The organism is Paenibacillus ilasis, from assembly GCF_043195395.1.
Taxonomy (GTDB): domain Bacteria; phylum Bacillota; class Bacilli; order Paenibacillales; family Paenibacillaceae; genus Paenibacillus_AQ; species Paenibacillus_AQ lautus.
In genome coordinates this window covers 216,463-677,835 of record NZ_JBHDJG010000001.1, presented here as the reverse complement: position 1 = coordinate 677,835, position 461,373 = coordinate 216,463, and the positions used below count along the sequence as shown (strand labels likewise).

General features: G+C 50.2%; 430 protein-coding genes, 9 tRNA genes, 3 pseudogenes and 2 riboswitches (1 of these 444 only partly in view). Of the genes and pseudogenes, 120 read left to right on the top strand and 322 right to left on the bottom strand.

From position 1 onward, the window contains the following. From ACETK5_RS03400 to ACETK5_RS03390, 3 genes are all read right to left on the bottom strand, one after another. Positions 1 to 265: the start of a YitT family protein gene (locus tag ACETK5_RS03400; RefSeq protein ID WP_394054310.1), read on the bottom strand. The gene continues 392 nt to the left of window position 1, outside the view; the window shows 265 of its 657 coding nt (coding positions 1–265); it begins with the start codon at positions 263 to 265; the stop codon falls past the left edge of the window. A 178-nt stretch (positions 266 to 443) separates the two neighbouring features. Beyond that, entirely contained in the window at positions 444 to 1,310 is an 867-nt protein-coding gene (gene comA / locus ACETK5_RS03395; RefSeq protein ID WP_100538716.1) for a phosphosulfolactate synthase, read from the bottom strand. 112 nt (positions 1,311 to 1,422) lie between these two features. Continuing rightward, on the bottom strand, positions 1,423 to 2,733 hold the full coding sequence (locus ACETK5_RS03390) for an MFS transporter (RefSeq protein WP_326114556.1): 1,311 nt from the start codon (positions 2,731 to 2,733) through the stop codon (positions 1,423 to 1,425). Positions 2,734 to 2,932: 199 nt separating this feature from the next. Here ACETK5_RS03390 and ACETK5_RS03385 point away from each other — a divergent pair, with 199 nt between their 5' ends. The 10 genes from ACETK5_RS03385 (at position 2,933) to ACETK5_RS03340 (ending at position 13,619) form a co-directional block, all read left to right on the top strand. Next, on the top strand, positions 2,933 to 3,643 hold the full coding sequence (locus tag ACETK5_RS03385; protein WP_100538718.1) for a 2-phosphosulfolactate phosphatase: 711 nt from the start codon (positions 2,933 to 2,935) through the stop codon (positions 3,641 to 3,643). Between the two features lie 121 nt (positions 3,644 to 3,764). Beyond that, entirely contained in the window at positions 3,765 to 4,148 is a 384-nt protein-coding gene (locus tag ACETK5_RS03380; protein ID WP_326114554.1) for a hypothetical protein, read from the top strand. Then, on the top strand, positions 4,145 to 5,413 hold the full coding sequence (locus ACETK5_RS03375) for a DNA polymerase IV (RefSeq protein WP_243390813.1): 1,269 nt from the start codon (positions 4,145 to 4,147) through the stop codon (positions 5,411 to 5,413). Before ACETK5_RS03380 ends, ACETK5_RS03375 begins: the two co-directional genes overlap by 4 nt. Continuing rightward, a complete protein-coding gene (locus tag ACETK5_RS03370; protein ID WP_100538720.1) occupies positions 5,410 to 5,751 on the top strand; it encodes a YolD-like family protein in 342 nt (113 codons plus the stop codon). Before ACETK5_RS03375 ends, ACETK5_RS03370 begins: the two co-directional genes overlap by 4 nt. Before the next feature lie 190 nt (positions 5,752 to 5,941). After that, on the top strand, positions 5,942 to 6,898 hold the full coding sequence (locus ACETK5_RS03365; RefSeq protein WP_100538721.1) for an ABC transporter permease: 957 nt from the start codon (positions 5,942 to 5,944) through the stop codon (positions 6,896 to 6,898). A 12-nt stretch (positions 6,899 to 6,910) separates the two neighbouring features. After that, on the top strand, positions 6,911 to 7,840 hold the full coding sequence (locus ACETK5_RS03360) for a carbohydrate ABC transporter permease (RefSeq protein WP_100538722.1): 930 nt from the start codon (positions 6,911 to 6,913) through the stop codon (positions 7,838 to 7,840). 89 nt (positions 7,841 to 7,929) lie between these two features. Next, positions 7,930 to 9,426 (top strand): ABC transporter substrate-binding protein, encoded by a 1,497-nt coding sequence (locus ACETK5_RS03355; RefSeq protein ID WP_326114553.1) that lies wholly within the window; start codon positions 7,930 to 7,932, stop codon positions 9,424 to 9,426. Between the two features lie 140 nt (positions 9,427 to 9,566). Next, positions 9,567 to 11,330: a sensor histidine kinase gene (locus ACETK5_RS03350; RefSeq protein WP_326114552.1), complete on the top strand. Its 1,764-nt coding sequence runs from the start codon at positions 9,567 to 9,569 to the stop codon at positions 11,328 to 11,330. Continuing rightward, positions 11,305 to 12,066, top strand: coding sequence for a response regulator transcription factor (locus tag ACETK5_RS03345; protein ID WP_127593255.1), 762 nt, complete (start codon positions 11,305 to 11,307; stop codon positions 12,064 to 12,066). Before ACETK5_RS03350 ends, ACETK5_RS03345 begins: the two co-directional genes overlap by 26 nt. A gap of 32 nt (positions 12,067 to 12,098) precedes the next feature. Next, positions 12,099 to 13,619: an ABC transporter substrate-binding protein gene (locus ACETK5_RS03340; RefSeq protein ID WP_326114550.1), complete on the top strand. Its 1,521-nt coding sequence runs from the start codon at positions 12,099 to 12,101 to the stop codon at positions 13,617 to 13,619. 167 nt (positions 13,620 to 13,786) lie between these two features. Here the strand turns inward: ACETK5_RS03340 and ACETK5_RS03335 are convergent, their stop codons facing one another. Then, positions 13,787 to 14,218 (bottom strand): DnaJ family domain-containing protein, encoded by a 432-nt coding sequence (locus ACETK5_RS03335; RefSeq protein WP_100538727.1) that lies wholly within the window; start codon positions 14,216 to 14,218, stop codon positions 13,787 to 13,789. 265 nt (positions 14,219 to 14,483) lie between these two features. Here ACETK5_RS03335 and ACETK5_RS03330 point away from each other — a divergent pair, with 265 nt between their 5' ends. Genes ACETK5_RS03330 through ACETK5_RS03315 form a run of 4 tightly spaced genes read left to right on the top strand, consistent with a single transcriptional unit; the run spans position 14,484 to position 18,409 of the window. Continuing rightward, positions 14,484 to 15,533, top strand: coding sequence for an iron-siderophore ABC transporter substrate-binding protein (locus tag ACETK5_RS03330; RefSeq protein ID WP_326114698.1), 1,050 nt, complete (start codon positions 14,484 to 14,486; stop codon positions 15,531 to 15,533). Beyond that, positions 15,526 to 16,566, top strand: a complete 1,041-nt coding sequence (locus ACETK5_RS03325) for a FecCD family ABC transporter permease (protein WP_326114548.1) — start codon at positions 15,526 to 15,528, stop codon at positions 16,564 to 16,566. Before ACETK5_RS03330 ends, ACETK5_RS03325 begins: the two co-directional genes overlap by 8 nt. Further along, positions 16,563 to 17,594: a FecCD family ABC transporter permease gene (locus ACETK5_RS03320; protein WP_100538729.1), complete on the top strand. Its 1,032-nt coding sequence runs from the start codon at positions 16,563 to 16,565 to the stop codon at positions 17,592 to 17,594. Before ACETK5_RS03325 ends, ACETK5_RS03320 begins: the two co-directional genes overlap by 4 nt. Continuing rightward, positions 17,594 to 18,409, top strand: coding sequence for an ABC transporter ATP-binding protein (locus tag ACETK5_RS03315; protein ID WP_100538730.1), 816 nt, complete (start codon positions 17,594 to 17,596; stop codon positions 18,407 to 18,409). The genes ACETK5_RS03320 and ACETK5_RS03315 overlap by 1 nt, the downstream gene beginning before the upstream one ends. A 134-nt stretch (positions 18,410 to 18,543) precedes the next feature. Here the strand turns inward: ACETK5_RS03315 and ACETK5_RS03310 are convergent. From ACETK5_RS03310 to ACETK5_RS03250, 13 genes and pseudogenes are all read right to left on the bottom strand, one after another. Beyond that, positions 18,544 to 18,675, bottom strand: a pseudogene (locus tag ACETK5_RS03310) (YfzA family protein); the annotation flags it as partial. Between the two features lie 80 nt (positions 18,676 to 18,755). Further along, entirely contained in the window at positions 18,756 to 19,382 is a 627-nt protein-coding gene (locus ACETK5_RS03305; protein WP_394054309.1) for an ABC-2 transporter permease, read from the bottom strand. After that, entirely contained in the window at positions 19,375 to 20,241 is an 867-nt protein-coding gene (locus ACETK5_RS03300; protein ID WP_394054308.1) for an ABC transporter ATP-binding protein, read from the bottom strand. Before ACETK5_RS03300 ends, ACETK5_RS03305 begins: the two co-directional genes overlap by 8 nt. Then, positions 20,238 to 20,621: a GntR family transcriptional regulator gene (locus tag ACETK5_RS03295; protein ID WP_394057318.1), complete on the bottom strand. Its 384-nt coding sequence runs from the start codon at positions 20,619 to 20,621 to the stop codon at positions 20,238 to 20,240. Before ACETK5_RS03295 ends, ACETK5_RS03300 begins: the two co-directional genes overlap by 4 nt. Before the next feature lie 207 nt (positions 20,622 to 20,828). After that, positions 20,829 to 23,942: a beta-galactosidase, LacZ type gene (gene lacZ, locus ACETK5_RS03290; protein WP_394054307.1), complete on the bottom strand. Its 3,114-nt coding sequence runs from the start codon at positions 23,940 to 23,942 to the stop codon at positions 20,829 to 20,831. 23 nt (positions 23,943 to 23,965) lie between these two features. Continuing rightward, positions 23,966 to 24,787 carry a carbohydrate ABC transporter permease gene (locus ACETK5_RS03285; RefSeq protein WP_394054306.1) on the bottom strand — a complete coding sequence of 274 codons (822 nt, stop codon included), beginning with the start codon at positions 24,785 to 24,787 and terminating at the stop codon, positions 23,966 to 23,968. Next, complete coding sequence (locus ACETK5_RS03280) at positions 24,784 to 25,641, bottom strand: carbohydrate ABC transporter permease (RefSeq protein WP_394057317.1); 858 nt, start codon at positions 25,639 to 25,641, stop codon at positions 24,784 to 24,786. The genes ACETK5_RS03285 and ACETK5_RS03280 overlap by 4 nt, the downstream gene beginning before the upstream one ends. 200 nt (positions 25,642 to 25,841) lie before the next feature. Continuing rightward, positions 25,842 to 27,152 (bottom strand): ABC transporter substrate-binding protein, encoded by a 1,311-nt coding sequence (locus ACETK5_RS03275; protein ID WP_394054305.1) that lies wholly within the window; start codon positions 27,150 to 27,152, stop codon positions 25,842 to 25,844. Positions 27,153 to 27,337: 185 nt separating this feature from the next. Next, positions 27,338 to 29,128, bottom strand: a complete 1,791-nt coding sequence (locus ACETK5_RS03270) for a cache domain-containing sensor histidine kinase (RefSeq protein WP_394054304.1) — start codon at positions 29,126 to 29,128, stop codon at positions 27,338 to 27,340. Then, positions 29,125 to 30,696, bottom strand: coding sequence for a response regulator (locus ACETK5_RS03265; protein ID WP_394054303.1), 1,572 nt, complete (start codon positions 30,694 to 30,696; stop codon positions 29,125 to 29,127). Before ACETK5_RS03265 ends, ACETK5_RS03270 begins: the two co-directional genes overlap by 4 nt. Before the next feature lie 241 nt (positions 30,697 to 30,937). Further along, entirely contained in the window at positions 30,938 to 31,951 is a 1,014-nt protein-coding gene (locus ACETK5_RS03260; RefSeq protein WP_394054302.1) for a zinc-binding alcohol dehydrogenase family protein, read from the bottom strand. Between the two features lie 16 nt (positions 31,952 to 31,967). Further along, positions 31,968 to 32,912 (bottom strand): aldo/keto reductase, encoded by a 945-nt coding sequence (locus ACETK5_RS03255; RefSeq protein WP_394054301.1) that lies wholly within the window; start codon positions 32,910 to 32,912, stop codon positions 31,968 to 31,970. Next, positions 32,899 to 33,759 carry an amidohydrolase family protein gene (locus ACETK5_RS03250; RefSeq protein WP_207797486.1) on the bottom strand — a complete coding sequence of 287 codons (861 nt, stop codon included), beginning with the start codon at positions 33,757 to 33,759 and terminating at the stop codon, positions 32,899 to 32,901. The genes ACETK5_RS03255 and ACETK5_RS03250 overlap by 14 nt, the downstream gene beginning before the upstream one ends. 139 nt (positions 33,760 to 33,898) lie before the next feature. Between ACETK5_RS03250 and ACETK5_RS03245 the strand changes: the two genes are divergently transcribed. The 3 genes from ACETK5_RS03245 (at position 33,899) to ACETK5_RS03235 (ending at position 36,251) form a co-directional block, all read left to right on the top strand. Continuing rightward, positions 33,899 to 34,774: a helix-turn-helix domain-containing protein gene (locus tag ACETK5_RS03245; protein ID WP_394054300.1), complete on the top strand. Its 876-nt coding sequence runs from the start codon at positions 33,899 to 33,901 to the stop codon at positions 34,772 to 34,774. A gap of 140 nt (positions 34,775 to 34,914) precedes the next feature. Next, positions 34,915 to 35,370: a MarR family winged helix-turn-helix transcriptional regulator gene (locus ACETK5_RS03240; protein WP_326114534.1), complete on the top strand. Its 456-nt coding sequence runs from the start codon at positions 34,915 to 34,917 to the stop codon at positions 35,368 to 35,370. Positions 35,371 to 35,429: 59 nt separating this feature from the next. Next, entirely contained in the window at positions 35,430 to 36,251 is an 822-nt protein-coding gene (locus tag ACETK5_RS03235; protein WP_394054299.1) for an NmrA family NAD(P)-binding protein, read from the top strand. Between the two features lie 227 nt (positions 36,252 to 36,478). Here ACETK5_RS03235 and ACETK5_RS03230 read toward each other — a convergent pair whose 3' ends face one another. The 8 genes from ACETK5_RS03230 to ACETK5_RS03195 all read right to left on the bottom strand — a co-directional run bounded on the left by ACETK5_RS03230 (position 36,479) and on the right by ACETK5_RS03195 (position 42,936). Continuing rightward, a complete protein-coding gene (locus ACETK5_RS03230; RefSeq protein ID WP_326114532.1) occupies positions 36,479 to 37,846 on the bottom strand; it encodes a sensor histidine kinase in 1,368 nt (455 codons plus the stop codon). Further along, positions 37,843 to 38,517 (bottom strand): response regulator transcription factor, encoded by a 675-nt coding sequence (locus tag ACETK5_RS03225; RefSeq protein ID WP_326114531.1) that lies wholly within the window; start codon positions 38,515 to 38,517, stop codon positions 37,843 to 37,845. The genes ACETK5_RS03230 and ACETK5_RS03225 overlap by 4 nt, the downstream gene beginning before the upstream one ends. Before the next feature lie 348 nt (positions 38,518 to 38,865). Continuing rightward, a complete protein-coding gene (locus tag ACETK5_RS03220) occupies positions 38,866 to 40,074 on the bottom strand; it encodes an outer membrane protein assembly factor BamB family protein (protein ID WP_394054298.1) in 1,209 nt (402 codons plus the stop codon). A 187-nt stretch (positions 40,075 to 40,261) separates the two neighbouring features. After that, a complete protein-coding gene (locus tag ACETK5_RS03215) occupies positions 40,262 to 40,462 on the bottom strand; it encodes a helix-turn-helix transcriptional regulator (RefSeq protein ID WP_100538748.1) in 201 nt (66 codons plus the stop codon). A gap of 10 nt (positions 40,463 to 40,472) precedes the next feature. Beyond that, on the bottom strand, positions 40,473 to 40,853 hold the full coding sequence (locus tag ACETK5_RS03210) for a DUF3796 domain-containing protein (RefSeq protein ID WP_100538749.1): 381 nt from the start codon (positions 40,851 to 40,853) through the stop codon (positions 40,473 to 40,475). After that, entirely contained in the window at positions 40,846 to 42,069 is a 1,224-nt protein-coding gene (locus ACETK5_RS03205; RefSeq protein WP_394054297.1) for a hypothetical protein, read from the bottom strand. The genes ACETK5_RS03210 and ACETK5_RS03205 overlap by 8 nt, the downstream gene beginning before the upstream one ends. Then, on the bottom strand, positions 42,066 to 42,749 hold the full coding sequence (locus ACETK5_RS03200; RefSeq protein ID WP_394054296.1) for an ATP-binding cassette domain-containing protein: 684 nt from the start codon (positions 42,747 to 42,749) through the stop codon (positions 42,066 to 42,068). Before ACETK5_RS03200 ends, ACETK5_RS03205 begins: the two co-directional genes overlap by 4 nt. Before the next feature lie 28 nt (positions 42,750 to 42,777). Next, positions 42,778 to 42,936: a hypothetical protein gene (locus ACETK5_RS03195; protein WP_165789681.1), complete on the bottom strand. Its 159-nt coding sequence runs from the start codon at positions 42,934 to 42,936 to the stop codon at positions 42,778 to 42,780. 169 nt (positions 42,937 to 43,105) lie between these two features. On the opposite strand from ACETK5_RS03195, the gene ACETK5_RS03190 reads away from it, so the two are divergent. After that, positions 43,106 to 43,537 carry an N-acetyltransferase gene (locus tag ACETK5_RS03190; RefSeq protein WP_100538752.1) on the top strand — a complete coding sequence of 144 codons (432 nt, stop codon included), beginning with the start codon at positions 43,106 to 43,108 and terminating at the stop codon, positions 43,535 to 43,537. Positions 43,538 to 43,715: 178 nt separating this feature from the next. Here the strand turns inward: ACETK5_RS03190 and ACETK5_RS03185 are convergent, their stop codons facing one another. From ACETK5_RS03185 to ACETK5_RS03175, 3 genes are read right to left on the bottom strand one after another with little or no spacing between them, the layout of a single operon-like run. Further along, positions 43,716 to 44,198, bottom strand: a complete 483-nt coding sequence (locus ACETK5_RS03185) for a hypothetical protein (protein ID WP_394054295.1) — start codon at positions 44,196 to 44,198, stop codon at positions 43,716 to 43,718. Next, the gene (locus ACETK5_RS03180; RefSeq protein ID WP_100538754.1) at positions 44,195 to 44,992 is read right to left on the bottom strand and encodes a DUF3100 domain-containing protein; all 798 of its coding nucleotides are present in this window, start codon (positions 44,990 to 44,992) and stop codon (positions 44,195 to 44,197) included. The genes ACETK5_RS03185 and ACETK5_RS03180 overlap by 4 nt, the downstream gene beginning before the upstream one ends. 24 nt (positions 44,993 to 45,016) lie before the next feature. Next, complete coding sequence (locus ACETK5_RS03175) at positions 45,017 to 46,279, bottom strand: M20/M25/M40 family metallo-hydrolase (protein ID WP_100538755.1); 1,263 nt, start codon at positions 46,277 to 46,279, stop codon at positions 45,017 to 45,019. Between the two features lie 294 nt (positions 46,280 to 46,573). On the opposite strand from ACETK5_RS03175, the pseudogene ACETK5_RS03170 reads away from it, so the two are divergent. Then, a pseudogene (locus ACETK5_RS03170) lies at positions 46,574 to 46,732 on the top strand (hydroxylamine reductase); the annotation flags it as partial. Between the two features lie 145 nt (positions 46,733 to 46,877). On the opposite strand, the gene ACETK5_RS03165 reads toward ACETK5_RS03170, so the two are convergent. From ACETK5_RS03165 to ACETK5_RS03150, 4 genes are all read right to left on the bottom strand, one after another. Beyond that, positions 46,878 to 47,903, bottom strand: coding sequence for an SGNH/GDSL hydrolase family protein (locus ACETK5_RS03165; protein WP_394054294.1), 1,026 nt, complete (start codon positions 47,901 to 47,903; stop codon positions 46,878 to 46,880). Positions 47,904 to 47,949: 46 nt separating this feature from the next. Then, positions 47,950 to 49,488, bottom strand: a complete 1,539-nt coding sequence (locus ACETK5_RS03160) for an extracellular solute-binding protein (protein WP_100538756.1) — start codon at positions 49,486 to 49,488, stop codon at positions 47,950 to 47,952. A gap of 91 nt (positions 49,489 to 49,579) precedes the next feature. Beyond that, the gene (locus ACETK5_RS03155; RefSeq protein ID WP_100538757.1) at positions 49,580 to 50,491 is read right to left on the bottom strand and encodes a carbohydrate ABC transporter permease; all 912 of its coding nucleotides are present in this window, start codon (positions 50,489 to 50,491) and stop codon (positions 49,580 to 49,582) included. Positions 50,492 to 50,522: 31 nt separating this feature from the next. Beyond that, a complete protein-coding gene (locus tag ACETK5_RS03150) occupies positions 50,523 to 51,428 on the bottom strand; it encodes an ABC transporter permease (RefSeq protein WP_394054293.1) in 906 nt (301 codons plus the stop codon). A 306-nt stretch (positions 51,429 to 51,734) separates the two neighbouring features. On the opposite strand from ACETK5_RS03150, the gene ACETK5_RS03145 reads away from it, so the two are divergent. Beyond that, positions 51,735 to 54,026 carry an AraC family transcriptional regulator gene (locus tag ACETK5_RS03145; RefSeq protein ID WP_394054292.1) on the top strand — a complete coding sequence of 764 codons (2,292 nt, stop codon included), beginning with the start codon at positions 51,735 to 51,737 and terminating at the stop codon, positions 54,024 to 54,026. A gap of 109 nt (positions 54,027 to 54,135) precedes the next feature. Here the strand turns inward: ACETK5_RS03145 and ACETK5_RS03140 are convergent, their stop codons facing one another. The 7 genes from ACETK5_RS03140 to ACETK5_RS03110 all read right to left on the bottom strand — a co-directional run bounded on the left by ACETK5_RS03140 (position 54,136) and on the right by ACETK5_RS03110 (position 64,906). Next, positions 54,136 to 55,761 carry a hypothetical protein gene (locus ACETK5_RS03140; RefSeq protein ID WP_394054291.1) on the bottom strand — a complete coding sequence of 542 codons (1,626 nt, stop codon included), beginning with the start codon at positions 55,759 to 55,761 and terminating at the stop codon, positions 54,136 to 54,138. 460 nt (positions 55,762 to 56,221) lie between these two features. Then, entirely contained in the window at positions 56,222 to 56,890 is a 669-nt protein-coding gene (locus ACETK5_RS03135) for an SGNH/GDSL hydrolase family protein (RefSeq protein ID WP_394054290.1), read from the bottom strand. Then, positions 56,887 to 59,934: an alpha-mannosidase gene (locus ACETK5_RS03130; protein WP_394054289.1), complete on the bottom strand. Its 3,048-nt coding sequence runs from the start codon at positions 59,932 to 59,934 to the stop codon at positions 56,887 to 56,889. The genes ACETK5_RS03135 and ACETK5_RS03130 overlap by 4 nt, the downstream gene beginning before the upstream one ends. A gap of 93 nt (positions 59,935 to 60,027) precedes the next feature. Continuing rightward, positions 60,028 to 61,653 carry an ABC transporter substrate-binding protein gene (locus ACETK5_RS03125; RefSeq protein ID WP_394054288.1) on the bottom strand — a complete coding sequence of 542 codons (1,626 nt, stop codon included), beginning with the start codon at positions 61,651 to 61,653 and terminating at the stop codon, positions 60,028 to 60,030. A 104-nt stretch (positions 61,654 to 61,757) separates the two neighbouring features. Continuing rightward, positions 61,758 to 62,654, bottom strand: coding sequence for a carbohydrate ABC transporter permease (locus tag ACETK5_RS03120; RefSeq protein ID WP_100539501.1), 897 nt, complete (start codon positions 62,652 to 62,654; stop codon positions 61,758 to 61,760). A gap of 11 nt (positions 62,655 to 62,665) precedes the next feature. Continuing rightward, the gene (locus ACETK5_RS03115) at positions 62,666 to 63,580 is read right to left on the bottom strand and encodes an ABC transporter permease (RefSeq protein WP_326114508.1); all 915 of its coding nucleotides are present in this window, start codon (positions 63,578 to 63,580) and stop codon (positions 62,666 to 62,668) included. 477 nt (positions 63,581 to 64,057) lie between these two features. Next, complete coding sequence (locus tag ACETK5_RS03110; RefSeq protein ID WP_394054287.1) at positions 64,058 to 64,906, bottom strand: AraC family transcriptional regulator; 849 nt, start codon at positions 64,904 to 64,906, stop codon at positions 64,058 to 64,060. Between the two features lie 145 nt (positions 64,907 to 65,051). Here ACETK5_RS03110 and ACETK5_RS03105 point away from each other — a divergent pair, with 145 nt between their 5' ends. Together ACETK5_RS03105 and ACETK5_RS03100 are read left to right on the top strand one after the other, a co-directional pair. Then, positions 65,052 to 65,993, top strand: coding sequence for an MTP-1 family protein (locus tag ACETK5_RS03105; RefSeq protein WP_394054286.1), 942 nt, complete (start codon positions 65,052 to 65,054; stop codon positions 65,991 to 65,993). Positions 65,994 to 66,337: 344 nt separating this feature from the next. Further along, positions 66,338 to 67,417: a substrate-binding domain-containing protein gene (locus ACETK5_RS03100; protein WP_394054285.1), complete on the top strand. Its 1,080-nt coding sequence runs from the start codon at positions 66,338 to 66,340 to the stop codon at positions 67,415 to 67,417. A 260-nt stretch (positions 67,418 to 67,677) separates the two neighbouring features. On the opposite strand, the gene ACETK5_RS03095 is transcribed toward ACETK5_RS03100, so the two are convergent. From ACETK5_RS03095 to ACETK5_RS03075, 5 genes are all read right to left on the bottom strand, one after another. After that, on the bottom strand, positions 67,678 to 69,387 hold the full coding sequence (locus ACETK5_RS03095; protein ID WP_394054284.1) for an ABC transporter permease: 1,710 nt from the start codon (positions 69,385 to 69,387) through the stop codon (positions 67,678 to 67,680). Continuing rightward, positions 69,384 to 70,412 (bottom strand): ABC transporter ATP-binding protein, encoded by a 1,029-nt coding sequence (locus ACETK5_RS03090; RefSeq protein WP_394054283.1) that lies wholly within the window; start codon positions 70,410 to 70,412, stop codon positions 69,384 to 69,386. Before ACETK5_RS03090 ends, ACETK5_RS03095 begins: the two co-directional genes overlap by 4 nt. Before the next feature lie 87 nt (positions 70,413 to 70,499). Further along, positions 70,500 to 71,606, bottom strand: a complete 1,107-nt coding sequence (locus tag ACETK5_RS03085) for an extracellular solute-binding protein (RefSeq protein WP_326114498.1) — start codon at positions 71,604 to 71,606, stop codon at positions 70,500 to 70,502. Between the two features lie 41 nt (positions 71,607 to 71,647). Then, positions 71,648 to 72,466: an MBL fold metallo-hydrolase gene (locus ACETK5_RS03080; RefSeq protein ID WP_100538776.1), complete on the bottom strand. Its 819-nt coding sequence runs from the start codon at positions 72,464 to 72,466 to the stop codon at positions 71,648 to 71,650. Between the two features lie 40 nt (positions 72,467 to 72,506). Further along, positions 72,507 to 73,658 (bottom strand): GntR family transcriptional regulator, encoded by a 1,152-nt coding sequence (locus ACETK5_RS03075; RefSeq protein WP_100538777.1) that lies wholly within the window; start codon positions 73,656 to 73,658, stop codon positions 72,507 to 72,509. Positions 73,659 to 74,299: 641 nt separating this feature from the next. On the opposite strand from ACETK5_RS03075, the gene ACETK5_RS03070 reads away from it, so the two are divergent. After that, the gene (locus ACETK5_RS03070) at positions 74,300 to 74,611 is read left to right on the top strand and encodes a YbjQ family protein (protein ID WP_076323519.1); all 312 of its coding nucleotides are present in this window, start codon (positions 74,300 to 74,302) and stop codon (positions 74,609 to 74,611) included. 516 nt (positions 74,612 to 75,127) lie between these two features. Here the strand turns inward: ACETK5_RS03070 and ACETK5_RS03065 are convergent. Both ACETK5_RS03065 and ACETK5_RS03060 read right to left on the bottom strand, forming a co-directional pair. Further along, positions 75,128 to 76,069, bottom strand: a complete 942-nt coding sequence (locus ACETK5_RS03065; protein WP_100538778.1) for an alpha/beta hydrolase — start codon at positions 76,067 to 76,069, stop codon at positions 75,128 to 75,130. A gap of 528 nt (positions 76,070 to 76,597) precedes the next feature. Next, positions 76,598 to 77,047, bottom strand: coding sequence for a MerR family transcriptional regulator (locus ACETK5_RS03060; RefSeq protein WP_100538779.1), 450 nt, complete (start codon positions 77,045 to 77,047; stop codon positions 76,598 to 76,600). Between the two features lie 174 nt (positions 77,048 to 77,221). On the opposite strand from ACETK5_RS03060, the gene ACETK5_RS03055 reads away from it, so the two are divergent. Continuing rightward, positions 77,222 to 78,073, top strand: coding sequence for an aldo/keto reductase (locus ACETK5_RS03055; RefSeq protein ID WP_326119301.1), 852 nt, complete (start codon positions 77,222 to 77,224; stop codon positions 78,071 to 78,073). Between the two features lie 301 nt (positions 78,074 to 78,374). On the opposite strand, the gene ACETK5_RS03050 is transcribed toward ACETK5_RS03055, so the two are convergent. After that, a tRNA-Ala gene (locus tag ACETK5_RS03050) sits at positions 78,375 to 78,447 on the bottom strand. Positions 78,448 to 78,623: 176 nt separating this feature from the next. Continuing rightward, positions 78,624 to 79,097 (bottom strand): transcriptional regulator NrdR, encoded by a 474-nt coding sequence (gene nrdR / locus ACETK5_RS03045; RefSeq protein WP_071218088.1) that lies wholly within the window; start codon positions 79,095 to 79,097, stop codon positions 78,624 to 78,626. A 148-nt stretch (positions 79,098 to 79,245) separates the two neighbouring features. Here nrdR and ACETK5_RS03040 point away from each other — a divergent pair, with 148 nt between their 5' ends. Continuing rightward, positions 79,246 to 79,473, top strand: a complete 228-nt coding sequence (locus tag ACETK5_RS03040) for an alpha/beta-type small acid-soluble spore protein (protein WP_053492022.1) — start codon at positions 79,246 to 79,248, stop codon at positions 79,471 to 79,473. Positions 79,474 to 79,541: 68 nt separating this feature from the next. On the opposite strand, the gene ACETK5_RS03035 is transcribed toward ACETK5_RS03040, so the two are convergent. The 15 genes from ACETK5_RS03035 to ACETK5_RS02965 form a co-directional block, all read right to left on the bottom strand. Continuing rightward, a complete protein-coding gene (locus ACETK5_RS03035) occupies positions 79,542 to 80,108 on the bottom strand; it encodes a lytic transglycosylase domain-containing protein (RefSeq protein WP_100539503.1) in 567 nt (188 codons plus the stop codon). Next, on the bottom strand, positions 80,105 to 80,704 hold the full coding sequence (gene coaE, locus ACETK5_RS03030) for a dephospho-CoA kinase (RefSeq protein WP_100538781.1): 600 nt from the start codon (positions 80,702 to 80,704) through the stop codon (positions 80,105 to 80,107). The genes ACETK5_RS03035 and coaE overlap by 4 nt, the downstream gene beginning before the upstream one ends. A gap of 9 nt (positions 80,705 to 80,713) precedes the next feature. Then, positions 80,714 to 81,454 (bottom strand): MntP/YtaF family protein, encoded by a 741-nt coding sequence (locus ACETK5_RS03025; RefSeq protein ID WP_100538782.1) that lies wholly within the window; start codon positions 81,452 to 81,454, stop codon positions 80,714 to 80,716. 122 nt (positions 81,455 to 81,576) lie between these two features. Continuing rightward, a complete protein-coding gene (gene mutM, locus ACETK5_RS03020) occupies positions 81,577 to 82,410 on the bottom strand; it encodes a DNA-formamidopyrimidine glycosylase (protein ID WP_326114491.1) in 834 nt (277 codons plus the stop codon). 145 nt (positions 82,411 to 82,555) lie between these two features. After that, positions 82,556 to 85,216 carry a DNA polymerase I gene (gene polA, locus ACETK5_RS03015; RefSeq protein WP_394054282.1) on the bottom strand — a complete coding sequence of 887 codons (2,661 nt, stop codon included), beginning with the start codon at positions 85,214 to 85,216 and terminating at the stop codon, positions 82,556 to 82,558. A gap of 268 nt (positions 85,217 to 85,484) precedes the next feature. Further along, positions 85,485 to 86,144: a phosphate signaling complex protein PhoU gene (gene phoU, locus ACETK5_RS03010; RefSeq protein ID WP_100538785.1), complete on the bottom strand. Its 660-nt coding sequence runs from the start codon at positions 86,142 to 86,144 to the stop codon at positions 85,485 to 85,487. A 53-nt stretch (positions 86,145 to 86,197) separates the two neighbouring features. Continuing rightward, positions 86,198 to 86,953, bottom strand: a complete 756-nt coding sequence (gene pstB / locus ACETK5_RS03005; RefSeq protein ID WP_113057485.1) for a phosphate ABC transporter ATP-binding protein PstB — start codon at positions 86,951 to 86,953, stop codon at positions 86,198 to 86,200. Between the two features lie 48 nt (positions 86,954 to 87,001). After that, entirely contained in the window at positions 87,002 to 87,877 is an 876-nt protein-coding gene (pstA, locus tag ACETK5_RS03000; RefSeq protein WP_100538787.1) for a phosphate ABC transporter permease PstA, read from the bottom strand. After that, positions 87,878 to 88,771, bottom strand: a complete 894-nt coding sequence (gene pstC, locus ACETK5_RS02995) for a phosphate ABC transporter permease subunit PstC (RefSeq protein ID WP_394057314.1) — start codon at positions 88,769 to 88,771, stop codon at positions 87,878 to 87,880. A 99-nt stretch (positions 88,772 to 88,870) separates the two neighbouring features. Next, positions 88,871 to 89,875, bottom strand: coding sequence for a PstS family phosphate ABC transporter substrate-binding protein (locus tag ACETK5_RS02990; RefSeq protein ID WP_100538789.1), 1,005 nt, complete (start codon positions 89,873 to 89,875; stop codon positions 88,871 to 88,873). A gap of 127 nt (positions 89,876 to 90,002) precedes the next feature. Then, complete coding sequence (locus ACETK5_RS02985; protein WP_394054281.1) at positions 90,003 to 91,193, bottom strand: methyl-accepting chemotaxis protein; 1,191 nt, start codon at positions 91,191 to 91,193, stop codon at positions 90,003 to 90,005. Positions 91,194 to 91,369: 176 nt separating this feature from the next. After that, positions 91,370 to 92,101, bottom strand: a complete 732-nt coding sequence (locus ACETK5_RS02980) for a response regulator transcription factor (RefSeq protein ID WP_100538791.1) — start codon at positions 92,099 to 92,101, stop codon at positions 91,370 to 91,372. A 70-nt stretch (positions 92,102 to 92,171) separates the two neighbouring features. Next, a complete protein-coding gene (gene pnpS, locus ACETK5_RS02975) occupies positions 92,172 to 93,986 on the bottom strand; it encodes a two-component system histidine kinase PnpS (protein WP_394054280.1) in 1,815 nt (604 codons plus the stop codon). Positions 93,987 to 94,025: 39 nt separating this feature from the next. Then, complete coding sequence (locus tag ACETK5_RS02970; RefSeq protein WP_394054279.1) at positions 94,026 to 94,970, bottom strand: bile acid:sodium symporter family protein; 945 nt, start codon at positions 94,968 to 94,970, stop codon at positions 94,026 to 94,028. A gap of 163 nt (positions 94,971 to 95,133) precedes the next feature. Further along, on the bottom strand, positions 95,134 to 96,687 hold the full coding sequence (locus tag ACETK5_RS02965; protein WP_394054278.1) for a fumarate hydratase: 1,554 nt from the start codon (positions 96,685 to 96,687) through the stop codon (positions 95,134 to 95,136). Between the two features lie 218 nt (positions 96,688 to 96,905). Between ACETK5_RS02965 and ACETK5_RS02960 the strand changes: the two genes are divergently transcribed. Next, positions 96,906 to 97,277: a hypothetical protein gene (locus tag ACETK5_RS02960; protein ID WP_394054277.1), complete on the top strand. Its 372-nt coding sequence runs from the start codon at positions 96,906 to 96,908 to the stop codon at positions 97,275 to 97,277. Between the two features lie 132 nt (positions 97,278 to 97,409). Here the strand turns inward: ACETK5_RS02960 and ACETK5_RS02955 are convergent, their stop codons facing one another. The 5 genes from ACETK5_RS02955 to citZ all read right to left on the bottom strand — a co-directional run bounded on the left by ACETK5_RS02955 (position 97,410) and on the right by citZ (position 102,648). Continuing rightward, positions 97,410 to 98,276 (bottom strand): SDR family oxidoreductase, encoded by an 867-nt coding sequence (locus ACETK5_RS02955; protein ID WP_394054276.1) that lies wholly within the window; start codon positions 98,274 to 98,276, stop codon positions 97,410 to 97,412. A gap of 288 nt (positions 98,277 to 98,564) precedes the next feature. Continuing rightward, on the bottom strand, positions 98,565 to 98,990 hold the full coding sequence (locus tag ACETK5_RS02950) for a hypothetical protein (RefSeq protein WP_100538796.1): 426 nt from the start codon (positions 98,988 to 98,990) through the stop codon (positions 98,565 to 98,567). A 152-nt stretch (positions 98,991 to 99,142) separates the two neighbouring features. Next, complete coding sequence (mdh, locus tag ACETK5_RS02945; RefSeq protein WP_100538797.1) at positions 99,143 to 100,084, bottom strand: malate dehydrogenase; 942 nt, start codon at positions 100,082 to 100,084, stop codon at positions 99,143 to 99,145. Positions 100,085 to 100,098: 14 nt separating this feature from the next. After that, positions 100,099 to 101,391: an NADP-dependent isocitrate dehydrogenase gene (icd, locus tag ACETK5_RS02940; protein WP_326114478.1), complete on the bottom strand. Its 1,293-nt coding sequence runs from the start codon at positions 101,389 to 101,391 to the stop codon at positions 100,099 to 100,101. A 144-nt stretch (positions 101,392 to 101,535) separates the two neighbouring features. Further along, positions 101,536 to 102,648, bottom strand: coding sequence for a citrate synthase (citZ, locus tag ACETK5_RS02935; protein WP_100538799.1), 1,113 nt, complete (start codon positions 102,646 to 102,648; stop codon positions 101,536 to 101,538). Positions 102,649 to 103,025: 377 nt separating this feature from the next. Here citZ and ytvI (ACETK5_RS02930) point away from each other — a divergent pair, with 377 nt between their 5' ends. Further along, a complete protein-coding gene (gene ytvI / locus ACETK5_RS02930) occupies positions 103,026 to 104,144 on the top strand; it encodes a sporulation integral membrane protein YtvI (protein WP_100538800.1) in 1,119 nt (372 codons plus the stop codon). A 169-nt stretch (positions 104,145 to 104,313) separates the two neighbouring features. On the opposite strand, the gene ACETK5_RS02925 is transcribed toward ytvI (ACETK5_RS02930), so the two are convergent. The 8 genes from ACETK5_RS02925 to ACETK5_RS02890 form a co-directional block, all read right to left on the bottom strand. Beyond that, entirely contained in the window at positions 104,314 to 104,706 is a 393-nt protein-coding gene (locus ACETK5_RS02925) for an FxsA family protein (protein ID WP_394054275.1), read from the bottom strand. Positions 104,707 to 104,710: 4 nt separating this feature from the next. Further along, positions 104,711 to 105,220: an acyl-CoA thioesterase gene (locus tag ACETK5_RS02920; protein WP_394054274.1), complete on the bottom strand. Its 510-nt coding sequence runs from the start codon at positions 105,218 to 105,220 to the stop codon at positions 104,711 to 104,713. Between the two features lie 105 nt (positions 105,221 to 105,325). After that, the gene (gene pyk, locus ACETK5_RS02915) at positions 105,326 to 106,753 is read right to left on the bottom strand and encodes a pyruvate kinase (protein WP_100538802.1); all 1,428 of its coding nucleotides are present in this window, start codon (positions 106,751 to 106,753) and stop codon (positions 105,326 to 105,328) included. Between the two features lie 119 nt (positions 106,754 to 106,872). Next, positions 106,873 to 107,856, bottom strand: coding sequence for an acetyl-CoA carboxylase carboxyltransferase subunit alpha (locus ACETK5_RS02910; RefSeq protein ID WP_326114475.1), 984 nt, complete (start codon positions 107,854 to 107,856; stop codon positions 106,873 to 106,875). Then, on the bottom strand, positions 107,856 to 108,749 hold the full coding sequence (gene accD / locus ACETK5_RS02905; RefSeq protein WP_071218063.1) for an acetyl-CoA carboxylase, carboxyltransferase subunit beta: 894 nt from the start codon (positions 108,747 to 108,749) through the stop codon (positions 107,856 to 107,858). Before accD ends, ACETK5_RS02910 begins: the two co-directional genes overlap by 1 nt. 92 nt (positions 108,750 to 108,841) lie before the next feature. Further along, positions 108,842 to 109,030, bottom strand: a complete 189-nt coding sequence (locus tag ACETK5_RS02900) for a hypothetical protein (RefSeq protein ID WP_006212044.1) — start codon at positions 109,028 to 109,030, stop codon at positions 108,842 to 108,844. A gap of 156 nt (positions 109,031 to 109,186) precedes the next feature. Continuing rightward, entirely contained in the window at positions 109,187 to 109,681 is a 495-nt protein-coding gene (locus ACETK5_RS02895) for a phosphatidylglycerophosphatase A family protein (RefSeq protein ID WP_076324336.1), read from the bottom strand. A gap of 145 nt (positions 109,682 to 109,826) precedes the next feature. Next, a complete protein-coding gene (locus ACETK5_RS02890) occupies positions 109,827 to 113,555 on the bottom strand; it encodes a DNA polymerase III subunit alpha (protein WP_394054273.1) in 3,729 nt (1,242 codons plus the stop codon). Between the two features lie 178 nt (positions 113,556 to 113,733). Between ACETK5_RS02890 and ACETK5_RS02885 the strand changes: the two genes are divergently transcribed. The 3 genes from ACETK5_RS02885 (at position 113,734) to ACETK5_RS02875 (ending at position 114,970) form a co-directional block, all read left to right on the top strand. Beyond that, positions 113,734 to 114,060, top strand: a complete 327-nt coding sequence (locus tag ACETK5_RS02885; RefSeq protein ID WP_100538805.1) for a YtrH family sporulation protein — start codon at positions 113,734 to 113,736, stop codon at positions 114,058 to 114,060. A 3-nt stretch (positions 114,061 to 114,063) separates the two neighbouring features. Further along, positions 114,064 to 114,567 carry a hypothetical protein gene (locus ACETK5_RS02880; protein WP_394054272.1) on the top strand — a complete coding sequence of 168 codons (504 nt, stop codon included), beginning with the start codon at positions 114,064 to 114,066 and terminating at the stop codon, positions 114,565 to 114,567. Positions 114,568 to 114,658: 91 nt separating this feature from the next. Continuing rightward, complete coding sequence (locus ACETK5_RS02875) at positions 114,659 to 114,970, top strand: YtpI family protein (RefSeq protein ID WP_326114471.1); 312 nt, start codon at positions 114,659 to 114,661, stop codon at positions 114,968 to 114,970. A 79-nt stretch (positions 114,971 to 115,049) separates the two neighbouring features. On the opposite strand, the gene ACETK5_RS02870 is transcribed toward ACETK5_RS02875, so the two are convergent. The 4 genes from ACETK5_RS02870 to ACETK5_RS02855 form a co-directional block, all read right to left on the bottom strand. Beyond that, positions 115,050 to 116,384 (bottom strand): DRTGG domain-containing protein, encoded by a 1,335-nt coding sequence (locus ACETK5_RS02870; protein ID WP_127593310.1) that lies wholly within the window; start codon positions 116,382 to 116,384, stop codon positions 115,050 to 115,052. A 178-nt stretch (positions 116,385 to 116,562) separates the two neighbouring features. Then, on the bottom strand, positions 116,563 to 116,850 hold the full coding sequence (locus ACETK5_RS02865; RefSeq protein ID WP_100538809.1) for a hypothetical protein: 288 nt from the start codon (positions 116,848 to 116,850) through the stop codon (positions 116,563 to 116,565). Between the two features lie 139 nt (positions 116,851 to 116,989). Beyond that, positions 116,990 to 117,337, bottom strand: coding sequence for a YlbF/YmcA family competence regulator (locus ACETK5_RS02860; RefSeq protein WP_071218055.1), 348 nt, complete (start codon positions 117,335 to 117,337; stop codon positions 116,990 to 116,992). A 73-nt stretch (positions 117,338 to 117,410) separates the two neighbouring features. Then, a complete protein-coding gene (locus ACETK5_RS02855; RefSeq protein WP_394054271.1) occupies positions 117,411 to 118,577 on the bottom strand; it encodes a DUF445 domain-containing protein in 1,167 nt (388 codons plus the stop codon). Between the two features lie 136 nt (positions 118,578 to 118,713). Here ACETK5_RS02855 and ACETK5_RS02850 point away from each other — a divergent pair, with 136 nt between their 5' ends. The 6 genes from ACETK5_RS02850 to ACETK5_RS02825 are packed head-to-tail and all read left to right on the top strand — an operon-like array spanning position 118,714 to position 125,428. After that, entirely contained in the window at positions 118,714 to 120,108 is a 1,395-nt protein-coding gene (locus ACETK5_RS02850; RefSeq protein WP_394054270.1) for a YheC/YheD family endospore coat-associated protein, read from the top strand. 14 nt (positions 120,109 to 120,122) lie between these two features. Next, a complete protein-coding gene (locus ACETK5_RS02845; protein WP_394054269.1) occupies positions 120,123 to 121,259 on the top strand; it encodes a YheC/YheD family endospore coat-associated protein in 1,137 nt (378 codons plus the stop codon). Next, the gene (locus tag ACETK5_RS02840) at positions 121,256 to 122,629 is read left to right on the top strand and encodes a YheC/YheD family endospore coat-associated protein (protein ID WP_394054268.1); all 1,374 of its coding nucleotides are present in this window, start codon (positions 121,256 to 121,258) and stop codon (positions 122,627 to 122,629) included. Before ACETK5_RS02845 ends, ACETK5_RS02840 begins: the two co-directional genes overlap by 4 nt. After that, entirely contained in the window at positions 122,626 to 123,732 is a 1,107-nt protein-coding gene (locus ACETK5_RS02835; RefSeq protein ID WP_326114463.1) for a YheC/YheD family endospore coat-associated protein, read from the top strand. Before ACETK5_RS02840 ends, ACETK5_RS02835 begins: the two co-directional genes overlap by 4 nt. 59 nt (positions 123,733 to 123,791) lie before the next feature. Continuing rightward, positions 123,792 to 124,331, top strand: coding sequence for a GNAT family N-acetyltransferase (locus tag ACETK5_RS02830; protein ID WP_326114461.1), 540 nt, complete (start codon positions 123,792 to 123,794; stop codon positions 124,329 to 124,331). Continuing rightward, positions 124,313 to 125,428: a YheC/YheD family endospore coat-associated protein gene (locus tag ACETK5_RS02825; protein WP_326114460.1), complete on the top strand. Its 1,116-nt coding sequence runs from the start codon at positions 124,313 to 124,315 to the stop codon at positions 125,426 to 125,428. Before ACETK5_RS02830 ends, ACETK5_RS02825 begins: the two co-directional genes overlap by 19 nt. 80 nt (positions 125,429 to 125,508) lie before the next feature. Here ACETK5_RS02825 and ACETK5_RS02820 read toward each other — a convergent pair whose 3' ends face one another. Continuing rightward, on the bottom strand, positions 125,509 to 126,195 hold the full coding sequence (locus ACETK5_RS02820; protein ID WP_127593318.1) for an HAD family hydrolase: 687 nt from the start codon (positions 126,193 to 126,195) through the stop codon (positions 125,509 to 125,511). Positions 126,196 to 126,388: 193 nt separating this feature from the next. On the opposite strand from ACETK5_RS02820, the gene ACETK5_RS02815 reads away from it, so the two are divergent. After that, entirely contained in the window at positions 126,389 to 126,667 is a 279-nt protein-coding gene (locus tag ACETK5_RS02815) for a hypothetical protein (RefSeq protein ID WP_394054267.1), read from the top strand. A gap of 31 nt (positions 126,668 to 126,698) precedes the next feature. Here the strand turns inward: ACETK5_RS02815 and ACETK5_RS02810 are convergent, their stop codons facing one another. Both ACETK5_RS02810 and ACETK5_RS02805 read right to left on the bottom strand, forming a co-directional pair. Further along, positions 126,699 to 126,908: a DUF5957 family protein gene (locus ACETK5_RS02810; protein WP_326114457.1), complete on the bottom strand. Its 210-nt coding sequence runs from the start codon at positions 126,906 to 126,908 to the stop codon at positions 126,699 to 126,701. Between the two features lie 6 nt (positions 126,909 to 126,914). Further along, complete coding sequence (locus tag ACETK5_RS02805; RefSeq protein ID WP_100538820.1) at positions 126,915 to 127,313, bottom strand: DUF6220 domain-containing protein; 399 nt, start codon at positions 127,311 to 127,313, stop codon at positions 126,915 to 126,917. A 184-nt stretch (positions 127,314 to 127,497) separates the two neighbouring features. Here ACETK5_RS02805 and ACETK5_RS02800 point away from each other — a divergent pair, with 184 nt between their 5' ends. Next, positions 127,498 to 128,184 carry a response regulator gene (locus tag ACETK5_RS02800; RefSeq protein ID WP_394054266.1) on the top strand — a complete coding sequence of 229 codons (687 nt, stop codon included), beginning with the start codon at positions 127,498 to 127,500 and terminating at the stop codon, positions 128,182 to 128,184. Next, complete coding sequence (locus ACETK5_RS02795) at positions 128,181 to 129,551, top strand: sensor histidine kinase (RefSeq protein WP_394054265.1); 1,371 nt, start codon at positions 128,181 to 128,183, stop codon at positions 129,549 to 129,551. The genes ACETK5_RS02800 and ACETK5_RS02795 overlap by 4 nt, the downstream gene beginning before the upstream one ends. Before the next feature lie 107 nt (positions 129,552 to 129,658). Here the strand turns inward: ACETK5_RS02795 and ACETK5_RS02790 are convergent, their stop codons facing one another. The 10 genes from ACETK5_RS02790 to ACETK5_RS02745 form a co-directional block, all read right to left on the bottom strand. Next, positions 129,659 to 130,228, bottom strand: a complete 570-nt coding sequence (locus ACETK5_RS02790) for a manganese catalase family protein (protein ID WP_100539505.1) — start codon at positions 130,226 to 130,228, stop codon at positions 129,659 to 129,661. 96 nt (positions 130,229 to 130,324) lie between these two features. Further along, complete coding sequence (locus ACETK5_RS02785) at positions 130,325 to 130,600, bottom strand: spore coat protein CotJB (protein WP_100538823.1); 276 nt, start codon at positions 130,598 to 130,600, stop codon at positions 130,325 to 130,327. Positions 130,601 to 130,606: 6 nt separating this feature from the next. After that, on the bottom strand, positions 130,607 to 130,828 hold the full coding sequence (locus ACETK5_RS02780) for a spore coat associated protein CotJA (protein ID WP_100538824.1): 222 nt from the start codon (positions 130,826 to 130,828) through the stop codon (positions 130,607 to 130,609). A 153-nt stretch (positions 130,829 to 130,981) separates the two neighbouring features. Next, complete coding sequence (gene ytvI / locus ACETK5_RS02775; RefSeq protein WP_100538825.1) at positions 130,982 to 132,013, bottom strand: sporulation integral membrane protein YtvI; 1,032 nt, start codon at positions 132,011 to 132,013, stop codon at positions 130,982 to 130,984. Positions 132,014 to 132,047: 34 nt separating this feature from the next. Beyond that, positions 132,048 to 133,373, bottom strand: coding sequence for a hemolysin family protein (locus ACETK5_RS02770; protein ID WP_326114452.1), 1,326 nt, complete (start codon positions 133,371 to 133,373; stop codon positions 132,048 to 132,050). A 25-nt stretch (positions 133,374 to 133,398) separates the two neighbouring features. Further along, complete coding sequence (yfkAB, locus tag ACETK5_RS02765; protein WP_127593326.1) at positions 133,399 to 134,538, bottom strand: radical SAM/CxCxxxxC motif protein YfkAB; 1,140 nt, start codon at positions 134,536 to 134,538, stop codon at positions 133,399 to 133,401. Between the two features lie 139 nt (positions 134,539 to 134,677). Further along, positions 134,678 to 136,939, bottom strand: coding sequence for an MMPL family transporter (locus ACETK5_RS02760; protein ID WP_100538828.1), 2,262 nt, complete (start codon positions 136,937 to 136,939; stop codon positions 134,678 to 134,680). A gap of 29 nt (positions 136,940 to 136,968) precedes the next feature. Next, the gene (locus ACETK5_RS02755) at positions 136,969 to 138,054 is read right to left on the bottom strand and encodes an HD-GYP domain-containing protein (RefSeq protein WP_127593328.1); all 1,086 of its coding nucleotides are present in this window, start codon (positions 138,052 to 138,054) and stop codon (positions 136,969 to 136,971) included. Between the two features lie 108 nt (positions 138,055 to 138,162). After that, positions 138,163 to 138,987: an undecaprenyl-diphosphate phosphatase gene (locus tag ACETK5_RS02750; protein ID WP_394054264.1), complete on the bottom strand. Its 825-nt coding sequence runs from the start codon at positions 138,985 to 138,987 to the stop codon at positions 138,163 to 138,165. 70 nt (positions 138,988 to 139,057) lie between these two features. After that, positions 139,058 to 140,491: a bifunctional metallophosphatase/5'-nucleotidase gene (locus ACETK5_RS02745; protein WP_394054263.1), complete on the bottom strand. Its 1,434-nt coding sequence runs from the start codon at positions 140,489 to 140,491 to the stop codon at positions 139,058 to 139,060. A gap of 113 nt (positions 140,492 to 140,604) precedes the next feature. On the opposite strand from ACETK5_RS02745, the gene moaD reads away from it, so the two are divergent. Both moaD and ACETK5_RS02735 read left to right on the top strand, forming a co-directional pair. Continuing rightward, complete coding sequence (gene moaD, locus ACETK5_RS02740; protein ID WP_394054262.1) at positions 140,605 to 141,339, top strand: molybdopterin converting factor subunit 1; 735 nt, start codon at positions 140,605 to 140,607, stop codon at positions 141,337 to 141,339. Between the two features lie 90 nt (positions 141,340 to 141,429). Next, positions 141,430 to 142,476, top strand: a complete 1,047-nt coding sequence (locus tag ACETK5_RS02735) for an HD-GYP domain-containing protein (protein WP_394054261.1) — start codon at positions 141,430 to 141,432, stop codon at positions 142,474 to 142,476. 269 nt (positions 142,477 to 142,745) lie between these two features. Here ACETK5_RS02735 and sufB read toward each other — a convergent pair whose 3' ends face one another. From sufB to ACETK5_RS02705, 6 genes are all read right to left on the bottom strand, one after another. Then, entirely contained in the window at positions 142,746 to 144,143 is a 1,398-nt protein-coding gene (gene sufB / locus ACETK5_RS02730) for a Fe-S cluster assembly protein SufB (protein WP_100538834.1), read from the bottom strand. 33 nt (positions 144,144 to 144,176) lie between these two features. After that, positions 144,177 to 144,596: a Fe-S cluster assembly sulfur transfer protein SufU gene (sufU, locus tag ACETK5_RS02725; RefSeq protein WP_100538835.1), complete on the bottom strand. Its 420-nt coding sequence runs from the start codon at positions 144,594 to 144,596 to the stop codon at positions 144,177 to 144,179. Next, a complete protein-coding gene (locus tag ACETK5_RS02720; protein WP_100538836.1) occupies positions 144,586 to 145,806 on the bottom strand; it encodes a cysteine desulfurase in 1,221 nt (406 codons plus the stop codon). Before ACETK5_RS02720 ends, sufU begins: the two co-directional genes overlap by 11 nt. After that, a complete protein-coding gene (sufD, locus tag ACETK5_RS02715; protein ID WP_100538837.1) occupies positions 145,803 to 147,107 on the bottom strand; it encodes a Fe-S cluster assembly protein SufD in 1,305 nt (434 codons plus the stop codon). Before sufD ends, ACETK5_RS02720 begins: the two co-directional genes overlap by 4 nt. A gap of 22 nt (positions 147,108 to 147,129) precedes the next feature. Then, positions 147,130 to 147,912, bottom strand: a complete 783-nt coding sequence (sufC, locus tag ACETK5_RS02710; protein WP_100538838.1) for a Fe-S cluster assembly ATPase SufC — start codon at positions 147,910 to 147,912, stop codon at positions 147,130 to 147,132. 446 nt (positions 147,913 to 148,358) lie between these two features. Then, a complete protein-coding gene (locus ACETK5_RS02705; protein WP_076324372.1) occupies positions 148,359 to 148,835 on the bottom strand; it encodes a Dps family protein in 477 nt (158 codons plus the stop codon). Between the two features lie 308 nt (positions 148,836 to 149,143). Between ACETK5_RS02705 and mtnK the strand changes: the two genes are divergently transcribed. Beyond that, positions 149,144 to 150,367, top strand: a complete 1,224-nt coding sequence (mtnK, locus tag ACETK5_RS02700; RefSeq protein WP_394054260.1) for an S-methyl-5-thioribose kinase — start codon at positions 149,144 to 149,146, stop codon at positions 150,365 to 150,367. Then, a complete protein-coding gene (gene mtnA, locus ACETK5_RS02695; RefSeq protein WP_326119325.1) occupies positions 150,364 to 151,443 on the top strand; it encodes an S-methyl-5-thioribose-1-phosphate isomerase in 1,080 nt (359 codons plus the stop codon). The genes mtnK and mtnA overlap by 4 nt, the downstream gene beginning before the upstream one ends. A 174-nt stretch (positions 151,444 to 151,617) precedes the next feature. Here mtnA and ACETK5_RS02690 read toward each other — a convergent pair whose 3' ends face one another. Then, positions 151,618 to 151,920 (bottom strand): YunC family protein, encoded by a 303-nt coding sequence (locus ACETK5_RS02690; RefSeq protein WP_100538841.1) that lies wholly within the window; start codon positions 151,918 to 151,920, stop codon positions 151,618 to 151,620. 220 nt (positions 151,921 to 152,140) lie between these two features. On the opposite strand from ACETK5_RS02690, the gene ACETK5_RS02685 reads away from it, so the two are divergent. Beyond that, a complete protein-coding gene (locus ACETK5_RS02685) occupies positions 152,141 to 152,692 on the top strand; it encodes a hypothetical protein (protein ID WP_326114444.1) in 552 nt (183 codons plus the stop codon). Positions 152,693 to 152,778: 86 nt separating this feature from the next. Here ACETK5_RS02685 and ACETK5_RS02680 read toward each other — a convergent pair whose 3' ends face one another. After that, on the bottom strand, positions 152,779 to 153,159 hold the full coding sequence (locus ACETK5_RS02680) for a DUF423 domain-containing protein (protein ID WP_326098127.1): 381 nt from the start codon (positions 153,157 to 153,159) through the stop codon (positions 152,779 to 152,781). 211 nt (positions 153,160 to 153,370) lie between these two features. Between ACETK5_RS02680 and ACETK5_RS02675 the strand changes: the two genes are divergently transcribed. From ACETK5_RS02675 to ACETK5_RS02655, 5 genes are all read left to right on the top strand, one after another. Next, positions 153,371 to 153,793: a hypothetical protein gene (locus ACETK5_RS02675; RefSeq protein ID WP_127593340.1), complete on the top strand. Its 423-nt coding sequence runs from the start codon at positions 153,371 to 153,373 to the stop codon at positions 153,791 to 153,793. Between the two features lie 167 nt (positions 153,794 to 153,960). Beyond that, positions 153,961 to 155,121, top strand: coding sequence for a sporulation protein YhbH (yhbH, locus tag ACETK5_RS02670; RefSeq protein ID WP_326114443.1), 1,161 nt, complete (start codon positions 153,961 to 153,963; stop codon positions 155,119 to 155,121). 345 nt (positions 155,122 to 155,466) lie between these two features. After that, positions 155,467 to 155,595 (top strand): hypothetical protein, encoded by a 129-nt coding sequence (locus tag ACETK5_RS02665; RefSeq protein ID WP_394054259.1) that lies wholly within the window; start codon positions 155,467 to 155,469, stop codon positions 155,593 to 155,595. Then, complete coding sequence (locus ACETK5_RS02660) at positions 155,579 to 157,780, top strand: acyltransferase family protein (protein WP_394054258.1); 2,202 nt, start codon at positions 155,579 to 155,581, stop codon at positions 157,778 to 157,780. The genes ACETK5_RS02665 and ACETK5_RS02660 overlap by 17 nt, the downstream gene beginning before the upstream one ends. Before the next feature lie 169 nt (positions 157,781 to 157,949). Then, the gene (locus tag ACETK5_RS02655; RefSeq protein ID WP_394054257.1) at positions 157,950 to 158,786 is read left to right on the top strand and encodes a sulfurtransferase; all 837 of its coding nucleotides are present in this window, start codon (positions 157,950 to 157,952) and stop codon (positions 158,784 to 158,786) included. Between the two features lie 66 nt (positions 158,787 to 158,852). Here ACETK5_RS02655 and ACETK5_RS02650 read toward each other — a convergent pair whose 3' ends face one another. The 5 genes from ACETK5_RS02650 to ACETK5_RS02630 all read right to left on the bottom strand — a co-directional run bounded on the left by ACETK5_RS02650 (position 158,853) and on the right by ACETK5_RS02630 (position 163,302). After that, a complete protein-coding gene (locus ACETK5_RS02650) occupies positions 158,853 to 159,086 on the bottom strand; it encodes a hypothetical protein (RefSeq protein ID WP_394054256.1) in 234 nt (77 codons plus the stop codon). After that, positions 159,086 to 159,226, bottom strand: a complete 141-nt coding sequence (locus tag ACETK5_RS02645) for a hypothetical protein (RefSeq protein WP_394054255.1) — start codon at positions 159,224 to 159,226, stop codon at positions 159,086 to 159,088. The genes ACETK5_RS02650 and ACETK5_RS02645 overlap by 1 nt, the downstream gene beginning before the upstream one ends. A 56-nt stretch (positions 159,227 to 159,282) precedes the next feature. Continuing rightward, positions 159,283 to 161,277 (bottom strand): serine hydrolase, encoded by a 1,995-nt coding sequence (locus ACETK5_RS02640; RefSeq protein ID WP_394054254.1) that lies wholly within the window; start codon positions 161,275 to 161,277, stop codon positions 159,283 to 159,285. Between the two features lie 405 nt (positions 161,278 to 161,682). After that, entirely contained in the window at positions 161,683 to 162,870 is a 1,188-nt protein-coding gene (locus tag ACETK5_RS02635; protein ID WP_394054253.1) for a multidrug effflux MFS transporter, read from the bottom strand. Between the two features lie 231 nt (positions 162,871 to 163,101). Further along, positions 163,102 to 163,302: a hypothetical protein gene (locus ACETK5_RS02630; protein ID WP_394054252.1), complete on the bottom strand. Its 201-nt coding sequence runs from the start codon at positions 163,300 to 163,302 to the stop codon at positions 163,102 to 163,104. A 149-nt stretch (positions 163,303 to 163,451) separates the two neighbouring features. On the opposite strand from ACETK5_RS02630, the gene ACETK5_RS02625 reads away from it, so the two are divergent. After that, positions 163,452 to 163,790 carry a VOC family protein gene (locus ACETK5_RS02625; protein WP_326119334.1) on the top strand — a complete coding sequence of 113 codons (339 nt, stop codon included), beginning with the start codon at positions 163,452 to 163,454 and terminating at the stop codon, positions 163,788 to 163,790. A gap of 95 nt (positions 163,791 to 163,885) precedes the next feature. Here ACETK5_RS02625 and ACETK5_RS02620 read toward each other — a convergent pair whose 3' ends face one another. Beyond that, the gene (locus ACETK5_RS02620) at positions 163,886 to 164,422 is read right to left on the bottom strand and encodes an SMI1/KNR4 family protein (RefSeq protein WP_394054251.1); all 537 of its coding nucleotides are present in this window, start codon (positions 164,420 to 164,422) and stop codon (positions 163,886 to 163,888) included. Positions 164,423 to 164,639: 217 nt separating this feature from the next. Beyond that, on the bottom strand, positions 164,640 to 165,404 hold the full coding sequence (locus tag ACETK5_RS02615) for an SDR family oxidoreductase (RefSeq protein WP_100538856.1): 765 nt from the start codon (positions 165,402 to 165,404) through the stop codon (positions 164,640 to 164,642). Positions 165,405 to 165,650: 246 nt separating this feature from the next. Between ACETK5_RS02615 and ACETK5_RS02610 the strand changes: the two genes are divergently transcribed. Both ACETK5_RS02610 and gdhA read left to right on the top strand, forming a co-directional pair. Beyond that, positions 165,651 to 166,487, top strand: a complete 837-nt coding sequence (locus ACETK5_RS02610; protein WP_100538857.1) for a YitT family protein — start codon at positions 165,651 to 165,653, stop codon at positions 166,485 to 166,487. Positions 166,488 to 166,968: 481 nt separating this feature from the next. Continuing rightward, positions 166,969 to 168,348 carry an NADP-specific glutamate dehydrogenase gene (gdhA, locus tag ACETK5_RS02605; RefSeq protein WP_100538858.1) on the top strand — a complete coding sequence of 460 codons (1,380 nt, stop codon included), beginning with the start codon at positions 166,969 to 166,971 and terminating at the stop codon, positions 168,346 to 168,348. Positions 168,349 to 168,398: 50 nt separating this feature from the next. Here gdhA and ACETK5_RS02600 read toward each other — a convergent pair whose 3' ends face one another. Further along, positions 168,399 to 169,382, bottom strand: a complete 984-nt coding sequence (locus ACETK5_RS02600; protein ID WP_394054250.1) for a diaminopimelate dehydrogenase — start codon at positions 169,380 to 169,382, stop codon at positions 168,399 to 168,401. Between the two features lie 151 nt (positions 169,383 to 169,533). Beyond that, positions 169,534 to 170,595, bottom strand: a complete 1,062-nt coding sequence (locus tag ACETK5_RS02595) for a suppressor of fused domain protein (protein ID WP_394054249.1) — start codon at positions 170,593 to 170,595, stop codon at positions 169,534 to 169,536. Between the two features lie 169 nt (positions 170,596 to 170,764). Between ACETK5_RS02595 and ACETK5_RS02590 the strand changes: the two genes are divergently transcribed. Then, positions 170,765 to 171,496: an MORN repeat-containing protein gene (locus ACETK5_RS02590; RefSeq protein ID WP_394054248.1), complete on the top strand. Its 732-nt coding sequence runs from the start codon at positions 170,765 to 170,767 to the stop codon at positions 171,494 to 171,496. Between the two features lie 263 nt (positions 171,497 to 171,759). Here ACETK5_RS02590 and ACETK5_RS02585 read toward each other — a convergent pair whose 3' ends face one another. Further along, the gene (locus ACETK5_RS02585) at positions 171,760 to 172,521 is read right to left on the bottom strand and encodes an SDR family NAD(P)-dependent oxidoreductase (RefSeq protein WP_394054247.1); all 762 of its coding nucleotides are present in this window, start codon (positions 172,519 to 172,521) and stop codon (positions 171,760 to 171,762) included. A gap of 226 nt (positions 172,522 to 172,747) precedes the next feature. On the opposite strand from ACETK5_RS02585, the gene ACETK5_RS02580 reads away from it, so the two are divergent. Next, complete coding sequence (locus tag ACETK5_RS02580) at positions 172,748 to 173,860, top strand: DUF3626 domain-containing protein (RefSeq protein ID WP_394054246.1); 1,113 nt, start codon at positions 172,748 to 172,750, stop codon at positions 173,858 to 173,860. Positions 173,861 to 173,989: 129 nt separating this feature from the next. Beyond that, on the top strand, positions 173,990 to 174,844 hold the full coding sequence (locus ACETK5_RS02575; protein ID WP_394057313.1) for an AraC family transcriptional regulator: 855 nt from the start codon (positions 173,990 to 173,992) through the stop codon (positions 174,842 to 174,844). Between the two features lie 116 nt (positions 174,845 to 174,960). Here the strand turns inward: ACETK5_RS02575 and ACETK5_RS02570 are convergent, their stop codons facing one another. After that, a complete protein-coding gene (locus tag ACETK5_RS02570; RefSeq protein ID WP_394054245.1) occupies positions 174,961 to 175,452 on the bottom strand; it encodes a GyrI-like domain-containing protein in 492 nt (163 codons plus the stop codon). Positions 175,453 to 175,546: 94 nt separating this feature from the next. Between ACETK5_RS02570 and ACETK5_RS02565 the strand changes: the two genes are divergently transcribed. Beyond that, positions 175,547 to 176,239 carry an HTH domain-containing protein gene (locus tag ACETK5_RS02565; RefSeq protein ID WP_394054244.1) on the top strand — a complete coding sequence of 231 codons (693 nt, stop codon included), beginning with the start codon at positions 175,547 to 175,549 and terminating at the stop codon, positions 176,237 to 176,239. Positions 176,240 to 176,341: 102 nt separating this feature from the next. Here the strand turns inward: ACETK5_RS02565 and fabV are convergent, their stop codons facing one another. Further along, complete coding sequence (gene fabV / locus ACETK5_RS02560; protein ID WP_100538866.1) at positions 176,342 to 177,532, bottom strand: enoyl-ACP reductase FabV; 1,191 nt, start codon at positions 177,530 to 177,532, stop codon at positions 176,342 to 176,344. A 223-nt stretch (positions 177,533 to 177,755) separates the two neighbouring features. Then, positions 177,756 to 178,505: an SDR family NAD(P)-dependent oxidoreductase gene (locus ACETK5_RS02555; protein WP_100538867.1), complete on the bottom strand. Its 750-nt coding sequence runs from the start codon at positions 178,503 to 178,505 to the stop codon at positions 177,756 to 177,758. 143 nt (positions 178,506 to 178,648) lie between these two features. Between ACETK5_RS02555 and ACETK5_RS02550 the strand changes: the two genes are divergently transcribed. After that, positions 178,649 to 179,548, top strand: coding sequence for a LysR family transcriptional regulator (locus ACETK5_RS02550; protein WP_394054243.1), 900 nt, complete (start codon positions 178,649 to 178,651; stop codon positions 179,546 to 179,548). Positions 179,549 to 179,651: 103 nt separating this feature from the next. Here ACETK5_RS02550 and ACETK5_RS02545 read toward each other — a convergent pair whose 3' ends face one another. After that, positions 179,652 to 180,416 carry an exodeoxyribonuclease III gene (locus ACETK5_RS02545; protein WP_394054242.1) on the bottom strand — a complete coding sequence of 255 codons (765 nt, stop codon included), beginning with the start codon at positions 180,414 to 180,416 and terminating at the stop codon, positions 179,652 to 179,654. Between the two features lie 258 nt (positions 180,417 to 180,674). Between ACETK5_RS02545 and ACETK5_RS02540 the strand changes: the two genes are divergently transcribed. After that, entirely contained in the window at positions 180,675 to 180,818 is a 144-nt protein-coding gene (locus ACETK5_RS02540) for a hypothetical protein (RefSeq protein ID WP_009595787.1), read from the top strand. Between the two features lie 153 nt (positions 180,819 to 180,971). On the opposite strand, the gene ACETK5_RS02535 is transcribed toward ACETK5_RS02540, so the two are convergent. Continuing rightward, positions 180,972 to 181,346, bottom strand: a complete 375-nt coding sequence (locus ACETK5_RS02535) for a VOC family protein (RefSeq protein WP_394054241.1) — start codon at positions 181,344 to 181,346, stop codon at positions 180,972 to 180,974. A 209-nt stretch (positions 181,347 to 181,555) separates the two neighbouring features. After that, on the bottom strand, positions 181,556 to 182,572 hold the full coding sequence (locus ACETK5_RS02530; protein ID WP_394054240.1) for an iron-hydroxamate ABC transporter substrate-binding protein: 1,017 nt from the start codon (positions 182,570 to 182,572) through the stop codon (positions 181,556 to 181,558). A 151-nt stretch (positions 182,573 to 182,723) separates the two neighbouring features. Here ACETK5_RS02530 and ACETK5_RS02525 point away from each other — a divergent pair, with 151 nt between their 5' ends. Beyond that, positions 182,724 to 183,764 carry a FecCD family ABC transporter permease gene (locus ACETK5_RS02525; protein WP_394054239.1) on the top strand — a complete coding sequence of 347 codons (1,041 nt, stop codon included), beginning with the start codon at positions 182,724 to 182,726 and terminating at the stop codon, positions 183,762 to 183,764. 2 nt (positions 183,765 to 183,766) lie between these two features. Continuing rightward, complete coding sequence (locus ACETK5_RS02520; protein WP_326119349.1) at positions 183,767 to 184,771, top strand: FecCD family ABC transporter permease; 1,005 nt, start codon at positions 183,767 to 183,769, stop codon at positions 184,769 to 184,771. 218 nt (positions 184,772 to 184,989) lie between these two features. Here ACETK5_RS02520 and ACETK5_RS02515 read toward each other — a convergent pair whose 3' ends face one another. Further along, positions 184,990 to 186,039, bottom strand: coding sequence for a 2,3-butanediol dehydrogenase (locus ACETK5_RS02515; protein ID WP_326119350.1), 1,050 nt, complete (start codon positions 186,037 to 186,039; stop codon positions 184,990 to 184,992). Between the two features lie 326 nt (positions 186,040 to 186,365). On the opposite strand from ACETK5_RS02515, the gene ACETK5_RS02510 reads away from it, so the two are divergent. Then, complete coding sequence (locus ACETK5_RS02510) at positions 186,366 to 187,394, top strand: LacI family DNA-binding transcriptional regulator (protein ID WP_326114417.1); 1,029 nt, start codon at positions 186,366 to 186,368, stop codon at positions 187,392 to 187,394. 73 nt (positions 187,395 to 187,467) lie between these two features. Here ACETK5_RS02510 and ACETK5_RS02505 read toward each other — a convergent pair whose 3' ends face one another. The 22 genes from ACETK5_RS02505 to ACETK5_RS02400 form a co-directional block, all read right to left on the bottom strand. After that, entirely contained in the window at positions 187,468 to 187,986 is a 519-nt protein-coding gene (locus ACETK5_RS02505; RefSeq protein ID WP_100538876.1) for a DinB family protein, read from the bottom strand. Positions 187,987 to 188,224: 238 nt separating this feature from the next. Further along, a complete protein-coding gene (locus ACETK5_RS02500) occupies positions 188,225 to 189,538 on the bottom strand; it encodes a 6-phospho-beta-glucosidase (protein ID WP_394054238.1) in 1,314 nt (437 codons plus the stop codon). Beyond that, positions 189,523 to 190,515 carry an N-acetylglucosamine kinase gene (locus ACETK5_RS02495; RefSeq protein ID WP_100538878.1) on the bottom strand — a complete coding sequence of 331 codons (993 nt, stop codon included), beginning with the start codon at positions 190,513 to 190,515 and terminating at the stop codon, positions 189,523 to 189,525. Before ACETK5_RS02495 ends, ACETK5_RS02500 begins: the two co-directional genes overlap by 16 nt. A gap of 106 nt (positions 190,516 to 190,621) precedes the next feature. Further along, positions 190,622 to 192,289 carry an extracellular solute-binding protein gene (locus tag ACETK5_RS02490; RefSeq protein WP_394054237.1) on the bottom strand — a complete coding sequence of 556 codons (1,668 nt, stop codon included), beginning with the start codon at positions 192,287 to 192,289 and terminating at the stop codon, positions 190,622 to 190,624. Between the two features lie 73 nt (positions 192,290 to 192,362). After that, positions 192,363 to 193,262, bottom strand: a complete 900-nt coding sequence (locus tag ACETK5_RS02485) for a carbohydrate ABC transporter permease (protein ID WP_394054236.1) — start codon at positions 193,260 to 193,262, stop codon at positions 192,363 to 192,365. Continuing rightward, a complete protein-coding gene (locus tag ACETK5_RS02480; protein WP_326114411.1) occupies positions 193,256 to 194,209 on the bottom strand; it encodes an ABC transporter permease in 954 nt (317 codons plus the stop codon). Before ACETK5_RS02480 ends, ACETK5_RS02485 begins: the two co-directional genes overlap by 7 nt. Positions 194,210 to 194,342: 133 nt before the next feature. Beyond that, complete coding sequence (locus tag ACETK5_RS02475; protein ID WP_394054235.1) at positions 194,343 to 195,221, bottom strand: AraC family transcriptional regulator; 879 nt, start codon at positions 195,219 to 195,221, stop codon at positions 194,343 to 194,345. A 225-nt stretch (positions 195,222 to 195,446) separates the two neighbouring features. After that, a complete protein-coding gene (locus tag ACETK5_RS02470; protein ID WP_394054234.1) occupies positions 195,447 to 195,848 on the bottom strand; it encodes a family 16 glycosylhydrolase in 402 nt (133 codons plus the stop codon). Then, complete coding sequence (locus ACETK5_RS02465) at positions 195,845 to 196,216, bottom strand: LamG domain-containing protein (RefSeq protein WP_394054233.1); 372 nt, start codon at positions 196,214 to 196,216, stop codon at positions 195,845 to 195,847. The genes ACETK5_RS02470 and ACETK5_RS02465 overlap by 4 nt, the downstream gene beginning before the upstream one ends. 286 nt (positions 196,217 to 196,502) lie before the next feature. Next, positions 196,503 to 197,360: a helix-turn-helix transcriptional regulator gene (locus ACETK5_RS02460; RefSeq protein ID WP_394054232.1), complete on the bottom strand. Its 858-nt coding sequence runs from the start codon at positions 197,358 to 197,360 to the stop codon at positions 196,503 to 196,505. 198 nt (positions 197,361 to 197,558) lie between these two features. Further along, positions 197,559 to 198,455 (bottom strand): phytanoyl-CoA dioxygenase family protein, encoded by an 897-nt coding sequence (locus ACETK5_RS02455; protein ID WP_394054231.1) that lies wholly within the window; start codon positions 198,453 to 198,455, stop codon positions 197,559 to 197,561. Between the two features lie 159 nt (positions 198,456 to 198,614). Then, positions 198,615 to 199,394, bottom strand: coding sequence for a helix-turn-helix transcriptional regulator (locus ACETK5_RS02450; RefSeq protein ID WP_394054230.1), 780 nt, complete (start codon positions 199,392 to 199,394; stop codon positions 198,615 to 198,617). 137 nt (positions 199,395 to 199,531) lie between these two features. Further along, positions 199,532 to 200,371 (bottom strand): sulfurtransferase, encoded by an 840-nt coding sequence (locus ACETK5_RS02445; protein WP_394054229.1) that lies wholly within the window; start codon positions 200,369 to 200,371, stop codon positions 199,532 to 199,534. Positions 200,372 to 200,407: 36 nt separating this feature from the next. Beyond that, positions 200,408 to 201,181, bottom strand: coding sequence for an ABC transporter ATP-binding protein (locus ACETK5_RS02440; protein ID WP_326114407.1), 774 nt, complete (start codon positions 201,179 to 201,181; stop codon positions 200,408 to 200,410). Between the two features lie 21 nt (positions 201,182 to 201,202). Then, positions 201,203 to 202,219, bottom strand: a complete 1,017-nt coding sequence (locus tag ACETK5_RS02435; RefSeq protein ID WP_326114405.1) for an ABC transporter substrate-binding protein — start codon at positions 202,217 to 202,219, stop codon at positions 201,203 to 201,205. A 40-nt stretch (positions 202,220 to 202,259) separates the two neighbouring features. After that, positions 202,260 to 203,036 (bottom strand): ABC transporter permease, encoded by a 777-nt coding sequence (locus tag ACETK5_RS02430; protein ID WP_326114403.1) that lies wholly within the window; start codon positions 203,034 to 203,036, stop codon positions 202,260 to 202,262. 5 nt (positions 203,037 to 203,041) lie between these two features. Then, positions 203,042 to 204,382 carry an LLM class flavin-dependent oxidoreductase gene (locus ACETK5_RS02425; protein ID WP_394054228.1) on the bottom strand — a complete coding sequence of 447 codons (1,341 nt, stop codon included), beginning with the start codon at positions 204,380 to 204,382 and terminating at the stop codon, positions 203,042 to 203,044. Between the two features lie 76 nt (positions 204,383 to 204,458). Then, complete coding sequence (locus ACETK5_RS02420) at positions 204,459 to 205,439, bottom strand: aldo/keto reductase (RefSeq protein WP_326114401.1); 981 nt, start codon at positions 205,437 to 205,439, stop codon at positions 204,459 to 204,461. A 268-nt stretch (positions 205,440 to 205,707) separates the two neighbouring features. After that, on the bottom strand, positions 205,708 to 207,030 hold the full coding sequence (locus ACETK5_RS02415; RefSeq protein ID WP_394054227.1) for an LLM class flavin-dependent oxidoreductase: 1,323 nt from the start codon (positions 207,028 to 207,030) through the stop codon (positions 205,708 to 205,710). Between the two features lie 45 nt (positions 207,031 to 207,075). Further along, positions 207,076 to 207,648: a DUF4825 domain-containing protein gene (locus ACETK5_RS02410; protein WP_100538892.1), complete on the bottom strand. Its 573-nt coding sequence runs from the start codon at positions 207,646 to 207,648 to the stop codon at positions 207,076 to 207,078. Then, positions 207,645 to 208,325 (bottom strand): permease prefix domain 1-containing protein, encoded by a 681-nt coding sequence (locus ACETK5_RS02405; protein WP_100538893.1) that lies wholly within the window; start codon positions 208,323 to 208,325, stop codon positions 207,645 to 207,647. Before ACETK5_RS02405 ends, ACETK5_RS02410 begins: the two co-directional genes overlap by 4 nt. Further along, entirely contained in the window at positions 208,322 to 208,678 is a 357-nt protein-coding gene (locus tag ACETK5_RS02400; protein ID WP_100538894.1) for a PadR family transcriptional regulator, read from the bottom strand. Before ACETK5_RS02400 ends, ACETK5_RS02405 begins: the two co-directional genes overlap by 4 nt. A gap of 227 nt (positions 208,679 to 208,905) precedes the next feature. On the opposite strand from ACETK5_RS02400, the gene ACETK5_RS02395 reads away from it, so the two are divergent. From ACETK5_RS02395 to ACETK5_RS02370, 6 genes are all read left to right on the top strand, one after another. Next, positions 208,906 to 209,433, top strand: a complete 528-nt coding sequence (locus ACETK5_RS02395; protein ID WP_100538895.1) for a DUF2062 domain-containing protein — start codon at positions 208,906 to 208,908, stop codon at positions 209,431 to 209,433. A 209-nt stretch (positions 209,434 to 209,642) separates the two neighbouring features. Continuing rightward, complete coding sequence (locus tag ACETK5_RS02390; RefSeq protein WP_100538896.1) at positions 209,643 to 211,103, top strand: spore germination protein; 1,461 nt, start codon at positions 209,643 to 209,645, stop codon at positions 211,101 to 211,103. Continuing rightward, complete coding sequence (locus ACETK5_RS02385; protein WP_100538897.1) at positions 211,103 to 212,278, top strand: Ger(x)C family spore germination protein; 1,176 nt, start codon at positions 211,103 to 211,105, stop codon at positions 212,276 to 212,278. Before ACETK5_RS02390 ends, ACETK5_RS02385 begins: the two co-directional genes overlap by 1 nt. A gap of 13 nt (positions 212,279 to 212,291) precedes the next feature. Next, positions 212,292 to 212,495: a hypothetical protein gene (locus ACETK5_RS02380; RefSeq protein WP_100538898.1), complete on the top strand. Its 204-nt coding sequence runs from the start codon at positions 212,292 to 212,294 to the stop codon at positions 212,493 to 212,495. 69 nt (positions 212,496 to 212,564) lie between these two features. Then, complete coding sequence (locus ACETK5_RS02375; RefSeq protein WP_394054226.1) at positions 212,565 to 213,680, top strand: GerAB/ArcD/ProY family transporter; 1,116 nt, start codon at positions 212,565 to 212,567, stop codon at positions 213,678 to 213,680. A 278-nt stretch (positions 213,681 to 213,958) separates the two neighbouring features. Next, complete coding sequence (locus ACETK5_RS02370; protein WP_223260591.1) at positions 213,959 to 214,042, top strand: putative holin-like toxin; 84 nt, start codon at positions 213,959 to 213,961, stop codon at positions 214,040 to 214,042. A gap of 169 nt (positions 214,043 to 214,211) precedes the next feature. Here the strand turns inward: ACETK5_RS02370 and ACETK5_RS02365 are convergent, their stop codons facing one another. Continuing rightward, positions 214,212 to 215,072, bottom strand: a complete 861-nt coding sequence (locus ACETK5_RS02365; protein WP_100538899.1) for a DUF421 domain-containing protein — start codon at positions 215,070 to 215,072, stop codon at positions 214,212 to 214,214. 153 nt (positions 215,073 to 215,225) lie between these two features. On the opposite strand from ACETK5_RS02365, the gene ACETK5_RS02360 reads away from it, so the two are divergent. From ACETK5_RS02360 to ACETK5_RS02350, 3 genes are all read left to right on the top strand, one after another. Beyond that, entirely contained in the window at positions 215,226 to 215,432 is a 207-nt protein-coding gene (locus tag ACETK5_RS02360; RefSeq protein ID WP_053491912.1) for a DUF1657 domain-containing protein, read from the top strand. 159 nt (positions 215,433 to 215,591) lie between these two features. After that, on the top strand, positions 215,592 to 216,554 hold the full coding sequence (locus ACETK5_RS02355; RefSeq protein WP_326114396.1) for a sugar kinase: 963 nt from the start codon (positions 215,592 to 215,594) through the stop codon (positions 216,552 to 216,554). Positions 216,555 to 216,619: 65 nt separating this feature from the next. Next, positions 216,620 to 217,288 (top strand): bifunctional 2-keto-4-hydroxyglutarate aldolase/2-keto-3-deoxy-6-phosphogluconate aldolase, encoded by a 669-nt coding sequence (locus ACETK5_RS02350; protein WP_100538901.1) that lies wholly within the window; start codon positions 216,620 to 216,622, stop codon positions 217,286 to 217,288. 95 nt (positions 217,289 to 217,383) lie between these two features. Here ACETK5_RS02350 and ACETK5_RS02345 read toward each other — a convergent pair whose 3' ends face one another. The 5 genes from ACETK5_RS02345 to ACETK5_RS02325 all read right to left on the bottom strand — a co-directional run bounded on the left by ACETK5_RS02345 (position 217,384) and on the right by ACETK5_RS02325 (position 222,830). Continuing rightward, positions 217,384 to 217,989: a YitT family protein gene (locus ACETK5_RS02345; RefSeq protein WP_100538902.1), complete on the bottom strand. Its 606-nt coding sequence runs from the start codon at positions 217,987 to 217,989 to the stop codon at positions 217,384 to 217,386. A 124-nt stretch (positions 217,990 to 218,113) separates the two neighbouring features. Continuing rightward, the gene (locus tag ACETK5_RS02340; protein WP_326114395.1) at positions 218,114 to 218,965 is read right to left on the bottom strand and encodes an MBL fold metallo-hydrolase; all 852 of its coding nucleotides are present in this window, start codon (positions 218,963 to 218,965) and stop codon (positions 218,114 to 218,116) included. A 151-nt stretch (positions 218,966 to 219,116) separates the two neighbouring features. Further along, complete coding sequence (locus ACETK5_RS02335) at positions 219,117 to 221,087, bottom strand: PTS fructose transporter subunit IIABC (protein ID WP_394054225.1); 1,971 nt, start codon at positions 221,085 to 221,087, stop codon at positions 219,117 to 219,119. Positions 221,088 to 221,169: 82 nt separating this feature from the next. Further along, on the bottom strand, positions 221,170 to 222,081 hold the full coding sequence (gene pfkB / locus ACETK5_RS02330) for a 1-phosphofructokinase (protein ID WP_394057310.1): 912 nt from the start codon (positions 222,079 to 222,081) through the stop codon (positions 221,170 to 221,172). Next, entirely contained in the window at positions 222,081 to 222,830 is a 750-nt protein-coding gene (locus ACETK5_RS02325) for a DeoR/GlpR family DNA-binding transcription regulator (protein ID WP_326114390.1), read from the bottom strand. Before ACETK5_RS02325 ends, pfkB begins: the two co-directional genes overlap by 1 nt. A 268-nt stretch (positions 222,831 to 223,098) precedes the next feature. On the opposite strand from ACETK5_RS02325, the gene ACETK5_RS02320 reads away from it, so the two are divergent. Next, positions 223,099 to 224,010, top strand: coding sequence for a J domain-containing protein (locus ACETK5_RS02320; RefSeq protein WP_394054224.1), 912 nt, complete (start codon positions 223,099 to 223,101; stop codon positions 224,008 to 224,010). A gap of 84 nt (positions 224,011 to 224,094) precedes the next feature. On the opposite strand, the gene ACETK5_RS02315 is transcribed toward ACETK5_RS02320, so the two are convergent. After that, on the bottom strand, positions 224,095 to 224,985 hold the full coding sequence (locus ACETK5_RS02315) for a hypothetical protein (protein WP_326114387.1): 891 nt from the start codon (positions 224,983 to 224,985) through the stop codon (positions 224,095 to 224,097). Positions 224,986 to 225,158: 173 nt separating this feature from the next. Between ACETK5_RS02315 and ACETK5_RS02310 the strand changes: the two genes are divergently transcribed. Both ACETK5_RS02310 and ACETK5_RS02305 read left to right on the top strand, forming a co-directional pair. Next, positions 225,159 to 226,016, top strand: coding sequence for a DegV family protein (locus ACETK5_RS02310; protein WP_100538908.1), 858 nt, complete (start codon positions 225,159 to 225,161; stop codon positions 226,014 to 226,016). A 240-nt stretch (positions 226,017 to 226,256) separates the two neighbouring features. Continuing rightward, positions 226,257 to 226,760, top strand: a complete 504-nt coding sequence (locus tag ACETK5_RS02305) for a hypothetical protein (RefSeq protein WP_100538909.1) — start codon at positions 226,257 to 226,259, stop codon at positions 226,758 to 226,760. Between the two features lie 97 nt (positions 226,761 to 226,857). Here the strand turns inward: ACETK5_RS02305 and glpX are convergent, their stop codons facing one another. The 4 genes from glpX to ACETK5_RS02285 all read right to left on the bottom strand — a co-directional run bounded on the left by glpX (position 226,858) and on the right by ACETK5_RS02285 (position 229,740). After that, positions 226,858 to 227,835, bottom strand: coding sequence for a class II fructose-bisphosphatase (gene glpX, locus ACETK5_RS02300; protein WP_326114386.1), 978 nt, complete (start codon positions 227,833 to 227,835; stop codon positions 226,858 to 226,860). 41 nt (positions 227,836 to 227,876) lie between these two features. Further along, entirely contained in the window at positions 227,877 to 228,683 is an 807-nt protein-coding gene (locus ACETK5_RS02295; RefSeq protein WP_100538911.1) for a pyruvate, water dikinase regulatory protein, read from the bottom strand. 13 nt (positions 228,684 to 228,696) lie between these two features. Further along, entirely contained in the window at positions 228,697 to 229,359 is a 663-nt protein-coding gene (locus ACETK5_RS02290) for a helix-turn-helix transcriptional regulator (protein ID WP_394054223.1), read from the bottom strand. 207 nt (positions 229,360 to 229,566) lie between these two features. Beyond that, positions 229,567 to 229,740 (bottom strand): GapA-binding peptide SR1P, encoded by a 174-nt coding sequence (locus ACETK5_RS02285; protein WP_100538913.1) that lies wholly within the window; start codon positions 229,738 to 229,740, stop codon positions 229,567 to 229,569. Positions 229,741 to 230,072: 332 nt separating this feature from the next. Between ACETK5_RS02285 and ACETK5_RS02280 the strand changes: the two genes are divergently transcribed. Further along, the gene (locus ACETK5_RS02280) at positions 230,073 to 231,047 is read left to right on the top strand and encodes a cation diffusion facilitator family transporter (RefSeq protein WP_100538914.1); all 975 of its coding nucleotides are present in this window, start codon (positions 230,073 to 230,075) and stop codon (positions 231,045 to 231,047) included. 65 nt (positions 231,048 to 231,112) lie between these two features. Here the strand turns inward: ACETK5_RS02280 and ACETK5_RS02275 are convergent, their stop codons facing one another. Next, entirely contained in the window at positions 231,113 to 232,909 is a 1,797-nt protein-coding gene (locus ACETK5_RS02275; RefSeq protein WP_394054222.1) for a S9 family peptidase, read from the bottom strand. 272 nt (positions 232,910 to 233,181) lie between these two features. Here ACETK5_RS02275 and ACETK5_RS02270 point away from each other — a divergent pair, with 272 nt between their 5' ends. After that, positions 233,182 to 234,573 (top strand): SpoVR family protein, encoded by a 1,392-nt coding sequence (locus tag ACETK5_RS02270; RefSeq protein ID WP_127594921.1) that lies wholly within the window; start codon positions 233,182 to 233,184, stop codon positions 234,571 to 234,573. 127 nt (positions 234,574 to 234,700) lie between these two features. On the opposite strand, the gene ACETK5_RS02265 is transcribed toward ACETK5_RS02270, so the two are convergent. Both ACETK5_RS02265 and ACETK5_RS02260 read right to left on the bottom strand, forming a co-directional pair. Further along, a complete protein-coding gene (locus ACETK5_RS02265; protein ID WP_100538917.1) occupies positions 234,701 to 235,762 on the bottom strand; it encodes a globin-coupled sensor protein in 1,062 nt (353 codons plus the stop codon). A gap of 212 nt (positions 235,763 to 235,974) precedes the next feature. Then, entirely contained in the window at positions 235,975 to 237,870 is a 1,896-nt protein-coding gene (locus ACETK5_RS02260; RefSeq protein ID WP_100538918.1) for a PrkA family serine protein kinase, read from the bottom strand. A gap of 265 nt (positions 237,871 to 238,135) precedes the next feature. Here ACETK5_RS02260 and ACETK5_RS02255 point away from each other — a divergent pair, with 265 nt between their 5' ends. Further along, entirely contained in the window at positions 238,136 to 238,912 is a 777-nt protein-coding gene (locus ACETK5_RS02255; RefSeq protein WP_394054221.1) for a DUF2161 family putative PD-(D/E)XK-type phosphodiesterase, read from the top strand. Positions 238,913 to 239,050: 138 nt separating this feature from the next. On the opposite strand, the gene ACETK5_RS02250 is transcribed toward ACETK5_RS02255, so the two are convergent. Together ACETK5_RS02250 and ACETK5_RS02245 are read right to left on the bottom strand one after the other, a co-directional pair. After that, positions 239,051 to 240,265, bottom strand: coding sequence for an aminotransferase-like domain-containing protein (locus ACETK5_RS02250; RefSeq protein ID WP_100538920.1), 1,215 nt, complete (start codon positions 240,263 to 240,265; stop codon positions 239,051 to 239,053). A gap of 109 nt (positions 240,266 to 240,374) precedes the next feature. Then, a complete protein-coding gene (locus tag ACETK5_RS02245) occupies positions 240,375 to 241,031 on the bottom strand; it encodes a DNA-binding response regulator (RefSeq protein WP_100538921.1) in 657 nt (218 codons plus the stop codon). 381 nt (positions 241,032 to 241,412) lie between these two features. Between ACETK5_RS02245 and ACETK5_RS02240 the strand changes: the two genes are divergently transcribed. After that, the gene (locus ACETK5_RS02240) at positions 241,413 to 241,820 is read left to right on the top strand and encodes a hypothetical protein (protein WP_071218139.1); all 408 of its coding nucleotides are present in this window, start codon (positions 241,413 to 241,415) and stop codon (positions 241,818 to 241,820) included. Continuing rightward, a complete protein-coding gene (locus ACETK5_RS02235) occupies positions 241,817 to 242,902 on the top strand; it encodes a phosphodiester glycosidase family protein (protein WP_100538922.1) in 1,086 nt (361 codons plus the stop codon). The genes ACETK5_RS02240 and ACETK5_RS02235 overlap by 4 nt, the downstream gene beginning before the upstream one ends. A gap of 281 nt (positions 242,903 to 243,183) precedes the next feature. Here ACETK5_RS02235 and ACETK5_RS02230 read toward each other — a convergent pair whose 3' ends face one another. From ACETK5_RS02230 to ACETK5_RS02195, 8 genes are all read right to left on the bottom strand, one after another. Beyond that, entirely contained in the window at positions 243,184 to 243,438 is a 255-nt protein-coding gene (locus ACETK5_RS02230) for an AbrB/MazE/SpoVT family DNA-binding domain-containing protein (RefSeq protein ID WP_009595823.1), read from the bottom strand. Positions 243,439 to 243,633: 195 nt separating this feature from the next. Continuing rightward, on the bottom strand, positions 243,634 to 244,098 hold the full coding sequence (trmL, locus tag ACETK5_RS02225) for a tRNA (uridine(34)/cytosine(34)/5-carboxymethylaminomethyluridine(34)-2'-O)-methyltransferase TrmL (RefSeq protein ID WP_326117129.1): 465 nt from the start codon (positions 244,096 to 244,098) through the stop codon (positions 243,634 to 243,636). Positions 244,099 to 244,233: 135 nt separating this feature from the next. Further along, on the bottom strand, positions 244,234 to 245,322 hold the full coding sequence (gene serC / locus ACETK5_RS02220; RefSeq protein ID WP_127594933.1) for a 3-phosphoserine/phosphohydroxythreonine transaminase: 1,089 nt from the start codon (positions 245,320 to 245,322) through the stop codon (positions 244,234 to 244,236). Positions 245,323 to 245,424: 102 nt separating this feature from the next. Next, positions 245,425 to 246,327 (bottom strand): hypothetical protein, encoded by a 903-nt coding sequence (locus ACETK5_RS02215; protein ID WP_394054220.1) that lies wholly within the window; start codon positions 246,325 to 246,327, stop codon positions 245,425 to 245,427. A 60-nt stretch (positions 246,328 to 246,387) separates the two neighbouring features. Continuing rightward, the gene (locus tag ACETK5_RS02210) at positions 246,388 to 249,114 is read right to left on the bottom strand and encodes a GH36-type glycosyl hydrolase domain-containing protein (RefSeq protein ID WP_394054219.1); all 2,727 of its coding nucleotides are present in this window, start codon (positions 249,112 to 249,114) and stop codon (positions 246,388 to 246,390) included. Between the two features lie 25 nt (positions 249,115 to 249,139). Beyond that, positions 249,140 to 249,976 carry a carbohydrate ABC transporter permease gene (locus ACETK5_RS02205; RefSeq protein ID WP_100538926.1) on the bottom strand — a complete coding sequence of 279 codons (837 nt, stop codon included), beginning with the start codon at positions 249,974 to 249,976 and terminating at the stop codon, positions 249,140 to 249,142. Next, positions 249,976 to 250,869 carry a carbohydrate ABC transporter permease gene (locus ACETK5_RS02200; RefSeq protein ID WP_100538927.1) on the bottom strand — a complete coding sequence of 298 codons (894 nt, stop codon included), beginning with the start codon at positions 250,867 to 250,869 and terminating at the stop codon, positions 249,976 to 249,978. The genes ACETK5_RS02205 and ACETK5_RS02200 overlap by 1 nt, the downstream gene beginning before the upstream one ends. Positions 250,870 to 250,976: 107 nt before the next feature. Next, the gene (locus tag ACETK5_RS02195) at positions 250,977 to 252,317 is read right to left on the bottom strand and encodes an ABC transporter substrate-binding protein (RefSeq protein WP_100538928.1); all 1,341 of its coding nucleotides are present in this window, start codon (positions 252,315 to 252,317) and stop codon (positions 250,977 to 250,979) included. A 572-nt stretch (positions 252,318 to 252,889) separates the two neighbouring features. On the opposite strand from ACETK5_RS02195, the gene ACETK5_RS02190 reads away from it, so the two are divergent. After that, positions 252,890 to 253,927, top strand: coding sequence for a LacI family DNA-binding transcriptional regulator (locus ACETK5_RS02190; RefSeq protein ID WP_394054218.1), 1,038 nt, complete (start codon positions 252,890 to 252,892; stop codon positions 253,925 to 253,927). Positions 253,928 to 254,080: 153 nt separating this feature from the next. Here ACETK5_RS02190 and glnA read toward each other — a convergent pair whose 3' ends face one another. The 22 genes from glnA to metA all read right to left on the bottom strand — a co-directional run bounded on the left by glnA (position 254,081) and on the right by metA (position 282,656). Continuing rightward, on the bottom strand, positions 254,081 to 255,505 hold the full coding sequence (glnA, locus tag ACETK5_RS02185; RefSeq protein WP_113057606.1) for a type I glutamate--ammonia ligase: 1,425 nt from the start codon (positions 255,503 to 255,505) through the stop codon (positions 254,081 to 254,083). 405 nt (positions 255,506 to 255,910) lie between these two features. Continuing rightward, positions 255,911 to 256,966 carry a 3-deoxy-7-phosphoheptulonate synthase gene (gene aroF / locus ACETK5_RS02180; protein ID WP_326117124.1) on the bottom strand — a complete coding sequence of 352 codons (1,056 nt, stop codon included), beginning with the start codon at positions 256,964 to 256,966 and terminating at the stop codon, positions 255,911 to 255,913. A 170-nt stretch (positions 256,967 to 257,136) separates the two neighbouring features. Beyond that, a complete protein-coding gene (locus ACETK5_RS02175; protein ID WP_394057309.1) occupies positions 257,137 to 258,870 on the bottom strand; it encodes a sensor histidine kinase in 1,734 nt (577 codons plus the stop codon). A gap of 93 nt (positions 258,871 to 258,963) precedes the next feature. Continuing rightward, positions 258,964 to 260,538 carry a response regulator transcription factor gene (locus ACETK5_RS02170; protein WP_326114691.1) on the bottom strand — a complete coding sequence of 525 codons (1,575 nt, stop codon included), beginning with the start codon at positions 260,536 to 260,538 and terminating at the stop codon, positions 258,964 to 258,966. A gap of 71 nt (positions 260,539 to 260,609) precedes the next feature. Then, complete coding sequence (locus tag ACETK5_RS02165) at positions 260,610 to 262,277, bottom strand: extracellular solute-binding protein (RefSeq protein WP_100538932.1); 1,668 nt, start codon at positions 262,275 to 262,277, stop codon at positions 260,610 to 260,612. Between the two features lie 85 nt (positions 262,278 to 262,362). Further along, positions 262,363 to 263,259, bottom strand: coding sequence for a carbohydrate ABC transporter permease (locus ACETK5_RS02160; protein WP_394054217.1), 897 nt, complete (start codon positions 263,257 to 263,259; stop codon positions 262,363 to 262,365). A 31-nt stretch (positions 263,260 to 263,290) separates the two neighbouring features. Then, positions 263,291 to 264,247: an ABC transporter permease gene (locus tag ACETK5_RS02155; protein WP_326097286.1), complete on the bottom strand. Its 957-nt coding sequence runs from the start codon at positions 264,245 to 264,247 to the stop codon at positions 263,291 to 263,293. A gap of 601 nt (positions 264,248 to 264,848) precedes the next feature. Then, positions 264,849 to 265,799, bottom strand: a complete 951-nt coding sequence (locus ACETK5_RS02150) for a 4-hydroxy-3-methylbut-2-enyl diphosphate reductase (RefSeq protein WP_100539512.1) — start codon at positions 265,797 to 265,799, stop codon at positions 264,849 to 264,851. A 52-nt stretch (positions 265,800 to 265,851) separates the two neighbouring features. Beyond that, positions 265,852 to 267,309, bottom strand: a complete 1,458-nt coding sequence (locus tag ACETK5_RS02145; protein ID WP_394054216.1) for a sensor histidine kinase — start codon at positions 267,307 to 267,309, stop codon at positions 265,852 to 265,854. 1 nt (position 267,310) lies between these two features. Continuing rightward, positions 267,311 to 267,997 carry a response regulator transcription factor gene (locus ACETK5_RS02140; protein WP_100538935.1) on the bottom strand — a complete coding sequence of 229 codons (687 nt, stop codon included), beginning with the start codon at positions 267,995 to 267,997 and terminating at the stop codon, positions 267,311 to 267,313. Between the two features lie 129 nt (positions 267,998 to 268,126). After that, the gene (locus ACETK5_RS02135) at positions 268,127 to 269,791 is read right to left on the bottom strand and encodes a S1C family serine protease (protein ID WP_394054215.1); all 1,665 of its coding nucleotides are present in this window, start codon (positions 269,789 to 269,791) and stop codon (positions 268,127 to 268,129) included. Positions 269,792 to 269,953: 162 nt separating this feature from the next. Then, on the bottom strand, positions 269,954 to 270,607 hold the full coding sequence (locus ACETK5_RS02130) for a response regulator (RefSeq protein ID WP_127594961.1): 654 nt from the start codon (positions 270,605 to 270,607) through the stop codon (positions 269,954 to 269,956). An 18-nt stretch (positions 270,608 to 270,625) separates the two neighbouring features. After that, positions 270,626 to 271,708 carry a sensor histidine kinase gene (locus tag ACETK5_RS02125; protein ID WP_127594963.1) on the bottom strand — a complete coding sequence of 361 codons (1,083 nt, stop codon included), beginning with the start codon at positions 271,706 to 271,708 and terminating at the stop codon, positions 270,626 to 270,628. Between the two features lie 5 nt (positions 271,709 to 271,713). Further along, positions 271,714 to 272,826 carry a cell wall-active antibiotics response protein LiaF gene (liaF, locus tag ACETK5_RS02120; protein ID WP_394054214.1) on the bottom strand — a complete coding sequence of 371 codons (1,113 nt, stop codon included), beginning with the start codon at positions 272,824 to 272,826 and terminating at the stop codon, positions 271,714 to 271,716. A 195-nt stretch (positions 272,827 to 273,021) separates the two neighbouring features. Then, positions 273,022 to 273,315 (bottom strand): hypothetical protein, encoded by a 294-nt coding sequence (locus ACETK5_RS02115; RefSeq protein WP_174819260.1) that lies wholly within the window; start codon positions 273,313 to 273,315, stop codon positions 273,022 to 273,024. 131 nt (positions 273,316 to 273,446) lie between these two features. Beyond that, on the bottom strand, positions 273,447 to 273,968 hold the full coding sequence (locus tag ACETK5_RS02110) for a 3D domain-containing protein (protein WP_394057307.1): 522 nt from the start codon (positions 273,966 to 273,968) through the stop codon (positions 273,447 to 273,449). Positions 273,969 to 274,475: 507 nt separating this feature from the next. After that, positions 274,476 to 276,413 carry a threonine--tRNA ligase gene (gene thrS, locus ACETK5_RS02105; protein ID WP_194544311.1) on the bottom strand — a complete coding sequence of 646 codons (1,938 nt, stop codon included), beginning with the start codon at positions 276,411 to 276,413 and terminating at the stop codon, positions 274,476 to 274,478. Between the two features lie 461 nt (positions 276,414 to 276,874). Beyond that, positions 276,875 to 277,780 carry a putative sporulation protein YtxC gene (locus tag ACETK5_RS02100; RefSeq protein ID WP_100538942.1) on the bottom strand — a complete coding sequence of 302 codons (906 nt, stop codon included), beginning with the start codon at positions 277,778 to 277,780 and terminating at the stop codon, positions 276,875 to 276,877. 232 nt (positions 277,781 to 278,012) lie between these two features. Continuing rightward, positions 278,013 to 279,146 (bottom strand): cyclic dehypoxanthinyl futalosine synthase, encoded by a 1,134-nt coding sequence (mqnC, locus tag ACETK5_RS02095; protein WP_015737124.1) that lies wholly within the window; start codon positions 279,144 to 279,146, stop codon positions 278,013 to 278,015. A gap of 166 nt (positions 279,147 to 279,312) precedes the next feature. Continuing rightward, entirely contained in the window at positions 279,313 to 280,533 is a 1,221-nt protein-coding gene (locus tag ACETK5_RS02090; protein ID WP_326114362.1) for an aminotransferase class I/II-fold pyridoxal phosphate-dependent enzyme, read from the bottom strand. Next, on the bottom strand, positions 280,530 to 281,714 hold the full coding sequence (locus ACETK5_RS02085; RefSeq protein WP_326114361.1) for a PLP-dependent transferase: 1,185 nt from the start codon (positions 281,712 to 281,714) through the stop codon (positions 280,530 to 280,532). Before ACETK5_RS02085 ends, ACETK5_RS02090 begins: the two co-directional genes overlap by 4 nt. Before the next feature lie 24 nt (positions 281,715 to 281,738). Continuing rightward, positions 281,739 to 282,656, bottom strand: a complete 918-nt coding sequence (gene metA, locus ACETK5_RS02080; RefSeq protein ID WP_015737127.1) for a homoserine O-acetyltransferase MetA — start codon at positions 282,654 to 282,656, stop codon at positions 281,739 to 281,741. 133 nt (positions 282,657 to 282,789) lie between these two features. Beyond that, a riboswitch (SAM riboswitch) is annotated at positions 282,790 to 282,919 on the bottom strand. Positions 282,920 to 283,360: 441 nt separating this feature from the next. Between metA and corA the strand changes: the two genes are divergently transcribed. Continuing rightward, positions 283,361 to 284,296 carry a magnesium/cobalt transporter CorA gene (gene corA, locus ACETK5_RS02075; RefSeq protein ID WP_100538945.1) on the top strand — a complete coding sequence of 312 codons (936 nt, stop codon included), beginning with the start codon at positions 283,361 to 283,363 and terminating at the stop codon, positions 284,294 to 284,296. A 77-nt stretch (positions 284,297 to 284,373) separates the two neighbouring features. On the opposite strand, the gene ACETK5_RS02070 is transcribed toward corA, so the two are convergent. From ACETK5_RS02070 to ACETK5_RS02010, 13 genes are all read right to left on the bottom strand, one after another. After that, complete coding sequence (locus ACETK5_RS02070; protein WP_394054213.1) at positions 284,374 to 285,399, bottom strand: HRDC domain-containing protein; 1,026 nt, start codon at positions 285,397 to 285,399, stop codon at positions 284,374 to 284,376. A gap of 192 nt (positions 285,400 to 285,591) precedes the next feature. Next, a complete protein-coding gene (locus tag ACETK5_RS02065; RefSeq protein WP_100538947.1) occupies positions 285,592 to 286,488 on the bottom strand; it encodes an ROK family protein in 897 nt (298 codons plus the stop codon). 100 nt (positions 286,489 to 286,588) lie between these two features. Next, entirely contained in the window at positions 286,589 to 287,266 is a 678-nt protein-coding gene (gene modB / locus ACETK5_RS02060) for a molybdate ABC transporter permease subunit (protein WP_243390820.1), read from the bottom strand. After that, positions 287,263 to 288,069 (bottom strand): molybdate ABC transporter substrate-binding protein, encoded by an 807-nt coding sequence (modA, locus tag ACETK5_RS02055; protein WP_243390821.1) that lies wholly within the window; start codon positions 288,067 to 288,069, stop codon positions 287,263 to 287,265. The genes modB and modA overlap by 4 nt, the downstream gene beginning before the upstream one ends. 38 nt (positions 288,070 to 288,107) lie before the next feature. Beyond that, positions 288,108 to 289,004 carry a 5'-3' exonuclease gene (locus ACETK5_RS02050; RefSeq protein WP_181469742.1) on the bottom strand — a complete coding sequence of 299 codons (897 nt, stop codon included), beginning with the start codon at positions 289,002 to 289,004 and terminating at the stop codon, positions 288,108 to 288,110. Positions 289,005 to 289,408: 404 nt separating this feature from the next. Continuing rightward, the gene (locus ACETK5_RS02045) at positions 289,409 to 289,771 is read right to left on the bottom strand and encodes an arsenate reductase family protein (protein ID WP_394054212.1); all 363 of its coding nucleotides are present in this window, start codon (positions 289,769 to 289,771) and stop codon (positions 289,409 to 289,411) included. Positions 289,772 to 289,805: 34 nt separating this feature from the next. After that, on the bottom strand, positions 289,806 to 290,819 hold the full coding sequence (locus ACETK5_RS02040; RefSeq protein WP_394054211.1) for an RluA family pseudouridine synthase: 1,014 nt from the start codon (positions 290,817 to 290,819) through the stop codon (positions 289,806 to 289,808). 3 nt (positions 290,820 to 290,822) lie between these two features. Then, a complete protein-coding gene (locus ACETK5_RS02035) occupies positions 290,823 to 291,383 on the bottom strand; it encodes a cob(I)yrinic acid a,c-diamide adenosyltransferase (RefSeq protein WP_100538952.1) in 561 nt (186 codons plus the stop codon). Positions 291,384 to 291,733: 350 nt separating this feature from the next. After that, positions 291,734 to 291,997 (bottom strand): aspartyl-phosphate phosphatase Spo0E family protein, encoded by a 264-nt coding sequence (locus ACETK5_RS02030; protein WP_009590300.1) that lies wholly within the window; start codon positions 291,995 to 291,997, stop codon positions 291,734 to 291,736. Positions 291,998 to 292,115: 118 nt separating this feature from the next. Further along, on the bottom strand, positions 292,116 to 293,321 hold the full coding sequence (locus tag ACETK5_RS02025) for an aminotransferase class I/II-fold pyridoxal phosphate-dependent enzyme (RefSeq protein ID WP_326114356.1): 1,206 nt from the start codon (positions 293,319 to 293,321) through the stop codon (positions 292,116 to 292,118). A 14-nt stretch (positions 293,322 to 293,335) separates the two neighbouring features. Further along, positions 293,336 to 293,836 carry an Lrp/AsnC family transcriptional regulator gene (locus ACETK5_RS02020; RefSeq protein WP_326114355.1) on the bottom strand — a complete coding sequence of 167 codons (501 nt, stop codon included), beginning with the start codon at positions 293,834 to 293,836 and terminating at the stop codon, positions 293,336 to 293,338. 175 nt (positions 293,837 to 294,011) lie between these two features. Continuing rightward, positions 294,012 to 294,407, bottom strand: a complete 396-nt coding sequence (locus tag ACETK5_RS02015) for a spore coat protein (protein WP_394054210.1) — start codon at positions 294,405 to 294,407, stop codon at positions 294,012 to 294,014. 48 nt (positions 294,408 to 294,455) lie between these two features. Next, positions 294,456 to 294,692: a hypothetical protein gene (locus ACETK5_RS02010; RefSeq protein WP_326117113.1), complete on the bottom strand. Its 237-nt coding sequence runs from the start codon at positions 294,690 to 294,692 to the stop codon at positions 294,456 to 294,458. A gap of 141 nt (positions 294,693 to 294,833) precedes the next feature. Here ACETK5_RS02010 and ACETK5_RS02005 point away from each other — a divergent pair, with 141 nt between their 5' ends. Then, a complete protein-coding gene (locus tag ACETK5_RS02005; protein ID WP_394054209.1) occupies positions 294,834 to 296,060 on the top strand; it encodes an NAD(P)/FAD-dependent oxidoreductase in 1,227 nt (408 codons plus the stop codon). 148 nt (positions 296,061 to 296,208) lie between these two features. Here ACETK5_RS02005 and ACETK5_RS02000 read toward each other — a convergent pair whose 3' ends face one another. The 4 genes from ACETK5_RS02000 to ACETK5_RS01985 all read right to left on the bottom strand — a co-directional run bounded on the left by ACETK5_RS02000 (position 296,209) and on the right by ACETK5_RS01985 (position 301,185). Next, positions 296,209 to 297,435 carry an MFS transporter gene (locus ACETK5_RS02000; RefSeq protein WP_347708119.1) on the bottom strand — a complete coding sequence of 409 codons (1,227 nt, stop codon included), beginning with the start codon at positions 297,433 to 297,435 and terminating at the stop codon, positions 296,209 to 296,211. 121 nt (positions 297,436 to 297,556) lie between these two features. After that, entirely contained in the window at positions 297,557 to 298,114 is a 558-nt protein-coding gene (locus ACETK5_RS01995) for a hypothetical protein (RefSeq protein WP_100538958.1), read from the bottom strand. Between the two features lie 161 nt (positions 298,115 to 298,275). Further along, entirely contained in the window at positions 298,276 to 298,695 is a 420-nt protein-coding gene (locus ACETK5_RS01990; RefSeq protein ID WP_100538959.1) for a DUF350 domain-containing protein, read from the bottom strand. Between the two features lie 120 nt (positions 298,696 to 298,815). Next, positions 298,816 to 301,185 carry an endonuclease MutS2 gene (locus ACETK5_RS01985; RefSeq protein ID WP_394054208.1) on the bottom strand — a complete coding sequence of 790 codons (2,370 nt, stop codon included), beginning with the start codon at positions 301,183 to 301,185 and terminating at the stop codon, positions 298,816 to 298,818. A 156-nt stretch (positions 301,186 to 301,341) separates the two neighbouring features. On the opposite strand from ACETK5_RS01985, the gene ACETK5_RS01980 reads away from it, so the two are divergent. Together ACETK5_RS01980 and ACETK5_RS01975 are read left to right on the top strand one after the other, a co-directional pair. Continuing rightward, positions 301,342 to 301,701: a phage holin family protein gene (locus ACETK5_RS01980; RefSeq protein ID WP_100538961.1), complete on the top strand. Its 360-nt coding sequence runs from the start codon at positions 301,342 to 301,344 to the stop codon at positions 301,699 to 301,701. A gap of 306 nt (positions 301,702 to 302,007) precedes the next feature. Further along, the gene (locus ACETK5_RS01975) at positions 302,008 to 302,394 is read left to right on the top strand and encodes a cupredoxin domain-containing protein (protein WP_100538962.1); all 387 of its coding nucleotides are present in this window, start codon (positions 302,008 to 302,010) and stop codon (positions 302,392 to 302,394) included. 91 nt (positions 302,395 to 302,485) lie between these two features. Here ACETK5_RS01975 and zapA read toward each other — a convergent pair whose 3' ends face one another. From zapA to leuB, 12 genes are all read right to left on the bottom strand, one after another. Continuing rightward, positions 302,486 to 304,450, bottom strand: coding sequence for a cell division protein ZapA (gene zapA / locus ACETK5_RS01970; RefSeq protein ID WP_394054207.1), 1,965 nt, complete (start codon positions 304,448 to 304,450; stop codon positions 302,486 to 302,488). 259 nt (positions 304,451 to 304,709) lie between these two features. Then, positions 304,710 to 307,160, bottom strand: a complete 2,451-nt coding sequence (gene pheT / locus ACETK5_RS01965) for a phenylalanine--tRNA ligase subunit beta (RefSeq protein ID WP_394054206.1) — start codon at positions 307,158 to 307,160, stop codon at positions 304,710 to 304,712. Positions 307,161 to 307,189: 29 nt separating this feature from the next. Then, positions 307,190 to 308,224 carry a phenylalanine--tRNA ligase subunit alpha gene (gene pheS / locus ACETK5_RS01960; protein ID WP_326114349.1) on the bottom strand — a complete coding sequence of 345 codons (1,035 nt, stop codon included), beginning with the start codon at positions 308,222 to 308,224 and terminating at the stop codon, positions 307,190 to 307,192. Between the two features lie 451 nt (positions 308,225 to 308,675). Beyond that, a complete protein-coding gene (gene abc-f, locus ACETK5_RS01955) occupies positions 308,676 to 310,544 on the bottom strand; it encodes a ribosomal protection-like ABC-F family protein (protein ID WP_326117108.1) in 1,869 nt (622 codons plus the stop codon). A gap of 563 nt (positions 310,545 to 311,107) precedes the next feature. Continuing rightward, positions 311,108 to 311,178, bottom strand: a tRNA-Gly gene (locus tag ACETK5_RS01950). A gap of 77 nt (positions 311,179 to 311,255) precedes the next feature. Continuing rightward, positions 311,256 to 311,329 (bottom strand) — tRNA-Pro (locus tag ACETK5_RS01945). A gap of 182 nt (positions 311,330 to 311,511) precedes the next feature. Beyond that, positions 311,512 to 312,474: an aldolase catalytic domain-containing protein gene (locus ACETK5_RS01940; protein WP_100538967.1), complete on the bottom strand. Its 963-nt coding sequence runs from the start codon at positions 312,472 to 312,474 to the stop codon at positions 311,512 to 311,514. A gap of 142 nt (positions 312,475 to 312,616) precedes the next feature. After that, positions 312,617 to 314,134, bottom strand: coding sequence for a leucyl aminopeptidase (locus ACETK5_RS01935; protein WP_100538968.1), 1,518 nt, complete (start codon positions 314,132 to 314,134; stop codon positions 312,617 to 312,619). Between the two features lie 84 nt (positions 314,135 to 314,218). Then, positions 314,219 to 315,343: an ATP-binding protein gene (locus tag ACETK5_RS01930; RefSeq protein ID WP_100538969.1), complete on the bottom strand. Its 1,125-nt coding sequence runs from the start codon at positions 315,341 to 315,343 to the stop codon at positions 314,219 to 314,221. 325 nt (positions 315,344 to 315,668) lie between these two features. Continuing rightward, a complete protein-coding gene (locus ACETK5_RS01925) occupies positions 315,669 to 316,076 on the bottom strand; it encodes a hypothetical protein (RefSeq protein WP_015737147.1) in 408 nt (135 codons plus the stop codon). Between the two features lie 284 nt (positions 316,077 to 316,360). Further along, positions 316,361 to 316,900, bottom strand: coding sequence for a peroxiredoxin (locus ACETK5_RS01920; RefSeq protein ID WP_009593058.1), 540 nt, complete (start codon positions 316,898 to 316,900; stop codon positions 316,361 to 316,363). Between the two features lie 174 nt (positions 316,901 to 317,074). Further along, positions 317,075 to 318,151 (bottom strand): 3-isopropylmalate dehydrogenase, encoded by a 1,077-nt coding sequence (gene leuB / locus ACETK5_RS01915; RefSeq protein WP_076324535.1) that lies wholly within the window; start codon positions 318,149 to 318,151, stop codon positions 317,075 to 317,077. Between the two features lie 171 nt (positions 318,152 to 318,322). Here leuB and ACETK5_RS01910 point away from each other — a divergent pair, with 171 nt between their 5' ends. After that, positions 318,323 to 318,568, top strand: a complete 246-nt coding sequence (locus tag ACETK5_RS01910) for a hypothetical protein (RefSeq protein ID WP_394054205.1) — start codon at positions 318,323 to 318,325, stop codon at positions 318,566 to 318,568. Positions 318,569 to 319,149: 581 nt separating this feature from the next. Beyond that, the gene (locus tag ACETK5_RS01905; RefSeq protein WP_394054204.1) at positions 319,150 to 320,130 is read left to right on the top strand and encodes an aldo/keto reductase; all 981 of its coding nucleotides are present in this window, start codon (positions 319,150 to 319,152) and stop codon (positions 320,128 to 320,130) included. A gap of 254 nt (positions 320,131 to 320,384) precedes the next feature. Here ACETK5_RS01905 and ACETK5_RS01900 read toward each other — a convergent pair whose 3' ends face one another. The 4 genes from ACETK5_RS01900 to ilvB form a co-directional block, all read right to left on the bottom strand. Beyond that, positions 320,385 to 321,923: a 2-isopropylmalate synthase gene (locus ACETK5_RS01900; protein WP_100538973.1), complete on the bottom strand. Its 1,539-nt coding sequence runs from the start codon at positions 321,921 to 321,923 to the stop codon at positions 320,385 to 320,387. 168 nt (positions 321,924 to 322,091) lie between these two features. Then, positions 322,092 to 323,084 carry a ketol-acid reductoisomerase gene (ilvC, locus tag ACETK5_RS01895; protein WP_036639716.1) on the bottom strand — a complete coding sequence of 331 codons (993 nt, stop codon included), beginning with the start codon at positions 323,082 to 323,084 and terminating at the stop codon, positions 322,092 to 322,094. A 167-nt stretch (positions 323,085 to 323,251) separates the two neighbouring features. Next, positions 323,252 to 323,737, bottom strand: a complete 486-nt coding sequence (gene ilvN, locus ACETK5_RS01890; RefSeq protein ID WP_071222673.1) for an acetolactate synthase small subunit — start codon at positions 323,735 to 323,737, stop codon at positions 323,252 to 323,254. Between the two features lies 1 nt (position 323,738). Continuing rightward, positions 323,739 to 325,481, bottom strand: coding sequence for a biosynthetic-type acetolactate synthase large subunit (gene ilvB / locus ACETK5_RS01885; RefSeq protein WP_100538974.1), 1,743 nt, complete (start codon positions 325,479 to 325,481; stop codon positions 323,739 to 323,741). Between the two features lie 598 nt (positions 325,482 to 326,079). Here ilvB and ACETK5_RS01880 point away from each other — a divergent pair. After that, a complete protein-coding gene (locus ACETK5_RS01880) occupies positions 326,080 to 326,529 on the top strand; it encodes a GNAT family N-acetyltransferase (protein WP_100538975.1) in 450 nt (149 codons plus the stop codon). On the opposite strand, the gene ACETK5_RS01875 is transcribed toward ACETK5_RS01880, so the two are convergent. From ACETK5_RS01875 to ACETK5_RS01850, 6 genes are all read right to left on the bottom strand, one after another. Continuing rightward, a complete protein-coding gene (locus ACETK5_RS01875; protein WP_100538976.1) occupies positions 326,530 to 326,871 on the bottom strand; it encodes a hypothetical protein in 342 nt (113 codons plus the stop codon). 204 nt (positions 326,872 to 327,075) lie between these two features. Further along, the gene (gene rplT, locus ACETK5_RS01870; protein ID WP_071222669.1) at positions 327,076 to 327,435 is read right to left on the bottom strand and encodes a 50S ribosomal protein L20; all 360 of its coding nucleotides are present in this window, start codon (positions 327,433 to 327,435) and stop codon (positions 327,076 to 327,078) included. Positions 327,436 to 327,465: 30 nt separating this feature from the next. After that, positions 327,466 to 327,666 (bottom strand): 50S ribosomal protein L35, encoded by a 201-nt coding sequence (rpmI, locus tag ACETK5_RS01865; RefSeq protein WP_007127239.1) that lies wholly within the window; start codon positions 327,664 to 327,666, stop codon positions 327,466 to 327,468. 26 nt (positions 327,667 to 327,692) lie between these two features. After that, entirely contained in the window at positions 327,693 to 328,187 is a 495-nt protein-coding gene (gene infC, locus ACETK5_RS01860) for a translation initiation factor IF-3 (protein WP_071222668.1), read from the bottom strand. Positions 328,188 to 328,467: 280 nt separating this feature from the next. Beyond that, positions 328,468 to 329,706, bottom strand: a complete 1,239-nt coding sequence (locus tag ACETK5_RS01855) for a glycosyltransferase family 2 protein (RefSeq protein WP_009589322.1) — start codon at positions 329,704 to 329,706, stop codon at positions 328,468 to 328,470. 305 nt (positions 329,707 to 330,011) lie between these two features. After that, the gene (locus ACETK5_RS01850; protein ID WP_272868169.1) at positions 330,012 to 330,143 is read right to left on the bottom strand and encodes a hypothetical protein; all 132 of its coding nucleotides are present in this window, start codon (positions 330,141 to 330,143) and stop codon (positions 330,012 to 330,014) included. Between the two features lie 230 nt (positions 330,144 to 330,373). Between ACETK5_RS01850 and ACETK5_RS01845 the strand changes: the two genes are divergently transcribed. Further along, positions 330,374 to 331,501 carry an MGDG synthase family glycosyltransferase gene (locus ACETK5_RS01845; protein WP_100538977.1) on the top strand — a complete coding sequence of 376 codons (1,128 nt, stop codon included), beginning with the start codon at positions 330,374 to 330,376 and terminating at the stop codon, positions 331,499 to 331,501. Between the two features lie 117 nt (positions 331,502 to 331,618). Here the strand turns inward: ACETK5_RS01845 and trmB are convergent, their stop codons facing one another. Then, entirely contained in the window at positions 331,619 to 332,332 is a 714-nt protein-coding gene (trmB, locus tag ACETK5_RS01840) for a tRNA (guanosine(46)-N7)-methyltransferase TrmB (protein WP_100538978.1), read from the bottom strand. Positions 332,333 to 332,523: 191 nt separating this feature from the next. Next, entirely contained in the window at positions 332,524 to 332,706 is a 183-nt protein-coding gene (locus tag ACETK5_RS01835) for a hypothetical protein (RefSeq protein WP_100538979.1), read from the bottom strand. Positions 332,707 to 333,017: 311 nt separating this feature from the next. Between ACETK5_RS01835 and mnmL the strand changes: the two genes are divergently transcribed. The 4 genes from mnmL to ACETK5_RS01815 all read left to right on the top strand — a co-directional run bounded on the left by mnmL (position 333,018) and on the right by ACETK5_RS01815 (position 336,641). Next, a complete protein-coding gene (gene mnmL, locus ACETK5_RS01830) occupies positions 333,018 to 333,971 on the top strand; it encodes a tRNA modification radical SAM protein MnmL/YtqA (protein ID WP_100538980.1) in 954 nt (317 codons plus the stop codon). Next, the gene (gene mnmM, locus ACETK5_RS01825; protein ID WP_127594512.1) at positions 333,971 to 334,561 is read left to right on the top strand and encodes a tRNA 5-(aminomethyl)-2-thiouridylate-methyltransferase MnmM; all 591 of its coding nucleotides are present in this window, start codon (positions 333,971 to 333,973) and stop codon (positions 334,559 to 334,561) included. The genes mnmL and mnmM overlap by 1 nt, the downstream gene beginning before the upstream one ends. 77 nt (positions 334,562 to 334,638) lie before the next feature. Continuing rightward, positions 334,639 to 335,607 carry a type I phosphomannose isomerase catalytic subunit gene (locus ACETK5_RS01820; RefSeq protein ID WP_394054203.1) on the top strand — a complete coding sequence of 323 codons (969 nt, stop codon included), beginning with the start codon at positions 334,639 to 334,641 and terminating at the stop codon, positions 335,605 to 335,607. 56 nt (positions 335,608 to 335,663) lie between these two features. Further along, entirely contained in the window at positions 335,664 to 336,641 is a 978-nt protein-coding gene (locus ACETK5_RS01815; protein WP_394054202.1) for an alpha/beta hydrolase, read from the top strand. Between the two features lie 145 nt (positions 336,642 to 336,786). Here the strand turns inward: ACETK5_RS01815 and ACETK5_RS01810 are convergent, their stop codons facing one another. From ACETK5_RS01810 to recQ, 3 genes are all read right to left on the bottom strand, one after another. Continuing rightward, positions 336,787 to 336,963 carry a hypothetical protein gene (locus tag ACETK5_RS01810; protein ID WP_326114343.1) on the bottom strand — a complete coding sequence of 59 codons (177 nt, stop codon included), beginning with the start codon at positions 336,961 to 336,963 and terminating at the stop codon, positions 336,787 to 336,789. Positions 336,964 to 337,188: 225 nt separating this feature from the next. Then, the gene (locus tag ACETK5_RS01805; protein ID WP_326114342.1) at positions 337,189 to 338,961 is read right to left on the bottom strand and encodes a B12-binding domain-containing radical SAM protein; all 1,773 of its coding nucleotides are present in this window, start codon (positions 338,959 to 338,961) and stop codon (positions 337,189 to 337,191) included. Positions 338,962 to 339,012: 51 nt separating this feature from the next. Next, the gene (gene recQ / locus ACETK5_RS01800; protein WP_127594475.1) at positions 339,013 to 340,893 is read right to left on the bottom strand and encodes a DNA helicase RecQ; all 1,881 of its coding nucleotides are present in this window, start codon (positions 340,891 to 340,893) and stop codon (positions 339,013 to 339,015) included. A gap of 187 nt (positions 340,894 to 341,080) precedes the next feature. On the opposite strand from recQ, the gene ACETK5_RS01795 reads away from it, so the two are divergent. The 3 genes from ACETK5_RS01795 to speD all read left to right on the top strand — a co-directional run bounded on the left by ACETK5_RS01795 (position 341,081) and on the right by speD (position 343,606). Beyond that, on the top strand, positions 341,081 to 341,863 hold the full coding sequence (locus ACETK5_RS01795) for an AraC family transcriptional regulator (RefSeq protein ID WP_100539516.1): 783 nt from the start codon (positions 341,081 to 341,083) through the stop codon (positions 341,861 to 341,863). Between the two features lie 89 nt (positions 341,864 to 341,952). After that, complete coding sequence (locus ACETK5_RS01790; protein ID WP_394054201.1) at positions 341,953 to 342,414, top strand: SRPBCC family protein; 462 nt, start codon at positions 341,953 to 341,955, stop codon at positions 342,412 to 342,414. A gap of 376 nt (positions 342,415 to 342,790) precedes the next feature. Continuing rightward, positions 342,791 to 343,606, top strand: a complete 816-nt coding sequence (gene speD / locus ACETK5_RS01785; protein ID WP_100538986.1) for an adenosylmethionine decarboxylase — start codon at positions 342,791 to 342,793, stop codon at positions 343,604 to 343,606. A 76-nt stretch (positions 343,607 to 343,682) separates the two neighbouring features. Here the strand turns inward: speD and ACETK5_RS01780 are convergent, their stop codons facing one another. Together ACETK5_RS01780 and ACETK5_RS01775 are read right to left on the bottom strand one after the other, a co-directional pair. Further along, entirely contained in the window at positions 343,683 to 345,497 is a 1,815-nt protein-coding gene (locus ACETK5_RS01780) for a response regulator (protein WP_394054200.1), read from the bottom strand. A gap of 77 nt (positions 345,498 to 345,574) precedes the next feature. Next, positions 345,575 to 346,156 carry a sensor domain-containing protein gene (locus ACETK5_RS01775; RefSeq protein WP_394054199.1) on the bottom strand — a complete coding sequence of 194 codons (582 nt, stop codon included), beginning with the start codon at positions 346,154 to 346,156 and terminating at the stop codon, positions 345,575 to 345,577. Positions 346,157 to 346,482: 326 nt separating this feature from the next. Here ACETK5_RS01775 and ACETK5_RS32490 point away from each other — a divergent pair. Beyond that, positions 346,483 to 346,560: pseudogene (locus tag ACETK5_RS32490) on the top strand (rhamnogalacturonan lyase family protein); the annotation flags it as partial. A 150-nt stretch (positions 346,561 to 346,710) separates the two neighbouring features. Here the strand turns inward: ACETK5_RS32490 and ACETK5_RS01770 are convergent. Together ACETK5_RS01770 and ACETK5_RS01765 are read right to left on the bottom strand one after the other, a co-directional pair. After that, the gene (locus ACETK5_RS01770; RefSeq protein ID WP_394054198.1) at positions 346,711 to 347,517 is read right to left on the bottom strand and encodes an MBL fold metallo-hydrolase; all 807 of its coding nucleotides are present in this window, start codon (positions 347,515 to 347,517) and stop codon (positions 346,711 to 346,713) included. 24 nt (positions 347,518 to 347,541) lie between these two features. After that, on the bottom strand, positions 347,542 to 348,147 hold the full coding sequence (locus tag ACETK5_RS01765; RefSeq protein ID WP_394054197.1) for a helix-turn-helix domain-containing protein: 606 nt from the start codon (positions 348,145 to 348,147) through the stop codon (positions 347,542 to 347,544). 304 nt (positions 348,148 to 348,451) lie between these two features. Here ACETK5_RS01765 and ACETK5_RS01760 point away from each other — a divergent pair, with 304 nt between their 5' ends. Beyond that, positions 348,452 to 348,967 (top strand): hypothetical protein, encoded by a 516-nt coding sequence (locus ACETK5_RS01760; protein WP_100538991.1) that lies wholly within the window; start codon positions 348,452 to 348,454, stop codon positions 348,965 to 348,967. Between the two features lie 82 nt (positions 348,968 to 349,049). On the opposite strand, the gene ACETK5_RS01755 is transcribed toward ACETK5_RS01760, so the two are convergent. Together ACETK5_RS01755 and ACETK5_RS01750 are read right to left on the bottom strand one after the other, a co-directional pair. Then, positions 349,050 to 349,904 carry a VOC family protein gene (locus ACETK5_RS01755; protein ID WP_326117094.1) on the bottom strand — a complete coding sequence of 285 codons (855 nt, stop codon included), beginning with the start codon at positions 349,902 to 349,904 and terminating at the stop codon, positions 349,050 to 349,052. Positions 349,905 to 350,128: 224 nt separating this feature from the next. Beyond that, a complete protein-coding gene (locus ACETK5_RS01750) occupies positions 350,129 to 350,572 on the bottom strand; it encodes an Rrf2 family transcriptional regulator (protein WP_394054196.1) in 444 nt (147 codons plus the stop codon). A gap of 428 nt (positions 350,573 to 351,000) precedes the next feature. Between ACETK5_RS01750 and ACETK5_RS01745 the strand changes: the two genes are divergently transcribed. After that, positions 351,001 to 351,885, top strand: coding sequence for an LCP family protein (locus ACETK5_RS01745; RefSeq protein ID WP_394054195.1), 885 nt, complete (start codon positions 351,001 to 351,003; stop codon positions 351,883 to 351,885). A 134-nt stretch (positions 351,886 to 352,019) separates the two neighbouring features. Here the strand turns inward: ACETK5_RS01745 and ACETK5_RS01740 are convergent, their stop codons facing one another. From ACETK5_RS01740 to ACETK5_RS01720, 5 genes are all read right to left on the bottom strand, one after another. Continuing rightward, entirely contained in the window at positions 352,020 to 352,184 is a 165-nt protein-coding gene (locus tag ACETK5_RS01740; protein ID WP_164817510.1) for a hypothetical protein, read from the bottom strand. 116 nt (positions 352,185 to 352,300) lie between these two features. Beyond that, positions 352,301 to 353,221: an AEC family transporter gene (locus ACETK5_RS01735; RefSeq protein WP_394054194.1), complete on the bottom strand. Its 921-nt coding sequence runs from the start codon at positions 353,219 to 353,221 to the stop codon at positions 352,301 to 352,303. Positions 353,222 to 354,517: 1,296 nt separating this feature from the next. After that, a complete protein-coding gene (locus ACETK5_RS01730) occupies positions 354,518 to 357,646 on the bottom strand; it encodes a hybrid sensor histidine kinase/response regulator (protein ID WP_394054193.1) in 3,129 nt (1,042 codons plus the stop codon). Between the two features lie 153 nt (positions 357,647 to 357,799). Continuing rightward, a complete protein-coding gene (locus ACETK5_RS01725; RefSeq protein WP_100538997.1) occupies positions 357,800 to 358,291 on the bottom strand; it encodes a hypothetical protein in 492 nt (163 codons plus the stop codon). A gap of 172 nt (positions 358,292 to 358,463) precedes the next feature. Beyond that, positions 358,464 to 359,621 (bottom strand): response regulator, encoded by a 1,158-nt coding sequence (locus tag ACETK5_RS01720; RefSeq protein WP_100538998.1) that lies wholly within the window; start codon positions 359,619 to 359,621, stop codon positions 358,464 to 358,466. 186 nt (positions 359,622 to 359,807) lie between these two features. Between ACETK5_RS01720 and ACETK5_RS01715 the strand changes: the two genes are divergently transcribed. Continuing rightward, positions 359,808 to 360,152: a hypothetical protein gene (locus tag ACETK5_RS01715; RefSeq protein ID WP_394054192.1), complete on the top strand. Its 345-nt coding sequence runs from the start codon at positions 359,808 to 359,810 to the stop codon at positions 360,150 to 360,152. Between the two features lie 59 nt (positions 360,153 to 360,211). Here the strand turns inward: ACETK5_RS01715 and ACETK5_RS01710 are convergent, their stop codons facing one another. The 4 genes from ACETK5_RS01710 to ACETK5_RS01695 all read right to left on the bottom strand — a co-directional run bounded on the left by ACETK5_RS01710 (position 360,212) and on the right by ACETK5_RS01695 (position 362,720). Further along, positions 360,212 to 360,688, bottom strand: a complete 477-nt coding sequence (locus tag ACETK5_RS01710; RefSeq protein ID WP_394057305.1) for a GNAT family N-acetyltransferase — start codon at positions 360,686 to 360,688, stop codon at positions 360,212 to 360,214. Positions 360,689 to 360,798: 110 nt separating this feature from the next. Next, the gene (locus ACETK5_RS01705) at positions 360,799 to 361,377 is read right to left on the bottom strand and encodes a GNAT family N-acetyltransferase (protein ID WP_326114326.1); all 579 of its coding nucleotides are present in this window, start codon (positions 361,375 to 361,377) and stop codon (positions 360,799 to 360,801) included. 214 nt (positions 361,378 to 361,591) lie between these two features. Then, the gene (locus tag ACETK5_RS01700) at positions 361,592 to 362,092 is read right to left on the bottom strand and encodes a GNAT family N-acetyltransferase (protein WP_100539001.1); all 501 of its coding nucleotides are present in this window, start codon (positions 362,090 to 362,092) and stop codon (positions 361,592 to 361,594) included. 91 nt (positions 362,093 to 362,183) lie between these two features. After that, positions 362,184 to 362,720 (bottom strand): DUF2569 domain-containing protein, encoded by a 537-nt coding sequence (locus ACETK5_RS01695; protein ID WP_394054191.1) that lies wholly within the window; start codon positions 362,718 to 362,720, stop codon positions 362,184 to 362,186. Positions 362,721 to 362,884: 164 nt separating this feature from the next. Here ACETK5_RS01695 and ACETK5_RS01690 point away from each other — a divergent pair, with 164 nt between their 5' ends. Further along, positions 362,885 to 363,973 carry a M24 family metallopeptidase gene (locus tag ACETK5_RS01690; protein ID WP_394054190.1) on the top strand — a complete coding sequence of 363 codons (1,089 nt, stop codon included), beginning with the start codon at positions 362,885 to 362,887 and terminating at the stop codon, positions 363,971 to 363,973. Between the two features lie 127 nt (positions 363,974 to 364,100). Here ACETK5_RS01690 and ACETK5_RS01685 read toward each other — a convergent pair whose 3' ends face one another. From ACETK5_RS01685 to cobD, 11 genes are all read right to left on the bottom strand, one after another. Beyond that, on the bottom strand, positions 364,101 to 365,495 hold the full coding sequence (locus tag ACETK5_RS01685) for an L-cystine transporter (protein WP_100539004.1): 1,395 nt from the start codon (positions 365,493 to 365,495) through the stop codon (positions 364,101 to 364,103). A gap of 213 nt (positions 365,496 to 365,708) precedes the next feature. After that, positions 365,709 to 366,530 carry an adenosylcobinamide-GDP ribazoletransferase gene (gene cobS, locus ACETK5_RS01680; protein ID WP_394054189.1) on the bottom strand — a complete coding sequence of 274 codons (822 nt, stop codon included), beginning with the start codon at positions 366,528 to 366,530 and terminating at the stop codon, positions 365,709 to 365,711. Continuing rightward, positions 366,527 to 367,105: a bifunctional adenosylcobinamide kinase/adenosylcobinamide-phosphate guanylyltransferase gene (gene cobU, locus ACETK5_RS01675; RefSeq protein WP_326114320.1), complete on the bottom strand. Its 579-nt coding sequence runs from the start codon at positions 367,103 to 367,105 to the stop codon at positions 366,527 to 366,529. The genes cobS and cobU overlap by 4 nt, the downstream gene beginning before the upstream one ends. Next, on the bottom strand, positions 367,102 to 368,172 hold the full coding sequence (gene cobT / locus ACETK5_RS01670; RefSeq protein WP_394054188.1) for a nicotinate-nucleotide--dimethylbenzimidazole phosphoribosyltransferase: 1,071 nt from the start codon (positions 368,170 to 368,172) through the stop codon (positions 367,102 to 367,104). Before cobT ends, cobU begins: the two co-directional genes overlap by 4 nt. A gap of 66 nt (positions 368,173 to 368,238) precedes the next feature. Beyond that, complete coding sequence (locus ACETK5_RS01665) at positions 368,239 to 369,024, bottom strand: ABC transporter ATP-binding protein (protein WP_394054187.1); 786 nt, start codon at positions 369,022 to 369,024, stop codon at positions 368,239 to 368,241. Beyond that, positions 369,021 to 370,067, bottom strand: a complete 1,047-nt coding sequence (locus ACETK5_RS01660; RefSeq protein ID WP_394054186.1) for a FecCD family ABC transporter permease — start codon at positions 370,065 to 370,067, stop codon at positions 369,021 to 369,023. The genes ACETK5_RS01665 and ACETK5_RS01660 overlap by 4 nt, the downstream gene beginning before the upstream one ends. Continuing rightward, positions 370,064 to 371,068 carry a helical backbone metal receptor gene (locus tag ACETK5_RS01655; protein WP_394054185.1) on the bottom strand — a complete coding sequence of 335 codons (1,005 nt, stop codon included), beginning with the start codon at positions 371,066 to 371,068 and terminating at the stop codon, positions 370,064 to 370,066. The genes ACETK5_RS01660 and ACETK5_RS01655 overlap by 4 nt, the downstream gene beginning before the upstream one ends. A gap of 256 nt (positions 371,069 to 371,324) precedes the next feature. Next, a riboswitch (cobalamin riboswitch) is annotated at positions 371,325 to 371,527 on the bottom strand. Positions 371,528 to 371,679: 152 nt separating this feature from the next. Then, complete coding sequence (locus tag ACETK5_RS01650; RefSeq protein ID WP_394054184.1) at positions 371,680 to 372,516, bottom strand: histidine phosphatase family protein; 837 nt, start codon at positions 372,514 to 372,516, stop codon at positions 371,680 to 371,682. Further along, positions 372,507 to 373,484 (bottom strand): adenosylcobinamide-phosphate synthase CbiB, encoded by a 978-nt coding sequence (cbiB, locus tag ACETK5_RS01645; RefSeq protein ID WP_100539012.1) that lies wholly within the window; start codon positions 373,482 to 373,484, stop codon positions 372,507 to 372,509. The genes ACETK5_RS01650 and cbiB overlap by 10 nt, the downstream gene beginning before the upstream one ends. After that, positions 373,481 to 374,215: an adenosylcobinamide amidohydrolase gene (locus ACETK5_RS01640; protein WP_326117080.1), complete on the bottom strand. Its 735-nt coding sequence runs from the start codon at positions 374,213 to 374,215 to the stop codon at positions 373,481 to 373,483. Before ACETK5_RS01640 ends, cbiB begins: the two co-directional genes overlap by 4 nt. 67 nt (positions 374,216 to 374,282) lie before the next feature. After that, the gene (cobD, locus tag ACETK5_RS01635) at positions 374,283 to 375,410 is read right to left on the bottom strand and encodes a threonine-phosphate decarboxylase CobD (protein ID WP_326114313.1); all 1,128 of its coding nucleotides are present in this window, start codon (positions 375,408 to 375,410) and stop codon (positions 374,283 to 374,285) included. A 174-nt stretch (positions 375,411 to 375,584) separates the two neighbouring features. Between cobD and ACETK5_RS01630 the strand changes: the two genes are divergently transcribed. After that, positions 375,585 to 376,586: a lipoate--protein ligase gene (locus ACETK5_RS01630; RefSeq protein WP_127594444.1), complete on the top strand. Its 1,002-nt coding sequence runs from the start codon at positions 375,585 to 375,587 to the stop codon at positions 376,584 to 376,586. A gap of 90 nt (positions 376,587 to 376,676) precedes the next feature. On the opposite strand, the gene ACETK5_RS01625 is transcribed toward ACETK5_RS01630, so the two are convergent. Further along, positions 376,677 to 377,390 (bottom strand): metal-dependent hydrolase, encoded by a 714-nt coding sequence (locus tag ACETK5_RS01625; protein WP_100539016.1) that lies wholly within the window; start codon positions 377,388 to 377,390, stop codon positions 376,677 to 376,679. 286 nt (positions 377,391 to 377,676) lie between these two features. Here ACETK5_RS01625 and ACETK5_RS01620 point away from each other — a divergent pair, with 286 nt between their 5' ends. Beyond that, positions 377,677 to 378,579 carry a DMT family transporter gene (locus ACETK5_RS01620; RefSeq protein WP_326114311.1) on the top strand — a complete coding sequence of 301 codons (903 nt, stop codon included), beginning with the start codon at positions 377,677 to 377,679 and terminating at the stop codon, positions 378,577 to 378,579. Between the two features lie 38 nt (positions 378,580 to 378,617). Next, on the top strand, positions 378,618 to 379,424 hold the full coding sequence (locus ACETK5_RS01615) for a Cof-type HAD-IIB family hydrolase (RefSeq protein ID WP_394054183.1): 807 nt from the start codon (positions 378,618 to 378,620) through the stop codon (positions 379,422 to 379,424). Between the two features lie 130 nt (positions 379,425 to 379,554). On the opposite strand, the gene ACETK5_RS01610 is transcribed toward ACETK5_RS01615, so the two are convergent. Beyond that, entirely contained in the window at positions 379,555 to 380,316 is a 762-nt protein-coding gene (locus ACETK5_RS01610; protein ID WP_100539019.1) for a TioE family transcriptional regulator, read from the bottom strand. A 225-nt stretch (positions 380,317 to 380,541) separates the two neighbouring features. Here ACETK5_RS01610 and ACETK5_RS01605 point away from each other — a divergent pair, with 225 nt between their 5' ends. Continuing rightward, positions 380,542 to 380,949 (top strand): GNAT family N-acetyltransferase, encoded by a 408-nt coding sequence (locus tag ACETK5_RS01605; RefSeq protein ID WP_394054182.1) that lies wholly within the window; start codon positions 380,542 to 380,544, stop codon positions 380,947 to 380,949. A gap of 99 nt (positions 380,950 to 381,048) precedes the next feature. On the opposite strand, the gene ACETK5_RS01600 is transcribed toward ACETK5_RS01605, so the two are convergent. The 4 genes from ACETK5_RS01600 to ACETK5_RS01585 form a co-directional block, all read right to left on the bottom strand. Further along, positions 381,049 to 381,828, bottom strand: a complete 780-nt coding sequence (locus ACETK5_RS01600) for an MBL fold metallo-hydrolase (protein ID WP_100539021.1) — start codon at positions 381,826 to 381,828, stop codon at positions 381,049 to 381,051. Positions 381,829 to 381,989: 161 nt separating this feature from the next. Next, positions 381,990 to 382,226 carry a hypothetical protein gene (locus tag ACETK5_RS01595; RefSeq protein WP_071222624.1) on the bottom strand — a complete coding sequence of 79 codons (237 nt, stop codon included), beginning with the start codon at positions 382,224 to 382,226 and terminating at the stop codon, positions 381,990 to 381,992. Then, positions 382,223 to 383,251: a nucleotide-binding protein gene (locus ACETK5_RS01590; protein WP_326114688.1), complete on the bottom strand. Its 1,029-nt coding sequence runs from the start codon at positions 383,249 to 383,251 to the stop codon at positions 382,223 to 382,225. The genes ACETK5_RS01595 and ACETK5_RS01590 overlap by 4 nt, the downstream gene beginning before the upstream one ends. Positions 383,252 to 383,363: 112 nt before the next feature. Further along, entirely contained in the window at positions 383,364 to 384,641 is a 1,278-nt protein-coding gene (locus tag ACETK5_RS01585) for a serpin family protein (protein ID WP_394054181.1), read from the bottom strand. 189 nt (positions 384,642 to 384,830) lie between these two features. On the opposite strand from ACETK5_RS01585, the gene ACETK5_RS01580 reads away from it, so the two are divergent. After that, entirely contained in the window at positions 384,831 to 385,397 is a 567-nt protein-coding gene (locus tag ACETK5_RS01580; protein WP_100539024.1) for a GNAT family N-acetyltransferase, read from the top strand. Between the two features lie 236 nt (positions 385,398 to 385,633). Here the strand turns inward: ACETK5_RS01580 and ACETK5_RS01575 are convergent, their stop codons facing one another. The 4 genes from ACETK5_RS01575 to cysT are packed head-to-tail and all read right to left on the bottom strand — an operon-like array spanning position 385,634 to position 389,403. Further along, positions 385,634 to 386,692 carry a sulfate ABC transporter substrate-binding protein gene (locus tag ACETK5_RS01575; protein WP_394054180.1) on the bottom strand — a complete coding sequence of 353 codons (1,059 nt, stop codon included), beginning with the start codon at positions 386,690 to 386,692 and terminating at the stop codon, positions 385,634 to 385,636. A gap of 35 nt (positions 386,693 to 386,727) precedes the next feature. Then, positions 386,728 to 387,792, bottom strand: coding sequence for a sulfate/molybdate ABC transporter ATP-binding protein (locus ACETK5_RS01570; protein WP_100539026.1), 1,065 nt, complete (start codon positions 387,790 to 387,792; stop codon positions 386,728 to 386,730). A gap of 1 nt (position 387,793) precedes the next feature. After that, on the bottom strand, positions 387,794 to 388,591 hold the full coding sequence (locus ACETK5_RS01565) for a sulfate ABC transporter permease subunit (RefSeq protein ID WP_394054179.1): 798 nt from the start codon (positions 388,589 to 388,591) through the stop codon (positions 387,794 to 387,796). Next, a complete protein-coding gene (gene cysT, locus ACETK5_RS01560; RefSeq protein WP_100539027.1) occupies positions 388,588 to 389,403 on the bottom strand; it encodes a sulfate ABC transporter permease subunit CysT in 816 nt (271 codons plus the stop codon). The genes ACETK5_RS01565 and cysT overlap by 4 nt, the downstream gene beginning before the upstream one ends. Positions 389,404 to 389,702: 299 nt before the next feature. On the opposite strand from cysT, the gene ACETK5_RS01555 reads away from it, so the two are divergent. Continuing rightward, the gene (locus ACETK5_RS01555) at positions 389,703 to 390,104 is read left to right on the top strand and encodes a secondary thiamine-phosphate synthase enzyme YjbQ (protein ID WP_071222616.1); all 402 of its coding nucleotides are present in this window, start codon (positions 389,703 to 389,705) and stop codon (positions 390,102 to 390,104) included. 181 nt (positions 390,105 to 390,285) lie between these two features. Here ACETK5_RS01555 and ACETK5_RS01550 read toward each other — a convergent pair whose 3' ends face one another. From ACETK5_RS01550 to ACETK5_RS01540, 3 genes are all read right to left on the bottom strand, one after another. After that, positions 390,286 to 390,879 (bottom strand): TetR/AcrR family transcriptional regulator, encoded by a 594-nt coding sequence (locus ACETK5_RS01550; protein WP_100539029.1) that lies wholly within the window; start codon positions 390,877 to 390,879, stop codon positions 390,286 to 390,288. 6 nt (positions 390,880 to 390,885) lie between these two features. Further along, positions 390,886 to 391,518 (bottom strand): YigZ family protein, encoded by a 633-nt coding sequence (locus ACETK5_RS01545; RefSeq protein WP_100539030.1) that lies wholly within the window; start codon positions 391,516 to 391,518, stop codon positions 390,886 to 390,888. Between the two features lie 106 nt (positions 391,519 to 391,624). After that, a complete protein-coding gene (locus ACETK5_RS01540; protein WP_006212326.1) occupies positions 391,625 to 392,980 on the bottom strand; it encodes a glucose-6-phosphate isomerase in 1,356 nt (451 codons plus the stop codon). Positions 392,981 to 393,176: 196 nt separating this feature from the next. Between ACETK5_RS01540 and ACETK5_RS01535 the strand changes: the two genes are divergently transcribed. Next, positions 393,177 to 394,073, top strand: coding sequence for an NAD(P)-dependent oxidoreductase (locus tag ACETK5_RS01535; RefSeq protein ID WP_100539031.1), 897 nt, complete (start codon positions 393,177 to 393,179; stop codon positions 394,071 to 394,073). A 167-nt stretch (positions 394,074 to 394,240) separates the two neighbouring features. Beyond that, positions 394,241 to 395,167, top strand: a complete 927-nt coding sequence (locus tag ACETK5_RS01530) for a copper amine oxidase N-terminal domain-containing protein (RefSeq protein WP_394054178.1) — start codon at positions 394,241 to 394,243, stop codon at positions 395,165 to 395,167. A 131-nt stretch (positions 395,168 to 395,298) separates the two neighbouring features. On the opposite strand, the gene ppnP is transcribed toward ACETK5_RS01530, so the two are convergent. The 12 genes from ppnP to ACETK5_RS01470 form a co-directional block, all read right to left on the bottom strand. Beyond that, positions 395,299 to 395,616, bottom strand: coding sequence for a pyrimidine/purine nucleoside phosphorylase (ppnP, locus tag ACETK5_RS01525; RefSeq protein ID WP_006212330.1), 318 nt, complete (start codon positions 395,614 to 395,616; stop codon positions 395,299 to 395,301). Positions 395,617 to 395,719: 103 nt separating this feature from the next. Continuing rightward, positions 395,720 to 397,741, bottom strand: coding sequence for a transketolase (gene tkt, locus ACETK5_RS01520; RefSeq protein WP_100539033.1), 2,022 nt, complete (start codon positions 397,739 to 397,741; stop codon positions 395,720 to 395,722). 367 nt (positions 397,742 to 398,108) lie between these two features. Then, positions 398,109 to 401,129, bottom strand: a complete 3,021-nt coding sequence (locus ACETK5_RS01515) for a VWA domain-containing protein (protein ID WP_394054177.1) — start codon at positions 401,127 to 401,129, stop codon at positions 398,109 to 398,111. Next, a complete protein-coding gene (locus ACETK5_RS01510) occupies positions 401,113 to 403,116 on the bottom strand; it encodes a vWA domain-containing protein (RefSeq protein ID WP_394054176.1) in 2,004 nt (667 codons plus the stop codon). The genes ACETK5_RS01515 and ACETK5_RS01510 overlap by 17 nt, the downstream gene beginning before the upstream one ends. A gap of 258 nt (positions 403,117 to 403,374) precedes the next feature. Beyond that, the gene (locus tag ACETK5_RS01505; RefSeq protein WP_394054175.1) at positions 403,375 to 404,322 is read right to left on the bottom strand and encodes a DUF58 domain-containing protein; all 948 of its coding nucleotides are present in this window, start codon (positions 404,320 to 404,322) and stop codon (positions 403,375 to 403,377) included. Further along, the gene (locus tag ACETK5_RS01500) at positions 404,319 to 405,308 is read right to left on the bottom strand and encodes an AAA family ATPase (protein ID WP_100539037.1); all 990 of its coding nucleotides are present in this window, start codon (positions 405,306 to 405,308) and stop codon (positions 404,319 to 404,321) included. Before ACETK5_RS01500 ends, ACETK5_RS01505 begins: the two co-directional genes overlap by 4 nt. Positions 405,309 to 405,383: 75 nt before the next feature. Beyond that, positions 405,384 to 407,075 (bottom strand): phage tail tape measure protein, encoded by a 1,692-nt coding sequence (locus ACETK5_RS01495; protein ID WP_394054174.1) that lies wholly within the window; start codon positions 407,073 to 407,075, stop codon positions 405,384 to 405,386. A 35-nt stretch (positions 407,076 to 407,110) separates the two neighbouring features. After that, positions 407,111 to 408,058: an ABC transporter permease gene (locus ACETK5_RS01490; RefSeq protein ID WP_100539039.1), complete on the bottom strand. Its 948-nt coding sequence runs from the start codon at positions 408,056 to 408,058 to the stop codon at positions 407,111 to 407,113. Beyond that, positions 408,055 to 408,984, bottom strand: a complete 930-nt coding sequence (locus tag ACETK5_RS01485) for an ABC transporter ATP-binding protein (RefSeq protein ID WP_394054173.1) — start codon at positions 408,982 to 408,984, stop codon at positions 408,055 to 408,057. The genes ACETK5_RS01490 and ACETK5_RS01485 overlap by 4 nt, the downstream gene beginning before the upstream one ends. Beyond that, positions 408,981 to 411,341, bottom strand: coding sequence for a DUF7408 domain-containing protein (locus ACETK5_RS01480; RefSeq protein ID WP_243390825.1), 2,361 nt, complete (start codon positions 411,339 to 411,341; stop codon positions 408,981 to 408,983). Before ACETK5_RS01480 ends, ACETK5_RS01485 begins: the two co-directional genes overlap by 4 nt. 268 nt (positions 411,342 to 411,609) lie before the next feature. Continuing rightward, positions 411,610 to 412,509, bottom strand: coding sequence for a formyltetrahydrofolate deformylase (gene purU / locus ACETK5_RS01475; protein WP_394054172.1), 900 nt, complete (start codon positions 412,507 to 412,509; stop codon positions 411,610 to 411,612). 131 nt (positions 412,510 to 412,640) lie between these two features. After that, a complete protein-coding gene (locus tag ACETK5_RS01470; RefSeq protein WP_394054171.1) occupies positions 412,641 to 413,762 on the bottom strand; it encodes a deoxyribonuclease IV in 1,122 nt (373 codons plus the stop codon). Between the two features lie 125 nt (positions 413,763 to 413,887). Between ACETK5_RS01470 and ACETK5_RS01465 the strand changes: the two genes are divergently transcribed. Continuing rightward, complete coding sequence (locus tag ACETK5_RS01465; RefSeq protein WP_127595663.1) at positions 413,888 to 414,361, top strand: DUF2621 domain-containing protein; 474 nt, start codon at positions 413,888 to 413,890, stop codon at positions 414,359 to 414,361. Positions 414,362 to 414,617: 256 nt separating this feature from the next. Beyond that, positions 414,618 to 415,538 carry a copper amine oxidase N-terminal domain-containing protein gene (locus tag ACETK5_RS01460; protein ID WP_394054170.1) on the top strand — a complete coding sequence of 307 codons (921 nt, stop codon included), beginning with the start codon at positions 414,618 to 414,620 and terminating at the stop codon, positions 415,536 to 415,538. 184 nt (positions 415,539 to 415,722) lie between these two features. On the opposite strand, the gene ACETK5_RS01455 is transcribed toward ACETK5_RS01460, so the two are convergent. The 11 genes from ACETK5_RS01455 to ACETK5_RS01405 form a co-directional block, all read right to left on the bottom strand. Further along, positions 415,723 to 416,343: a hypothetical protein gene (locus ACETK5_RS01455; protein WP_394054169.1), complete on the bottom strand. Its 621-nt coding sequence runs from the start codon at positions 416,341 to 416,343 to the stop codon at positions 415,723 to 415,725. Positions 416,344 to 416,763: 420 nt separating this feature from the next. Further along, positions 416,764 to 418,626, bottom strand: a complete 1,863-nt coding sequence (locus ACETK5_RS01450; RefSeq protein WP_394054168.1) for a DUF6382 domain-containing protein — start codon at positions 418,624 to 418,626, stop codon at positions 416,764 to 416,766. A 13-nt stretch (positions 418,627 to 418,639) separates the two neighbouring features. Further along, positions 418,640 to 419,152, bottom strand: a complete 513-nt coding sequence (locus ACETK5_RS01445) for an A24 family peptidase (RefSeq protein WP_394054167.1) — start codon at positions 419,150 to 419,152, stop codon at positions 418,640 to 418,642. 239 nt (positions 419,153 to 419,391) lie between these two features. Further along, entirely contained in the window at positions 419,392 to 420,378 is a 987-nt protein-coding gene (locus ACETK5_RS01440) for a TadE/TadG family type IV pilus assembly protein (RefSeq protein WP_394054166.1), read from the bottom strand. A 16-nt stretch (positions 420,379 to 420,394) separates the two neighbouring features. Then, positions 420,395 to 422,545, bottom strand: coding sequence for a hypothetical protein (locus ACETK5_RS01435; RefSeq protein WP_394054165.1), 2,151 nt, complete (start codon positions 422,543 to 422,545; stop codon positions 420,395 to 420,397). Between the two features lie 83 nt (positions 422,546 to 422,628). Beyond that, positions 422,629 to 423,303, bottom strand: a complete 675-nt coding sequence (locus tag ACETK5_RS01430; RefSeq protein ID WP_326114261.1) for a TadE family protein — start codon at positions 423,301 to 423,303, stop codon at positions 422,629 to 422,631. Then, positions 423,296 to 423,487 carry a Flp1 family type IVb pilin gene (locus ACETK5_RS01425; RefSeq protein WP_076324651.1) on the bottom strand — a complete coding sequence of 64 codons (192 nt, stop codon included), beginning with the start codon at positions 423,485 to 423,487 and terminating at the stop codon, positions 423,296 to 423,298. Before ACETK5_RS01425 ends, ACETK5_RS01430 begins: the two co-directional genes overlap by 8 nt. A 20-nt stretch (positions 423,488 to 423,507) precedes the next feature. Then, positions 423,508 to 424,380, bottom strand: a complete 873-nt coding sequence (locus tag ACETK5_RS01420) for a type II secretion system F family protein (RefSeq protein WP_394054164.1) — start codon at positions 424,378 to 424,380, stop codon at positions 423,508 to 423,510. Positions 424,381 to 424,395: 15 nt separating this feature from the next. Next, on the bottom strand, positions 424,396 to 425,253 hold the full coding sequence (locus tag ACETK5_RS01415; RefSeq protein ID WP_394054163.1) for a type II secretion system F family protein: 858 nt from the start codon (positions 425,251 to 425,253) through the stop codon (positions 424,396 to 424,398). After that, positions 425,250 to 426,500 (bottom strand): CpaF family protein, encoded by a 1,251-nt coding sequence (locus tag ACETK5_RS01410; protein ID WP_394054162.1) that lies wholly within the window; start codon positions 426,498 to 426,500, stop codon positions 425,250 to 425,252. Before ACETK5_RS01410 ends, ACETK5_RS01415 begins: the two co-directional genes overlap by 4 nt. Beyond that, positions 426,500 to 427,654, bottom strand: a complete 1,155-nt coding sequence (locus ACETK5_RS01405) for a P-loop NTPase family protein (protein ID WP_394054161.1) — start codon at positions 427,652 to 427,654, stop codon at positions 426,500 to 426,502. Before ACETK5_RS01405 ends, ACETK5_RS01410 begins: the two co-directional genes overlap by 1 nt. A 310-nt stretch (positions 427,655 to 427,964) precedes the next feature. Between ACETK5_RS01405 and ACETK5_RS01400 the strand changes: the two genes are divergently transcribed. The 3 genes from ACETK5_RS01400 (at position 427,965) to ACETK5_RS01390 (ending at position 430,843) form a co-directional block, all read left to right on the top strand. Further along, the gene (locus ACETK5_RS01400; RefSeq protein ID WP_394054160.1) at positions 427,965 to 428,834 is read left to right on the top strand and encodes a thermonuclease family protein; all 870 of its coding nucleotides are present in this window, start codon (positions 427,965 to 427,967) and stop codon (positions 428,832 to 428,834) included. Between the two features lie 79 nt (positions 428,835 to 428,913). Continuing rightward, complete coding sequence (locus ACETK5_RS01395; RefSeq protein ID WP_394054159.1) at positions 428,914 to 430,326, top strand: PepSY-associated TM helix domain-containing protein; 1,413 nt, start codon at positions 428,914 to 428,916, stop codon at positions 430,324 to 430,326. A 40-nt stretch (positions 430,327 to 430,366) separates the two neighbouring features. Beyond that, positions 430,367 to 430,843 carry a FixH family protein gene (locus ACETK5_RS01390; protein WP_394054158.1) on the top strand — a complete coding sequence of 159 codons (477 nt, stop codon included), beginning with the start codon at positions 430,367 to 430,369 and terminating at the stop codon, positions 430,841 to 430,843. A gap of 10 nt (positions 430,844 to 430,853) precedes the next feature. On the opposite strand, the gene ACETK5_RS01385 is transcribed toward ACETK5_RS01390, so the two are convergent. The 6 genes from ACETK5_RS01385 to ACETK5_RS01360 form a co-directional block, all read right to left on the bottom strand. Beyond that, positions 430,854 to 431,279: a thiol-disulfide oxidoreductase DCC family protein gene (locus ACETK5_RS01385; RefSeq protein ID WP_394054157.1), complete on the bottom strand. Its 426-nt coding sequence runs from the start codon at positions 431,277 to 431,279 to the stop codon at positions 430,854 to 430,856. Between the two features lie 86 nt (positions 431,280 to 431,365). Then, entirely contained in the window at positions 431,366 to 431,641 is a 276-nt protein-coding gene (locus ACETK5_RS01380; RefSeq protein ID WP_076324660.1) for a hypothetical protein, read from the bottom strand. 89 nt (positions 431,642 to 431,730) lie between these two features. Then, on the bottom strand, positions 431,731 to 431,973 hold the full coding sequence (locus ACETK5_RS01375) for a zinc ribbon domain-containing protein (protein ID WP_071222731.1): 243 nt from the start codon (positions 431,971 to 431,973) through the stop codon (positions 431,731 to 431,733). 131 nt (positions 431,974 to 432,104) lie between these two features. After that, positions 432,105 to 432,524, bottom strand: a complete 420-nt coding sequence (locus ACETK5_RS01370) for an organic hydroperoxide resistance protein (RefSeq protein WP_071222584.1) — start codon at positions 432,522 to 432,524, stop codon at positions 432,105 to 432,107. Between the two features lie 185 nt (positions 432,525 to 432,709). Next, positions 432,710 to 432,792 (bottom strand) — tRNA-Leu (locus tag ACETK5_RS01365). A gap of 103 nt (positions 432,793 to 432,895) precedes the next feature. Then, a complete protein-coding gene (locus ACETK5_RS01360) occupies positions 432,896 to 433,258 on the bottom strand; it encodes a helix-turn-helix domain-containing protein (protein ID WP_100539069.1) in 363 nt (120 codons plus the stop codon). A 192-nt stretch (positions 433,259 to 433,450) separates the two neighbouring features. Here ACETK5_RS01360 and ACETK5_RS01355 point away from each other — a divergent pair, with 192 nt between their 5' ends. Then, positions 433,451 to 434,080 carry a PAS domain-containing protein gene (locus ACETK5_RS01355; protein ID WP_243390829.1) on the top strand — a complete coding sequence of 210 codons (630 nt, stop codon included), beginning with the start codon at positions 433,451 to 433,453 and terminating at the stop codon, positions 434,078 to 434,080. A gap of 100 nt (positions 434,081 to 434,180) precedes the next feature. Here ACETK5_RS01355 and ACETK5_RS01350 read toward each other — a convergent pair whose 3' ends face one another. The 13 genes from ACETK5_RS01350 to ACETK5_RS01290 all read right to left on the bottom strand — a co-directional run bounded on the left by ACETK5_RS01350 (position 434,181) and on the right by ACETK5_RS01290 (position 443,896). Further along, entirely contained in the window at positions 434,181 to 435,866 is a 1,686-nt protein-coding gene (locus ACETK5_RS01350; protein WP_394054156.1) for an alpha/beta hydrolase, read from the bottom strand. Between the two features lie 22 nt (positions 435,867 to 435,888). Then, positions 435,889 to 436,908 (bottom strand): FecCD family ABC transporter permease, encoded by a 1,020-nt coding sequence (locus ACETK5_RS01345; protein WP_394054155.1) that lies wholly within the window; start codon positions 436,906 to 436,908, stop codon positions 435,889 to 435,891. Further along, complete coding sequence (locus ACETK5_RS01340) at positions 436,901 to 437,908, bottom strand: FecCD family ABC transporter permease (protein WP_394054154.1); 1,008 nt, start codon at positions 437,906 to 437,908, stop codon at positions 436,901 to 436,903. The genes ACETK5_RS01345 and ACETK5_RS01340 overlap by 8 nt, the downstream gene beginning before the upstream one ends. 40 nt (positions 437,909 to 437,948) lie before the next feature. Next, positions 437,949 to 438,971: an ABC transporter substrate-binding protein gene (locus ACETK5_RS01335; protein ID WP_326119934.1), complete on the bottom strand. Its 1,023-nt coding sequence runs from the start codon at positions 438,969 to 438,971 to the stop codon at positions 437,949 to 437,951. 115 nt (positions 438,972 to 439,086) lie between these two features. Beyond that, positions 439,087 to 440,754 (bottom strand): AraC family transcriptional regulator, encoded by a 1,668-nt coding sequence (locus ACETK5_RS01330; RefSeq protein ID WP_394054153.1) that lies wholly within the window; start codon positions 440,752 to 440,754, stop codon positions 439,087 to 439,089. A 255-nt stretch (positions 440,755 to 441,009) separates the two neighbouring features. After that, positions 441,010 to 441,474, bottom strand: coding sequence for a general stress protein (locus ACETK5_RS01325; protein WP_326119936.1), 465 nt, complete (start codon positions 441,472 to 441,474; stop codon positions 441,010 to 441,012). A 314-nt stretch (positions 441,475 to 441,788) separates the two neighbouring features. Continuing rightward, a tRNA-Leu gene (locus ACETK5_RS01320) sits at positions 441,789 to 441,871 on the bottom strand. Between the two features lie 39 nt (positions 441,872 to 441,910). After that, a tRNA-Lys gene (locus tag ACETK5_RS01315) sits at positions 441,911 to 441,986 on the bottom strand. A 159-nt stretch (positions 441,987 to 442,145) separates the two neighbouring features. Next, positions 442,146 to 442,220 (bottom strand) — tRNA-Glu (locus ACETK5_RS01310). A 116-nt stretch (positions 442,221 to 442,336) separates the two neighbouring features. Continuing rightward, positions 442,337 to 443,032 carry a Type 1 glutamine amidotransferase-like domain-containing protein gene (locus tag ACETK5_RS01305; protein ID WP_394054152.1) on the bottom strand — a complete coding sequence of 232 codons (696 nt, stop codon included), beginning with the start codon at positions 443,030 to 443,032 and terminating at the stop codon, positions 442,337 to 442,339. 181 nt (positions 443,033 to 443,213) lie between these two features. After that, positions 443,214 to 443,302, bottom strand: a tRNA-Ser gene (locus ACETK5_RS01300). Between the two features lie 3 nt (positions 443,303 to 443,305). After that, positions 443,306 to 443,381 (bottom strand) — tRNA-Asn (locus ACETK5_RS01295). A 26-nt stretch (positions 443,382 to 443,407) separates the two neighbouring features. Further along, on the bottom strand, positions 443,408 to 443,896 hold the full coding sequence (locus ACETK5_RS01290; protein WP_207797488.1) for a SprT family protein: 489 nt from the start codon (positions 443,894 to 443,896) through the stop codon (positions 443,408 to 443,410). Positions 443,897 to 444,012: 116 nt separating this feature from the next. On the opposite strand from ACETK5_RS01290, the gene ACETK5_RS01285 reads away from it, so the two are divergent. Continuing rightward, a complete protein-coding gene (locus ACETK5_RS01285) occupies positions 444,013 to 444,363 on the top strand; it encodes a hydrolase/acyltransferase (RefSeq protein WP_071222576.1) in 351 nt (116 codons plus the stop codon). 80 nt (positions 444,364 to 444,443) lie between these two features. Further along, positions 444,444 to 444,575: a cortex morphogenetic protein CmpA gene (cmpA, locus tag ACETK5_RS01280; protein WP_326114240.1), complete on the top strand. Its 132-nt coding sequence runs from the start codon at positions 444,444 to 444,446 to the stop codon at positions 444,573 to 444,575. A 96-nt stretch (positions 444,576 to 444,671) separates the two neighbouring features. Here cmpA and ACETK5_RS01275 read toward each other — a convergent pair whose 3' ends face one another. Further along, the gene (locus tag ACETK5_RS01275; protein ID WP_394057302.1) at positions 444,672 to 445,142 is read right to left on the bottom strand and encodes a DinB family protein; all 471 of its coding nucleotides are present in this window, start codon (positions 445,140 to 445,142) and stop codon (positions 444,672 to 444,674) included. 149 nt (positions 445,143 to 445,291) lie between these two features. Between ACETK5_RS01275 and ACETK5_RS01270 the strand changes: the two genes are divergently transcribed. Then, positions 445,292 to 445,852: a CGNR zinc finger domain-containing protein gene (locus tag ACETK5_RS01270; protein ID WP_394054151.1), complete on the top strand. Its 561-nt coding sequence runs from the start codon at positions 445,292 to 445,294 to the stop codon at positions 445,850 to 445,852. A 67-nt stretch (positions 445,853 to 445,919) separates the two neighbouring features. Next, on the top strand, positions 445,920 to 446,360 hold the full coding sequence (locus ACETK5_RS01265; RefSeq protein ID WP_326114238.1) for a GNAT family N-acetyltransferase: 441 nt from the start codon (positions 445,920 to 445,922) through the stop codon (positions 446,358 to 446,360). Between the two features lie 103 nt (positions 446,361 to 446,463). On the opposite strand, the gene ACETK5_RS01260 is transcribed toward ACETK5_RS01265, so the two are convergent. From ACETK5_RS01260 to ACETK5_RS01215, 10 genes are all read right to left on the bottom strand, one after another. After that, a complete protein-coding gene (locus ACETK5_RS01260) occupies positions 446,464 to 448,680 on the bottom strand; it encodes a Tex family protein (RefSeq protein ID WP_394054150.1) in 2,217 nt (738 codons plus the stop codon). 439 nt (positions 448,681 to 449,119) lie between these two features. After that, a complete protein-coding gene (locus tag ACETK5_RS01255) occupies positions 449,120 to 449,470 on the bottom strand; it encodes a type II toxin-antitoxin system PemK/MazF family toxin (RefSeq protein ID WP_006212388.1) in 351 nt (116 codons plus the stop codon). 3 nt (positions 449,471 to 449,473) lie between these two features. After that, positions 449,474 to 449,755: a CopG family ribbon-helix-helix protein gene (locus tag ACETK5_RS01250; protein ID WP_028406492.1), complete on the bottom strand. Its 282-nt coding sequence runs from the start codon at positions 449,753 to 449,755 to the stop codon at positions 449,474 to 449,476. A 225-nt stretch (positions 449,756 to 449,980) separates the two neighbouring features. Then, positions 449,981 to 451,168, bottom strand: a complete 1,188-nt coding sequence (alr, locus tag ACETK5_RS01245) for an alanine racemase (protein WP_127593375.1) — start codon at positions 451,166 to 451,168, stop codon at positions 449,981 to 449,983. Positions 451,169 to 451,438: 270 nt separating this feature from the next. Then, positions 451,439 to 452,551 (bottom strand): LolA family protein, encoded by a 1,113-nt coding sequence (locus ACETK5_RS01240; RefSeq protein ID WP_100539085.1) that lies wholly within the window; start codon positions 452,549 to 452,551, stop codon positions 451,439 to 451,441. 263 nt (positions 452,552 to 452,814) lie between these two features. Then, positions 452,815 to 454,143: an MFS transporter gene (locus tag ACETK5_RS01235; RefSeq protein WP_100539086.1), complete on the bottom strand. Its 1,329-nt coding sequence runs from the start codon at positions 454,141 to 454,143 to the stop codon at positions 452,815 to 452,817. Between the two features lie 64 nt (positions 454,144 to 454,207). Beyond that, positions 454,208 to 454,705 carry a winged helix-turn-helix domain-containing protein gene (locus ACETK5_RS01230; protein WP_100539087.1) on the bottom strand — a complete coding sequence of 166 codons (498 nt, stop codon included), beginning with the start codon at positions 454,703 to 454,705 and terminating at the stop codon, positions 454,208 to 454,210. Between the two features lie 173 nt (positions 454,706 to 454,878). Then, on the bottom strand, positions 454,879 to 455,439 hold the full coding sequence (locus ACETK5_RS01225) for a GNAT family N-acetyltransferase (RefSeq protein WP_100539088.1): 561 nt from the start codon (positions 455,437 to 455,439) through the stop codon (positions 454,879 to 454,881). 35 nt (positions 455,440 to 455,474) lie between these two features. After that, a complete protein-coding gene (locus tag ACETK5_RS01220) occupies positions 455,475 to 456,803 on the bottom strand; it encodes an alpha/beta hydrolase (RefSeq protein WP_394054149.1) in 1,329 nt (442 codons plus the stop codon). 167 nt (positions 456,804 to 456,970) lie between these two features. Then, on the bottom strand, positions 456,971 to 457,540 hold the full coding sequence (locus tag ACETK5_RS01215; RefSeq protein ID WP_100539090.1) for a GbsR/MarR family transcriptional regulator: 570 nt from the start codon (positions 457,538 to 457,540) through the stop codon (positions 456,971 to 456,973). Positions 457,541 to 457,912: 372 nt separating this feature from the next. Between ACETK5_RS01215 and ACETK5_RS01210 the strand changes: the two genes are divergently transcribed. From ACETK5_RS01210 to ACETK5_RS01200, 3 genes are read left to right on the top strand one after another with little or no spacing between them, the layout of a single operon-like run. Further along, positions 457,913 to 459,115, top strand: coding sequence for a quaternary amine ABC transporter ATP-binding protein (locus tag ACETK5_RS01210; RefSeq protein WP_326114230.1), 1,203 nt, complete (start codon positions 457,913 to 457,915; stop codon positions 459,113 to 459,115). Continuing rightward, on the top strand, positions 459,108 to 459,941 hold the full coding sequence (locus tag ACETK5_RS01205) for an ABC transporter permease (protein WP_326114229.1): 834 nt from the start codon (positions 459,108 to 459,110) through the stop codon (positions 459,939 to 459,941). Before ACETK5_RS01210 ends, ACETK5_RS01205 begins: the two co-directional genes overlap by 8 nt. A 1-nt stretch (position 459,942) precedes the next feature. Next, positions 459,943 to 460,863, top strand: a complete 921-nt coding sequence (locus tag ACETK5_RS01200) for a glycine betaine ABC transporter substrate-binding protein (RefSeq protein ID WP_326114228.1) — start codon at positions 459,943 to 459,945, stop codon at positions 460,861 to 460,863. Positions 460,864 to 461,373: the final 510 nt, after the last annotated feature.

The window sequence follows — 461,373 nt, the reverse complement described above, 5'->3', positions numbered from 1 at the left end:
CACTGACACCGTCAAGATAAGGGACTGTAAAGGCAAGGAAAATAAAATTGGCTAGCCACAGTCCGAGACTCATTGGGATCTCGAACGCATGGTTCAGAAGCACCGCGATCCCAGCTCCTCCCCCCGAAGGAATGGCGTGAGGAAACAAGAACATGGCCATGGCAAAACCTTGAATGATGGAGCCGGCGGTAATGAAGAAGAGTTTCTTAGAAATATGACGCAAGAAAAAGGGGTTCTTTCGCCCGGGTATGATCTGTAAATTCACACGGAATCATCCTTCATAGATTAGAGTAACAAGCCAGTCCTGCTTTTTTAGTGTATGCTTGTTCCCTAAAGGGGATTCCGGGATAGATCTCATTAACGAAAATATGTATAGGCTGACTCTGGAGATATCCATAGGCAGCCCTCTAGTATTTATCATTCTCTTGTGGTTTGGTCTATGTTTAAATTACGTAACAAAATCCATCTGTATGTTTCTCTCTCACCCCGAGTTCAAACGTATCTTGACGAAGTCCCCGGCGCATCGTTTCAAGGGAAAGCACTTCGGTGGGTTGGATATTCCCCAAATGTACATTCGATCCAAATTTTTGGAGAAGCATCGCTTGCTGCTGCTTAAGAGGTGCCTCCCAAATCAGCTTCCTTGCATCCGACACGTTGTCGATGATATTATTTATCATTTCTTCCTGGCACTCGCCATGCTTATCGAAAATACCGATACCTAGTCCGGACTCGCGAGCTTCAACGATGATAAACTCGGCGCCTACGTCTAAATCCGCTTCCATCGTATACGCGAGCATTTCGGCGTCGATGTAGGAACCGGATTGTTTCTTGCCATATTCCGTAAAGACCCGAAGTCCGCGTTGTTTACCTTCCCGGATAAGTTCCGTTCGTTTTTTTCGAGACATCTCAATCGTACCGTCAGATACTTCTATAGCGTTAAATCCAAGACGGCAAACGGTATTAAAAAATGCGGGGACGGCCTCTTGCTGCACAGCTGTCTCAAGCAAGGTCCCGCCGGGCATGACCGTAATTCCATGTTGTTTGGCTAAATTGATCTTGTATAGCAGCATTTCCGTTTTATACAGCGGAGCCGTCCCAAAACCGAATTTGACGCAATCGATGTAATCCGAGGCTGTTTCGATCACATCTGAAAACATGTTTCTACCCAGGCCTTTATCAATAACCATCGTCATCCCGCGTTCCATGACCCCGTAGGTGTCGTGGTCTTTTTTGCCGTGTTCGGGATTTTCGCGCAGCCCGCTCGGATCACATATTTCCATGGGCCAAACTGTTCGCAGGGAACTGTTCATTCTAGGATCTCCTCAATTCTTTTTGATTTAGTCGTTTAATCCAATGACATTGGCATAATATGCTCATACCCATTGACAGGTGCCCATCTTTTGTCATAAGGGATTTGTCCGGTCATCCGATCTGCCGAGGCGGCTTAATCAAAAAGAACACCAAACCTAAAGTAACCAAGGATAGTGAAGATACTGTTATAAAAACAACATGATCCGATTTATCCATCATCCACCCGAACAAGGGTGGCCCTGCGGCAACCCCCAAAAATCGCAAGCTATTATAGAGGGACGTAATCATTCCTCGCTCACTTTTCTCAACAGCGCCGGTAATCATCGTATTTAAGCAAGGAAGAAGCATTCCGGTTCCAATGCAGCTGACTGTCAGCAGCCCGATAAACATGTAAATGTTCTTAAAAAAGAAAAGTGTAGCCGCCAGAGAAAGGGTCATGGCAATCAGCCCGATATTCATCAGCCAACGAATCAGCAGGCCATTTTTCTTGATCAAGCTTCCGGTCGTATAGGAAGTGATAACCATCCCAAGTAATGGAATGGCCAAAATCAAGCCCTTCATGACCCCGTCAATGTTGTAAGGCTTGTCTTCAAGAATGTTGGATAGATAAAATAGTACGCCAAACAAAATGAATAGCCCTAGCGAACCGGCAAAAAAAGCAGTGATGAGCCAGCGGCCTTTTTCTTTAAAGATGTCTCTGATTTTTCCAAGGTATTTCCTTAGTTCTTGCTTTGAATGTTGTTTCGATTCTTTGATCATAAAAATGACGGCCAGTAACGACAACGCACAGAACACGGGAAACGCGAAAAAGGATGCATACCATACGATCAGCATAAGCAGGGAGCCGATGATCGGGCTGAGTACCTTCCCTGCCCCATTGGAGGCTTCGATTAGGCCCAGTGCCTTGCTTTCCGTCCCGCCATCGTATAAATCGCCGACGAGGGCCATGGCAATCGGTGCTGTTCCGGCGGCCGCAAGCCCCTGAATTGCCCTCGCGGAGATAATCACCGCAAAAGAGTTCCAGATGGCGCCGAATCCTGCCAGAATACCGGCACCTCCATATATGATCAAGGCAGGGATAATAATAACTTTGCGTCCAAATCGATCGGACAAATAACCAATAATCGGAATAAACAAGCCTGCTGCCAAGGAGAAAATCGTAATGATCAAGCTGCTTTGGAATTTACTGATACCCAGTTCCCTTTGCATTTCAGGAAGCCCCGGGACGAGCATGGAATTGCCGAAAACGAGCACGATCGGGATCGTCGCCAGTGCGATAAACTCCCACACTTGACCCTTTGAGCCTTTAGAAGGTTTTGATTTTCCCGAAGATTCGTTGTCTTTTGTCTCCGCGGAGTCGGTCTGCAGGTCGATATCGCTATGAAAGCTGATATTCAGTTTTCGCTTTTTGGTCTTTTCCATGGTATCGCTCCTCGGACTTGAAATTCGTGTAATACAGGGCATGTTCTTGATTTGTACATGCTTCCTAATTATCACCACATCCGGATTTAATATTCCCTCATTGCTGCCGAAGCCTTAGAGGATTTGAGCACTCCTTGGATTTGGGCCAATATACTGTTACTAACATACCCCCACTATGCCGGGTGAAAGGGGATACGACATGCCGATAAAGATTATTCAAGGACACCATCATACGTTGGACGCATCACACATCAATGTTGTAATTGATGTCATAAGGGCTTTTACCGTAGCGCACTATGCCTTTATCAATGGGGTTCAGGGTATCATTCTGGCAGGAACTCTGGACGACGCCTTACGCCTAAAGAAAATCGATCCTGACTTTTTATTAGCGGGAGAGATACAGGGGCTGCCGATTCCGGGGTTTGAGCTGGATAATTCGCCTGTACGTTTACACAACTTTGATCTTCGGGAGAAATTTCTGATCCAGAAGACAACTAATGGAGTTACAGCAACCTTAAACGCGCTGAGCACCGAGCACTTATTCGTTACCGGGTTCACCAATGCAAGAACAACAGCAGCGTTTATAAAGAGAAACTTATTAAAAGAAGATGACGACATGATGATTAATTTAATTGCTTCGCATCCGTCTGGCGATGATGATCTGGCCTGTGCACAATATATAGCGGAGATTCTCCAAGACACTAACCGCATATCTGCCGAGGACACCATTGAACGGATTCGAAAGTCGGAAGCGGCCGGGAAATTTTACGATCATGAAAAGCCGGAATTTTTACAGGAGGATATTTCGTTTTGTATCAAAGAGATCCCTTCCGACTTTGTAATGAAAGTGAATCTGAATAAAAACCATCCGTTGATTGAAAGGTTCCAGGTCGGGGTCTTTAATCACTGATTATGATTGGTACCGCTTGTGAGTTCTGGTTCGTCATCATAAGGGTATAATTTACATTGATAAAAGAACGAATGTTCGCATATAATACAAACAAACGTTCCCGTCAATGAGGTGGTTAATGATGTTGAGTATTAGGTTGAAACCAGATGAAACCCAACTGGTGAAGGATTATATTTTATTACCCCTTTTACTTGATGTGTTAGAGCATGACCGTTCGATCCTATGTAGAGCCGATTTAAAGACCCTAGAGCTAACGAATGCGATCATCGACCATTTGCAGGCAGCCGCATTGTCCGATTTAGCTCAAGCTCGTAGAAAAATGCGTGAATATGCCATTAAGGTTTACGAGGATCGAAAAACAAAGCTTGGGATTGAGGTTGAATTCATCTGTAGAGGGTATCATCACAAGCTGTCCATACTGTGGGGGCTGATTGAGGCAGAGATCGAGCAGCGATCGTACACCTACCTGGGGCTAAAAATCGCAGATAAGGGGAGTCCGTTGTGAAATCATCTAACCGAGTGATCATGTTAGGGGATTGCCAGTCCTTTTATGCATCTGTTGAGAAAGCAGACCACCCAGAGTATAAAGATCGCCCTTTGGTCGTTGCAGGGGATCCGGAAAGACGTTCAGGCATTGTGCTGGCTGCTTGTCCGCTTGCTAAAGAAAAAGGAATAACGACGGCAGAGCGATTAGGGGAGGCGCTGTCAAAGTGTCCGGATCTTGTCGTCATCAAACCCAGGATGCAGAAGTATATTGACGTTTCGATGCAAATCACGGAGATATACAAGAGTTATACCGATTTAGTTGAGCCTTACAGTATCGACGAGCAGTTTCTAGACGTTACCGGTTCGCTGCATCTGTTCGGCACACCCGATGAGTTAGCCCAAACCATTCAGCGTCATATCCTGGATGCTACGGGTGTTTACGCCCGCTTCGGCATCGGTGAAACCAAAATCCTTGCTAAAACGGCCTGTGATAACTACGCCAAGAAAAATCCGTCCGGCATCTACACTTTGTCCAAGGACTCGCTTGCGGATACCCTTTGGAAACTGCCCGTTAGCTGTATGTTTATGGCCGGCAGCAAGATGACCCGCCACTTTAACGTCATGGGGCTGCCCACGATCGGCAGCGTGGCTCAGACTCCTCTTGCTAAATTGAAGCAGATGATGCGCCGTAAATTCGGTAAAAATTCCGATATTTCAGCCGAGATGTACTGGCGAATTGCCAACGGAATCGATGATAGCCCGGTAAGGCCAGGTACGCACCAGGTTGACCCTAAATCGGTTGGACACATGATGACCCTCCCTCGGGATTATACCAAGCTGGAAGAAATCAAGGTCGTGCTGCTTGAGCTGACAGAGCTGGTTTGCCAGCGATGCCGCGGCCTTGGTTTTATGGGGCATGTGGTGTCGGTCGGTTGTATGGGAGCCGACTTTGACCGCCCCACGGGATTTAGCCGGCAGATGAAAATGGAGGATCCATCGAATATTACGAATCAGGTTTACCGCTGGGCATGCCGGCTGCTTGAAACGTATTGGGACGGCCTGCCGATTCGGAGGGTCGGTATTAGCTTGTCACAGTTTTCCCCGGATACGGAATACCAAATATCATTGTTTGATACAGGACGGGAGCGGTCGATGGCACTTGAACGGGTGACCGATGCCCTAAAAAATAAATATGGGAATTCGATTGTGATTCGAGCGGTATCCAAAACAGACGCAGGCCAAGCGCTGGACCGATCAGCCAAGATAGGAGGACACTATAAATGACAACACGAAAAAAGCTTGAGGGTAATGGGCTGTGGGAATCAAGCCGGATGATGCTGCCGGAGCACAAAGAAACCATCATTCGTAGGCAACTGGAAGAGGGGCGGAAAGATCGGCCAACGCTCGATCCGCAAGAAATGGAATTAATCGAGAGTGCGCTCGCCGAGTCATTTCATGAACACCGTATGATTACCGTGAGACTATTCGATGAATATGAGGACACGGAATTAACTGGGATTGTCGTGCTGATCCACACGTTTAGACGGGAGATCAAACTGTCCATGGCCGAAGAGGAATCGCGTTGGATTAAAATTGATGAGATCATTTCAGCAGTATCATAGTGGATAATGAATACCTCTGATCCCGATCAGAGGTATTTTTCTGTTGCCTATACAATCAATAAATCTTTCGAATCTAACGTTTGTTGACTATAGTATCAAGTTTGTTATCTGGAAGCATCGAATCTTCCTCTTATACAATGAAACTAACAAATGCACGACAAGCGAGATAACACCGTAAGGAGTGACAAACATGAGCTCTAAAGCCGAATCAAAAGAAAAACGAAAGCGCTTACGAATACGCTGGCACAAGCAGGATACGGAACTAACCCTCTTGGCGTTGCCGACCACGATTTGGTACATCCTGTTTAGTTTCTTACCGATGTTCGGGATCATTATCGCCTTCAAAAATTTTAGGATCAGCGGCGGCTTTTTGAGCAATGTGTTTAACAGTCCATGGGTCGGCTTCAAAAACTTCGAATTCTTGTTCAAATCGAATGACGCTTGGATCATTATTCGAAACACGATTGGATACAACATGGTGTTTATCGTGTTAGGGATTGTTCTGCCCGTTCTATTCGCGATTATGATCGGACTCCTCCATAGCCGCAAAGCAAGCAAAGTCTATCAGACGATGATGTTCCTCCCCTATTTCCTCTCCTGGGTAGTCGTATCAGCGGTAGGCTGGGCATTCTTAAGCTTCGATAAAGGGATTGTCAATCAAATGCTCGTCAGTATGGGCAGCGATCCTATTAACTGGTATATGGAACCGAAATACTGGCCATTGTTTTTGATTCTCTTAAATGTCTGGAAGGGCCTGGGATATGGTATGGTCATTTATTTGGCAACCATCACGAGCATTGACAGCACCTATTATGAAGCAGCCGTTATTGATGGCGCTTCGATTTGGCAGCAGACAAGATTTATTACATTACCCATGCTCAAGCTAGTGATCGTCATGATGTTCATACTGGCCGTCGGGCGCATATTTTACACGGATTTCGGCTTGTTCTTTCAGGTCACCCGAGATTCCAATTCGCTGTTCAACGTGGCGACCACCATCGATGTCATGGTGTATAAACAACTGAAAACCGCCACCGTAGGGATGGCATCCGCAGCCGCATTCGTACAGTCTGTTCTGGGATGCGCAACGATTCTGATCGCTAACTGGATTGTTCGCAGAATCGATCCGGATAGCGCGATGATGTAAGGAGGCAAGACGATGACACCAAAAACCACTTACGAGACGGGCCTTGAAAAGTTCAACCGTACAAACAAAGCCGTCAACCTGTTCTTCAACCTGATATTTATCATCTTGGCGCTGCTCTGCGTCATACCCGTAGTTGTTGTTCTATCCATTTCCTTTTCCAGTGAGGAGTCCATCCGTGAGACCGGATATCACCTGCTCCCGGTTGCTTTGTCGGCGGAGGCTTACGTCTATATCGTCAAGCAGGGAACGATGATTCTGCGAGCGCTTGGGGTATCCGCCCTCGTTACCGTGGTCGGTACCGTGCTCGGCGTGTTGCTGACGGCCTCCATGGGTTACGTGCTCTCTCGCCCAAACTACAAACTCAGGGGCTTTCTGACCTGGGTGGTATTCATCCCCATGGTATTCAACGGCGGCTTGGTATCCAGCTACTTCATTAATACGAATTTGCTAGGGCTAAAAGATAGCGTCTGGGCACTTATACTACCGCTCGCGGTTTCATCGTTCAACGTGATCATATGTAAAACCTTCTTCAAGAGCACGATTCCCGATGGGCTGATCGAATCTGCTGAAATCGATGGCGCGAGCCAGCTTCGAATCTTCTTCTCCATCATTCTGCCGATCTCATTGCCGGTCATCGCCACCATCGGACTGTTTCTCTGCTTTGCTTACTGGAACGACTGGTTCCAATCGATGCTGTATATCGACAACCAGAACCTGTATTCTCTGCAAGCGCTGCTCAACAGCTTAATGAGCAATGTCGATGCACTGGCCAAGAATGCCGCCAGCATGGGCGTAAGCTACGCCATGCTCGTTGCGACGATGCCGAAGGAATCCGCCCGCATGGCGGTCGCCATTCTCATCGTGCTGCCCGTAGCATTCGCTTACCCTTTCTTCCAGAAATATTTTATTTCCGGGCTAACGGTCGGCGCTGTGAAGGGCTAATTGGGAAATAAGCCAAGCAAAACTTGGTTTATGATAAATCACGCTGTACAACACTTAAGCGATTTAACTTCAATAAGGGGGAATTGGAAATGAAGAGAGCTTTTAAGTTCATCTCTACTCTGTGCGTAATGGCACTCATGTTGACCGCTTTAGCAGCCTGCGGCGGCTCGAAGTCTCCAGCTGCGACGGATGGATCTGCGGAGACAACGGACACACCGAAGGAGAACACCGAAACAAGCAAAGATATCCCGACGTTGACCTGGTGGACCATCGGCGGCCAGGTGCCGAACAATTTCAGCAAAGCGGTTGATGCCATGAATGCCTACACAGCCGAGAAAATTGGCGTGAAGGTCGACATCAAGGTAGCAAGCTGGGGCGAATGGGACACCAAAATGAACACCATCGTGAATACCGGCGAACCATTTGACATCATGTTCACGAACAGCGGTAAATACAGTAAGCAAGTTGCTATGGGCGCGTTTGCCGATATTACGGATCTGGTTCAGAGCGAAACGCCCGACTTGTATAAACTGATTCCCGAGAAGGTATGGGAAGGTACAAAAATCGGCGGCAAATATTATTCCGTTCCGACTTACAAGGATTCCGCGCTGACGCAGTACTGGGTATTCGATGATAAGTATGTGCAAAAGTACAATATTGATATCAACAATATCAAAACGCTGCAGGATCTGGATAAGCCGCTCCATGACATGAAGGCTGGCGAAGGCAAAAGCTTCTATCCGCTGCCGATGACGCAAGGCGAAGGCTTGAACGGCTTCTTTAACGACTATGACGATTTAACCCTGGGCTTCCCTCCCATCGGCGTAAAAGCGGACGATGCATCACGCACGGTGGTCTCTGTACTCGAGCAGCCTGATGTTATGGCAAATCTGAAGCTGCTGCATCAATGGTACCAGGATGGCATCATCAATCCGGATGCTCCGACAAAAACGGAGAACGACAAAGGCAGACCATTCTTTGCAGCCCAAGCATTCCCGGGAGCCGAGATCAGCTGGCAGATCAATGACGCCATCGAGAAGTACGATATGGTTCAGCATTACGGGCCGATCTATACCACCAGTACGATTCAAGGCTCGCTCAACGCAATTTCCGCGAATTCCAAATATAAGAAGGAAGCCTTGAAATACCTCGAATTGGTGAATACGGATCCTAAACTTCGCAATATGCTGGCATTCGGCGAGTTGGGCGTCGATTACAACAACGTTGATGGCGAAAAGGTCATTGAGCGTACATCCGATACTTGGCCGCTGGCGGCTTACACGCAAGGCACGTTCTTTAATCTGGCGGTTACGAAAGGCGCTCCTGAAGATCAATGGGAGCAGGTTAAAAAGCTGAACGATGCAGCGACCTCCTCCACCGTCCTCGGCTTTGCGCTGGACATCACCGATCTTCAGACCGAAGTGGCGAACTGCCAGGCCGTATGGGATAAATACAAATATGAACTGATCACAGGCGCATCCGATCCGGAGAAAATGGTGCCGAAGATTACGGCTGAATTAAAGTCAGCCGGCATGGACACGATTATGCAGGCTGCCCAAGAGCAAATCAACACTTACTTCAAGTAAGATTACAATCAAGCGCATCCCTTAATGAGTCTCTCTTAAGGGGTGCTTTTTCCCTTACGATCTATGAAGCCAGGCATTAATCGTGTTAAATTGAGATTAGCAACACTTGTTTCAACGACCTGCTGCAATCGAGGTGTCGTATGGGCTCTTTTTTACAAATCAAAATATATCGTCACAAGTTTATTGCCTATGTCATCTTCGTCGTGGCCATCGGACTCACGCTGGGTACGCTGACCTGTGCCATGCTGCTGAATCAATGGGTTGGCAATGCCCGTATCGAGGCGGCTAATGCCTTCTCGCGTGTAGAGAATGAGCTGCAGTATGATGCCGACCGCATCGAGGCTTACATGCAGCGAATCTATTCCAATCCCGGTCTGATGGATGATGCTCGCAGCTTTTTAAGCAGCAGTGCTGAGGGATACTTAACCAGCAGGCTGCAGAACAGCCAATTCTCACAGCCGCTGGTTTCTTTTCCGGAGGATGTTAAGACCTATCTGTACAGCTGGGCGCAAGGTGAAATTACGCAGATAAGCACGCATACCGACAAGTATGGCAATGTCGTCCGTTTTAATGATAACGGAATTGCAAGCTTTACCTTCGGGCTTCCGAATACGGATGAAGCTTTTCGCGACACCCTGATGAAGGGATTCGTATATCGCAAGAAACTGTCGGATCCAACGTCAGGTTCCCAGGAATTCGGAGAGCTACGCTTCTTGGTCAGCAGTGAGCAAGTCTTTAAATCCGTTCAAAGCTTTCGATTGGGGAATGCAGCTGCCGTCAGCCCTTCCGGTGAAATATATTTGATCGGTAACGAACAGGACCGGGATCTGGAGGAATTATCCCGACTAGCCGCGGCGAGTGGACGCAGTCACGGTATTATTTCTAAAGGTGTTTTGAAACATATCTTTTTTGTCTCCTTCCCATCCGCCAAGTTTAATTTCAAATTCGTCAGCATCATCGATTTATCCATGCTTATTCGTCAGCATGCCGGGATGCTGATCACCATCTTTCTGATCATATTGGCGGCCATGATTAGTGTGCTTCTGCTCATTGCATACAATATGCGGGATGATGCCCTCTTCCTGCGCCGTATCATTCAATCGATTGGACGCGTGAAGATGGCCAATTTTACGCCTAACCGCCCTGCCCGTTACCGTCGGAATGAATACGGCATGATCGCCCGGGAATTGGACGATATGATTCAGCAGCTGGATAAGCATATCCGTAATGAATATCTGTTAAAGATCAAACAGCAGGAAACTGAAATGAAAGCGCTTCAACACCAAATCAACCCTCATTTTTTATACAACACGTTAGAGGTTATCCGCTCCACGGCTCTTGTCAATCAGGACAGGGACACCGCCGACGCCATTGCAACGCTGGGGACGCTCTATCGCGACATCGTCAAAAAGGAAAATATCATTTCGATTGCAAGCGAGCTGGAATTGCTGCAGAAGTACTTGGAGATTATGGAGTTTAAGTATCCCGAGCGCTTTTATTATCAAGTCAATGTAGAGCCGGCGCTGCTCTTCATCCCGACCGTGAAATTCTGGATGCAGCCTTTGGCTGAGAATTTTTTCATCCATGGCTTTAACGCGAATCATGAGTTTAATTTGTATGTCGTTAATGGCTTTGAAGTTGAAGACGGTTATGTTCTGGAGTTCGTGGACAACGGACGCGGAATTCCTCCGGATCGTTTACATACCGTTCGAAGCACACTGTCTAACCATGATGAGCCTTCTTCCCATAGTATCGGGCTGCGCAACGTATATACGCGCCTTCACTTTTTCTATGGTGACGGCTTTTCGATCGAGATTGCGAATAATGAGGAAGCTGGAGTCAACATTTCCGTGCGGATTTCAAAAGAGGTGATTGAACATGTACAAACTGATGATTGTGGATGACGAACCTCAGATTTTGGAGGGAATGAAGCGAATCCTGGATTGGAAACAATACGGATTTGGTCGGATCGAAACCTGCGAATCCACGGAGGAAGCCATGTCCAAAGGGGTCGACCTGCTGCCGGATGTCGCCATATTCGATGTTTGCATTGGCAAGGAGCTTGGATATGAAGCGATCCGCAGGCTGAACGAATTTCAAATCCCTACGAAATATATCATTATGAGCGGCTATAGTGAATTTACATATGCCCAGGAAGCCATTCGCTGTGGCGTCAAAGACTATCTGCTCAAGCCTGTCGAACGCACCAAGCTGCAGCAAGTGATTGAGAAGATCATCGTCGAAGATCTGGGCGGTTCGATCGGTAACAGGAACGGCGAAAGCCTGAACAAGGACCCGGTATTAGGTGTAAGCTATGACAGCTTATCCAAGCTGGTCAACCGCATCCTGCTGATGATCAGGACAGAGTATGCTCAGAATATCACCTTGAAATCCGTGGCGGAGCGTTTCCAGATGAACAGCACCTACCTTGGACAATTGTTTCTTAAAGAAACCGCCATGAAGTTTTCCGAATACCTTATGGCTTACCGCATGCTTCTTGCACAAGAACGAATTCAATCGACAGATGAGAAGATTTCCTACATCGCATTTTCCGTCGGCTACAACAATCTCAACTATTTCTATACGCACTTTCACAGCTTTTTCCGAAAATCTCCTTCTGAACTGCGGGGAAAAGGTTAACAACAAACGCGGCGAAAAAAGGAGGATAATCGATGTTAAGGCAGCCAAGACCCCGACGCGTCTTCATGATCATCAGTCTCCTATTGCTGCTCACATCATATACAACCGGCTGCTTCCAGCAGCCTGGATCTAACGACGAAACATATGATGGGGACACGGTAAACCTGATCTATTATACGATCGGTGAGCCTGACAAGGATCTGCAGCTCGTCAATGATAAAATCAATGAAATCATGGCTCGTAAAATCGGCGTGACCATCACCTATGTCAAGGTAAGCTGGCAGGAGTATGAAGATCGGCTGAACACGCTGATATCCGCCGGAAGTCCGTTTGATATTGCTTTTGCACCCGATTATGCAACCACCGCGATGCGCGGCGCCTGGTTGAAGCTGGATGACTACCTTGCCGGCCTGGGCAAGGAAATGTACGACGCCATTGACCCTATCTTTTGGCAAGGGGTACGTATGAATGATGGCAGCATTTACGGTGTGCCGACCAATAAAGAGTTAGCCGTGCTGGATCAGTGGATGTACCCCGCTTCCATCGTGAGTAAATATAATATCGACATTACCAAGTACAATACGCTGGAATCGCTTGAACCGCTGCTTCGGATGATTCATCAGGAAGAGCCGGCCTACATCCCCATGGAATTGGATCGGGATTCCCACAATTTCTTCGCTCTATATGGATACGAATATATTATGAACCATAAATTGCCCTTGATGATCAAATCACTGGACCCGAATGCTCAGGTCGTGAATATCTTCGAAACCACGGAAGCGCGGCAGGTGCTGGAGACGTTACGGCGTTATTACAAGGAGGGCTTCATTAATGAGGATGCCGCCTTGCGAGAGCCGGGAGGACTTAAACGAGGGGCCAAAGTGTTCTGGAAGTCTTCAGGCGGCGGTCCGCTCTCGGAGACAACTTGGAGCAAGGATCGCGGCTACAAGATTGTAGCGAATCCCGTAACCCCAAGCACCGTCACGACGGAATCCGTCCGGGGAGGCATCATGACGGTGAATGCCAATACCAAGCATCCGGTGGAATGCATTAAATTCCTGAATTTGCTCAATACCGACCCGGAAATACGAAACTTGTTTAATTATGGGATTGAAGGCGTGCACTATACACTGGATGAACAAGGGCAAGTCGTTCTAACTACGGACAAGGACAGCCATGGCGACCCGTTTCCGGATGCCCCTGCAAGCCGCTATGCAGGAGTGCAATACACGCAAGGGAATTGGTTTATCCTGAAAACCATGGGCGGCGATAACCCGGACCCCCTCGACAAATGGGATCAATTCCGCAAATACAACGCTGGCGTCGTCAAGTCCACCGTGCTCGGCTTTACGCCCGATCTATCCAAGCTGACCGTCCAAACCGATAACATCGAGATGGTCTGGCATAAATATTATCCGAGCCTCATGACAGGCTCCGTCGATGTGGATACGATCCTTCCCAAATTTAACGAGGAGCTGAAGCAAGCAGGCATGGACGACGTACGGCAGGAAGTGCAGAAGCAGCTGGATGCTTGGCGGAATGAAATGAGGTGAGTGCTGGCAGCTCGGCTCTCCGATCGGGTCGACCTTGACCCCCACATCGAGACATGGATCATATTCAAAAGAGGGACCCTGAAGCGATAGCTTCAAGGTCCTTTTCGTCGTTTTCTTCACCTGGTCCCCTGAACGGTAACGGGGAGAAGCACATTTGAGTTCATGAGCTATTCCCATTTATCATAGGCTGCGTGCAAATTCACTTCGGACAGGAGTCCTTTTTGCAGCTGTGGATTCGGAACCATTCGATTGTACTTTATAATCTTTTGATTAATGGCCTCGAACGCTGTCTCTGGAATCGCATTCGACTCTTGGCGCTCCAAGAGCCGCTTGATGTCGGCGGCGATTTCTTTTCTCAGCTCAACCCATGCTGGCTGGTAATTCGCGTTCTTCATGATCCCGGTTAGAACATCTCCGTCTTCGATCTTAATCGGCTTTCCCTTCAACGGCAAATCGTCAAAGCCGCCTTCTCTGGCAAATTTGTCGATGGCCGATTCCAGCAGTCCGCTGCTGGTCGACATGGGACGTCGTTCCTTTTCTTCACTTTGATTTTCTTCAGGAGCAAGAGCTGAATTTTTTGGATCATCATTCCGTTCCATTCGGTCACCTCCGTCTTACATATCAGGGAAATAAATTCTATGATTAATATGCAGCTCGTAGTCATTTCTTTCGATAAAAGAAAGGCTGTTCCTCCTTCTGAATCGCAAAGTATGATCGAGAATTTTTCATTGACAAGCCATTCACACCAATATATGATAATGATTATCATTTTCATGTGCTAATTTGTACCATTTTATTAGAAGGAAGGGTTTGTACGTGATTAAAAAACGTGAAGTTTCATTAAGGGCATTATTTATTTCGGCAATGATCCTGATTCTGTTGGTCGGCTGTTCGAGCCAGCCATCAAGCTCAACACCTGCACCGGTTGCGACGGAAAAGGCTTCGTCAAGCACAGAAACGCCTAAGACGGAAACACCTGCTTCCCAAGATACAGATGTTGAATATCCGATCGTAATCAAGCACGCTTTTGGCGAGACCGTCATTAAAAGCAAGCCTGAACGTGTAGCTACGATTCAATGGGCTAATCATGATGTGGCTCTTGCTCTCGGCGTTGTTCCTGTAGGCTTTTCTGCCGCGAATTACGGCGTTCAGGACGACAGCGGACTTTTGCCTTGGACCGCTGAAAAGCTTAAGGAACTTGGCGTGAGTGAGCCTAATGTTTTTCAGGATACGGACGGCCTTGATTTCGAGGCCATTTCCGATGCCGACCCGGATGTCATTCTGGCAGCCTACTCCGGAATTACGCAGGAAGACTACGATATTCTAACCAAGATCGCTCCGGTCGTGGCGTACCCGACGACTCCTTGGCTCACGACTTGGCGGGAACAAGTGATGTTAAATGCAACCGGCATGGGCATGAAAGCGGAAGGCGAACAGCTCATTAAGGATACGGAGAACCTGGTCAAGGAAAAAGCAAGCGAACATCCTGAGATGCAAGGTAAGAAAGTAGTTTGGGTCAATTTCTCGGCGAAAGACATGTCCAAATTGCATATCTATACCCCTGCTGACCCTCGCGGCTCTTTCCTGATGGAGCTTGGAATGGAATATCCTGAAAGTGTTACGAGTCAGATTACCGATGCTACCAACTACTCGCTGAATTTAAGCGCTGAGAACGCTGATGTCCTGAACGATGCGGACATTTTGGTCGGATATGGTGATGAGAGTTTATATGAAGCCGTTAAAGCAGATTCCCTGCTTGGCAAGATTCCGGCTATTCAAAGAGGCTCCGTCGTATTTATTGGCAACGGTACACCACTGGCGGCTTCCGGAAATCCGAACCCCCTTTCCATCTCTTACACCATCGATGACTACCTGGAATTACTCGCAGGAGCTATTAGCAAAGTAAATGAATAGTTCATCCGTTTCAGAAAACAAAGTGCTAAACTCCCGCATTCCGAGAAATTTCACATGGGTTCTGGTGATATGTTTGGTTTTGCTCGGTATAAGCGTGCTTGCATCTTTCACCTTAGGCTCCCGGCCGATCCAATTTCCTGAATTGATGGACGGATTATTTCATCCGGACATCGATTCCTACGGAGCAAACGTGGTCCGCAAAAGGATTCCTCGAACGATTTTCAGTTTGTTTTGCGGTGCGGCACTCGGCGTTTCCGGGGCACTTATGCAAGCCGTCACTCGCAACCCGATTGCAGACCCGAGCATCCTGGGCGTCAACACCGGCGCAGCATTGTTTGTGGTTTGCGGAATTGCGTTCTTGAATATTAGCACCGCAAATCAATATATTTGGCTAGCTTTAGCCGGAGCAACCATTACCGCAGTGTTTGTATTCGGAATCGGTTCCATGGGGCGTGGCGGTGCTACGCCCCTTAAGCTTGTGTTGGCGGGAGCCGCCACAAGCGCCGCCCTCTCTTCGTTAGTTAGCGCAATCATGATTCCACGCTCCTATGTCATGGATCAATTCAGATTCTGGCAAGTGGGCAGCGTGGGTTCAGCGAACTGGAGCGATATGGCTACGTTCGCACCGTTTCTCGGAGTCGGCATGCTGTTAGGCATCATTTCGTCCTCGGCATTGAATGCGTTGGCGCTTGGAGACGACGTCGCGACCGGACTGGGCGTTCGTACAGGAGTACTGCGGCTTGGTGCGGCTTTTGCCGGAGTTCTTTTATGCGGGGCGACTACGGCGCTGGCAGGGCCCATCGGTTTTATCGGGCTTTTGTCAACGCATGTCATACGCCTTCTTCTTGGCTCCGACTTGCGTTATATTATACCGATGTCTGCCATTTCGGGAGCTGTCATATTAACGATATCCGATGTTATCGGCAGGCTGGTCGGCAGCCCCGGAGAACTTGAAGTCGGGGTAGTCACAGCCTTTATCGGGGCACCGATCCTAATCATATTAGCTATGAAAGCGAAAGTGCGTTCATTATGAAAAATAAAACTGTTGCGTTCATTATGGCAGGCAGGCGTCAAAGACGCCGTCGATGGATTCTTGTTACCAGCTTCCTTGCGTTACTTGCCTGCGCGCTCTGCTGTGCCATGCTTTTACTCGGGAGTACCATTTATCCCGTACAGGATGTCGTCCGGGCACTTTCGGGAGAGAACATCAAAGGGGTATCTTTTGCTTTGAATACTATACGCCTGCCGAGAATGCTGGCCGGCCTTTTAGCCGGATTTGCTTTTGGCCTGGCCGGTAACACCTTCCAGACGATGCTGCGTAACCCTCTTGCGAACCCGAATGTCATCGGGATTACTTCCGGCTCGAGCGCGGCGGCCGTTTTTTGCATTATCATTCTTCATACAAGCAATGCTGTTGTTTCCATTGCTTCGGTGGTCGCAGGTCTGGCTACCGTAACCCTCATTTATCTGTTGTCTAGGGCAAAGCCTTTTTCCGTCGGACGATTAATTTTGGTCGGTATCGGCATGCAGGCCATGCTGAACGCAGCCATATCGTATCTTCTCTTGGTTGGCGCGGAGCAAGACATTCCGACAGCGTTCAGATGGCTTAGCGGAAGCCTTAATGGCTCCCAAATGCATGAGCTTCCGGCTCTGGTGATATCGGTTCTGATTGGTACGCCTATCGTTGTCATGCTGGGGAAACATCTAAGTGTACTGGAACTGGGAGAACAATCCGCCGCGTCTCTCGGCGTGAATACGGACCTGACCCGAATGGTCCTTATCTTAAGCTCCGTCTGCATGATCGCAATCGCTACCGCTACCACGGGTCCCATCGCTTTTGTCGCTTTCTTATCGGGACCGATCGCCAAGAGATTGGTTGGCGTCGGGTTTTCGAACGCAATCCCGGCGGGACTTGTTGGCGTGAATCTGGTTTTGGCTGCCGACCTGGTCGGACAGTTTGCTTTTGAGGTCCGATTTCCTGTGGGCATCATAACCGGAATCCTCGGAGCGCCTTATTTGATTTTCTTGCTGATCCGAATGAATCGAAAGGGAAATTTATAATGAAACCTACGCATATTTTTAAAGCTGAGCAAACGGTAGCGGGATACGATCATAAAACCATCATTCACGACATTAATCTTGTCATCCCCAGTCATAAGATCAGCGTGATTATTGGAGCCAACGGGTGCGGAAAATCTACGCTTCTGAAAACCATGGCAAGGCTGATAAAACCTACATCTGGTCAAGTTACGCTGGACGGAAAGCCTATCGGCCATATACCGCCCAAAGAGCTGGCTCGTGTATTGGGTCTGCTGCCGCAGTCTCCCATTGTTCCTGAAGGGATCTCCGTCGCGGACTTGGTGGGACGCGGAAGGTTTCCACACCAGTCGTGGTTTAGCGGGTGGACAAAAAAAGATGAAGAGGCCGTTTCCGAAGCGATGGAAATCATGAATATCACGGAGCTTGCCAATCATCACATCGACGAGCTGTCCGGCGGTCAAAGACAGCGCGTCTGGATCGCTATGGCGCTGGCGCAGCAAACCGATATTTTACTGCTCGATGAACCTACAACCTTTTTAGATATTACTTATCAGATCGAAATTCTTGACTTGCTCACAGACCTAAACCGAAAATATGGAACGACGATTGTCATGGTTCTGCATGATATCAACCTGTCCGCCCGTTATGCCGACCATATCTTTGCGCTCCATAATGGATTGCTTGTGGCTGAAGGTACGCCATCACAAGTCATTACGAGCACGATGATCAAAGACATATTCGGGCTGGATTGCTCGGTAATCCAAGACCCCGTGTCAGGCTCTCCCCATGTGATACCCAAAGGACGATATCATGTTCAGCATGAAGGGTCTCCTTAACATTCTGATGGCATCGACGGTGTGGGTCTTCAACTACCCGTTTATGCCTTAACAATGAAAGGCCCGACATCGTTTAAAGTCGGGCCTTTTGTGCATTTTGGTATTTCGTCTTTTTCTTCTCTGGTGTCGTGAATTCATTTTCTAGAAACAAGGTCCTTTACTGCACCTATTAAAGCTGCCGGGAGTAATGTAACGGCAAAATTGACAGTGAATAAGTTGTGTTCTTGGGTTTTATAAGGTGTGAACCATTCCGGAAAGAACGAGCTTTATGTTGTGTATCTTTCAATGGATGTGCTCTCCTTTTTTAGCATTTATCACCTAATTTTAATATGCATCCGCGGGACTCTTATAAGTCTTTTCTAGTAAATAGGCTTACCGTTAAGAAATAGGAAGCGATGAATACGGCTACGATACCAATTAGAATAAGAAGTAAGGTTTGGTCGCTAATGACGCCTTTCTCGCTCACCATATTCATTAGCACCGCTGCAGGTTGTGCCAGGATGATTAAGGAGATCATGAATACGGCATTGATAATTCCGGCTCCTTTTTTACTAAGCGCGTAAAAAAGAGGCATATAGATAGAAATGAGAACAAGCAGCATTCCTACTGAAACCAATATGGACCATACCGTATAATCCGGCTTTTCAAGCTGCGGGAATGAAAGATTAATGAGCTGGTGAATCCCGTAAGAAGCAATGACCCCAAAAAGGGTATATACGACGGCTGTTATGTATTTGGCTAGAACAATATGTTTGCGACTAATCGGCAGCGTGACCAGAAATTTATGATTATGGTTTTTGATATCGATCATCGTAGCGAGAATAATGGAGCCGAAAGCGGTATAGATTCCTACAAAATAAATAGACATTTCACTTTTTGGTATAAAAGCGACACTGAATACAGCGAGATAAAGAAGAATCGTCCACAGTGAGCTTTTTAAAGCGATGAGGTCTTTGCGAAGCAAATTAAGCATGAACTCGTCCTCCCTTGGCCGTGAAGTACATGATGTCTTCTAAGGATGGTTTTTCTAAAATAGCATTATTGCTAAACAGCTTCGCGGCCTTTTGTCTATTATCTACTAAGCCCTCAAAACCAAGCGCCGTTTCACGAATTCCGATAAACTCCTTACGAATATCCGAATCAATCAGTTGCAAGTCGCCCTTCACGATCGCGTATCTCTCAAGCACATCATCTTTCGCTTCATTGAATACGAGTTTTCCGTCATTGACGAAAGTAATGTAGTCAGCTATGCGGTCCAAATCCGTCGTAATATGGGTCGAGAAGATAATCGTATTTTTTTCGTCCTGCATCATATCCGCAAGCAGATCGAGCATTTCCCTTCTGAACACAGGATCGAGTCCGGAAGTCGGCTCATCCATGACCAGGAGTTCAGCCTCATGGGATAAAGCAATGGCAAGGGAGAGTTTGATCTTCATTCCCTTGGATAAATCTTCAACCTTCTTCTTAGGAGACAATTCGAATTGTTCGAGGCAGCGGTTAAATTTCTTTTCATTCCAATGGCTGTAAAAAGGTGCGATCATTCGCTTCGTATCACGAATCGTAAGATGCTCATAATAGAAGCAATCATCCGAGACAATGCCGATGCGCTGTTTAATGTCGACTTCATGATTAGGCATATCCAGGCCGAGTATTTTTACACTGCCGGAATCGGGACGGATCATGCCGAGCATCATCTTGATTAAGGTGCTTTTACCAACACCATTCGGACCAATGAGCCCGGTAATGTAGCCTTGTTTCACATCCAGAGAGACATGATCGACTTTGAAAAGAGGGTATGTTTTCGTTAAATTACGTAATTCGATTGCATTCATGGTGTTTGCTCCTCCTCGAACAGTAAAGTCAGATGATCGATTACATCTTGTTGACTCATATTTAATTCCTTGCTTTCTCGAATGATATTCATCATTTTCTCTTCCAATCGCTTCATGCGCTGCTCCCTGATGAAATCTTTATTTGCCCCTGATACGAAGCAACCCTTGCCTACGACCGAGTCGATTAGCCTTTCGTTCTCCAATTCTTCATAGGCACGCTTAGTGGTAATAACACTAACCTGCAAATCCTTAGCAAGCTGCCTAATGGAAGGGAGGTTGTCGCCTGCGCGCAACTCTCCGCTCAGGATACTCTGTCTAATCTGGTTCATAATCTGTATGTAAATCGGATCGCTCGATGCGTTGGATAATATGATTTTTATGCCGTTCACCCCACTGCTGTTTATTAAGTGCATACCGTATATATATAATATATACACTATTCCCTCTTGTGTCAATTCATCCATCTGGGCAGTGATTCTTGTCCATTTCGGTAGTTAAAATAAAAAAGCCGAAGCCCTTAAATAAGGATTTCGGCGTTTTCTATTACTCCAACCCTAATATTTGGGCAACGGTTATCGAAGCTTACATTAAGCTCTGCGAATCGTAAATTCAAATAACATGTCCGTCGAAGGATCGATTTGATACTCGTCATGAACCGGAGCCCCCCAGCTGTCGTCACCCCCAACCCCCATTTGCCGCCCGGCAACGGTAACAACGGTATGGTGAACGTTCGGCAGCTCATAATGATGCGTCGCATTCTCCAGCTCGAATGCGGTATACGGCGATATATTGGCTTCTACCGGTGCTGCCGATGGTGCCTCAATCGTAATGCCATGGCCTTGATCGCTAGTTATGGATACTTCGCGCACCCCCGTACGATTGCCCGATTCCTGCGGTACCAAGTAGGCTGATACATTATCCGCCGCACGATTGCGGAAGCGACACAATCTAGCTCCGAACGCACGGTCGATATAATTCTCTTCCGGTCCGTTTGCATACCAATCCAGGTTGTCGTAGTCCGCCGGTACTTTGAACGTAAGGGCAAAGATCGGCAGCTTCGGCAAGCCCGGTTCTCCTTGGTACCCCGCCTTTACCTGAATGCTGCCATCGGTGAATACCGTGTACGATACACGCACCCGTATTTCCTCGGACACGCTCAGTTTATACACGTAGGTCACGGTCGCGCGGTCCGAGTCCTCCATAAGCTCGCAGCTTAACGTTCTTCGGGTCAGGCTTGCAGCATACCAAAGCGCGGAATCGAAAGGCAGTCCCGCTCCTTTATCGTTATCCGTCATCGCTCTCCAGAAGAGCGGCACCGGCGGCGAAGAGATCATCTCCCGTCCCGCATACTTGATGGATATGAGGGTCCCTGCCTGCTTCGAGAACAAAACGGAGAAATCACGTCCATGAACGCCGATATTTACGTCCCCTTCAACTACACGGAAATCATTCGCAGCCGTATCGTGCGAAACTCCTGAATCTGATTTCAGGCGTTCCGCCTCCGACGCTTGCGTATGGTCAGGAGCGTCAACAGCCAACGGGTTCTCCACTAAAAATACATGCTGTCCAAAAGCAATTTCGTAGCCGGCTTCCGCCCATAACGATTCCTTCTTGAGCACGAGTGAAACGTCCAGCGTATACTCACCGGTTGGATACCCAGCCTCAGGCAATTCCAGCTCTACATATCGCTCTTCACCGGGACCAACCTGGGTGCATACCGCTCCGCTGTAGATGTTCCTTCCCTCTAAACTCAGGCAATATTTAACTTCATAAGCATCCAAACCCACAAACAGGTTCTCGTTTCGGATCGCGACGCCACAACGATCCGGAATCAGCTTGACGTTCTGATACAGGAATTTCACTTCCTGCATTTTGGGGGACCATGTCCGATTCGCATATACGATGCCGTTGCCGGAGAAATTGTAATCGGTTGAGCGATCATCAAAATCCCCTCCATAAGCCATAAAAGGCTTGCCATAACGATCACGTTTCATGATAACCTGATCCATGAAATCCCAGATGAAGCCGCCTTGATACATCGGATACTTCTGTTCCAGCTCCGTATATTTATGCAAACCGCCAACGGAATTGCCCATGGCATGCATGTACTCGCAGCTGATGTAGGGCTTGGAAGGATCGTTTTGCAAATACTGTTCAATATCAGCCGGTTTGGCATACATGCGGCTCTCCATATCGCTCGCATCGTCATACTCCCGGTTATGGAACACCCCTTCGTAATGCACGAGCCGGGTAGGGTCCTTCTCCCGAAAAACATTCGCAACGTTCCGAATGACTTCTCCGGCATAAGACTCGTTGCCGCAAGACCAGATCAATATCGATGGGTGGTTCTTATCCCTCTCCATCATGGAAATCGCACGGTCCAACACGATATCCTGCCATTCCGGCCTGCTGCCCGGTATGTTCCAGGATGGCTCAACGGCCCCCATTTTCTGCCATGATCCATGTGTCTCCAAATTCATCTCGTCGATGACATACACGCCGTACTCATCACACAGCTCATACCACAGCGTCTGATTCGGATAATGCGACGTCCGTACGGCGTTAATATTCGCCTGCTTTAATGTCTTGATATCCCACAGCATATCCTCTTTTGTAATGCAGCGTCCGCGGCGGGAATTGAATTCGTGCCGATTGACACCTTTGAATACAATGCGCTTGCCGTTTAAGTGCATCACTTTGTCGATCATCTCGAATTTGCGGAAGCCTACCTTTTGCGGCACAACTTCCACAAGGTTTCCGGATGCGTCATAGACGGATACGTACAGCGTATATAAATTAGGTTCTTCTGCGCTCCACCGCTGGACCTTACCGGCAGCTAACGCAATCGACGCCGCCCCCCCGGAAGCTCCGGTCTCGCCCCGGACCACTGGATTTCCTGCTGGATCCTTGAGCTCAAGGACTACTTTCGCAGCGGACTTGCCCCTGAGCTGCATGGCAGCCTTCAGCGTTCCAAGTTCATACGTTTCATCCAAATCGGTTTGAACATGCAGATCCTGCACATGAACGTCCGGTACCGTATACAGATACACGTCTCGAAAAATACCGGAAAAGCGCCAAAAGTCTTGATCCTCCAGCCAGCTTCCGGTGCTGCGTTGGTAAACCTCGACAGCCAGCTTATTCTCACCCTCGGTTAAGTACGGCGTGAGGTCAAATTCGCTCGGCGTAAAGCTGTCTTCGCTGTAGCCAACAAACTCCCCGTTGAGCCATACATAGAAAGCCGTTTCAACTCCCTGAAAAGAGATATACAGCGGACGCTGCGACCAGCTTGGAGGAACGTTGAAAAACTTCACATAACTGCCCACCGGATTGTGGTCCTCTGAGATCATCGGGGGTCTAAGAAACTCCTGACCATCCCAGGGGTACATCGTATTCACATACTGCGGCTGCCCATACCCCTGAAGCTGGATATGTCCGGGAACCTCAATATCATCCCATCCTCTGCAGGAAACGTCCATTCTATAAAAATCCGCTTGACGTTCCTTGGCATTATGAGCATAACTAAACTTCCAGCTTCCATTCAGGCTCCGGCGCCAAGGCATCTCTCCAAGCTGTTCGGCTTCAAGTATCGTTTCGTAATACCGATGATCGGAGTGCGCGGGCATCCTGCTTACCGCAAATATGCCGGGGTCGGACAACCAGGCAAGGCTTGGCGCGACTCCTCGTTCAACCTGCTGTTTCATCTGTTTCCCTCCATTTTCCAACTTTATTTCACTGAACCTGTCATTCCGGCAACAAATTGCTTCTGCATCATGAAGAACACCAGCGCCGTCGGCAGCGTCGTAATGACAATCGCGGACATGATCAAACCATAGTCGGGAGCATAGCCTGATCCCAGGTTCGATATCAGCAGCGGCACGGTCATATTCTCCGGCGACTGCAGCACGATCAGCGGCCACAAATAGTTGTTCCAGCTGTTCAGGAAAGTAATAATCGCTGCGGCTGCATAGGTCGATTTCATCGTCGGCATATAGATGCGGAAGAATAGGCCCAGCTCCGACAGACCATCGATGCGACCGGCTTCCATCATATCCTTCGGAAACATTTTTGTGCTTTGACGGAAGAAGAAGATGAGGAACGCAGTCGTGAATGTCGGCAGGATGACAGCCCCTGCCGTATCAATGCCTAGAAAGGGCACAACCCCCGATACTTTGGCAAACATTTGAAATAAAGGCACCATGATCGCCGCGAACGGAATCATCATCGAGGCCAGCAGGATATTAAATACAATATCTTTGCCGCGGCTGCGGTACATCTCAAATCCATACCCCGCCGCTGATGCTACCAGCAGTGAAAGCACGGTAGTCACCACCGAGATTTTTGCGGAATTCCAGAGAGCCTGCCACATGTCCACGGAGCTGAACAGATTGTTGATATTCTTGACCAGGTGCGAACCCGGCAGCAGCGTCCCTTTCGTTACGTCCACGGACTGATTGGTAGCGCTGACAACCATCCAGATAAACGGGAAGATGGAGACCAGAGCAGCGATAATTAAAAAGAGGTAAGTAAACACGCGTTTGGTTCTCATGATCTCTTATCACCTCCAACTTTGTTCTGGATCATCGTCAATATGACCACCATGAGTACAATCGAATAGGAAACGGTAGCCGCGTATCCGAAGTCAGGCGTGTATTCGAAGGAAAGGTTGTAAATATATTGCGATATCGACATGGTTGCGTTTCCGGGACCGCCCTTGGTGATGTTAACCACCTCGTCAAACAACTGGAGCGTTCCAATGGTCGATGTGATCGTCGTAAACAAAATGATCGGCTTCAACAGCGGAATCGTAATTTTGAAAAACTGCGTGAAGGCATTCGCACCATCGATGCGGGCAGCTTCATATACGGATTTATCAATATTTTGCAGTGAGGATAAATAGAAAATCATATTATAGCCCGTAAAACGCCAGGTGATCGCGATGATAATCGTCACTTTGGCCCAGAAAGGGTCGGTAATCCATTGAATCGGCTCCTGGATGAGATGAAGATTCACCAGAAATTTATTGACGATGCCGTCGGCTCCGAACATGTACTTGAAAACGACGGAGTACGCGACAAGCGAGGTTACCGTAGGCAGGAAAATCGCCGTTCTGAAAAAACCTTTGAACTTCAATCGATCGTCATTGAGCAGCACAGCGATAAAGAGCGCCAGCACCAGCATGACCGGGACCTGAACGAGTAAGTAAATAAATGTGTTCTTGACGGCCGTAAGGAAGGTGGTATCGCTGAACAGGCGAATATAGTTGTCTATACCGACAAACTGAAGATTGCTGCCTCTGCCTGATTTGAAGGATAGGATTAACGCTTGAACCATCGGATAAAAATAAAAAATACTAATCATGACAACCGGTACAAGGACAAAGAGCCAACCAGTCAAACGCATCCGCCTTTGACTGTTAAGGCCCTTGTGAATTTGCGGGCTTAGCCTGGCTTGTTCTGTATTCACACCACTCCACACCCTTCTGTTGATCACATTTCTTACGGATAGAGAACATAAAGCCCTCGCTCCCCTTCCTTCAGCAGATGTCCACTTTACAGGAGAAGAAGGAGCAAGGGCATATATATGGTACTGCCTGAGTGTGTTTAACGAATTTGCGTATCGGCTTGCGTCTGCGCATCTTTCAGAACGGTATCCACATCTTTGCCGCCGAGATACGCCTGCATGGCAACGACCATAATATCCTCGATGGCGTACGTGTTCATGCCGTAGTTCACGTTAGGAATTTGTTCAGTCCAAGTCGCAAAGTCCGATACGACTTTTTGCCCTTGGAAATATTCATCCGCTGCCGCGTAAGCTTCTCCGCTTGCGGCGGCTTTCAGGGTGCCGATCACCCCGACTTTTGTATTCAATGTCTGATACAGCTCAGCGTCGGAAGCAAACGTCTTCGCGAGGAACTCCGCTGCTGCTTCTTTGCCGTCTACATTCATCACATACCAGGAGCTGCCGCCCAGGTTGGAAGCATGGACAGAGCCTTCTGTTGCCGCAAGCTTAGGCAGCGGGGCTACCGCCCATTTACCGGATTGGGAAGCTTCGGCTTTGATCGAAGGCGTGATCCAGTTGCCGGTCGGCACGGTAGCCACTTCACCGCTGTTGAATGCTCCAACGAATTGACTCCAGTCTGAGTTCACCTTCACGATGCCGGAATCCATCATTTCTTTGTACAATTCAAAGGCTTCCTGTAGCGCAGCATTGTCAGCAATCGTCGGAGTCTGGCCATCTTCCGCCGTATACCATGCCCCCGCGGATTGGATCATCATGCGGATGAGTCCCAGATCATTAGGATCTAGCGTAATCATGCTTTTGCCGGTTTTCTCTTTGACGGCTTTGCCGATCTCGATGTACTGCTTCCAGTCGATGTCCTGCAGGTCGTCCAGACTGTAGCCTGCCTGCTCGAGATAATCCGTTCGTACGTACATTCCCGTCACGCCGGAGTCAAACGGAACGCCGTACTGCTTGCCGTCAACGCTGGTCGGGCCGATCTTGTAATCCGCGAAATCATCCACTTTCACGATGTCCGTCAATTCGTAGAAGGAGTCCGGATACGCTTGCAAGAAGCTCTGCGCACGATAATCCTCAATGAGCACGATGTTAGGCAACCCTTTCGTGGAACCGGAGTTCAACCCGGTGTTCAGCTTTTGAACGATATCGGCCTGCGCATTCTCTACAACATGAATCGTGACGTCCGGATTCACTTGGGCATAAGCTTCTTTAGCAACATTCATGGCGGCAATGTTAAATGCCGGGTCCCAAGCCCAAACCGTAATTTCTTTTGGAGCAGCACTGCCTTCACCGCTAGAGCTGCCGTTGCTGCTAGAACCGCCTTCCGTACCACCCGAGGAACATGCCGACAAAAGAACAACACCGGCCAGCAGTAAACTCATTAATTTTTTCAATGCGTAAACCCCCTTTTTAGTCTGAAAACAATAAAAGATGGAAGCGTTTTCTCTACTACGCCTCCATCTTATCATTTTGTATTCGTTTTCATTGGCACTATCTTTGTCAGCTTTGGTGCTATTATTGGATCCTGTTTTCGCTTTCATACCGGCTCTGGTACTATTTTTAGGTTCTTGTAATATCTTTAGCTTTGGGTCAATGGAAGCGTAATGATGATTTTTGTTCCTTCACTGCGTTTGCTTGTAATGCTGACCCCGTATTTCTCGCCGTACATCAATTTAATTCGGTCATCCACATTGCGTATCCCGATGCCGGAGAACAGTTGGCGTTTACTCATCGGCGCAGGCAGCGGGTCTTCTTCCGACGGGTTGTGTTCCAGATTCATTCCGTCCCCGTCATCTGCAACTTCACATACAAGCTGATCCTCCTGGACGGCAATCATGATTAGAATCCTTCCCTCTCCCTTGATGTTGAACCCATGGAAGAATGCGTTCTCAATAAAAGGCTGAAGAATGAGCTTCGGCATATGATAATCCAGGCTATCCGGCTCCACAAAGTAATGAACGCGGATTTTCTCTCCGTAACGCACATGATTGATGTATACATAATGCTTCAGCGTCTCCAGCTCCTGCCGGACAGGTATGGTGGAATGAATATCGCTGACCGTATTTTGCAGGAGCGATATGAGCGCGTTAATCGTACCGGCAGCTTTTTCCTTGTTGCCCTGCTGCACCAGAAATTTGATCGAAGCCAGCGTATTGTACAAAAAATGCGGATTGATCTGCATTTGAAGCGCCGCCAACTCCGCATTTCGCTGCTGCTTCTGGGTTTCCATCAATCGATCCACATAATCATGCAGCGCATCCAGCATATAATTATACGCCGTTCCCAGTTCCTTGACTTCATAACTGCTGTTTGCAACATCGACATGATGATCGAATCCGCTCGTCGGAATGCTCGACATTTGTCCAACGAGGACACGGAGTGACTGCGTCATCCGCCGGGTGATCAGAAAAACAATGACAAGTGATATCGCAACGATGGCCATGATGGTCAAGGTGACGGCTTTGGCGTTCACCATCTGTCCGGTCACGGCTTTCTTGTCGATCATATTGACCAAATAAAATTCAAATTCCGGCAGGTATTCCGAGAACACAATTCGTTCGTTCCCCATCACATATGCAGATTGATCGTCCTCTCCCTCGCCCTGATCCGTTACGACCTCTTGAAGCAGCCCCTCATCCGACATCCCGATCAATTCGGTCCTGTTGCTGGATACAATGACCCCTTCCTCGTTCAACAGCACGACGTCATTGCCTTCGCTTGTAAAATTCGCATAGAAGGGTTTAAAATTCCGGTCGCGAATGATCACGTACAGAGTGCCGTAAATTTTGCCGGTCGACTGATCAAAGAGAGCTTTGGAAGCAACGAGCATGGGCTCCTGTGCGTCTGCGCTATGATCCTCGCCGCGATAGAGCTGATATAAGATTTGCGCAGGATGAGCCATGGTTGCTTTTGTAATCGGGTGATCCTTCAATTCCTCGGCTGAGACAGACCAATACCAAGGATCGGTAGAATAACTTCTGCCATTCGCTCCAACGATCATGATACCAACGTCATAGGCGCTAAAGTTGGACTGAATCGACTTCATGCCCTCTGTCATCTGGTACGTTTTCATCGCAAGCGCCACAGCCTCCGTCTCTCCGCCTGATAAATAGCTGCGGATTGCCGCATTCTGGGCGATCATGGTGGCACCGGTTGCTATAGCGTTATTATAGGACTCCAGGTTTGACTTCATCTGGTTTAACAGCTTGCCGTTCGTGATGCTGAAGGTCTGCAGAAATAATTTTTCCGACATGCTGATGGTAATGGACAGCGTCAGGAGTGATACGGTAACGATGCTGATGAGGGTCACAAGAAACAGCTTAAGGAATAGGCCCTGTTTTCTAAGCTTGTTTATAGCATTTGCGATCATGATTCCCGTATCTCCCGCATGTCTTGTCTCCGAAACTGGCTCGGGGAGATGCCGGTCTGCTTCTTGAACACCTTGGTGAAATAACTCTGATCCGAATATCCCACGCTTGCGCTGATATCGGAAATCGTGTGTTCCGTTGTCATGAGCAGCTCCATGGCTTTTTCCAACCGAATTTTATTGAGGTACTCACTGAAACCTTCTCCGTTATACGCAGCGAAATAACTCGACAGATAAGAAGCGTTGAAGTGAAATTGCCTGGCCACCCCCGTGAGCGTGATGGGATCTGCGTAATGGTCCTGTATATATTCGAGCAGCCGGGTCATATTGGGATTCACCGATGTATTCGTCTCGCCTATCGCGCGTTCAGCTTCCTGAATAAAAGTTTCAACAACGGCGATGGCTTCTCCGGCATACCTGGCTTCGTCTATTTTTCGGAAATAATCGTATTTGGCATTCTCCAGGCTCCCAGTCTCCACCTTCATTTTTCCAAACGTGGTTGTTACGTTAAATATGAAATTCCCCAGAAATGATTTAAATTCGAAAATATCCGTACGATAATCCATCGAACGCAGGTGAACGTATTCCAAAAAACCGGAGAAGGCCTTCTGGTACTGCCTACGTTTCAGCTGCTCCATGAATTCACCCATGTCATATTCGAGATACGCATCCGGAAGGGCCGGCAAATGTTCATGTTCAATCAAAGTCCGATCCTCCAGGAAAAAGCCATATCGCATGAGTTTTAAATAATTGTCATGATAAATCTCACCAAGACTCTTAAATTCTGTGAAGCTTCGGCTGATCACGAAATGCGTCTCTTTCGAAAAATGTGCCATTTGGGAGATGAGATGCCGGAGTTCAATAACAAGCTCGTCCCAGCGTTCAGGACTTACATTGAGCAGAAAAAGCGCCGTATCGTTGATAAACTTCAACCGCATATACACGATCTCGGACAAAGCAAGCTTCTGTAGTCCTCGTTCCAGTTCGTTTCCGAAGCTCCATTTGTCACCGGAATCTTTCATATGTTTCATATCCGCCCCAAAGAACAAATACTGTCCATAAGGGAATTTCGAATCCAACACCACGGGCTCCAGCGCAGTCTCATATCCGGTCATAAGTTTCTCAATGGCTTGCAAGACCTGCCCTTCCTCTCGATCCGCGCTTGGATCATCCTCCGGCTTCATGGCGACCATTTTGGCCGTCGTCTTATTGAGGATGGATAACAGATAATCGGCTTCCAACTTCGGCTTCAGGATATAGTCCGCTACACCACTCTGAAAAGTAGACCGGACGTAATCGTACTCACTGAAACTGCTGAGCACAATGATTTCAATGTGAGGATACTTTTCCTTAACGAGCTTGACCAGTTTCTCCCCGCCCATGACAGGCATTACGATATCGGTAAGAATGACGTGAGGATTCACCTCATCCATCAAACTCAGTGCTTCAGAACCGTTAGAAGCCTCACCGACGATTTGGTACCCCTCCTGTTCCCAATTGAGCAGATGCTTAATTCCCTGCCTGACAAGCATTTCGTCATCCACGATCATGATCTTGAATATGGGTTTCATACCTGTCCCCCTTGCAGCTTTGTTACCTTTCGCATTCATACTCGTATGAATACCATTAAAAAAAAGCCCTGAGATTACCAGGGCATATCCCTTTCATACCCGCCGTGATTGCTAATGTAACCGTTTACGATTTGCTGGATCTGGCAAAATCCTCATCCGTTAATGGAAGAGAAACCTGCGCGGAAAGAATGAAGACATACTGTAATCATACACTGCAAAATACAATTAAGAAATAGATGGTTCAAAGTTCCACCATCGCCTTAATCACCTTGGCGGAAGGACGGAGCCAGCCCTGAAATTCTTGGATTAAATCGTCAAAACGGCATCGATGGGTTATGTACGGATTTACATCAATACCGCCTTCCGAGATCCGCTTCATCACATCATGGAAATCATCCCTGGTCGCGTTACGGCTGCCCATCAGCGTCAATTCCCGTTTATGGAATTCGGGATCCTGAAATGTAATGTCTCCTTGGATCAAACCTACATACACCAGGGTCCCCCCGTGTGCGACCCTATGAAAAGCATTGTTCATGGATTGTTGGTTTCCCGTTGCGTCCAAAACGATGGAGGGAAATTCACCATTCGTTAAAGCCGAAAGAACAGACGGTTTTTCTCCCGCCTGGATGGTATGATCTACCTTTGCCCAGGCTTTGCAGAAGGCTAACCGATCAGCGTTCATATCCATGGCCATAACGGTAGCCCCCAACGCTTTGGCAAAAACCATGATCCCGAGTCCGATCGGACCGGCTCCGATGACTAAAACCGTATCCTTGCGGGTCACGTTCGCCCGTTTAACGCCATGAGCCCCGATAGCAAGCGGTTCTATCAAGGCAGCCTGATCCAAGGTGAGCCCTTCCGTCCGCATCAAATGGCGAATCGGAACGGAGATGCGCTCGCGCATGCCGCCATCGATATGCACACCCATCACCTTCAACGATCTACAACAGTTTGTCTTGCCTCTAAGGCAAGGCAAACATTCCCCACAGTGAATGTAAGGAATGACGCAGACGGTGTCTCCAGGCTTCAACCCCTCTTCGTTAGCTCCGACTTTTTCAATGATACCGGATAGCTCGTGGCCGAGAATACGCGGGTACGTAAAAAAAGGCTGATTACCACGAAAGGCATGCAGATCCGTGCCGCAAATCCCGATCCGCTTGATGCGGACGATGGCTTCTCCTTCGAGCAATGGAGGCTCGGGCAAATCCTCGCGGTATTGAAATTCCCCGATCCCTTGACATACGATTCCCTTCATCCCAGCAGCCTCCTCTTCATAATCCGATGCCTTCATTGTATTCCGGACGTCCACTTGTCCAGGTCCGCCCTTGTACGGGCTCCAATATCTTCAATACTTCGGCTAAGAGGGCTTGATCCAGCGGCTCCTCCGTCCAAGCAGCATTACGTTTTATATTGTCGGGATTGGCCGTACTGACCAGCGTCGTCGGGATCTGTTCATTCGAGGTTGAGAATTGCACGGCTAGCTTCGCAATATCCGTTCCAGCTTTAGCACAATACTCAGCCGCACGTCTGCAGGCTTCCTTGATTTCCGTTGAAGCCGGATGCCAGGACGGCGCTCCTCTGGGACCGAGAAGGCCCATAGATAAGGGAGATGCATTGATGAGCCCAATTCCCTCTTCGTCAAGCAGCGGCAGCAAACCGGTAAGCGTCTGATCGTTCAAAGAATAATGGCAGTAAGAAATGATGGCATCCACTTCGACTTGGGGCAGCAGTTTTTCAAACAGCTGCAGAGGCAAACCGCAAATCCCTCCAAACCGGATTTTCCCTTTTTCTTTTAAGAGCTGGAGTGCAGGAAGGGCCTCCTCCATCACAACGGATGCGGGAGCGAACTCAATATCATGCAAAAAGAGAATGTCCACGTAATCGGTTTGGAGTCGCTTCAAGCTCTCATCCATACTGTCGATAATCCGCTTGGACGTGAAATCAAAATCATTCTCGCCATAACGGCCTGCTTTCGTTGATAGGATGAACTTATCCCTCGGTACCTGCTGAATAGCTTTGCCAAGCACGGTTTCCGCCTTCGTCAATCCGTAATAAGGGGATACATCGATCAAATTGATGCCCGCCTCCATGGCTGCGTGCACGGTGCGGATTCCCTCGTTGTCGTCGGTTTCCCGAAAGACGGAGCCTAGCGAAGAAGCTCCGAAGCCTAATACGGAAACATCCAGACCGGTTCGGCCTAACTTACGGTATTTCATGATGAACACCATCCTTTTCCAACTTATAGAATGCCTTGGCATTCAGACCGAACAATCGCGCATGTTCCCGTTCCCCCCATGGCTTCGGCAGCGCTTCTGCCAGTACGTCAACCACTTGGTCATATTCAGCCGATAGCAGGCACACAGGCCAATCGCTGCCGAACATGACCCGATCAGGACCGAACATCGCCGTCACTTTATGTACATACGCATTAAAATCTTCCTGGCTCCACCGGCGATGCTCCGCCTCGGTCACCATACCGGAGAGCTTGCAGTAGATGCGCGGAAAACGGGCGATTTGTTTCATGAAGCTCTCCCAGGGTTCGATCTGTCCGCTTCGGATCGGCGGCTTGCCCAGATGATCGATGACTCCGCGGATGCCGGGGACCTGTTGGATTAACTTCAGCAGCGGCTCAAGCTGATGACTCCGAACAAGAAGATCGATCGGAACATCATCCTTGACATATTCGTTCAATGCTTGGATGAATGAAGGCTCCAGGATCACATTGGCATCCGGCATATCCTGAATCATGATGCGAAAGCCGATAAATTTCGGGTGTTGCCGAAATCGCTCATAATGCCGGCGGTGCTCCGGATCGAACAGATCGATCCATCCTACCACTCCGACAATGGAAGAATCGCGATCCGCCAACGATAACAGATAGTCCGTCTCTTCCACAGTCGGTGCCGCCTGAACCGTTATACTGCCGTCCAATTGGTGCGAATCCAAATGCGGCTTAAGATCGGAGGGCAGGAAGTTTCGATAAAGCTCCGGAACCTCCGGCGTGATCCATTCATAATCCCCTCGCTCAATCAGCCAATAATGCTGGTGGGCATCCAATCTCATAAACATCCCTGCCTTTCAGGTGTCATGTTCGCTATCTTTATTGTACGTTCAAAATCTGTGTACAAAAATAGCTCAGGATTGCATTTTTATAACTTATTTTGATATGGTTGTTCTTATTAGAGGATAAGGAGTGGTGGTCATGACTCCCCTGCGTAAACCATTTCAAGGGGATCCCCTGTTTCCGATGGAATTGGTTTATCGGACTAAGAAAAGCCCCCAATTGGAGCTGCCCCATCATTTGCATGATCTTTACGAATTGGTTTATGTGTACCAGGGAAAAGGCACTTTCCTTATTGAAAACAAGCTGATGGAGAAGAAAGAAGGCGACCTTTTCATCATACCTGGAAACACGATTCACAGCTCTTTCCCTGACCCGGACCAGCCGATTGTTTCGAGTGCTTTATTCTTTGCGCCTTCGCTTGTCCTCGGTGCGAATGGAAGCGATTTGCAATACTCTATCCTCAGCTGCTTTGAATATGCTCAAAAAACAGGGTCCTATCGTTATGAATTGCCCAAGTCGAACCAAACCTATATCGAGGACATCCTGAAAGGGATCTCGGAAGAGCTCCGACTTGCCCAGCTGGGATTCCGTGAGGCGCTTGTACTTCAGCTGCGCTCCTTACTGCTGCATATCAATCGCTATATCAGTACCCTGTCCGCAGAACAAACGGCCCACTCCCAGATTGGCCCCGCCTGGCTGATGGATTCCATCCAATGGATTCACGAACATCTGGACCAGCCTATTGGACTAGCTGCTCTGTCGGCCAATGCAGCGGTAGACCCCGCCCATTTTTCCCGCATGTTCAAGAAGTACACCGGTTTGCATCTGACGGGTTACATCCAGGCAAAACGGATCGCCCGTGCCAAAGAGCTCCTGCGAAATCATGAGGAGTCTGTCGGGCATATCGCTGAAATCTGCGGATACGCCACGCTAACGCACTTTCATCGCAATTTCAAAAAATTGACGGGCTTGACCCCCGGAGCGTACAGGAAGCAGGCTGTTTCGCATCATTAAAGCACGCCAACAAGCACTTGCGATCATGCAAGTGCTTATTGCTTTACCTGGAACGAACGGATTCAAGAATTTCGTCCGTTGACAATAGCTTCCTCTAGAATTACATTAAATATAGTTAAGGACTTAACTATATAGGAGGCATGATCACTTTGGACGACCTGCAGCAATACGTGCTGGATTTGCCGCTGCCCACCCTTGCTTTTTTCACCCTGGTGGAGACAACGGCAAAGCTGGTCGACGTATCCGAAAGCTATTGGAAATCGCAAGGGCTGAACGGAGCCAGAATACGGATTTTGGTTGAGCTTATGAAAGAGGGAGGAACGATGCTTCCTTCCAAGTTGGCCCAAAAAATCGGTGTAACCAAGCCCAATATCAGTCTGCTGCTTACCCCCTTGGAGCATGAAGGCTTGATTCGCCGGGAACCCCATCCCCGGGACGGTCGAAAGTCGGTCATCACCATTACAAGCGAAGGTCAGCGTCTATTGATCCACAACCTGCCCGCGAACAGGCAGCGGATATCCGAAAAAATGAACGTGCTCACTGAACCTGAATTAAATCAGCTCCTGGGCCTTCTCCAAAAATTAAAGGAAGCGTAACGATATTTTTACGCCGATTTAGTTAAGCACTTAATCCGATAAGGAAAGGATGACATTCGGTGTCTATCGTCATTACAGGAGCCAGTGGACGGCTCGGCCGTTTCATTATCAAAGAGCTTCTTCACCATGTTCAGCCCGATCAAATTGTTGCTTGCGTTCGCCAGATGGAGTCTGCGGCATCATTGGAGGAGCAGGGAATTGCGGTCCGATTCTGCAACTACGATGAACCCGCCTCCCTGAAGGAGGCATTCGCCGGCGCTTCGCGCCTGTTGTTCATTTCCAGCCCCCACCCCGATGACACCGTTCGTTTGCGGCAGCATGCCCATGTGATTGAAGCCGCAAAAAAAGCGAACGTCGGCCATATTTTATACACCGGCTTCGCCTTTCCTGAACATAGCGACATTTCAATGACCCATTTGCACTTGGCTACCGAGCATGCCATTCGCACAACCGGAATTCCTTATACTTTTCTTCGCAGTGGTTTGTATATGGACTTTATTGAAGCGCTGGATTTACATGCGGCCATATCGACAGGCAATCTTCGCGTACATCCCGGATCGTGGCAGTTCAACGCGGTTACACGTTCCGATCTGGCGGTCGCCATAGCGGGGGTACTATCCGTTGAGGGCCATTCGAATAAGACTTATGAGCTTGTTGCGCCAGCCGTTTGGAGTTTCGACAATGTGGTCTCCACTCTTTCAGAGCTAACGGGCAAACCGATATCCCTATGTCCCACCAACGAGGTGCAGCATTGGATATTTAGCTTTTTAAGAAAAATCGATACGGCTTCCACTTCTGGCGATCTGGAGCATTTATTGGGCCGCCCGGTAACACCCCTGATAGAAAGCCTCCGATCTTATATCGGGGCAAGTCAGATCTAACTAACGTTTACATGTTCAATTCATGGAGCCCGATTTGTGCAAAATGTACTCTAGTACATGGGACAAAAAAAGCACAGGCTCCATGGTCTGTGCAAAATATGGTTCACTTCGCGATTCCCCTGTTCATCGCACCTTTGAAAAAAATCGCATCCTTTCATTCGGTACGATCTGTGTTCACTTACCGGTCATCATCGTATTTTTTGCGGATCGCTGCCCCATGAATCTGACTAATCCGTTGGCGTCATGATTGGCAAGGTGACAATGAACGTCGTTCCTTGACCAAGTTCGCTTTCCACTCGGATATCGCCTTGATGAAGCGACACGATCTGTTTCACAATGGCAAGCCCCATGCCGCTGCCCTCATATTTACGACTGTGAGAACGATCGGTTTTAAAGAAACGCTCGAATATACGCTTCTGATCCTCAAGAGAAATACCTATGCCCGTGTCGGATATTCGGACTGTCACGTTTTTAGTATCTTGTTTGATGCTGACGTTGATCACGCCGCCATCCTCGGAAAATTTGATGCTGTTGCCAATGATGTTCGTCCATACCTGGTTTAATTGATCATGATCAGCCGTTACTTTAACGGTCTGTAAATCAAGCTCAAAATGAATGCTGCGGGCGGTCCATTGCGGCTGGAGCGCCACAATGACCCGCCTGATCTGTTCATCCAGGCTGAGCGTGATGAGCCCCAGCTGCTGTGACTGGGATTCAAGCAAACTCAGCTTAAGCAGGCTATCGCTCATTTTGGACATCCGTTTCGCTTCAGCGATGATAATATCCAGATAACGACTTCGCTCGTGTTCTGAGAGGTCTACTTGCTTCAGTGCTTGAGCATAACCGGATATCGAGGTGAGCGGTGATTGTACTTCGTGCGACACGTTCGTTACGAATTCCCTGCGCAGCTGCTCCAGCTGCTGCAGATCGTGCATCATGTCTTCAAAGCTGCGAGCCAGCGTACCCAGCTCACTTGTTTGCTTAATATTCAGCTTGACGCTGAAATCTCCAGCTGCAATACGCCTAGTCGCTTGGGTCAGCTTTTTGATTGGCCTTACCAAGTATATGGAGGCAACGAGAATCAATAAGCTCCCTGTAATCAGAGAACTGGTTGCAAAGATCAATCCCCACTTGACAACAAAAGAGGTAGATGGGGGGGCGAGCATTTCCAAAAACATCGCTTTCGTTCCCATTTCCGTTTTCAACGGCAACCCTAAAAGAACCGTAGCAATACCATTCGGCGTGTCTTGAACAACGCCTCCTTCTATTACTTTCTTTAGTTTTTCCATCGTTACTGCAGCAGGTTGATGTCCGTTAAGTTTACCGTAAGACTGGAACTGACCCGTTGCTTCGTAAATGCGAATATAATAGGAATCGAGCTGCTTCATTTCACTGACGAACAGGTCCGCTTCGCGTAACGGAAGAGTTTTGTAAATCCGGACGACGTCTTGACCGAAGTTGCGTAAGTTGATTTGCGCGTTCTCGTTCAACTCTTCTTTGAACATCCAAGTAGACATAAAAAATGATAGGATCGTGCCCCCAATAACGGACACTAGAAATGTCAGGACTACTCGAATATATAAGGATCTGATCATTCGTAGACCTCAAGCCTGTACCCTAGCCCGCGCACCGTTTCGATCCGAAAATCAGGTGTCGTCGCAAACCTTTCGCGAAGACGTTTAATATGTACATCAACCGTTCGATCATCTCCTGCGTAATCGATTCCCCAAATCTGATCGATCAGCTGCTCGCGCGTATAGACTTGTCCGGGTGTTCCAGCCAGCTTATACAGCAATTCGAACTCTTTGAGCGGCAGCGTGAGCGACTCCGTCCCTCTAATCACCTTATAGGTCTGCCTGTCAAGAATGACGTTGCCGAACTGGATCGTCTGCGTGGAGCCCATCCGGTATCGTTTCAGCAATGCCTTAACGCGAACCGTCAACTCCAACGGATCGAACGGTTTCGTTAAATAATCGTCCGTCCCAAGTTCGAAACCCTTTACTTTCTCCCATGTTTCGCCTCTTGCCGTTAGCATAAGCAGCGGCAAATCCGGATTGGCTTTTCGAAGCTCCTTGCATAACGTCCAACCATCCATCATCGGCATCATAATATCAAGCACGACAAGATCAACGGGTGTTGAGCCATAGACGCTAAGCGCTTCCTTGCCGTCAGCGGCTTCGACTGTTGTGAATCCGTCGTTGCGAAGAAATAAACAGACGAGTTCGCGAATGTTCGCATCGTCGTCAACAACCAGTATAGTAGGCATTGCTTCCCTCTTTCCTTAATTTCAATCCTATAATGTAATAACTATTGTACTATTATATATACAAGGGTATGGAGATTGGTTTCAAATTGAACCTCGAACCGGCCTCACCAGCGAATACCTAGCTGCCGTTCTCAGGCAATACAACTTCATTCTCTCCGCGTGGTGCTTAAGTAAGTTTAATCAAGGAAGATGAACCGCTCGTGACGTCAATATGAACGGAATATGAACGAACCAAAATGGTGAATGACCAAAAAGTCGACCTATTTAGGTCGACTTTTAGTCTTAAAGTAACTTTAAGTATGTTGTAAGTTTAGCGAATTGTGAATGATTTTTAATATTCGACATGGGTTACTGGGAGGCAGCAGCTTTCTTGACGCCGCTGATCTGCCCACCATGCTGAACGACAAGCACGTCTTGTCCGATGAGCGTCGGCAATGGTGTGCCTTTGTATTGAGCGGAAGCCAGCGTACGTCCGCTATTCGTATCGATCGTTAACAGCTTGCCGTTTTCCAGTCTTACATAGGCGATGCCTTTATCTCCGAGGGACCATTCGGCCACTCCCGCTTCAAATGCATAGGTTTTATCCGGCTCGGCTTTGGAACGACTATCCGTCGGGAATCGGGAGACTACAGCTTTCTTTTGAGTTTCATCATACTTTTCAATGACATAGAAATATTCCCCATCGGATACGACATCGGATGCACTTTGATCTTCCACGAAATCCACGGGTATGTAGGACCGGGTAGACATTATTTTTCCGCTGTTCAGATTCATTTCATCGATATTGGCCGCAAATCCGGCATCGATGCCTTCGGTTACGTCACGCGTATAGAGCGATTTGTCATTCGAAAAGAGAATGTCTTGATGGTCTCCGCCGGTCTGTGTCCATTTTACTTTGCCGTTCTGGGCATCAATCCCCTGCAACCCGCTAGTGGTCAAAGCGCCATGGATGATGGTGGAGACAACAAGGATTTCTCCCGTCTGGAGTACTTTATACCCCTGGTCGCTGCCCTTCAATTTCCACTTCACCTTACCGCTTGACGTGTAGTACGCCGTCAACCCATACGCATCCCCGACATAGATCACACCGTCGGCTGCATGCAAGCTGTAGTTCACGTAGCTTTCTTTCTTTCCTGGCTGGGATTGTGTTTTAACTTTCCATTGCAGCTTACCGGTTGCAGCATTGAGCTTAATCAATCGGCCTGTCGCATCCGTAAACCATACCGATTTGCCATCCGTTACGGTCTGTGAGACGGCTGCGGCGGGATACGTCCAGCGGGTTTTGCCTGCCAAAGCGTCAAAAGCAATATATTTCTTACCAACGGTATAGAATAAGTTATTCTTAATTAATGTAGCTTGGGTGTCGATCCGGCTGGGATCTCCCAACGTCTTCGTCCAAATCGGTTTTAGGTTATGGGAAGACTTGTCCACAGCAGACGCAGCAGCTGCGACATGCTCGGACCCGGACAGAATGGTAGAGATTGGCGATGCAAGAAGCGCCACGGCCATACTGGTTACAACAAGACGAGAGACCGTTTTATTTCGAATAGTATACATGGATGTATGCCTCCTATGACTAAATATACAGATCTGACGTTGAAGATAAGAATTGAGTATCGAATCTATTCGTTAGTATGATTGTAGTATGACTTATAAGTTTTTTCAAGAACTAATTGGTTTTAAGCAGACATAAGAAATGACGCATTCGTGGGATACTCGAACCCATTAAATGCATCACCGTGGTTTAATCGAATATGAACAATTCCTCAATAGCTGCTCCCACCGCCCGTGAAATATCGATTGCCAGCTTTAGGGAGGGATTATATTTGCCCGCCTCCAGACGAATGATGGTTTCCCTGCGAACCCCAACCTTGCCCGCCAACTCATCTTGGGTCATTCCCGCTAACTGCCTGTACTTTTTTAAATTGCATTTGAATGGTTCCATGGGCATCCACCTAACAATATTTATCCAGATAATAAAAAGTTATGGAATACGTCAGAAACGTAGCTGCCCAACCCGCTGCGCTCACAATGATCATGAATTCTCTTGTTCCGAAGGAGAACATGCTGCCGATTCCGATCATAAACAGACATGCGGCCGGCACCCACATGGTGATGGACCTCGCCTTCTGGGCATTCATGTAGTACCGTTCATCCGGCATCTCCTCTGCCAGCTTCCCATGGAAATAGAAACTGAAAAAGCTAAAAAAACTAAAGTAAAACAAAAACGAAGGATCATGGGTCTTAAAATACTGCAGTCCGTTAAACCCCAACAAACCAAGCAGCCATCCGTGCTTACCAATTCGTACGTAACGCTTTCGCTGTCCCTTATACATTCCTGATTCCTCTCCTGCGGTTAAAAATCAAAGCCATCTCGATCCCCACCAACAGAGCGACCATATAAACGGCCCCCTCTATGCTTATAGCCGTGACCGCCAATAGGCACATGATGAGCGGAACGGCATATTTGCGGGGATGATGCCATAAATCGCTCTCCACCCGCCAATGGAATACGGGATGTTTCCATTCGAGCCAAACGGTCGAAATGGCGCATTGGGCGGCAAATAATACGCTAAGTACATAATACATGATTTCTACCGATCCATGAAACATATGCCAGCATGCTAAGTAGATCGTGTATATGAATAAGTTTACTGCCAGTATAAACAATCCGTATGCAACTCCGATACGTTGAAATTGGCCGGGCAGCATTTGGATTTTCCGGTGAAGCCCGCGATTGCTGGACAACAGGATGCCGATCGGCGTGTTGAAAGATAGGACCGCGAATCCGAGCGGCAGGAACGAGGCAAGTTGCATCTGCTCCAGCATAAACGCCATGAAGCCTGCAAATAAACATAAGGCGATCGTATTGTATAGATAGCTTTTATGGGAGAATAGGTAGCGCCCTAAATACCGGAGGAACGAAGCGTTTCGAATCGGCGCTGCATGGAGCTCCGTCATCTTCAAATCCTTGTAATATCGGTACGGATCCGTTCGATACAGGATGAACCATTGAAGGGTCGTGCTGATCAGCATTCCCAACAAACGCTGGGACGGGTCATGGAGCAGGCAAAGCGCCGCTTGCAGCAGCATCCAGAAACAGGCCGGCATCCTTTTTCCCCTGTTCAGCAGAGCGAATACCACGAAGGCGGTCAACCCCGCATTCAGGAAGCTAAGCAGAAATGCCAGCGCATGCATACCCGTAAATTGAGATACCGACATGTAAAAAACGAGGATGTACGAAGTCTTGGTGACCAAAGTATATAATGCTACCGCAAAAAAATAAGCTGCGTTGAACATGCTTGGCCTAAATGGAAGCATGAACGCCCCCTTCAGCTTCCTCCGGTTATCGTCCGACGATAAGGTTCTCACCACCATGCCGAACGTAAATACGGAGATGGCCGTCATGAATACATTCAAGGCTACATGGTAATCGATATCGAGGCTGCTCATCGCCGCATATAAAACAAGCAGGGCTGCGGCATGCTTCCACAAACGGTCGTAGCTTGACCCCAGGAACTTTTTGGCGAATCCATGAAATGCCGAGATCACTTGTTCAGTACCCCTCTAATAAACTCGGGATCCATGTCGCCCTGCAAAAAGGTATGACGGATCGATCCGGCTTCCAAAATGATGATGCTGTCCGACGTAAGGCATAAACTCTCCAGAACGTGGGAAGAAAACAAGATCGCCCCATGTCTCCTGTACTCGTTCATTATTCGATACAGAAATTCCGTGCTTTCGAAATCCAGTCCGTTGACCGGCTCATCCAGCAGCAGCAGCTCGGGACGCAGCGCAAATCCTGTGATCAGATAGGCCTTTCTCCTGCTGCCCATCGATAATTGGCCCAAGAATGAGTTCCTGTAATTCTGAAATTTGAATCCTGCAACGAGCCCGTCCAAGATTTCGTTACGAACCTCTTGTCCGTAGGATTGAAACACATGCCTTACATATTCCTCGAATGTAAAATACTCAAACGACTCGTCCTCCGAGAACACGGTATACCGGCTTCGTTTAAATGCAGGGCTTGTCAGCGAAGTTTCCTCGTTCTTCCACAACAGCCGCTCCAGCGAATAATGCCGGTGAATGCCGCTCAGGACATGGAGCAGCGTGCTTTTACCCGCCCCGTTCAATCCCACCAAACCTATGATCTGATGGGGGCCAATCTCCAAATTAAGATTCGAGATGACGGCGTCTGTTTCCGCACGGTACCAAGCAGCTAATCCCTTCATGCTTAATAAATGCCGCCGCTCCTCCCCCTCATTGCTTGCCGACTTTCCAACCTTTCCAGCCTGCATAAACAAATAGAACGCCTCCTGCCAAAAATAATAAAGCCAGCGGGTACGACTGTTGAGTAAGTCTCTGAATGCCAATACCGATCCAGAGCAGTCCCATCGCGAATCGAAGAATGATTTTCATCGCAAACGCCCCTTCCAAAAGTGATGTATTTGTAACTTTACGTGATAAATATATCACTTTATAATTTGAGGGTCAAATGGGATCGTGAATTGACATGCAGCAGGAAAGCTTTTACAATACGTGGCGTATATCCGTAACAAAAGTTAAATAAACTGGAGTGAATAATACGATGCAGATTCGATTGATGACCGATAAGGATATGGACAGCGTCATTGACATTTGGCTGGCCGCCTCGAAGGAGGCCCACCATTTCATCACCCCCGAATACTGGGAATCCAAGCAAAAGGACATGCGCGACGTGTATTTGCCAATGGCCGATACCTATGTGCTGGAGGAAGCGGGCGCCACGGTAGGCTTTATATCGACCGTTCAGCATGCCTTGGCCGCTTTGTTTGTTCACCCTGGCGATCAGGGCAAGGGATATGGCCGGGCTCTTCTTCAATTCGTGAAGGAACGCAGCCCTAAACTCGAGCTCAAGGTATATAAAGAGAACGGGAACGCATTTCGTTTTTATTCCCGGAACGGCTTTGCCGTCGTTGAAGAAACCATCGACGAGGATACCGGTCAGACGGAATTCGTCATGGCCTGGGAAGAACGATAAATGGCAACATGCACCTACATATTCAAACAGGCAGAAGGTGACCGGAATGGTTCGGTCACCTTCTGCCTGTATTTTTTACTGAACCTTTTGGTGTCTCAGAGCGAATATAAAGGTGAGGTCACATTAAAGGAGGAGCAAGCTTGCAAGGTTCAGACTTAATGCTTGTAAATAGATTCAATTACTTACCGGACAAATAGAGGCCGAATTCTGATAACAATGCACTTCCCACGTACGTGCCCGTGAACACGAAAACCGCAACGATGGCGACGCGCCACGATGTTTTGCGAAGATCAACCAGCCTGTCGGCAACGGAAATGCCGGCAAACGCCAAGATCGGGGTCGTAATGGACAAGAAGTTGACGTTGGCAATGGCATCCACGAACACATCGGAGATCAGGCAGCAGATTAGCGAAACGATCGATACCCAGCCGAGAACCGGGAAGTCCTGCAAGAATTTCAGCGGAGCTTTTTTCATGAGCGTCGAGATCAGAACGCCGATGAAGGAAAAAAGCCACAGCACGGCCAAGCCCGCTATCGTCCCTAACGTAATATGACCTTCGCCGTTTTTGATGAATTTCATTTGCTCCGTAAATAAGATAAGACCAACGCTAAGCAGCAGGACGAGGGCGTATTTTGCGTATTTATTCAAACCGGTGCTCATTTCTTCTCACCTCTGACCATTAATTTGTACATAAACCGCTGCAGCGGCACCGCGAGAAATACCATCGTATACGTTCCGAGGAAGCTGGTAAGCAGCTGGCTCGCAGCAGCGTATCCGTTAATGGTCTCCGTCATCTCAGGAGAATGCGCGACTAGCGCGGAAGAAGAGCCTGTCATCATGCTGGCGGAGCCGACGCCGGAGGACATGGCTAACGCTTCGATCGAGAAGCCGGCAGCAAGCATGACCGGCGCAAGAATGCTGAAGAACAGCGTGCCGAAGAGGGTGCCTATAATATAGAGGGACAGCACCCCGCGGCCTTCGTCGGAGTCGAGCGTATATTTCTCGGATATGTAGGCAAGTTCCCCTTCCCTCCCAAGTCCGAGCGTAGCGCCGATGGCTTCCCTTCTCAGGCCGAGCAGAATGGCGATCGGAAGTCCGAGCAGAATCGTACCCAGGTTGCCGATTTCCTGAATGATGAACACCCAGCCAACTTTTAATATATCTTCAATTCTGGGAGCAACGTCGGCGCCGTATCTCGCCATAAGCGGCAGCATAATGAAGATTAGATACTTGCTGGAGAAACCGACGTTCTCCTTGCTGTAAATTTTCCGCATAAAGCCTTTCCGGAATATCGACAAGCCGAGCACCATGGTGATCAAAATGGCGAATACGAGTGGGAGCAGGCTGATTTTTACGGAGCCCACCTGGATCGACTGAATGCCGATAAATTCGGCAACCGCGATTACAATGAGCACGAATGCAAGCAAATAGAGATACTGTAGTTTTAACTTCATGCCATGATGTCCTCTTTTCTGTTCTTAGTTGGAGCTAACTATCGACGCAAGGAGCTGCTCGTATTCGGCAAATGTACGACGGTAGAGCTTCGATCGATCGATACGTCCGCTCATTCGCTCCAGCACCTGGGTTAAAAATCTCGGGAACACTTCATAGATAAACTCGGGATCGATATCCTTGAAATCGTCGCCGTGGATCGTTCCCGTAAAACCACTGTAGCCGATCTGAATGCAAGGCATCATGAAGGCCAGATCGCCAATGTCTCCTGCCGCGCTGATGGCGTTATTGTTCCAAATACGGGAGATCTCCTCGTTATCCTGGAACGCCTCTAGCACGAATTCGGACAAATACCGGTCCTGAACGAACGGCAAATATCCCATCTGCGTCTTAATCTCGACCTCGCCTTGAAGTGCCAGCGCGCTGCCCTTGGCCGCATCGTCCATTTTGGAGGCCGCTTCCTTCATGTAGTCGACCGACTGGGTGCGCAAATCGCTGCCCACCGTAATCCGGTTGGGAATGACGTTTGTCGACATGTCGGATTCCAGGACGATCGGATTCATGCGAACTTTCTCACTGTCCTTCATTTGCTGCCTGCTGAGCCCTAACGCCACATTGAACAGGGTTGACATGCTGTAGGCATTTTTGGCGGAGAAAGGATCGAAACCCGCATGGGTTGCTTTTCCGGTAAACGTATAATGCTTGTATAGGAATCCAGCCAGGTCGCAGTTGATTTCGATCGTGCGCTCTGCAAACTCACCACCCATGGCGTGTACGCATAGTCCGATGTCGATATCGTCGAACACGCCGAGTTTCATCGCTTCGGGTTTCCCTCCGTAATAGGAGATCTTACCGCTGGCAAGCAGCTCGTCCCTATAGGCGAGATCCAAATACTCCTCAGCAGGAATGAAAATAAACGTTAGACTATAATCAAGGGCTTCGTACGCCTTTGATTCAACATAATGTTTGTACAAAGCCAGTGCGATCGCCACCTGCGTATAATGACCGCAATTGTGTGCCGCTCCCGTCTCCTTATCCGATTGCCAATGCGTTGGAGCGTAAACGGCGTCCAATTCCGCAATAAAAGCGATATTCAGCGGCTTGCCGCTGCCGAGGGTTGTCCGAAGCCCGGTTGTACTGAATGATTGCAGCTCGATACCCGGATTCACCTTCTTCAAAAAATCGGTCACGGTTTGATGGGTCTTAAATTCCTTGTAGCCAAGTTCGGGGTTATCGAATATGGTCCGTCCAACGCCTGCAATTTCTTCGTACTGTTCTTTAAAGCTCATAGCTGCCTCCTTCTTGATGAAAATAATTCTTATGTTATTTTAATTCTCTTAAATATGTCAATAAAAATCACGTTATATTATTTTTCTATAAAGGTAATCAGAATTTGATATAACTCGATCTTTCCACAGCCATGATTAAAACAGCCAACAGCTTAACGCCTATTTTCTACCATTATAAAAAAATTACACCTTTTTTTCTGTAAAGCGTTAAAAACATCTGACTTTATTTTCAATGTAAGAAAAGTGAACAAAACACGTTAAAAATTTTCAACCGAGTTATGACTCTAACCCAAGCTGCTGGCCCTGCTGTATCTTGGCGTAAAAAACATTCACCTGGGGCCGACGCTCCCTCCCTTCCTCTAGCCAAACGTGGCCGAAATTCTCGTCGACAAGTTCGGAATCGGCGGCATTACAAATGTGGAAGAGGATATGAAGAGATTGCTGGGCACGTAAAAGAGCTTTCGTCCAAGAAAGACCGTCAGGGGAGTTTGCCCTGACGGTCCTTTTTGAGTTTGGAGGATATTCGAGATTTTGCATTCGTGTCTCTGCGTAGTTTTGTTGTAGCCGCATCTCTCGCATTTCCCGATAAATGAACGATTTAGAACACGCCTTCCGTGGCGATTAACGGACGCCTAAGCAATTCCCATCCGGTATTGGCGGATATAAAAGAGGCAAGCTCCCAGCCCATTCGGTAATGCGTCTGATAACCGGGATGATATCGGCCGCCCCATCCTTCCACCTCTGGATGAATCAGTCCTAAATCCACTACAAACACCTTGCTATTTCCACTTTGATTGAAATAGGTCACCACCTTATTCACACTCGCAAGATAGTTGTTATTCATGGTTCCAACACAGCAAAAGATATAGGGATCGTTATACTTTTCCAGGATAACCCGGATGAATTCAATATAAGCGGCAATATATGCCTCATCATCAATTGGCGTAGAATAATCGTTTTGGCCCAAATTAATGACAATTCCATCAGGAATATACCGGGAAAAGTCCCATGGCGCCGTCCCTTTGCCGAGCGTCCCGAAAAAATGTTCCGGCAATCCTTGTTTGTTCCCTACCGCATCCTGCCAAACGCCAATCCCGCAAATGGCCATCGTATGATATTCCGCATTCAACATTCTGGCGCTGATCCCGACATAGGACATGTATCCGTCGTCAAGATGCGGAGCTTCAGCAAGCACATGCGGATGGCCGATCCCTGCTCCATCCGTAATGGAATCCCCAAAGTATTCAAGCCGGAGTGGTTTTGCCGCGGGCGGGGCAAGGAAGCTTCCGCCGTCAGGCAGCGAAAAATGATGAAAGGCAATACTTCCGGTCAGAATCCCCGTTCGCTTGTGGATCTCTAAAGTGTGTTCACCGTCCGGCAGCCCCTGTTCGATTATGTATTCATGAACCCCCTTCTTCAGATTGATCCAATTACGTGCGACACCGTCCACTACGATTTCAACGTAATCCTGGCCGTCGGAATCCTCAGCCGTCATCGAGATGGCCGTACCTCGGAAGGCAAGAAACACAGCGCTGTTGACCCATCCGCATTTCGGATTCTCTTTCTCGGTCAGATGGAATCTCCCCATCAGCCTGGCAAATTTGGTAAAGCTAAACTCCAACATCATCCCCCCCTCAGACTCGAAGTCAAAAAGTCGAATTTCAACACTTTTATTTTGCCAAGAAGGCGTCGACCTGACGCTGCAGCTCATTCTGGATTTTCGTGAGCACCGCTTCGCCTTCCGTTTTGAACTTGGCGAAGTATTCATCTGGATCAAGTGCCCCGTTAAATAATCCACTATAATATTTGGCTTGGATGGTCGCGAACTGGGCCACTTCGTTCTTTACTGGCGTCGGATCGAAGGTGAAGCCGGTCATGATGTCCTTCGTGAAGTTGTCAGCTTGCGTAATGAATTGTCTGTACTCTTGAGTCTCTTCGTCAGTACCGACCCACTCCCGCTCTAACGTGGGATTCAGCATAAGCTGGAACGAGACGATGCCGCCATCGTTGTTCAGCGTGTCATATTGGTGCTCGCCGACTGATTTCCAGTTCACACCTTCAATGCCGTGCTCCAACAGATCGTAATTTTCCTGCCGGTTCGCCCAATCGAGGAACATCATCGCACGTTCTTTATGCTTGCTCGTCTTTACAATGCAGATGAAATTATCCATCTTGAAATTGGAAAAGTTCTTTCCGGGGGTTAGATCAAACAGACGAACCGCTTCCAGTTCTCCGCCCGGCACGACCTGCTTTAACTGGTCATTGTACGCTTTGGGAATGCCAAAGGTCATTTGGGGCGTGGCCGCTACTTTGTTTTGGAGCTGCATTTCTCCCGGACCGCTTTTATTCGTCAAGACGTCCTGCGACATGATTTTATCAACAAACAGCTGGTGGACATCCTGGATATTGGACCAGATCTTAGGTTCCTTGGTTTCGAAGAAATTGTAGACCTTCCCATCGTTGCCCTTGTAATACAGCATCAAGCTGGCTCCCGCAAAATTTGTCGGGCGAATGTTGACGCTGGTATCGTCCCGGATCAGCCAGTTGACCCAGCTGTAGGTGACGTCGTCCGCGCCAGCAAGGAGCGGGGTGATCCCAGAGTTACTGTCGCGAACGGCATAGAGATAAGCTTTTAGATCCTCATACGTCTTCACGGGCGGCAGATTCAGCTGCTCTCTCAAGTCCTTCCGGATGAAGACCGACCTTTCCTGGGTATAGGCGCTTCCCAAAGGAACGCCATAGATGCTGCCGTTGATTTTGTTCGCTTCCCACATTTGTTGCGGTCTCGTCTTTTTCACGTTGGAGCCGTATTGGTCCAGAAGCCCGCTTAATTCCTCGTAATACCCCTGCGCAGCCATCGTTTCCAGATGCAGCCATGGGGCGTCGAAAATCAAATCCACACTCTCTCCCGAAGCCAGCATAACGTTGGTCTTCTGATTAAGATCGGCAAAGTCGATGAATGTAAATTTAACCTGTGTATTGATTTCGGCTTTTAACCTCTTGTTGACCTCTTCCAGCACCTGCTCGAAGTTCGCCTCCTTCGCCCCCGGAATGACAACCTCCAAAGTGACCGGCTCGAGGGACGGATCGCTGGTTTCCCCGGAATCTTTGGGCGCGGAGGCGTCCCCGCCGGATCCGGAGCACCCGGACAAAGCGATTGCCAGTCCGAGCAGCGCCGTCACCATGAACTTGCGTTTTGATTTGGCCATGTACATGACTCCCTTCAAATAATCAACTTATATATCCGCGGCTGGGCCAGTCTATATCGATACGCTCGGCAATCCGCGTAAAGCCCCAGCCTCAGCCTTTCACCGAGCCGAGCGTCAGACCTTTGACGAAATATTTCTGAACCATCGGATAGAAAAATATAATCGGACCGATCGTCAGGCATACTGTAGCCAGCTTGACCCCTTCCGCCGGCGGCAGCGTCAGTACGTTTCCATGATTGAGCGACGTGAGCTGCATCTGCGACATGAGCTGCCGAAGAAGCAGCTGGAGCGGGTACATATCGCTGTTATCAATAAACAAAAGCGACAGCCACCAATCGTTCCAATATTGCAGTGCGTAGAACAAGCTGATCGTTGCTATAACCGGCGTTGAGATCGGCCTAATAATTTTGAAGAAGATCGTCCACTCTCCGGCGCCGTCCATGTTAGCCGATTCGTTCAGCTCATAAGGCAACGAGCGATAGAACGAGACGAAGATAAACGCAAAGAACGGATTCATGACATAGGGGAGCACAAGCGCCCATAGCGTGTCTTTCAGATGCAGCCACTGAACGACCAGAAGATAGAAGCCGACGAGCCCCGAGCCGAAGACCATCGGCACATAGGTCATGAACGAGAGGAAGCCGCTGTATCGGTTCTTCGGATGGGCCAGCACGTAAGCAAACAACGCAGTGACAACGAGGCCGATCACGGTTCCGATGGCTGTTACTGCAATGGTGACGCCATAGCTGGTGAACATTTGCTTGCCTTGAAGGAGGAACCGATATGACTCCAACGTGAACTCATCTGGCCAGACGGAGTATCCGTGGAGCGCCAGGCTTCGGGTGCTGGCAAACGAATTGATGACCATGAGCCAGAACGGGAACAAACAAACCAGCGCAAATAGAATCAATAACAGCCCGAACAACCATATCGCCATTTTATCGGAGAAACCGCTTGTCCGTCGGATTCGTGCAGACGGAATCATAGCAACCGGACGATTCATATGAAATTCACCTCCCTTTCATTTCACGAAATTAAAATAACCTGGAATCCTTATCGATTTTCCGAACCAGTGCATTAAACGAAACGACGGCGATAAGCCCCATGATAGACTGATAGAACACGATAGCCGATGACATGCTAAAATTGCCAAGCTGCCTTAACGCCCGGTACGAATACGTATCGATGACATCGGTCGTCGGGAATAGAATCCCGTTATCCCCGATAATTCCGTAGATCATGCCGAAATCCCCGTAGAAGATCCGTCCGACTCCCAAGAGCACGAGGATAATCATTTGCGGCTTCAGCAATGGCAGCGTAATGAATTTCATCTGCTGCAACCTCGTGGCTCCGTCCAGGCGGGCGCTCTCATAATAATCGGCGGAGAAACCGGTAATGGCAGCAAGCAGAATGATAGAGTAGTATCCGGCACTCTTCCAGATTCGTGTCAAAGTTAGAATAATCGGCCATACCCATGGGGTCTGGTACCAATCGACGGTGTGAAGTCCGCTCATATTCAGGACACGGTTAATCAAGCCGTCCGTATTGTTGAAAAGAATGAACGTCATATACCCTACGACAACCCATGAAATAAAATAAGGCAGGAAAACGACGGATTGGATCGTACGCTTAAACCATTTCAGGCGGATCTCATTCAAGAAGAGTGCAATGATAAGGGCAAAGGCCAACTCGAAAAGAATGAACATCGCATTTAAATAAACGGTATTGACCGTAACTTGAATCCAATCCCGATTGGAGAAAAAGAAGCGAAAGTTGTCCAGCCCCACCCAATCGCTGCCCCATATGCCCTTGCTGATCCGAAAGTCCTTGAACGCCAGCAGGTGTCCGGCCAGAGGAATGTAGGAGAAGACAACGAGAAAGATGATTCCCGGTATCGCCATCGAATACAAGTTCCGATTCTTTACTAAATCCTTCAGCATTCTCAATTTATAGTATCACTCCATTCGATCTGGTCTGTCTGATGTGGCCATACCCTGACCATATTTATTATGTGCGGAAGGAGGACTTCGGAATAGTCCTCATTGTGTCACAAGGGGTACTGAACTTTAGGATTGGGCGATAATCCGGCTTCCGGGATCATCTTAATTTCTACTTTGTCAAAATGAGGACTTCACACAAAGGTCAGGATATGATTGAGTAAGGAGGTCCCGGTTCGTATCTTCTATCGAGGCAGTATAGATCTACCCTTAAACCGTCAATCCATCAGCAAGGGGTGCTGGCATTATATGAAGATCAAACCTATATTACAGAAGACCTATTTTCGGACCTTTCTATTACTAACCACTGTTCTGATCTGTTCCATTATTCCTTTCGTCTATTTACTGTCTGCGGAATTCGCAAAATACACCATGCTGGAGGTGCGCAGCAATTCGCAGAACGAAGTCGACAACCTGGCTTCGAAGGCCGAAATGATTCTCGGCAATTTGAAAGCTTACGGGCTCAGCATGTACGCCGATCAGAATATTCAGAACTGGTTCTTCGATGCAAGCAAAGATCCGCTCATCGACCATGCTGCGCTCGTCGCCCAATCCAACTTCATGTCCACCGAACCGCTCATCCAGCGATCCTATCTGATTAATTTGAAGAACGATCTTATCGTCGATTCCAAAGTCGGAATCGTCCGCACTGAATCCTTTGCCGACCAGAGCATGCTGGAGCGTGTAAAATCATTCCACCGCCAATATTTGCGCTTCTTTCATCATTCGCTGGATGGCTCTGACTCCCTGGCCCTTATTCTGCCTGCAACCCCCGAGAAGCCGTCTGACTTCTATCTCGTACTCCTGATTGATAAACCGCTGCTGTCGAAGCTTCTGTTCGGCCAAACGGTCTCCTCGGAGCAAGACATTCGGATTCTCGACAAGGATGGGTTCGTCCTGTTAGGCGCGTCCAATCCTGTACTGAACGAACAGCTTTATCAAGCAGGGCGGGAGCAGCAGAACAGCCATTTTCAAGTTCGGCTGCCGCATCAGAAATGGTTCGTCAATACAGCCAAGCTGACTACTGAAAATTGGTCCGTATACTACTCGACCGAGTATCATATTTTGACGCGCCATATCTCCTTATTCCAGCAAAAATTGATAACGTATACATTGCTGCTATTGGCAATCCTCTCCGCGTTGTTCTTCTGGAGTTCTCGCCGTTCCTTGCGTTCCATCACCTTCTTGTCGGAAAAGCTGAGGGGAAAGGTTGCATTCGCCAACTCCACGTCTGATGCCAAGCCGGATATTCAATGGATCCACGACGGCATCGATATGCTGCTGAACAATGTGGAGCAGCTTCATGCATCCATGAGAAACCAATCCGAGCTCGTTCGAACGGAGTTTCTCGCCCAGTGGATGCTGCACGGGACGCCGGGTACCAAGAGCTACGAATATATTCAGACCCGGACCAAACTGGCCTCCTGTGAAGTTTTGTTTTTGGCCGTTCTTCGGATCGAAGCCTATACGGTCTTTTGCGAACGTTACGATTTCCCTTCCCGGAAATTGATGAAGTACGCCATACGCAATATTAGCGAAGAAGTGATTGGCGCAGGTTCTTATGCGGCCGAAGGCTTGGATATGGGTGGCGACCACATCATTCTGGTCGTTGGTGGCCCTGCATCGGGCGGGCTTCAACTTCAACGTCTTCTGGAGGAGACGCAGATTCAGGTGGCACGCATCCTGAACGTGGATACAACCACCGCCGTTAGCAATGCTTATGACTTCGGCGCCAATATCCGAAACATCTATGACCATATCCACGAATTGACGAAGCTGCGATTTCTTAACGGAGAGAAGCAAATTTTTCTGGAGAGTGATTATGAAGAGTTTATGGCAGGGTATCCTTCTGCGTCTGAGGCGCTGGAGACAACCGAGATCATCAAGTCGATCCGTCGCGGCCGCCCGGAGACCGCCGTCGTTCTGCTGCATCAGCAGATGAAGCACGTCCATGAGCTGCCTTATCGCGACTGTAAGCTTAACCTGACCTACTTTACCTACGATCTGCTCAAAAACTTTAACAAATCCAGCGTCCTGCACGAGATCAGCAGCATCCACCAATTGCTTGAGCGGTACAGCACGCTGTCCGAGTTTCAAGCATGGCTGGAGAGCATCGTCACGATGCTTGCGTCCGAGACGGAAGTTCCGAAATCTTCAAGCCGCAAGGAAGAGATCGTCTTGGAGATTAAAGAATACGTGGACAACCATTTGCAGGATGCGCAATTGTCGATCGAGCAGGTAGCCGACAATTTTTCCTTCTCCGTAAGTTATATCCGGCAGTTATTCAAAGAGGTCATGAACGTGTCATTGTCGGAATACATACTTCAGGAACGAATCGAGAGAGTGAAAGAGAAACTGATCTCCAGCCAGCTCTCGGTGCTCGAGATCGCAGATCAATGCGGCTTCATATCCAAAGGGCATTTTTTCTCCGCATTCAAGAAGTTCACGAATCTCACTCCGAAGCAGTATCGGGAAATCCACGCGGACTCCACTGGTAAAAATATCGCTCCTCCCAGCTTATCATGGAGAAGCGGCAGCTAAGGACGCTGTTCCCCATGAGCAGACTCAAGCCGAAAAGGACCTCTCCTGTAAAGCCCTACAGCACTTTATGGAAAGGTCCTTATTCGGTTATTTTAAGTGGTCTGGCGCTCTATTGACCGGTTGTTCCTTGAACCGGCTCAAGCCCTAGCTTCGGATTCGCCAAGTCGAGTTTATACATGATTTGATTGTAGTTATACCGCGGCGTTGGGACATGATTCGTGAATGTATTCGTATAGGTTCCTTCGAAATAGATGACCCGGCCGCCGTCCTTGTTGAAGTGCTTATGCTGGGCTACGTTATAAAAAGTATAGTCGTTATGCGTAACGATATGCTTGGCATTGGTCCAAGGACCTTGAGGCGATGGTGCTTCCGCGTACCAGACTTCCCCAAGTACCGATGTCTTGCCTAGTACCTGCTGCGCGATCATCACGTAACGCTGCCGATATTCATTCCATTCAATGGAGCTTTGGGCGATTTGAACGTCTTCACCAGTATCGATATCCTTCAATTGATAATAATGCGGGTCATCAGCGTTTATCAGGCCTAATTGGATCAGCTCTTTCTCTTGTTCTTGGTTGAGCGGCTGAGTGTCCTTTTTCCAGCCCCATACAAGCTTGCCATCCGCATCGCGTTCCAGCGACGTTCCAGCCCCGTTGTATGTCGTTCCCGGCGTCAGGCAAGTAAACGATTCGTATTGGGTATAGTCGATGATGGCGTCATAGCTGGCCGCAACGCGCAAATTCGGAATTCGGTGTTCGGTAAAGAGCCAGTATCCCTTACCACCCTCCTCGTAGTAGGTCGCCTGTCCGCCTGGATGACGCCAGTCGTCTTTGGAAGGGAACTGGACAACTTGTTCAAATTCCTTCGTCTTGTCGTTAAAGGCGAGAATGCCGAAGGCGGTGGGTTCAGGATTGTGCGTGCTGTAGCCCGCAAGCAGACGCTCCTGCCCGGCGCTGTCCTTGGCGGTCATCAGACCGAATACCCAGGCTATGCCTGCACCATCAGGCAGAGGCGGCACCAAACTTTTGACGAAACCGTCTTGATTCGTAAAATAGTCCAGATTCACCCCGACATCCGGGTCCAGTCCCCCTTTACTCGGAAGCTCGGAAGTCGCACCCGTCACGCGGAAGTTCCCCAGCGGATAGGCCGGTCTGTCCGTATCGCCCCAGAACCAGTACAGTTTATTGTTGTACTCGATCGTCTGCACGGAATCCTGTCCCATGACCAAGCCGTTGATCAGCGGCTCCTTAATGGGTGGCTTCTGGCCAACGAGTAAGCTGTCGCGATAAATGCCTTGGCCTGTCAGCCGGTACAGCCGCTCTGCAATGTTGATCCGATTCATCTCGAGCGTAATCATGCCCCCGGGTGTGATCTGTATGGCCTGCCCCCGGTTGCCGAACATGTCGGCGGGGATGTCGTAGCCGTCACTCGACATATGGAAGAAGACCGTCTGATCCATCAGACCTGGCTCGTCGAATGCCACAATACCGGCACTGTCCGTATAATACAGCACACTGTTCGTCGTCTTCAATTGGACATGAGGAATGCCCCTGCCTGTCTCGGCATCCACGACCTTGATCATGAATGGCTTCTGGACCTTTATCTTCTCGCTGCTCCCATCCTGCTCGGCGCTGCTTCCGGCCGCCTGCGCTGCCATCGCGGCCCCCGGTGCCGTCATGGCCATCAGCAGGATGCACGTCCATATCCCCGCACGTTTCCATTGTTTCATTTTCATTTCTCTTACCTCCCGACCTTTATCGTTTTGATAAAAAGAAATCGTTGCATTGACCGATACCGTCTGTTCAAACCATATCTACAGCCATGGGTACGAAATAACTCTGGATGCGTTTGCTATCGCGGTCAAGCAATCGAAGTGAAGCTAAAGCGGCATCGCTTCTCCGTGGATGAACTCCTCAATAACCACCTCCTTTCGCAGCATGGAGGGCAATGTTCGAGATCGAGCAATAAAAAAACGTCTATCAACGTGAATTTTCAATGAAGCCAGACCACATTTAGCGGAAGTTTTTCTTGCGATATGAGGAAGCCCCGTCTCGAAGCTTATAATGTAAGCGAATACATTACTCTTTGTGAGTAACAGCCGCTCAAGCTCGCGCGGCTGTTCTCTGTGTAGAAATGTCTTTCGAACCCATAAATCTGCTGATGAGGAATTATTCCAACAACTAAGACAGTTGACGTCAGGAGCCAATTCGCATGCGCGACCAATCGAAGCCGATGGCATCCAGCAGTGCGCGCGCAATTAGCAGATGACCCGTCAAGCTCGGATGCACCCGGTCGGACGCCAGCGCAGTAGGATGCACGTAGTCGAAATGGCTGGCGAAAGCGGCCTGCGTATCCACAAACAATGCGCCTACCCGCTCCGCAACCCTCTTGGCTGCGCGTCCGAATTCATCCATCCGGCTGCGCATACGATCTTGGTCGTTCGGCTCCAGATAGAACGGCGTCATGATCACGAGTCCTTGCAGACCGGGCAGCGCTGAACGCACTAATTCTTCCAGGGTCTGCTCATATTCTTCAAGGCTTACATGCGACTCCGGAATCGCAGGTTGGTCGAACTGCCGCCATACATCGTTGATGCCGATCATGACCGTTAACCAATCCGGCTTCAGATCCAGCACGTCCGTCTGCCATCTGGCCTGCAAATCCCGAACCGTATTGCCGCCGATTCCCATATTCGTCACGCGAATAAAGAGCTCGGGATATGCCGCCTGCAGCATCCCGTCTACGAGTGCGGCATACCCTTTACCGACGCCCTGGAACAGCCCTTCCCCGTATGGATATTTACGCTCGCAATCGGTGATCGAGTCGCCAATCATGACCAGGCGTTGTCCTTCTTTCAGCTTCATCCCTTGTTCCTCCCATTCAATTGGAGTCGAATCGTCTTCACCTCGAACGGACGGAACTGAAGTTGTACGTTTCCGTCCTCATGCGGCAATTCCGCATTCTTTTCCTCCAGCATATTTGCTTCATAAACGACCTTAACGGACAGCCCAACGTGAAGCTCGCACGCTACGGAGGCTCCCTTGCTCTCGTACAGACGGACGATCCAATCGCCCGATCCGTCTTCGGCAAGCTTGACCGTCTCCGCGATCACATTGGCTTGATCGATGCAGAGCAGCGATTGCTCCTCCCGGCTTCCTCCAGACACGAGGCTGACAGGATAGTTCAGCTCGTAGGCTTCCCGCACGACAGGACTGCCCAGGAACGCGCCGTTCCAGAACGTAAATCCATATGTAAAATGATGTGTCCCTTGATCGGACGTCTCATCCGGCCACGTCGGAGCCCGAAGCAGCGTTAGGCTCATCGTGTTGTCGTTGACGGAAATCCCGTATTTGCAATCGTTCAGCAGCGCGAAGCCGCGATTCGCTTCAGCAAGCGCCGACCACTTATGCTGAACCACTTCGTAACGATCCGCATCATGCGGACGCGAAGCATGATTCGGCCTCTTGACGTAGCCGAACTGAATTTCCTGCAGCGACTCGTTCGCATGAACGCGAACAGGGAAATCGACTTTTAGCAGCTTGTTCTTCTCACGCCAGTGAATCGTTGTATGGAATTCCACCCGGCGGCTGCCGGCACAAAGCCGGATATCCTGGATCAGGGTCGATTGGTTCAGTTCGCGCTCAACCCGAATAATCGCGAAGAGCGGGCCGTTCGCGGTAACGGATACCTTGGCGCTTGTTTTCAGCTCGATGGGTGCCAAACGGTAGCGCCGATCGATCTCCCAAGCATCGAAATCCGAATTTTGATCCCGGTACATCCGCATGACGTTGCAGCGATCCGCCGCCCATTCCGTGCCGGTCTCCTTGTCAAAAATACGCGTAAACTCGCCCTGTTCGTTCATTTCGAGCACGATCCATTCGTTCTCCATATGCGATTCCGTTGCAAGGACTGCAGACACGGCAGAAACATCCGCCGTTTCCGGTCCCGCCTTGTATGTCGACCAGCCCATGGAAGGAGCTTCTACCTCGGCATAGCGAACGCCTTCATGTAGTTGCACCGGCATAACCGCTCCATTCCCGTCCGCAATTCCGTGGACGCCGGCAGGCAGCGCGACCAGTTCTCTTCTCGGCCAGGACAGGGAATTAAAGACGGTAACCCGGGAGACATCGTCGTCCGTGAGCGCATCTCTTGCGTCTGAAGCCATGTCATATACGTTCTGATTCAATTCCTTCAGCTCAAGTTGGGCTTCCTCATGGACACGATGAATGGATGAGCCCGGCAGAATATCGTGGAATTGGTGCAGCAGCAGCACCTTCCATAGTTGATCCAGATCCTCGTAAGGGTAATTCCGGTTATACAGCAGCTCCGCGGCAGCCCCCCAAAGCTCAGCCTCGCGGAAACCGATTTCTGCCTTTCGGTTCAGCTTTTTGATGATCGCTTGCGTCGTATACGTCCCGCGGTGAGCGGGATAATAGAGCTCTCCTACGTATTTGGCATCCGGAATGCCTTTTTCGATCTGATCCTCAAAAAATTCGATCGGCGAGCCATGCTTCGTCTTGGGAACGCCCTCCAAATTGCCGAGCCTGCGCATAAACTCGAGATCATCCCGATTGGAGCCGCCACCCCCGTCGCCGTGCCCGAACTGGGTGAGGCGCGTGGAAATACCTTCAAGCTGGACTCGATCGCTCCACTGATGAATTAAGAACGACGGGTTGATCCGAATCGGGTAGTAGTCGCCGTAGTTCATCAGATGCGTCAAAATTTGCGAGCCGTCGATTCCTTCCCACATGAACGTATTATGCGGGAACGGGTCCGCTACATTATCATAAGTACCGAACAATTTTGTAGACGCGAAATAATGGATCCCGCAGCCCTTCATGATTTGCGGCAGGTTTCCGGAATAGCCGAATACGTCAGGCAGCCACAGCATCTCGTTGTCCACGCCGAATTCATCCTGGAAGAACCGCTTGCCGTGCAGCGCCTGGCGGATCAGGCTCTCGCCGCTGGGCAGATTCGTATCAGGCTCCACCCACATGGAGCCTTCGGGAATGATCCTTCCTTCCTTCACCGCCTGTTTGATTCGCGCATACAGCTCCGGATACAACGTCTTGACCAGCTGGAACAAATACGGCTGGCTCTGGGTGTAAGTATATTCCGGATATTCGTCCATGAGCGCCAGCTGATTGGACAGGGTCCGCGCAATCTTCCGCTTCGTCTCCGCGATCGGCCACAGCCAGGCGACATCCAGGTGGGACTGTCCCATCAGGTACAGGGTCGGCGCCGTTGAACCGTTCACGCAGGAGAGGAGCGGCTCCATCAACTTCCGGCACTGCTTTGCGTTCTCACAGAGCGATTCCTGACGCAGGGTCAGATCAATCGTCGCGAACACCTGAGTCAGACAACGATCAATCTCCGCAACCCGGAGGGATTTGGCATCCAGATGATTGCGAAGATCGTACAAACACTCCAAATCGATGAAAAACTGGTAGACTTCCTCTTCCAAAACGCAGAGCTGCGACTCTCCGAACGTCGGCTGAGAATCCGCATGGCCGGCGTACGCCTCCGCGACGATTTCAAATGCCTCGCCGGCTTTCGCCGAACGGGTTAAAGTGACGTAATGATGGTTAAGGTCCTTTGCGCCGCTCACGATACCGTTTATGTATACGGTCGCTTCAGATCCAAAATCAAGCATGGCCACAAGCCGCTTGCCTTCAGCCTCCTCGGGAACGATGACGGCCCCACGGAACCAGCCGTATCCCCAATTTTCTCCCCACCGTTGGCCCGAAGCGAAACTCTCAAACGGTTGTCCATCCATTTCATGAATGAACAGTTGTTCCATGGTCGTAAAACCGGAAAAATCGATAGAAGAGAGCTTCGTCATCATAAATGGATCTCTTTTGTTTAGCAGCTTTTCCACATGGAATAATATCTCTTTTTTTTCACTCAAGGTTTCTCACATCCTATGGTTTCGTTATCTATGATCCTATCGCCTTGCGACATACCGCCCCTCCACAGCGGCCATCCAGCGGAGGGACGTTTTCTATTCGTTTCCTAGAGCTCTTTGTGCAGCATCATTATAGATTTTCAGCGCTTCATCAATGCTGCCCATTTTATTGACCTTATCGATGAATGCCTGCCAATTGTCGAAGCTGTTCTTGCCTGCTACAAATTTGGCCTGTTCTTCCGTAACGAACGTCTTGATCGGGTTCATAATTTCCGAGATTCGCTGGCTTTCACTGCCCGTGAGTTGAATCGACGGCTCGCTCAACCAGGAAGGAACATAGTCGTTCTCGGGCATGGGCAGACTCGTCAGGAATTCCGCCTTCTCAATCGGCACCTCTTCATATTTGCCGTTAAATACCGTATAATCGGTCGCGGCAAAATCCACGAACGCTCTTGCATCGCTCACCATCTGCAAGCCGGGGTTATGGTTTCGGCTTGCGCGCATGCCGTATTTATCGCCCTCCAACCAGGGATCCTTGGCCGTTTTCAGCGAGTCGACAAAGGTCGGAACGCCGTCTTCCCCGATCGTATAGGTCGTGCCCTCGATTCCCCAAGTGATGAGCTGGATCATTTCATCCGAATATTGATAATCGATGAATTTGATCAATTCTTCAGGGTTTTTAACTTTCGAGCTCACGCCGTAGACCCCCCAGCCCAGGTCAGGGGTATTGCCGTTCACAACCTCCTGCCAGGCTTTTCCGTACTTCGGATTGTCGGGATACAGCGAAACCGCGAAAATCTTCCCGTCGTTGGCCGTTCTCGTGTATTCAGCCGGCGTCGTAAACCACTGCGTCAGCCACATGAGGTTGTCGCCGTTCAGCGCTTTTCTTTTCAGCGTATCGTCTGTATCAATGGTATACTCCGGATCTAACAGCTTCTCCGCATACAGCTTATTCGCAAATTGGAGCGCATCTTTATATCCTTCATCCAGAACTCCGTATACGTATTTCTCGCCGTCCCAGAAAATTTCATCCCGCATATGGTTCGCGGAGAACAGCGATCTCAAGCTATTCCATTTGGTCGCAACGGGATATTTATCGGGGTAGAGCTCTTTAAGTTTTTTGGCAGCATCATAAAATTCATCGAGCGTTTCCGGAATTTTGATGTTATTGGCCTCGAACACGTCATAGCGGTAAGCAGACGTATTCTGGATGAGCATGCCGCGATCCTCCGGGAATCTGGGCGTGGAGGTTTCTTTAAAGGTGAACATGTTGCCGTCGGCATCCGTCACCCGCTTCATCCCGTTCTTTACCTTGCTAATGTAGTTCATATAATTCGGCATTAAATCTTGATACTGGCCCAACTCGAGCAGTTGGCCTTGTTCGGCCATTTCGGTCGTATCATAGAATAACGGCGTCACGAAGAAGTCTGTCAGATCGTCGCTCGCGATCATAAGCTTGACCTTCTCGTCATATTCGGAAGAAGGAATATAGTTATATTCAATTTCTACCTTCTTGCCCATATAAGCTTCCATGCGTTTGTGCCATTCCTTGCCCACCAGACTATTCGGATTATCCACGCCGTTTGCCGGCAGCGTGACCGAAAAGCGCATGACTTCTTGATTCTCTTCATGGGTATCGGATGTTTTGGAATTATTCGAACATCCGGAAAAAACCATCAGTAGGGCCAAGCCGAGGACAAGCATTTTTGCCAATTTGTTCATTCCATTTCCCCCTAATTTGCACAATGAACCGCTTCTTCAAATCTGCTATTCATTACAGGTCACGACTGCGCACGCAGCTTGCTTACACCGCCGCATCCGCATTTTTAGCCTTTGATGGAGCCGACGAATATCCCTTTGGTGAAATGCTTCTGGAAGATCGGATAAATACACATGATCGGAAACATGGTAATAATGATGACGCTCATTCGTACCGCCTTGGGATCAAGCGTTTCCCCCGGGGCATTGATGGCGACCGCGCCGCCTCCTACCCGTCCTTGAATCGCTGTCGTATCCAAGGTAAACAGGTAGTTTCGGAGCACCATCTGCAAGGGATACTTATCCTGATCTCGCAAATAAATCAAAGCCTCGAACCAACTGTTCCAGCTTCCGACCAGCCCGAATAGAGCAAAGGTTGCAAACAGCGCTTTCGACAACGGCAGTATGATCCTGAAGAGAACCACCAAGTCACTCGCCCCATCGATATAGGCGGAGTCCTTCAGTTCAGAAGGAATATTCAGAAAGAAGGTCCGAAACAGAAACACATTGTAAGCACTGATCGCACCGGGGAGAATCATGACCCAGACCGTATCCAACAGATTCAAACCGCGCATAAGCAGATAGGTCGGTATTAAGCCGCCGCCGAAAAACATCGTAATCATGAGAAAAATGGTCAGAAATTTCTTGCCCGCAAATCCCGGGATCGTGAGCGGATACGCCATCAGTGCCGTAAACAGCAGCATGATGCCCGTAGAGCCGGCCGCATAAAGGATCGAGTTCAGATATCCTTTAAAGATGTACGGATCCTGAAATACCGTCGTGTACGCCTCCAGATTAAATCCCTTGGGCCAAATCGTTACGCTCCCCGAGGAGATGTAACGCGTGCCGCTAAGCGATGTCGCGATAATGTTCAGAATCGGATACAGCACAACAATCAGGATGAATAGCATGATAACAATATTGAATACATCGAAAGCTCTGGAGCCCAAACTAGCCTTTTTCAACATCCCACCACCTAGAACAAACTCGTCTCTGATACTTTCCGGCTTAACCAATTGGTCAAGTAAAGGATCGTAAAGGAAATAACCGACATGAATAATCCGATGGCCGTCGTGTACTCGTATTGAGCGCCTAGTATACCTTGACGATAAACATAGGATCCGATGACATCTGCTACTTCGTAAGTCTCAGGCGAATAGAGCAGGATGATCTTCTGGAAATCGCTCCCGAGGACTCCTCCGACGGCGAAAATCAGCAAAATAATGGTGGTCGGCTTAAGCGACGGCCATGTGATGTGCAAAACCTTCTTCCACCGGCCTGCGCCGTCTACCTCGGCCACGTCATACAGGGTAGGATCAATTCCGCTTAATGCAGCAAGGTAGATGATCGTGCCGAACCCGACGCCCTGCCATATGCCGGAAGAGATGAAGATGGTCCGGAAATAGTCAGGCTCGAGAAGAAACATGATCGGGTCTCCGCCGAAGAAGCCGAGAATATGGTTGAACAAACCGTCTCTCGCCGTAAATTCCTTAAGCATCCCCGCAACAATGACGACCGAAATAAAATGCGGGAAATAAGAAACCGTCTGCACAAGCTTCTTAAAGCCCTTGTTTTTCAGTTCATTAAACAACAGAGCCAGTATGATCGGTGCGGGAAATGACCAAAATAAAGTATACAAACCGAGAAGCAAAGTATTCTTTAAAACCCTGAACGCCATTGGATCGTTAAAAAAGGAAGTGAAGTATTTTATCCCCACCCACTCGCTCCCCCAAATCCCCTTGGAAGCATTAAAATCTTTGAAAGCGATTAATATTCCGTACATCGGAAAATAGTGAAAGATTAACAGCGTCAGAAAGCCGGGAAGCACCATAAGGTAGAGATAGCGGTGCTTGACGATCCTGGCCACCAGCCTGTTAGTGGTTGTCTTCAAAGGAACACCTCCTGACTGTTAGAGGTTGTTCAAAAAGTCCCGCTTTGATCACGAAGTAGCACTGAAAGTTTATTCGACATCGAATCTTGAATTCAGCCGGGCCTTCCGGTGCTCACGTACCCAAAACGTACGCTCCGCTCCTCAGCCCCTAGCTTCATCCAACCTTCTCGGTGCTGAAAGTCTGGCTTTTTGAACACGCACTATTCACTTAACACGTTGTGATCGGATACAGCTGGTGCTATTGCTCGAGGCCGCATGAGCCCGGCCATTTGGTTCGTTTTATATGTAAGCGCATTCATTTTCACCCCCAGACCGTATCCTAACGTTCGTCGAAAACGCATTTGCTTCCGGCTACCGTCCCCTATTGATGTGATTATCATGATGCCTTATAACTTGTTATGCTAAGTAGAAAATAACACATACTATTTTCATCGTCAATACATAAAAATGTTTATATATTCACCTTTAATTAGCATACTATCTTCGGTTTGTCCCGAACTGACGATATCGATGAGGCGTTAGGTTATGCCTCCGCTTGAACAAGTCGTAAAAGTAGCTGACGTTGTCAAGTCCAATCTCAAGGCTGATGTCCACGATGTCCATATCCGTATTTAGCAGCAAATTCTCGGCATAAGACACTCTCAATTCATTAATGTACTGGGTCGGGGACATTCCCAGATGCTTCCTGAACATCCTGCATACATAGGCATGCGATTTGCCCGACAGCTGGACAAGCACAGCCGTTCCCCGCGTGAAGTGCTCTTTCTTCCTCGCCTCTCGGCATAGTGACTTAAACCACTCCGGCTGTCCGGTAAGTTCAATCGGATCCGCGTCAGCCTTCATATACCTGGAGAACAGGTCGGTCAAGATGGCTCTTACCTCCGCTTTGACGACCAGCTTCTTCTCTTGCGGGATCAGACTGAGCTGGTCCAGCCGGTACCGCACATATTCCTTCTCCGTTATGGACAGCAAGGTCGACGGCGGCATGGCCGGCCCAAGCAGTCTTTCGCTCGGGAACCCTCCTCCCAAGAAAGCCATGAGGTCGTCCAGGACCTCGCGATGGAACGACAAATTGATGAACTGACAATCGCTGTCCATCGTCTGCTCATAATAATGAACGTCTCGGTCCCGTATGAACACGAGTGTATTTTCCTGCAGCAGCTGCCTTTTCCCATTAATGACATGCACAACGCTTCCTTTCAGGATAAGAAACAATTCAAAGAAGTCGTGCGTATGCATGCCAATCGTATCGCGCACCGAAGCGATCAGCCGATAGTGGGCCTGAATTTCAGAATCAATGCCGTCCGCCGCATAAAGCTTCAACATAGGCGATATCCCTCCTTGTTTGTATACTGATAACTTCCTCCGATGTCAAAGCACCATAAAGCGTTCCAAAATAGAGCAAGATCGGGAGCAGCTCTTTCGATTAGGATAGAGTGGTTATTGAAGCCTGAAAGGAGATTTGACACGAATGAACTTACTGGAACTGCGTCACCAATTCGAAGCAAACCAACGCATTTATGAAAGCGCCAAGCTTGTCTTCCACGGAGTCGAAGGCTTCGATGTCTACAATCCTACGATTCCATTTCAATGGAACGGCAAGCGCTACATTTACGGACGCGTGGAGAAGCGACATGAGTGGGCGAGGTCGTGGGTTCGCTTGTTCGAGCAGAGCGGTCCGGACGAGTGGACGGCCGTGCCGGATACGATGATTTACCAGCTTGAGGACCCTTATATTAGCGTGATCCACAAACAGCTCGTATTGGGCGGCACGCATGTCCGTTACAAGCAGGGACGGCTCGATACGTTCTACGGTTATTTCTACAAAGGCAGCGATCTTCACGATCTCTTCTACTTCACGACCGGTCCGGATTATATGAAGGATATTCGGCTCGTAGAGCTCCAGGAAGGGAGGATCGGCGTCTTCTCCAGGCCGCGCGGCGAAGGGATTCGCAAGGAATTCGGAAGCGAATCCTTGGTAGGATTCACCGTCATTGACAGCCTGGACGACCTGTCTCCCGAAGTCATCGAGAACGCCCCTTATATCCGCGGATTATTCAGCAAGGATGAGTGGGGCGGCTGCAACCAGGCCTACTTGCTCGATAGCGGGAAGATCGGCGTCATCGGCCATATCTGCTACGCGCAAGGAGATACATCGACTTATATGAACATGGCCTTCGTTTTGGACCCGCAGACGAATCAATTTTCGGATTTGAACATCATCGGCACCCGTCCTTGTTATCCGGATGGCCCCGCCAAGAAGCAGCATCTGACCGACTGCGCGTTCACCGCCGGCATCGAAATGCGTCCCGACGGCAAAGTCAATCTGTACAGCGGCATCGGCGATACCGAAGCGGCGCGCATCGTCATCGACTACCCGTTCGAGAAGGAAGGCGCCATTGTAACCTTATAGAAGAAATTCCAAGATCAATTCCAAGATCGAGCTGCTGGATTCCCCAGCGGCTCGTTTTTATGTCCGATTGCGGCTTGGTATAGCGCTATTCTTTTTTCTGCCAGGTGTCAAGGTTAAAAGTTATTATCATAAGTAAATCAAAACACATACCTTATTTGACCCCATAGTAATACAAACCTTCATGAAATTCAAAGATTTTATATCATTTCGCTCCTTTCTTGGTTAATTCCTGAAAATTCCGGCCTATTCGACAAAATCTTTTTCCGGGTTACGCTCCAAGTACGTATACTTTTTAAAGTAATATGCGCTATAATTGAGGAAATGTTGATACGAGGTGAACCTACTTGAGCAAGAAGGACTTGGCTCTGCCAAAGTACCAGATGGTAAAAGACTATGTCTTATCCCAGATCGAGAATCAGGAATTTACGAAGGACGATCGGATACCTAGCGAGTCGGAATTTTCCAAGCTGCTGGATGTCAGCTCCATCACTGTGCGTAAAGCGTTGTCTGAGCTGGTGAACGAGGGCGTGATCTACCGCGTCCGAGGTAAGGGGAGCTTTGTCGCCAGCCAAGCAGCCGTCTCAGAGAAGACCTCCAATCTGGTGGCCTTCGTCATCTCCGGCGTCGACCTGTACGACAGTTCGTATATGCAGATCATGAGAGGCATTCAGTCATTTCTAGGCCAGCATGGCTGCAAGCTGATCATCGAATTCGTGGAGAACGACTTCGAACAGGAACGTGAGCTCATTCTGGGGCTGATTCAAACGGAGCTAAGAGGATTACTCATCTATTCCTCCGATCCCGAAGCTGCGAAGGGCTATCTGGGAGAGATTCGCAAAAAATCGATTCCGTTCGTTATGCTTGATCGTTCCCCTTCCGGCTATCCGGTCAACGTTGTCACCTGTAACAACCATGACGGTGCTTATGAAGCGGTAGAATACTTGATACAGCAAGGACATCGACGAATCGGATTTGCGGCTTACGACTATCATCTGAGCCCGGAGGTTGACCGATATAACGGTTATTGCAACGCCATGTCGAATGCGTCCATTCCGATTCCCGATTCGCTCTTGTTCCTGGATAAGGAACTGGACTATGCTGCACTGGCGAGCCTTATCCATAACGGAGAACTGACCGCGCTGTTCTGCGCGAACGACAAGCGGGCCCTTGAGGTAATCGAACAGCTCACCGCACTTGACATTCGTATCCCCGAACAAGTATCCCTCATGGGCTTTGACGATTTCGAGAGCTCCAAATTCGCCAAGGTCGCCTTGAGCACCGTGAAGCAATATTTCGATGTCCTTGGCTATGAGAGTGCCAAGCTGCTGTTCGAAATTACCGAAGGCTCGTCTTACGGCAATAAGAAAGTCATGCTGCCTACAAGCTTGGTCATACGTGAGACGATCAAGCCCGTCCAAGGTTAAGGTAACGCCAAAAAAGGCAATGGATTCCAGGATATGCTGGAGTCCATTGCCTTTCATAATGCGGCAAAACATGCTAAAGGAACTGGTTCATTGTCTTTGCGAAAGATCATGGACCAGCCTCTATCTATAATCCTTCAAGCCCATCATCTTCATATCATTTCTGTACTATTCGACGCTGACGGGTACAGCACTGCCGATTGCTTGCCTAGGCCTAGCACTGGGCACGTACACTAAAAAGACGAAGTGATCCTCTCTTGCCCTCAAGATCTGCTGTTTCTTCCATAAACGAAATATAAAGTAACGGAGGACATGATCATCAGTATCACCGAATACACCAATGTCAACGCTTTGGTATCTGCTAGCGCCTGCGCATCCGTACTGTTCTTGATGACGATTCCTAACGGCTGGTACAAAGGATGATAGAGGAACACGGTAACGTCATAATCGGCCAAAATTCCGTTGAAATTCAAGGCAAGAACAGCAAGCGTCGACGGTAGAATGATCGGCAGCAATACTTTTCTGAACGTATAGAACGGTTTGGCACCCAAATTCCTTGCAGCGTCTTCCAGATTGCTGTCCAAGCTGAAGAAGGAGGCCTTGACCATTCGCAGGGTGAAAGGAATATGGACGATGACATAAGCAATCAGAAGCATCCAGACCGTGCCAACCAGCACCGTATTCCCGATCATCAGCTTTGGCGTGTTAAAGGTTACGATCAGTCCGATTGCAATCAGCGTTGACGGCAGAATCCACGGAATCAGCAATGCGTATTCCAGGGCAAGCGCCCACTTGTTCTTATATTTATGTAAGATCCTTGACGCGGCCAGCGCCAATGCGACGACAATGACCGAGGCTCCCGCGGCATATAGAATACTTACGAGATAAGGTTTGAATGCCGACATGGATGAAAACACTTGAATGTAATTATCCAACGTGAAGCTGTTCAAATTCAACGTGGCGGTCGAGATACTGGCCGCATCGGTGAACGAAAAGATGATGATCAGCACAACCGGAACGATGTAAAGAACAAACAGGCCGTAAGCCAGAATATGAGCAGCTATGTTACCGGATTTGCTGCGGATTTTTTGTTTGACCAGCTCCGATTTGACTTTGGAGACCGACATGAAGTTGCCCTTGCGTTCGAACCGGATCATCACGGTCAACAACACCAGTGTGGCCACTCCGAGAATAAGAGCCAGCAGCGCAGCCAAGTCTCTTGACGTAATGCTTCTCGAGAATGTCAGAATCATCGGCGTAATCGTCTGGAATTCCTTGCCCCCGAGGATAAGCGGCGCGGACGTCGCAGCCAGGCCGGTGAGAAAAGTCAGGATCGTCAGCGCGTAGATCGTAGGCTTCAGGACCGGAAGTACGACCCGCCATAGGATATACCCCGTAGACGCCCCCATATTTCTCGCGGCTTCCACCGTTTGGAAGTCGATTTTGCGAATCGCATTGCTCAGGAACAGAAAGTGATTGGACGTGCAGGCGAACGTCATGACGAATAGAACCGCCCAATAGCCATGAAACCACGTCGTATCAAAGGAAGGGAACAATTGAACTAAGAGCTTGGTCATAAACCCCTCTTCGCCATAGACGAATTTATAGCCGGACACCAGCACGACTCCGCTGTAAATCAGGGTCGTAAAGTAACCCAACCGCAAAATCTTCGCGCCTTTGATATCGAAATATTCCGAAATCAAAACCAGCGTAATGCCCACCACATTTACCGTAATGACAAGCGAAAAAGCGAGAATAAAGCTGTTGTATAAACTTCTCATCGCGCGTTCGGACGACAGCAGCTTCTCTGCCGCTTCCAGCGTAAATTTGCCGTCCTTAAAGAATATTTCGCCGTAAATATTCAAGTTCGGATAAATCAGGAAGGCAATGACAAACCAGACAATCAACCCGTATAAAAGGATCGAGAAAGGGTTTATGGAAGCCAGCCGGGTGCTCAGGTTCCGGGCCTTCATGCTTCCCCCTCCTTCATCGGATATTGCAAAATATCGCGGACCGGGAGGTAGATGTCCACATCGTCGCCGACCTCATGATGAACGAGCGGGCTTTCTATTTCGATGATTTTTAACCGTCCGCCGCCGGCAATCTCCAATACGTACTTGCTGTATAAACCGTAAAATTCCCGGTCTGCAATCTTGCCTTTCAGTTGGACCGTATCGATCCCCTGCAGGTGTTGCAGGCTTACCTTCTCATTGCGGATATAGGCGATATTCCCTGGCTGAACAATATCCTTTAACCGGCTGTTCTCTACCATCCGTGGATCGATCCGATTAATATCTCCTATGAAATTGCATACAAACTCGGTTTGAGATTGATTGTAAACTTCCATGGGCGTGCCCACTTGCTCCAGGACCCCATGATTGAATACGCCAATCCGGTCGGACAGCGTTAACGCTTCTTCCTGGTCGTGCGTGACATAAATCGTTGTGATCCCGAATTTCTTCTGCAATTGTTTCAGCTCATTACGCAGCTGTACCCGCAGCTTGGCGTCCAAGTTGGATAAAGGCTCGTCCAGTACCAAGATGCTCGGCTTCAAAACCAGCGCCCTGGCAATCGCAACGCGCTGCTGCTGGCCGCCGGATAGTTCCGATACTTTCTTGAACAGCTGATCATCTTTCAGATCAACCTTCCGGGCAATGTCCTTTACCTTCTGGTCCACTTCCGCCTTGGAAAACTTCTTGACACGCAAGCCAAAAGCGATATTCTCGTACACATTCATCGTCGGAAACAGCGCATAGCTTTGAAATACCATCCCGATCTCTCTTTTTTCGATCGGCAAACGGGTAATGTCGGTGTCTTTCAGCAGGATCTGTCCGCTCGTAGGCATAATAAACCCGACCAGACTGCGGAGGGTCGTCGTCTTCCCGCAACCCGAGGGACCGAGGAACGTGAAGAATTCCCCTTCCCGAATATGCAAATTAAGGTTTTTGACCGCATGAAATTCTCCGAATTTAATGTCAACGTTCTGGAATGTAATCATATTATTATCTTCCTTTTTGTTGGACTTGAATGAACGGCTGCATATTGGCGTTCCCAATATGCAGCCGGCTTGACTCCATTCCGTTATTTAGTGCATAATCTCCAACTCGATTTTCTCCGCCCACAGATCCATGTTTTCGGCAATAAAGGCCCAATCGAAATCTTGTGGTTTTAACGAAGTAAACAGCTCCTTGACGGAATCATTGGCTTGCTCGACCGCTTTCGTATTTGCCGGCATGGCATTGAACTCAGCCGCAAATTCTCCTTGAATTTCGCTGGATCCGAGCCATTCTACGAACCGCTCCGCCGTTGCCTGTTTCTTCGTTCCGTTCACGAGCGCTGCATGTTCCACGACCATCGGTACGCCGACTTCGGGACTGACAATGCCTGCTTTCACTTTATATTGCTCTTCCTTCTGCTGCAGGGTTCCGGAAACGAGCGCCCCTAGCGGCGTTTTGCCGCTGGCCAAATTGGCATAGAAGTCTTCGCCCTCGACTGCGCTGACGCCGTTGTCATACAACTGCTGAATTTCATTCCAGCCTTCCTCGGATATACCGAGATCACCATTCGGATCTTGGAAACGGGTCAGAATGCCCGCTACAATAAGACGAGGCGTATTTTGCCCAAGCAGCGTAGGAGCTTCGTACTTCCCTTTGTACGCATCGTTCTTATAAAGATCGGTCCAGTCCTTTGGCGCGGTATCGGCCGTGAATTCGTTCGGGTTATACCCAAGCAGAATCGCTTGCTTCACAAGGCCATGATAGTAGCCTTCCGGATCGTTCAAGCCCTGCTCCACATCTCCGGCCCAGCTTGGAACAAACTTAGCCAGAACGTCTTCCTTTTTCAAATTCTCATAAAGCATATTGTTCAAGCCGTATACGACGTCCGCGATCGGGTTGTTCTTCTCGGCAATCAACCGGTTCGTTAAGTCGGCGCCGCCCGCTCCGACAATTTCGATGTCAAAGCCCGCAACTTTCGCTTTCTCAATCAGCCATTCGCCGCGGCCGTCAGAGTTCGCATTCGTATACACGATCAACTTTTCATTCTGGACCGGTTCCGTAGATGACGATTCCGACCCGGCCGGAGCCCCGGACTCCGAAGTGCCCGAGTTTGCATTGCCGGCATTGTTGCCGCCTCCGCAAGCCGATACAATCACACACATAATGAGAAGTAGCGCCATTGAAAGTTTTCTCATGATTCCCTTAACTCTCCTTTGATCGTGTCATTTTATTTGGTTTAAATGTTGATGATCAATCCGTCATATGCCGGCAAAATTCCGAAGGGGCTGAAGATGCGGACAAAATCCTCATGAAGCAGCTTGGAATTATGGCTAAAATGTGTGACGACGATTTGGCCTTCAGGCTTCAGGATATTTTCTTTTTGGAACTCGCGCTGGACTTCCAGCACCGTCTCGACGCACATATGATTGCGGTCGCGGGAGTTCCCCGTATATCCATGCGTGCAGTCGAGGATGGCGCAATCCAGATTTTTGCCCTTTAACCATGCCCATGTCGCATCCGGGAACCAGCCCGAATCGTGCCCGTACAGCAGTTTTTTTCCTTCCCTTTCGATCACGTATAACAGACAGGTTTCCATGCGGTCATGATCCGCCAACAATGGCGTTACCGTTGCATCGCCCATAGCGAAGGTCTCAAACGGGCGCAACAGATGGAATTGATACCTTTGTCCTTCAAATCGGCCGATGGCGGCACGCGTGTGATGCATCACCGTACCATTCCCGTAAATGTGCATCGGATGCTGAAGGCCGTGCGCAATTCCTTCCCTGCGGGATTCCAGATCAGCAGCATTGTAATGGTCCATATGCGAATGCGTCACCAACAGGTGCTCGATTGCTCCCAGATCGATATTGTCCCGCAGCGCCTGCATATAGGAATCCGGGGAATAGTCAAACTTGATGACATCGTCCAGGATGGCGGAAGTTCGCGTGCGGATATTTTTTCCCCCAAGCTCCCGCGCTTTGTTGCAATGCTCGCAGCGGCAAAAGGCATTGGGAAAGCCCTCTGCGGCTGCAGTTCCTAGAAAGTGAATTTTCAAAGTCATGTCTCCTTGCCATGCAAACTGTAGTGATCCATTTTTACGTCCTGGACTGAACGGATTGTCGTTCTACAATCGATGTTTGAATTTTAATGGTGATGGGATTTTCGTTGGAGTTGCCAACGCGCTTCATCAGCAAATCAACGGCCGATCGGGCAAGCTTCTCGGTATCTTGTCGAACCGTCGTAAGCGGTGTCGGAATATATGCCGCTAACTGAATATCGGAGAACCCGACGATGGACAGCTTTTCAGGAACCGGAATCCCCATTTGCAGTGCGGTGTGAATGGTCGAGATGGCGACATGGTCATCCCCGCACATGATGGCCGTCATCCGGGGGTTGTCGAGAATAAACTGCTCCTGTTCCGGATCGCACTCATTAATGCGGCTGGTATCGCAAGCGACGCTTCGAAAATGAATGTTCTGGATCTTCACCGGAATTTTATGGTCGAGCAGCGCTTGGATATAGCCTTGATACCGTTCCTTCCGGCTTGTGATATTGTCGATCGGATTCGAAGTGTATCCGACTTCCCGGTGCCCCTTCTCGATCAAATACTTCGTCATTTGATAAGAGCCCGTATAGTGGTCGTGATACACGCAATCAATCTCCACTTCATGGAAAATACGATCGATGATCACCAGCGGCAGTTTGCGCAGCTTTAGTCGCAGCACCTGATCGCTGCAGGTCTTCCGCCCCTGAGGAAACAGAATGATACCGGTGATCCCTCCTTCGGCCAGCCTTTCCAGACAAAGATCCTCATCGTCGCAGTCCTTCGTCATTTTTAAAATGAGGTCGCACCCGTGCTTTCGCACTTCAGCCTCGGCTGCGGCGATGATTCTGGAAGTGTAATCGGATAGATGGGGCATAATGAGTGCGATCTGTCCAACCAGCCTGTCCACGTTCGGCGCCGCCTCGGTGACTTGGGGAGAAGTTCCTCCATCGGCCATCAAACCTTCTATCGGCTGGGCAAGGAAGGTCCCTCTTCGGGGCAGGCGGTATACCAGTCCCTGCTCTGCCAGCTTTTGAAGCGCCAGCTTGCTTGTCATTCGACTCACGCCGAACAGCTTGGCAAGCTCTCCTTCGGATGGAACAGGATCATGCGGCCGCAGCCTACGACTTTGAATAATCTCGATTACCTGATCCGCCACCCGGTGATATAATTGATTCTGTTTAATCAAACGTACATCTTTCATCAAATTATCCCTCTAATCGTTGAGTCGACTCGTAATCCGCAAGGGATCTGATTTAAACTTAATGAATGTCACTGACATATTCAATGATATATTTGTAAAAGCCTTGTAAATTCTATGTTAAATCTCAATGCAGCGGTCCTGAATCATAAATTATATATCAGTGATTCATTCATTCGCTTCATATGTTTGCTTCAAAAAAGCGCACCGCAAGCCTTGAAGTAAAGGCTTGTGGGACGCTTTGCTTTTTATTGCCGGGTAAATTCTGCCCGGTCAAAGTTTCCGATATATTTATAGGTGGAATCGGTTGAGTCGGTCAAAACAATATGGATCGTGAACGCCTGTGAGCGTCTCCGTCAGCTGTTCGGCTGGCGCCTGACAACCATCCGTACCCGCTTATTACGTCCACTCGTGCAACCAATCTCCTCTGTCGGCGTAATAAAAGGAAGACACACACGCTGGAAAAATGGGTCGTATTCTTCTAGTCATGCAGTCATTGTCATCAGGCAACCTTCTCCACCAAGGCGATCAACATCCTGGGGGCGGTGTACCAACCTGGTTTCACGATTGGCAAGGGCCATTTTTTCGGAAGTTATTTTTACATGTATTCGCTATAAAAATCTATTTGAAAGAAGGAAGATCGCATGATTATTACAACGACATCCACCATTGAAGGTTACCCTGTTCAAAGGTATATCGGTATTGTGACCGGCGAAGTCATTATGGGTGCTAATGTAGTGAGGGACTTTCTGGCCTCCATTACCGATATTGTCGGCGGGCGCTCAGGGGCTTACGAAAACAAGCTGCAGGAAGCAAGGGATGCAGCGTTTGTCGAGATGGAAGATCGAGCCGTGCGCCTGGGGGCAAACGCCATTATAGCAGTGGACATCGACTATGAAGTTATTCGTGAGGGAATGCTGATGGTGGCCGTCAGCGGAACCGCAGTGGTGGTATAGCCGGTACAGTGTCAATTTTCCGTATATAAGTTCTTGTCGTTAAGTTATGACAAGAACTTATATACTTTGCCGTCTTTGGTATCTCAAATCTCTTATAAATAAAAAAATCCCATCATTCATTATTGATGGGATTTTTTTAGACCTTTAATTTTGAAACGTATTTATCAACGTATTGTTGATATTCATTTTTGTTGATTCCATTCCAATTACCGCATCCAGATTTCTGCGTGTCTCTGTGCAAATTGTTGGAAGGAGACAGGCGCCTTCCCAGTCACCCTCATTACAGTATCAGTACTTACATCCTCCGCTCCTTCCTTTCGAATTTTACGGTCGAATCTGAAAAAAAAGAAGACGGTACCTGGAGTTCCGTGCATGTCTCCAAAGGTGCCGTCTTCCACTTTGGAGCAAGAGAAAGTTTAAGTCTTTCACTCTTAGTAGGAAAAGAATATATAGATAAGTTGAAATCCGAAAATGATGATACCTTCGGATCTACTAAAGGTGCTTGAACCGGGTTGATTATACCTGAATCCAAGCGTTAGCTAGTAGAAGTGCTCCCCGAGCAGCCGCGGTATCGGCCAAATCGTTTAACATCACGAAGTCATGGATGATGCCTTGGAAGCGAACAGCCGTTACTCTAACTCCGGCTTCCCGCAGTTTATTGGCATACGCTTCACCCTCGTCCCGCAATACATCGGCTTCGCCTGTAATTACCAGAGCTTCAGGAAGCCCAGCCAATTGCTCAGTTGTCGCTTGCAGAGGAGATGCGTAAATTTCTTTTCTTTGCTCCGGATCCGTTGTGTATTGATCCCAGAACCATTGCATCGCGTCGCGACGCAAAAAGTAACCTTCGGCGAATTGTATGTAGGAATCGTTGCCGAATGAAGCGTCCGTTACCGGGTAGAACAACAATTGTTTGTGAATCTTCGGCCCTTTTCGATCTTTGGCCATCAGCGTAATGGCTGCGCTCATGTTGCCTCCGACGCTATCACCGGCTACTACAATACGGTTGGTATCAAATCCGTATTTGCTCCCGTTCTCTGCCACCCAGTCGAGTGCCGCGTACACTTCTTCGATCGCTACCGGATAGCGATTCTCGGGAGATAAACTGTAATTTGTGAACACAACTGCAGATTGGGAGCCAACGGCCAATTCGCGGATCAGTCGATCATGCGTATGTGCGTTACCGAATACCCAGCCGGCTCCGTGTGTGTACAGAATAACCGGAAGCACGCTCGGTGCATTTTGCGGGCGGACAATGGTAAGAGACACACTACCCTTAGGGCCGCCGTTAATGGTCAATTCTTCTATTTCAACCGGCAATTTATTCACAGAGCCGGATTGGACTTGATCGACGACTTCGCGGCCTTTCACCGGGCCATGATCAAACAAATAGGGAGGGTTGGCTGTCGCCTCCGCAAATTGTTTAGCAGCTGTTTCGAGTACGACTTTATTTGTCATTTTAAAAACTCCTGTCTCTTCTTTGGATTTGTTAAATTAAATTTTGCAATATATTTGTGAATATAACATTTGTTCTGAGATTTGTCTTACTTTACCATAAAATAAGTGTCAACATCCATATTACCAAGTATTCACGGAAGGTGAATAGGCGTTTCAATTTTAAAATCACATTTAGGTTTAGATAGCTAAAAAAGATTCATGTAACACACAAATTAATTTAGAAATCTAATATTCCCATTGTATTTGCAAAGAACCCGGCAATGTAATTACACACATATTTGTAACTTAATAAATGATTTAGGTAGTGTTGGCAGATGTGAATTGAACAAATTGAGGAAAAAGGGGCCCTCCGAAAATGAGGTCCTAAAACTTGCCGTTACAGACAGCACGGGGATGCGTATCATCAACCATAATACTGTCGTACCCCGATAGTTCAATCTAGCGTGACGCGGATCTTGTTCATTGCCAAGCCAATCAGGAGTTTAAAACCGAAGATTTTCAGAGCGGTTGATGTGCGCAGAATATCTCTCACGCCTTCCGAACCGAAGGCGAGTAAAATACGTCACCATGCATATGCTGAATTTTGTCCCAGTTGCCGGGATTGGTCGTGTCTGGAGCGCGATGCTCCAGAATGGCCTGATATAGGACGGTTTTTTGTTCCAAATGGGCAATGTGCTGTTTGGCTTCTTCGAGCTTAACGAGCGCCGCTTCTTTATGCTCCATTATGAGTGTGTAGCGTTGCGGAATGGTCGAATCCCCTTCGAGGCAGAGGTCGACGTACGTTTTAATGACTTCAATCGGCATCCCGGATTGCTTGAGGCATTTGACGCCATGCAGCCAGTTGATCGATTCTTCGTCGAACATCCGAATGTTGTTTTGATTGCGCTGTACGCTTGGCACCAGGCCTTTATCCGTATAAAAGCGCACGGCGTGCTCGGTAAGTCCCGTAATCAGGGCGGCTTCTTTGACCGTATGCATGTGTAATCCTCCTTGGAAAATAAATTTTTGAAGACGGCTTGACTTCGTGTAACACGAAGGTAGTAGGCTTATTGTAATGCAAATCGACCGAAAGCGGAAGCCCCGCTGAGGTGCCCGATTCACGGGATTCGCGGCCGTTTGCCGTTTTACATTTGAACCATGGGAGGAATTACAATGCAAACTGTAACATTGAACAACGGAGTGAAAATGCCGATCATCGGCTTCGGTGTCTACCAAATTCCCGATGCTGAAGAATGCGAGAATGCGGTATATGAAGCGCTGATGGCCGGTTACCGCCTAATCGACACCGCCGCGGGTTATCTGAATGAGGAAGCGGTCGGACGCGCGATCAAGCGCAGCGGCGTACCGCGTGAAGAGCTGTTCATCACGACCAAGCTCTGGGTTCAGGATGCCGGCTACGAGAGTGCCAAGCTGGCGTTTGCCAAATCCTTGAGGAAGCTGCAGCTCGATTATCTCGATCTGTACCTTATTCACCAGCCGTTTGGCGATTACTACGGCGCTTGGCGTGCGATGGAAGACCTGTACCGCGAAGGCAAAATCAAAGCGATCGGTGTCAGCAACTTCCTGCCCGATCGACTTATGGACCTCATCGTGCATAACAAAATCGTGCCCGCCGTCAACCAGGTCGAAACGCACCCGTTCTACCAGCAAATCGAGAACACCGCTTTTATGAAAGAGCAGGGAGTGCAGCACCAATCGTGGGGGCCGCTCGCTGAAGGACGCAACAACATGTTTGGCAACGAAGTGCTGACCTCGATCGCGGAAAAATACAACAAGTCCGTCGCTCAGGTCGTGCTGCGCTGGCTTGTTCAACGTGAAGTCGTTGTCATTCCAAAATCAGTGAGAAAAGAGCGGATCGTCGAAAACTTCAACATTTTCGACTTTGCGTTGAACGCGGACGATATCGAACAAATTTCCACCCTCGATACGCGGAAAAGTCTTTTCTTATCGTACCGCGATCCGGAAGTCGCCAAGATGATGGGCAACTGGAAAGTCGATCTGTAAACCTTGATCCGAACTGTAAACTCATCACGCGTTTATCCTCATCTATAAAGAAAGGACAGTGCGCCCCTGTCCTTTCTTTACTTGAATTGCAAATTGTTTGTCCTGGATAGGATCGGGTCACGAAAATAAAACAAGCAGCGCCGGGAACCCCCACGCTGCTTGTTTTCATGATTTAAATTGATTACCCATCATTGTATTCAATTTCGTCCCCAATTCGCCCCCAAGACCTTTTCTGAAAAGAATTAACAAGTCATTAAAAAACAAAAAAACCCTTGATGTACCATCAAGGGTTTTCTTCATATGGAGCCTAGGGGGATCGAACCCCTGACCTCATCGCTGCCAGCGATGCGCTCTCCCAGCTGAGCTAAGGCCCCGTAAGCGACTTCTATATCATATAAAAAATCAGCAGGCATGTCAACATGTTTTTCACATTTTTTGATGACGTGCTGTATCCCTTTTACTTCTCTATATCATGTCACTTATCGATGATGAGGATGGGCGCCATGGGAGCACCGGAAGAGCACCTGGATCACGCGGAACCCCGGCGCTCTTACAGCTCCTGACCGTCCGTATCCTTGGACAGCAGGCTTTTCAGTTCCTTCATAAACATATTGATATCCTTGAACTGCCGGTACACGGATGCAAACCGGACGTAAGCCACTTCGTCGACCGGATATAACCGTTCCATCAGAAGCTCCCCGATCTGGCGGCTCTCCACCTCTGCTGCTGCGGTATTTCGCAGTGCCTTCTCAACATCCGATACGATCATATCCAGCTGGTCCACCGATACCGGACGCTTCTCGCATGCACGTATCAAACCGCGGAGTACCTTCTCCCGGCTGAATTCTTCGCGGCTTCCGTCCTTCTTCACGACGATCAGCGGCGTTTCCTCCACCATCTCAAAGGTTGTGAATCTCTTGCTGCACTGCTCGCATTCCCTGCGGCGGCGGATGGATTTATTCTCGTTGGCAGGCCTGGAATCAAGCACTTTCGTCCCGGCATAACTGCAATATGGACACTTCATAAAGTCAATTTCACTTCCTTCGTTTCAGCGTATTTTAGCCTTAATGGCGCTTAAGAAAAATTTACCAGCAAAACTTTTTTCTTTTATGTTATGAAAATGCGAAACCCGAGACATAATACTTTTACCAACCCAAGGAGGTGAACTTAACATGGCACAAAGCAACAACAACTCCAACAACCTGGTTGTTCCTCGCGCAAACGCTGCTCTTGAGCAATTGAAGTACGAGGTAGCTCAAGAACTTGGTATCTCCATTCCACAAGACGGATACCAAGGTAACATGACTTCCTACGAGAACGGTTCGATCGGGGGATACATCACAAAGCGTCTTGTAACCCTGGCCGAGCAACAATTGGCTGGTCAATTCTCCGGTCAATAATTGATTCTTCCTTAAAAAAGGAGTGTTGGACGGCTCGATGTAAGAGCCTGTCCAGCGCTCTTTTTTCATTAAAAGCCGTCCTTATACACATCCGTATATTGATTATAATAATAAATCACGCGCTGTACATAGTGACGGGTTTCCCCGATGGGAATACTCTTCACATTCTCGTAGGTTCCATCCCACATGCCCTTGTTGATCCAATTCTTGACGTTCCCGGGGCCTGCATTATAGGCAGCGATGGCGGCAATCGGATTGCCGTCCATTTCCTTGTGCAGGTTCTGAATATACCAGGTGCCGAGCTGGATATTCGCATCCACTTCATTCTTCACGCTCAGCAGGTTCACCGACGGCAGCTTGGCCATTTCCATCGCCCAGTTCGCCGTATCCGGCATCAGCTGCATAATGCCCAGCGCGCCTTTCTTGGACTCCTTGCCCGGCTTGAAGTTCGTTTCTACTCGTATGATGGAAGCCACCAGGAATGGATCAACCTCATAATAAGCGGCATGCTTCCGAATTTCATCCTTATAATGAATCGGATACAGCAAGGTCATCCAGTTCGAGCTCAGAAACAGCAGCGCTACAAAAGAAACAAACAGCAGGAGCAGCACTCTTTTTTTACGGAGCCACTTCATAACCGAACCAACCTGCCCCACAGGTTGTCCACCTGCTGCTGTGTTTCGGCCAATGTTCCGCTGTTATCGATGAGGATATCCGCCAGACGCTTCTTCTCCTCGATATCCATCTGACTGTTTAAACGCGCTTCTGCCGCTTCCCGGTTAAGATCATCGCGCACCATCAGGCGCTCAAGCTGCAGCTCTCGCGGCACATAAACGACAGCAATCTGGTCAAGATAAGAATACTGCTCCCTAGCCTCAAGGAGCAGCGGAATATCCGCTACCACGAGCCGGTCGGGATACTGCCGCTCATATGCTTCCGTCCGTTCCCGGATTTCCTGCCGGATCGCCGGGTGCGTGATCTCATTCAACACCGTTCTCTGCTCGGGATGATGGAAGATCATTTCCCCGAGTTTTTTTCGATTCAACGTACCGTCCTCAAACAGGATCGCTTGTCCAAAATGTTCGGTCACTTTACCCAGCACCGGATGACCCGGGAGCATGACTTCCCGGGCGATAAGATCCGCATCGACGAGAAGTGCTCCCTTCTTGGTCAACATAGAGGACACGGTGCTCTTGCCTGTTGCAATTCCTCCGGTTAAACCGATATTCATGACTTCACCTCATAACAGCTTCATTATACCCATGACGATTAACAAAAAAGCAGGCAAATAAGAGATAAAACGCATGCCGCCCTTGGATGCAAAGCGTAAACCAACCCTCATGCCCAGCACCAGGAATATCCCGCTAAACAAGGAAACGATAGCTGCCGTACCTAGCGGTGAGAAGCCCAGCATGGCAGCGCCAAGTCCTGCTCCGAACGCATCGAGCGATAACGCGATCCCGAGCCACATCGCCTCCCACGGGGAGATGCTGCCGGAGTCGTCCAGATCCGCTTTTGATGGACTGCGGAGAATTTGAATGACAATGCCGATCTTTGGAATCTCAAGAGAGAATACCGCCCGCTGAACATGCTCTTGACCTGCCGTGTTAACCTCACGTCGTGATTTCACTTGATAGTCAGCCGCCTTCGTTTCCATAAGGGACTGGGAAATATCCCTATTAGAAACCGGCTGCACATCAGACTCGTTTTTTCTGCGAACTTGCTGATATAGAGACCATAAGCCCAGCAGAATCAAAATGGCGGCTCCGATCACGGACGCCACAGATGGGGATAAGAACCGCTGCAACAGCGCGCCTGCCTGCATGGAGGCGCCGAGCACCAAGCCGGAACATAGCGAGATGATCAATACAGACAGCAGCGGTATCCTTGTTTTGCGCAGACCGTATGTAACCCCCGCGCCAAATCCGTCCAGGCTTAACGCCATGGCCAGCAGCGCAGACGAGAAAATATGACTGAGCACCCTTTTCCCTCCTCGTAAGCTCCACATCAAGCGGCTCATTCATGAAGAAGAGCAGCTCCATGCGCTCCACATATGTTCCACATTATATGTGTAGGGAAAGGAATGGGTGCACGCCTATTGGATTACTTCTTTACCGGCTGACACTTCGGGCAGAAATGGGTCCCCCGTCCGCCAACCACGATCTTATGAATCGGTCCGCCGCATGTATGACACGGCTTGTCCTTCCGTCCGTAAATCTGATGACTATGCTGGAACATCCCCATTTCACCCTGTCCATTGACATAGGACTTTATGGAAGATCCACCCGCGTCTACGGCTTCGGACAGTGTATCCACAATCGCATGATACAGTCGCTTGAGCTCGGCATCCTTCAGGCTGTTAGCATTACGCTCCGGATGAATCCTGGCTCGAAACAATGCCTCATCGACATATATATTGCCGATGCCGACCACATATGCCTGATTCAGCAGCACCGCCTTAATCTTCGTTTTCTTGCTGCCGATGACTTCCTTGAAGGTTCCGAATGTAAACGTATCATCCAGCGGCTCATACCCCAGCTTGGCAAGCGGAGCATGCTGGAACTCTTCCCCTGTTGCAAAGAGATGCATCGTTCCGAATTGGCGTACGTCCTTATAGCGCAGCTCCGTGCCGTCCGAGAAATGGAATATGACATGGGTGTGCTTCTCCACCGGCTCCTCGGCAGGGTACAGCCCGTAACGCCCTTCCATCCGAAGATGGGACACGATCACCAGTCCGTCCAGCAATATCCGCAAAAATTTCCCGCGGCGCTCTACGCCTTCCACGGTATGATCCTTCAACATAAACGCAAAGGCCTCAATATCGTCAGGACGCTGAATAATCCGCGGCAGATGTACGGATACATGATCTATATGCTTACCTTTAATCAATTGGTTAAGTGTTCGTTTCACGGTTTCTACTTCCGGCAATTCCGGCATAATGACTTCACCTCATCTCCCATTATACCGGAAGTTGGGACAGAGCGGGACCATGGTTTTGTGGAAAGGTATGGTGCATATGGCCCCCCTCTTCACGCCATGATCCCTATAAACAATCCTCTATCGGCTGGCACCGTGTGCAGCTTTACTTCGCTTCGTACCAGTTCTCGCCATAGCTGACTTCCGATTTCAGCGGTACCGACAGCTTCAGTGCCTGACTCATCACGTCCGGCACCAATTCCTTCATGATCTCCAGCTCATCCTCCGGCACCTCGAACACCAATTCATCATGCACCTGAAGCAGCATGCGGCTCTTCAATTGACGATCATGCAGCGCCTTGTCCATATGGACCATGGCCAGCTTGATAATGTCCGCAGCGGTTCCCTGAATCGGCGTATTCATCGCCGTCCGCTCGGCAAAAGACCGCAGGTTAAAGTTGCTGGCGTTAATCTCTGGCAGATAGCGTCTGCGTTCAAGCAATGTTTTCACATAGCCGTCTTGCTTCGCCTGCTTGACGATCACGTCCATATAACGCCGCACACCCTGGAATACCTCGAAATACTGGTCGATGAACGCCGCGGCTTCCTTCCGGGTAATATTCAGGTTCTGGGACAAGCCATAGTCGCTGATTCCATACACAATGCCGAAGTTAACCGCCTTCGCGGATCGGCGCATATTGGAATCCACCTCATCCACGCCGACTCCAAACACGTCCATCGCGGTCTTGGTGTGGATGTCCATATCGTGGACGAAGGCTTCCTTCAGCCGCTCATCATCCGAGATATGCGCAAGCACGCGCAGCTCAATCTGGGAGTAGTCCGCCGCCAAAATGCTCCAGCCCGGCTCGGACGGAACGAAGACCTTGCGCAGCTTGCGGCCCTCCTCCAGACGGATCGGAATGTTCTGCAAATTCGGGTATTGGCTGCTCAGACGCCCCGTTGCGGCAATCGTCTGGCGATAGTACGTGTGCACTTTACCAGTCTGTGATGAAATCTCCTTCAGAAGACCTTCCACATAGGTGGATTGCAGCTTGGCCAAGGTACGATACTTCAGAATCAAGCGGACAATATCGTGATAAGGCGCAAGCTTCTCCAGCACCTCGGCATCGGTAGAATAACCAGTTTTGGTCTTCTTGATGACCGGAAGCTCCAGCTTCACAAACAGAATTTCGCCCAGCTGTTTAGGCGAATTGAGATTGAATTCCGTCCCGGCAATCTCATAAATCTCATGTACGAGCTTCTCGATCTGTTCTTCAAACTCGCGACCCAGCTCCTTCAAAGCCTCCGCATTAACGGCAATGCCCTGCTTCTCCATATCGGCCAGAATTCGGGACAGCGGCATCTCCAGCTCATGGAACAGCGGCAGCATTTCATTGGAAGCCAGTTCCTTCTCCTGAACAGGTACCAATTCGGATACGGCCAAACATTTTCTGGCCATGTGCTCGCTGAGCTTCTCCATATCGGGAACCTTGTACTTTGCTCCTTTACCGAACACGTCCTCATCGGCTTGAAGATACGCAAGCCCGTATTTGGAGGCCAGGCCGCTAAGGCTTTGATTGGATTCGGTCGGGTCCAGCAGGTATGCAGCCAGATGAACGTCGAATGCCGCGCCGGCAAAAGCGATGCCCTGCCAATGGAGGGCCAGATCAATGCGGTGCAGATCATAACCGCGTTTAGGGATCTCACTGTCGGCAAGCCAAGTACGGACAGGCTCTGCCTCTTCCGACTTCAGAACCTCAAACGGAATGAAGTACTGTCGTTCCTCTGTAGCGAGCGCGAGTCCGATCACCTCGGCATGATGAGGGTTGTCCCCATGCGTCTCTACATGGAGTACGGTCACCTGGGTCAGATTATCGGCAACCTCCTTAAGCCCCTTTGTGTCCACAAGGGTCACGTCAATCTTCGCTTCGGGCTTCGATTCAGCCGCATCTCCGCCCATTCCGCTTGTGCTCAGGTTTAACCGTTCAATTAGCGATTTAAACTCCAGCTTCGCCAGTGCAGGTCCTGCCGTCTCTTCATTCAGGCCTGTAAATGCCATTTCATCCAGCGACTGCTCCAGCGGTACTTCGCGGAAGATCGTAGCCAGCTTCTTGCTGAGTATGGCGGAATCGGCATGCTCTTCGATTTTCTCTTTCATCTTGCCCTTCAGTTCATCTGTGCGTGACACCACGGCTTCAACGGACCCAAATTCATGAAGCAGCTTCAGGGCAGTCTTCTCACCCACTCCAGGAACGCCAGGAATGTTATCGGAAGCATCGCCCATTAGTCCCTTAAGGTCGATAATCTGATCAGGCGTCAGGTTATATCGCTCCTTAATCTGTTCCGGTCCGTAATACTCGATATCGGTAACGCCCTTGCGGACCATCGCGATCGTAGTATGCTCCGAAGCCAGCTGCAGCATATCCTTATCCCCGGATACGACCATCACCTTCCGGCCGGCTTCGTCAGCCTGACGAGTAATGGTGCCGATAATGTCATCGGCCTCATAACCGCCGATTTCAAACTGGGATACGCCTAGGCCTTTCAGCAGCTCCTTCAGCAAAGGGAATTGTCCGGAGAGCTCGGGAGGTGTCTTCTGGCGACCACCCTTGTAATCCTGAAAATCCGCATGCCGGAAGGTTTCTTTGCCTGCATCGAATGCGACCATCATATGGGTCGGCTTATGCTCCTCAATCAGGCGAAGCAGCATGGTTGTAAAGCCGTAAACCGCATTCGTCTGCTGTCCGCTGGCATTAGTCAGCGGCGGCATCGCGAAGAATGCCCGGTAAATGATATTATTTCCATCAATTAAAATCAGCTTGTCCATAGAACACCTCGCACCAATATAACTTCCTTTCCACATGATAACATAGGTTACCGTCAATTCCGAACAATCCGTTCGATTCACGATGATTTCCTAATCATACGCAAAATAACCCCACAAAGTGGAGCCTGTGCTTCGATGCTTATTCCAAATACTTTGCGGGGCCCCCAATATATAAATGCGATTAAAGAATTGCTTCCGCTTCGCTGGAATTTTCTAAATTCTCGCAAAAAAACGCCAGCTTTCGCCAGCGTTTGACTAATTCATTATGCTATTGATTGAGGTCGGGACGGTGACCCGTTACAAGGTACACGGTGCTCTCTCCAATGTTCGTCGCATGGTCGGCGATCCGTTCAATGTAACGGCCCACCATGATCAGCAGCATCGCCTGATTGGCCGAATCCGGATCGGAGGTTAGATGCGCATACAGATCCTGCAGAATGACGCTGTACAAATGATCGACCTGATCGTCATCCTGGGCCATTTTATAAGCCAGATCCGTATTTTCCGTCAGATAGGACTCGATGGATTCCGAAACCATCGCACGCACCAAATCCGACATCCGCGGAAGATCCACCAAAGGCTTGATCAGTTTCTGGCCTTGCAGACGGATCGTAACTTTAGCGACATCCCGAGCCAAGTCTCCCATACGCTCCAAATCGCTGGCGATTCGGAAAGCAACCAAAATCCGGCGCAAATCCTTCGCCACAGGCTGCTGGGTCACGATCAAGCGGGAGCCGATGTCCATGATCTGCTCTTCCATTGTGTTTAACTGCACATCATTCTTGATAACCGCCTGCGCTTTCTCCGCATCCAAGGTCTGGAGAGACTCTACGCTGCTTGCCAGTGCCTCCTCCATATGCTTGCCCATATCCTGCAGCAAGGTTTTCAGCTCATCAAGCTGCTGATCAAACTCAATTCTCCGGATCATATGTGATGCTCCTCCTATCTACTTTTAAGAAAGATCATAGTCGTGATAATGGCTTAACCGAAACGGCCCGAGATATAATCCTCGGTACGTGCATCCGACGGTGTCGAGAACAGCGTATCGGTGTTTGCGGATTCAACCACTTCGCCATTCAGGAAAAACACCGTCTGCCCGGATACGCGTGCAGCTTGATGCATGTTGTGCGTTACCATAACGATGGTATATTTGCTCTTCAGCTCTTGCACCAGCTCTTCGATCTTCAGCGTCGAGATCGGGTCCAGCGCGGACGTGGCTTCGTCCATCAGCAGGATATCCGGCTGTACGGCAAGTGCCCGGGCAATGCACAGACGCTGCTGTTGGCCGCCGGACAAGCTCAGCGCGGACCGCTTAAGATAATCTTTGACTTCATCCCACAGCACGGCTTGTTTCAAGCTTTGTTCCACGATTTGATCAAGCTCCGCTTTACTGCGGATCCCGTGGAGACGAGGCCCGTAGGCGATGTTGTCATAGATCGATTTAGGAAACGGGTTCGGCTGCTGGAATACCATCCCTACCTGCTTGCGCAGGGCTTCAACGTGGACTTCCTCGCTGTAGATTTCGGTCCCGCCGATTTGCACGCTGCCTTCAATCCGTGTGGAAGGAATCATGTCGTTCATCCGATTCAGCGTACGCAGCAGCGTTGACTTACCACAGCCCGACGGTCCGATGAACGCCGTCACCGTTTTCTCCGGAATGTCAAGATCCACGTTTTTAAGCGCATGGTACGTGTCGTAGTAAAGGTTTAATTTCTTAATCTGTATGATGGATTCCATATCTTATTCATGTCTCCTTTTTCACGATTAGATCTGCTTATGCGTATCTTAGATGTTCTTCGAATACTTGTTCCGGATCCATACGGCTGCAATGTTCATGATGAACAGCATGATGAGCAACAGAATAATACCCGAAGCCGCCAGTTCGTGGAAAGCCTCACTTGGTCTTGATACCCAGTTAAAGATCTGGATCGGCATGACAGTAAACGAATCAAGCAGATTTTCCGGCAAGAAGGCCACGTACGTTAAGGCACCAATCATGATCAGCGGTGCGGTTTCGCCGATCGCACGAGACAAAGCCAGGATAACCCCGGTCATAATTCCTGGAATCGCTGACGGGAGCACGGCGCTGGATACCGTTTGCCATTTCGTTGCGCCCAGCGCATAAGAAGCATCGCGCCGGTTCTTAGGCACGGCGCGAAGCGCCTCCTGAGCGGCAACGATAATAATCGGCAGCACCAGCAGCGTCATCGTTAATACCCCGGAGAGCAGGCTGCGGCCAAGATTCATGCCGCGTACAAAAATCGCCAGTCCCAGGATACCGTATATAATAGAAGGAACCCCTGCAAGCGTACTGATATTCAGCTGAATCAGCCGAACCCAGCGGCTGCGTCCTGCATACTCTTCGAGAAAGATCGCTGCGCCCACGCCTAATACGAAGGACAGCGGGGCCATGAGCAGAAGCAGATAAACCGTGCCGACAATCGGCGATTTCAGTCCTGCTTTATCCGCGATACGTGACGGAAAGTTGGTGAACAGATCAGGTGAGAGTCTGTGAACACCATCCATCACGATCGTGACAATCAAAGCCATCAAGGCAAGAATACCGATACTGGTACAAGCCAGGAATATCATGTGCAGCGTCTGGTCACTACGGCGTCTCCGGTTGATTCCTTTGCTATCTCCCAGATTCAATTGTTCCATCTAGTATTCCTCCCTGAAGCGGCGAGCGACCCACTGCGCCAATATATTAAGCAAGAAGGTGATGACAAACAAGGTCAGACCTACCGCAAAAATCGTGCCGTATTCAATCGTTCCGCGCGGAACATCACCCATACTTACCTGAACGATATAAGAAGTCATCGTCTGAATGCTATCCAGCGGATTCAGCGTCAGCTGCGGCGTAGCGCCGGCCGCAACCGTTACGATCATCGTTTCGCCAATCGCGCGCGAGAATGCCAATACGAAGGATGATACGACCCCCGACAGAGCGGCAGGCAGCACAATTTTCAGCGCAACCTCAAATCGGGTAGCACCCAGCGCGTATGCTCCGTGACGAAGGCTTTTAGGTACCGCGCGCATCGCATCTTCACTTAGAGACGAAATCATAGGCAGGACCATGATCCCTACCACAATACCCGCACTTAGCGCATTGAATATACCCATATCGGGAAAAATCTTTTGAAGGAATGGCGTTACCGTTTCAAGCGCAAAATATCCATAAACAATCGTTGGTACACCAGCCAATACCTCGAGCACTGGCTTTACAACCCCCCGAACCCGGGCAGGAGCGTATTCATTAAGATAAATAGCGCATGCCAAGCCGATAGGCACTGCGAATAAGATCGCAATGCCTGTAATCAGCAATGTGCCGCCCAGCAGGGGCAGCACGCCGAATTCTTTTGGAGGGAGAATCGGACTCCATGTCGTTCCTGTCAGAAAGGACCATACCGGTACTTCCTTGAAGAAGATCACGGATTCCTGTAGAAGCGTATATACAATACCGATGGTAGTAAACACCGAAAGCATGGCACACAAGCCGAGCAGGATTGGAATGATTTTGTCTGAGGTGCGCGTTTTGCTTCGACGGAATATCATGCTTTTTGTGTTTACCGCCACGGGTGAAGTTTTGTTCATTCTCCTCTTCCCTTTCTATCGGTTGCCCGAAGGGTTCCCTTCGGGCATGTAGTCTTTAAATTATTTTGCCAACTTGTCTTTTTCTTCTTTGTACTGTTCATCTTGAAGCGGTACGAAACCAACTTCGCCAGCAAGACTAGCGGCATTATCAAGGTAGAAGTTCATGAACGCATTCACTTCTGGACGCTCAAGCTCTTTATCGTTAACATAGAGCAGCAGTGGACGGGACAATGGAGCATAACTGTTATCCTTGATCGTTTCCATGCTTGGAGCTACAGTAGCCGTACCGTTATCGATCGGAACCAGCTTCAATTTGTCTTGGTTCTCTTCATAGAACGAGAATCCGAAGTATCCGATGGAGTTCTTGTCGCCGGCAACCCCTTGTACAACTGCGTTTGTATCGGCACTGAACGTAATTTGGCTATCGTTTCTGCTTGCTTGCGCTTCACCGTTGATCGCTTCTGTGAAGTAATCGAATGTTCCGTGGTCTGTACCTGGCGAGTAAATTTTGATTTCCTCTGCCGGCCATCCTTCACGAACGTCAGCCCATGTTTTTACAGTGCTGTTCGGCTCATAAATTTTCTTAAGCTCATCTACGCTCAATTTATCTACGAAATCATTGTCCGGGTTAACAACAACGGACAATCCGTCATAAGCTACCAGGACCTCATGATAGGTAATGCCTTTGGATTTTGCTTCTTCAGCTTCACTGTCTTTAATTGGACGGGATGCATTGGAAATTGGAATCTCTCCATTATTGAAGCGTTTGAATCCGCCACCTGTTCCGCCTGTTCCAATCGGAATGCGGACATCCGGGTTAGCTGCGCCGAACTCTTCAGCAATCGCTTCGGTTAACGGGTGCAGTGTGCTGGAACCGTCAATTTCAATCGTTCCTGACAAAGCTGTTGCAGTACTTCCTTCGTTTTGCTGTGCTGAACCGTTGTCTGTAGTTTCTCCGGAAGCACCGCCGGAAGTTGTTCCTCCTCCGCATGCCGCCAAAAGCGTGCTCAGCATTAACACCAATACGAGAATACCTGCTGGTTTACGACCCCTTCTTTTAAACAAACGAATCCACTCCTTCAAAATGGTTGTTGTCTCTACTTCCTACTTACAATATTGATATTAATCCCGGAATGTAATAGCAGTTTCTGAGAAATGTAAACGCAGTGTAAAATATTTAATAAAAGTAGAGTTATAGATTCGAACTTTCTTCCATGATCGAATTTTCACCGGTGTTCATTCCGGCAAGCTCATCCTTGACCCGCTCCACACGTTTCACGGTTTCCTCGGCCAGTTGATAAACGTGATTACCGGACTTCTGAACCTCTTGAACGGCGTTGTCCATCTCATTAAACATCTGGGCACCTTCCGTTACATACCCCTCGCAGGATTGGATTTCCCTAAGCGATGAAACTGCCCCCTTGGCTGTATCTGCTGCCAGGCGCTGGATGTGCTCGAGCAGCTGCGATATGTCCCCTGACAGCTTGCGCGTTTGTTTTGCCAGCGATTGTACCTCTGCCGCAACCACTTGAAATCCCCGCCCATGCTCGCCGGCATGTGCGGCTTCAATCGAGGCATTCATGGCCAGCAGACTGCTTTGGTTTGCAAGCTCGGTAATCATGCCGGTGATGGAAAATATACGGCTGGCATCGGCAGCGAGCTCGGAGGCCTGGCCTTCACGCTTCGTCATATCCTCCACAAGGCCAAGGTACGAGGTTCGGACAAGATCCAATTTCTCCTTCCCGGTTTGTGACCACTCCCTCATGCGTATACATTCCGAGTTTGTTCTCGCTGCTGCCGTTCGGACTTCTGTTAACGAGGATTGAATGTTCCGAGTATGCCGGTAGCTTTCCTGCAGGATCAGTTCCCGCTTCTCTTCCGCTTCCGCTTGAAGCCCGCTGGACAGACTCATCAGATCCCGGACGGTAATCACGCCCAGCAGCCGATCAGCCTCCGTGATCAGGACACAATCGTAAAATTTTGAATCCGGGCGCTGCAGGGACCATTCCAGCAGCGTTCCGACCTTCTCGAAAATATCGACACGCATCGGTTGATGGTCCGCAAACTGAAAGGCGGGCTTGGAGTAATACAGGTCAACGGCAAACCTGCCCATCATTCGCTGGTAAAAGACATCCCGCATGATCAGTCCTGCCGGTGTATCTGCCTCATCGCAATAAATAACGCACGGAATACGGTGGTCCTTCGCAAACACATTCAGCACATCGAGGCAGGATTCAGATTTTCTTATAACAGGGACCCTTCTTATGTAATGCCGATATAATGCGCCTGCTTCAGGCTCGCTTGTTACTTGTCCATCAAGTTCCCGCTCTACCTCCATCTTCATTCTCTCTGTCTGATTCGGTTTGGTTTGAAGCAGTGTCATGCGCCTTCACCCCTTCTTCATCTGGTCCTTTAGACGCATCTTACCGGACAAGTATTATGGGAATATACTCGAATGATTAAGGGAGTGTAAACTACGGAAGGATCATGGCCGGGATATGAGACATTAGACAGGTCAGAATCTGACCAAAGACCCAAAAAAAAAGACCCCTCATCATTTCAAACGGAATGATGGGAGCCTTTTTTCGGATTCACTACGAGTTTATAACCAACCCCGCGAATGGAGTCAATGTGTACAGATTCAGGATCGAGCTCAAGCTTCTTGCGCAGGGAACTCACATGAACGTCCACGGTTCGCTGACCGCCGATATAATCGAAGCCCCAGACCACGTTCATCAGATCATCCCTCGTTAACACTACGCCCGGTTTTTTGGCCAGGTAGAGCAGCACCTCAAATTCTTTCGGCCGGAGATTAATGCTCTGACCGCCAAGCCGGACCTCGTATTTCTCAGGATAGATTTCCAGCTGTCCAAGTGAAATGACATTTCCTTGATGGTCTGTCGTCTTTACTTCATCGGCGTGACCGGACACCCGGCGCATGACGGCCGATACACGGGCCAGCAGCTCAGATACGCCAAATGGCTTGGTAATATAGTCATCCGCCCCCATCTTCAGGCCTTGAACAACTTCCTCCTCGGCGTTCTTCGCGGTCAGAATGATGATCGGCGTGGTAATTCCGTTGCTGCGAAGCTTCTCCAAAATCTGAAAGCCGTTCATGCCAGGCAGCATGACATCCAGCAGAATCAGATCATATTCATGATGCGACGCTTTCTCGTAACCTGCGGTACCGTGTTCCTCTACCTCGACTTGAAAGCCTTCCTGTGTCAGATTGTAGGACAACAGCCGCGAAAGTGTCGGCTCATCTTCAATAACAAGCATGCGTTGCGTCAATGTTACCCCCGCCCTTATCTTGATAATTGGACTGCTCATGCAAGTATATCAACAGAATGTTAACGGAGTGTTAACTTCCTGTATCGGCCGTTTCCTGCAATACCGGGAGCTCAATGATGAAGGAGCTGCCGATTCCCAGCTCGCTCTCCACCTTGATGGTTCCGTGATGAAGATCCACCAGATGCTTCACGATCGATAGTCCAAGCCCCGTTCCGCCTGATCCGCGCGAACGCGCTTTATCCACCCGATAGAATCGTTCAAATATACGGGGAAGGTCTTTCTTCGGAATGCCAATCCCGGAATCCTTAACAATGAATTCCACAATATCCTCGGCATTCCCATTACTATGCTTTTCACGAGCCGTTAATTTTACTCGTCCGCCTTCTTGCGTGTAACTGATCGCATTCGAGAGCAGATTCATAAAAATCTGGCGGAGCTTGTCCTCGTCCCCCTCCATAAACAGCTCTTCCGGAATGTCGAGCTCCAGGCTGATCCGCTTCTTCTCCGCGACCGTGCGCATCATTTCGGATATCGTATCAAAGAACGCCGACAGATGGATCGGCGAGTAATCCATCTGAATCCGCTTGGATTCGATCTTGGACAGCTCCAGAATGTCACCGATCAGCCGGTTCAGCCGTTCGGACTCGTCATAGATAATCTGGAGGAAGGAGCGCGATGTCTTCTCATCAGTAACCCCGCCGCCAAGCAGCGTTTCGGCAAACCCTTTAACCGCGGCAAGCGGAGTCTTCAGCTCGTGAGATACGTTGGCTACGAATTCGCTCCGCATGCGTTCAAGTCTGCGGATATCACTTACATCCTGCAGCAGGAACAGCATGCCTCGATAAGACTCCTGCTCTTCCTCTTGCATCATCGCAACCCCATCCAGGCGGATGATCGATTCCACCGGATAATAAATGTTGCGCTCCTCATGGAAGCCTTCCTTGCTCTCCAGGCCTTCCTCCATCAGTTTGGTCAATTCATAATGCTGCTTGAGCTCACGGTACGATTTGCCTGTTATCACTTCGGCATTAATGCCGAGCATTTTCTCGGCAGCACGGTTCACAAGAATGATCTGGCCTGCCCCGCTCACCATGACAATACCGCCTGTCATATTGTTTAAAACGCTTTGCAGCAAATCTTCATTATCCCGTATCGTCCGCAGCTGGGTCTGGAGGCTGTCGGCCATTCCGTTAATGGCTTGCGCCAATTGACCGATCTCGTCTTTACGGTGAATCTTCACCCTCGCATCATATTCTAGGCGCGATATCCGTCTGGCTACGCGCGTGATCTTCTCCAGCGGCGATGTCAAGCCCTTGGCAACGCGATAACTCACCAAGGCTGCAATCAAGAACAGCACCAGCAGGCCGATCCCCATCACAGTCCAACCTTGCTTGACTCCCTGGTCCACTTCCTTGAGACTGACGGACAATCTGACGAATCCGTCGAAATTCTCTCCGGCCTTGACCGGAAGAGCGACATACAGCATGTCCTGCTCCAGCGTATCGCTCCGACGAATGGTACTCCCGCGGCCTTCTTTTACGGCTTCAAGCATCTCCTCACGATTAGCGTGGTTATCCATGGTTAACGGATCACTCTCCGAATCCCCGATCACCTTACCATCCTTCAATATAAACGTCACTCTCGCATCGGACAGTTCCTCAAGCTGCACGGATCTGTTGGTATAATACGAAAGAGCATCCGCGCTGTCCGTATCCGGAAACTCCATCATGGTCTGCAGAAGCCGTATCTCCCGGACCATATTGTCCTCCAGCAGCTGAATATGGGACTGCTTGAATACCGTCACCATAGCCAGTCCTGCCGCGAGCATAGATAACCCAATTAAAGTAAGCATAATTAGAGTCAAACGATTGCGATACTGCCTCATGGTCTCTCCTCTTTCTGCCGCGTGATCATTTTGGATAACTTACCGTCCGTGTGCGTCTTCGGTGAAATAACGCATGAATGATGGTTGCCGCCGGCTGCTGGAACATAACGGGATCGAAGCCTGGGGTGAGAAATAAGTTGTAGCCAGCACCATCCCGAGTGATATATTACGCATTCCGGACGCGTATGTAAATGTAATTTGCATTTCTCGTGTCGGTCCCAGCATCGCATATGAGCCAAAATAACCAAGCAAATAACAGATCACAATCAGCGTGAAGACAACCGGGACGACCACCAGCATCTCCTCTTTCATGCCTGCTGCATGGGGAGCGATGGCTGCTGCATTCAGCATAACCACAAGCATAAAAAACAGCTTCGATATCGGCTGGGCTACGGGAGCCGACCAGTCTTTAATCCGTCCTTTGGAACCTTCATACAGCATCACCCCGATCAGAGTGGGCAATACCACCATCGTCAGCAAATCGAGAATCAGCTCAGACGCATTCCAGGTAACCAGCGCATCCCCGATAAACATATCCATCAAAGCCGGGACGACTAGCGGACTGAGTATGGTATCCAGCACGACCACCGCTAAGATGAACGGAACGCTGCCGCCGGAGCTACCGACCCACATCACCGAGGATATTCCCAGCGGAATGATCGCAAATAACAGCAAGCCGATCGTATAATCCGAGTGCGCACCAAACACGGCCGAGCCCAGTCCATAGGCAAGCAACGGAGCTGCCGCATGGGCAAGAAAGAGCGTTAACATAACGGCAAGGGGGCGTTTTAGAACCCCTTGCAGATGACGGATCCCACAGCCAAGCGCCATAACCAGCGTGATATAACCGAATAGATAAGGAATCCAGTGTACAAAGTCCAGCAAAACATCCGAAAGCAGCCAGCCTAGCACCAGCGAGCCGGGAATCAAGAGAAAGGTGTACTTTTCAAACCAAGATGCAAAGGCCAGTCCAAAACTTCTCACCTGTTTCCTCCTATGACTGAATTGACGTATTTGACTTTCATCATAAACCGGAGCGTGCGAAAACCGCAACGAAAATTCGAAATAAGAGTCCCAATCCCAAGCTCAACAAAAAAGCATCGACCGGCTCATTGTGGCCAATCAATGCTTCTTCATATGCTATGGATTAGGAGAACACCGGATCTTTAAACATGGCCAGCTTCTCTGCCGAATCCTTGCTCACATCGGCATGCAGGCTGTTTCCGTGCGAATCCATCGTGACGATGGCGGCAAAGCCATCGACCTCCAAATGCCACATCGCTTCTGGAATGCCAAACTCCATGAAATCCACGCCGTTTACTTTTTTGATGCATCTCGCATAATACTGGGCGGCCCCGCCGATCGCATTCAGATACACGCCGCCATGCTCCTGCAGCGCTTGAAGCGTCTTGGGACCCATGCCGCCTTTTCCGATGACCGCGCGAATGCCGAATTTTTTCAAAATATCGCCCTGGTACGGTTCCTCACGAATGCTGGTTGTCGGGCCTGCCGCCTTGACATGCCATCCCTCTTCATCCTGCATCATAACCGGGCCGCAGTGATAAATCACGGATCCGTTCAAATCGATAGGAGCATCGTGATCCATCAGGTATTTATGAAGCGCATCCCGTCCGGTATGCATCTCGCCTCGGATAACCACCACATCCCCAACGCGCAGGGAACGAATTTGCTCCTCGCTGATTGGCGTCTGCAGGACCACCTCGCGGCTCTTGGAATCACTGGGCCCGGAGTCCTCGGCTTGAGAAACAGCCGTTTCGGAATTTGCGTTCATCTGCACCTCGCTGCCCGCTTCATACAGCCAGTCTGTGATCTCCCCGGTTTCCGGTTCAACCAATACGCCTTGACGGCGGAATGCCCAGCAGTTATAAGCAACCGATACAAAAAAGCTTGCCGGCAAACGGTTCATCGCACCGATCTTGCAGCCGAGCAGCGTAACTTCTCCGCCAAAGCCCATCGTGCCGATCCCCAGCTTATTTGCATTTTCCAATATGTAATCTTCGAGCTTCGCCAAATCTTCATTCGGATTCACATCTTCCACATGACGGAACAGCTGATGCTTCGCAAGCTCATAACCGGTCGTCCGGTCGCCTCCAATGCCTACGCCGATAAATCCGGCGCTGCAGCCCTGTCCTTGAGCTTGATACACCGCATGCATGATGCATTTGCGGATTCCGTCCAGATCGCGGCCCGCTTTCCCCAACCCTTCAAGCTCTGCAGGAAGACTGTACTGGATGTTTTTGTTCTCGCAGCCGCCCCCTTTCAGGATGAGGCGGACATCCACCTTATCCTGCTCCCATTGCTCGAAATGGATGACGGGCGTACCAGGACCGAGATTATCCCCGCTGTTAGCGCCAGTCAACGAATCCACCGAGTTTGGACGCAGCTTGCCATCCTTCGTAGCACGAATCACTGCGGAGTAAATCGCCTTCTTCATCTCGATTTGGTTCGCACCCACCGGGGTATGCACGATGAATGTTGGCATGCCGGTATCCTGGCAGATCGGCGATACTTCCTGCTCGGCCATCTCAATATTTTGAGCGATCGTTGCCAGTGCCAGACCCGCTCGCGTTGCCGCATCCTCAGACGCTCGCCCGCGGTTGACTGCTCTTCGCACATCCCCGGGCAAATTCGTGGAGGTTTCTACAATCAGTCGATACATGCTCTCTTCAAATAATTTCATAACGTTGGTAAACTCCTCTCTTTCATAACCCAGACATGATAGCAAAAAAGAATCATTATAAACGGCCAATATTGTTATCATATCATATCATTTCGCACATGAAAGGGTTTACTTCAAAAAATGAAAGAGTAGAGAAAATGTGTTGATTTTCCCCGTCGCATCGACCATACCAATCTATGAATCTCACATATATTGGTTAAGGAAAGGAGGTGATTGCTATGATGAAAGCCTCAATCTCCCAGGTGGTCTTTCCAAGGCTTGCCTTGTTTAGAAACGAGTTTTACAGAGGACGCCGATTTGTGGTTCGTGGTAACGTCGGGATCCGTAATCTCGAGAGAACTTTCGGGGACATTGAAAGCTTGAGATTCTTCTCGACCAGTTCCAATGCAACCCTGGTCCTGTTCTCGGAGACGAATTTCAGGGGCAGATTCAGGGTATTCCGCGGCAACACCAACATCGCCGATCTGGATGATATTATTCGCGGCGAAGAGCCGGAATCCATTATCAGCTCCAACCGTCGTTTGACGCTGGCACAGATCAGAGCGATCCGGGAAACCGGCGTGCTTCCTTCCGGTTTTAGAAGCATCTGATTCTCCGTAAGCCCCGTAACCTCTCCAAAACTCACCCATGATAAAATAGCGGACATCCGGGCCGAAGCCCCGGATGTCCGCTCTGTTTTCCATGTTATGTTGTAACCAACGGTTGTTAGCGAGCGAAACGTCTTAGCCGTTAATGACTTCGCCGCCATTCACGTGGATCACTTGACCGCTCACATAGGAAGAGTCGGTTGAAGCCAGATATACATAGGCAGGAGCCAGCTCTTCCGGTTGGCCCGGACGTTTCATCGGCTGGGTCGCCCCAAACTCGGCTACCTGATCCGGCGGGAACGTCGAAGGAATCAGCGGCGTCCAGATCGGTCCCGGTGCAACGGCATTCACCCGGATTCCTTGCCCGACCACGTTCATCGACAACGAACGCGTAAAGGCTACGATAGCCCCCTTGGTTGATGCATAATCCAGCAGCTGCGGACTTCCCCGATATGCCGTAATGGAGGTTGTATTAATAATCGAGCTTCCCTTGGACAGATGCGGCATCGCCGCCTGCGTCAGATAGAACATGCCGAATATATTCGTACGGAATGTCCGCTCCAATTGTTCTTTGGTAATATCCTCAATCTTCTTCTGTGGATGCTGTTCGGCTGCGTTGTTGACAAGAATATCGAGCTTCCCAAGTTTCTCCACGGTTTCGGTGACCGCATCGCGGCAAAACGCATCGTCGCCAACATCGCCGGAGATAAGCAGGCATTTACGGCCTTCCTGCTCCACCTGACGCTTGGTCTCTTCCGCATCCTTGTGCTCGCTCAAATACACAATGGATACGTCCGCGCCTTCCTTGGCATAGTGGACCGCAACCGCACGGCCGATTCCGCTGTCGCCTCCGGTAATTAGCGCAACCTTTCCTTGTAACTTACCGGCTGCTTTGTACTCGTTGCTTTCAAACTCCGGTTTTGGGTGCATCTCCGATTCGGTTCCGGGTCTGTGATCCTGATGCTGGGGCGGCAATGTTTGTTTCTGTTGATCTTGTGGCATATGAACATTTCTCCTTTCAGGTCAGTATCTCAAACTACCTCTCATAGGATGCGTTCGACGCGGCTTCTTATTCTCATAAAAAGCCCTTCGCTATTGTTTTTACCCATATTGAACGGGATCAAACGTAAGCGCGGTTCTTTTCCCGTAACAAAATCCCTCCTCAAAAACCGGGCCTTGCGCCTAAAGTCCAGTCAAGATTTTGCCGGGACCCCCCGGAATATATAATTGCTGTAACATCAAAAAACCGCCCGAATAAACGGACGGCCACTCTTTCATATGTAGCTGTTCTTAGATGATGTCATTAAATACCATGAAGAAAATCATGACGAGCAGCAGGAGGGACAACAACGCGCTGAATGTACTAAGCTTACCCGTTTCTTCCTTCACTTCACGCTTCTCCCGGATTCCTGCAAGCGCATTCTTCAGGGGTTTGCCCATAATGCCTCCAATCGCAAACATCGCCAGCAGCAGAACCGTTACAATGATCATCCAAGGAACCGAATACTCGCCCTGGGACATCATATATCCGCCAGTCAACAACTGAATAACCAAACCGTACTGAGCAAAACGGTTCGCTACTCGAATTGTATTAACGGCTCCTTCTTGAGCGCCGAGAGACAGCTTCTGAATACCGCCAACAACAAACGGCAGGATCAAGTAAAACCCTAGCGCCGCCGTGCCGACCATATGCAGAAAAAATGTCACATTCCACATAAACAATTCCTCCAAAGTCATAAGTGTGATTTTTATTACATCAAGTTCATCGTCTCTTATTATACTGGAGAGATCATCCAAAGAAAAGCAATCCCGTCCCGAATCACGGGACGGGATTGCATTATTAGACGATTTTGTGAATCCTGATTCAATTACAGGTTCACAACCGAAGTTACGTTACGCACGGATTCCGCTGACTTATCAAGTGCAGCTTTCTCTTCGCCAGTCAGCTCAAGCTCGAAAATTCGCTCGATGCCGTCTCCGCCGAGAATTGCCGGAACACCCATGAACAGGTTGTCATAACCGTACTCGCCTTCCAGAAGTGCAATAACCGGAATGATCCGCTTCTTGTCCTTCAGAATCGCTTCCGTCATTTGGACCAGGGAAGCAGCCGGCGCATAGTATGCGCTGCCGTTCCCCAGCAGGTTGACGATTTCGCCGCCGCCGACCCGGGTGCGCTGCACAATCGCTTCAATGCGCTCAGCCGGAATCAGCGTGTCGATCGGAATGCCGCCCACGCTAGAGTAACGAACGAGCGGAACCATGTCATCGCCATGGCCGCCCAGAACGAAACCGCGGACATCCTCAACGGATACGTTTAGCTCTTGCGCGATGAAGGTGCAATAGCGTGCCGTATCCAGTACGCCCGATTGACCGATTACGCGGTTCTTAGGAAAGCCGAGTGTGTTGTATGCCACATAGGTCATGGCATCCACCGGGTTACTCAGGATGATAACCGTAGAGTTCGGTGCGTGACTCTTCACGTTCTCACATACGGATTTTACGATCCCTGCATTGGTATTAACGAGATCATCGCGGCTCATACCCGGCTTGCGGGCTACACCTGCTGTAATGATTACGATATCGGAATTAGCTGCATCTTCATAGTTGGACGTACCGACTATGTTGCTGTCAAATCCTTGAACGGGACTTGCTTCGAGCATATCCAGCGCTTTACCTTTCGTTGGGTTCTCGAGCTGCGGGATATCCAGCAGCACCACATCACCCAGTTCTTTTTGAGCAAGCATCAGGGCGGTAGTCGCACCTGTAAAGCCAGCACCTACTACCGTAATCTTTTTACGAGTAATTGCCACGATGAATCTCCTCCTTACAGGTTTTTAATGATTTCGTCTGCGAACTCGGAGCATTTCACTTCGGTAGCGCCTTCCATCAGGCGGGCGAAGTCATAAGTCACAGTTTTGTTGTTGATGGATGTTTCCATACCTTTGTAGATCAGGTCAGCCGCTTCCTGCCATCCGAGGTGCTCAAGCAGCATGACGCCGGAGAGGATAACGGAACCAGGGTTGACTACGTCTTTGTCTGCATATTTCGGAGCTGTACCATGAGTCGCTTCGAAAATCGCATGTCCTGTTACATAGTTGATGTTAGCTCCTGGAGCGATACCGATACCGCCAACTTGTGCAGCCAGCGCGTCAGACAGATAGTCCCCGTTCAGGTTCAATGTCGCAATGACATCAAAGTCGGTTGGACGAGTCAGAACTTGCTGCAGCGCGATGTCGGCAATCGCATCTTTAACGATGATTTTGCCGGCCTCTTCAGCTGCTTTTTGAGCAGCGTTAGCCGCATCTACGCCGTCTTTGTCCTTGATGATATCGTATTGAGCCCAAGTGAACACTTTATCGCCGAATTCAGCTTCAGCCACTTCGTACCCCCAGTTTTTGAAGGCACCTTCTGTAAATTTCATGATGTTGCCTTTGTGAACCAGTGTCACGGATTTGCGGCCATGCTTGATCGCATACTCAACTGCTGCACGCACAAGACGCTTGGAACCTTCGGAGGATACAGGCTTGATCCCGATACCGGACGTTTCCGGGAAGCGGATTTTGTTTGCTCCCATTTCGTCTTGAAGGAACTTGATCATTTTCTTCACTTCTTCGGAGCCTTCTTTATACTCAATACCTGCGTAGATGTCTTCCGTGTTCTCACGGAAAATAACCATGTCAACCAGCTCAGGGCGTTTTACCGGAGATGGTACGCCGTTGAAGTAACGAACAGGGCGCAAGCAAGTGTACAGGTCCAGCTCTTGGCGAAGGGCAACGTTCAGGGAACGGATACCGCCGCCGATTGGCGTTGTAAGTGGCCCTTTAATAGCAACGATGTACTCGCGAATCGCTTCAAGCGTATCGTTCGGGAGCCATTCACCGTATGTATTGTATGCCTTCTCACCGGCAAATACTTCATACCAGGCAATTTTCTTGGAACCGTTGTATGCTTTTTCTACGGCTGCATCAAGGACGCGCTTGGAAGCTTTCCAAATGTCACGGCCTGTACCGTCACCTTCAATAAAAGGAATGACAGGGTTGTTAGGCACCTGCAGGGCTCCGTTATCAATCGTGATTTTCTCGCCTTCGGTTGGTAATGCGAATTTTTCCAATTTCATGAGTATGAGTTCCTCCTTAGAATATGGTTCTTGTCTCTAGCCATTCCCAAAATACTCGCGTGAATAGGCACAGAGAAACCCGCCACCCGCGATTCAGTCACGTTTGAGCGGTTCTCTAGCCTATTGTACATGATTGCCAGCCACTTAGCGAAGTTCTATCGGCACATATTTTTGGTCGGTCATCCCTGTATACTCTGCGCGCGGGCGGATGATACGGTTGCCTTCATACTGCTCAAGAATGTGCGCAGTCCATCCGGATACACGGCTGATGGCAAAAATCGGCGTGAACAATTCCTGCTCGATGCCGAGCTGCGTATAGACCGATGCGGAATAGAAATCAACGTTCGGCTTCAGCCCTTTTTGGTTGGTAACCGTTTCGTCGATCAATACCGACATGTCGTACAGCGTGGTGTCGCCTTTCATTTCACCAAGCTCGCGGGACATTTTTTGCAGATGCTTCGCTCGCGGGTCGCCGTTTTTGTATACGCGGTGTCCAAAGCCCATAATTTTTTCACGGTTGTCCAGCTTCTCCTGAATGTAAGCCTGAGCCCGATCAATCGAACCGACTTCGTTCAGCATCTTCATGACGGCTTCATTCGCGCCGCCGTGCAGAGGTCCTTTCAGCGCGCCAATGGCGGAAGTAACGCCGGAATATATGTCGGACAGCGTGGCTACGGTTACACGGGCAGCAAACGTGGATGCGTTAAGCTCGTGATCCGCATGCAATACCAGTGCCTGGTCCAGAGCCTTGATCGAAGTCTGATCAGGGTCTTCGCCTCTGAGCATATACAGGAAATTCTCCGAGATGGAGACGCCGGCTTTCGGAGCCACCGGCTCTTTGCCCTGACGAACACGGGCGATGGCAGCAATGATCGTCGGAAGCTGCGCTTGAAGTTTAACCGCTTTCTTCTCGTTCGATTCACGGCTCATATCGTCGCCTTCGGCGTCATACAGAGCAAGCGCGGATACAGCTGAGCGAAGCGCAGCCATCGTATTGGTATCCTTCGGATACAATTTGATCTGCTGGATAAGCTCATCCGGAATGGCAGCATAGTCGCTCAAATCTTGTTGAAGGGCTTTAAGCTCTTCGGCATTCGGAAGTTTTCCGAACCAGAGCAGATAGGCTACCTCTTCAAAACTTGCATGTTCTGCGAGATCGTCAATATCATATCCACGGTAAGTCAGAACGCCATCGACGATCGAACTAATCGCGGAGGTGGTAGCTACAATGCCTTCCAAACCCTTGGTAGCTGTCATGCAACATCTCTCCTTTATGATCGGGATAAACTGAACTATTTTGACAATCATGAAAACATTTTCATGAAGTCGGATAAAAAAGAAAAACGCGCAAAAAAATTGCTATGGTCCTAGTCACAAACCTTCTCATATCATACTGGATTTTGTCTGATATGTGAACATGAGCAGCGACATTCGCCGCATCAAATTGTTTTATCGACACCATAAACATTTTTTTGAAATCACTTACAATTCCATTATACCTGTGATAATTCTCATTGTCGAATCATGAAGACAAGCGTTTTCCAACTCTTTATCCTTATATTGAAACTCCTTGCATACGTATAGGAATGAGCGATTCTGCTCGTCCCTGAAGTGCTGCAAAGGAGTGTGATGGTTTGGAACGATTGATGCTCAAGCGTTTTGGCCGGGGAGTGTGGGTGCTGTCTTCCATCTTCGTGATCGCCTATTTGATATATGTACTGCTGCCGCTGCTTTATCCCTTCCTTCTGGCCTGGATCATCGCCTATGCCATGAATCCTTGCGTCCACCTGCTTCAGCGGAGTTTGAAGCTGCCGCGGTGGCTCGCTGTCACGTTGTCCCTGCTGCTGTATTTCGGAGCGGCTCTGCTGATCCTCACTGCAGCTGTCACCAGACTGGTCAAGGAGCTGATTATCCTGTCCCAGTCCTTCAATCTCCATATTGATGCCTGGATGGAATGGCTGACGGCCTGGACGCAGAATGATAGCTTCCAGAATATCATCAATGAGATTAGCCGGTTCTATCAGAACAACCCGAATTATCACGATACCATCAATCAGAATATTACCCGCACAACGCAAACGATTGGCACGGCCGTGACCGATTTAGTTACTGGTATTTTTAACGGAATTTTGCAAATTATTTATTACCTGCCGAACTTAGGCACGATTCTCATCGTCGTTTTGCTCTCCACGTTCTTTCTCAGCAACAGCTGGGAGCGCCATAATCGCGCGCTTCTCCGCATCCTACCGGGCGTCATTCGCAAACCCATGATCTATATCTTCTCAGATCTGAAAAAAGCGTTGTTCGGATTCGCGAGGGCCCAGCTGATTCTCATCTCCATCACGGCACTTATCGTCATGATCACCCTTTATGCGCTCGGGGTCGATTCCGCCTTCTCCATCGGTCTTCTGATCGGCTTGGTGGATCTTCTCCCATACCTGGGCGTCGGCATCGTCCTGATCCCTTGGTCGCTGTATGCCTTTATGACGGGCGACCTGACGCTCGGCATCGGACTGACCGTCCTGTACAGCATCATCCTGATCGTCAGGCAGATCATGGAGCCCAAGGTGCTCGCCAGCAGTGTGGGACTGGACCCGCTCGCCGCCCTGCTGGGCATGTTCGTCGGGCTCAAGCTGTTCGGCATTCTGGGGCTGATTGTAGGTCCCGTGTCGCTTGTCATCCTGGATGCTTTTCACCGGGCCCATGTATTCAAGGACCTTAGGAATTATATTATCGGGGGCAGGTTCAGGTAGCAGTCGGACGGACATGTTTGACTCATCATAGGGCTATAGTGATCAGATTATCATAGGATTGATAGAGGTACTTTCTGATCTTCCCTGATATTTCCTGATACTTCTTGTGCTCCATGCATAAATAGACCGGCCCCTGAAGGGCCGGTCTTATGGGTGATGCCTGTTAGTATTATCTGCGAAATATCGTAATCTTGCCGTTTTTCATGTTTTTCTTCATCCATTTCAACAGCAAAATCCGATACAGCGGGCGAGTCAGCGGAAATATCAGCGTAAATCCGATGATGTCAGTTACAAAGCCCGGCAGAATAAGTAGTACTCCACCTGCAAATATACATAGACCATCGGCCATGGAAGCACCCGGAACCATGCCCGAATTCATTCTCTGCTTGGCATCTTCCATCGCTTTGCGACCTTCGAACCTCATCATGGCCACGCCAACCGCAGAGGTCAGCAGCGTCAATAGCAAGGTATTCATGCCGCCCACGCGATCCGCAACGAACTGGAAGCCGAATATTTCAACAGCAGGCACGAAGATAATCGCTGCCAGCAACCATTTGAACATGAAGCTACTCCTTCCTCCCCCAAAGGGTGTCCCTCAATGCATCATACAGCTTTGGCGCGCATTTATCCAGTCGGGCCGGCTTCCACTCTCTATTCAGCCATACATGACGGGTCGCGCCTTCCGTTAACAAGGCACCGGGAAGCCCGGATTCGGGAGACAGATCCATCGTCCCCAAATCTGCCTGCTCCTGCTCGCTCAGCAAACGGACCTCATATTCATAGTGTATTCGAAGCGGGGAGAAAGCAGTCATTCTGGTAAACACCGTTACAAGATCATCATACCGCGCAGGCTGGCGATACTTGATATCTAGATCAACCACCGGGAGCAGGACGCCTTCTTCTTCCATTCCGCGATACGTTAATCCCATTTCACGGATCATTTGGGTACGCCCGATCTCGAACCAGTTTAAATAGTTAGCATGATAGACGACACCCATTTGATCGCTTTCCTGGTAGCGCACCCGAAAGGAAGTCCAGAACCAGCGACTTCGTGTCGGTACGGATGGTTTAGGCATCAACATCACCCCCTCATCTATGCAAAAAGCAATGGTCGATTATAATCATCGTCCATTGCTTATATGCAGCTATATTCAGAATCCAGCGGATTCTTGACTGTTGTATTACTTCTCCTGTGGAATTTGATCCACTTTAAGAAGGTTGGTTGAGCCGGAACGGCCCAGCGGCACGCCTGCTGTAATCACAACAAGATCGCCTTCTTTCACGAGTCCGGACTTCACGCCGCCTTGCAGCGCATAATCAAACATCTCATCCGTAGAAGAAGCCTGTTCGCCTTTAACCGGCGTTACGCCCCAAGTCAGTGCCAAACGTCTCAACGTTCTGTCTTGAGTCGTGACAGCGACGATAGGAGCCTCTGGACGGTATTTGGATACCATGCGAGCCGTTTGACCGGATTCCGTGGACGAAATGATGGCTTTAGCATTCAGGTCAAGTGCCGAGATCGCAACGGATTGGCTGATTGCTTCGGTAACGCTGGTATCTTGAGCAATACGCTGCTTCAGGAACATTTCACGGTAGTTCAGTGCGGATTCCGCTTTCTCTGCGATACGGGACATGGTCAGTACGGATTCTACAGGGTATTTACCTGCAGCCGTTTCGCCGGACAGCATGATGGCATCGGTGCCGTCGAAAATCGCATTGGCAACGTCACTTGCTTCCGCACGGGTAGGACGCGGGTTGCGCTGCATGGAATCCAGCATTTGCGTAGCCGTAATGACCGGTTTGCCAGCCAGGTTACATTTTTCGATCATACGTTTTTGAACCAATGGAACTTCCTCAGCCGGAATCTCTACGCCGAGGTCGCCACGAGCTACCATCAAGCCGTCGGATACTTCGAGGATTTCATCCAGGTTGTCAACGCCCTGCTGGTTCTCAATTTTGGAGATGATTTGGATATGCTCGCCATTATGCTTCTTCAGCAATTCGCGAATTTCAAGCACGTCACTTGCTTTACGAACGAAGGAAGCGGCAATAAAATCGATGCCCTGTTCGATCCCGAAAACGATATCGTTGGCGTCTTTTTCCGTAATTCCTGGGAGAGAAATCGCGACTCCCGGTACGTTTACACCTTTTTTGCTCTTAATGGTTCCGCCATTGACGATGCGGCATCTGATTTCGGTGCCTTGAATCTCCACCACGGTCAGACCGATCAGACCGTCATCGATCAGGATCGTGGATCCGACTTGAACATCTTGCGGCAACTCTTTGTAAGTAATGGACAAACGATTCTTATCACCAAGGATTTCCTCGGTAGTAAGGGTGATATATTCATCTTGTACAAGCTCAATCGGTTCCACTTCAAGTTTGCCTGTACGGATTTCCGGTCCTTTGGTGTCAAGCAGGATCGCTACCGTTTTGTTCAACTCTTCACAAGCTTGGCGGATGTTCTTGATCCGGTTGCCATGCTCCTCGAAGTCGCCGTGGGAGAAGTTCAGACGAGCCACGTTCATGCCGGCCATAATGAGCTTCTTGGTGTTTTCCAACGATTCACTGGAAGGACCGATGGTACATACAATTTTTGTTTTGCGCATTTGGGTTTCCTCCGTTTATTAAAGGGTTCTCTATATCTCTTTTTCCAACAACTAAATCTACTACAAAAAGTCTCATTTGTATAGGAACTTTGTCATATCGTCACATACTCATCAGACTTTTACAGAATCACGTCTTCCTGTTCCGCCTTCGCAAAATCGAATTCACCGATCTTGCGGAATTTGCGGTACCGGTCTTCCTTCAGCTCGCAGGCATCCATGACGGACAGCTCTTTCAGCTGGCTGATCAGTGCGCTTTGAATGGCGGCGGCCGTCTCTTCATAGTTGCGGTGCGCACCGCCCTTAGGCTCCGGTATAATTTCCTCAATGACTTCCATTTCAAGCAGGTCCTTAGCGGTGATCTTCATGGCTTCCGCAGCCTGATCCGCTTTGGATGCATCCTTCCACAGAATGGATGCGGCGCCGTTCGGTGAAATGGCGGAATAGATGGCATGCTCGAGCATCAGCACACGATTGCCTACAGCCATCGCAAGAGCACCGCCGCTTCCACCTTCGCCGATGACCACACAAACAATAGGCACTCCAAGGGACGACATTTCCCGTAGATTACGGGCAATCGCCTCGGACTGACCTCTTTCTTCTGCTGTATTACCCGGATATGCGCCTTTTGTATCAATAAACGTGATAATGGGACGCTTGAACTTGTTCGCCTGCTGCATAAGTCGCAGAGCTTTACGGAAGCCTTCCGGATGTGGACTTCCGAAGAAACGCGCGATATTGTCCTTCGTATCCTTACCGCGCTGCTGACCGACCACTGTGACGGGAACGCCGTCGAGTTTGGCCAGGCCGCCGACAACGGCAAGATCGTCCCCGTAGAGACGATCTCCATGCAGCTCGATAAAATCCGTAAAGATCAACTGGATCAAATCAAGCGACGTCGGTCGCTGCTGATGACGGGCCAGATGCATTTTCTGGGAAGGCGAAATCGAAGAATAGATTTCTTCCTCCAAACGACTATATCGTTCTTCCAGGCGGGCGATTTCATCCGTGAAATCGATCCCTTTTTCCTGTCCGAATTGTTTCAGTTCATCAATCTTCTTGCGCATTTCGGCAAGTGGCATTTCAAAAGGCAATTCGCCTGACATCAGAATCCCCCTTTCACGGTATGCATCTCCAGCAGCTTACCAAGCATGGAGCGCATATCTTTCCGATGAATAACCATGTCAAGCTGACCATGCGCCAAGTTGAACTCCGCTGTCTGGAAATCATCCGGCAGCTTCTGGCGAATGGTCTGTTCAATAACGATACGGCCCGCAAAGCCGAATACGGCTCCCGGCTCGGCAATATTGATGTCGCCAAGCGTCGCAAAGCTGGCGGATACACCGCCGGTCGTCGGATCCGTTATCACTGAAATATAGAGCCCGCCGAGCTCGTTAAACCTGGACAGGGCAGCGCTTGTTTTGGCCATCTGCATCAAACTGAGAATACTCTCCTGCATCCGGGCACCGCCGGAGGTCGAGAAAATAATGAGAGGCAAACGCTTGTCCGTCGCAAACTCGATCGCTCGGGTGATTTTTTCCCCGACGACAGAGCCCATGCTTCCCGTGAAGAAATCAAAACTCATCACGGCTACCACAACAGGCTGGCCGAGAATCGAGCCTTGACCGGTAATAACCGCATCATGAAGACCGGACTTCATCTTCTGCTGCTCGAGCTTGGCCGCATATCCCGGAAATTTGAGCGGATCCACCGAGATCATGTCCGCGTCAAACTCTTCAAAGCCTGTCTCATCCAGCGTCATCGCAATCCGTTCTACCGCGTTCAGGCGCATATGATGTCCGCATTCCTGACACACCTTCAGATTCTTCTCAAGCTCTTTGCTGTATTGAATGGTGCCGCACTTAGCACACTTATTCATCAGACCTTCCGGAATTTCCCGTTTCGGGCGTTCGCCTTCCTGAGGCTGCCCTGCCGTCCCAAGTCGTTCCGATGGGATCGTTGCGTATTTCCTTTTTTTCTGAAACAAGTCTTTAAACACAACTACACCTCTCCAGCCGTAAATTTGAATGGCCGCTGCAATAGCACATCGCCGATCCGTACGCTAAGCTTCGCTATGTAACCCAGATGAAACTAGGGGTGCAATATCGAATTCAACACTTCCTGTACTTCCTCAAGCTCTCCGGAGGGTACCAAAATCTCAAACTGCTGTTTGGAAAGATTCACAGGACGGCTTTGAACCAAAAAACCTTCTTCCGTTAGCCTGGTCTTGATCATTTCCGCCACCTTTGCAGTTGGCGCAATATAGATTACCGTCCACATGCCTTTCAGATCCCCCTAATCTCGTCCCACAGGCATATCCTGAGCCGATATAATGGATAATGATAACATACTTCAGTTTTTACCTCAACAAAGAGAGCAGGGGGCTGAAAGCCAAATCTGTACCCTTATGCAGCGATTCGACACCACTCGCGCAAATCAGTCAGAACCCGCGGTGTAATGGGCCGCATCGGGATTGTTATGGGCGATGCGCGAGGAAGCGGCAGCGGCGATGCCTGCAACGAGATCATCCAGAAACACATGAATCCCGTCGGACTTTTCATTTAATATCTCAATTACACCAATTTTTTCTTTGTCCAGATAACCGAAACTGGTCAGTCCGATCATGCCATATATGCTCGTGACACCAAGCGCCATGGTCTCATCCACTCCGTAGAGCGGTTCGTCTTGCTCCATAATCGATTGCAGCGGCTCCGGCAGCAGTTTTTTCTCCGCCAACTCATCCAGCGCAATGCCCGTATACAGCGTATACTGCACTTCGCGCTTGCCGAGAACGGCCCGGACGCTTTCTTCACATTGCTCGATGGTTAACTTCGGATGATAACGCTGCTGAAGCTTCAACACAATATCCGCGATGGAGCTTACGCTGACTCCTCTGCGGCTGAGCATGCTTTCTGCCAAGTCCATTGACATCACAAATCCCCCCCGCGTCTTTGGCCGTGCTCTTTCATTCCGGTTCTATCATGAAGAGCCTTCTTCATGCGAATACTCGGCCAACATTACCTGTAGTGTCCTAATTGTATGCGGGAGGGATGGGAAACGTTCTTAAATTTTCATGTCACTTCACTTTAACAGTGTCCTTGCCCAGCATGCTCTCCATTTCGGCAAAAAGCTCTGTCGAGGGCTTGATCCGATAGGCATCGCTAAGCGCAAGCACCTTCTGGCTTCGCTCATAAAACAGCACCGTCGGCACATGCCCCGGATGCTGCTGCAGGAGCTCTTTCAGCTTCACCAGCAGCTCTGATTGTTCCGCATCGGCCGTTATTTTCACAAACACACGCTGCCCAGCCTTATGATTCGATACGACGGTACGAGATTCCTTCTCGGGCGATAGGCCGCTGCCCGATGCTTCGTTTTCGATTAGGGTCGAATCATGACCACGGCGGGCGGCAAGCGGCTCCGGGGCCGGGACTGCCGATGAATTACCGGCCGAAACCGGCTGCATGCCGGCTGCCCCCGATTTTCCGCCCCGGCCGTTATTCTCTCCGCCGGATCTTCCTCTGCCGCTCGCTGTTCCCCGCACCTTGCTTCGTTGAACCAGTTGACTCAAGGTTTGCGCCTCGAGCGGAGCGATTTCTTCGGCCAGCAGCTTGAAGCCTTCGTCCTGCAGCTGGACCTTCGCCCGTATCGCGAGCAACGCGCCTTTTTCAATCAAATGCGCGCTTCGCTTCCACACTTCTGGGAAGAGAACGACCTCACAGCGCTCGATTTGATCCTCGCACTCCATAAAGGCCATCGCCTTCCCCTGTTTCGTCGTAATGGTCTTCAGCGTAACCACCATCCCGGCAACCGTAGCCATCGACTCATCTTCCGCTTCATGCAGATCCATTAACCGATCAGCTCCGGACTCCGTCAGCGTATCTTCGAAGCCGTCCAGCGGATGGCCGGACAAATACATACCCAGCAGCTCACGCTCGAATTCGAGCTGCTGAGTTGCGGTATAAGGCGGGATGTCCGGATATTCAATGTCCCAATTCGTCGTTTCCACGAAGTCGAAGAGCTGAATCTGGAGATCATCCCGTTCCTTTCTCCATTTCACGGCCGCTTCGACCGTTTCGTCCAGCATGGCAACCAGCTGGGAACGATGCCCCTGCAAGGAATCGAATGCCCCCGCCTGAATAAGCGACTCGATCACGCGCTTGTTGCATACGCGGAGGTCCACCCGGCGGCAAAAATCGAGCAGGCTTTCAAACGGCTTTTCACGCCGGATCTCGACGATATTCTCCACCGCTTGCGTGCCGACGTTCTTGATCGCGGCAAGCCCGAATCGGATTCCGCCTCCGGCCGGACGATTGGCTTCATCATCGCCGCCCTCGGCAGCAGGGCCGCTCATGACAGGCGTGAAATACGTTCCGCTTTCGTTCACGTCCGGCGGCATCACCTCGATGTCGAGGCGCCGTGCCTCCAGCACATATTCGGCTACCTTCCGGTGGCTGCCCATAACGGCAGTCAGCATGGAAGCCATGAACGGAACCGGATAGTGCGCCTTAAGATAAGCCGTCTGGAAGGCCAGCACGCCGTAGGCGGCGGCATGCGCACGGGGAAATCCGTAGTTCGCGAACCGGACGATCATATCGTACACGCGGTTGGCCTCATCCTCGCTATAACCGAGCTTGAGACTGCCCGAAACGAAATGGCTCCGCTCCCGGTCCAGCACTTCGCGCTTCTTCTTCGAAACGGCTCTTCGCAGCAAATCCGCTTCCCCGAGCGAGAAGCCGGCCATCGTCGAAGCGATCTGCATGATCTGCTCCTGATAGACGATAATGCCGTACGTATCGCCTAATATCGGGATCAGGTCCGAGTGGGGATACTCCGGCTCAATCCGGCCATGCTTGGCTTGAATGAACTTTGGAATAAACTCCATGGGACCCGGGCGATACAAGGCATTGACGGATACGATATCCTCAAACACCGAAGGTTTCAGATCCTTCAAGACCCGCCGGATGCCCGCGGATTCGAGTTGAAATACGCCCGTGGTATCGCCGCGCCCCAGCATCTCATACGTTAGATCATCGTCATCCGGCACTTGTTCGAAATCGAGTGTTCTGCCGGTCAATTCTTGAATCCATCTCAGCGTACGCTCAATAATGGACAACGTTCTCAGACCTAAAAAGTCCATCTTGAGCAGCCCCACGCTCTCCAGATTCTCCATGGAATACTGCGTCAGCGCCGTCTTCTCGCTGCCTTCCTGCAGCGGCACCGCATCCGTCAGCGGATCGCGGGAAATGACAATGCCCGCCGCATGCGTCGAAGCATGACGCGGCATGCCCTCGACCTTCATTGCCATATCAATCAGCTCGCGCACCTTCGGCTTCTTCTCGTACTGCTCCTTTAGCTGCGGGCTTTGCTCCATCGCACCTGCGATGCTGATGCCCAGATGGTTAGGGATCAGCTTGGCCGCCTTGTCCACATCCCCGAACGGCACATTCAGCGCACGTCCCACATCACGGACGGCTGCCCTTGCCGCCATCGTACCGAACGTAATGATCTGGGCGACATGCTCTTTCCCGTATTTATCCACCACGTAATCAATGACCTCTTCCCGGCGCTCGTCACTGAAGTCGATATCAATATCCGGCATCGTAATCCGCTCCGGATTCAGGAAGCGTTCAAACAACAATTTATATTTCATCGGGTCCACATTCGTAATCTGAAGGGTGTAGGCTACCAGGCTGCCCGCCGATGAACCCCTTCCCGGTCCAACCGCGATGCCTTGCCGGTGGGCGTAGGCGATGAAGTCCCATACGATCAGGAAATAATCGCTGAAGCCCATGTTCTCGATGACGCCGAGCTCATAGTTCAGTCGCTGCTCCAGCTCGCTGCGTTGCGCTTCATCCTGCCACCGCTCCGTATTCCCGTAACGTTCTTGCAGACCATTCAAGCAGAGCTCCCGCAAGTATTCGGCTGCATTCTTCCTTTCCGGAAGAGAGCTGTATTCCGGCAAAATCGACTTGCCGAATTCCAGCTCCAGGTTGCATTGGTCCGCAATCTTAGCCGTATTCAATATAGCTTCAGGCACATGGGGGTACAATCGCTCCATGTCGCTGCCGCTCTTCAAATAGAGCTGATTCGTCTGGATTTGCAGCCTGTCCTCATCTTCCACCGTCTTTCCCGTGCCGATGCAGATCAGGACGTCCTGAACTTCAGCATCGCTCTCGGCCAGGTAATGCACATCGTTGGTCGCTACCAGCGGAATGCCGGTCTCGCGGCTCAGCTGAATCAGCTGGGGATTCACGCGCTTCTGCTCCGGAATTCCGTGATCCTGAAGCTCCAGGTAGTAATCTTCTCCAAAAATCGCCTGGTAACGAAGCGCAGCGGCTTTTGCTTCCGCCTCCCGTCCATGAAGCAGATGCTGGGGAACCTCGCCACCCAAGCAGGCGCTGAGACATATGATGCCTTCATGATGGGCGGCCAGCGCCTCCATATCGATTCGGGGTCTGTAATGATACCCCTCCAAATGCCCGATCGAGCACAGCTTCATCAAATTGCGATAGCCGGTCTCATTCTTGGCAAGCAGAATCAGATGATAGATCGGCTGATCCTTGCGGCTTCCCCGCTCCTTGCGGGAGCCTGCCGTGATATAGGCCTCGCAGCCGATAATCGGTTTGATGCCTTGCGCCAGGCAGGCTTTATAGAATGGAATGGCACCATACATCACGCCATGATCCGTCAGCGCCAGCGATTTCATTCCAAGCGCCGCCGCTTCCCGCACCAGGTCACCGATACGTGCCGCTCCATCGAGCAAACTGTATTCACTATGCACGTGCAAATGCACGAAAGAGCTCATCGTAACGCCTTCCTTTCGCCGGTACATGTATATTTAAAATCAATCCAAGAGTATCTTAAAAAGTCTTTATACCATTTTATCATAATCCCGCTAGGCCCGCCCATAGAATGAAACTAGGGAGTACGTGGACAGGCGGTTGCCGTGACATCCACCAAGACAAGAGAGGAGACATGAGGGCATGAGTGTTTTTTTATCAAGAGCGATCCTGGACTTTTTTATAGCCTTCGGCATCGTGCTGGGGGGAGCCATGGTGGGAGGCGTGGGCGCCGTGTTGTCCCTGCAGCCCCCCACCCAGACCATGCTAGAAGTTGCGGACCGGATTAAGATATGGGCGCTTGCGGCTGCCATCGGAGGCACCATTGATCCGATGCGGGTCATTGAAAGCAACGTGGCCGTCGGCAATTTATCCCCTGCGATCAAACAAATTCTATATCTCGGCTTTGCATTTCTCGGAGCACACATGGGCAGTGAGCTGGTCAAATGGGTGTGCTCCAGCCGGAGTTAATCCATGCGGGTACCTCCAGCCCACCGCTTCCGCCCCTTCTATCAGGTTGCTTCCATCTTCGTGCTGGGGATGGTTGTCGGCAGCATCGTCTACAACTCGGTCTATCATGCAGCCTACAATAAACTATGGGAAACGAATCAAGGCCAGCAGATCCAAATCGCACAATATAAAAAAGACATCGATTCGTTAAAAAAATACAATAAACAATCCACGGTCATCAAGGAAATCAAGATCCGCAGCGAACAAAACGACAGGGTGCCGCTGGATCCCGTCATCATCAAAGAGCTCGTCAGGCTTATGGGCGACGATCTGGCTGCCCTTCGCGGCCGCAACGTGTTTGATATCGACGCCGACAGCAAGCTGACGCGCTCGCTCCTAAGCGACAAAATCTATACGGTTCGCGAGAAAGATTACAAGGTCCAGATCAGGACCATGCTGGTCATGGAAGGCGTGCTGCAAATCTGGGTTAGCTTTGATCATGTGGATGCAAAGTCAACCGGATCATGATACAATACCGGTATTGTACATGATCGAATCTAACACGCTTGGCGTCGACATCTTCAATCGTTAAGCTGTTATGGACCCAAAGGAGCCTCCCATGATCACAGTCATCCACTATATCCTATACATGATCCTCGTTGTGTCCGTGGTAGCTGCCGCCCTGTATAGCATTCGCGCACGGCGAGTAGCGGATCCCGCTGACCGCGGCATCTATATGTCCATGATGAACCTCTTTATGGGCATTATGCTGGTTTCCCTTTCGCTAGTCTGCATGTTTCTGTTCAGCGGCTCCACGCCGGCTGTCATTGTAGAGGCCGTGTTCTTGGTGCTTGGAGCATTTAATATATTTTCCGGCATAAGAAGCCGCACCTATTACAGCAGACTGAAAAATTCGCGGACAGCCAGCTAAGTGAAATCGAACGAACAGGGGCATCCCGGAAGGTCCATTGCGACCTGGGGATGCCCCTTTATGTTGTCCGGCGTTTGAGTTAGCCGTGATCGATCGCCTGCATCGTCATGACCGCTTTGGCAATCAGGTTTGTCTGATGCTGGATCTCGATCTCCATCTTGCAGGTACGACGGCTGATCTCCAGCAGTTTCGGCATAATGACGATCGGATCCTCAATCTGCACGGGCCGGATGAAATACGTCGACAGATGGTCCAGCACATGATCCCAGCCGCTGATATCCTTGGCCGCTTTAACCGCCGCTTGGCTCATCACGGTCGTGAGCACCCCTTGCGAAATCGTTCCAAGTTCTGAAGCCATTTGGGGCGTGATAAAACCGTGAAAGAACAAACGCCCCTCCTCATCACGATCCTCTGCGATTCCGTTCCAGATCAGCTGATCAAACGTCTCGCCGAGCTGAGGCTGGTTTCGCGCATCCCGCAGTGCCCCAAGCACTTCTTTACGGGTGACCGTAGCAAGCAGCTTACGGTTGCGATCCACAATCGGCAGAAAATCGATCCCTTCCCACATCATAATCTGCGCCGCTGAGGCGAGCGAAGTTTTCATGCTTGCCGTCACGGGGTTTCGGGTCATCGCTTTCTCGATCGGCTGGGTTTCAGCGAGCCCTTCCACATCCCGAACCCCGACGATGCCGATGACCCGGTTCCATTCATCCGTTACCGGATACCGGATTTCCCCGGTCGCCTGTGAAATCCGTTTGAATTCCTGAACCGTGACGGAGTTTTTCAACTGATGATTCTTCGGCTTATCATGAGCGATATCCTCCACCAGCATAATTTTCTTCTTGATTAAACGGTCAAAAATGGCGCGGTTAATCATGGAGGCGACGGTAAACGTGTCATGCCTAGACGATATAATGGGCAGATGCAGCTGGTCTGCCAGCTGCTTCACTTCCCGGCTGGTGCCGAAACCGCCGGTGATCAATACCCCCGCCCCCTGCTCAAGTGCAAGGAAATGGGCATCTTCACGGTTACCGACAATCATGAGGCTTCCGGCATCGATATATCGGATCATTGCCTCCACCTTCATGGCGCCAATCACATACTTATGCAGGCTTTTATTAAGCCCTTCCGCACCGCCAAGCACATGCCCTTCTACAATTTCAACGACATCGGCAAACGTAAGCTGCTCGGATATGTTCCGCGGCTTCCGTTCCACGCGAACCGTGCCAATCCGTTCCTTCGTGACCACGATGCCCAGGCTTTCCGCTTCCTTCACCGCCCGATAAGCGGTACCCTCGCTGACGCCCATCTCTTTGGCTAACCGTCGTACCGATATTTTGCTTCCAACCTTCAAACTTTCAATATGCTGAACCAACTGCTCGTGTTTGGTAATCGTATCATCTCGAACGTCCAACTGTTACACCCCCAGAACACTATCTGTACCATACTGTATCTATTATATCACGTCCAATGACGCTCCCATACCCGTCAGAGACAAAAAAACCTCCCCTGAAGGATAACGGATGGGCGATCCAACCGTATCCCTTAAAGGGAGGTTTTTGTTCATCACAGCTTCCGCTGTGATTTGACTCTTAATTGGCTTCCTGGCTTTTCTGCTCCTCAGGCCATTTCAATTCCCATTGATGCAATTTCTCCTTGCGGATTTCATCGAGCGCTTTTTGTTTCGCTTCATCTACACCGATGAGGTAATAGAGATGCGAACCGATCACGAGCAGGGCAAATCCTGCCCAGACTGCACCGAACAGCGAAACCCATGAGAACCCGCCAGAGAAAGAAATGCTGGGAAGGGCGTATATCAACATGCCGAGTGCAACCAATAGATACGCGGTGTGTTTAAACTTGTTCTTCTTTTTTTTCATTGTAAACGCAGCTCCTCTACTCTCTGAAATCTATATTTCTACTCTATGAGGAGCTTGCGCAATTTATGAGACAAGTTTTTAAAAATATACCGAATTTGTCTTGAAGTTATCGGCACGCAACCTGATGAAGAGAGATCGTTTATGGTTGGGCTGGTCCGTACAGATGCTGGAGGCTGTCCGATATAATCTTGTTCACGTCTTCGATAATGACACTCAGACGCCGCTCAGCGTCAAACAAACGACGGATGTTCAGGTTCAGGCTCAGCACCTCAAACTGCTTCTCCATCTTCTCCATTTCGTCCTGTGCCGGCATATCGCCGGACATCATGCGCTGTTGAAGCTCCATCTGGCGCTGACGGAAGTCATCCAGCATGCGTCTGCTCTCCGGATCTGCATCCACGAGTTTCATAGCTGAGGTAATTTCCTCTACTTCCTTGCTTTCCTTCATCGCTTTTGCCAAATCATGTGCTTTGTCATAAATGTTCATTCGTAATTCCTCCAATATATTCGGCCGAAACGCCGTTTTTTAATTCGCCTTTCGCCTTACTCCATCAAAAATCTTATCTCCACAGCATCGTCAGCATGGATTGGAACAATCCGATCACTCCGCCCAGCAGAACCCCAAGCCAGGTGATGGCCCTGAATTCACGGCCGGACACACTCAGGATGATCTCTTCCAGCCGCTCAATTGGAAACTTCTCCACCTGCTCCTGAACGAGCTGCGGTAAGTTAACAGCCTTCATGGCCGCAGGGATGCTTCGCTCAAGAAAGCCAAGTCCCTTATCGAGCAGTCCAGGCAAAACTGCTTTAATGGCAGGCATTCGCGGTCCAATTACCTCGTCTACGCGAAGAAACTCGATTCGCTCAATCCACTTGGACCAAGGAAGCTTGTCATCCAATGTGCGTGTGATCCAAGCTAGACCAGGCTCACCCGCAGCATGTTCGATGATATTTCCGAGCGGCATCTCACCGTAATATGACAGCTTTCCTGAGATGATATCCGTGATGGTCTTGCGGATCTTCTCTCCCTCCAGCTGCTGAATCAGCATGGGCGTCAGCTTCTGGACCAGCTTATCCTCATCCACAAAGATCGAAGCCATCGTCCCCAGAAACCCGCCAGCCTTATCGATAAGCGAAGAAGCCACATCCGATAGCATTAGCTGCCCCTTAGCGGACAGCAGAGTGTTCTTCAGCTCCTTCAGCACAACATCGGCGGCAGCTCCGCTCCAGCCCTGAATCGTTTCCTCCGACCAGCCGGGAACAAGCTCCTTCAGCGGCTTTGCCTCCAACCCATATCCGTGCCATACTGCTGCGGCACCCCGGGCCGTAAGCTGGCGGGCCGATTGTTCGGCCCTGACCTTCAATTGCTCCCACTGTTCGGAGCTCCATACCTTTAGCGCCAAGTCTCCGAAGCTCAGCTCCGACCGGCTCCATTCCTCCAGCTTCCGATAGAGGCTGTCCTCTATCTTACCCCGAAACACCGGCTTACGAATAAGCTCCTGCAAGCCCTCGCTTGTCACCAGGTAATCCGAGACCACGCGTCCCAACGACTCGGCTATTTCGTCTTTACGCTTTGGAATGAGCCCTGGCGTGAAGGGTACGCGGCGGCCCAGGATGATTTTTTCTTCACGGGGATGAAACAGCATTTTTATCGCAAAGTGGTTCGTTATGCCGCCAACAAAAGCAGCAACGCACACGTTCACCAAAATAAACAGCCAGTTCTGCATTTTAAGCACTCCTTTTTCCCGAGCAGTACAATCACCAAGGGATATATGTCCTCATATGATGCATTACATGCAATGATCAGATGAAGTCTTTGTCTGTTCACTTAAGTATCCAGTTGTTGTCGGAAGGAGATCCATCATGCGCAAATCCAAGATCAAATCCAACACCAAATCCAAGGTATCGGTTCAATTAATCCGCTCAGCCCAGCTTTCGGATAACGATATCAAGCTTGGTGACCGGCTCATAAGACAGCTCCGTATCCCGACAGATTCACCGATACAGCTTGCCTTTGGCTCCTTCAAGCAGGAAATCCGTGTTACCTCGGGAGGAAAATCGAACTCGCTGGCCCTTAGCCCTTCCGTATTCAGCCATTCGGGACTTCTTCCGCGTACCGTCATGAATGTCAAATATTATCCAACGGAAAGAACACTGAAGCTCGGTCCGCTTATCGGGATCATGGTCAGCCGCTACCAACCGGATGAACCTGATAAACCTTTCGGATCGATCTCAGCTTTCTGCCTGGAAATGGTCAACGCGGCCAAGAAACAAGGCGCATATGTATATTTTTTCACCCCTGACATGATCGGTTCGAACCCGTCAACACTTGAAGCTATTGTCTATGACACGGGATGGAAAAAGCTCAGCGTTCCAGCTCCGGATGTCATTAATAACCGGCTGTCTACCCGCAAACTGGAGAATAGTCCTAGCGTACAGCATTTTATGAGAGAAGTAAAATCGCGATTCGGCACCCATATCTTTAACGAGAAATTTCTCGATAAATCCGATGTCTTCGAGGCACTCGGACCTGATGCGAAACTCCAGAAATATTTGCCCGAATCCTATTTGCTCAGCGGTTATCCGACGCTTAAAAAAATGTGCGCCACTTATCGGACGGTCTTCCTGAAACCGGTGCGGGGAAGTCTGGGAAAAGGCATCATCCGGATATCCCGCCAAGAGAACGGCAAATATCAAACGATGACCACCTCTCTTGAAGGAAGCAAGAAGAATACCTACTCCTCACTTCCAAAGCTGTTCAGCAGCTTATCCGGGAAAATAAAAAAAACGCGTTATCAAATTCAGCAAGGATTGGATTTGATTCGCATCAACCGGCGAAACGTTGATTTTCGCGCGCTTGTTCATAAAAACAAAAATGGCAAATGGGCAGTGACTTCGGTCGTGGCCCGTATTGCCGGCGGAAACCACTTTGTTTCCAATCTTGCCAGAGGCGGTACGTTATCTTCCGTCAAGGACGCACTTGCCATGAGCAGTATCCCGTTAACCTCCAAGCAAACGGCCCCCGCCCGAATGAATCAAGCGGCGCTCGATATTGCTCATGGACTGGAGGCTGCCATTCCCTATCATTTCGGAGAGCTGGGCATTGACTTGGCGATTGATATAACTGGACGCATTTGGCTTCTGGAGGTCAACTCCAAGCCGTCCAAAGGGGAAAACGCACCGCTGAATGCCGACTCCAAAGTAAGACCGTCAGCCGTACGACTCGTTCAGTACTGTCAATACTTGACGGGTTTCTAAAAAAGGAGAACCCTATGTCCTCAAACAAGATAGGCACCCTGGGTGTCATGGTATGCCGCAAACCGGGCTTCCCTCCCTTTGGCGAGAAGGAATTTCTTCGAGAACTCAGCTCGAAGGCCAAGGAACTCGGCATGCAGGTATTTGTTTTTTGTCCGGATGATGCCTCCCCTGCTTCTGGTGTTGAAAGCTCCATAGACAGGATCCAAGGATATCATTTCAATCCGGGAGAAGGCTGGAGTTTCGGCACCTTTCCTCCTCCTGACGTCATCTATGACCGATGTCTGCATCGAAACGGTGAGGAAACGGCTGCCGCTGGTGAGTGTCTGAACCGAATGCTGCAGCAGGGCGTAAGGCTGTGGTCACGCGGTCTGCCCGGCAAACAGAAAGTGCATCAATTATTAAAGCGCTCCTCCGCCTTAAGGCCTTATCTGCCGGCAACCTTAAGTTATGCGGGGGCCGAATCACTGAGCAGGGCTTTGCTGGCTTTTGGCAGCAGACTTTTCATGAAGCCTAGCGGAGGCTCTCAGGGCCGTCATACTTTGTACCTCGCTTTGACAGATCAGCAGCGTGTCAGACTGCAAGGAAGGGATCGGAGCAATCGCATATTTCAGCAGACCATTCCCGCACAAGAGATGAATGAATGGGTGAAGCGATTTACCGGCCGACGCCGGTTTATCATTCAACCCTACCTGGAGCTTCGCAACCGTAACGGAGATCCGTTTGATATTCGGTCATTGGTTCAAAAGAATGACCGCGGCAGATGGTCCATCACAGGAATCGCCGCACGGCAAGGCGCAAGCCAAGGGTTGACCTCAAACCTTCACGGAGGAGGCACAGCATTTCCAGCCCTTCCCTATCTAACGACTGATTTCGGAGAAGAAAAGGCCATGAAGATCATTCAGAACATCCGGGATCTGTCCGCTCAGCTTCCATCTCTGCTCGAAGAAGGATTCGGCCGACTTGGTGAGCTGGGAATCGATTTTGGCGTGGATACAAAGGGACGGGTCTGGATCCTGGAGGTCAACTCCAAACCGGGCCGCCGCGCATTTACACTAACGGGAGATGGTCACGCAGCCCGGCTGTCCGTCGAACATCCGATTCAATACGCCCGTTATTTATTGCTTCGACAACTTAGGAGGGTAAATACATGAGTTTGAATTTCGGAAATATTCATTTCTCGCAGCAGCCCGAAAAAGTCGTCTTTTTATCCGGTTCGCTTCTAAAGAGCCTGGGGCTATCAAGCAGGAAATCGATTAAGCTTCGCATCGGTACCAACACGGTGTCCGCCGCTGTGAAACCGATAGAGCGATCGGGGAAACATATCTATTTAAGCAACGGTGTCCGAAACGGAATTCACGTTCCCAGACAGGGCCCTGTCTATATCCATTCCCCCCGTGAGGGAGAAATCGAGCTGGGGCCCGTGGTTGGGGTTCTGTCCGACGGACCGCATAATCCATCCAGCCCTTTTGGAGCCCGAACCTCGTATATTCGTCAGCTTCTTCGTGAGGGCAACAAAAAAATGTTCGTATATGCCTTTGCCCCCCGGGATATCAACTGGCAGCGCGAAACCGTTCATGCCTATATGCTCGGTTCCGGCGGCGGCTTTGTCCGCAAAACCGTTCCACTCCCTGATGTCGTCTACAATCGTCTGCCTAGCCGGAAAACCGACTTCTCCCCTTTTACCAATCAACTGAGAGATCGGTTTCTGAAGCGCAACATCAAGTTTTTCAACTGGGCCTTCTTCAATAAATCCGATGTGTACTCACAGCTGGACGGCGACGTGCAGGCAGGCAAATATCTGCCGGAAACGTATAACAATCCTAGTCCCGAGCGGATTAAGGATATGATGGAGCGTCATCACTTTGTGTATTATAAGCCCTCAGCCGGAAGCTTGGGACTCGGGATTTACCGATTGACCTATCTTCCCAAAAAAGGATACTTTGCGCGATATCACGGAAACGGGGGCAACACCCTCCTCAAGTTCCCGAACTTTAATAGTTTGATGCGCATGCTTCAGGCCAAACACGGCTCCAAGCTGCGAAACTATGTTATTCAGCAAGGAATCCGCCTTATTGAAATCGATGGCTGCCCCATCGACTTCAGATTCCATATGCATAAGAACAGCAAAAACCGCTGGTCCGTGGTTGGTATCGGCGCCAAAAAAGCCGGACGGGGAAGCGTCACGACGCATATCAAGAACGGGGGCTCCTTGATGACGCCGGAGCAGGCGCTCAGCCGGGCCTTCGGCTCCAAAGCGCGAGATGTGCTGGAGCGTGCCAAGGACGCCGCCATCGCGATGTCGGAAGCCATCGAGAATCATCATCCGCATCTGTTAGGAGAAATCGGATTCGATATCGGAATAGATGATAACGAGAGAATATGGATGTTTGAAGCAAATTCGAAGCCGGGCCGATCGATATTCAACCACCCTTCCCTGCGAGGGGAAGGAAAAGCATCGGTCGAGCATATTTTTGAACACAGTATGTATCTCAGCGGCTTCCACAGGGGGAATGACTCGTGATCAACCGAGTGGAGAGTGATGGAAGACCGGTTGTAGCCATCCTGACCATGCACGATTCGCATACGATGTTCAGGGGCAACCGGCAAAATTTTCAGGAAATCATCAAGACGGGAAAAGATATGGGCTTTCTGGTCTATGTAGTGACTGTACGCGATTTGAAGCTTGATACGGGTGCCGTCAAGGGCTACATGCTGAACAACGACCAATCCTGGGAGCAGAGGCTATGCCCTCTGCCCCAGGTTATATATAACCGGATCCCCTACCGAGAGGATGAAGCGCTCCCTTGGGTTCGCCGCAAAATCAAGGAATGCCAAAAACATCCCCATATCGATATCTACAATCCACACTTCTTCAATAAGTGGCGACTGTTTGCATGGTTGAACAAATCACGGTTAACCAAAAAGTGGGCACCTCTGACCAAACGTTTGAAGGGTTACCCCACTTTATATGAAATGATAAAGCGGAAGCCTTACCTGTATCTTAAACCTGAGGACGGCAAAGCCGGGCAGGGAATCATGAGGGTACGTTACCAGAAAAACAAATCGCTCCCCTACCGCATACAGATACAGAACAACAAAAACAGCACCACATACAAAGCAGCCTCCTTAGAGCGGCTTTGGAACCGGGTTTATCAGGAGACTAAAGGAAGCTCATACCTGATCCAGCAGGGAATCGAGCTGGCCCAGGTCCACGGTCGCGCCTTTGACCTCCGCATACTTGTGCAAAAGAACGAATACGGTTCCTGGGCAGTTACAGGAATTGGAGCTCGAATGGCCGGCGCCAAGAGCATAACCACGCATGTTCCTCGCGGAGGAACGATTGAGGATCCGGAGAAGCTGCTTCCGATTGTATTCGGTCAGGAACGGTCCGATGCCATCCTAGGTGAAGTTAAGAAAGCAGCCGTGCATATGGCACGGCAGATTGAGAAGAGCTCCGGTCAGATCCATGGCGAAATGTCCATGGACCTCGGAATTGATAGCGAAGGCGTCCTTTGGTTCTTCGAAGCCAATTCAAGACCCATGAAATTTGACGAACCCGCGATCCGGAAAAAATCACTGGAGCGGATTTTTCAATATTCCGAATACCTGATCAATCAAAGATAGTCCCTGCATCATCTAAATCTAAAGCATCGGTTAAGGAAGACATGAAAGGAGGGGATCATGTGGAAATCTCATGTCTCACTCTCTCAAGCCCGGAAGAATGGCCGCCTGCCAGACAACAGTGCAGCGATTTCTTCCGGCGTTACGGCAACAAACGTTTAACCCGTGAAGGTTACCAGCGCCTGGCCTCGCTATCCTATGACGATCTGCTGCAGCCCGGCACCTCGATCATGGCAGCTACGGTTCGAAGCGATATCGGACGCATACCTGTGGGGATTTGCTTAGCGGCGGATTATGGAGAAGATGCCTGTATGATTGCTGTACACCCTCTATACCGCAACCGGCATATCGGCTCTTCCCTGATCCGCTCACAATTATCCAAATTCGGGCGGCTGCGATGCAAAGTGGCCGCCGATCATTCCGCAAGCTTGCAAATGTGCTTTCATGCAGGGCTCCAGGCCATAGCGCTTGAGCAAGGTCCGACGGGTAAACCTACGCTCGTTATGAGCGGAACCCTTCCCCTGCATCCATTCCACAGTTCTTCAGCATCTCGTGCTGACTCTGTTCAAGAAGGTGAACTTCTGTGTCAAAACCCGTATTAGGTATTATGACGTTATACTTGGATGAACGGAAAACGCTGGAGGAGCGGCATATCTACGAGCATATGATCAGGGAAGGAAAAGCGATGGGGCTTGACGTTTACGTCTTCACTCCCGCCGACGTTAACAGTGCCCAAGGCCTGATCAACGCCATGGAATACGATCCCGATCACCGGAGATGGAGCCGGAAATGGCGCTCGTTTCCCAATATGATTTTTGATCGCTGCCGCATTCAAAAGAGCCCCCGCTTCCAACAGCTGCTGCGCTTTCGTTCCCGCTATCGGTATTTGCTGTTTCTGAACCGACCATTACGCAACAAATGGACGATTCATCAAGTACTGTCCACCAAGAAACGCTTCCGCCCCCATCTGCCGGATACCCGGATCGTAACAAGCGCAGGTGATATCCACCGGATGCTAAATGTTCATCCTACCGTCTATTTTAAACCGATCAACGGAACGGGCGGACGCGGAATTCTGCGGATTACGAAGGTCCCCGGTGTTACGGGCACGTATGAAATCCGGGGACGCAATTCCAACCGGAGCATCATTAGACCGAAACGAATGCCTTCAGGCCATTTGGCGCAATATTTGTCGGGCTGGGGCAATAAAGATCGATATCTGGTTCAAGAAGGGATACAGCTCGAACTCCCGGATGGAAGAGTGCATGATTACCGGATGCTCGTACAGAAAAACGGAGCAGGCCAATGGCAAGTGACCGGTTGCGTGGGGCGCGTCGGGGCGCCGAAGAGCGTTACCTCCAACCTGCATGGCGGCGGACGCGCGACCATGATGGAAGAATTGTTAAGTAAATGGATCACGGATCCGGTAAAGCGCGCCAACATTCGCGAGGAAGCCGATTCCCTCGGTGTGGATGTAGCCCAATTTCTTGACGGACAGTATGGAGGCTTGTGCGAGCTTGCCCTGGATCTGGCCGTGGACAAAACCGGAAGAATTCTTCTCCTCGAGGTGAATCCGAAGCCATCAAGGGAAGTCTTCTCCCAAATCGGCGATATGGCCGCCTACCGTGAATCCATGGTGAAGCCTTTGGAGTATGCGCTGTGGGTGTACAGTCAAAAAAAATCCGCGAAAAATGCGTAAGCCAGAAACGCACAAAGGCTGTTTCCAAGAGGGTACTTGCTACTCTTGGGAACAGCCTTTGTGACTCCTATCTATCCTATCTACTCGGCTTGATCGTGAAGCTTCAGCAGGTGTGAAAAAGAATGAATAACGACGTCGGATCCCTTCAGCTCCTGCTCCCCGCCAAAGCCTGCATAGCGGCAGCCAATGACGGTTTGTCCGTTCTCTTTGCCTGCCTCCACATCCGATGACCGGTCCCCTACCATCCAGGCGTCCCGGATATCATGTTCATCCAGCAGCAGTCTTACCAAGTCCACCTTGGAAGCCGTTCCATGCTCTCCGGCACTGTAGACGCCTTCAAAAAGCGACATGATCCCTCTCGCTTCGGCTATGCCTTTCACGTAATGCTCTAGGCCGTTGCTGGCAACAAACAATCGGACACCGCGCCGTTGAAGCTCCTCCAGCGTCTCCTTCACCTCAGGATACAATACGGCTGCTTCATTGTTTAAGCCTTCGAGCTCCAGCTGCAGCAGCAGCTCGTCGGCACGGCGATGGGCCGCCTGCGTTCCATTCGGTATGACAATCTTCCAAATGTCTTCGAGCAGCATTCCCAGACATCCAAGCATGAGCTCCTCATCCGGCGTTTCTCCTTCATAATGCCCCTCTTCACGCAAAATGTCGAACAATTTGTGATAGGCGGGCAGCAGCAGGGTCTCCGTCTGAAACAGCGTTCCATCCATGTCAAATATCATCGCTTCCGGCTTGATCAACGTTGCTGTATTTTCCAATTTGGTCCTTCCCTTCCCTTTGCTCCATATAATCTGATTCTAGTCTAATCTTTCCTCATCATATAGGAACCATATCACATCTGCAAACCCCATTTCCTCATTACTTTTGATCTATGGCCTATAAAATATGCGTAACTAGGGGAGCTTTATAGTTGTTATACATATAACGAGTACGAATGAGAGGGTGATTGACATGCCTGGAACAAGGGTGTCTGATACTGCGCCGTCAATTGGGCAGCTGGAAGCCGAGCTGCTGGCAGAGCTAAGCCGCTATGAGCCTCATGAACAAGCTGCCATTCTCAAGCGGATGGTGAGCCGCCTTAAGAAAGGACGGTATGTCCGCAGCCCGATCGTTATTGTTAAAGAGATGATCCGGACGCCGCTTGTATGGCTGCTGCTGTCCATGGGAGTGATGATTCCCATTCTATTCTATATCCTGTTCGTTTGGGTATCGCTGGCGGTTGAAGGGTAATAGGGTGGCGGTAGGTGCCACCTGATTGGCGTTACCGTTTGAAGGCCGGACGCGGCCGCCAAATCATTAATATGGCAGCGCACCATACAGAGGTAATTACCGGAAGATACTTGATACCCTTCAACCCATCTTCGTCTCCTCCATATAACACGTGCGATATCACGGCAATTACTTCATTCAGAATGACCCCGCCCGCAAAACCTCCGATTAAAGCCATTACCAACACCGCAAGGCCTTTCATTTCAATCTACCCCTCCTGTCCCTGACGATAGGACGGCGGTACGGAGCGCGCCGTATCCACCGCGAGCCAGAACAATCCGATGGCAATAACCGGATGCCATGCACCCGCACCAGGGAAATTGGCCGTGAAATATTGGCTGAAAACCAATAACAACAGGACCAATGATCTCCATTTATACTTGGCGGGCAGCTTGCCTGCAAAACCCGAAAGCAGCATAAGCAGAGGCACAATTTCAAAAAAATGGACAAACAGGGTATGACTCCTCCACATCGAACCATCGTGAAACAGCGCCATCCCGGCAAATAGCGTCTGAATGGCAATGCAAACAACAAAAATCCATGCCAGCCCTATTGAAATCCAAACGGCGAGCGGTGTTTTTCTTACAGATGAAGCTTGTTGACTCATATCGGTATCCCTCCCCTCTCTCATTTCATAATCTTTACGGGTACCATCCTATCACCGGAATGTTGTGATCTTGTGATGATGGGTTGCGTATTCCGTGAAATTTTCCAATTGCGGCTGGAAACCGTATATAATGGGGTGGATTTATGGTTAAACCTAACGAATCAAAAGAAAGGCAGGATTCAGCATGGCACATACCTTGCTTCTTGTGGACGATGAACGGAAAGTCATAGAATTTATGGAGCCATTCCTCCGGCAAGAGGGATTTCAGATTGTTACCGCAGCCACAGGTACGGAGGCTTTGGCCAAAGCGAGGGATTTCAAGCCTTCCTTGGTCATACTCGATTGGATGCTGCCTGAATTAAGCGGCATTGAGGTATGCCGCGAGCTCAGAAAATCAAGCCGTGTCGGCATCATTATGGTTACTGCAAGGATTGAGGAGACGGATAAACTAATCGGGCTTGAGGTAGGGGCGGATGATTATATGACCAAGCCTTTCTCACTCCGCGAGCTGGCTGCCCGGATTCGTTCAGTTCTGCGCAGAATGGAAGGCGGTTCGGTATCCGATGATTTGCTTGAGCGCGGCGAATTAACGATCTCGGAAACCCAATGCCGGGTTTGGAAACGCGGCCAGGAGATCCAGCTGACTCCTACCGAATTCAAGCTCCTCCTTACCCTTGCTTCCAGACCGGGCGTGGTATACAGCCGTTTGCAGCTGCTTCAAGCGGCCATGGAGGACGATATCCATAATGATGAACGGACCGCAGACGCCCATATCAGCCGGATCCGCAAAAAAATCGAAGATGACCCTGCCGAGCCGGTTTTTATAAAAACGGTGTATGGATTCGGTTACCGGTTTGAACAGCAGCCATGAGTGTTGGACGCAAAATATTCATCGTGATGTCGTCGTTTATTATCGGATTCAGCACCGTATTCGTCCTTCTTACGTATATCGTGATCCGCGACTCCATGGATGTCATACTGCAAACCTCGCGCAAAGAAGAACTGAATCAGCTTCAGGACAAGCTGCTCAGCTACTATGTAAAGAACGGGCAGACCTTCAATGCCATACAGGATAAGGCATGGTTAGCCGAAAGTCCGCATGCAGCCGACCGTCAGGAAAGTATGCTGCTGGTTTCCAGGGAACAAACGATTCTGTTGCATGAGGGGGATGCGGTGGAGAAACAGATCAAACGCTTGGGGGTTAAACGAACGTTATTTTTTGAAGGCGAACCGATCGCGGACATGTATTATTATGATACGGATGTAGCAAACCTGACCAAGCTTCGGATCGGCACACCCACCTCCATCATCATTCTGTTGGGGGGAGGTACTGTCCTCTTCGTCCTGCTCTCCCTCGGAGCCGCCTACTGGGTATCGCGGAGGCTGACCGCGCCGTTGCGCAAACTCGTACCGGCCATCGAACGACTCGGTCAAGGCGAGTACGGTGTTCAGGCTCCCGTCACCTCGGAGGATGAATACGGAAGGGTCGCGGTTGCTTTCAACGGAATGTCTTCCAGGCTCGAGCAGTCCGAGACGGTCCGCCGCAATCTGGTGGCTGATGTCGCGCACGAGCTTCGAACACCACTGACGATCGTAAGAGGCAAGCTGGATCTGCTTCAACAGAGCAGGCAACCGATCCAGCCGGAACACTTGCTCCCCATCCAGGATGAGTTGATTCGCTTAACCCGTCTCGTGGGCGATCTCCATCAACTATCTCTGGCCGAAGCGAAGCAGCTGCCGCTGGTTCGGAAACCCACGGACATGCTGGATCTTCTGGGTCAGATACAGGAGCGCATCGAGCCAGATGCCGATGCCAAGAACTTGACCTTGCGTTTGACGAGCGCTACGGAGCGTACTTCCGTTCCTGTGGATCCAAGCCGAACCACACAGGCGTTTCTGAATCTATTCATCAACGCGGTTCGGTATACACCCCAAGGCGGGCTTGTCCACACCGCGTTACAAGAGGAGCCCGCTTCCGGCATGCTTCGAATTGATATTCGGGATACAGGTCCAGGGATTGAGGAGGAGCATCTTCCCTTTCTCTTTGACCGCTTCTACCGCACGGATGAAGCACGTGCGCGGCATCAAGGCGGCATGGGACTGGGTCTGGCGATTGCCAAGGAATTTATCGTATCTCATGGTGGCACGATTCAGGCAGAGAGCCAGCAGGGGCAAGGAACTACATTTACGGTCCGGCTGCCCTATCATGACTCGGATCAGCAGCCGCAGGGGATATAATGGCCCCCATAACTCCTATTTAACCTAAACAATGACAGACCCGGAAAGATATCAACCGGGCCTGTCATTGTTTTATTCATTCGGATGTCGAAATGATATCCTCTCCCCTAGAATATTTTTTTCGTTGCCCGATCTTCCTTGATGATCTCTACAGCTTCCCTGAAGCGGATGGAATGGATAATTTCACGTTCCCGCAAAAATTTGAGACTGTCCTGCAAATCCACATCATCCGTCATGTCGATGAGCCATTGATATGTAGCGCGTGCTTTCTCTTCTGCCGCAATGTCCTCATACAAATCCGCAATCGGATCGCCTTTAGCTTGAATATAGGTTGCCGTCCAAGGGACCCCGGCCGCATTCTCATAATACAGCGCATGATCATGATTGGCGTAGTGCGCACCTAGTCCGGCAGCCTCCATCTCCGAAACCGTTGCATCTTTCGTCAATTTAAACACCATAGCGGCAATCATTTCAAGATGCGCAAATTCCTCGGTTCCGATATCGTTCAGCAACCCGATCACCTTATCGGGAATGGTATAACGCTGATTCAAGTAGCGGAGCGCTGCCGCGAGCTCCCCATCGGCCCCCCCGTACTGCTCAATCAAGAACTTCGCCATTCTTGGATCACATTTACTGACGCGTACCGGATACTGAAGCTTTTTTTCATATACCCACATAGGCTCTTCCGCCTCCTTGTTCTCGCTTTTCCTCTTCATAAGGGCTGCTTGCATAAGGTAAAAAAAAGCCGCAGCCCCCTTGCCATACCGTCATTGTTAAACCTGCCAAGGCCAAGGACCCTGGGCCCATTCAAACGGATACCTCGAATAAGCACGGCCAAAATTTTGCAGCGGCCCATACAGCTCTTGAAATTGCTTCGCTAGCACCGTTCTCTCCTGTGTCAGTTTATTGAACTGCTCGATGCTCTTGAGATCATCCGGATGGGTGTCCAGGAACAGGTTCAGCTCCACCAGGACAAAATCCAATGCCTGAAGCTGCTCCAGCATTTCGTAATACTTCAGATCTCCAACCTGGGGTCTGGCTTCATTCACCGCATATCACTCTCCTTTAAATTTTCGCGAAGTATACGGGCTATACAAGGATGGCCATAACGTTCCGTGCCTTAGCGCCTCGGCAGGGCTAAACTGGGGCAGACCCGGCGGTTGAAACACGACAAACTGGTTAACAGGTACCACATACGATCTGTAAAGCTTGGGCGGGCATGGATCAAATGGCGAATGAAATACCGGGTATACGCGCACCTCTGGATTTTCCTTCAAAGGGATTTCCTCCTTATCGTTACGATCGATCCGTCGTTATCAAGGACTCTTCGTATTTAACATATGTCTTCCGCCCAGAAAATGAACTCCAAAATGACAAAAAAACCCTCTCCCTGGAATATTTCCGGGAAAAGGGTCTTCATGGAGTTGTCCTTAAAATTTAATTTTAATTTGGAACAAGCCCGCTTTACGCATAGCGGAATAGATAATAACGACCAAGGGGCCGATAAAAAATCCGATCACACCAACCAGCTTAAATCCGACATACATGCTGACCAGGGCAGGCAATGCGCCGATTCCAACGGCATCCCCTATAACCTTCGGTTCCAGTACGCGGCGGATCACCGTAATCAGAATGAACATGAAGATCAAGCCAAGCCCTGTAAAAATATCACCTACCGCGAGCAGGTAGATGGACCAAGGGATCAAGACGGAACCTACGCCCAAAATCGGCAGAATATCGACAATGGTGACAAGCAGGGCGATAGCAAGTGGATAGTTAACACCTAATACCAGTAAGCCGAGCAGCGTGATCACGTACGTAAACAGGCTGAGGATCAGCTGTGCCCGCAAAAATCCGAAAATGGATTTTTTCAGGCTGATCAGCACTTCGTTCACCTGCGACTGCGATGTCTCATCAAACAGCGACAACACTTTCTCACGCATCGTATCGAGGCTGAAAGCGAACAGGTACACCGCTACGCAGAATACAATGAACGTGACAAACAGGTTCGGCAGCGTTTTGGCAAAGGACAAAAATGTCGATGATACCGTATTGACAAGCGACTGCACATAGGAAGAAATATTCGACATAAATTCGGTAAGACTGTCGGCAAGACCCGGCGAAATGCCGTTCAGCATGTCTTGCGCTTGAATAATCGTATGCTGAAGGAATTCGTTGGCCCCTTCAAAATATTGCGGAGCCCGGCTCCAATATTCGACCAGCTGGTTAAACACCTGAAGACCGATCAAATAAGCCAGCAGCAGCATCAAAAGAAGGAATAGCGTGCTTGTCACCGTTGCGGCCGCGATGCGGTTCAACCGAAGTCTTTTCATTAAGAGCCGATTTAACGGCTCCAAGGCAATAGCAATCACGATGGCCAACAAGAACGGAGCTCCAACCGTAAACATTCCGTACAGCAACAGGAGACCGAGACCGATAAATATCAGCTGCTTAATCGACATAATCCACTTCCTAACAAATAGAGTCTTGCTAGTTCTAAATGAAGCTGCTCTCGAGCTTCTGATGAATCATGACGCGAGTTACACGCAACCGTGTAGACTCCTCTACTTCAAAGACCACCCCGTTAAAGGCGGTTTTCTTCCCGACCGCCGGGTTCCCTTCAAGCTCCTTGAACAACCAACCGCCAATGGAATCCACGTTATGCTCTTCAATCATCAAGCCGGTCAAATCATTCACTTCTTCAATGAGCATCCGTCCGTCCACTGAAAAGTACTCATCATACACTTCAATTTCTGGCCGCTCATCTTCAAATTCATCGTACAGGTCCCCGACAATCTCTTCCAGAATCTTCTCGGCTGTGAGAATACCGGCCGTGCCCCCGTATTCGTCCACCACGAGCGCAAGCTGCTCATGTCTTGCCTGCATCTTCCGCAGCACCTCACTGATCTCCGCCGATTCCGATACGTCCATAATCGGTCTCATCAAGGAAGCCAGATCACGCTGCTTCTCAGGCTCCGCCAGCAAGAGATCGGTAATGTGGACAAACCCGATAATGCGGTCTTTGTTGTCCGTTGCAACCGGGTAACGGGAATGCTTTGTCTCGTTGACGATCTGAAGATTCTCTTCCAAGGTAAAATTGGTGAAAAGAACGTCCATGTCCGTCCTTGGCAGCATAATTTCTCTGGCTCTCAAGTCAGAAAAATCGAACAGGTTGTCCATTAATTTCATCTCGTTCTCGTCAATAACACCGCTCTTTGCGCTCTCGTTCATCAGAATCCGGATCTCTTCCTCGGAGTGGGCGGCTTCGGCCTCGCTTGCCGGCTCGATGCCCACCAGCTTCAAAATCCGATTGGCGGAAGCATTCAGGACCCAGATCACCGGCAGAAAAATACGATAAAACCAGAGCAGCGGCGCCGATAGGATCAGAGCCGTGCCCTCGGTCCGCTGAATAGCCAAAGATTTCGGTGCAAGCTCCCCTAACACAATATGCAGGAAGGTGATAATACAGAAGCCCACCGCCACTGATATTGTGCCGATCAATCGCTCATCCGTAAATCCAATGCTATGCATAATGGGGGCCACCAGCAATTCAGAAATAGCAGGCTCCCCAATCCAGCCAAGACCCAGGGAAGTTAATGTGATCCCAAGCTGGGTTGCGGATAAATAGGCATCCAGCTTCTGGTTTACTTTCAGGGCAATGCCTGCCAGCCGGTTCCCTTCGCTAACGAGCTGGGTCAACCGGGATTGACGCATTTTCACCAGTGAAAATTCAGCGGCTACAAACACGCCGTTCAACAAAACGAGAAGGAAAACCAAGAGCAAATTCAAAATCAGTTTCCCGACCTCAAATTCCTCCGCCATGATGACACGCCTTCTTTCTAGGGTTCTAGTTTGTCTTTGCTTGTCTTGACTTGAAATCCACACCCCGGTAGTACATGTCGGCCACCAACAGGTTCGGCCCACAGCAGCTCACGGCATCGCAGTGACAGTTAACCGTTTGGTTCAACGGGTGTCCTGTTGTCCATTCGTTAAAAATATCGTCAAGCTTCTGTTCCTTAATATTACCAAAAGCCGGGATATCAGCAAAATCCGTTACATACACGTCGCCCGAGAATAAATTCACATTCACCCGATTACGGCCATCGGGATCATTCCGGACCGTTACGTTCGGTTCTTGCCGCAGGCGGCGAATGATCTCTTGATCATGATCATCGGAGCTGCAGGCATAAAACGGCAGCGTTCCGAACAGCATCCACATGTCCCGATCCCGGACATCCAGCAAATGGTGAATGGCGGCTTTCGTATCGTTCAAGGACAATACGGGCAGAGCGGAAGCAAAGTTTGAGGCATACATCGGGTGAACCTCATGCCGTTTGCAGCCCATATCCTTGATCAGCTTGTGGATGCCGCTGAGTTTCGTATGCGTCCGGTAGTTAATCATCGATTCAGCGGATATGTACATGCCCGCTGCACTCAGCTTCTCCGAATTGACCAGCATCGTATCGTACATTTTGTATGCCGTTTCCTTCGAGACAGGACGTGCGCTATTCGCAAATCCGACCTCATAGAAATCGTCCCCGTTCAAATAATTGAATGAGATATGCATAACGTCCAGATAAGGCAGCATTTTCTCATACCGACTCATATCGAGCGTCAGATTGGAGTTAATCTGGGTCCGGATGCCCCTTTCCTTGGCATACTTGAGCAAGGGAACAATCACGTTATCCACCGTTTTCCCCAGAAATGCCGGTTCACCGCCCGTCAGACTGATTGTCTGCAGATGCTCTACTTCATCCAATCGCTTCAGCATCGTATCGAGGGGCAGCATCGGAGCTTCCTTCATCACAAGCATATCACCGACAGCGCAGTGCTCACAGCGCATATTACAAAGATGCGTCACTGTCATTTCCACACTGGTCAGCACATGACGACCATGCTCGCGCAGCGAGGTTATCGGATCCCAAGGATCATAACTCGGCGAAATGGGCCTTACGGCTGATGGAAATGGCTGTGCTGTATTACTCATGGTTCACTCACCTTATTTCTTTGAATTACCGATTCATTCAGTACAACTTACGCTTTATGTACTCTACGGTTTTGATAATGTCCATTATATGATTATAACATACCCACTCAGAAGGCTTCTGCTTGATTCGGCTGGGAAATCATCCGGTTTCCCCATGTTTGTCCGAACGTTCCTTGGATGTAAGCTTATGTGCCGGAAACATCCAGCTTGGACTCCACCAATTCGCTCTGCCCATCATCTTCATAAACGCAGGCACAAGCAGCACCCGAATCACGGTGGCATCCAGCAGAACGGCTGCTGTCAGGCCTAAACCGATCGCTTTCATCACTTCATTATCCGTAAACACAAACGCACCCACGACGACGGCCAGAATCAGGGCAGCGCTTGTAATCAGCCCGCCTGTGCTCTCCAGACCTTCAGCCGTACTGAATTCGTTGTCCCCCGTCCGTTCATAATTCTCCATCATTCGCGAGAGCATCATGACTTCATAGTCCATCGATATGCCGAACACCACGCAGAATATCAGGATCGGCAAAAGCGCAAAGATGGATCCCGTGGAGGAAACACCCAGCCACTGCGCGCCTATTCCCTCCTGAAATACCCACACCACGATACCCAGTCCGGCGCCGAGGCTGAGCATGTTCATTACGCTTGCTTTTAAAGGGAGCAAGACCGACCGAAACGCCAGGAGCAGAATGACATAGGTAACTACAAACACAAAGACCAGAACGAAGGAGATATTCTGTTGGATGGCTTCCATGATATCCAGTTTGTATGCGGGGCTTCCGGTAACATAGGTCGTCAGCTCATTCGTGTCCATCGTCCGTAACTCTCGGACAAGCTGCATCGTAAGTGCATGGGATTCCCCATATTCCGGGATCACGGCGACGGCTGCTACATTCCCCCTAACAAAACGATGCTGCTCCAGCTGCTGGCGGATATCTTCGCGGGACAAATACTTCGATGCTTCTTCCACCGATCCTCTGCCAATGCTCAGGTAACTCTCTACCTGCTTCACGCCCGGCATCATCCGTATCTCATCCGTATATGCCTTCATTCGCTCGATGCTGCGCGAGTCCTCATAAGAGGCCGGAAGCTCTACCGCCACAACGATCGAATTCAATTCACGTTCGTCATAAGCCTGTATGAGCAGGTCGTGACCATAACGGGATTCATAGGCGGGGGGAAGCACTTCGGCCGCGGGGATGGCGATATTCATGTGCCGAACCGGATAAATCGCCACCAGCAGTAAACCGATCGCGGCGATAGAGATGGTCACAGGATGCGCCATAACAAATCTGGAGAGCTTTCTCCACATACCGGAGGTCTGCCGTGCCCGGAGCGTCCGGTATGCGGCAGGGAATAGAGGGAGCGCATCGATGCGCGGACCCAATATTGCCAATAATGCGGGAAGAAGTGTGTTACCGGCCAGCACCGATAACAGCACGACGGTAATGCCGCCTATGCTGAAGGAACGGAAGATCGGCAGGTCTATGAAACTCATCGCCACAAAACCGATCAACACCGCCGCCCCGGAGAACATCACTGCTTTGCCGGCGGTTGCGCAAGTGACAGCCAGGGCAGTTCCCACATCTCCGCTCCGTATCCGCATCTCTTCTTTGAAGCGGCTTACGACCAGCAGCGCATAATCGATACCGACGGCCAGGCCCAGCATCGTTACAACATTCGGAAGGAAATTGCTGATCGAACCGTCGGCCAAAGCGACGAAATACAAGATTCCCATCGTGACCACCACACTGGCAACACCGGCTAACAATGGAAGGAGCGCCGCAGTCAGTGTTCCGAATACAACCGCCAGGATGAGCAGAGCTGCGGGAATGCCTATCATCTCGGCATGGATGATATCGCTTTTGACGGCTTGGTTCATATCGGCGAAGATGGCGGTATTCCCTGTTATGTAAGTATCCGCTCCCGTGATGTCGGGAACCGAGTCTCTAATCTCTTCAAACTGCTTCAAGGCTTCCGTGGCATCCAGATCCAGCAGCACCGTCACGGATACGATATGATCCTGGCCTGCCTTATGAGCTGCCATATTCATATCAATATCCCTGACATAAGGACGGGCTCGCAAAGGCGCAAGCTCCGTCAATATTCGCCTCTGCGCCGTGCCAGCCGTCAGATTCTCATCGTGCTGACTGACTACGACAATATCCAGCGAGGCAGCCGACAATCCTAATCCCTCTTCCAGCTTCTCAATCCCGATCTGGGCCGGACTATCCTTCGGCGTAAACCCGTTGTGCTGCAGAATGGATGGCAGCTTGAACGCAAACGGAAGCAGCCCGCAAAACAAAAGAAGCCAGGTCACAACAATGGCTTTACGGTAGCGGTATATCTGTCGCCCCCATGTATGCAGCAATGTTGTATGGCCGTTACGTCTCACGAGTCAACCTCCTTAAGGTCAAGTTTAATCTATGGTGCACGCCCGATACCAGCGATCATAATGGCCAGTGTTTCAGACAAATCCAATTCGTAAGGTGCAGATAGCGGGGTGCCTTCGGCATCCGTTAATACGCGGACGACGGGTCGATGCGGCACATGTGCGTGAATTTTGGATACCACTCCACTTTCACCCGTATGCAGTTTCACGGTGATGCCTGGAGGATATATCGCTACCCGATCCCGAAACATCGCCAGAAATGACTGTTCATACAGCGTTCCCGAGCCAGCATACATCACCTCAACCGCTTGATGCGGCAACAAGGCAGGCTTGTACACACGCTGCGTTGTCATCGCATCGTAAGAATCCGTAATCGCAATCCATTTGGCGTATTCATGGATCTCAGGTCCCTTCAAGGCTCTGGGATAACCACTGCCATCCAGGCGCTCATGATGCGACAGGGCGCAATGCGCCGATAGCAGCGGAATGTTCGGTTCGTCTTTCAATATTTTGAACCCGATCTCGGTATGCTTCTGAACCTCGCGAAATTCTTCCTCGCTCAGCCGTCCTGGATGATTCAGCAGCTTCTGGGATATCCTCGTCTTGCCGATATCGTGAAGCAATGCACCCAAGCCGAGCACCTTCAGCTCCTCCCGATTATACCCGTAAGACACGCCAAGAACCGTTGAATACAGACATACGTTAAGAGAATGACGATACAAGTTGTAATCGTTCGTATTCATATCGGTCAGCAGCACCATGCACTCGTCATGATCCGATATTTCATCCATAATCGACTCCATCATCCCGGAGAACGTTTTGCCTAAATGAAGGAAGCTTCCCTTTAGAGCAGCCTGGCTCTCCAGGGTTTTGAAGCTCGTCCGAATCGACTGGATCGCCTGCAGCCGGGTTTCCTCGGTCAACAACTCCGGGACCATGATATCCTCTGTCATCGGATCCTCGATATAGACATACCCGAGTTCCAACGTGCCCAGACGGCGGATCAGCCCTGTTGTCAGCTCCACGCCTTCGGCAAGCAGGATTAAACCATCGCTATTATATATTCTTTTACCAAGAACCATCCCCGGCTTCAACGCGTTGATAGGTATAAGACGCAAAATCCGTCACTTCCTCTGCTATGATCAAACTTGTGTGGGATATAGCGTCTAGTCTTCAGTGGATCACGATACGAAGAAGCCGGATCTCCTCCTTATGTCTCCTCCTGCTTAATGCATGATAAACAGCCAAAAAACGGCAGCGAGAACAAAACGGTAGATCGCAAAATGAGTAAGCCTTATCTTCTGTATGAGTTTCATGAAGGCTAAGACGACAAAATAAGCGACAACAAACGAAACGATGAATCCGGCAAGAAATACGCCGATCGTGTCTACTGTAAAAAATCGATAAGAATCCAGTAATTCATATCCTGCTGCGGCAAACATAATGGGAATCGCGATAATGAACGAGAAATCGACCGATGCCTTATAGCTTACCCCGCTGAGCATGCCACCGGAGATGGTGGAGCCCGAACGGGAAAATCCCGGCCATAATACGGATATGATCTGGTAGACGCCAATCTGAAGGGCCTGCTTGTATGTCATATCATCTAAATCATGCGATGTTACTTGAACTTTATGCTTATTGTACCATTCTGCAAAAATCATAAAAATACCGCCGGCAACGAGTGCAAACAACACCGTCTGAGCATGGAACAGACTTTTGATGAAATCCCTCGCAAAAAAAGCAACCAGCAGAGCCGGTGCAATCCCCAAAAAGATGTGGATCAAATTCAATCGTCTTCGAGGCGTGTTCCTGATCAACGGCTCACTTCGGCTCCAGCCGAGCAGGTTCAAAATCCGATTCCAGTGAACCATCGCGATCGCCATAATGGCGCCAAGCTGAATGACAACCTCAAACGTCTTCATGATCGGAGTTTGATCGTCGTAACCGAGTACCTTAGCCGTCAAAATCATGTGGCCTGTGGAAGACACCGGAATGAATTCGGTTATTCCTTCCACAATCCCCAATATAATGGATGTGATAAAATCCATGGTCCTTCCCCTCCCTTACCTTTGTCCTCCTCATATGTATGCTCGGCCAAAGGAAGTTAGTCGGGGATTGTCAGGATATCCAGCGTGGGATCATGGACTCTTCAAGCGAACCGGGCCTCGAAAGCTCACTTCGCAGCAAGTCTCTAATAAACTCCGGCAGCATATATACCGTATCCTTACCAAGTGACAACGACTCATATCCGATTTTGAAAGTGAACATGTCGAGTGTTCCCACCTTGTATTCTCGTTGCGGCTCTAGCCGTTGTCCCTTCATAGAGATATGTGTGATCTTGCGATAAGGCTCTCCGTTCTTGTCATAGTGAATCTTCAATCCATCAACTGCCAGGCCGCCTAATATATAACCGCGGAAGCCAAAGCCCAGTATCTTCTTCCCGCTGAACTCCTGGAGCAGGCTTTCCTCAAGTGCTTGATAGATATGTTCTCCGCGCAGCTTCACTACGCAGGGATTAATCGGGGACGGGCACAGGCCATGCAGCATACCGGTGCTGATCTCGCCCTCCGGCAGCGGTCCGAGCAGCTGCCCTGAGTTAACGATGGCAAAATCGGCATCCGTGTGCTGCAGCACGGCCTGAGCCAGCAGGTTCGCAAACGGCGACTCCTCCTCATAGTGAATGGGCAGACTACGGTCAATAACGGCTACGGCCTCCGTTAATTTCTCTCTTGCCAGCTCATGGTGTCTCATGATCGCCTGCTCTACGATGGGTTCCATCAAGTTTTTATCCACGGGCAGCAGACTTCCCTCTATACAGGTAAAGCGATCTTCTGCATGACTGCGCTGCATGACGAGACGACCTACATATTGTCCGAATTTGCCTGCACCGCAGACAGCGGTCTTCCCGATCATCAGAGGCTCCTCGAGGATATGATGGGTGTGACCACCAAGAATAACATCAATCCCCTCAACATTTTCTGCTAATCTTTTATCAATCGTTAGTCCTAAATGGGATAAAACGATCATGATATCACACTGGCCCTGAAGCGCCCGAACTTGCTCAGCAATAGCCTGTACCGGATCTCCGGCTTCCCAGCCTAACAATTGATAAAATCCTGCAAAAGCAGCCGTTGCGCCGGTGAGCCCGATCCGAATGCCTTCTCGTTCCAGGATCACATGCGGCTTCATCCATGGAGGAGGATCACCGCTCTTTGTCTCACTTATGTTGCAGCATACAACGGGACACTGCAGTCCGGCGTATACGCTCTCCAGAACATCATACGAAATGGTGAGCCCTTCGTTATTGCCAATCGTAATGGCGTCGTATCCTGTCAAATTAATGACATCCACATTTGCTTGGCCCATGGTGCCTTCCGTTTCCACGGATGCCCGGTCCATATGATCACCGATATCCAGTACGATTGCCCCATCACCGGCAGCCGTCTTTTCCCGGGAAATAAGTGCCGCCACATTACTCATCATTTCAAAATGGCTGTGTATATCGTTGGTATACAATATCGTCAGCTTCTGTTTGTTGCTTCCTAACCCCATCTGGCGGCCCCCTCCCCAAGTTCGTTATTCGATAATTTCCGGTCTTACAAGCATAACATTTTAGCGAAGAATATGGTATATTGTAGCCCATAAGAATTACGAGGTGATGAAGAATGTCAACAACCATTTCGATATTACTATTTGCAGGATTAGCTGATCGGATCGGCACAGCTTCGCTTACGTTCAACGTACCGGGCTTTCCCCTTACAGCCGGGGAATTAAAGCTGCTGCTTAGTGATGCTTATCCTGATGCCAAATCCCAGATTGCCACGGCTTTTGTCGCGGTCAACCAAGAATATGCGCCTTCGGAACAGCTTATTCAGAGCGGCGACGAGGTAGCTCTGATTCCGCCTGTGTCCGGTGGTGACGGCTCCGCCCCGCAAGACTCCGGATCCAGGTCCTCGGCAGATGGGAAGTGCTCTATATCCTACGACCCGCTGTCCGTAGAAGCAACCATTGCCAAGGTTCATCATGATAATCATGGAGCAACGCTTTCCTTTGTAGGTACAACGCGAGAGATGACCGGCCAGATGCGAACGGTTACGTTGGAGTATGAAGCATACATCCCGATGGCGCTAAAAGAGATGCAGCAAATACGCGCAGACATCTTTCGACAATGGCCTGGCACGGAATGTGCGATTTCCCACCGTATCGGTACGGTCGGTATTGGAGAAACCAGTGTGGTTATCGCTGTATCCTCCCCGCATCGAGATGCATGTTATGAGGCCAGCCGTTATGCCATTGAACAATTGAAGCAATCCGTTCCAATCTGGAAGAAAGAGATCTGGGACGATGGTTCGGAGTGGAAAGGACCGCAGACCGGACCCTGGGACCCAACCGTTAGGTAATAAGTCATGATTTCTCATTGTAAAACCATAATTTTCTTGCTAAGATAGTTTTGATCTTTTTACTTATATAAGGGCAAGAGGTGCAATGATTTGAGAGTACATGTCACGGACCTGATACCCGGTGATCAAATGCAGCATGATGCTTACAACACAAACGGCGTTCATGTTCTACAAAAAGGAGCAACCCTTCGTTTTGAGGATATATCCAAGCTACTGCAGCACGGTATCGATTACATAGAAATAAAGCCACGGGCACTGTCTGTATCCCTCGATTCATCATCTGAAATTTCAGATTCATACAACAAGGTTAAACCCCATTTCAATCTTGCGTTTGACGGGTGCTCCACCTTATTTACGGAAGCGTCACAAACCGGTAAATTCAATGAGTCCGTCGTGGACGATGTTTTCAGACCCTTAGTCGGCTCTCTGAATGAGCATACGGATGTCGTCTCCCTGCTTTTGCTTTTTAATGGCACAGACGATTATACCTACAGGCACTCGATTCAAGTTGGAATGTTATCGTATTACATCGCGGATTGGATGGGTTATTCCGACAAGGAAGCATATGAAATCGGCAAAGCCGGTTATCTCCATGATATCGGCAAAAGCAAGATTTCTAGGGATATACTGGACAAGCCAGGCAAGCTGACTTCTGAAGAATATGAGGAAGTGAAGCTGCATACCATCTATGGTTATGAGATGATCTCTGAATCCATGGATGATAAAGTTACCGCTATAGTCGCGCTCCAGCACCATGAACGGGATGACGCTTCTGGGTATCCACGAGCGCTCCATGCCGATCAGATTCATCCATACTCTCATATTTGCGCTGTAGCCGACGTATACAGTGCGATGACAACGACTCGGGTCTATCAATCCAAGCAGCAGCTGTTAACCGTACTTCGGGAGCTGTATCGTCTTAGTTTTGGTAAGCTGAACGGCAGGCCGACGCATGCCTTCATCCAGCAGATGCTGCCAAACTTTATCGGCAAAAAGGTTCTGCTGACGACTGGCGAATCCGGCATTATCGTTATGAACAATCCTTCGGATTACTTCCGTCCGCTTGTGAAGACCGAGGATCGATTCATCGACCTCTCCAAAGAGTACAATACCGAGATCCAAGAGATACTTCTGTAACCGGCGTTTTCGCCTAGCCTCTTCCCTTAAATAGCCCGTATAAACCGTCCGGCTTGTATGCTGGCGGTTTTTTTGCGTGCTTTTGTGACATTTCCATTTCCCCTCATTCTTGATTTCTGGCAAAATAAAACGCGTGTCCTGTCGAGACGGCTCACCCCACGCAACCATAAAAGTCACAATAAGCCAACATAGCGTAAACATCCAAGCATAAAAAAAGGAGCAAACCACTCGTGCCCGAGTGATTTGCCCCCTGTGTATATAAGAACTATTTAGCCGATACTGCCTTCCATTTCGAACTTGATGAGTCGATTCATCTCAACGGCATACTCCATCGGAAGTTCTTTGGTGAATGGCTCGATGAAGCCCATAACGATCATTTGCGTAGCTTCAGACTGGCTAAGGCCACGACTCATGAGGTAGAACAATTGTTCCTCGGACACCTTGGATACGGTCGCTTCATGCTCCAGCGTAATGTTGTCATTCTTGATCTCGTTGTAAGGAATCGTATCCGACGTCGATTCATTATCGAGGATCAGTGTATCACACTGGATGTTGGCTTTCGCGCCTTCTGCATTGCGGCCGAAGGAAGCCAGTCCACGGTACGTTACTTTACCGCCATGCTTACTGATGGACTTGGATACGATGGTAGAAGTCGTGTCCGGTGCCAAGTGAATCATTTTGGCTCCTGCATCCTGATGCTGGCCTTTGCCTGCTACAGCGATGGACAATACCATCCCTTTTGCACCGCGACCCTTCAGAATAACGGCAGGATATTTCATGGTCAGCTTGGAACCGATGTTGCCGTCAACCCATTCCATAGTTGCATTCTCTTCAGCAACAGCACGCTTGGTCACGAGATTGTAGATGTTCGGCGCCCAGTTCTGAATGGTTGTATAGCGAACGCGTGCATTCTTTTTACAGATGATCTCTACTACCGCACTATGAAGCGAGTTCGTGCTGTAGATCGGAGCCGTACATCCTTCTACGTAGTGCACGAAGCTGTCTTCGTCCGCAATGATCAGCGTACGTTCGAACTGACCCATGTTCTCGGAATTGATACGGAAATACGCTTGCAGCGGAATTTCACATTTCACGCCTTTTGGAACATAGATGAAGCTTCCGCCAGACCATACAGCACTGTTCAATGCGGCGAATTTGTTATCCGTTGGAGGCACTACCGTTGCAAAGTATTCTCTCAAGATTTCCGGATGCTCTCTGAGAGCCGTATCGGTATCCATGAAGATAACGCCCTGATCCTCAAGATCCTTTTGCATGTTATGGTAAACAACTTCGGATTCGTACTGTGCGGATACACCCGCCAGGAACTTCTGCTCTGCTTCCGGAATACCCAATTTATCAAAGGTTTCCTTGATCTCGGCAGGTACTTCCTCCCAAGTCTTGCCTTGCTTGTCGGAAGGTCTTACATAGTACTGGATATCGTTGAAATCCAGCTCGTCGAGATCGCCGCCCCAGCGAGGCATTGGCATTTTCTCGAACTGCTCCAGTGCTTTCAAACGGAATTCCAGCATCCATTCCGGCTCGTTCTTGATTTTGGAAATTTCCGTTACCACTTCACGTGTCAAACCTTTGCCGGTTTGAAAAATAGCTTTGTGCTCGTCACGGAAACCATATTTATACTCTCCAATTTCTGGTGCTTTTTTAGCCATTTAACTTACCTCCCTATCGATCTATTGATTCACTTACTTCGCGTCTATTCCTTTTCGGAGTGCGTTCCACGCAAGTGTTGCACATTTAATGCGTGCAGGAAACTTGTTAACACCGGATAGGGCTTCAATATCCTCGTACTCGTCAAAATCTACTGCCTCGCCTTTCATAAGGGAGGAGAACCGATCCGCCAGACTGATCGCTTCATCCAGCGTTCTGCCTTTTACGGCGTCCGTCATCATCGAAGCGGAAGACATGCTGATGGAGCAGCCTTCCCCTGTATATTTGGCATCGGCTACCACGCCGTTCTCTACCTTAAGCTGTAAGGAAATGCGATCTCCGCAAGTCGGATTGTTCAAATCGATGGTTACCGCATCTTCTTCAAACTTGCCGCGATTGCGGGGGTTCTTATAATGATCCATGATGACACGTCTGTACAAATCGTCAAGTTGCATCGCCAAAATACTCCTTTGTCTGGATTAAGGCGCTAACTAATCGATCAACGTCCTCTTCTGTATTATACAGATAAAAGCTCGCACGTGCCGTAGAGGATACTTTTAACCAACGCATAAGCGGTTGACAGCAATGATGTCCTGCACGAATCGCAATCCCCTGTGCATCCAGCACCGTGGCCACGTCATGCGGGTGCACGTCGCCAAGGTTAAAGGTAACGAGGCCCACTTTTCGCTCACGGGGGCCGTAAATGGAAATGCCTTCGATCTCGGAGATGCGGTTCATGGCGTAGGCCGCAAGCTGCGTCTCATGCTGCTCGATGGCATCCATTCCGATTTCCTGGAGGAAATCGATGGCAGCGCCCAAACCGACAGCCCCTGCAATGATAGGTGTCCCCCCCTCAAACTTCCAAGGGAGCTCCTTCCAGTTCGATTCGTACAATCCAACATCATTGATCATTTCTCCGCCGAATTCGATCGGCTCCATTGATTCCAGCAGCGCCTTCTTGCCGTATAATGCGCCGATACCTGTTGGAGCACACATCTTATGGCCGGACAAAGCGTAGAAATCGCAATCCAGATCCTGGACGTCCACTTTCATATGCGGTGTGCTTTGCGCACCGTCAACCACAATGACGGCACCATGACGGTGCGCGATTTCCGCAATTTGTTTTACGGGATGCACAACGCCCATGACGTTGGATACGTAAGCGATGGCTACAACCTTGGTCCGTTCGGTAACGAGTGCCTCCACATCTTCGACACGGATCGTGCCGTCAGGCTGCAGAGGAATATATTTCAGCGTAGCGCCAACGGCGATAGCCGCCTGCTGCCACGGTATCAGATTACTGTGATGCTCCATTTCCGTCAGGACAATTTCATCCCCAGGACCGCAAACAGAGCGAGCGTAGGACGAAGCTACCAGATTCAGGGCCGTCGTCGTACCGCGGGTGAAAATAATTTGCTCCGAACTCTCGGCATTAATGAAACGGGCAACCTTCTCCCTGGCTCCTTCATAAGCATCGGTAGCACGGCTGCCGAGTGTATGAACCCCGCGGTGTACATTGGAGTTTTCCCACTCGTAGTACCGCTTGATAGCATCTATGACCACCTGCGGCTTTTGCGATGTCGCGGCATTGTCGAGATATACCAGCGGATGTCCGTTGATCTCCTGATGAAGAATGGGAAATTGCTCACGGACAGAGGCGATCATTGTCCCAGCTTCCTTTCAACGAGCCCCTGCAGTTGGTCACGAAGTCCCTCAAGCGGAATTTCGCTGACAACCGGAGCCAAGAAGCCGTAAATAATCAAGGATTCTGCCACGGTACGCGAGATACCGCGGGACATCAGGTAGTAAATTTGCTCCTGATTCACTTGTCCTACGGACGCTGCGTGTCCAGCTGTTACATCATCCTCGTCAATCAACAGAATCGGGTTCGCGTCGCCGCGAGCTTTCGGGCTGAGCATCAACACGCGCTCGGTCTGTTGTCCGTCCGCCTTCGTTGCACCCTTCTCGATCTTGGTAACTCCGTTGATGATGGCTTGTGCCTCTTCGCGCATGACTGCACGGGTGATCATCTGGGACGCCGAGCTCTTGCCGAAATGCTTCGCTTGGGTAGTGTAATTGATCTTCTGGGAGCCGGAGCCGACCGCGATGACTTTCGCATCGGATGTCGAACCGTTGCCCTTCAGAATACTCATGGTATCGCTAGCTGTATCGCCATCGTTCATCTCGCCAACAATCCACTCGATCGAAGCGTCATTGTCCAGCACCGCACGACGGAACGTAACATCGGTTGCTTCGCCAGCCAATTGGTGAACGGAAGCATAACGCACCTTCGCGCCGTTTTTAACGAAGACTTCCACCGCTCCGTTATGGGTCACCGGCGCAGCCAGGGAATCCGAAACGTAGTTGTCTACATAAGTGATCTGACTGTTCGCTTCGGCTACGATCAGCACATGCGGAGCAAATGTGGCTTCGGCATCATCCGTCAGCATAACCGCCTGCAGAGGGACATCGACCTCCACATTCTTAGGAACATAGAGGAACACCCCGCCGTTCCATACAGCAGCATGCAGAGCGGCCATCGAATGCTCGTCATTCTTAAGCGCTTGATGCAGATAAGGTTTAACCAAATCCGCGTGTTCTTTAACCGCTGTTTCCAAATCGGTGAAAATGACGCCTTTGGCAGCCAGTTCCGGAGCCAGACTTACATGTACGGTTCCCGAGTTGCGTTGAATAACCAGGCCGCCTTCTCTTGAACCTTCGACAAGTTTGGCTACCTGCTCAGGCAATTCGTCAAGGGAAGCAAGTTTGCTGCTCTCTTTATATTCACCATAACTTTGAATGTTCCAGCGCTCGATGCGTTGTTTCTCCAGCTTGGGCAGTTCCAACTGGCCAGCCAGTTCCAGAGAAGCCAGACGGCTGTCTGTCAGCCAGGCCGGTTCCTGTTTCCTTTCGGACAATGCCTTCAGAGCCTCAGCGTTGACCGGAAGAATGGTTTGTGTAGTCATATCGTTTCCTCCTCCCGTCTATTTACGCGTCTTGACCTACAGTTTCATCAGTAATGCCCAGCTCTTCCTTAATCCAGTCATAACCTTCTGCCTCCAGGCGTTGTGCCAGTTCAGGACCGCCGGATTTTACGATGCGTCCTTGCATCATCACGTGAACGTAATCTGGAGTGATATAGTTAAGCAAACGCTGATAGTGGGTAATAATCAAGAAACCGCGTTCTTCGGATTTCATGGCATTTACACCGTTCGCTACAATTCTCAAAGCATCGATATCAAGACCGGAGTCGATTTCGTCAAGCACAACGATTTTCGGATCCAGCATCATCATTTGCAGGATTTCGTTACGTTTCTTCTCACCGCCGGAGAAACCTTCGTTCAGGTAACGGTGAGCGAACTCAGGATTCATCTCAAGCTCCTTCATTTTGCCTTCCATTTGACGAATGAACTTGATCAGGGAAATCTCATTGCCTTCACCGCGGCGTGCGTTGATGGAACTGCGCAGGAAGTCGGAGTTCGTAACGCCGGCGATTTCGCTCGGATATTGCATGGCCAGGAACAGACCTGCGAGTGCGCGCTCGTCAACTTCCATCTCCAGCACGTCTTCATCGTTAAGCAATACTTTACCTTCTGTAACTTCATATTTAGGATGCCCCATCAACGCGGAAGCCAAAGTACTTTTGCCTGTACCGTTTGGTCCCATGATGGCATGAACTTCTCCGCCCTTCATCTCAAGGTTGATACCTTTAAGGATCTCCTTGCCTTCGATTGTTGCTTTCAATCCTTCAATGACAAACTTGGTTGACATATTAGATTCCCTCCGTTGAATAGGTAGTGTATTGTTGTCCTATATGATAACAGGATTGGACGCCCTGATTTCATAAAACAAAAAATAATTATTTATTTATAATCATTCTAAACTGATTATCAATGATTCTCAAGCCATTTTATAATAAAATATGACGTATTTCAACCGGACAAGCGTTTTGCAGACAACATTCAGACAACCGTAACAATTAAAAAACAGGCATGACCGATAGACCGGCCAAGCCTGTTTCGTTCGCCCTGTTCCCCTTCATATGTGCTTGTTGCTCCCGAGAGTCATTACGGCATCCGGCACCGGCGTTTATCGCGCGTTGACAGACGGTGCTCAGGTCAACAGCATGAGCTAAAAGGCACGCGGCAAGGTAACCGGCACCCTTAGCTCTTGCAAATACTAAGGAAAGAACAGGCATCATTCTGTTGTATCACGCTTTATCCAAGGAACGAACGCAGCATCCACATATGCTTCTCAAGATCGGCTTTAAAGCCGGTGAACATGTCCGCTGTTGGCGCATCTCCGGCTTCCTCGGCCATTTCGATGCCTTCCGCCAGCTCCTCGGATACGGTTGCAAAGTCTTCAATCAAAGCTTGTACCATGCCGCGGGTATCCTCGTTGCCTGAAGCCTCCTGGACCGTTGCAAGTTCCAAATATTCTTTCATCGTTGCAGCCGGTTTGCCTTTAATCGACAGCAGGCGCTCCGCAACCTCATCCATTTTAAGCGTAACTTCATCATACAATTCTTCGAATTTAACATGAAGGGAGTAGAATTGCTCTCCGGTTACATACCAGTGATAATTGTGGAGTTTGACATAGAGCACGTTAAAGTTCGCAACCTGCTGATTCAACAATTGCTCCAGACTTGCGTTCTTCGTTTTTCCTGCAGCTTTGCCAGATGTAGTTTTTGCCATGGTTAATCCCTTCCTTTTCTATATGAAATGCACCCTGTACTGCGTCAAAGGAACATTCGGCAGAGCGGTGTTTACCCATTGTAACTGGTACCATCTGCTAATGCTAATCCTTCATTAATATATGAGTACATCCTGTGCTTGGGCGTCTATTTGTAGTTTACCCTTAGGACTACGAAGCGAATCAGTTTCGCAAACCTTTCGTCTTGCCAAAAAATTATACAAAATTCGCGAAAAAACGTTATACTAGGTAATACCAAGCAAAAAAGTTGGCTTTGTTTTTCTTCTATACTATTTGGGGGTGACCATCCATGTCTGCATATCATCCGTTGAACGCGGAAGAAGCTATACAATTAGCTAAAAGTATACCGGGCCGGTTCCCGGACCATGCCGAGCTCGAATGCCGCGAAATCGGCGACGGCAATCTCAATCTGGTGTTTCATGTCACCGCCAAAAATACGACTGATAGTATCATTATCAAGCAAGCTGTTCCTTATGCAAAAGTTGTAGGCGAATCCTGGCCGCTGTCTCTCGACCGGGCCCGTATCGAACGTCTGGCGCTGGAGACGGAGTATTCCATCTGCCCCGACCTCGTACCCGAAGTATACGGTTATTCGGATGAGCTCGCCTACACCGTAATGGAAGACCTGAGCGAGTATACCATCATGCGCAAAGGCCTGATTGAGGGCAATGCCTATCCGAAGTTCGCAGAGCATATCGGCCGCTTCCTGGCCAGAACGTTGTTCTACACGTCGGATCTCGGGATGAACCAACAGAAGAAGAAGGAACTTGCCGGCCGCTTTGTCAATCCGGATTTATGCAAAATCACCGAAGATTTAATCTTCGAAGATCCATACCGCGAATCCGCCAATAACAATTATGCGCAGAGCATTGCCGATGAAGCGGAAGCCCTCCGCACCGACCTGCCGCTTCACTTTGAAGTCGCGCTGCTTCGGGAGAAGTTTCTGACTCATGCACAGGCTCTGCTCCACGGGGATTTGCATACAGGCAGCATTTTCGTCACGCCGGAATCCACCAAGGTCATCGACCCGGAATTCGCTTATTTCGGCCCGATGGGATTCGATATCGGTGCGGTCATCGGCAACCTGCTGCTCAACTATGCGGCACAGCCGGGCTGGAGTGAGGACGAGCATACGCTGGCTGCCCGGGAAGCCCGACTCCTCGAGATGGCAAGCGACGTATGGACCCACTTCGAGAACAACTTCCGCCTGCTGTGGAACGAAGACCTCTTGGACGAAATGTCCCGCACACCAGGCTACCAGGACCATTATGTGTCGCAGATTTTGAAGGATACCGCAGGATTCGCGGGCTGCAAAATGATCCGGCGCATCGTCGGATTGTCCCATGTTGCAGACATTGACACCATACCCGATGATAAGGCCAGAGAAGCTGCGCAGCGCAAAGCGCTTGCCATCGGCAAAAATCTAGTGCGCCATCACCGCAGCATGAAGTCCTTTGAGGACATTTTAACTTTGATTACACAAGCAATTAAAGGAAATGAGGTATCGATATGAGCGGTATGACTACCGGCAATGCCAGCACCTATGAACCGCTAAGCTCGGTTTACTGGGGAGGAGACCATCTGGTCCTTCTGGATCAGCGCTTGCTCCCGGAAGAGATCGTCTATCTTAGGCTCTATACACCGGAGGAAGTCTGGGAAGGGATTCACTCCATGAAAGTCCGCGGCGCGCCGGCTATCGGCATCGCGGCAGCATTCGGCGCTGTCCTTGGCGGCATGCAGGTTGAAGCCAGCGATAACGAAGGCTGGCTGCATCAAGTCGCAAAAACCTGCGCTTATCTCGCCACTTCCAGACCAACGGCCGTCAATCTGTTCTGGGCGCTGGACCGCATCAAGCTTGCAGCTGAGAAGCTGGCGGATTCGGATCTCGATACGGCCGGACTGAATGCGGCGCTGCTCGCCGAAGCCGAGGCCATTCGTGCCGAGGATGAGGATGTATGCCGCCGCATCGGCGAAAACGCCCTGCCGTTCTTCAAAGACGGTATGGGTGTGCTTACCCACTGTAACGCGGGCGGACTGGCGACTGCCAAATACGGGACTGCCCTGGCGCCGATGTATCTGGCTCATGAACAGGGCCTAAACATCAAGGTGTTCGCGGATGAGACAAGACCTGTCCTCCAAGGCGCGCGTTTAACTGCTTTTGAACTCCAACAGGCAGGGATTGACGTTACGCTGCTGGCAGACAACATGGCTGCCATGGTCATGTCCAAAGGGTGGATCCAAGCAGTTATCGTCGGTACGGATCGCGTAGCTGCAAACGGCGATGTCGCCAACAAGATCGGTACGTACGGGGTCGCGGTTCTGGCTAAAGCTCACGGCATTCCTTTCTACGTGGCGTGCCCGCTGTCCACGATTGATCTGAATACGAAGACAGGTGCCGATATTCCGATTGAGGAGCGTCCTGCGGAAGAGATCACGGAAGGTTTCGGCAAGCGCACAGCGCCGCAAGGCGTGAAAGTGTACAACCCTGCCTTCGACATTACGCCGAATGAATATGTGACAGCAATCATTACGGAAAAAGGCGTCGTGCAAGCTCCTTATCATGAGAGCTTAAAAAGCTTGTTCGAATAGCCGCTATATCCGAATGTTTAATTGGCATCATAAAACGGACAAACGGCCCTCCAGCCGAATTGTCCGTTTTTTTACGGTTTGCATGTTAGTGCATCTGAAGTGCAGACCTTTCTTTTCTCTAAAAAAAGAGCGATCCGCACAGGAATCACTCTTGTAACGTAAGGCATACATGACTCATAACATGCGCAGGATCGCTTCCTTGCCAGCCAAGCCAGGATGAATGCCCCACTTCTCCGCCTCCAGGGTTACCGATTCCAGCGGTGCCTCCAGCAGCTGTTCCAGTGTGCGAACCCCTACGGCTCTTCCTGCGATAATCTTGCGGTCCGCAAGCTTTTCATTAAGAAGGCCCACATCGAGTGCACCGCACATAATATAGCCGCGGGAAGTGTAAACGGCCAGCAGCGTTGTTTTCGGAAGCTTTACCTCGACGCCCATTACGGTATGTCCTTCAATATCGATCGGCAGTAAAGTCACCAATATCAACAAACCTCCCCTCACGTCGGCTTAGAATTATGTTTATTCTCTTGGAACCGACATGGTGCGAATGTCTCTGATATTATGCATTCCAGCCCACACTTATGGTGCGAATGACTCGTAAGTCATTAGAATAAAGATGAAATATGTATGACATTAGGACTATGAATATTCGAAAATTATGGTATATTTGATTCAGTAGAAACCCTGTGAAAGCTGGTGAATGATAAAAGCTATGAACACAATTCCTGCCACCGATGATAACGGCTTTTTATTCAACGTTGATATTCTGGTCAAGAGTTCCTCCAACGCACTGGCTTTGCAATATTTGCTAGAAATGCTGAACGACAAGGCTGAAGTCGTCGATTTCCGGGTTAAGTCCGGAATGGAGCTTGGAGAAATTATCAACACCTTGGTTCAAGCCAAGAAAGATTCCGTTATTAGCAGAGCCTCCGGGAAGATGGCTTCTGCCGCTTCTCAGAAAGAGAAACCTGCGCCGCCTGCGACATCCTCGCCGGAAAAAAAGATCGCTGCAAGCGTACCTCCTGTCCAAACTCCACTCACCGGAAATGATCCCTTTGAATGGATTAAAGTATACAGTAAGGACAATCGCCTTGTTCGCCTGACAACCAACCGCCACGGTAAGCAGACCAGTCTGCCCTGCCGGATTCTCAACTATGACGAAAGCAATTTCCTGGTCAACGTTTATCATGTTGATGAGAAACAGGTGTATACCTTCAAACTCAACGAAATTGACGAGTTCAGCGTCAGCTGAGTCGGTATCACGTCAACGGCATACATTAAAAAAAACGGCTTCGCCGCCCCATAAGAAGGGATCGGTGAAGCCGTTCTTTTTTGGAATCAAGCATTTTTTCGGGACAGCGCCGAAGACATCAGCATCAGCCAGCCCACGATAAAGGAGACACCGCCAATCGGCGTAATCGCGCCAAGCCACTTGATGCCGGATATACTTAACACGTAGAGACTTCCGGAAAATATGACGGTTCCCGCGATGAATAAAGTCCCTGCCCAGAACAGCTTCCGGGATTCGCCCAGAACCTTCGCCACAATCCCCGTAATCAGGACCGCAAGTCCGTGAATCATATGATAATGGACTCCCGTCTCATAAATGGCAAGTTCGTCCGGCGTAATCTTATCCTCCAGCATATGGGCACCGAATGCTCCGATAGCGACAGATAATGCCATCAGGATCGACCCCCATGCGATGAATCTACGACTCATGCCTTTTCAACCCCTTTTGTCAGCGGACATCCGTGTCCTTATGTAATCAAATTAAGTTTAACGGATTCGAAGAAGCTTTTCCACCGGTATGCAAGCGCCTTGGACTTGATTTCAGGGCCATTTTGTGAAAGATTAATAAGGATGTCTTTTTATAGAAGACCTACATGAACCTATTAGAGAATGAATTCTTAAGTTAGGAGCGATTATGCACATGGATCAACGATCACCTTCCTCCCCATCCGAGGATCAAGATTCACCCAAACGACCCAAAACCACATTTATTCCACCCGAGGACAGAAAAAACTCCCGCTTCGGCATCGCCTCATTCATCCTGTCGATCGTGACGCTGCTCGGGTATATTCTGCTCGGCGCGCTTGGCACCACGATGATTGAGCCTTACATGACGGAGAACGGACCGATCCTTGAGCCGACTCAGGAAACGCTGGAAGCGATGACCACACTGGCGGCCGTGTTCATCATCGTCATGGTCATCAATATCGTCGGCTTGGTGCTTGGCATTGTAGGCTGCTTCTCCAAAACGCGCAAGCGTGCCGTCGCCGTCATTGCCACCATCGTAAATGCCGTAGTCATCATCACCATCGGAGCCCTTTTCCTATTCGTATTAAATGCTTAAGGAGTCCCCCCTTCGAGACACTTGCCTGATTCATCCCAGGTTAAGTGTCTTTTTCACGACAAACCCGGATTCATACTCACATATCGCTCTTTCTCCCGAATATAATGAAATACTACAGCCGAAAAGACGGCAACCGTGTCAAGGCTATACTTGGGAGGTGACTGTCCATGCAAAATGAAGACGCTCTGTCGTTTGTCGTATCCCGTGAAGACTGGTCGCTGCACCGCAAAGGCTACCAGGATCAGGTACGTCATCAGCATAAAATCCGTGAAGTCATCAAACGCAACCTGCCCGACCTTATTACCGAGGAAAACATTATTCTGTCTGACGGAAAGCAGATCATTAAAGTTCCGATCCGAAGCCTTGACGAATACCGTTTCATCTATAACTACCAAAAGCAAAAGCATGTCGGTCAGGGCGACGGTGACAGTCAGGTTGGAGACGTCCTTGGACGCGACCCTTCATCAGCCCAGCCCGGTAAAGGTGAATCAGCCGGCGATCAGGCAGGGCAGGACATCGTGGAAACCGAGGTCAGCCTGGAAGAACTGGAGAATATGCTGTTTGAGGAACTAGAGCTCCCGCTGCTGCAGCCCAAGGATAAAGAGCAGATCGAGACGGAATCCATCGTGTTCAACGACATCCGCAAAAAGGGCATCATGTCCAACATTGACAAGAAGCGCACCATCCTGGAGAATTTGCGCCGCAATGCCAGAGACGGCAAACCCGGCATCCACGGCATCAGTCCGGACGACCTGCGCTACAAGACCTGGGACGATACCGTCATTCCGGAGTCCAATGCGGTCATTATCGCTATGATGGATACATCCGGATCCATGGGCTCCTTTGAGAAATACTGCGCACGCAGCTTTTTCTTCTGGATGACCCGTTTCCTCCGCAAGCAGTACGAGAAAGTGGAAATCGTGTTTATCGCCCACCATACCGAAGCGAAAGAAGTGACCGAAGAAGAGTTCTTCACACGAGGTGAAAGCGGCGGAACCATATGTTCATCCGCTTATCAGAAGGCGCTGGATATTATCCATCACCGTTATCCCCCTACCAAATACAACATTTATCCCTTCCACTTCTCCGACGGCGATAATCTCACGTCCGATAATGAACGCTGCGTCAAACTCATTGGCGAACTGCTGAAGGTAAGCAACATGTTCGGTTACGGTGAGGTCAATCAATACAATCGCAGCAGCACGCTGATGTCGGCCTATAAGAATATCAAGCTGGACCAATTCATGTACCATGTCATCAAAGACAAAGGGGAAGTGTACGAGGCACTCAAAACCTTTTTTCGCAAACGGCAAGGAGCCGCGATCTAATCCATATAGTATATGAACAAAAGGGAAATCATGGATGTCGAATCATCCAGGATATTGGAGGAGGCAGGGCCTCCTCTTTCTTATGCCTCCTGCGATACAGCTAACAGCTCGTTGCCGAAAAATGGATATGCTCAGCATAAAGGCTTGTCAGTTCAAATGAAAAATCTGTTTTATTATTGACATCTTAATGTAGCCGTAGCTTCACTTTTTTGTCACCTTCTGATTTTCCTGGAATGATAGTATTAGCTATGACATCTTGTTGCAGGATATTACAGGATTCGATATGCGTCTCCTTAATTTAAGATATCCTCCTATAAAGGAAAGGGAAGGTTTACCATGTTCCAAATGACACATTCACTATTCAGCACCCAGACGTTTGAGAATATGTCCTACATATTATCGCAGCGGCTGTTCCAGGGCGGCATAAGCGCAGATCCTTCGAAAGGAGCGATCTCCCTTGCCGGTATCAGATAAGCCACATTCACGCTACATGCCCGGTCTCGACGGACTTAGGGCCCTCGCCTTGATCGGAGTAATGGGATACCACTGGAATTTTGGTTTTGCCGGCGGTGGTTTTCTCGGAGTAAGTTTATTCTTCGTTCTGTCCGGGTATCTCATTACAGATATTCTCGCATCACAATGGCATCATCAGCGCCGGATCGATCTGAAAGATTTCTGGATACGAAGGTTCCGGCGTCTCCTCCCGGCCATGCTGCTCATGCTGTTCTTCCTTGTGGTATGGGTTACGCTGTTTGACCGATCGCGACTGCCTGCGCTTCGGAGTGAGGTGCTCGGCGCGGTTACATACATAAGCAACTGGCAGTTTATTTTTCAGCAGCAATCTTATTTCGAATCATTTGGCCCACCGTCTCCACTGGGGCATTTCTGGTCGCTTGCCGTGGAAGAGCAGTTCTACTTGCTGTGGCCGCTGATCATGTTAGCGGTTCTCAAGCTCTTCCCCCGCAGGGGACAGCTGTTCACCTTCATTGCTGCCGGAGCCGCGATTTCAGCTCTGACTATGGCAGTGATCTATCAGCCGGGAGATGATCCTAGCCGGGTCTACTATGGAACGGATACCCGAGCGTTTGGTCTGCTCATCGGAGCGGGGCTGGCTGTCGTATGGCCCAGCTGGAAGCTGTCCACCCATGTTTCAAGGGCTACCCGGCGCAGACTCAACGTGACCGGCGCCGCGGCAATGCTTATCATACTCTCCATGATGTGGCAGGTGGACCGTTACGATTCGTTCCTCTATCAAGGAGGCATGTTCCTCTTCTCTCTTGCTGCCGCCGTTCTCGTTGCGGTGTTGGCGCACCCGGGCGCTTCAATCAGCCGCTTGTTAAGCTGGAAGCCCCTGTTATGGATCGGCGTTCGATCCTACGGGATTTACTTATGGCATTACCCGGTAATGATCCTGACCTCACCTGCATCCGGTACAGGCGATTTGAGTTTGCCTCAGGTTGCCCTGCAAATTGCGGCAAGCGTACTGCTGGCCGCCCTATCCTGGAAGTATGTTGAAGAACCGATACGGCATGGCGGACTGAAAAAAATATGGTTTAAGGCCCGATCCATTCGGCGCCGTTCGATTTCGTTAAGAGGCTGGGTCGTATCGCTAAGCTCGCTAATGCTAATCGGCATCTTTTGCTCGGGGATGATGAGCAGCGTATCCTCTGCGAGAACGGTAGGCGATATCGCTGCCATGCTGAACCTTGATCCTGCCCTGGAAGAACCGGATCAGACTCAAGGCACAGAGCCCGGAACGATGGAGCCACCGCAAGGACAAACGCCGCCTCCTGAAGGCACGAATGGGAACATCACCCCTCCGCCTACCGACACGAAGCAGCCTGGTGTAGTTAAGAAGCCGGACTCCGAGGATACACCGGATCAGATGCCGTTTCCGGATGGAGCGACAGGTTCTGGCGATGACGATGCTGGCAGAAACAAAGAGCCGGACCGTCCTGCTGGTAATGAAACAGACAACGAAGACGAGCAAACCAACGCAGGGAGCAAAATCCCCGATAAGGCGGATTCCGAGAAAACAATCCCGGATCAACCGAATGAAGATAAAGCGGGTAAGCCTAGTGAAGATAAAGCGGATATGCCAGATCCCTCCAAGGACGCGGCAACCGAAACGACCGGCAAAGAGAGCGATCCTACGAAGCCAACGAATAAGCCTCAAAATCCTCCGGTATCCAAGTCCGCCATCACGGCCATTGGAGATTCGGTCATGCTCGGGGTATCCCCTTATCTGGAGAAATCGCTGCCCGGCATTCACATCGATGCGGTGATAGGCCGCCAAATGCGTCAGGCCGATGACCTGATTCCCGCCATGAAGACCCAAAATCGGATAGATGGGGGCATTATCATCATCGGGCTGGGAACCAACGGTGCTTTCTCGAAAAAGGATCTGGATTCTCTTCTGCGTCCGCTGGATACAGCTAAGCAAATTCTGCTTATCAACACACGGGTTCCACGTGATTGGGAACAGAACGTCAACGGCATGCTGGCAAAAGCGGCTGCCCAGAACCCCAAAGTTACGCTGGTGGATTGGTATTCAGCCAGTAAGGATCATCCGGAATACTTCCGGTCTGACGGCGTCCATCTGGAGCCGGAAGGTGCCGAGGCTTACACCTCCATGCTGCTTCAAGCGATCAAGAAATAAAGCGTTTCTCCTGATTCTTGCCATCATTCATTCTGGTATCGTCGACCTGATCTCATCATTCTATGAGACAGGTCGACTTTTTAGTTATATACGTAATGAAATGCAGCAATATGATATAATTCGGTTACCTAATCTCATTATTTCTTAATAGAAGGCGGTGTCCTGGTATATGAATAATATCGTGACCATGAAATGGCTGCTGGCGAGACTCTATGAACCGGATTTGGTCATCGTCGACTGCCGTTTTGCCCTCGGCAAGCCGGAAAGCGGACGAGCCGCTTATGAGGAATCGCATATTCCGCGTGCCGTTTATCTCGACCTGGAGAAGGACCTCTCCTCCCCTATCACCCAACATGGCGGACGCCATCCTCTGCCGGACCTGGATCAGCTTGCAAAGCGTCTCGGCCAGTCCGGCATTCAGGGGAGCAGCCGTGTCGTCATCTATGACGACCAGGGCGGAGCCATGGCCAGCCGTCTATGGTGGCTGCTGAAATACACCGGGCATGAACAGGCTTATGTGATGGATGCAGGCTTTACAGCTTGGAAGAATGCCTCGTACCCGGTAACGGATGAACAACCGATCGTCATTCCGGTACCATATGAAATCAAGCTTAAGCCCGATAAACTGGTCCTCGTAGATGAGGTGCGCGAGGCGTTGGTGCAGGGTACCCAAACGATTATCGATTCCCGTGAGCCCCGCAGGTATGCTGGAGTCGAGGAGCCTTTGGACACCAAGGCCGGACATATTCCGGGGGCGGTGAACTACTTCTGGAAGGGTGTTCTGGACGACTCCGGGCATTGGAAGGAAACCAAAACGATCCGCGAGCATTTCTCCGACATTCCGCAAGATGCCGAAATCATCGTATACTGCGGCTCCGGCGTCACCGCCTGCCCGAACGTGCTTGCCCTGGAGGAAGCTGGTTACGGCAATGTGAAGCTGTACGCGGGCAGCTGGAGCGATTGGATCAGCTATGAGGAGAATCCAGTGGCAACTGGAGAAGAATAAAAGATTGAAATCGGCAAAAAGCCCGCTATCCTAGCGGGCTTTTCATAATTTTGTACCGTCTGACTCTTACATCAGGATCCCGGACAGATGCTCAAGAGCCATCGATCGTATCCGCTTCTCCTCGGGGATATTCTCGTAGAGAAGATGCTCTTTGCCCGCTTCAGCCATTCGCTTGCGCATGGCGGCAATACGGCCTTTGCCGGAATCGATAAAACGGAAGTCTACCTGCCGCAAGCAATCCATATCCGCCAAGCCGTCCAAGGCTTCCGCCTTGATTCCTTTATGAATCTCTTTTAGCATCAGAACCTCCAGGTTAGGGTGCCTAAAAATGGAATGAGCAGCGGTAGCGGCTCCACCCCGGCCTCGTACAGAAGCTGACTGCAGAGTCGGAATGCCTCCTCATTCAGCTCCTGCGGGAGCAGAGCGAGCAGTTCGTCCATAAAGCGCCTCTCCCCCTGAGGCATATACTTGACTGGGGGTTCATGAGTCGGGTAAATTAATGACTAATCGGTAAAATATAGTAATTAAATGCTTGATCCAATAAGGCACTAGCCTCTTGACGTTTCAAAAGTTCTTTTGAACGGAAGTTCACGGAGCCATCAGATTTAACCTTGGTATCTGGGTCTATGATACCTTGGGAAACAAGCGCCTTGATCGCTTCCACTGCCCAGGCATCCGTTTTTCCACTTAGTTTAACCTTCGTTCTAGGCTCTACCTGTTTCAGGTTTTGGATCATTACCGCCGCCATTTGTCTAGTGATCGGAGAATTAGGCTGATAATTAGGCAGTCCGGCTTTCATCTGTTTCTTATTGGGCTCAATCATGTAAGGCTGTTTATGCATCCCATGGGCGCGAAGCAGCACTTCTGAGAATTCTCCCTGAGTCATCGTTCCTTTTGGATCAAAGATATGGGAAGACTTCCCGATCATGACTTTCAAAGCGTTAAGATTGTTAATATATGATTTATACTTACTACTCGCAGGTACATCAGAAAAAGGTGAATCAACGTTAATTTTTTCTGAAAATGCAACTAAGTCTGGTAGCCTCGTAGAATACATATATGCGATATGGCCAGCTGCGTTTTTCTTAAACGTAATTTTAGTACCGGATTCATCTTCGAACAATAAAGGATGGATCATTTTCAGCGTCTGTTTGCCTGCAGCTCCTGCTTCCAAAACTAAGTTCCCGTTCGAATAAGAAACCTTAGTCCTCATGGCATCAACACGCGTGTTTTTATATAGTCCGACATACGCTTTGGCTTGCTGCTCACTGATTGCCGAATAGGTTGGCTTTGGAACTTCTGTCTTTCTTGGATAATAGTGATTCATAAATGCTTCATACACGTCAATGCTCACATAGGGGTTGTCGTCATTGTTGGACATATACAAGGCTGTATTTTTCTCAGGCAGAATAACAATCAGGGATGAATGCCCTGTAACATTCCCTCCTTTTAGAACCACATGTTGACCATTCATCTTCTCATGGAAGTAGCCTTCAAACCCTATTGTTGTAATAGGAATCGTTTTATCAGCAAAAAGCTGGTATGTTTGCATTTGCTCTATGCTTTTTTGACTCACAATTTCTTTGCCATCATACTTTCCTTTGTTCAGATGCATTAAGAGATACTTTGCCATGTCATCTGCTGTTGAGACGATACCACCTTCAGGTTTTTCTGTAGGAATAGTTCCATCCATAGGGATTTTTTCACCCTTCGGTCCATAGTGAGCAGACATTCTGCCTAATAGCTCAGGCGTAATTCGCACATTCGTTGAGGTCATGCCTAACGGTTTGAAAATGTTTTTCTCCATATACTTCGAATAGGGCATTCCCGAGACGTTCTCTACCGCATACCCCGCTAGCAGAAACCCAAAATTGTCATAAGTGTATATTTCCCCCGGAGGCCTTACAACCGCTGACATATGTGATCTGACAAAATCCTTTATTGGAAAGTTTTTGTTAACATATTCCGGTGAATAATACGAAGCGATATCGGGTGAATCAAATCCGGTTGAATAGGTAAGCAGATCATACATGGTCAGGTTTTTCCCCGTTTTATTCGGAATCTTCACTCCTCCTAAGTACTTTTGAATGTCGCCTCGTAAATCGATTTTTCCCTTATCGACCAACTGCATTGCCGCCAAGGCCGTGAATGTCTTGGTAACAGAGCCGATCTGGAAAACGGTGTCTTTATCAACGGGAATCTTCTTTTCTTTGTCGGCATAACCGTAACCTTTGCTTAGTAACACTTTCCCATCGGACACGACCGTAAAATTAGTACCGACTGTGTTATACTTCTTCATCACGTCCGTAATAACGCTATCTGCAAATGCTTCTACCTCCTTGGCATCGCGGGGCCCCTCCAAGCTAGAACTTACAGATGCAATGGGTGTGGCCATTGTTGCGCTAGCTGTCGAGCTGCTATCTGGGATACATGCGGTCGTTGCCATAGCGGATAATAGCAGAACCGCGATGGTGCGAGTCTTTTTTTTCATACATGGTTTCTCCTCAAAATGTATTTGCCTCATAACAACTGGCTGAACCGAGTATGGCAAAAGGCTTGTCATATCCACAAGTGTCATTTCGTCACCCACAATGCCAAGACACTTCAAAATGTCATATGACAATGGGGCACTAGGATTGATGACCATAAAAGAATGCTCAACAAGTATCAAGAATTTGGATGAAATGGTCGTTCAAGTGAAAGATGCATTCCTAAAACTGGGGAGAGCTCACAGGTGTTAAAATAAACCATTGGACTCGAATTTTCACACAGTATTTTTGGAACCTCCGAATCGAAAGGGAGACTTAATCCAGTGGAACAAGAAGAAGCTGCCCCTCCTGCTAGAAAGGGGACAGCTTTTTTTCAATCCTATATGAAACTTAAACAAAATGCCGGACTACCTCCGCGCATATCCAGCAAGCTTCTTGCTCACGCAGACCATGACTACCGCAAGACCAAGAAAATACAAGGGCATCACGATTAACGAGCCATTGTGAAGGAGACTCATGCCGCTGGTAATCAGGCTGACGACAACGTAATAACCCAATCCGAAGATCGCTCCTGCCGTTCCGAGCACATCTCCATATTGGTTCAGCGCCAAACTAAGGCAATTCGGAATCGCCATTCCGATGCCGAGCAGAAGAATAAAAATACACGCTACCATGAACACCATGTCTATTATAGTGGTGTTCATTCCGCTTACAGCAAGAACGGTAAGGCAAAGGGCACCCAGCATCGTAATGATCGTGCCAATCACGATAATGCGCTCAGCCTGGAGCCGGGTCAGCAGTTTCTTCGACAGCATCGCACCCAGGATGGATGACATCGCAACAAAGATACCAAAGAAACCAAACCCGCCGGGACTCATCTGAAAAAATTCAATAAAAATAAACGGAGCCTCCGCATAGTAACTGAACAATATGCCGTTGGTGGCTCCAATGAGAAAACCGAATCCCCATATTCTGCGGTCGGAGACCAGGCGCTTGGCCACGGAGAGGGTGTTCATCTTCGAGACAGCCTTGACCCTGGTTTCAGGCAGAGTAGTCCAGGTACACGCCAAAATAGCGGCGCTCATCAAAACCAGCGTCAAGAACACCGCCCTGAAACCAAGAGATTGATCCACCCATCCGCCAATGAGCGGCCCAATAGCGGGCGTAAACGCAAGCGCTGCCGAAATCTGGGCAAACACCGCATGACGCTTGGCTCCATCGATGCTCTCACGCAAAATGGTTTGGGTGACAACCGAGCCGGTGCTGGCACCGAAAGCCTGAATGAATCGGCTCACCAATAACCATTCGGCCGAACCGGATAGGTAGCAGCCCAAGCTGCCTATTCCATAAACCAGGATGCCCCACAGCATGGCAGGACGACGTCCGATGGAATCCGAGAGCCTTCCCCAGCAAAACACCCCGAAGGCAAAACCCAGGAAGTAAATGCTGAGCGTCAGTTGGATGGCATTGTTGCTTGCTCCCAATTGATGGGCAATGTCCGGTAATGAGGGTGTATATATCGTTTCACTAATTTGCGGGAAACCCACAAGGATAATTAATAACCAGATGGATGGATTTGAGATTTTTCTTTGCACAGCTAACATCCCCCTTATCATTCAAAAATCTCAAGTTGGCTGGCAAAGAAATTACGGGATCGGGGGTTTGCATTTGGTTAGTCTAGTAAATGAAAGCATGAAAGTTCACCTTTTTTTCTGAATAAGGGGGTAAGTCTACTGAGTAGTATAGCAGATTATTTGGCAAAATCGTTCTTAATTCGTCTCCCACAGGGGGCTTTATACTTTGGGCCAGGAGGTTCAAGAATAGGATCACATTAAAAAACAAGGCGCTCTACCTTCATCTTGTATCACAAGACTCAGGAGAGCACCTTTGTTATGTATCAATTCTTCTTGGAGAGCCATTCCACCCACTTGATTATGATAATCATTATCAATTAATGTGATGTTATTATACCAGATGCTCCGCTCATCTGTGATGATAATCCGTTGCGGAAGCTTTTTTTCGATCATATAAAAACAAAGCCTTATCTAAAACATTCGACTTACCTGACGGGTTTTGCCGCCCATTCCTGCCCTAAACCTGCATAAGATCTCCTCTTGCTTCAATGTGCTACGCTTGAATGAAGAATCACATTCCATAGGAAGGAAGTGTTTACGATATGATAATGAACCATCTTAATCTCACCGTAACCGATGTAACCGCCGCCAAGGAATTTTTGCAAACCTATTTCGGACTCAAAATCGGAGGCGAGCGTGGTCAGTCATTTGCAGCGCTGTTTGACGATCAAGGGATGGTGCTGACCTTAATGCGGGGTACCGAGGTTAACTATCCCAAGACGTTTCATATTGGCTTTATTCAGGAAAGCGAAGCGAAGGTAAATGAGATTCATCAGCGCCTAAGCGTTGACGGCTTCGATGTCACAGAGCCCCGAAGAGCCCACGGATGGACCTTCTACGTTAAAGCTCCGGGCGGTTTTACTGTTGAAGTACTGGCTTAATCATCATCGTTATCGTTACATGGGACAGCGCCATTCCTCATCCGCTAAACGCAAAAGCCCACGCATGGCGCGTGGGCTCTTCTGTTATGTCAGGCTTAATAAAGCTCCCATGTCTCCGTACATAACGCAAGAAAAGAATCGGCAACCCGCTCGCAGTCCTCATAGCCCAAGCTGCCGGAATGCGCGAACAGAATCGGATATTCACCGTTTACCGGCTCTTCCCTCATATCGAACATATAATGATTTCCTCTTCCATCCATGGCAAACGATACCGCATACGGCATATACTCCGGCAGCTCATAAGCCAGGTTCATCTCCCTCAGATCCTCCGTATTAAAGAACTGGAAATAACGTTCTCCCTGTTGAAATTCCCCGCCGTTGGAGTACTTCATTAAATCCACGTAGCTTGCAGGGAGATCCCTCTGAGGCAGCTTCCAGCCTGCAGGATCGAGCGGCGTATATTGATCGTAAAAGGGCGACGATTTGTGAAAAGGATTCACTTGTCTTCCCTTGATATCCTCCATTTCTTGCGCAGACAGCTCCGTATTCCACTCCTTAACAAAACGGGCCATTTGTTCACCGGTCGCACCGGAACGTTTGTCATACTGATGCTCAAAATCGATATTCCACATGTTGGCCTTCCTCCATCCTGGTACTTCCTGCCTTGGAACTTCTCCAACATTATAAAAGAAAAATTGGAAAAAAGGGATCGTACCATCGATGTAAGGAATTCCTTAGGTCCTTCGATCTATGACTTGTACTAAACAACAAAGACCGTGCACAAGCACACGGTCTTTGAAGATATCGAAGCAGCCATGCGTGAACCGGACCGCCTCGAAAAAGTAGTCATTACAGATGGGATCCTCCACTGGCATCGATGCATTGACCGGTGATCCAGCGGCTGTCCGGAGAAGCCAGAAATGCTGCAATATCAGCGATATCCCCAGGCTCACCCCATCTGCCGAAGATCGAATAGCCGGCTCCGAACTGGAAAGAGGCTGGGTCCTGAAGCATGGCGGCATTCATGTCGGTAGCAACGAAGCCGGGCTGTATCGCATTGATCGTGATCCCACGTGAACCCAGTTGGCTCGACAGGGAGAGGGTCAGCGAATTGATGGCCCCCTTCGTCATTGTATACGCTGGAATATTGGGCAAAGAGATTCGGGTTACCGCAGAAGATAGATTGATAATGCGCCCATCGTCTCGAAGGCGCGGGAGAGCCTGCTGAATCATGAAGAATGGCGACTTCACGTTCATTCGCATCACTTCATCAAAGCTTCCCTCCGTGGTCTCCTCGATGGTTTCCACTAAGCCGATCCCTGCGTTGTTGACCAGTATATCCAAATATGTGTCACCGGTTCGTGCTCTCAACATCTCATCCAGCGACCCGTACAGGGCACTTATTCCATCCGAGGAGGCAAGATCCGCCCCTACCAAGAAAGCTGCTCCTCCGGCCTGTGTTATCTCGCTGACGACCTCTTCCGCGGCCTCATGGTTCTTGCCATAGTGAACGGCTACCAACGCTCCTTCCTTCGCCAATCGTATCGCGATGGCACGTCCAATGCCTCGGCTGGAGCCCGTAACCAAGGCAACCTTCCCATTCAATGTATTCATGGTCTCATCATCTCCTCCTCTTCTTCTTTCACTTTTAGTTTTATCACAGGCCCCATTTCGAAATATTGCGCTCCTATTCGACTACTCACAGTGAATTAAAAATCATTTACATTCCATGTAATGATTATTATAATGAGAATATCAAAAGAGCTGCGCAACCTGTGTTTGCATAAAGCGATTAAAGGATGATTTTTTCCTTTAGTCGCTTTTTTTGTGAGCTTGTTGAAAGTCATGGAGGTATATCGTATGAAAAAAAGAGCGTTTGATATGATCATGCTGCTCATCGGGGCATTTATTTTTGCGCTGGCCGTCAATTTATTCGTCATTCCCAACGATTTTGGCGAAGGCGGCGTTACCGGGATATCCATCATTCTGTATTATGTGCTGAAATGGTCCCCGGCGTTGGTCGGCATCGTGATTAACGGGATTTTGCTAATTGTCGGCTACAAGCTTCTCGATAAAAAAACGACGGTCTATACCATTATCGTTGTTGCCTTTCACTCTCTGTTCCTTCATTTGACGGAGAACTGGCGCATCGCTTCGGATGAGCCGGTGATCAATGCCATATTTGCCGGACTGTTTGCCGGCGTCGGGATTGGACTCATCGTCCGGGTCGGCGGGACAACGGCAGGTACGGTGATATTGGCCCGCCTGGCGAATAAATATTGGGATTGGAATATCAGTTATGCCCTGCTGTTCTTTGACCTGATCGTGGCGGGACTGTCCGTTTTTGTGATTGGGATCGAGAAGGTGATGTTCACCGTGGTCATCCTCTATATCGGTACCAAGGCGATGGAGTTCATTATTGAAGGCTTGAATCCGAAAAAGGCCGTTACCATCATCTCGACTCATCATGACCGCATTGCAATTCGGGTTACGGAGATTATGGACCGCGGGGTGACCGTGCTCCGGGGTTATGGATACTACACCGGCCAGACCAAAGATGTTCTTTACATCGTCATCAGTAAACAGGAAGTCTCCATGCTCAAGAAAATCGTCCGGGCCGAGGACAAAAATGCGTTTGTCACGATCCATGACGTACGCGACGTGTTTGGCGAAGGATTTATTGATATTTCGAAATAAGACCGGACTTATCCTTAGTATGAAAATAAGATCGAAACAGCCTTCGGGCAGGTTTCGATCTTTTTTTCAGCATCGCTGCCGATAACTTTTTCACGCCTTAAGAATATGTAATAATATCCCAATTTTTCCATGACCTCAGATGCTAAATAGGCCGAAAAGGTTGAAGCCAAAGTTCCTTTTATTTGTATTTTTCCATGACAAATTCGGATTATTTTTTGCATTTTCGCTACACGAAACACAGGGTTATAGCTTATTAACTTACACCAAATGACAACTTTATAGAAATATTTAATGAGTTCGCAAAAAACATTTTATTGGTAATACGAGGCAAGATTCTATACAATTCTTTTTAACTTAAAAATGCTGAGTGCAAACTTTTAATGTTTTAGTACAAATTGTCCGAGACAGGCTTTCTTTTCAGCAAAACCGACGATTTATCACGCAATTCTACTTTAACGATTTGAAGGAGTGCATCGCAAAAGTGACTACGAATATTTCTGTTTCTTCACCCCTTACTGCCGCGAAAGACTATGTGGAATCCATCTATAACCAAGTGGTGGCCCGAGATCCGCACGAGCAAGAATTTCATCAAGCCGTCCGGGAATTTGTAGATTCCCTCGTCCCTGTTTTAGCCCAGCATCCGAAATATCGGGAACATGGTATTCTGGAGCGCCTTGTCGAGCCTGAACGAATGATCACCTTCCGTATACCATGGGTGGATGATCAAGGCAAAACCCAAGTAAACCGCGGGTTCCGCGTCCAGTTTAACAGCGCACTGGGTCCGTACAAAGGCGGGATCCGGTTCCATCCTTCGGTTTATGCCGGCATCGTCAAATTCCTCGGCTTTGAACAAATCTTCAAAAATGCGCTCACGGGCCAGCCCATCGGCGGCGGCAAGGGCGGTTCGGATTTCGATCCGAAAGGCAAATCCGATCAGGAAGTCATGCGTTTTACCCAGAGCTTTATGACCGAGCTGTACCGCCATATCGGACCTGATTCCGATGTGCCTGCCGGCGATATCGGCGTTGGCGCTCGCGAGATCGGTTATATGTTCGGCCAATACAAGCGGATCCGCGGAGGGCATGAGGCTGGCGTGCTGACAGGCAAAGGCGTCATCTATGGCGGAAGCTTGGCACGTACGGAAGCAACCGGCTACGGCTGCGTTTACTTCGTACAGGAGATGCTGGCTTCGCAAGGCCTTAGCTTCAAAGACAGCCGCGTGGTTGTGTCCGGCTCGGGCAACGTCTCCATCTACGCGATTGAAAAAGCACAGCAGCTCGGTGCACACGTCATCGCCTGCAGTGATTCCAACGGATATCTGTATGATCCGGACGGAATTAACCTCGAAACCGTCAAGCTGCTGAAGGAACGGGATCGCCTGCGGATCAGCGAATACGTTAAGATTCACCCGCATGCCGAATATACCGAAGGCTGCACGGGCATCTGGAATATTCCATGCGATATCGCACTGCCTTGCGCCACGCAGAATGAGCTGGATGAAGAAGCAGCGAAAACACTCATCTTGAATGGTGTAAAAGCCATCGGTGAGGGAGCCAATATGCCTTCCACGCTGGAAGCGATTGAGCAGTTCATCAGCAGCGGCGTGCTGTTCGGACCGGCTAAAGCTGCCAATGCGGGCGGGGTTGCCGTATCCGCGCTGGAGATGAGCCAGAACAGCATGAGAATGTCATGGACCTTTGAAGAGGTGGATGCGAAGCTGCATCAGATCATGAAAAACATCTACAGCAGTGCCGTAGATGCTGCAGAGGAGTATGGCGTAGCCGGCAATCTTGTGGCTGGTGCCAATATCGCAGGTTTTATCAAAGTGGCCGATGCCATGATCGCACAAGGTATCGTATAAATAAGAAAAAAAAGAAGCCCTGCCGCATATGCGGCAGGGCTTCTTGCAGCTTATAGAAGCTCGCTGCGGAGCTCTTCAGCCGATTTTGGCGATAAGTATCCCAGCGGGATATCAAACACCGTCTTGGCGCCTTGCTGTCCCTCTCTGCTCAAACGCTGGGCAGCTCTTGCATATGATACCAGCACACTGGCCGTAAATTCCGGGTTGCTGTCGAGCTTCAGGCCAAATTCAACAATTTGTTTATTTCCGCTTCCGGTAACGCCGCTGCGAATAACAAATCCGCCATGAGGCATACCTGCATGGTCAGCCTCAAGCTCTTCTTGCGTAATGAACGTTACGGTTGTATCGTAATCGGAAAAATAGTTAGGCATCGACACAATCGTTTGACGGATTTGCTCTTGGTCCGCGCCTTCTTCCACTACAACGAAGCAATCTCTCCGGTGCTTCTCGCGTGTGGCAAGCTCCGGTGTTTCACCAGCACGGATTTGGTTGATAACCTCTTCTACTGGAACCGTATATTGAACGCCTGCCTTCACCCCGGGAACACGACGGATGGCATCCGAGTGGCCCTGGCTCACGCCTTTGCCCCAGAAGGTATAATCTTTTCCTTCCGGCAAAATCGCTTCGGCAAGCAGACGGTTCATGGAGAACAAGCCCGGATCCCAACCTGTCGAAATGACACTGACATGGCCTCCGCCCAACGCCGCTTTGTTGACTTCCTCGAAAAACTCAGGGATTTTCGCGTGTGTGTCAAAGCTGTCTACTGTATTGAACATGCTGGCAAGCTGTGGCGTTTGCTCAGGCAAATCCGTAGCCGAACCGCCGCACAGAATCATAACGTCAATCTTACCGATATATTGCTCTGCTGCTGATATATGCTCGAAGCGAGCACCGGAATTGGCTGGCATTTGCTGCGGGTCTCTGCGCGTGAAGATGGCTACCAGCTCCAGATCCGGATTTTGCCCGATTGCTTTCTGTACGCCTTTGCCCAAATTTCCATAACCTACGATCCCTACTTTAATAGATGCTTTCAATGTAATCCTCCCTTTGTCAGAACCATTTCCTGTGGCATGATGTTTATGTACCGCTTTAAAGTATAAGTATATAGACATCACTCAAATTGTAAACTATTTTATATGGACAGGAAATTCTTTCTATTTGTTTTTGTTCCATTTTTATACCTGTCTATCCGATAACTTGAACAACATTTCCTTCTTGATCCTTGATTTCCGTCTTCAGAACTTCAATCCGGATTCCTTGCAGGCCCGAAAGCTCGAAGGTGCTGACCTTTGGCAGCAATCGACTTGAAAATTCACCCGCGGTCCGATCGTCCAAAACCAGGGTAACATCTCCATCCTCCGCAGTCCAGCGACTCTCCTCCCCCGGCTCAAATACGACCCGAACGTCCGAACCGACAAGGCTCAGTTTCTTATCCTTCAGAATTCGGCCCTGCAGCAGCTTCCCGATAATTTCGGCCTGCTTGGCGCCTATTTGTAATGTAGCCGGGGTTTTACTTAACCACCCCTTCTTCCCCGGTTCAAAAGCCAGCTGGCTCACGTAGAGAAATCCGGTGTTCGAGCCCTCTTGTTTTGTCCCTCGGTCAACGGCTTCCGAAATCGAAGGTACCTTCAGCAGCGATTCCCGATCCAGATCCGTTATGTATTGCGGCATATACTCCGCACAAGCTTGTAATACGCCCAGCGTATTCCATGTCTGCATCGCCTCGAGTTCTTCACGTGTGATGCCAACCATCTGCAGGAATTCGACCCGACCATTCGGTGTATCCATCTCCGGCAGCTCGGGATCCAGGGTAAAGGAGAGTGCGGTCAATTGCGTATCGGCACCCAGGCAGATCGGCCCATTGGCATCCAAATAATCCCCCGAGCGAAAAACATTCCCGCTGTTAAACACGTATCTCCCCATGTTCTGAAGCAGATTTAGCGCCCACGCCGGCGGATCTTCCTCATCCTTCTGCTTAGCCAGCCTGAACGTCAATTCGAATCCGTAACCGCTCTCCTCCAGATTGTCCGATTCCTTGTCATACAGCTCGCTAAAACCATAAGTGACCATATGCCAATGCGGACTCGGGGCATTCGACGTATAAGCGCTGATTCCATTCAGCGGATCGGGTCCTCCCAGAGCATAGGGAATTAGAGCCCCGTAATGTTTCGGCTCCTGCTCCCCGTACAGCTTCAGCAGCTGCTCGTCAATCGCGTCCCAGCCTGTGGCGTTTTCTTCATGTGTCATATCCTGTTCCCTCCGTTATCATTTGCATTCAAAAATAAAACCGTATCCGTGTAGGCCGTGCCCAAATCACCATTCTCTTCCGCTTCATTATATAGGACATAGAGAGGAATGTTGAAGTAACCCGCGAAGTGTATAATAGAACCATATCAACAAAGGAGCCTACATGTTCATGAAAAAAATAACGGCATTATCAGTAACCTTAACACTTTCAGCTTCGCTTATGGCCTCTTCTTTTGCCTCGCTGCCGGTTTCCGTCGATGCGGCCTCCGCCAAGGAATGGATACAGATCTCCGAGCGGACGTCCTATTACGGTGAAACGGCTAACGGCCAGCCCAATGGACGCGGCACGATCAAGTGGGGAAATGGCAAGCAATATTCCGGCGATTTCATTAACGGGAAGCGCACCGGAAACGGTAAATACATTAACGAATACCAAGTAGACGGCGAAGCACATAAGGTGGTATACACCGGCCGCTGGAACAACGACAAAATGGATGGCGAAGGCACCCTGACGCATAAGGTAACATTGCCCGACGGGTCCGTCCGATGGAATCAGATCCAGAAAGGGACATTCCAGGCAGGCGTCTTCCACAGCGGATACGATGTCATTCATGCCGTCGCGGATCCCGACTACAGCTTTACCTACAAGAAAGGCAAGGAACTGCTCGTGGTTATGGGCACCAATCAAAACATGAAAAAAAACTGGGCCAACGGAACAATGTTCAGCGCTCAATACAAGAACGGTTCCGTCAACCATAATTATTCGATCTTCCCGGCCAATTCGGCGGCTGAACAGCGTCAAAACGACGCCGCGCTCCGATATTTCAAGAACATTCAAGCCAAGGTTGCTCCACATCTGCAGCAATTCGAAGCATTGTCCAAGCAAGTTCCGTTAAAATAACCCAGCCCATACCATCGTCAAAGAACCCGGTAACTTGCCTATAGCATGACCGGGTTCTTTTTTGTCAGCTAATTGATCCTTTACATAAAAAAAGAGGCCGCTTTTTAAGCGCCCCGTGTTACCCTGCTCTTTTTTCCATTATCCAGACCATCTCTACTGTGAGCGTCCCTCGTTCAGCATCGTGATTGTTTTATCGATTCGCCGCTGACGGGTTTGCATCGTCTTGGCCTCGATCGGCGGATTGTATCTCTACGAACACAGCCTTATTGTGCCGTCCAACCGCCATCCACAAGCAGCAAAGTGCCTGTCACGAGATCGGATGCCGGGGAGGCGAGATAAATAACGGCTCCAGCCACATCGCCAATGGTGCCGATCCGCCCTGCCGGGATCCGTGCCAGTACGCCGTCGCGGAAATCGGGGGAGTCCAATCGCTCGGCTGTTCCCGGCGTATGGATGAACGTAGGACCGACGGCATTGATGTTCACGCCACGACTGGACCACTCCAGCGCCAGCACCTTCGTCAGCTGATTCACGCCGCCTTTGGAGGCACAATAGGCAGCCCCTTCCGTAATCCCAACGACACTCACCTGGGAGCTGACGTTAACGATTTTTCCGCCCCCCTGTTCCAGCATGATGCGGCCGGCGGCCTGACAGCAGAAAAATACGCCCTTCAAATTCACGTCCATCATCTCATCCCAGTAATCCTCCGTGATGTCTTCCGCGAGCATTCCCTCTCCCAGACCCGCGTTATTGACCACGATATCGAGCCGGCCGAAATCCTCGGCTACCTGACCGAACACGGTTCGGATCTGCTCCACATTCCGGACGTCCAGCTCATAGGCCTTGGCCTGACCTCCTGCCTGTGAGATTTTCTCAACCAATGGACCCAGCAAGTCTTTGCTTCGTGCCATGACGGCAACCTTGGCCCCTGCCGCTGCCAGCGCTTGGGCTAGTCCATAACCGATGCCTTTGCTGGCCCCTGTCACGATTGCGATTTTATCCTGAATGCTGAAATTAGGCTGCATATATAATACCTCCATCCCTCATATACGTTTATGTTAGTTTCATTAAAGCATGATGGCTGGTCAGCGGCAATCATTGCGAGTTCTTCCCTCCCAATAAATCCATCCAAATAAGGCCTAAAGTACGTTAATTTGCGGCAGCCATAGAGGAATTTCTACTCGTGGGCTAGAAATGATGAGGATTATAGCGATTGTTGTCTAGTATGGAGAGTATGGAGGAAATCCAATGATGAACGAACGGTTATCTAAAGCGCAGCAACAAGCGATTCTTCATGTCGAATCCACAGCGGCGTGCCAACGAATGGCTGCCTTGGACATGACGGAGCAAATCTTGCGGAAACATGGAAAAGATTCCGTGGCGGTCGGCTCGCTGTTAACCAGTATCGGAAAGTCTGCCCGCGTCACGTTGAATTTCCATCCGGATCGGATACGGCCCACCGGGCACGCTGTCATCGAATCCCTCTTGGCAGAAGGCATATATCATAACCAGTTCATCACGAGCGTGACGAATGGAAGCAAAACCGCCTACCCGGGCGGCGACCGCGACCAATGGGAACGGCTCCTGTTTGGAGGTGCCTACCAGCAGCCCGGCGTACATAATGACGAGCGGCCCAAATACGGGGCACTCAATCTCATGCATTATGCCGATGGTGCGTCGCCCCGCTTCGGTTCCTGTTTTTTGGTGCTTTCCCCTAATATATTGAACCGCTGCACCTTTACATTCGGAGACAGTCATGCAGGTCCTGAATTTGTGGGCACCATCCGTCAATGGAATTCGATTCTCGCTGCACTCTTGCATCAAGTCGAGTCCACTGGCGCGGCCCTGGGCTTCCCTAATGTGGACATTCCATCCATGCTGGAACGCATTCTTCATCTGCCTTTTTCGCATACCGGTTTCTCCGGGCCTCTCGGTCGTTCCTTGGATGATTATATTGAAGCGCAGATCCATGGTGTCATCGACTTGTCCAGCGATGTGGAGGCCCTGGTGGCCGATCCGTCCTATAGGGACACCCCGATCGGGCATTTGCTCCATGCGTTATGTGAACGGTATAACCTCACCTTGTCCTGGCATCCAGGCTTCTGCCTTGCCGTACAGGATGTTCCGGATGATTTTCGGGGACCTGCCATGCCGCCGCTCGCCAAGCGGATCGATCAACGGTTTGGAGGCTCACTGGGCAAACTGGATGCAGCCATTATCGGTAAAGCGGCTGCTCAACTGCACCATGATCCGAGCGAGTGGAGCGACTGGGGAGCATTGGATGAAACCTTCCAGCATCTCAAACAGCTGTGGCATGTGCTCGTAAAGTATGGACATGCATATCCGTATACACCAAACCGCTAACCTGTACTTTTGCCTAATTGGAATGATGGTCTGGCTAAGAATAACCGGGCTAGCGATATCCGTGCAGCAACGGCTAGGCCTTACCGGCTCAGCTTCTTATATATTGAACTTAGAAAGGATGATGACCGGATGGATTGGGTAAAGCGGATGAATGAGGCCATTGGCTATATAGAAGCGCACATAACCGAGGAGATCGATTACGCTGAAGCTGCTCAGATCGCTTGCTGCTCCGTCTATCATTTTCAGCGCATGTTTCCGTTCATTACGGATGTTTCGCTGTCCGAATACATACGAAGACGCCGGCTGACACTGGCCGCCTACGAGCTGCAAAACAGCGAAATCAAAGTAATCGACCTTGCGCTTAAATATGGTTATGATTCCCCGGAGGCGTTCGCGCGTGCATTCCAGAACATGCATGGCACCACGCCGACGGCCGCACGCCAGGCGGGTACCAAACTGAAAGCCTATCCCCGCATCTCCTTTCAATTCTCAATGCGAGGAGCTGTCGAAATGAATTACAGAATCGAAGAAATGAAGGAGTTCTCCGTTATCGGTTTCAAGGAGCAGGTAAGCACGCAGTGTGCCTATGAAGACGTTCCCCGCCTCTGGAAGGAGGCCCAGGAGAAGGGCATTTTCGAGAAGCTATGGAACTATCGTGTACAGGACCATCCGATCCGGGGAATACTGGGTGTTTGTGCAGACGGTGACTATGGGAAGAATGAGCATTTTGACTACATCATGTCCGTCGTATCCAAGGATAAGCCTCAGGAACCGATGGTGCAGCGACATTTCCCTGCCGCCACATGGGCCGTCTTCGAGTTGGAAGGAGATCCGAGCGGCATTGCGGAGATGTGGAAACGTCTTTATACGGAGTGGATACCATCCCATGCTTATGATCTCGCGCCGCTTCCTGCCATCGAATGCTATCTTCCTCCGGACGAGTATAAGAACGAATTGTGGATTCCTGTGATTAGAAAGGCATAGTACATTTCCGCTGAAACGATGATTTTTTTCGCTCACCGCTACAAAGACCATGAACATGAGCTTCATATCGACACCGCGCGGTGAGCACCCCCTATCCATTTTCTTTCAAAATGTTCTCAAACCTGAACGGGAATCATGATGATAAATTCGGGGTCATCCGCATAAGGATCCTGACTCATCGGATATTTTTCGAAATGCGTTAAATGATCCGGGTTATATTCCGAGTAACCTTGTTCTTTAATCCAGGCATAGATATTGTTATAGGACTGATCGATGCTCTGCTCTTTCCGATGAGTACAAGCGGCATAGGTTAGAGCAGGAACGGATATCGTAACCATCCCGTCCGGAACTGCGTCGATCCGTTCCACTTCCACAACCGCGTAATGGATAAATCCGTCACCGCCGGGAACAGCATGGTAAGATAGCCCCAGCAACGTGTCGGTATGTAAGGCATGGGGTATCTCCGCCAGCCGCTCTTGCAGGGTCCGATGCACCGCACGTATCCCGCCTGCACCCGCCTCGGCAAATGTGCCTTCCCATTTCAATCCCATCGCCTGAAAAGCTTCCTTACTCGTAACCGCTGCTTCGTTTCGTTGATCGGTTGTCATTAGTAAATGCTCCTTTATCATATATTTGGTTTCATTATATACTTGAACTATGCCAGAAACTGTCACAGTATAAAAAAATCATAGGAGCGAAATCATGCCCAAAACCGAACGGATCCTTAAGGTCATGCAGCGGGTGTATGAACGGCAAAACTTCACCGTCGGCGAGTTAGCCGAAGAATTCTCGGTTTCGTACCGTACGATGCTCCGCTATCTTCATGAGCTGTCTCGTCTAGGTGTTCCTTTGTATGCCAATGAGGGAAAAAACGGCGGGTACTCCATTCTGACATCGCGGCAAAAGAGAGAACGGTCCGCGCAGACGAATGAATCCATTCAGCGGATCATCAAACCGCAGACCCTGATCGTCGGCCTGGAGATGAAGCTTCCTTTTACGGCCTACTATATGTCCCAAGCCCTCAAGCCAAAGCTCTGGCAGGAACTCCAGGATCGCATGGAGGAAATTCCTTATATTCGCAAGAAAACGTCGAATCCCTTATATATTGCAGCTGTTTTGAACCGGCAGCAGATCTACCACTATGTAGCCGGAATCGAGGTGATGACGATCGGTGATACGCCGGAGCGGATGGTGGGTTTAACCTTGCCGACACAGGAATATGCCATGTACACCCATGAAGGACATTCCGATCGGGAGGATACCGACCAGTCTCATGCCTATGTTATCCAGCAGTTGAAGCAACGGGGTCTTACGCCAAACCCGGCGCTCTACAGCCTGGAACTGAGAACCTCGGTACATGCCGCTAAAGCCCAAATCTACATCCCTTTATCTTGAATGAATCAGGGACTTGCCAATACGGATGCGTTTATTCAACCTTAACTCCTTGGTGATATAAAAAAGCGAGCCCCGGTCATGTCCGGGACTCGCTTTTGCTCGTTAAATGGCTTTCGGATTATCGACCACAGGATTAACATCCGCATCGTAATCCACGCCGTCGGTTTCAAAGCCGAACAGCTGGAAGAACTCGCGGCGGTAACCGGCAAGGTCCGTCAGTTCTTCAATATTTTCGCTCGTAACCTTGCTCCACAATTCGGCCACCTCAGCTTGCACGTCATCACGAAGTTCCCAATCGTCGATACGGATGCGCCCCTTCTCATCCACCGGCGTTTCTTGCCCTTTATAGAGACGATCGGAGAATAAACGATAGATCTGCTCGATGCAGCCCTCGTGCAGCCCCTTCTCCTTCATGACTTTGTACAGCGCCGATACGTACAGCGGAACGACCGGGATCGCCGAGCTGGATTGGGTCACTAACGCTTTGCTGACCGTCACATAAGCGCGTCCGCCTCCGGCAGCAAGCTTCTCGTTCAATTTCAGCGCGGTTGCCTCCAGGTGATCCTTGGCTTGTCCAATGGATCCATCCCGATAAATGGCTTTGGTAATCTCGGAGCCGATATAGGAGAACGCAATCGTGGTCACATTAGGAGCCAATACGCCGCCTTCCGCCAGCTCATTCATCCATAGTTCCCAATCGTCGCCGCCCATCACCTCAACGGTGTTCTTTACTTCCTCTTCCGTGGCCGGCTCAATCGTTACCTCTGTCACTTCACCCGTATGGAAATTTACCGTTTTGTTGGTATAGGCCGGTCCGATCGGCTTCAATACGGAGCTGACCGTCTCGCCCGTGTCAGGCAGCGTACGGCGCGCCGAGGCAACACTGTACACCACGAGATCAACCTGTCCCAGCTCTTTGCGGATAAGCTCCACCGTCTTGGCTTTGGTCTCTTGCGTGAAAGCATCTCCCGTCACGCTGAACGACTTTAAGCCTGCAGCCTCCGCTGCCTTCTCGAAAGCGACCGAATTATACCAGCCTGCCGAAGCGGTCCGCTTCTCGGTTGCCTGGCTGGGACGATACACACCTACAGTATTTGCCCGGGAGCCGAAGGCTGCAGCAATTCTGGCCGACAAGCCGTACCCGGTGGAAGCGCCGATGACCAGCACATTGCGCGGCCCCTCGATGCCAGGCTGTTTTAACACATAATCGATCTGCTCCTGCACCTGGGCTTCGCAGCCTACAGGATGGGACGTTGTGCAAATAAATCCGCGTGTTCTAGGTTTAATGATCATATTTATATACCTCTCTTCCAGTACTCGTCGTCTGACACCATATGTATGGTCTTTTAAATTTCCTTTCTATTTTACCTGTTTTTTGTGGAGAGAGGAAATCTTTTGACAGGAAAACCAAGAAAACCTCCCTTCGGAGATATGGAGGCTTAAGCCTGCATTCCTTCCAAAGAGAGGTTCTGTATGTTTAATGCTCTATATACGTTGCCATTAAATGCCTAACGGATTATTTGAATGAAGCATAGCCTTGGTCAGCCATGACCACGCTGCCTGTAATCGCAGCAGCTTCATCCAGAGACACGAGATACACGGTATCCGCTACAACTTCAGGCTGTGTTAATTCTCCGCCCATGACTTTGGCTTTCATGGAATCCAGCATTCCTGAATCCTTATAGCCCTGGATAATCGGTGTATCCACTGCTCCGGGAGCAACGGCAACGACACGAATGCCATATGGCGCCAGTTCAAGCGCAGCCGATTTGCTCATCATGATGACGGCGCCTTTTGTAGCGTGGTAAGCAAATGTGCCAGGTGAAGCCAGGAATCCGAATACGGATGCTGTATTGATGATAACGCCTTTAATACCAAGCTCTTTCATCTTTCTGCCTGCCGCAATAATACCGTAAGCAACCCCGTGCTGATTCACGTTAATGGTGCGATGGTAGAGATCCATATTTTGCTCGAGAACCGGTCCAGCCCCGCCAATACCCGCATTGTTGTGCATGACATCGATGCGGCCGTAAAGCTCAACCGCTTTATCCACAAGCGCCTCGACGCTTTCTTGTTTGGAAACATCGACTTGAACGAAAGTGGCTTCGCCGCCTTCTTTTTTGATCATGTCCACCGTCTCTTGACCGGCAGCCTCATTATAATCGGCAACGACGACACGATCGCCTTTTCTTGCAAATTTAAGGGAGACCTGACGACCGATTCCGCTCGCTCCGCCGGTAATTACCGCTACACGTTGTTCTGACATTATCAATGACCTCCTAGGGTAAAATAGCGTTATTATTTGAACATTGTGTGTCCATGTCCTTGTGTTCATTGTAACGCTGCGTTATATTTAAGTAAATTTAAACCTAATTAATATTACTTAACTATAGATTAAGGATGAGTCATATGAATCTTGAACAACTGGAATATATCGTGGAGACTGCCAAAACAGGATCGTTAACCAAAGCAGCCCAGAATTGCAACGTTACCCTTTCCGCCGTCAGCCAAGCGGTGTCCAGCCTGGAAGCCGAGTTCGGTTTCTCCTTGTTCACCCGATCGCGGCTTGGTGCCGTTCCCACAGCCGAGGGCCAGCGAATCCTCCAGAAAGCCTATGCCATTTTGGAACAATTTCAGGAGCTGAAATCAGAGGCCGAAGGATATTCCAACCTGCTGAGCGGATCTTTGCGGATTGCTACCGTTCCGGTACCCTTAACGCTGTCCATCGATGCCATTATTCAATTCAAAAAAGACTTTCCCCAAATCAAACTCGAAATCACGGAAAAAGCGACGCTTGATATTATTGAGGATATCAAACAAAATCATGCGGATATCGGTTTGATTTTTGTCGATGATTCCATCATTCATCAACACCGCGGCCTCCATTTCGGCAAGCTGCTGAAGAGCAAATTCGTGGTCGGAGTCAGCCGTCAATCTCCACTCGCCATGCGGCAATCGATCACGCCGGAAGAACTGCGTAAATACCCCTTGGTTCTCTACAAGGATGACAGTCTGTTCAAACTGATGGATGAATTCGAAGAGCAGTACGGGAAAATGGAGCTGCTCTTCTCAACCAACCAGACGAGGGTCATACAGAAGGTCGTCGAAGAGAATGTAGCGGTCACGGTGGGGGTCGATTTGTCCTTCTCCAGCTTCACCCCCATACCTTCGGGAAACATCGTAACGCTGGAGCTGGAGATGCCCCCTGGCCACGCTGCTTCCTCATTCGGGTGGGTACAGCCCGGAGCGCACCATCTGTCGAAACCGGCGTCAATCTTTCTGGACAAGCTGAAGCATCAGATTGGGTAAACGCCACCTTTGCTCCCAAATATAAAAGCCAACCGGCAAGTAGAGGTGTGACTGTTATCACGTCCCCTGCTCTCCGGTTGGCTTTTTTCTAAAAAAGTCAGTCTTAACGTAATGTCTCGCTGAGCGTCAAACTCACCGGGCAATGATCGCTTCCCATCACATGGCAGTCGATCTCGGCATCCTTCAGTTTCTCGGTTAAACGGGCAGACGTCAGAAAATAATCGATGCGCCAGCCGATATTCCGCTCCCTTACCTTGGCCATATATGACCACCAGCTGTATACGTCCGTGCGATCCGGGTAGAAATAACGGAAGGAATCGATAAAGCCGGCTGCCAGCAGGTCGGTCATTTTGCCCCGCTCTTCCAGCGTGAAGCCGGAGTTGCCATGATTGGACTTGGCATTCTTCAGGTCGATTTCCTGATGCGCCACATTCAAATCGCCGCATGCGATCACAGGTTTGCGTTCGTCAAGCTGAAGCAAGTAAGCACGGAACCGTTCCTCCCACTCCAGCCGATAATCCAGCCTGCTCAGGTCACGCTTCGCATTCGGCGTATATACGTTCACAAGATTGAAGTCCTCAAACTCCAGCGTGATCACTCTGCCCTCCGGCTCGCTGTCCTCCTCCAGACCATAGCGTACGGACAGTGGTGCGACTTTCGTAAATATCGCCGTTCCCGAATATCCCTTCTTCTCTGCATAATTCCAATATTGTTGATACTCCGGCCCCAAATCAAGCTCAATTTGCCCGGCTTGCAGCTTCGTCTCCTGCACGCAAAATATATCGGCATCCGCCTGTTGAAAATAATCCATAAAGCCCTTCGTTACACAGGCTCGCAATCCGTTGACGTTCCATGACACTAACTTCATTTACGCAACCTCCGTGATATCCATATCGTATTCGTATTAGCGTGTTGAATCTATGAATCTTCTAAATTCTATTATGGTATCATGTCACGGCTAATACGAACAAGCAGTTTCGGGCGCGTTCATCATTACTTCATGAACAGAAAGAAGAGGCTTACGTGCATAATCCCGCGCCAAAACAGGAACAACATAAACGTTCGCAAAGTACGATCATTCGTACGTTGGCAATCGATGAGAACCCCACATAAGGAGGAATACAGCATGACAGGCAGAAACAGCAAACCTAAGAACGACGGTCCTTCCAGCAGCCCTGAACGTTTGGACCAATACGGTGACAAGCTTGCTTCCGAGAATGAGGAAGAGTTTACTTCAGCGGCCGAGGAGCACTGTCGGGATCAGGAATAGCGGATTATCGGCGATGCGCATTCCATAAACAATCAAACAGCAAAACACCCATCCTTGCTAAGCGACGGGTGTTTTTGCTATTACGATATCCTGCTCTTTTTACTAAGAGTGACACCATGTCTTGTCGTTCCTGTTCCGCTGTCCTTGGTTTTGCTATGTCGTCACGCCGTACCGGTTGCCGTCCGGGTCCATCAGCGAGAAGCCTTGGAATCCATCAAAATCCTCAATATCGCCCACATCCGCTCCCTTGGCTTTCAACAGCCGATGCATCCCGCCAACATCCGTGGTGTGGATATTGAAGTACTGTCCTACACCATAGTTGTTGTTAGGAAAAACCGGCTGCTTCACCTCATCGGAGCGCACCAGACAGAAGCTCACTTTCTCATCGTTCATTCTCATGACAATAGCATCGGGTTCATCCCTGTGAATGATTTCGAGGCCCAGCATCTCGGTATACCATGCCGTTGAACGCTTCAAATCACTCACCGGTACAAAGATACCCACACCATACAATGGGGGTTTGGTCAATCTCTCCATCCTCCTCCCTATCCAGCGTATATTCTGGCATAGCAGTCAACCACCTCGCTAATTAGTTCTCTGGGTGCTGATGTTTTCCTGCTCAAAATCCCATGTGTTATATCCAGAATCAGCAAAGCGCAGGTTAAAGTATCCAAAGCAAAACAGCCGCCTCCCCGATCAACACTGGGAAGACAGCTGCACGTTCAATCTCATAACGTTTATTTCACCAAACTCTCCAGCACGTCATCAATGATCTGGCTGTTGGCAATCGTACCGGTATACAGCCAGCTCGTATCTTTTCCATATTCATAGATGTTGCCGTTCTTAACGGCCGGAATATTCGCCCAGAGCGGATCCTGGAGCACTTCGGCCCCTTGGCCGTCGCTGTTAATAAAGAACAGATGATCCGCGTCGAGCTCCGCCAATTTTTCCAGGGAAATGGAGGACCAGTTGCCCGTAGCCGATGCCGAAATTTCCTTCACCACACTCGGAACCGTGAGACCCAAGTCACCGTACATAACGGCTCCGCTGGACAACGTCTCGCTAACGACGAACAATTTACCGCCGACAAGCCAAATCGCTGCAGCTGATTCACCGCCGATCGATTGCTGGATTTGCTCCTTGGCATCTTTGGCCTTCTGCTCGTATTGATCGAGCGCCGCTTGCGCTTCCTCCTCCATGCCAAAGATTTCCCCCACTTTCTTCAGCTCTTCGCGCCAATCGTTATTGACCTCATTGCCGATGACGTAGGTTGGAGCAATCTTCTCGTATTGGCTGTACTTGTTGCCTTCGACCATGGAAGCGGAGTCCATGATCAACAGGTCAGGCTGAAAGCTTGCTACCGCTTCAAAGGGAAGATCGTGCTCAATGGTCGGCACGTCTTTTAACGCATCCTGCAGATAATCCTGGACGCTTCCGCCTTTGACCGACCACTGCGCGATCGGGGTAATGCCCAATGCCACCAGGTTATCCTCCAAGTAAGAAGCGATCACCCGTTTCGGCTCTGCCGGAATTTTCACTTCATGGCCCATGGCGTCCGTCAACGTTCGTTCCGTCTTCGCTTCCGTGCTTCCTTCCTCCGGTTTAGCTTCGGTGCCGCCGCTCTGCTCGCTTGGCGTTTGCGTCCCCGTCGGCTCGTTACCGGCTGCGTCCTTGCTATTTCCGCAAGCTGCAAGCAGCGTTAAAGCCGCCAGCAGTCCTGCGATAATCCATATTTTTTTCTTGAAAAGACTCATCTTTCGTTTCCCCCTATGTATATTTTTTTGGCGCAATCACTAGCATTCTACGCATGAAGTGATATAATAACACTAATCATGATAATGAAATTCATTCTCATTTACAATACGTTATTTTAATATTTTTATCAACATAAAGGTTTAGGTGAACATGCAGGCAAATCATCCCTATCACAAAACAAACGCAAAATCCATTTACCGCCCCAAAACAGCGGCGGCCGTCATTCTCCTGGGGCTTGGTCTACTGGCCGCTGCGATGGCATCCTCGATTATCTATGGCGCGTCGAACATTAAATTGTCCACCATATGGGAGGCGTTTGTCCGCTTCGATGCCCATTCCACCTCGCACCAGATTATCCAGAGACTGCGCATGCCGAGGGCCTTGGCGGCTGCACTGATCGGCGGTTCCCTGGCGGTTTCGGGAGCCATCATGCAGGGCATGACAAGAAACGCGCTTGCTTCCCCTTCCATTATGGGAGTCACCGCAGGTGCCACTTTCATGATGTCGATTGGGTTTGCCTTTATGGAGTCGCCATCCAACACCGTACTCATGCTGCTATCTTTTGCCGGAGCGGGCCTTGGGGCGGGACTCGTGCTTCTCATCGGCTCGTTATCCAAGCGGGGACTGACGCCTGTCAAGCTGGCGCTGGCCGGATCAGCCGTTACCGCGCTCCTAAGCTCGATTTCCTCGGCCATTGCCATCCGTTTTAACGTTGCCAAGGATATCAGCTTCTGGTATGCCGGAGGCGTGTCGGGCGTGCAGTGGGTGAACGTGCAGCTTCTGATCCCTGTCGCCATCATTGGGCTGCTCATTGCACTCGCGCTCAGCAGATCCATTACCGTCATGAGCCTGGGCGAAGAGGTCGCTACCGGGCTTGGCCAAAAAACAGGAACCGTGAAGTTCCTGGGCACGCTCGTTGTGCTGCTCCTCACCGGTGCAGCGGTAGCTGTGGGCGGAACGATCGGATTCGTGGGGCTTGTCATCCCGCATATCGTTCGCTTCATCGTAGGTCCCGACTATCGGCTGATCATCCCTTGCTCCGCTGTCATGGGAGCACTTCTGCTGGTGTTTGCCGATGTGGGGGCGCGGATGATCAACCCTCCGTTCGAAACGCCTGTCGGCGCAATTACGGCCATGATCGGCGTTCCTTTCTTCCTCTATCTTGCACGTCGGGAAGGGAGGGGGCTGTAACGATGAATACAACGAGAAAAATCATGTCCGTGTCGATGATCCTGCTGCTGGCCATATTCGCCGTGTTTCTGGTCAGCCTGAATATGGGAACGATGAAAATCCCGCTGGCTGAGGTCATTAAAGCATTCAACGGGACAGGATCTGAGCAAAATTATACCGTACTGATGCACTTTCGTTTACCACGCATGGTCATTGCCATCCTGATCGGAGCGGGAATCGCCGTCTCCGGCGCTATTCTGCAGAGTGTTTCGCGGAACGCGCTGGCAGACCCGGGCATCCTAGGCATTAATTCCGGAGCAGGACTGGCCGTCGTGCTGTATATCTTTTATTTCCAAGGCAGCTCCTTCAGCTCCGGCATATGGTCCGTCTATATCATGCCTTTTGCCGCCCTAGTCGGTGCATTTCTTGCCGCCTTTCTCATCTATTCGCTGGCCTGGAAGCAAGGCGTAACACCGATCCGGCTGGTGCTTGTGGGGATTGGCATCAACGCGGCCTTCGGGGCGCTGATTATCGTGTTCCAGCTGATGATGGACCCCAACAATTTCATGCAGGCCACCATCTGGCTGTCCGGAAGCATCTGGGGGGCAAGCTGGGAATATGTCGCTGCGATCCTTCCGTGGATCCTTCTGCTGATTCCCTGGGCGGTATATAAATCGCAACATTTGAATGTGCTCAACCTGGGGGACCACACGGCTGCCGGGCTTGGGGTTACGGTGGAGCGCGAGCGTAGAACGCTGCTGTTCATCTCTGTTGCCCTGGCTGGCGCCTGCGTGGCCGTTGGCGGCGGCATCGCGTTCCTGGGGCTGGTTGCTCCGCATCTGGCTCGTAAGCTGGTGGGCCCCCGTCATCAGGGAATGCTGCCTGTCTCTGCGCTTCTTGGCTCTCTGGTGCTGCTTGTGGCCGATATGATTGGCAAGAACCTGATGGCCCCTTCCGAAATCCCGGTTGGATTGGTCGTTTCCTGTCTTGGAGCGCCCTACTTTATATATTTGCTGATCAAAGATTAAGTTGAACGGTTTTCAGAAAAAAAGACGGCGATCGCCTCCGGTCATGCAGGAGGAAATCGCCGTTCTTTTGTGTCATGGCTAAAGCTTGATTGCGCACAAGAGCGAGTGCTATGCACTGCTCTGGTTCAGCTCGAAGGCAACCTTTTTATTCCGCGAAACAAAAAGACCGCATCCGCGGTCTTTCATAAGTTATGCAACTGCGAAGCGCAGCTGCGATATTAGTGAGCGCTCACCAGGATCTTCACCTGGTTCTTCTCTTTGAGCAAGGCCTCAAAGCCTCGGTCAATAACCTCATCCAGTTTGATCCGCTGGGTGACCAGCTTATCCGCCGGGAAGAATCCTTTTTCCATCAGGCTGATGACAGCCGGGAATACATCGCGATAACCGATGATACCGGTAATATTACGTTCCTTCATCACGATGTCATTGGGTACGATGGGAGCGGAGGTTTCAAAAATGCTGACAATCATAATCTGTCCGCCAATCTTCGTAGCGTTGATCGCTTGATTCAGTACGGGCGGAACACCCGTCACTTCAAATGCGACATCTACCCCGCTGCCGGTACGGCGATGGAGTTCCTCTACCACATCGTAAGCCTTCGGATCAATGACGATAGCCCCCAATTCCTCGGCCTTTTGTTTACGCTCGGCAGACAGCTCCACGGCGTAAATCTCGGACGCCCCTGCTGCCTTCAATGCTTCAATGACGAGCAGACCGATCGGCCCCGCACCGAATACGACCGCCCGGTCCCCTGCTTTCAGCTGGCTTTGGCGTACGGCATACAAAGCGACTGCCGAAGGCTCTACCAGCGCCCCTTGTTCATACGAGACGCTGTCCGGAATTTTATGCACCATATGCTCATCCGCAGCTACATATTCGGAGAATCCGCCGCCACCGCCGGCAAGGCCAAGAAAGCCCATTTCGTCGCACAGATTGTACTTACCTTGTCTGCAAGCCGCGCATTTTCCGCACGCAAATACAGGCTCAACAACCACGCGGTCACCAGCCTTGAATTTCGTAACGCCTTCGCCAACCTCTACCACCTGGCCGGAAAATTCATGGCCCATAACCACCGGAGCCTGTTCTCCGGTAAGGGTGTGAGGCGTATTCTCAGGTATAAATATAGGTCCGGCCACGTATTCGTGGAGATCACTGCCACAAATCCCGCACCATTCAACCTTGATTTTCACTTTTCCACTCGTTGCTTGCGGCTCCGCAATCGTCTCCAAACGCAGATCCTTTACTCCATGCCAGCGCAATGCTTGCATTGTCTTCATCTCCTTATGGGTTCGAAAAAATAAAAACAAAACAGGAAACGTTTCCGAAATCAAATATGTCACAGTTTTGACAATCTGTCAAACACGATCGACTAAAATGTATGAAAAGTCATGGACAATCGACGATCAGAGTTCATCGGCTTTTCCAGGGAGCTGCAGCTACTTACACGCCAACGTCCCTCGCACCTCTTTTCTTCGTCGAAGTGTTCCATGATTTAAAGGTATTCTTAATGTTATAATATAGATATTGCTTCATTAAGATCTCAAATAAGAACAAGAACAGGAAACGTTTCCGATATAGAGAGGACCTTTTGAATATGGTGAATCCCAAAAAAGTGACGATTGAAGATGTCGCCAAACAAGCGGGCGTTGGCATTGCAACCGTGTCCCGAGCCATCAACGACACCAAGGGGATCAGTCCGAAAACGAAAGCACGGATCATGCAGGTGATCGAAGAAATCGGGTTTAGTCCGGATACATCGGCTCAAAGCCTGAAGGTTCGGCAGACGAATCAAATCGCCTTGGCCGTGCCTGACATCCGAAATGCGATCATCCCGGAAATCGCCTGGTCGGTCGAACAGACCGCCAAACAGCACGGCTATCGGGTCGTTCAGATCAATACAGCCGGAAATGCACGGAACGAGCTGGAAATCGTCAGGGATATCAAAAAACTGCACGTGGACGGCCTGATTATCATGCCGCTGGCTTATCCCAAAACACTGGGCGACCTGATTAACAAATCAAGCCTCCCCGTCTCGATTATTAATTACGGGAAACAGCTGGGAGATGAGTATAAAGCCGATATCGTCGGCCTGGCACGCCAAGAGGGCAGGCTTGTCATGGAGCATCTGCTGAAAATCGGACGGTCCCGCATTGCCTATGCCGGTGCGCCCAAAGATAAAATCGAAGAGCGGTATTGGGCATATGAGCAATCGCTGACGCAAGTCGATCCGTCTCTTGTCTATTTCGGGGAGGATTTCTCGTTTGAGACGGGGGTTCGCGCGGCGGACTATTTTTATGGCCTGAAGCATATGCCGGATGCCATCTATGCGGTTAACGATATGGTTGCCATCGGCATCGTCAACCGTTTTAAGGAACTAAAGGTGCGGGTTCCCGACGATGTGGCGGTCGTCGGCATCGATAACAATGCATGGACCACCGTCACGACGCCGCAGATCAGTTCGGTGTCCATCATGGGCGATGAAGTGGCCCGGCTTGCGACGGAATTGCTGCTGAAGCGGCTTCGCGAGCAAAAGACCGGGCAATACGAGCGCGTGCAATTCGAGCCGCGGCTCATCGTCAGGGAATCGAGCGTATCCGTGATCCGAAACGCAACAACCGACTAAGCGTGATTCGGACCCATAAAAAAAGCCCGGAACGCGATGTTCCAGGCTTTTTCCCATTTTGAATCATGGACGCTTAGTGGCTTATGGTATACAAATAATAGCCATAGTCGGTAGGCGTGCCGGGATGGCCGATTTGCCGGAGCATCGCGGTTACGTTCCCCCGATGATAGGTCCCGTGGTTAACTATATGCTGGATATAATCCAGGCAGCTGGCTCTAAAATCTCCGGACGGATAGATGGTGTCCAGATTCTCGTGCTGTTCGATAAACAACCGGAAGCGCGCCGCCAGATCGTCCATTAACTGGCCCAATTCTTCGATTCGCTTGCCTTCCGTTTCCGCAACCAGCCGATCGATCGAATCCTTCAGACTCTCCAAGTACGCAGGCGATACCTCCGTGACTCCTCCCACGTTAAAGAACGACAGCCAGCCGGAATCAATGACATAGATGTGCACCATCGTGTCATAAATGGATGGAAAAACGCTGACAATCTCCTTGCGGTATACCTCTCCTGAAAGCCCCTGCAAATATTCGCAAACCTTCCGGTTAGCCCATACGTGGTAATCGTACTGCTTCAATATCCATGTTTTCAAATCGTCGTTCCCCTTTTCATAGGCGGGGAAGCACGCAGTTTAAGGGCAATTATGCGCTAATCCCCATATAAGTTTGCCCGTGAACGATTGTTGTCTTCATCTCGAACGCCTCCTGAAATTAACCTGATCCCATTCTAGCATAAATGACGTTTCCCAGGTGGTAAAATCACGGCAGGCTGCTCATGGACGCTGGAAAAACGATATGCGTTACAATAACCTGCCGGCTTCATTTGGATTCCTAAGCTTTGACCTTTTGAAAAAATCGCGGCAAAAACGAACGGTTCCTCTCCAGCATCTCATCCAGCATGGCTTCAGCGGCACTGACGGAATCGGTGAGCGGATGCGCGCTAAGAGCTAGCAGCGCCTTCTCCCTGCTGCCCGTGACCGCTGCCTCGATGGCCAGGCTCTCGTAGGTCTTCACGGCTTGGATCAGGCCGATCGCCGCAGCTGGCACTCGCTCGACAGGTACCGGCACCGCGCCGTTCTTCGTCACGACGCAGTTCACTTCGATACTGGCATCCGCCGGCAGGAAGTCCAGCGTGTCGCCGTTCATCACGTTCAATGTTTGAATCTCCCCACTATCCGTATGAATGGCCTTCATCAAATTGACAGCCGCCTCGGAGTAATAAGCGCCGCCGCGCTGCTCAAGCTGCTTCGGCTTTTCGGCAAGTTCCGGCCGCTTGTAAATCTCAAACAGCTCATCCTCAAGACGCTGGACCGTTTCGGCCCTTGTCTCGCCTCTGGCCGCGGCAGCCTGCTGCTCCTCCAGCATCTCCCGGTGGAGATAATAATATTTTAAATAATAGGATGGAATCGCGCCCATCGCCCGGATCAGCGTATCGTTCCAGGCAAGCTGCGGCACGTTGCGAGCTGAGTAGCTCCCTCCCGTTGCCAGCAGCTCCTCCAGCTTCGACACGCCATCGACCTCGATCCGGCTGATCCAGTGCAGATGATTCAATCCGGCAAACTCACAGTAGATTCGCTCGACCGGCACCTCGTAAAGCCCGGACAACCACTTGTAAGCGGCGATGGGGGAGTTGCACAAACCGATGGAGCGGATGTCGGAGTGCTTCATGATGGCTTCCGTTACCATCCCGGCGGGATTGGTGAAATTCAGCAGCCAGGCATCCGGACATAATGCCTCCATGTCCTTGCATATATCCAATAGCACCGGTATCGTACGCAGAGCCTTCATCATGCCGCCGGCTCCGGTCGTTTCCTGCCCGAGCATCCCGTATTTCAGGGGGATCGTTTCGTCCCAGCCTCTGGCCTCCAGCAGTCCGACTCGCATCTGAGTCGATACATAATGGGCATCCTTCAGTCCTTCCTGACGGTCCAAGGTCAACATAATGCGAATCGGCAATCCGCTTCGCTCAATCATCCGCCGGGCCAGACCGCCTACAATTTCGAGCTTGCGGCGGCCTTCCGGGATATCCACGAGGACGATGTCCGTCACCGGAAACGACTCATAATGACGGATGAAACCTTCAATCAGCTCGGGGGTATACGAGGATCCGCCCCCGATAACAGCAACCTTCAATCCAGTATCCATTCCACATTCCTCTCCTTCACGGCAAGCTCATGCTGCAATTGTTCATACACGGCTGTGCCCGGAACCACGCCGTTCTCATCCATTGCGAGCAGGACGGCACCCGCCGCGGGCTCAAGGGCCAAAATGCGCACCCGGCTATTCGGGGCTGCCGCAAGAACCTGAGACTCAATATACGGAACGACGTAATCCCTTTCTCCCCGGGTCAGGACGCTGCCGGCCAGCACGACATCGAAGGCGTCATTGCCCATGCCGAGCTTACGAATTACCGCGCTGGCGACCTTCCCCAGCTCCATGCCTTGCCTTTCCAATATCTCTCTTGCAGCTTCATCGGCGGGTGCGGCTTGAAACAGCAATTTCGCCAGTGTATGCGGCGCCCTTCTACCCTCGTCCAAAAATCGGTGAAACATCTCTTCCACGCTGCCAAACCTAAGCGCATCCAGCGTTAGCGGCGTCAATGAAGTCGGCTTCTCGCGGCCTTCCCAGGAACGAACGACCGTCCGAAACACCTCGACGGCCAGGTCAGCGCCTCCGCCGAAATCGCCGAACGCATAACCGAATCCTCCGATCTGAACCTCCTCGCCTGCCGCGTTGACGCCATAACCGTTCGTCCCGCTTCCGCATATAAGGACGACGCCGTCCCTCTGTCTTGTGCCGGCTCTCATGGCAATGACGGTATCGCAGGCGATATGGTGTTTCTTGAAGCCCATGGCGCCGATCATGGGCCGCAAGATGCGGAAGTCCGCCTCGCGGTCGGCTCCCGCCAGCCCGAACGATGCGCAGGCGATGTCTTCTCGCCCGAGTCCCGCCTGTCCAAGCGCCTCTTCAACGGCCTGCCTGATGCTTGCTTCCGCACGCGCTGCGCCAAGCTGATGGTTGCCGCAGCCGCCCATTCCCTTTCCAGCGATTCGTCCTGTCCCGTCCGCTACGACGGCCAGCGTCTTGCTTCCTCCGCCGTCGACTCCCAAGTAGTAATTCAAGTATGATCTCTCCTATGATGCCCGGCTCATGAAGCCGTCCTGCCCAGCGAATTGCCAGCGCATATTCCGCAAGCTCCTGAAGGAATGGACGGCTTCGCCGTGACGTTTATTTCGATGCTTTCAGCTTCTGCTTATTCTCCTGCCATTTTGCTGTTTTGTACTGTAATAGCTTGTCGTAACCCGCTTTTTGCGCATCTGCCTCTGCCTTATCCAGAAGCGAGAGCACTTCCTGATCCGAAGAGGCCGAGCTGATCGCCTTGGCTCTGGCCTGCTCATAAATTTCGAACACACGCTGCGCAATTATGCCCTCCTCGGAATCGCCTGCCGGATCGAGGTTGACGTACTCCGTCGTGTTCATCTGCGTCTTCCAGGTAATCTCCGATTGCCAATACGTTTCAAAGTTCCGCTTCTCCGGCGGCAGCGTAGATTCGAATTTCATCTTGGAATTGTCGACATACACCGTGTTGCCGTTCCACTGGAAGTTCACCGTGGCGTTCATCAACTCATCGCGCCCCTTCGCATCGCTGGTGAATTTATCGGTGAACAGCGGCATGTCCTCTTCGTTCGTCCCGTCCCAGTACAAGCCTTCAGGGCCCCACATGATCGTCCGCTGGCCCTCGGGACCGGTGAACCAATCCAGGAAAGCAAAGATAGCTTCCGGATCTTTCGCCGCTTGCGTGATGACGCTGACATTCCAGCCTAGCTGCTTGTAATCGCCCGGGAAAATCTTGTCGCGATCCAATCCTTCCTTGTGTACCGGCCATATCATGATGTAACCGGCATCAGGGTCCTGCGCCTTCAGCAGATTGTTGCCCTTGGAACCGAATTCGGTCGGGCTGGAGGCTACATAAACCGCCACGTTGCCGCTCAGAATCTTCTGCTCGACTTGCTCCAGCTTCTGCGTGAAGGCATCCTGCGTAATGAGTTTCTCGCGGTACAATCGGCTCATGTATTGAAGCAGCTCCCGATAAACGGGATCCGTGAACAGCGACACAAGTTGATCCCCCTGGGGTACGGCGATCATATTGTTGAACGTATACGGGCGGTTCTCGGCAAAAGCAGACACCATGATGTCCACGCCCGCTGCCGATTGGCCAACCTCCAGAGGAACGACACCCGGATACTTCGCCTTCACTTGCTTCAAATAGGCGTACAGATCATCCGGCGTTTCCAGTTTTGGCGATCCAAGCTCCTCGTATATCTTTTTATTGACGAGATAGCCGGCATTGCCGTTCGGCTGCGTTGTATACCAGTTCGGGAATTGATACAGCTTTCCGTCCGGCGAGCGAAGCAGATCGAGCGTGGATTCCCCGGCCCATTTTTTCAGATTTGGGTATTTATCCAGATAATCGTCGAACGGCACCAGCATACCCTCGGCACGCAGCTTCTCGACCTCCGCGCCCCGTTCCATCCATATGACATCCGGCAGCTCCCCGGACACAATCATCGTACTGAGCTTGTTCTTGGCAACGCCGCCGGAGCTGACCGGAACCACGTTGACCTTCTTGTTCTCCTGGATCCACTTGGTTGCAAGATCCGCGCCCCAACCCGGCATCGTATACCAGTCATAGTGGCCATAGAACGAGAATTCCAGCGGCTTCTCTCCCAGCACAAAGGTATCCTCTCCGGCTGGTTTCTCATTGTTTTGCGAGCTTGGGCCTTCCTTCTCCGGGCTTGCGGCATTCCCTCCCGAACCCGAACATCCCGTTAAAGCCATGATGATGACAAGCGTGACTGACCATGCAGATAGAAGCCTTTTTCCCCTTTTTTTCATTCCAAGTGCTCCCTTCATGATTCATCTATGGTCAAAGCTGCCGCTTCAAACCCTTGGCAAGATGGCTGTTGAATTACTCCTTCAAAGAACCGATTAATACGCCCTTCACAAAATACTTCTGAACGAACGGGTATACGCACAGGATCGGGACGGTTGCCACCATCATGGTCGCCATGGACAAGGACTTGGTCGTTACGGCCTTCATCGCGCTCATCCGGCCCTGCGCCCCGGCATCCATGTTCTGCATTTGTTCCATCATAATGTTGGCATTGAGGATCTGCTGAAGCTTCGTCTGTATCGGCAGCAGATCCGTGTTGGATATGTAAATGCTTGGCGCAAACCAATCATTCCAGTGATACACGGCCGTGAACAACGACAGCGTCGCAATGACCGGTCCCGATAGCGGAAGCACGATTCGGAAGAATACGCCCCAGTTCGAGGAACCGTCGATATGGGCCGACTCCTCAAGGCCGGGCGGGATGCCCTTAAAGAACGTCCGGAATATGATCATATTCCACACGCTGATGATGCCTGGTACGACCATAACCCAGAACGAGTTCATCAGGCCCAGCTCCCGAATAAGCAAATAATTCGGAATGAGTCCGCCGCTGAAGTACATCGTCACGATGCAGGTGACCATATAAAAATTCCGGCCCATCAACTCGCGTTTGGATATGCCATAAGCGAATATGGCGGTTGCTGCAATGGAGAGAAAAGTACCGGTCACCGTACGGAGCACCGAGATGACGAACCCGTCAATGAGGCGCTCGTCCTTGAACACTACGCGGTAATTCTCCAGCGTAAATTCGCGCGGCCAGAACGTAATGCCGCCCTGCATCGTGTCGGTCCCCGAGTTAAACGAGATGACGGCAGCGTTCCAGAATGGGTACAGCGCGATAAATGCCAGCAATGCCAAAGAGCCGTAGATGAACCCAACGAATACCCGATCTCCGTTTGACAGCTGCCCTACCATAGGCTGTTCCCCGACCGTCGGGCCCAGTAGTTGGCTCCGGCCAACAACAATACGCTGATGATCGCCTTGAATAGACCCGCCGCCGTAGCGTAGGAGAATCGGCTGTTCTGAATGCCAATCCGGTAGACGTACGTGTCCAACACGTCGCTGACATCCCGCAATACCGGATTACCAGCCAGCAGCAAAATGTCCTCAAAGCCGGCATTCAGGAAGTTGCCGATCGCCAAAATCGAGAACACAACGATGATCGGCATAATGGACGGAATAGTGATGGAGATGATCTGCTTCAGACGGCTCGCACCGTCAATTGAAGCCGCTTCATACAGTTGGGGATTAATGCCCGCAATGGCCGCCAAATACACAATGGAGGAAAAACCGATCTCCTTCCACACATTCGTTACCGTCAGGATGCTCCAGAAGTACTTCGGCTCCGATAGAAAATTGATCGGTTCATCGATCAGGCTCAGCTTCTGCAGCAGAATGTTCAGACTGCCGTTGTCCGTGGACAGAATGGAGATCGCAAAGCCCGAGACGATGACCCACGACAAGAAGTGAGGCAGATAGCTGATCGTCTGGACGATCCGTTTGAAGGAATGCCTCCCAACCTCATTGAGCATCAGTGCGAGCAGAATCGGTGCAGGAAACCCGATGCACAGCTTCAGCAGGCTGATGACCAAGGTGTTCCGCATAATGGTCCAGAACTCCGGCGCCCCAAAAAACATCTCAAAATGCTTGAAGCCGACCCACGGGCTGTTCAGAAACCCCTTGAACAGACTGTAGTCCTGAAACGCCATGAGTACCCCGTACATGGGAATGTAGCTGAAAACCAGAATGAACATCATGGCCGGAAGCACCATCAGCTGTATATCCCATTGCTTCAGAAAGCGGCGCAAGCGGCCTTTCTTCACATGTGTCTCCGTCCTGCTGTCGATCCCGATTTGCGGCATGGGCATCTCCCCCTTTTTATTTTGTGTTAGGTTTATTGACACATTCTTGAGATGCTTGCCATTTTATTGTATCGCCTGACCAGGCTCATTTCTCTGCTAAAACAAGCAAAAACCAGCACTATTTCACTGGTTTTTAGGAATGCTGCTTTTGTGAAGCCTTCGGCGTCATGCCGATGTGCTTTTTGAACAGACGATTAAAATTGGTCAGCGTGCGGAAGCCGCATTCCAGGGCGACGTCCATCACTTTCATATGGCCTCCTTCCAGCATCGTGACCGCCTGCTCCAGCCGAATGTGGATCAGGTACAAGAGGGGCGGCATGCCGACCGCACGCTTGAATATTTCGCTGAACCTGGAAGGACTGAGATAGACCAGGGAAGCCAACTCCTCCAGTGTCCAGGGGTGGGCGAAATTTTGCTCCATCACCATGATGACTTGACGCATTTTCTCCAGCTGCCGTTCGCTGATGCTGGGTTCGCTTCCGCCTTCCCCTTCGATCCGGCACTGCCGGTTTACGGTGGCCAGGAATTGGAGCAGAAGCGAGTATACTACCGTAGCGTAAGACCGCTGTTCCCCCACATGCTCCTCCTGCAGCTCAAACAGCAGCGAACGCAGCTTCCCCATGGCCGGATGGTCGTGGGGGATCAGGTTCATGTAATGCTTGCCCATCTCGCGGAACGGGCTGAACAGCTCCGGATCGAACCGGAGGTTATGGATAAACCAAGTCGAATCAAATGAAATGACGGTCATGACCAGATCCTTCGTCTCGTAAGCGCAGTGAAGATCATTCGAGTTGATGAGCAGTACATCCCCTTGCTGGAATTCAAATTTCTGCCCGTTGATGATGTAGTAACCCATGCCGGATTTAATGTAATTTATCTCCAGCACGTTGTGCCAATGAAGCTTCTGATAGGGGCTGGTCACGCCAATCGTATCGGCGACAAAAATCGGATAATTCTTGGCTAATATTACTTTTTCCTTCGGTATCGCTTCTTCCCGCATAATCGATGGCATGATAAATCCCTCCATAACCGATATTTTCTTGTAAGCGTTGCATCCATACATTTGTTGTAAAAAACTCTACCATCTATATTTCATAGTTGTAAATAAAAAGCTGCCCCAAATGTCATTTCTGACCTGGGGCAGCTTGTTGGTGCGATGATTCCAGAACAATAAGCGGATGCTAATCAAAGAAACTCCAACATACCTGATAAAATCATCGGCCGAATACCCGATAAATTAGTTGGCCGGCGTGAATTTGATCCAGTCATAGTACGCGCGTACCGGCGAACCCGGGTAATTGAATGTTCCGGTCCATATCTCAGCCGGTCCCGATCCTGACCACAGATTAACCATGATATGGCCCGGACTCGTCGGAAGCGCCCCGCGGGAGCCATTCTCCGTATGAACCAGTTGGCCGTCTACGTACCACTTGATGGATGAGGGTGACCATTCGAACGCATAATTATGGAAATCGAGCGACGCATCAAACCCCAAATTAATGATGGTGCTGTGCTGGCCTACGCCATTGGTAAAATAATTCGTTTCCATCTTCGTGGTGTCCTTCCCCAGGATTTCAATATCGATTTCGTCATTGGACGTGCCTGTGGCTTGACCGGAATACGTAAAGAGGCTCGTCACCAAGCCCGTTCCCTTGCCGCTTTGATCCGCGCTTCAACCCGGCCATAGCCGTACTTCAGATGTGTCGCATATTCACCGGAAGCGTAGGATTTGCCCGAGCAGTTCGCAGGGCATCCCGCATTGTCAAGCCGTAAAGCCATAATTCCGTTAGAGAACTCCTGGTTTGCCGCCTTCCAGCCCACCCCGAAATCCGGGCCATTCGCCCATCCATCGGAAGTATAAAACAGATTAGGGTTCGTGCCGTTCAGCGGCTCATTAAATGCAACGTTGGCAGCCGACGCTTGAATCGGTACCAACAATCCGCATAACAAGCTGCCAGCCATAAGCATTGTCGTCATTTTCTTTCTGAACACACTTAGCTTTTTCATGAATAACACCTCTTTCTTGAAATGTAATAAACGGAAAAAAGCTCGAAGATCCCGTGCTGCTCATCCCCCTGACCGCTCAATCCCTCCCTTCATCTCATAGCCGTGTGACCACCAAGAATGGTTGATCCATTCTATCCTACATGCAAATTACTTGGAAATCTTAGCCATTTCAAGGATAAAACGACACTATTTAACGGCTCTTGCTGCCTTGCCAAGCAAAAAAGGACTGCAACGGGCCTTATGCTCCACCCTGTCACAGTCTTGTTATCCCTACCCGTCTGATTCACTATATGGGTACCGGCACGTGCTGCTGCCGATACGAGCTAGGGGACGTGCGGTAATATTTAGCGAACGCTCTCGAGAACGTGTGGAGGTTGGAATATCCCAGCGAAAAAGCAGCCTCCGTCACGGACACATCGGTTTCGGTCAGCAGCACCGCTGCCCGCTCCATCCGCAGCTTCATTAAATAATGACTCGGACTGATGCCATACACCCGAATAAACTCACAATACAGATGCGTCCGGTGTACGCCGGCATACTCGACGACATCCGTGACCGTGATCCCCTCCATGTAATTGGAATCCATATAATGAACGCTTTGCTCGAGCCAGTTCGATTTACTCCCTCTTTTGACCGTGGCGGCAGCCAGCAGTTCAAACAGCTGATATAACCATTTCTGTCGTCCAAATTCGTTGCCAATGGTATCGTCATCCACACACCCGTATATTTGATTCAACACCGCCTGCAGCTCCCCCTTCATCACGGCAAACATAAAGGGCTTGCCCGGATGTAACCCGATCCGGGTCAATGCACTGTCGGTTAATTCTCCATCCAGGACGACCCACTGCGTACGCAGCGACGGTTCCGAATGGTGATTCGGTTCCCAGTAACTGAACCTCGTATGAGGGAACAGGCAAAAGACGTCCCCTTCCGACAAAGTGACCTCCTCATCCCCGTAAGCCAGTGAGATCTTTCCGCTTAGAACAAAATGCAGCGAATAGTTTTCGGATACTTTGGGGCCCACATAATAATGGGGTTTCGCCGTGCTGCGGCCTGTACGGAGAATCCAGATTCCGCCCTTTCTTTCCATATCCGACGGTATGCAGTACTTCATTTCGGCATACTCAAAGGCCAACTCCTTCACATGATATCCCTCCCTCACAAAAAAAGAATGTTTCCAGCTACCGTGGAACCCTGGCAGTTACGCCTGCCTTCATCAGGTAAAAAAACAACAAAAAGACACAGCCCATGGCTGTGCCTCCAGTGATCTGGTCGGCGAGCTTTGTGTTCTTTTTTTTGCGATGTACTCTACTCGCAATCCGAGCTTAAGCCATGGGAACGCTTATACTCCCCATTCCATGCGGGCTTCAGCTACCGACTTCTGCGGCGTGCGTCCCCAAGCATAATGACCTTTGGGTTTGCGGCCGATCCATCGCTCATCCACCGGTTCGGATGCAAGCTGATAACGGGTATCCGCGCTGATTCGGTAATGGTTGGTGTTGTTGTTCAGCGAGGTGTGCATCATGTACATTCCGAATATAATGGCGTCGCCGGCTTCAAAAGCGGTCGTCGCCCATTGCCCGCCGTAGCTGTCCACAATCTCGACGGGGTCCTCGGAGAACCAGCCCGTGGCAACATTGTCACGATCAACGTCCATTTCCCCGTAGGTCTGCTTGATTTTCGTAAAATGCTGGGACCCGAGACACATCGCCAACGTTCCCATTTCAAGAGGGATATCCCCAAACGGCGTCCACATGGTGTACAGATTCTTCGTGCCTCTACCCATATACACAACATCGTAATGAGCGCCGGTATTGCCTCCGCGAGCGACGGCGCGCGGCCACTTGTAGTCGTATGTCATCGCGGCGCCGCCCAGCAATCGTCCAAAGAAGTCCAGCACCGTCGGCGAATTGACGACGTCCAAAAACTGGGGGAAATCCGGCTGCAATTGCTCGGTACTGCCGCCCCACATTCCGCCCTTATTCTCCGATCCGATGATCCCGTCTTCGACAAGGGCATGGGGATCCAGCCTGCCCATGGCCCCCAGTTTGTTCAAGAACTCCATTCTTGCGCTCAAGACTTGTTCCCGCTTATGGAAACCACGAATCAGGAGATATCCATCCTCCTGCAGCCGGTTTCGCAGCGCTACCGTATCCTCTAGCATGTCATTGCAGTCTCTTAATTCCGTGAGGTATTTACCTCCCCACTCCAATTCCCGTTGTCCGATGGTCACCTTCATAACAAACCTCCCTTTCTGTCCGTCAGCATAACCTGAAGCGAAACATGCACGCTTCAAGTATCCTTATCCTAGTGGATCCGGAAGAGGAAGTCGTTACCGAAAACCGAACCAAATTTACGCAAAACTCGTCTGCATCCGCGGTAGGCTATCGTAAGCGCGTTAGTGATGATATAGGCGCTGCCGGTTTCTCCACTCCGATGGGGGGCAGCCCTCCATTTTTTTGAACCAGAGCGAGAACGAGTGAAGCTGGGAGAAGCCGACCGATTCGGCAAGCGACTGGAGGTCTTTATCGGAGGAGCTTAAGAGCCACTTCGCTTCCGCAAGCCGGCATTGCTGCTGGTACTGCTTCGGGGTCATGCCGTATATTTTGGCGAACTGCTTGCGGAAGCCATCCTCGGACAGTCCCGCCATTTCCGCCAGGGTAGAGACATGTATTGGATCCCGGATATGCTGACGGATGTAGTCGCCGATGAACGAGATGGACAGCGCCTGATGATCGGAATGGGCGTGTTCGTTAAGAAACAATAAAAGCAGCTCCACCCAGACCGTATAATTCCGTATCGGGTCTTTCAACGGAGCAGAACGGATTCTCAGCCATTCGCGGAACAAGCGTTCATAACGGTCCCGATCCAGACGGGACAGGGCGATGATACGAGTGCGGCCATCCTGAATAAGCCTGTCGAACAGCCCTTTCACCTCAGACGGAATGCGGTCTGCCAAAAGCACGCCGAAGCGAATAGGGGACAACGCGTGGAACGAATGGGGAACCTCGGACGGAATGAGAACTACGTTCCCGGATTCCACTCTCGCTTCCCTGCCGTGCGCGCAAAAGCGGCCGCTTCCTTCCATTATCAACGTAATTTCAAGTTCCTGGTGGCTTCTTAAGCCGTCATCTTCCCAATGTTCATCATGTACGCCAATAAAACTTTTACATTCCATCAAGGTTGTTAACCCCCTTGCCGCATGTCGATTTCGAACAGTTATGTTTTCAACTATACCGTCGATAAATCTTACGTCAAGTCGGGATAACCTGCGAGAAGCACCTTAACTTGCGCCAGTCTCAGCATGATCCATGATCAAACTTCACCTGCGGCAATCTCATGGTCCTTGTAGCTGATCCAGTCGCTCCAGCTGCCTGCATACAGCTTCACCTTACCGTATCCGGCTTCCTGCAAAGCCAGCACGTTCGGGCACGCGGACAGCCCGGAGCCGCAATACACAATCACTTCATCCTCGGGAGATATTCCGGCAAAACGTTCCCGCTGCCGCTCTGCTCCCTTCCATGTACCGTCCTCATCCATCCCGTCCTTCCAAAAGGCGTGCACCGCTCCCGGAATATGTCCGGCCACCGGATCAAGCGCCGTTTCTCCCGTGAACTGCTTCCAGTCCCTTGAATCGAGCAGGGTCACGCCGGCTGCGCCAAGCTTTGCCCTCACCTCGTTCACATCAGCCATCCAATCCTTCTGGACACTTGCCTGGAATACACGCGGAGTTAACTCGCTCTTCTTCGAAGTAAGCGGATATCCGGCTGACTTCCAGCTTGCGAATCCTCCATCCAATATATATGCCGACCCATGGCCCAGGTATTTCAAAATCCACCATAACCGCGCTCCTTCCGGCCGAAGGTCATCATCATAGACAACGACAGGCGTACTCGCATCGATTCCGAGATTGCCGAATCGCCGGGCCAGCTCATCCGGTTGCGGCAGCGGACTCCGGCCGCCATGCTCGCCTGGCGGATCCATCAGATCCTTTTTCAAATCAACAAATACGGCACCGGGAACATGCTCACGCTGGTAAGCCTCAAAGGCGTAACCCGGATCGCCCGGGCTGAATCGGACATCCGCAATGACAAGCTGACCCGGGTTCGACTGCAGCTGTTCCAGCACCCATTCCTTGCTTACGAGATTTGACAATAGCTTCACATCCCTTCTGATTTCCAGCGGCTGTTTTTAAATAGTAAATTCCAAATCCGCTTCCGTCTTCACATCATAAATCGCGGAGTAGATATCGTTCTGAATCTTCAGCAGACTGGCATCCTCCCGCTTGCGTGGACGCTCATGGGGAACGTCGAAAATATGGTGAATTCGCCCGGGACGCGGGGACAACAGGACGACCCGGTCTGCGAGAAAAACAGCTTCGGATACGTCATGGGTCACAAATACCACCGTCTTCTTCTCCTCCTGCCATATGCGGAGCAGATCTAGCTGAAGCTGAAGCCGGGTAAGATGATCCACCGCGCCGAACGGTTCGTCCATCAGGAGGATGTTCGGACTACTGACGAGCGCCCTTGCGATCCCTGCGCGCTGCCGCATGCCTCCCGACAGATGATGGGGATATTTTGAACCGAATCCCTGGAGACCGACCATATTCAGATATTTGTCTACGAGCGTTTCCCGCTCCGTCTTTTTCATGCCGCCCAGCTCTAGCCCGAGACCCACGTTCTGTGAAATCGTCCGCCACGGGTACAGGGATGCATCCTGGAATACAACCCCCGAGCTCCGGGTGGGTCCCTTAACCTTCGCGCCATCCAGCAAAATCTCGCCTTCCGTCGGGAGCTGCAACCCCGCCAGCAGTTCGAGCAGCGTGCTTTTCCCGCAGCCGCTCGGCCCAAGGATGCACAGGAATTCGCCGTCCCGGACCTGCAAATTGATATGTTGAAGCGTGATCGTAGGAAGATCACCGTCATATACCTTCGAGACATTTTTCACCGTAAAGCCAGACATAGGAACGCCTCCTGCCACACTTTATTTTGTCGGAATAAATCTGAGGTCCAGAATGTCCTCCACCTTGTAGATCTCATCCTGGAAGCCCAATTCCTTCTGAATCTGCTGGGTGTCGTTCAGCGCGTTAATGTCCACGTCCGGATTGTTCTCCCACAGCACCTCCTCACGCTCGAGCGCCAGATCCAGCACCTCGGGATCGATCTCGATATTTTTCAGATAGTAAGCCTTGTACTCTTCCGGATGGCTCTTCGCATATTCCTGGGATTTGAAATAGGCCCGCAGCAGCTTCTCGACCAATTCCGGTTTCTCTTCCAGAATACCGTCGCGCGCCGCCAGCACACCGGTGTGGAAGGTCGGCAGGTAATCCCATCCTGTAGCGATGATATGGCCTTTCCCCTGCTTTTCCGCAAGAGAAGCGAACGGCTCATGGATGATGGTGGCGTCGACCTGCCCGGTTTCCAGACTCGCGTAAGCCGCCTGATGCGTGCTGTTGGCAATGAAGGTCACATCCTCCGGCTCCAACCCATGTTCCTTCAGGATGACCTGCGTATACACCTCCAGCCCGCTGCCGAACACGGCGATGCCCACCTTCTTGCCCTTCAGTTCTTCCACGCTCTTGATCTCCGGCGAGGCAATCAGATAGAACGGCCCCTTGGTCCGGAACATGGAGGAGACGATTTTGACGGGAGCGCCCTTGCCCGCAGCTACAATCGCCGTCGTCGTGGCCACGTCAACCACGTCAATGTCCTTGCTGGTCAGACCGGCAATCGGGTCCTTGGTGGTGATAAATTCGACGTCAAGCCCTTCCTCCTCAAAGAATCCCTTCTCCGCCCCGAAGGACACCGCCAATCCACTGACACCGCTAAGCGGGGCGTACCGGATCTTCTCCAGCTTGGTGCCTGCCGCGCTTTCTCCGTCTCCGGTGGACGATGCTGCTCCCTTGCCGCTATCTTGACCGCTTGCGCAGCCGGCCGTCATGGCGATCAGCCATATCGCCGCAAGAGCTATAAGGTATGGACGTATTTCTCTTCTGTTCATATGGATCTCTCCCCCTGTAAGTGAAGCTTTTTCTGATGAACTATGATGATTTCCATTTCAAGAACACATTGCGCTCCAACAAATCGATGAATGAAATAATAAGTACGGATACAACGGTAACCAGCGCTACGATAGCAAAGGCCTGCGCGGTATTATACAGCGATGTCGCCTTCACGAGAATATTCCCAAGGCCATCCTTCGACGCGAGCATCTCCCCAAACAGAGCCCCGACCAGTCCGGTTGCAGCCGATATGCGCAGACCCGCAAAAATGGTTGGCGAAGCCGATGGCAAAATCACTTTCATGATGGTCTGGTACCGCGTGGCCTCGAATACTTGGGCGACCTTCAGATGATTGTCCGCCGTCTGTTTGATGCCGGTCATCGTATTGACCGTGATCGTAAAGAAACAGAACAGAAACACAATCGATATTTTATGCGTGACCCCGATCCCGAGCCAAAGCGCAAGCAGCGGCACAATCGTGACTTTCGGAATCGCCATCAGCGCCGAGAGATACGGCCGGAAGAACTGCTCCGCCCAAGGGATCAGCACCAGAGCCATGCCGACGGCCAAACCGCCAAGGGCGGCAATGCCGTAGCCCGCAACGAATTCGGCCAGGGTGACATACAGATGCTTCCAAATCTCCCCGTCGCCGAACAGTTTGAACAGCTCTCGGAATACCTGGGAAGGTGCGGGCAGGTACAGGCTGCTGACGGTTTCCGTACGAACCAGAAGCTCGCAGATGCCCAGTATAATCAGCAGCAAAACCGCCTGCCCTGCCCAGATGCCGCGGAATTTCTTGGCTTTCCTCGTTCCCATCAGGCTCACCCCTTCGCAATCAGATCATAGCGGTTCCCGGGGCGGCTCAATCCCAAGTGCTCCCGGAAGGTGCTGCCTTCATATTCGGTACGGAACAATCCCCGACGCTGAAGCTCGGGGACAACCAACTCCAGGAACAAATCCAGTCCACCCGGCATATAAGGCGGGCACACATTGAATCCGTCAGCCGCTTCATCCCGGAACCATTCCTCGATGATATCCGCCACTTGCGTCGCGCTGCCGACAACAAGCAGATGCCCGCGGACCGTCACGGTGAAGAAATAGAACAGATCCCTGACCGTAATATCCTCGCGCCCGTTGGCCCCTCTGGCCAAGTCGGTCCATTGCAGTGCCGTTTCCGAAGCGGATACATCCGGCAGCGGATCCTCCAGGGAATATCCCCTTAGATCGATCCCGATCTTATCCGACAGCGGGCCGAGATCGTAATCCGTAACAACCAGTTCGTTAAGTTCTGCATATTTGGCGCGCGCTTCTTCCTCCGTCCGGCCCACAATCGGAACTAACCCGGGCAGAACCTTCAAATCCGAATCCTCCCTTCCATACTCCGCCAGACGGCCTTTCACTTCCTTGAAAAATTTCACGGCGACTTCCTTCACATTCGTTCCGGTGAAGACCATGTCGGAATATTTGGCCGCCAGCATTTGACTGCGCAGGGAGGTTCCCGCCGTGATTAGGGGCAGCTGCCCCTGAATCGGGCGCAGAATGTTCAGCGGCCCGGCGACGGAGAAGTGCTCGCCGACATGGTCCAGCGTGTGCACCTTGCTTCCGTCGGCGAACACGCCGCTTGCTTTGTCCCGCGGAAGAGAGTCATCCTCCCAGGTGTCCCACAGCCCGCTCACAACTTCGATAAATTCCTCGGCGTAGTCGTACCGCTTGGCGTTATCCCAATGCTTCTCCCGGCTGAAATTCAGTGCGGCCCGCGGATCGGAGCCTGTCACGACATTCCATGAGGCCCGGCCCTGGCTAAGATGATCCAGCGATGCCGTGAAGCGGGCGATGTTGTAAGGCTCGGCATAGGTGGTGTTCACCGTGCCGATCAAACCGATTTTATCCGTTGCCGCAGCCAGATAGGACAGCATCGTAAACGGCTCCAGCCGCGTCATTTGGGAAGGGAATAAATGCTGCATATCGGCGCTCGTGGCCAACCGGTCCCCCAAGAAGAAGAAATCAAACTTGGCCTGCTCGAGTTTCTGGGCAACCTCCTTCAGGAATTGGGGATCGTAAGCCCCGTCCGTCTTGCCTTCGGGCAGTCTCCAGCCCGCTGGATGATAGCCTGTCCCGAATAAAAACAATCCAAGATGCAATTGACGACGTTTTAAACTCATGGTTGTGTCACCTTCCTGATTCATATTGGTTATCGTTGATATCGTGCTGTATGGGTGTGTCACCTATATATCCGCTTTATCCGCGGAGTTCCTCCGTTAAGCGGTCGATCTCCTGCAGTTCTTCCTCTGTCAGCCGCTCATCCGAATGCTTCAATGTTTCCGCGATATGCTCGGGCTTGGATGCCCCGACAATGGCTGACGTGATGCCCGGGCGGCTGAGCACCCAGTTCAGGGCGAACTGCGGAAGCGTCCATCCCCGCTGCTCGGCCAGCGGCCGGATCCCTTCCACGATGGAAAGCGCATGCCGCTGGTTTAGCAGCAATTGCAATCGCTGTTCACCTGCAGCCAGGCGCGAGTCCGATGGGGGAGCTTCGCCCGCCCGGTACTTCCCGGACAATATGCCCCGGCCGAGCGGACTGTACACGATAACCCCGACCTGCTCGGATAGGGCAAAGGGGATCAGTTCGCGTTCGATCTCCCTCGTAATGAGGCTGTATTCCGGCTGCACGCTCTCGAATCGGCGAAGGCCATGCAGCGCACTGATGCCGTGGGCTTTGGCAAGCTGCCAAGCGGCGTAGTTCGAGCAGCCGATATAGCGAACTTTGCCCTGACGCACAAGATCCGTAAGCGCCTCAAGCGTCTCGTCCAGCGGGGTAAACTCATCAAACCGATGTACTTGATAGAGATCGATATAATCCGTTTGGAGCCGGGCAAGGCTGTTCTCCAGCGCGCGGTAAATATGATAGCGGCTTTGACCTTGGTCATTGATGCCGGGTCCGATGCGGTTATGCAGCTTGGTTGCAAGGAGAATGTCCTGTCTTCGCTCCTTCAGCAGCCTGCCTAGAATGCCTTCCGCTTCCCCCAGCTGGTTTACATTTCCGTTATCCATGCCCGTGCCATACACGTCAGCCGTATCGATCAGATTAATGCCAGAACCAAGTGCCTGGTCCAATACGGCGGCCGAAGCCCTCTCATCGATCCAGCGCCCGAAGGCCATCGTCCCCAGACTCACCTCCGACACTTGAACTCCGGTTCTGCCCAGCGCTCTATACTTCATCATTGCAGCCTCCTCGTAAGATTCATATAAGAAAACCTCTATCGGGGTTTTTTCAAGGATGAGCGACCGCGATTCAAAGGTAGGTTTTCTTGCGATATCAGGAAAGCCCCTGCTTCGAAGTCTGATATCTAAAAAAACAGCCGAAGACACACCTCGGATCACAAGTTGATCCAAGGATGCATCTCCGGCTGTCCGGTAGAATGTGCATCAATTTCATTATTTCCGATATGTTAAGTAGGATTATAGCACCGTCTAATTTTGTCGTCAATTATTTTTCATGTTGGGTTTTCGGCCGGATGAGACCGAGATGGTCCCGTAACGTTCTGCCTGTATAGTCCTCGCGAAACACGCCGCGCTGCTGGAGCAGCGGTACTACACGATCCACAAACTGTTCGAGACCACCCGGAAGCAAAGGGGCCATTATGTTGAATCCGTCGCAAGCCCTGCTTCGAAACCAATCCTCGATCCGATCGGCAATCTGCTGCGGGGTTCCGATCATCGTCATATGACCTCTGGAGACCGCGTAATGCCGGCCAAGCTCCAGAATGCTCATGCCCGATTTCGCAGCCATATCCATAATCATGATCGCCCGGCTGCTGTTCCCTTCCCTCGGCAGATCAGGCAGCGGACCGTCTACCGGATATCCGGTCAAATCCGCATTTAGCAATTGAGATACATATTTCACCCCTGCTTCCGGCACGATGAGCTCGCTGAACGTCCGGTGATACGCCAAAGCTTCGGCTTCGCTCTCTCCGAGGAAGATCAGCAGGCCCGGCAGCACCTTCACCTCTTCCCCTTCCCGTCCATACTCCTTGAGCAAGTCCTTAAACTCGCGGTAATACCTTATCGCATCTTCTTTACTCTCACAGGCCGTGAACACAACATCGGCTGTTTGGGCTGCCAGCCTTCTTCCCGCTTCCGAGGTTCCCGCTTCAATGATAACGGGCCTGCCTTGCGGAGATCTGGGCATGTTCAACGGACCCTCCACCTTGAAAAACGCTCCTTCATGATGCACCCGATGAATCCGGGTCGTATCCGCAAAGACAGCTCTCTGCCGATCCAACACAAGGGCATCGTCCTCCCAGCTGTCCCAACATCCCGTCACAGCCTGTAGAAACTCCTCCGCCCGTTCATACCGCTTCCCGTGCTCCATTAATACAGCCGAGCCGAAATTGCGTGCCTCTGCATCCTTCGTAGAGGTCACCACATTCCATGCGGCTCTGCCGCCGCTGATATGATCCAGCGTGGAGAGGCGCCTTGCCAAAGCGTAGGGCTCGTTGAATGTGGTAGATGCGGTGCCGGCTAATCCAACATACTCCGTAACGCCAGCCAGACTGCTGAGCATGGTCAGCGCTTCAGGCTGCAGAAAGCTGACATTCGTCTGCAAATCCTCGATCAATGGAATTGAGTTGTTGTCCGCAAGGAATACCATATCGAATTTCCCGCGTTCGGCTGCTTGAGTGCAGCGCTTATAGAAAGCGTAATCCACGGCTCCGACCCCCGCCGAACCGGGATGCCGCCAAGCGGCGATATGATGGCCGTAATTCATTAGAAAAGCACCCAATCTTAATTGGCGTTGCTCCGCTCCCATCTCTATACTCCCCTTCGCTTTAACTCTACTGCACGCTTTTTATCTCTATAGATACTTACGTTCAACCAGGTTCTCTACGTAATCACTAACATACTTCCTATCATCAAGACGGGATTGAACTTCCTTCTCCCATGTCCCGGCATCCCGTAATGAAGCAAGCGTAACCTGGCTGCCATACCACGACTCCACCTCGTCCCGCCGGATGGTGAAGGCTTGGTCTTCAAAGACGAAGATCAGCTTCTGCAAATTATCAATCATGGCAAAATTCGCAGTGGAATTATAAACCAGCAGCTGCTTCAGCTTCTCCTCTTGCAGATCACCAGCCCTGGCCTGGAATCGGAGCTCGGCCGTCAATTCCTCCGGGTACAGCTGAAATGTGCGCCCGATGTCACGCATCGGAAGCGAAGCATTCAAATTGATCAGGTTCCCGGCATTCCCCATATACGGGCTGGCGAAGCCTAACGAATTCCGGATATCATGCGTTAACGGATCATTCTGCGCCGCTTCATATTGAACGGCCTGTTCGTTGGCCCTGGGCTTGATGACTCCCTCTAATGCAGCCATACCCGCTACGCCGACAAGCAGGAGTGCAACGATCAGCCAATTTTTTCTGCTCATGGTTCATTCACCTCAAGTCGAAGGGTTAGTTTACAAGCCTTTTGGACAAGCAGCGGAATGATGACCGACGTCATTGGGATGGCATATCGCATGACGGTCACATAGAACGAATAGGGCCCATCGATCCGCAATTCTCGCCCAAACCATAGATCACTGCCGTATTGAATCACGAAGGTGTACATGGATACAACGACGATAAATATCGACCACAGCCACCATGCCCCTTTGCTCCATTTGGCCAATTTGCCTGCGTTGATGACAGCTGTCTGCTTCTCATACCGTTTCAGATGCCGTGACATGGAAAGATACACCGCTCCGGTTAAGACAACGACGCACAGCAGGAGGGTGTTCACCCCTATACCGCTTGGCAAAAATCGGGCCGGGATGGTGACGATCCACGCCAACAAGGAATAAATAAGCGCGCTCTGAACAAGGTCATACCGGAAACGGTAGCTGTAAACTTTTTGATTATCGTCAATGAGGGCCTCGATATCTTCGATGTTATCGATCGCCAGACTGATGGCCGATTGATATTCCATGCCGTTCTCCATGTAATCCGTAACCCGCGCCTCCAAATTGCTGAGAACCTCATTCTTCAGCTCTACCACTTCCTTGGTTTTGCGTTGATTCGCAAATAGACGGTCCACAAAGATCTCTAAGTCATGCCTGTTGGTCATTGATCTGTCAGCTCCTTTCCGTTCCCGATCAGAACATCGATAATCTCGCGCGCAGCCTTCCATTCCTCCTGATTTTGCAGCAAGCGTCCCTGTCCCTCCTGGCTGAGGTTGTAATATTTGCGCCTTCCGCCCTGGGTTTCTTCTCCCCAATAGGAACGGATGAATCCCTGCTTCTCCAACCTTCTCAGACTGGAATATAATGTAGGCTCCTTCAACTCAAATCGATTCCCGCTTCGTAGCGAAATTTCTTTAATGATCTGATAGCCGTAATTATCCCCGTCCGATAACACGCGCAGAATAAAGGTATCAATATTGCCACGTATCAAATCACTGTTATGTAAGGATTCAATCAAATACCCGGACCTCCCTAACGGAATGGAATGGGTATAATATAACGCATATTACTATGCATGTCAAAGTAATACTCCACACATATATTGATCCTTCATCGATTGACGGTTTACAAGCACTACTATATAATTCTTGAAAGTTCTTCCTATTATAAATAGAATCCCCTACATATGATTTGGGGTTCCAATCCCTTCATTATTGTATTTAGTACGTGCAGGAGGAGACGGTTTTGCTTCATAAATACATTCGACGACTGAAATACTATATTCTCCGGACTCTCCGCATGCAAAATAGCGATCATCGAATTGCGCTCGGTTTTGCCGTAGGCTTCTTCCCTTGCTGGTATCCAACCTTTGGCATTGATCTGCTGCTGGCTCCGCTGTTGTCTCGCTTGGTTCGCGCGAACATCCCCTCCGCCTTCCTTGCAGCTTCGGCAGGCTCCGTATTGTGGCCGATCCTGTTCTATTTAAACTATAGAATCGGGGTATTTGTGCATCTGTTCACCACATTTCCCCAAACCTTTGAAATCGAAGATGCCCTCTCGGTGCCTGTGCCTGAGACGGATTATCGAATTGAGACGAGCCATTTTGGCAGATTAGGCGATATGGGCGTCAACTTTCTTGTCGGTGCCCTCATCAACAGCATCCTGTCTACATTGATACTCTATATTTTGCTGCGCATCATGCTCTCCGTTTACCGTAGACCCTTGCTTCATAAAATCAAAAAATCCATTCGAAGAGGAAAATCAAAGTCTTAATTAAAGCTCACATGGAAAAGCGCCTGGAACCCCCTTCCTAGGCGCTTTTTTTATTTTTCAGAAGCAAGTTGCATTGTCCCTGCCTTAATCTCAACTCCTCTTCTGCCCTAGCCGGTTCCTCTGGAAAATTCGGTATAAATTGCTAAAAACACGGCATTCTAAAGAGGATGAGCCTTTACTACGTACCGGCAAAGGAGGGGAAAACGAAAGTGAAAACGAAGGCGCAGCACGTACTGCTTGACCCTGTTAAAGAGCGGCTTGCGAATTGCGAGGATGTCATCTATCAATCCTTACGTATCCATGGATCGACGTGCACCACCATCTACATTGAATCCATTGTGGATATCAGCACCCTGCACGAACATATCGTTAAACCCCTGATTAAGGAAGCCGCGTTGATTCAGCATAATTTTAACGACTTTATTGACCGTATGGATCGTGGAGATGTCCTGTCGGTTCCATTTCATCGCTCTTCCTCGGCGGAGTATATTGCCAATATGATTGTCGAAGGCACAGCGGTAGTGGTTGTGGAGCAGTTGGCAGAGGCTTATTTATTTGACATCGCGTTGTATCAGAAACGGGCGGTTTCGGAATCTCAGAATGAGCTCGTGGTGAACGGGCCGCAAGAAGCTTTTATCGAAGACATTGGCACGAATTTATCGCTGCTCCGGCACAAAATCAAGCATACGGACCTCAAAACCGTACGTTATCAGATCGGCCAATATTCCAAGACCGCCGTATATATGGTGTATGTCGACGGTTTATGCAAACCCGAAGTTGTCGCTCAAGTGGACCGGCGGCTGAATAGCATATCCATTGATGGCACCTTCGGGATCAGCACCTTGTCTGAGCAAATGAAGGAAGGCGTGAAATCCCCGTTTCCGCAGTTTCAATACACAGAGCGACCGGATTCCGTAGCCGCTTCTCTGCTTGAAGGCAGGGTCGGCATTATGCAGGATGGAACGCCGTCGGCACTAATCGTGCCTGTCACTCTATTTTCCCTGCTGCAGTCGTCCGAGGATTATTATCACAGCTTCTTCTCCTCCAGTTGGATCCGGATTGTCCGGTTCGTGTTCGCCATTATTTCATTACTGATGCCTTCACTATATGTGGCGATCACGACATTTCAGCCATCCATCATACCCACCGATCTGCTGATCACCATTGCGGCATCGCGTGAGAATATCCCGTTCTCCGCTTTAGCGGAGGCACTGATCATGGAACTAACCTTTGAAGCGCTGCGGGAAGCCGGAACCCGGATCCCGAAGCCGGTCGGGCAGACGATATCCATTATCGGCGCCATCGTCATTGGACAGGCCGCAGTGGAAGCGGGCGTCGTATCCAACCCGATGGTCATTGTGGTCTCGATAACCGGAATCGCTTCTTACATCATTCCGCACTTCGAGCTTGGGCTTGCGTTCCGCTTGCTGCGTTTCCCCATACTCATTCTCGGAGGGACACTCGGCCTTATCGGCGTATTTGCCGCTGCCTTCCTTGTGTATGGCCACATGGCTTCCCTGAAGTCGTTTAATACGCCTTATCTGCAGCCGGTTGCGCCGCTTGTGATATCCGAATGGAAGGATACCTTTTTGCGGGCACCATCCATGCTGATGAAGAACCGGCCTAAAACCTATGCGTCTTCCAACAATTTAAGGAGAAGAAAGCCATAATGCCTCTACTCAAATGGTTTAACTTGTTCAAATTGGTGCTTCCCCTGACTCTGTTAACGGGTTGCGGTTTCACGATGACCAAGGTTGAAATCAATGAGCAAACCTTTGTATTTGCCATGTATGTGAATAAGGGTCAGCAAAAAGACACCGTAGAAGTTACGATCAGTGCCCCCCTTCCAAATCGGCTTACATCTGGAAGCCAAGCAGGCGGCCAAGGTGGTGGTGACCCGTATGCCATGGTAACCAAGACCTCCAGTACCGTGCAGGATGCCCTGCACCTGATTCAACGGGATCTTTCCAGACGTTTTGACTTCAGTCACACCAAGGTCGTAATCGTGGGCAAAAGCTTCGCGGAGGCGGGATTAGAGGAGCTTACGGACTGGCTTCAGCGAGAACCGACAACCAACCTGAATATTTATTTAATGGTTGCACCCGGAGACGCTAAAAAAGTCGCGGAGCTTACGCCGGTCTTTGAGCAGATGCCCTCGGAGGTGCTCACCCGCTTTGCAGACCAGCACAACATGATCGTGACGAACCTGAAGGACTGCCTCTATGCCGAATCGGCCAATCAAGGCTATGCTTTGAACTATTTGTCAGCAGGCTTGAAGCCGATGGTGGCCGACCAAGAGAAACTGGAACCCTGGGCAGGGATTCAGGGCACGGCGCTTTTCCGTCATCATAAACTCGTTGCCACACTCCCGATGAAGGAGTCGCTTGCCGTCAGTTGGGGAGTAAACGAGGTAAAAGGTCCTATGTATACTGTTCATTGGAGTGATGGCGAGAAAGCAAGCGTGTTTGTCATCACATCCAGATCCAATAAGTCCGTACGCATGGTTTCGGGTCATCCGGTGTTCACAGTAAAGCTAAGCGGAACGGGCGATGTCATATACAAACCAAAGCAAAGGAAGCTTGATACCCTGCAGGTGAAAGAGCTCATCGAGCGTGAGCTCAATGATCAAATCGCCGGTCATTTAAGAAAAGCTCTTCATACATCGCAGCGAGTAGGAGCAGACATCCTGCAGCTTGGCATGCTGGTGGATTGGAACTATCCGGATCATTGGCAAAAGGTTCGTGCCGACTGGCCCGATTATTACAAAAACGAAGTGGAGATCCAGGTTGTTACCGACATCAAGATTCGAAACTTCGGATCCGTACTCAAAATGAATCCGAAATAAGGAGGTTTTGCTTATGCTCGCTCTTCTGTTCCTCGTGTACTCCTTGGTGGAATGGTATATCGCGAAGAAGAAGGCAAAAGCACCTCGTGAAAAATGGACGGTTCTCCTGCTGATCCTTGCGTTTACCGTCTGGAATTTATTCGCCTTGCTTTCTCACGAGCGGCTGACCCCCAACCATCTGATTATGCTGCTGTTCGGTTGGCTTGATAACCTATAACCAAAACATCTATCGGCGTACTTTCACAGAGGACTATAATCTATGACGGAAAGGATGTACGAACCCAACATGCGCAATACTCCCTGGCAGCTGTTCCGTTTCGGATTTGTCTACCTTAACGCCATACCTACTGGATTTCTGATCAGTCCCCTATTGTGGAACTCTGCTTACTTAGGATGGGCTGCGATTCTGGGCGGCTATGTGATGAGTTTAATCTTCCTGTGGTTTACGGTAAAGCTCACGCTGTGGGATTCTCAGAAACCCTGGATCGATTTCGGCAGTAAACTTGTCAGCAAATGGATTCATATCCCGGTCGTCGCTTTGGTTTTCTTCTGGTCGATCAATTACATAGGAATGGATATCGAAAGCTTCACCTTATTCTTCGACACCAATTACATGCGTGAGTCTCCTCAATGGTTCGTGCTCCTGATCGTGGGGTTGGTCGTTATGATTACCGCCAGATGGGGCATGGAAACGATGATTTATATTTCAGACGGGCTCTTTCTCGTCATTGTCATTGCGATCGTGTGCATGAACATGTTTTTCTTCAAGGAAGCCCATTTTGATATGATGATTGCGATGGTCAGGCATCACAATTATGAATCGGCCATTAAGGATGCCCTGTTCTGTTTTTCATTCTTCGCGGAATGGATCGTCTTCCTCTTTCTCGCTCCCTATATCCAATTTAACCGGAAATCATTTCGAAACCTCGCCGCCGCCGGGATGCTGGTGACGATAGGCATATTGCTCCAATGGGCTTCTGCTTTACTGAATTTCGGCCCTTATTTAGGGCGGGAGATGCAATATCCACTTGTTGAATTAATGCGCTCAGCCAGTGGGTTCCTCGGCAACTCCGATCCGCTTATCATTGGCTTATGGAGCAGTTCGATGTTTTTCCATAGCGCCTTTCTCATCCACGTAAGTGTAAGATGTCTTGCCAAGTTGCTTCACCTGAAGCAAATGGATGGGCCGCTGATCGCCATTATTGGGGGAACCGCTATCGTGATAGCATATCAGTATTCGCAAAATCCGATCCTTTTTCTCCAGGACTTCAATTCTTTCGGGATGGCGATGTTCTTTATTCTTATGGAGTTCATCCCCATTTTATATTGGATGGTCTCCCTGTTCCGCAAACGCAAACCCAAGGGTCAACAAAAACCTAAAGCGAATCATAAACCCGCTTGAATCTGAAACTGTATCGATATCTAAATGAAAAACGAAATAAGAGAGCAGCATTTGCCGCTCTCTTAGTTTCTGGGTCCATCACCTTTTATACTGATTATAGCCTTCTCCTTCGCAAGGAAAGTATGATAAGCCTCTGAAGTTTATACTATCTTATCTCGTCAAAAAATCAACATTTTATGTAAGCGCTTCCTACAAAAAGGTTCTTTTATTGTAAGCAATTGGCATATTATATAGTACAGTAGACCAGCTGGCAAGGGTGGCAGCAGGAGGTGATAGGCATGGGCGTGAATGAAGCTTTGGCTTTAATGATATCGTTCGCCACTCTGGTCGTTTCGATCCTTGCCTTCCATAATAAGAAATAGACCCGTCCCTTGTACAGATGAATCTATTTCTTACGTCTGGTTGCAAGCAAATATCCACCTTGCAGGTGATGATCTGCTGTGCGAGGAGTCGGCGGCAACCGGCTCCTTTTGTAATACACAAAAATATCCTATTCTGATTTTCGCCGAATTATGACTCGGCGGTGGTGAATTAAGTATTCAGGATTGGCTTTACCTCGGCTATAATGTTCTCGATCTGTTTGGAGCTTTCCTCATACATTTTCTTGGCCTTTTTACTCTTCGTACTGAGACTGAATAACTCCAAATCCGCCTGACATTTCTTTAAATTCGCATAGAGCAGTTTTCGCTCCTCATTTTGTGGAGCCTGGATCTGATCATCATACAGATCGACGGTTAGTTGTCCATAAGTGTCGACCTGGGCAAGATATACATCCTTGATCTTTGCGCCCTGCTTGTCCAGTTCTTCTACCAGCCATCCCTGATTGAAGCCCATAACGCGCAGCGGTTCATCCAGGACTTTACCATCCATGACCACAACCTGTGCAACTTTTTCCGGCGCTACCTGGATACCAAGATCTTTAGGAGTTAAAGGCAGATTCTCACGCGTCTGCAGCACATTAATCTCTCCGCTTGACTCCATGATGGCAAATTCCACGTCAGCGACCTGAAACACGTCTTTTTTCCGCAGCTGCTCCATTAACTCATCGGCAGACAGTCTTTCTTTCTTTAAATTGTCTTCTAATATCTTGCCATCTTTAATGAGCACGGTCGCCTTAAAATCGATAAAGTCCCTGACCTTCTTGTTCTTGATTTGCAGGAATTCAATAATTAATGAGCAGGCTACCCACACGCCTAGCGCTACTAATCCCAAATACCAGTTCGCATCAAGATCCAAGGAGATATAGGCCGCCAAGCTGCCGATCGTAATCCCCGTTAAATATTCAAAAAAAGATAGCTGCGAAACCTGCCGCTTGCCCAGCAGTTTTGTCATCAGAAACAACACGACCACAGCACATAAGGTTCTAAGTACAATTTCCAACCATTGGGCCACAATAAAACCTCCTCATTTGACTTGATAATCACTCTATAGATTATTGTCAAATATCCCTATAGAAATCACACCATTATTTCCCAGTCCATGCTTCATGCATGTTCTTCTGCAAAATGCGTACATTATTACGCATGAAAGGAGTGATAAAAACCAATGACCGTAGCATCCGACGTCAAAACATGTCTCTCATCCTTAAAAAGCGCTCAAGCCAGTCTTGAGCAATTTGCACTGTCCACGCAAGATCAAAATGCCAAAGATTTGTTCACGGCTGCAGCACAACAAACACAACAAGTCGTGGACCAAGTGGCCCAGCGGGTTCAGCAGCTTGAACAGGAAGAGCCTCAGTATAAAGGTTTCTAACCATTTGTTTTTGTTTGCTCCATAAACATGTAAGGCCCATGCATACCTCCTATCCCTCTTGATAGGAGGTTGTTTATCTTGTGTTATTTATTATTGAGTTATCCTCCCCATCAGGGTAAAGTGTTAGTAACGGAGACTGAATATAAGGGGGTAGATTCTATGAAGAATGGTAAGCGTCCTATCGATGTCATCACGTTCGGTGAATCGATGGGATTACTATATCCGGAAGGCACACGGGGCATAGGACAAGGAGGAAGCATGGCACAATCCTTCGGTGGTGCCGAAAGCAATCTCGCTATCGGGCTCTCCAGACTTGGCTGCAGCAGCGGATGGTTCGGTCAACTCGGCAACGATCCGATCGGAACCGGTATTTTGAAAACGCTTCGAGGAGAAGGTGTCGACATTTCCGCCGCCAGACAAACGGATGCTGCACCGACCGGTCTTATGCTGCGACAGAACGTTCGCGGTCAATCCTCCGTCTATTACTACCGCAAAGGCTCTGCTGCCAGTCAAATGACCCCGGACCATGTAGACTCCGAATACATAGCCAATGCCCGTATCCTTCATTTTACAGGCATCACCGCAGCTTTAAGCAGCAGCTGCCTGGAGACGATACGGCATGTCATTTCCGTATGCAAAGCACATGGCGTCCTGATCAGCTTTGACCCAAACCTCAGGCTCAAGCTATGGAATATCGAAGAGGCTCGTCCTGTATTGCTGGAGCTTGCGGAAGCCTGTGATTATTTTCTACCAGGTTATGATGAATGCAAGCTGCTGTTCGAAACAGAGGACGAGCAGGTGATCCTGGATCGTCTGCGACAGCTTCCCGCCATGTCCATTATCAAAAGTTTCAATGGGAGCAATGTCATTGTCCACAAGAACCACACCTATTCCCTTCCTTTTGAGCAGGTGGATCAAGTGGTGGATACCGTGGGCGCAGGCGACGGCTTCTGTGCCGGTTTCCTCGCTGGCATCGCCAAAGGCTGGACACCCGAAGAGGCTCTCTCATTGGGCGGCTTAACCGGATCTCTGGTGATCCAAGCGCCTGGTGATTGGGAAGCACTTCCGACCTGGGAAGAGGTACAACAGCGGCGCGGGAACGCTGCTCATATCGAACGTTAACTCCTGTTCTTTAAACGAGTCATCTTTTCTTTCGAATCCATTCATAGACGAGAAGGAGTGTAAACATGAAAAAACTAAGACTGATCGAACAAATTCATCATGCAGGCGTCGTCGCTGTCCTTCGCGGGGATTCCCCCGAAGAGGTTGTCGAGATTGCCAAACATGCGATTGAAGGCGGTATCAAGGTTATCGAAGTAACCATGACTGTACCGTTCGCCACCGAAGCCATTACAACGCTGGCCAAAATGTATTCCTCCAACGATCCGCAAGCGGATAACTATGCCATTATCGGCGCAGGCACGGTTCTGGATGCTGAAACAGCCAGAATCACCATTCTTGCCGGTGCCGAGTTTGTGGTCTCGCCCGGCTTCGACCGCGATACCATTTTGCTCAGCAATCGTTACCGCATCCCGGTTATGCCGGGTGCCGTAACCGTTCATGATATCGTCGCCGCTCTTGAGCTTGGCGTCGATGTCATTAAGCTCTTCCCGGGGAATTTGTACTCTCCATCCGTCATTCCATCCCTGAAGGGCCCCCTCCCGCAGGCCAACATCATGCCAACCGGGGGCGTGAATCTGGATAATCTGCATGAATGGATCAAGGCCGGCGCATTTGCGGTCGGGATCGGATCGGACCTAACCAAGGACGCACTGAAGAGCGGTGACTTCAATCTGATTACAGAAAAGGCACGCGCTTATATTAACGCCTTTAAGGAAGCCCAGGCGCAAAGATAAAAAATATGTACTGTTATGATATATGATTTTCTCTAACTATTTTTTTTGAAAACAGACAAGCCTATCAAGAGTCAACTCTTGATAGGCTTGTCTGTTTATTTAATCCTTCTCTTTTTGAACCAACGCTTTTGAGTGAACATCCCCGTCGTAAACCCGCCTGCTACGATCGTCAGAACAGAATACATGAAGGTGCTTCCCGATAGCAGGATGCCTCCGAACCCGATGATAACCGCATCCATCAGCAAAATAATGACGCCTACATTTAATGGCAAATATTTAGCCAGGAAATGCGCCAAGAGGTCCGTTCCGCCCGTGCTTGCATTGTTTCTTAGCATAAATCCAAGTCCGGCTCCGATCAATGCCCCGCCCAGGGGCGCGCTAAGGATGACATTCGGGGAAAAAAATCGCAAAAAAACCTGCTGCAGCGGTGAAAGCAAATCGATGATAAATGAAGATATCAGCATGCCTGACAGACTGTTGTAAAAGATTTCGCGATTTAATATCCAGGCTGCGATAAACATGGGAATGCTGCACAAAATGATGACGAATCCGATATGTAGATCAAATACATAGTTAGCAATCAGAGCAATGCCGATAACTCCACCATCCAAAACTTTATGCGGGACAAGAAAAAAATTGGTCCCCATCGCGATCAGAAAACTGCCGATCACGATAATGACATGTTTTCGAAATGACACCATTTCCCACATCTCCATTTATAAGGGCATGTCTCATTTATATGCTTGTCATTTCGAAAAATTGCGGACTTGCTGTCCCGCATTTGAAAAAAAATTCCACCATGATCGATTTGGACGCCTTTCGCTTTTAATCTTTTACATAAATCAAACGCTCGGTCCGTGCCATCACCTTGGTCTTCATATAGGGATAATTCTCATAACAATAATCCACGAAATACCCCGGCTTCTCTCCATTCCAAGGGAAAATATCATAGTGCATCGGAATCGTCAGATCGAATCTCGATGCTGCGGCAAGCTCTGCAGCCTCCCGGAAGCCCATATTTCCAACGATCCCGTCTTTCCGGCGGAAGGCATCCCCCCCGTTGATCGGCACCATCCCGATATCAATCGAATGCCCCTGTAACCTTTCTACCAAACCAGGATATACGACGGTATCCCCCGCATGGTAGATCAACACGCCCTGGATATCCACCAAATATCCGACAAACCGGTGTCCAAACTGTTCATGCTCATCCAAGGTTTCATGGGCAGCCGGAATCGCCATCAGTCGGAAGCCCTCAAACTGCTGCCATTGATCGCACACTGCCGCGAACAAACGCTCCGGCGTAACACCAGCCTCTCTCATCGCTTCATGGCAGCAAGCCGGTGCAACAAAGACGGTCTCCGGATTCTGCTTGGCTATGACCGCAATCGTTCCCAGATCCATATGATCGTCATGCTCATGGGTGATCAGCACCATGCTCGCATTCGTGATTTGCTCCGGCTTCAGCGGTGCAGGAAATGCGCGCTGGAATCCCGCTTTGCGTTCCAGATCATCCGACATATAAGGGTCGATGTAGATGACAACCTCCCCACCCTTAAGGACAACGCTCTCCTGTCCCAGAAACCATACCGCCGCCATCCCTTCGGCTGTGGACGTGCGGTTGATTTCTTCGATAAGCTGCCCGGGACCTCGACCCTTGCTGTTCTGTTCCATCATCTCTACTATCTCTCCTTTCATTTTCTATCACGACTAGATTATAACATGCGGTCATCTATAGAAATGACCCAACCGACAATGAAAAAAAAAACGAGTCGGAAGTCAGCAAAAATGCTTACCCCAAACTCGCTATGTCTTGTCTTACATGAATCTATTTGCGCTCAAGCGGCTTCTTCCATAGTCCTAGCAGCATGCCTGATATCACCGAACCAATGAGAACGGCCAGCAAGAACAAAAGCGCATGATTGGCCAGAGCGGCAACAAAGATTCCCCCATGGGGCGCAGGCACGTTGATGCTCCACAGCTGCGTCAACCCGCCGGCAACCGCAGAGCCCAGGATACAGGAAGTTAGTACGCGCAGCGGGTCGGCTGCGGCAAACGGGATCGCGCCCTCCGTGATGAAGGAAAGACCCATCACGTAGTTGGTCACGCCCGATTTGCGCTCCTGCTCCGTGAATTTGTGTTTGAAAAACGTTGTTGCCAGCGCAATGGCGAGCGGAGGAACCATCCCGCCGGCCATGACCGCAGCCATCATGGCCCCGTTCGTGTTGCCGCTGGATGTAAAGACGCCGATCGCGAATGCATAAGCCGCTTTATTGAAGGGACCGCCCATGTCAATCGACATCATCCCGCCCAGAATAAGACCGAGAATCACCGCGTTGCCGGTACCCAGATTGTTCAGAATATCAATCAGACCGAGATTGATCCAGCTGAAGAACGGATCGAACAAGTAGAACATGATTGTCCCCGTGACAAGAAGGCCGACAACCGGATACAGCAGAATCGGCTTTAAGCCGTCAAGCGCTCTTGGCAGGCCGGCAAACACTTTGCGCAGCAGGATCACCACATAACCCGCCAAGAAACCTGCGGCAAGCCCGCCAAGGAATCCCGAATTTGAATTGAGGGCCATCAGGCCTCCGACCATGCCGGGCATCAATGCCGGGCGATCGCCTATGCTCAGCGCAATGAATCCCGCCAGAACCGGAATCAGGAAGTGGAAGGCGCCGTCTCCCCCGCCTATCGTCTGCAGCAGCTGGAAGAGGGGATGGTTTTCACCTGCAAGCTGCTCGATCAGGAAGGAGATGGCCAGAAGAATACCGCCTCCTACGACGAATGGCAGCATATGTGAAATACCATTCATCAGATCCTTGTACACTTTCGTGCCTATGCTGCCCTTCTCCGCGCCTTTCGCCTGCGGCTCACCGCCGCCTTCGCTGCGGTAGATCGGCGCATCACCGCTCATCGCCTTACGGATCAGCTCCTCTGATTTGCGGATACCGTCGCTGACAGGTCGCTGGAGCACAGGCTTTCCGTTAAAGCGGGCCATCTCCACGTTTTTGTCAGCGGCAATGATGACGCCTGCAGCCCTGCGGATTTCCTCTTCCGTTAACACGTTTTGCGCACCTTCCGAGCCATTGGTCTCCACCCGGATTTCGACGCCCATCTCCTGAGCTTTCTTCTTCAGGGCATCTTCAGCCATAAATGTGTGGGCAATGCCGGTCGGGCAAGCCGTGACGGCAACCACAAATGCAGTCGAAGTTCCTGCAGAAGCATTCCGTTGGTCAGATTCGGGAGCGCCGACGGACTCCTGACGGTTGTTCTCGGCTTCCTTTTGTGCAGCTTCCTTTTTTTTAGCCGCTTCCCTCTCAGCTTTGGCGGCTTCTTCTACCGCCTGCTTGGAATCGAATAAAGCCGTTACCTCCTCGGGCGTCTTCGCATCCATCAATTGGGCGATGAATTCTGTATCGATCAACAGCCGCGATAACGCTGCAAGGGTACGAAGATGCGTATTTCCCGCTCCCTCCGGGGCAGCGATCATGAAAAACACATACGCCGCCTCTCCGTCCAGCGCTTCGAAATCCACGCCCCCACTGCTCTTGGCAAACACGACGGTCGGTTCATTAACCGCTCTCGTCTTCGCGTGCGGCATCGCGATGCCGCCCCCGATCCCCGTACTGGATTCGGCTTCACGCTTCAGAATCATTTCTTTGAACAAGACCGGATCGTTGATCCGCCCGCTTGCAGCCAGGCTTGCGATCAGTTCATCAATAGCTGTCTCCTTCGTGACCGCCTTCAGGTCCATGATCATCGTTTCCTGTATCATTAAATCCGTGATTTTCATGCTGGTTCACACTCCCTTGATATCATCGTGATGACAACCACGCCATAGCCGCACCATAACGCGTGATTCGATGTAAAGCGACTTACCACTCCGTGATTTTAACCTGCGGAAGAAGTCGCTCAATCGTCTCCCGCACAGCCAAATCGTCCGAGAACGCCGTCGCGCTTCCCGAGGCGACCCCTGTCCGGAATGCCTCGATCGGGTCCTTGCCCATCGCAAGTGTACCGACGAATCCGGCAATCATCGAATCGCCGGCCCCGACGGAATTACGGACTGTACCTGACGGTACGCTCGCGTGATATACCCGATCGGTCGTGATGAACAGCGCCCCTTCGCCGGCCATGGAGATAAGGACATGCTGTGCTCCTTGCTCGAGCAGCTTTCGGCCGTACTCCACAAGCTTCTCGCTTGAGTCGATCACGACTCCGAATAATTCGGCCAGTTCGTGATGATTCGGCTTAACGAGGAGCGGCTTCCAGGCTAAAGACTTCATCAGCGCCTCTCCGGTGGTGTCCATCACGAATTCGGCGCCGCTCTTCCGGCACGCTTCGATAAGACGGCCATAGAAGTCAGGTCCCAGCGAAGGCGGAACGCTGCCGGACAACACAACGATATCCCCTGCTTGAAGCTGCGACAGTCTATGAAGCAGCTCTTTCGTTTCTTCGTCGCTGATGATAGGACCCAGGCCGTTAATCTCGGTCTCTTCGCCATGCTTAAGTTTGACGTTGATGCGAGTATCGTCCGCGATATTTACGAAATCGGTGCAGATTCCTTCCTTGCCCAGCATCTCGTCTATATAACGACCGGTGAATCCGCCAAGGAAACCGATGGCCGTATTATCAGCTCCCAGCTGGTTCAGCACCCGCGATACATTAATTCCTTTACCGCCCGGAAACTTCATGTCCCGGGTCATTCTGTTCAAACCGCCAAGCTCGATATGCTCAACTTCCACGATGTAATCGATGGAAGGATTCAGTGTAACTGTATATATCATCATGATCCCTCAATTATTTTGGTTTTCTGTGAAATGGCCTTCTTCCATGATTCCGGCAAGGGCTCTGTAATCAGCGTCGCTTCGTTCAGATCCAACAATTTGGCGAAGGAAACCTCACCTATTTTGCTTGAATCCGCAAGGACATAACTGGAGGCGGACAGCTGGTGGGCGCGCCGCTTAATCAAGGCTTCTTCCGGATCGGGCGTGGTGTAACCCATCTCTACATCCACACCGTTCGTGCCCAGAAAGCAACGGTCAAAGCGGAAGTTGTCCATATTTTGCAGCGCGATGCTGCCGATGACGGCTTTGGTATGAATTTTCATCATGCCGCCCAGTAGATAACTTTTGATTCGCTTGCTGACCAGCGCTTCGATATGGGATAAACCGTTCGTAACAACCGTGACATCCTTCGCGTCGATGAACGGTATCATCGCCAGTGTGGTCGTTCCCGCATCGAGGTAAATGCTTTCTCCATCTTCCACCTGTGCTGCCGCTAAACGGGCAACGACCTTTTTCTGTTGAATGTTTTTGAACGTTTTTTCCTCAATTCCAGGTTCCTGTATCTTAGGGCTCGGCAGAGCCGCTCCGCCATGAATGCGCTTTAATAATTGACGTTCTTCAAGGTCGATCAAATCACGCCTAACTGTTGATTCCGAAGCTTCAAGGAGTTCAACCAATTCCTGCAGCTTCACGACGCCGCGTTCTTGCAAGCGCTCTAAAATGATTCGGTATCTTTCTTCCGTCAGCATAATCGAATCCCCCCTCAAAGCTTATACTACCATAATCATTCCAAAAAACAATCTAAAACTTTCAAAATCATTCATAATCATTCAGGAAAGCTATGAATCATTTACCATATCGCATCATTTTCATTCGGCATTTTTTGCTTGTTCATGACAGTTTACCCATTATCAAGCCGGCAAGTGTCGAAACATCACATAAACGTTTGTAACCTGCCACCTCTACACTATATACTGGTAAATAGGAAACTCTCACAGTATAGAAGAGGTGACATGAATGGACCAATTGAAAGAAGCCTATGAGCGAATGGGTCTGCCGGAGGATGCAACCAAGAAACAGCTCGACGACCGGTATACGCTGCTCATGCGCCAAACCCGCTCACATCAAAGGCGGGAGCCGGACCGGGCGGAGGAGATCGAAGCCGAGTTTGCCGAAATCACCAAAGCCTATAAATTCATCCTTGAAGAAGAGAACCGTAAAGCTTTGGAAGAGATGAATCAGAAACGGTACGGCAAATATAAAAGGTTTGCCGGGACAGCGGAGAAAACCGATCATTTCTTCCGTTATTATAAATTTCATGTGCTCGGCGGAATTGCTCTAGTCGGCGTACTCATTTATATCGTGATCAGCATTTTCAACCATCAGGCCGAGAAAGAACGGTTGGCCAATCTGCCCCCGGTTGATCTGGAAGTCATGTTCCTCGGATCTTATATGAATCAGGATGGAGGACAGGACCTCAAGCCGATCGAAGACGCGATTCTGGCGCAATTCCCCGATTGGAAACGCGTAACCGTTAACATTAACTATGTACCGCCTCTGGATTCCAACAATCCGCAGGATGCAGCCATGCTGCAAAAGGCACTGCTTGTCCTGTCAACCGAGCGACCGGACCTGTACATTATGGATCAGACCGCCTTTGATTGGATTGGCAATCAAGGGATGGTACGTCCGCTCGAAGCGGACGTTGAAGGCGAGCTGAAGGAACTGCTCACACCGGAGATGCTGGTCAAGGGAAAAAATGAGGAAGACGGTTCGGAGCATGTGTATGCCGTGGATATTATGGGCAGCCCGCTTGGCGAAGAACTGCCTGTCCTTAAGAAAGAAATGTTTGCGGGCATTCGTGAAGGCACGGAACGGGACGCAAATGCATTGCGCTTTATTAAGCAATATTTGGAGACGTCCAAGTAATGAATGCGCCCATCCGATATGAATAACAAAACAGCCTCGCTGCTTAGCCATATGGCCAAACAGCGGAGGCTGTTTTTATATGCCTTATTGATTAACGATCGAGCTCAAGGATGTAAAGGCATGCGTGGCAAACCCCTCGGAAGGTTCACGGTGAGGGTTATTTACGCGGAAAATATAGCCCTGTCCGTCAATCTCATCCACAATGTACATCTTGGTCAGGTTCTCGCCTTCGCCTATCATATACACGGACGCATCCTCCATGCCCTTATGCTTCTCATGGTCGTCAGCTTCACGAACTTTACCTGTCTCGGCAAGCTCTTTCTCCGCTTCCATCTTGAGTTCATCCCCGTTATAATCCGAAGGCAGCTTCGTAATCTCGACATAATAATCTTGATCCACATTCATGGTCAGCTTGTTGGTCTTTGCATCAAAGGAAAAGATATCAAAAATATAGAGCGCGTAGCCGTCACCCTGGGCCAGTTTAGCTGTTTTGGTCTCTTTCATGCCCTCCAGCTCAAGTTCAAAATCTTTGGTTGCAGGCAGCTGCGCGTTCTCTGGACCCGTGCCCCCGCCTCCCTCTTCCACCGTCAGCTTGGTGAGGATCAGCTGTTTCAATTCTTCTTCGCCCTCAATGGGCTGCTCCCAATACTCATACGAGACGGACTCATCTCCCTGAAGCTTGGATATGACTTGGTCCATACCTTCGCCCAGCCGGAACGCGGTAGGGCCATCTGCTGTTTCAATTTCAACGGAATTGTTATCGATTTGACCTACATAGGTACCGGTTCCCTGCTTGATCTCGACCTTCGGCTCTTCGACGGGTTCAGCCGGTTCCTTGACATCATCCTCTACCGGATTCGGATCAACTGGCGGCTGAGAAGTCGGGTCTTCGCCGCCGCATGCCGTAATTGCCATGAGCAGCATAGCTGCGGCAGCTGCTGCGATGATTTTGCTCAAATGCTTTCGCTTTGCCATAAAACCACCTCCATTATAATTAACGGGAAACCTATGGAATATGTTGCACAATCACCGCCTTTTTGGAGTATGCTCACAGCACTCGCCCCAAAACGACAAGAGCATTCCCTTTTCTCATCAAACAAGGTATTCTAGTAGTACAAGATTCAATTAGTTGATAAAGGGAGATGTTCATGTCTGGTAAAATTAGAATTTTTGCTGACAGTACTTGCGACTTACCACCTTCATGGATAGAAGAATATCATATCGGCATCGTTCCGCTCTACGTCGTATTCGGAGAACAATCCTTTCGCGACGGAGTCGACATTACGCCGGAACAGCTATACGCCAAAGTCGATCAGATCGGCAGCCTTCCCAAAACAGCGGCACCTTCTCCGTCCGACTTTATTGCAGCCTTCACGCCTTCTATTGAGCAAGGCGAGGATATCCTGTTCCTCAGCATTTCGTCAGAGCTTTCTTCCACATACCAAAATGCGTTGATAGCCGCAGGTGAGCTGCCCGAGGGCCGGGTTACCGTGTTTGATTCACGCAATCTTTCCTCCGGTATCGGACTGCTTGTTATGAAGGCTGTTCACGCGGCCAATGAAGGTTCATCCATACCGCAAATTGTGGAGCTATTAAGCCGTACCGTAAATGAAGTGGAATGCGAATTCGTTGTCGATACGCTGGATTACTTGTATAAAGGCGGACGCTGTTCCGGCATGCAAAACATCATTGGCAGCCTGCTGAAAATCCGTCCGGTTATCAAAGTCGTGGACGGCGGTATGATCCCCGCTTACAAGGTACGCGGCAAAAAAGAGAAGGCGCTGGAGCAAATGATCCAGAATGCGCTGACTCAAGTGGATAAGATGGACAATGATTTGATCGTTGTTGTACATACCATGGCCGAAGAGGAAGCCCGCTTCCTGCAGAAGGAGCTGCAGGAGAAAACAGGCGCACGGCAGGTTAGCATTTCTACGGCGGGCTGCGTCATTTGCAGCCACTGCGGTCCTCAAACCGTCGGACTCATGTATACCAAGAAGCCTTCATAATATCCTTCTTTCGAAAAAGACAGTCCTGCCATGTAACGTTCTGCCGCAGGACTGTTTTTCTGTACTCAAGCCTGCCCACCGGGCGCTTAGGACCTTATTACACGGGCTGACTATTGGCTAAACATGTCATCCTAGACTAAAGTCTAGGTGAAACATTCCCCGAAGGACCGAGGACATCCCCATCCATTGCATGGTATTCTTGGATTAATCAATCTACAAAAGGAAAGGAACGAAGTTTGTATGACGAAACGTACAATCTTGGCACCGCTGCTCATCCTGCTCGGCGCATACTTGCTCTTAAACCAAGGCGGATCCGTAGGCGCCGGTTCCATCTTCGCCACATTCTGGCCTACCTTGTTCGTGATCCCGTTAGGCCTGTTTTTTCACTGGATGTACTTCTCGCTGGTTGGACGACAGGGCATCGGACTGTTGATACCGGGCGGCATTCTGCTCACAGCCGGTATTGTCAGCCAAATCGCTTCCTTGTTCGACTCATGGGGTTCAATGTGGCCCGGCTTTATCCTGGCCGTTGCGGCAGGGCTGTTCGAGTTTTACTGGTTCGGATCGCGTAACAAGTGGCTGCTCATCCCGATTAACATTCTGACCGTATTGTCGCTGCTGTTCTTCGTGGTATTCTCTATCGGACCCGTGCTGAATTACCTGTCCGTCGTGCAGCCTGTTATTGCCGTAGTGCTTGTGCTTGGCGGAGCTTGGCTGATGCTCGGACGGAAGAGACACGGTTAAGCATCCGCTGCGCTAAACCGTTAACAACGCATAAAGGCACGCCGAAGGTTAGTTAACCTTTGGCGTGCCTTTATGTTATAGATGCCCTGCATATGCATTAAGAAGATGCAGCGGCAGCTAACGTTTCACTGCTTTGAAACAGATGATGAACGCTGCGGATATAACGGACGGTTCGAGTGCCGGAGTACATCATGACGGAATGCGTTTCAGCCCGCTGACCCGGCATATACTTCACGCCGCGCAGGAAATCGCCAGCCGTCACGCCGGTTGCCACGAATAATACGCCTTCGCGGCCTACCATATCCTCCATGGTCAGCAGCTGCTCGGGATGCTCCAACCCCATATCCTGGCATCTGATAAAATCCTCCGGTGTTTCCGGTATAAGCCGTCCCTGGATTTCTCCGCCCAGACATTTCAAAGCGGCGGCGGCGAGAACGCCTTCCGGAGCTCCTCCAGAGCCCACATAGAGATCGACCTCACTGTCCGTGCAGGTCTCGATCGCACCCATGACATCCCCGTGGCTCAGCAGTTTGATCCTTACCCCGGACTCTCGCAAAGCCTTAATCATCGCGTTGTGTCGCTCACGATCGAGAATGGATACCGTCATCTCCGACAATGGTTTTGATAAGATCTCCGATGCTTTTCGAAGGGTTACTTCAATCGGATCATTCAAACTCAGCTTGCCCGCAAGCTCGGGTCCAACCGCGAGCTTATGCATGTAGATATCGGGCGCATGCAGAAGGGTGCCTCGGGGAGCTGCGGCAATCACGGACAACGCGTTGTTCAGCCCGCTGGCCACCGTTTCCGTTCCTTCAAGCGGATCCACCGCCACGTCCATCTTCGGACCTTTGCGGTTCCCAACGCGCTCTCCAATATAGAGCATGGGAGCTTCATCCATCTCGCCTTCCCCTATGACAACGACCCCATCCATCGCTGCGGAATCAAAATGCTTGCGCATGGCAACCGTCGCGGCTTCATCAGCACTGTTCTTGTCACCTCTTCCTGTCCACCGGGCGGATTGCAGTGCCGCTTCCTCCGTTACTCTTACAAGCTCCAATGCTAATGAACTCTCCATGAATGAATCCCTCCTTCTGCTTTTTTCCTTACCGGTGCAGCTTATTTCAGATAATTCATGATCAGTCCTGCGGATTCCTCAATCGCCTTATCCGTGACATCAATGACCGGACATCCGAGCTCCGCATACAGCGACAGGGCGTAATCCAACTCCTCCTGTATCCGCTCAAGGGCTGCATACTGCACCTGATGCGGCAGTCCCATGACCTTTAAGCGCTCGCTGCGGATTTTGAGAAGATGCTCCGGCTCGATCGTAAGTCCGATAATTGTGCCGTTCGTGACTTCTCTGAGCTGCGACGGCGGAGACATCTCCGGCACGATCGGAAAATTGACCGTTTTGTAGCCTTTATGAGCGAGAAACATCGATAGCGGGGTCTTGGAAATTCGGGATACGCCCAGCAAGATGATGTCCGCCTTCAAAATGGCGCTAACGTCCTTGCCATCGTCATATTGGACAGCGAATTCCATCGCGTCGACTCTCCGGAAATAGCTGTCGTCCAAGCGATGCAGCAGTCCCGGCAGTCGTTTGGGATAGTCGTTGAACGTATCGGCAAATGCCTGCATCATCGGCCCCATAATATCCACCGTACGAATGTTGAGCCGCACAGCTTCCTCCCGCATGACCTCGCGAAGCTCCGGCTGCACAAGCGTGTAGGCCACAAAGCCTCCGCGCCGCGCCACCTCCTCCATCAATTCGGTCAATTCATCCTCGTCGCGAACGTTCATATAACGTTTAATCTCTGTATTCGGAAGCTCGAACTGGCGTAGTGTAGCTTGCACAACCGCTTCAGCCGTCTCCCCAATGGAGTCCGAACAGATTGCTATGAAATGAGTTAATGCCTGATTCATCCGATTCCTCCCATTATTCCTCGGCTACCATGTCGAGCAGCATTTTGATAATATTCGTTTTTGTAATCCGACCCACAACCTTCCAGTGTTCCCCCGGCTTCCCCGTGGTGGATGGAACAACAACCGGCAGGCTATCGATTTGATGATTGATGATTTTTCGTGCGGCATCCAGTACCGTATCTTCCGGCTGCACCGTTGTCACGTTAGCCCGGCGGGTCATGATCAGGCTTACCGGCATGGAGGATGCCGTCGGGTTGCCAAGCGTTACCTTTAGCAGATCCTTGCGGGACACAATCCCGGCCAGATGGCCGTCGACATCGGTAACGATCAGATTCCCCACGTTCTCCAGAAACAAGGATACAACGGCTTCATGGATCGTCGTGGTCTCACGCACAATAACCGGAACACCGTGCAGATCGCCAACCTTCATTTTGAGAAGGCGAAACTTCTCCTCCCGGTCGCGCGTACCCCGCTTTCCCAGAAAGTACCCCACCTTAGGCTTGGCATCAATATAATCCAGAACCACCAGTTTGGATAAATCGGTACGAAGGGTGGCTCGGCTGACATTCAGCATCTCCGCAATCTGATCTCCTGTAATGGGTGCATGTTTTTTTACGATATCGACGATATCCTGCTGCCTTGTCGTCAGTTCGATAGTGATCCCTCCTGCGTGCATTTCCTCTACTTGCCGATATAATACGTCATATATAATATATATGCAACATATTTTCGTTCAAAAATGCATAATTAGGTATCAATCATTTTTTTAACCCCTATCAGAAAAGGTTATAAATCCACATAATTCCACTAAAAAAGCATGCTTCAGGAGGTTTCCTCCCGATAAGCATGCTTTGTTTACATTCGGTCTAATCATCACCATCGTTTAATCTTGAGGGTCTGTGCCTTTGCATTCCCCTTTTCCACAATATCCATAAATGATCTTCACTCCGTCGGTTGGAATCGTATCCACCATTTCATCACATCTGGAGCATATAATCAGGCCCCATTCCTCGTTCGCCTTGCCTTTCGCTGCCTCCGGACTTGTTAACGCTTTCATAACATTTCCTCCTCATGTTTTTTCACTTTGCTGCAAGGCAGTTTACGCTTTGTTATCAAGGGGGTAACTCGATTCTCCACATCATGCCAAAGACCGCTAACCAACCGTTTCGTTTCCCACATCCCTTTATTTTCCACTATATTCTTAATGTATTGGGTAAGAAATGAAGATATGAGTAAATCATGATTAATGTAACAAAAAACATGTTAAGTAATATGTATGTCATCATGTTTCCTGTGAAGATAAGGGATGGGGATACCCTTAATTTGGCATGATATGATAATATATACTTCAGATTTATAGAAATCGACATTATAGACGGAGGGTTTGGATTGAAGAACACATGGCAGCTCATTAAGAAAGGAAATACCTCATCCGCCATTGCGGCACTGGGCAACACGGGATTGGCCATAATCAAGGGGATTGCGGCGTCTGTCAGCGGCAGCGGTACGATGTTTGCATCCGCCATGCACTCGGTGGCCGATGCGGTAAACCAGGGGTTTGTATTCGTAGGCAGCGTGCTGGCCGAGCGGAAGCCGACCAAGAAGTTCCCCACCGGATTCGGCAGGGTCATTAATCTGGTCTGCATGGTCGCGGTGATCGTGGTTACCATCATGGCCTACGAAACGATCCTGAAAGGCTTAAAGCTGTTAAAACATCCGGAAGAAGCCACGAATTTCTGGCTTAATTTCATTGTGCTGGCCATTGCCGTTATCATTGATGGCTCCATTCTGATGAAAGCCATGAAAGAGATAATGAAGGAAACCCGCGTTCAAGCATCCGGCCTTGCCCTGCTGCCAGCGGCTTTCAAAAATGCCGGCCGCGCCGCCCCGCCTACACGGCTTGTGTTCTATGAAGACATCGTTGCTACGCTGGGCGCCCTCTTTGCTCTGGTTGCCATTATATTCGCACATTTCTTCAACTTCCTCATCCTGGATGGAATCGCCACGATCCTCATCGGCTGTCTGATGGTAGGCGTCGCCTTTAAGGTTGGATATGACAATATGGTCGGCTTAATCGGAGTCGCCGCTCCGAATGAAGTGGAAGAGAAGATCTCCCAGATCATTCTCGGCGATCCGGATGTCCGCGATATCAATCGTCTTCGTATCCTGCAGGAAGGCCGGAACTATCATGTGGAGGCCTACATTGAGCTGAAGAAAGGGATGAGCCTGGCCGAGGCCGGCCATTCCAAAATGAGAATCAACGCCCTGCTGACCCAGGATCCAAACATCTCGGATGTGACCTTGGGCATCCTGGAGGACGATGGAATCAAGCTTTGGAATCCGAGCGAGAATCTGGATAACTAAACGGGAAAGAGGCATACCTCAGAGTCCGATGGACCTTAAGGTATGCCTCTTTTTTCATACGACTCTTACTGATTGCGCTTCAGGAATTCGACCATCCGCGCATAAGCGATTTTCTCGTTGGCCTTCTTCGTAATGCCATGTCCCTCGTCTTCAAACACGAGATACTCTACGTCACGGCCCTTCGCCCTCAAGGCTTCCACGATTTGGTCAGATTCCTCTTTGACGACACGCGGATCGTTAGCCCCCTGGATGATCAGCATCGGGTTCACCATCCCATCCAGATATGTAATCGGCGAGTCCTTGATAAAGCGATCTTTATCCCGTTCCGGATCGCCTATCCAGCGCTCCATAATCGGCTTCCAGTGCTCCGGTACCGAATGGTAGAAGGTAAACAGGTTGCTGACGCCAACAATATCAATGGCCGCTTTGAAATACTCCGGATTACGCCCTGCCAGCAGCAGAGTCATATAACCGCCATAGCTGCCGCCCATCACGAAGAGCTTCTCACGGCTCGAGATGCCTTGCTCAAACAGCCAATCCATGCCTGCCAAGCAGTCCTTGCGCGGTCCCTCGCCCCAATCCTGTTCCACCAATTTCACGAAGGAGCTGCCGTAACCAGTGCTTCCCCGGAAGTTCGGACAGAAGATGTGATACCCTTTGGCCAGGATATACTGGAACATGGAGCGGAACTGCTTGCGCTCCGAGGCTTGCGGGCCGCCATGCGGCCAAAATACCGTATAACCGTTCGCCACGTGATCTTTGGCGCGGAACAGGAGCGCTTCAATCTCCATGCCGTCAAAAGATGGATACGTCACAACCTCCGGTGTCACCATGTCCTCGTCGGTTAATCCTGTCAGGACGTTTTTCGTGATCATGCTCCATGCGCCATCCGCATAGCGGTAAATGTTAAGCGGCTTCACGGCGCCGCGGGCGAGCAGGTACAGATTGCCGGACTTTGTCACGTTCAACTGCTCCACGATGTTCGATGGGAGAGGAATGGCAGTTAACTCACCACTGTCGAGCGAATAGGCATACAGTCGATCCTCCACCCCTTTTTCCGTAACAATGTAGAGGGTTTGTGAATCCTTATGGTAGCGCAAGAGCTGAATGCTCTCCCGGTCGATGCGGCACAGCGGTTCAAACTTCTGCTGCGGGATGTCGTAACGGGCCACGTAAGAAAATTCGGATTCAAAGTCTGTTGCAAAAATGACCTGGTCATTGCCGGCAAACAGCACATCCCCCGAAATATGCACCTGTTCCGGCGACGGCGTCAGGCACAGCGGCTCTTCGCCCTCTCGCTTCACGTAACTAACATAGTAGGTGTTGGCATACACTTTCGTATACGCGATGGTTCTCTCGTCGGGGCTCACAGCACACATTTCGGTCGACGTCACCTCGCCTTCATGCAGCAAATGATCCTCCTTGGTGTCCAGATGATATACGCGCGAATTCAGGAAGGACGGATTCCCCTTCGACGTAACGTAATACAGTCGCTTGCCGTCCTCCGATAGATGCACAAAATAATGTTTGTCATCCGCATCCGCCCCTTCGAACAAAGGCATCGGCTCGCCGCCGTTCCAGGGCAGCGCATGAAACTGATAATTCTCATTCCCGTCACGGTCAAACGCCGTTAAGATATGCCGCCCTTCCGGGTCCAGCTTGATAAAGCTTGCGATCTGGTCATTGTATGTAAGCGGGTATGGGTAGGATGTCTCCCCTTCTAACTCCATGGCCCATAAATTGAATTTTCCGTTTAGACTGCTGCTGAATACAAGCCGTGATTCGTCTGCACTGATTCCGAAGGTACGAATGCCATACGTTTGAAAAAATTGCTCCACATCGGGTTTAGGAAATTCGATCATTCATTTGCCTCCCTGACCTCATCTTATTATCCATCGGTAAATAAATGGAGAAGTTTGCCAAACCGCTGGATTATTCCCATTATAACGCAAAGCATCGTAAGGGTCACCGTTACATAGTCGGGCAGCTTGCTAAGTCTGCAGACCGAGAGGATGTACAATTTTTGACAGGGGCCTGTATATATTCCCGGCGTCCCTCTTCTGCCCGCATATCTGCAGCAAGATCCCATATAAATGATAAGAACCATGTTTTTAATGACGAAGGGGGGATTCTCGTGCACCAAGACGAGATCGCGGAACTGGAACGTTCCATTGCGGAGATTACCGAGATCGCTACAGGCTTTGGCCTTGATTTTTACCCTATGCGATATGAGATCTGCCCGGCAGACATCATATACACCTTCGGCGCCTACGGCATGCCTACCCGGTTCAGCCACTGGAGCTTCGGAAAAACCTTCAATAAAATGAAGATGCAGTACGACTTCGGCCTTAGCAAGATCTACGAGCTCGTGATCAACTCCAATCCGTGTTATGCGTTTCTCCTGGACGGCAACTCCCTGATTCAGAATAAACTCATTGTCGCCCATGTCCTTGCACACTGCGACTTCTTTAAAAACAACGCCCGCTTCTCCGTCTCCAACCGCAATATGGTCGAGAGCATGTCGGCTACTGCCGAGCGCATCTCCCGTTATGAGATTGAGCATGGCACGGAGGCGGTTGAGCAGTTTATCGACGCGGTGCTGGCGATTCAAGAGCATGTGGATCCGCATATCGTGAGGCCCGATAAACTGGATAAGCAGCGGTACACCGCACGGCGGATGCAGGAGCAGAAAGAGGAAGCCAAGCGGCAAAAGCCTCCCGGCCGGTACGACGATTTATGGGATATGGACGAAGACGGCGAAGACAAAGCCGACAAATCGCCGGCAGCACCTAAACGCTTCCCGCCCGAGCCGGAGAAAGATATCATGTGGTTTATTCAGGAGCACTCCGACATTCTGGAGGATTGGCAGCGGGACATTATGAGCATGCTGCGGGAGGAGATGCTGTACTTCTGGCCGCAGATGGAAACCAAAATCATGAACGAAGGCTGGGCTTCGTACTGGCATCAGCGTATTCTGCGGGAGATGGACCTGACCAGCGAGGAAACGGTGGAATTCGCCAAGCTTAATGCCTCGGTTGTGCAGCCGTCGCGCCACAGCCTGAACCCCTACTACCTTGGGCTGAAAATCTTCGAGGATATCGAACGCCGCTGGGACCGGGATAAGATGTTTGATGTCCGTGAATACGACTCCGATATCTCCTTCCTGCGCAATTATTTGACAAAGGAATTGGTGGAGGATCTGGACCTCTATGTCTTTGAGAAAAAAGGACCGGAGTGGAAAATCACCGATAAGGCGTGGGAAAATATCCGCGACCAGCTGGTCGTCTCCCGCGTAAACGGCGGCTCGCCGTTTCTCGTGGTAACCGATGGCGATCATCTCCGCTCCGGCGAACTGATGATCAAGCATCTGTACGAGGGCATTGAGCTTGACCTGAAATATATGGAGCGGACCATTCCCTATGTTTACCGGCTCTGGGGCAAACCCGTGCATCTGCATAGCATGATCGAGGGCAAACCGATCCTGTTCTCCTATGACGGCAAGAAGCTGCATCGGCGATTTATTTAACCACGCTTGAAAAACAAATATGGCGCCATATAACAGCAGCACCCGCGAAGGGTAAGTTTCCTCCTTCGCGGGTGCTGCTGTTCATTTCATATAGCGCACACATCATCTGTTCGCTCTCGGATCCCTGTTATACACTTACCTTCTCGGATACGTTTTCCTCCTGGACATCGTGCTTCTGAACATCATATTCATGCTGAAGCGATTCCAAATCATCGGCCAGCTTTTCCATCATTTTCACAAAAGCAGCCAATTCCTGCGAGCTTGCCGCCTGATTACGTGCGTTCATGGACGTTTTTTCCGATTCCTGCTCTACAAGACCCAGCTTGCGAATAATGCCGCTAACCTTGTCCTGAATCTCATCCATCGCCTTCTTGGAGTTGGTGGCCAGCTTTCGAACTTCGCCGGCAACCACCTCGAAGCCTCTGCCTAACTCCCCGGCATGAGCAGCCTCAATCGCCGCATTCAGACCGAGCAAGTGGCTCTGATCCGAGATTTCCCTAATCAAGCTGCCCATCTGCTCAATATGTAGAATTTCCTCGCCGAGCTCGGAAGTCAGCGAATGCGCTTTATCTTGGGCTTCTGCAGTTTTGATTGCATTGTCTGCCATTAAGGCTGCGCTTTGATCCAGCTCCACGATCATGGCAGTTAATTCTTGAACTGCATTTGTAATCGCTTCCAACATTCGTTGTTGATCCGATACCAAATGGTTGATCTTCTCTTTCTCTTTCATTTCGTAAGCTTCCAGGACGAGCTGGGAGTCCAAATTAAACATCTTGCTCAGCGCATGCACCACGTGGATCCACTGATCCGGTACGATTTGCTTCAGTAAATCGGTGGCAATGTCCAGATAAACCATGTAACTTCCAAGATAATAATCTGTTTTCAGGCCGATTCTGGAGTGAACTTGTCCGATCTTAATCCGTTCGGCAATATAAGCATCGTCCACTCTCCCTGCCGCAAGCGACATCCAGTATACCCGCTGGGTCTCCTTAAGCCGCTCCACGTTCGAGGTACGCTCGATAATCTGCATCAGGTGCGGCTGCGTCCCGATCTGCGCGTAAAACCGGTTAACGACCTCTTCAACTACCTTCGCAAACACGTCACGATGATTGGCCAGCAGCTCCAACCCTTGTTCATCCAATCCGATATACTCCAACTGTTGGCGTCTTTTCGGGGAAACATCAATCATTTCGAAAAATCCACTCCTAAATAGCGTGATCCATATCACAGGTTCAAGTACTTAGGGTCCATTATAGACTATATTTACCATACAGACATAATGCCAAAGTCCTAATTGTGTGTATATTTGCACCGACAAACCGGGCCATTTCATCCCAAAACATGAGAAACCACCCGAATTCACAGATGGTTTCTCATGGCATTCCATTCTTCTATTCGTTATTACCGATTCAACAGACTGCCCACATAACGCAGCAGCTCGTTCGCGCATACCGGGCAGTACCCATGCTCTTCGATCAGTCTGGAGCTAACCTCGTTGATCCGTTTCAACTGCACGGCATCCGGCGTTTTGGTCGAGGTCGTAATCTTGACGATATCCTTCAGGTCGGTGAACAGCTTCTTCTCAATCGCCTCGCGCAGGCGCTCATGATTGTTATACTCGAACTTTTTGCCCTTCCGGGAATAAGCCGAGATGCGTATCATGATTTCCTCCCGGAAAGCCTTCTTTGCGTTTTCCGAGACACCGATCTGCTCCTCGATCGAACGCATCAATCTTTCGTCCGGATCCATCTCCTCATCGGTTAACGGATCGCGGATTTTCGTCCAGTTGCAGAATGCCTCGATGTTATCCAAATAATTCTCGAACAGCGTCTTGGCCGACTCCTCAAAGGAATACACAAAGGCTTTCTGGACTTCCTTCTTCGCCAGATCATCATACTCCTTGCGTGCGGCAGCGATAAAATTCAGATAACGCTCCCGCTCTTCCTTGGCAATCGAAGCGTGCTGATCCAGCCCATCCTTAATGGCCCGCAGCATATCCAGCGCGTTAATGCACTGAAGATCCTGCTTAATCAAAGCACTGGATATCCGGTTAATGACATATCGCGGATCTATCCCGGACATGCCTTCTTCCAGATACTCATTCTGCATTTCTTTCAGGTCCGCTTCTTTATATCCTTCGACTTCCACCCCGTCGTACATGCGCATCTTCTTGATCAGATCCATCCCTTGCTTCTTCGTTTCCTTCAGGCGCGTCAAAACGGAGAATATCGCGGCAGAACGAAGCGCGTGCGGCGCGATATGGATATGCTTCATATCACTTTGGCCGATCAGCTTCGAGTAGATCTTCTCCTCGTCGCTGACTCTCAGGTTATACGGAATCGGCATGACAATCATTCGGGATTGCAGCGCCTCATTTTTCTTATTGGCGATAAATGCTTTATACTCGGATTCGTTGGTGTGGGCCACGATCAGTTCATCCGCGCTAATCAGCGCAAACCGACCCGCTTTAAAGTTCCCTTCCTGGGTCAGGGACAGCAAATTCCACAGAAATTTTTCGTCGCATTTCAACATCTCCTGGAACTCCATCAAACCACGGTTGGCTTTGTTTAACTCGCCGTCAAAGCGGTAGGCCCGCGGATCCGATTCCGAGCCGTATTCCGTGATGGTGGAGAAATCGATGCTGCCGGTCAAATCGGCAATATCCTGCGACTTGGGATCCGATGGACTGAACGTACCGATGCCGACCCGGTTCTCCTCGGAAATTAATATCCGCTCGACTTCAACCTTTTCGATATCACCGCCGTACTCGGTCTTAAGCCGAAGCTGGCAGGCCGGGCACAAATTCCCCTCGATTCGGACGCCGAGCTCCTTCTCGATCTCCGGTCTGAGCTCCAGCGGAATCAAATGCAGCGGCTCTTCCTGCATCGGGCAGCCGGCGATCGCGTATACCGCTCCCCGGTCGGTACGGGAATGCTTCTCCAGGCCGCGCTTCAGCAGCGTAACCAGCGTGGATTTCCCGCCGCTGACGGGCCCCATAAGCAGCAGTATGCGCTTGCGAACATCCAGTCTGCGGGCCGCGGAATGGAAATATTCCTCAACGAGTTTCTCAACAGCTCGGTCGAGACCGAAGATTTCCTGTTCAAAAAACTTATATTTTTTCTGGCCCCCGCTCTCTTCGAAACCGTAGGATTCGATCATGTCATATACACGGGCATGTGCCGTCATGGCTGGAGAGGGATCCTTCTTAAGTATTTCAATGTATTCCCTGAATGTGCCGCTCCACGCCAAACGGTCGCCTTCTGCCCGATACGATGCTATGCGTTCGAAAATATCCATTTCGCTACCTCCTATGAGTCTGTTTATGGGGATTGGCTTCCATTCCACAGCGTCATTAGAAAACATTCCATTTTCGAAAAAGTGTATTACATACCTATGCGACTTACTTGGAATAGTTGACCTTATTTTCGAAGTCATGCGCATGCAATTTTATCTAACCACCGGTCCATTCTACACTCGGGTACGCCACGCGAGCCGTCCCCATGCTATACTGAAATTACATTAACTTGACATTAAGCATCTTTCGAATAAAAGGAGAGTCATCATGGCGATAAAGCATGAAGCCGAGCTGTACGCTCCCCTCAAGGCCTTTTTTGAATTGAACGGTTATGAAGTGAAAGGCGAAGTGCGCCACTGTGATCTTGTCGGCATGAAAGAGGGCGCCGATGAACCGCTGATTGTGGAATTGAAAAAAACATTCAATCTGGCCCTTCTGCTCCAGGGTATCGAGCGGTTGAAGCTGACCCCGTACGTTTACCTTGCCGTCGAGAAGAGCCGGGCGAAGAAAGGAGCCGTCAATCAGCGCTGGGCGGAGCTGACGGGGCTCTGCGGACGTTTGGGACTTGGACTCATTACGGTCACCTTTTACAAAACCAAAGCGCCCTTCGTCGAGGTGCTCTGTGAGCCGGAGATGGCCGTGCAGAAGGGTCGGACCGCCATCAGGCGCAAGGAACGCCTGTTGTATGAATTTCGTGAGCGCAGCGGCGATTACAACACGGGCGGGGTGACGAGGGCCAAGCTGGTTACCGCTTATCGCGAGAAAACGCTGCGCGTTGCTGCTGCCATGAATGCGGCGGAAGTGGAGCAGCTGGGCTCGCGCGAACTCCCGGAGGGTCATGAGCGGCAAGAAGGAACTGCCCCTGCGGTGCTCACCGGCATTTCTCCGGCGGCTGTACGGGATCGAAGCGGGGTGGGATCGGCGGCTGACATTCTGCGGCGCAATTACTACGGCTGGTTCCGTCGGGTGAGCCGCGGACGCTACGTGCTGACGCCCGCCGGCGTACAGGCCCTGGCAGATTATGCTTCCGTAGTGAAATCATAGATTTTATATGCAGACCCTCAAGCAAGCAAACATTCGCCCATGAAAAAAAGCTGCTGATTCTATTCCGAACCTGAAATCAGGCTCAATCAGCAGCTTTGCTATGTTATACACGATTTCGCAAAAAGAAACCTTCCACGTCTAATTCCGGGCTGTAAATTCCATCACGGCTTCGCTGATGAGATTCATGCCGAGCAGCAGCTCATCCCGCCCCGGATGCGTAAAATTCAGCCGGATACACTCACGGGTGCGATCTGCTGCCGAGCACATCGAGCCTGGCAGGAATGCAGCTCCTTTTAATAGAGCGGCTCTTAAGAGCGCATCCCCATTCAAGCCCGGAGGCAGCTGTACCCAGAGAAACATCCCCCCGGGAGGCACCGCATACTTTGAATCCTTCCATGCGCTGCGTTTCAGCAGCTCCACCATCAGCTTGAGCCTCGTTGCGTATTCCCGATTGAGCATGGCGATATGATCTTCCAGCTTAAAATGCTTTGATTCCAGCAGATGATGCAGCATCCGCTGGTTCAGCATGCTGGATTGCCAGTCGGCCATCTGCTTCACAGCCGTCATCATCTCAATCAAGCGCCGGTTCCCGGCAGCCCATCCCGTACGCAGCGCCGGCGCTACGGTTTTACTGAACGAGCCCACATACAGAACATGTCCTCCCTGCGGCTCCTCAAGTGAGAAGATGGAAGGAATTCGGGGCTTCGGATTCTTGGCGTCTGCAAAATAAAGATCGCCGTAAGAATCATCCTCCACGATAAGAAGGCCATGCGAGATACACAGCTCCAGCACCTGCTTGCGCCGTTCCAAACTCCACATCACGCCTGTGGGATTGGTAAAATTGGGGGCAGCCATCAGCAGCTTCGGCTTATGCTGCCGGATCATGGCCTCAAGATGCTCCGGCAGCATCCCGTCTTGATCTCCCTCCACAGGCACGATGACGGCACCTTGGAGACGCAGCACCTGGAGCAGTCCCGGTGAGGTTGGATTCTCCACCAGCACCGGATCGCCTGGGTCCACATACACCCGGACCAGCAAATCAATGGCCTGCTGGGTGCCCGTTGTCAGCAGAATATGCTGGGGCTGAACGCTCAGGCCTTTACGCCTGGAAAAGTCCTCGCTCAGCCACTCGCGCAGCGGTCCATAACCTTCTGCCTCACCGTACTGCAGGGCGAGCGGGTCCTCGGAGAGCACCGATGTCGCCGCTTCTGCCAGTGAATGCAAAGGAAATAACTCTTCGGCCGGCAGCTCTTCTGCCAAGGAAATAAAAGAATCCCGCTTCGCAAGTTCCCTGATATCGCGCAGCGGGGATGACAAAAGGGTCTGTGCACGGGAAGCAAAGGAATACTGCATGGAAGTCCCTCCTCTAACCGTTATCAAAACCTCGGTTTTGTATTCAGGAGCCTCTTAACAACCTCTAAAAGGTATTCCTGATATGTATATATTATACCTTAATCCTGCATTAGGCATATATTTGCCTGCCTTGGCGGGTATACAGCGCATACTTCTCGATCGCCTGCGCACGGGTGGATACCCCGAGCTTCACATAAATTTTGCGGAGGTAATTGTCAATCGAGCGGCGGCTCACTTGAATTTCCATGGCGATTTTGTCGTATGTAATGCCCTGGACGATCCGTTCCATTATAAAAGCCTCCGTTTCGGAGAGCTGGAGTCCGCCTTCGTTCATTGCAGAGGCCGTTAACGGCCAGATGCCTTGCCTTACCCAGTCGAGCGGCAGCGAGGCAACACCTTCCCGGAGTCCGGTAATCATATGTATGAGCTGAAATGTGGATGCCTGCTTGGACAATAGGCCGCTAGCACCGCGACTGATCAAGGATTGCAGCAAAGGAAGGCCATCATTGTCGGTCATAATGACGACATGGGTCTTCGGGGACAGCTGCTTCATCTGCTCCAATACGGCTTCCGAGGTATGTTCCGACAAATGATAATCCAATAGTACCAAGTCAGGAAGCAAATCCCCGACCATTCGAAGCCCTTCTGAATCCGAGGAGGTCATTCCCTCCACGAGCAGATCCTGCTGCTCTTCCAAAATCAATTTTGTTCCCAGCATGCTTGTAGGTTGACTGCCAACGATAACTACCCGCCAACACTGATTCATTTTCTAATAGACCTCCTGTATCAACAATCTTGAATCTCTAGTATCTCTATTAAGTAAGCGCCGTCAATTTCTTACATATCCGGTATTGCGAATCCCCGTTGTTTGCAGATATGGATAGACGCAATTCGGAGCCGTTATTCGTATAGAAAAAAGGTTAATTAATCCTATAGGCGCAGGGCCTTTGACGGTATGCATGGCGAATGTCTTATATGTATCCTATTTGATAATCAAATCTATACAGATTGTATCCCACTCTATCTTTCTAGGCAATCTATTTTTCATAAAAACAAGTGCTATTGGTTCGTCTTTGCGAAAGTAATTCTGACATGTTAGAATGAAATTTGGAAAAAATGATAGTTTTTGAGGGGTGATGAAATGCCAATGTTGGAGCAGGAACACAATACCCCCTATAAATCCCGTGAGGAAGTGCAGCAAAAGGGGCCATCCACCAAATGGTTCTGGGTATTTTGGATTGTTCTCATCGGGCTGGGTACCACCGCAGCCTACCTATATAGCAATCACTTGAAGGAGCAAGTCGTGGTGCAGCTGCAGCAGGATACGCGCCAGGAGATGGCGTCATTCAAAGCAGAGTACGACCAAAGGTTTAACGAGCTGGTTCAGGAAATGGACGAAATGCAGAGCAAGGTTCAGTCGTTTAATGAGCTGCTGACCTTTACCAAGGATCAGGCTAGCGGCAAAACAGACAACAGCAACAAGCTGTACAGTCAACTAAGCCAAGTTGAGAAACAGCTGAAGGAGCTGGAACGCAAGATGGAGCTGCTGAAGTGAGAAAACTGAAGTATATCCGTCCCAAGCAGTTAAACCGTACGTTTATGCTGGCCATTGCACCTTTTATCGGAATGCTGCTGTGTATGTGGTTAATCACGGAACCGCCGCGTCTGTCGCACGAAACCGCGGAGTACATACCATCCGGCAGCATATCGGAACAGTCAGCCGTTATTAAACAGGATTTGGATCAAGCTGCCGTCTCTGCGGAGCAGACGATATCCTCCATTGAAAAAACGGCCAAGCTCTATCGGCAGACAACCGCCACAGTAGGAACCATTCTGCAAACAGCGGAATCGCAAGCCGCGCGCCCGGAGCAAATCTATAATCGCCGGATCACCACCAAACTGGGTGTCCCTATTGAAACGGTCAACAGTGACCGGATTCGAATTGAGTTGTACAAGATCAATCCCGGCACCTATCACGGGTATGCGATGAAGGTCAAACTGAAAGACCCCTCCGCGATGAAAATGTCGCTTGGAAGCGAAAGCGGCAGACCCGGGTCCGTCGAAACCACCATGCGTGCCGTAAGCAGGCATGGTGCGGTTGCGGGAATTAATGCCGGTGGATACGCTGACGGGAACGGGGGCAGACATCCGCTGAGCACGACCTATTATGATGGCAAATACGTCTCGGGGTTTCAACCGAGCTTTAAGGATCTTGCCTTTGTCGGCATGAGCAAATCCGGCAAGCTGATCGGTGGCAAGTTCTACAGTCAGAGCGAGCTTGACCGGCTTGACCCTATGTTCGGTGCTACCTTTGTACCCGTGCTGCTCAAAAACGGCAGCAAAACGACAATACCCGAGAAATGGAGAACAACTCCCGGCAGGGCACCGCGTACCGTCATCGGCAATTACAAGGACGATCAGCTGCTCATTCTGGTTACCGAAGGATATGATGAGAAGGGCAAATCGGGAGCCACGCTGCAGGAGCTGCAGAACAAGCTTAAAAAGTTGGGCGTGATTGACGCTTATAATCTGGATGGCGGCGGGTCCGCATCCCTAATCCTAAACGGCCGCGTCGTGAACAAACCGTCGGACGGAAGTCTGCGGCCGGTACCCACGCACTTCTTATTTTTCAAATAATGGAGCCGGCTTGATATTCTCGTTTATTTTTTTGCCCAAGGTGGTTATAATAAAGAGTAGCTTAGCAGGAGGTGGCAAGGATGTCTTTCTCATTAACATTTTGGATCGTCATGCTCGTATTCGCCCTTTATATGGTTGGCATTTGGACCGCGTCATACAATGATGATAAAACCAAAGGCCTGTAAGGCGTCTCCCTCGTATATCGGGGGAGTTTTATTTTTTTGAGGGACAAAAAAGGCACCGCTCATTAGCGATGCGCAAAAAGTAATTCGTGTGAGGTACTAGGCATGTTTGGGAAGCTGCTGCATTTCGGACATGCATTGTGAACAGATATAGCGCTCTTTAAACTCGCTTACTCCGTCCATAGAACCACAGAAGACGCATTTCGGACGATAGCGCTCCAATATAATATGGTCCCCCTGTACAAGAATTTCTACGGGATCCCCCTCGTTCATTTGATATCTCTTGCGTAGAGACTTAGGCAGAACGATTCTTCCCAGCTGATCAACTTTACGAACAACACCAGCAGGTTTCATAACGATTGTACACCTCTTTCATTTTCAACAAGTGATTTCTGACACCACAGTTCAGAACTGATAACAAGGGCCTAGTATAATAGTTCGATAAAAAGTTGTCGAATCCTGCTGGAAATTAAGAATTTCTTAGTTTTTTTCAATATCAACTAGGTATACTGGATGATTTTCCCGAAAAAACTCAACGTTTTGCAAAATTTATTCCATACCCGGGAAATCTAATTGACGTAATGCCTCATACACCATAATTGCTGCGGAGTTAGACAGATTCAACGAACGCACCTTATCCGTCATCGGCATGCGAATACAATGCTCGCTATTCGCGGCTAGCAGCTCCAGAGGCAGTCCCTTGGTTTCTTTGCCAAACACCAAAAAATCTCCGTCTTGATATTCGATATCCATATAACGCTTGGTTGCCTTCGTCGTGGCGTAGAAATAGCGTCCTTCGGGATAGAGTGCCTGCAGCTCCTCAAAGGAATCATGATATTCAATATGTACGGCATACCAGTAATCCAGCCCGGCCCGTTTCAAGGTTTTGTCATCGGTATTAAAGCCGAGCGGACGGACCAGGTGCAGATGGGTGCCCGTTGCGGCGCAAGTTCTGGCGATATTGCCCGTGTTGGCTGGAATTTCCGGTTCGACTAGTACGATGTGTAATGCCATGTTGATAAGTCCACCTTTTCATCTGTTTTATTTTTATTTTTATTATAACCGATTCCCTCCCGATTTCCCGGGATATCCAGAAATAACCTTCCGCCAAACCGGCGGAAGGTTATCATTGTGTAATCTTGTATAATATTAGCTGTGACTATTCTTAAACTGCTGCATGAATTCTACCAGCGCCTGAGCGCTCTCATACGGAACGGCGTTATAGACCGAAGCCCGCAAACCGCCGACGCTGCGATGACCCTTCAAGCCGACAAAACCTGCTTGCTCCGAAGCCTTCACGAATTCCTTCTCCAGCTCCTCAGAGGCAAGACGGAACGTAATGTTCATATCGGAACGCACCGCTGCATTCACGCATCCGCGGTAGAAGCCTTCGCTGTTATCGATGGCATCATAGATGAGCGCGGCTTTCTTGCGGTTCATCTCTTGAACGCCTTGCAGTCCGCCCTTCTCCTCAATCCACTTCAGCACTTCGTTGATCATATAGATGCCAAAAGACGGCGGCGTATTGTACAGCGAGTTATTTTTCAAATACGTATTGTAACGGAGCATAGTCGGCAGATGTTTAGGAGAATCTGTAATCATATCCTCTCTGACGATCACAACGGCAACGCCGGACGGCCCCAAGTTCTTCTGGGCACCCGCATAGACCATCGCGAATTGGTTCAAATCGAACGGACGGCTGAGGATATCGCTCGACATATCACAGATAAGCGGCACCGAACCGGTATCCGGGAATTCCTTAAACTGCGTGCCTTCGATCGTTTCATTGGAAGTAAGATGGAGGTAAGCTGCATGATCCGACAGCTTGATGTCTTCAAGACTAGGCAGAGCCATGTACTTGCTCTCCTCAGAAGAGGCTGCCACATGAGTTTCGCCGATCAGCTTGGCTTCTTTAATCGCCTTGTCAGACCAGCTTCCCGTCATTACATAGTTCGCAACCTGGTCTTGTCCCAAGAAGTTCATCGGAATCATCGCAAATTGCGTGCTTGCACCGCCTTGAATGAACAACACCTTGTAGCCGGATGGATTCCCCAGCAGGGACAGCAGGCGCGCCTGCGCTTCGTTATGAACGGCTTCATATACAGCACCGCGATGAGACATTTCCATGATTGACATGCCGGTATCCCCGTAATTGACGAATTCGGCCTGGGCGCGCTCCAACACTTCAAGCGGCAATGCAGCAGGTCCTGCGTTAAAATTGTATGCTCTCTTGCTCAAAAGACTCTCCACCCTTTCTCTACTATGAATGCTAATTAACGCTAATCATAGCAACAATCCCATAGACCTTCAAGTGTAATTATTCACATTAAATTGTTCCGGTTACCAGCAAAAGAATTGATACTTTCTGCTCCAGGATCTCTTTTCTCCGGGTGCCAGGCTTAATCGAATAAACACTTCTGGCGAAATAACGTGGCCGATCCCCCACAGGGCCATATGCGCCACCGTAAAATCGCTGATCTCCCTCACTCCCGCCCTGCTGGCGCTGTGCGTTAGCTGCCAGGAATAAGGATAATCGCTGCCGTTAAAGCCTTGCATTCTCCCATAGAAGGGCTTGTGGGGTCTCTCATTCCAGCATACCTCGCAATCATGAACAGACAGCAGGCCCGAGGTATAATCCGATTCGACCTCCGTAAAACGGACAGGGACAGGCAGCTTGAGCTTATACTCGGGTCCTACCGATTCCTCATTAATCCCTATGAAATTATGAATGTACTCCTCCGTATCTATCCTTTGGCTCCCTTCATTGAAGAGCTCATAATCTATCGTCAACGCCGTGTCCTGAATCGAGATTTTTTTAACGAGCTTTGCCGCATACCCCTTGACGTTCCTAGGATGAATCGTATAGGTGATACTCACGTCATCCGAAGTGATATCCACATCGAAGGGTTCCACCGGATACGTATACTGAAAGTGATACGGGTCCTTGCTGATCCGTTGAAGAAGGCCCACCCCTAATTTAGGAAACCATGCTCCTAATTCGGCCTCTGCATACCCCATACCTTCATGCAGTCCAAACTCGTTGCACAACCCGGAACCGCCCTGAGGGTTAAACCCATCCGCAAACTCATGAACACAGAATGTGTGACTGCTCTCGGTCAATTTGGCCTGGGTAATGAAACCGGTCCGGTCAAAACGCGTGCCTTGGTAACGACCAACCTCCGCTATATCGACTTCCAATTGTCCGTTTGCTAATTGATGTCCCAAAAAAATCGCTCCATTCATGATGAAGAAGCCCCGGCCGACTTGCCTGCCAGGGCTTCCAAAATGTTGTATGCTCGTGTGTCAGGCAAGCTCGACACGAATCCGCTGACACTCGTCATCGGATAACGCGGACAGCAAACTGCGATCCAATTCGGCTGCCCCCGGTTTCTGACTGCGCAGCTGAATCTTCTCACCGTTCAGCGTAACCGATTGAATCGTATAGCTTCCGTAATCCAATCGCTTCGGATTGCTATATACAATCTGAAGCTGTTTACCCGCAAATCGCGTATGCACAACGGCAGTACCATCGGCTCCGAATTGCGAAGGCCTGAGCTTCGGCTCCAAGAGCAGATGTCCCAGTTTTCCTTTCACGCCAAAGACCTCGGTCAGCATGGTAAGCAAAAGCCAGCTTGCCGAACCGGTAAGATAGGGATACATCCCTCTTCCCTTCTCGTTGATGTACTCGGGAATTCCCGGATACATGCGGCTGCGTTCAAAGTCATTGCTCAAATCGTAAATCGATTGTAATACCTCGTATCCCTCTCGGACGAAACCTCTCTTATAAAGAGCGTTAGCGTACATGACGCTCATATGGCTGAACATGGCTCCATTCTCTTTATGCCCGAACGCGAAACCGAATGCCCGCCCCAGATTTTGCTGAATCTCGCCAAAGTTCGTATTCAGACGATAGCCGATGCTCGGATCTTTTAAATACCGATCCACCGACTTCGTAATTTGTCCTACCTGTTCATCGTCCGCAATTCCGCCCATCACAGCAAAGACCTGGCCTGTGAGCGTCATGCGCACGCCAATGGGATGGTCGCCTTCCACGCGCGCTCCGTCATTATTGTAATAACCATTAAACCACGAGTATCCTTCTTGACTCGTAATCCATTCTTTGCTGCGCAAATGCCGGATGATCCAGTCCGCTTTCCGTTTCAAATCCTTCACAACTTCCGCAACGCTAAACTTTCGTTTGTTTCCGGTGACGGAGACTTTAACGGCCTGATAATACTGATCAAGCAGCTCCAGCTTCTCCTGCACATCGTCATAGGAGACGGGAGCCGTTACCGAATCAAGCAGCACGGCCATTTCTTCCGCAATTTCAAGAAACTCCACGCCTTCGCCGTCCTGCCATGCCAGCAGCAGGTCGCCAAGCTGCATCAAATTGCTTGCATAGAACGCAGTAAAGGCTACGCTCTCGCCTCTGTCCGGGGCAAGATCGAGACCATCATTCCAGTCTGCTCCCTCAAGCTTGATGTTATTGTGTTCACCTACATTAAAGAACGGTACCAAATTCTGCAGCAGCATGTGCTCCAGTATCGTACCTTCGTATACCTCACCGTTCACGGTTAAGAGCTGATTCCCATGCTCAGGCAGCCATCCGCTGTCCTTCTCCTTGCACCGACTAACAAATACGTCGCGGAAATAGGTCTGCGGCTGCTTCAGGAAATCCAAATCCCCGCTCTGATCTATATAAAGCAGCGTGGTCATGAATGGCCATGCACCGTGATCCATCCATACGCGCGGTATGTTGTTCCGGTCAGCGATAAACTCACCGGGCTTCGTTCCGATAATCGTGGCATTGCTTCCGTCCATCCGGACACCTGCGTAATTATTGAGCAGCAGATACCGGACCTCGGACGGTTCCATGATCATCAATGCGAGGCAGTCCTGCCATAGGTCACGCCATCCACGCCCTCCGCGGCCATAGTCATGATAAGGAAGAAATGAGTTGCCATATAGGCGCCTCAATATCGGCTGCAAGGTTACCCATTTCATCCACAAGTCCTGCTGCTGATCTCCGGTCTGGAAGGATACCGTATTCAGTTTGTCATTCCAATAGGCTTCATTCTGAGCAAGCAGCCCATCAAAGCGATTCTCCGATAAATACGTTTCAGACAGCCTTTCAGTGTCTGCGCGATCCTCTGAAATAACCATTGCCATGACAAAGACCTTGGATTCACCCGGCAGCAATTGAACCTGCGCAAACCGCAAACCTCCTATAGCCTCGTACCCTTCCACGGAGTCTCCTGCCTGTGCAGTTGCTGGCTTATTGGCAATGACTGCCTCAGGCCAATCGAGCGCGCCGCCTTCCCCGATATATTCCTCGAGCACCGGAAAATAACCGATCGGTTCCACACCGTCCGCTTCCGCCCCCAGCACACTATAGGATACGTGATTGATACGGTGACCCCGCTCGTCAAATGAGAGAGCAGGCTGCACTTCAATCCCTTTACGATGGACAAAGATCCGGTGAAGCAGGGATGTTACGTGACGATGGTCCCTTAAGTCGTCTGCCGAACGGCCATACAGCGGGATCGCCGCGGTAGGGGTCAGTTTTAGCGTCTGCCCGCCTACGTTGGTCAGTTTCACTTTCATTAATTCGATTTTGTCATCCGTCACCGGAACGAAGCTGGTTACTTCCGCTTGCAGTCCGGCCTCCCCGTTCATCCGCGTCAGCTTATGCCATAAAAACCCGGCTTCCAATTGGCTTTCTTCTTCCTTGTTCATGAACCGGCTTGCGTTCTGCTTGGCAGAATTGCCGGTTACGGACCATGCGCCATGCCCGTCAACGTGCACCCAAAAATTACGTGCGGACTTGGAATTATGTAGATCCTCCACCGATACGGGCGACATGAAAAACGTATTATGACTGCTGGTCATTTCACCGTGAAGATTCGGCGTGACGGCCGACATCATGCCGGCCTCATTCACTAAAGGAAAATATAAATAGTTATGATGTCCGGGATCACTTAACTTAAAGACACCCTGGTTCCCCTCAAACTTCCATCCTGTTGATTTCATATCACGATCTCTTCCCCTCTATGCCTTAGGATTTGACGGCTCCTGCAAGAGCACCATCCACCAGATATTTCTGTATGAACGTGTACAGAATGATCAATGGCGCAGCTACGATCGTAATTCCGCATGCCAGCAGCGGCCAGTTATTCCCGTACTGCCCCCTGAATTCCTTCAGACCGAACGTAATAGGATAGTTGGACGGACTCGGGAGATACATGATCGGCCCGACAAAATCATTCCAGATTCCGATCGCGGTCAGAATGACGCCCGTTGCGATAACAGGCTTCATCAGCGGCAGAATGATCTGGAACAGGTAACGGATATATCCGGAACCATCCATTCCTGCGGCCTCATCCAAATCGCGGCTGATCGACTTGATGTAGCCGACAAACATCATGAACACAACGCCTGTTCCCGTCGTTTTCAGCAATATATAACCAAGCTTGGTATCATAGCCGAAGAACGAAACGCTCTCCTTGAAGGACAGCATAAGTTTATACTGGGCAACCATCGGATTCGGAAGAAACTGGGACAGCAAAAAGAACATATAAATAAATCCGCTCCACATCACATATCCGCGCGCGACTGGAAACGCCGCAAACAGCGACACAATGATGGTCAATACCGTCGCCGTTACCGTATAAATCAAGCTGTTCGTGAAATAGCCAGCGAAATTGCCCTCAGACCATGCTTGCGTGTAATTGCCCCATTCGATGTTCTGAACAATCCCGATCGGGTTGAGCAAATATTCGTTGAAGGATTTCAGCGATACATTGAATACGAGCAGAAGCGGAACAACGTAGAGAATCAGCAGCAAACCTATGACGCCATAAGAAAGGATTTGCGTGGTTTTGGAATTTTGCATCAATATTCCACCTCTCTCTTCCGCGTCTGTCTGACGGCCACCACAACAAAGAGGAGAATAATCAGGAACTGTATGACGGATAGAGCCGAAGGAAGACCCATTTCCAAACTTCCCCGGAACGTTTCTTTGTACACGTCATACGCCATCGTCCTTGTATTGAAGCGACCGTCTGTAGTCGCCAGAATGATATCAAAGGTAGACATTGCGCCAATGATGGATAACAGCATATTCACCGTGAAGGACGGTGCGATCAGGGGGAAGGTAATATGACGAAAGGATTGCCACTTGTTGGTGCCGTCAATATGACCCGCCTCATATAAATCTTTCGGGACGGATTGGAGCCCGGCCAGAAAGATCAGCATGGAGTAGCCCATGTACATCCAAATCTGGACGAAAATAATATAGCCGAATGCGTGAGTGAAGCTCCCAAAGAACATGTCCTGATAGCCGAAGAGGGCGTCGTATAGGCGATTGACCGGTCCGTTTAACGGATCGAACATCATCCCCCAGATCAGAGCGACGACAGCTACGCCCAGTACAACCGGCAGGAAGAATACCGCACGATAGAAGTAATCGCCTTTTAGGCGCTGGTTAATGATGACGGCGATAAACAGAGCGACCCCGTTCTGCACGATCGTAACAACGAACATAAAGATCAGGGTGTTTACGATGGAACGCCACCGCTCCCCTGAGTTCCCCGAGAAAAATAATTCCTTATAATTATCAAGCCCGACAAACTGGTACGTGCTGCCCGGGAGGTTCTTGACATCGGTAAAGGAATAGATGACCGTCAGGATCGATGGTCCAAAATAAAACACGATATACAACGCCATCGGTATCAGCAGCAGCAATAAGGGTATGAATCGGTTAAATCCTTTTCCAAATGGATACATCTCTCTCACCTCGCAAATCCCTTTTCAATGAATGTCGGGGCCTGCTGCACAGACCCCGACTACAGTATGGTTCATTCTATATAGGTCTCTTTATAATAGAAGAATCTTTATTTTGGAGCGGCAGCTTCCCATTCTTTTTGTTGAATGTCAGCCAGTTCTTTTGCTGTTTTGTACGGGCCGCCCGGTGCCAGGAATTCCGTATGCACGCCTTCTGCAGCCAGATGCTCGCCAATATTTTGACGGTTAATCATCATGATTTCGTACGCCAATTCGAACTCTCCGAGATATGGAGTCAGTTCATTATCAATAAATTCACTTTCCGTCTGAATGTTATCCTGTGTCGGGATGAAACCGGCAGCTTTCACGAATGTCGTGTAATTTTCCGGCTCGGAGAAGAATTCAAGCCATTTTAGGGCTCCTTCTTTGTTCGGTCCTTTCTCCGCAGCATACCAGGTTACGTCATACTTGCCGACAAAGGAGGAATTCTTGGCTGCATCTTCCGTAGCCGGTAGCGGGAAGTAACCGAATTTCAGCTCCGGATTTGCTGCTGCGACGGTTGGAGCATCCCAAGAACCATCAGCCAGCATGGCTGCTTTTCCTGTGGCAAAATAGGAAGGTGCCGTTGCATAATCAATTCCCATGAATCCGTCAATCATGTAATTGTCTTGAAGCGTCTTCATTTTTTCCAATACTTCGATTGCCTCTTCATCGTTGTAAGCCGTCTCGCCTTTCCACACGCCCTCAATCCATTTCTGCTGATCTCCGCCGCCCAGAATTTTAGCTTGCAGAGCAAATACAGGAAGTTTCAATGGCCATACGTCTTTACCTGCAACAACAATCGGGGTAATGCCTTTGGCTTTCAGATCATCATTCAGCTTGATGAACTCCGACCACGTTTTCGGCACGCTCAATCCATTCTGTTCGAAGATTTCCTTATTGTAGAACAGGCCCGACATCGCAACCTTGCCCGTTGGAACAGCATACACTTTATCGTTATAAGTTCCGGCTTTTTCGATATCGTTAGCGTTATAATTTTTAATGAAGGCTTGGTCGGATAAATCCGCGATCAATCCCGTATCAATCCATTGCTGCCAATCCGGTACTTTCGCTCCCGGTGTCCATTCCTGCGGAGAGAGCCTCATTCCCGATAAATCAGCCAAAACGTCGACGTCATTCGCGGTAATTCTTGCTCTCTGCGCCTGCTTGTATTCGTCATCCGGACCCGTAGTGGTATACTCTATCGTATACTCGGGATATTTCTCTTCAAATTTCTTGTTGATCTCTTCAACCGCTTTATTGATGTTATCTTGTTTCCAGTGTAAAATTTTGATGACCTTTTTATCACCTTTCGCAGGTGTACCCTTATCGGCTGAATCGCTGCTTCCGCAAGCCGCTAGCGAGAAAGTCAGAGCACCCGCCAAAAGTATTGCTGATAATTTCTTAATCATTTCGTTACCCCCTGAAATTAAAGTGCAATTCATTATGAAACCGGATTCATCATTCCGCTTTTTCTCGCCCAGTACCATCTTGATGTTACGAAACATTTATTATAAATTTTCGTAATTTAACGAAATATACCGAAAGCGGTTTCGCAAGGCCTATTATTACTCATTATTTTTTGTTTGTCAAAGCTTTTTTCTCTTTCCCACAATATTTTGTTATTGAACGCGATTCAGCCTTATCCCTTTCTATTACAAGCATCATAGCTACTCTCTTCATTGACTTACCTGGTTAAAGCAGATACACTAATTTACGAAACAGTTTCGAATCAGTGCTGTATACGTTTCAACCAGATTGGTTAATACTTATCACAATGGTAGGCTCTATCGATATGTTTTCCGTTATCACTCCATCGGATCATATAAAAACTTATACCTAAACAACATATTTTGAGCAGGAAACACGTATAAAACCACTCTTTCTCTCCTTAACCTTGCACTTACAGACAAGGCAATCATGATTAACGAAAACTTACGAAAATTATGAAGTGACATCATAAACAGAATAAGGGGCGTTTCGCATGGCGTTAAACATCAAAACAATCGCTAAGATGGCCGGGGTATCCGTATCCACCGTCTCCAAGATTATCAACAACTATAGTGATGTATCCGAGGAGACCAAAGCACGCGTGTTGGAAATTATGAAAGAGACGGGATACACCCCTTCCAATTCTGCGAAAACATTAGCAACCAAGAAATCTAATTTAATCGGCATCATATTTGCGGGAAAGCTGAATGTCGATTTTACCCATCCTTTTTTTGTTGAAGTTCTGAATTCATTTAAAAAGCAAATGGGGGTACTCGGTTACGATCTACTGTTTTTTTCGAATGAGAAATTCCAAGGGGATGACGCCGACTACCTAGGCCGATGTCGTCATTATCAGGTGGATGGCTGTGTCATTATATCCGGCGAGGAAATCGAGCCCTCGATTAAAGAGCTTGATGAGAGCGACATTCCGTGTATCGGGGTCGATATTGAACTGTTCGGCGAAATGTCGGGGCATATCATGTCCGATAATTATAAAATGTCCTCGAAGGTCGTGGAGCATTTCTATCTTCAAGGCTTCAGAGACTTGGGGTTCATCGGAGGCAGCAAGGAGTCTGAAATCTCCAACATGCGTGAGGCCGGTTATCGTAACGCCATGGACAGCTTCGGCCTTCCGGCCCGTACGGAATGGTTCCAAAGCGGTGAAGATTTTCATGAGTCCAGCGGATATAAAGCCATGACACGGCTGATCCAGGCGGGTTCTCTTCCCCGCGCAATCTTTGCAGCCTCCGATCAGATTGCGATTGGAGCCATCCAAGCACTTCAGGAACATAGTCTGAATGTCCCTGACGATGTATCGATCATCGGTTGTGACGATATTGAGGCGTGCAAATATACAACACCCAAACTAACGACGATTCGGCAAAATAAAGAGAAAATCGGCCGCTTGGCAGCGCTCATGCTCTATGACCTTATCCATAAACAATCACCCGTCAGCTCCTTTGTCGTAGAGCCTGAACTCATCGTTCGTGAATCTTGCGGAAGCAATACGCACCACTACGGTTACTTCTAAAGAGTAGAGCTGAGGTGACGGGGGTGCTTCTAGCGAAGAGAATCCCTCTTTATCTCACTTGGTATGGTAATCCTCACCTAAGCCTAGTTAGGCTTTATATGTGTAACAAAAAAAGCCCAGGGCATCATGCCCTAGGCTTTTTAACGTTGTTTATTACAGGTCGTAGTACAGGGAGTACTCGTGCGGATGAACGCGGATATTAACCGCTTTGGCTTCGGCACGCTTGAACTCAATGAAGTTCTCGAGGAATTCTTGCGTAAACACGCCGCCTTCTGTCAAGAACTCATAGTCTGCTTGAAGTGCATCCAAAGCTTCATCCAGGGAACCCGGTACGCTGCGGATTTCTTTCTTCTCGGCGTCGGACAATTCATAAATGTTTTTATCGAATGGTCCATAACCGAGTGCGGTAGGATCGATTTTACGCTTGATACCGTCCAAGCCTGCCATCAGCATAGCGGAGAATGCAAGGTAAGGGTTCGCCGTGGAATCCGGTGTACGGAACTCGATGCGGCAGCCTTTAGGCGTTACAGCTGCAACCGGAATCCGCACTGCGGCAGAACGGTTGCCTTTGGAGAATACGAGGTTAACCGGTGCTTCATAGCCTGGTACCAGACGTTTGAAGGAGTTCGTGCTCGGATTCGTCAAAGCGATTAATGCAGGCGCATGGTACAGAATACCGCCGATGTAGTGGATCGCTGTTTCGCTCAGGTTAGCATAAGCGCCTTTTTCGTAGAACAATGGGGTGTCACCATCGAAAATGGATTGGTGAACGTGCATGCCGCTTCCGTTATCCCCGAACAATGGCTTCGGCATGAACGTAGCCGTTTTGCCATATTGGCGTGCTGTGTTATGCACGATATATTTATAGATCAACAAGTTGTCAGCTGTTTTTTTCAATGTATCGAAACGGAAATTGATTTCTGCTTGGCCGGCCGTTGCTACTTCATGGTGGTGACGCTCAACGCGAAGTCCTGCTTCATCAAGCAAACGGCACATTTCGCTGCGGATATCCTGCTGAGTATCCACAGGTGCTACAGGAACATATCCGCCCTTAACGCCAACTTTGAAACCAAGGTTGCCGCCTTCTTCCTTGCGGTTCGTATTCCAATGTGCTTCCTCGGAGTCTACGAAATAGCTGGAGCTGTTCATGGAGCTTTCATAGCGAACTTCATCAAACAGGAAGAACTCGGATTCCGGTGCGAAAAATGCTGCTGTTCCGATACCGGCCTCTTGAAGGTATTGCTCGGCACGAGCCGCGATACCGCGCGGGTCACGCTCGTAAGCATCCCCTTCCGGAGTATAGATGTTGCTCATAATGTTAAGCGTAGGATGTGCTGTAAACGGATCGATATAGCAAGACTCCGGATCAGGCATCATAACCATATCCGATTCTTCAATGCCGCGGAATCCTGGAATAGAAGATCCATCGAACGCGACCCCATTCACGAATGTTTCTTCATCTACTTCTGAAGCCGGCAAGCTAATATGATGAACCCGTCCCGACAAGTCTACAAAACGAAAATCAACCCACTCAATATTGTTCTCTTTAATGGTTTGCAATACTTTCTCTACCGACATGTCTCTTCCTCCCAATTTCCGAACATTAAGACTTAAACAGCTTAACAATGTTCATAATCTTTCGATTTCTTTTCGTCATTATATGCCGGGAGATAACCTGACGTCAATACCTATGTAAGGTATTTTTGAAAACAATGTTAAGTTATATGACATGAAAAACCAGTTAATGTAAACTCAGAAAAAAGACACCTGCAAGCTTTTTGCAGGTGTCTTTTATATTAGAAATTAAGGAACTGGCGAACCATAACGATGTGCTGAACGTTATCGACGGGTATACAACGGCTTATCAGAAAAACGTCTATCGACCTACTTTCTCAGTAGACAGACCGCATTCAGCGTAAGTTTTTCTTGCGAGATAAGCATGGTTGGCCACCGTTGTTTTTCTTCCTTATCTCTAACCAGAAGCTATACGCGCGCAAATTCAGAAGCCGGTGCTTTGGCAGTCGCAAAGCTTTTGCCTACCAATGGGGCCAGCTGCTCCAAGTCTTTAAGCAATGCGGCGAATTGATCCGGGAACAGGGATTGCACCCCGTCGCCTGTCATGGAATTGTCCGGATCCGTGTGCATCTCAATAATAAGACCGTCTGCCCCAGCCGCCACGGATGCCTTGGACATCGGCTCGACAAGCTCGCGTCGTCCCGTTCCGTGACTCGGATCAGAAATGACCGGAAGGTGACTCAAACCTTGTAAAACAGGGATGGCAGATAAATCCAGCGTATTGCGGGTGTAAGTTTCGAATGTTCGGATTCCGCGTTCACAGAGCATGACATTCGGATTGCCGCCGGCAAGGATGTACTCCGCTGCATTCAGGAATTCATCATAGGTTGCGCTGAAACCTCTTTTCAGTAATACCGGCTTGCCGCAGGTACCCAGTTTTCGAAGCAGATCGAAATTTTGCATATTACGGGTACCCACTTGCAGAATATCGGCGTACTCCGCGCAAATATCCACGTATTCGGGCGTCATAACCTCCGTAATCGTCAACAGGCCATGTTTTTGCCCGGCCTCCGCCATCATGATCAAACCTTCGACGCCAACGCCCTGGAAGCTGTATGGACCCGTACGAGGTTTAAAAGCACCGCCTCTAAGCACTTGTCCTCCTGCTGCCTTAACCAGCTGAGCGATCTCGTCAATCTGCTGTGCGGATTCCACGGCGCATGGACCACCCATGACAACCAGATTGCCGCCGCCAATCTTGGTGCCTTTAATATCAATGACAGTATCATCCGGATGAAAATCACGACTCGCGAGCTTATAGGACTTGGAGATTTTAACCACATTCTCTACGCCCTTCATTTGGCGAAGATGCTCCGCAAGCTTCGGGTTCACGCTGCCGATCAGCCCGATCACGGTACGATCCGCCCCCTGGGATACGTGAGCCTGCAGTCCTTCCTTCTCAATCTCGCTTACGATATGCTGAACTTGTTCCTCTGATATTTGATTGGATGTAATAACGATCATAATAAAACCTTCTTTCTGAATATATTCCATTTTAATGTGTGATAGCCACTTTCGCGCTTGTTCGCTTTTAAGCTTTTATGCTTTTAACCGATAAAGTAAATATACAGAAAATATCTCCCCTCGTCAAGCCCATTCTTCAAGCCTGAACGATCGGGAGATATAGACCCCTGTTACATCAATGTTTTGCTGCGTCCTTCCGCTACGGTGCGCTTCACGAGGGGTATCACAATTCTTACCGTAGTCCCAATACCGGCACGGCTGAATAACGTGACCCCGTATTCGCTGCCATAATGAAGTTTGATTCGTTGATCCACATTCCGAATACCGTATCCGGCATTCGTAAGATCCTGCCCGCCTGTATTGTCCAGAACTCTGCCGGGCGGGAACCCGACGCCATTATCGATAATTTTAAACTCCAGGACGTCTTCCAGCACTCTGGCGGTAATTCGAACATGTATATAATCCCCGGTCCAGGCATGCTCCAGCACATTCTCGATAAACGGCTGCAAAATCAATTTCACAGTTTCATACCGGACCACTTCCGGCTCAAAATCATAAGTAACCTGCATCCGTTCGTCGTATTTAATCTTTTGAATGTCTACATACGCCTGAGCTTGTTCCAACTCATTCTTCACAGAGATGATATTCCGTCCATCATTAAGAGACAGACGATAAAACTTCGCTAAGTCCATCACCATGCGCTGCAGCTTGTCCAGCATCCCAAACCGCGCCAGACGGCTGATGGAGGATAGGGTGTTGTATAGGAAATGCGGATTAATCTGCGCATGCAGCGATTCCAGTTCCGCTTGTTTTTTCTGAAGGTCGGCCAGATACACCTCATTAATCAGCTTGCCGATATTGCTGCCCATATCATTCAGGGCTGAAGCGATATGTGTAAACTCATCGTTCCCCTTGAACTGAGCCCGTTTATGAAATGCACCTTCCTGAAAAGAATCCAGAACAGAAACGATTTTGGATACGCGTAAGCTGAAATACTTGGATATCACAATGCTGACTATAAAAAATATAGCAATGCAAATGAGGCAAATAAGCAGGGTGAGGTTCCGGATTTTCACCGTATCTTTCTCCACAATTTCTGCAGGAACGACAGCGATAAGATTCCAGCCGAGCACGGGAATCGGCTTACGAATAAGCAAGTCTCCATTATTGCGCAGCTCGTTCTCCTTAAACACGGTTGTCTGTACCCCGCCTGAGGAAAGAATGACTCTGCCTTGCGAATCCGACAAATATAACGCTGTCCCATCACCAATTTTGTTATAATCCATGCTTTCGAACATATCTTCTAAACTGACATTGATTCGCACGAATCCAATCTCCTGCAGCTGTATAGAACTGATGTCTATCAGCCTGCGCAAGAGCGAAATGCGACCGTTGCCCGCATCATTTTCAACCTGCTTCCATTCCAGCGTCGATCCATAGTTTTCCTCTTGGGGATAGAGCTTGTACCAGGTCTTATCCTCAAGACGCTCATACTGATATATATCAAATAAACGCGTGTTGGATTCAAGCGGATCAGAGTAACTATAATTATTATAAATTTCCCTTAACTCTTCATTCCGTAAATAAATAGACAACCAAACCTTGGAGTTCGCTGTATTGATCGCCGTTTCCAGCTTCGGAATCAGGACATTGACCATCGTATCGTAGCTAACCCATGTACTTTCTGAATAACGCAGCCGGTTATTAAAGGACGAATCAAAGTAGAGCATGTCGGAAACGCGGACAATGTCTTCCATTTTATACGAAATGTTATCACTCATTTGGTGCAGGGTACCCTGAATGTTATTATACGTTTGTTCTCTAATCGATTTGATAAATACCTGGTTCGCGATATTTCCTACAAGCAATACCGGTATGATGATGAATACACAGTAAGAAATCATTAATTTGAAGCCAAATGGGATTTTGACCCGGATACGCTCGAATTTCCCCGCCAAACCTAATCACAACCTCATTACAAGCGGTATAGTAGTATGTTAAGAGTGTTTACGCCTATACTCCAACGGTGTCATTCCATACATCTCTTTGAATTGACGACTAAAATAAGGCAAATACTGGTACCCCGTTTGAGAAGCCACTTCATATATTTTAAGTTTCGTGCTGACTAATAGTTCTCTGGCTCGCTCCATACGAAGCTTGATGACATAATCACTAAAATTATAACCGGTTTCTTCCTTAAACAGAACACCTAGATAGTTAGGCGAAAAGGAAAAACGGTTCGCCATATCTCGAAGCGTAATATTCTCGTGTACCCGCTCTCTTATATTATCAATAATTTCCTCAACAAGGCGTCCATTTTTGGACGATTTGCGAAATTTCAATTGCTCCGATATCTCAAACACTTTCATTCTTAACCACGAGAAAATATCGTCCATCGTTTCAAATTGCAAGAGTACATCGAGGTTTTTTAGTTCGATTCCCAGCATCCGAAACAGGTCTTCGTGCATGGTATGCAAATGCGCGTCCAACTTCAATATAATGTATACTCCAAGATTCCGAACCGTAAATTTGGAGCGGATATTGGATGCAAGCAGTTGTATGGCTTCGATTTCGTCGTGGATTTTGACGATCTCATAATTCGTCATAGCGGTAAATAAAGAGTCCAGCCTGAGATCGAGGCTTTTCGCGTCCTCCCGGTCCTCTGTCGGCACTTCGTTATAAAGGATCCATTTCCCTTTTCCACGGAACATTTTATAGTCAAGGGCCCCCTCTGCCATAACGTAGGACGGATGAAGTTCTTCAAGCCGATTCGCAGTCCCTCCCTCACCTACGGTCACGGTAAGGGGATACTCTTGACCTAGCGCCGTCAACAATGACTGAATCTCTTCCTTGCCTTTCGCCGTGTCCATGAGTATGGCCATCCGCTGGTCTGTTACCTTACAGATATGCCTGAATCCGCAGCTTTCCAGCTGCTTATGCAAACTCGTGAAGTACTGCTCATTTAACCCCCTCTGATTCTCAACCTCGTACTGATTGCTTCGCCATGAGCTGACATCATCCACTTCAAGTAATATCACTCGTACGGGCCAGTTTATCTCATGAAGTTGATATTCCCGCTTAATAATCCCCAGCATGGCACCGTCATAAGGCTTCTGGAGAATTTGCAGCAGATACTGATTTTTAAGAATCGGTACCATCAGCTGGTAAGCCCGTTCTGTTTCCTTACGATCATGGAGTCTGTCCAGCTCAAGCCGAACTTTTGTCAACTCTTCAATCAGCTCTTGGTCCTCCATGGGCTTCAGCACATAATTACAAGCGTTTAATGCGATTGCCTGTTTAACATAACTGAAATCCTGGTAACCACTTACGAAAATAACCTGTAATTCATCATGTATCTTCAGCGCTTTTTGCGCTAATTCAATACCAGTCATATTGGGCATGCGAACATCCGTCACGAGAATATCGATATCCTCTCGTTGTAGGACTTCCCATGCTGCAAATCCATTATTGACCGAATCAACCACGGTCATTCCAAGACTCTCCCATGGAATAAAGCTCCTCATGCCCTCTAGGTCCAGTATTTCATCGTCAGCCAGCAGCACTTTATAGATGGGTATCCTCTCCCCTAAATTTCGATAAGGGTATGCTGCGGATGCAGCATACCCTTTCGGTTTACGTTATTCTACTTTTGACCATTCATTTGAGCCAAGTTTTCTTGCCATTTCGTTGTTTTGAATGCAAGAAGCTTATCATATCCAGCTGCTTGAGCATCCGCTTCTGCTTTGTCCAAAACAGCCAATACTTCTGCATCGTCCTTCGCAAACAGCGCCTTCGCTCTAGCTTCTGTGTAGATATCTTCTACACGCTGACGGATAATACCTTCTTCACTTTCTGGGGCCGGATCAAGATTGATGAATTCCGTTGCATTCGCTTGCGTTTTCCAAGTTATTTCATACTGCCAACGAGTCGACCAGTTACGCTCTTCTTCTGGCAAGGTGCTTTCGTATTTCGCTTTTGCTGTATCAATAAATACCGTGTTTCCGTTCCACTGGAGGTTGGTTGTTTCCGCTTGCAACTTACCAAGACCTGCAGCATCCGTAACATATTTTTCAGTAAACTTAGGCGTTATACCATCTTCTTCATATCCATCCCAATATCCGCCTTCCGGTCCCCACATTAATAGTGTTTGACCTTCAGGACCTGTATACCAGTCCAGGAAAGCGAAGATCGCTTCAGGATTTTTTGCAGCTTTCGTAATAACGCTTACGTTCCAACCCAGTTGAGTATAGGTTCCTGGGAAGATTTTATTCTTATCCAGACCTTCCTTATGAATCGGCCAGATCATGAAATAACCGGCTTCCGGATCTTTTGCAACGAGTTCCGCATGTGCGTTCATTGCATTTTCAGTCGGGCTGGAAGCTGCATATACAGCAACGCGGCCTGTCATTACTTTTTCCTTGATTTGGTCAGCGGTTTGAGTCAATGCATCTTGAGAAATCAGTTTATCGCGGAACAACTTCGCTGCATATTGCATCGATTCGCGATATGTTGGATCCGTAAAGATCGAAGTCAGTTTATCTCCGTTAGGCACACCACGAATGGTAATCCAACGTGTCATTGCATCCTCTTTGAAAGCAGAGTACAACACATCAATCCCTTGTCCTTCAATACCTGGTTCATAAGGAACTACAGAGTTTCCGTATTTCGCCTTGACGGCTTCCAAGTATTTAGTCAAATCGTCCGTTGTTTCCAGCTTAGGCTCGCCAAGCTCTTTATAAATTTTGCTATTAACTACATACCCTGCATTTCCGTTCGGTTGACTGGTGTACCAGTTAGGGAATTGGTACAGCTTGCCATCCGGGGAACGAAGCATGTTGATTCCTGCCTCGCCCAACCATTCCTTCAGGTTCGGATATTTATCCAAGTAGTCATCGTAAGGTACGAGCATGCCGTTCTCTCTCAATTTTTCAACATCCGATCCTCGCTCCAACCAAATAACATCAGGAAGCTCGTCGGAAGCAATCATCGTGTTGAATTTTTGTTGAGCATTACCTTGGGAGTTGACCGCTTTTACATCAACTTTTTTATTCTCTTTAATCCACTTCGTTGCGGCATCTTCTCCCCATGTAGGCATGGTGTACCAGTCATAGTGTCCATAAAAACTAAAATCAAGCGGTTGCTCACCCAGTACAAATTTCTCCGATACTGCTTCGGTTGGCGGTGTGCTGGTTCCATTGTCGCTAGGAGTCGGGTTAGCAGTCTTAGTACCACCGCTGCATGCTGACAGCATTAAAGCCGCTGCTAACAACGCAGTAACCGATGTGGCCAAAGATTTTTTTCTGAGCCTCATTCTCTAATTTCCCCTTTCAAAATTCCCCTTGATATTTATGTCTAAAGCTAAGCTTCAAACAACAGGATGGCTTGCCATGCATGTGCTACTCTTTCAACGATCCTACCAGTACTCCCTTAACAAAATGTTTCTGTACAAAAGGGTATACCATGATGATCGGAACGGTAGCGACAATCATTGTGGCCATGGATAAAGATTTCGTGGTCACACTCTGCATTCGAGATAAAGCGGCCTGAGATGCCGAGTCCAAATTACTCATCTGCTCAGACATAATGTTGGAATTCAGTATTTGACGTAATATGGTCTGAATGGGCAGCAATTCTTCTTTATTGATGTAAATACTCGGTAAGAACCATTCATTCCAATGAGATACTGCCGTGAACAAAGATAATGTTGCAATAACCGGACCGGACAGCGGCAGGATAATCTTAAAGAAGATACCCCAATTGCCCGCCCCGTCAATTTTGGCCGACTCTTCCAAGCCATTAGGCAAACCTGCAAAGAAGGTACGGAATATAATCATGTTCCATACACTTACCAAACCAGGAATAATGAATACCCAGAAAGAATCCATCAAGCCCAGACCACGAATCAGCATGAAGCTTGGTATCAAACCACCACCGAAATACATGGTGACTATACACATAATCATGTAATATTTCCGACCCATCAGTTCGCGTTTGGTCATGCCGTATGCGAAGATGGAGGTCACTAGAATGGAAGATATGGTTCCCTCGATCGTACGGGCTACCGATATTCCGAAGCCATTCAGCAGGCGTTTATCCTGAAATACGATATTGTAGTTTTCCAAAGTGAAATCCCTCGGCCAGAATGTGACTCCCCCGAGCGACGTATCGGCTCCTGAGTTAAAGGAAACCACAAGAGCGTTCCAAAAAGGATAAAACGTCACAAAAGCCAAAAATGCCAGAAAGATATAAATCATGATCATCATGAAACGATCACCGAATCCTAAACGCACCAAGTCTAACCGCTCCCTTCATCACCATGTTCGTTTACCATAGACTGTTACCCGATCTGCGTGCGATCACGTTAGCAATTGTCAGAAGCATCACGCTGATTACCGCTTTGAACAAGCCTACAGCCGTTGCATAGGAGAACCTGGAGTTTTCAATACCGATCCGGTAAACATAAGTATCAATTACGTCGGAAACCTCTCTTAACACAGGGTTCTTAGCCAAGAGCAAAATATCCTCGAAACCTGCAGTGAGCAGATTACCTATTGCAAGAATCATAAAGATGATAACAACAGGCATGATGGATGGTAACGTAATCGTGAATATCTGTCTGAATTTGCTCGCACCATCCATATCCGCCGCTTCGTACATATGAGGATCCACTCCCGCAACTGCGGCCAAGTAAACGATGGAGGAGAATCCGATTTCTTTCCAAACTCCTGTGGTTACCAGGATCGCCCAGAAGTATTCAGGAATGGATAGGAAATTAATCGGTTCTTTAATCAAATTCATTTTTTCCATCAGTATGTTTATGCTTCCGTTATCGGTAGAAAGCAAGGAAACCACAAACCCTGATACGATAACCCAGGATAAGAAATGGGGTAAATAACTGACGGTCTGCACCAATCTCTTGAAGAACAGATGTCGAACTTCATTCAGCATCAACGCAAGCAGGATTGGAGCTGGAAAGCCAATCAAAAACTTGAGTAAGCTGATAACGATGGTGTTTCGCATCACGTTCATAAACTCTGGAGACTCAAAGAACATCCGGAAATGCTTCATCCCTACCCAAGGGCTGTCTCCCATGCCTTTGAAGATATTAAAATCCTGAAACGCCATCAGAATACCGTACATCGGTATATAACTGAAAATAAAAATGAGTGCGAGAGCGGGAAGTACCATTAACTGAATATCCCACTGTTTAAAAAAGCGAATGAATCCATTGTCTCTCTTCCGTTTTGGAACAGTTTCCTGTTCTACGGATATTTGCGCCATGTCCAACCCCCCGTGTGTTCTATGCCATGAAGTTTACCTGATGTCTAACATTGTAGAATAAATGATCCCATATAAACATTTGCCTATTCAACGAAAAATGATATTATTCAATTGAAAAATGAAACGCTTACAGGGCATGGGATATTCACGGGGTTATGAGAGTCCCTAAAAAGGAAGCTTTAACAGGCCAGATTATCTAACTTCACCCTCCCGATATTTAGTCTGAGGCATAGAAAATCCCCTTGCGTCAATAGTGTCAGGTTCATTTCACATGAACGGTTGTTCCACCATTCACCACAAGGGGAGAGTTTCAATTAGCTCTATTTGGCTAAGCCATTCATAGTATCATCAACATTTAGCTGAACGCTGCTGTGCTGGTATGTTATAAACCATTTTCTGTAATGTCAATGGGCTGGAACCCCTAATATATCATAGGTGATCATGAAAATGATATTAATCAATGAATAACAGTGGCGTATATAATTCCAAGCAAGAGGCCCTGTGGTATAACGATGGCTGGTTAATACTAAGGAAGCACCGATATCAACAAAAAAATACAACCGTCACGACCAAATCCGACGGTTGTATTTAGAAAAGTCTCTTATGACTTGCTCTTCACCCGTACAGGTGGAAGCAATTTATTCATATTCACCGTACGCTTGATCTCCCAAGTGTCCGGCTGATCATGTTCATACTGTTCCAGATAGGCAATGACTTCTTTGGTAATTGGAGTCGGTGTGGATGCCCCCGATGTCACTGCCACTTTGCCTACGCCTTCAAGCCATTCCCGTCTGAGTTCCGTCACATCGCCAATGCGGTGAGCCGGTACGCCGGCTATCTCTTCGGATACCTGGGCAAGACGGTTGGAGTTATTGCTGCGCGGGTCGCCAACCACGATGACCAAGTCCGCCTGACCGGCTTGCTCGGCTACCGCTTCCTGCCGGACTTGCGTTGCAAGACAAATTTCATTGTGAATCTCCGCTCCAGGGAATTTATCGAGCAGACTCTTCATGATATGCTTGATATCCCATTGACTCATCGTGGTCTGGTTCGTAATGATGATTCGGGATGATTTTACCTGAAGCTGTTCAATTTCTTCTTCCTTCTCGATCAGATGCACATGTTCCGGTGCGATCCCGATAGCCCCTTCCGGCTCGGGATGCCCCTTCTTCCCGATGTAAATGATCTCATATCCGTCGGCTACCTTATCCCGGATCAAATCATGGGTTTTCGTCACATCCGGGCAAGTGGCGTCGAGCGTGGTCAATCCTTTATCCCGTGCAAGCTTGCGTACTTCGGGAGAGACCCCGTGTGCGGTAAAGATTACGGTTCCGCTCTCCACCTGGCTCAGAATTTCCATTCGATTCGGACCGTCCAGGGTAATGATGCCTTCGTCTTCAAAGGATTGCGTGACATGACTGTTATGCACAATCATGCCCAATATATAAATAGGCCGAGGAAGATCCAGATTCTGCGCCGCCTGACGCGCCAAGACCATGGCGTCGACGACACCGTAACAATAACCTCTCGGTGATATTTTCAAGACTTCGATGATCCCCACCTGCTTTCCGTAGTAATACATAAGCGATCTAGTCTATTATAACCTATTCCAGAGGAGGAGCAAAGACGACGGGGAGCCAGACGATAAAGGTGCTGCCTTCCCCTCTTCGGGTGACGACCTCGACAGAGCCCTTATGCTCATCGATGATCCATTTGGCGATGGACAGCCCGAGTCCGGTTCCGCTCGTGATGCCTCTCGACTGATCCGCACGGTAGAAGCGTTCGAATATGAACGGAACCTCATCCTTATCCATGCCGATCCCCGTATCCGAAATCCGCAAGCCCACCTGACCCTTGTACAGGACGACATCCAGGCTGACTTCACCCTCCGGCGTATACTTGAACGCATTCTCGATAAAGATGAACAGCATCTGTTGCAAGTAGTCCTTATTTCCTTCTACATAGACACCGTTCAAGACAGACAGCTCTCCAACATGCCACTCAGCGGTTTTATCGAGGAAATGAGCGCGCCGTGCGACCTCTTCAACCAAAGGCTGCAGAGGGACCGGATCCAGTTCAAAGGTCTGGCCGGTATCGGCCCGTGCCAGAGACAGCATGTCGTTCACCAGTCTGCTCATCCGCTTCGCTTCGTCGGAAATATCGCCCACCGCTTCAACCGAGATCTGTTTAATCGTTTCTTCGTCCATATTCGCTCTTTCACCAGGGGCTTCCGTCCACATCTTATGGAGAAGATCCACATTCCCCCGGATGGTGGTCAGCGGCGTTCGGAGTTCGTGGGAAGCATCCGATACAAACCGGCGCTGTGCCGCATAGGCATCCTCAAGCTCTTTGTAAAAGCTCTCCGTCCTCTCGAGCATCCCGTTAAACGTCCCGATTAATTGACCAATCTCGTCCTCTGGCCCATCATATTCGATTCGTACGCTGAGGTCAGTCCCCTTCTGAATCTGCTCGGCCGCCTCCGTGACCTTGCCGATCGGTTTCATGGATTTGCGTGCCAGGAACAAGCCTAATGTTGAGGCAATGACAAGTGTTGCTGCGGATCCCATGATGAGGATGGACTGGAGTCGGTCCAGGGTTTGCTCGATGGTTCGCGTACTTACTCCGATCTGAAGCCATCCGAATAATTTCCTTGAGTTCGTTTCAACGACCGGGGATTCGTATACAAGGAAGGATGCCCCCTCGAAAGAAAAACGTTTAAACTCTCCGGGTTTGTTCATACTTAATGCTCTTTCTACAGTTGGATTTTCAAATTGCAAACCACTGAACTCCATATTGCCAGATCTCCAGATGGATCCATTATAGAAAGTATAAAGCTGAACGTATAAATCAGCTGCCTCCATATTAAGCGCGGAGGAACGATCCGGTAGAAGAGCAACAGACGAGGAGGTGTAACCAATCTTATTTGCTTCCTGTACCAACCGCTGTTTTAACTCCTCATACGTATACAAATGAACAAAGCCATACACCGCCGAGCTGAATATCAGCAGTGTCACGAATAAAATGCCGGTATACCATGCTGTCAGTCTTAACCGAATGGACATGCTAGTTATCTCCTCTTAAAATATAGCCGGCTCCGCGGATCGTCTGGATCAGCCGTTTACCTCCATGTTCCTCGGTCTTCTGCCGGAGCATGGCGATATAAACCTCCAGCACGTTGGACTCCCCGCTGTAGTCATAGCCCCATATTTTATCCATTATTAAATCGCGGGACAGCACCCGCTTCGGATTTTGCATAAACAGATGCAGCAGCTCAAATTCCTTCGCGGTGAGCTCCAGTCTCTGCCCGCTGCGAATAACTTCCCTTGCATCCGTATCCATCACGAGATCCTCGAAGGTCAGTCGGTGGTTAGATGAATCATCACCGGTTTTACGGCGCAGCAAGGCCCGTACGCGGGCAAGCAGCTCCTCCAGGGCGAAGGGTTTGACCAGATAATCATCTGCTCCGGTATCCAGTCCCTTTACCCGATTCTCCACTTCATCCTTCGCGGTCAGCATCAGCACAGGTACTGTGCTTCCGCCTTCCCGGAGTCTGCGCAATGCCTCAAATCCATCGACTTGAGGCATCATCACATCCAGAACGACAACATCCGGCTCCTCACTCAATATCACCTTCAAGCCTTCCGCTCCGTTGGATGCGGTCAGGACGTCATAGCCCTCAAACGCAAGTCCCCTGCGCAGCATGGAAATAATCTTCTCATCATCATCTACAATTAATATCCGGGATCGCATAGCGGCATCTCCTCTATCTTCTAGCGTTATATTTAATACGACGTTACAATCCCATTATATCGGTCGCCTCAAGGACAAGACAAGCGGAAGGGAACGGTCCCTTCCGCTTGTTGTCACGCCTATCCAGGGTTACGGTTGTTGTTGCTGTTGTTGCTGTTGTTGCTGTTGTTGCTGCTGTTGGGTTAAATCGAAATCGTTCTTATCACCGATCGTCAGCGGCAGGTCAATGTTCTTGCCGTTACGAACCACATTCAGCGTAATTTTGTCTCCAACCTTCTTCGATTGAATCAATTCAATCAGATCCTGCGAGGTCGGATATTTCGTCCCGTCCACGCCCACAATGATGTCATATTGACGCAGGTCTGCTTCATAAGCCGGCGAACGGAATACGACGCTGTCAACGTAGGATCCTTCCGTTACGTCGGTACCGAGGGACTGGGCAATTTGCGGAGTGACCGTCCCCAGGCTTGCCCCGATAAACGGAGCCGGTTCTTTCGGAATTTCCTCATTGTTCTTCAGGTATTCCACAACTTCCTTGATCGTGCTGGACGGAATCGCAAACCCGATCCCTTGCGCTTCCGCGCTGACGGCTACGTTCATCCCGATAACCTCACCCTTCAGATTGAGAAGCGGTCCGCCGGAGTTACCCGGATTAATCGAAGCATCGGTTTGCAGAAGATGCTCGTAATTACGATCATCCTCACCATTGGTTCCTTGAATATCGATCTCGCGTTCCTTCGAGCTAAGTACGCCTGCGGTTACCGTGTGTTCAAAACCGTGCGGGTTACCGATGGCTACAAGCCATTCACCGACTTTCAGCGAGTTGGAGTCGCCTAGCTGCACCGATGGAAAATCGGCCCCTTCGATTTTAAGTACGGCCAAATCGAGCTCATAACTAGAACCGAGCAGCTTCGCTTCATACGGCTTTTTGGTACCCTGTACCGTCACTTGAATCACATCGGCACCATGGATCACATGCTCATTCGTCAAAATGTATCCGGACTTCTCAAAGATGAAACCCGAGCCGATGCCGGAAGGCTGAAGCTGGGATTCCTGGCCTCCGTTGTTGCTGCTTCCACCGTTTCCACTGTTTCCGCCATTGCCTTCCTGACTCGATTGACCCCCGCCGAAGAAGTACCAGAACGGATCATTCATGTTCGGATTCGTATTTTGGCGATTGCTGCTGTTTACAAGCGTCTCGATCAGCACGACGGCTGGACTTGCCTGGTCCACAACCGCCGATACATCGCCCGGATTCGAAGGAATCATGGCCGATGCCGTAGTAGCTCCGCCGTTATCATCGACTTTCGCTGAGGTTTCTTGGGCTGGCTCTGATGAATACGCCGCATCAGGCGTAAACAGGTTCGTGCGGTCAGCGGCAAACATCAGGCTCGAAATGACAAGGACACCTGCCAAGAAGGACAACAGCACCGTCTTCACGGAATTTTTAGGCTTCTGGCTGTAGTTCCATTCTTTGTTTCTTTTCATCGAATCCATAGACCCGCCGCCCCCTTGGCTTCCGGAGGAATGTGACTGCGAGAAACCGGAGGATGGAATCGGTTTGACAGGCTGCGGAGCGGTAACTTCCACTTCCTGCGATTCCCGACTCTGATATGGCTGCTCTGTCTGCTGATCATCGCGTTCGCTGGGTATGGACTGGAACGGTCCGTAAGAATAGTAATAAGACGAATTCTTCGTGGATGCTTCCTCACGTCTCGGTGCTTCATTGTTATTCGACTCGTTGTTCATTCCCTCATCATCCGGATACCCGTAGCGCTTTCTTTGGTCGTCCATAGGTCTACCTCCTATTTAAAATCACTTGCTTCCAAGTGGTTTAATTGATTAACTGTTCTTATTGTGTACTATAAACCTTAATAGTACCTTAAAAACAATTAAAAGGCAGATAAAAAGAAAGCTAAGGCCGCGTCAAGGGGAAATCTGATCCGAACGGAGTCGCTATATTTTCACCCATCCCTTACGGTGGGCATAAATCGCCAATTGCGTGCGGTCTTCCAGCTCACACTTCATCAGCAAATTGCTGACATGGGTTTTGACCGTTTTGATGCTGATATGCAGTTCTTCGCCGATCTCTTTGTTGCTCTTGCCTTCGGCAATGAGCAGCAGCACTTCTTTTTCGCGCTCGGTAAGCCCGGAATCGTCGCCGTTCACCATATGTCGGCGGATCCCCCGGGTGAGTGCTTCCGACACGTCTTTGGTCATGACCGGCATGCCCCTGAACGCTCCCTGAAGGGCGTAAATGAGCTCGTCGGCCGAAACGGTCTTCAGTACATAACTGACAGCCCCCGCCTCAATGCACTCAACCACAAGCTCGTCTTCGAGAAAGCTGGTCAGAATCACGATCCTCTGGTCCGGGAACTCGGACATGACCGCACGCGTGGTCTCCGCCCCGTTCATCACCGGCATCATCAGATCCATCAGAATGAGATCCGGCCGGTCTGCCTCATCCCCATTTCTTAACATATCAACGACCTCTTGGCCGTTTGCCGCCTCTCCAATCACTTCAAATCCCGGATCCAGCGACAAATACGTTTTTAATCCCATACGAACCATATCATGATCATCCGCCAGCAATATCCGAATTGTACCCATAATGATGATGTCCCCTCTCTATTCCACTGGCTCAGCCAGCACTTCCTCATCCTTGCCCTCTTCCGCAGCCGGTCCCTGATTGCCCTCGGCCTCAAACAACGGAATATTCACGCGAACGGTCGTCCCTGCGCCCTTTTTGCTTATAATATCGACCTGTCCACCAAGCTTTTCGGCCCGCTCACGCATCGTGGACAGCCCGTATGAACCCTGCTTGCCCGCCACCTCGTCAAACCCAACCCCGTCGTCGCTGATGCTTAAAATCACGCGTTTCTGATCCTCACGAAGCGACATGCTGACAAGGCCTGCCCCGGCATGTTTCACAATATTAGCTACTGCTTCCTGTATGATCAGGAACAGCTGATGCTCAATCGCATCCGATACCCCGCCGTAGAGTTCGACATCCTTCATGCCCTTCAGGCCATTTTGGCGACAGTAATCCGGGAACCACCGTTCGAGTGCCTCCTCTAGGGTTCTTCCTTCCAGTTCAACAGGCCGAAGCTGTGCAATCAGCGCCCGCATCTGCTTCTGAGCCACGTGAGACATCTCAATCAACTGGCCGAGCACTTTATCGCCCTGCTCCGGGTTTCGCTTCAGAACCGCCGGAAGCGATGAAGCCGACATATGAATCGCGAACAGCTGCTGACTGACCGTATCATGCAGATCCCTTGCCATCCGGCGTCGTTCCTCAAGCACTGCGGCTTCCGCGGCAATCTCTTTCTCAATGACATCCTGCTCACCCAGGCGCTGCAGCAGCTTCATCTTCTTCTCCAGCGCTTCTGTCATTCCGTTAAACTCATCGTATACTCTGGCAAAAGAGCCGTCTTCCATGGCCGGCAGCCGTACGTTCAAATTTCCTTTGGCAACCTGCAGCATGTTCAGATGAAGCAGGTCCAGCGGTCGCTGAATGCGCTGTCCCGCGATGTATCCCGCAATCCCCGTAAACAGAAGTACACCGACCGTGTAATACACCCACAGCCGGTTGTCTTCAATATGTATGTAGCCGGATTGGTTTGCTGTATACAGGAAAACAGCAACCCCGGCTCCAATCAACAGAAAGTAAAACAGTATCACCCATTTGGTATTTTTCAGTATCCCCATCATAACGGTTATCCTACCCTATTCACTTTGACATCACCGATAAATACGCTAACGGTGATTCGAATTTTCTTACCCGCTTCCCTGTAATGCGGACTTTCCAGACCGGCATTACTCATAAAGCCGCTGCGGCTTTCCTCCAGCACCTTCATATCGCCAATGAAGGAGTTGGTTGTGACATGAATGCCGACATCCGAATCATTCGGAACGAATACTTTGACATCCCCGATAAACGCCGAGATGTTGATTTTCGTTTCGCCGTAAGGGATTTGGGCTTTGGTCAGATCCAGCACCGTATCACCGATGAACTGCGAGATATTTGTCGGCTTGAGCTGAAAATAATCTTTTCCCATATGCACGTCCCCGATAAAAGAGGACTTGTTCACCGCATCATGGCTATGCCAAGATTGATGATGATGATGGTGCCCGTGCTGTTCATCCTTATATTCCGATCCGTCGCCGTAGCTTCTGCCGTTATCGTCAAAATCAACATGAACCCTAAACCGGCTGCGATCCTGACGGTCCTGGCGCTGGCGCTCATGATGCTGCCCCTGCCAGCGGTAACCCTTACCTGGCTCATGATAATCCTTTGATTCAAGTTCAGGATCGGGCGAGGTATTCTCAGCCTTGTCAGCCTTGTCTGTTTTACCAAATCTCCGTTCAAATTCTTCATCCAGAGAAGAATCAAGCGGACGCGCTTCAGGCGGATCAGGAATGTTGTAATCGTCGCGCCGATGCGAGCTGAAGTCATCCGGACTTGGCGGCGATGGCGGTGGCGTATGATCCTTCGGTTTGAAAATAACATGCAATCCGAACCCAATCAGGATAATTGGAATCGCGTACTTGATCAGATCGCCGAATGAGAAGTCAATCAAATCCAGATTTCTGCCAAGAAAGTACGATCCGATAATGATCGGCACAACGGAGCCCCATAGTGCTCCTCCACGGGCATAAATTAAGCTTTGCAGCCCGAACCAGATGATAAACACCGGCCAAAAGGTCGAGAATATATAACCAAGATCCACATGTATCATATCGAGCTGATTTAGAAGAAATACCACACCAATACCGATGAGCAGCAATCCGTTGCTAAGCTGGCTCCATCCTTTTCTACTCATGGTCATCCCCTTGCCTTCCAGTTCTATTTTTTCTTAACTACAGTGTACAACATATTGCAATGAACCGGTTAGCGGCGGTGGAATGAAGTTGATCTCGGTCTTGAGACTGAGTCCATGGATAAAAATGGGAAAAGAATCAAAATAAAAGACCCCCGCTATAGCGGAGGTCTTATTTCACGAACGGACGCTGACATCTAAACCTTAACGGTTAGCGGAATGGTCCCCTGGTGTGTTCAGTTCGCCAAACTCAGCATCAAACTTCTCGTTCGGCTTTTTGTAGTTCTCTTGAACTTTCGAATTTCCTTTTGGATTGCTGGCGATGCTGGTATCTTCAGCAAACTCAGCATTAAACTTTTCATTCGGTGTTTTGAAGTTCTCTTGAACTTTGGAATTCCCTTTTGGGTTGCTGGCTATGCTGGTATCTTCAGCAAACTCAGCGTTAAACTTTTCATTCGGTGTTTTAAAGTTTTCTTGTACTTTGTTCTTTTTAGCCACAGTATTCACCTCCCTGTTCATATGCAATACCATCATCCTCTTCAGGGGTTTGGCCCCCGAAAAGTAGTATGTGATGAACAGGGAGGCATTATTCTTAAATGTTTACTGCCAATCTATGCGCCATAATCACCCTAAATGGCTTCCTCCAGAACGGATGAAGGCAGGAAACGATAGGTTTCGATCGCGGTATCCAGGGTTCTAAGCATTTCCTCCGTGCATTTGCCGCTTCCGGTTTTAATGACCTGTACCTCGACGTCCTTCTTCCCCCACTCCTTGAACACTTGTTTGGTTGTGGAGAAATAAAGATCGATTTTTTGCCCTTTGATCGCTGATCCGATATCCGCTACGATTCCATAACCATAACCCGGTATATAGAGAATACTGCCAAGCGGAAATACATCCGGATCCGCGGCAATCGTAGACAGCGTATTTCGGTCCCGTTTAACCTTCACCCCGGAGTAGGTGATTCCATATTGAGGATGTCCCGGCTTCTTCCCGGTCGATTCATAACCTGCCGTATACCCCGTAGCGGTTACCTTCACCGTATGCAGCACCTGGTCCTCCCTGGGCGCAAGCACAGGCATGGATTCCCGTTTCTTGCCAGGCCGGCTGGCCTTTGGCCCTGTATCCGGAACTTCCAAGTATCTATTCATATCGCTAAAACCTACTACACGAAGCGCATAGAAGCGAGACATTTCCACGTAATCGGAGCCTTGAATTTCCCCGGCCGGATCATATACATTTCTGAAGTCCGTCGAACCATAGGATTCGCTTAGAATCAAATTGTGGGCTTCTACTATTGAAGAACCTGCACTAAACAAGACGGCTGATAAAATAAAACCAGCAAAAAACCTCTGCCATTTTTTCCATTGGATCATGTGAGTACCTCCCCCTTACTAGCGAGGGTTCCCACTTCCCAAATAGAATATACGTGATGGCAGAGGTTTGCATGTTCCCTTGTTACTTATAGAGGTTGTTCAAAAAGTCCGCTTTTGATCACGAAGCGAATCAGGAAGCAGCTCGGCATCGAATCTTGAATTCAGCCGGGCCTTCCGGTGCTCACGTACCCAAATCGTACGCTCCGCTCCTCACTCCCTAGCTTCATCCAACCTTCTCGGTGCTGAAAATCGACCTTTTTGAACATGCACTTAAAGCTAAACTTAAACGACGTGGGTGTTAATTTCTTCACGAAGCTTGAGGATGATCTCGTCCAGCGGCTGGGCACCGATGTCCCCTTCGCCGCGTTTGCGGACGGAAACGGCGCCCGCATTTTTCTCGTTCTCGCCTACGATAAACATGTAAGGAATCTTCTCGAGCTGTGCTTCCCGAATCTTGTAGCCCAGCTTCTCGTTGCGAAGATCCGGCTCTACGGAGATACCGGCGAATTGAAGCTTCTCGGCCACTTCCTTGGCATAGTCTTCAAAGGCATTGGAAACCGGAATGACTTTAACCTGCACCGGTGACAGCCACAGCGGAAGCGCACCTGCAAAATTCTCAAGCAAGAACGCGGTGAAGCGTTCCATGGTGCCCAGAATACCGCGGTGGATAACGACCGGACGATGCTTCTGGCCATCGTCGCCGACATATTCCAGCTCAAAGCGCTCAGGCAGCAGGAAGTCGAGCTGAACGGTTGACAGCGTCTCTTCCTTGCCTAGAGCCGTACGGATCTGGACGTCGAGCTTCGGTCCGTAGAAGGCAGCTTCGCCTTCGGCCTCATAGAACGGCATGTCCAGGCTCTCGACGACTTCGCGCAGCATGCGCTGGGACATTTCCCACATTTCGTCGTTCTGGAAGTACTTCTCGGTATCCTGCGGATCCCGGTAAGACAGGCGGAAGCGGTAGTCATGGATGCCAAAGTCCTTGTAGACGGTCATGATCAGCTGAATGACCCGCGCAAACTCTTCCTTGATCTGATCCGGACGGCAGAAAATATGCGAGTCGTTCAACGTCATCGCGCGCACGCGGTGCAAGCCGGTCAGTGCACCGGACATTTCATAGCGGTGCTGCATGCCAAGCTCAGCAATACGGATCGGCAGATCCCGGTAGCTGTGCATGTCGCTCTTATATACCATCATATGGTGAGGACAGTTCATCGGACGAAGAACAAGCTCCTCGTTGTCCATCTCCATTTTTGGGAACATATCTTCCTGATAGTGCTCCCAGTGACCTGAAGTTTTGTACAGCTCCACGTTTCCGAGGACAGGCGTGTACACGTGCTGGTAACCGAGGCGCTCCTCCATGTCCACGATATAACGCTCCAGGGTACGGCGCAATTTCGCGCCGTTTGGCAGCCAGATCGGCAGGCCTTGTCCAACAAGCTGAGAGAACGTAAACATTTGCAATTCCTTGCCCAGCTTACGATGATCGCGCTTCTTGGCTTCCTCCAGCAGATGAAGATGCTCATCGAGCTGCGCTTTTTTCACGAACGCCGTACCGTAAACGCGCTGAAGCATTTTGTTCTTGCTGTCGCCGCGCCAATATGCGCCTGCCACATTCATTAGCTTGAATACTTTGATCTTGCCGGTTGAAGGGACATGCGGTCCACGACAGAGATCAAAGAATTCGCCTTGCTCATAGATCGTAATGACGCTATCCTCTGGCAGGGCATTGATCAGTTCCAGCTTGTACGGATCCCCGAGCTCGCCGAAGATGCGCAGCGCTTCCGCACGGCTTACTTCCTTGCGGACAATCGGAAGATTTTCGCCGATAATGCGTTCCATTTCCTTCTCAATCTTCTGCAGGTCCTCCGGATTCAAAGGCTCCTCCAGATCCATGTCATAATAGAAGCCGTCCTCAATGACCGGACCCACGCCCAGCTTTACTTCTTTCGCTCCATACAAACGCTTGGTTGCTTGAGCCAGCAAATGCGCTGTACTATGGCGCATCACTTCAAGCCCTTCGGGTGTATCCTGCGTTACGATTTCGATCAAAGCTCCGTCCTGAAGCGGTGTCGAGAGATCCACGACGATCCCGTCCATTTTTCCCGCGACCGCATTCTTTCTAAGTCCGCTGCTGATTGACGCAGCCACATCCTCAATGCTGCTGCCCGCCTCATACTCCCGTACGGAGCCGTCAGGCAATTTAATGCTAATAGCCACCTTGTATTCCTCCCAAAAAGTATTTCACGTTTCTTCCATATATGAAGGACGCGTTAGTCTCCCCGCGAAGACAGGCATGGACCGCTGAGGTGCCCGCCTGGACTTCAACAAAAGATACCGGAACATGCAAAAAACACCCGTCCCGCGAAGGGACGAGTGTTATACCCGTGGTTCCACCCTAATTCGATCTCTCCATCACCTTATGTACCGGGTACATAAACGATTAAGATCCTTCATCAGCATTGAGTAACGGTCATGAACCGGTGAAGCCTACTCATCCGCATTCATCATGACGTGCGGGTTCGACGACACAGCTACAAAGGGGTAAATCAATGGCGAACCGGAGGAAATTGCAGCCGAGGTTTCCTCTCTCTGAGCGGTCAAATCCGGATTGATTCATGTCTTTGTCAGAGCTTTTACGTGAATTTATCAGTAATTATAATCCTGACCGCTTCGGTGCGTCAAGTCATCATTCGTCCGCTTCCGAGAAGCGCGCTGCATTCCGGACAGCTGCAGCATACTTCGGCGCGGTTATCAAAGATGTGGGCCAATGTCACGATGACGGGAAGCTCAGGCTGCCTCGTGTGGATAATCATGCGGGCCGGAGATACCGAAATCAGCGTACTGACCACCATATCTTCAATCTCCATATCCTGGTCCAGCCTTTCCATAACGAGTCCTTCATCTCGAGGACGTTCAATCGGGCGAAGATTGCCATCCAGCAGCAGGAAATCTTCCTCCCCCTTATGAATGACGTGAACCAGCGGCATTTTGGGCTCCTGAAAATAAACAAAATATTTCAGCAGGCTGACAAACTCCTCGTACTGCTGATCGAGCATAAATTCATCCACTGCATACTCCGCCATCTCGCGGAGCTCCTGTTCATAGGACTGAAGCCGGAAGGTCATGTATCCATCCAGATTGAGCTCAGATGCTTCGTTTAGGCATTGGTATATGCCTTCGGACAGCTTGCGTCTGCGGCTCTGCCAGAAGTCCGCGGACGGGCCTTCCTCTTTTTGCAGGAGCATCAAAAACCATTGCAGAATCCGCCCCGCTTCTTCCTCATCATCAAACTCGAATTCCGAGAACATTAACCGTGCAGCAATCTCCTGCTCCTTCTCTTCCATAATATAAGCAGTGACTGCTTCGGCAGTGAGCCGGCGCAGCGTGTCGGCCGATGCGGTCCATGAGGACAGCGGAAGCTTGCCGGAGCACGTCCAAATCACGCGGTCATCCGAAGCGCTGAATGTGAATTTCAGCTGCTTGCATTGTTTATGTAGCTCTTTCTGCTTGTCTGACAATATACGGTGAAACGCCTTTTTCTCGTCTTCCGTCCGTGTACCGACAGAAATGCTGAACAGTTCCATGGAATCACTCCTTTCGAGTTCCCTTTTCAGTATATGGGGACCCGCTCGGGGATATACGGAACTCCTGCTTGGAAAAACAAGCAAGTCCGAAAGAATATCTAATAAATGGCGCGCATACTAAAAATGTCGATTGACTTAAGTTCCATGAAAACCATACTTTCTAATATCCCAATATAAAAAAAGCGGACCGAGTTGCTCGGCCCGCTTTGCGGATTTCATATAAAGTATAGAATTAGTTCTGCATGACAAAGTCGCGCTCAACGGTGCTGTTATCTTCGAACACGCGCAGAATATCATACCGGGTGTTGCGCTGAGCCGGAATGTTGCCGGTCTCGCGGATCAATTGAATGATCGATTCAATATTGACCTTATACACAGCTCCTGCGGAAGAAACCACGTTCTCCTCCATCATCGTGCTGCCAAAGTCATTACAGCCGTAGCTGAGTGACAGTTTGCCGATCTCAGGTCCCATCGTTACCCAGGACGACTGCAAATTCGGAACGTTATCGATCGCCAAGCGGCCGATGGCTACCGTCTTCAAGTACGCCTCCGGCGTTTCGCGTTCACGCTTAAGGTTTGTATTGTCCGGCTGGAACGTAAATGGAATGAAGGCCAGGAAGCCTTTGGAATCATAACCGTTCTGAATGCATTCATCCTGCGCATCACGTACGCGAAGCATGTGGAGCGCACGCTCTTCCATCGTTTCGCCCAGACCGATCACCATAGTTGCCGTCGTGTTCATGCCGACTTTATGAGCCGTTTGCATGACATCCATCCACTGGCGCCATGTGCCTTTCAAACGGCTGACTTTTTTACGAATTCGATCATCCAAGATCTCTGCGCCGCCACCAGGCAGCGAATCCAGACCCGCGCTGTGAAGCTCGCGCATTACCTCTTCGAGCGTAAGCCCGGAGATCTCCACCATCTTCATAATTTCCGCCGGGGAGAAGGAATGCATCGTAATGTTAGGAAACCGCTTCTTGATGTTACGAAGCAGGTCCGTATAATAATTGAAAGGCAAATCCGGATTGACTCCGCCCTGCATCAGAATTTCAGTACCGTTCACATCCTCGGTTTCCTGAATCTTCTGGAAAATCGTCTCATCGGGCAGAACATAGCCCTCGGAAGAGCCCGGTCTGCGATAAAAAGCACAGAAACGGCAGAATACATCACATATGTTCGTGTAATTGATATTCCGGCCGATAACAAATGTTGTGATAGGATCCGGATGCAGGCGCTTTGTCATCACATCCGCCGCATGGCCAATTTTCTCAATCTCGTCACTTTCAAAAAGCGTCACGGTATCTTCCAGGTTTAGACGCTCACCGCGTAAAGCTTTATCCAATATACGGTTTACCGCACTCATTCTTGCAGCCTCCCTACTTAGAGCAAAATAACAAATCACCAGTAAAACTTTTTCTATCTCATCCTACCACAATCCGGCATTAAAAACGACATCCCGTCCGTGACAGGATGCCGAATTCTATGATTTGGCATATCTTTAAATGAAGTCCTTGCTTCCATGCAAATCTTTAGTAACTGGCAGCAAAAGCCCGATCCAGGTCAGCAATCAGATCGTCCACATCCTCGAGTCCAACCGAGAAACGGAGCAAACCATCCGTAATGCCGCGTTCTTGCCGAACCTTCTCGCCCATCGCTGCATGCGACATCATCGCCGGATACGACAGGATGCTCTCCACAGCTCCCAGGCTGACCGCTACCAGCGGCAGCTTCACATGGTTCAGCACCTGCTTGGCGCGCTCGCCTGAGCCGACGTCAAAGGAGATGACCGCACCATAACCGCTCGATTGCTTCTCATGGACTTCACGTCCCGGATGATTCAAGAGGCCAGGGTAGTACACTCGCTCAATATCGCTTCTCCCTTGCAGCCAGGCCGCCAGCTTGGCTGCACTTTGCTCGGAGTGGGCCATTCGTGTGCTGAGTGTCTTCATGCCGCGCATAAGGAGCCAGGAATCCTGAACCCCAAGCACCGTGCCCAAACCATTTTGCAGCTGCTTCAATTGGTCTCCAAGCTCCTGGGTTCTGGCTACCGCGAGACCTGCCAGCACATCGCTGTGCCCGCCAAGGAATTTGGTCGCGCTGTGGATGACGATATCCACGCCGAATTCAATCGGACGCTGGTAAAACGGCGTCATGAACGTGTTATCCAGCAGGGTAAGCAGGCCTTGCTCCTTCGCCCAATCCGTCACGGCACCAATGTCGGTAATTTTTAGGGTCGGGTTCGAAGGAGTCTCCATATAGACCGCTTTCGTATTCGGTTTGAGGGCCGCCTTCACCTGATCCAGATCGGTCATGTCTACAAAGGTGCTCTCGATGCCCATACGGCTCAGAATGCTGGTCAGCAGGCGGTAGGTCCCGCCGTACACGTCCTCCGTCACGATCATATGATCGCCCGCGGAGAGCAGCATGAACGAGCTGGAGATCGCGGCCATACCGGAAGCATAAGCGAAACCGCGTACGCCTCCTTCCAAGAGGGCGATATAATCTTCCAGCGCCTGCCTCGTCGGATTGCCGGAACGGCTGTAATCATGTTGGGGCGGGTTAAAGATATCTTCATGATGAAACGTAGAGGCTTGATAGATCGGAACGCTTGAGGCGCCGGTTGCCCGGTCGATTTCCCCGCCGAAATGCAATAATTTCGTCTCGAAACGGAGTTCTTCCTCGCGCTCCCGTTTTGTTGATAACTGCTTGGATTGCGTTTCCAAGCCTGATGGGCCTTTATCGATGCTCATTCTCCCGTGCTCCCTTCCACTTCAGCCATAGCTGCGCCCAGCGCAGCATCCAAATCCGCGATCAGGTCATCCGCATGCTCGATGCCGACCGAGAACCGGAGCAAGCGGTCATCCACACCGATCGCATCCCGAATCTCAAGCGGGATGTCCGCATGGGTCTGGACGGCTGGGTATGTCATCAGGGACTCGACGCCCCCGAGGCTTTCGGCGAACGCAATCAGCTTAATATGCCGCAGCACGGGCTCCACATAGCGGGCGTCCTTCACCTTGAAGGAGAAGATGCCGGTGTTGCCGCTGGATTGACGGTTCTGTATGTCATGTCCCGGATGATCCGACAGGGCAGGATAATATACCTCGCCGATCGCTGGGTGAGTTGTCAAAAAGGTCGCCACTGCGGTGGCATTCGTTTCGTGCCGATCCATGCGCAGCGCAAGCGTCTTCATGCCTCTCATCAGCTGATAGGAATCGGTCGGGCTTAACACCGCGCCGATGGAGTTATGAAGGAAAGCCATCTCCTCCGATAATTCCTTGCCCTTCGTTACGATGATACCCGCCAGCACATCGTTATGTCCTCCCAAATACTTGGTGGCGCTATGTATGACGATATCCGCCCCAAGCTCGATGGGTCTTTGGAAATATGGAGTCAAAAGCGTATTATCGACGATGCTGATCAGTTGATGGCGCCTTGCCCACGTACAGACGGCTTCGATATCCGTAATCATCATAAGTGGATTGGTCGGCGTTTCGACAAAGACAGCCTTCGTGTTGGGCTGTCTTGACCCTTCCAGGGCATCCAGGTCATTTGTATCCACGTACGTAGCCGTTACGCCGAACTTGGACATAATCCGCTCCAGCAGCCTATACGTCCCACCATACAGATCCAGCGATACAATCAGATGATCCCCTTGGCCGAACAAAGCAAAAATCGTCTGAAGGGCAGCCATGCCCGAGCTGCAAGCAAAGCCGGCATCACCGGATTCCAGCTCGGCGCAGGCATCCTCCAATACCGACCGGGTCGGATTTTTCGTACGGGCATAATCAAACCCCGTGCTCTGGCCTAATTTGGGATGGCGGTACGCCGTAGCCTGATAAATCGGAAAATTCACGGCTCCGGTTACCGGTTCTTGCACCGACCCGATCTGTGCCAGCCGGCTCTCTATATTCAAAGGTTTCTTCTCCATCACAAACTCTCCTCCCGTATACTGCTATATTTGCGGACCAATATCGTACGGCGTTTCCTGATATACATAGTAATTGAGCCAATTAGTAAATAATAAGTTTGCATGCGCGCGCCAGATGGACGGAGGCGTCCTTGTTGGATCATCATTCGGGTAATAGTTGCGCGGCAGCGCGATATCCATTCCTTTGGCAACGTCCCGGTCATACTCCCATTTCAGAGAGTCCGCATCATATTCGGAATGCCCTGTGGCAAAAATCTGCTTTCCATCGCGGCTGGATACCAAATAAATGCCTGCTTCCTCGGACTCGGACAGGATGACCAAATCGTCAACACCTGTAATGTCTTCGCGCCGAACTTCCGTATGACGGGAATGCGGAACAAAGAACATTTCGTCAAAGCCGCGAAGCAGCTTGGTACATGCTTCATTGATCGTATGTGGAAATACGCCAAAGCATTTTTCCTCGAGGCTGTATTTCGGCACGCCGTAATGATAATAAAGCCCGGCCTGCGATGCCCAGCAGATATGGAGCGTGGAGGTCACATGCGTCTTGGTCCATTCAAAAATTTCAGTAAGCTCATCCCAGTAATTCACTTCTTCAAACTCCAACTGCTCGACTGGAGCTCCTGTAATAATCATGCCGTCAAAACGACGGTTCTTCACTTCTTCAAAGGTTTTGTAAAATGATTTCAGATGCTCAGCCGACGTATTCTTCGAAACGTGGGAACTCGGATGAAGAAGAACAACATCCACCTGGAGCGGGGAGTTACCGATCAATCGCAGCAGCTGGGTCTCCGTCGTTTCCTTGGTTGGCATCAAGTTCAGAATAGCAATCCGCAATGGGCGGATATCCTGATGAAATGCATGACTCTCATCCATGACAAAAATGTTTTCTCCAGCCAGAACTTCCTTTGCCGGCAAGGCATCCGGAATTTTAATTGGCATTGTGGCTCACTCCTTCGAAATATGAAATGATACATCCATAAAAAGCTGTGAGAAAGAGCGTTAGACTGTATAAACGCAAGAAAACCTTTCTCGAAGTAGAGAAAGGTCATCATATACGTATCACAATGCGCCTCTCTCATCTGTCAGACTATACAACGGCTTCGAAGAAGCGTCGTATCTCCTGCAAGAATTAGCACCGTGCGATGTTGCCGCCGGTTGCCGGGTTTCATAGGGCTAGTCCCTCCACCTGCTCTTGATAAGATTTCGCTTTATTCAGTTGTCTTAAATGGTTCGTAATTGATACTTACTTTAAATCATTCCCAATTTTTCGTCAAGAACCTTTTCATAAGTCCGTCACACTTCACCGAAGGTTTCCATACCCTGTACAAATGGCCCTTGATTGCACCGGATTTTCAACTTGAAAGGTCCTACACCCGGCGTTATACTAGACAAGTGCTGTTTAAAACCGAGTATGAAAGAGGTGACATGGAAGATGGACGGTGACCCGAGCCAGAAACTGGATGCACAAGACGCACAACCGCATAGGATTAAGATCAGCTTACCGGCAGAGGGCGGCGTTATTTTTCATGCGCTTTTATCGTATTCTAACCTTCCTTGAATCATGCCTGTATACCGGTGGGCTGATATCCTGTGCCTTTACTGCTGAACCAAGCAGTTTGTATTTGACAAAGGAGTGATATCAGATGAAAATCCGGTTGGTCGATTCGGGTGTATTTACCCCTATTGATGACATCGAAATGACGCTGACGCCTCCGGCCAGCGGCTTCTACTGGCTGGATGCGGACGTGGATGATTTAGCCGAACTGCAGCCCCTCTTCTCCCTGCATGATCTTGCGGTTGAGGATTGCCTCAGCGAAGAGGAGCAGCGTCCCAAAATTGAAATATACGAGAACCACTATTTTATCGTCGTGAACAGCATCCGGTTTGACGACGAAGAGATTTTCCTTCGGGCATTGAATGTTTTCCTGGGCAGACATTTTATTATTACGGTAACCAAGCAAAAGATCCACGAGCTTCGCACCGTTAAGCCGCTTCTCTGGGAGGACGAAGTCAGCACGCCTGACCGCTTCCTTTACCTCTTGATCGACCTTGTCACGGACAACTATTTCTCCGTCGGGGACCGCATCGAGGCGCGGATTGAAAAGCTGGAGGAAGACATCCTGATGCATACCAAAAAAACACACTTAAGCGAGATTATCGGTCTGCGAAGCGAAATTCTTTGGTTGAAAAAGGTGCTTGGTCCGCAGAAGGAAGTTATCAATACACTTAACAAAAAAGATCTCCGGCTGATCGATGACCAGCTGCAGAAATATTTCAGCGATATCTATGAAAATGCCGTGAAAATTTCCGAAACCTTCGAGACCTACCGGGATCTTATGGGGAACCTTCGAGAGGCTTACCAATCCAGTATCGCCAATCGGGCCAATGAAATCATGCGTGTGTTTACCGCCATTACAACGATCTTTATTCCACTGACGCTGATTACGGGCATCTACGGCATGAACTTTGACAATATGCCTGAGCTTCACTGGAAATATTCATATTATGTAGTTATAGGCATCATGATTTCTGCCGGTGCCCTCATGTTTTATCTGTTCCGCAAAAAGGACTGGATATGAAATATCACAGCTTCACAGACAGAATCAGGACGGATCTCCTTGCCCAAGGAAATCCGTCCTGATTTCGTTCGTGCGGATTAGCCTGCGTTCGCTTTGCCAGGCTCTTCCCGCCGGAAGCGAATCCGTATCAGGCGCAGCCGCTCATACAGCTTCTCCGTTCCGCCAATCTCTTCTACCTCTCCATTCCGGGCTTGTCCTTCACCATATACCCGTTGTAATACCGGTTTAAGAAACGTATCGCCCAGCTCTTCAAAAGCCTTCCATACCGTCGCCTGCTCTGAAGCCGTGATCGTATTCAATTCTACCTCCAGCAGTTGCTCCGTGTCATAACCTTCCTTCTCGAGCCCCTCCAATTCCTCAACCAAATCCCGGCGAGATAACGCGGTGCGCTCTTCCAGCTGGGTCAGCGAAGCTCCCTCTGCTATGCCAAGCAGCATCGTACGACGGATTCGGAAGCGGTCCAGCTCTTGCTTGTAGCGCTGCTCCTTCTGTTTATACAGCCAGGACAAGAACACTTCTTCCTGGAGCTGCTTATAAACCCAATCCAATGGAAAGGTTGTGGTTCGCTCGATTTTCGTCGTGATCTCCAGCCACTCCGCCCCATGCTCCGAGGCCTTGCTGACCCCGATTCCCGGAAGCTGCAGCAGCTCTTCCTCATTCTGGGGGATGAAGGCGCTAATCATGCGCAGCACCCGATTGCTGGCAATGAAGTAAGGGGCTTTTCTTCCGGAGGCCGCCTTTCTCCTGCGCCAGGCACACAGCTCCGTGTACAGCTCCTCCGAGCCATACAGCTCACTGTAGCACTGCAGCTTCTGCACACCAAGATTCTTGCCTCCCGTCTCTCCGGGTTCATGGAATACCCCCTCAACAAGCGGCCGGAAGCCCTCTCCAAGCTTCTTCGCTAATTGATGTCGGTACACGCATAATAACTCATTCCATGAATTCCCTTCATACCACTCCTCGTCGGATACTTCACCGTCCGGTTCCATATGCCGCCAACCGAGCTGCCATCCCCCCTCTTCCTCACCGATCCATACTTGAGCAGAACGGAGATGACCTGACTCATCCGCTCCGCTCATCTGATTCATGAACACAATTTGCATCCCTCAAATACCTCCCGTTTAAGCATTCAGCACAACGATGATACAACGCAAAAAAGCACCTCTCCTCCGCCGCAGCGACAAAGAAAGGTGCTTCCCGTTCCATACGTTATACTGTTGAAACCATAATACCATAATCTGTAATAAAATCAAACCAATTTTGGCTCACTCTATATAAGAAATTAAGAAATAAGGTTAAGCCTGAACGCTCTTGGCCTCATCTACTGCCAGCTTGGCCAGCGCCAATGCGCCGCAGAGCCCCGCATTATCGCCGAGCATCGGCGGAACGATGAATTGATCGATCCCGTCATGAAGGCTTGGATGCTGAACATATCCGGCCAGCAGCTCCTGAAGCTTCGTGCGGATCAGCGGGAACAGCTGCTCCTGCTTCATAACGCCTCCGCCCATCACAATACGCTGAGGGGACAGAATGAGGACATAATTCATCAGCGCTTGAGCCAGATAATAAGCTTCCATCTCCCAAGCCGGATGATCCGGCGTCAATTCCACGCCGGGAACTCCCCAACGTTTGCCAAGGGACGGACCGGCTGCAAGCCCCTCCAGACAGTCGGCGTGATAGGGACAGGTCCCTTCATACCGGTCTTCCGGATGGCGGCGCACATAAATATGCCCCATCTCCGGATGAGACAAGCCGTGGATCAATTCACCAGCTACCACGGCGCCTGCTCCTACTCCCGTTCCGATGGTGATATACAGACAGCTATCCAGTCCCTGGGCAGCGCCCCATGTATATTCTCCAAGAGCTGCTCCGTTTACATCGGTATCAAATCCAATCGGAACATGAAAACGCTCTTCCAAAGCTTTGACAATATTGTAATTGCTCCAGTGCGGCTTCGGTGTCGTTGTAATGCAGCCATAAGTCGGGCTGCCCTTCACCGGATCAATCGGTCCGAAAGAACCGACTCCGATCGACTCTATATCCTTATCAGCAAAAAAGTTAAAGACGTTTGCCATGGTTTCTTCCGGGGTTGTTGTCGGGAAGCTCACTCGCTCCACAACCGTTCCATCCTCCATACCCACGCCGCAAACGAACTTGGTTCCTCCTGCTTCAATTGCTCCAAGTAAACTCATGCTTCTTCCATCCTCTCCACGATGTGCTGTGCCTTGTTCTCGATTTGGTTGCTAACAAGCTCTATTCGAAGCATATGTAAACATTGTGCTCCCGTCAAGTCTACCTGCCGCTTTCTCTGCTTCTGCCCGTTCCTGACGCGGCGAGTAACAACCATGAGAACAAAATAATGACCGCCGTCCACGCCCATGCCAGCCCGCTTTCGCCATTGCTAACCGCAACGTAAATCGCCGTGGGCAGCGTTTGCGTGACGCCCGGTATATTGCCTGCAACCATCCAGGTTGCCCCAAACTCGCCCAAGCCTCTGGCAAAAGCCAGAATGAACGCCGATACGCCTGCCCTGCGGACCAACGGCAGCGTAATCCAGCGAAGCACCTGCCATTCACCGGCCCCGGCCGATCGCGCCGAATCCTCAAGCTCCGGGTCCACGGACTCAAAGCCCACCCGCATGCTCTGATACACAAGCGGAAACGAGACCACTATAGCCGCTATGACTGCGGCCCCCCAACTGAAAATGATGGGCCTGGCAAACAGCCATTCGGCAGCTGAACCTATCCAGCTGTTTCTGCCCAGCATGACAAGCAGAAGAAAGCCGACCACCGTAGGCGGAAGCACAAGCGGAAGCATCAGCAGCGTTTCGACGGCCGTTTTGCCGACAAACGCGCGCCGGGACATCCAGCGTGCCGCCGCTGATCCCAGTATAAAGGCAATGATGCTGGACAGCAGTGATGTTTTTATCGACAGCCATACCGGCATCCAGAACATTTCGGTCGTGGTCACGGCGACGCCTCCGCTACCTCAAATCCAGCCTCCGTGAAGATATCCCTGATCTCGGGCTTCCGCATAAATTCAAGGAGCGCCTCAGCCTCCTGCGGATGCTTGGCATTGCCGGGAACCGCTGCAGGATATTCAATCGGTTGGTGCTTGTCCGGGTCGACCTCAAGCGCAAGTTTTGCCTTGGTCGAACTCTTCAGATCGGTTTTATACACAAAACCGGCATCCGCATTCCCCGACTCCACATAAGCGAGAACTTGCGTCACGTCCTTGGCATACACCGCCTTGGATTCGACATCATCCCAAAGGCCTTCATTCTGAAGAGCATCCTTCGCATACTCCCCGGCCGGTACCGTATCCGGCTGCCCGATAGCCAGAACGCGTACTTCAGGTTTGAGTAGATCCGATAACTGCTTCACGTTCTGTTTGCCAACAGGCTCAATCAACACCAACGCATTCCGAAACATCAACTGAACCGCATCGGATTGTACGATCCCCTTCTCGACCAGTCGATCCATCGGCTCCGTTGCTGCGGATACAAACAAATCTACAGGCGCCCCTTGCTCGAGCTGTTGTCCAAGAGAGCCCGAACCGCCGAAATTATACCGCAGCGTAACATTCGGAAACTCTGCTTCAAATCGTCGTCCGGTCTCTTCCAGGCTGGATTTGAGGCTTGCTGCTGCCGAAACAATCACTTCCACCTTCTTCTCAGCCCCTGAGGGCTGCTTAGTGGTATCGGTTGAAGGAGTCTGGTTGGAGGCACATGCGGATATTAGAAGCAGCATGGCCCCAAGCAGCAACCCGGTCAAGATTGATGTTCTTCCGAAATTAAACGGTCTCCACATGACTAGGAAACCACCGCCACCCCAAAAAGATGGCCGAGGCTCTTCATCTCGAGCTCCTCCAGTTTGGTTAATGCCCGTTCGTGATCCACGCTCAGGCGGCATAGGTCCAATTCGCACTCCATTGGAACCTCGCAATGGATTTCGGCCAAAGCCCGGGACAGATGCAGCATTTCCAGATCCGCCTCGATCTTGGTGCGGACCCCTTTGGTCAGTGAATCAAGATTCGCAAGAATTCCTTCCACGGATTCATACTCCTGAATCAGCTTGACCGCCGTTTTCTCACCAATCCCGCGTACGCCCGGATAATTATCGCTCGTATCTCCCATCAGGCCTTTCACATCGATCACCTGTCTTGGGGAAAGTCCTTTTTCGGCATACAACGTTTCCGGGGTATAATGCATATAATTGCCGTGTCCCTTTTTCATAATAATGACGGAAGTCGAATCGTTCACGAGCTGAAGCAGATCGTGGTCCCCCGACAGGATCATGACATTCATGCTATCCCCATACCGTCTGGCCAGCGTACCGATGCAATCATCAGCCTCATAGCCCACGACGCCCAGATTCGGAATTCCCAGGCATTCCGTCACATCACGCACCAACGAAAACTGCGGAACCAGATCATCCGGCGCTTCCGGACGATTCCCTTTATACGAGGCAAATTGCTCTGTACGAAATGTTTTTGAGCCCATATCCCAGCAGCACGCCACATGGGTAGGCTGAAATTTATCGATTGCATCCCACATATACCGCAGGAAGCCGTAAATCGCGTTGGTCGGCACACCCGCTTTGGTTCGACGGATATAGCCGCTTGACGCGGTCGCATAGTAAGCACGAAATAATAAAGCCATCCCGTCTACAAGCATTAAGGATGGTTGTTGATTGGGTATCACAGTCATGATCGCTCCTAACTTTAACTTCTCTGATATAACCTTAAATATACCTTGTCATTATACCATATCCCTATATAGACTTGGGCTAGTCACAAGGCATTTCTTTGAATTTCCTATCATTGGCTGTTCATAAGAAAAACGTCTATCGACGTACTCTCTCAGTAGACAGACCGCATGTAGCGGAAGTTTTTCTTGCGAGATAAGGATGCTAAGCCTCGGATGTTTATACTTTTCTTATCTCTTAAAACAAAAGAGCATCCCGGCGGTCCAAGGACCTTGGGATGCTCTACCTTTACCAGCAGGAGAATGCGTCAATGCCGGATCGTTGCCCTTCAACAATCGGGTTCCATCAGCTCTTTTAACCGGCCTTTATTGGGCCTGTCCTTGTCTCCGGCTAAAAAATGGCCCTTCTACTTCTGCCATGAATCCTGATATTGTTCCGCCTTGAAGCCGACGGTCACTTTACTGCCGTCCGTCACGATCGGACGCTTAATCAATCTTCCGTTGGACGACAACAGTTCGATTTTCTCCTCGTCGGAGAGTCCAGGCAGCTTGTCTTTCAGGTTCATTTCCTTGTAGACCTCGCCGCTCGTATTGAAAAATTTCTTCAGCTCCAGGCCGCTCTTGGTGATAAGGTCGGCTAATTCATCCTTCTTTGGCGGTTGCTCAAAAATATTTTGAAGCTCCAGCTCATGCCCTTCGTTCTGCAGCCATTTCACCGCGTTACGGCATGTCCCGCATTTCGGGTATTGATATACTTTCAGTTTGCTCATTCGATACGTTCTCCTTCTTATGTTGTTTTGAAAATTAGGTCGCCTCTTCCGCAAGCACGTTTCTCAGAGAGTTCATATCCTCAGGGAGCGGAGCGGTGAATACCATCGGGGTCCCCTCGATCGGGTGCGTCAGTGTCAGGCTGGCTGCATGCAGCGCCTGCCTGCCCATGCAGCGATCCAGCCTCATGATGGATGCGGCTTCCTGCTCTGCCGGTCCCTCGTTCTCATAGGAAGCAGCTTCCGTCCCATCTGATGGCGACTCCCGATCGCTGTAAACCGGGTGCCTATACATCTGATCTCCAATCAATGGACAGCCGATGCTAAGCATATGCACCCGAATTTGATGGGTCCGGCCCGTTTCCAGCTTCAACTCAACCAAGGATGCGGAAGGATAGGTTTCGCATACCTGATACCGTGTCAATGAAGGATATCCATCCGGAGTTACGATGCGACGGTGGGGCTCTAACGGATCCCGATCAATCGGACCATCAATATCGCCTGACGGCACAGCAGGCTTGCCATGAACAAATGCTACATACCTCTTGTCAACCGTGCCGGCTATCATTTGTTCGGAAACATGCTGGTGAATATACGGATTCTTCGCCACCACCAGCACGCCGGAGGTTTCCTGATCCAGCCTGTGAACCGCTCTGAACCGGTAATTCCAGCCCTTCTCCTGCCAATAGTGAACAACGCCGTTCGCCAGTGTGTCCGTATAATGACCGTGCGTCGGATGCACGATGATCCCTGCCGGCTTGTTCAGAACAAGCAGATGCTCATCCTCGTACAGAATATGAATTTTCATCGGCTGGGGCAGCATATCGTCTGACCGTTCCTGCTCCATTCGGATTTCGATCAGATCTCCCGCATGCACTTTAACGCTAATGTATACACGGGTCCCGTTCAGCATGATCCCCTGCTCGGTCAACTTGAGGCGCGAGAGCAGCTTACGGGATACCCCCATTCGTTTTTGCAAAATGGTCTTAAGCTGCATGCCGTCTTCTTGCGGTGACACGACATAGCTAATTGGCGGATAATACAAATTCATGAATTACCGAAACACCTTTCCACTTCGCTCATATTCGACATCCGGAATCCCGGCGTGCACATTGGCTGCCCGCGCAGTCACAAAGAAATAGTCGGACAATCGGTTCAGATAGCGGCGAACCTCCGGATTGATTTCCGTAGTTCGCTGCAGCGAAACGGTCAACCGCTCGGCTCGGCGGCATACGGTCCGACATACATGAAGCATGGAGGACAACGCGCTTCCGCCTGGCAGGATAAAACGCTCAAGCGGAGGGTTTTTCTCCTCGAATGCATCCAGCCATGCCTCCAGATTATCCACAAGATCAGCGCTTACCTTGAGTTTATCCTCACGAGGTCTCGCATAGGCCAGATCCGAGCCGCAATCGAACAGTTCATGCTGGATTCGAACGAGCTGAAGATGCAGCTCCTCAAAGTCGGCTTCCTTGGCCAAAAATACGGCTTGACCGACAAAGCTGTTTAATTCATCGATCGTGCCATACGCCTCGATGCGCGGATCATCCTTGGGCACACGACCGCCAATAATTGAAGTTTCCCCCGCATCTCCCGTTCTCGTATATACCTTCATCACATCTTCCTCCATTTCAAAGTCCGATTCATATTGAACGAACACACCATATTTCTTAAGATTATAGAATTTATAGTTTCAGCGAAGCTGAGTAATTCTATAATCGCAAGAAAAACTTCCTTTAACCGCGGTCTGTCTTCTGAGAAAGTACGTCGATAGACGTTTTTCTTATTATGCTCAACTATAGCATAATTTCCAATAACGGTCCCTCTACGGCAGAATAAGCCCCATGCTGATCATGATTCCGGGACGAGTTTTTGCACCAGGGGATTGTTTTAAACGCAAACAAGGCTGATCCGTGAGGCATCTAACCTCAGGAGCAGCCTTGTATTATTCAATCATGTCGTATTTTATAGTTTCTTTTTGGGATGGGCCTTCATATATTCGTTGATCTTCAAATCCAGCAAACTGCTGATCTCGATAACAATCTCCGATGTGAAGGACTGCTCTTCCAAAAAAATTTGTTCCATCTTCCGGCGAAGCATATGAATTTCGTCTTCCAAGGTAATTTCCTGAGGAGTGGATTTGGCTGATTTAATTGACCATTTACCGTGATTATTGTCTTCAGCCGTATAGTCACCACGGTAGTTTGACAATTCATAATCACAAAACACTGGTGATCCCTCCTTGGAAAGTAAAATTCTGCCCCCAAAATAAAATTATAACATATATTTTGCCAATGGAAAGTGATTTTTTTGTTAATTCAAGGAAAAAGTTCAACGATTTCCTTGCCTACTTTATTTTTTCCACAAAATTGCCCATTCTCTCCAAGGCCTCATTCAGTTGGGCAATGGATGTAGCATAAGAGCAGCGGATGAATCCTTCCCCGCCAAGCCCGAATGCGGTGCCTGGTACTGCAGCCACTTTTGCCTCGGTCAGCAAGCGCTGGGCAAATTCATCCGAGCCGAGTCCCGTTCCCTTGATGCTCGGGAAGGCGTAGAACGCTCCCTGCGGTTCGTGGCAATCCAAACCGATCTCCCGCAGCCCTTGAACCACGAGCCTGCGCCGCTGGTTATAGGATTCAACCATTCGATCCTTTTCCCCCATGCCGTTACGCAATGCTTCAAGTGCTGCGACTTGCCCCATTGCCGGTGCACACATGACTGTATACTGGTGTATTTTCAGCATGGCGCCGATCAGATCGGCATGAGCGCACACATACCCCATACGCCAACCGGTCATAGCAAACGCCTTCGAGAAGCCGCTCACCAGTATGGTGCGGTCCATCATGCCTGGCATCGAGGCAAAGCTGACATGCTTGCCTTCATATGTGAGCTCAGCATAGATTTCATCGGAGATCACAATCAGATCGTGTTTTTCTACCACTTCTGCAATGGGCAGCCAATCCTCATAGGTCATGATGGCTCCTGTCGGATTGCTTGGATAGCACAGGATCAGAATCTTCGATTTAGGGGTGATTTGCGCTTCGAGCGCCTCGGCCGTCAGTTTGAAATGATGCTCTGCCGTCGTTTCAATACCAACGGGCACCCCACCACCGATTGAAGCAATCGGCGAGTAAGAAATGTAACACGGCTCGGGAATCAGAATTTCATCTCCGGGAACAATCAAGGCACGCAGCGCCAGGTCAATCGCTTCACTGCCGCCTACGGTTACGATTATTTCATTGGCAGGATTATAGGTCACGTGGAAACTGTCGTTCAAATATTCCGCGATCGCCTCCCGCAGTTCCGGCATACCGGCATTGGACGTATATCCTGTAAACCCGCGCTCCAATGAATACACGCAGGCTTCTCGTACATGCCACGGCGTTACGAAATCAGGCTCACCGACACCAAGTGTGATAATATCCTTATTTCCACTGACGAGATCAAAAAATTTCCGGATTCCGGAGGGTTGAATGTCCCTGACCCTAGGCGCCAAATAGGAGCTCATCGATTTCCTGTTATTTTCTGCAAGCTGCTGTTCGTTCACAATCATAGCACACGCTTCCTTTACGGCGAGATCAGGAGACGATTGTCTTCTTGACGTTCTTCAAAAATAATCCCGTCTTGTTTATATTTTTTTAAAATAAAATTCGTTTTGGTCGATAATACAGAATCGATAGGTGACAGTTTCTCCGAAACAAAGTTGGCCACCTCACGCAAGCTTCCACCTTCCACTTCAACCAGCAAGTCGTAGGCGCCAGACATAAGATAGACCGACTTCACCTGCGGGAATAAATAGATCCGTTCCGCAATTCCTTCAAAGCCTCTTCCGCGCTCAGGTGTAATTTGAACCTCGATCAGCGCCGTAACCTTCTCGTCTTCCACCTTGCCCCAGTTGACAACGGTCGCATACTTGACAATCACGTGATCTCGTTCAAGCTCCGCAATGGAGGTCTTTACTTCTTCCTCATCTACACCGAGTAGAGTAGAGAGTAGAGCCGGCGATCTTCTCGCATCTTCCTTCAGCAGATCAAGCACCTTCAGTTTCAATTCGCTAAGCTCTTCCATATACGTATCCTCCAGCACTTATTCCGAATAACCATTCTTCATGCATGATATTTCGGAACAGAGATTAATACTTATATTACAATAACTTACACGGGATGTGCAAAAAAAAATACCGATGCATGCCTGCAGCAACGGCTGCGGGGGTCATCGGCTATCGTTTGAGTTAACCAAGGGATCATTGGGTTACATTATTAGAAGAAGGAGCTACATTGGTGGCATGCGGCGCTACATTCGGATGATGCGCGAACGCGCCCATGCTGGAAGTTTTTTGATGAATGGTTTCCTGTGTTTTTTGCAGGGACTGCTGCGCTTGCTTATACTGCTTGTCCACGTCGTATTTCAATGCGTGCCGAGGCGCGGTATACATGTTCTGCTGCTTCATCATATTAAAAAACTCACCTTGCAGCTTCAGTGTATCTGCAGTTAAATTCGTAAACATTTGACGCACGTCAGGGCAAGAGGCTTCCGTCGTGGCTGTCGTATACTCTCGAACAGACCGTTTCAGTTCTCCCAAAATAGGGCTAAGCATGTCCTCTTCGGGCAGGTATGAAGATCCATTAGGGGTTACCATAAGTCGTTCCTCCTTAACAATTTAACTTCGAAAGTCTATAAATCTCCTTTATTGAGGCTGCGTCGGCGCAATATTGCTGTGACTCTGCAGAGAGTTCACCAACATGTCCAGATGCTGTTCATGGCGTTTTACGAATCCCAGCAGCGCCTGCTGGATAGCAGGATTCTGACTGGCAGCTGCCGTCGCGGCGCAATGCTTGGCCAGCATGGTCTCGTTGGAGATGCAATCCGCAATATAGTCCAGTTCTTTTGAGGTTAGAGGCTGTAATTGCTGATTAGGTGTCATCTTTGTACTTGTTCCCCTTTCCATTTAAGTTGCACAGGAGCTAGTATGCCACCTATATAAAAATCTATGTCGTGAGATGTCATTAAATACGAAAGGAACGTCCAAACTAATAACGAAGTGACAATGAGGGGGTGAGGGACCATGTTACTGACCGGCGGAACAACGCCCTGGAAATATTTAAACAGTGAACCTGTAAAAAAATACCCCGGGCTATCAGAACAGCTCAGCTGTGATGTGCTAATTGTCGGCGGCGGTATTAGCGGCGCGCTGATGGCCTATGTGCTGAGCAAGCAAGGCGTGGACACGATCCTGCTGGACAAAAAACGCGTATGCGAAGGCAGCACATCCGCCAATTCGGGTCTGTTGCAATTCTCTAGCGACTGCCCCCTATCTGATCTGATCCAACAATTTGGTGAACAACGGGGCTCCTCCTTCTACATGATGTGCAGAAATGCTGTACGTCGGCTCACCGAAATCGCAAATCATCTGTCCAGGGATTCCGGCCTGATCCCGCGAAGCAGCCTCTACTATGCAAGTAACCCCCAAGATGTCGGCATGCTTCGGCATGAGTATGACCTGCTCAAACGCAAGGGCTTCGATGTGGAATACTGGAGCCGTGAGCAGGTGAAGGCTAACTTCCCGTTCTCAAAAGAAGCGGCCATCTATACCCGCGGCGATGCCGAAGTCGATCCCTACCGTTTCGGTCATAATCTTCTCCAAGATGCCAGCGAGCATGGGCTGCGAATTTATGAAAATAGCGAAGTGAAGGAAACACGGTATACCGATAGCGATGTCACCGTTTTAACCGATCAAGGAAGCGTTCTGGCCAAAAACGTGATCTGGGCCACTGGGTATAGCACCCAAGAATGGAAGCCTGATTATCAAGCGGAGCTGCTCAACACCTATGCCATCCTGACGGAGCCTGTATCCGATCTGTCTTCATGGTATGAGCGGGCATTCATATGGGAAACAAATCGCCCTTATCTCTATTTCCGGACAACGCCGGATCAGCGAATCATAGCCGGAGGGCTGGATGAGCCGCTTCCTCCTTCAGGCAAACCAGAGGAATACGCTGAACCAAGAGGCCGGAGACTGCTAAATGAAATTCATCAGCTGTTCCCCCATATGGCGGATTTGAATATCGCCTGCAGTTGGGCCGGCCTGTTTGCCACAACCAAAGACGGCATCCCGCTGATCGGCAGACACCCGCAATATCCGCACAGCTACTTTATCGAGGTGTATGGCGGAAACGGGACCGTTTACAGCATGATCGCTGCGGATCTGCTGGGCAAGACGATTGCAGGACATGAGCCCGAAGAACTGAAATGGTTCTCCCTGACACGGCCAATCGACCTGAACCACACCTAAATAATTGAAGGTATCCCCTACAGGCCTTACGCCCTTGGAGATACCTTCTTTGCGTGTATACGATTTGCGTCGCGACGCAGCCGAATGTTTTAAACATACCTTGGTCGACCTGTGTTATCCTACACCGCTCATATGGATGCAATCGGACTTAGGTGACTTGTCCTTTGGATGGAAACAGCTTTCGTATAAACAGCCATGATCCGATAGGGGATGCCCCCAGAAACAGCAGCAGCAGCGTCACCGTTAACGTGTCCTGTCTAAATGACAGGACAAGAATAAACACAAGCAGACCCGTAATTCGGCCTACGGTTAGACTGAGTTCCCGGAGCACAACCAGTTCAACCCGCTTCTCCACATTTTCCTCATTCACTCCCATAAGATCAAAGCTGGCCGATATAGCCGGCATCATGTACAGGGGAATAAACAGCGACGTCCCGATTCCCAGCACCAACAGCGTAGTATAGTTGACGGCAAACAGCAGCGGCAAAATGACCAGCAGCATCAATATCGAACCTACCAGCATGCCGGTTTTACGAAATTTGGGCTTGAACCACTTACCGCAGGCCCAGTAGCTGACCAGCGAAACCGCCGAAGTAATCAATGCGTATTGCCCCAGCTTCGATTCCTGGTCCGTCGCCACAAAAACAAGGAGCGTAATGAGAAAGGAAAACACACCTTCCCTGATTCCCTGAACGGCCAATCCGAATACGGCGTATTTCCAAACGCCGCCCTCCTTGAGCCGGCTCACCCCCTCCAGCCAATGGTAGTCGCTCTGGACCGGCCGTTTTCGCAGAAAAAAGCTCAGCACCACCGTCGCTGCGAAGATGACCATCGATACGGTAAAAATAAACCGGTAGCCCCGATCCCCATGCATCATCGTGATGATCCAACCCGCCAGCCACGGACCGATAATCCCCGTGATGGAGCCCAGGAGTCCGATCCAGCCATTAAACCAGTCCCGATTCTCCGCGCTCGAAACCTCGAAATAAACCACATTAAAGGCTAACCAGAATAATCCTAATGACACGCCGAACAGCAGGCCAAGAGGCCAAATATAATGGACGGCGTCCCGCCCTGTCCACAGAACGCATAGATAAAACAGGCCGGACACCGCAATTCCCAGGCGAAGCGCATTCATTTTGTTATGCTCCTTCACCCATTTGCCGGCGGCCCAGAACGTCAAGCCCAATGCGACCTGCTGAGCAATCGTGAACCAACCGAGCATCGTATAATCCTGGCGGCTTTTCCATAAGTATACGTTGAGGAATGTACCCGACAATGCACTCGATAGTATAAACAACCCATGAACCGATAACAGAAGCATAGCCTGGGGGTCCTTTGTCAACTTCATATACAGTTCCTCCCTTGCCCTCACACTTGAAGTCCAAGGTATTTTACCCTTCTAATCCCCACTTCATGAACAAAAAAAAGGAAACCGCCGCAAGCAGTTTCCTTAAGATAGCCGTGGATCGGCATATTGCGCCTTTCCGTAAACTCTATTCCTTTTTATGGATAAAACTCTTGATCATCCGAAGCCGATCATTCTCTGCCAGATTGTACTGTACATGGAAGCATCCGGGACACACGTATACGTTTAAGTCATATGGCGGCTGCAGTATAGGGCCTTGAATCAAGGCTGCGTTAACCGGCTGGAAGCCTTCCCCGCTCACGTGCTGCGTTCCGGCATGAAGCATATACTCCCTGCAATGCAAGCACTCGGGAACTTCCTCTTGCTGGTCCAGGATCCCCTCTACGGTCTCCTCAAATGCAAATAGGTCGTGATCCTCCCCGTACTTATCCACGGTTCGAAGAGAGGACAGCGATTCATGGTCGGATCCCCAAATACGATGAAGATCACCCGCCTCCTCATCGGAAGCCTCGTAAGCCTCTTCATATTCCTCCGGATCTTCCTGTGTTTCCTCTTCTTCCAATGCGATATTCAATGTGCGGTAGCCTTTAAGCTCGTTCGCACAGTGAGGACAAGTATCTTCGGGACCTATCTCTTCATCCCATACAATCTCACTTTGGCACCATGGGCAAACCGTCGGTTCCATCGATCATTCATCCCTTTCCTTATTCAAACGGCCATAAATGGCCCTGTTAACTTTATTTTTATTGAGACATCAAGTATACAATACCCGCCACAAAAAAAATCAAGGCAGCCGCAAACAATATCCGCGGTAAATATTTCATCGTCCTTTTCCTCCCGAAGCCATTAAATGATGCTTGCTCCAATAATGTAAGATAAAGATACGGTGATAAGAAGTACGATCAAGCCCACTGCGCGATTATCCTTGCCAATCTCTTCATCTACCGAAAACACAGGCGTCAAGAACTCAAGCAACCAATACGCCAATAAAAGCAGTATAAACCCGAAGAACGACCATTTAATCATGCCGTAAATGGACGTATTAGCCGTTATGCTATACCGCATCACATTACAGATGCCAAAGACCTTGCCGCCGGTCGCCATGGCCGCGGCAACATTTCCTTTGCGTATTTCATCCCAGCAATTGTACTTGGTAACCAATTCAAAGCAATACAAGTAAACAATAAGTGCAAGTATCGCAACCGAGAAATAGCCGACGAGCACCCCAAGTGGATGGGTCAGCAAATGATCAATCGCTTCCGTCATTACCTTATTTCCTCCCTGATATAAACGGGATGCGGCACCTTTCGCATCCCGTCGTTCTGAACCCTATGATGATATGTTATACGATTGAAGGAGAAAACGGTTCCTGATTTCTTACTTTCCTTATTTCAACTCGGCAATGGTAACGCCATTGCCGCCTTCGCCGTAATTACCTAAACGATGACTCTTCACATGTTTGTGTTTACGCAAATAATCCTGAATTCCGGTTCGTAAGATCCCGGTGCCTTTGCCGTGAATGATGTAAATCTGACCCAGGTTCCCCAGAAATGCCTCATCAATAAACCGATCCACCTCGATCAGCGCCTCTTCCAGATTCGCGCCCCTTAAATCCAGCTCATTCCGGATGTTGGTATCGCGAGTCCGCTTCAAGACGGTCGCATGCTGTTTCGGCGCCTGTTTAGCGTTTGCTGCCGGATTCGACAGCAGCTCCAAATCATCCAGCGCCACCTTCATCTTCATAATGCCGAGCTGAACAACCGCTTCCTTCGAGCCGGACATCTCCACGACATGCCCCTTCTGATTCAGGCTGTATACCCGCACCTCATCCCCAGGCTCAATGCTGCGCTGCTGCTTCGCTGAACGCTGGCCGCCCGTTTTCTTGCCCTGCTGCGGTTCGGCTTCATCCAAACGCTTTCGAGCTGCAATCAGCTTATGCTCCTTAACGGAGGCCCCTTCTTCTTGGGCAATCTTGCGCAGATCCGAAATGATCTCTTCGGCCTCACTCCGGGCCTTGTCCACGATCTGTCTCGCTTCCGCACGAGCTTTATCAACCAGCTTGTCCTTCTGCTCTTCCAGCTTCTGAAGCTCGTGCTGGTGGCGAAGACGCAGTTCCTCCATTTCCTTCCGAACCTGCTCTGCCTTCTCACGCTCTACTTCCGCGGTGTGACGGTTCTCTTCGAGCGATGCAATCATATGCTCCACCCGTTGATCTTCTTCCTTCACTTCGCCCCGGGCAAATTCCAGAATGGATCCCGGCAATCCCAGACGTTCTGCAATGGCAAACGCATTACTGCGTCCAGGTACGCCTACCAGCAGCCGATAGGTCGGGCTTAGGGTATTGATATCGAACTCCATGCTGGCGTTGATCACGCCTTTGCGTTCGTATGCATAGGCCTTCAATTCCGAATAGTGCGTCGTCGCGATCATGCGGCAGCCCATGCGGTGGATATGCTCCAGAATGGAAATCGCCAGAGCGGAACCCTCCGCAGGGTCCGTCCCCGCTCCCACCTCATCAAGCAGCACCAGACTCTTCGGTGTCATCTGGCTTAAGATGCGGATGATGTTCGTCATATGGCTGGAGAAGGTACTGAGGCTCTGCTCAATGCTTTGCTCATCGCCAATGTCCGCGTAGATCGCGTCAAACACGCACATCTGGCTGCCTTCTTCAGCTGGAATAAAGAGTCCGGACATCGCCATCAGGTTTAATAACCCGATCGTTTTGAGTGTAACCGTCTTACCGCCAGTATTCGGACCCGTGACGATGATGGAAGTATAGGAATTGCCCAATTCCACATCAAGCGGCACAACCTGATCCGCCGGAATCAGCGGATGTCGGCCTTTACGCAGCTTAATATAACCTCTGTCATTCATTCTTGGCAGTGAAGCCTTCATGACATGGGCCAAACGAGCCTTGGCAAAAATAAAGTCGAGCTGGCCGATCAGATCCAAGTCAATGGACAGCAGCTCAGCCTGTTCGCCGACCTGAGCGGTCAGCTTCTGCAGAATCACTTCGATCTCCCGTTCTTCCCGCATTCGCGTCTCACGCAGCTTGTTGTTCATGGCTACGATGGATTCCGGCTCAATAAACAGCGTCGCGCCTGACCCGGACTGGTCGTGCACGATGCCGCCAAAATGCGAGCGATATTCCGCTTTAACGGGAATAACAAAACGGTCGCCGCGTATCGTAATTAACTGGTCCTGCAGCATCTTCGCCACGGATTGCGATCGAATCATGGACTCCAGTTTCTCGCGAATGCGAACTTCTCCGCCCCGCAGCTCCCGCCGGATCTGGGCAAGCTCCGCGCTTGCGGAGTCCAGCACCTCAGCAGCATCATCAATACACAGCCGAATGGCATCTTCCAGGGGCTTCTGCTCCGAAATAAGATCACTCAGATTATAGAGGATCTCAATCTTCTCGTCCTCATGAATCGCCGCTATAAACCGCTTGATTCGGCGAGATCCATGAATCGTATTCGACGTAGCCAGCAATTCATGGGGATTGAGCGTCCCCCCGATTCTGGCCCGTTTCAGAGCGTCGTTGATATCGGTAATCCCGCGGAAAGACGGATTGCCCTTAAGTCTGTCTACGGTGTAGGCTTGATCGGTAGCCGCAAGCAGATCCTTTACAGCCTCCAGGTCGGTTTCAGGCATTAACTGTTCAGCTCTCGCACTTCCCATGGAGGTTTGAGTGTATTGTGTTAATGTATTTAAAATTTTTCGGTATTCTAAAGTTTGCAAAATCTTGTCATTCAAGAAGTTCACAACTCCTCTCAATCAATGCATATATTATATCGAAAGTGATACGAATTCGCCAAGGAATCCAAAATCCTTCCACACATAACCGACGGCCCTATTGAACAAAATAAATTCTGCGTAACATTCCAGTCTTATTCTAAGGAGGCAGGTACCATGCAATTTCTCGGGCACGTTGTTCGATTTATCGTTGCCGCGCTCGTTCTTATGGTTGTCGGATGGATTGTCCCTCAATTCTCCGTCGGCGGATTCGGAAGCGCCCTGTTGCTTGCACTCGTCATCGCTCTGATTGGTTGGGCTATCGAGGGCATCTTCGGCAAAAAAGTCACGCCGTTTGGACGTGGCATCGTGGGCTTCCTAGTGAGCGCACTCGTGATTTACCTTGCCCAATTCATCGTTGGAGGCGTTAGCGTCTCCGTATTGGGCGCATTGCTTGCTGCACTGGTCATCGGGATCATCGATCTGTTCATTCCGATTTCCACCCCTTTTGAAGCAGGCAAAAACCGCAAAGAATAAGATAGAAGAACGCCGCTTCGTTAGAGGAATCCTCTGGACCCTCTTCTTGAAAGAACCGATCGGCAGCTGTATTCCCCACATTAACCCCTTGTTGCTACTCTGCGCAGGGGGTTTTCATTTTGGGTAAAACCTCAATTCCTTTATTTCCATCTTCCCCTATATTATAAAGTAAATCCATATCATCGTTTGAAAACGTTCACGTTCACCAATTTTTCATAACACATATGTGCATCCACTCTTTTTCTGCGCTATCATAAAGATTGGAAATTATATTTCACAATTATTTCATAGTCAGGAGAGATTATAGTGAAAAAAGGCATAGCTTTACTTGTTTCATGTATGCTCCTATTTGTATTGGCTGCCTGCGGCGGAGACCAGAAAGAGTCCCAGGGAGATTCAGGGATCTCGGATACTGGCGTAGCACCGGAAGCTGAACTCGTGATTAAGGGTACCAATTTTCAATTCGACCAAGAGGAATATCGTCTCAAGAAAGGGGTGCCCGTCAAGATTACGTACGAGAACGAAGACGGCAACCACGGCGTTATGATTCCTGCGCTTGGCCTGCAGCTGGACCGTAAAAACAACTCCACGGTTGTTACGCCGGATGAAGCGGGAGAATTCGAAGTTTCGTGTTCCATTATGTGTGGAGCGGGTCACAGCAAAATGATATCCAAACTTATCGTCGAAGAATAAGTAGGTCTTCCTCACGAAAAAAACCTCCGGATCGCCAGAGTATCCTCTGTCTAATCCGGAGGTTTTTTCAGGTTCACATCTTCGCCATGGCCTAACGCTGATCCTGCTCAATCAACTCGATCCACTCATTATATTCAACTTGGAGCTTCGCATACTCTTCCTTCAGCTTACGGTGTTCTTCTTCAAGCTGCGCAGATTGCTCCGCCTTCAATTCCTGCTCCGCCTGGAGCAGACGATATTGGTGCATAACCAGCTCATACTGTTCACCTAAATCGGAATACTGCTGTGCTGCTTCACTTTTTTCGCCTTCCAGGCGCTCACAGGCTTGGCGTGCGGACGCAATTTCCTGCTGCCAGGACTGGAGCTCTTCTTCGAGAGCAAGCTTGGTTCGCTTCCACTCATCACGCTCTGCGGCCAGCTTCTCGCTGCCCTCGGCAAGCTGTTCCCGTTCCGCCATCCATTGCTGGTATTGCTCCTGCCACTGAACGGCACGTTCCTCTGAATCCCTCAGCTGCTCGGCGAGTTCACGTGCGCGCTCTTCACTGGCAGCCGCCTTCTTGCGAAGCTCATCCAGCTGATTCGACACCGTATCGTACTCTTCTTCCAGCATGGCGTACAGTTTGCTGGTCTCTTCCTCTCGGATTCCCGCTTCCTTCGTGAGTTTCTCCAGCTCTTCATGACGAAGCTGCAGTTCCTTCAATTCCTCTTGGGCACTTCTGCGCTCGGACATGCTCCGGTCAGCTTCGTCTTTCATGACCTGGATCTCATCCTGAAGTCCCTTCATTCCTTCTTCCAGGCTTTCGTTCGCTTCCATAAGCTCGACAATTCTCATCTCCAGCTCGCCGGTTTCCTCTTTGCGCTGATCCGCCAGCGTGCGCCAAGATTGGAGCTCGCTGCTTAAACGCTGCAGCTCTTCCTGCTGTTTGCGGGAGGTCTGATTCGCATCCACCACAAGTTTCTGCAGACGACGGCGCTCTTCCTCCGACTTGGCGGATTCCTGCTTCAGGCCTTCGAGCTCCTTCGTCAGCCCTTCCACCTTCGTACGGAAGGAGCGCAACTCCTGCGAAGAGGCTTCGGCTTGCTGTCTGGACGATTGGAGCGTTTCCTTCAGCTTGTCCGATTCCGCTTTTACAGCACCCAGTTCCTTCTCCGCAGTCGACAAGCGTGATTGGAGCTGCCCGCCGCGAGTTCGCTGCTCGGTAAGCTGCTTCTCCAGCTCCTGGACGGTCGTCGTATGCTTTTGTTCCATATCCTGCACGGTTTTCGTATTCTTCTGTTCCAGATCCTGCACCGTCTTCGTATACTTCTGCTCCAGATCCTGCACGGTCTTCGAGTGCTGCTGCTCCTTTAGGAGGGCCTCTTGTTTATAGGTGCTCTCCTGTTTCTTCAATTGCTCAGCCAGCTTCTCTTCGGCCTGCTTCGCAGCGTTCCGTAGACTCTGTTCCAGCTTCTCGATGGCCTGCTTATGAGTGAGCGTCATCTGCGAAATTTGTCCTTCATAGCGGCGTTTCATATCTTCAATCGACTGCTTATGGCCGCTCTCCAGCTTCTCGCGCTGCTCCTTAAGACGTGCTTCAAGCTGCTGCTTCTCCTTCAGCAGTTCCGCCACGCGGTCGGATTCCTTCTGGAGCAATTCCTTCGTACGCTCTGACTCCGCGGTTAGATTCTCCTTGGACTTCCTGTATTCCTCAGCCAGCGTTGTCTGCTCCGCCAGCTTGTGCTCCAGCTGCTCTAACTGCTGACGATGTCTCTCCTGCTGCTCGATTTGAAGTCCTTGCACCTTGGCAAGCTCCGTGCGCAGTTCATTCCGCTCGGCCGTCATCTGCTTGGCCTCATTCTGAAACTCCAGCTTCTGCAAAGCTTCTTCCGCCATATGTACTGCAGCTAGGACGGCAATGCGCGGGGTATCCAATCGAGAGTGCGCCTTGGATATGGTACGCATGCGGTCATCTACATAATTCGCTACCTGTCTGGTATAATCACTGCTATTGCCAACGAGTTTATAGGAAGTTCCGTAGATGTCTACGGTAACGCTTTTACGGTCCGATGTAGTCAAAATTGTGCCCTCCTTCTATTATGTGTAGATTCTATGATGTCTGAAATGGTCTATTCTCTACATTCATTATATATGAGATAACATCTGTAGACGAACCTCAAGAAAACAGACCGAAGTTTGGTATATGATAACACAGTTTTGTGCTTATAATTATGTACCCTGCGGGCGTCCTGATGCAAATCCCAGTTCAATTTAGAGCAAAAAAGCCCGCATCGAATCTCTGATGTAATGGATTCGATGCGGGCGTTCACAATTCCTGCTATTTTCTTAATTCTGCGCCAAAAGTTTGCTGAAGGGCAGCAACGGCTTTTTCCGTGACGCCGGCAACCTCTTCATCGGTCAACGTCCGTTCCTGATGACGGTACGTCATGGAGATGGCAATACTCTTCTTGCCCTCTCCAAGCTTGCTGCCCGTAAAGACGTCAAATACCTGAATCTGCTGCAGAAGCTCACCTGCATTGTCCTTGATCACTTGAATCAGGGAGCCGGCTTCAACCTCCTCATTCACCACGATGGCAAGATCGCGTTCCATGCCCGGGAATCTAGGCAAATCGCGGTAAACAACGCGGGCGTTGGTCAGATCATACAGCGGCTCAAGCAGAATCTCGGCAGCATAGGTATCTTCCAAATCCAGCTCCTGCTGCGTCTTCGGATGAATTTGTCCAAGTACACCTAACAGCCGCTTGTTCTCGCCTTGACCCGCATATACGGATGCGGAACGTCCCGGATGGAAGCCAACCGGTCCGTTGGCCTCGTAGGTGATGTCTTCTGCGCGAATTCCAAGGTAATCTAGCACTGTTTCGAGTGCCCCCTTCAAATCGAAGAAATCCACTTTGGCCGGCTGGACATTCCATTGCTTGCTGCCTTTGCGTCCCGACAACAGCAAACCGAGAACCGGACGCTCCAGCGGCTGCTTCGTCAACGTCTTCTCATGCGTATGGAACAGGTTCCCTATTTCAAACAGAGCCAGGTCCGGCTGCTTACGGTTATGGTTGTATACTGCGATATCCAGCAGCTGCGGAAGCAGGCTGGTGCGAAGGACGCTGCGGTCCTCGCTCATCGGCATGGCCAGCTTAACCGCCGTGCCATCTGACGACAGGGAAGTGAACATTTCCGCTTGCTGCGGATGGATGAAGGAATAACCCAGAACCTCCTGGAATCCGCTATGCGTCAGCAAACGACGAAGCGAGCGGCGGATGGCCTGAGCGATGGTCAATGAACCCGGTGTCGTCGGACCTTCAATCGCCGTTGTCGGAATATTGTCGTATCCATACAGACGGGCAACCTCTTCAATGAGGTCTACGTCAAGCACGATATCGCCGCGGCGGGTCGGCACTTGAACATCCACCATTCCTTGGCCCGCATCTCCGCAAGGGAAATGCAATCGGGCGAAGATCGTTTTTACTTCAAGCAGAGACAGCTCCGTACCCAGATAACGATTGAGCTTCTCCAGCGACAAAGTGATCACGGTAGGCTCGGTTTGGGCACTGCCTGCTTCGACGATTCCCTGATGGACAGCGCCGCCGGCATATTTCGCCATCAGTGCCGCTGCACGGTTCAATGCAGGAATAACTGCGGCGGGGTCCACTTCCTTCTCGAAGCGGGAGCTTGCCTCCGAACGAAGTCCCAACTGACGGGATGTTTTGCGGACGGTACCGCCATCGAACTTCGCCGATTCCAGGAAAATATTCAGCGTGCTGTCCGTTACTTCGGAGTCTAGGCCGCCCATAACGCCAGCCAATGCCACCGGCTTGCCCCCTGCTGTAATCACCAGCATATGCGGCTCCAGGCGGCGCTCCGTGCAATCCAGCGTCACCATCGTTTCGCCAGCTTCAGCCATACGCACGTGTACCGCGCCATCCTTCAGCTGATCGGCATCAAAAGCATGCAGCGGCTGTCCATATTCCAGCATCACATAGTTCGTAATATCCACGATGTTACTGATCGGGCGAACGCCTGCTGCGATCAACCGGTTCTGCATCCACAGCGGAGAAGGACCGATCTGTACTCCCGTAATGTAACGTGCCGCGTAATGGCTGCACTGCTCATCAGCACCAATCGTAACCGAGATATGATCGGCTGCTGCATCTTGAACCTCCAGAATCTCCTTCTCCGGGTTCGGAAGACTCAGCTCACGTCCCAGAATGGCGCTCACTTCGTAAGCTGCTCCCAGCATGCTGAGGCAGTCGGAGCGGTTCGGCGTCAGATCCAGCTCCAAAATTTCATCGTTCAGACCCAGCACATCCAGAATGGGTTTGCCGATTTCCGTATCAGCCGGAAGGACGAGAATCCCTTCTTGCAGCTCTTTAGGCAGCAGTTTGTCATTCATGCCCAGTTCCTTCGCCGAGCAGATCATGCCTTGGGAAAGCACGCCGCGCAGCTTGGCCTTCTTGATATCCATACCGCCAGGCAGCTTCGCGCCAACAAGCGCCACCGGCACCTTCTGGCCAGCATCCACATTTTTTGCTCCGCACACGATCTGGAGATCTTCCTCCTGACCCGCATCCACGATACATACATTCAGCTTGTCTGCGTCAGGATGCTTCTCCTTACTTTTGACGAAGCCTACGACCACTTTGTTAATGCCTTGATTCCGTTTCTCGATCACATCGATTTCAATACCAGCCGAAGTAATACGGCTTGCCAAATCCTCTGAGGTTACACCTTCGAGCGAAATATAATCGGACAACCAATCGGTTGAAACTCTCATTGTCTATTCACTTCCCTTTATCGTTAAAATTAGATCCGCGTGAACTGATTCAAGAATGCTGTATCGTTGTTGAAGAAGTGACGGATGTCATCCACGCCGTATTTCAGCATGGCAATCCGCTCAACCCCCATACCGAAAGCAAAACCGCTGTACTTCTCAGGGTCATAACCACCCATTTCAAGCACCTTCGGATGAACCATGCCGCAGCCTAAAATCTCAAGCCAGCCTGTTTGCTTGCATACACGGCAGCCACTGCCGCCGCATCTTACACAGGATACGTCCACTTCCGCGCTCGGCTCCGTGAACGGGAAGAAGCTTGGACGCAGACGGATCTGCGTGTTATCGCCGAACATCTCCTGCACGAATTGCAGCAGCGTCCCTTTCAGATCACTCATGCGAATGTTCTCGCCGATTACGAGGCCCTCGATTTGGTGGAACTGGAACGAATGCGTCGCATCATCGTCGTCCCGGCGGAATACGCGGCCCGGGCAGATGATTTTGACAGGCGCTTTTCCTTGCATCGACAGCATCGTCCGGGCTTGCACCGGGGATGTCTGAGTACGCATCAGCAGATCTTCCGTCAAATAGAAGGAATCCTGCATGTCACGTGCCGGGTGATTCTTCGGCAGATTCAGCGCTTCGAAGTTGAAGTAGTCCGTTTCCACCTCGGGCCCTTCCGCTACCTGGTAACCCATCCCGATGAAAATATCCTCGATATCCTGGATCACCTTGCTCAAAGGATGAACCGCGCCTTGGCTGAGCTTGCGGCCCGGAAGGGTTACGTCCACCTTCTCTGCACGCAGACGCTCTTGCGTTTCCTCCTGCAGGAATGCTTCCTGCTTGCCGGTGATGACTTCCTCGATCGCGCCCCGAACGTCATTGGCCACCTGGCCGATAACGGGACGCTCTTCTGCGCTCAGCGCTCCCATTCCGCGCAGGATTTCCGTCAAGGCACCTTTTTTGCCAAGGTATTTCACCCGCAAATCATTCAGCTGCTGCGGATCGGTAACATCCTGCAATTGCGCCAATGCTTCCTGCTTTAATGCTTCTAATTTTTCCTTCATGGCTATTCGCACACCCCTTTGTAAACTCCATCATTGTACTGAAAACAAAAAAGGCCTCTCCTCCCGAAAAGGGACGAAGAGACCGTGGTACCACCCTTGTTAACATGTTTCATACCCTAACCAAGGCGGTAAAAGCCTTAGGCCCTGAGTATGCCTCATCATGCTCACTTGACCGACGTAACGAATCGGACCCGTTATCCCCTACTGAGCGGCAGCATGCCGTGTTCAGGGAACTGCTCCGGAGCGAACTTCACTAGCCTGTTTCTATTAGAGACACTCTCAATCTACGGTATCCCTTCCCTGTAAAGAGGCACTAGCTACTTTTCTCCATCCACGCATTTGTTACATATGCAAATATATAGGGTTTATTATATGCAACCTTTCGAGATATGGCAAGTTTCATTTCCCCATTTTAACCCCATCTGGCTGATTTTAATCGCGATCCCTGATCTTATTCCGACTGAAGCCTGACCAGCTCAGCCCGAAGCTCCCTGATCTCGGCAAGCCAGCTCGCCTCGTCCCCGGCTTCAAGATCTTCGGCTGATAAGCCCAGTAATTCCTGAATCCGGTATTCGAGCTCCATCCGCCGATTGTCCTTCTCCGTATTCCCCCTGATCACACCGGTCCGCGAGGCCTGTTCTTCCTCCTCGTCCACACTTCCCTCAAACCAAACCGGAGCTTCTCCAGGCTTCAGCGTGAGCAGCCGGTTCGCGATTTTTCGCACCAGATACCGGTCGTGCGATACGAGCGCAATTGCACCCGGAAAGCTCACGAGTACTTGTTCAATCACCTCTCGGGTATCCACATCCAGGTAGTTCGAGGGTTCATCCAATACGAGCAGATGCGCCCCGCTGAAATACAGCTTGAGAAAAGCCGTTCTGCACTTCTCCCCCATGCTCAGCTGCCCCATCTTCTTAAACACATCGTCCCGCCTGAAGAGGAATGAGCCCAGCAAAGTACGGGCACGGCTCTCCGTCATTCCCGGAATGACGAGCAGACTGTCCAGCAGCGTGGTTTCATGTTCAAGCCCCTCAAGCTCCTGTGAGAAATAACCGATCTTGACGGAAGGATTTCGGGTAATCCGGCCCTCCTGCGGTTCGATTTCGCCCAGCAGCAGCTTGAGCAGTGTCGTTTTCCCGCTCCCGTTAGGGCCTCTTACGGCCAACCGGTCGCCACGGTTCAGATAGAAGGTGAGTTTATTAAAAAGCGGTTGATCTCCGAATCCAAAACAGATGTCCTTCACTTGGACAAGGGTACGGCCGCCGAAAGCTTCCCCTTCCAGCTCCATGTTCAGCTTAGGACCGCTTCGCGGTTTATCCACCCGCTCTGCTTCCAGCCGTTCCAGCGCTTTTTCCTTGGCATGATATCTTGAGATGTTCTTCTTGGCCTTGGCCTTGTAAAAGCTGGCGGTGATCTTGACATCATTGACGTCCCCGGCCGCGTTATGCGCTTTATGGAACCACTCCTCGTATCTTCGGATGGATTCCTCCAGCGCTTTGCGGGCCAGCTCCTGCTTCCGGTAAAGCGTCTCCTGTTCGCGCAGCTCCCGCTCCTGTTCGCGGCGGTAATCCGTATATCCTCCCCTGTAACGCCGTAGCTCCTCTGAGGTCAGCTCACATACGGAGGTTGCTACCCGGTCGATGAATTCCCTGTCATGGGATACAAACAACACGGTGCCTTTATAGGACGACACCAGCCACTGCTCCAGCCAGACCAAGCTGTCGCTGTCCAGATGGTTTGTAGGCTCGTCGAGCAGTAAAAATCTCGGTGCCGATACAAGGAGCCCTGACAGCATGACCTTCGTCTTCTGACCTCCGCTCAGCTCACGGTAGGACACAGGCCACACCTCCGGCCCGATGCCCAGCATCGTCATCGCCTTCTCCACCTCGGTCTCCCACTGGAAACCGTTCTGGGACTCGTAGCGCTCCAGCAGATTGCCATATTGCTCAAGCAATGGTTCCATTTCTGCAGCGCTCCCGCCGTTCATCCGCCGCTCGACTCCGGCAAGCTGAAGCTTCAGCTGCCATAATGTTGGGTGACTGCGGCTGCGCACCGTATCGATAGCACTCCTATCGACTTCGTCCGGCTCATCCTGCTGCCTGAGCCAGCCCCAGCGCTCTCGTGGGAGAATCGTCTCCACAACGCCCGAGGTCGGTTCGAGTTCGCCGGCCAGGATCGAGAGGAGCGTGGTTTTGCCGGTGCCGTTACGCCCGTACAGCGCAATCCGTTCTCCCTCCGCCACCTCCAGCTGAATGCCCTCAAACAGCGGCCTTCCTTGGAGCTCCATACTTATATCTTTCGCTTTTAGAATCATGGTCATATCGCCTCATCCTCTCTCTTTGAAAAAACTAAAAAACCGCAAGCGCTGGCCTGCGGCGGATGTTATAAAGAGAGGTATGGGTCTGGTCTGATTAACGGAACAAATTCGCACGACCGACACGACTTCGGCTGTTCATTCCAGTCCAGCCTTGACTGTTATTGAGATGAAGCTCAATAACCTCGGCCGTTAGCGGAAGCTGCAAATCCGTTCCGTATATGTGATTGTTTGCATAAGAGCACCGTTTTGACATAACAAAAAGAGGTACCCCAGTCACATTGTTCAGACACACCAAATCTCTCCCTCTACCGCCGTAGAGAAACGCCTGCAAAACCACATGCAGTTGTTTAGAGAAAAGGGTGTCTTACTTCATTGGACTGGGTTACCTCGCATTCTTGGAATGAAATTATGGTCATTATAACAGATATTCTTCGCTTGTAAAAGGGGTATTACGGAGTCACTATATATTTGAATGCCTGCTATCCCATGTTTATTCCGGTCCCATTCACATTTCAAAAAAGCAAACAAAAAACCCTTGTCACCAAGGGTTTCCGGTTCTAACTATAAGCGGGTGATGGGAATCGAACCCACGCTACCAGCTTGGAAGGCTGGAGTTCTACCATTGAACTACACCCGCACATATACCTACAAAAGTGACGCTATGCTTCGGAGCATATTTCGATTACTTTTGCGAGGCCCTAATTCATAAGCGAATCGGGACGACACGATTTGAACATGCGACCCCCTGGTCCCAAACCAGGTGCTCTACCAAGCTGAGCTACGTCCCGATAGTGAAGATGCTGTCTTTTGAAGACAAAAATAAATATACCATGTCGAACATATAATTTCAACATGTATTTTATGGAAAATGGGTTGTCCGTATTAGAAAGCAAACAGCATCCTTCCGAGGAGGGAAAGATGCTGTATTTCCTTAACTTATATAGGTAGCAAGGCTGCAAGAGCACCTTGCCTATTTCTTGTCGAAAGTCACTTCCGGCGTCGTCAATTTATCATAAAAATCCACAATTTTGTCTTTATCGTCCGATGCACGGAGTGCCATGGCGGAGCGTGGATGTTCGTCCAGGGTGCCAGTAATCATGTAAGGCATGATATAACCCCACTCTTCTTTTTCGCGAAGAGGGATCATGTAGCGCTCGATAATGTCCAGAACCGGACGCAGCTCATACTTCGTCCCTTTCAGATGGGTTACCAGCAGCTCGGTCGGGCAGTTGCCGGCCGCACGTCCCATACCGTACACGGATGCATCCAGAAGCTCAACGCCAAGATCTGCAGCAACCAGCGTGTTGGAGAACGCCAGCTGCATGTTGTTATGGGTATGAACGCCCAGACGTTTGTTCGGCAGATGCATCTTGAACTTATTCACAAGGTATTCCATGTCCTTATGATCAAGGCTTCCGTAAGAATCGACGATGTACACCACATCCACGACGCTCTCCCTGATCAGCTCAAAAGCTTCCAACAGCTCATTCTCCATCACGTTGGAGAGAGCCATGATGTTCAGCGTAGTCTCATATCCACGATCGTGGAAGGTCTGTACCAGCGCCAGCGCCTTATCCACGTCTTTGATGTAACAAGCGACACGGATAAGATCCAGCAAGCTTTCCTCGCGCGGCAAAATATCGTCTTCATCCACACGGCCGATATCTACAAGTGCGGACAGTTTGGTTTTACCTTTATGAGGAATCACTTCTCTGAGGAACTCATCATCCAGAAAACGCCAAGGGCCCGCTTGATCAGCGCCTTTCAGCAGTTTAGGCGAATTTTTATAACCGATTTCCATATAGTCCACGCCAGCCTCATTCAGGCCCGCATATAAATTTTGTACGAATTCCACACTAAAATCCCAATTATTGACCAGTCCGCCATCGCGAATGGTACAGTCTACAATCTTTGTCTGACTACTCTTAATCATTCTAAGCTAAACTCCTCTCGGCAATTTTTCTCTTCATCATACTTGAATGCCGGTTGAAAAGTAAAGCAAAAACGTCCGAAGGACGGACGTTTTTCAAAGGGATATCGGACTGCCACTGCCTCTTCATTTCATAACAAGCTCTTCAATCCATGGCGACCTGGGCCTGCTTGAGTATCCAGTCGGTGATGGTGCGGACGAGCACGCCGGTTGCCCCTTTAGGATCCACGCCCCGCTCCTTGGATAAATATGCCGTACCTGCTATGTCAAAATGCACCCAAGGCAGCCCATCAGCAAATGTCCCCACAAAAAGACCGCCTGTTATCGTCCCGCCTTCTCGGCCCGTTTGATTTCGTAAATCCGCCACCTCACTCTTCAATTTATCCCAGAACTCCGGATAGGATGGCAGCGGCCATATTTTTTCGCCGGCCCTCCGGGAGGAGGCAATAAGCTCCTGTAAAAAGGTCTCATCATTGGTTACGGCCCCAGTGGCGATATCCCCCAGAGCCGAAACAACAGCCCCCGTCAATGTGGCCACATCAATCAATCGCGAAGCCCCGAGCTGCTTGGCATAGGTCATTCCGTCCGCAAGCACGATACGGCCCTCGGCATCCGTATTCAATACTTCGATGGTGCGACCGCTCAGTGTCGTGACGATATCGCCGGGTTTAAAGGCGCTACCACTCATCACATTCTCCGCTGACGGAATCACCATCACTACATTTACTCTGGGGCGAATCCGTCCCAGCGCTTCCATGACGCCCAGTACGGTAGCCGCCCCGCCCATGTCGCTGATCATATCCTCCATCCCGGATGCCCTCTTCAGCGAGACGCCACCGGTATCAAACGTAACCCCCTTACCAACAAGGCCGACAACATCCTCCCACGTCTCCCGTCCCTGATAACGGATCGCAATCATGCGCGGTGGATGTATGCTGCCCTTACCGACGGCCAGGAGGCCGCCCATGCCCTTCTCGACAATTCCTTCCTCGTCCAGCACCTGGGCTTCAAAACCGTACCGTTTCGCAACCTGAAGCGACTTCTGGGCCAAGTCTTCCGGCAACAGCATATTGCCGGGGAGGTTCGTTAAATCCCGTGCCAGACAGGTCGCTTCCCCAATCGCTGCGCCTAATGACATCCCCTTTGTCCACCCGGCTTCAAATTCCGCGTCCATATCGCCTTCTATATAATAGAGGATTTCTTCTATATTCGTTTGCTCGGAAGCATCACGCTTATAATGAGGTTTGCGATAGCTTCCGAGGATAAAACCTTCAGTTAAAGCCTGAGCAGCATCTTGCGGAGTCTGTTCCGCGGTGAAGTTGACCATCGTATTCGGAATTTGAATGGCAGCACTGCGTACACCCGGTTTCCTGGCGGCTTTTACCGCTTGTGCTGCAAGCAGCCGCAGCTGCTCGGATGTCAGAATTCCTTCTGGACGGCCCAGCCAAATTAATAGGCGCGCTCCGCCTTCGATGCTCTCCGGCCATACGAATGACCGATGGGCAGTGCCGTCAAATAACCGATTCTCGGCCAACTGTTTGAGCAGCGGATCCCACGACTCGGAAACACCGCCTTCCGCCGCTTGTTTTTTCGTTACGGGAACAATGATGGCATCGGTATGCACATGCCCGGATGATAAACGGTCCTTTAATGTCCACTTCATGCGTTCTTCTCCTCCTAAAAAAGAAAAAGCCATTCCATCGGAACAGCTGCTCTCGTATTCATTTCAGGCACGTATCGTACAATCTTAGACTTCCGAAACGTCCAACTTGGGAAATGTAATCACAAACTCCGTCCCGGCACCTATCTGGCTATCCACGGCAATCGAGCCGCCATGGTTCCGGATAATACTGTAACTCACGGATAATCCAAGCCCCGTTCCACTCTCCTTGGTCGTGAAGAACGGATTGAACAGATGGTTCAGTGTATTCTGATCCATGCCGCCGCCGTTATCCGAAATACAGATGTTGATATGTTTCCCCGTATCGCGGGCGGAAATATCAATCACTCCGGTGATGTTCTCATCATGATGTTCATTAATCGCATCCAGGGCATTTTTAATAATATTCAGAATCACCTGTTTGATCTGCTTCACATCCACGGATATAAACGCAGGCGGGGTCTTATCGGTATGCAGATTAATCTGGCATCCCTTCATTAAGGCTTCACTTTCAGTTAGCAGAACGACTTCCTTCAATAATGAGGATACGGACACAATCTTGGTTTCTGGAGCCGAGGGCTTGGAGGAATTTAGAAATTCATATATAATATCATTCGCACGATCGATCTCCGTAAGTATAATTCTGGCATACTCGTCCTTACCTAAACTTACGAGATGCGGACGAAGCAGTTGGATGAAGCCACGGATGGAGGTGAGCGGGTTGCGTATCTCATGGGCAATGGAGGCCGAGATCTTTCCCAGCATGGCCAGCTTATCGTTCTGATAAGCGGTTTGCTCAATTCGTTTGAAGTCGGATACATCCTTCACGCTGATCAGAAAATCGCCTTCCATCTGGTCCCCATAAGTCATCGTGATCAGCCACGATCTGCCATATTCATCAACCAATTCATGAAATCTCTTGCGATGGAATACCGTTTCCCGAAAAATGCGAAGTATTTTCCTCTTTTTAAATTTGGATAGCTGGGGATGACGCAACAGTTGGGTCAGCGTACAGCCAGTCAGCGACTTACGGGATACACCTAGTAATTTTGCCATCTGTACATTAACAAATGCCAACACACCGTCACTATCAAAGAGGATGATCCCGCTGTCGAGATTCTCCAGTATGTTCTCATACTTGTTCCTAATAAGCTGGCTGGAATGAAAAGAACGAATTGCCTGCAGCTCAGATTCACGGATTTGACTCAACAAGATGGCTCCCCCTTTTCTTGAAAAGTTGAACTCACCAAACCGACAAAAAAACTTGCAAAACTCAGCTTGTCCGCCTTTGAATCAGAAGCAGCCCGAATCTGCTTCCTTCCATGATAGTCATCGAGACAAAGAAACGTCAATCAGAAATCCTGTCGAAAAATGGAAAATTGCATAAAAATACCATTCTCCACTCTTATGTATTTTCGTTTATGTATTGTATATAACACCAATTTTCAAACAACTAATATAAACAATTACCCCCTTTTGTTTGATTTGAAACATTAAAAAAGCCCCGGGCATTCACGAGGCTTTATTAATTCCTGCATTAAGGTTGCTTCTGGAGCCGGAGCCTGCGCTGACTCATCACGGCAAGCCGTCTTTTCAGTTCGCCCTGCCACTTCTCATCCTCCATCCATTTGGCAACCACCAGGAGATCTAACGACATATCAATCTGACTCTGCACCACCGTTAGCGGATCCTCCGACTCCCGGTTGACAACATTCTCAAAAATCGCATCCTCATCTTCCATCACATAATCCTGAAAATCCACCTGGGATGCTCCGTCACCATGGGCATATTCAGCTAATATTTCATACTCATTCTCTACCCGATGATGTACCTCGACGCGATGGCAGACCGGACAAGACAGCAGGGGAACATTATGTACTTGAGTGCGATAATGCTTCAGTGTACCCTTTGTACCCATCATACTAGCCCCACAGCAAAAACTCATATCGTTCACCCTCCTTTTGTGGATTCTCTACCGTTTCAAAATATTGTATTCGCTTTCAGTCCCGCTAATTCCTTCATGAAAAAAACCTCGATTAAAATTTTAGGCGCGATTCCCTAAACATAAGTCTGTAAGCCTATATATTTAATTATATATCAACGCAGAATGCGGTTCTCTAAACAAGAGTCTTCCCCTATTTCATCCAATAAAATCAGAGGTGAAAAAACCCCCATTACCTGCACATAATGTCAGATAATGAGGGTTGCCTTCACTGTAACGAAATGGAATTACAGGTTGCTGTCGCCTGGTTTCCAGTTCATAGCGCACAATCCGCCGGATTGAAGTGCTTGAAGAACGCGAAGCGTTTCTTCTACACTGCGGCCTACGTCGTTATGGTTAACCACTTGATATTTCAATTCGCCTTCTGGATCGATGATGTACAAGCCGCGCAGAGCAACGCCTTCTTCTTCGATCAGAACACCGTAGTCTCTTGCTACATTTTTGGTGATGTCGGAAGCCAGCGGGAAGTTCAATGCTCCCAGACCATTCGCTTCTTTAGCTGTGTTGATCCAAGCTTTGTGGCTGTGGATAGAGTCAACACTTACACCCAGAATTTCAGTATCCAATGCTTTGAATTGATCGTAAGCATCGCTGAGAGCCGTGATTTCAGTTGGACATACAAATGTGAAATCAAGCGGATAGAAGAAGAATACGAGCCATTTGCCGCGGTAGTCGGACAGGCTTACTTTACCAAAATCTTTACCGTCTCCTGATACAGTTTCCATTGTGAAATCAGGAGCCGCTTTACCAACCAAACGTTCTGCCATGATTGAATTCCTCCTTAACATATGTAAGAAAATACGTGTATTTTCTACATGCTATGTTCCTATGAACATTTAATAGAAATGTTATCATTGAGGCTAATCAAAGTCAAGATTGTAGACGTTACTTTATTATAATTATTATAAATAAGGAATTTCTTTGAACGAACGCTTCCTTTATTAACGGATAGCCGCGGCGATCAAATCGCCCATTTCCGTCGTGCTGAGCGCTTTGCTCTTATCCACGGCAATGTCTGCTGTCCGGTGTCCGGCATCAAGCACCTCGGCAACTGCGCGTTCAATTGCGTCTGCCGCATCCTCGTAGCCAAACGTGAGGCGGTACATCAGCGCTACGGAAAGAATCGTTGCGATTGGATTCGCCAAGCCTTGGCCGGCAATGTCCGGTGCCGAACCGTGTACCGGCTCGTACAGACCGAAAGCCCCTTCGCCCATGGATGCGGATGCCAGCATCCCGATGGAACCTGTCAGCATGGCTGCTTCATCGCTTAGAATGTCGCCGAACATGTTCTCGGTTACGATCACGTCAAAGCTGGACGGACGGCGCAGAAGCTGCATCGCGCAATTGTCTACCAGCACATGCTCCAGTTCCACGTCCGGATATTCAGGAGCGATGCGGTTTACCGTTTCGCGCCACAAGCGGGACGTTTCCAGCACGTTCGCTTTATCGACGGAAGCCAGCTTCTTCCGACGCTTCTGTGCAATCTCGAAGGCTTGATGGACGATGCGCTCTACCTCCGCCGTGTTGTATACGCAGGTATCTACCGCTTCTTCTCCACCAGCGCCTTCACGTCTGAACTTCTCACCGAAGTATATGCCTCCTGTCAGCTCACGAACGACCATCAGGTCGGTGCCTTCCAGAACTTCAGGCTTCAATGTGGACGCATCCTTCAAGCAATCGAAAATGACAGCCGGACGCAGGTTGGAGAACAGGCCAAGCTCTTTACGGATGCCAAGCAATCCCGTTTCCGGGCGAAGCTCCTTAGAATTGTTGTCCCATTTCGGTCCGCCCACCGCACCAAGCAATACGGCATCGGCACTTTTACATACATTCAACGTTTCTTCTGGCAGCGGCGTCCCTTTCTCGTCAATGGCAATGCCGCCAAACAGGGCATGTTCCGTCGTAAATGAATATCCGAACACCTCTTCGGTACGTTTTATGATCTTCTCCGCTTCCGCCACTACTTCAGGACCGATACCGTCTCCGGCAATTACCGCGATTTTTTTCGTTTCTGCCATTCTTCGTCACTCCTTATTTATATATACACTGGTCGTATTTAATCATCTAGTTACTGTTGTAACATACTTCCCCCTCGATTGACCAAGATATAGAAACTATGAACTTAATTCGTTTTGCCTATAAGTAGGGAGAATGTGATCAGGGAGATGACAGCGTGAAGAGTTGTGCAGATGCTCGAAGAGTTAATATCGCGAGAGCGACTTAATATCGAGAGCGGCTTTAATGAGAGCAGCTTTATGCAAGAGCTTCGAAGAGTTAATGTGGGTGGCTCCGATTACGTATCGTTCCTCCAATCGCTGTTGTCGCCGAATTTCAGGGTTTTATTGTTAAGGGTTGAAATTCGGCTCCAAAGGCGACCGCTTCGCTTTTCCGGAATCGATTCGTCCTCTCCGCTGCTTCGAAGCCGATCGGATTAGCAGGCTCAACGGAGAAGAGCGAATCTCCCCGACCACAAGGGTGGTGGGAGTTTGAAGAGCCGCCCTATGCATAAGCATGGGGCGGCTCTTCAAGGTAACATCTTGGTGGGAGCTCGGTTACTCCTAGACTTTCTTTTTTCTGGTTGTTTCTTGCTTCTTACTTCTTACCTCTTACTTCTTACTTCTTACTTCTTGAGCTTTGATGCTTGCTCCTGCTACTTTTGATCATCCATCCATCTCCCGCTTCTGCCTTTAACTGGCCAACCAGAAAAGAGACAATGTATATTACAGGTCTGCTTGTTGGAACAACTCGTTACGATCAGGTACCTGAATGGGATGCTTCTTCTGGAAATCGTTGAACAGTCTTTCCCGGAGCGTAATAACTGTCCATGCCCTTCATGCTTTCGTCCGACAAGATGCTCTGGAAGAATTTGCTGTTGTAGAGCGAGGTTTCATAGCCCTGATAAACCTCATCACTGCTCCAGAACTCTTCACGCCGTTAGTTACATTTTTCTGCCAATACGCTACAATAGGGGTGAATTTGTCTTATACCCTAAACGACCAAGGAGTGATCATCGATTATGAAGTACACTGCTCTAGGTAAATCCGGTATGAAAGTAAGTCGTCTGTGTCTGGGGACAATGAATTTCGGTCCTGCTACGGATGAAAAGGAAGCCTTCCGCATCATGGATGCAGCGCTTGACGCTGGCGTCAATTTCTTCGATACGGCGAACATCTACGGCTGGGGCGAGAACTCCGGCCTGACCGAAACCATCATCGGACGCTGGTTTAACCAAGGCGGGGGCCGCCGCGAGAAAGTCGTTTTGGCTACCAAATTCTACGGCTCCATGAGTGATCCTCTGGATGGCCCCAACAATGAAGCCGGACTGTCAAGCTATAAACTTCGTCGTCATCTCGAAGCATCGCTCAAGCGTCTGCAAACGGATCATATCGAGCTGTACCAAATGCATCACGTCGATCCTTCCGTTTCATGGGACGAGCTGTGGGGCGCTTTTGAGGTTGCGGTTCATCAAGGAAAAATCGGATATGTCGGATCCAGCAACTTCGCGGGCTGGCAGATTGCGGTTGCGCAAGCCGCGGCCCAAAGCCGTCACTTCCTGGGCCTCGTTTCCGAGCAGCATAAATACAGCCTGACCTGCCGATTGCCGGAACTCGAAGTGCTTCCCGCTTCGCAGCAGCTCGGACTCGGCGTTATTCCATGGAGCCCGCTGGACGGGGGACTGCTGGGACGCAATGCGCTTAAAAAAATCGAGGGCTCGCGCAGCGGAGGAAACGCGGAGCGCGTGGAGAAGCACCGCTCGCAGTTGGAACAGTTCGCCTCACTCTGCCAAGAGCTCGGCGAACCGCAGGACAACGTCGCCCTTGCTTGGGTGCTTAAGAACCCGGCGGTTACGGGACCGATTATCGGGCCACGCACGCTGGAGCAATTCGAAAGCTCCCTGCGCTCGCTTGAGATCGAACTCGATGAATCCGTAATGAAGCGTCTGGATGAAATTTTCCCGGGTCCGGGCGGCGCCGCTCCGCAGGCCTATGCCTGGTAAAAATAAGGATACCGCTTCAACGACCGAATGAAACGCTGTCTTATCTCGTTGATCAGCTGCATCAAACAGGTATCGGCACACTGCTATGAGAGCTAAAGGCTCGGTGCTAGTATCTGATACAAGCATTCACGGCTGGCCAACAGCATCATAAAATAAATAAAAGAGGAGCCGCTTCAACAGTGGCCCCTCTTTTTCATGGTATGCTCCTTCAGCGCTCACGCTGCAAGCAGAGCTTCCATCACACCAAGTATGGATTACAGTGTAGCGCGCTCGCGCCGGCTAAACGTTTTGCGTTTCTCGATCAGCACATTAACCGCATCCACGTAAGCTCTTGCGCTCGCTTCCAGGATGTCGGTGCTCAAGCCGCGGCCTTGCGCCGCCACGTCGTTCTGCGACAGCACCACATGCACTTCGCCTTGAGCATCCTTGCCGTGCGTAACCGATTTGATCGAATAATCCGCAAGCGTAACTTCTTCGCCGGTCACCTTGTCGATCGCGTTATAGATCGCGTCCACGGAACCGTTGCCCTCAGCCTCTTCCTCAATCGTCTGATCCACGGTCGCAATGCGAACCCGCGCCGTCGGCGTTGATTCATTGCCGTAAGCAACAAAGATCGTTTCCAGCTTGAACACTTCCGGCGTATCGATCAGTTTCTCTTCCAACAAAGCCAGCAGATCCTCATCGGATACTTCCTTCTTCTTGTCAGCCAGCACCTTGAATTTGGCGAATGCATCATTCACCTGTTCTTCGCTCAGCTCGTAACCCAGATCCAGCAGCTTCTCACGGAAAGCATGACGGCCGGAGTGCTTGCCTAACACCAGCTTGCTTTCTTTGAGCCCAATGGACTCCGGCGTCATAATTTCGTAGGTCGTCTTCTCTTTCAGCATGCCGTCCTGATGAATGCCGGATTCATGAGCGAATGCGTTCGCGCCGACAATCGCTTTGTTGCCAGGCACAACCATACCGGTCAGCTTGCTCACAAGGCGGCTCGTGCGGGCGATTTCGGTCAAGACCAGCCCCGTCTTCGCTCCGAAGAATTCGGAGCGCGTCTCGAGCGCCATTGCAATTTCCTCGATGGCGGTATTGCCTGCACGTTCACCGATTCCGTTGATCGTGCCTTCGATCTGATCGGCCCCGTTCAGAATGGCAGCAAGGGTATTCGCCGTCGCCATGCCCAGATCGTTATGGCAGTGCGCACTCAGCTGCACCTTCTCGATATCCGGAACATTTTCCTTCAAGTATTTGAAGATGGCCCCGTATTCCGAAGGGTTCAAGTAACCCACGGTATCCGGAATGTTCACGACATTGGCGCCTTCGCGCACAGCCATGCCGACGACCTCGGCCATGAAGTCAAGCTCTGTCCGGCCGGCATCCTCCAAGGAAAACTCCACTTTGGAAAAGTATTTCTTTGCATAACGGATCGAGGCCTGCGCCGTTTCCAGCACCTGCTCCTTCTCCATCCGCAGCTTGAACTTGCGGTGAATCGGGGAAGTCGCCAGGAACACGTGTATGCATGGATCCTGTGCTCCCTGAAGCGCTTCGCGAACCGCATCAATGTCACTCTCTCTGGAACGAGACAATCCAATGACCGTGACGTCTTTAACCGCTCGTGCCACTGCGTTCACAGCAGCAAGGTCACCGGGTGACGCCGCTGGAAACCCTGCTTCCATGCGGTCGATTTTCAACTTTTCGAGTTGAAGGGCGATCTCCACCTTTTCCCGAGTGTTCAAATTCACGCCAGGAGACTGCTCTCCATCTCTCAGCGTTGTATCAAAGACATAAATCTTTCGCATGTCGGCACCTCCTTGAAGTTTATCGCTTGACGTAAACATCCGGCGGCAGGTTGATTTCATCCCCTGCCGCCGGCTGCTTAATCTAACGGGTCCCATGCAGCAGCACCATCTTATCTCATGCTTGACTGCTCTATACCCGGAAGAATTCCTTATGAATTCTATATATTCTTATTTCTTGATCCAATGCATCATTTCGCGAAGCTCCGCACCAACCACTTCAATCGGATGCTCGGACTCGTTACGGCGGGTAGCTGTCAGGAAAGCACGTCCCGATTGATTCTCAAGGATAAAGTCGCGAGCGAATTTACCTTGTTGAATATCGGAGAGGACTTCTTTCATTGCCTTCTTCGTATCTTCGGTTACCACGCGCGGGCCTGTTACATAGTCGCCGTACTCCGCCGTGTTGCTGATGGAGTCGCGCATGCTTGCAAGACCACCTTCATAGATCATGTCCACGATCAATTTCAGCTCATGCAGGCACTCGAAGTATGCCATTTCCGGCGCGTATCCAGCTTCAGTCAATGTTTCAAAACCGGCTTTGACCAATGCGGATACACCGCCGCACAATACCGCTTGCTCACCGAACAAGTCGGTTTCGGTTTCTTCGCGGAAGGAAGTTTCGATAACGCCTGCACGAGTACAACCGATACCTTTAGCATAAGCAAGACCGATCGCCTTAGCTTGTCCAGTTGCATCTTTCTCGATTGCAATCAATCCAGGTACGCCAAAGCCTTCAACATACGTACGGCGAACCATGTGACCTGGGGATTTAGGCGCAACCAGAAGGACGTCGTTGTCTTTAGGAGCTACGATTTGACCAAAATGAACGTTGAAACCGTGGGAGAACATCAGTGCCGCGCCTTTTTTCAGGTTTGGCTCGATATCGTTCTTGTACACCGATGCTTGTGTTTCGTCCGGCATCAGGATTTGTACCACATCTGCACGGCTAACGGCTTCAGCTACAGGAAGCACTTCGAAACCATCATTTTTCGCTTTGTCGAACGACTTGCCTTCACGAAGGCCAATGACAACCTGAAGTCCGCTGTCACGCAGGTTTTGCGCTTGAGCATGACCTTGGCTTCCATAACCGATAACCGCGATTGTTTTGTCTTTCAACACGCTGAGTTCTGCATCTTGTTCATAATAAGTAGTAATTGCCATTTGTATAAGTCCTCCTTTGATTTTAAAGACCCTTCATGATGAGCGGGTATCTCAATAGACCGAATCCATTCTCGATCTGCTGAGACACCCGCTCATGACATGCAGGTGTCTAACGCTGATATTAGCTATAATTTGTGATCCCGGTTCAAGACAATCGTATAAAATAATTACGCATTACCGCGAATCATCGCGGTAACCCCGGTACGGGAAAGCTCCTGGATGCCATACGGCTTAAGCAGCTCGATCATGGCATCGATTTTGACGGTATCGCCAACAACCTGAACCATCAGGTTGGCTGTGCCGATATCCACGACGGATGCACGGAAAGTCTCGACAACGCCCATAATTTCCGGTCTGGCCGAAGGCTCGGCTTTTACTTTGATCAGGGCGAGCTCTCTGGCTACCATCGGTTTCGAGCTCAGGTTGATGACTTTAATGACATCGATCAGCTTGTAAAGCTGCTTCTCCACCTGTTCCAGCGTCGTTTCATCACCCGTGGTTACGATAACCATCCGGGACAGGCCGGATTCCTCCGACTGCCCCACGGTAATGCTCTCGATGTTAAAGCCCCTGCGTCCGAATAACCCGGATACGCGCTGCAGGACACCCGGCTGGTCGTTCACTAGTACGGCAATGGTATGTTTTGTACTCATCTTACGCATCCCCCATCAGCATTTGATCGATTGTCGACCCTTGCGTCACCATCGGATACACGTTCTCGCCTTTCTCTACAACGAATTCAACGAGGACGGGTCCCGGTGTTTCCATCGCTTCGGCCCAAGCACGCTGTGCTTCTTCTTTCGTGGTGGCACGAAGTCCTTTGACACCGTAGGCTTCAGCCAGCTTGACGAAATCAGGGCTGCCTGCCAGATCGATGTGGCTGTAACGGTTATCGTAAATCAGCTCCTGCCATTGACGAACCATGCCAAGCACCTGGTTGTTGATGACAACGATTTTTACCGGAATGTTGTTGATGGCACAGATGGCAAGTTCTTGCGAACACATCTGCATGCCGCCGTCCCCGTTGATCGAAATGACCAGGCGATCCGGATGGGCCATCTGGGCACCAATCGCGGACGGGAATCCGAAGCCCATCGTTCCAAGACCGCCGGAGGTGATCCAGGAACGCGGCTGGTTGAACTTGTAATACTGAGCGGACCACATTTGGTGCTGGCCAACGTCAGTCGTTACAATCGCTTCACCCTTCGTGGTGTCGTTCAGCATTTCGATAACCCATTGCGGCTTCAGCACCGTATCCGAATCAACGTAACGGAATGGGTATTCGGCTTTCCATTTTCTGATCTGGTCTCTCCAGGCATCTGCTTTCGCAGCGTATGGAACGAGCGGATTCAGCATCTCAAGCACGGTCTTCACATCGCCGACAATCGGGATATCGGTTGGCACGTTCTTGCCGATCTCTGCCGGGTCGATGTCGATATGAACGATCTTCGCATGTGGCGCGAATCCGTCCAGCTTGCCTGTAACCCTGTCATCGAATCTCGCCCCGATGTTGATCAGCAGGTCCGACTGCTGAATACCATGGTTCGAGGTGTAGGTTCCGTGCATGCCCGGCATTCCTGTCCACAAGTCATGACCGCTCGGGAAGGCACCCAGACCCAGAAGCGTTGTCGTGATCGGAATCCCGGATTTATTCACGAATTCGTACAGACCTTCATGAGCTCCGGAGTAAATCACGCCGCCGCCGGCAAGAATCATAGGACGCTCGGCTTCCTCAATCGCACGGGCCAATTTATCCAACTGAAGTTTGTTTGGTACCGTCCGAGGATTATATCCTCTCAGTTGAATTCGTTCTTCCGGCTGGAACAGCGTGGTTGCCGCGGATACATCCTTCGGAATATCGATCAGTACCGGACCTTTGCGGCCGGTAGAAGCAATATGGAAGGCTTCGTGAATCACCCTTGGCAGATCCTTTACATCTCTTACCAGATAACTGTGTTTCGTAATCGGCATCGTGATGCCCGTAATGTCCGCTTCCTGGAAAGCGTCCGTACCGATCAGGGTTGTTGCAACGTTACCGGTTATCACAACGAGCGGAACGGAATCCATATAAGCTGTTGCGATACCGGTCACAAGGTTTGTTGCCCCCGGTCCTGAAGTCGCTATGCACACACCGACTTTGCCGCTTGCGCGAGCGTAACCGTCAGCTGCATGAATGGCACCTTGTTCGTGACGGGTCAAGACGTGATTGAAATCCTCAAAGCCATACATGGCATCGTAGATGTACAGGACCGCTCCGCCCGGATACCCAAAGACGCATTCGACACCTTCGAGCAGAAGACTCCGAAGCAAGATTTCCGATCCGGTAATCACTTCAGGCTTCAACCATTTCTCTCGTAATTGTTCTGTAGACCGCACTTCTGGAGTTTGCGCGCTCATCAGTCATCCTCCTCTCAAATATTGGCACTCTTCCTTCAAGCAACAAAAAAACCTTCCGTCGCCACACCCGGAGTATCTCCGTGTGAGGGACGAAAGGTTTAGCTTCCGTGGTACCACCCATGTTTGCCCTACACTTCGCAGTGTAAAGCCTCAGCAGGTATGAAGAACACAATGAACACAGCTCTTCAATATCTGCAGTCCGTAACGTGGACTAAGACGATTCCCCCTAATAAACGCTGTTACGACTTAATGCGATAAAGTCATAGCGTAGCATCTTTCAGGGAAACAGCTCCGAGGTGAGCTCGTATAAAAGGGGTTTTGGTGGTGGTTTCAGCTGATCCATCCACTCTCTGAGCAAAAGAGCCCTTTAAACTTCGTCCTCATCATTGCCGATTGGATATATTCGTTAAAATGTTTAGAAACATTATATGATTCATTCATTCCAGAAGTCAACACATTTATTTTACTTCCGATGAAAGGTTTTCATTCACAATTGGAGCAATCCCTTCTCCTCCTTGATGCAAAACACGCTCTTAAACCCTGCTACATATGATAAATGGAGCTATCCTTAATAGCGGTGAAGGGAGGAAACAACACGATGATCCGCTATCGAACACCGGAGCTGGATGATCCGATGATTCTACAACTCATTGAGTCCCAACTCGTCCCGCTTTCCCATATGACCAAAAAAGAGCTGGACATCATCCGCAAGGATATTCCCTCTCGATTACGACGCGGCGTGACCCTTGTTGCTTCGCCTCAGGATAACGATAAAATCATTGCCTTTATCCATTTTATGATGCACGGCGAACTGCTGTATATCGATATGCTGGCCGTCGCATCCACCGCACAGCGAAGACGGTGGGGTGTCCGATTGATGGAACATGCCGAACGTTTCGCTGTATCCCGCGGATGCAAACGCGCCAAGGTTATGGTGGATATTGGCAACCATACCGGACTTAACTTTTACCGAAAGCTTGGCTATACGGTGACAAGAATGATCGAACCCAGCCGATGTTATGAGTTGGAGAAGATCTGGTTCCTCTAATTACCAGAAGAAGCCTGGTCCGAAACCAGGTCCAAAGCCCGGCCCGAAGCCGCCATACCCCGGTCCGAAGCCGCCGTATCCTCCCGGATACCCACCGAATCCGCCACCATAGCCTCCACCGAACGCATAAGGTGCCGTCCCAATGGCAAGAAGGTCAAACAATGCGAGCGGAATAATCGCCTTGGTCTTCACCTTTTTCCCCTTGGTTGCCGGTTCTACAAAAAGGCGGTTGCCGGAAACGCGTACCAGCTTGCCTGCCACCATGGTCCCGTCCTTCTTATACGCTACGATCTGTTTGCCCACATATGATTTCACTTTTGCCCTGCTGACAGGCTTGTGCATAAGATCCCTCCTCAGGTAATATACATTTCAATCTATTCCGGAAGGAGTTCACTTGCTTGTTTCATGGCCCTTACGATGGCTAAAGATAGGTAAAAAACTCCTCATGCCCATCATTCAGCGCTTACGATGCCAATGTATGACGGACAGGAGCGCAAAATAAAAAAACCGCCGTAATATTACGGCGGTTTCTTCATACACGTATAATTAAGCGTTCACTTTTTCTTTAGCTACAGTAGCCAAAGAATTAAACGCGTTCAGATCATTCACAGCCAGATCAGCCAGCATTTTACGGTTAATGTCCACGCCAGCAAGCTTCAGACCATGCATCAATTTGCTGTAAGACAGACCGTTTTGACGAGCAGCCGCGTTGATACGAACGATCCACAATTTACGGAAATTACGTTTCGTAGTACGACGATCCCGGTATGCATAAACGAGGGATTTCATGACCTGCTCGTTCGCTGTTTTAAAAATGCGGTGTTTGGAACCGAAATAACCTTTCGCAAGCTTCAATACTTTTTTATGTCGACGACGAACGACAAATCCGCCTTTAACTCGTGCCATATCAAAAGACCTCCCAATAATTGTTGTTTACTATTTCAAGTTAGCCAGACCTTGCTTCAAACGTTTAACATCTCCAGGCGCCATAACTGGGCTATTGGACAATACGCGCTTCGCACGCTTGGATTTGTGGGAAAGCAAGTGGTTTTTGTAAGCTTTATAACGTTTAACTTTACCAGTACCAGTAATCTTGAAGCGGCCTTTCAGGCTGCTATGTGTTTTCATTTTAGGCATTGTAGTACTTCCTCCTCTAATTTCTCTTAGGCTTTTGGAGCCAAAATCATAATCATGCTTCGGCCTTCCAATTTCGGTTGACGTTCAATGACGCAGAGATCCGCCACTTCCACCTTCACGCGCTCCAAAATCTTTTGACCAATGTTAGCATGGGTGATTTCACGACCACGGAAACGCACAGAGCATTTCACTTTGTCGCCGTCTTTCAAAAACTTAACGACATTGCGAAGCTTGGTTTGATAATCATGCTCCTCAATGTTGGCTCGGAACCATACTTCTTTGATATCCACAATTTTCTGGTTCTTACGTGCTTCCTTCTCTTTCTTCTGCTGCTCATAGCGGAATTTACCGTAGTCCATGATGCGGCATACCGGCGGTTTCGCCTGAGGGGCCACGTTCACCAGATCCAGATTGAGATCAATTGCCATTTGCAGTGCTTCACGAATCGGCTTGATCCCGATTTGCTCACCTTCGGCACCAACCAAACGTACTTCCTTGGCCCGAATCTCGTCATTGATCATATGTTCCTTACTGATAGTCCTCCACCTCCAAATTACTTGTTGTTCCTGTTTGCAAAAAAAATAAAGGGATGACGGGTTAATCACCGACATCCCTATTTGATACTCATCTCACAAATGAAGTTAAATCCATTCATTGATTTCGTGATCAAACCAGCCAACACATGTCGGTCAGGTGAGAAGCGGCGCTTCTGCTTGCAATCAGATATTCTGTTTAACAGACTAGGATAGTATAACAGGTCATCCTATCTTCTGTCAACACAGATGGAATAAAAAAATTGGATCAGCCTTGTTTGCTTTGAACTTCTTCAAGACGCACAACCCGGGTATGCTCCGTATGGCTCCACTGCTTGTTGTTCTGCGTGAAGAACGCATACACCGTGATGGGATACCACGACAGCAGGTAAATCGGGAACAGCACCAGATACATGTACACCTTCTTGTACTTCACCTTCTCCAGAATCATCGCGATCATGAACGTGAACACATTCGCCGCGATCGCTGTAAAGCTCAGCCATAACGGTAAATAACCGTACAGGTTCGCGATATTCGGACCATTGAAGAATGAGCTGTCCACCCAGATGATGGCCGTCAACAAGAAAGTCAGCAGCACGATGTAAACGTTGACTCCGTACAAGGCCAAATCCAGCTTCACAAGGCTGCGTTCTTTAATGGCACGCCACAGCAGCGGGAAGAAATAACGGCGGGCAACCGTAAAGTGACCCTGCATCCAGCGCAGGCGTTGTCTGGCCGAAGCCTTAAACGTAAGCGGCTTTTCGTCAAATACCTTCGCGTCATAATTGAACTTCGGATACACCCCGCGCATAACGCTGCGCATCGTGAACTCCAAGTCCTCAACCAGACTGGTAGCGCCCCAGCCGATCTCCTTCAAGAGATTGGTCTCAAAGCACATTCCCGTACCGCCAAGGAAGTTCGCCATGTTCAGATTGCTGCGGGAAAGCTGCCACAAGCGGTTGATATACCAGTAAGACACCCCATAAGAAGCAGTGATCCAGGAATCCTCAGGGTTCTTGGTATCGATATATCCCTGGATAACTCTCGCTCCAGAGCAAAGATCATTGTTCATTTCGTTCAAGAAATTCGGATCCGCCAGATTATCGGCGTCAAACATGACGACCGCGTCGTACTGCCGCGGCATCGCCCAGAGCTCTTTCAGCATCCATTCGATGGCATAACCTTTGCCTCGGAGATTCTGATTCGTACGCACGCATGCGTTCATCCCGTGGGCACGGACGATCTCTGCTGTACGGTCTGTACAGTTGTCACAGATGACAAATACGTCGTACAGATGTTTTGGATAATTAAGCTGTTTCAGGTTCTCCATTAATGCCCCGACAACCTGTTCTTCGTTATGCGCAGCAACTAACACTGCAAATGATTTATTGGGTTCGAACTGTTGTTTCTTTTTTCTTTTGACCAGACCAAACAAAGAGAATACGAACTGGTACACACCCACCGCGGCCAAGAATAGTTGGAGCGCGATAAAGATGGCGTCTGTCATGATTCTCCGTTACCCCCTTTTTATAACCCGAGAATGTTTGTTATTTTTTTCTCTCTAAGTTTTTCGCTTTTTTTTGTTGTTGCTATGACCCTGTGACTTGTGTCTGTCCTTCTAGTAGCCTCGGTGCCGCGGGGCAACTTTGCACGTCATACACGATTTTCCACACTTTTGAATCTTTTGTCAAAACCGTGGAATGCTCTAATTTACGGAAAAACTTCGTAAAAGAGCTCAGCTTGCAATCCCGTTTGCCAGCAAGCTTCGTTTCAAACGGCTTTAGTTCTTATTTTCATCCGTTTTCTTGCTTTTTATTTCTCTTGGCTGCCCATTTTTTCTTTTTCGACTTGTCCGTCAATAAATAAACGCAACAGACACCCAAAAAGTTTTCGTTTTTTCAATGCTCTTTCTCTAATAAACTTTTTGATGTCCGTTTGAATCATTGTAGCGGCATCTCATACTCAAGTCAAAAGACCACGGACCCTGATTTTCTACAAAATGCGCGCCGCTGACTAACTCCTTAAGTAGCAAGGTGCCAGCGAGCATCTTGCCGAATAAAGTTTCCGCTTCCGGGACCAAAGTCCCTGAAACACAAGCGGAGAATGGTTGATTTCTTTTCCCAAAGTCGATATGTTAAAGTTAAAGAATAACGCTGCAGAACGGGTGAAAAGTAGTGGCTAAAAAAAGAGTCTTGCTGTTATCTGAAGGGTTCGGTGCAGGCCATACACAGGCCGCTCATGCACTCTCCAGCAGCCTGCGCCAGTTATCGCCTAGCGTACAGACCAAAGTTCTCGAGCTCGGGAGCTTCTTGAACCCTAAAATCGCTCCACTGATCATTTCGGCCTACAGAAAGACGATTACAACTCGCCCAAGATTGGTCGGGTACATGTATCGCCATCAAAAGTCCTTTAACCGCTTTACGGCTTTAGCTCTTCACCGAATGTTCTACACAAGCACCAAAAACGTGGTTAGACAGCTCAAACCCGACATCATTGTGTGTACCCACTTTATACCAAGCGCGGTCATCTCGCGTTTGAAACGGCTGGGCATTGATGTGCCTCTGTGTACCGTTATAACCGATTATGATGCTCACGATACATGGATTAGTCCTGAGGTCGACCGATATTTCGTGTCCACGCCGGAAGTGAAGCGAAAGCTGCTCAATCGCGGGGTGTCGCAAGCCAAAATTCAGGTCACCGGCATTCCGATCCATCCCGACTTCTGGACGCATCCGAGCAAGAAGGAAATCAGGGAACGATTTCATCTGTCCGATATGCCTACCGTGCTTGTGATGGGCGGAGGCTGGGGCATCATGAATGACGAAGTTGTGCATGAATTTTTGACCCGATGGCGGGAAGAAGTACAGATTATATTTTGCCTCGGCAATAACGACAAGGGACGCGAGGAGATGGAGAACAATCCTCGGTTCCAGCATCCGAACATCCGGATTTTGGGTTTTACGCGCGAGATCGACAAGCTGATGGAGGTGTCGGATCTGCTCGTTACGAAGCCTGGCGGCATGACATGCACCGAAGGCCTTGCCAAAGGAATCCCGATGCTGTTCCATCAACCTCTTCCGGGGCAGGAAGAAGAGAATTGCCAATACTTTACGGCGCAGGGATTGGGTGAGCCTATCCACTCGCTGGAGGTTATTGGCAGCTGGATGAACAAACTGCTTCATCAATACGACGTAATCCAACAGCAACGGGCGCAAAATTTGCGAGACATCGAACGATTCCATCCGATGCAAAGCGCACGCAGCATCATCGATATGCTGGAAAACGAAAAGGTGTACTCCTGAAGAGGAGCACACCTTTTTTTACGTCGTTTTCCGCGAACATGTCATCGCAGTTGATAGATTTCCTACTATTATAATAGATGCAAACGCTATCATTGGGAAAACGCTAGTGTACGGACGTTATTTTCCGTATTTTTCAAGGCGGTTCTTATGGTAGGAAGCAAGTGCTTCCTTGCCGACAATAGCCTCGCAGCGATGAATCTGCATACCTTGACCGACGAATTTGGTCTCGTATTCTGTCATTACGTGTTCTTCGTTCAATCCGTCACGATGCAGATCCAGCGAAATGTTCGTCATTTGCAAGCCATAATCGGCAAATGCATTCAGGGAGAACTCAAAGAGCGTAACCGAATCGGTCTTGAAATGAATTTCCCCGCGCTCGTTCAGGATCTGGGAATACTTGTCCAAAAAACGCGGATGCGTCAAACGACGGCGGGCATGCTTCGATTTTGGCCATGGATCACTGAAGTTTAAATATAAACGTTCGATCTCGCCGGGTTCAAAAACCTGCTCGACGTTCTCGATATTAAACAGCGCCAGCTTCAAATTCGGCGGGGTATCGATACCGTCCTGAGCCCAGACATTGCGTCCTTTTTCGCTTGCACGGCGAATCAGCTCGTCGTACATATCCACCCCGATAAAATTCACTTGCTGATGCTTGTAACTCATCTGGCTGATAAATTGGCCCTTGCCCATGCCGAATTCGACATGAATCGGAAGGTCATTGCCAAATAATGAAGCCCATTTTCCTCTATATTGACCGGGGTCCAAAACGACCAGGTCTTCCTGCTGCTCCAGATTTTCCCGTATACCTTTTCTTCCGCGTAAACGCATGTCATACCTCCGAAACTTTCCAAGTAAATTTAGAATGATATCCCGATACTGCATTTATTGTGACGAAGTTAATCCCAAAAGTAAAGAGCCCCATAGAAAAAGGAACCTATGCTCTGCTTAACGCAAAGAATTTAGGTTCCTCTTTCTTATATTTGGAATTGGGGTTCCGCGATGGTTAAACTGTGAATAATCTACCTTTCTTCCGACGCAAAATCAAACGTCTTCTCAAAGGCGGCCCGAATCTTGCGACGTGCCGAAGCCTTCACATCCTGGTTGGAGTTAAACTCCACGCCGGTAAGGGCTAAAGCTTCGTTCGGGGTAAGCTCCACAGCGATTTTGTCTCTACTCTCATTCTTTACTGTCGATGAATTCATTCGTAATCACCTCACGGTATTATTGTATCCATGACGTCACACAAATATGAATCCTATCCGATATATACCCATGCCAAAATTGCTTGAATCATATTTTTATTTTTCTATTTTAAATATACCAATTATATGCAATTCATTCAAGTAACAACATTTTAATTAGGCTTGAAGACCTGTATATAACGCAAAGTTTTATTTTTTGTTACAATGGACATATCTGCTTAAGTAAAGGTTAAGTCAAACATGTATACTTGGAGGCACGGCTATAGGCTGTCTGTCTCTATTCATCTTATGCGGCTATAAAAGGAGCACACATGAGTACACCACTTAAACCCGCCCCAACGTTATGGGGCGACAAACGATTTCATACATGGAATTACGAGATGCGCAGCCAATTCGAGGAAAAAGTATTCAAGGTTATGCTGGATGCGGGCTTTACGTGCCCGAACCGCGACGGCACGATTGCCAAGGGCGGGTGCACCTTCTGCAGCGCCCGCGGCTCCGGTGATTTTGCCGGACGGCGTCGGGATGATCTTGTTACCCAGTTCAACACCATCCGTGACCGACAGCACCAGAAGTGGCCGAGCGCCAAGTACATCGGTTATTTCCAAGCCTATACCAATACCTATGCTCCGGTCGAAGAGCTTCGGGAATACTATGAAGTCATTTTGCAGCAGCCGGGTGTTGTCGGCTTGTCGATCGCGACACGCCCCGATTGCCTGCCTGACGACGTCGTGGAATACTTGGCGGAGCTGAATGAGCGAACCTATCTCTGGGTGGAAATGGGCCTGCAAACGATCCATGATTCCACCTCCGAGCTGATCAACCGTGCCCATGATACCGAATGTTATCTGGAAGCGGTCGAAAAGCTGCGCAAGCATAACATCCGTGTCTGCACACACATCATTTATGGCCTTCCGCAAGAGGACCATGACATGATGCTCGCCACCGGCCGAGCGGTCTCCAAGATGGATGTGCAGGGAATCAAGATCCACCTGCTGCACCTCATGCGCAAGACGCCGATGGTGAAACAATATGAGGCCGGGCTGCTGCGGTTCCTGGAGCAGGACGAATACATCAGCCTTATCGCAGACAGCCTGGAGCTCTTGCCCCCGGATATGATTGTTCATCGTCTGACCGGAGACGCTCCACGGGATCTCTTGATCGGCCCGACGTGGAGTCTCAAGAAATGGGAAGTGCTTAACGGCATTGACGCCGAGCTTAAACGCCGGGATACATGGCAGGGTAAATTGTGGGGGGGATCCTGATGGGCTTCCTCTCGGTTTTGAGTTTTGCCCACAAACTCGTGTCCGAAAGGCTGCGGCCTGGAGACATTGCGCTGGATGCGACGGCCGGAACCGGGGCCGATACGCTGTATCTAGCCAAATGCACAGGCTCAAAGGGCAAAGTGTACGCTTTTGATATTCAGGAACAGGCGCTGCAGCTGACTCGTGATAGGCTGGACAAGGAACCCCCAGACACCCTTGCAGAGGTTACTCTTCACCATCAGAGCCATGCGCTTATGGGAGAATGCGTACCTGAGCGCGAGCATGGCCGCATGGGTGCGATCATGTTCAATCTCGGTTACCTTCCGTCAGATTCATCGGATAAACGGATCATGACGGAAACCGCCAGCACACTGACGGCTCTGGAGGCTGCCATCGAGCTGCTCCGCCCCGGCGGCATTATCACCATCGTGCTGTATCCAGGCCACAAGGGTGGCGATGCCGAAGCGGACGCCGTGTTGGCCTGGGCGGCGGAATTACCCCAGCACAAAGTGCAAACGATATTATATCGTGGTCTTCAGCGTTCCGAAGCGCCATATCTCATTGCACTGGAACGGAAGAAGCCGATATGATATAAGTTCTAGGAGAGGTGCCGCACTTTACAACATCCATAGCATATTCCAAACATGATGAAAGGTAGATGATTACCATGACAAAACCATATCCATTGTTGTTCCAACCCGAATTTAAAGAACGTGTGTGGGGTGGCCGTGCCCTGGAGCAATTCGGCTTGGATATTCCTGAAGGACATATCGGAGAAGGCTGGATGATCGCCGACCATCCGAACGGTACAACCAGCATTGTGAACGGTGAACTTGCCGGCCGCGGTCTTGATCAGGTGCGGGAGCAATTCGGACGGGAGTGGTTTGGCAGCAAAGGATTCTCCGAGGTTAACGGACGTTTTCCGCTGCTGATCAAGCTGCTTGACTGCAATGACAACCTCTCCGTTCAGGTCCATCCGACCGATGACTATGAGGGGCTTCCGAAAGGCGAGCTGGGCAAGACTGAAATGTGGTATGTACTGGATGCGAAGCCGGACGCCAAAATCATATACGGTCTGAAAGAAGGCGTCAGCCGCGAGACTTTGAAAGAGGCCATGGAAAACGGCACGGTTATGGACCAGCTGCAAGAAGTGTCCGTAAAAGCCGGAGATACATTCTACATACCTGCCGGTACGGTACATGCGCTGTGTGCGGGCGTTGTCGTGGCGGAAATTCAGCAAAATTCGGATACCACCTACCGGATTTTTGATTATAATCGACCAGGGCTGGACGGTAAGCCGCGCGAGCTTCATATTGAGGACTCCTTAAACGTGACGACCTATGAAGGATCGGGCGCAACTACCATGAGCACGGAGGGAACCGCTCCTGGAGAATGGCTTGAGCTTGCCAAATCTCCTTATTTTGTAGTCGAAAAAGGCGTTGTTAACGGTGCCTGGTCCTTGTCCACTTCAGTTGAAAGCTTCACGATCGTGGTGGTATGCGATGGTCAAGGAACCCTCAGCTGGGATAACGGCTCCATCGATTATACCTCCGGACAATGCTTCCTGCTGCCAGCTAACCTGGGTGCATATACATTGGATGGGCAATCTACGGTTCTTCGTTCCTATCTTCCTTAAACAGGGTATAAATAATTGAAATAACCATTCGTTTTTGTGGAGGTGTTAGGCCTGTAATGCAAACCGACACGTTTACGATGCTGAATACGCAGGGCATGCATGTTTTTGTATATCAATGGCTGCCCGAGCCGGACCATCCTATTCGTGCCATCGTGCAAATTGCGCATGGCATGTGCGAAACCGGCATACGATACGAGGAGCTTGCCGAGTTGCTTACAGCACACGGCTACGCCGTGTACTGCAACGACCATCGGGGTCATGGACAAACGTCCGGCCTTACGCTTCTCGGCGATGCCGGGGAGAATGGATTCGAAGGGATGATTGAAGACCTGCTGCTTCTTGCTTCCGAGCTTAAAAAGCGCCATGGGGATGTTCCACATTACTTGATGGGTCACAGCATGGGATCTTTTTTGACCCAAAAGATCATGTGTTCGAACGGCCGATTATTCGACGGATTCATGCTGTCCGGGACCAACGGTCCCCAGAGACTGCTAGCGTTCGGTTTGAATCTGGCAGCGGCCCAAATGCGCCTCCAAGGAAACACGCACCGGAGTCTGATGCTGAACGCCATCGTGTTCGGCCCTTACAACAAAGGTTTCGGTCCTATTCGCACTCCATTTGATTGGTTATCCCGGGATGAAGCGGAAGTGGATAAGTATATCAACGACCCCTACTGCGGTCAGGTATGCAGCGCTCGTTTCTTCCATGATTTCTTCAAGCTGCTGTCCCAGATTCATAAACCTCAACTGATGGAATGCCTTCTAAAGGATAAGCCGGTCTATATTTTCTCGGGCGAGGATGATCCGGTCGGACACCGCGGTAAAGGCGTACGGCGGTTGATCGAATTGTACCGGAAACATGGCATTCAGGATCTTGAATACCGTTTGTATCCCGGCGGCCGCCACGAAATGCTGCATGAAATCAACCGGGATGAAGTAGCGGCACATGTTCTCGACTGGCTCGAACGGCACACAGCGGGATTGCATGAGACAGCAGACACCGCAAGAATCGAAACGGATGATGTAAAAGAATGATGCAGGACGAATTAAAAAGGGGGTGTCCCAAAAGGTCAATTGACCTTTTTGGGACACCCCCTCTGTCTGTTGTATGACGCTTTTTTTTAATCTGACAAGCTATCCGTCAAGTAAGTAAACCTACTTAACGGGACAACCCAGCTTCTTACTCTTCTTCGTTCGGCGTGCGGTCAATGATCAGCTGCGTGACCTCGGTGTACTCGCCATGCGCTACTTCATCCTCCGTAGCCTCTTCGCGCAGATCGTCATTGGTTTCCATGCCCGGCGCAATGGTGGGCTCGTCCTGCGGATGCTGTTCCCGCCCCTTCTGTTTCCCGTTCATAAACATCCCCTCCTCATCGGTTGATGCGATTAGAATACCGATCCCAAGGGTGTTTTATTCCGGGACGCCCAGGATACCGTCCGTTACGATAACGAGGGGGCATGATCACAGTTTCAATCCTATCAGTCCTTACCTATCCCTAATCCTTGAAGAAAGATATTTTGCCAAAACGGACAAGCCGCTCGTTTCAAGTTCTGATAAAAGGGTTGTCCTTCGCTTCCTCTACTATGCCTGCTTCGCTAACTCCACAGGCATGGTGTAGTACTGCGGCTGCCCTGTTTCGTTCTGCTGGTACAATACCAGCAGCATCGTTGCATGGTCGGCGCTGTCCGGGAATCCGGTGCCGCCCTGGATGGCATCGCTGAGGTTAAATGGCAGCACCTCGATCATCGCATGTTTCTGCAGATCGCGCTCCGTAATCCCCAGATCGGCAAAACCGGCGGATAGGGCCGCAGGTTCCTCAACGATTTTGCGAACATTGGCGTTCCACTGCGCTTTGTCCTGGGTATGATCCCACCATATTTTCCGCGGTTTATACTTATGGCCCAGGAAATAATCAAACTTCATCAGACCGGAGACAACGTCCATATGCGGGGTCTTCCGATCTTCAAGGAAAGCTGTTAAACGGGTGAACAGGTCCTCGAGCTGATGGCCGATTTTCTGCCAGCCCTGTCCTTCCCAGTAGTCGCCAAACTCTTGGAAGAAATCAAACGGCGACGTAAATTCATGCTTCATCAAATAATTCAGGGTATGGTCCATCCGGTGCGCATTCCAATACTTCTCCAGCACATCCTCCAGTCTCTTTAATCGGACGATATCCGAGAACGGAAGCACGTCGCTGCCCAGAATCTCATACGGAGCATGATCCATATAAGTGTAGTTATACTTGTCCGCATCGATCCGCAGCCCGGTTCCCCGCAGCATCTTCAAGAAGCCTAGCTGCAGTTCCTCCGGCCCAAGCGCAAATACGTCGTTAAACGTTTTGCGGAACGTATCGTAATCCTCTTCCGGAAGACCTGCGATCAAATCCAAATGCTGGTCGATTTTGCGGCTGTCCTTGATCATGGTCACCGTGCGCGACAGCTTGGTGAAATTCTGGCGACGCTTCACCAGCTCGTTTGTCGGATCGTTGGTTGACTGCACCCCGATTTCAAACCGGAAAATGCCGGGAGGCGCATTTTTCGCCAAATAATCGAGCACCTCGGGACGCATGATATCCGCCGTGATCTCAAACTGGAACACGCAGCCGCCATGGTTTTCAATCAAAAACTCGAACATTTCAAGCGCGTAATCCCGCTTAATGTTAAAGGTGCGGTCTACGAACTTGATCAATTTCGCTCCGTTCTCGATCAGGTAGAGAATATCCGCCTTGGTCCGTTCAATATCGTAATAGCGAACCCCCACCTCAATGCTCGACAGGCAGAACTGGCAGCTGAAGGGACAGCCCCGGCTGGTCTCGAAATAGACCACCCGCTTCCCGAGATGCGGGATATCCTCCGGAAAACGATGCGGGGAAGGCAGCTCCGCCAGAATGCTCTTCGGTCTCCCGGGATTCACAATGACTTCGTCCTGCTTGCGGTAAGCTACGCCATAGACGAAATGATACTTCCGGTCACCTTCTATCGTTTGCAGCAAATGGTGGAAGGTCTCCTCGCCTTCACCCATGACGATAAAGTCGACATTGTGGAGCCGTTTCATCCAATACTCCGTATCGTAGGATACTTCAGGTCCGCCCAGTATGATCGTGACCTCCGGCATAATCTTTTTCACGATGTCGATCACTTTAATCGTTTCTTCGATATTCCATATATAACAGGAGAATCCGATCACATCCGGCTTGCGCTGGAACAGGTCGGAGACGATATTCATCACGGGGTCCTTAATCGTGTACTCCGTCAGTTCGATATCGAAATCCTTCTCGCTGTATGCTTTCAGGCAGCGAATGGCCAAGGAGGTATGAATGTACTTGGCATTCAAGGTTGATAGTATGACTTTCATGGTAGGGTCCACTTTCCTTCTAAATTAGTTTCTGCCGGTTATGCCAGCCTATTATTCATAGTCGTACAAGTCGTCACCGTCACTCGATGTGCCCTGACCATTCAGGAAGAATTCCAGGAACGGACGGCCGTATTTACGGAATTTCACTTCGCCGACCCCTTTGACATTCAGCATCTCATCCTCGCTTTGCGGGCAAACCACACTCATCTCCCGCAATGTTGCGTCGTTAAAAATGATGTAGGACGGCACATGCTCTTTGCTTGCCAGCTCACGCCGAATCAAGCGCAGCTGCTCGAACACCGTCTCGTTGACGGCTGACGGCGAATAATCGCGGCGGCTGCCGCTGCGCTGGCTGCCTGCGGCTTTGGAAGGACGCGGAACGCGCTGCATCACTTCGCGCTGCCCTTTTAACACATCGGCCGCCTCGCTTTGCAGTTTCACGACAGGGTATTGGCCTTCCGTCAGCGCCAGGAACCCTTCCGAGATGAGCACATTGATCGTCTCGGATATCTCCTTCTCGGTCCGATTCGACATCACGCCGTAGGTTGGAAGGCGGTCAAAGCCGTATTCCAGCACTTTTTTCGCCCGTGAGCCCTTCAGCACGGAGGCGACCATAGACACGCCAAAGCGTTCGCGCATCCGGTGGATGCAGGAGAAGATTTTCTGCGCATCCACCGTGATATCGACAAGCTCCCGGTCATCCGTGCAGGAGCTGCACGTACCGCAGGGCTTATCTTCGTGCTCTTCCCCGAAATAATCCAGCATCGCGCTGCGCAGGCACCGGGTGGTGTAGCAGTAATCGATCATCTGCTGCAGCTTCCGGTAGTCGTTCTGCTTGCGCTCGCCCTCCTGGGGATTCTGTTCGATCAGAAATTTCTGCGTCATAATATCCTGGGCGCTGAACAGCAGTATGCACTGGCTGGGCTCCCCGTCCCGTCCGGCGCGACCCGCTTCCTGCACGTAGGACTCCATATTTTTCGGCATATTGTAATGGATGACATACCGGACGTTGGATTTATCGATCCCCATACCGAATGCGTTCGTTGCCACAATAACGCGAATATCGTCATAGAGGAAGGCCTCCTGGCTCTCCGCTCGCTCCGCGTCACTCATGCCGGCATGGTATCGCCCCGCAAGAAGCCCCTTGGCTTGAAGGCGCTGGCATAAATCATCCACCTCTTTACGAGTGGCGGCATAGATGATTCCCGGCTGGTGGGTATGCGAGGCCGCATAGTCCAGCACAAACTCCCGCTTGTTCTCACCGCGAAGCACCGACATCTCCAGATTATCGCGTCCAAGACCCGTCACGAACACCTGCGGCTGTTCCAGTCGAAGCAGACGCTGCATGTCCTCCATCACTTCAGGCGTGGCCGTGGCCGTAAAGGCTGCCACAATCGGACGGTTCGGGAGCCCTTTAACAAAAGGAGCGACCGAGAGATAGCTGGTTCGGAAATCATGCCCCCACTGGGATACGCAGTGCGCTTCATCGACAGCCACAATCGAAATGTCGAGACCGGCCATCTCCTCCCGGAACCAATCCAGTTCAAGCCGTTCCGGGGCGACATATAACAGCTTCAGTTCTCCGCGCTTGGCCGCACGTATGCGCTCGTTCACTTCCTTGCCGCTGAGCGTGCTGTTGATATAGGCTGCCGCTACGCCCGCTGTTGTGAGTGCATCCACCTGATCCTTCATTAAGGAAATCAAAGGCGATACGACTAACGTCAGACCCGGACACAGGAGCGCCGGAATCTGATAACAGATTGATTTGCCTCCGCCCGTCGGCATAATCCCGAGCGTATCCTGACCCGTCAGTAGACTGGCAACGATTTTTTTCTGGCCCTCCCGAAAATCAGGATAGCCGTAATATTTCTGCAGATAATCCCGCGCTGTATCCATATTCATCGATTCTCTATCATTTGTTTCCACATTCATGGATAAAAACTCCTTAATTCACCTTGGTTTTCCGTTTCGAAAAGCCTTTATCCTTTAAGTTTAACGGCCTTTCCATGAATGGGCAACCGAATCGGGGAAGGAAATTGCATTCGACAAGGAGAACTTCATAAATGTGGAAAAAGGCTTGCTATCATGTAAAGCCCAAAAAATGAAGTTGGTGATCCTAATGAATGACGCACATACCGAAGCCGTAAATCAAACCATTCAATATATGAAGGAGCATCTGGACGAGCCCATGACGACCGAGCAGCTCGCCGATCTAGTGGGATATAGCCCCTTCCATTTCTCCAGAGTATTCAAACGAGTAACCGGCATATCGCTCAGGCAATACCTGTCCGCGCTCCGGGTTGAATCCGGCAAAATTGAGCTCCTTCAAAGTCCTTCCCTGCTTGTAAAAATCGGAATGAGCATCGGTTTGGCAAGTCCAGGCACCTTCAATACCCGCTTTAAGCAGTTTGTCGGTCTGTCTCCGAAAAGGTTCCGCTCCACCACCGAGTCCCTGCATCGTTACGTGAATCAATATGAGCATAAGCCCTTAGCCTGGGCAGAGGAAGAAAGACATGCTCTGCCCAGAATACATTGCCGGATCGAAGCTCCCGAGGCATTTCGCGGCATGATTTACGTCGGTCTGTTCCCAAGACCCGTGCCTGATCAGAGGCCCGTTTCCGGTACGGCTGTCAATAAGAACCGAACCTGTATCCTAACAGGCATTCCAAACGGCACGTATTATATGCTGGCAGCGGGCATCCCCTGGAGCCTCAATCCACGGGATTATTTTCTGCTGGGCAAATCCTTGCGCGGCAAGCTGGAGGATCCTGTCCATATCGACGAAGGAACCGATCTCGCCGTGAAGATTACCTTGCGCGAGCCTCTGCCCTACGACCCGCCGATTGTTGTCAATCTGCCTTTGCTCTTGTTTGAGAAGGATCGGAATAACAGCGCAAGGTAGAAGAATTTTTGAAGCCCATGTCCATTTATAATGGAACTGCAAGATGCATTATCCGAAAACAATGAGCGCTAAATGATGGAGGAATACATATGACCATTGTTCAAGAAACCGTGATTCAGGCCGATGTGCATCTACTCTGGCGAGCATGGACGGAGTCTGCGAGGATAACCGAGTGGTTTGCGCCGGCTGCGGAAATTGAACCGAAGGCGGGCGGGAAATTCGAGCTTTATTTTAACCCCGCCAATCGTGAATCGATGTGCACCGCAGGTTGCATCCTTTTGCAGTATGACGAGCCGCATATCCTCGTTTTTGAGTGGAAAGGACCCGATCCCTTTGCGGAAACGATGAATCAGGGGAATTTGACCACGGTCAAGGTGTCTTTTAGACCTGAACAGGACGGCGGCACGAGAATCACCTTGGAGCACACGGGCTGGAAGGATACCGAGGCGTCGCTGCAAGCCCGGGAATGGCATGTGGATGCATGGAGAGGCATGCTGGCCAGCTTAAAATCCAACATGGAATCCGGTGAAGGCATTTTATGCTGCCAATAAAGCAAGGTCTTTGATACCCCGCAGCCCTGCCCTCCCGGTTTATACAGCGCGATCCGGGACCCTTTAGCAATATGAACGAACTGCTGGAATTCGCGGAGTAATCGTGACGTTTGGGAAGCATGATGGTTATCGGTAATACAGATCCTATAGGAAAATTATGAAGGGACATGCTGCATGCGCAGGATGTCCTTTTCTTGTTTTATATTCCGAGTCTTGTCTCTATCATTCCAGAACCATCTGTTAATGTTGAACCCGATGCGGGTAAGAACATATTAATGTTAACGCAGAAGGCGACGCGCGGGCAGATTAGGAATCGCCGGTTTCGGAAATAATAGGTACTCGAACTGATATATTAATGACACAAGGGGACATTCATATGGATATGACACCAGAAGAACGCGTTACCCTGCACGGGTTCAACAACTTGACGAAATCGCTCAGCTTTAATATGTACGATGTCTGTTATACGAAGACCCGAGAAGAACGAGAAGCGTACTTAGAATATATTGATGAACAATATAATGCGGATCGACTCACAAAAATATTGAGCCATGTGGCCGAAATCATCGGAGCCCATGTCCTGAACATTGCCAAGCAGGATTATATCCCGCAGGGCGCCAGCGTGACGGTGCTGGTCTCCGAGGGCCCCGTCGTGGAGGTGCCGGAGGAATCCTATGACGAATCGCCGGGTCCATTGCCGGATAACGTGGTGCTGCAGCTGGACAAAAGCCATATTACCGTCCATACGTATCCGGAATTCCATCCGGACGAGGGGATCAGCACCTTCCGGGCTGATATCGACGTGTCGACCTGCGGGGAAATCTCCCCGCTCAAAGCCCTGAACTACCTGATCCACTCCTTTGATACGGATATTATGACGATCGACTATAAAATTCGGGGCTTCACGAGGGATATTCATGGGCACAAGCTGTTTATCGACCATGAGATCAGCTCCATTCAGAACTATATTCCAGACGAAGCCAAGGATTTGTTTGATATGATTGATGTCAACGTATACAAGGAAAACATCTTCCACACCAAATGTAAGCTGAAGCAGTTTGATCTGGACAATTATCTGTTCGGTTATACAAAGGATAAGCTATCCGATGCCGAGCAGCAGAAAATCACCGAGCGCATCAAACTGGAAATGGACGAAATTTATTACGGCAAAAACATGGACCGCAGTTACTGATGATGGACTCCTGATGGGTTTTCATCAACATGTGCTTCTATAGAGGGAACATAAATGAAATAAAACCAGGCTGGGCTCATAAGAGTCCGGCCTGGTTTGCAACTTCTACCGCTTCGTCCCGGTTGCGGACGCCCAGCTTGGCATACAAAGTCGAGGCATAATTCCGCACAGTCCCGTCTGAGAGATACAATTTCATCGCAATCGCCTTGTACCGCAATCCTTGGGAGAGATACTTCAGAACCTCAATCTCCCTTGGTGTCAGATCATATAACTTCAGAAGTGGAGAGGACGCTGGATCGGCTTCGATTACAGATGCTGAGCCACCCTCTTCCTTCATGAAATCGCTCGCTTCCCCATCGAAGAGCTTCGCCGAAATCGCCGGATCCATCAAGGTCCCCCCTCGATACACGATTCGTATGTTCTCGGCAAGTTCACGCGGCTCCATCGACTTCAATAAATAACCGTCCGCTCCGCCTCGCATGGCTTCTACAGCTTTGCCCCTCTGCTCAAATGTGGTGAATATGATAATCTTCACTAACGGCCAACGTTGTTTGATCAACCTTGTGGCTGTAATGCCATCCATCACGGGCATCTCCAGATCCATCAGCACCAGCTGGGGGTTTAGCTTCTCACACATGTCCAAGGCATGTTCCCCATGTTCTGCACGTCCTACCACCTCAAGGTCCTTCTCCGATTCCAGAATAATGCCAAGACTCTCCCTGATAAAAGGTTCATTATCCACCAATATAAGCCGGATGACTTCATCTGCAGGCTCCGAAATTCTAGGCAAGCTGCAGGTCACGACGGTTCCTGCCTCAGGAGTCGAATAAACCGATAATTGGCCTTGATGGCGATAGGCCCTTTCCTTCATGGCGCTTAAACCGAAACCTTCCTGGATTTGCACGCTTCCACTGCCGTTATCCAGAATTTCAAGCCGGGTCTGCTGCAATTCGAATTGAAGCACGGCGTCAACCCTCGTCGCATTACCGTGACGCACACTATTCGTTAAGGACTCCTGAAGACAACGGTAGAAGGTCATTTTGGCTTGCCGGGATACCGGGTACTCTTCACCAAGCACTCTAAGTCCTACCTTTACCCCGGTATTGCGCTCGAAATCCTCTGTCACCTGTCTCAGTGACTGCACCAAGGGAAGCTGCTCTTGCGGTGAATCCAGCTCATGCAAATACCCTCTGACCTCATCCAGGCTTCTCCGCGTCAGTTCCAGCAGATTGGACAGCTTACGCTGAGCTGCTTCATCTGTTTCCGTAGAACGAAGGGTTTCCAAGCCCATGATGACCGCAGTATACGTATGGCCCATCGTATCATGCAGTTCCTTGGACACGCGTTCCCGTTCTTCCAACAGCGTGACCCGCTCGACCTGAGATAAATACTGCTCCAATATCGTATTATGTGTCCGAATCATTTCGTTCTGGCTGTAGTTGGCCATCAACAGATGAAAGGCAAATCCTAAAGCAAACGCAAAAGCAACATGCTCGATCATCAGTATCAAATCCGTTGACGGGGCATACAGCTTGATCAGTATTGGAACCAAGATAGCCGCAAGGGGGCCTGTCCATCTGTACGTCGTTCCATAGCTGTTCGCAGCCATCAGAAAAGCCGGAATGATAAACGACAAGTAGGCCCCCGGGAATAAGGAAGTCAAATATACGGCGATTCCGCCTGATAGTAAGACCTCGGTGATCAAATATGCTTTATGATTCAGAAGCAGGCACAACCAGGGTATCGAGAAGGCTGCCAATTCCCACATGACGACGATCCATAACGCTACGGTAAACTGGTTCCTGAACTCTATACATGTGATGATCAGGGAGATGCAGCCCATCATGCGAATAAAGAGCATCGCCCAGTCGTACCACTTCCATTGTTTCACTATATCAAACAAAAGCTTTCACTCCCTGCAGTTCCTTCACGGTTCCTCCCTAATATGACACGGCCCCAACAGTGTGTCTACCTCCAAACCGAAAACATCCACTGCGTGTACCGGCCTGTCCATCTCGCCGCTCCCTTAGCCGCCCATGACCCTGCATAAGCAAACAGAAGGCCGGCTCCCATCATAAGCAGGGACTTGGGCAAGGTATCGATGCGAATATGTCCTACGTTGATATCCGCAAAGGAACTGATACATGGGGCCAATATCCATAGAATGGGAACGATAAAGAAGATAACGGCACTGAACAAACTAGCGATGCCAACGATAAACTTCAGCATGAGTACCGATACGGCTTTCCAATTTCGGATGTCGGACAGCTCCACTTTAGCCTGACTCCAGTAGGAGCCGGATGATGTTCTCTTCATAACAGGTTCGATCGTTATGTCCGTATAAAACTTCGCCTGAATCCGATCGTAATTCATGAAGGTCCGTGACGTTCGCATGACAAAGGTGAGGACCGGTATCCCGATCAGGGTGAAACTCATGCTGAAGCCAAATACAAGGCCTACAAGATAGTAGCAAAAGTAAAACACTCCAGTTCCAAAAGTCAGCATCAAAAAACAAAAGTTTAGCAGGTACTCCCTCAGCCATTTCTTCATAGATTAGACTCCTTTCATGTCTTATGACCTTGATATTTCTGTATCCTACTGCATTCGTTGTCATGTGCAACAGTGTCAAAATGTCATATGACACGCCTTCCTAAAGAAGTGACCGAATGTTACTGCCCGATATGACACACCATCAGCCATACTGTGGGAGATCAAGCCGTTCGCTCATTGCTCGGAGTTCCGGATGAAGCATGAGGTCAATAAGCCCTGTACCCCTCGGTGCAAGGCTTATTGAGCTTCTCTTTTTTATGTATGGCTACCGGAATAAACTCTGTTTTTTTGTATGTTGTCATTCTCTAATGTTCCATACAATGAAAGTTTTCGGTGATTGGAGAGAAGAACTGGTGGTCCGGGCCACAGACAGCTCGGCCCTCCGGATCTACCTGAGCACCGAGCGCGGATGGATTTGTCGTACCACGCCGAGATGCTCATCAACATGTGGAAGTAGCTTATCTTCTGAGAGAATCGTTTTTGCGTAAAAAAAGCCGTCCTCCGGATCCAGATTACTTCGGATCTGCAGGCGGCTCTTTCTTATAACGGTGCTATTAAAATTGAACCGAAAATCCGTTGAACCGGTGAATGCCCGTTCCAAATCGGACAAGGTCTTTTTCCCGCAGCTCTCGAACCGCCTCTTGAACCACGGCCAGCAATGCCGGGTCCAGTCCAAGTGTATTGTGAGAACCATAAATTCGCTTTACGCCACCGAGATTCGCGATCCGTTCCAGTGAGTTTACGAGATCCTCCGGACTTGTCGTTGGATAAAAAGCATATACCGGTGTCTCATCATACAATAAATCCCCTGTGAACAAGTAACCTCGGTTTGTATCCAATACCGCGATATGCCCGGGAGAATGGCCCGGTGTGTGGTAAATGACCAGACTTCGTCCGCCAAGCTCGATGACGTCTCCATCCCGAAGCAGGCCGGTCGGCTGCCCCTGATAAGGGGTATAGGTTGCCGGATCAAAGGAAGCTGGTACCGGCCTCGTGATATCGCGTGATATGTCCTTGCGGATTTGTTCAATGGAAAGCTTCTGAATGCCGCTGACGAGCCAGTCTTCCTCAGCCTCATGCACATAAATCTCCCCGTACTGCCCATGACCGCCGATATGATCTGCGTGAACATGCGTGGTTAGCACGATCATAGGTAAATCCGTCAGCTGATCCGTCATCCGCCTCATGTTGTCGATGCCAAGGCCCGTATCGATCAATGCAGCACGCTCGTTCCCTATCAACAGAAACGAATGCACCTTCTCCCAATGTCCGTATTCACTGATTGCAAACGTGGCTTCATCCAGCTGCGATACGGTAAACCATGCATCATCGATAACGACGTTATATTGATTATTCTCCATATGTACTTACTCCCCCATCAAGGATTATCGAATGGTGATATCCTCCTGATCATCTTGAAATGCGATCAACGACATATAGTAATTCTTTTCTTCTGCGGACAAAGGCGTACTGCCTGTTTTGGCCGTCTCCATCGTGAAGTGTTTATTCATGAGCTGCTTGAACTCGTCCACAAAAGCATGGAAGCTCTCCTTTGTTGCATGAAAGCGGTAGGTTCCCGCAATGTTTTTCCTGTGGTGTTCGCTCGCGCTGTTCAAGGTAAAGGAGGAGGCCGGTGCGTTCTCGATTTTCGTCCGGGTAACCTCGAGCGTCTCCATAAATACCTGTCTGGACGTTTCCACCAAATCCAGGCTTGGCAGCAAATGATCCTCCGGTATGAAGCGGCTTGCGACGGCACGATAGTATTTCTGCACGATACCGTTCTTCTCTTCCTTCCGCACCACATGAATGATGCCGTGCTTCTCCAGCTCCTTCAGATGAAAGTAGATATTGTTCCGTGTAATGTCCAGTATCTCGGCTAGCTGCTGTCCAGTGTAGGCATCCTTCACGAGATTCATCAGTATCTTGGTACGCAGTGGATCGGCAATCGCTTTGAGCTGTTCATGGGTTTTAATTTTATAGACACCCGTCATGTTTATTTTAACACCTCCATATATTTTACCGGTAAATTTATTTTTACTGTTACTTGTGTTCATCCTATCATGACTTTTACCCGTGGGTCAATCTTGCTGCTCCTAGGATTTTTCGGTTCTACGCAAATTGGAAATCGAGCGTGGGTCAACATGATACGATTAAGGCAATACTGTTATAAAACGAAGGAAATCACGCAGAGAGATCGCGGCTTATAGGCCCAGTATGTTGCCCTTCAACACCTGAATTGTGATATATTATTCCCAATCGTATGTATGTCATTATGATGTTCAAAGGATGTGCCTCATGTTTGACCCGACAATATTCGAAAATTTAAAGGTTGGCATCGAAAATGCGGTCTACGACCTCGACAACCTCGATGAAATCATTCGTGTTACCGATCGAAAGGATCTTCTGGATATGGCGACGTTGTCCAGAAGCTTTAGCCTCCGGTTCGAGCTGGCTGCGCAATCCACGACTTCGGCCGAAATTTGCCTGGAGACCGGGCTCCGGGATTTGGCGGCCGAGATTTTGGAAATTCCGGAGGGTCAGCCGGCCTGCGAGCTGAAGCTCCGCTTTCATAAAAACATCGCTGATGCTTCCATAGCTTGTCCGGCTATCACCAAGATCATAAAGGAGATATGGAATCCGGAGCTTCCGCCGCTGCAAACGTTACGGTACACCTACAGCGATGATCCGGCACCGCTCCACAACACGATCGAGCTTCGCTTTCCCCGCAGGATCAACGAAGAACAGATGGGAGATATCCCGAATATATTGGAGTTCATGCTTCGGACGCTGGAGGAATTAGATCGGATATAATTTCCTTGATAAAGATAACGGATAGCTCATAAAAATAGCCTGCCCGCTAACATAGCGGACAGGCCTCTTCGACTTATATTATTTAAGCAACAACCAATCGGATCCAGATATCCGAGGGATCTTGAACGGCCCAGACACCATCGCGCTGCTCCAGGCGCAGCCCCGCCTCACGGATGCGGCCGGTTACCGCCTCAAGCTCCTCATGGCTCGGAAGCTCAATCGTATAATCTTCCATACCCGCAGCGCTCCGTGGAGTGTTCGGTACACCGAGTCCTGCCCAAACATTGAGCCCGATATGGTGATGGTATCCTCCTGCGGATATAAACAACGCAGCGCCTCCATAATGGGCTGTCAGCTCAAAACCCAGAACATCGCAATAAAATACGCGGGCATCGTGCAGGTCGGACACATGGAAGTGTACATGCCCGATAACGGTCCCTTCAGGAAGTCCATACCATTCCTTGTCCTTGGAGAGAGCCAGCAGCCCCTCAACATCAACAGGATCCGTGGTCATCACATATTCTCCTTTGGCATCACGCTTCCAGGTATCCCTTGGTCGGTCGGCATAAATCTCGATGCCGTTTCCGTCCGGATCATTAATGTACAATGCTTCGCTGACCAGATGATCGCCTTGGCCGACAGGAATGTTATGCGCGATCAGGTTGGCAAGCGCAAGCCCGAGCGATTCCCGATTCGGAACCAGGATCGCAAAATGGTATAGACCTGCCGTCCGGGTCTGCGGTCTTACCAAATCATGAATCTCCTCTACAATCAGCAGCGGCTGCTTCCCGTCTGCCGTCAATTCGGCAATACGGCCATGCTGGCGAAGCATTTTCAAACCGACGACTTCCGTATAAAAGCGTACGGATTGTGCCAGATTACTGATCCGCAAAGAGACCGGTCCGAGCTTTGTGGATGGATGTATAATAGCTGTCATATTCTCACTCCTTGAATGGTGTTGTTTGTTTTGTTCATTACATATATTCAGGTCAACGAGAGGCTCAACTTGTAATCAAATCAGTTACATCTTACTTGTAATCATTATAGTTACAGGACAACCTCTTTGTCAAATCCAGTAATTTACAGGTGAACCAAAGAGTCTCCAATGGTTGGCCAAAAGAAAACGCCCATCCTACATAGGATCGAGCGTGTGATCTTCGCTTATTCATTTGATGTTTCATTCGCAGAGGCATAAATTTTCCGGACGATATCTTCCAGATCCACCTCATGCAGCGTGTTCTCCATGGCCTTCTGGGCGGCTGAAAAAACCGGAACGATGGCCGTTTGAATATGTTTGCCAACAGGACATTTCGCGTCTGAATTCGCATGAATGCCAAACAGGGAATCCTCCTGCACGACATGAACGGCATGATAAATATCCAGCAGCGTAATCTCGGACGGATGCTTTGCCAGCTTCGCTCCCGCTACGCCAGGTTTAACCTCGACCAGGCCCGCTTTGCTCAGCATGCCTACAATGCGCCGGATAACCACCGGATTCGTGTTCACACTCTCCGCAATATAATCTGAGGTACTGACGCCAGCCTTATTCATCTCCAGCACGGAGAGAATATGAATGGCCACTGCAAATCGGCTGCTTATGTTCATGTGACCCCTCCTGACGGACCAAATCTTCAGATGATTAGCATGTAACCATCATAGTTACATTAACCCCTAAAGTCAACGGTGAAGCCGCTGTCCTATAACCCAAAATCAGGTGTTACATATACAAATTTCAAAATATATGGGATATAATGTAATTTTATGTTGATTTTCCTGAGTTTTTCACTATAATTATCACAAATGTATTGGTAAATTCACCCTATTTAAACATAATCCAGCATCCCTGCATGATCCCAAAACATTCAAGGAGGAAATCCATGGATCCCAGCCAAAATCGAAACGAAACGTATCCTATCAGACGTCCTCGAAAATCTAAACACCATATCAAACTCAAAAAATGGATAGGAATATCCTTATCTATACTGATTCTCTTAGGCGGACTAGGTTATATTTTCAGAAAAGAATTGTCCTGGATGGTGTTTCATGCTTTTTTCGCGAAAGATATCAAACATACGCTGGACCGGTCCTACAAACCTGTTGACAATCCTGATTCGTCCGAGCCTGTTGCCGAGGCAACGAAGCCATTCTCGGTCTTGCTTCTGGGCGTTGATCAACGCGAGGACGAGCCTGCCCGCTCCGACACGATCATCTACTCTGTCATCCGGCCAGACCTTAATAAAATATTGCTCGTCTCCATTCCCAGGGATACATATACTGAAGTCATCGGCAGGGGAGTTACCTCCAGAATCAACTCCGCTTACGCCCACGGCGGCGCGAAAATGGCTATCGACACGGTTGAGCATCTGTTTCAGCACCCTGTCGATTATTATGCGGCCATCAATTTCTACGGATTAACGGATATCGTCAATGCGTTGGACGGGATTAAACTCCCCATCGATAAAGTCATCGAGAACAAGAAGGCGAGTCACATCAAATTGCGGATCGAGCCCAACAAGCCGATTTACGATGGCACAGATGCATTAAATTATGTCAGATACCGGGAAGATTCGGATTTCAACCGCACCATGCGTCAGCGCATATTCCTCAGCTCCTTAATGGATCGGGTATTCGAATTGAAAAATATAACGAAAATTCCGGAGTTGATTCATATCGGAGGCAGCAATCTTACGATGGACTTAAACTCCGATTTCATTCTCAATCTGGCCGAAAACCTATTTTTTAATGACTCCCCACCTACATTTGAGAATTACATGCTGAAGGGAAAAGATTTAGTGATCCGCGGCGATTACTTCTATGATCCGGACGATTCGGACATCCGGTATATTCAAGAACTGCTCGCCAACTGGTCTGATGAAGAGACCAAGCTGGAAGATTTGATGATCCCAGCTGCGAAGTAAAGCTCATCACTCCAGGCTAGGTGAATCGCCTGACCAGAAGGTGAAACTTGCATAAAAAAGCCGATCCATGATAAAAAACCTCTCTTTCGCGTTCCACGAAAGGGAGGCTTTTTAACGAATACCATCTGCTCCATTTAGAACATCGGAAATACGTATTTGATAAGGAAATACAAGAATCCAAAGAAGATAATCAGATAAGCAACATACTTAATCAACGTAGATGCTACCCTGCTGGAGTCGTTACGCTCCTCGATATTTCGGGTTTCGATCTCCACGTCTCGGTCACGCTGCCTGCTCATAGTCTCCACCTCCATCCGATTCAGTAGTTGCAGATGATGGTTATTTCTTGACGCTTACTACTCTTTACACACACGTCTTGAGATTGAACCAATCTTCAGGCCAGGAGATGGCAGGCTTAGAGAAAACCGATCATAGCAGGCAGAACGATAAAGGAAGCCAGTGTGGTCCACAGAATGCACCTGGATACCAACTTGGGTGCGGCATCGTATTCTTCGGCAAGGATTACCGCGTTCACGGCTGCAGGCATCGCCGACAAAATCAGGATAACCGCAAATAATGTTCCCTCAATGGATAAAATCGCGAGCAATCCCCATGCCACCAATGGGCCCACCAGCATTCGCATCGCCATGCCCGACCAGAATCCACGCTTGGAGACGGCGGAAGCGCCGCTCTCACGAACCCCCACCATCTGGGCTCCTAGGATGACAAGAGCCAGCGGCGCATAAGCCGCGGACAGCATGGAAACGCCGGTATTCAACCCTTCTGGAAGCTGAAAGTCCGTCAGCCGGAAGAGTACGGCGAGTGCCGCCGCGTAGACCGAGGGGAGAGTAAACACTGATTTGATCGCCTTTACAGCTGAAAAATGAGATCTCGCTGCCAGATACACCCCTAATGTATTCATAATGATAATCTGTACGATGACATACACAGAAGCTTTATCCAGCCCTGCTTGCCCGAAGGCAAGCAGGACAAGGGGAAGCCCGTAATTCACGCTGTTGGTAAAAATAGTGGTCAAGGCGAGCCCCGATTTCTCTGTCTGGGACAAGCCCAGCATTTTACCGGCTAAGGCACTCAGCGCCCATAGGGCGATCACATTCAACAAGCAAAATGCAACCGTTACCGTGACTTCATTCGAGGTAATCGAAGCCTTTTCCAGCGTCTCGAAGATCAGAGCCGGGCTCAACACATATAAAGACAGGGCCGAAAGCCCCTTGGTTTCAATGCCCTTGAATCGCTTGAGCAGTGCTCCGCCGATGACGGGCAGCGATATGGGCAGGAAAACACTATAAATCGTAACTAAGAAAGAAGAGATCATGAGGTCCACCTTTATTCAAAGTAAAAAGTCTTGATCCGCCGCGGTTGTCATTTCAACTAACGTATCCCGTTGATTGAGCCAAAATGATCGATTATTTTCACTTTAGGAAACTTAATATCTTCTGACGGATTTATAATCGCCAGAGCCTGATGATCCACCCGTTTTCCGTTGATCTTTACGTCGCTTCAAGAGATGGCTTCTTTGTCATAAGGTCGACGGCCATCGGAAGCATGCCCCGGGCCACGCAACGTGCGCACAGAGAACTGTACGCACAGGGAGTAGTGCGCACAGGGAGCAGTGCCACGTTGTACAGTCAGCAGCGCGCACAGGGAGCAGTGCCCACGGGCACAGGCAGCAGCGCGCTCGGTGCACAGGCATTAGATCAACTCCGTGCGGACCGTGATTCCGCTATTTGTAAGCAAAGGTGCTAAACATAAGGTTAAGCGGACACGTGTTCCGCTATTGCCGGCATATTACACCATAAAATAGGGAAAAGCCGAGAATAACGGATTAGGTGTCCGCAAAGCCTTGAATTTGGCACAGTTGTTGGAAAATAGCGGACCTCCTGTCCGCATACATCCGTGCACATTGCACATCATCAGCGCATATTGCACATCATCAGTACACATTGCCTATCATCCGTGCATATTGCACATCATCAGTGCACATTGCACATCATCAGTGCATTCTGCACAGTCATCAGGCGCATATTGCACATCATCAGCGCATATCGCACATCATCAGCGCATATCGCACAGTCATCATCGCATTCTGCACATCATCAGTGCACATTGCACATCATCAGCGCATATTGCACATCATCAGCGCATATTGCACAGTCATCAGCGCATATTGCACATCATCAGCGCATATCGCACATCATCAGCGCATATCGCACATCATCAGCGCATATCGCACAGTCATCATCGCATTCTGTACATCATCAGCGCATATTGCACATCATCAGCGCATATTGCACATCATCAGCGCATTCTGCACATCATCAGCGCATATTGCCCATCGATTGTCCGACGTTTATATGATTGAATCGGTGCTGTCATTTCCCCCTCTTTCGGGAAAATGGTGATATTCATGGGTAATAAGAGCGCGACGGTTGATCCGGATTCAAGACCGGGAATTCGGTTACGTAAGTTTTATTTTTTGCCATCAACTAACTACGTCTCCGTATCTTCCCTAGGAATAATGTACATGGATCATTATCTCTCCATCCTAACCCATACCTCAAGGATTCGTCCAAGATTCATAGACTATAGGTTTAATAGGCTTAGGCTTTCATTATGCCATCTTCCTGATGACAAACGACACCGTGGTTCCTCTGTCCCTTGTGCTGTCGATCATGAGCCCTTGCCCATAGACTTGCTTCAAACGCCGATCCGTGTTCATAAGGCCGACTCCCTTGCCGGTACGCTGTCCGCTTCCCAGCATTAAGCGGAGCTTCTCGGGATCCATCCCGGCACCATCATCCGCAATAATGACCTTGGCGGATTCAGCTTCACTTACGATGCGGATGGTTACGGTGCCTCCCTGGGTCCGCGCCAATACCCCGTGAACGACCGCATTTTCCACAATCGTCTGCATGGTCAAAGGGGGAAGCTTCCACTGCTGAACAGCGACTTCCTCGGAAATATGCCAACGGACACGCAGCCGTTCCCCAAACCGCTCCCCCTCGATATACAGGTATGAGCGAACCAAGCCAAGCTCCTGCTCCAACGGGATAAAACGCTCCAAATTGCTGATATCGTAGCTGGCTCTCAGATAGTGGCTGAATTCTCCAATCAGCGCAATCATCCGGGAAGGATCAATCTCACTAAGAGAAGCGATCGAATTTAAGGTATTGTGCAGAAAATGCGGCTGGATTTGAGCCTGGAGCCAAGCCGCTTCCATATGCAGCCGTTCTTTAATGGACCGCTTCAGCTCCAGCAGTGCGCGTACCCTTGTTTTTAATTCAAGATGATCCACCGGCTTTATTAAATAATCGTTAGCTCCGGAGATGAAGCCCATATGGATATCCTCAGGCCGGTTTCTTGCAGTTAGCAGCAGAATCGGAAGCTCCGATATCATATACCTCTGCCGAATCGTCCTGGACAATTCATATCCTGACATCTGGGGCATCATCACATCGGATATGATGAGATCCCATTCTCCCTGCTCCAATAATTGAAGGGCTTCCTCAGCCCGGGTAACGGTCACGATCTGATACCCTTCGTCTTCAAGCAAATGATGGATAACTTTTAGGTTAACCGGATCGTCATCTACGATAAGCAGCCTGCCATCGGTTTGACGAGAAAGCTTCTTAGCCTCGGATTCGGCATCATCCTGTTTATCTGACATGTTAGATAGCCTCTCCTTCTCTTTCTCTGAATTTGAAGCCGAGGAGCCCGCAATAAACTCCTGTTTATCCGTATTCTCCTGCCTCATCATATCGTCCACTTTCAACGTGAACGTAAAGGAACTCCCCTGTCCCGGAGCCGATGACACCGAGAGTTCTCCTCCATGCAGCTCAACCAGCTGCTTGCAGATGCTCAGTCCAAGCCCCAACCCGCCTCCCGCCGCGGCAAAGCTGGAGTCTCCCTGCTCATAGGGAAGGAATATCCGTCTTAATGTCTCTTCGTCCATCCCCATCCCCGTATCAAGAACGTGGACGCAGGCCCTTCCATCAACGACATCGGCAGCCACCGCGATCCGGCCTGACTCCGTATATTTGATTGCGTTGTGAATCAGATTGAATACAATCTGAACCAAGCGGCTTTCATCCGCCCATACCTTGGGAAAGTCATCCGCGATCTCGCATACGAGCTCGATTCGCTTGCCCTCCGCCATCGGACGGAGCATATCCAGCACGCCTTGTGCAGCCGAACCGAGATGGATGCTCTGCACATTCAACCGGATCCGCTTGTCCTTCAATAACGAAACATCCAGCAAGTCATCCAACAGCAGCGACATCCGCCTGCCAATGCCGGTAATGAGCTCCAAGTGATTGCGATCCTCTTGCTGAAGTAAACTCCCTTTGCGTTCCAGCAGCGTTTGCGCCATATTAATCATGCCATGCAGCGGATTTCGCAGCTCATGGGACGTATTGGCCAGAAATTCATCCTTCATCTTGTCTGCCCGCTGCAGCTCCTCTGCCTGTTCCCTCAGCACCACAGTGTTTCGGGCAAACCGGATAAACCAGAAGGAAGCAAATCCGAGAAACGCAGCGATCAGGTCAATCGGGTAATAAGGCAGCTCCTTAAAATACCGAAACCTTAAAATTCCGCTTAGGATAATGTTGCAGGAAACCGCAACCGCCGACAGCAAGATAAATATGGCCGCTTCCGTCCGCTCGCTGACCGCCTTCCTGGCAATCGAAGGCAGGAACAGCACCGAACTTATTAATACTAATGATAAATAAGTAGAGAGATGCACCATCAGATGAAACGGCAGCAGCAAATAGGCGACGGCATACGAAACCACAAAGATCGTATAGGCCCGGTAAAATCCTTCTTTGATTTTCGGTCGGAGCAAGTGCTTGGTGCACAGAATCAAACATAAGGATATAGCCACATAAGCAACAACCTTAAGCTTCACTGACCATTCGAAACGGATAGCCGGCTGCCAAACGAGCAGGAGCTTATCATCGTCAACCAGCGTAGCCAGCAGCGTAAACAGGATAAGAGCCGCAAAATAAAACAGGCCTTTATTCCGATAGCCGATTAGATACAGAATGAAGACATACATGACATGAAGAAATAGCACAATGCACACCAGCAGCTGCATGTTCTCCGAGAATGCTTTCCCCTTCATCACCGCTTCAGCTGTCCCAAATTTGATCGGCAGCTTGATGCCGCCTGAATCGGCATATTGATAATTGCTCACTTCCAGGATGATATCCATCTCTTCATTGGCAGCTGGAGGGATGAGTTCGACATGGGGTACGATTCTTGCCACATGGGTCTCCGGCTCATCGGAGGGATGACCGGATTCGTACAATAACTCGCCGTTTACATACAAACGATAGGCCGTACGGATATCGGTAATCCAGAGGCCGTAAGCTACGTTACGTTCCGGTATGAGCAGCTTGAGACGATAGGTTCCAAAGCCGATTTGGTTCCCGTTCTCGTTTACGCCTTCCCATGGACCGGGAACCTGTATCCAGCGCGGATCTGCGACAGGCTGCCGCTCCCCTTGAGATAATCTATCCGGGCCCATCCACTGATTCGGATAAAAGGCCCATTCCCCGTTCAGCGCGACCGTATTCCGTGAATCCGCCTGCCAATCCCGAAGATCCAGCACGCCTTGCTGAAACGGAACTTCCTCAGGGATCATGATGATTTTAAAATACGCCAACCGCACGGAAAGTAAGATGACAATAAACAGAAAAGTAATCCCCAGCAGCCTGCTGCCGGAGATCGGTTTCGATTTCAAGTTGGAATAGGTCGACAATAATAACAGTCCCTTTTAACATATTGTAAAAAAATCAACAACACTACATAACTGTCCATTATTTTACATCGTTACGGAGCTGTTGTCTGTTCCTTTTCCATAAAGTCCAATAAATAAACGGGCCGGGTCAGGCCCCTATACAAACGATAAGGTCTTGCCCGGACGCTGCAGCGGCTGGTGCGGACATAATTCCGCAGCGGATACATACTTCACCGTATAGTAAGAGTAGAATCTTTTTCTCCCGGATGCTTCATAGATCCACGAAAAAAAGTCGAAAATTGAATCATCCACCCATTTTCCGTTGTACTCGATTAACGACCGCAAATAGGGAATTTGGAGTTTCACTCCCCCGTCCCACATGAAGATAAATGTGTTAACCTCGGCATTTTTTTGCAACAAAAAATGAACGGTACGGTCATCCAGCAAGTACTTTTCCTGACCACACAGAAATACCGGACCCTCATCCGTAGCAACGATGCCAATCCGCTTGCCGTTGAAGTGAACATAGAAACCTCTGCAATGCTGGAGGTCCTTCTCCGCATCAAGCTCGATCTCCCGAAACGTTCCAAGCTCCAAACCCATGGCCTTATGCAGCGAAGATTCCTTAAATTTCCGAATGAATTTCATAACCGAATCATGTACCTCCCGATTGTTATGGTTCACTCCATAGTATAGGAGACCATCCTCTACAATTTCTGAACAACCACCGGAAGGACCACAGATTCGGGCAGCAATATACAAAAAATCACCGGTTGAACAACCGGTGATTTCATATCGTATGCGGGCTTGGCTATTAGATCTATTTCATATTAGTGACTTGGATTCCATTACTCCATTCATCGTACCATTTCACAATGTAAGGGCTGGGCTCCTCGCCCATCTCATCTTCTAACACCTGACACAGAAGACTGAATTGACGGTGCACCTGGGCTGGGTTATCCTGCAAAGCATATATTTTCATCAATGAAAAATAAGCCTTCTCCTCCAGGGAGTGCTGTCTCTGGATCGAGAAGTAGCATAATATGGCTTCATCGATGCGTTCCTGATCCACATACCATTCCGCCATGGACAAAGAAACGCTAAGCCACAGCTCCTTCAGCCTTTGACGCTCCCCTTCTGCCCACCAATAGTCATATTCCTGCAGATAGTCTCCCGTGTACAACTTCATCATTTCAATATGTCCTTCAATGGACTCGGCCGACACGGAGGGATTTGACATCAACCAGTTCTCCCACTCCTCAATATCCAGCTGCACGCCTTCGATATTCAGCACATAGCCTTCCGTCGTGTTGGTGATTTGGAATCGGGTATCAAAAGGCTCCAGTGTTTTTCGGATATGATAAATGGCCGTGTACAGCTGGGGATAGGCTTTATCCATATCAAACTCCGGCCATAACATGTCGATCAATGCCGACTTTCGTACAAGCTGTCCTCTATGCTGAAGCAAATAGATGAATATCTCCTGAGCCCGGGTCGTCCGCCAATGAAGCAGAGCGAATTGCCCCTGCTCATTCGGCTGCTCGATCATAACCTGGCGAAACATTGTCATCCGAATGTTACGATGGGGCTCCATGACCTCTTCCGGCCTGGAAGCTATGCGGCTTCGCAAACGCTCCATCGTTTTGGCGACTCGATCCATCTGGACAGGTTTAACAATATAGTCTACAGCATTCAATTCAAACGCGGTGACTGCATATTCGTGATACCCCGTCACAAATACAATACAGAGATGAGGCTTCTGCTCAAGCAGCTGCTCTGCCAGCTCAATGCCGTTCAATTCCGGCAAGCTGATGTCCAAAAACACGATGTCGACGTCCCTTGCAAGTATTTCGTTTCGTCCTTCATAGGGATTCGTATATGTACCTATTACATCTATAGACAGGGTATCCAGTTTTAACAGCTGACGTTCTAAATATTTCAAGGCCAACGGTTCGTCATCTACGAGAATTACCTTCATTCATATTACTCCTTGGATTGGAAAAATACGGTCACATTTAACTATATTGATTCCTTCGCATGGTTGCAACAAGCGAAAGCATGTTTATCACAATATACTCGTTATTTTTCCTCTTGAAAAACTCACAATACCAAGTATAATACTTGGTATAAAGATGATTAGCAGTTTGCTGAGGGGGCTTTCAACTTGGATCAATGCGATAAAGAACCGACATCTCTGACCCTCGATGATTATCTGGATCTTCTCGGTTTGGCTATTCGCTTAGAAGATCGGAAGTGGCAAGCAGACATTATTCGTACACTTCATCACTTGCAGGAACCGCAGGGCGAGAACCAAGTGAAGTCGGAGGAATGCACGGAACAAGAGCTGTGGCAATGCGTGAACCAAATCAATGACCGCATGTTTGCCCTGTACAATGAACTGAAAGCAACAGATGATCAAGATATGCAGCGGAAGCTGCTGGACCAGATGTGGGAACTTAAAATTGCCCGGGTTGTGGTTTTCCGCAAAATACGCTCGATATATCAATAAAAACAAAGACGATACTCCGGAAGGAGGTATCGTCTTTGTTTGTTATTGATGACCCTGCGTTATGATAAATCCAAATAATAATACGCAAATTCTTCATCCTGCACATACCCTGCGGATTCATACAAATGCTGAGCAGGCACGTTATGAAGCTGCGTGGACAGGGTCAGCCCCTTGGCTCCGGTCTGAAGGGCGTGCGTTTGGGCTTGATGGAGCAGTTTCCTTCCGATACCAAGCCCGCGATATTCGGAATCCACGTACAGGTCATTCAAGATCCACAACCTGGACATCGATAGCGATGAGAAGGATGGATATAACTGTAGAAAGCCAGCCGTGACCAGGGTTCCCCCGCTATTGCAATCCGCTAAATAAATTACGGAATCGCCTTGGGTCAGCCTCTCCCTGATATATTGCTCGGCCCCATTCCAATCAGCTTCCCGCTTATAGAATTGACGATACTGATTAAACAGAGCGGCTGCCTTGTCCAGATCCTTCCGTTTTGCTTGATATATATGAATCTCTGTTTTCAAATCACGCACATCCTTTACATCCGACATTACCCCAAGCGTACTAGATGGCGGCAAGGGTTTGGAATGCAGAAAACCACGAATGGTTTGCACGCAACTTCATGGTTCAGGCAGCCAGGATGCTATTGCCCTTGATGGTACAGCGCCCTGTATTCCTCCTCCAGCATGCTCATTATAATGGAATCATGGTAACGATGTTGGTAGTACAAAGCGTCTCGCTGAACCCCTTCGCGCTTGAAGCCCACCTTCTCATATGCCTTGATGGCACGCTTGTTATAATCAAACACCTGCAGTTCGATCCGATGAAGATTAAGGATTCCGTAAGCGTATTCGAGCAAAAGCCTGATGGCTTCCGGTCCGTACCCCTTGCCAAGATGATCACCATTATCAAGGGCGATTCGCATGTTTGCGTTCCGGTTCACATAATCGATATCCTGCAGCGCGATGTCGCCAATCATCTGATCGTTATCCGATAAAGCGATCAGCAGCAGGATGGTGTCATGATTACCGGATTTCTCCTCGATATACCGACGCACCCCTTCCATCGTAAAAGCCTGCTTCGTCCCGGTCAGCCTCCGTGTTTCAGGATTAAACAGCGTTTGAAAATACGCTGCGGTGTCCTCTTCTCCAAAGGGACGCAAGTAGATCCGCTCGCCTTCCAGAAACCGTATCGGCTTCATATTGGTTATGTTTGTGTTCATATCGAATATAACCTCCCGTTTCCTCTGGAACTTAAAGCCCCTTATACTATATCAAGAAATTAAACATATCGAAATATACAGCGCGAATGCTTCCTGTCAATATCATAACACCATGAAAAAGCTGTCCTCTCATTTACCGGAGGGACAGCTTTTTTATAGGTTAGTCTGCTACTTTAAAGAACAGCATAAATCAATCCATTAAACGAATCGACACTTAAACGGCACGACCTACAATGACCAAATCCCGCTTGATGCCGTCAAGCTCCGCAACCCCGGGGAGAAGCCCCCATTGTTCAAAGCCGAACTTCTTCAACAGCTTGAGGCTTGGTTCATTATGACCGAATACAAATCCGACCAGATTACTGACGCGAAGGCGCGGACTCTCCTCGATTGCCTTCTGAATCAATATGCTGCCGGCACCAATGCCGCGATATTTCTCGTTTACGTATATACTGATCTCAGCTGTGCCGTTATAGGCAGGACGACCATAAAAGGATTGAAAGCTCATCCATGCCACCATCCCGTCATCGGACCGCATAACCCACAGCGGACGAAAATCGTTGCTGTGCTCTTCAAACCAGCGTATACGGCTCTCCACCGTGACCGGCTCCAGATCGGCGGTTACTTTTCTGCCTGAGATCGTCGAATTGTAAATGTCCACAATGGCCGGCAAATCCTCTTTGACGGCATAATCGATACGATATTGATGCGTCACGATGCCCTACCTCCGAATAGATGCGTAATCTTTTTGTACGAGATCTATTGTACAAGAGGCAGCGAAAAAACGCTTCTATTTTTTCAAGGCGTTAATTTACGAAGGTGTTTCGCACACGCTTGGAGCGAATGAAATACGGGATCCAGATACTGGCGTATAATAACGACCGGATCCATTCACTCATGAATTTCCCGTTATCCCCATGAGCCATAATTTCAATTTGGCTAACAGCAGCATAGTCCACGATGCTTACCAGCAAACTAAATGATATATAACCGATCATCAATTTGGGAAACGCCTTTTTTTTGCGATAAAGTATAAATAATGCGATGACTGCGGTGATAACAAATATCACATTAAACACGGTCTCAAATATGATGAGCTGGATGAGCGCTTGATTATAACCCGGTGACGTTTTATCCGTAATCAAATTCCACGTCTCGGGTTCGAATACCGGGAATAAAATAGTAACCAGCACATACATAATCGAGATCAACGAGAAATAAAGTGAAATCTGAACGAATACAAGCCATCCGCCAAGTCCCTCCACCCTAGGTTTGATGAGATATTTGGGTGTATAGCCTTGCGGCGAAGCGTTATTGTTCTCCTGAGCTTGATTCGGATCCATTCGAGTGTAATTCCCCCCATATATTATGTAATTTTTTTACTTCAAAACATTATATAGGAAGATCAAGCTCGTAATAAAGGAAAACTTTACTTACGCGATTGAACGCGATACCCTAGCATTAATGGTGTGACAACCGTCTTCGGATTAAGAAAGGAATGAACAGGATGAATGAACGATTGCAAAGTTTGCTACAATCCATGAATACACAGGGCTGGGATCATGTCCTGGTAACTGACCCCAAGCATGTTTACTATTTGACCGGATTTGCGAGTGATCCCCATGAACGCTTTTTGGGCCTGCTCCTCTCCTCTGCGAATGATCCGGTGCTGATCGTACCGGCGTTGGATGCAGACGCAGCCGAGGCTGCTTCAACGGTTAAGCATATTGTCACGCATCAGGATACCGATAATCCGTATCTCTTGCTGAAGCAGCAGTTTCAAGGCGCAGCCGGTACGCTGGCGCTAGAGAAGGATCAGCTTACCGTCTCCCGTTATGAGCAGCTGCAGCAGCATGTGAACGCGAACCGGATCGAGGATGTTGGCGCTGTGCTCCGAGATCTCCGAATCCGAAAATCGGCCGATGAAGTGAAGATCATCAAGCATGCAGTAAGACTGGTTGAGGATGTTCTGACACAAGGCCTCGCCCAGATCAAAATCGGCGTCAGTGAGATTGAGGTTGTGGCAGAACTGGAGTACTTAATGAAAAAATTGGGTGCGGATGCTCCATCCTTCGCCACCATGGTATTATCCGGCCCCAACACCGCCTTGCCTCATGGTGTTCCCGGTACGCGCCGGATTGAAGCAAGGGATCTGCTCATGTTCGATTTGGGTGTGTATGCGGGGGGTTATGCGTCGGATATTACCCGTACCTTTGCGGTAGGCGAGCTGAAGCCCGAAGCCGTCAACATTTATGAGACGGTTCTCGCAGCGAACCTGGCCGGCATTCAGGCTGTAAAGCCCGGCGTAACCTATGGATCGATTGACCAAGCGGCTCGCAAAGTGATTGGCGACGCAGGATACGGACAAGCTTTTGTACATCGCTTGGGGCACGGGCTTGGCATGGAGGTTCACGAATATCCATCCATCCACGGGTTGAACCAGGACATTTTGCAGCCGGGGGCTGTATTCACGATCGAGCCCGGCATTTATCTGCAAGGCGTAGGCGGCGTGCGGATCGAGGACGATGTGATCGTAACCAAGGATGGCGTCGAGGTGTTGACCTCTTTCCCGAAAGAACTGACCATCCTCGGATAATGCAATGTTCAGCATACGAAAAAAGCCCGAATTACCGTTTCACATACGGTATTCGGGCTTTCTCTATGTACTAGAAGAGCCATCCTCCGGCAGAAACAATGCCTTCAAGATGGCTCCCACGGATATGTTATGCCTGAACCATATCCAGTTCAATGTTGTCGTCGTTGTACACGTCTTTATCCACTTCATTCATGACTTTCCCGGTAATCACGCCGGCTGTCATGGAGTCATTCACGTTCAGTGCCGTCCGTCCCATATCGATCAGCGGCTCGACGGAAATTAACAGGCCCGCCAAGGCAACCGGCAGGTTCATCGTGGAGAGCACGATGAGCGATGCGAAGGTAGCTCCGCCTCCGACACCCGCCACACCGAAGGAACTGATCATCACGACCACGATCAGGGTAAGGATGAACGACCATGAGGTCGGGTCCACGCCGGCTGTCGGCGCAATCATGACGGCCAGCATGGCAGGATAAATGCCCGCGCAGCCGTTCTGCCCAATCGTGGCGCCAAACGACGCCGAGAGGTTCGCGATGCCTTCCGAGACGCCCAGCTTTTTGTTCTGGGTCTGCACGTTAAGCGGGATCGTGGCCGCGCTGGAACGCGACGTAAAGGCAAAGGTCAGCGTCGGGAACACCTTTTTGACGTATTTGAACGGGTTGAACCCGAATATCGCCAGCAGCACCAGATGGATAATGAACATCGCGATCAAAGCCACGTACGAAGCAAGGACGAAATCGATCAGATTTATGATCACCGCAAGATCGGTCGTGGCGATCGTTTTGGCCATGAGTGCCAGAATCCCGTAAGGCGTCAGACGAAGCACCAGCGTCACAATGCGCATAACCACGCCGTAGACCGCAGAGATCATGTTGCGGAACGTTTCCGCCTGCTCCTTGTTTTTTCGGTCCAACCCGAGAACGGCGATCCCGATGAAGGCCGAGAAAATGACGACCGCAATCGTCGAAGTTCTTCGTGCCCCCGTCATGTCGGCAAACGGATTGCTCGGAATGAAATCCAGGATCTGCTGGGGCAGCGTACGGCCCTCAACATCCCCGAGCCGCTCTTGCAGCAGGGCACCCTGCTGCTCCTCCGCAGCACCGCCCTGGATATTCACCGCGGACAAATCGAAGGCCAGCGCGGTCGTAATCCCGACAGCAGCGGCTACGGCTGTCGTCAGAAGCAGCACCGTAATGATAAGCCCGCTCATTTTGCCCAGATTCTTTCCGCCCTTCAGCTTCATGATGGCCGATATGATCGACACCATGATAAGCGGAATGACCATCATTTGCAGAAGTCTAACGTAACCGTATCCTATCAGATTAAACCAATCGGTGGATTTCACCACCACATCGGAGGTCGAAGTATAGATGAGCTGCAGTGCCACTCCGAACAACACACCCAATCCAAGTCCGGCAAACACGCGTTTGGTAAACGAGTAATGCTTTCTCTGCATCCAGTACAAAATACCGACCAGCAGAATCAGAACAAGGACATTGATGATAACCCAAAGCGTTTCCATCCTAATGATTCCTCCCATTCTTTAAATAAGGATATATGTGCTCCATCCTCATGTCATAAGTGCGCTAGTATGTATTCATATCCATTACAGCCCACTCTAAACATATCATTACCCGATTGAGAAAATTCCTGTCAAAAATCGTTAGTTTCCCATCGATGCGGATTATGTCGACTATGTTGATCGGATTACCACTGATATCACTCTACTATCATATCATGTAAACTTCAAAAGGAGAACCACAAATATTAACACAACCGTCTCAATCAGTTCATTGAGCGCTCCGTAAGTATCTCCCGTCAGTCCTCCAAGTCTTCGGCTCATCCGTTCTGCCGTTAAACTTCCAGCCGCCCAGGCGATGATGGGTATGACAAGGGTTCCTCCGATTTCAATCATCCCCAGATTAGTCTCGCCTGCCGTGATCCATAGCAAACCTACAATAACTAGCGTTAACAGGGCGGCCATTACGCCTGCCATCGATCTCCTTCCGGCGGTCAATCCGTGAAATAGAGCGGCAAGACCCTCGCTCCCCCGTGCCATCGGCCAGCGATACATCGCGTGGACCATAAACCAGCGGCTCCAAACGGGAGCGAGCACCAGCAGCCATGCCTCTTGTTTCCATGCCCCGGCTGACAAATCCCACACAGACACGATCAAGGAAGCTTTCAGAAGGAGCAGCAGCATACACGCCATGACCCCCATCGCACCTACACGGCTATCCTTCATGATTTCCAGCATCTTCTCACGCGAACGATGGCTGAGCAGCGCATCAGCACTATCCATCCAGCCATCGAGGTGCAGCCCTCCCGTCAACGCTACCCATACAACCAGCAGAATGATGGCAGCAGGAAAAGAAGGCAGCACAAAGCTTAGGCCCAGTCCCAATCCGGCAACGATAATACCGATAACCGCCCCTACCAATGGATAAAAAATGACGCTCCGTTGCTGCACTTCCGGCGTAAAAGGAATTTCCCTCCGCACCGGCAGCCTCGATAGAAATTGAAAAGCGGCCGCAGCCGCTTCGATCATCTTGCTCATATGCGATACTCCCTGCTCTTGATTTCCATCGGAATTCCCGCAGTCACCAAAAACACTTCATCACATGCCTGGGCCAGCCTCTGATTCATAATCCCTGCCCAGTCGCGATATATTCGGCCTAGCGGGTATTCCGGAACAATCCCCGACCCCACTTCATTTGTTACCAGAATGACCATTCCCGGATAACCCTGCACCGCTCTTGCCAGTCTGCCGATTTGAAGTCCCAGCCGTTCTTCCATTGCGGCACTTCCTTCAGGCTCGGCTTGCAGCAGCACGTTCGTAAGCCACAGCGTCAGGCAGTCCACTACCACCGCAGGGGCATCAGGTTGGGATTGGCCCAGCGTATCCAGCAGTTCCGGCAGGGCGACAGGCTCCTCGACCGTCTCCCAACCGTAGGCGGAATCATGCCGACGGTCTTGATGAATTCGGATCCGCTCCCTCATCTCATCGTCATAGGCTTGCGCAGTCGCCACGTACGTTCCGGACTCCGAGCGCTTCATGCACAGCTTCTCCGCGAATGAGCTCTTCCCGCTTCTGGCCCCACCCGTTACCAACACGCTACCACGATGGCTCATATGGCCCCTCCGCTGATTCCGGCGCTCTCAAACGTCGCCATCTCATTCATGATCCGGCACGCCGCCTCGACCAGATGCAGGCACAGTACTCCGCCTGTACCCTCGCCAAGACGCATGTCCATTTGCAGCATCGGATGCAGCCCCAGCTCTTTCAACAGAAGAACATGGGCCTGTTCATGCGAAACATGAGAGGCAATCATATAGGAGAGGGCGTCCGGACAGATGCATTTGGCAACCAGCGCCGCCGCACTGGATATGAAGCCGTCAATGATAACGGGACAGCCATGGGCAGCCGCACCCAGAATCAGTCCAGCCAACCCGCCGATTTCATAACCTCCAACTTTGGCAAGCACGTCGAGGGGATCATCGGCATGAGGTCGATTAACTTGTATAGCCTGTTCCACAACTCGAATCTTATGTAGCAGCCGTTCATCGGTTACGCCGGTTCCCCTGCCCACGACTTCAGATGGCTGTTTGCCGGACAGAACGGAGAAGATCGCCGCACTCGGTGTCGTGTTCCCAATGCCCATCTCCCCGGTCACGAACATTTGCGTTCCTTGCGATACCAACTCGGCGGCTACCTCAGCACCGGTTACAATGGACTGCAGTGCCGCTTCCTTTGTCATCGCGGGCCCTTTGGCCATATTGGCGGTTCCTCTGCCGACATTCCGCGACATCAGCTTCTCATGGTTCAGCTCGATCGCAACACCGATGTCCACACAATGCACGTTTGCCCCCGCCTGACGGGCCAGCACATTCACAGCCGCTCCGCCATTCAGGAAGTTCATGACCATCTGGGGCGTTACCTCAGCCGGAAATGCGCTGACTCCTTCTTCACAGACTCCATGATCACCAGCCATGACAACGACGGATTTTTGGGTGAACGACGGCTTCATATTCCTTGTGATCCCCGCTAATTGGATCGCTAGCGACTCCAGCTTGCCCAGACTGCCCGGAGGCTTCGTCAGCGTATCCAAATAAGCGGCTGTTTCGTTCTGCACCTCCACGCTCAGCGGTTTAATGTTTGCCATGATGCGATTTAAACGATTCACGATTGTATCCGTCAATGAAACGACCTCCTCATATCTTGTTCCTAAATCTTACATCCCCAGCGGAACATGCGGCAACATCGGTCAGGACCACGTGCTATTCGCCGTTAACAGCACCTGCGGAGCACCATTCTCGGGATGGGCGACAATCGAGGGCTCCACCCGAAAGATTTGGCGTATATACGCCGCTGTCAAAACTTCCTCCGGCTTGCCAACCCCCGCGATCTTTCCCTGATCAAGCACCAGCAGTTTGTCGCAAAATTGAGCTGCCAGATTCAGATCATGCAGTACGCTGATCACCGTAATCCCGGACGAGTTCCGCCACTCCGCCACCATATCCATGAATTGTAGCTGATAGCGGATATCCAGATAGGTCGTCGGTTCATCCAGCATCAGCAGCGAAGGCTCCTGGACCATTACCTTGCCAAGTGCTACACGCTGGCGTTGACCGCCGCTTAACTCGGTAAGCCGCCGTTCCTCCAGTCCATGCAGATCCAGCTTTCGGATAACGGCCTCAATGAGCGGTGCTGCATCCTTTTCTTCACGGCCAAGCCAGTTCAGGAATGGGAATCTTCCCATCTCCAGCACTTCCCGGACGGTAAAATCGGTAGGATCAAGCCCTTCCTGCTGAAGCACCGCCACGATCCGGGCCAGTGCCTTTCGATTATAGTGTCCAAGCGCCTTCCCCCGAAGCGTCACGATTCCTTTCGTAGGACTCTCCACACCGGATAACAGCTGCATCAAGGTAGACTTACCGCTTCCGTTCGGACCGATGATTCCCCACCATTCCCCTTCGGCAATATGAAGGTCCACGCCTTCAAGAATCGGCACCTTGCCATAGGCTTTGCCAAGTCCTTGAGCTGTAATCATGATAAACCCTCCCTGCGCCGTTTTTTGTTCCGGTATAGCAAATACGCAAAGAATGGAGCGCCTATGAATGCCGTAACCACACCGAGCGGTATTTCCGTTGGTGCCAGCACGGACCGTGCCGCCGTATCGCACCAGACCATGAACATCGCGCCGCCCAGAGCCGACAGTGGAACAATGACGCGATAATCGGAGCCGGTGATCAGCCGGATCATATGCGGTACCACAAGTCCCACGAATCCAATCACGCCGGAGACCGACACGGCTGCGGCGGCAAGCAGGGTAGCCACGATGAGCACGCTGGTCTTCAGCCGATCCACATTCAAGCCCATATGGGCGGCCTGCCGTTCCCCCAGCGACAAAATATTAAGCTCTCGGGACCTGCTCCATAAGTATATAAATCCTGCGATAAAATACGGGAAAAGGATGGCCGTATACGACCATCCACGCATGCTCAGGCTCCCCATCGTCCAGTACAGGATCTGGTTTACCGTATCTTTGGACATGACCGTCAAAAAGGAAACGACGGCGCCCAGAAACGACTGCATCACCACACCGGACAGAATGAGCCCGTGGATCGGCAGTTTTCCTTGATCCCTTGCCAACAGCAGAACGGCCCATAAGGTGCCTGCTCCGGTCATAAACGCTACCAGCGGCAGCGTGTAACCTCCGGCAAAGGAGTATTCCATCCCGAAAAAAATCAGGGATGCTGCACCAAGCGCAGCACCCGAGGATACACCGAGCGTAAACGGATCCGCCAGCGGATTGCGAAGTACGCCTTGAAAGGCGGCTCCGGCCACCGCCAGGGAGGCTCCAACGAGCATCCCAAGCAGGATCCGCGGCAATCTCACCTTCATGAGGATTTGCTCGGAGGAAGCTTCCCAGCCCGGAACGATGGAATCGCCGATTCCCGGCAGCCTGTGCAGCAGCATCGCCCCAATCTCTCTCACAGGCAGGTGCACGGAGCCGATTCCGAGACTGACAACCAAGGTTAACAGTAATAGGAGTATGCCGGCCGCACCGAATCCTGCAAGTTTTTTACTCATGGATTCATCAGTTCCGGATAAACGGCCTTCGCCACTTCAATCAACCCTTGCGTCACACGGGGACCCGGACGGCTCAGCAGGTTCGCATCCACGGAAATGACCTGATCATTCTTGATGGCATCGATCTCATCCCAGCCGCCGCGCTCCTTAATCAGCTGATCCAATGTTTTCTTGGTTGCTTCATCTACCACATCGTCCGTGTACAAAATGACATCGGGGTTCGCAGCGATAATATTTTCCTCGCTGATTTCGAACCAGCCTTCCGCATCGCCGGCTGCGTTGACGCCGCCAGCTAAGGTGATGATCTCATCCATAAACTCGCCCTTGCCGACAGTCCATCCCGGAGAGAATTCTACGTATACTTTCTTCTTGTCTTCATCCTTCACGGCTTTCACGGCTTCCGTAACGGTAGCCAATTCCTGCTTCATCTGATCCACGACCGCTTTCGCCTCCGCTTGACGGTCGGTAATTTGCCCGATCAGTTCGATGTTCTCCATCACGGCATCAATGGTTTTCGGATCATTGACGAACAGGGTAACGCCAAGCTCACGCAATTTCTCGGCATTCTGGGCATTCATCGAAGCGGCAAATACCACATCGGCATCGGCTGCAATAATAGCCTCTTCATTCACTTGAAACCCGCCCAATTTAGGCTTGGATTTGGCCGCTTCCGGATAATCGTCATTATCGGACACGCCAACGATTTCCTCATCCAGGCCCAAGGCGAACAGTTTTTCCGTCTCGGACGGTGTCAGGGATGCAACTTTGGCCGGAGCTTTCTCAAACGTCATTTCAACCCCGGTTGAATCCTTAACGGTCAGCGGATACGCCGTTTTAAGCTCTTCGCCGGAATTTGCCGGCGCTTCGTTATTCTGCTCTTCCTGCTGTGCAGGCGGCGTTGTATCCTTCGGCGCCGCTTCTTCGCCTCCACAGCCGACCAAGGCCAGGGCCATCAGTATGGCTACCAGAAGTACGGACCATGTTTTGTTTAATGCTTTCATCTCTTGAAATCCCCCTATACATAATTGAGAACCTGGCGCTGCAAGTCTACATTCCTTCAACTGATCCTTACCGGGAGAAAAACATCAATCGTCATACTCCAAAAGAAGCAAAAATCCCTGACTCCTCGTAAACAAGGACTCAGGGATTACGTTTTAACATAAGGACATCTGGATAACCGTTCACAGATAGCGCCTTAAACTTCCGCCCATACATGCTGCATGGGTTCGGCAAACGTAATCCTCTCCTCGAAGGACCGTCATTCATTCGCCGAGGGCAGGTCTCCTGACTTGCAGGCTGTAACGACTTCTCCGCCTTCCCAAGCGCTATGGCTCAGTGGCATATGGAGAAGTCCCTGCTTCACAGTGGCGGGACCGTGCCGGACTTGCACCGGCTTCCCTATTAACCCGGCAGAAAGACAATAACGCCTTCTGTCCGGGACCCTCGCAAATAATATGAATTTATGTATGATAGGCCAAGCATGGTTTCTCTGCCCAAGATTATAGGCGATAAACCCTCCTCTTACAACCGAAAGTTTCGGTCGTTTCAAATGCGTCAGGATACGGATTCATCCCGTTATCGCCCATTCCGCACCGATATCATACGATTTCATTTATTCGCTTACCCGTACGCCTTGCCAGCGTTCTCCATCCCATGTCAATTGCAGCTTGAGCTCCTCGCCCGGCGATACCTGCGTCCCCCAGAATTCCGTATGCGGAAGGGTGGCTGCGGCGATCTGCCGGATAACGCCCCCATGGGTGACCACAAGCACATCAAGCCCCTCTCTCTGTGTTCCCAGGCCGTAGCCAGCAGCCTCTGCCTCTGCCTCTGCCTCTGCCTCTGCCTCTGCCTCTGCCTCTGCCTCTGCCTCTGCCTCTGCCTCTGCCTCTGCCTCTGCCTCTGCCTCTGCCTCTGCCTCTGCCTCTGCCTCTGCCTCTGCCTGCACAAGGGTATCCGGATCTTCCTCCACATGCAACAGTTCCTTCAAATCCAAAGACAATCCGGTCAAAAATGCCTGAACCCGGGAACGGAACGCTTCCCAGCTCTCCCCATTCGGCGGCGTAACTTCTGCAGGGTTATCAATCCAGCGCCGATAAGAGGTATCCGACTTCAAATCCTCGTAGGTGTTCCCTTCCCAATCCCCGAAGTCAAGCTCGCGCAGGCGCGGATCATACTCGACACCCGGTATAAACCTGCCCAAAGCTTCATCATCAGGAATAGCAGCCATTGTTGAATCCGATAGGATAACATTCAGCGTCTGCCTGCATCGAAGGAGATCACTGCAATAGATCCGGACAAACTGCCCGGTAAAAAACCTTTCCCGCAGCGGGAGGAGCTGCTGTCTGCCTTCCCTCAGAATCCCTTGATCCTCGTGACCGAGATAACGGCGCTCCTCGTTCCACAGCGTGCGGCCATGACGGACCAGATGCAGCGTGATCCTCATATCCATAACCTTCCTCCTGATGCGGCAACAAGTCCGAGCACCACGGTACCCAGTAACGTAAACAAAACCGATACGCCCAGCAGCAAACGGTTGGTCACCCGGATATCCTCCGCTTCAAGCGGGCGATCAGCATCCCCCATGTAAGCCCGGAACGAGATGATACCCTGATAGGAATTCTCGCCTCCCAGACGAATGCCCAGAGCACCGGCAACGGCCGATTCCGGGAAGCCGCTGTTCGGACTGGGGTGCTTTCGCGCATCTCTTCTGACCATCTTGATCGCTTTTTTCCATTGCAGCGAAAACATCGCAGCTACCATGGTCAACAGCCCTGCGGTCAGGCGTGCCGGTATCCAATTGGCCATATCGTCCAGCCTTGCGGATGCCCAGCCGATATGCTGGTATTTCTCGTTTTTATAACCGACCATGGAGTCGAGCGTGTTTACGGCCCGATAGGCCATCGCCAGCGGCGCTCCCCCGATCAGGGCAAAAAACAGCGGAGCGATCACCGCATCCACGATATTCTCCGCAACCGTCTCCACCGTTCCCCGCACAATCTCCGGCTCATCCAGATGGCCGGTGTCTCTCCCGACAACCATGCTGAGCGCGCGCCGGGCCTCCGCGATATGGCCGGAGCGAAGATGGCCGTAGACCTCCAATCCTGCCTCTCGCAGCCCCTTGATGGCAATCGTAGTCGCAATAAGCACGATCTCCACCCCCCACGCAAGCCAAGGATGAATCGCCGCGCACAGCTCCAGCAGCAGCCACGCCAGCACGAAGGAGCCGCCGGCCACGATCACCGGCAGCAGTATCCCCGCCCGCTTCAGGCTCTGAGCGGAAGTCGCCCAATGGCGAATCCAGCCTTCAACCCGGCGGATGGCTTTCCCCATGCCAATGACGGGATGGGGGAGCCATCTCGGATCTCCGATCAGCAGGTCCAACACGACCGCAGCCCAAATGACCCACACGACGGTCATATCCGGTCCTCTCTTTCGGCGGCAATGCTTTCCGTAACACTCTCGTAGACAAGGCGGCCGATCATGCCGCCCAGATCGGTTGCGGTTCCGGCATAATGGTGATTTACGCCATAGGCTGTATTGCCGCTGACCCCAAGGACCATGGCGTCCGTTGTCGTCCCGGTCGCGACGGCTCCGGTTTCATGATCTTTCACGCCCAGGTCATGCAGCGCGGCGGCCTTCGCTTCCGTCGCGGTCAACACGGCGTTCAGCATGCATGCCGGCGTCATCATCCCGTCGATCAGCAGCATAATATTAATCGTGCCCGGCTGGTAAGCCGCAAAGGTCGTTCGACTCGACCCGGCACGGGCTGCATTGCCCACGCCGGCGGTGGTGCAGCAAAGGATGGAAACTTGTTCACTCCGCTCTTCCCGGATGGAGGCATATTTCAGGTTTACCGCCGTCATCAATCCAGCTGTGGATTCAGCCGGATAACCGTGAGCACCCATAAAGTTAAACATATCGTTCACGGGGTCGCTGCAATCATAATGCCGGTCCACATAACGGTTCACGATATGATCCAAACGCACGAATCCGCCGCCATATATGGCGCTGCTAATAAACGCAGCCGGCTCCGGAAGCGATATGCGGATATGCGGCTGTTCCTGCTCCGATTCGAGGGACACCACCGCTCCTTGCCACGCATTCGAACGATATAAGTGATTCTTGCCTTTCAGAAAAGGTACGGCCATGCTTCTCTCTCCCTGCTCTCTATGATCTAAATCCGCCTGATCCCAAACTCATTTGCCGCTTGATATCCTAGGTTGCTTCTTCTTCAGAACAAATCCCAAAAACCTCCGCCATAATGGCAAGCAGCCTGTCGTTATCTTCAACATGTTTAACGGCCAGCCGGATATGACGCTCACCGAGGCCCGGGTACATGGCGCAGCTGCGGACAAGCACGCCGCGTCTCCCCATCTCCGACTGAAACATCTCGGCATTCCAGGGCCGCGGAAGCTCCATGAGTAGAAAATTGGCCTCCCCCGGCGTAACGTCAAGCCCCAGTGCTCGTACACCCCGTATGAGCTTCTCGCGCTCTGCGCGAATCAAATGCAGCGTATTCTGCTCGTAGTCCCTCCCGCTGCCAAGACATGCCTCTCCTGCAAGCAGCGCCAGTCCATTGACGCTCCATGTCACCTGCTTGCCTGCCATCTTGCGTATCACATCGGGATGCGCGGCCGTATACCCGAGCCGCAAACCCGGAATCGCATAAAACTTGGTCATCGATCGGACAATCACGGTTCGAGGATAGTCATGAAGCTCTGGCATCAGGGTCTGTCTGTCTTCAAGCGGAATAAAGTCGATAAAGGCTTCATCCAGCACCAGCCAGGTCCCTTCTTGCTCAGCGCATGCCGCTATTTCACGGATATCCTCAAGGCTGTACTGAACCCCGTTCGGATTGTTGGGCTGTCCCAAAAACACGAGATCCGTGCGAGCCAACAGCTCCATCACATCCGCCTTGTCTGCACGCCAGTCCCTCTCCGGATGTCCGCACACGGAGCGGATGTCCGAGCCAAATTTTAAGGACAACTCCCGGTATTCGGAAAAACACGGGTCAACCACGCCCACAGTCCTTGGCGTAAGGCCCATCAACAACAGCGCCATACACTCGGCCGCCCCGTTGCCGACTAAGATTCGCCGGGGGTCGGTGCCTAACTCCGCTGCGAGCAGCTCCTTAAACTTGCGGTGTCCCGGATCCGGATAACGAATGACCGCACTCATTCCCTCTTGTAAGGCCGTAATTACCCCTCGCGGCGGTCCGAGCGGGTTAATATTGGCGCTGTAATCCAGGAAAGCCGAGGCTTGCCTTCCGAATTCGGCAGCCGCCGTCTCCACGTCCCCTCCGTGGCCGTACACCTCGATCAAGGGTTGTTTTTTGTCGTTCATAAGGGCTCCTCCTGTTCCATGCCCTGGCTCTTGCAAGCCCTGCCGTTATGTAATGCCATCATTATGTCGCTACCGTCCCTGACTCGTCAACATGGAATGCTTTGTCTCTGTCTTAAAATTGGTTTACAATAGTCTGGAAGCACCACATTTTGAATTGTGACGACGGAGGATACTATGCTATTTATCGATAATCAGGGGATCCATGATCCATCCATTAACCTAGCGATTGAAGAATATGCCTTGAAGCACTTGTCCATGGACGAGAGCTACCTTCTCTTTTATATCAACAAGCCTTCCATTATTATCGGAAAGCATCAGAATACGATCGAAGAGATCAACCAAGAATACGTTCGTGACAACAACATTCAGGTTGTACGCCGGTTGTCCGGGGGCGGGGCTGTATACCATGATCTCGGCAACCTGAATTTCAGCTTCATTACGAAGGATGACGGACAGTCCTTCCACAACTTCCTGAAGTTCACGCAGCCGGTCATCAACTTCCTGCAAAAGATGGGCGTACCCGCCGAGCTCAGCGGCCGGAATGACCTGCAGGTCGGCGAGAAGAAAATTTCGGGGAACGCGCAGTTCTCGACGCGGGGACGCATGTTCAGCCACGGCACACTCATGTTTGACCTGAACCTGGATGATGTACAAGCCTCGCTGAATGCCAATCCGGAAAAATTCAAATCCAAGAGCACCAAATCCGTCCGCAGCCGCGTGGCGAACATTAAGGAGCTGCTTGGTACTGATATGACGATTGAACAGTTCCGCGCGGAGCTGCTTCGCTCGATTTTCGGTATGGAGCCTGATCAAGTACCCCAATATGTCCTTCAAGAGAAGGACTGGGAGATCATCAACCAGATTTCGAAGGAACGCTACCAGAATTGGGATTGGAACTATGGACTATCTCCTGAAAGCAATGTGAAGCATGCCAAGAAGTTCCCGGTGGGCATTATCGATATCCGTATGGACATCCGTGAAGGGCATATCGGAGAGATCAAGATTTACGGCGACTTCTTCGGCGTCGGCGATGTGGCGGATATTGAAAACCTGCTGCGCGGCAAACGGTATGAAGAAACCGCGGTGCGCACGGCGCTATCCGGCATCAACGTCAAGCATTACTTCGGCAACCTGGAGTTCGACGATCTGATCGGCCTCATCTTTCTTGAGGAATAGATCCGGCTGAAATCTAAATAAGCCTCCCGCCCCATGTGCAATTTGCATAAGGGTGGGAGGCTCTTTCATTTCAAACAGGAATACCTCGGATCAAGAGGAGGCCATAAACACATACCAAACAAGGACCAGCGTCAACACAATGCATGCATTCTCTACCGTGCGTCCCCATTTGCTTCCGGTGCTCATGATTTTCAGTTTAATTCTCCATTTGAATGGAGGAAGCGGACGAATTCCGCGGTTGGTCAGTGCATCTGCGAGCAAATGAATCGAGTAGGATAAACCGCCGGCAAACCACAGACTTTCCCCGTCGATCTTGCCCTGCGATGCAAAATACAGCAGACCCGTCCATCCGGCTGCGGCATAGACGGTATGGGTTAACCCCCGGTGGGTTACCAAGGAGCCTGCAATGAGCACGCTGCCTGCGATCGTGTTCCATGGGCTGAAGTCCTGCCCGAAGGATATCAGTCCGAGACCGATCAGGAACATGACAATATGGCGCAGGGTCCGGCTTGGCAGGTACGAAACAACCCCGATCAGCCCGGCCAGGGCGATGTTCCATGGGGCATACTCCTTGCCGTAGAAGACAACGAAGATGGCTGCGCCAATCATCGCCAGCTGAAGGATTCGCAGCAGCCCGGAAGGAATGGCTTTGCGAACCAGCAGGGAGTTGGGCTCGTCGATGTCGGGAAGCAGCGCGCTAACCAAAGCCACTGCGGCAGCCGGCAATGTGACAGGCACTCCGCTCATGCCCATGACGGATAACGTGACCCCTGTGCTAATAATCAAATGAGCTCTGCCCATCATGATGACAATCTTCCTTTCTAAGCTCAATGCTGACTATGGGATCGATGGATCGTTGCCGGTCTTCACGTCCGATAGCCCAGGGTTATGAGAATATACGTTCGGTTCAATAGTATAGCAAAATCATCCTCTTTTTGTCTACCCCTTCCACTTGGGTTAGGCTTAAAAATGGTTGTCCGATTCTCTGATATGGGATACAATTTGATCACTTGCCCAAGGTTGCGACCAGGGACGAATGCACGGGAATCTCATCAGGAGTTTCACATCTTCAAGAAAGGATGACTACCGAGTGAATCGCTCACGAATTGCCGATCTCAGCCTGCTTCTGGTGGCTATGATGTGGGGATCTACGTTCCTCATCGTTCAGCATGCGGTCCGCGTGCTCCCGCCGATGGCTTTCAATTCCGTCCGCTTTTTGGGAGCGGCCCTGCTCCTTGCATTGATCATCACCCTCTTTTACCGAAGTCAGTGGAAGCTAATATCCGGCAAAATGCTGCTGCATGCTTGCCTGCTGGGTCTTTTTTTATTTATAGGATACGCCTTTCAAACCGCGGGCCTTCTGTACACAACCACGTCCAATACAGGCTTTATTACCGGCTTGTCCGTCGTGCTGGTCCCTTTCATATCCTATGCCCTGTTAAAGCACTCCATCTCCAGGTTCACCTGGATCAGTGCCTTGCTTGCGGCAGCGGGTCTGTATCTGCTTACCTTCACCGGTTCCGGCATGAGCTTGAATAAGGGGGATTTGCTGGTATTCGTTTGCGCCATCGGTTTTGCGCTCCATATTGGTTATACGGGCGTTTATGCCGGTCGATATCCCTCTTTGCTGCTGGCGGCGCTCCAGATGGCTGTCGTAGGGGTATTAAGCTTAGCGGCATCTGCACTAACCGAACATGTCGGCAATGTGACCGACCTGATGGACAAGCTAACCCAACCGAACGTGCTGTGGGCACTGGTGGTATCCATCGGACCCACCAGCGCATTCGCCTTCTGGATCCAAACCGTCTGTCAAAAATATACGACGCCGTCCAGGGTGGCCATCATCTATGCAACGGAGCCGGTATTCGCCGCGCTGACCGGAATTCTGTTTGCGGGAGAGCGGCTTACGCTCACCGGCGGCATCGGTTGTCTATGCATTTTGGCAGGAATGATGATTGCGGAATTGAAGTCTGCGCCACAGAAGGTACAATAGAGTTAAAGACAGAGACAGAATCCAAAGGAGAGATACCCATGACAACTTACAAATTGATGGCGATCGACATTGACGACACCCTGATCAATGACGATAAGGAAGTAACCCCCGGCGTCCAGCAGGCGCTTGAGCAAGCCGTAGCCCACGGTGTCGTTGTGACACTGGCAACCGGACGTGCCTATGCGTCGGCTCAGGCAATTGCCCGTCAAACCGGACTTAATGTTCCTATTATCACCTACCAAGGTGCCTTAATTAAAAATCTGCTCGACGAAAAGGTTCTCTACGAACGCTTCGTTCCCGTCGACGCTGCCGTGAAGCTGTATGAATACTGCGTAGAGCATAATCTCCATCTGCAAACCTACATCGATGACAAGCTTTATGCCCGTGAAGAGAACCAGAAGCTGGTCGATTACTGCGCCCTGAACCGGACGCCGTATTATATCGAGCCTGATTTTATGAAGATGGTTCAGAAGCCGACCCCGAAAATGCTCATTATTGACGATCCCGACTATCTGGATGAACTGATCCCTGTATTCCGCGAGCTGCTGGGCGATGAAGTGCATATTACCAAATCCAAGCCTCATTTTCTTGAATTCATGCATAAGGAAGGCACGAAAGGACATGCCCTCACCTTCCTGGCCGATCATTTTGGCTGCGATCTCAAGGAAACCATCGCTGTCGGCGACTCCTGGAACGATCACGAAATGCTGGAGGCCGCCGGACTTGGCGTCGCTATGGGCAATTCGATTGAGCCGCTTAAGGCGATTGCCGATTACGTAACGCTTGGGAATAACGAAGACGGCGTAAAACATGTCATTGATAAATTCGTGCTTAACCGAGGTTAATATCCGGGACAAATAGATATACGCAAACAAGCCTCCATGATATCTATGGGGGCTTGTTCATGTCTATACATTGAGTCCATGTGTTCGTTAACAAGTAAATGGGCAGCGGAAAGCCGTCTCGGCCTATCCATCATTCCCGGTCCGGGTTAAATGTTAGAATCGGCTTCAGAAGTGCCGCATCGTTGAACTCCAGCAGGCCTACCTCCATGCACAGCTCCATCAATTTATGGATGCCGTTAAATTGCTGCAGATTCCGCTTATGAATGACGGATAACGCTTCGCGAACCATTTTTTGGGCCTGCTCAATGCTTTGATGCTCCACGGCCTGAATAATCTCCTTGATGCTCTCCAAGTAATACACGGTGCGCCTTAGCGAGCGAATCAGCAAAATCTGCCTGACTTGCGATGGGCTGTACAGCCGATATCCATTCTCGGGATTTCGATCCGGGGTGATCAAACCTTCCTTCTCCCAGTGACGGATGGCGGACGACTCCACGTTGGTCAGTTCGGCGACTTCCCCGATCGTCATATGGGCTTTGAGCTTTCTGTCTTTGATGATGTTAAGCTCCGGGTTCTCGAGCAAGGCAAGCGTTTCGCCCGCAATATTTTTTTCCTGCTGAAGCTTGACTTGCTCCCCATTCACGATCCAGAGGGCTTCATCCATCTCCCTCTTCTGAATGTGGCGAATCACATCATAAGTAACCGCGTAACCGAACCCGGGAAACATGGCGCGGAGACAACGGAAGTAGGCCAGATGCATCTGCGTGTATAAACGGTATCCTTTCTCGTTCCGGTCAGGAGGGGGTACCACTCCCCAAGATTCATAATGCCTTAAAGCACTCGTGCTGATTTGCAGCTCTTTGGCGATATCTTTCGGCTTGTAGTAATGCACGCCGGTTCCCTCCCCAATCACGATTGAGAACCTACTTTACCAGAATCACAGGCCATTGGCAAACCTTAAATTAAAACATTAAAGTGCTATGAGAAGGTCTACGGGATAACATCCTCGGCTTGGTTGAATTTTCTACAAGGCATCTTCTCACTTGCATCAATGTTGTATATTGAGTGTTGTAGAGGCAAGTGGAACTCATTTCTTAACAGCGGGAGGCTGACTATGATGAATATGCACATAACCGAAGAATGTCCACAGCGTAAAGAATACATGGACCTAAGATTAGATGCAGGACTGCCTGAGGTTGAGATTTCGGCCATAGAGACGGCGCTAAACCGCAGCTTGCTGTCCCTTCTGGCCCGAGACGGCAATGACCGGCTAATCGGGATGGGAAGGGTCGTGGGCGATGGCGCGTTCTATTTTCAACTGGTGGATATTATGGTTGCGGCCTCCTATCGGGATCAAGGGCTTGAAGATACGATCGTGTCCGAACTGCTGGCTCGCCTGAAAAAAATAGCACCAAGCGGAGCCGAGGTCACCGTCATCACGGACGTGCCCGGAATCAAGCTGTACCAGCATGCCGGCTTCAAGCTGCTGTACCCTGATCGATACGGCATGGCCAGGTCTGTGTAAGAGAGCGGAGCCTTCAAACCTGTGTAAGGCATCCCACTGGGCTGCGAAATCGCTTCCGCTACATTTTTGCACTCCTAGTCACACAAACTCACTATTTTTTCATTTACTCAGCTTTACGGTCATCCCCGTCCTCGCCACACGGACTCCCTCCGGAAGAGGCAGCTCCTTCCGAACATCGACGTCATGAGACATATGGGTATACACCGTTTGGCGAGGCTTCACCTCGGAGAGCAGCTCTGCCGCTTCCTTCATGTCATAAACGGAGCGCGTCTCGAATTTGGCGGTTTCATGAACAAAGCTGGTTCCCAGTACCAGGAGATCCACACCTTTCAGCGGCTCCTTTTCCTCAAGGCTTAGATTAATCGAATCCGAGTTGTATACCCATGTGTACCCGTCCTTCTGGAACCGGTATGCGTAGGAATACCCGTTCTGGCCATGGTTTACCTTCCAGCAGGAAATCTCCCAGCCGCCAAGCGTCATCCCATCGTCCACAGCCGTCATCTCCATCTGGCGTGGAAGCCATGGATACTGGCGTACAATCTGCTCCAGCACCTCGGCAGGGGCGTATAACCGACCTTTTTCCCTCTGCCATCTGCAAGCATCGCTCCATTCCGGAAGGCCGCCGATATGATCAAAATGGGCGTGCGTAACCAGCATATCGCTCATCTTCCGCTTTCCCAGCCCTTCCATCATCGAGCGCCAATCCGGGCCGCAATCGATCATGAAGGACGTTTCGCCGCACTCCACCATCACGGAAGAGCGCAAACGCCGATTGATTCCCGTATTCCGGGCTTCCGTGCATACCTCGCAATCGCAATATACCCTTGGAACGCCCATGGCATCTCCCGTTCCCAAAAAAGTTAATGTATCCCCGCTCACATGGCATCCCCCACTTGTGTTTATAGATTCGTTCTTGGTTATGCAGACCTTGTCCCTATATTGTATAAGCGCACAAAGAAAAAACAAAGACCGCCCGGCTCATCCCGAACGGTCTTTCGTCATTTCTGTCATACGATAGATATGGCTATGATAGCAATTCATTAAGCAAACGAGGGCTTATTATCGTCAACGGCTCCGCTGATGACCTTGACGTACTTCTTATCTACACCTTCTACGGAAGGACCAACATATACACTATTCTTGCTTGGGCGTCTAACCGAGCGCTTCCGGGATTTCAGCGTACTCATCATCGGTACGGGTCCCCGAACCACCCAGCTGCTGCCATTGGCGGACCCCTGCGGATGACCTGACGTTCTCTTCTTCTCATTCCTGCTCACGACGAATCCCCTCCAACTAAATGCCTGATGGTACGAAGCAGCTCACGATTCTGTTCTACAACCTCCGCGAGATCTTCATCCGTAAGAATCTCATGTCCCGTAAAATGCACGGACAATACATGATTTACACCTAAAGGATAGCAGAACACATACACCTGTGCAACTTCCTCTTCGTGATAAAATGCCCATTTTCCACTATTATAGACATCCATCACATAAATCGACTGGTTACTTGGCGAATGTTCCTTATCCCCATCGAACGGGAAATACCGTCCTCTACCTACATTACCCCCAATTTGGGCAATGCCTTCATCTCTTCGGCCCCAGAAGGCGGCGCCGGTCACCCTGAAATCCCCTGCAGCCGGCGGGAGCAAGGAGTTTCGGACAGCTTCACTCAGTGCATGATATTTTTCCGATTCATCCGTCACATGCACATTTCGATTATATTCCCAGAAAAAATGCAGCACACTTTGCTTGCGCCTCAGCTCTGCATCCTTCTGCTCAATCACGGTGCTCGGGTTGTTGTAGAACCCTTCGGTTTCGATCGCACTCAGAATATGCCCGCAAGCGACATCGACCGCTGATTTGTAATCGTCATCGCTTCGCAGTTCGTATTCGAGCAGCGTTAAGCCCTGCAGGTCGGAGAGTAGATGGTAATCCTTAACAATAACGTCTTGAACGGAGCTGCTGTCTGCCTCCACTTGATCCGGGATGATGCAGTACACCCTTCGCCGCCCGAGCCTTCCCCAATACAGCCCCATCTCGAACAACGTGTTGTCGCGGGTAACAAATACATGCTTGCCTCGAATGAGTGCGACATCATCCGGAGAAAAGACGAACACACCAAAATCACTGGACGCCAGCTGTTTCTCCAAAGCTTCCATCGTATACATGTTCGCCCCGAACGTTCCGCCGTACCAAGGTGTCACTTGAGCGGATCGTTTGAGCTGTTCGTGGATCGCCCTTGCATACTTGATGGCCTCTCTGGAAGAACCTATGAATAAATTCGGCTTCGGTATGGTCATAGGCACATCCTATTCTCCCTTTGTTATACATTTTAGTCTTATTCGACCATTATAACAAAGTTGCCTATTTTTGGGTGAAAATTATGGCAGGCGCATGTTGGTATAGTATATGCTACGGTTTCAAAACAGACCCCATAAATAACCATGCACCCGTGTCCCGATCTTCAATGGCAAAGAAAAAAGGGCGGTTGATATTCATGGCGATCGGCTCGGTAGGCTCGGCGCTTTCCGTTATTCCCACCGCTGTCACAGCTGCAGCCTCTGTCCCTTTTTCGCTGACATCGACAATTGTCCGGTGTGTGACATGATCGATCCAAAATCCATCCCCTTGTTCGGCCATTTCGCTAAAATCAGCCTCGGCGGTATCAAACGCTTTGACCATGCCAAGGCTCTTAAGGGCATCCGGAAGCTCGAAGCTCTGCTCCGCCTTGAACTTGGGCAGACCGAGCTGAACCGTCTCGTACGAGTAATCGCCTTTCCAGACGGACGCATCCTTCCACAGCTGCCGATGCAGCTTATCCATCGATGAGGATTCCTTCGGCAGGATGACCAGCATATGCATCCGGCCGTCTCCATATGGAATGCGAATGGCCTGCCAGGACTCCCCTTCTTTATAGCTGTATCGTCCTTCCCGCTTCATCATCGGGACTTTTTGAGTGGTGCCGTCAGATAGCGTGAATTCTTCATCCACGGTATTCGCCGGATCAAATTCATCCGTCCATCCTCCATTGAAATAAATGGCATTGATCAGGACCGCAACACCCCCTGGCGGCTCATTATATATCGAAGGGATCATGCCGCTGGTCTTGTCATTCACCCACTGGTTAATCTCATTCATCGCTTCCTCCTGCTTAAGGTCCGTCTCCCTGACCTCCGCGCCATAACTGTCCTTTACGGCTTCCATATAGGACTCCTTCAGCTTAAGACCTGGCCGGTGCCACACGGAATTGGCCACATTCAGCACGACGCCTCCCCCGTTCTCCAGCAATGATCGCAGCTGGCGGTTCCCATCGTTGATATGGGCCACACTCATGCCCTTCCATCCAAGTACGTCGGACATCTCGGCGGCCGTATCGCCCGCTGTCCCGTTATAGGCCAGTGCCAAAGCTTGCGTAATGCTGTACGGAGAAATAATCAGATTACCGTTCGAGTACTCCGGGTTATTCGATAACGCTTGATGCAATCGTAAGCCAAAATCATTCTGCGCTTCCACCATGCCGGTATCAATCTTGGTCAACACCTCTTTGCGTTCCTGAGCCGACAATTCCTTCACTTTGGGCTGCTTATGCACAATGCCTTGCGGTTCCCCTGATTGGATCTCGCTGCCCGGAGCGCAAGCGGTAAGCCCAATAAGCAAACATAGGCCTGTGAGTATCTTTATTTTCCGCATAACCTTGTCCCCCTTCAATGTCAGATTCTTTGTCTATCTACTATTGACGGAATGACGTCACCTAATGTTTCATATAAAGGAGCATTTATCCAAATTCAGTTGGCAATCAACTTCATCACCGTTACAATGTAGAGAATCAGCACCGTACTTCAGCCTATACAGAATACAGAGCGAAGGGAATTTCTACATATGCAAAAAATCCGCCTTGAAGGCAGCAAAGTTACGCTAAGATCCAGGAAACCCGAGGATACCCCGGTTTTATATAATCTGATCTATGGCACCAAGAATCCGGAATGGAAAAAATACGACGCTCCTTATTTCCCGCTCAAGCCGATTTCCTACGAAATATTTGAAACGCAGTGGAACGCCGACTTCGAAACCGATCAATTTCCGAATGACCTGCTCATCGAAGCGGAGGGAAAGACGATTGGCATCGTCACGTTCTATTGGGAGCATGAAGCCTCACGCTGGCTGGAAGCCGGAATCCTGATATACGATCCGAGCCATTGGAGCGGCGGGTACGGCACCGAAGCGCTGTCGCTGTGGATTGAATGCCTGTTTCAAAATCTCACCATTGCCCGTGTCGGCATCACCACCTGGTCCGGCAATCCGAGAATGATGCGCTGCGCGGAGAAGGTCGGCATGCAACTCGAAGGCCGCATGCGGAAGTGCAGATATTACGCGGGCGTCTACTACGATTCCATTCGCATGGGCATTCTGCGCGAAGAATGGGAAGCTCGGAAAGCCCAAGTATAAAGCAAAATTGTTACTGCACAATCCGTATACGTGGCATCCTTGCAGCACACGAGGCGTCATTCAAACGATTGCTAATGTTCTCTACACAAATAAGCGAGCCGGCCCAGGAGATCCTGGACGGCTCGCTTTCTCTTTTTTTGATCGACGGGCCATTTACGAAACGGAACTCAGCACACGACTATCCCTCATGAGTCACCCTCATGTGTCCATCCAATCGCTCCGTCTGCGATCGAGCGTCATAGCCCGGAGAGCACCTGATACCAGACTCCGCGCTTGGAATACAGCGTCTCGCGCACGTGATCCCATCCGCCCAGATACTCGATATCGAATAGCCCCGGCGGGTTGGAAAACTGATCCTTCGTCTGTTCATACACCGATTCTTCAACCGGACGGAACCCATATTTCACGAATATGCTCTGCGCCTCCGGCGTGCGCAAGTACTCCACAAAAGCCGCCGATACATCCTGCGTGCCATGTTTTTCAGCGAAACGCTTGACGACTGCAGCAGGATTCTCGATCAGCATCGTATGCTGCGGCACAACGATATCATACTGGACGCCTTGGGCAATCCGGGCAAGCAGCTCATTCTCATACGTTACGATTACATCTCCGACCCCGTATTCAAAGGCCGCCATCGAAGCCCGCCCGCTTTTATCGAGCGATTCCACATTGCGGTGAACCGCTTCAAGGAAAGCTTTCGCTTCGGCAGGATCACGCTTTCCGTTCTCTTCCGATTGTTTCAGCCCCGCGCCGTAGATCGCGTTAATGTCCCACTGCGCACCGCCCGAGGTCTTCGGATTCGGATACAGCACCTTGACGTCCGATCGGGTCAGATCGTCGAAATCCCGTATCCCTTTCGGATTTCCCTCGCGTGTGCCGAGAACGACAATCGAACGTGTCACCATGCCGTTATACGGCTGAGATTTCCATTCGGGGTCCACAAGCCCTTCCCTGACCAGCTTGTCGACATCCCCTTCCATGGCAAGCAGCGTGACGTCGGCCTCGAATCCGCCCGTGATGGCACGAGCTTGTGTTCCGGAAGCCTCGTAGGACTCCTGAAACCGAATGGTTTCTCCCGTCTGTTCCTTCCACTGCGCTTGAAAAGCAGGGATGATCTCGGACAGGGCGTCTCTGGCCACGCTATACGCGCCCAGAACGATCGTTCTCTCTCCGGCTGGGGATGTCACTTCCTCGCTATCCGGCTGGTCACTGACGCATCCTGCCATGAAAAAACTGAAGAGAAGCGCCATGCCAACCAGCAGGAATGAGGTACGTTTCATATTCAAGATCCGCATGAATGAATCCACTTCCCTTCGGATATTTTGACCCATCAGATCATAATTGGCATCGGGTCGACCTTCAGTCGATTCTCCTCGATCCAGCTGTGCTCCTCATTAAAGAGATAAGCCCGGTGAACGAGGACGCGGACCTCTTGACCCGGATACAGCGTTTCCTTCTCCAGTGAACGGTATGTGATCAGCTTATGTCCCTTAACCTCCACCTCCACCAGCCATTCGCTGCCGCGGAAATGCAGATGACGAACGATCCCCGTCTCCGTTGCAGACAGCACGCTGAAATCATGCTTGTTTCCAATCTCGATATATTCCGGGCGAATCAGCGCACGCGTCGCATTCTTGTTAGCCGCTGCCTCAAATCCCTTCAGCTCGGCCGCGCTCGAAATCACGGTAGATTCCCCTATGAATGAAGCGACAAACGGCGTCTTCGGCTCCTTGTAAATATCCCAAGGCGTCCCCTTCTGCTCAACGCGCCCCTGATTAATAATCATAATTTCGTCGGCGACTTCAATCGCCTCATCCTGGTCATGCGTAACAAAAATCGATGTAATGCCGACCCGCTCAATCAGCTCGCGAAGCCAGGAGCGCAGCTCCTGACGGATCTTCGCATCGATGGCGGCGAACGGTTCATCCAATAAGAGCAGCTGCGGTTCGGGCGCCAGCGCTCTGGCAAAGGCTACACGCTGACGCTGTCCGCCCGATAATTGGTGCGGATAGCGGCTCTCGAAGCCTTTTAAACCGGTCAGCTCCACCAATTCCATCACCCGGTCCTTGATGATGGCTTTGGGAGTCTTCTTCACCTTCAAACCGAAAGCGATGTTATCGAACACGGTCATATGTTTAAACAAGGCATAGTTCTGGAACACAAAGCCGATCCCGCGCTCTTGCGGCGGTAGATCATTGACGACTTGGCCATGAAAGGAGATTTGTCCGGAGTCCGGATTCTCAAGCCCGGCCAGCATGCGCAGGATGGACGTTTTACCGCCTCCGCTGGGCCCCAGAAGTCCGATCAGATGTCCCTTCTCAATCTCAAAGCTGACATCTTTGACGGCATGAAACGTACCGAAATGCTTGTTCAGATCGCGAACTTCCACATGCATATCAATGCACATCCTTTCTTTTTTTGGCCCATTCCATCAGCAGCAAAAGTCCTACCGAGAAGGCAGCCAATACCAATGCGACGCCATTCGCCGCAGCCACGTTAAAATTCTCCACATCCTGATATACCAGCGTCGTCGCCGTCTGAGTTTTGTTCATGATATTACCGGACACCACCAGCACGGCACCAAACTCGCCCAATGAACGGGCTACCGTGAGCACCAGGCCATATACGACAGCCCACCGGATGGAAGGCCACGTTACTTTCCGGAACGTTGTCCATTCGTATGCCCCTAGCGTCGCTGCCGCTTGTTCCTGATCATTTCCAATTCCCTGCAGGACAGGCATGACTTCGCGAACCATGAGTGGAAACGTGACGAAGAGTGTCGCGATCACCATGCCCGGGAAAGCATATACCACCTTAAACCCGATCCCTTCAAAAAAACCGCCGATGATGCTGTCAGGTCCGAGCAGCAGGACAATCATCAAACCGCCGATAACCGGCGATACAGCGTAGGGCAGATCGACAATGCTGTTCAGGATGCCTTTGATCTTTCGGCTGAGCCAATTCGCCCGTACCAGGTACAACGCCATCATGATGCCAAATAACGCATTAAAGAACGTAACGAATACCACAATAAGACCCGTCATCATCAGGGCATGCAAGGCTTCCGGCCTGAACAGACCTTCGGCAAACCCGATCAGCCCTTTATCAAACGCGCCGATCGCAATTCGGGACAGGGGAATGATTAGCAGAATGATAAATACGGCGTACGTAAGTCCGATCCACAGACGTCTCAAACTCGTCTCCCCCTCTGCTGAACGGCATTGATCACCCAGAGGATGATGAAAGAGAGGGTAAGGAGCAGAATCGACACCGCAGCTGCTCCAGCAGGATTATCGCTCTCGACCTCACCAAAAATAAAAACCGATGCAATCAGCGTTCTTCCCGGAATGTTGCCGGCCACCAAGACAACGGCACCGAATTCGGCCAATGCCCTTGAGAATGCCAGCATCCCTCCGCTGATAATCCCCGGCAGCATCGACGGCAGGATAACCTTAAAAAAGGTTCTCGTCCTGGAAGCCCCCATCGTATAGGCCGCTTCTTCCTCCAGCGGGTCAAGCTCCTCCAGCAGCGGCTGAACCGCCCGGATAACAAACGGAAACGTGACAAACATCATCGCTATCACAATCGCGGGCTGGTGGAACACAATTTCAAAACCCAATTTCTCTGCCAAACCACCGAGAAAGCTCCCGGGTCCCAGCAGCAGCAATATCATCAGACCGCCTACGGCTGTCGGCAGCGCAAAGGGCAGGTCGACCAGACTGTTCAGCAGCGTCCTTCCCGGAAACTTATAGCGTATAAGCACCCATGCAATCATCGTTCCGACAAGCACGTTGATGAAAGTAGAGATGACGCCCAGCTTGATGGTAAGCAGCACAGCTTTCCATGCTATCGGATCCATAATGCTCTCCGTAAAATGACTCCATCCTGCAGAGAATGATTGCACATATACCCCAAAGATCGGCAGTACGATCAAGGCAAGAAAATAAAGCAGTACGGTACTTCGAAACCCCCAAGTCCAACCTTTATGACGAATCCATGTTGTCATATCGTATCCCTCCCGCCTCCGGATGGCATTCCGGTCGACACTTTCCCAAACCATCTTTATATTTCCTATTTGTATACTTGGTTTTCTTTACACATACTTTACCAAAAGCGGAATCCCATCGTCAATCCATCTTTTGCACTTTATCGGGTAAAATAATAGAAATGGGAAGAAAAACGTCTGTCGACGTACTTTCTCAGTAGACAGACCGCATTTAGCGGAAGTTTTTCTTGCAAGATAAGGATGCTAAGCCTCGGATGTTTATACTTTCTTATCTCTTAAAAAATGAGGAGGTATGGTACATGCTGTATACCGGTGAATTGGATACGCAAGGTCGCGATGAGATGAGGGATATTACAAGGGAGATCCACTCCTACGTAAAACAAAGCGGGGTCCAGCAAGGAACGGTCCTGATCTATTGCCCGCATACGACGGCGGGGATTGCCATCAATGAGAACGCGGATCCCGATGTGAAGCGGGACGTCCTGATGTCGCTCGATGAGGTCTATCCTTGGAATCATCCCAAGTATCGCCATGCGGAGGGCAACACCGCTTCCCACCTCAAATCGATCACCTGCGGCCCTTCCCAGACCGTTATCATTCAGAACGGGCACCTGCTTCTCGGACGTTGGCAGGGCATTTATTTCTGCGAATTCGACGGTCCAAGGCAGCGCCAATATCATGTGAAGATCATGGAAGGATGATCCCTTAAATAAGATGTATGTTGACGCCAGCGTATGTATAACAACACAAAAAGCAGACAGGCACATGCTAGGGGGCGTGTGGACCTGTCTGTGTTTTATTCATTAGGTGATTGACGTTTCAACGCTAGGTCGTTGTAACGGATTGAAGTATCAAGCTGCACGTCTTGGCAGCATTTAAAGATCAGACCCTGCTGTACAGACTCCGGCATAACACTTTGATATGGGTAAGAGCGGCTGGTTTAATCTCATCAAAACCAATTCTGTCCTGAATATAATACGATATAAATCCATGCAGCGACAAAAACAAAGTCAGCGGAACGGTTCGCCGTTCTTCCTCACTGTAATTCTCCTCAAGCAAATACTGACGGACCAGCATAGCAAACATTTCAAAACAGCGTCCCTGCTCAGAGCGACAGTAGGACAGCAGCTCTTCGTCCCGAATCATGAACATGATTTCGTACTGGTAAGGATTATCCAGACCGAAACGAACGAATTCCAGCATCAGCTGCTCCAGCTTCGATACCCCGTCACAGGGAGGCTTTCCCGAGACATCCAACAGCAAATCATTTAGATCATTAAAGTCCTTCATGACAATGGCGTAGAAAAGCTCCGCCTTTTCCTTAAAATGATAATACAAGGAGCCGTGGCTATAACCCAGATGCTGCCCGATGCTTCGCATCGATATGGCCCTGTATCCTTTGGTTATGAACAAATGCCTGGCTGCTTCCAGTATCCGCTCTCTCGACAACTCGCGTTCTACAGCTCTTCTTGCCATATTATTTTATTCCCCTTCAATAAAATAAAGCCGCTCTCCCTCCGTGATCAAGGACTGCCCCTGTGTCAAATCCACCATCCAAGTCATAAAGCTCTCCGCATCACCATCGAGCGGCAAGCAGGTCAAGGTTACCGTGTCGGCAAAGTTTGTCTCTCCCATTCGAACGCCCCGGTTACGAAGCTCGTTCTCCACCTTACCCAGCCAGGTATAATCCAGCTCCACGAAAATCTCCCGATGCAGAACCCTTGTAATCGGTTCGCCTGACTCAATTGCAGCCACGGCTCCGTCGGTGTAGGCCCGGATCAATCCGCCCGCACCCAGCATAATGCCGCCAAAATAACGCGTGACCACAATGGCTACATTCTTCCGCCCCTGATTGCGGATCACCTCGAGAATCGGCTTACCCGCCGTTCCGCTCGGTTCCCCGTCATCCGATTGCTTCTGAATCTCATCCCGCTCGCCGATCATATAAGCGGAACAATTATGCGTAGCATTCCAATGTTTTTTCTTGATCTCTTCAATAAAAGCGACGGCTTCCTCTTCCGTTTCAACCGGCATCACATGCCCGATGAAACGCGATTTCTTGATGACAATCTCTTTGGAGCCCGCCTGACGTACCGTTTTGTAACGATCCAGCATGAAACTACAACCACCTCTATATTGCCAAGAAAGCAGTCCACGGCAACGATATGCCAGCGGACTGCTTCCTTCAGCGTCTTACGTCTAATCCAATGAAAGTGTCAGGTTATTCGGAAAGTCTAGCTTCCAATTCGGCCTTCTCTTTCTCATACCCAGGTTTGCCGAGCAATGCGAACATATTTTTCTTGTACGCCTCTACGCCCGGTTGGTCAAACGGGTTGACACCCAACAGATAGCCGCTGATACCGCAGGCCTTTTCGAAAAAGTATACCAGATATCCGAACGAATAGGGAGTGAAATCTGGAATTGTCACAATCAAATTCGGAACTTGTCCGTCTGTATGAGCCAGCATGGTGCCTTGGAAGGCCTTTTTGTTGACAAAATCCAATGTTTTCCCGGTCAGGAAGTTCAATCCGTCCAGATCGTCCGGATCCGATTCAATCGTAATATGCTCGGATACGTTCTCAACCTGAATGACCGTTTCGAAGATGTTGCGGCTGCCTTCCTGGATGAATTGACCCATGGAGTGCAGATCGGTAGAAAAATCGACGGAAGCCGGATAGATGCCCTTGTAATCCTTGCCTTCGCTCTCGCCATATAGCTGCTTCCACCATTCCGATACAAAATGCAGGGAAGGCTCGTAGTTCACGAGGATCTCGATGCCTTTGCCTTTACGGTAAAGCGCATTACGAACCGCCGCATATTGGTAAGCCTCGTTCTCGGCTACGTTCGGGCTGCTGTATTCCTTGGATGCGTCAGCCGCGCCCTGCATCATTTCTTCAATGTTGATGCCTGCCGTAGCAATCGGAAGCAGACCGACCGCAGTCAGCACGGAATAACGTCCGCCCACATCGTCAGGGATGATAAAGGACTCGTAGCCTTCCTCGGTAGCCAGCTTCTTGAGGGCGCCCTTCTCTTGATCCGTTGTAGCGTAAATGCGCTTGCGAGCTTCTTCCTTGCCGTATTTCTTCTCCAGTTCCGCACGGAAAATACGGAATGCGATAGCCGGCTCTGTCGTTGTGCCGGATTTGGAGATGACGTTGACGGAGAAATCTTTGCCTTCAATCAATTGAAGCAGGTGAGTCACATAAGTGGAGCTGATGTTGTTACCCGCAAAATAGATTTCCGGTGTCTTGCGCTGGTCCTTCGACAGCTCATTATAGAACGAATGCGACAGCATTTCGATGGCAGCGCGTGCCCCGAGGTAGGAACCTCCGATTCCGATAACGATCAGAACGTCCGAATCGCTTTGAATTTTGGCAGCCGCTTTCTGGATGCGCGAGAATTCTTCTTTATCGTACTGCGTCGGCAGGTCGATCCAACCCAGATAATCGGAGCCGGCTCCCGTACCGTTATGTAACTGTTCATGAGCTGTGCGGATCGGCTCTGCGAAATAATCAACTTCGTGCTGATTGACAAAAGTCAATGCTTTACTGTAATCAAACTTGATTTTTTTAGACATGCCTTAAACCTCCTGTGAATTTAGAAATAGGATACTTTAATTTAATAAAGACCGCAAGTTTCACGGGCCAACTGTCATCTATTCTTCATGCGCGGATTTCCTTACCGCTTCCATTCCTCACAAACGCTGGCTTCGTTTCAGGAACCCATGCTAAGATAGAGTGGATCAGGAATCCATAATCGAAGGTGATATAGCTATGAAAAAAATCGGGTTTATCGGACTGGGCACCATGGGAGCTCCCATGGCCTCCAATCTGCTGAAGCAGGATTACGATGTGACCGTGTATAACCGCACCCACGAAAAGTGCCGTCCGCTCGCCGAACAGGGAGCCTCCATTGCGGAGACGCCTCGTGAAGCGGCTGATGGACAAGATCTTGTCATTACAATGGTAAGCAACGACCAATCCATCCGCGATGTATTCTATGGCGAGAATGGTCTGCTTGGCTCCCTGACGAGCGGGATGACCGTCATTGACTGCAGCACGATCTCCGAGAGCCTTGTCAAGGAAATGGCTTCCGCCGTATCCGGTCTCGGCGCTTCCTTCCTGGATGCCCCGGTAACCGGCAGCAAGCCTGCAGCGATTGATGGAACCTTGGTCTTCATGGTTGGCGGTGATGCCGCCGTCATCGAAGCGCATGCGGACGTATTTGACACCCTGGGCAAAAAAGTCATCCACATGGGACCTAACGGAAGCGGCGCTGTTGCGAAGCTTGCGCATAATACCATTGTGGGCATTAACAATCTGGCGCTAGCCGAAGGCTTCGCCATCGCCGCGAAGTCAGGCATTCCCGCTGACAACTTCCTGGAGCTTGTGCAGCTGGGATCGGCCGGCAGCAAAGCGGCAGAGCTGAAGGGACGCAAAATTATCGAGGGCGATTTCAGCAACCAATTCTCGCTTGCGCTCATGCTCAAGGACCTCAAGCTGGCCTCTTCACTCACGGATGGCATCGGAATGCCTTCCCCTATGCTGAATCTGGCCAAGAGCCTGTTTCAAGCCGGTGCCAGCGAAGGCTATGGCGAAGAGGATCTTTCCGCTGTCGTGAAATGCTATGAAGCCTGGATCGGCCAAAAAATCGGCGGACAGCAGCAGTAATAACAAACAAGCCGTGCTATATCTTATAATGGCTCCTTCTTGCTGGTTTGCGGTTCATCCGGACTAGGAGGAAGGAGCTATTTTTTTGGTCATTCCATCATTTTCCTCTCGGAAAGAAACTTTTTGCATTTCACTTCCGTCTACTATGCAAAGGGAGGAATTACAACATGAAATGGACCAAAAGATCAAAAGCAATGGCAGCTGCTGTCATACTAACCGCTGTTCTGTCTCCTGCAATAGCCGGTTCACCGGCTTCTGCCGCAGCCAAACCAACCGCTTCGATTAACAATGTTACCGCAAGCGGTGACGTGCTGATCAGGCAGGGCACCACCTTTGTTACCCTTACCGATCTCAAGCCTCTGGGTAACTACGTCATGAAGTACGACAACAGCAAGAAACAGGTGACGATTCAGGGCGACCATCGAACGGTGATTCTCACGGCCGGAAACGCCCACATGGATGTGGACGGAGTTAAGAAGGCACTGCCTGCAGCCCCGCTGCTACATAAAGGCAAGACCATGATTCCCCTGAGGGCCGTAGCCCAAGCTTTTGATGCCAGCGTCTATTGGAATGGCTCTTTAAAAACAGCTTATATCAATAAGGCAGATGCCACTATGCTCGCTGACTTAAAGAGCTCCGATCTGGCCACCGCCCGGAATGCTGCAGCCAAGCTTCCTTACTCATCCCAACTGCAGAAACCTGAGCTGGAAATGCTCCCTGTGGAAATGCAAGGCGTGGATTATTACTTTCCAAAAGGCAAATCCAATCGCTTCTTCCTGGTCGATAACGACATCGCTGAATATTACGAAATCCAGGGAGGCGTCAAATATTTGAAATGGCAAGGCAAGCTGGACTACTCCGCCAAAGCGGCTGCAAACCAGAACCTGTTCTTCCTGCCTGCGATTCAAGCCGAGGTCGGTAAGCAGCCGGATGTCAAGAACTGGACTGTAGCCAAATTCGTATTCCGCTACCCTTCCGGCGTCACGAGCTACCGACTGCTCGACCGCGGCAAGGAATGGGGCGAAGGGTACGTAGAGCTTGATAACCACTCACCAGGCTACAAAGGTGAGATCGTGACGATTCCGGAGGAATGAGTCCATTATAACAACCACCGTTAACCGCATGCGTTGACATCCGGCATTGACAGTAAGGGTTCAGAGCCAACGGCTCTGAGCCTTTTTGTTGTTTATTTACGGACACGAAGTCATGTGCAGCGCTGAATCTATTACATGGTCGGATAAGAGCAGCAATAATCCGTAACGGTGCGGATTTCCAGTTTAAAGCTTGAATTGCCCGGAACGTTAAAGGTAGCGGATCCTTGAATCTCTAACCACTCCTGCTCTCCGGGCAGAAGGACACGCAAATCGCCCGACAAAATCTCCATAATCTCAGGGCCATCCGTTCCGAATTCATAGCTTCCCGGAAGCATGATACCGAGCGTTACCTTCTCGCCATTCTCCAGCAGCACCGTACGGCTGGTTACCTTCCCCTCATAGTAAACGTTGGCTGCTTTCGTAACGGTAGCGTTCTTAAATTGTGACATCGACAAACTCTCCTCCTCCAACAACATCGTTATGGCTTGATATATGGACGGCACCCGCAGGATGCGGGTGCCGGAAAATCAATATAGAGTTACATCCGTTGTATTACAGCAAGCCTTTTACGCGGCTAACCACGTTCTCAACGGTAAATCCGTATTCGGCAATGACGCGGTCGCCAGGAGCCGAAGCGCCAAATGTGTTGATGCCCAGGATGTCGCCTTTGTCTCCGACATAACGCTCCCATCCGAACGGATGAGCCATTTCAATAGCCAGACGGGCTTTTACGTCAGGAAGCAGCACGGAATCTTTGTATGCCTGATCCTGGCTGTCGAACAGATCCCAGCTCGGCATGCTGATGACGCGCACGGCGATGCCTTCTTCAGCCAATGCTGCTTGCGCTTTAACGGCAAGCTGAACCTCGGAACCCGTTGCAATAATTTGAGCTTGCACGTTGCCATCCTTCGCATCGGCAACAACATAAGCACCGCGTTTGATGCCTTCACGTGCATGATCCACCGTGCCTGGAAGGATTGGCAGATTCTGACGAGTCAGCACCAATGCTACCGGGCGGTCTGTGTTCTCAACCGCATAAGCCCATGCCGCGGAAGTTTCGTTGGCATCTGCAGGACGGATCACCGTCAGACCTGGAATGATGCGCAGGGAAGCCAATTGTTCAATCGGTTCATGCGTAGGACCGTCTTCGCCGACAGCGATGCTGTCATGAGTCAGCACATACGTAACCGGCAGCTTCATGATGGCAGCCAGACGTACAGCCGGACGCAGATAATCCGTAAATACGAAGAACGTGCCGCCGAAAATCTTCAGTCCGCCATGGAGAGCGATACCGTTCATCGCGCCGGCCATTGCGAATTCACGAACACCATAATACACGTTGCGGCCTTCATAGCTGTCCGCCGTGAAAGAGGCCAGGTCGTTCAGGTGAGTCATGGTGGAGCTTTCCAGGTCAGCCGATCCGCCAAGCAGCTGCGGCACGCCTGCAGTCAAACCGTTCAGCGCTTTACCGGAAGCCACGCGTGTGGAAACCGCTTTGTCATCCGCGCTGTATTTCGGAAGGTCTTTATCCCAACCGGAAGCCAGTTCACCGGATTCGCCGCGCTCGAATTGCGCTGCCAGTTCCGGGTAAGCCTCTTTGTATTTCGCAAATTGGTCAACCCAAGCTTGATAAGCTGCGATGCCGCGTTCTTTCACTTTGCCAAAATGCTCGCGCACTTCATCAGGCACATGGAAGTCCTCTTCATATACCCAGTTATAGAATTCCTTGGTCAGCTTCGCTTCATCAGCTCCAAGCGGAGAACCGTGCGTACCGCCATGGCCGCCTTTACCTTGTTTGTTCGGGCTGCCGTAACCGATGACGGTCTTCACTTCGATCAGCGTCGGACGGTTCGTATCGGCTTTCGCTTCCTCGATCGCTTTCTCGATCGCAGGCAAATCGTTACCGTCTTCTACGCGCAGCACTTGCCAGCCATAAGCATCAAAGCGCTTCGCTACGTTCTCGGAGAATGCCAGGCTGAGCTCGCCGTCAAGAGAGATATCGTTGGAATCGTACAACATGATCAATTTGCCAAGCTTCAAATGACCTGCCAGGGAAGCTGCCTCGGAAGCCACGCCCTCCATCATGTCACCGTCGCCGCAAATCGCATACGTATAGTGGTCAACCACGTTGAAGCTCTCTTTATTGTAAGTCGCGCCCAAATGAGCTTCAGCCATTGCCATACCTACAGCCATGGCCACGCCTTGTCCAAGCGGACCTGTCGTTGCATCAACGCCGGCCGTGTGGCCGAATTCCGGGTGACCCGGGGTTTTGCTTCCCCATTGACGGAACTGCTTCAGATCCTCAATGGACAAGTCATAACCGCTCAGATGAAGCAGACTGTAGAGCAGCATGGAGCCATGGCCTGCAGACAAGACAAAACGGTCGCGGTTAATCCACGCCGGTTGGTCCGGGTTATGGTTCATCGTCTTCGCGAACAGTTGGTAGCCCATAGGTGCAGACCCCATCGGCATGCCCGGATGACCGGAGTTTGCTTTTTCGATCGCGTCGATCGCCAATGTCCGGATCGTTGCGATGGACAGGTTGTCGATCGTTTGGTTATGTTCAGTTGTCATGATTCGTCCTCCTCAAATCTTTTCCATAGTAAGCTTCGAAAATGAAGGCTTCTTACGCCCCTCCAGCCCCAATCCATATGGTATCAGAGCAGTTAGGAATGTTGAGAATATCATTTTGACTCTTATTGTATCACCACACGTCTTTCATTTCCATAACGTAATTGTCAAAGTTGTGTAAAAGCCGTCAGGGAGAGCGACATCCCCCTTGCATTATTTCCCTTAATAGTCCGGTTATAACCGGATTCGACATCCGTTAAACGATTTTACGGACATCGGCGGCATGGAAAAAGTTACTTCATCCGACAATTAAAAAAAGCTTCGGTCCGGCTGTATATTGAACAGCTGGACCGAAGCGTGAGGCGGCACATCAGCGCGTGCCGCGTTTTTTGGCTTTGAGGAGGCGATCCATGGAGGAGCCTCCTTCCGGAGCCGGCCCGGTTCCCTCGGGCCGGCCTTGGCCGTCCCCCTGCGCCTGCGGCGGCGGGGGAGGCGGCGGGGGCGCGCTTCCCTTGCGCGCGCCCTGGCTTGCGGCCGGCTTCGCCTGGGCCGGCCGCTCTTCCCGCAGCGGGGCATCCGCCCGCTGCGAATCGCGCGCCTCCGGCGGGGCCTTGCGGCCCCCTGCCGGAGCTGCGCCGGGTGCCGGGGCAGGGCTTCCGCCCCCGGCACCATGGGCCGCGCCGCTGCGCTCGCGCGCGGGCGGGGCCTGCGGCGGCTTCGCGGAGCTGCCGCCGTAGAACTGGGCGGCGCGGGCTTTGCGCGCCGCCAGCCGCTCGAGGCCGGCGTCACGCGCGGCCTCGCCGGCAGGTGCCGGCCGCCTGCGGAGCAGGGCGGCCAGCCTTGCGCCGATGGCGCCCCATGGCAGAGCCAGGCGCCGCACGGCGATGTCGGCGACCCACAGCAGCAGGGCCGCCGCCAGCAGCGGATAACTCCAATCGTGGAGTTTCATCCGCGAGGTCGCCTGCCGGTCGAACACTTCGGCCGGGTTATCCCAGGATAGTACACGGCCACCGGTCACCTCGGCCAGCCGCTTCATGGCTTCCTCGCCGCTGCCGGAGGACAGCCGGTATTCCGGAGAATACGGCACGACAAAACCGGTGCCTGGCGCGGCTTGCAGCGGCTCTTTCCCGCTCGCGTCCTCAAGGGACATGAGGAAGGCTCCCGGCTTGGATACGTTGACGAGTCCGGTATAACGACCTGGCGCCTCCTGAAATAGCTCTACCGTCTGCTCGCCGGCTTCATCGTCCCCGATCACCGCATTCAGCTTCTCCGGCGGATTCTCGCCCTCTGCCATAACTTGGAGCTTTACTTGGTTGCCGGCCGTCTCGGTAGCCACTTCATAGGGCGACGACGTAAACTGCGGGAATGTCCACTTCACAATTTCGGTCAACGTGTTGGCAAAGCCGGACCACGATACCCATTCCTTGGACCACTTTCCGCTTAAATCGCTCGTCCATGCCACCGTTCGTCCGGATCCGTACTGCCATCGTGACAGGATCGGGTCCGGCTCCGGACTGGACAATACCGTCTGGGCGGAAGACTTCGGCGTTGCCGCAACATAACCATAAAGCCCCGGAACGCCCTGCTGGAATAGACTCGCCCAATCGCCCGCATTCTGAACGGCCGGGACAAAGGGTTTATCCACGATATAGGATTTGGCCAGCATGACGGCCTCCCGGCTGAATACCGCCGGCAGCGTCGTTTCATCCTCAACGAAGTAATAACGTCCTTTGGCCGCATCCGCCAAGGATTGAAGCAGGTTGGTATCGGCATCCATCCCGACCGCTACCGAAGACATCGTGATTTTGTTCTCCACCATCGTATCGGTCAGGTCCTGATACCCGGAATTCATGGCGGATTGTCCGTCGGTCATCAGAATGATATGTCTGCGCTGGGCCTTAATCTTCAGCATTTCTTCAAGCGCCGAGGAAACGGCAGGATAGATGTTGGTTCCTCCTGCGCTCGGAATCGACTGGATGCTGCTGAGCACCTCTTCCTTGTCCCCGAGCTTCTGCGGCGGAACGACCCACCACGGCTGATCGTCAAAAGCAACGACGCCGACCGTATCCTTGGCTCTCAGCAGCTCCACCGTGCGCATAGCCGATTCCTTGGCCAATTCGATCTTGTTGCCATCCATGCTCCCCGAACGGTCAATGACGAGGATGAGACCAAGCGATGGAATCTCCCGCTTGCCTTCCAGCTCCATCGAGACCGGCAGCGCTTTTTCAATCGGGGTTTTAAAATATCCGCCCATCCCGAAGCTGTCCTCGCCCCCCGCCATCATAAACCCGATGCCGAAGCTGCGGACCGCCTGCTCGATCAGCTCCATCTGTTTGCCGCCGACGTCACTGCCCGAGACATTATTAAAGATGATGCTGTCGTACACGGCATACTTGGCCGCTTCCAGCGGGAGCAGCTCGGGCGGAACCACCTCGGTGCCGATCATGCCGGACTCGAGGGCTGCCGTGATATTCCCCGACGTTCCCGGGGTTCCTTCCACGATCAGTACGTTCGGCGGACCTTCCACCCGGGTAAAATCGAACGCTGCATTATTGGCGGATGCTTCATCCCCGTCCATGAAGATTTCGGCACGGTAACGATGAAGTCCCGGATTCTTGGCCAGGCCTTTCACGGCATACCGGTTCTCGCCCGGGGTTACGTCCACTCTTTCCCGGCCGATCTCGCGGTTGTCCTCGTAAATGCGCAATTCACCGGAGGTCTTAAACGTGCTCCGGATCATGACCTCCACGTAGAACGACTCTGCTTGATACAGTTTATCCGGTACCTTCAGTTCCTCCACGGCAACATCCTGGATCGCCTGCTTCGGAGTCGGAAGCACATCCACCGCAATGCCCCGATCCTTCAGCAGCCTTCCCGCCGCTGCCATGCTGCCTACATTCTCTTCCCCGTCCGAAATCAACACGATTCTGGAATCGCTGTTGCCCTCGAACAAGCTTCCCGCGAGCTGAAGACCGGACTCCAGCCCCGTAAACTGCTGCTCCAGCAGCGCATTTAAAGAGGCACCTGCATTCTCGGCAGAGGATAAACGCCGTTCCACGGCGCCTTCAAGACCTGTAGAAACTACAGCCGTGCCATCCTTCTCGCCTTTTGCCGCAAGGGAATCGTTAATCCAGTTCGTGATCCGGGCCGAATCCCCCATACTGTCGGAACGGTCCGCCAAGTACACGACCTGTTTATCCCGCAAGACGGTATAACCGTGCAGACCCGAAAGCATAAGAATCAATAACAGAATGACGCAGGTTCTAAAAAATAAGGCCAATTTCTTGCGAAAACCGCTGAGCCGAAAATCCGATGTGTATGCGTAATAGAGAAACACTCCTGCCGGAATCAACAGCAGCAACAACCATGGTTGGCTAAATTGAACGCCCACGCTGGTACACCCCCCATTCCGCTGCGATCACAGCAAGTGCCAAGGCAGCCAGCCATGGCATTAACGAACCGGCACGGCTTGCCGTTTCGCTGTCCCCGGACATTCCGGCACGATCACCAGCCGCCGGATCATCCGAGTTCGGTGACGTTTGACTCACGGTCGGGCTTTGATCGTTGCTCCAATCCGCCTCGTACGGGTCTGCCGTTACAGCAAGCCAAAAGCTAAGCTTCTCGCCCGCTTCATTCTGCTGCTCAAAAGCGTACAGCCCCGGATATTCCGGCACGAGCTGTACCGGCGATATCCCTTGCTCATTCCGGAGAGCTTCCGCAGCAGGAAGGCCGTCAGTAAGAGCAAGACCGCTCTTGGGTACCCAGTTGGCTGCTACCGTATCCGCCGCAATCGGGATATCCGCTTGCGTGCCGGCCATATATCGGCCAAGACCGCTTCCCTTGCCTGAGGTCATCCACTCCAGTGCATTGCTGACCATGACCGGGAATTCCGGCGACAACGGAAGATCGCTATCCTGAAGCAGGAAATTAAACGACAAGCGCGGTCGCCCGTTTTCGCTTCCTGCATAAACGATGGGTTGATCCCCCAGCTTGACTACAGGTTCCCCCCAGGCAGGGGCCTGATCCACCAGCGTGCCGAAATAGACGCCCGATAAGGTTACGTAGGCGGTCACCGGATGCTTGGCAAGCACGGCGCGTCCTCCTTGGCTTCCGACTTTGGAACCTTCTCCGCCGATCGTCCAGAGCGGCGTTTTGGCAGCCAGCTCCGCCCACTTCCCTTCCTTGAACCCTTCCGGCATGCTCCCGTCTATGACGAGCAGATCAAATTCGCCATCGGGTACGGGCGGTACATCCGATGCGGCGCTGCCCTTGTCCGTATTTTGATCCGGGCCTGGCTCCTCATCCTTCTTGTCTTCGGAGCCATCTAAGGCAACCCGGGTGACTTCGGCTCCGCTTAGCTGCAGGGCCTTCTCCAGGAACAAATTGCCCGAAGTCAGCAGAAGGACACGCGAAGATCCGTGACCCAAACCGAATGCAAAGGATTGATTGTCTGCCGCATACCCGTCATCCCGGGATAATTCAAGTCGGTACACTTCGGCAAACGGCAGATCGGCAAAGGATTCGGTTAATCTCTTCCCCGGCTCCAATTCAAGTACCTTGCTGGTCAGCAGTTGTTCATCTCCGTAAAGATTCACTTCGGCCGAGATCGATTCCTTGGCATTCGTGCTGAGGACGGCGACCGCCGCATAGGATGAACCTGTTTCACCCTTGAGTGAAATGCCGAATTGGTCGATGGAAACGTTAAGAGGGTGTTCCCCTTGTACCTTCTCCACGGATACTGGAACCTGAAACGATATGGGAGCCGTATCCTGCTTCCAATAGCTATCTGTAAAAATAACGACTTCTGCATCATGTTCTTCCCGTGTCAGAGCGGAAGCGAGCGATAAGGTTTCCCTGTAGGATGCCTGGCCGTAATAGGGCCGCAACCCATCCACGGCCTTATCGATGGCGGCGCGGTCGCTTTCATGGGAGACCAGCGTCATGGGACTTGCTCCCACGGACAGGAGGGTGATCTCGCTCCGTCTCCCTTGGTCCTTCACGTATTCCTTAATTCGTTCCTGCATCCATTGCAGCCTGGATGCGGCTTCACCTTCGGCCGAAGGCTGAATCTGCGCGCTCATGCTGCCCGAGGTATCGGCAACGATGACCACATGGGCGCTGCCTCCGCCAGACACCTGCATAAAGGGCTGCATCAGTGCGAAGACCATCAGCGCAGCAGCAAGCAGCTGGAGCCACAGCAGAAGCCGGTTCTGCAGCTTCTGCCACGGCCTGTTGGCCTCCAGGTTCCGAAGCACCCGCTCCCACAGCAAGTGGCTGGGAACGGTTGTATCCACATATTTTCGTTTGAACATATACATAAGCACGATGGCCGGCAGCGTTAAACCGAACCATAAACTCAGCCAAGATTGAATCCCCAACGTGTCCCCTCCTTACTCCCGTGGACCCTGACTAACGAGACTTGCCTGTTTTCCCCAAGCATCGGATGTAGGCCTATCCATCTCTTCCTAGATTTAATGCGTTTCCTGCTTGTTCGTTTCTAGAGATCACAGACAGGTGCTAGTGAAGCCTACTTTTCATAGCTTGTGTATTTACCGGTGTTACCTTGTCGCCAAGCTTTCCAAAGCGGAGAACATCCGGCAGATGCTCAGACACCGGACCCTGCATGAGATCTCGCCTTATCCAGTAACGAGTCCTGCTCCTGCCAGTACCCCGAACATCGCGTCCGTAAGCGGCATATCCGCCGGAATGAGCACGTAAGACATTCCCCGCTCCGCGCACACGCGGGAGAGCATCGTCCGGTACCGCTCCAGCTCCTCTTTGTAAGCATCGAGCACTTTACCCGTCAATGCCACTTCCTTGCCGCTCATCGTTTCGCTGTCGACCAATCGCAAATCGCCGGTCAATTTAGGCTCCAGTTCTTCCCTCGACAAAACATGCACCAGCACCACTTCCTGTCCGGTACCGGACAAAAGGGAAAGCGCTCTGAACAATTCCTCCTCGCCGCCCTCCAGCCAAAAATCCGAGAACACCCAGGTCATCCCCGGCTGCCGGGGGAGTGCACCAGGAACGGCAAGCGCAGCACCCAAGCTGCCCTCACCTCCCGTTTCTGCCCCTTGCAGGAATGAAAACAGACGATGGGCCGAGCCCTTTCCTCTCATGATCGGAAGACGGGCGTTAATCGAACGGCTGTAACAGGCGACCTGCAGCCTGTCGTAGGAGGACAATGCCATGTAGCCGATGCTGGCGGCGAGTTGACGTGCGAGCAGCCATTTCGGGCTTCCCTTCGTTCCCGCCGGATCCGCAGCCGATGATTCAGATGATGATGACATTTCGGCCCCCATGGATGCCGAGCAATCCACGAATAGACTGACTGTCAGCTCCTGCTCGTCCATGAATTGACGCACGAATGCTTTTCCCGTACGGGAATAGACGCCCCAGTCAAACCTGCGGACATCATCCCCGGGAGAATATACTCGGTAATCGGCGAACTCGAGGGATGAACCAAGCCGGCGGGATCGTCTCTTTCCCTGCAGCGTTCCGGCAACCCGTCGCTTGGCCTCCAGACTCAATCGCTCCAGACGCGGAAGCCACTCCGGAGGAAGCAGGTGCCCGTCTCCGCTCACGCGGATGCCTCCAGCGCTTGCAGAACCTCCTGAATGACATGGTCTGTCGTGATGCCGAGCGCCTGCCCCTCAAAATTCAGGAACAAACGGTGGCGCAGCGCCGATAAAGCCACGGCGCGAATATCCCCCGTCGATACATGCATCCGCCCGCTGCACAATGCACGGACCTTGCTCACGGATATGATGGACTGAATGCCCCGCGGTCCGGAACCGAACTGGACGTATTTTCGTACCGCCTCCGGGGCCGCAGCCTCTTGCGGATGCGTCATCATGAGCAGACGAACCGCATAGTCCAAAATCTCCTCGGCAACCAGCACTTCCCGGGCTCCGCGCTGGATTTCCAGCAGCTCGTCTCCGGTCATTTGTCGTTCCACCTGGAATTCGTGGGAGGACGTCGTCCGCTTCACGATTTCCTTCAGTTCATCCGCACTCGGATACGATACTTCGATCTTCAGCAGAAAGCGGTCAAGCTGCGCCTCCGGCAAGGGATATGTCCCCTCGTTTTCCAATGGGTTTTGCGTCGCCAGAACAAAGAAAGGTTTGGGCAGCTGATGGGTTACCCCGCCCACCGTGACGGTCTTCTCCTGCATGGCCTCCAGCAAGGCGCTCTGGGTTTTGGGCGTGGCCCGGTTGATCTCATCAGCCAGCACGATGCTGCTGAACAGCGGACCCTTTTGAAAGGTCATCCCGGTGTCTCCATGCTGCCCGAACGACAAGATGTTGGTGCCCGTTATATCGCTCGGCATCAAATCCGGCGTGAACTGAATACGGGAAAAGGACAATTCCAACGCTTCCGACACCGTGCGGACGAGCATCGTTTTACCGAGGCCCGGAATCCCCTCCAGGAGGGCGTGCCCTCCAGCAAAGATACACCAGAGCATCTGCTCCACAACATCCTGCTGCCCGACAATCACCTTCCCGATATGTTCCCGCAGGCCTGATATTTTCTCCATCCATTCCTGTGGTCTCACTGCAATATCCGACATGGACGAAACCTCCATCTTCTTGGTAAAGTTCAAGTACTCATTCTAGCTTCCGTGATCGGTTGGCTCTTCCATCCCCTACGGATTCGGATTGATCTGTATGAAATATTCCTCAACCAAGCCTTGCATCTGGTCAGGCAGCGGATTGCGATCTAACGTTTTGCGCGCTTCGGTCTCATAATCGCGGTACACTTCCTCATAAGGCCTGGACATGCCGGGAACGGTCGGCGAAACGCCGCCCTTCTGAATATCTCCGCCGCTGCCTTTGATCTGGCCGGAATCGTTTTGCACATTGCCGCTACCCTTGTAATCCCTGGGGATCGTCACAAGCTCGCGACCGCCTGAGCCAAGGCCGGCTCCGCTGCCGGTCCCGCTTCCCGATCCTCCACTGCCGCTGCCACCTGAGCCGGAGCCTGCTCCTGACCCAGAGCCGCTCCCCGAACCGGACCCACTGCCGGCACCTTGACCTTGACCTTGACCGGCCCCGGAGCCGCCTTCCCCGGAGCTTCCCTCCGAGCCTTCGCCTTCTTCTCCCGAGCCTTCCCCGGATCCGGCCTGCGCCAGCGCCTCGGCACTGCCGCCGTTACTCCAGGCATCGGATACCGACATCCCGGCTGCCGTCATCTGATCGGCCAAGCTCAGTCCTTGCGAAGCAAGAGAGGACGCCAGCGAAGCGGCGGATTGCGATTGACTGTCCGACGCGGCTTTGGCTTGCGCCGCTTTGGCCAGCTCCTCGGCCAGCTGCTGGAGCGCTTCTTCCAGCTCCTTCGGCAGCTTGCCTTCCTTCAGCGAATCGGCCGCTTTCTTGAGCTCTTGCTCCAGCTTCCCGTCCTCCATCTGCTTGGCGGCTTCCTCAGCCAATTTTTTCAAAGCATCGGACAGTTCGTCCTTCTCTTCCTGGGACATCTTTTTCACCTGCTCGGTGAGTTTCTTCATTTCCTGCTTCAGCTCATCAGCCATGCCTTCGGCAAGCTTTTTTCCCACCTGGGACAACGCCTTCTCCTGCTGCATTTGCTTAGCCAGCTCAGACAATGCCTTTGCTTTTTCCTCCTGCTGTTTCGCTATTTTCTCCAGCTCTTTCATCGCTTCTTCCAGCTTCTCCAGCGCTTGCTCGGGATGCTTCTCACGGTCCAGCGCTTTTTTCAAGGCATCCAGCTTCTCCTGCAGTTTCCTACTGTCGGCAGGATTGAGCGTTTCTTTCGGGATCTCTTCCGCAAGCTTTTCGGTTTTGGCTGCCTGCTCCTTCATCCAGCTCTGCACCTCTTTTGCCGCTTCCACCTTCTTATCCATCGGGTTTGGAACAAAAACAAGGATGAGCACGGCAGCCAGCGAAGCGCCACAGATCAAGAGATGTCTTTTACGACTAGGGTACGGAAGACGCTCCGGCAATTGCTCCGCAAAACGTGCACCATAGCGTTCCGCCTGCTCGCGCTGCCATTTAGCGGCCTGCGATTCCTCTTCTTTGAACGATAGTGCCGTCACCATCATGTCGCTTCGCTCCGCTCCGTCCGGAACATGATCCATCGCTGAAGCGGCCTCTTCGATCGGAACCCGATGCAGCCATCCCCATAACCAGCCCACGAAGCCTGCCCCGACAGGAACGGCCACGGATGCGACGGGAAGCCAGGCTATGGGCACGAATCTCCCCAGCACCAGAAGCAGCAGCAGCGCGGCAAACCCTGCCATCAGTCCGTATAAAACATACGTGATGATGCGGAAGCGCTGCAGCCGCCGTCTCGCAGCTTCGATAAAACGCATGATGTTGTCCATTGCTCTTCCTCCTTAGCGTACTCTTATGCTTTAGGTTACGCTTCGTCCCGCGTCATTTCCGGTTCTTGCGGGAGCTGTGCTTCGTTCTTATCCTTACGTTTCCGCCTTGCGACAGGGCGGATATTCCGTACGGCAACCCACAGCGCGAGAACGATCACCACCGAATAGACGATGAAAAATTCCAGCCACAATTCAATGGGTGCCTTGCTGTTCAAACTTCCGCCGTGCAGCAGGAATACTTCTTTTGAGAAGGACGGGTTAAACAAACTCATCATCGCCCCGGCCGGATTCAGACCCAGCAAATATCCGACCCAGGAATAGCTGCCCGGCGTTGGCGCCTGCCCGCTTTGATACATATTCTGCTGTTCAATCCCCATAAAGAACAAATACAGCAGCCCTGTTATAAGGAAGATAATTAGTCCCGCACCGTAGGTGACAATAATCGCAACGATGGTTCTTTTGAATAAAGTCGAGAACATCACGCCAAGCGAACCGAGCAGCAGCATCACGAATAAATAAAAAACAAAGACGGATATGAGCTGTTTCGGCGAAATCCCCCCATACAGGAAAACAATGCTGTATACCGGCAGGGTGGCCAGCACGATCAATGTCATGAAGCTGAGTGCCGACACCAGCTTGCTCAGCACAATCGTCGCCGAGCTCTGCTGCGTCGTCAGCAGCATGCTCAGCGTTTGCTTCTCCCGCTCGCTGCTGATGACGCCGGCGGTAAGAGCAGGCGCCATGAACGCGATGAGGACAAGCTGAGCAAAACTCAGCACATAGAACATCATTTGGCTCATCTGCGGATCGAATCGCTGGGGTCCTCGCTGTCCCAAATATAAGAAAAGGTAAATGAAGCCCATCGCAACGGCTCCGAGCGCCAACACATAAAATAACACCGACAGCATGGAACGCGTAGAACGCATCCGCAGCCGAAATTCCTTGTCAATGACCGGATTAATTAGCTTTCTGCTCCAATTCATTCGCGGGGTCCTCCTTTGGTAATTTCGAGGAATACATCCTCCAGATTGCTCTGCGCTTCCTGAAACGAGACAATCGGAATTTCCCAGGAGACCACCTGCCGCAGCAGAGCGCTTTGCTGCGAATCATCCCCGCCGTAATGAACATGGACGCCCGTGTTATCCGTTAATACCGACGTGACAAACGGTTCGTCCCGCAACTTCTCGGCCAGTTCCTCTTCGCGCTCGAGCGTGCGGATGTGGATGACTTTTTTCACGCGGAGACGGCTCTGAATATCGGCCACCTTGCCTTGGGCAACCATCTCGCCGTGCTCGATCACGCCGATTTCATCCACCATCTCCGCCAGCTCAGGCAAAATATGCGACGAAATGATGATCGTCTTGCCCATAAGCTTCAATTCCTTCAAGATTTCACGCATCTCGATCCGCGCCCGCGGATCCAGCCCCGAAGCCGGCTCATCCAGAATCAGTACGTCCGGATCATGCACCAGGCACCGGGCAAGACATAAACGCTGCTTCATGCCACGCGAGAGACTGTCGACGTACGTATCCGCTTTGTCGCTCAGGTTGACGAGCTCCAGGAGCTGCGGAATGAGCTGTTCCCGCTCGGCGCGCGGAATGCCGTAACTTGCCCCGTAAAAATGCAAATATTCAGTAGACTTCAACTGATCGTACACGCCGAAGAAGTCGGGCATGTAGCCGATTCGCTTGCGGACCTCTTTAGGATGCTGGGTCACGTCATAGCCGCCGACCTTGGCAACGCCCGATGTTGGCAGCATCAAGGTGGCCAATATGGACATCGTCGTGGATTTGCCTGCTCCGTTCGGACCAACAAATCCAAATACCGTCCCTTTTTCGATATGAAGACTGATGTCCTTCAACGCATGGAACGTTCCGTATTTTTTACTCAGGTTTCTAATTTCGATCATGGAGTGGCCTCCCCCTTCACAGACAGCTCAGGCATCATAAAGTTGGTCTGATCCTTGGCGGTGATCATGAAACGGATCCGATTCCCTACGATATATTGCTCCGGATTTTTGGTAATGGTAAACACATTGTTCGTGTTTGTAGCAGGCTCCCATTCACTCTTCTTGGAGTTCCAGATCTCCATCGTGACGTTGTTGTTGAATTTGGTGCCTTTCATGGACAATTCCGAATACTTTACGTTGCCTTCAGATATTAATGGGAATTCGGCAATCAAGCTGCCCTGTCCCATTTCGACCCCATGAGGGTAAACCCCGAACATCGGCGCATTCACCTGTGAGATCTCAGGAGACAGGAAGCCGTAAGGAATGTTGATCTCCCCGTTCAGTCCCCAATCCATCTCCACCGGCTGTATCCAGAAATTGAGCTGATCGCTGTCCACCTCAGCGCCTTTCAGCGTATAATTCGTCAAATGATCCTTGCTCCATCCCAAAATGTAAGCATCCCTGTTAACCATTCTGTTGGAATATCCGTATTGGGACAAAATATCGCGCTCGCGCTGTTTCGGATCATTCTGCGAATAAGGGTACAGCATCCCGGACAAGTCACCGCCCGTAAATTTGATGATTTGTTTCGGGTCCTGAGGAACGGCTGCCGCCTCTCCCTTCTTGATATCTCCCAGCTTGTAGGCTTTGCCTCCGACAACCAACACAACCTCGGTCAAATCGTTAATCGTGTCATTGGTGACCTTACCGTTTAATTCCCCTTTGGGATCCAGCTTCAAATCCATGCCCAGACGCCCCATCTCCTCGGTCCCTTGATTGTCCACCCATACCTTGGCTAATGACCATTGGGACATGTCGCGAAGCTCCAGCGTCGTGGACTCCTGCTCCACTCGGACAAAATTCTTATTCTCGCCCATTCCTCCAAACCTGTTCTGAGACTGCCCCGTTCTCAAATACGTATTCTCCGGAAACTCCAAAGCATAGTTCCCGCTTCGAGGCGTGAAAAATGCCGAAGCCGTCGATTTAACCGCATCCCCTTGACCGTTTAGTTCAATCAAGTTGATGGTGTGCGCGAGTTCCCGCGTCTTGTCCGATGAACCGACCACGTAGACGGAACCGCTCGCGATGACGGCAATGATCGGGATCAAGAACCATGCCCATTCCCGCTTGTCCGCCTTTTTCAAGATGTAGTAGAGCAGCGGCGCAACAACGATCGCATAAATAATGAGCATCCACAACAACAGAGTGAAGGAAGGCATCTTCAACGATGGAAAATACTCCAAAACGTAATTCAAACTGTCCATAAGCGAATTGGAGTACATGCCATTCTGCGCACCCATCATGGGAAGGTTATTGCGCAATATCGATGCCCACGCATCCGGATGGCCCGCCCATGAGCTCACCGGTTCCATGGCCAGATCATAAGCCGCATATTGAACACTTCCCTGGCCATAGGCCTTCGAGGCAAACAAAGGTTGTCCGTCCGCTTCAATCCCGATTTGGGCGCCTTCCACCGCTTTCGCTGTAGAAATGGTAAAGGCCCCATCCAGTTTCAGCGGTTTCCCGCCAAGCTTCTCCAGCTCGGCCAGTGAGTTCACGGTTGTAGTGCCATTCGCCACGACCGGCGTTATGTCGGCAAACGGCGCCGCTGTTTTGGTATATCCCGCGCCACCGGCCAGAATCAGGGTGCCGCCGCTATTTACCCAATCTGTAATCGCCTTGCGCTGCGGCTCTGACAGCGTATCGGAAGCAAAATTGTTGATCACGATGACGTCCAGTCCGTTCAGCAGCATTCCATCCGATGGAACGCTGGCGTTCTTAAGCGGGAACACGTTCACGCTGTTGCCCTTGCCGTTAAGGACATTCATGAAATTCATCGTATCCGGATCATCGGATAACACGGCGATGAGTGCGCCTTGATACGGAGAAGCCTGCACGTAATTTTTACCTGAGGCAAACGGAATCTGCTTCCCCTTGGTATAAGATCCTTCATAGAAGAGGATCTGGTTATTATCTTTATTCAGCACGGCCCCTGGAATGCCGATCACGACTTCCTTCGGCGTATCCTTCGGCAGGTCGACCTGCTGGACGTAGGAAGTTTGATATCCAAAGCCATTGTAGTTCTGAATCTGCACAACCACGTCACCGGATATATCCCGGTCGCTGGTTAAGGTCAGTTTGAGCGGATTCCATTTATCATGTTTAATCTTGCCTTGATAACCCATTTCGGATTGAATCCCAATCTTCGCTCCGTCGGCGTAGACGTTTCCGGCCGGAATCGACAAGGATAACGTTGCAACAATCAGCAGCGCCACCATCGGCAGCAACATCCACGTTTTTTTTGTATAAAACGACAACTGATGATTCCCCTCTCCACATATAAATTGCTTTCGCATGAAAAATGACACATAGGTTCATAAGACGTATGTAAAGGTTCTCTTCACAAGTTCAACTATATTGACGAGTCGAATTTATAAAAAGTTTGACGTTTCCTTCCATAAATAAAAATCCCACTCCAATAAGAGGAGCGGGATCAAGGGGTAATCCATTGCAGCGTTAAAGTGTTAGGCTGCTCCATTGTACTATCTATGATGAATCGTCCGAATACAGCCTTATTTGCAATCGTTAGTTGAAGACAACCGTTTTATTGTTATGCACCAGAATCCGATCCTCGACATGCCATTTGACAGCTCTTGCAAGCACTACGCGTTCGATGGTACGGCCAATACGCTTCAACTCGTTGACATCGTCACGGTGACTAACGCGCTGCACATCCTGCTCAATAATCGGTCCGCCATCCAGCTCTTCGGTTACATAATGGGCGGTGGCTCCGATAATTTTCACCCCGCGGTTATAAGCTTGCGCATAAGGCTTGCCGCCGACAAAGGCCGGAAGGAAGGAATGGTGAATGTTGATAATCCGGTTCCGGTAATGTTCGATAAAGGTTGGCGAAATAATCTGCATGTAACGTGCAAGGATAATCACGTCGATATCATTGCCGATCACATCCAGCTGACGCTGCTCCGCTTGTGGCTTCGTATCCGCCGTAACCGGAATATGGTGATACGGGATACCGAACGATTCCACGTATTCCTTCATATCCAGATGGTTACTTACGACCAATGCGATATCCGCATCCAGGTCGCCGGCCTGCCATTGCCACAACAGCTCAACAAGGCAGTGATCTTCTTTGGAAACAAAAATCGCCAGTCGTTTCTTACGGGCTGCATGGTAGATATTCCATTCCATACGGAATTGATCGGCAACTTCCCGGAAGGATTCTTCCAGCTTGGGAAGCTTTGTATTCAAATCCTCCAGATCAAATTCAACCCGCATAAAAAACATGCCGCCGGCCGGATCCATCGTGTATTGGTCAGACTGAACGATGTTGGCGCCATGCTGGTACAGAAATTGGGAGACCGCTGCCACAATTCCCGGTCCATCCGGACAGGAGATCAGCATGCGGGCACGATTAGGGTACTGACCTGCCGCAGACGGCAGATCCTTCTTGATGTGAATTTCCATGAGACTCGGTGATCCTCCTTTTAAATCTGCAATTAACGTCAAACGGCCTCCCAGGAAAACATACCGCGACATGCGGACGTTATCCTGAGAATGCCTTAGTATTCTTAATATAAAGCCATTTCTAATGAAGCTTATGAATTCAGGGGAGCACCGGACAACCAAGCGATCAGGCGCTGATTGATCTGCTCCTCCGAAAGGTCGGACAGCAGGCCTGCTGCCATGACCATATCGTACAGGCGCTCCATCGGTTCGCGCGGATCGGCTTTTTTGGCTTTGGCATCATTCTTCAACAGTGTCCAGGTATCCAGCACAAACGAACGGGATTCGATGCCTTCCTTGGCAAAGAAAGCGTCCAGTTCTTCTACTTGCTCAGCAAAAGTTGACCCGAAACGGCCTTCCACATCCCCGCGCAGAAGCGCAATCTCGATCTCATACATCGGACGCTGCGTCTTTGGATCCTTACCGATCCACGGCGTCTCCAGAATAAACGGTCTGCCCTGGAGCTTCTCATGATGAACCACTCTTTGGATGGCTTCATAGCCGATCCATCCGGTTCCAATCGGCGTATGACGGTCTTTACCCGCTCCACGCGGATTCTTGCTGTCATTCACGTGGACGACCGTTAAACGGTCGAGTCCGATCAGCTTGTCGAACTGCTCCAGGACGCCGTCCAGATCATTTACGATATCGTAACCTGCATCATGAATATGGCAGGTGTCGAGGCAGATGGCCAAACGGTCATTGTACTTCACCTTATCAATAATGGAAGCAATTTCTTCAAAACTGCGTCCCATCTCGGTGCCTTTGCCGGCCATCGTCTCCAGCGCAATCTTCACTTCGGTCTCATCCGTACCGCCGAGCACTTCATTGAGCCCTTCGGCAATTCGGTCGATGCCGTATTCCGCATCCTTATCGGTATATGCGCCGGGATGGAGAACGATGTTCTTCACGCCGACCGCATGCGTGCGGCGAATCTCCTCCTGCAGAAAGCTAACCGCCAGCTCAAACGTATTGGGCTTGTACGATCCAAGGTTAATAATGTAAGGCGCGTGGACCACGATTTCTTCAATCCCGCTTTCCTGCATGGCAGCCTTGCCTTCTTCGATAAACATGGAATCGATCGGCTTGCGGCGCGTATTTTGCGGTGCGCCGGTATATATCATGAACGAGCTGGAGCCATATGATGTGGCTTCAGCCGTCGCAGTCAGCAATCCCTTGTCCGAAAACGACACGTGGGAACCAATTTTCAACATGCTGCATCCCCCTTTTTTAACACACAATTACACCTATTTTAGCTTGTATATCGAAATAAATCTAGAAATGCGTTATAATTCTCATGAAAGTGTCATGTGACAATAATCATTGAGGTGATATACAGATGAACAGCACAGGGGCCGTCATGGGCTATTTGTCGTCCAGTGCACCGCCGTCATGGTTCATGAACTCCATTGCCTTCTGGGGATGGGTCATGCTCGGGCTGATGGGCATCGGCGGATTTTTCATGTTCCGCAAGTTTCTGAAAGTGCTTCCCAAAGCCGACGGCAAATCAAAGCTCGATTGGCAAAATTACTGGGTAGAGCGAAGCCGCCCGCTGTGGACGGATGAATCCAAAGCATTTCTGGACGAGCTAGTGCAGCCTGTACCGGGGCCGTTCCGGGATATCGCCAAACACTCCATTGCAGCCGAAATCGGCAAAATCGCCGTCGAATCCGGCGCAACCGAAGTCACCCGGGATCACTGCATCAAAGGTTACATCGTGGCTACGCCGAAGCGGGATTACAAATTCCTGATGAATTTCCTACAGAAGAAGGAAATCGACTACAAGCCTTATCAGCATTTGATCAATAAGTAATAACACAACCTAAATGGAACGACGGTACTTGCTTCATTCAAATGTTCGGACAAACCGTTTGGTCCGGAATATAACTCCCCCTAGTCCTCATACAGAGGATCAGGGGGATTCGTTTTTTAATTTCGATAAATTGATGGGATACGAATCAACTTGGCCTGTTTTTAGACCCAAGAAAATGATGGAAATAAATCATAATTCAAGTATAATAGACTGTTATAAGAAATATAATCCAATAGTCCTAGGAGGAAAGAATGGCGTGAAGTTGAAATTAGCAATTATTATAGTTTTACTATTTACATGTATTGTACCAGCCGCAGGAGCTGCGCCAGCCAATATCGTCAATGTGGATGGCGTTAAAGTAGGGCTGCGACAGTCCCCTATTTTGCGAGACGGGGTGACCCTGGTACAATTCGCTCCGATATTCAAAAGCTTGGGCCTCTCTGTAAAGTGGGATCCCGCTAAACAGCAGATTACAGGGACTAAAAAAGGGATCAACCTTGTGCTGACTGTTGGCAACAAAAACGCCTATGTAAACGGCTCACGAATGCTGCTCGAATCTCCTCCGGTATCCTTGAACGGAAACATTTTCGTTCCGCTTCGCTTCATCAGCGAGGCCACTGGAGCAACCCTCGCCGTAAATGGAAACACCATCGACATTACCAGTTACAAGGGGACAGAGCCCTTTGTTCCTAAGCCTACACCGATTCCGCCGGTAAAAACAAAAGCCGTAAAAATCCAAGAGGAGTTGGAATCCAAATACTCCAATCTCTCTTTCGGAAAATTGCACCTAAATAACTTAACTTATGGCGTAACCGACGATTCGGATACACTTTCCATTGCCGTAGAAATTTCGGATGAACAAACGATGCAGAATATTATCGACACCTTTGACAGCAAACCTTCAACGGGGCATCTGTTGACCAAGAACATTGCCGACCATGTACATAAAAAATACGGATACAAAAAAGTCTACGTATTTATCATTACATTCTTTGCGAGTTCCTCTTACCCAAGCGGGTATGATGCCCAATATAATATTTTCGTTCCTGAATACAATATGTATGTTACACGCTGGCCCTTGTACGGAGGATCTTATAATTACTCGAAAAAGGTAGCTTACTGGTACCTGGACCCAACCGGAGATACGGAGTACATGATCTATTCAAGCTCGTTATAAAAATTCGATGGAGGCATTATCAGCGAGCGTACCCATGCGGGACATGCTCATGGTAGTGCCTTTTCTCCTTACGGCTTCTTGATAGGCCGGAGAAGTATAGACGCTGCCCTGATTATCGGTAGATTAATGAATTTATGTTTTTTCACATTAGCACATCTATGTGTCGTCCACACTTCGAGAGTTATCAATCCTCAATCGCCTTAGCAACTGTCTGTTTCTTCTCCTTCAGAATTTCCATCACACTTTTATTGTTATCTTCTACTATAAAATCTATATCAGCTTTTGAAATAACCAGAGTCGGAAGGAAAAATAAATCCTCTCCGTATATGTTTAAATCTGCTGGAATGAAATGATATGTAATCATAGGTTTTTCATGATGATTCAAAATATCTATGTCGACCTCGCCAAGCTTAATGTCTTCTGAAAGAAAAAAAGATACTTCACAAGCAGAGTGATATAATCCCTCTTCTGACAACGCATTAATATCATAGAATTTAATGTTATAAATTGAATCTGAGACTTTCGTAACAGGATACATTTCATAATATTTATCTACAACTTCTTCCTCCCACCGTTCTAATCTCTTGCTATATTTCTTATCCTGCCAATTTAGAAATTTGAGGATGAAGACCGAAAGCAACCCCCCTAGAAATATTTCAACTCCTGAAAATTCGAAAAAAAAGATTGCTATGAGAAATAAAGAGGAAAGAACTATATGTACACCCCTTGCCAATACTTCTAAAAGCGTCCATGTCTTCTCAGATACAGTTACACCAAAAAAAACGGGTCTTGGTTTTTGATTCATAACCTCTTGAAATATGTAAGATGTCATTCCTACAACTCATCTCCCTTCGTTACTCTCGAAAATTAAGTAAATGATAGATTTCCTGTCTCGATCTTTGTCAAAGGAAGGATATCGTCTGCCGCCTCAATTGCATCTTGCATCAATTGTTGTTTTCATGCATAGGTTGTTCAAAAAGTTTTGGCGATCCTTTCTCATCAACGTTTTGGCTCCTCTGGTAGCCCAATTTCATCGACGAAATTGGCAACAACTTAATCCAAAACACACTGGAATATATTTACTTAGTACTATTATTGTTATGGGTATATTTTACCATAGGTATCGAATCAAGTGTTTCTAAAGATCTAGTTAAAACAAAACAAGAAAAAACCAAAAGCCTTCCCCAAATAAATCAGGAAACACCTTGGTTTTTTTCTGCAATAATTAACCCCTGCGCAAGGTAAACGACCATCCCGCAATAATAAAAACATCCCCCTCCATCAGAGGATATTCTTTATAAGGCACCATGGATTCTCCCTTCAACATCGTACCGTTTCTAGAACCCAAATCCTTCAGGACGTACCCTCCGCTTTCGCGCGAAAGCTCGACATGCGCCCGTGAAGTCCCCACTCCCTGCGCGACGAATTGGGCTACGTCGGGAGAACGGCCGATGATGAAATGGGGCTGATGCAGTTCTATCCGCTGTGGGGTGGCTGTATTCGGTTCGTTTAGTTCGAGGTAAACTCCTGCTGAATGTTGCACGGCTGGACGGGCTGCAGCATCCGGACTTAGCAGGACGGTAGCTCCCCCGCCTCCAGAGGATGAAAGCACCTCCGTCCGTTGAGACAAATGGGCATAATAATCCCCCTCTTCCCCATACGAATCCTCTGCCGCAGCTGCTGCCTCAGATGGACGCGAATAAGCATGGCCCTGCGGAGACTGTGCGGGAAATCCCGCTGCATGGTGAACTCTCTCGGAGTTAACTGGAGATTTAGGAACCCGCCATCTCCAATTCTCTTTCCCCTCCTCAAGCTCTGCTGCTGCTTTTCCAGCGTCTGTTTCCGAGTTATCCCCAAGAAGCCCCGATAAAGGATCCGCCTGAAAACGTGGGACGGACTTCCACTTGGAATGCTCCTGCGGGCTAAGCTCTGTTGACTCGAACATTGGCAGGGAACCGGACCAATCGCCGGATCTCCGTGATAGCAGCTGGAGTTTACCTGTCCAGCCAAGCCAGGCTACTGCAGCAAGTAGAATCGTAATCCCAACCGATACCCCCAACATCAGTGGAGAGCGCTGATTCATATACAACAATCTCCAAGCTCCCGCTGCGGCGAGCAAACATCCTAACAAAATATAGGTACGAACCGGTGAAGTCTTGTCATTGTCCGCATCATCTGAATTTGTATCATCCGTATCCGTATCAGGTAACCACGGAGGAGTTGAACCCAAGGGGCTTCGACCCCCATGAGAATTCATTTCCTCGCTCTTGCCCCTCTTCCCAAACATCTCATTCGTACGTTCCGTCAGACCTCGGATTAAACTCTGTTTATCCGTGTGGATGTCACTCTCCGTCTGCGGCATTGCTGTCCGCCCACGAGCCGGTTCTGTAAATGCGAATGCAGGCTTGGAGCCCAAGCTGCTTGATTGACTATCGGTATAGGGAGATCCTTGATTCAGACCTGAAGGCACTGCTGCATTTGCTTGAGTTACAGCACGATGCTCTTCACCCTCTCCAGCTAACAGCTCGACCACAAGCTTCTTTAGTCCCGGCAGATTGAAGCTTTGTTCACTGCAGAACGACATCAGTGCCTGTATCCCTCCCCCTTTTAACTCCGTCACCGATGCAAGCAACCTTGTCATTAGCTCTTTGAGCAAAATCGGAAGACGATTGCTGCTTGCTTCGCTAGCTGCAAGGGGAACATAAGTTAAATATAAAGTGCCAAGATGCAGGGAACCTTCAATAAACAGATAATCCTCATGAAGAATGTAGTTCTCGGGTTGGAGCATATACAACTTGCTGTCCTCCAGAGCGGTGACGATCTGCAGCAGCAATCCAAAATATTCGGTCAGCGTCATTCGCTCACTCTTCAACGCTTGAGACAGCATTTTTTTGCCGGTAATATCATATTCCAACGTTACTTTGTAATCGACTTCTTTCATATGCAGCTTCAGAAAATGAGGGATTCTCGAAGAACGGATCATTCCCAGCTGTACATGATTAAGTTCTGATGATTGGATTCCTTCAGCCCGGTCCAGCACCATCATGGTTCCACCGTTCTGCTTAAAATCCACCTTTAATCCGAGCATAGGCTCCCCCCTCCTATAAGTGAAGTACTACATACGTGCTGATTACGCCAGGAAGGACAGCCATCATAAAGGGGAATCGCAAGTGTTCCTCCTGGCTGTTGCGCCATAGCAACCAGCTCTTCATAACAAAAACTCCGGCGATACTGCCAACGACATTGCGTATTCGCTTCATCGTTTCCCGCCGCCAGAGCAGGATGAGCAACCCGATGACACCGGCAAAAAGGACAGAGTACATGATGCCCTGTAAGGTAAACCATAAGCCGGTCCAGGCACCAATCCCTCCAAACAGCTTAACGTCACCCGCTCCTACAGCTCCTATAAAATACATGATCAACAAGATAAGAAACCCTGCTCCAAGACCCTGCAAAGAAAAGAACACCCCCTTCCACCCGTCCAGAACGCCATGATAGACAGGACCGGACAGCATCGCCGAAACGGTTAATACATTCGGTATTTTCATGGAACGAAGGTCTGTAATGAATGCTGCAATCAGGTAAACGGCACAAATACCAAAGGCAACGGCCACACGTATCAACCTCCCCCGCGCGACTATTCAAAGGAACAGCCTTAATAGAACATTAAATGGATGCACAATGAATTGCTTCTTTGGAAGGACTTTTCCTGGATATTTCTTTGGAACGCTTCTCTTAAAACGCTTCTTAGATTGCTTCTCTTGGACACTTCTTTAGATTGCAAATCCTGGACGCCTTTATAATGCGATTCTTTTTTTGGAACTTTTATTTCATAACCTTACTTTCGAACGCCTCATGAACCCGACCGCGCCACTACCGTAAACGGCACCTCAATCCGCTGCCCGTCTGCTGTCTCTACGACAAACAGCCACGTTCCCGGCGTTGTATTAAAGCCTACATTCCATTCCCACTCGATATAGCCGTTACCGTCCGCGGTTTCCCATCCCAAATATTTAGCCGTGCTCTGACCACTCTTATAGTAGACCGACAATTGGGCACTGCTTCCCGGCTCTACTTTTACTTTTACCTTAGCCTGCTTGCTAGCCACAGCCGGATTCGGCTTTTCCAGCAGCTCGATAGCCCCGTTCGTTCCCGAGCCGTCCCCTGAACCCGCCCCTCCTTCGCCGGTATCACCAATCCATAATCTCTCCTGAGCCTTTGCCTGCAGCACAATTCGTTTGTTCAAGAAAGGAACTCGGATCGGAAGCGCGTAATTCACCTCTATGCCGAAATAGGGACTCGCCCCGCTCTTCAAATTGGGAATGTGAACATTGGACACATGGATTCGATCATAATCCAGAAGATGTTCAGGTATGAACGGCTTCATCATCGGCTTGACCACGGGATCGAGTACGGCTTCCACGGTTTGGTTCTTAAGCTGCTGCAGCGGCTCCTCGCCTGACGCTACGGCTTGCGTGATCCACTCATTAACAGGAGCAGGAAGAGAGTCGCTGTAATTCGAAACCCAATCAGAAAGCGACAATTTAGGAATCTCCCAATGAGATGTGCTTGGTGAGCCTTCTCCTGTCCCACTGCCACCAGCATTGGCCTGTACGGCTAGCGAGACGGGATACATATGAGCCGCTACGGTTTTGACCGTATCCGAAACGGTATTCTGGAGTGCTGTCGATATTAACGTCATTTGCACGATATAAATGAGAAAAATGACAAAAAACATAAACATCGGCAGCACAAGTGCAGCTTCCACCACCACGCTTCCTTGTTCCGATGACGCTTTACCTTTATGGAGAGGTTTCTGTATTACCGATAATCGTTTCATTCAAGTACCCCTAATCCTAATAGGAAAAATCCGCCTTGCGCTTTACCATGTAACGACTTCCCTGAACTTCGTCCCCATCGCTTCCAAATACAACGCCGATCGCTTTCGTCACCCCTGGAAGAAACCATAAACGCATGGCCGTCTTGACCTCTCCTGATGCGTAGGTAAATCGCTCCGCAGGATTGGTGCCCGTGTTCAATCGAATCAACGCCAACATGCGCGATAGTTTCTTCTCGTTATTGCTGTGAATAAACAGAAATATTCGTAAATGATCCCTGTAAGTCAGCTCAACGGGGACATACTTGGATAGCTGAACGCTCCCCTTCTGACACAACTGGATCATATCCTCAATGGCCTTCTCAATCCCATACAGAATCGCTGCCGCCAAAATCGCCAACGGATTTCCCAATTTACTATTCACAATGAATCCTTCCATCGTCCGGATCGCGAGTCTGGAACCAAAGATCTCTCCATAGGCCGCCGAGATATTCCCAGCGGGGTTATGAAATCCATAAAGAATGTACTCCACTTCCTGGTTCCCAATGGCGAACTCCTGGATGACATCCCCGCCAGTGTTGGAACCATCAACCATCCCGGTTAAATTCCCAATATCAAAATGCTGATAGTAATGAACGGCGTACTCATTTTGAAACAGTTCATCCCTGACACCGCCAAGCACGTTCCCCATAAATCCAAACATACCATCCATATTATCCATTGCCTGTTTACCGGCATCATACGGATCATCATCCATAGGCTTTCCCTTACTCATACTGTCCGCTTCGGCATTAAATTGAAGACTTTCGTCATAGTACTGCTGGAGTTCACGAAACTCATCCATAATAGCCTGATGTTGTCCATTCAACCCGTTAATTGCCTCCATGACTTTGGATGCCTGCTTCAGCTTCTGATTGGCCTGCTTCTCCATCGCCTTGCGTTCCTTATCCGATGTGCGGAACTGTTCCAATGACGCCTGCTGCCGATCTATAATATTTCCATTGCCTGATACTCCATAATTAGATACAAAGTGCTGTAATGTGCGACTGGCTTCAAGCACCGTTCCCTTCATTCCCTCTCCCCCCAGAGAAGACTGAAGAGTGCTGACCGCTCGTGCAACCTGTTGGTATCGACTCTCCTGGCGATCAATCTCCTGTCGGAAGCCGTTCAAGAATTCATCGCTATGAACTAATTTGTCAGCTTGCTTCCGAATGGATTGAATCATCTCCGCTTCTACCCCGGAAGAATCGTTAGACCCTGGTGTTACGTCATTCGTAACCTGATCATATCCCTTATTAGATGAACGGTTCTCGGAATCCTTGATGACCTGCTTCATCTCTTCATTCAGATTCCTTGCTTCCTCCCATAATTGATGCGAATCCGAGAGAAGCTTGTCATTCTCCCTCTGAACTCGGCTGGCCTCCCTCGAGATCTTTGAGCCAATGGAAGAAATTCCGCTCCGGTAAGCCATGAGCAGCAGCGTATACTGTTTTTCCTTAGGAGGCCGGTCTGCATCCTCCTGCTGTTTAGCCTTAAAATCCTCGTATTGTGATGCCACATCAGCGGCGGTATTCATACTCCCCCCCAACGAAATGTCAGAGATCGATTGTCCCGGCGGATCCATAACCAGCTTCGAAAGCCGGATTACATGCTCGCCTGCCTTCCGCTGCTTTGCCAGCATCTCATCCAGCGCCGCTTCCCGCTTGTCATACAATTTGCGAAGCTTCTTAAGGACATCGACCGTATTGGAAGCTTCCTTCAGGGACTGCGATAACGGTTTGAACTTGCCCACTAATTCCAAAGTGAAATCAATCGGCGCTTTATACTTCATATCCTCGATAATCTGCCGGTTGAAGATGTCATAAGTCCCCAGCGGACGCTGCAGCTCAAGCCCCGAGCTATCGAGCTCCATTGCCATTAACCGGAATGCATCGCTACGTTCTCCCGGATTCATGCTGTCATTCAGCACATTGCCCATAATGAGATCGCCGCTGGTGTCTCCAAGGGCAAATAATCCATATTCCTTCTGCAGCTGCGGATCATAGGAGGACATCACGGAGCGTACGGCTGCTCTTGTCAGCCTCTCGCTTTGAACCTTCATCGCCGCTATGCGGGAATAATCAATAAAGATAGCTACAAACATAAATACGGCTGCCAGGGCGATAATCAAAAAAACAGATACAGATCCATCAGACGATCGGCCCCCGTCTCTCCTTCTCCGATTAGACCGCGCTTTCCCATGCTTCGTCATGACTATCGCGAACCTCCGAACTTTTGTAGAACTTCTCCAGCGGCTGCCTTATCCGTTCCATTTCTCCCGCCTTGAAACTTCGATCCGTAATATCGCATCAAATCCACCGTGCGGATAAATTCAACGGGATCAACCACAATAGATTGTGAGTTGACCTTGATTTGGCCGCCATCGTCCAGCATTCGGCTGATCGGCGTCAGAGAGACCTGCTCGTTTAACGACGTCGTTACTTTCCGTATGAGCAGCTGATTCGTATAACGCATCTCTCCAGCCATGCTGGAAGGCACAGCCATGCCGCCCTTGGACAGCTTAAGCTCGGGCAATTTTCCGCCCTCAGCCTCCCCTTGCGGCAGTGTAATCGACCTCGTACTGTCTCCCCCTACCAAACCAAATAGAGTTCCGACTACGTTATCTTCCGTTAACCGCCAGTATAACGAATCATATTGTCCCTGCTCTACGGATCCCGTAGCTGCGAACTTGTGGCTGTTGTCCCAGCTATACGCGGTCCTTTCGGAAGCCGCGGCCGATGCCTGAACCAGCATCGACTGCTGGTAGATATACAAGCATAGGAACAGAAGCAATACCGTCACCATCAGTACGATGGGAAGAACCAGGGAGGCTTCCACCGTGAAGCTCCCTGTCTCGTCCTTCCATCTTCTCGGCAGCCGTTTACTCAAGAAACTCTTTACTCTTGTTGTTCACGTTTTTAAACAAGTTGTTCACCAAGGCCGTAATCTGATCTTTAAATATAAGCGCGATAATCAAAATAACGACTAGGATCAGGATCATCTCCAGCGTTCCGATCCCTTTCTCATCCTTCCAAAAAGCTTTCATCCCGTTCTTTGCCATGCTTAACATCATATTTCATACACCGGTCCCTTCTACATGTTCATCATCATAAATGCAGGCGCTCCGAGCAAAACAATCACGATCATGAAAATGACCACCATTGGCAGCACCAGCTTTGAGGAGGCCTGCTCGCCCCTTGTTCTTGCAATGGCCTTGCGCTTCTCCCACAGCACGCGGGACAAATCCCGCAGTGCCAGGACAAAGTCATTCCCGCCGCGCCGAAAATTAAGCAGGACGGTTGTTGTAAATATCGATACCTCCTGAACGCCGCACCGTTTATTGAACTGCTCGAAGGCTTGCTGGAACGGATGTCCTCCCTCCCATTCAAGCACCATTCGCTTCAGCTCGACATACAAAGGATGGTTCATGTCCTTATTCCGCTCTACACAATGAATGACCGCCCGCTGCACGGTCTCACCGGCGCCAACAAGCAGCACAATCTTGTTTAAAAGCTCCGGCAGCTCCATCACGATATCCTGCTCGCGCAGTGTGACCTTTTTATGAAGGTCCTTTACCAAAGCGACGGGCAGCAATGCACCCAATCCCAATCCGGCCAGAAGTCCGAGTACATCCCCCAACAGCAATGTCCACAGGCACCCACCGATCAAAATAAGCCATGTATACGCAAGTGCCTCGGCCATAAACAATAACGTCATTTCTGTGCTGTGCCGCAATCCATGGATCTTCTGAACGGAACCCTGCATCCGGTAGAATACAATTGGAAGGCGCATCGGAACCTTTCCCCGCTCGAGCAGAAACAACAGAGGCGGTGCTAACCGCTGCAGCCTAAGCCCTTCCATTGGCACTTTGCCAAGACGATGGTACCGTTCGCCGCACATTTGATTCAGCACCACCCAACCACCCACAAGCAGAACCATCAGCGCGCCGGATATCCATGTCAGCATGCCCGCCTCACCTCCTTACACCTTGATATTCATCATTTTGGTGATCCATAAGAAACAGCCTCCTAGAGCCGCCAGTGCAAAAGTAGAGATTAAGATCCCCGATCCGCTATACATGGACTCCATATAATCGGGAGATGTCATATTCATGAACAGCAGCAGGAGGAACGGCGCTGCAAGAAGCGCCTTGGATTCAAACCTCTTCTGGGCGATCATGACGGATATCTCCTGCTGAATATCCAGCTTTTCTCCGATGACAGAAGAGGTTCTGCGCACGACTTCAACCAGATCACCGCCTGTTCGTTTGCAAGTCGAGAAGACATCGGCAAAATTCGTCAGATCCTCCATCCCCGCTCTTCGTGCAAAGTCCTGCAAAGCAGTTTCAATAGGCTCGCCGTACTCCAAACGGGACACAATGACTTTGAGTTCAAAGATCATATCACTATGGCCTCCTGGATCCAGCAGCAGCAAATCCTGTACCGCGTCCCTGAACCCATTCTCCACGGAGCGGCCAGCCGACAGAGATGAGGACAAGGAATACAGAGCTTGCTTGAAGTGAAGATTCAGCGTCTTGCGCCTGATTTCCAGCATAAACCGTCGCCAAAATTTAGGGACCGTCAGACCTCCCGTTCCAAGCAGCAGCGACAAAATCAGATTGTGATAAAACAGATAACCGATGCAGAAAAACAAAAGGCCGCCAAGGATGACACATGCCGTTCTCTGTCTCAGCGAGAGATGATAGACGCCGTAATCCGGGAGAGTGTTGGTTCGAGCTGGGGTAGCTTGCTCACGCTTTCCAGCCCCCTTACTCCTCTTGATCACCCGCTCGCCTTGACCCTCTTCAGGCGTCAAGACCGAACCGCCAGATCGCTTCATGGCGTCACCTCCATAATCTTCTGCAGCGGCCAAGTCGTAATCCCGGCCATATGAAGCTTGTCCGCCGATTGAAGCGGGTTGCCGCAAGGCTCAAGAGACCCAATCACCCGGCCGCCTGATTCACCCTTCTCGCAGAACCGGTACAGCGGATTCAGTAACACCTCGCCGCCCTCCATTCCAATCACTTCACTAATCTCCGTTACGCGCCGCGATCGGTCCCTAAGCCGGGATAAATGAACGAAAATATCAATCGCCGAGCTAATCTGCTGACGGACTACGCCGATCGGAAGATCCGCACCGCTCAGCACCATCGTTTCCAAACGGCTGATCATGTCCTGCGTGCTGTTGGCGTGCCCCGTCGACAGACTTCCGTCATGCCCCGTATTCATCGCCTGCAGCATATCCAGCGCCTCGCTGCCTCGTACCTCGCCCACCACGATCCGATTCGGACGCATCCGCAGGGAGGAACGAATCAGATCGCGTATCGCGATTTCCCCCCGGCCTTCCGTGTTGGCATTCCGGGTCTCCAGCGACACAAGATTCGGAACCGTCACGATCTTCAATTCCGCCGAATCCTCGATCGTGATGACACGCTCATCAGGCGGAATATACTGCGATAATGCATTCAGGAAAGTCGTCTTCCCCGAACCTGTCCCTCCGCCTATAAAAATATTGTATTTACCCTTGACCAATATCCGAAGCTGCTCCGCTGCCTCCTCTGTTAGCGCGCCCCTTCCAACCAGGTCATCCATCGTCATCGGCGATTCCGGAAACTTCCGGATCGTCATGGTCGGCCCTTTCAGCGCTATTGGAGGCAGTACGATATTTACCCGCGAGCCATCCTTCAATCTGGCGTCAACGATGGGCGTTGATTCATTCACCACCCGGTTTACCGTACCGACAATGCTCTGAATGATATCCTCCAGGCGGCTCTGCGATTCGAATTGGAGCGGCAGCTTCTTCACCTCGCCATCCTGCTCTATGAATATGTCCTGGTGGCTGTTAATCATAATTTCCGTAATTCGAGGATTATCCACTAATGGTTGAAGCACATCCAACCCGCGAAATGAATCAAATACCCTCCGCACCAGCCTCCGCTTCTCGGCGGCTGTCAGCTCCATAAGCTCGCGTCTTCTCCATACCAGTTCCTCGATACGGGCCATCAATTCCGAATTGTTAATGCTCGCACTCATATCAAGCTCGGAACGAACCTGGTCACGAACCGACTTGAACGGATCCTCCATCATCACTGCTCACCACCCGCTTGCACTGGTGTGATACCCGAGCCCTCCAGCAGCTGCTGGCAGAGCTTCAATACCTCTCTCTGATAGATGGGTGAGGACAACAGCAGTTCTTCCCGATGGAGCTGTTTCCATGAAGGAATATAAGGCAGTACGCTGTCTATGCTCATATCCTTGCGGGGGAATCCGTTAACAAGCTGTCCTGTGTAACGATTGACAATGAATCGGCTCCGCTTCTTCAGACTTCCGAAAAGCGCGGGAGCCTTGAGCTCCAATTGATCCATCCACACACCGCTTTTATACATACTCATTAGATCATCCAATAAAACCCAGATCAGCACTCCGGCCTGCTCCAGAACCGTCTGCATTCGTTCTTCCATGTACCCCTCGGTATCCACGACAATGGCATCATATTGATTACACGCTGCAAGGGAAGCTAGCAGCAAAGCCGTGTCCTCCATGGTCATCTCCGTGATTTCCTTTACATTGAAGCTGGGCTCAAAGGAATCGCACTTCAGGCCGTGATGTCTGATGATATAAGGGGTTATCGACAACTCATTCCCCGAAGCCGATTCTTGTGACGCCTTAATGTCATACAACAATCTTGAAAAGCTCCCCTCCATGCCCACCGAACCGGAAGAAAATAATGCACTGCTGTTCACCGTCTCCAAATTGAGATAGAACACCTTTAATCCGAGCACGCCCAGCTGCTTCGCCATATTCATGGCTATCGTTGACTTCCCGCTCCCGCTCAGGGGAGATACAATGCCAATCACCGGGGTTGTTCCGACATTCAGTTTCTCCAGCGCTCCACCGCTTCGCTTACAGTGGGTGATGATGACTTCCATCAGCTGAGGCAGCGGTTGATACTTGAATGTACTGCTGCCCCCCTCTAAAAGAGAAGATGATGAATGGCCTTCACTTAGAAGCAGCCAAGGAACCGAAGTCTCCCCCCGGCTCAGCCAACTCTCCAGCATTTCCGTATCCCCCACGACCAGATTCGGCGTATCACCCGCATCCATATAATGTAGAAATGAATCGGTGCGGGTAAATGCGGTCACCTGGAGAGCGGATCCGTAAGAACTTCCATGGAAATAACTCAGCAGCGGTTCAACATACCGGGAATCCTGCACTGCCAGCACAAGCCGGGCCGGTATCATAAAGCCAATCCCTCATTTCTGTAACAACGCCAAAAAAGCACCGTCAAAGGCCGCAATATGCGGTCCATGAACGGTGCTTCCGTTGCCTGTTATAATTTGACATTAGAATATCACAGTTGCAGCAGAACGGCAAGATTTTATTTTGATATACAGATAGCCCTTAATCACTATTGTCAAAACAAGGATAAATGTCCTACTATATAGGCTTAGAACGAATGTTCTCTATATAGGAACTACTTATATAGAATCAACATTACATAAACTCCTAAACCATCTGAACCAAACATCCAAGCCAGGAGAGTGACAACAAGTGAACAAACGAATGTTAACCGCTATGCTAACCGCCTTGCTGCTATTGTCAGGCTGCAGCCAGCCGCTGATGTCCCCGGCGACATCGAACGAAGGAATCGCAACAACCGCTAACTCCCAGCCAAAGACAAACACCAGCACGACGAATTCAAAACCAACGACCTATCCAACCGATGATCTGAATCTTCCGCGGGTAGCCGTAGAACTGGTCAAAGCCGTTGATGGCGACACCATCAGCGTGATGTTCGAAGGTAAAAAAGAGAATGTTCGCATGCTGCTGGTCGACACGCCCGAGACAAGCCATCCGAAGCTGGGCGTACAGCCGTTCGGGCCCGAAGCCAAGGCTTTTACGAAGGATCTGGTGGAACAAGCCGACCTTCTTGAATTGGAGTTCGATATCGGTCCGAACCGCGATAAATATTCCAGGCTTCTTGCGTACGTATATGCTGATGGAAAAATGGTCCAGGAATCGCTGCTTGAAGAAGGACTTGCCCGCGTGGCCTATATCTATCCGCCCAACACCCGCTACGTGGACAAATTTGATGATTTGCAGCGGATCAGTCGGGACCAGGCGCTCGGCATATGGAGCGTAGAGAACTATGCCCAGGAAGACGGCTTCCATCCGGAGGAGCAGGACGACACAAACAACAATAACAACAGCGGCCGTAATGACACAGCAGCAACCCAAGCCCCGAACGAGAACAGCCAAGAGTCGAAGCAAGGCTGCGACATCAAAGGCAACATCAACTCGAAGGGTGAAAAAATCTACCACACTCCCGAATCCCCATACTATGAGCAAACGAAGCAGGAGCAGTGGTTCTGCAGCGAGGCAGAAGCCGTCCAGGCCGGTTTCCGGGCCCCGAACAAGTAAACTCATTTGATATATGAAATGAACCGCTCATGTTCATCTTATATAAATTTTAGCCGTAATGGAAAAGGAGCCACCAGCCATGGGGAACAAGAAACCTCCCGCAATCCAACCAAATGAAAGTCCACCGCCAAATCCAAGCTCTGCCGCATGGTACAAAACCGTCTGGAGATGGCACTTCTATGCCGGCATCATTTTTGCTCCCTTTCTGATCATCCTGGCTATCACCGGCTCCGTTTACTTATTCAAGCCTCAGATTGAACAAGCGCTATATCGGGACTACTACACGGTAACACCTCAGGTTGAGCGGGTAACGCCCAGCAAGCTGGTCGGACAAGTGAAAGAGCTCTACCCTGACGCTACGATCACGAAATACCGCCCCGGCGAGTCGGACTCCCGTTCTACAGAGATCAGTTTGACCTCAGAGGGCGAATCCATGACCGTCTTCATGGACCCCTATACGGGAGAAAAGATTGGCGAGTTGAAAGACAAAGACCGGATCATGGACAAAATCGAGGAGTTCCACGGTGAGCTGATGGTCGGGACCATCGGGGACCGGATCGTGGAGCTTGCCGCCTGCTGGGCGATCGTGCTCATCATTACCGGCGTGTATTTGTGGTTCCCGAAAAATAAAAACAAAAGCAAAAAGAAAAGAAGCCTCGCGGGTATCCTCTACCCCAGGCTCGGCAAGGGCAAGCAGATTCTTCGCAGGGACCTGCATGCCGTTCCCGCCTTCTGGATCGCGGCAGGCATGCTGTTTCTCGTCATGACCGGTTTGCCCTGGTCAGGCCTGTGGGGCAGCAATTTCCAAACCGTGGCGACCAATACCGGTGCCGGCTATCCGCCTTCCATCTGGTCAGGCAGTGCGCCATCCTCCCATGTGGTTCAGACGAAGGAAGTCGCAGAGGTCCCTTGGGCGGCCGAAAATCTGGAGGTACCTAACTCCACCATCTCCGACTTTACGCCGCTTCCAATCGAAGATGTCATGTACGTAGCCCGAAGCGAGGGGATCCATCCAAGCTACACCATCAGCATTCCGCAGCAAGCGGACGGGGTGTACACGTTGTCGGCCTATCCGCCGAAAGCCCAAGACGAGGCTACCATGCACATCGACCAGTACAGCGGCGCGGTGTTGGCGGATTATCGCTATGATCATTACGGAGTCGTCGGCAAAGCCGTTGCCCTGGGCATTACCCTGCACAAAGGAACCCAATTCGGCATCGTCAACCAGATCTTCAGTTTGCTTATATGCATAGGCATCATTTTCATTGCGGTAAGCGGTTTGTACTTGTGGTGGAAGCGAAAACCCGAGCACGGACTGGGGGCACCAAAAGCACCCGAGGTTAAAGCGAAGAACATGTGGGTATTCCTTCTGCTGCTCATCGCTTTGGGGATCCTGTTCCCGCTTGTGGGCTTGTCGCTCATCATCGTGTGGATCATCGATTATGTCATCGTTCGGAGGGTACCGGCGATCAAGACATTTCTGAATGCCTGATTCGGTTCTATACTCTAACTACAATAAGGGGTGGCGGTTCATGATCATAAAAAGCCGTGTTATATTATCCGTACTACTGTCGGTCCTGCTGTTGAGCGCTTGTTCGGCCAATCCCGGCGCAGCCGACCGGTATGAAAAAGAAATCCCGCTGATCGCCGAGGTGAACATTCCGGAGACGTTATCTGTGCATCAACCGGAGACCATTGAAATCATTCTCACCCAGGCTGGCCAAAGAGTGCCCGGTGCGGATTTTGTCCACTACGAACTGTGGAGCCATGACGGCTCCTTGCGGGATCCCATGACGGACGCGGTAGAGGTCGGTGATGGCGTGTACACGGTAACCAAAACCTTCGATAAAGAGGGGCTGTATTTCATCAAGCTGCACAGCGGCAACAACGGTTCCATCATCATTCCCCAAAAACCGTTCGCGGTCGGCAAACTGTCCGAGGCCGAGCTTGCCTACCTGCAAGCAGGAACTCCGACATTTCAAGAAGGTACGGCAGAACATCATCATTAATACAAGTGGATTAGGACAAGAACCGGCGCCGAATGTCCGGCGTCGGGATCATGCATTCACCGGATTGCCCAAACCACCGGTAACGGTTCTTCGCTACCCAGCGGTACACCAGGTTACGTAAGAATGGGGGAATCAGAATCAGGATATACGACAGCGGCCAAGGAAAGCGAAGACGCCGTGCAATCCGCAGAGCTCCCGTCGACCTTGTGTAATACCTCCCCTGTTCAATCAGCACCATCGTTTCCGTAGTATCTCCACGAAGCCCTCCCTGCCTCAACAGCTCCTGACCGATCTCGGATTGCAGCGAAGCGAACCGGAAAGCACCCGCGGGATCTCGCTTGATAATGAACTGGGTCAGCCCCTGGCACAAATGGCAGACGCCATCAATCAGCACAATCGCATATTCCTCATGATTTTCGGTTGCACGATTCTTCATATCTTTCTTCGCTCCCTTCACGCCATAAAAAAAGAAAAAACGCAGGAGCCCTCTCCTACGCTTGATCAAGTACGCTTATTGGTTTATTACTCAGCAGCTTTGTTCAGCCACTCGCCGTCTTTCATCTGCTGGTCGAATTCGTTCGAGAATTTCTCCATGCATTTGCATATGAAATCCTTACGACAAACCGGGCAAGGTACTTTCCCAAGTCGGCTAAGCGCAGTCAGTTTCCATTCCGGGAAGCGGTTATAGAATACGCGAATATCCGTTCCGTCAGCCGTGTGGATAATGAATTCGTAAAGCCCTTCTTTTTCATTGCTTCCAGCTGTGGTCACATTTGCAATCTGCGGTCTGTATGGCATGTTCATCACCCGTTTATTTTATTTAAATTCCCTATGACTGGTTTGTACTTTCTGGTACTTAGTCATATTAAAGAATTTTAGGGGTGATGTCAACCGAAGAACACATCCAGGATCGAGCCAAGCTGCCCCCTCTTTTTACCTTCTAATATATCCGGGTTGAACACTTCCACATATCCGCAGTTCGTGCAGGAAACAAATAGGAAATGATTGTGCTGAATATCAAACATCTTGCTCAGCCCGGCCCCTGACATCGAGACCTCTTTTGTCTGGCAGTGATTCCCTCCGCATTTGCTGCATACAAACCGTTCCTCTATCATTTGTTCAATACTCATCTTAAGCGCCCCTTTCCAATTCATAGCTTTAACTGAAATACGGAGTATCATGTAAAAAGTTTCATATTCCGCGTAAGCCGACAAAAAAGGATGGCCCTCCATTTCAGAGGACCATCCGAATTCCTTTATGGTTAGCTTACGCTTAACTCCACGTCGATGTTGCCTCGGGTTGCCTTGGAATAAGGGCAGAACGCATGCGCCTTCTTCGCGAGGTCCTCCGCCTGGCTTCGTTCGATTCCCGGCATTTCGATCTTCAGCTTCACCGCAAGCTTAAAGCCGTCAGCGCCTTCGTCCTTTCCGATCATGACCTGGGAGTGGATCACAACGTCCTTGAGCTCGACGCCCTCTTTACGGGCGATATTAGCCAGAGCGCTTTCGTAACAGGCGCCATAGCCGGCCGCAAACAGCTGCTCCGGATTGGTTCCGTCACCGCCCGGTCCTCCAAGCTCCTTCGGCATGCTTAATTTGTGATTAAGAACCCCATCCGTAGATTCGACAGAGCCTTCGCGCCCTCCAATGACTTTTACATCTGCTGTGTATAATGGTTTCATGCTCGTTCATCTCCTTCATGCCCTATTATGATCTCTACATGTACTCTTTAAACTTGCAGCACAAATTGAAACGATAAATAGGCCAACTCGCAAAAGAAACAGCATGTCCCGACTCGCAAAGCAAATAAAAAAAGCTGTTTATCAATGGAAGAATTCCTCCTGATAAACAGCTTCTTTATGAAGTATGCGGTAGAGAGGACTCGAACCTCCACGGGTATACACCCACTACCCCCTCAAGATAGCGTGTCTGCCATTCCACCACTACCGCATGTTGTAAGGGATGTTCTGTAGCGAACATTCCCTATTATACTGTTCCATCATACAAAAGTAAAGAACCAAATTGTGGATCATGGGCTTAGGCGTATGAGCTGCTAAGTCTTGTCGTTTCGCTTTTCCTTCCGGTATGCTGAGAACTCGATATATTCACGGATAAACTCCTTCTCATTCTCTGCCAATCCGGACATGAAGGGAAGATCGGACGATTCCGCATCCACTCCATACTCCCCACGCGCTTCCCTGACTCGGGTAGGGTTGCCCTTGCCAATAATCAACCAGTCCAAGCTTACGGAAAAGAATGCTGCAATCTCAATCAATTTATTCGTGCTCGGCGTTGTTTTCCCCCTCTTCCAATCACCAAAATTTCCTGTGCTGATTCCGAGGGTTTCACAAAACGCCTTCTTGGTCATACCTCGGCTTTCTATGAGATGTTCGATTCGTTGGTAAATAGATTGCATCAAACAACCGCCTTCCTAGTTCTCTTTGAAAGAAAATTACTTATGTACGTATTTTTCTCTTGCAAAACCACTTAATTACGTGTATAATCAAATATATATTGCCTAAATTATACCATAGTACTCATTGTTCGTTGTATCTTTTACTCATGAGTCTATTCAGTACGAGGAGCGAGTCATTTGCCCTACGATACCATGATCACATCTTGGAATAATGCGGTTCATTCCTTGAATAAAGGATTGATGATCATTACGCCGGATGGCATCATAGACAAAATTAACGATCCACTCATTACCATGGCCGAAAGATATGGTGTTTCCCCTGAGTTTGGATGGCAGGGGGCATCTTTTTTTAATATCGCTTCCCAGCCCTTGAGTTTGGCTTCATTCGATCATTTTTTCCATGAGCTGGATGTGCCCTCCGTAAGAGATGTTATGCTGGGTAAGCAGCCTGATTATTCCTTTGAATATGCAGTGCCATGGAACGGCCAAGAGAATTGGGTGTTATGTGAGGTACTGCCGCTGCTTATCAACAAGGACCGTCGTATTCACGGAGCTATGATATCATTTACGGATATTACGAAGTTCAAACGTAAGGAACTGCTGCTGGAACAAGCGCTGGCTCACAGTTTTCCCCTTCCCGGGCATATTCCCATCTGCGCCGTATGCAAATACGTTCACCACGCGGAAGAATGGGAGCCCGTGGAGAGCTATTTGGAGAGCCGCCTCCCCATTGAATTCACCCACGACATCTGTCCGGATTGCATTCGCAGATTATACCCCAAGTACTCATCCATCCTTGATGATCCGGAATTACTCGATTAACTCTCTGCCTACATACAACAACACGAAATAAGCAGCTTCAATATCCGGCTTTATCACGGATATGAGGCTGCTTATTCATGCTTAACGCATCATTCTCATATTACGCGTTCACAAAACGAAGCAGAGGGCTTATCAGAGCAGGCAGTACCGAGACGTGGCCTTCTCCCTCAACTTCATTAAACGTAGTCTCCAGCAGCTCATCATGCCCTTTGAGGAATGCATAGAGCTCCCTGGCGTCTTGAACCATGGACGGCTTCTCCTCGGCTCCCACGTACAGACGCAGCTGTTTGCGCTGTCCACTCTGCTGTAAACGGGTTTTTCCCTCTTCCCATCGTTTGTACAGCACGTAGTTCTTCCACCACACCGAGGGACAGGCCGCAATATACCGCGAAAAGGTCTCCGGTCTGGTGAATAAGGTATACAAGGTAAAATAACCACCGAGCGAGTGCCCGAACAGCGCCTGCTTTGAACGGTTCACCTCGTATTGCCGCTCCACGGCCGGCTTCAGCTGCTGCTCGATAAACGTAAGGAATGCTTCGACGCCGCCTGTTTCCGGCCAATCCAATCCGTTAGGACGGACCGGCAGTTCATGGTCTTCAGCATATTCAGTAAAGTTATAAAAACGCTCACTGCTCACGATGGGACTGTCACTGTCAAAGCCGATCCCGACAATAAGCGCCGAAGGAATGCCCCGAGGCGTCCGGGATTGCAGCCGGATTGCCTCTGCAAGCGATCCGAAGGTCGCATTGGCATCCAGCGAATATAACACAGGATACCCCCCTTCGGGTGGCGGCCCCATCGGTTCGGCAATGAAAATACGGTATTCACGGCCTGTGACGTCGGATTGCATGGACCATGTCACCGTTCCCGGTATGCAAAACAGTGGATCCTTTTCGTGGTTATTGCAGTTATCGAGATTATTGTGGTTATCATGGTTATGGTCATCGCGGTTATCGTGCTCTTCATCCTTTTCGTGCTTTTCGCCCTTTTCGTGGTTACCCATAATACCCTCATGCTGAGCTCGTGCCATCTCAGATTCTTGGTCATATTCTTCCTTGACGAACAACCACCGCAGCGCATCCGGAAATCTTCTGGCCATAAAGATGGGATCATGGGTCCCATCAGGATCTACCGCCAACTGGAGCCGCTCGGGGCTCACCCCTTGTTCCATCCAGAATCGATGGGCCTCGACGTTATTCGGATACATATGTTTCTGCGCATTTTCCTTATATGCACCTTCCAACTGTCCAACGGACATATACACCCTCAGCCCGGCAGGCAATTCCCCCTGCTCCCTGATGTAATCCATAACCCCGTCATACCATAACGAAGCCGACAGCATCCCGATCCGTCCGAAGGTCTCGGCCCGCCAATACCCCGCGAACATCGAGATCAAACCGCCAAAGGAACCGCCAATGATGGCTGTATGCTCGGGGGCTGCGAGTGTACGGTAATGTCTGTCTATGTATGCCTTGATGACATCCGCAACCTCATCGACATAAGCTCTGCCCTCCCCGCCGAAAGGCGGATTGCCCTCCAGCAGCGGCTCGGCTGGCCAAGGCGTATACTCACGGTTCCGATTTGTTGACGATATCCCGACCAGGATGACCTCGACGAGTTGGCCTGCTGCAAACAGATGGTTCAGATAGTTGAGACAGTCCGTGAACATATCTCCTTGATCCTGTACATAGGCAACAGGATAGGAACGGTCCGACTCATGATAAGAAGGAGGTAAATACAGTATGAGTTCCCTGTCCTCAACCACCAGCTGTTGATAACGATTCATGTGATCCTCCCGAAAGCTGCTTTTATTTTCTCATGCGAATTAATAGATAGATAAAATACGGTACCCCGATCACGGACACCACAATGCCTGCAGCCAGCTCGGCCGGAGCGAATATCGTTCTGCCGATGAAATCGCCTATGACCACAATCGCCATGCCTGCTATACCGCTGATCGGGATGATATGCCTGTGCCGCAGTCCAACCAGCTGCCTCGCCAGATGCGGAGCGATCAGACCGACAAACCCAATGCTGCCGGATACGGCAACACTCGCGCTGATCAAACCGATGCTGCATAGAAGCAATACATTTTTTTCACGTTCGACGGTTACCCCGACACTCTTCACGCTTTCCTCGCTCAGCTGGAACAAGTCGAGCACTTGAGAACGTAGCCAAATGACAGGCGGCAGCATAATGAGCCAAGGAAGCATGGTGACCACGAACTTCCAGTTGGCGCTGTGAAGGCTGCCGGCCAGCCAAGCTACGGCCATCTCATAATCCGATGGATTCATTTTGAGCGAGAGGAACATCGTAATAGCACCAAAGCCGGATGCAATCGCAATCCCCACAAGAATTAGCCGCTGCGGATCCAGCTTTCCGTTTTCTCTGGCGAACATAAATATGGCCGTAGTCGCCGCCAAGCCGCCAGCGATACCGAACATCGGCATCATCATAACCCCGAGCCAGCCTGTCATCGTGATCTGCCCTTGCAGCAGGAACATAAACAACACAACCGCCATGCCTGCACCTGCATTGATGCCGAGGATACCCGGATCCGCGAGTCCATTGCGGGTAACCCCCTGGATAACTGCACCGGCCATCCCCAGCGCAAACCCGACGAGAGCGCCAAGCACGATACGCGGCAACCTGAATTCAAACACAACGAGTTCAAAATCGGAATTGGGACTCATCCGAAGCAGTGTCTGAAATACTTCCTTGATGGACATATCAAACGTCCCGTTGGTCAGACTGAAATATACGGCAGTCAATACAACCAAGATTCCTCCAGTCAAAACAATCGGGAATCGATAGTAGGTATTACGCACGCTGAGCCCCTCCCCTCGTCTTGATCAAATAGAGGAAGAAAGGAACGCCGATCAACGAAGTAATAACACCCACCGGCGTCTCAAACGGGTAATTTACAAAGCGTGCGAGAATATCGCATAATGCAAGAAACATGCCGCCGAGCACGCCCGATACCGGTACGATCCATCGATAATCCGAGCCGGACAGGAAACGGGCAATATGAGGAATAATCAAGCCTACAAAGGCAACCTTACCCGCCAGCGCCACAGATACGCCGGTTAGAATGATAACAGCCAGCATCGCAAGGGCTTTGATCAGCCATGTATTCACACCGAGTCCCTTGGCCGTCTCGTCCCCGAGTGACAGCAGCGTGATCGATTTGGATAATACAACGGCAAGGCTTAAACCGACGATGGCAAACGGAATGCTCAGTTTGATCAGTTCCGGGTCCATTGCGTGCAGTCGGGCATTGTACCAGAAACTGATATTTTGCGATACTTGAAAATACGCCGCCAATGCCTCCGCGGTACCGCTAAGAAACGTTCCGATCACGGTTCCGAGTATTGCCAGTCGAACCGGACTGAGTCCGCCAGGAATAAGCCATGCCAAGCCGAACACGACGGCTGCTCCGATGGCTGAGCCGATCAACGAACTGACGATGTACATATTGGAGCTGGCGTTCGGGATAAATACCATGAACAGCGTCACCGCGAACACCGAACCGTCGGATACCCCCATGATGGATGGGGACGCCAAATAGTTCCTTGTCATTCCTTGCATTAACGCGCCTGATACCGCGAGAAAAGCGCCGATGAGCATGGCGCCAACGACTCTCGGCAATCGGGAGCTCACAATGATCTGATGATCGATGCTCTCCGAATCAAAAGCAAAGATGGAATCCCAAACGGTATCCATCGTAATATTTTTGGCTCCATACAGGATGGAGGCCGCTATGAGCAATAAACAGACTGCCGGGGCCATCACAAGGATGACAGCCGGCAGTGATTTTTTGAACCCCATGAACAACACGCCTTATAGGTTTATACTGGAATGATGAATGTTACTTTGTCAGACTTTCGACCGCAGCTTTCAGAAACTCGATTTTGCTGTACGCGGTTCCACCTTGAGCGAGTGGGTCCACCACGTTGACAAAAGCGGTGCCGTTCTTAAATGCATTCAAGTTCTTCATGATCGGATCATTCTGCAGCTCTTCCAGGGCGTTCGGCGTATCCTTGTTCTCATCAGGCGAGAACTGTACGAATACATAATCCGGATTCATCTCTGCAATCTTCTCTTTCGAGATCAGTTCCTGCGCTTTGGCTGCGGCTACTTCAGCCGGTACTGCAATCCCCAAGTCCTCATACAACACCGGGTTAAAGAACACCCCTGCCGGGTAGATGTACATCTCGCCTGCACGAATCCGAAGCGCCAGAACCTTCTTGTCCTTTAGACTATCTCCAATTGTCTCTTTGACGTTTTCCAAGTCCTCTTTATATTTCGCGATTGCCTGTTCCGCTTGCTCCTGTTTACCGCTTAACTCGCCGAGCAATCTCAGGTTGCTTTCCCAGTTAGTGGAGATATGGGAGTACGGAATCGTGGGAGCAATTTTGTTCAACTGTTCAATGACTTCAGGCTTCGCTTTGGACGATGCCAAAATTACATCCGGCTTCAAAGACAGGATCGTTTCAAAATTCGGCTCCATTTTCTCACCAACCGACTGAGCATCCTTCGTGATCGACTCAAACATCGGCGGGAATTTACCCGAGAAGGTGATCGCTCCAACCGGATTCACTTCCAACACAATAGCATCCTCCATGGCTTCAACGGCACCCGTGATGACGATGCGCTCCGTTTTGGCCGGAAGCGTATATTCCTGATCGAGGTATTTCACAACTTTAGTATCGGACGCAGCGGGGGTCGCTTCTTCTTTCGCAGCGTTATCCTCCCCGGCTGTGTTCGTGCTTTCTGCTGCATTATTCGTGCTTGCTCCGTCTGTATCTTTAGCGTCGTTACCTCCACCGCAAGCGGACAGTACCAACGCAAATGCCAGCAATAACCCCAAAACCCATTTCATTCGTTTCATCTCTCTCCAAATACCCCTTCCATGATCTATGATCAAAACAAATGATAATGATTATCATTATTGATCATAGTATAGGATTTGCTCTCTAAGCACCATGGACAAATAACCGGATTCCTCATGGACAATTTCCGGAAAACAACCGGAAGGCCTCCTCCGCCATCTGCTCCATCGCAATGGGAGAGTATTCGCGCCAGGGGTAAGAGGATAATGGATGGAACGTTCCATCTCGCACCGCGGGAATGGTCATCCACTCGGGCGTTGCCTGCAGTTTTCTCCAATTCGCCAGCGTTTCGGAATCCTGACGGATCAAGAGCAGAATATGGTCTGCGCGGCTCTCCTTGATCTGCTTAATCGTTAAACATCCTGCATCCTCCCGATCCATAGGCTTAGCCGGTTGAAAATTAAAATAATCAAATAATAGTTCTTTCATGCCCGGATGGCTGTAAGCCATAAGTTCATCCTGATGCAGGCGTGCGGTCAAAAGCGTGCGTTCATCCATCATTTCAGCGGGGAGCTTCTCACGGTAAGTTGATATTTTATGATGGAACGTTTCAATCCATCGCTCTGCTTCGGGCAGCTTGTTTAGCAATTTAGCGAGTCCCAACAGATTAAACTGCCACCCTTCCTGTTCTTCCGCCATTTCGTAGAGAGGTGCAATCAGCCGAAGCTGCTCCTTCTCCCAATCCTCCACCCCCTGTGCACAGACGATGAGCTCGGGACGTGCCGAGGCCAGCTTCTCCAGATTGGCATATTTGTTATGATTCTGGCGGTATGCATCCAGATGGACAGGGATATCCGGCCCAAGAAGGTTATAGTAATGCTGTGACCACTTTGGATGAAGCGGAGCAGCATACGGCGTAAAATCCAGCGGCATGGCGTAACCCAGAAGAGCTGTGGAGCCGTACATCGCCAGTTTATTTTTCCTTGTCTTCATATACACCGAGGGAGAGATCCCGAATGCCTTCTTGAACTTGCGGCTAAAATAAAATTCATCCTTATACCCCACCATATGCGCCACTTCACGCAGCAAAGAATCCGAGCCCAGCATCAGCTGCTTCGCCTTGTTCAATCGAACATGCGCCAAATAATCCATTGCGCTGTGCCCATACGTCTTCTTATATACTTCTACAAAATATTTAGGACTCAGCTCGGAGAGTGTCGCCAATTGTTCAATCGTTAAATCTTCATCATAATGCTCCTCGATATACTCCTTCACCCGCTCCAGTGCTTGCCGCTTATCATTCTTGGAGTAAGGGCTGCATTCGGCAATCATCGTATACAGCAGCTCTTGAAAATCCAGCTGAACTCTCCACTGCTTCATGGGCTCCTTGCTGTGAAAATCCTTATACATCGACCGGCAGACGAGATTCAAGCGGTCCGGAGAGCTGATGACAAAGATGCCGTCATAGGGCATGAAAGCGGCGCCGTCCACCTCCTGCAATCGACTGCAGCCTGACATCCCTTCCATGAAACTAAAATGAAGGATCGCGACCGAAGCCTGTTCGTATTCCTCGGAATTCTTGTGATCGGCACTCGTGATTCCAAAAGTAGACCCCGCTGCACAAAAATAAACACATCCCTTATTCATACGGGTCATTTGCTCTGCCTGTAGTAAACAGGTTTCTCCGCTAAGTGGGATGATTAGGGCTGGCTGAACTGCCAGCTGTTGCTCTAAGGAGAGCTCTTGCCCATGAACAATATCCATATTCCATAAACGGGCCATGAGCCCGCTGTATTCACGCGGATCTTTTTTGCTGCTACGATTCGTCGATAGGTTTACCATTTGTACAGACCCCAACCCTAAATGAGAATGGTTATCATTATCATATAATTATCACACACTGTCCCAAAAGTCCAGCACGATCTTCTCTTTTCCACCTTGCTGCATGACGATACAAGGCAAAAAGAAAGCAGCCACGCACTCCCTGTCAGGGAGTCGTAGCTGCTGCTTTCAAATGGTATGCGAGGCGGATCTTTCGCATGCGAGAATTTCAGTCCCCTCCAAGGGGAACTTCTTCTCAAATCCGCCGGATTGTCATTAGTTCCCCCGCTGGCGCTGCCTTGCTCTCGCCTCGCCGCCTTTGCGGCCCGCTTCTTCACGGCTCATTTTGCCGTCTCCGTCGCTGCCGTTGCCGCTTCTGGCTTCGCCGCCCTGCTGCCCAATCTCTTGATAGAACTCACGTCCGTGGGAATCCGAGGTAGCCTCGCCGCCTTTGCGTCCGATATCCTCATAGAATTCCCTGCCATGGGAATCGGAAGTCGCTTCCCCGCCCTTCTGGCCGATTTCTTGATAAAATTCTTTATCATGGGAGTTTGACGTGGATTCTCCACCCTTTTTACCGATATCCTGATAAAACTCTTTGTCATGGGACCGGGAAGTTGCTTCGCCGCCCTTCCGTCCGATTTCTTGGTAGAACTCTTTGTCATGGTTGTTCGCTGTTGCTTCTCCACCTAAACGTCCTGCTTCTTCACGGCTCATCTTTCCATTGTTGTTATTAGCCATTCTGAATCACTCCTTATAGGTAATTTGAAGTTGCTGCTCGTCCACGTTATGATATTAAACTCCTGACCAGAGATGAAACACCAGTTTTGCATAAACGCGCACTGAAAATCGATGAAAACCGTGATGAATCCTATGTAAACCTTGATGTAAGAAAAAACGTCTATCGACGTGCATTCTAGAGAAGACAGACCGCGTTTAGAGGTTGTTTTTCTTGCGATATCAGGTAGGCCATACTTCGAAGTTTTTACTTTCTGATATCTTAAACGCAAAAAAGGCCCCACACCAAAGTGCGGAGCTTTTTCTTAATGTTCGTATGCGGTAGAGAGGACTCGAACCTCCACGGGTATACACCCACTACCCCCTCAAGATAGCGTGTCTGCCATTCCACCACTACCGCATAATATAAGGAGTACATCATTTCGTTACTTCATAAAAATGGTGAGCCATGAAGGGCTCGAACCTTCGACACCCTGATTAAAAGTCAGGTGCTCTACCAACTGAGCTAATGGCTCTCGATGACAATCATGCTGCTGCCATATAAGAAAGTTATATAGAAAGTGGTGACCCGTAGGGGATACTCTCTCTTCGTTCGAGACTGCGAAGCTTATCCTAACGGAGGGTTATGCTCCGACGAACCGACGGGATTCTCATCCCCGAAGTTATATAGAAAGTGGTGACCCGTAGGGGATTCGAACCCCTGTTACCTCCGTGAAAGGGAGGTGTCTTAACCCCTTGACCAACGGGCCACTTTAACCACGTCGCCGTGACGACAAGATTGAGTATAGCATAATTTCAAAAAAGCTGGCAAGCTTTTTTTTCGTAAATTTTAATATTTATTTTTGGAGCTTTTTCGGCCAATAAATCAGCCTAAAAAGTCCGGCGTTAACTTCGCTTCTTGAACGCTATTCCCTTCGCGCTCCACACGGTATGCATATGCATTTTTCCTTGAGCTTACGATTCTATGCAACCGTCCCTCCATAAAATGCAATGCAGCCCCATCATCAGCAGCATATCCCGCTTGTGCTTCACCTTGAAGCATTAGTTTATGATAGGCAGGTCTTCTTTTGCTCTCACCATCATAATGCGGGCAATGACTGCCTTGTAATAGACCCAAACCCTCAAGCTTGTACAAAGGCCCGTTCAACGGGTCCGTCACTCCCTGCTCAAACCAACAAATGGAACCAGCGCTTAAACCGGTTAAGATGACACCCTGTTCATAAGCCTCTTTGAGTATCTGATCCAAGCCCCATTCCTTCCACAAGACGAGCATATTCCGGGTATTGCCCCCGCCAACATAGATGATATCCTTCTTGAGTACAAAAGACCGAAGATCGGCAAAGTTCGGCTGAAACAGTGACAGATGGCTGGGAGTGCACGGCAGTGTCCGGAAAGCATGATAGAAACGTTCAACATAACCATCCGCATCCCCGCTTGCCGTCGGAACAAAACACACCTTAGGCATTTCTTTCGGTACTTGTGCCAAAATATAGCGATCAAGCAAGAGATTATCCGGTTCCATCGAGAAACCGCCGCCACCCATGGCAATAATCTGTTTCATTGAGCTCTCCCCCATTCAAGTTCAACGAAAGAGAAAGGGATACTCTCCCTTCGGTCGAGACTGCGAAGTATTCCTAACGCCGCTTATGCTCCGACGAACCCTATCTAGGGTTCTCATCCCTTTGCAAAAAAAAAGCCCCCGATCACTTTGTGATGGGAGCTTTCTTCGATGTAACGCTCAACGGAGAGAGAGGGATTCGAACCCTCGCACCGCTTACGCAGTCTAACCCCTTAGCAGAGGGTCCCCTTATAGCCACTTGGGTATCTCTCCATATGGCTCCCCGAACAGGACTCGAACCTGTGACAACTCGATTAACAGTCGAGTGCTCTACCAACTGAGCTATCAGGGAACATTAAGTTGGATACTAATAATTTATCATGACTTCATAGGGGAGTCAAGCTTCAGAAGCGTAAGGCGTCCGGCGCACTTTCCGCACCGATACCGGGCCGGATTCATCTTCCGTTTGCGCAGATATTCAGTCCCGCAGGCGCTGCAGCGAAGTTTATATCGATAAGGTTCCGGCTCCCGACGGCCCGCAGTCTTGCCCTTCGGCAAGGATTTGCAGAAACGGCTCCCTCCAACGGCTTGCAGCAGGCTTTTGAAATCAGCGTCCCGATGCCGATATCCCCTGCCCGCAATATGCAGATGATAATGGCACAGCTCATGCTTGATGATCTTCTCCACCTCTTCCCTGCCGTGCGTAGCCAGCTGATGCGGATTGATCTCGATATGATGGCTTTTCATGAAATAGCGGCCGCCTGTCGAGGACAATCGCCGGTTAAACGTCGCCTTGTGCCTGAACGGAACCCGAAAGCTCTCCAGCGAGATTTTCTCAACCCATGCCTGTAGTTCTTCATTACTCATCTCGTTCATCGTCACCCTGTCCGATCCTTCCTTTTGCCTTATAAATGCTACTTGAATTTTAACTTCTCTCTGGGCTACACTGTCAAGTAGAAAGTATGGAGGGAGAACCTGCAATCATGCCGAACATGCGCTACGTTATTTTAAAAGGACAGGACGAGCTGTTATTTGTCGAAATGCCTAGTGACTATGCTTACCAGCTCAGTGCTCTAAATTTACGCCTCAATAAGGAAATTGATAAACTCACCGCCGCAGGCAAACCTCAGCTGCCTCTTGCTGTAGCGGAATGCGACAATCTGGATCTGCTGCAGGAATCGCTAAGCATTCAAGGTGGTCTGGAATACATAAATGAGCTTGAGCAGGCCTTTGCTTCCCTTAAGGAAACGGAATATCCGCTCATCTCGCTGCTTACCGAGATTCGGGCTCTCCAAGCGCAGCTTGAGCAGTGGTACGAGGAAGAAGCGTTATAATCGAGGTAGACCTGCACGCTTTGGGCTTTTTCCCCATATGCTATCCATACAGATGGAATTAGCAAGAGGAGGAGATACCCTTGCCGCAATGGCTCTGCAATCAATTGACACGCGCTTTTCGTAAAAAGGACAGACGTCAGATCAAGCTGCTGAACGAATGCTGGTACTTTTACCGGAATTCCCCGGGTGAAGAAAACACGAATGCCCGTTAGGGCACTGCAACCGATCCATATGTATGACAATAAGCCGGACACCCTGTCCGGCTTATTTTTGCGTTTGATTAGGGCTGAATGCGTCGAATTTTGAACTTATAGAAAGCTGCGTTTAGCTGGCCAGGAGCCCTGAAGCTTCCGGAGAAAAACAATTTGTCCCGTATGATATGCATCATGCATAATTAAGCTAAGGATTCGCTGAGGCGATTCGATGATCTCCGCCTGCGGCATCTCCTCAAACTTGTGTCTTAAAGCGCCATGAACATCTTGAATCTGCTCCCGAGCCGTATTCCATGCCTCCTCACTTGGGTCATGAATGAGAAACGTCTCGTCATTGCCTATCCCTTCATTAGGAAGCGGTGTACCTTCCAATCTCGCGAGCAGACGCTGCTTGTAATACAGCAAATGCTGCACGTTCTCCCAAATGGAATTCGCCGCCTGCCCTTCCGGTTTCCACAAAGCCTGCTCGACCGTCACATCCCTCAGGGCAGGGAGAATTGGAGGATACCAATCCTCTTGCCCCATCGTATAATCCCAGTTTTGGAGCAGTAGTTCCTTCATGTTCATAACCACCATCGCCTCCGCTTCGTTTTTTGTAACCACCATAAATGAAATAGAATGTTACATAAAAATTAACACAGTTTAGACTTCATTACAAGTAACTAGCAACATAAATTTTCACTTGTTACAATAATGAATGAGAAAGGATGGGTTTCATGTTATGGGATGATTTTATAAATAGCAAATGGCATGACTGGAGAGGCAGCGGCCGATCCGAGGACCGGCTTGCCCGTGAGGATTGGCTCACCGATTTCAGGAACCAATATCAGCTTCAAGTCAACCTGCCGCTGACCCCGGATGAACTGGAACTTCTCCGGCAGCTTCGCTCCTTCCTTCGAACATGTGTTCAACACATCGTCGCGGGAGAGCCACCTTCGCCCAGGGAGATAGAGGCATTGAACCGCTGGATGGCTGCTGGCCCCGTTATTCGCCATCTGGAAATAGATGAGGATCAAAACTTGGAGCTGACTTATATCCCCCAAAATCCGGGCCTGCAAGCAGTGACTGCCGAGATTGCCGGCTCCTTTGCGCAAGCCATCGAGCAAGGCGAATTATCCCGGTTCCGCATCTGCACAAATCCGGATTGCCTGTGGGTATATTATGACGATACACGGAACCGTTCCAAACGTTATTGCGACGATAAAATGTGCGGCAATCTGATGAAGGTCAGACGGTTTCGGGCGAAGAAAAAGCAGCAATCGGACAGCGAGCGTTAAGCCGACGCGTTAGTTTAGGGAGCAGTGTATCTCAACATATATTATTATCAAGCTGAGGTGAGTAGTCATGAGCATCAAAAGGGTGACTCCAGCAGAATTGACCTGGGTCAATCAACAATACGAACACATCGGGTTCCAGCCAAGCACACTGGACAATGAAATCATTGCGATCGTGATGTCGCAAGACGACGATGCAGGAGTCGGCCGATTGGTTAAACTTAATGACCACGAGGCGGAGCTCGGCGGTATTTATATTCTGGACGAGTTTAGAGGACAATCTCTGGCGCACGAAATCGTCGCATTTTTGGTAGAAGAATCGAAAAGATTGGGCTTGGAAACCGTATACTGCATTCCGTTTGAGGAACTGCAGCATTTCTATAAGAAGTTTGGTTTTCATGAATTCGATGTATCTGCTCCCATAGTCGAACCTAAAATATTGGCAAAATATCACTGGTGTCTGGAGAGATACGATAAAAAAGTCCTGCTGTTAAAGCTGGATCATGGCTAAACTAACCGCCAGGACATGCTCCATTAGCTTTGTCCTGACCTATTACGAAAAAAAGAGCCGTTCTCCCCAAAGGAGATCCGGCTCTTCTTCTATTAAGCAGATCTTATGACTGATCTTTCGGCTTGCGCATCGTCAATCCGACGCGGCCTTTTTTCAAATCTACATTCAGCACCCATACGGTAACGTTATCCCCTACGGAGACAACATCCATCGGGTGTTTGACAAATCCATCGCTCAGCTGGGAGATATGCACCAGGCCGTCGCTCTTGATACCGATATCAACAAAGGCGCCAAAGTCGATGACATTGCGCACCGTTCCCTGCAGTTCCATTCCCGGTATAAGGTCCTCGATCTTCAGCACGTCCTGGCGGAAAATCGGCAGCGGCAATTCCTCCCGCGGATCACGTCCCGGACGCTGCAAGCTGTCCAGTATATCACGCAGCGTCGGCACGCCAACCTCCAGCTTCACGGCAAGGTTCTCCGGCTGCTGGGCATCCAGCAGTTCAGCGAGCTCCTTGCTTCCGAGCTTGTCCAAACTTACCTGAAGCTCCTGGAATAAACGGTCAACCACTGCATAGGATTCCGGGTGAATCGGGGTACGATCCAATATGTTCTCGCCTTCCGAAATCCGCATAAAGCCCACGCACTGCTCGTAGGTCTTGGCACCAAGACGCGGAACCTTCTGCAGCTGCTTCCGGCTGACAAACTTCCCGTTTTCTTCCCGGTATTTCACGATATTTTTGGCAATGGTGGCATTGATGCCAGCCACATAGGAGAGCAGCGACGGCGATGCCGTATTCACATCCACCCCGACATGGTTAACCGCAGACTCCACGACGGCCTTCAGGCTCTCCTCCAGATGCTTCTGGGTTACGTCATGCTGATATTGGCCCACGCCGATCGATTTCGGATCGATCTTTACCAGCTCGGCCAGAGGATCCTGCACGCGGCGTGCAATGGAGGCTGCGCTGCGCTCGGCGACATCCAGATCAGGGAACTCTTCCTGCGCCAGCTTTGAAGCCGAATACACGCTCGCCCCGGCTTCGTTTACAATGAGGTAAGCAAGCTCAGGGTCGGCAAGTTCCGCAATGACTTCTTCCGCTACGAACTGCTCCGTTTCACGGGATGCCGTACCGTTTCCAATGACAATCAGCTTGATGCCATATTTGGCAATCAGCTCCTTAAACTTCGCGGCGGCCTCCTGCTTCTTGTTGGCCGGCGGCGTCGGATAGGTTACGGCCACCTCAAGCAGCTTGCCCGTATCATCGACCACCGCCAGCTTACAACCGGTACGGTATGCCGGGTCAACACCCAGCACACAGCGTCCCTTCACCGGCGGCTGCAGCAGCAGGCTGCGCAGGTTGCCGGCAAAGATGGAGATCGCCTGGTTCTCCCCTTTTTCCGTCAGCTCCCCCCGTACTTCCCGTTCAATCGATGGGGCAATGAGACGCTTGTATGAATCCTCGATCACCGCCGTAAGAATGTCTGTGACGGCAGAAGGACCTTTAAGCACCTGCTTGCCGATATAGGCATGAACCGATTCGGAAGGAACATCAAGCCCCACCTTCAGAATATTCTCGCGCTCTCCCCGGTTAATGGCCAAAATCCGGTGCGGCGGCATTTTCTTTGCCAGTTCCCGGTAATTGTAATAGTTCTCGTATACGGATTCCACTTCGGTATCCTTCGCCTCTGAGGTCAAAATGCCGTGGTCCATACTGTATCTGCGTACCCAGGAACGAACGGTTGCGTCATCGGCAATGTTCTCGGCCAGTATATCCATCGCGCCTTGCACAGCCTCTTCTGCCGAAGCCACACCCTTCTCCTCATCGACATACTTGGCTGCCTCAACCATCACATCAGCCTGCTTCGGCTGCGACCATATCCACTCCGACAGCGGCTCAAGTCCTTTTTCCTTGGCGACGCTTGCCCGGGTTTTACGCTTTTGCTTATACGGACGGTAGAGATCTTCTACCTCCTGCAGCTTAACGGCGGCCGTAATCGACGCCTTCAGATCTTCCGTCAGCTTGCCTTGCTCCTCTATGATGCGGATGACTTCCCGCTTACGGACCTCGAGATTGCGCAAATAGCCTGTCCGCTCTTCAATATCACGTAACTGGTTCTCATCCAGTTCGCCTGTCATTTCCTTACGGTAACGCGCAATAAACGGTATGGTATTGCCCTCATCCAGAAGTTCAACGGTCGTGCGCACCTGTTTTTCGGACAATTGAAGCTCCTTCGCGATCTGCTTCACGATCCGTTTCGATTCTTCCTTGCGAATCTGTTCTTCATTTACTTCCACAACAGCTTCTAATTCAGACAATGATATCCCTCTTTCTTCAATGAAACTATATTTGCTATTATCCCAAACTTAAGCGCTCATTTCCACTACATCACTCACTTCATAAGGCTTTAAGCTGCTTTTAATGTCAATTTCATCTGATTTTAAGATTTTATTTATATTCTTATAGTACGAAAATGCAGCTGCCGGCTATCCACACCTCATTAAATTCAGGAGGTCACCTTAGATGAATGACAAACATGCGATTGCCTGGTCCGTTGCCTGCCTTTTGTTTATTGCAGCGGCGGTCACTACGGCCTACATCCTCATACCTACAAACACGTAATCCACCCATCTCCAGTCTCATGCAGCAATTGCCGAGCCGTCATCCATACCTCCATATAAAAACCCTCAAGGAGTCACTCCTTGAGGGTTTTTAGTCATAACATTCTATGTGGAAAACGTTAGCGCTTGAATGAAATCAAAAATCAATCAAGCCCAGACTTATTTGCAGGGAATCATCCACCTTACTCATCATTTCATCATCAAGATGGGTGATTTTGTCGGTTAGCCGCTGCTTATCAATCGTCCGGATCTGCTCTAGCAAAATGACGGAATCCCGGTCAAATCCATGCGACGCCGCGTCGATTTCGACGTGAGTCGGCAGCTTGGCTTTTTGAATCTGTGCCGTAATGGCTGCAACAATCACAGTCGGACTAAACCGGTTGCCGATATCGTTCTGAATGACAAGGACCGGCCTTACGCCGCCCTGCTCAGAACCGACAACAGGTGATAAATCCGCAAAAAATACGTCGCCCCGTTTAACGATCACTGTCTACACCCCGCTTACTAAGCGGTCTAGAGTGTTGTCTGCATCTTCCTCCGCGTGAAACGCCTCAGAAGCCATGGTCAGGTTAATTTTGGCCATTTCCATATAACCTCGCTGCATGGATTCACGAATGTAACGTTTCTTCCGTTCATTCAGGTACAACTTCATGGCTTGCCTAATAAGCTCACTGCGGTTGGAATTTTCCAGCTGAGCGATCCCGTCCACTTCCTGCAAAAGATGATCCGGTAAACTGATCATGATTCGTTTGGTGTTCTGCATATTGGCCACCCTCTATTACACCCCCACAACCTTCTCGCCTGTGCACCAGTATTACATTATTCAAGGAAAATTATACAAAAGAATATATATGCCGAAGGTATATCAAGTATGCTGCATATCATTATAAACTACAATCGACACTTTCGTACAGACTTTAACGACATATTCCTAATTCGGGAAGGTCTGTACTTATTCCTTCTTTCCTGAATAAATTACTTAGGGTGACATGCCTTTTTAAAGGTTGCTCCAGAGTGCGTTTACGGTCTTCACGGGTATATCATCACGTATATACTGACGTGGTACCCGGTGGGCAATCATGCAGACGACCTCGTAGTGGATCGTCCCCAGCTTGGACGCCAGCTCATCTGCCGTGATGCATTCGCCAGACTGCTGACCGATGAGTACAACCTCTTCACCAGCTTTAATTTGTTCCGCCTCATCGGCGAAAGGTTTGAGCGATACCATACATTGGTCCATACAGATGGTTCCGACTACAGGGACGCGGCGGCCGCGTATTAATACTTCCACTTTACCGCTCAGCATACGAGAGAAGCCATCGGCGTAACCGATGGGAAGGGTTCCAATTTGCTCTTCCTCCTCCGTTACATACTTCGTCCCGTAGCTGATACCGGAATGCGGAGGTAAATTTTTGACGTAGACAAGCTTTGTCTTTAACGTCATGACAGGGCGGAGGCTCACTGTCTTTCGATTCACCTCATCCGAAGGATACAGTCCGTACAAGCCGATGCCGACACGAACCATATCATAGGATAATTCGGGTGTATCAATTGCAGCAGCACTATTGCCCGTATGTATGATCGGGATATGGTAGTCCTTATCCCGAAGAGCGTCCGCTACGCCCTGAAAACGGCGGTACTGTCCCAACGTATAGTCTTTGTTCTCTTCATCCGCTCTTGCAAAATGGGTAAACATTCCTTCGACAACAACCTGCGGCAGCGAAAATACTTCTTCTATAAAAGAAATCGCATCTTCGCCTGGAAGCAGGCCCAAACGACCCATTCCGCTGTCAATCTTGATGTGTACCTTGAGTGGCTTCTCCGGCTGGACCGGCAGTGCCTTTATCGCTTGGAGCACTTCCGAACTGAACAGGGTTATGGTTACATCATGCTCGTAAGCGATCTCTACAGCCTCCGGTGGTGTATAACCGAGCACCAGGATCGGGCTAGAGATGCCTCCTTGCCGAAGCTCGAGTGCTTCATCCAGGAAAGCTACGCTTAAGTAAGCCACCCCCAGTTGCTGAAGTTCGCGTGCCACTTCTACAGCTCCGTGACCATAGGCGTTAGCCTTCACACAAGCAAGCAATTTCATGTGGCTTGGCAGCGCATCACGAAAAGCGTTATAGTTGGCGCGCAGATGGTCCAGGTTGATCTCCGCCAGGGTAGGTCGATATATCGCTTGCAATTCCAGTCACCTTCTTACCATTTTGAAAAAAGCATTATGCTTTACAATAGATTAATGGTAATGTTCCCGGGAGCAACTGTCAATTGAGACAAACTGCTTATTTATGAGGCTCGTGGTTCCCCCGGGTGGCGAAACTTGGTGAAACATCGGAATATCTGCAAGAAATGGCGATTGGCCCACGGACGGAGTGTCTTTATTTGGAAAAGAGGCGAATGGCCTCATTGTCGGAATTTTGCCCTCCTTCAATGCTCGGTATCCGCCTACTTCGTATTATTTACCCGATTCTCCCTGCATGGAAGCAGCGACTTTCTTCATTTCTTCGACAGGCAGGTTGGCGCTCGTGATCCGGTATTCTACGCCTTCCGAACTCCAGGTCAGCGTTCTTTGCTGATCGCCGGTGAGCAGGCCAACCGTCGTGAAATCGATATACACCGCCTCGCCCGGTACGAGGGAAACCGCACGATCCACCGGTCTGGATTCCATAATCGTGTATTGGTACACACCGTCATACTTCAGAATAACGGCATGATCCTTGCTCTCCGGAACTTCCATGGTGTCCTTGTTCGTGACCCCTGCAGGCACATATTCCGGATAGATGATGCCGAAGGACCCCATGTCGCCGCCGGCAGCCGTTTCCGTCAAGCCCTCGGTTCCCTGAGTACCGTTCCCCTCCGTCGTGGAAACCACCGGTATCCCGTTCTCGTCCACTTCCGCCATCGTCCCCTTCGCATCGTTCATGGCACTGAGATTCTTGTTCGTATCAAACGAATCCTTGGTCAGGTTCGTATCGAAAGTAAAGGTGTTGAATTTCACCTCAACCACCACATTCGCTTCGGAGTCCGACACTTGCACCTGTTTCGGCGTGTAGTTGTCCTTGGCGAGCCAAATCTTCTGACGAATCAAGGAATGGCTGTGGTAATTGGCAGCCACATCAAACACATAACTATCCTTATCCTCGGCAAACTGACGGGTGTTGTCGCTCAAAATGCTGCTAAGCAGCGTTTGGTACAGATATACCTGTCCCTGATTATCCGGCCAATCGCTCTTGAAGCGGAAGCTCTTGTTCAAGCTAGGCGTCAGAACGAACACGCCGTCATCGTTGCGAAGCACGATTTGCGTAATATCCTTTTGCCCATTGGTTAAGCTGATCCGGTAGTAAGATGGAGACTGGTACCATACCTCAACCTGATACTCCTGCGGCGCCGAACCGGTATGTATGGTCATAACGCCCGCTCCCTGGTAAGCGCCCTTGGCACTTTCCAGCTTATCAGCCACCTTGCCCAGATCCTTCACAACGCTGTCTGCATTCTTCTTCCCGCATCCCGCCAGTATTGTTGTTAAGCATAATACTACCGCGAGCAGCACCCATGAAATCCGGCGCATGTCATCATCCCCTTCAACACTTGTTTTGACTTGATTGATACATGTCTATGAGGGACTTGGTCACATTATGCAGACTAGCCTGACAAGCACCGATACGGTGGGACGCAGCAGGCGTTTATACTTCACTTAAGCGAAAAAAAAAGAGCCGAGGGCGAATCCGTCGATCGCTGATTCATCCCCGGTTCAATCTTTGAGAAATTCCAGTACGGGCCATCTTCTTCTACCCTCTGTAAAGCATGGAAAATGATCGACGTTAGCCAACTCTAAGGGGCTGTTTGCATAGAAATGGAATTCTCAGGAGTTTCATTCGTATAAGGCGCAAACCATTCCTCATCTACATTGTCAGGTGACGGAAGACTGCGGGTAGTCGAGTCAAAGATCCAGAAGATCCCTACGCAGAGCACGACGATTCCGCATCCCGCGATAACGGAGGAACCTGCCGCAACAATGCCAAGAGCACCTCCGATCAGGCTGCCAAGCGGCATGGCAATTCCGCTGAGCCCGCTAGCTGCCGCGAACACCGTACCCAATCTTTTCTGGGGTATCGCCTTCTGAATGACCGAATTAATGATGACGTTCGTAATGCCTCCGGGAAACCAGGCCAGACCATATACCAGAACGACAAGCCATGTCCATGGGGTGAATACGCTGAGACACCAGGCAGCGCCCGATAAACAAAACGCTCCGGCAAAAATATATCCAAGGGGCAGGCGCTCCAACTTCAAATACGGAGCCAGGATCGCTCCCAGCAAACTCCCGAAAGCCTGGGCCATAAGCAATATACCGTAGACGCCGGCTCCACCGAGGCTGTCGGCGAACGCAGGCATAACCGTAAAGGTAGCGCCGCCCGCAGCATTGATGACGATCATCCCCATCTGTACCCGTGCGAGCGGGGTTGCCAGAATGTACCTAAGGCCTTCCTTCATGTCCGCCCAATAATTTTTAAGGGCATTACGCTTAGGTTTGGAAGTTACGGTGCTTTTCGGCGATGTGTTATTTACGTTGTTATCCGAAGTTTTGATAGACTTCTTGATTTTCAGTTGCGAGAATAACAGCGCTCCGACGAAAAAACCGATCGAATTCCATAAGTAAAGGGATACTGCGCCCAGCACAATAATCAATACGCCGGATATTGCGTTACAAGCGACATCGATGCCTTGATAGGCTAAGGAGAACAGCGAATTGCCTTGCGTTAGCTGCTTCTTATCGAGAATTTTAGGAAGGGCCGACATTTGGGCCGGATATACCCACATATTTAGCGTGGATAGAATCGGTGTTATCGCAAGCACAACGCCAACCGTCAGAAAGTCGAAATAAAATGCAAGCGGAACGATCAACAGAAGAACCGCCTGAAACAACTGGGTGTACACCAGAAGCCCCCGTAAAGGAACGCGGTCAATCATCGGGCCGGATAACAATTGAATGATCCGGGGGAGAATCGAGAGGAATCCGGCAAGTCCCGTATACAGCGTCGAGCCCCCCAGATCATACACCAGCCACATGGCCGCTACCGCGTACAGGCTGTCGCCGATATTCGTAAGGATTCGGCCAACGAACAACAGCAGAAAATTGCGATTCTTTAATATTTCCACGAAAGAAACAACTCCTTCATTTTTAAATTTAATAGTTTGGGAGAAGAGGCTTTGAAGCCCCTTCCTATTTGGACGTTTCCGTCGAAACCACGTTGATCCCTACGGCATACTCCTTGCTGTCTTCCCCTTTGGTCGCGATGGTTTTGTTCACCCATTTTTCGAGCAGCTCCCGGAATTCCTTTGTCATCTCTTCATATTGGTCGGCGTTCAGCTGCAGCCTCAAGCTAATTCGGGTTCGGGTCGCTGCTTCATAATCTTCGGCAAGAACCGGGTCCATCGTTTGCGTTCCCTTGGTGTTAAACCACTTCGCTTTTGATTTATAATATTTCTCAACGATGCCGCCGACCGTCCGGGTCTCCACCAAATCTATCAGACCGCCGTCATATAACTTCTGGATATGGTAGTGGATGCTTCCCGGCGAATCTCCCAATTCATCCGCGACTTGCTTGGAGGTTTTCGCGATATCCAGTATGGTTCCGAGTATTTTCACCCGCTGGGCGCTGCCCAGCAGCTTCGCTTGTTCCACCGATATTTCAATGCTCTGATTTTGATCTTGATCCATGACGCAAACACTCCATTCTAAACGAAATAGTCATTCTAATTGTGTAATTCATACGGTTATTTTCGTTTGTTCTAATTTAGTTTATCATTCTAATTTTTTAGATCGATATGACACAATAATAAACCACCTATTACCATTTGTAAATAGGCGGCTTATAAATTGTTTCTTATTTTCTAAACGGGTTTGACCATATGATAATAAACATGCCCGTTAATCATGATTTCCTTATCTGTTTTATAACCTCGTCTTTCGTACAAAGAATGGGCGCGATGATTGTCCGTCACCACGGCGAGAGCAATTTTACGATAGGTAAGCTCCTTTGCCCGATTCTCCGCATGTTGAATAAGAGCCGAACCAATCCCCTTTCCTCCAAACTGCGGTGAAACGGATAGCGTATCGATATAGTACTCATCCTCGTCCGCTTCTTTGTCCAGCGCTATGGAAGGGTCATTCTTGAGCTTCCGCAAACGATCCAACATCGGACGATCCAATTCGGCCGCTTGATCGCCGCCGTAAGCTACGATCATGCCGGCCACCTCGCCGTCGATCTCTTTCACGGCAGCCTGACGGTAACTGAGCCTGCCCTCGTCCGCCCGGAAATATTGCTCCAGCACTTCAAGCACTTTCTCTTCACTGTCTTCCCCTGTTAATTGATGCGCCACATCGTGCAGTGCATCGTACAGCAACCTTATCGCTGCAGCTGCATCCTGTGGTCTTGCTGATCTGATGGTCATGCCGATTCATCCTCCGATTACAATTCAACTCAAATTCAAGCATCCCAGTCCTCAACCTCATAAAACAGCTCCATCTCGGACGATGCCGTAAAAGAACGCCGTTTCACTTCAGGATCCCCGATCTTCTCATGCAGTCCAAAGCCTCTTGATACCTTGAACGTAAAAGACAAACCATGTGGTACCATCGCACTTCCCCTATATAAGCCCTCTCCGCAGTAAGGAATCTCAAATCCGGCATAGATCGCGGGGGAAACCGGCGTGGAAGGCGGTACCTTCACCTGAATCGTGACTTTCACAAGCTCAGGCAGCTCTTCTACAATCGTAATCTCTTTATCCGCGATCAAGCTTCCGATTTGCAGCGTAATCAGGGTACTGCCGGGAGTTCTAGGCTTCAGCGTTCCGTCCGGCAGCAGCGTGAGCAATTCCGGATCCTCTACATGATATGTTCCGTTCATCAACGTTTGCACAAATCCGCTGTCGTATGTAATGACCGGATTCAGTTGTTTGACGGGCCCGGTTACCCCTACGACGCCATCTCCATACAGCTTAATCGAGGCCGGTTCTCCAATGTCGCCGAAAAAATACAGCAGCGGCGCCTGCGCTCTGCCTGCCCAATCGCTTTGACTGTGAGCCGCCCCCGGATCAAGGAACAGTATGAGATCTTCTCCCGGCACAAAGCCGTCTTGGATCAAGCGTTCCGCTTCCTCCCGTGCATATTTTTCCATGAAGACCCCTTCCGCACCGCCCATATCAAGCCATAACTTAAGATTTGGGTGCGTACCGTATCTTTCATAGAAGGGGTGTTCCTTAAGCTCCCCCTGAGCATCAAAATGGGCTTTGACGAAATAAGGCGACATGACCGCAATGCTTCCGAACACATCCGGCCTGCGGAAGCCGATATTGTAGGTGACGATCCCGCCCGCGGACGAACCCATCATGGCCGTATGCTCCGGGCCCCTTAACGTGCGATAAGTCTGATTGATATATGGCATGACTTCTTCAATAATAAATGATTCGTACCGTTCGCCGGCAAACGGGGGATCGAATACCTGATGCATCCTTGGATTGTCATGGAAGTACTCGTTCAGTCTTTGATGGGGAACCGTAGCGATACCAACGATGATAATCTCTTCCATCCGTCCTTCGGAAACCAAGCGATCTGCGGTGACATGCATATCCCACGAGCCGCCTCGCTCATCCGCTGCAAATACATGCTGCCCGTCATGCATATAGAGTACGGCATAATGCTTCTCCGTATTCTCATGATAACTGGGTGGAAGATATACATACAAACTTCGGGTATTGCTTAGGTGAACCGATGGAAAATCTGCAATTTCTACCATTCTTGAGGACATACTGACCATTCTAACCCCTCCTGACTATTTTTGCACCACATGCACTTGCGTGCGGTTATTCATCCAGACAATGCCAGATAACAAAAAAAGGCACAACCCGATAAAATCAGGTTGTACCTCTTGGGTAAGCATTGCCTTACTCCACATTATACTGGGGAATTCCCCCATTTTCAATATCAGGATTCACCTTCCGGCGGTTCTTTCGGCACATACTTAAAGATATCGCCATCCACAAAAGTATCAATCAATCGTTCCAGCCATTTATAGTAAGCAACGGCCTCGCGCATCTTCGCCTGATCCTCTTGCAGCACCGCTGCCAGCTCTTCGTCATCTTCATGCGCTTTACGGAGCTTCTCCGTTTCGTCGAGCGCTTTGCGCAGGACCAGAATGTTGCTCTCCACCGATTTACGCCATTTAATATCGAAGAAATCCAAGAAGGTCTGGTACCAGTCATACTCCACTTCATACAAATCCTTGCGGGAACCCTTCTCCCACACCTTGTTTACCATTTTATAATCGAGCAGCGTCCGCACGCCTGTACTCATGCTGGTCTTGCTCATCTTCATTTCCTGTCCCATTTCATCCAGGTTCATCGGTTTATCCGCAAAATAAAGCAGTCCGTATAAATGTCCCGTTGAGAGTGGAATGCCGTACAAATCCATATTTCGTCCAATATTTTCAATGACACGCTTACGAATCTTATGCACGGCTGCCTGCCGTTCATCATCTAAATGGTACAAGCCCATGCTTGCAGCCTCCTCTATCTGTAGCCATCCAAGAAGTCATGTCAACATAACAAAACTAGGTGGACTCGAAGTGTAGTGTGAACGATCTTAATGAAATCTAAACAAGCAGAATCCACACACATTCTCTGATCTATTGTAGGGAAAGCTATTTTAAAAGTAAAGAAGATCGCTCTGGAGGATATCGGAGCATATGGGAGCATTTCAAAGGATAACTTTGTACAGTTTTTACTGTACGTACTTTACGTACGGATATAACGTTTGATACTTTACGTATCGGTTGTTACAATGGGTGACATGGGTTTACGAGACGACAGGAATAAGAAGACTCGGTCAAATGGACGCGTCTCTATACAATAAAAAGGAGGAGTACTTTTGGCTATTCTGCAAGTTAACAAAGTCAGCAAATTGTTCGGTGCGAACCCGGAACAAGGGCTTCAACTGCTCGAGCAAGGCTGGAGTAAAGCGCGAATTGCGAAAGAGAAAAATATAACGGTTGGCGTTAACCGTGTCAGCTTCGATATCCATGAAGGCGAGATTTTTGTCATCATGGGGTTGTCAGGCAGCGGCAAGTCTACCTTGGTCCGTTTGCTAAATCGGTTGATTGAACCAACATCGGGCGAAATATTGATTCACGGCAAGGATCTTCGAAAAATGAACAAGGAACAGCTGCGGGAAGTTCGCCGCAAAAAAATCAGCATGGTGTTCCAGAAGTTCGCCTTGTTCCCCCATCGTACGGTTGTAGACAATGTGGAATACGGGTTAGAGATTCAAAAAGTAGACAAGAGCAAGCGCCGCGAAGCAGCCATGAAGTCCCTTGAGCTTGTAGGCTTGAAGGGCTGGGAGGAAAAAATGCCCGATCAGCTCAGCGGCGGCATGCAGCAGCGTGTCGGGCTTGCCCGCGCACTCGCCAATGATCCGGAGATTCTGCTGATGGACGAAGCCTTCAGCGCACTGGATCCGCTCATCCGCAGAGACATGCAGGATGAACTGATCGAGCTTCAGGACAAAATGAAGAAAACCATCGTGTTCATCACTCACGATCTGGACGAAGCACTTCGAATCGGCGACCGCATTGCCTTGATGAAGGACGGCTCGATCGTACAGATCGGCACGCCGGAAGAAATTTTGACACAGCCTGCCAACGATTATGTTGAGCGGTTCGTGGAAGATGTCGATCTGTCCAAGGTGCTTACCGCTTCACGGGTTATGCGCCGTCCGGAGACCATTACGATGGATCGCGGGCCTCGCGTTGCGCTGGAGCTTATGCGTGAACGGGGGATCTCGAACCTGTTCGTCATCGACCGTTCCAAGAAGCTGCTTGGCGTCATTACGGCCGAAGATGCGTCGGATGCCATGAAGAATAACCGCAAGCTTGCGGATATTCTTATTACGGACGGTCCAAGTGTCGGACCCGATACATTGCTGAATGAATTGTTTGAAATTACAAGTATGTCCAAAGTGCCTTTGGCCGTTGTGGATGATACCGGCAGATTGATGGGCGTTATCGTCCGTGGTGCTGTTCTTGGCGCCTTGGCCGGAGAAAGCAAGAGCGAGGAGGTGACGCAAGATGCCTAAGATTCCTCTCGCTAGCTGGATTGATTCCTTGGTTGAATGGATGGGAGACGTCTTCTCCGGTTTCTTTGACGCCATCGCCTTCATCATTGAAAACGTCGTGCAATTGTTTACGGACTTGTTCATGCTCCCTCATCCGTATCTGTTCATCGTCATTCTGGCTGTCATTGCCTATTTATTAGGCCGTCTGCCATTGACTTTGTTCACAGCCATCGGTTTTCTGCTTATCGATAACTTGGGCTACTGGTCACAGACGATGAGTACGCTGAGCCTCGTGATCACGGCAGCATTGATCTCCGTTATCCTTGGTGTTCCACTGGGGATATGGGCGGCCTACAGCAAGTCGGCATCCCGCGTGATTATACCGGTTCTCGACTTTATGCAAACCATGCCGGCGTTTGTCTATTTGCTCCCTGCCGTCACATTCTTCAGTTTGGGCGTGGTTCCAGGGGTGATCGCCTCGGTTATCTTCGCCATTCCGCCAACGATTCGCCTGACCCGCCTTGGGATTATGCAAGTATCAGGTGAACTGACGGAGGCTGCCGATGCGTTCGGTTCGACTTCAGGACAGAAATTGTTCAAGGTTCAGCTTCCATTGGCGATGCCAACCTTAATGGCCGGCATTAACCAGACTATCATGCTGTCCTTGTCGATGGTCGTCATCGCTTCGATGATCGGTGCCCAAGGTATCGGTGCCGAGGTCTACCGGGCCGTAACTCAGCTGCAAATTGGTAAAGGGTTTGAAGCCGGCTTGGCTGTCGTCATCTTGGCGATTGTCCTCGACCGCTTTACACAAAATATATTTAAATCGAAAAAAAGGGGTGCTTAATTTGAAGAAACAGAAGTTTTGGTTGCTACTGAGCTTGGCTGCTATCCTCGTCCTGTCTGCTTGCGGACAGGGAGGAAACGGCGGTACGGATGGAACGACGGACAATGGGGCTGACGGCGGTTCTACTGCTTCCCTCGGCGAACAAGTGAAACATGAAATCATCGGTATTGATCCAGGTGCGGGTATCATGAAAGCCACGGCTGCTGCTATTGAAGAATATGGATTGACCGACTGGACACTGGTCGAAGGCTCCGGTGCTGCCATGACGGCAACCCTCAACAAAGCCATCAAAAACGAGGATCCCATCATTATTACCGGTTGGACTCCACACTGGATGTTTGCCAAGTATGACCTGAAATACCTGGAAGATCCGAAGAAGGTATATGGTGAAGCGGAAGAAATTCACACCGTTGTCCGTCTTGGACTGAAAGAAGATCATCCGGAAGCCTACAAGTTCCTCAGTAATTTCAAATGGACATCCGATGATATGGGTCAGATTATGACGGCGATTCAAGAAGGGCAAGATCCTGAAGCTGCCGCTAAGGAATGGGCAGACAGCAATGCGGAGAAAGTCGATGCCTGGCTCGAAGGCGTTCAGCCGGTTGACGGCAAAAGCTTCAAATTCAGTTATGTGGCCTGGGATTCCGAGATCGCCAGCACCAATCTGCTGAAAGTGATCATGGAAGACAAGCTCGGATACAAAGTTGACGCGCTTCAAGTCGAAGCAGGCCCGATGTGGACCGGCGTTGCCAACGGCGACGTGGATGCAACTGTAGCCGCTTGGCTGCCATTAACGCATGCCGACTACTGGGATAAGTTCAAGGACCAAGTCGAAGACCTTGGCGCTAACATGGAAGGCGTAAAAACCGGACTGGTGGTTCCATCCTACGTGGAAGCAAATTCGATTGAAGATTTGAAATAAAATAATGGTTAAAGCCATCCTGTAGTATATGGGGTGGCTTTTCTTTTTTAGTGATCAAGATTAGTCGGCCTGGTCTTGGGAGGATGTATCCGTTCCGGTCGCTGTTGAAACCAGGAAAACAGGATGATATTTTTGCGGTATTTTCCCGGTTCCAATGGCGAACGCCAGGTCTCCTCCACCGATACATCCTCTTTTTTTTCTGGGGTTCGGCCTCCAATCTTTCCCACAAAGAGAGCCATCCCTCTTCTCAGGGATGGCTTTTCGGGGGCTGGACGGGGAGGGGCTAAGCTGACCCGTTCAACATGGTCAGCTAGCCAGATTTATGGCCGGGCATGCTGTGAATCCCCTTTTGGTCTCACGGGCTTCCCGGCTTGGAGGGACAGCTGGTGCCCCGGTGCCGTCCCGCTTGATCAAGATTAGTCGGCCTCTGTTCTAAGGAGGATGTATCCGCTCCGGTCGCTGTTGAAACCAGGAAAACAGGATGATATTTTTTGCGGTATTTTCCCGGTT

Bases quoted from the DNA above. Each gene is read 5' to 3' on its own strand.
- ACETK5_RS02790 (WP_100539505.1), bottom strand. From the start codon at position 130,228: ATGTGGGTATATGAAAAAAAGCTTCAGTATCCGGTACGCGTCAGTAAA.
- ACETK5_RS03265 (WP_394054303.1), bottom strand. From the start codon at position 30,696: ATGAAACCCATATTCAAGATCATGATCGTGGATGACGAAATGCTTGTC.
- ACETK5_RS02145 (WP_394054216.1), bottom strand. From the start codon at position 267,309: ATGTCCATTCGGTTAAGACTGACAGCATGGTATACCGGCATTTTATTC.
- ACETK5_RS03110 (WP_394054287.1), bottom strand. From the start codon at position 64,906: ATGTTGAAGCTTTATGCGGCGGACGGCATTGATTCTGAAATTCAGGCC.
- ACETK5_RS03260 (WP_394054302.1), bottom strand. From the start codon at position 31,951: ATGAAGGGAATCGTATGTCAAGGGATCGGGGAATTTCAATACCGCGAG.
- ACETK5_RS01815 (WP_394054202.1), top strand. From the start codon at position 335,664: ATGCAAACCGACACGTTTACGATGCTGAATACGCAGGGCATGCATGTT.
- ACETK5_RS03035 (WP_100539503.1), bottom strand. From the start codon at position 80,108: ATGAAGTGGCTCCGTAAAAAAAGAGTGCTGCTCCTGCTGTTTGTTTCT.
- aroF (WP_326117124.1), bottom strand. From the start codon at position 256,966: ATGATCGTTATTACATCCAATCAAATATCAGAGGAACAAGTTCAGCAT.
- ACETK5_RS02455 (WP_394054231.1), bottom strand. From the start codon at position 198,455: ATGAAGGTGACCATCGGACAACGGGAATTGGAGTGGGGAGGTAAATAC.
- ACETK5_RS03135 (WP_394054290.1), bottom strand. From the start codon at position 56,890: ATGAAGCTGAAAGAAGGACAACGCCTGGTCATGATTGGCGACTCGATC.
- ACETK5_RS01285 (WP_071222576.1), top strand. From the start codon at position 444,013: ATGCCGAACATGCGCTACGTTATTTTAAAAGGACAGGACGAGCTGTTA.
- ACETK5_RS01585 (WP_394054181.1), bottom strand. From the start codon at position 384,641: ATGCGGAAAATAAAGATACTCACAGGCCTATGTTTGCTTATTGGGCTT.
- ilvB (WP_100538974.1), bottom strand. From the start codon at position 325,481: ATGAGCGCGCAAACTCCAGAAGTGCGGTCTACAGAACAATTACGAGAG.
- ACETK5_RS02910 (WP_326114475.1), bottom strand. From the start codon at position 107,856: ATGTCAGGCGAATTGCCTTTTGAAATGCCACTTGCCGAAATGCGCAAG.
- ACETK5_RS01690 (WP_394054190.1), top strand. From the start codon at position 362,885: ATGAATGAACGATTGCAAAGTTTGCTACAATCCATGAATACACAGGGC.
- ACETK5_RS01605 (WP_394054182.1), top strand. From the start codon at position 380,542: ATGAATATGCACATAACCGAAGAATGTCCACAGCGTAAAGAATACATG.
- ACETK5_RS02410 (WP_100538892.1), bottom strand. From the start codon at position 207,648: ATGAGCAGAAAAAATTGGCTGATCGTTGCACTCCTGCTTGTCGGCGTA.
- liaF (WP_394054214.1), bottom strand. From the start codon at position 272,826: ATGACCATGAGTAGAAAAGGATGGAGCCAGCTTAGCAACGGATTGCTG.
- ACETK5_RS02675 (WP_127593340.1), top strand. From the start codon at position 153,371: ATGGATCAACGATCACCTTCCTCCCCATCCGAGGATCAAGATTCACCC.
- ACETK5_RS01750 (WP_394054196.1), bottom strand. From the start codon at position 350,572: ATGAACATAAGCAGCCGATTTGCAGTGGCCATTCATATTCTCTCCGTG.
- ACETK5_RS02415 (WP_394054227.1), bottom strand. From the start codon at position 207,030: ATGGGAGCGGAGCAACGCCAATTAAGATTGGGTGCTTTTCTAATGAAT.
- ACETK5_RS03090 (WP_394054283.1), bottom strand. From the start codon at position 70,412: ATGATTACATTCCAGAACGTTGACATTAAATTCGGAGAATTTCATGCG.
- ACETK5_RS02985 (WP_394054281.1), bottom strand. From the start codon at position 91,193: ATGACACTGCTTCAAACCAAACCGAATCAGACAGAGAGAATGAAGATG.
- trmL (WP_326117129.1), bottom strand. From the start codon at position 244,098: ATGGCATTACACATCGTACTAGTCGAACCGGAAATTCCAGCCAACACG.
- ACETK5_RS01420 (WP_394054164.1), bottom strand. From the start codon at position 424,380: ATGCTGACATGGATATCCGGCGCGCTGATGGTTCTGCTTGTGGGTGGT.
- ACETK5_RS02920 (WP_394054274.1), bottom strand. From the start codon at position 105,220: ATGCCTAAACCATCCGTACCGACACGAAGTCGCTGGTTCTGGACTTCC.
- ACETK5_RS03305 (WP_394054309.1), bottom strand. From the start codon at position 19,382: ATGCTTAATTTGCTTCGCAAAGACCTCATCGCTTTAAAAAGCTCACTG.
- ACETK5_RS03215 (WP_100538748.1), bottom strand. From the start codon at position 40,462: ATGGAACCATTCAAATGCAATTTAAAAAAGTACAGGCAGTTAGCGGGA.
- purU (WP_394054172.1), bottom strand. From the start codon at position 412,509: ATGGAAATTCACATCAAGAAGGATCTGCCGTCTGCGGCAGGTCAGTAC.
- ACETK5_RS02130 (WP_127594961.1), bottom strand. From the start codon at position 270,607: ATGGGTACAATTCGGATATTGCTGGCGGATGATCATGATATGGTTCGT.
- ACETK5_RS02065 (WP_100538947.1), bottom strand. From the start codon at position 286,488: ATGAGTTTACTTGGAGCAATTGAAGCAGGAGGAACCAAGTTCGTTTGC.
- ACETK5_RS02005 (WP_394054209.1), top strand. From the start codon at position 294,834: ATGTTACTGACCGGCGGAACAACGCCCTGGAAATATTTAAACAGTGAA.
- ACETK5_RS02625 (WP_326119334.1), top strand. From the start codon at position 163,452: ATGATAATGAACCATCTTAATCTCACCGTAACCGATGTAACCGCCGCC.
- ACETK5_RS02435 (WP_326114405.1), bottom strand. From the start codon at position 202,219: ATGAACAGAAGAGAAATACGTCCATACCTTATAGCTCTTGCGGCGATA.
- ACETK5_RS03345 (WP_127593255.1), top strand. From the start codon at position 11,305: ATGTACAAACTGATGATTGTGGATGACGAACCTCAGATTTTGGAGGGA.
- ACETK5_RS03105 (WP_394054286.1), top strand. From the start codon at position 65,052: ATGAACTTACTGGAACTGCGTCACCAATTCGAAGCAAACCAACGCATT.
- glpX (WP_326114386.1), bottom strand. From the start codon at position 227,835: ATGGAGAGTTCATTAGCATTGGAGCTTGTAAGAGTAACGGAGGAAGCG.
- ACETK5_RS02815 (WP_394054267.1), top strand. From the start codon at position 126,389: ATGCCTGGAACAAGGGTGTCTGATACTGCGCCGTCAATTGGGCAGCTG.
- ACETK5_RS01530 (WP_394054178.1), top strand. From the start codon at position 394,241: ATGAAATGGACCAAAAGATCAAAAGCAATGGCAGCTGCTGTCATACTA.
- ACETK5_RS02420 (WP_326114401.1), bottom strand. From the start codon at position 205,439: ATGAAGTATAGAGCGCTGGGCAGAACCGGAGTTCAAGTGTCGGAGGTG.
- cobS (WP_394054189.1), bottom strand. From the start codon at position 366,530: ATGAGCAAGATGATCGAAGCGGCTGCGGCCGCTTTTCAATTTCTATCG.
- ACETK5_RS02380 (WP_100538898.1), top strand. From the start codon at position 212,292: ATGCTCGCTCTTCTGTTCCTCGTGTACTCCTTGGTGGAATGGTATATC.
- cbiB (WP_100539012.1), bottom strand. From the start codon at position 373,484: ATGACCGTCGTGTGGGTCATTTGGGCTGCGGTCGTGTTGGACCTGCTG.
- ACETK5_RS02335 (WP_394054225.1), bottom strand. From the start codon at position 221,087: ATGAAAATCACGGATTTAATGATACAGGAAACGATGATCATGGACCTG.
- ACETK5_RS03320 (WP_100538729.1), top strand. From the start codon at position 16,563: ATGAAAAATAAAACTGTTGCGTTCATTATGGCAGGCAGGCGTCAAAGA.
- ACETK5_RS01415 (WP_394054163.1), bottom strand. From the start codon at position 425,253: ATGAAGCGATCTGGCGGTTCGGTCTTGACGCCTGAAGAGGGTCAAGGC.
- glnA (WP_113057606.1), bottom strand. From the start codon at position 255,505: ATGTCGGTAGAGAAAGTATTGCAAACCATTAAAGAGAACAATATTGAG.
- polA (WP_394054282.1), bottom strand. From the start codon at position 85,216: ATGGACAAGCTGATTTTAATTGATGGAAATAATATCATTTACCGGGCA.
- lacZ (WP_394054307.1), bottom strand. From the start codon at position 23,942: ATGAAACAGCAGGTTGAACGAGGAGTCGCGCCAAGCCTTGCCTGGTTG.
- ACETK5_RS02880 (WP_394054272.1), top strand. From the start codon at position 114,064: ATGCGGGTACCTCCAGCCCACCGCTTCCGCCCCTTCTATCAGGTTGCT.
- ACETK5_RS03165 (WP_394054294.1), bottom strand. From the start codon at position 47,903: ATGTTGGAGTTTAGCTTTACCAAATTTGCCAGGCTGATGGGGAGATTC.
- ACETK5_RS03390 (WP_326114556.1), bottom strand. From the start codon at position 2,733: ATGGAAAAGACCAAAAAGCGAAAACTGAATATCAGCTTTCATAGCGAT.
- leuB (WP_076324535.1), bottom strand. From the start codon at position 318,151: ATGGCAGAAACGAAAAAAATCGCGGTAATTGCCGGAGACGGTATCGGT.
- ACETK5_RS02555 (WP_100538867.1), bottom strand. From the start codon at position 178,505: ATGTCAGAACAACGTGTAGCGGTAATTACCGGCGGAGCGAGCGGAATC.
- pfkB (WP_394057310.1), bottom strand. From the start codon at position 222,081: ATGATATATACAGTTACACTGAATCCTTCCATCGATTACATCGTGGAA.
- ACETK5_RS02215 (WP_394054220.1), bottom strand. From the start codon at position 246,327: ATGAATGGAGCGATTTTTTTGGGACATCAATTAGCAAACGGACAATTG.
- ACETK5_RS02480 (WP_326114411.1), bottom strand. From the start codon at position 194,209: ATGCCGCAAATCGGGATCGACAGCAGGACGGAGACACATGTGAAGAAA.
- ACETK5_RS02360 (WP_053491912.1), top strand. From the start codon at position 215,226: ATGACCGTAGCATCCGACGTCAAAACATGTCTCTCATCCTTAAAAAGC.
- ACETK5_RS02085 (WP_326114361.1), bottom strand. From the start codon at position 281,714: ATGGAGAAGAAACCTTTGAATATAGAGAGCCGGCTGGCACAGATCGGG.
- pstB (WP_113057485.1), bottom strand. From the start codon at position 86,953: ATGGAATCCATCATACAGATTAAGAAATTAAACCTTTACTACGACACG.
- ACETK5_RS03175 (WP_100538755.1), bottom strand. From the start codon at position 46,279: ATGAGCTTTAAAGAACAGTACGAAGAAATTGCAGGCGTTGGACGGACC.
- ACETK5_RS01375 (WP_071222731.1), bottom strand. From the start codon at position 431,973: ATGAGTATTGAACAAATGATAGAGGAACGGTTTGTATGCAGCAAATGC.
- ACETK5_RS01380 (WP_076324660.1), bottom strand. From the start codon at position 431,641: ATGCCATACAGACCGCAGATTGCAAATGTGACCACAGCTGGAAGCAAT.
- ACETK5_RS02035 (WP_100538952.1), bottom strand. From the start codon at position 291,383: ATGAAGGTATATACGAGAACGGGAGATGCGGGGGAAACTTCAATTATT.
- ACETK5_RS03200 (WP_394054296.1), bottom strand. From the start codon at position 42,749: ATGAAGGGATTAGCTGCTTGGTACCGTGCGGAAACAGACGCCGTCATC.
- moaD (WP_394054262.1), top strand. From the start codon at position 140,605: ATGTCAACAACCATTTCGATATTACTATTTGCAGGATTAGCTGATCGG.
- ACETK5_RS01405 (WP_394054161.1), bottom strand. From the start codon at position 427,654: ATGATACCGGCCCGGCTTGTGCTGGCAGTGCAGGATTCCCGGTATGTT.
- ACETK5_RS02540 (WP_009595787.1), top strand. From the start codon at position 180,675: ATGACAGGCAGAAACAGCAAACCTAAGAACGACGGTCCTTCCAGCAGC.
- ACETK5_RS03075 (WP_100538777.1), bottom strand. From the start codon at position 73,658: ATGAAAGATGTACGTTTGATTAAACAGAATCAATTATATCACCGGGTG.
- ilvN (WP_071222673.1), bottom strand. From the start codon at position 323,737: ATGAGTACAAAACATACCATTGCCGTACTAGTGAACGACCAGCCGGGT.
- ACETK5_RS02255 (WP_394054221.1), top strand. From the start codon at position 238,136: ATGGCGATAAAGCATGAAGCCGAGCTGTACGCTCCCCTCAAGGCCTTT.
- ACETK5_RS01705 (WP_326114326.1), bottom strand. From the start codon at position 361,377: ATGAACACAAACATAACCAATATGAAGCCGATACGGTTTCTGGAAGGC.
- ACETK5_RS01240 (WP_100539085.1), bottom strand. From the start codon at position 452,551: ATGCGCCGGATTTCATGGGTGCTGCTCGCGGTAGTATTATGCTTAACA.
- ACETK5_RS02450 (WP_394054230.1), bottom strand. From the start codon at position 199,394: ATGGAATGTAAAAGTTTTATTGGCGTACATGATGAACATTGGGAAGAT.
- ACETK5_RS03360 (WP_100538722.1), top strand. From the start codon at position 6,911: ATGACACCAAAAACCACTTACGAGACGGGCCTTGAAAAGTTCAACCGT.
- ACETK5_RS02305 (WP_100538909.1), top strand. From the start codon at position 226,257: ATGACGAAACGTACAATCTTGGCACCGCTGCTCATCCTGCTCGGCGCA.
- ACETK5_RS03070 (WP_076323519.1), top strand. From the start codon at position 74,300: ATGATTATTACAACGACATCCACCATTGAAGGTTACCCTGTTCAAAGG.
- ACETK5_RS02875 (WP_326114471.1), top strand. From the start codon at position 114,659: ATGATCACAGTCATCCACTATATCCTATACATGATCCTCGTTGTGTCC.
- ACETK5_RS02440 (WP_326114407.1), bottom strand. From the start codon at position 201,181: ATGTCTGGCTTTACGGTGAAAAATGTCTCGAAGGTATATGACGGTGAT.
- ACETK5_RS01820 (WP_394054203.1), top strand. From the start codon at position 334,639: ATGACAAAACCATATCCATTGTTGTTCCAACCCGAATTTAAAGAACGT.
- ACETK5_RS03330 (WP_326114698.1), top strand. From the start codon at position 14,484: ATGATCCTGATTCTGTTGGTCGGCTGTTCGAGCCAGCCATCAAGCTCA.
- ACETK5_RS01205 (WP_326114229.1), top strand. From the start codon at position 459,108: ATGCCTAAGATTCCTCTCGCTAGCTGGATTGATTCCTTGGTTGAATGG.
- ACETK5_RS02290 (WP_394054223.1), bottom strand. From the start codon at position 229,359: ATGCACGCAGGAGGGATCACTATCGAACTGACGACAAGGCAGCAGGAT.
- ACETK5_RS03140 (WP_394054291.1), bottom strand. From the start codon at position 55,761: ATGAAAATGAAACAATGGAAACGTGCGGGGATATGGACGTGCATCCTG.
- ACETK5_RS02550 (WP_394054243.1), top strand. From the start codon at position 178,649: ATGAATCTTGAACAACTGGAATATATCGTGGAGACTGCCAAAACAGGA.
- ACETK5_RS01395 (WP_394054159.1), top strand. From the start codon at position 428,914: ATGGGGAACAAGAAACCTCCCGCAATCCAACCAAATGAAAGTCCACCG.
- ACETK5_RS02260 (WP_100538918.1), bottom strand. From the start codon at position 237,870: ATGGATATTTTCGAACGCATAGCATCGTATCGGGCAGAAGGCGACCGT.
- ACETK5_RS02565 (WP_394054244.1), top strand. From the start codon at position 175,547: ATGCCCAAAACCGAACGGATCCTTAAGGTCATGCAGCGGGTGTATGAA.
- ACETK5_RS01360 (WP_100539069.1), bottom strand. From the start codon at position 433,258: ATGCAATCTATTTACCAACGAATCGAACATCTCATAGAAAGCCGAGGT.
- ACETK5_RS03195 (WP_165789681.1), bottom strand. From the start codon at position 42,936: ATGAAAATCATTCTTCGATTCGCGATGGGACTGCTCTGGATCGGTATT.
- ACETK5_RS02630 (WP_394054252.1), bottom strand. From the start codon at position 163,302: ATGATCGAAAAAAAGCTTCCGCAACGGATTATCATCACAGATGAGCGG.
- ACETK5_RS02685 (WP_326114444.1), top strand. From the start codon at position 152,141: ATGATAAAAGCTATGAACACAATTCCTGCCACCGATGATAACGGCTTT.
- ACETK5_RS01740 (WP_164817510.1), bottom strand. From the start codon at position 352,184: ATGAGCAGGCAGCGTGACCGAGACGTGGAGATCGAAACCCGAAATATC.
- ACETK5_RS02405 (WP_100538893.1), bottom strand. From the start codon at position 208,325: ATGACCAACAGGCATGACTTAGAGATCTTTGTGGACCGTCTATTTGCG.
- ACETK5_RS02575 (WP_394057313.1), top strand. From the start codon at position 173,990: ATGGATTGGGTAAAGCGGATGAATGAGGCCATTGGCTATATAGAAGCG.
- ACETK5_RS01725 (WP_100538997.1), bottom strand. From the start codon at position 358,291: ATGAAATTCATTCGGAAATTTAAGGAATCTTCGCTGCATAAGGCCATG.
- ACETK5_RS01330 (WP_394054153.1), bottom strand. From the start codon at position 440,754: ATGGTAAACCTATCGACGAATCGTAGCAGCAAAAAAGATCCGCGTGAA.
- ACETK5_RS01385 (WP_394054157.1), bottom strand. From the start codon at position 431,279: ATGAAGAATCGTGCAACCGAAAATCATGAGGAATATGCGATTGTGCTG.
- mqnC (WP_015737124.1), bottom strand. From the start codon at position 279,146: ATGAGTGCGGTAAACCGTATATTGGATAAAGCTTTACGCGGTGAGCGT.
- ACETK5_RS02430 (WP_326114403.1), bottom strand. From the start codon at position 203,036: ATGGGAACGAGGAAAGCCAAGAAATTCCGCGGCATCTGGGCAGGGCAG.
- ACETK5_RS01880 (WP_100538975.1), top strand. From the start codon at position 326,080: ATGATCCGCTATCGAACACCGGAGCTGGATGATCCGATGATTCTACAA.
- ACETK5_RS03285 (WP_394054306.1), bottom strand. From the start codon at position 24,787: ATGAGAACCAAACGCGTGTTTACTTACCTCTTTTTAATTATCGCTGCT.
- infC (WP_071222668.1), bottom strand. From the start codon at position 328,187: ATGATCAATGACGAGATTCGGGCCAAGGAAGTACGTTTGGTTGGTGCC.
- ACETK5_RS02960 (WP_394054277.1), top strand. From the start codon at position 96,906: ATGATGAAAGCCTCAATCTCCCAGGTGGTCTTTCCAAGGCTTGCCTTG.
- ACETK5_RS02955 (WP_394054276.1), bottom strand. From the start codon at position 98,276: ATGCCACAAGATCAACAGAAACAAACATTGCCGCCCCAGCATCAGGAT.
- ACETK5_RS02200 (WP_100538927.1), bottom strand. From the start codon at position 250,869: ATGTATCCATTTGGAAAAGGATTTAACCGATTCATACCCTTATTGCTG.
- ACETK5_RS01850 (WP_272868169.1), bottom strand. From the start codon at position 330,143: ATGATTCAAACGGACATCAAAAAGTTTATTAGAGAAAGAGCATTGAAA.
- ACETK5_RS03365 (WP_100538721.1), top strand. From the start codon at position 5,942: ATGAGCTCTAAAGCCGAATCAAAAGAAAAACGAAAGCGCTTACGAATA.
- ACETK5_RS03355 (WP_326114553.1), top strand. From the start codon at position 7,930: ATGAAGAGAGCTTTTAAGTTCATCTCTACTCTGTGCGTAATGGCACTC.
- ACETK5_RS03370 (WP_100538720.1), top strand. From the start codon at position 5,410: ATGACAACACGAAAAAAGCTTGAGGGTAATGGGCTGTGGGAATCAAGC.
- ACETK5_RS03085 (WP_326114498.1), bottom strand. From the start codon at position 71,606: ATGAGAAAACTTTCAATGGCGCTACTTCTCATTATGTGTGTGATTGTA.
- ACETK5_RS03160 (WP_100538756.1), bottom strand. From the start codon at position 49,488: ATGGCCAAATCAAAACGCAAGTTCATGGTGACGGCGCTGCTCGGACTG.
- ACETK5_RS02370 (WP_223260591.1), top strand. From the start codon at position 213,959: ATGGGCGTGAATGAAGCTTTGGCTTTAATGATATCGTTCGCCACTCTG.
- ACETK5_RS01990 (WP_100538959.1), bottom strand. From the start codon at position 298,695: ATGACGGAAGCGATTGATCATTTGCTGACCCATCCACTTGGGGTGCTC.
- tkt (WP_100539033.1), bottom strand. From the start codon at position 397,741: ATGACAACTGAACATAACCAAACGATCGACAACCTGTCCATCGCAACG.
- ACETK5_RS03220 (WP_394054298.1), bottom strand. From the start codon at position 40,074: ATGTATACTATTCGAAATAAAACGGTCTCTCGTCTTGTTGTAACCAGT.
- ACETK5_RS02500 (WP_394054238.1), bottom strand. From the start codon at position 189,538: ATGGATACTGGATTGAAGGTTGCTGTTATCGGGGGCGGATCCTCGTAT.
- ACETK5_RS02580 (WP_394054246.1), top strand. From the start codon at position 172,748: ATGAACGAACGGTTATCTAAAGCGCAGCAACAAGCGATTCTTCATGTC.
- ACETK5_RS02720 (WP_100538836.1), bottom strand. From the start codon at position 145,806: ATGATCGCCTCTGTCCGTGAGCAATTTCCCATTCTTCATCAGGAGATC.
- ACETK5_RS01650 (WP_394054184.1), bottom strand. From the start codon at position 372,516: ATGGATATGAGGATCACGCTGCATCTGGTCCGTCATGGCCGCACGCTG.
- ACETK5_RS02425 (WP_394054228.1), bottom strand. From the start codon at position 204,382: ATGAGTTTAAAACGTCGTCAATTGCATCTTGGATTGTTTTTATTCGGG.
- ACETK5_RS01350 (WP_394054156.1), bottom strand. From the start codon at position 435,866: ATGAATCGTTATCAACAGCTGGTGGTTGAGGACAGGGAACTCATACTG.
- ACETK5_RS01265 (WP_326114238.1), top strand. From the start codon at position 445,920: ATGAGCATCAAAAGGGTGACTCCAGCAGAATTGACCTGGGTCAATCAA.
- ACETK5_RS01660 (WP_394054186.1), bottom strand. From the start codon at position 370,067: ATGAGTAAAAAACTTGCAGGATTCGGTGCGGCCGGCATACTCCTATTA.
- ACETK5_RS01450 (WP_394054168.1), bottom strand. From the start codon at position 418,626: ATGCTCGGATTAAAGGTGGATTTTAAGCAGAACGGTGGAACCATGATG.
- ACETK5_RS01910 (WP_394054205.1), top strand. From the start codon at position 318,323: ATGCTCGAAGAGTTAATATCGCGAGAGCGACTTAATATCGAGAGCGGC.
- ACETK5_RS01775 (WP_394054199.1), bottom strand. From the start codon at position 346,156: ATGAAGAAATGGCTGAGGGAGTACCTGCTAAACTTTTGTTTTTTGATG.
- yfkAB (WP_127593326.1), bottom strand. From the start codon at position 134,538: ATGAGTAATACAGCACAGCCATTTCCATCAGCCGTAAGGCCCATTTCG.
- ACETK5_RS02845 (WP_394054269.1), top strand. From the start codon at position 120,123: ATGTCCTCAAACAAGATAGGCACCCTGGGTGTCATGGTATGCCGCAAA.
- ACETK5_RS02250 (WP_100538920.1), bottom strand. From the start codon at position 240,265: ATGCAGTATTCCTTTGCTTCCCGTGCACAGACCCTTTTGTCATCCCCG.
- ACETK5_RS01575 (WP_394054180.1), bottom strand. From the start codon at position 386,692: ATGCGGATCTTGAATATGAAACGTACCTCATTCCTGCTGGTTGGCATG.
- ACETK5_RS02205 (WP_100538926.1), bottom strand. From the start codon at position 249,976: ATGCAAAATTCCAAAACCACGCAAATCCTTTCTTATGGCGTCATAGGT.
- mnmL (WP_100538980.1), top strand. From the start codon at position 333,018: ATGAGTACACCACTTAAACCCGCCCCAACGTTATGGGGCGACAAACGA.
- ACETK5_RS02925 (WP_394054275.1), bottom strand. From the start codon at position 104,706: ATGTTCAAATGGTTGCTGGCAGCGATTATCTTCGTGCCTGCTGTTGAA.
- ACETK5_RS03380 (WP_326114554.1), top strand. From the start codon at position 3,765: ATGTTGAGTATTAGGTTGAAACCAGATGAAACCCAACTGGTGAAGGAT.
- ACETK5_RS02465 (WP_394054233.1), bottom strand. From the start codon at position 196,216: ATGAAAAAGCTAAGTGTGTTCAGAAAGAAAATGACGACAATGCTTATG.
- ACETK5_RS01720 (WP_100538998.1), bottom strand. From the start codon at position 359,621: ATGAAGGTAATTCTCGTAGATGACGAACCGTTGGCCTTGAAATATTTA.
- ACETK5_RS01455 (WP_394054169.1), bottom strand. From the start codon at position 416,343: ATGAATCAAAAACCAAGACCCGTTTTTTTTGGTGTAACTGTATCTGAG.
- pstA (WP_100538787.1), bottom strand. From the start codon at position 87,877: ATGGAACAATTGAATCTGGGAGATAGCAAAGGAATCAACCGGAGACGC.
- ACETK5_RS01665 (WP_394054187.1), bottom strand. From the start codon at position 369,024: ATGATTACAGCTCAAGGACTTGGCAAAGCCTATGGCAAGGTGCCGATT.
- ACETK5_RS01270 (WP_394054151.1), top strand. From the start codon at position 445,292: ATGTTATGGGATGATTTTATAAATAGCAAATGGCATGACTGGAGAGGC.
- ACETK5_RS02645 (WP_394054255.1), bottom strand. From the start codon at position 159,226: ATGGACGAACTGCTCGCTCTGCTCCCGCAGGAGCTGAATGAGGAGGCA.
- ACETK5_RS02315 (WP_326114387.1), bottom strand. From the start codon at position 224,985: ATGGCAAAGCGAAAGCATTTGAGCAAAATCATCGCAGCAGCTGCCGCA.
- ACETK5_RS01745 (WP_394054195.1), top strand. From the start codon at position 351,001: ATGGTGTTTCATGCTTTTTTCGCGAAAGATATCAAACATACGCTGGAC.
- ACETK5_RS02020 (WP_326114355.1), bottom strand. From the start codon at position 293,836: ATGGAAGAGCTTAGCGAATTGAAACTGAAGGTGCTTGATCTGCTGAAG.
- ACETK5_RS01940 (WP_100538967.1), bottom strand. From the start codon at position 312,474: ATGATTAAGAGTAGTCAGACAAAGATTGTAGACTGTACCATTCGCGAT.
- pnpS (WP_394054280.1), bottom strand. From the start codon at position 93,986: ATGAGGCAGTATCGCAATCGTTTGACTCTAATTATGCTTACTTTAATT.
- ACETK5_RS02165 (WP_100538932.1), bottom strand. From the start codon at position 262,277: ATGAGGCTCAGAAAAAAATCTTTGGCCACATCGGTTACTGCGTTGTTA.
- ACETK5_RS03385 (WP_100538718.1), top strand. From the start codon at position 2,933: ATGCCGATAAAGATTATTCAAGGACACCATCATACGTTGGACGCATCA.
- ACETK5_RS02050 (WP_181469742.1), bottom strand. From the start codon at position 289,004: ATGACTGTGATACCCAATCAACAACCATCCTTAATGCTTGTAGACGGG.
- ACETK5_RS01805 (WP_326114342.1), bottom strand. From the start codon at position 338,961: ATGAAAGTCATACTATCAACCTTGAATGCCAAGTACATTCATACCTCC.
- ACETK5_RS02100 (WP_100538942.1), bottom strand. From the start codon at position 277,780: ATGGAACTGTTCAGCATTTCTGTCGGTACACGGACGGAAGACGAGAAA.
- citZ (WP_100538799.1), bottom strand. From the start codon at position 102,648: ATGACAGCTACCAAGGGTTTGGAAGGCATTGTAGCTACCACCTCCGCG.
- ACETK5_RS02140 (WP_100538935.1), bottom strand. From the start codon at position 267,997: ATGCGATCCCGGATATTAATTGTAGATGATGATGAGAAGATTATTTCC.
- yhbH (WP_326114443.1), top strand. From the start codon at position 153,961: ATGCAAAATGAAGACGCTCTGTCGTTTGTCGTATCCCGTGAAGACTGG.
- ACETK5_RS01425 (WP_076324651.1), bottom strand. From the start codon at position 423,487: ATGATGTTAAGCATGGCAAAGAACGGGATGAAAGCTTTTTGGAAGGAT.
- ACETK5_RS02490 (WP_394054237.1), bottom strand. From the start codon at position 192,289: ATGAAAAAAAGGGGAAAAAGGCTTCTATCTGCATGGTCAGTCACGCTT.
- ACETK5_RS03300 (WP_394054308.1), bottom strand. From the start codon at position 20,241: ATGAATGCAATCGAATTACGTAATTTAACGAAAACATACCCTCTTTTC.
- ACETK5_RS01640 (WP_326117080.1), bottom strand. From the start codon at position 374,215: ATGGCCGTACCTTTTCTGAAAGGCAAGAATCACTTATATCGTTCGAAT.
- ACETK5_RS01275 (WP_394057302.1), bottom strand. From the start codon at position 445,142: ATGAACATGAAGGAACTACTGCTCCAAAACTGGGATTATACGATGGGG.
- ACETK5_RS01765 (WP_394054197.1), bottom strand. From the start codon at position 348,147: ATGACGGGTGTCTATAAAATTAAAACCCATGAACAGCTCAAAGCGATT.
- rplT (WP_071222669.1), bottom strand. From the start codon at position 327,435: ATGGCACGAGTTAAAGGCGGATTTGTCGTTCGTCGTCGACATAAAAAA.
- ACETK5_RS01980 (WP_100538961.1), top strand. From the start codon at position 301,342: ATGCAATTTCTCGGGCACGTTGTTCGATTTATCGTTGCCGCGCTCGTT.
- ACETK5_RS03255 (WP_394054301.1), bottom strand. From the start codon at position 32,912: ATGAAATACCGTAAGTTAGGCCGAACCGGTCTGGATGTTTCCGTATTA.
- rpmI (WP_007127239.1), bottom strand. From the start codon at position 327,666: ATGCCTAAAATGAAAACACATAGCAGCCTGAAAGGCCGCTTCAAGATT.
- trmB (WP_100538978.1), bottom strand. From the start codon at position 332,332: ATGCGTTTACGCGGAAGAAAAGGTATACGGGAAAATCTGGAGCAGCAG.
- pheT (WP_394054206.1), bottom strand. From the start codon at position 307,160: ATGAGAGTTTCAACCGATTGGTTGTCCGATTATATTTCGCTCGAAGGT.
- ACETK5_RS02485 (WP_394054236.1), bottom strand. From the start codon at position 193,262: ATGGTAGGGCAGCTGTCAAACGGAGATCGGGTATTCGTTGGGTTCATC.
- ACETK5_RS02285 (WP_100538913.1), bottom strand. From the start codon at position 229,740: ATGAAAGCGTTAACAAGTCCGGAGGCAGCGAAAGGCAAGGCGAACGAG.
- sufD (WP_100538837.1), bottom strand. From the start codon at position 147,107: ATGACTACACAAACCATTCTTCCGGTCAACGCTGAGGCTCTGAAGGCA.
- ACETK5_RS03270 (WP_394054304.1), bottom strand. From the start codon at position 29,128: ATGATCGCAAATGCTATAAACAAGCTTAGAAAACAGGGCCTATTCCTT.
- ACETK5_RS02890 (WP_394054273.1), bottom strand. From the start codon at position 113,555: ATGAGCTCTTTCGTGCATTTGCACGTGCATAGTGAATACAGTTTGCTC.
- ACETK5_RS01495 (WP_394054174.1), bottom strand. From the start codon at position 407,075: ATGGACAACATCATGCGTTTTATCGAAGCTGCGAGACGGCGGCTGCAG.
- sufB (WP_100538834.1), bottom strand. From the start codon at position 144,143: ATGGCTAAAAAAGCACCAGAAATTGGAGAGTATAAATATGGTTTCCGT.
- ACETK5_RS03335 (WP_100538727.1), bottom strand. From the start codon at position 14,218: ATGGAACGGAATGATGATCCAAAAAATTCAGCTCTTGCTCCTGAAGAA.
- ACETK5_RS03125 (WP_394054288.1), bottom strand. From the start codon at position 61,653: ATGAACAAATTGGCAAAAATGCTTGTCCTCGGCTTGGCCCTACTGATG.
- corA (WP_100538945.1), top strand. From the start codon at position 283,361: ATGAAAATCCGGTTGGTCGATTCGGGTGTATTTACCCCTATTGATGAC.
- ACETK5_RS01835 (WP_100538979.1), bottom strand. From the start codon at position 332,706: ATGAATTCATCGACAGTAAAGAATGAGAGTAGAGACAAAATCGCTGTG.
- ACETK5_RS01900 (WP_100538973.1), bottom strand. From the start codon at position 321,923: ATGCGAAAGATTTATGTCTTTGATACAACGCTGAGAGATGGAGAGCAG.
- ACETK5_RS02515 (WP_326119350.1), bottom strand. From the start codon at position 186,039: ATGCAAGCATTGCGCTGGCATGGAGTAAAGGATCTGCGTTTGGAGACG.
- pyk (WP_100538802.1), bottom strand. From the start codon at position 106,753: ATGCGCAAAACAAAAATTGTATGTACCATCGGTCCTTCCAGTGAATCG.
- ACETK5_RS02805 (WP_100538820.1), bottom strand. From the start codon at position 127,313: ATGAGTCAACAAGCTTCATCTGTAAGAAAAACACCGCTCGCCGTTTGG.
- ACETK5_RS01570 (WP_100539026.1), bottom strand. From the start codon at position 387,792: ATGCATGTGGAAGTTCGCGATCTGAACAAGCATTTCGGTACGTTTCAT.
- ACETK5_RS01790 (WP_394054201.1), top strand. From the start codon at position 341,953: ATGACCATTGTTCAAGAAACCGTGATTCAGGCCGATGTGCATCTACTC.
- ACETK5_RS01995 (WP_100538958.1), bottom strand. From the start codon at position 298,114: ATGGAACCGACGGTTTGCCCATGGTGCCAAAGTGAGATTGTATGGGAT.
- ACETK5_RS01625 (WP_100539016.1), bottom strand. From the start codon at position 377,390: ATGATGGGCAGAGCTCATTTGATTATTAGCACAGGGGTCACGTTATCC.
- icd (WP_326114478.1), bottom strand. From the start codon at position 101,391: ATGAAATTGGAAAAATTCGCATTACCAACCGAAGGCGAGAAAATCACG.
- ACETK5_RS02195 (WP_100538928.1), bottom strand. From the start codon at position 252,317: ATGATTAAGAAATTATCAGCAATACTTTTGGCGGGTGCTCTGACTTTC.
- ACETK5_RS02320 (WP_394054224.1), top strand. From the start codon at position 223,099: ATGGACCAATTGAAAGAAGCCTATGAGCGAATGGGTCTGCCGGAGGAT.
- ACETK5_RS01470 (WP_394054171.1), bottom strand. From the start codon at position 413,762: ATGTTGAAAATTGGTTCCCACGTGTCGTTTTCGGACAAGGGATTGCTG.
- ACETK5_RS01695 (WP_394054191.1), bottom strand. From the start codon at position 362,720: ATGGATCCGAATCAAGCTCAGGAGAACAATAACGCTTCGCCGCAAGGC.
- ACETK5_RS02850 (WP_394054270.1), top strand. From the start codon at position 118,714: ATGCGCAAATCCAAGATCAAATCCAACACCAAATCCAAGGTATCGGTT.
- ACETK5_RS01935 (WP_100538968.1), bottom strand. From the start codon at position 314,134: ATGAAGTGGACATTAAAGGACCGTTTATCATCCGGGCATGTGCATACC.
- ACETK5_RS01545 (WP_100539030.1), bottom strand. From the start codon at position 391,518: ATGCTGGATCGTTACAAAACGGTACGTCAGGCGGGCTCCAAAGAGATT.
- ACETK5_RS02895 (WP_076324336.1), bottom strand. From the start codon at position 109,681: ATGTCAATGGACTTGGCAGAAAGCATGCTCAGCCGCAGAGGAGTCAGC.
- ACETK5_RS03095 (WP_394054284.1), bottom strand. From the start codon at position 69,387: ATGAAGGCCCGGAACCTGAGCACCCGGCTGGCTTCCATAAACCCTTTC.
- ytvI (WP_100538825.1), bottom strand. From the start codon at position 132,013: ATGTCGATTAAGCAGCTGATATTTATCGGTCTCGGTCTCCTGTTGCTG.
- ACETK5_RS03060 (WP_100538779.1), bottom strand. From the start codon at position 77,047: ATGCATACGGTCAAAGAAGCCGCCCTGATTACGGGACTTACCGAGCAC.
- ACETK5_RS01220 (WP_394054149.1), bottom strand. From the start codon at position 456,803: ATGGTCAGTATGTCCTCAAGAATGGTAGAAATTGCAGATTTTCCATCG.
- ACETK5_RS02125 (WP_127594963.1), bottom strand. From the start codon at position 271,708: ATGATGGGGATACTGAAAAATACCAAATGGGTGATACTGTTTTACTTT.
- ACETK5_RS03315 (WP_100538730.1), top strand. From the start codon at position 17,594: ATGAAACCTACGCATATTTTTAAAGCTGAGCAAACGGTAGCGGGATAC.
- ACETK5_RS02545 (WP_394054242.1), bottom strand. From the start codon at position 180,416: ATGAAGTTAGTGTCATGGAACGTCAACGGATTGCGAGCCTGTGTAACG.
- mutM (WP_326114491.1), bottom strand. From the start codon at position 82,410: ATGCCGGAATTGCCGGAAGTAGAAACCGTGAAACGAACACTTAACCAA.
- speD (WP_100538986.1), top strand. From the start codon at position 342,791: ATGGATATGACACCAGAAGAACGCGTTACCCTGCACGGGTTCAACAAC.
- ACETK5_RS02585 (WP_394054247.1), bottom strand. From the start codon at position 172,521: ATGCAGCCTAATTTCAGCATTCAGGATAAAATCGCAATCGTGACAGGG.
- ACETK5_RS02475 (WP_394054235.1), bottom strand. From the start codon at position 195,221: ATGCCATCGATTATGCGGGAAGAAGCGATACCGAAGGAAAAAGTAATA.
- ACETK5_RS02900 (WP_006212044.1), bottom strand. From the start codon at position 109,030: ATGTGGACGGTAATCTATATTGCGCCAACTGCAAAGGTGGCGGAAATG.
- ACETK5_RS03325 (WP_326114548.1), top strand. From the start codon at position 15,526: ATGAATAGTTCATCCGTTTCAGAAAACAAAGTGCTAAACTCCCGCATT.
- ACETK5_RS01855 (WP_009589322.1), bottom strand. From the start codon at position 329,706: ATGACAGACGCCATCTTTATCGCGCTCCAACTATTCTTGGCCGCGGTG.
- ACETK5_RS03055 (WP_326119301.1), top strand. From the start codon at position 77,222: ATGCAAACTGTAACATTGAACAACGGAGTGAAAATGCCGATCATCGGC.
- ACETK5_RS02795 (WP_394054265.1), top strand. From the start codon at position 128,181: ATGAGTGTTGGACGCAAAATATTCATCGTGATGTCGTCGTTTATTATC.
- ACETK5_RS02770 (WP_326114452.1), bottom strand. From the start codon at position 133,373: ATGGCGGAGGAATTTGAGGTCGGGAAACTGATTTTGAATTTGCTCTTG.
- ACETK5_RS02750 (WP_394054264.1), bottom strand. From the start codon at position 138,987: ATGGATTTTATCACATCCATTATATTGGGGATTGTGGAAGGAATAACC.
- ACETK5_RS02620 (WP_394054251.1), bottom strand. From the start codon at position 164,422: ATGTGGAATATCGATTTTGAGCATCAGTATGACAAACGTTCCGGTGCG.
- ACETK5_RS01875 (WP_100538976.1), bottom strand. From the start codon at position 326,871: ATGCACAAGCCTGTCAGCAGGGCAAAAGTGAAATCATATGTGGGCAAA.
- cysT (WP_100539027.1), bottom strand. From the start codon at position 389,403: ATGACAACATGGATTCGTCATAAAGGTTGGACTTGGGGGTTTCGAAGT.
- ilvC (WP_036639716.1), bottom strand. From the start codon at position 323,084: ATGGCAATTACTACTTATTATGAACAAGATGCAGAACTCAGCGTGTTG.
- pstC (WP_394057314.1), bottom strand. From the start codon at position 88,771: ATGATATTCCGTCGAAGCAAAACGCGCACCTCAGACAAAATCATTCCA.
- ACETK5_RS01920 (WP_009593058.1), bottom strand. From the start codon at position 316,900: ATGGCAGAACGTTTGGTTGGTAAAGCGGCTCCTGATTTCACAATGGAA.
- ACETK5_RS02040 (WP_394054211.1), bottom strand. From the start codon at position 290,819: ATGAATTTGTATTATCCGCCAATTAGCTATGTCGTGTCACCGCAAGAA.
- ACETK5_RS03340 (WP_326114550.1), top strand. From the start codon at position 12,099: ATGTTAAGGCAGCCAAGACCCCGACGCGTCTTCATGATCATCAGTCTC.
- ACETK5_RS03145 (WP_394054292.1), top strand. From the start codon at position 51,735: ATGAAGATCAAACCTATATTACAGAAGACCTATTTTCGGACCTTTCTA.
- ACETK5_RS01795 (WP_100539516.1), top strand. From the start codon at position 341,081: ATGAATGACGCACATACCGAAGCCGTAAATCAAACCATTCAATATATG.
- ACETK5_RS01340 (WP_394054154.1), bottom strand. From the start codon at position 437,908: ATGGGGTTCAAAAAATCACTGCCGGCTGTCATCCTTGTGATGGCCCCG.
- pheS (WP_326114349.1), bottom strand. From the start codon at position 308,224: ATGAAGGAAAAATTAGAAGCATTAAAGCAGGAAGCATTGGCGCAATTG.
- ACETK5_RS01540 (WP_006212326.1), bottom strand. From the start codon at position 392,980: ATGTCTAAAAAAATCAAGTTTGATTACAGTAAAGCATTGACTTTTGTC.
- ACETK5_RS01655 (WP_394054185.1), bottom strand. From the start codon at position 371,068: ATGAAAGCATTAAACAAAACATGGTCCGTACTTCTGGTAGCCATACTG.
- ACETK5_RS02530 (WP_394054240.1), bottom strand. From the start codon at position 182,572: ATGAGTCTTTTCAAGAAAAAAATATGGATTATCGCAGGACTGCTGGCG.
- mnmM (WP_127594512.1), top strand. From the start codon at position 333,971: ATGGGCTTCCTCTCGGTTTTGAGTTTTGCCCACAAACTCGTGTCCGAA.
- ACETK5_RS02275 (WP_394054222.1), bottom strand. From the start codon at position 232,909: ATGATCGAATTTCCTAAACCCGATGTGGAGCAATTTTTTCAAACGTAT.
- ACETK5_RS01490 (WP_100539039.1), bottom strand. From the start codon at position 408,058: ATGAATTGGAGCAGAAAGCTAATTAATCCGGTCATTGACAAGGAATTT.
- ACETK5_RS01440 (WP_394054166.1), bottom strand. From the start codon at position 420,378: ATGAAACGATTATCGGTAATACAGAAACCTCTCCATAAAGGTAAAGCG.
- ACETK5_RS02610 (WP_100538857.1), top strand. From the start codon at position 165,651: ATGAAAAAAAGAGCGTTTGATATGATCATGCTGCTCATCGGGGCATTT.
- ACETK5_RS02045 (WP_394054212.1), bottom strand. From the start codon at position 289,771: ATGAGCAAACTGAAAGTATATCAATACCCGAAATGCGGGACATGCCGT.
- ACETK5_RS02110 (WP_394057307.1), bottom strand. From the start codon at position 273,968: ATGAATAGATACTTGGAAGTTCCGGATACAGGGCCAAAGGCCAGCCGG.
- ACETK5_RS02810 (WP_326114457.1), bottom strand. From the start codon at position 126,908: ATGAAAGGCCTTGCGGTGTTGGTAATGGCTTTAATCGGAGGTTTTGCG.
- ACETK5_RS03180 (WP_100538754.1), bottom strand. From the start codon at position 44,992: ATGAAGTTAAAACTACAGTATCTCTATTTGCTTGCATTCGTGCTCATT.
- ACETK5_RS02375 (WP_394054226.1), top strand. From the start codon at position 212,565: ATGCGCAATACTCCCTGGCAGCTGTTCCGTTTCGGATTTGTCTACCTT.
- ACETK5_RS02135 (WP_394054215.1), bottom strand. From the start codon at position 269,791: ATGGACGACCAAAGAAAGCGCTACGGGTATCCGGATGATGAGGGAATG.
- ACETK5_RS01485 (WP_394054173.1), bottom strand. From the start codon at position 408,984: ATGATCGAAATTAGAAACCTGAGTAAAAAATACGGAACGTTCCATGCG.
- ACETK5_RS01465 (WP_127595663.1), top strand. From the start codon at position 413,888: ATGAACAGCACAGGGGCCGTCATGGGCTATTTGTCGTCCAGTGCACCG.
- ACETK5_RS01290 (WP_207797488.1), bottom strand. From the start codon at position 443,896: ATGAGTAATGAAGAACTACAGGCATGGGTTGAGAAAATCTCGCTGGAG.
- ACETK5_RS03190 (WP_100538752.1), top strand. From the start codon at position 43,106: ATGCAGATTCGATTGATGACCGATAAGGATATGGACAGCGTCATTGAC.
- ACETK5_RS02175 (WP_394057309.1), bottom strand. From the start codon at position 258,870: ATGATTTCTTACTGTGTATTCATCATCATACCGGTATTGCTTGTAGGA.
- ACETK5_RS01580 (WP_100539024.1), top strand. From the start codon at position 384,831: ATGCAAAAAATCCGCCTTGAAGGCAGCAAAGTTACGCTAAGATCCAGG.
- ACETK5_RS02800 (WP_394054266.1), top strand. From the start codon at position 127,498: ATGGCACATACCTTGCTTCTTGTGGACGATGAACGGAAAGTCATAGAA.
- ACETK5_RS02355 (WP_326114396.1), top strand. From the start codon at position 215,592: ATGAAGAATGGTAAGCGTCCTATCGATGTCATCACGTTCGGTGAATCG.
- sufC (WP_100538838.1), bottom strand. From the start codon at position 147,912: ATGTCAACCAAGTTTGTCATTGAAGGATTGAAAGCAACAATCGAAGGC.
- ACETK5_RS01355 (WP_243390829.1), top strand. From the start codon at position 433,451: ATGATCACATCTTGGAATAATGCGGTTCATTCCTTGAATAAAGGATTG.
- ACETK5_RS03065 (WP_100538778.1), bottom strand. From the start codon at position 76,069: ATGACAAATAAAGTCGTACTCGAAACAGCTGCTAAACAATTTGCGGAG.
- ACETK5_RS02680 (WP_326098127.1), bottom strand. From the start codon at position 153,159: ATGAGTCGTAGATTCATCGCATGGGGGTCGATCCTGATGGCATTATCT.
- ACETK5_RS01410 (WP_394054162.1), bottom strand. From the start codon at position 426,500: ATGATGGAGGATCCGTTCAAGTCGGTTCGTGACCAGGTTCGTTCCGAG.
- ACETK5_RS02265 (WP_100538917.1), bottom strand. From the start codon at position 235,762: ATGATTGATGTTTCCCCGAAAAGACGCCAACAGTTGGAGTATATCGGA.
- ACETK5_RS02310 (WP_100538908.1), top strand. From the start codon at position 225,159: ATGTCTGGTAAAATTAGAATTTTTGCTGACAGTACTTGCGACTTACCA.
- ACETK5_RS02385 (WP_100538897.1), top strand. From the start codon at position 211,103: ATGCCTCTACTCAAATGGTTTAACTTGTTCAAATTGGTGCTTCCCCTG.
- ACETK5_RS02840 (WP_394054268.1), top strand. From the start codon at position 121,256: ATGAGTTTGAATTTCGGAAATATTCATTTCTCGCAGCAGCCCGAAAAA.
- ACETK5_RS03225 (WP_326114531.1), bottom strand. From the start codon at position 38,517: ATGCCTACTATACTGGTTGTTGACGACGATGCGAACATTCGCGAACTC.
- ACETK5_RS02745 (WP_394054263.1), bottom strand. From the start codon at position 140,491: ATGGGGTTAGGAAGCAACAAACAGAAGCTGACGATATTGTATACCAAC.
- ACETK5_RS01615 (WP_394054183.1), top strand. From the start codon at position 378,618: ATGACAACTTACAAATTGATGGCGATCGACATTGACGACACCCTGATC.
- ACETK5_RS02240 (WP_071218139.1), top strand. From the start codon at position 241,413: ATGTTGGAGCAGGAACACAATACCCCCTATAAATCCCGTGAGGAAGTG.
- ACETK5_RS02590 (WP_394054248.1), top strand. From the start codon at position 170,765: ATGAAAAAAATAACGGCATTATCAGTAACCTTAACACTTTCAGCTTCG.
- ACETK5_RS01335 (WP_326119934.1), bottom strand. From the start codon at position 438,971: ATGAAACGAATGAAATGGGTTTTGGGGTTATTGCTGGCATTTGCGTTG.
- ACETK5_RS03040 (WP_053492022.1), top strand. From the start codon at position 79,246: ATGGCACAAAGCAACAACAACTCCAACAACCTGGTTGTTCCTCGCGCA.
- ACETK5_RS02865 (WP_100538809.1), bottom strand. From the start codon at position 116,850: ATGAAAAAAAAGAAGAACAAGTTTAAACACACCGCGTATCTATTGGTT.
- ACETK5_RS02010 (WP_326117113.1), bottom strand. From the start codon at position 294,692: ATGACACCTAATCAGCAATTACAGCCTCTAACCTCAAAAGAACTGGAC.
- ACETK5_RS02350 (WP_100538901.1), top strand. From the start codon at position 216,620: ATGAAAAAACTAAGACTGATCGAACAAATTCATCATGCAGGCGTCGTC.
- ACETK5_RS02015 (WP_394054210.1), bottom strand. From the start codon at position 294,407: ATGGTAACCCCTAATGGATCTTCATACCTGCCCGAAGAGGACATGCTT.
- ACETK5_RS01325 (WP_326119936.1), bottom strand. From the start codon at position 441,474: ATGGCTAATAACAACAATGGAAAGATGAGCCGTGAAGAAGCAGGACGT.
- ACETK5_RS01230 (WP_100539087.1), bottom strand. From the start codon at position 454,705: ATGGATCAAGATCAAAATCAGAGCATTGAAATATCGGTGGAACAAGCG.
- ACETK5_RS02230 (WP_009595823.1), bottom strand. From the start codon at position 243,438: ATGAAACCTGCTGGTGTTGTTCGTAAAGTTGATCAGCTGGGAAGAATC.
- ACETK5_RS02210 (WP_394054219.1), bottom strand. From the start codon at position 249,114: ATGAAATCAACAGGATGGAAGTTTGAGGGGAACCAGGGTGTCTTTAAG.
- fabV (WP_100538866.1), bottom strand. From the start codon at position 177,532: ATGATCATTAAACCTAGAACACGCGGATTTATTTGCACAACGTCCCAT.
- ACETK5_RS02595 (WP_394054249.1), bottom strand. From the start codon at position 170,595: ATGACACATGAAGAAAACGCCACAGGCTGGGACGCGATTGACGAGCAG.
- ACETK5_RS02640 (WP_394054254.1), bottom strand. From the start codon at position 161,277: ATGAAAAAAAAGACTCGCACCATCGCGGTTCTGCTATTATCCGCTATG.
- cobD (WP_326114313.1), bottom strand. From the start codon at position 375,410: ATGAACGACAAAAAACAACCCTTGATCGAGGTGTACGGCCACGGAGGG.
- ACETK5_RS01925 (WP_015737147.1), bottom strand. From the start codon at position 316,076: ATGAGTTTTTGCTGTGGGGCTAGTATGATGGGTACAAAGGGTACACTG.
- ACETK5_RS02190 (WP_394054218.1), top strand. From the start codon at position 252,890: ATGGCGTTAAACATCAAAACAATCGCTAAGATGGCCGGGGTATCCGTA.
- ACETK5_RS01755 (WP_326117094.1), bottom strand. From the start codon at position 349,904: ATGACAGCTATTATACATCCATCCACAAAGCTCGGACCGGTCTCTTTG.
- comA (WP_100538716.1), bottom strand. From the start codon at position 1,310: ATGAACAGTTCCCTGCGAACAGTTTGGCCCATGGAAATATGTGATCCG.
- ACETK5_RS01225 (WP_100539088.1), bottom strand. From the start codon at position 455,439: ATGACCATCAGATCAGCAAGACCACAGGATGCAGCTGCAGCGATAAGG.
- ACETK5_RS01555 (WP_071222616.1), top strand. From the start codon at position 389,703: ATGCTGTATACCGGTGAATTGGATACGCAAGGTCGCGATGAGATGAGG.
- ACETK5_RS01390 (WP_394054158.1), top strand. From the start codon at position 430,367: ATGATCATAAAAAGCCGTGTTATATTATCCGTACTACTGTCGGTCCTG.
- mtnA (WP_326119325.1), top strand. From the start codon at position 150,364: ATGAGCGGTATGACTACCGGCAATGCCAGCACCTATGAACCGCTAAGC.
- ACETK5_RS03280 (WP_394057317.1), bottom strand. From the start codon at position 25,641: ATGCGTTTGACTGGTTGGCTCTTTGTCCTTGTACCGGTTGTCATGATT.
- ACETK5_RS01630 (WP_127594444.1), top strand. From the start codon at position 375,585: ATGCTATTTATCGATAATCAGGGGATCCATGATCCATCCATTAACCTA.
- ACETK5_RS02510 (WP_326114417.1), top strand. From the start codon at position 186,366: ATGGTGAATCCCAAAAAAGTGACGATTGAAGATGTCGCCAAACAAGCG.
- ACETK5_RS01685 (WP_100539004.1), bottom strand. From the start codon at position 365,495: ATGGAAACGCTTTGGGTTATCATCAATGTCCTTGTTCTGATTCTGCTG.
- ACETK5_RS03210 (WP_100538749.1), bottom strand. From the start codon at position 40,853: ATGTATAAGGGACAGCGAAAGCGTTACGTACGAATTGGTAAGCACGGA.
- ACETK5_RS02090 (WP_326114362.1), bottom strand. From the start codon at position 280,533: ATGAGCATCGATAAAGGCCCATCAGGCTTGGAAACGCAATCCAAGCAG.
- coaE (WP_100538781.1), bottom strand. From the start codon at position 80,704: ATGAATATCGGTTTAACCGGAGGAATTGCAACAGGCAAGAGCACCGTG.
- ACETK5_RS03155 (WP_100538757.1), bottom strand. From the start codon at position 50,491: ATGAATCGTCCGGTTGCTATGATTCCGTCTGCACGAATCCGACGGACA.
- ACETK5_RS01215 (WP_100539090.1), bottom strand. From the start codon at position 457,540: ATGGGCTTGTACCATTTAGATGATGAACGGCAGGCAGCCGTGCATAAG.
- ACETK5_RS02295 (WP_100538911.1), bottom strand. From the start codon at position 228,683: ATGAATCAGGCATTAACTCATTTCATAGCAATCTGTTCGGACTCCATT.
- ACETK5_RS02570 (WP_394054245.1), bottom strand. From the start codon at position 175,452: ATGACAACCGATCAACGAAACGAAGCAGCGGTTACGAGTAAGGAAGCT.
- ACETK5_RS03150 (WP_394054293.1), bottom strand. From the start codon at position 51,428: ATGCTGAAGGATTTAGTAAAGAATCGGAACTTGTATTCGATGGCGATA.
- ACETK5_RS02705 (WP_076324372.1), bottom strand. From the start codon at position 148,835: ATGGCAAAAACTACATCTGGCAAAGCTGCAGGAAAAACGAAGAACGCA.
- ACETK5_RS02665 (WP_394054259.1), top strand. From the start codon at position 155,467: ATGACACATTCACTATTCAGCACCCAGACGTTTGAGAATATGTCCTAC.
- sufU (WP_100538835.1), bottom strand. From the start codon at position 144,596: ATGCAACTTGACGATTTGTACAGACGTGTCATCATGGATCATTATAAG.
- ACETK5_RS01735 (WP_394054194.1), bottom strand. From the start codon at position 353,221: ATGATCTCTTCTTTCTTAGTTACGATTTATAGTGTTTTCCTGCCCATA.
- abc-f (WP_326117108.1), bottom strand. From the start codon at position 310,544: ATGACCATGATTCTAAAAGCGAAAGATATAAGTATGGAGCTCCAAGGA.
- ACETK5_RS02345 (WP_100538902.1), bottom strand. From the start codon at position 217,989: ATGGTGTCATTTCGAAAACATGTCATTATCGTGATCGGCAGTTTTCTG.
- phoU (WP_100538785.1), bottom strand. From the start codon at position 86,144: ATGATCCGGAGAATTGAGTTTGATCAGCAGCTTGATGAGCTGAAAACC.
- ACETK5_RS03350 (WP_326114552.1), top strand. From the start codon at position 9,567: ATGGGCTCTTTTTTACAAATCAAAATATATCGTCACAAGTTTATTGCC.
- ACETK5_RS03230 (WP_326114532.1), bottom strand. From the start codon at position 37,846: ATGATCAGATCCTTATATATTCGAGTAGTCCTGACATTTCTAGTGTCC.
- recQ (WP_127594475.1), bottom strand. From the start codon at position 340,893: ATGAATGTGGAAACAAATGATAGAGAATCGATGAATATGGATACAGCG.
- ppnP (WP_006212330.1), bottom strand. From the start codon at position 395,616: ATGTCACAATTTAAGAACGCTACCGTTACGAAAGCAGCCAACGTTTAC.
- ACETK5_RS03240 (WP_326114534.1), top strand. From the start codon at position 34,915: ATGATCACTTTGGACGACCTGCAGCAATACGTGCTGGATTTGCCGCTG.
- nrdR (WP_071218088.1), bottom strand. From the start codon at position 79,097: ATGAAGTGTCCATATTGCAGTTATGCCGGGACGAAAGTGCTTGATTCC.
- ACETK5_RS02525 (WP_394054239.1), top strand. From the start codon at position 182,724: ATGCAGGCAAATCATCCCTATCACAAAACAAACGCAAAATCCATTTAC.
- ACETK5_RS03185 (WP_394054295.1), bottom strand. From the start codon at position 44,198: ATGAGCACCGGTTTGAATAAATACGCAAAATACGCCCTCGTCCTGCTG.
- ACETK5_RS02520 (WP_326119349.1), top strand. From the start codon at position 183,767: ATGAATACAACGAGAAAAATCATGTCCGTGTCGATGATCCTGCTGCTG.
- ACETK5_RS02650 (WP_394054256.1), bottom strand. From the start codon at position 159,086: ATGCTAAAAGAGATTCATAAAGGAATCAAGGCGGAAGCCTTGGACGGC.
- ACETK5_RS01905 (WP_394054204.1), top strand. From the start codon at position 319,150: ATGAAGTACACTGCTCTAGGTAAATCCGGTATGAAAGTAAGTCGTCTG.
- ACETK5_RS01770 (WP_394054198.1), bottom strand. From the start codon at position 347,517: ATGGAGAATAATCAATATAACGTCGTTATCGATGATGCATGGTTTACC.
- ACETK5_RS03250 (WP_207797486.1), bottom strand. From the start codon at position 33,759: ATGAGATTGGATGCCCACCAGCATTATTGGCTGATTGAGCGAGGGGAT.
- ACETK5_RS02965 (WP_394054278.1), bottom strand. From the start codon at position 96,687: ATGAAATTATTTGAAGAGAGCATGTATCGACTGATTGTAGAAACCTCC.
- ACETK5_RS01810 (WP_326114343.1), bottom strand. From the start codon at position 336,963: ATGAACGGGAAACAGAAGGGGCGGGAACAGCATCCGCAGGACGAGCCC.
- ACETK5_RS02340 (WP_326114395.1), bottom strand. From the start codon at position 218,965: ATGATGGAACAGAACAGCAAGGGTCGAGGTCCCGGGCAGCTTATCGAA.
- ACETK5_RS02025 (WP_326114356.1), bottom strand. From the start codon at position 293,321: ATGATTGTGAACGAACAGCAGCTTGCAGAAAATAACAGGAAATCGATG.
- ACETK5_RS02245 (WP_100538921.1), bottom strand. From the start codon at position 241,031: ATGAATCAGTGTTGGCGGGTAGTTATCGTTGGCAGTCAACCTACAAGC.
- ACETK5_RS02655 (WP_394054257.1), top strand. From the start codon at position 157,950: ATGAATAATATCGTGACCATGAAATGGCTGCTGGCGAGACTCTATGAA.
- ACETK5_RS02325 (WP_326114390.1), bottom strand. From the start codon at position 222,830: ATGCTGACGGAAGAAAGATACCGAATCATTTTAGAGCGCTTGCAAGAA.
- ACETK5_RS02155 (WP_326097286.1), bottom strand. From the start codon at position 264,247: ATGGCGCAAATATCCGTAGAACAGGAAACTGTTCCAAAACGGAAGAGA.
- ACETK5_RS01535 (WP_100539031.1), top strand. From the start codon at position 393,177: ATGAAAAAAATCGGGTTTATCGGACTGGGCACCATGGGAGCTCCCATG.
- ACETK5_RS02855 (WP_394054271.1), bottom strand. From the start codon at position 118,577: ATGCAGAACTGGCTGTTTATTTTGGTGAACGTGTGCGTTGCTGCTTTT.
- ACETK5_RS02070 (WP_394054213.1), bottom strand. From the start codon at position 285,399: ATGCAAATTGTGTTCATGAATCAGATGAGCGGAGCGGATGAGTCAGGT.
- ACETK5_RS01370 (WP_071222584.1), bottom strand. From the start codon at position 432,524: ATGAAACCATTATACACAGCAGATGTAAAAGTCATTGGAGGGCGCGAA.
- ACETK5_RS02950 (WP_100538796.1), bottom strand. From the start codon at position 98,990: ATGTGGAATGTGACATTTTTTCTGCATATGGTCGGCACGGCGGCGCTA.
- ACETK5_RS02615 (WP_100538856.1), bottom strand. From the start codon at position 165,404: ATGAATACATTGAATGGGAAGGTTGCCTTGGTTACGGGCTCCAGCCGA.
- ACETK5_RS02860 (WP_071218055.1), bottom strand. From the start codon at position 117,337: ATGAACATTTATGACAAAGCACATGATTTGGCAAAAGCGATGAAGGAA.
- cobU (WP_326114320.1), bottom strand. From the start codon at position 367,105: ATGAGCCATCGTGGTAGCGTGTTGGTAACGGGTGGGGCCAGAAGCGGG.
- ACETK5_RS01590 (WP_326114688.1), bottom strand. From the start codon at position 383,251: ATGACCATACCGAAGCCGAATTTATTCATAGGTTCTTCCAGAGAGGCC.
- ACETK5_RS01500 (WP_100539037.1), bottom strand. From the start codon at position 405,308: ATGTCGGATATTGCAGTGAGACCACAGGAATGGATGGAGAAAATATCA.
- ACETK5_RS02885 (WP_100538805.1), top strand. From the start codon at position 113,734: ATGAGTGTTTTTTTATCAAGAGCGATCCTGGACTTTTTTATAGCCTTC.
- ACETK5_RS01550 (WP_100539029.1), bottom strand. From the start codon at position 390,879: ATGGCAAGAAGAGCTGTAGAACGCGAGTTGTCGAGAGAGCGGATACTG.
- ACETK5_RS03245 (WP_394054300.1), top strand. From the start codon at position 33,899: ATGACTCCCCTGCGTAAACCATTTCAAGGGGATCCCCTGTTTCCGATG.
- metA (WP_015737127.1), bottom strand. From the start codon at position 282,656: ATGCCAATTAAAATTCCGGATGCCTTGCCGGCAAAGGAAGTTCTGGCT.
- ACETK5_RS01305 (WP_394054152.1), bottom strand. From the start codon at position 443,032: ATGAAACAGATTATTGCCATGGGTGGCGGCGGTTTCTCGATGGAACCG.
- mtnK (WP_394054260.1), top strand. From the start codon at position 149,144: ATGTCTGCATATCATCCGTTGAACGCGGAAGAAGCTATACAATTAGCT.
- ACETK5_RS01760 (WP_100538991.1), top strand. From the start codon at position 348,452: ATGTTTGACCCGACAATATTCGAAAATTTAAAGGTTGGCATCGAAAAT.